General features: G+C 67.2%; 365 protein-coding genes, 6 tRNA genes, 1 pseudogene and 1 riboswitch (1 of these 373 cut by a window edge). Of the genes and pseudogenes, 178 read left to right on the forward strand and 194 right to left on the reverse strand.

The genetic code is table 11. From position 1 onward, the window contains the following. The 10 genes from J2S76_RS02160 to J2S76_RS02205 all read left to right on the forward strand — a co-directional run. Positions 1 to 113: the final stretch of a Gfo/Idh/MocA family protein gene (locus J2S76_RS02160; RefSeq protein WP_307057080.1), read on the forward strand. It extends 814 nt beyond the left edge of the window; only the last 113 of its 927 coding nucleotides appear in the window; its start codon lies beyond the left edge, outside the window; the stop codon is at positions 111 to 113. A gap of 15 nt (positions 114 to 128) precedes the next feature. Further along, a complete protein-coding gene (locus tag J2S76_RS02165) occupies positions 129 to 1,934 on the forward strand; it encodes an IlvD/Edd family dehydratase (protein ID WP_307057083.1) in 1,806 nt (601 codons plus the stop codon). Continuing rightward, entirely contained in the window at positions 1,921 to 2,835 is a 915-nt protein-coding gene (locus J2S76_RS02170) for an SMP-30/gluconolactonase/LRE family protein (RefSeq protein WP_307057085.1), read from the forward strand. Before J2S76_RS02165 ends, J2S76_RS02170 begins: the two co-directional genes overlap by 14 nt. Then, a complete protein-coding gene (locus J2S76_RS02175) occupies positions 2,835 to 3,761 on the forward strand; it encodes a 2-dehydro-3-deoxygalactonokinase (RefSeq protein ID WP_307057086.1) in 927 nt (308 codons plus the stop codon). The genes J2S76_RS02170 and J2S76_RS02175 overlap by 1 nt, the downstream gene beginning before the upstream one ends. Continuing rightward, positions 3,758 to 4,429 carry a 2-dehydro-3-deoxy-6-phosphogalactonate aldolase gene (locus tag J2S76_RS02180; protein WP_307057088.1) on the forward strand — a complete coding sequence of 224 codons (672 nt, stop codon included), beginning with the start codon at positions 3,758 to 3,760 and terminating at the stop codon, positions 4,427 to 4,429. Before J2S76_RS02175 ends, J2S76_RS02180 begins: the two co-directional genes overlap by 4 nt. A 95-nt stretch (positions 4,430 to 4,524) precedes the next feature. Then, on the forward strand, positions 4,525 to 5,595 hold the full coding sequence (gene chvE / locus J2S76_RS02185) for a multiple monosaccharide ABC transporter substrate-binding protein (protein ID WP_307057090.1): 1,071 nt from the start codon (positions 4,525 to 4,527) through the stop codon (positions 5,593 to 5,595). Between the two features lie 68 nt (positions 5,596 to 5,663). Then, positions 5,664 to 7,214: a multiple monosaccharide ABC transporter ATP-binding protein gene (gene mmsA / locus J2S76_RS02190; RefSeq protein ID WP_307057092.1), complete on the forward strand. Its 1,551-nt coding sequence runs from the start codon at positions 5,664 to 5,666 to the stop codon at positions 7,212 to 7,214. Further along, positions 7,211 to 8,398 (forward strand): multiple monosaccharide ABC transporter permease, encoded by a 1,188-nt coding sequence (mmsB, locus tag J2S76_RS02195; RefSeq protein WP_307057094.1) that lies wholly within the window; start codon positions 7,211 to 7,213, stop codon positions 8,396 to 8,398. The genes mmsA and mmsB overlap by 4 nt, the downstream gene beginning before the upstream one ends. Positions 8,399 to 8,509: 111 nt before the next feature. Continuing rightward, positions 8,510 to 9,634 (forward strand): metallophosphoesterase family protein, encoded by a 1,125-nt coding sequence (locus tag J2S76_RS02200; protein WP_307057095.1) that lies wholly within the window; start codon positions 8,510 to 8,512, stop codon positions 9,632 to 9,634. After that, the gene (locus tag J2S76_RS02205; RefSeq protein WP_307057097.1) at positions 9,631 to 12,267 is read left to right on the forward strand and encodes an AAA family ATPase; all 2,637 of its coding nucleotides are present in this window, start codon (positions 9,631 to 9,633) and stop codon (positions 12,265 to 12,267) included. The genes J2S76_RS02200 and J2S76_RS02205 overlap by 4 nt, the downstream gene beginning before the upstream one ends. Positions 12,268 to 12,280: 13 nt before the next feature. On the opposite strand, the gene J2S76_RS02210 is transcribed toward J2S76_RS02205, so the two are convergent. After that, positions 12,281 to 13,702, reverse strand: coding sequence for an FAD-binding oxidoreductase (locus tag J2S76_RS02210; RefSeq protein ID WP_307057722.1), 1,422 nt, complete (start codon positions 13,700 to 13,702; stop codon positions 12,281 to 12,283). A 103-nt stretch (positions 13,703 to 13,805) separates the two neighbouring features. Continuing rightward, positions 13,806 to 14,501 (reverse strand): GntR family transcriptional regulator, encoded by a 696-nt coding sequence (locus J2S76_RS02215; RefSeq protein WP_307057098.1) that lies wholly within the window; start codon positions 14,499 to 14,501, stop codon positions 13,806 to 13,808. A 155-nt stretch (positions 14,502 to 14,656) separates the two neighbouring features. Here J2S76_RS02215 and J2S76_RS02220 point away from each other — a divergent pair, with 155 nt between their 5' ends. The 10 genes from J2S76_RS02220 to J2S76_RS02265 all read left to right on the forward strand — a co-directional run bounded on the left by J2S76_RS02220 (position 14,657) and on the right by J2S76_RS02265 (position 24,641). Then, a complete protein-coding gene (locus tag J2S76_RS02220; RefSeq protein WP_307057100.1) occupies positions 14,657 to 15,280 on the forward strand; it encodes an amino acid synthesis family protein in 624 nt (207 codons plus the stop codon). Continuing rightward, entirely contained in the window at positions 15,273 to 17,045 is a 1,773-nt protein-coding gene (locus J2S76_RS02225; protein WP_307057102.1) for an alpha/beta fold hydrolase, read from the forward strand. Before J2S76_RS02220 ends, J2S76_RS02225 begins: the two co-directional genes overlap by 8 nt. A gap of 22 nt (positions 17,046 to 17,067) precedes the next feature. After that, entirely contained in the window at positions 17,068 to 18,126 is a 1,059-nt protein-coding gene (locus J2S76_RS02230; RefSeq protein WP_307057104.1) for an LLM class flavin-dependent oxidoreductase, read from the forward strand. Between the two features lie 186 nt (positions 18,127 to 18,312). Next, entirely contained in the window at positions 18,313 to 19,794 is a 1,482-nt protein-coding gene (locus tag J2S76_RS02235) for an aldehyde dehydrogenase (RefSeq protein WP_307057106.1), read from the forward strand. Between the two features lie 9 nt (positions 19,795 to 19,803). Further along, on the forward strand, positions 19,804 to 20,118 hold the full coding sequence (locus J2S76_RS02240) for an NIPSNAP family protein (RefSeq protein ID WP_307057108.1): 315 nt from the start codon (positions 19,804 to 19,806) through the stop codon (positions 20,116 to 20,118). Between the two features lie 101 nt (positions 20,119 to 20,219). Next, a complete protein-coding gene (locus J2S76_RS02245; protein WP_307057110.1) occupies positions 20,220 to 21,248 on the forward strand; it encodes an ABC transporter substrate-binding protein in 1,029 nt (342 codons plus the stop codon). 186 nt (positions 21,249 to 21,434) lie between these two features. Further along, positions 21,435 to 22,310 (forward strand): ABC transporter permease, encoded by an 876-nt coding sequence (locus tag J2S76_RS02250; protein WP_370874676.1) that lies wholly within the window; start codon positions 21,435 to 21,437, stop codon positions 22,308 to 22,310. A 6-nt stretch (positions 22,311 to 22,316) separates the two neighbouring features. Then, complete coding sequence (locus tag J2S76_RS02255; protein ID WP_307057112.1) at positions 22,317 to 23,117, forward strand: ABC transporter permease; 801 nt, start codon at positions 22,317 to 22,319, stop codon at positions 23,115 to 23,117. Then, the gene (locus J2S76_RS02260) at positions 23,114 to 24,193 is read left to right on the forward strand and encodes an ABC transporter ATP-binding protein (protein ID WP_307057114.1); all 1,080 of its coding nucleotides are present in this window, start codon (positions 23,114 to 23,116) and stop codon (positions 24,191 to 24,193) included. The genes J2S76_RS02255 and J2S76_RS02260 overlap by 4 nt, the downstream gene beginning before the upstream one ends. 61 nt (positions 24,194 to 24,254) lie before the next feature. Beyond that, positions 24,255 to 24,641, forward strand: a complete 387-nt coding sequence (locus J2S76_RS02265) for a helix-turn-helix domain-containing protein (protein ID WP_307057116.1) — start codon at positions 24,255 to 24,257, stop codon at positions 24,639 to 24,641. Positions 24,642 to 24,797: 156 nt separating this feature from the next. Here the strand turns inward: J2S76_RS02265 and J2S76_RS02270 are convergent, their stop codons facing one another. Together J2S76_RS02270 and htpG are read right to left on the reverse strand one after the other, a co-directional pair. Next, complete coding sequence (locus tag J2S76_RS02270) at positions 24,798 to 26,000, reverse strand: DUF763 domain-containing protein (RefSeq protein WP_307057118.1); 1,203 nt, start codon at positions 25,998 to 26,000, stop codon at positions 24,798 to 24,800. 63 nt (positions 26,001 to 26,063) lie between these two features. Then, on the reverse strand, positions 26,064 to 27,956 hold the full coding sequence (htpG, locus tag J2S76_RS02275; protein ID WP_307057120.1) for a molecular chaperone HtpG: 1,893 nt from the start codon (positions 27,954 to 27,956) through the stop codon (positions 26,064 to 26,066). A 309-nt stretch (positions 27,957 to 28,265) separates the two neighbouring features. Between htpG and J2S76_RS02280 the strand changes: the two genes are divergently transcribed. Both J2S76_RS02280 and J2S76_RS02285 read left to right on the forward strand, forming a co-directional pair. After that, a complete protein-coding gene (locus J2S76_RS02280) occupies positions 28,266 to 29,264 on the forward strand; it encodes an autotransporter-associated beta strand repeat-containing protein (protein WP_307057122.1) in 999 nt (332 codons plus the stop codon). After that, positions 29,265 to 30,665 carry an autotransporter outer membrane beta-barrel domain-containing protein gene (locus J2S76_RS02285; protein WP_307057123.1) on the forward strand — a complete coding sequence of 467 codons (1,401 nt, stop codon included), beginning with the start codon at positions 29,265 to 29,267 and terminating at the stop codon, positions 30,663 to 30,665. It begins immediately after the preceding gene. A gap of 100 nt (positions 30,666 to 30,765) precedes the next feature. Here J2S76_RS02285 and J2S76_RS02290 read toward each other — a convergent pair whose 3' ends face one another. After that, entirely contained in the window at positions 30,766 to 31,617 is an 852-nt protein-coding gene (locus tag J2S76_RS02290) for an alpha/beta hydrolase (protein ID WP_307057125.1), read from the reverse strand. 540 nt (positions 31,618 to 32,157) lie between these two features. Here J2S76_RS02290 and J2S76_RS02295 point away from each other — a divergent pair. From J2S76_RS02295 to J2S76_RS02315, 5 genes are all read left to right on the forward strand, one after another. Then, on the forward strand, positions 32,158 to 32,751 hold the full coding sequence (locus J2S76_RS02295) for a GntR family transcriptional regulator (RefSeq protein ID WP_370874691.1): 594 nt from the start codon (positions 32,158 to 32,160) through the stop codon (positions 32,749 to 32,751). Next, positions 32,748 to 34,307: a sugar ABC transporter ATP-binding protein gene (locus J2S76_RS02300; RefSeq protein ID WP_307057127.1), complete on the forward strand. Its 1,560-nt coding sequence runs from the start codon at positions 32,748 to 32,750 to the stop codon at positions 34,305 to 34,307. Before J2S76_RS02295 ends, J2S76_RS02300 begins: the two co-directional genes overlap by 4 nt. Further along, positions 34,300 to 35,292 carry an ABC transporter permease gene (locus J2S76_RS02305; protein ID WP_307057129.1) on the forward strand — a complete coding sequence of 331 codons (993 nt, stop codon included), beginning with the start codon at positions 34,300 to 34,302 and terminating at the stop codon, positions 35,290 to 35,292. Before J2S76_RS02300 ends, J2S76_RS02305 begins: the two co-directional genes overlap by 8 nt. Positions 35,293 to 35,374: 82 nt before the next feature. Then, the gene (locus J2S76_RS02310; RefSeq protein ID WP_307057132.1) at positions 35,375 to 36,325 is read left to right on the forward strand and encodes a substrate-binding domain-containing protein; all 951 of its coding nucleotides are present in this window, start codon (positions 35,375 to 35,377) and stop codon (positions 36,323 to 36,325) included. A gap of 66 nt (positions 36,326 to 36,391) precedes the next feature. Continuing rightward, positions 36,392 to 37,012: a DJ-1/PfpI family protein gene (locus tag J2S76_RS02315; protein ID WP_307057134.1), complete on the forward strand. Its 621-nt coding sequence runs from the start codon at positions 36,392 to 36,394 to the stop codon at positions 37,010 to 37,012. 147 nt (positions 37,013 to 37,159) lie between these two features. Here J2S76_RS02315 and J2S76_RS02320 read toward each other — a convergent pair whose 3' ends face one another. From J2S76_RS02320 to J2S76_RS02335, 4 genes are all read right to left on the reverse strand, one after another. Continuing rightward, complete coding sequence (locus tag J2S76_RS02320; protein ID WP_307057137.1) at positions 37,160 to 39,376, reverse strand: fibronectin type III domain-containing protein; 2,217 nt, start codon at positions 39,374 to 39,376, stop codon at positions 37,160 to 37,162. 286 nt (positions 39,377 to 39,662) lie between these two features. Next, positions 39,663 to 41,195, reverse strand: coding sequence for an HlyD family type I secretion periplasmic adaptor subunit (locus J2S76_RS02325; protein ID WP_307057139.1), 1,533 nt, complete (start codon positions 41,193 to 41,195; stop codon positions 39,663 to 39,665). Next, complete coding sequence (locus J2S76_RS02330; RefSeq protein ID WP_307057141.1) at positions 41,192 to 42,946, reverse strand: type I secretion system permease/ATPase; 1,755 nt, start codon at positions 42,944 to 42,946, stop codon at positions 41,192 to 41,194. Before J2S76_RS02330 ends, J2S76_RS02325 begins: the two co-directional genes overlap by 4 nt. 204 nt (positions 42,947 to 43,150) lie before the next feature. Beyond that, entirely contained in the window at positions 43,151 to 43,753 is a 603-nt protein-coding gene (locus J2S76_RS02335) for a helix-turn-helix domain-containing protein (protein ID WP_307057143.1), read from the reverse strand. A gap of 655 nt (positions 43,754 to 44,408) precedes the next feature. On the opposite strand from J2S76_RS02335, the gene J2S76_RS02340 reads away from it, so the two are divergent. Then, positions 44,409 to 47,066: an ATP-binding protein gene (locus J2S76_RS02340; protein ID WP_307057145.1), complete on the forward strand. Its 2,658-nt coding sequence runs from the start codon at positions 44,409 to 44,411 to the stop codon at positions 47,064 to 47,066. After that, positions 47,056 to 48,231: a response regulator gene (locus J2S76_RS02345; RefSeq protein ID WP_307057147.1), complete on the forward strand. Its 1,176-nt coding sequence runs from the start codon at positions 47,056 to 47,058 to the stop codon at positions 48,229 to 48,231. The genes J2S76_RS02340 and J2S76_RS02345 overlap by 11 nt, the downstream gene beginning before the upstream one ends. A 17-nt stretch (positions 48,232 to 48,248) precedes the next feature. Here the strand turns inward: J2S76_RS02345 and J2S76_RS02350 are convergent, their stop codons facing one another. Then, positions 48,249 to 48,980, reverse strand: coding sequence for a winged helix-turn-helix domain-containing protein (locus J2S76_RS02350; protein WP_307057148.1), 732 nt, complete (start codon positions 48,978 to 48,980; stop codon positions 48,249 to 48,251). Positions 48,981 to 49,230: 250 nt separating this feature from the next. On the opposite strand from J2S76_RS02350, the gene fmdA reads away from it, so the two are divergent. The 6 genes from fmdA (at position 49,231) to J2S76_RS02380 (ending at position 53,193) form a co-directional block, all read left to right on the forward strand. Further along, positions 49,231 to 50,457, forward strand: coding sequence for a formamidase (gene fmdA / locus J2S76_RS02355; RefSeq protein ID WP_018390841.1), 1,227 nt, complete (start codon positions 49,231 to 49,233; stop codon positions 50,455 to 50,457). Between the two features lie 60 nt (positions 50,458 to 50,517). Continuing rightward, positions 50,518 to 51,036, forward strand: a complete 519-nt coding sequence (locus tag J2S76_RS02360; protein ID WP_307057150.1) for an AmiS/UreI family transporter — start codon at positions 50,518 to 50,520, stop codon at positions 51,034 to 51,036. 61 nt (positions 51,037 to 51,097) lie between these two features. Then, positions 51,098 to 51,400 (forward strand): FmdB family zinc ribbon protein, encoded by a 303-nt coding sequence (locus J2S76_RS02365; RefSeq protein ID WP_307057153.1) that lies wholly within the window; start codon positions 51,098 to 51,100, stop codon positions 51,398 to 51,400. A gap of 241 nt (positions 51,401 to 51,641) precedes the next feature. Continuing rightward, positions 51,642 to 51,890, forward strand: coding sequence for a hypothetical protein (locus tag J2S76_RS02370; protein WP_018390826.1), 249 nt, complete (start codon positions 51,642 to 51,644; stop codon positions 51,888 to 51,890). A 215-nt stretch (positions 51,891 to 52,105) separates the two neighbouring features. After that, entirely contained in the window at positions 52,106 to 52,345 is a 240-nt protein-coding gene (locus J2S76_RS23170; protein WP_370874678.1) for a hypothetical protein, read from the forward strand. Between the two features lie 236 nt (positions 52,346 to 52,581). Beyond that, the gene (locus tag J2S76_RS02380) at positions 52,582 to 53,193 is read left to right on the forward strand and encodes an AraC family transcriptional regulator (RefSeq protein ID WP_307057728.1); all 612 of its coding nucleotides are present in this window, start codon (positions 52,582 to 52,584) and stop codon (positions 53,191 to 53,193) included. Here the strand turns inward: J2S76_RS02380 and J2S76_RS02385 are convergent. Together J2S76_RS02385 and J2S76_RS02390 are read right to left on the reverse strand one after the other, a co-directional pair. Beyond that, positions 53,166 to 53,312, reverse strand: a pseudogene (locus J2S76_RS02385) (cupin domain-containing protein); the annotation flags it as partial. The gene J2S76_RS02380 and the pseudogene J2S76_RS02385 sit on opposite strands and share 28 nt — an antisense overlap. 93 nt (positions 53,313 to 53,405) lie before the next feature. Continuing rightward, a complete protein-coding gene (locus J2S76_RS02390; RefSeq protein WP_307057156.1) occupies positions 53,406 to 54,233 on the reverse strand; it encodes a helix-turn-helix transcriptional regulator in 828 nt (275 codons plus the stop codon). An 87-nt stretch (positions 54,234 to 54,320) separates the two neighbouring features. On the opposite strand from J2S76_RS02390, the gene J2S76_RS02395 reads away from it, so the two are divergent. From J2S76_RS02395 to soxA, 9 genes are all read left to right on the forward strand, one after another. Next, the gene (locus tag J2S76_RS02395; protein ID WP_307057157.1) at positions 54,321 to 55,226 is read left to right on the forward strand and encodes an SDR family oxidoreductase; all 906 of its coding nucleotides are present in this window, start codon (positions 54,321 to 54,323) and stop codon (positions 55,224 to 55,226) included. A 176-nt stretch (positions 55,227 to 55,402) separates the two neighbouring features. Next, complete coding sequence (locus J2S76_RS02400; protein ID WP_307057159.1) at positions 55,403 to 55,861, forward strand: (2Fe-2S)-binding protein; 459 nt, start codon at positions 55,403 to 55,405, stop codon at positions 55,859 to 55,861. Between the two features lie 11 nt (positions 55,862 to 55,872). After that, complete coding sequence (locus J2S76_RS02405; RefSeq protein ID WP_307057161.1) at positions 55,873 to 58,065, forward strand: xanthine dehydrogenase family protein molybdopterin-binding subunit; 2,193 nt, start codon at positions 55,873 to 55,875, stop codon at positions 58,063 to 58,065. Continuing rightward, the gene (locus J2S76_RS02410; RefSeq protein ID WP_307057163.1) at positions 58,065 to 58,370 is read left to right on the forward strand and encodes a c-type cytochrome; all 306 of its coding nucleotides are present in this window, start codon (positions 58,065 to 58,067) and stop codon (positions 58,368 to 58,370) included. Before J2S76_RS02405 ends, J2S76_RS02410 begins: the two co-directional genes overlap by 1 nt. A gap of 4 nt (positions 58,371 to 58,374) precedes the next feature. After that, on the forward strand, positions 58,375 to 59,622 hold the full coding sequence (locus J2S76_RS02415; RefSeq protein ID WP_307057165.1) for an NAD(P)/FAD-dependent oxidoreductase: 1,248 nt from the start codon (positions 58,375 to 58,377) through the stop codon (positions 59,620 to 59,622). Next, the gene (soxX, locus tag J2S76_RS02420) at positions 59,619 to 60,074 is read left to right on the forward strand and encodes a sulfur oxidation c-type cytochrome SoxX (RefSeq protein WP_307057167.1); all 456 of its coding nucleotides are present in this window, start codon (positions 59,619 to 59,621) and stop codon (positions 60,072 to 60,074) included. Before J2S76_RS02415 ends, soxX begins: the two co-directional genes overlap by 4 nt. Positions 60,075 to 60,078: 4 nt before the next feature. Further along, positions 60,079 to 60,564: a SoxY-related AACIE arm protein gene (locus J2S76_RS02425; protein WP_307057168.1), complete on the forward strand. Its 486-nt coding sequence runs from the start codon at positions 60,079 to 60,081 to the stop codon at positions 60,562 to 60,564. Continuing rightward, positions 60,561 to 60,881: a thiosulfate oxidation carrier complex protein SoxZ gene (gene soxZ / locus J2S76_RS02430; RefSeq protein ID WP_307057170.1), complete on the forward strand. Its 321-nt coding sequence runs from the start codon at positions 60,561 to 60,563 to the stop codon at positions 60,879 to 60,881. Before J2S76_RS02425 ends, soxZ begins: the two co-directional genes overlap by 4 nt. After that, entirely contained in the window at positions 60,881 to 61,669 is a 789-nt protein-coding gene (gene soxA, locus J2S76_RS02435) for a sulfur oxidation c-type cytochrome SoxA (protein WP_307057172.1), read from the forward strand. Before soxZ ends, soxA begins: the two co-directional genes overlap by 1 nt. Before the next feature lie 19 nt (positions 61,670 to 61,688). Here the strand turns inward: soxA and J2S76_RS02440 are convergent, their stop codons facing one another. After that, on the reverse strand, positions 61,689 to 63,233 hold the full coding sequence (locus J2S76_RS02440) for a HAMP domain-containing sensor histidine kinase (RefSeq protein ID WP_307057174.1): 1,545 nt from the start codon (positions 63,231 to 63,233) through the stop codon (positions 61,689 to 61,691). Further along, positions 63,230 to 63,949 (reverse strand): response regulator, encoded by a 720-nt coding sequence (locus tag J2S76_RS02445; protein WP_018390804.1) that lies wholly within the window; start codon positions 63,947 to 63,949, stop codon positions 63,230 to 63,232. Before J2S76_RS02445 ends, J2S76_RS02440 begins: the two co-directional genes overlap by 4 nt. 281 nt (positions 63,950 to 64,230) lie before the next feature. On the opposite strand from J2S76_RS02445, the gene J2S76_RS02450 reads away from it, so the two are divergent. The 7 genes from J2S76_RS02450 to J2S76_RS02480 all read left to right on the forward strand — a co-directional run bounded on the left by J2S76_RS02450 (position 64,231) and on the right by J2S76_RS02480 (position 70,558). After that, positions 64,231 to 64,506 (forward strand): hypothetical protein, encoded by a 276-nt coding sequence (locus J2S76_RS02450; protein WP_307057176.1) that lies wholly within the window; start codon positions 64,231 to 64,233, stop codon positions 64,504 to 64,506. 142 nt (positions 64,507 to 64,648) lie between these two features. Continuing rightward, a complete protein-coding gene (locus tag J2S76_RS02455) occupies positions 64,649 to 64,966 on the forward strand; it encodes a hypothetical protein (RefSeq protein WP_307057178.1) in 318 nt (105 codons plus the stop codon). Positions 64,967 to 65,057: 91 nt separating this feature from the next. Next, positions 65,058 to 66,524, forward strand: coding sequence for an amidase (locus tag J2S76_RS02460; protein WP_307057180.1), 1,467 nt, complete (start codon positions 65,058 to 65,060; stop codon positions 66,522 to 66,524). Between the two features lie 121 nt (positions 66,525 to 66,645). Beyond that, positions 66,646 to 67,752, forward strand: a complete 1,107-nt coding sequence (locus tag J2S76_RS02465; protein ID WP_307057182.1) for an ABC transporter ATP-binding protein — start codon at positions 66,646 to 66,648, stop codon at positions 67,750 to 67,752. Positions 67,753 to 67,755: 3 nt separating this feature from the next. Beyond that, positions 67,756 to 68,679, forward strand: a complete 924-nt coding sequence (locus tag J2S76_RS02470) for an ABC transporter permease (protein ID WP_307057184.1) — start codon at positions 67,756 to 67,758, stop codon at positions 68,677 to 68,679. Then, positions 68,672 to 69,499: an ABC transporter permease gene (locus tag J2S76_RS02475; protein WP_307057186.1), complete on the forward strand. Its 828-nt coding sequence runs from the start codon at positions 68,672 to 68,674 to the stop codon at positions 69,497 to 69,499. The genes J2S76_RS02470 and J2S76_RS02475 overlap by 8 nt, the downstream gene beginning before the upstream one ends. A gap of 24 nt (positions 69,500 to 69,523) precedes the next feature. Further along, positions 69,524 to 70,558 (forward strand): ABC transporter substrate-binding protein, encoded by a 1,035-nt coding sequence (locus J2S76_RS02480; protein WP_307057188.1) that lies wholly within the window; start codon positions 69,524 to 69,526, stop codon positions 70,556 to 70,558. 264 nt (positions 70,559 to 70,822) lie between these two features. On the opposite strand, the gene J2S76_RS02485 is transcribed toward J2S76_RS02480, so the two are convergent. From J2S76_RS02485 to J2S76_RS02505, 5 genes are read right to left on the reverse strand one after another with little or no spacing between them, the layout of a single operon-like run. Next, entirely contained in the window at positions 70,823 to 72,337 is a 1,515-nt protein-coding gene (locus tag J2S76_RS02485; RefSeq protein WP_307057190.1) for an ABC transporter substrate-binding protein, read from the reverse strand. Between the two features lie 19 nt (positions 72,338 to 72,356). Further along, positions 72,357 to 74,060 (reverse strand): dipeptide ABC transporter ATP-binding protein, encoded by a 1,704-nt coding sequence (locus tag J2S76_RS02490; protein WP_307057192.1) that lies wholly within the window; start codon positions 74,058 to 74,060, stop codon positions 72,357 to 72,359. After that, positions 74,057 to 74,854, reverse strand: a complete 798-nt coding sequence (locus tag J2S76_RS02495; protein ID WP_307057730.1) for an ABC transporter permease — start codon at positions 74,852 to 74,854, stop codon at positions 74,057 to 74,059. Before J2S76_RS02495 ends, J2S76_RS02490 begins: the two co-directional genes overlap by 4 nt. A gap of 23 nt (positions 74,855 to 74,877) precedes the next feature. After that, on the reverse strand, positions 74,878 to 75,816 hold the full coding sequence (locus J2S76_RS02500) for an ABC transporter permease (protein ID WP_307057194.1): 939 nt from the start codon (positions 75,814 to 75,816) through the stop codon (positions 74,878 to 74,880). A 2-nt stretch (positions 75,817 to 75,818) separates the two neighbouring features. Next, the gene (locus J2S76_RS02505) at positions 75,819 to 76,706 is read right to left on the reverse strand and encodes a proline iminopeptidase-family hydrolase (protein WP_307057196.1); all 888 of its coding nucleotides are present in this window, start codon (positions 76,704 to 76,706) and stop codon (positions 75,819 to 75,821) included. A gap of 116 nt (positions 76,707 to 76,822) precedes the next feature. Here J2S76_RS02505 and J2S76_RS02510 point away from each other — a divergent pair, with 116 nt between their 5' ends. The 5 genes from J2S76_RS02510 to J2S76_RS02530 all read left to right on the forward strand — a co-directional run bounded on the left by J2S76_RS02510 (position 76,823) and on the right by J2S76_RS02530 (position 81,155). Continuing rightward, positions 76,823 to 77,584, forward strand: coding sequence for a helix-turn-helix transcriptional regulator (locus J2S76_RS02510; RefSeq protein WP_307057198.1), 762 nt, complete (start codon positions 76,823 to 76,825; stop codon positions 77,582 to 77,584). Between the two features lie 103 nt (positions 77,585 to 77,687). Beyond that, entirely contained in the window at positions 77,688 to 78,617 is a 930-nt protein-coding gene (locus tag J2S76_RS02515) for a proline iminopeptidase-family hydrolase (RefSeq protein ID WP_307057200.1), read from the forward strand. Between the two features lie 101 nt (positions 78,618 to 78,718). After that, on the forward strand, positions 78,719 to 79,849 hold the full coding sequence (locus tag J2S76_RS02520; protein WP_307057203.1) for an acyl-CoA dehydrogenase family protein: 1,131 nt from the start codon (positions 78,719 to 78,721) through the stop codon (positions 79,847 to 79,849). After that, positions 79,846 to 80,583, forward strand: a complete 738-nt coding sequence (locus tag J2S76_RS02525; protein WP_307057205.1) for a PIG-L deacetylase family protein — start codon at positions 79,846 to 79,848, stop codon at positions 80,581 to 80,583. Before J2S76_RS02520 ends, J2S76_RS02525 begins: the two co-directional genes overlap by 4 nt. After that, a complete protein-coding gene (locus J2S76_RS02530) occupies positions 80,580 to 81,155 on the forward strand; it encodes a class I SAM-dependent DNA methyltransferase (RefSeq protein ID WP_307057206.1) in 576 nt (191 codons plus the stop codon). The genes J2S76_RS02525 and J2S76_RS02530 overlap by 4 nt, the downstream gene beginning before the upstream one ends. Here J2S76_RS02530 and J2S76_RS02535 read toward each other — a convergent pair. From J2S76_RS02535 to J2S76_RS02550, 4 genes are all read right to left on the reverse strand, one after another. Further along, on the reverse strand, positions 81,045 to 82,325 hold the full coding sequence (locus tag J2S76_RS02535; RefSeq protein WP_307057208.1) for a glycosyltransferase family 2 protein: 1,281 nt from the start codon (positions 82,323 to 82,325) through the stop codon (positions 81,045 to 81,047). The genes J2S76_RS02530 and J2S76_RS02535 overlap by 111 nt on opposite strands. A 56-nt stretch (positions 82,326 to 82,381) precedes the next feature. Then, on the reverse strand, positions 82,382 to 83,200 hold the full coding sequence (gene phnX, locus J2S76_RS02540) for a phosphonoacetaldehyde hydrolase (RefSeq protein WP_307057210.1): 819 nt from the start codon (positions 83,198 to 83,200) through the stop codon (positions 82,382 to 82,384). A gap of 185 nt (positions 83,201 to 83,385) precedes the next feature. Beyond that, positions 83,386 to 84,078: a response regulator transcription factor gene (locus J2S76_RS02545; RefSeq protein ID WP_307057212.1), complete on the reverse strand. Its 693-nt coding sequence runs from the start codon at positions 84,076 to 84,078 to the stop codon at positions 83,386 to 83,388. Then, on the reverse strand, positions 84,071 to 85,264 hold the full coding sequence (locus J2S76_RS02550) for a two-component system sensor histidine kinase NtrB (protein ID WP_307057214.1): 1,194 nt from the start codon (positions 85,262 to 85,264) through the stop codon (positions 84,071 to 84,073). The genes J2S76_RS02545 and J2S76_RS02550 overlap by 8 nt, the downstream gene beginning before the upstream one ends. A 541-nt stretch (positions 85,265 to 85,805) precedes the next feature. Here J2S76_RS02550 and gvpA point away from each other — a divergent pair. The 21 genes from gvpA (at position 85,806) to J2S76_RS02655 (ending at position 100,686) form a co-directional block, all read left to right on the forward strand. After that, positions 85,806 to 86,018: a gas vesicle structural protein GvpA gene (gene gvpA, locus J2S76_RS02555; protein ID WP_018390783.1), complete on the forward strand. Its 213-nt coding sequence runs from the start codon at positions 85,806 to 85,808 to the stop codon at positions 86,016 to 86,018. Positions 86,019 to 86,250: 232 nt separating this feature from the next. Then, a complete protein-coding gene (locus J2S76_RS02560) occupies positions 86,251 to 87,081 on the forward strand; it encodes a hypothetical protein (protein WP_307057216.1) in 831 nt (276 codons plus the stop codon). A gap of 105 nt (positions 87,082 to 87,186) precedes the next feature. After that, positions 87,187 to 88,260, forward strand: a complete 1,074-nt coding sequence (gvpN, locus tag J2S76_RS02565; protein ID WP_307057218.1) for a gas vesicle protein GvpN — start codon at positions 87,187 to 87,189, stop codon at positions 88,258 to 88,260. Then, positions 88,257 to 88,610 carry a hypothetical protein gene (locus J2S76_RS02570; RefSeq protein WP_307057220.1) on the forward strand — a complete coding sequence of 118 codons (354 nt, stop codon included), beginning with the start codon at positions 88,257 to 88,259 and terminating at the stop codon, positions 88,608 to 88,610. Before gvpN ends, J2S76_RS02570 begins: the two co-directional genes overlap by 4 nt. Before the next feature lie 31 nt (positions 88,611 to 88,641). Then, positions 88,642 to 89,205 carry an Hsp20/alpha crystallin family protein gene (locus tag J2S76_RS02575; RefSeq protein WP_307057222.1) on the forward strand — a complete coding sequence of 188 codons (564 nt, stop codon included), beginning with the start codon at positions 88,642 to 88,644 and terminating at the stop codon, positions 89,203 to 89,205. Between the two features lie 13 nt (positions 89,206 to 89,218). Beyond that, on the forward strand, positions 89,219 to 90,226 hold the full coding sequence (locus tag J2S76_RS02580) for a hypothetical protein (RefSeq protein ID WP_307057224.1): 1,008 nt from the start codon (positions 89,219 to 89,221) through the stop codon (positions 90,224 to 90,226). After that, a complete protein-coding gene (locus J2S76_RS02585) occupies positions 90,223 to 91,023 on the forward strand; it encodes a GvpL/GvpF family gas vesicle protein (protein ID WP_307057226.1) in 801 nt (266 codons plus the stop codon). Before J2S76_RS02580 ends, J2S76_RS02585 begins: the two co-directional genes overlap by 4 nt. 11 nt (positions 91,024 to 91,034) lie before the next feature. After that, positions 91,035 to 91,286 (forward strand): gas vesicle protein GvpG, encoded by a 252-nt coding sequence (locus J2S76_RS02590; RefSeq protein ID WP_307057228.1) that lies wholly within the window; start codon positions 91,035 to 91,037, stop codon positions 91,284 to 91,286. A 105-nt stretch (positions 91,287 to 91,391) separates the two neighbouring features. Next, the gene (locus J2S76_RS02595; protein ID WP_018390774.1) at positions 91,392 to 91,655 is read left to right on the forward strand and encodes a gas vesicle protein GvpO; all 264 of its coding nucleotides are present in this window, start codon (positions 91,392 to 91,394) and stop codon (positions 91,653 to 91,655) included. Next, complete coding sequence (locus J2S76_RS02600) at positions 91,652 to 91,930, forward strand: hypothetical protein (protein WP_307057230.1); 279 nt, start codon at positions 91,652 to 91,654, stop codon at positions 91,928 to 91,930. The genes J2S76_RS02595 and J2S76_RS02600 overlap by 4 nt, the downstream gene beginning before the upstream one ends. Before the next feature lie 46 nt (positions 91,931 to 91,976). Continuing rightward, complete coding sequence (locus J2S76_RS02605) at positions 91,977 to 92,339, forward strand: gas vesicle protein (RefSeq protein WP_307057232.1); 363 nt, start codon at positions 91,977 to 91,979, stop codon at positions 92,337 to 92,339. Next, positions 92,329 to 94,461: a CDC48 family AAA ATPase gene (locus J2S76_RS02610; protein WP_307057235.1), complete on the forward strand. Its 2,133-nt coding sequence runs from the start codon at positions 92,329 to 92,331 to the stop codon at positions 94,459 to 94,461. The genes J2S76_RS02605 and J2S76_RS02610 overlap by 11 nt, the downstream gene beginning before the upstream one ends. After that, positions 94,458 to 95,465 carry a GvpL/GvpF family gas vesicle protein gene (locus tag J2S76_RS02615; RefSeq protein WP_307057238.1) on the forward strand — a complete coding sequence of 336 codons (1,008 nt, stop codon included), beginning with the start codon at positions 94,458 to 94,460 and terminating at the stop codon, positions 95,463 to 95,465. Before J2S76_RS02610 ends, J2S76_RS02615 begins: the two co-directional genes overlap by 4 nt. A 126-nt stretch (positions 95,466 to 95,591) precedes the next feature. After that, entirely contained in the window at positions 95,592 to 96,359 is a 768-nt protein-coding gene (locus J2S76_RS02620) for a GvpL/GvpF family gas vesicle protein (protein ID WP_307057240.1), read from the forward strand. Beyond that, positions 96,352 to 96,588 carry a gas vesicle protein gene (locus J2S76_RS02625; RefSeq protein ID WP_307057242.1) on the forward strand — a complete coding sequence of 79 codons (237 nt, stop codon included), beginning with the start codon at positions 96,352 to 96,354 and terminating at the stop codon, positions 96,586 to 96,588. Before J2S76_RS02620 ends, J2S76_RS02625 begins: the two co-directional genes overlap by 8 nt. A 10-nt stretch (positions 96,589 to 96,598) precedes the next feature. Continuing rightward, positions 96,599 to 97,288, forward strand: a complete 690-nt coding sequence (locus J2S76_RS02630; protein ID WP_307057244.1) for a GvpL/GvpF family gas vesicle protein — start codon at positions 96,599 to 96,601, stop codon at positions 97,286 to 97,288. Beyond that, entirely contained in the window at positions 97,285 to 97,590 is a 306-nt protein-coding gene (locus J2S76_RS02635; protein ID WP_307057246.1) for a gas vesicle protein K, read from the forward strand. The genes J2S76_RS02630 and J2S76_RS02635 overlap by 4 nt, the downstream gene beginning before the upstream one ends. A gap of 145 nt (positions 97,591 to 97,735) precedes the next feature. Continuing rightward, positions 97,736 to 98,011 (forward strand): metal/formaldehyde-sensitive transcriptional repressor, encoded by a 276-nt coding sequence (locus J2S76_RS02640; protein ID WP_126277679.1) that lies wholly within the window; start codon positions 97,736 to 97,738, stop codon positions 98,009 to 98,011. 9 nt (positions 98,012 to 98,020) lie between these two features. Further along, a complete protein-coding gene (gene dmeF / locus J2S76_RS02645; protein ID WP_307057249.1) occupies positions 98,021 to 99,037 on the forward strand; it encodes a CDF family Co(II)/Ni(II) efflux transporter DmeF in 1,017 nt (338 codons plus the stop codon). Between the two features lie 149 nt (positions 99,038 to 99,186). Beyond that, positions 99,187 to 100,215 carry a L,D-transpeptidase family protein gene (locus J2S76_RS02650; protein WP_307057251.1) on the forward strand — a complete coding sequence of 343 codons (1,029 nt, stop codon included), beginning with the start codon at positions 99,187 to 99,189 and terminating at the stop codon, positions 100,213 to 100,215. Positions 100,216 to 100,302: 87 nt separating this feature from the next. Beyond that, positions 100,303 to 100,686: a hypothetical protein gene (locus J2S76_RS02655; RefSeq protein ID WP_307057253.1), complete on the forward strand. Its 384-nt coding sequence runs from the start codon at positions 100,303 to 100,305 to the stop codon at positions 100,684 to 100,686. Between the two features lie 64 nt (positions 100,687 to 100,750). On the opposite strand, the gene eutC is transcribed toward J2S76_RS02655, so the two are convergent. Both eutC and J2S76_RS02665 read right to left on the reverse strand, forming a co-directional pair. Next, positions 100,751 to 101,578, reverse strand: a complete 828-nt coding sequence (gene eutC, locus J2S76_RS02660; protein ID WP_307057254.1) for an ethanolamine ammonia-lyase subunit EutC — start codon at positions 101,576 to 101,578, stop codon at positions 100,751 to 100,753. Continuing rightward, positions 101,575 to 102,963, reverse strand: a complete 1,389-nt coding sequence (locus J2S76_RS02665) for an ethanolamine ammonia-lyase subunit EutB (RefSeq protein WP_307057256.1) — start codon at positions 102,961 to 102,963, stop codon at positions 101,575 to 101,577. Before J2S76_RS02665 ends, eutC begins: the two co-directional genes overlap by 4 nt. 177 nt (positions 102,964 to 103,140) lie before the next feature. Here J2S76_RS02665 and J2S76_RS02670 point away from each other — a divergent pair, with 177 nt between their 5' ends. The 5 genes from J2S76_RS02670 (at position 103,141) to J2S76_RS02690 (ending at position 107,617) form a co-directional block, all read left to right on the forward strand. Beyond that, positions 103,141 to 103,884, forward strand: a complete 744-nt coding sequence (locus J2S76_RS02670; protein WP_307057257.1) for an alpha/beta fold hydrolase — start codon at positions 103,141 to 103,143, stop codon at positions 103,882 to 103,884. 125 nt (positions 103,885 to 104,009) lie between these two features. Then, on the forward strand, positions 104,010 to 105,065 hold the full coding sequence (gene speB, locus J2S76_RS02675; RefSeq protein ID WP_307057258.1) for an agmatinase: 1,056 nt from the start codon (positions 104,010 to 104,012) through the stop codon (positions 105,063 to 105,065). Continuing rightward, a complete protein-coding gene (locus J2S76_RS02680; RefSeq protein ID WP_307057260.1) occupies positions 105,065 to 105,865 on the forward strand; it encodes a carbon-nitrogen hydrolase family protein in 801 nt (266 codons plus the stop codon). The genes speB and J2S76_RS02680 overlap by 1 nt, the downstream gene beginning before the upstream one ends. A gap of 114 nt (positions 105,866 to 105,979) precedes the next feature. Beyond that, positions 105,980 to 106,123 carry a hypothetical protein gene (locus J2S76_RS02685; protein ID WP_307057263.1) on the forward strand — a complete coding sequence of 48 codons (144 nt, stop codon included), beginning with the start codon at positions 105,980 to 105,982 and terminating at the stop codon, positions 106,121 to 106,123. Positions 106,124 to 106,267: 144 nt separating this feature from the next. Continuing rightward, the gene (locus J2S76_RS02690) at positions 106,268 to 107,617 is read left to right on the forward strand and encodes an MFS transporter (protein WP_307057265.1); all 1,350 of its coding nucleotides are present in this window, start codon (positions 106,268 to 106,270) and stop codon (positions 107,615 to 107,617) included. A 17-nt stretch (positions 107,618 to 107,634) separates the two neighbouring features. Here the strand turns inward: J2S76_RS02690 and J2S76_RS02695 are convergent, their stop codons facing one another. From J2S76_RS02695 to kdpF, 6 genes are all read right to left on the reverse strand, one after another. Next, entirely contained in the window at positions 107,635 to 108,318 is a 684-nt protein-coding gene (locus J2S76_RS02695) for a response regulator (protein WP_307057267.1), read from the reverse strand. Further along, positions 108,315 to 111,011 carry a DUF4118 domain-containing protein gene (locus J2S76_RS02700; RefSeq protein WP_307057268.1) on the reverse strand — a complete coding sequence of 899 codons (2,697 nt, stop codon included), beginning with the start codon at positions 111,009 to 111,011 and terminating at the stop codon, positions 108,315 to 108,317. Before J2S76_RS02700 ends, J2S76_RS02695 begins: the two co-directional genes overlap by 4 nt. 13 nt (positions 111,012 to 111,024) lie before the next feature. Then, positions 111,025 to 111,606: a potassium-transporting ATPase subunit KdpC gene (kdpC, locus tag J2S76_RS02705; RefSeq protein WP_307057270.1), complete on the reverse strand. Its 582-nt coding sequence runs from the start codon at positions 111,604 to 111,606 to the stop codon at positions 111,025 to 111,027. A gap of 166 nt (positions 111,607 to 111,772) precedes the next feature. Beyond that, positions 111,773 to 113,833, reverse strand: a complete 2,061-nt coding sequence (kdpB, locus tag J2S76_RS02710; protein WP_307057271.1) for a potassium-transporting ATPase subunit KdpB — start codon at positions 113,831 to 113,833, stop codon at positions 111,773 to 111,775. Positions 113,834 to 113,871: 38 nt separating this feature from the next. Then, on the reverse strand, positions 113,872 to 115,581 hold the full coding sequence (kdpA, locus tag J2S76_RS02715) for a potassium-transporting ATPase subunit KdpA (RefSeq protein ID WP_307057274.1): 1,710 nt from the start codon (positions 115,579 to 115,581) through the stop codon (positions 113,872 to 113,874). A 34-nt stretch (positions 115,582 to 115,615) separates the two neighbouring features. Then, positions 115,616 to 115,732, reverse strand: a complete 117-nt coding sequence (kdpF, locus tag J2S76_RS02720) for a K(+)-transporting ATPase subunit F (RefSeq protein ID WP_307057276.1) — start codon at positions 115,730 to 115,732, stop codon at positions 115,616 to 115,618. A 264-nt stretch (positions 115,733 to 115,996) separates the two neighbouring features. Here kdpF and zigA point away from each other — a divergent pair, with 264 nt between their 5' ends. After that, on the forward strand, positions 115,997 to 117,211 hold the full coding sequence (gene zigA / locus J2S76_RS02725; RefSeq protein WP_307057278.1) for a zinc metallochaperone GTPase ZigA: 1,215 nt from the start codon (positions 115,997 to 115,999) through the stop codon (positions 117,209 to 117,211). 174 nt (positions 117,212 to 117,385) lie between these two features. Next, positions 117,386 to 119,074 (forward strand): methyl-accepting chemotaxis protein, encoded by a 1,689-nt coding sequence (locus J2S76_RS02730; protein ID WP_307057280.1) that lies wholly within the window; start codon positions 117,386 to 117,388, stop codon positions 119,072 to 119,074. A gap of 67 nt (positions 119,075 to 119,141) precedes the next feature. Here J2S76_RS02730 and J2S76_RS02735 read toward each other — a convergent pair whose 3' ends face one another. From J2S76_RS02735 to J2S76_RS02745, 3 genes are all read right to left on the reverse strand, one after another. Further along, a complete protein-coding gene (locus J2S76_RS02735; RefSeq protein WP_307057282.1) occupies positions 119,142 to 120,263 on the reverse strand; it encodes a ribonucleotide-diphosphate reductase subunit beta in 1,122 nt (373 codons plus the stop codon). Positions 120,264 to 120,402: 139 nt separating this feature from the next. Next, positions 120,403 to 123,282 (reverse strand): ribonucleoside-diphosphate reductase subunit alpha, encoded by a 2,880-nt coding sequence (locus J2S76_RS02740; RefSeq protein WP_307057284.1) that lies wholly within the window; start codon positions 123,280 to 123,282, stop codon positions 120,403 to 120,405. Between the two features lie 110 nt (positions 123,283 to 123,392). After that, a riboswitch (cobalamin riboswitch) is annotated at positions 123,393 to 123,607 on the reverse strand. An 89-nt stretch (positions 123,608 to 123,696) separates the two neighbouring features. Next, positions 123,697 to 124,065, reverse strand: a complete 369-nt coding sequence (locus tag J2S76_RS02745) for a response regulator (protein ID WP_307057286.1) — start codon at positions 124,063 to 124,065, stop codon at positions 123,697 to 123,699. Positions 124,066 to 124,376: 311 nt separating this feature from the next. Here J2S76_RS02745 and rpsU point away from each other — a divergent pair, with 311 nt between their 5' ends. The 4 genes from rpsU (at position 124,377) to J2S76_RS02765 (ending at position 125,623) form a co-directional block, all read left to right on the forward strand. Continuing rightward, positions 124,377 to 124,658: a 30S ribosomal protein S21 gene (gene rpsU / locus J2S76_RS02750; protein ID WP_026221415.1), complete on the forward strand. Its 282-nt coding sequence runs from the start codon at positions 124,377 to 124,379 to the stop codon at positions 124,656 to 124,658. Between the two features lie 184 nt (positions 124,659 to 124,842). After that, on the forward strand, positions 124,843 to 125,052 hold the full coding sequence (locus J2S76_RS02755; protein WP_018390742.1) for a cold-shock protein: 210 nt from the start codon (positions 124,843 to 124,845) through the stop codon (positions 125,050 to 125,052). Between the two features lie 112 nt (positions 125,053 to 125,164). After that, the gene (locus tag J2S76_RS02760; RefSeq protein WP_307057291.1) at positions 125,165 to 125,392 is read left to right on the forward strand and encodes a hypothetical protein; all 228 of its coding nucleotides are present in this window, start codon (positions 125,165 to 125,167) and stop codon (positions 125,390 to 125,392) included. A gap of 18 nt (positions 125,393 to 125,410) precedes the next feature. Further along, positions 125,411 to 125,623 carry a hypothetical protein gene (locus tag J2S76_RS02765; RefSeq protein WP_307057293.1) on the forward strand — a complete coding sequence of 71 codons (213 nt, stop codon included), beginning with the start codon at positions 125,411 to 125,413 and terminating at the stop codon, positions 125,621 to 125,623. Between the two features lie 12 nt (positions 125,624 to 125,635). Here J2S76_RS02765 and J2S76_RS02770 read toward each other — a convergent pair whose 3' ends face one another. Next, complete coding sequence (locus J2S76_RS02770) at positions 125,636 to 126,232, reverse strand: TetR/AcrR family transcriptional regulator (RefSeq protein WP_307057295.1); 597 nt, start codon at positions 126,230 to 126,232, stop codon at positions 125,636 to 125,638. A gap of 137 nt (positions 126,233 to 126,369) precedes the next feature. Between J2S76_RS02770 and J2S76_RS02775 the strand changes: the two genes are divergently transcribed. Continuing rightward, positions 126,370 to 126,777 carry a RidA family protein gene (locus J2S76_RS02775; protein ID WP_370874679.1) on the forward strand — a complete coding sequence of 136 codons (408 nt, stop codon included), beginning with the start codon at positions 126,370 to 126,372 and terminating at the stop codon, positions 126,775 to 126,777. Between the two features lie 25 nt (positions 126,778 to 126,802). Here the strand turns inward: J2S76_RS02775 and J2S76_RS02780 are convergent, their stop codons facing one another. Further along, the gene (locus tag J2S76_RS02780) at positions 126,803 to 127,117 is read right to left on the reverse strand and encodes a DUF6916 family protein (protein WP_307057299.1); all 315 of its coding nucleotides are present in this window, start codon (positions 127,115 to 127,117) and stop codon (positions 126,803 to 126,805) included. Positions 127,118 to 127,223: 106 nt separating this feature from the next. Between J2S76_RS02780 and J2S76_RS02785 the strand changes: the two genes are divergently transcribed. From J2S76_RS02785 to J2S76_RS02795, 3 genes are read left to right on the forward strand one after another with little or no spacing between them, the layout of a single operon-like run. Continuing rightward, positions 127,224 to 127,505, forward strand: coding sequence for a PqqD family protein (locus J2S76_RS02785; protein WP_307057301.1), 282 nt, complete (start codon positions 127,224 to 127,226; stop codon positions 127,503 to 127,505). A 14-nt stretch (positions 127,506 to 127,519) separates the two neighbouring features. Beyond that, complete coding sequence (locus J2S76_RS02790) at positions 127,520 to 128,422, forward strand: hypothetical protein (RefSeq protein WP_307057303.1); 903 nt, start codon at positions 127,520 to 127,522, stop codon at positions 128,420 to 128,422. Beyond that, entirely contained in the window at positions 128,419 to 129,255 is an 837-nt protein-coding gene (locus J2S76_RS02795; RefSeq protein ID WP_307057305.1) for a sulfotransferase domain-containing protein, read from the forward strand. The genes J2S76_RS02790 and J2S76_RS02795 overlap by 4 nt, the downstream gene beginning before the upstream one ends. A 28-nt stretch (positions 129,256 to 129,283) precedes the next feature. On the opposite strand, the gene J2S76_RS02800 is transcribed toward J2S76_RS02795, so the two are convergent. Beyond that, positions 129,284 to 131,152: an asparagine synthetase B family protein gene (locus J2S76_RS02800; protein WP_370874680.1), complete on the reverse strand. Its 1,869-nt coding sequence runs from the start codon at positions 131,150 to 131,152 to the stop codon at positions 129,284 to 129,286. A 405-nt stretch (positions 131,153 to 131,557) separates the two neighbouring features. Between J2S76_RS02800 and J2S76_RS02805 the strand changes: the two genes are divergently transcribed. The 5 genes from J2S76_RS02805 to J2S76_RS02825 all read left to right on the forward strand — a co-directional run bounded on the left by J2S76_RS02805 (position 131,558) and on the right by J2S76_RS02825 (position 134,131). Then, on the forward strand, positions 131,558 to 132,106 hold the full coding sequence (locus J2S76_RS02805; protein ID WP_307057309.1) for a phage tail protein: 549 nt from the start codon (positions 131,558 to 131,560) through the stop codon (positions 132,104 to 132,106). A 10-nt stretch (positions 132,107 to 132,116) separates the two neighbouring features. Continuing rightward, positions 132,117 to 132,671, forward strand: a complete 555-nt coding sequence (locus J2S76_RS02810; protein WP_307057311.1) for a phage tail protein — start codon at positions 132,117 to 132,119, stop codon at positions 132,669 to 132,671. A gap of 14 nt (positions 132,672 to 132,685) precedes the next feature. Next, entirely contained in the window at positions 132,686 to 133,222 is a 537-nt protein-coding gene (locus J2S76_RS02815; protein WP_307057313.1) for a phage tail protein, read from the forward strand. 4 nt (positions 133,223 to 133,226) lie between these two features. Further along, a complete protein-coding gene (locus tag J2S76_RS02820; RefSeq protein WP_307057315.1) occupies positions 133,227 to 133,775 on the forward strand; it encodes a GNAT family N-acetyltransferase in 549 nt (182 codons plus the stop codon). 98 nt (positions 133,776 to 133,873) lie between these two features. Beyond that, on the forward strand, positions 133,874 to 134,131 hold the full coding sequence (locus J2S76_RS02825) for a hypothetical protein (RefSeq protein ID WP_307057317.1): 258 nt from the start codon (positions 133,874 to 133,876) through the stop codon (positions 134,129 to 134,131). A 14-nt stretch (positions 134,132 to 134,145) separates the two neighbouring features. Here J2S76_RS02825 and J2S76_RS02830 read toward each other — a convergent pair whose 3' ends face one another. Further along, the gene (locus tag J2S76_RS02830; protein WP_307057319.1) at positions 134,146 to 135,366 is read right to left on the reverse strand and encodes an MFS transporter; all 1,221 of its coding nucleotides are present in this window, start codon (positions 135,364 to 135,366) and stop codon (positions 134,146 to 134,148) included. Positions 135,367 to 135,481: 115 nt separating this feature from the next. Here J2S76_RS02830 and J2S76_RS02835 point away from each other — a divergent pair, with 115 nt between their 5' ends. Together J2S76_RS02835 and J2S76_RS02840 are read left to right on the forward strand one after the other, a co-directional pair. Continuing rightward, complete coding sequence (locus J2S76_RS02835; protein ID WP_307057321.1) at positions 135,482 to 135,925, forward strand: helix-turn-helix domain-containing protein; 444 nt, start codon at positions 135,482 to 135,484, stop codon at positions 135,923 to 135,925. A 205-nt stretch (positions 135,926 to 136,130) separates the two neighbouring features. Further along, entirely contained in the window at positions 136,131 to 136,277 is a 147-nt protein-coding gene (locus J2S76_RS02840; RefSeq protein WP_307057323.1) for a hypothetical protein, read from the forward strand. A gap of 37 nt (positions 136,278 to 136,314) precedes the next feature. Here the strand turns inward: J2S76_RS02840 and J2S76_RS02845 are convergent, their stop codons facing one another. The 10 genes from J2S76_RS02845 to J2S76_RS02890 form a co-directional block, all read right to left on the reverse strand. Continuing rightward, positions 136,315 to 144,831 carry a GH36-type glycosyl hydrolase domain-containing protein gene (locus tag J2S76_RS02845; RefSeq protein WP_307057325.1) on the reverse strand — a complete coding sequence of 2,839 codons (8,517 nt, stop codon included), beginning with the start codon at positions 144,829 to 144,831 and terminating at the stop codon, positions 136,315 to 136,317. A gap of 216 nt (positions 144,832 to 145,047) precedes the next feature. Beyond that, positions 145,048 to 145,605 (reverse strand): gluconokinase, encoded by a 558-nt coding sequence (locus J2S76_RS02850; protein ID WP_307057732.1) that lies wholly within the window; start codon positions 145,603 to 145,605, stop codon positions 145,048 to 145,050. Between the two features lie 5 nt (positions 145,606 to 145,610). After that, complete coding sequence (locus tag J2S76_RS02855; RefSeq protein ID WP_307057734.1) at positions 145,611 to 146,654, reverse strand: L-idonate 5-dehydrogenase; 1,044 nt, start codon at positions 146,652 to 146,654, stop codon at positions 145,611 to 145,613. Positions 146,655 to 146,701: 47 nt separating this feature from the next. Then, positions 146,702 to 147,982 carry a TRAP transporter large permease gene (locus J2S76_RS02860; protein WP_307057327.1) on the reverse strand — a complete coding sequence of 427 codons (1,281 nt, stop codon included), beginning with the start codon at positions 147,980 to 147,982 and terminating at the stop codon, positions 146,702 to 146,704. Next, the gene (locus J2S76_RS02865) at positions 147,979 to 148,560 is read right to left on the reverse strand and encodes a TRAP transporter small permease (RefSeq protein ID WP_307057329.1); all 582 of its coding nucleotides are present in this window, start codon (positions 148,558 to 148,560) and stop codon (positions 147,979 to 147,981) included. The genes J2S76_RS02860 and J2S76_RS02865 overlap by 4 nt, the downstream gene beginning before the upstream one ends. A 105-nt stretch (positions 148,561 to 148,665) precedes the next feature. Beyond that, positions 148,666 to 149,694, reverse strand: a complete 1,029-nt coding sequence (locus tag J2S76_RS02870; protein WP_307057331.1) for a TRAP transporter substrate-binding protein — start codon at positions 149,692 to 149,694, stop codon at positions 148,666 to 148,668. Positions 149,695 to 149,748: 54 nt separating this feature from the next. Continuing rightward, positions 149,749 to 150,519, reverse strand: coding sequence for an SDR family oxidoreductase (locus J2S76_RS02875; protein WP_307057333.1), 771 nt, complete (start codon positions 150,517 to 150,519; stop codon positions 149,749 to 149,751). A 14-nt stretch (positions 150,520 to 150,533) separates the two neighbouring features. Next, entirely contained in the window at positions 150,534 to 151,733 is a 1,200-nt protein-coding gene (locus J2S76_RS02880; RefSeq protein ID WP_307057335.1) for a mandelate racemase/muconate lactonizing enzyme family protein, read from the reverse strand. 181 nt (positions 151,734 to 151,914) lie between these two features. Then, positions 151,915 to 152,736, reverse strand: a complete 822-nt coding sequence (locus tag J2S76_RS02885; protein ID WP_307057337.1) for a FadR/GntR family transcriptional regulator — start codon at positions 152,734 to 152,736, stop codon at positions 151,915 to 151,917. Positions 152,737 to 152,870: 134 nt separating this feature from the next. Further along, positions 152,871 to 161,723 carry an autotransporter outer membrane beta-barrel domain-containing protein gene (locus J2S76_RS02890; RefSeq protein ID WP_307057340.1) on the reverse strand — a complete coding sequence of 2,951 codons (8,853 nt, stop codon included), beginning with the start codon at positions 161,721 to 161,723 and terminating at the stop codon, positions 152,871 to 152,873. Between the two features lie 230 nt (positions 161,724 to 161,953). Here J2S76_RS02890 and J2S76_RS02895 point away from each other — a divergent pair, with 230 nt between their 5' ends. After that, a complete protein-coding gene (locus J2S76_RS02895; RefSeq protein ID WP_307057342.1) occupies positions 161,954 to 162,820 on the forward strand; it encodes a helix-turn-helix domain-containing protein in 867 nt (288 codons plus the stop codon). Positions 162,821 to 163,230: 410 nt separating this feature from the next. Next, on the forward strand, positions 163,231 to 163,662 hold the full coding sequence (gene rnk, locus J2S76_RS02900; RefSeq protein WP_307057344.1) for a nucleoside diphosphate kinase regulator: 432 nt from the start codon (positions 163,231 to 163,233) through the stop codon (positions 163,660 to 163,662). 265 nt (positions 163,663 to 163,927) lie between these two features. Here the strand turns inward: rnk and J2S76_RS02905 are convergent. Together J2S76_RS02905 and J2S76_RS02910 are read right to left on the reverse strand one after the other, a co-directional pair. After that, positions 163,928 to 164,019, reverse strand: a tRNA-Ser gene (locus J2S76_RS02905). Positions 164,020 to 164,131: 112 nt separating this feature from the next. Continuing rightward, entirely contained in the window at positions 164,132 to 164,845 is a 714-nt protein-coding gene (locus J2S76_RS02910; protein WP_307057346.1) for a glutathione S-transferase N-terminal domain-containing protein, read from the reverse strand. Positions 164,846 to 165,023: 178 nt separating this feature from the next. On the opposite strand from J2S76_RS02910, the gene J2S76_RS02915 reads away from it, so the two are divergent. Further along, complete coding sequence (locus tag J2S76_RS02915; protein WP_307057348.1) at positions 165,024 to 165,689, forward strand: hypothetical protein; 666 nt, start codon at positions 165,024 to 165,026, stop codon at positions 165,687 to 165,689. Between the two features lie 15 nt (positions 165,690 to 165,704). Here the strand turns inward: J2S76_RS02915 and J2S76_RS02920 are convergent, their stop codons facing one another. Further along, positions 165,705 to 166,202: a GNAT family N-acetyltransferase gene (locus J2S76_RS02920; RefSeq protein WP_307057350.1), complete on the reverse strand. Its 498-nt coding sequence runs from the start codon at positions 166,200 to 166,202 to the stop codon at positions 165,705 to 165,707. Continuing rightward, a complete protein-coding gene (gatB, locus tag J2S76_RS02925) occupies positions 166,199 to 167,692 on the reverse strand; it encodes an Asp-tRNA(Asn)/Glu-tRNA(Gln) amidotransferase subunit GatB (protein ID WP_307057352.1) in 1,494 nt (497 codons plus the stop codon). Before gatB ends, J2S76_RS02920 begins: the two co-directional genes overlap by 4 nt. Positions 167,693 to 168,037: 345 nt before the next feature. On the opposite strand from gatB, the gene J2S76_RS02930 reads away from it, so the two are divergent. Both J2S76_RS02930 and J2S76_RS02935 read left to right on the forward strand, forming a co-directional pair. Further along, on the forward strand, positions 168,038 to 169,732 hold the full coding sequence (locus J2S76_RS02930; protein ID WP_307057353.1) for an L-lactate permease: 1,695 nt from the start codon (positions 168,038 to 168,040) through the stop codon (positions 169,730 to 169,732). A 100-nt stretch (positions 169,733 to 169,832) separates the two neighbouring features. Next, entirely contained in the window at positions 169,833 to 170,129 is a 297-nt protein-coding gene (locus J2S76_RS02935; RefSeq protein ID WP_307057355.1) for a DUF6455 family protein, read from the forward strand. A 168-nt stretch (positions 170,130 to 170,297) separates the two neighbouring features. Here J2S76_RS02935 and J2S76_RS02940 read toward each other — a convergent pair whose 3' ends face one another. The 5 genes from J2S76_RS02940 to J2S76_RS02960 all read right to left on the reverse strand — a co-directional run bounded on the left by J2S76_RS02940 (position 170,298) and on the right by J2S76_RS02960 (position 173,295). Beyond that, complete coding sequence (locus J2S76_RS02940; protein WP_018390678.1) at positions 170,298 to 170,591, reverse strand: chorismate mutase; 294 nt, start codon at positions 170,589 to 170,591, stop codon at positions 170,298 to 170,300. Between the two features lie 4 nt (positions 170,592 to 170,595). Further along, positions 170,596 to 172,092: an Asp-tRNA(Asn)/Glu-tRNA(Gln) amidotransferase subunit GatA gene (gatA, locus tag J2S76_RS02945; RefSeq protein ID WP_307057357.1), complete on the reverse strand. Its 1,497-nt coding sequence runs from the start codon at positions 172,090 to 172,092 to the stop codon at positions 170,596 to 170,598. Positions 172,093 to 172,097: 5 nt separating this feature from the next. After that, positions 172,098 to 172,385 carry an Asp-tRNA(Asn)/Glu-tRNA(Gln) amidotransferase subunit GatC gene (gatC, locus tag J2S76_RS02950; protein WP_307057359.1) on the reverse strand — a complete coding sequence of 96 codons (288 nt, stop codon included), beginning with the start codon at positions 172,383 to 172,385 and terminating at the stop codon, positions 172,098 to 172,100. 255 nt (positions 172,386 to 172,640) lie between these two features. Further along, entirely contained in the window at positions 172,641 to 172,943 is a 303-nt protein-coding gene (locus J2S76_RS02955) for a hypothetical protein (RefSeq protein ID WP_307057361.1), read from the reverse strand. A gap of 25 nt (positions 172,944 to 172,968) precedes the next feature. Beyond that, positions 172,969 to 173,295 (reverse strand): hypothetical protein, encoded by a 327-nt coding sequence (locus tag J2S76_RS02960; protein ID WP_307057363.1) that lies wholly within the window; start codon positions 173,293 to 173,295, stop codon positions 172,969 to 172,971. Between the two features lie 179 nt (positions 173,296 to 173,474). Here J2S76_RS02960 and J2S76_RS02965 point away from each other — a divergent pair, with 179 nt between their 5' ends. Continuing rightward, positions 173,475 to 174,332, forward strand: coding sequence for a helix-turn-helix domain-containing protein (locus J2S76_RS02965; RefSeq protein WP_307057365.1), 858 nt, complete (start codon positions 173,475 to 173,477; stop codon positions 174,330 to 174,332). A gap of 29 nt (positions 174,333 to 174,361) precedes the next feature. Here the strand turns inward: J2S76_RS02965 and J2S76_RS02970 are convergent, their stop codons facing one another. Next, positions 174,362 to 175,066, reverse strand: a complete 705-nt coding sequence (locus tag J2S76_RS02970; protein ID WP_307057368.1) for a metal-dependent hydrolase — start codon at positions 175,064 to 175,066, stop codon at positions 174,362 to 174,364. A 123-nt stretch (positions 175,067 to 175,189) separates the two neighbouring features. Between J2S76_RS02970 and ruvX the strand changes: the two genes are divergently transcribed. The 6 genes from ruvX (at position 175,190) to dprA (ending at position 180,726) form a co-directional block, all read left to right on the forward strand. Beyond that, entirely contained in the window at positions 175,190 to 175,672 is a 483-nt protein-coding gene (gene ruvX, locus J2S76_RS02975; protein WP_307057370.1) for a Holliday junction resolvase RuvX, read from the forward strand. Between the two features lie 24 nt (positions 175,673 to 175,696). Then, on the forward strand, positions 175,697 to 176,629 hold the full coding sequence (locus J2S76_RS02980) for an AEC family transporter (RefSeq protein ID WP_307057372.1): 933 nt from the start codon (positions 175,697 to 175,699) through the stop codon (positions 176,627 to 176,629). Between the two features lie 70 nt (positions 176,630 to 176,699). Beyond that, complete coding sequence (locus J2S76_RS02985) at positions 176,700 to 177,653, forward strand: aspartate carbamoyltransferase catalytic subunit (protein ID WP_307057374.1); 954 nt, start codon at positions 176,700 to 176,702, stop codon at positions 177,651 to 177,653. Continuing rightward, on the forward strand, positions 177,646 to 178,941 hold the full coding sequence (locus J2S76_RS02990) for a dihydroorotase (RefSeq protein ID WP_307057376.1): 1,296 nt from the start codon (positions 177,646 to 177,648) through the stop codon (positions 178,939 to 178,941). Before J2S76_RS02985 ends, J2S76_RS02990 begins: the two co-directional genes overlap by 8 nt. A 63-nt stretch (positions 178,942 to 179,004) precedes the next feature. After that, on the forward strand, positions 179,005 to 179,610 hold the full coding sequence (gene plsY, locus J2S76_RS02995) for a glycerol-3-phosphate 1-O-acyltransferase PlsY (protein ID WP_307057378.1): 606 nt from the start codon (positions 179,005 to 179,007) through the stop codon (positions 179,608 to 179,610). Positions 179,611 to 179,613: 3 nt separating this feature from the next. Continuing rightward, the gene (gene dprA / locus J2S76_RS03000; RefSeq protein WP_307057379.1) at positions 179,614 to 180,726 is read left to right on the forward strand and encodes a DNA-processing protein DprA; all 1,113 of its coding nucleotides are present in this window, start codon (positions 179,614 to 179,616) and stop codon (positions 180,724 to 180,726) included. Positions 180,727 to 180,882: 156 nt separating this feature from the next. Here the strand turns inward: dprA and J2S76_RS03005 are convergent, their stop codons facing one another. Further along, entirely contained in the window at positions 180,883 to 181,290 is a 408-nt protein-coding gene (locus J2S76_RS03005; protein WP_307057381.1) for a hypothetical protein, read from the reverse strand. Positions 181,291 to 181,361: 71 nt separating this feature from the next. Here J2S76_RS03005 and topA point away from each other — a divergent pair, with 71 nt between their 5' ends. Further along, complete coding sequence (gene topA, locus J2S76_RS03010) at positions 181,362 to 184,034, forward strand: type I DNA topoisomerase (RefSeq protein ID WP_307057383.1); 2,673 nt, start codon at positions 181,362 to 181,364, stop codon at positions 184,032 to 184,034. Between the two features lie 25 nt (positions 184,035 to 184,059). Here the strand turns inward: topA and J2S76_RS03015 are convergent, their stop codons facing one another. Beyond that, a complete protein-coding gene (locus tag J2S76_RS03015) occupies positions 184,060 to 185,538 on the reverse strand; it encodes an MDR family MFS transporter (protein WP_307057385.1) in 1,479 nt (492 codons plus the stop codon). Positions 185,539 to 185,806: 268 nt separating this feature from the next. Here J2S76_RS03015 and rnr point away from each other — a divergent pair, with 268 nt between their 5' ends. From rnr to rpmG, 5 genes are all read left to right on the forward strand, one after another. Further along, a complete protein-coding gene (rnr, locus tag J2S76_RS03020; protein ID WP_370874681.1) occupies positions 185,807 to 188,047 on the forward strand; it encodes a ribonuclease R in 2,241 nt (746 codons plus the stop codon). 18 nt (positions 188,048 to 188,065) lie between these two features. Next, positions 188,066 to 188,515: a DUF983 domain-containing protein gene (locus tag J2S76_RS03025; protein ID WP_307057387.1), complete on the forward strand. Its 450-nt coding sequence runs from the start codon at positions 188,066 to 188,068 to the stop codon at positions 188,513 to 188,515. Positions 188,516 to 188,562: 47 nt separating this feature from the next. Continuing rightward, on the forward strand, positions 188,563 to 189,303 hold the full coding sequence (locus tag J2S76_RS03030; protein WP_307057389.1) for an NUDIX hydrolase: 741 nt from the start codon (positions 188,563 to 188,565) through the stop codon (positions 189,301 to 189,303). A gap of 120 nt (positions 189,304 to 189,423) precedes the next feature. Further along, positions 189,424 to 190,584: an MFS transporter gene (locus J2S76_RS03035; RefSeq protein ID WP_307057391.1), complete on the forward strand. Its 1,161-nt coding sequence runs from the start codon at positions 189,424 to 189,426 to the stop codon at positions 190,582 to 190,584. A gap of 131 nt (positions 190,585 to 190,715) precedes the next feature. After that, positions 190,716 to 190,883, forward strand: coding sequence for a 50S ribosomal protein L33 (gene rpmG / locus J2S76_RS03040; protein WP_018390658.1), 168 nt, complete (start codon positions 190,716 to 190,718; stop codon positions 190,881 to 190,883). 344 nt (positions 190,884 to 191,227) lie between these two features. On the opposite strand, the gene J2S76_RS03045 is transcribed toward rpmG, so the two are convergent. Beyond that, the gene (locus J2S76_RS03045; protein ID WP_018390657.1) at positions 191,228 to 191,599 is read right to left on the reverse strand and encodes a response regulator; all 372 of its coding nucleotides are present in this window, start codon (positions 191,597 to 191,599) and stop codon (positions 191,228 to 191,230) included. A 107-nt stretch (positions 191,600 to 191,706) separates the two neighbouring features. Between J2S76_RS03045 and J2S76_RS03050 the strand changes: the two genes are divergently transcribed. Both J2S76_RS03050 and J2S76_RS03055 read left to right on the forward strand, forming a co-directional pair. Continuing rightward, positions 191,707 to 192,009, forward strand: a complete 303-nt coding sequence (locus J2S76_RS03050) for a DUF3572 domain-containing protein (protein WP_307057394.1) — start codon at positions 191,707 to 191,709, stop codon at positions 192,007 to 192,009. Between the two features lie 22 nt (positions 192,010 to 192,031). Further along, positions 192,032 to 193,438, forward strand: coding sequence for a DNA polymerase IV (locus tag J2S76_RS03055; RefSeq protein WP_307057395.1), 1,407 nt, complete (start codon positions 192,032 to 192,034; stop codon positions 193,436 to 193,438). Here the strand turns inward: J2S76_RS03055 and J2S76_RS03060 are convergent. Then, a complete protein-coding gene (locus J2S76_RS03060) occupies positions 193,395 to 194,318 on the reverse strand; it encodes a cell envelope integrity EipB family protein (protein ID WP_307057397.1) in 924 nt (307 codons plus the stop codon). The genes J2S76_RS03055 and J2S76_RS03060 overlap by 44 nt on opposite strands. Before the next feature lie 55 nt (positions 194,319 to 194,373). On the opposite strand from J2S76_RS03060, the gene J2S76_RS03065 reads away from it, so the two are divergent. The 4 genes from J2S76_RS03065 (at position 194,374) to J2S76_RS03080 (ending at position 197,432) form a co-directional block, all read left to right on the forward strand. Continuing rightward, a complete protein-coding gene (locus J2S76_RS03065; RefSeq protein ID WP_307057399.1) occupies positions 194,374 to 194,835 on the forward strand; it encodes a RidA family protein in 462 nt (153 codons plus the stop codon). A 10-nt stretch (positions 194,836 to 194,845) separates the two neighbouring features. Next, the gene (locus J2S76_RS03070) at positions 194,846 to 195,613 is read left to right on the forward strand and encodes a glycerophosphodiester phosphodiesterase family protein (RefSeq protein WP_307057402.1); all 768 of its coding nucleotides are present in this window, start codon (positions 194,846 to 194,848) and stop codon (positions 195,611 to 195,613) included. 130 nt (positions 195,614 to 195,743) lie between these two features. Next, positions 195,744 to 196,946, forward strand: a complete 1,203-nt coding sequence (locus J2S76_RS03075; RefSeq protein ID WP_307057404.1) for a GNAT family N-acetyltransferase — start codon at positions 195,744 to 195,746, stop codon at positions 196,944 to 196,946. Between the two features lie 63 nt (positions 196,947 to 197,009). Beyond that, the gene (locus J2S76_RS03080) at positions 197,010 to 197,432 is read left to right on the forward strand and encodes an HIT family protein (RefSeq protein WP_307057406.1); all 423 of its coding nucleotides are present in this window, start codon (positions 197,010 to 197,012) and stop codon (positions 197,430 to 197,432) included. On the opposite strand, the gene J2S76_RS03085 is transcribed toward J2S76_RS03080, so the two are convergent. From J2S76_RS03085 to J2S76_RS03105, 5 genes are all read right to left on the reverse strand, one after another. Beyond that, positions 197,422 to 197,775, reverse strand: a complete 354-nt coding sequence (locus tag J2S76_RS03085) for an AzlD domain-containing protein (protein WP_307057409.1) — start codon at positions 197,773 to 197,775, stop codon at positions 197,422 to 197,424. The genes J2S76_RS03080 and J2S76_RS03085 overlap by 11 nt on opposite strands. Further along, positions 197,772 to 198,437, reverse strand: coding sequence for an AzlC family ABC transporter permease (locus J2S76_RS03090; RefSeq protein WP_307057411.1), 666 nt, complete (start codon positions 198,435 to 198,437; stop codon positions 197,772 to 197,774). The genes J2S76_RS03085 and J2S76_RS03090 overlap by 4 nt, the downstream gene beginning before the upstream one ends. Positions 198,438 to 198,749: 312 nt before the next feature. Beyond that, positions 198,750 to 201,188, reverse strand: a complete 2,439-nt coding sequence (clpA, locus tag J2S76_RS03095; RefSeq protein ID WP_307057413.1) for an ATP-dependent Clp protease ATP-binding subunit ClpA — start codon at positions 201,186 to 201,188, stop codon at positions 198,750 to 198,752. Between the two features lie 31 nt (positions 201,189 to 201,219). Further along, positions 201,220 to 201,591, reverse strand: a complete 372-nt coding sequence (gene clpS / locus J2S76_RS03100) for an ATP-dependent Clp protease adapter ClpS (RefSeq protein WP_370874682.1) — start codon at positions 201,589 to 201,591, stop codon at positions 201,220 to 201,222. Positions 201,592 to 201,906: 315 nt separating this feature from the next. Further along, positions 201,907 to 202,245 carry a phasin family protein gene (locus J2S76_RS03105; RefSeq protein ID WP_018390645.1) on the reverse strand — a complete coding sequence of 113 codons (339 nt, stop codon included), beginning with the start codon at positions 202,243 to 202,245 and terminating at the stop codon, positions 201,907 to 201,909. A gap of 379 nt (positions 202,246 to 202,624) precedes the next feature. Between J2S76_RS03105 and J2S76_RS03110 the strand changes: the two genes are divergently transcribed. Next, a complete protein-coding gene (locus J2S76_RS03110) occupies positions 202,625 to 204,277 on the forward strand; it encodes an SPOR domain-containing protein (RefSeq protein ID WP_307057415.1) in 1,653 nt (550 codons plus the stop codon). A gap of 15 nt (positions 204,278 to 204,292) precedes the next feature. On the opposite strand, the gene J2S76_RS03115 is transcribed toward J2S76_RS03110, so the two are convergent. Both J2S76_RS03115 and J2S76_RS03120 read right to left on the reverse strand, forming a co-directional pair. Beyond that, a complete protein-coding gene (locus J2S76_RS03115; protein WP_307057418.1) occupies positions 204,293 to 204,991 on the reverse strand; it encodes a DnaJ domain-containing protein in 699 nt (232 codons plus the stop codon). Further along, complete coding sequence (locus tag J2S76_RS03120; RefSeq protein ID WP_307057420.1) at positions 204,988 to 205,716, reverse strand: VWA domain-containing protein; 729 nt, start codon at positions 205,714 to 205,716, stop codon at positions 204,988 to 204,990. The genes J2S76_RS03115 and J2S76_RS03120 overlap by 4 nt, the downstream gene beginning before the upstream one ends. Before the next feature lie 161 nt (positions 205,717 to 205,877). Here J2S76_RS03120 and panC point away from each other — a divergent pair, with 161 nt between their 5' ends. Beyond that, on the forward strand, positions 205,878 to 206,732 hold the full coding sequence (panC, locus tag J2S76_RS03125; RefSeq protein WP_307057422.1) for a pantoate--beta-alanine ligase: 855 nt from the start codon (positions 205,878 to 205,880) through the stop codon (positions 206,730 to 206,732). Between the two features lie 15 nt (positions 206,733 to 206,747). On the opposite strand, the gene J2S76_RS03130 is transcribed toward panC, so the two are convergent. From J2S76_RS03130 to J2S76_RS03145, 4 genes are all read right to left on the reverse strand, one after another. Continuing rightward, positions 206,748 to 206,945 carry a hypothetical protein gene (locus J2S76_RS03130; RefSeq protein ID WP_307057424.1) on the reverse strand — a complete coding sequence of 66 codons (198 nt, stop codon included), beginning with the start codon at positions 206,943 to 206,945 and terminating at the stop codon, positions 206,748 to 206,750. A 67-nt stretch (positions 206,946 to 207,012) separates the two neighbouring features. Continuing rightward, positions 207,013 to 207,447 (reverse strand): DUF1489 family protein, encoded by a 435-nt coding sequence (locus J2S76_RS03135; protein ID WP_307057426.1) that lies wholly within the window; start codon positions 207,445 to 207,447, stop codon positions 207,013 to 207,015. Positions 207,448 to 207,475: 28 nt separating this feature from the next. Continuing rightward, positions 207,476 to 208,147, reverse strand: coding sequence for a glutathione S-transferase family protein (locus J2S76_RS03140; protein WP_307057428.1), 672 nt, complete (start codon positions 208,145 to 208,147; stop codon positions 207,476 to 207,478). A 201-nt stretch (positions 208,148 to 208,348) separates the two neighbouring features. After that, positions 208,349 to 208,474, reverse strand: coding sequence for a hypothetical protein (locus tag J2S76_RS03145; protein WP_307057430.1), 126 nt, complete (start codon positions 208,472 to 208,474; stop codon positions 208,349 to 208,351). A 277-nt stretch (positions 208,475 to 208,751) separates the two neighbouring features. On the opposite strand from J2S76_RS03145, the gene J2S76_RS03150 reads away from it, so the two are divergent. Both J2S76_RS03150 and J2S76_RS03155 read left to right on the forward strand, forming a co-directional pair. Then, positions 208,752 to 209,435 carry a DUF599 domain-containing protein gene (locus J2S76_RS03150; protein WP_307057432.1) on the forward strand — a complete coding sequence of 228 codons (684 nt, stop codon included), beginning with the start codon at positions 208,752 to 208,754 and terminating at the stop codon, positions 209,433 to 209,435. Next, positions 209,425 to 209,706: a DUF3253 domain-containing protein gene (locus J2S76_RS03155; RefSeq protein WP_307057434.1), complete on the forward strand. Its 282-nt coding sequence runs from the start codon at positions 209,425 to 209,427 to the stop codon at positions 209,704 to 209,706. The genes J2S76_RS03150 and J2S76_RS03155 overlap by 11 nt, the downstream gene beginning before the upstream one ends. On the opposite strand, the gene J2S76_RS03160 is transcribed toward J2S76_RS03155, so the two are convergent. Continuing rightward, complete coding sequence (locus J2S76_RS03160) at positions 209,703 to 210,503, reverse strand: YdcF family protein (RefSeq protein WP_307057436.1); 801 nt, start codon at positions 210,501 to 210,503, stop codon at positions 209,703 to 209,705. The two genes, J2S76_RS03155 and J2S76_RS03160, sit on opposite strands and share 4 nt — an antisense overlap. Positions 210,504 to 210,558: 55 nt before the next feature. After that, positions 210,559 to 211,953, reverse strand: coding sequence for a magnesium transporter (gene mgtE / locus J2S76_RS03165; RefSeq protein ID WP_307057437.1), 1,395 nt, complete (start codon positions 211,951 to 211,953; stop codon positions 210,559 to 210,561). A 158-nt stretch (positions 211,954 to 212,111) separates the two neighbouring features. Here mgtE and J2S76_RS03170 point away from each other — a divergent pair, with 158 nt between their 5' ends. Then, on the forward strand, positions 212,112 to 212,405 hold the full coding sequence (locus tag J2S76_RS03170) for an acylphosphatase (protein WP_307057440.1): 294 nt from the start codon (positions 212,112 to 212,114) through the stop codon (positions 212,403 to 212,405). Positions 212,406 to 212,407: 2 nt separating this feature from the next. On the opposite strand, the gene lipB is transcribed toward J2S76_RS03170, so the two are convergent. Continuing rightward, positions 212,408 to 213,151 carry a lipoyl(octanoyl) transferase LipB gene (gene lipB / locus J2S76_RS03175; RefSeq protein ID WP_307057442.1) on the reverse strand — a complete coding sequence of 248 codons (744 nt, stop codon included), beginning with the start codon at positions 213,149 to 213,151 and terminating at the stop codon, positions 212,408 to 212,410. Between the two features lie 172 nt (positions 213,152 to 213,323). Between lipB and J2S76_RS03180 the strand changes: the two genes are divergently transcribed. The 5 genes from J2S76_RS03180 (at position 213,324) to J2S76_RS03200 (ending at position 219,826) form a co-directional block, all read left to right on the forward strand. Further along, a tRNA-Leu gene (locus J2S76_RS03180) sits at positions 213,324 to 213,408 on the forward strand. Between the two features lie 683 nt (positions 213,409 to 214,091). Continuing rightward, positions 214,092 to 215,216 (forward strand): DegT/DnrJ/EryC1/StrS family aminotransferase, encoded by a 1,125-nt coding sequence (locus J2S76_RS03185; protein ID WP_307057445.1) that lies wholly within the window; start codon positions 214,092 to 214,094, stop codon positions 215,214 to 215,216. 23 nt (positions 215,217 to 215,239) lie between these two features. Beyond that, positions 215,240 to 215,935 (forward strand): acetyltransferase, encoded by a 696-nt coding sequence (locus tag J2S76_RS03190; protein ID WP_307057447.1) that lies wholly within the window; start codon positions 215,240 to 215,242, stop codon positions 215,933 to 215,935. Next, positions 215,932 to 217,008: a glycosyltransferase gene (locus J2S76_RS03195; protein WP_307057449.1), complete on the forward strand. Its 1,077-nt coding sequence runs from the start codon at positions 215,932 to 215,934 to the stop codon at positions 217,006 to 217,008. Before J2S76_RS03190 ends, J2S76_RS03195 begins: the two co-directional genes overlap by 4 nt. Positions 217,009 to 217,048: 40 nt before the next feature. After that, complete coding sequence (locus J2S76_RS03200; protein ID WP_307057451.1) at positions 217,049 to 219,826, forward strand: glycosyltransferase; 2,778 nt, start codon at positions 217,049 to 217,051, stop codon at positions 219,824 to 219,826. A 22-nt stretch (positions 219,827 to 219,848) separates the two neighbouring features. Here the strand turns inward: J2S76_RS03200 and J2S76_RS03205 are convergent, their stop codons facing one another. From J2S76_RS03205 to rpoB, 38 genes are all read right to left on the reverse strand, one after another. Next, entirely contained in the window at positions 219,849 to 220,625 is a 777-nt protein-coding gene (locus J2S76_RS03205) for a polysaccharide deacetylase family protein (RefSeq protein WP_307057453.1), read from the reverse strand. 112 nt (positions 220,626 to 220,737) lie between these two features. Then, positions 220,738 to 221,835, reverse strand: coding sequence for an RluA family pseudouridine synthase (locus tag J2S76_RS03210; RefSeq protein WP_307057455.1), 1,098 nt, complete (start codon positions 221,833 to 221,835; stop codon positions 220,738 to 220,740). Positions 221,836 to 221,911: 76 nt separating this feature from the next. Beyond that, entirely contained in the window at positions 221,912 to 222,286 is a 375-nt protein-coding gene (gene crcB / locus J2S76_RS03215) for a fluoride efflux transporter CrcB (protein ID WP_307057456.1), read from the reverse strand. Positions 222,287 to 222,318: 32 nt separating this feature from the next. After that, positions 222,319 to 223,638: a replication-associated recombination protein A gene (locus J2S76_RS03220; protein ID WP_307057458.1), complete on the reverse strand. Its 1,320-nt coding sequence runs from the start codon at positions 223,636 to 223,638 to the stop codon at positions 222,319 to 222,321. Between the two features lie 7 nt (positions 223,639 to 223,645). After that, positions 223,646 to 225,073 carry a DegQ family serine endoprotease gene (locus J2S76_RS03225; protein WP_307057459.1) on the reverse strand — a complete coding sequence of 476 codons (1,428 nt, stop codon included), beginning with the start codon at positions 225,071 to 225,073 and terminating at the stop codon, positions 223,646 to 223,648. A 138-nt stretch (positions 225,074 to 225,211) separates the two neighbouring features. Then, positions 225,212 to 225,640, reverse strand: coding sequence for a 50S ribosomal protein L17 (rplQ, locus tag J2S76_RS03230; protein WP_018390625.1), 429 nt, complete (start codon positions 225,638 to 225,640; stop codon positions 225,212 to 225,214). Between the two features lie 72 nt (positions 225,641 to 225,712). Continuing rightward, a complete protein-coding gene (locus J2S76_RS03235) occupies positions 225,713 to 226,783 on the reverse strand; it encodes a DNA-directed RNA polymerase subunit alpha (RefSeq protein ID WP_198291146.1) in 1,071 nt (356 codons plus the stop codon). A gap of 76 nt (positions 226,784 to 226,859) precedes the next feature. Next, positions 226,860 to 227,249, reverse strand: a complete 390-nt coding sequence (rpsK, locus tag J2S76_RS03240) for a 30S ribosomal protein S11 (RefSeq protein ID WP_018390623.1) — start codon at positions 227,247 to 227,249, stop codon at positions 226,860 to 226,862. 116 nt (positions 227,250 to 227,365) lie between these two features. After that, complete coding sequence (rpsM, locus tag J2S76_RS03245; RefSeq protein ID WP_018390622.1) at positions 227,366 to 227,734, reverse strand: 30S ribosomal protein S13; 369 nt, start codon at positions 227,732 to 227,734, stop codon at positions 227,366 to 227,368. Positions 227,735 to 227,921: 187 nt separating this feature from the next. After that, on the reverse strand, positions 227,922 to 228,506 hold the full coding sequence (locus tag J2S76_RS03250) for an adenylate kinase (protein WP_307057463.1): 585 nt from the start codon (positions 228,504 to 228,506) through the stop codon (positions 227,922 to 227,924). Next, positions 228,503 to 229,834: a preprotein translocase subunit SecY gene (secY, locus tag J2S76_RS03255; protein ID WP_018390620.1), complete on the reverse strand. Its 1,332-nt coding sequence runs from the start codon at positions 229,832 to 229,834 to the stop codon at positions 228,503 to 228,505. Before secY ends, J2S76_RS03250 begins: the two co-directional genes overlap by 4 nt. A gap of 55 nt (positions 229,835 to 229,889) precedes the next feature. Continuing rightward, positions 229,890 to 230,381 (reverse strand): 50S ribosomal protein L15, encoded by a 492-nt coding sequence (rplO, locus tag J2S76_RS03260; protein ID WP_307057466.1) that lies wholly within the window; start codon positions 230,379 to 230,381, stop codon positions 229,890 to 229,892. Between the two features lie 21 nt (positions 230,382 to 230,402). Further along, positions 230,403 to 230,594, reverse strand: a complete 192-nt coding sequence (rpmD, locus tag J2S76_RS03265) for a 50S ribosomal protein L30 (protein ID WP_018390618.1) — start codon at positions 230,592 to 230,594, stop codon at positions 230,403 to 230,405. Positions 230,595 to 230,619: 25 nt separating this feature from the next. Then, a complete protein-coding gene (rpsE, locus tag J2S76_RS03270) occupies positions 230,620 to 231,171 on the reverse strand; it encodes a 30S ribosomal protein S5 (RefSeq protein ID WP_018390617.1) in 552 nt (183 codons plus the stop codon). Positions 231,172 to 231,214: 43 nt separating this feature from the next. Further along, the gene (rplR, locus tag J2S76_RS03275; RefSeq protein ID WP_307057469.1) at positions 231,215 to 231,577 is read right to left on the reverse strand and encodes a 50S ribosomal protein L18; all 363 of its coding nucleotides are present in this window, start codon (positions 231,575 to 231,577) and stop codon (positions 231,215 to 231,217) included. Between the two features lie 12 nt (positions 231,578 to 231,589). Beyond that, positions 231,590 to 232,123, reverse strand: coding sequence for a 50S ribosomal protein L6 (rplF, locus tag J2S76_RS03280; RefSeq protein ID WP_018390615.1), 534 nt, complete (start codon positions 232,121 to 232,123; stop codon positions 231,590 to 231,592). A gap of 20 nt (positions 232,124 to 232,143) precedes the next feature. Then, positions 232,144 to 232,542: a 30S ribosomal protein S8 gene (rpsH, locus tag J2S76_RS03285; RefSeq protein ID WP_018390614.1), complete on the reverse strand. Its 399-nt coding sequence runs from the start codon at positions 232,540 to 232,542 to the stop codon at positions 232,144 to 232,146. A gap of 13 nt (positions 232,543 to 232,555) precedes the next feature. Further along, complete coding sequence (gene rpsN / locus J2S76_RS03290; RefSeq protein ID WP_018390613.1) at positions 232,556 to 232,861, reverse strand: 30S ribosomal protein S14; 306 nt, start codon at positions 232,859 to 232,861, stop codon at positions 232,556 to 232,558. A 59-nt stretch (positions 232,862 to 232,920) separates the two neighbouring features. After that, entirely contained in the window at positions 232,921 to 233,478 is a 558-nt protein-coding gene (gene rplE, locus J2S76_RS03295; protein ID WP_018390612.1) for a 50S ribosomal protein L5, read from the reverse strand. After that, a complete protein-coding gene (gene rplX / locus J2S76_RS03300; RefSeq protein WP_018390611.1) occupies positions 233,471 to 233,788 on the reverse strand; it encodes a 50S ribosomal protein L24 in 318 nt (105 codons plus the stop codon). The genes rplE and rplX overlap by 8 nt, the downstream gene beginning before the upstream one ends. Continuing rightward, positions 233,788 to 234,156, reverse strand: coding sequence for a 50S ribosomal protein L14 (rplN, locus tag J2S76_RS03305; RefSeq protein WP_018390610.1), 369 nt, complete (start codon positions 234,154 to 234,156; stop codon positions 233,788 to 233,790). The genes rplX and rplN overlap by 1 nt, the downstream gene beginning before the upstream one ends. 73 nt (positions 234,157 to 234,229) lie before the next feature. Beyond that, on the reverse strand, positions 234,230 to 234,478 hold the full coding sequence (gene rpsQ, locus J2S76_RS03310; RefSeq protein ID WP_018390609.1) for a 30S ribosomal protein S17: 249 nt from the start codon (positions 234,476 to 234,478) through the stop codon (positions 234,230 to 234,232). Between the two features lie 10 nt (positions 234,479 to 234,488). Next, entirely contained in the window at positions 234,489 to 234,698 is a 210-nt protein-coding gene (rpmC, locus tag J2S76_RS03315) for a 50S ribosomal protein L29 (RefSeq protein ID WP_018390608.1), read from the reverse strand. Between the two features lie 11 nt (positions 234,699 to 234,709). Next, the gene (rplP, locus tag J2S76_RS03320; protein ID WP_307057475.1) at positions 234,710 to 235,123 is read right to left on the reverse strand and encodes a 50S ribosomal protein L16; all 414 of its coding nucleotides are present in this window, start codon (positions 235,121 to 235,123) and stop codon (positions 234,710 to 234,712) included. 30 nt (positions 235,124 to 235,153) lie between these two features. Continuing rightward, on the reverse strand, positions 235,154 to 235,861 hold the full coding sequence (gene rpsC, locus J2S76_RS03325; protein ID WP_307057477.1) for a 30S ribosomal protein S3: 708 nt from the start codon (positions 235,859 to 235,861) through the stop codon (positions 235,154 to 235,156). Beyond that, a complete protein-coding gene (gene rplV / locus J2S76_RS03330; RefSeq protein ID WP_018390605.1) occupies positions 235,861 to 236,241 on the reverse strand; it encodes a 50S ribosomal protein L22 in 381 nt (126 codons plus the stop codon). The genes rpsC and rplV overlap by 1 nt, the downstream gene beginning before the upstream one ends. A 10-nt stretch (positions 236,242 to 236,251) precedes the next feature. Beyond that, the gene (gene rpsS / locus J2S76_RS03335; RefSeq protein ID WP_018390604.1) at positions 236,252 to 236,530 is read right to left on the reverse strand and encodes a 30S ribosomal protein S19; all 279 of its coding nucleotides are present in this window, start codon (positions 236,528 to 236,530) and stop codon (positions 236,252 to 236,254) included. Positions 236,531 to 236,547: 17 nt separating this feature from the next. After that, positions 236,548 to 237,381 (reverse strand): 50S ribosomal protein L2, encoded by an 834-nt coding sequence (gene rplB / locus J2S76_RS03340; RefSeq protein WP_018390603.1) that lies wholly within the window; start codon positions 237,379 to 237,381, stop codon positions 236,548 to 236,550. Positions 237,382 to 237,404: 23 nt separating this feature from the next. Then, positions 237,405 to 237,701: a 50S ribosomal protein L23 gene (locus J2S76_RS03345; protein WP_018390602.1), complete on the reverse strand. Its 297-nt coding sequence runs from the start codon at positions 237,699 to 237,701 to the stop codon at positions 237,405 to 237,407. After that, positions 237,698 to 238,318 carry a 50S ribosomal protein L4 gene (gene rplD / locus J2S76_RS03350; protein ID WP_307057479.1) on the reverse strand — a complete coding sequence of 207 codons (621 nt, stop codon included), beginning with the start codon at positions 238,316 to 238,318 and terminating at the stop codon, positions 237,698 to 237,700. Before rplD ends, J2S76_RS03345 begins: the two co-directional genes overlap by 4 nt. Further along, the gene (gene rplC, locus J2S76_RS03355; RefSeq protein WP_018390600.1) at positions 238,318 to 239,070 is read right to left on the reverse strand and encodes a 50S ribosomal protein L3; all 753 of its coding nucleotides are present in this window, start codon (positions 239,068 to 239,070) and stop codon (positions 238,318 to 238,320) included. Before rplC ends, rplD begins: the two co-directional genes overlap by 1 nt. Positions 239,071 to 239,092: 22 nt before the next feature. Beyond that, positions 239,093 to 239,401, reverse strand: coding sequence for a 30S ribosomal protein S10 (gene rpsJ, locus J2S76_RS03360; RefSeq protein WP_013166261.1), 309 nt, complete (start codon positions 239,399 to 239,401; stop codon positions 239,093 to 239,095). 97 nt (positions 239,402 to 239,498) lie between these two features. Continuing rightward, entirely contained in the window at positions 239,499 to 240,689 is a 1,191-nt protein-coding gene (tuf, locus tag J2S76_RS03365) for an elongation factor Tu (protein ID WP_018390586.1), read from the reverse strand. A gap of 64 nt (positions 240,690 to 240,753) precedes the next feature. Then, the gene (fusA, locus tag J2S76_RS03370; protein ID WP_307057481.1) at positions 240,754 to 242,829 is read right to left on the reverse strand and encodes an elongation factor G; all 2,076 of its coding nucleotides are present in this window, start codon (positions 242,827 to 242,829) and stop codon (positions 240,754 to 240,756) included. A 27-nt stretch (positions 242,830 to 242,856) separates the two neighbouring features. After that, on the reverse strand, positions 242,857 to 243,327 hold the full coding sequence (rpsG, locus tag J2S76_RS03375; protein ID WP_018390598.1) for a 30S ribosomal protein S7: 471 nt from the start codon (positions 243,325 to 243,327) through the stop codon (positions 242,857 to 242,859). Between the two features lie 10 nt (positions 243,328 to 243,337). Continuing rightward, on the reverse strand, positions 243,338 to 243,709 hold the full coding sequence (gene rpsL, locus J2S76_RS03380; protein ID WP_018390597.1) for a 30S ribosomal protein S12: 372 nt from the start codon (positions 243,707 to 243,709) through the stop codon (positions 243,338 to 243,340). Between the two features lie 854 nt (positions 243,710 to 244,563). Next, positions 244,564 to 248,754 (reverse strand): DNA-directed RNA polymerase subunit beta', encoded by a 4,191-nt coding sequence (gene rpoC / locus J2S76_RS03385; RefSeq protein WP_307057483.1) that lies wholly within the window; start codon positions 248,752 to 248,754, stop codon positions 244,564 to 244,566. Between the two features lie 125 nt (positions 248,755 to 248,879). After that, on the reverse strand, positions 248,880 to 253,010 hold the full coding sequence (gene rpoB / locus J2S76_RS03390) for a DNA-directed RNA polymerase subunit beta (protein ID WP_307057486.1): 4,131 nt from the start codon (positions 253,008 to 253,010) through the stop codon (positions 248,880 to 248,882). 82 nt (positions 253,011 to 253,092) lie between these two features. On the opposite strand from rpoB, the gene J2S76_RS03395 reads away from it, so the two are divergent. Then, the gene (locus J2S76_RS03395) at positions 253,093 to 253,290 is read left to right on the forward strand and encodes a hypothetical protein (RefSeq protein ID WP_307057488.1); all 198 of its coding nucleotides are present in this window, start codon (positions 253,093 to 253,095) and stop codon (positions 253,288 to 253,290) included. Here the strand turns inward: J2S76_RS03395 and rplL are convergent. The 12 genes from rplL to J2S76_RS03455 form a co-directional block, all read right to left on the reverse strand. Beyond that, a complete protein-coding gene (gene rplL, locus J2S76_RS03400) occupies positions 253,283 to 253,654 on the reverse strand; it encodes a 50S ribosomal protein L7/L12 (RefSeq protein WP_018390594.1) in 372 nt (123 codons plus the stop codon). The genes J2S76_RS03395 and rplL overlap by 8 nt on opposite strands. A gap of 49 nt (positions 253,655 to 253,703) precedes the next feature. Beyond that, entirely contained in the window at positions 253,704 to 254,222 is a 519-nt protein-coding gene (rplJ, locus tag J2S76_RS03405) for a 50S ribosomal protein L10 (protein ID WP_018390593.1), read from the reverse strand. A gap of 472 nt (positions 254,223 to 254,694) precedes the next feature. After that, positions 254,695 to 255,396: a 50S ribosomal protein L1 gene (gene rplA, locus J2S76_RS03410; protein ID WP_018390592.1), complete on the reverse strand. Its 702-nt coding sequence runs from the start codon at positions 255,394 to 255,396 to the stop codon at positions 254,695 to 254,697. A gap of 4 nt (positions 255,397 to 255,400) precedes the next feature. Then, on the reverse strand, positions 255,401 to 255,850 hold the full coding sequence (gene rplK, locus J2S76_RS03415; protein ID WP_018390591.1) for a 50S ribosomal protein L11: 450 nt from the start codon (positions 255,848 to 255,850) through the stop codon (positions 255,401 to 255,403). A 257-nt stretch (positions 255,851 to 256,107) separates the two neighbouring features. Then, complete coding sequence (locus J2S76_RS03420) at positions 256,108 to 256,479, reverse strand: ribbon-helix-helix domain-containing protein (protein WP_091444715.1); 372 nt, start codon at positions 256,477 to 256,479, stop codon at positions 256,108 to 256,110. A 79-nt stretch (positions 256,480 to 256,558) separates the two neighbouring features. Beyond that, positions 256,559 to 257,173, reverse strand: coding sequence for a DJ-1/PfpI family protein (locus J2S76_RS03425; RefSeq protein WP_307057491.1), 615 nt, complete (start codon positions 257,171 to 257,173; stop codon positions 256,559 to 256,561). A gap of 164 nt (positions 257,174 to 257,337) precedes the next feature. Further along, entirely contained in the window at positions 257,338 to 257,868 is a 531-nt protein-coding gene (gene nusG / locus J2S76_RS03430) for a transcription termination/antitermination protein NusG (protein ID WP_018390588.1), read from the reverse strand. A gap of 11 nt (positions 257,869 to 257,879) precedes the next feature. After that, entirely contained in the window at positions 257,880 to 258,077 is a 198-nt protein-coding gene (gene secE / locus J2S76_RS03435) for a preprotein translocase subunit SecE (RefSeq protein WP_018390587.1), read from the reverse strand. A 201-nt stretch (positions 258,078 to 258,278) separates the two neighbouring features. Then, positions 258,279 to 258,354: transfer RNA gene (locus J2S76_RS03440), tRNA-Trp, on the reverse strand. 176 nt (positions 258,355 to 258,530) lie between these two features. Continuing rightward, positions 258,531 to 259,721 (reverse strand): elongation factor Tu, encoded by a 1,191-nt coding sequence (gene tuf, locus J2S76_RS03445; protein ID WP_018390586.1) that lies wholly within the window; start codon positions 259,719 to 259,721, stop codon positions 258,531 to 258,533. Positions 259,722 to 259,911: 190 nt separating this feature from the next. Next, a tRNA-Gly gene (locus tag J2S76_RS03450) sits at positions 259,912 to 259,985 on the reverse strand. Positions 259,986 to 260,016: 31 nt separating this feature from the next. Beyond that, positions 260,017 to 260,101 (reverse strand) — tRNA-Tyr (locus J2S76_RS03455). Between the two features lie 511 nt (positions 260,102 to 260,612). Between J2S76_RS03455 and rlmB the strand changes: the two genes are divergently transcribed. Continuing rightward, positions 260,613 to 261,434 carry a 23S rRNA (guanosine(2251)-2'-O)-methyltransferase RlmB gene (rlmB, locus tag J2S76_RS03460; protein ID WP_307057494.1) on the forward strand — a complete coding sequence of 274 codons (822 nt, stop codon included), beginning with the start codon at positions 260,613 to 260,615 and terminating at the stop codon, positions 261,432 to 261,434. A 386-nt stretch (positions 261,435 to 261,820) separates the two neighbouring features. Then, entirely contained in the window at positions 261,821 to 263,452 is a 1,632-nt protein-coding gene (locus J2S76_RS03465; protein WP_307057496.1) for an MFS transporter, read from the forward strand. Positions 263,453 to 263,557: 105 nt separating this feature from the next. On the opposite strand, the gene J2S76_RS03470 is transcribed toward J2S76_RS03465, so the two are convergent. The 3 genes from J2S76_RS03470 to J2S76_RS03480 form a co-directional block, all read right to left on the reverse strand. Beyond that, positions 263,558 to 263,899 (reverse strand): RidA family protein, encoded by a 342-nt coding sequence (locus tag J2S76_RS03470; RefSeq protein ID WP_307057498.1) that lies wholly within the window; start codon positions 263,897 to 263,899, stop codon positions 263,558 to 263,560. 106 nt (positions 263,900 to 264,005) lie between these two features. Next, a complete protein-coding gene (locus J2S76_RS03475) occupies positions 264,006 to 264,635 on the reverse strand; it encodes an OmpA family protein (RefSeq protein ID WP_307057500.1) in 630 nt (209 codons plus the stop codon). Positions 264,636 to 264,669: 34 nt separating this feature from the next. After that, positions 264,670 to 265,092, reverse strand: coding sequence for a hypothetical protein (locus tag J2S76_RS03480; RefSeq protein ID WP_307057501.1), 423 nt, complete (start codon positions 265,090 to 265,092; stop codon positions 264,670 to 264,672). A gap of 570 nt (positions 265,093 to 265,662) precedes the next feature. On the opposite strand from J2S76_RS03480, the gene J2S76_RS03485 reads away from it, so the two are divergent. Together J2S76_RS03485 and J2S76_RS03490 are read left to right on the forward strand one after the other, a co-directional pair. Next, the gene (locus tag J2S76_RS03485) at positions 265,663 to 266,187 is read left to right on the forward strand and encodes a hypothetical protein (RefSeq protein ID WP_307057503.1); all 525 of its coding nucleotides are present in this window, start codon (positions 265,663 to 265,665) and stop codon (positions 266,185 to 266,187) included. Positions 266,188 to 266,343: 156 nt separating this feature from the next. Then, positions 266,344 to 266,418 (forward strand) — tRNA-Thr (locus J2S76_RS03490). A 95-nt stretch (positions 266,419 to 266,513) separates the two neighbouring features. Here the strand turns inward: J2S76_RS03490 and J2S76_RS03495 are convergent. Both J2S76_RS03495 and J2S76_RS03500 read right to left on the reverse strand, forming a co-directional pair. Beyond that, positions 266,514 to 267,212, reverse strand: coding sequence for a sulfite oxidase-like oxidoreductase (locus J2S76_RS03495; RefSeq protein WP_307057505.1), 699 nt, complete (start codon positions 267,210 to 267,212; stop codon positions 266,514 to 266,516). A gap of 88 nt (positions 267,213 to 267,300) precedes the next feature. Next, a complete protein-coding gene (locus J2S76_RS03500) occupies positions 267,301 to 268,110 on the reverse strand; it encodes a TerC family protein (RefSeq protein ID WP_307057506.1) in 810 nt (269 codons plus the stop codon). Between the two features lie 449 nt (positions 268,111 to 268,559). Here J2S76_RS03500 and J2S76_RS03505 point away from each other — a divergent pair, with 449 nt between their 5' ends. The 8 genes from J2S76_RS03505 to J2S76_RS03540 all read left to right on the forward strand — a co-directional run bounded on the left by J2S76_RS03505 (position 268,560) and on the right by J2S76_RS03540 (position 275,817). Then, on the forward strand, positions 268,560 to 269,687 hold the full coding sequence (locus tag J2S76_RS03505; RefSeq protein WP_307057508.1) for an extracellular solute-binding protein: 1,128 nt from the start codon (positions 268,560 to 268,562) through the stop codon (positions 269,685 to 269,687). Positions 269,688 to 269,824: 137 nt separating this feature from the next. After that, positions 269,825 to 270,901: an ABC transporter ATP-binding protein gene (locus J2S76_RS03510; protein ID WP_307057740.1), complete on the forward strand. Its 1,077-nt coding sequence runs from the start codon at positions 269,825 to 269,827 to the stop codon at positions 270,899 to 270,901. Beyond that, positions 270,894 to 271,931: an ABC transporter permease gene (locus tag J2S76_RS03515; protein ID WP_307057510.1), complete on the forward strand. Its 1,038-nt coding sequence runs from the start codon at positions 270,894 to 270,896 to the stop codon at positions 271,929 to 271,931. Before J2S76_RS03510 ends, J2S76_RS03515 begins: the two co-directional genes overlap by 8 nt. Continuing rightward, complete coding sequence (locus J2S76_RS03520) at positions 271,928 to 272,725, forward strand: ABC transporter permease (protein WP_307057511.1); 798 nt, start codon at positions 271,928 to 271,930, stop codon at positions 272,723 to 272,725. Before J2S76_RS03515 ends, J2S76_RS03520 begins: the two co-directional genes overlap by 4 nt. Before the next feature lie 110 nt (positions 272,726 to 272,835). After that, the gene (locus J2S76_RS03525) at positions 272,836 to 273,429 is read left to right on the forward strand and encodes a hypothetical protein (RefSeq protein WP_307057513.1); all 594 of its coding nucleotides are present in this window, start codon (positions 272,836 to 272,838) and stop codon (positions 273,427 to 273,429) included. Positions 273,430 to 273,541: 112 nt separating this feature from the next. Then, on the forward strand, positions 273,542 to 274,534 hold the full coding sequence (locus J2S76_RS03530; RefSeq protein ID WP_307057515.1) for an MBL fold metallo-hydrolase: 993 nt from the start codon (positions 273,542 to 273,544) through the stop codon (positions 274,532 to 274,534). Positions 274,535 to 274,652: 118 nt separating this feature from the next. Further along, positions 274,653 to 274,898 (forward strand): DUF3297 family protein, encoded by a 246-nt coding sequence (locus J2S76_RS03535; protein WP_018390570.1) that lies wholly within the window; start codon positions 274,653 to 274,655, stop codon positions 274,896 to 274,898. Between the two features lie 100 nt (positions 274,899 to 274,998). Next, the gene (locus tag J2S76_RS03540) at positions 274,999 to 275,817 is read left to right on the forward strand and encodes an NAD kinase (RefSeq protein WP_307057518.1); all 819 of its coding nucleotides are present in this window, start codon (positions 274,999 to 275,001) and stop codon (positions 275,815 to 275,817) included. 8 nt (positions 275,818 to 275,825) lie between these two features. Here J2S76_RS03540 and J2S76_RS03545 read toward each other — a convergent pair whose 3' ends face one another. Together J2S76_RS03545 and J2S76_RS03550 are read right to left on the reverse strand one after the other, a co-directional pair. Beyond that, the gene (locus J2S76_RS03545; protein WP_307057520.1) at positions 275,826 to 276,956 is read right to left on the reverse strand and encodes a DUF2336 domain-containing protein; all 1,131 of its coding nucleotides are present in this window, start codon (positions 276,954 to 276,956) and stop codon (positions 275,826 to 275,828) included. 94 nt (positions 276,957 to 277,050) lie between these two features. Further along, positions 277,051 to 278,139, reverse strand: a complete 1,089-nt coding sequence (locus J2S76_RS03550; protein WP_307057522.1) for an RgsD C-terminal domain-containing protein — start codon at positions 278,137 to 278,139, stop codon at positions 277,051 to 277,053. A 748-nt stretch (positions 278,140 to 278,887) separates the two neighbouring features. On the opposite strand from J2S76_RS03550, the gene J2S76_RS03555 reads away from it, so the two are divergent. Both J2S76_RS03555 and J2S76_RS03560 read left to right on the forward strand, forming a co-directional pair. After that, a complete protein-coding gene (locus J2S76_RS03555; RefSeq protein WP_307057524.1) occupies positions 278,888 to 279,460 on the forward strand; it encodes a nitroreductase family protein in 573 nt (190 codons plus the stop codon). A 3-nt stretch (positions 279,461 to 279,463) separates the two neighbouring features. Beyond that, positions 279,464 to 280,063 carry a flavin reductase family protein gene (locus tag J2S76_RS03560; RefSeq protein WP_307057525.1) on the forward strand — a complete coding sequence of 200 codons (600 nt, stop codon included), beginning with the start codon at positions 279,464 to 279,466 and terminating at the stop codon, positions 280,061 to 280,063. A 57-nt stretch (positions 280,064 to 280,120) separates the two neighbouring features. Here J2S76_RS03560 and J2S76_RS03565 read toward each other — a convergent pair whose 3' ends face one another. Together J2S76_RS03565 and J2S76_RS03570 are read right to left on the reverse strand one after the other, a co-directional pair. Next, complete coding sequence (locus tag J2S76_RS03565) at positions 280,121 to 280,531, reverse strand: type II toxin-antitoxin system VapC family toxin (RefSeq protein WP_307057527.1); 411 nt, start codon at positions 280,529 to 280,531, stop codon at positions 280,121 to 280,123. Positions 280,532 to 280,538: 7 nt separating this feature from the next. Continuing rightward, a complete protein-coding gene (locus tag J2S76_RS03570; RefSeq protein ID WP_307057529.1) occupies positions 280,539 to 281,072 on the reverse strand; it encodes a DUF7662 domain-containing protein in 534 nt (177 codons plus the stop codon). Between the two features lie 1,019 nt (positions 281,073 to 282,091). On the opposite strand from J2S76_RS03570, the gene J2S76_RS03575 reads away from it, so the two are divergent. From J2S76_RS03575 to sseA, 8 genes are all read left to right on the forward strand, one after another. Further along, complete coding sequence (locus J2S76_RS03575) at positions 282,092 to 282,790, forward strand: L,D-transpeptidase (RefSeq protein ID WP_370874684.1); 699 nt, start codon at positions 282,092 to 282,094, stop codon at positions 282,788 to 282,790. A gap of 131 nt (positions 282,791 to 282,921) precedes the next feature. After that, positions 282,922 to 283,578, forward strand: coding sequence for a ParA family partition ATPase (gene parA / locus J2S76_RS03580; protein WP_465252850.1), 657 nt, complete (start codon positions 282,922 to 282,924; stop codon positions 283,576 to 283,578). Positions 283,579 to 284,419: 841 nt separating this feature from the next. Then, positions 284,420 to 286,234: an autotransporter assembly complex protein TamA gene (locus J2S76_RS03585; RefSeq protein WP_307057531.1), complete on the forward strand. Its 1,815-nt coding sequence runs from the start codon at positions 284,420 to 284,422 to the stop codon at positions 286,232 to 286,234. Beyond that, positions 286,234 to 290,496 carry a translocation/assembly module TamB domain-containing protein gene (locus J2S76_RS03590; RefSeq protein WP_307057533.1) on the forward strand — a complete coding sequence of 1,421 codons (4,263 nt, stop codon included), beginning with the start codon at positions 286,234 to 286,236 and terminating at the stop codon, positions 290,494 to 290,496. Before J2S76_RS03585 ends, J2S76_RS03590 begins: the two co-directional genes overlap by 1 nt. 149 nt (positions 290,497 to 290,645) lie before the next feature. After that, positions 290,646 to 292,094 carry a cryptochrome/photolyase family protein gene (locus J2S76_RS03595; protein WP_307057535.1) on the forward strand — a complete coding sequence of 483 codons (1,449 nt, stop codon included), beginning with the start codon at positions 290,646 to 290,648 and terminating at the stop codon, positions 292,092 to 292,094. Between the two features lie 79 nt (positions 292,095 to 292,173). Continuing rightward, positions 292,174 to 293,205 carry a cysteine synthase A gene (locus J2S76_RS03600; protein WP_307057537.1) on the forward strand — a complete coding sequence of 344 codons (1,032 nt, stop codon included), beginning with the start codon at positions 292,174 to 292,176 and terminating at the stop codon, positions 293,203 to 293,205. Beyond that, a complete protein-coding gene (locus J2S76_RS03605) occupies positions 293,205 to 293,918 on the forward strand; it encodes an alanyl-tRNA editing protein (protein WP_307057539.1) in 714 nt (237 codons plus the stop codon). The genes J2S76_RS03600 and J2S76_RS03605 overlap by 1 nt, the downstream gene beginning before the upstream one ends. 25 nt (positions 293,919 to 293,943) lie before the next feature. Continuing rightward, positions 293,944 to 294,807 (forward strand): 3-mercaptopyruvate sulfurtransferase, encoded by an 864-nt coding sequence (gene sseA, locus J2S76_RS03610; RefSeq protein ID WP_307057541.1) that lies wholly within the window; start codon positions 293,944 to 293,946, stop codon positions 294,805 to 294,807. Between the two features lie 120 nt (positions 294,808 to 294,927). Here sseA and J2S76_RS03615 read toward each other — a convergent pair whose 3' ends face one another. The 4 genes from J2S76_RS03615 to J2S76_RS03630 form a co-directional block, all read right to left on the reverse strand. Beyond that, on the reverse strand, positions 294,928 to 295,725 hold the full coding sequence (locus J2S76_RS03615; protein ID WP_307057543.1) for an amino acid ABC transporter ATP-binding protein: 798 nt from the start codon (positions 295,723 to 295,725) through the stop codon (positions 294,928 to 294,930). A gap of 17 nt (positions 295,726 to 295,742) precedes the next feature. Further along, on the reverse strand, positions 295,743 to 297,119 hold the full coding sequence (locus J2S76_RS03620) for an amino acid ABC transporter permease (protein ID WP_307057545.1): 1,377 nt from the start codon (positions 297,117 to 297,119) through the stop codon (positions 295,743 to 295,745). A gap of 10 nt (positions 297,120 to 297,129) precedes the next feature. After that, on the reverse strand, positions 297,130 to 298,320 hold the full coding sequence (locus tag J2S76_RS03625; RefSeq protein WP_307057547.1) for an amino acid ABC transporter permease: 1,191 nt from the start codon (positions 298,318 to 298,320) through the stop codon (positions 297,130 to 297,132). A 111-nt stretch (positions 298,321 to 298,431) separates the two neighbouring features. Continuing rightward, positions 298,432 to 299,454, reverse strand: a complete 1,023-nt coding sequence (locus J2S76_RS03630; RefSeq protein WP_307057548.1) for an amino acid ABC transporter substrate-binding protein — start codon at positions 299,452 to 299,454, stop codon at positions 298,432 to 298,434. Between the two features lie 283 nt (positions 299,455 to 299,737). Between J2S76_RS03630 and metC the strand changes: the two genes are divergently transcribed. Further along, on the forward strand, positions 299,738 to 300,928 hold the full coding sequence (gene metC, locus J2S76_RS03635) for a cystathionine beta-lyase (protein WP_307057551.1): 1,191 nt from the start codon (positions 299,738 to 299,740) through the stop codon (positions 300,926 to 300,928). 38 nt (positions 300,929 to 300,966) lie between these two features. Here the strand turns inward: metC and J2S76_RS03640 are convergent, their stop codons facing one another. The 13 genes from J2S76_RS03640 to J2S76_RS03700 all read right to left on the reverse strand — a co-directional run bounded on the left by J2S76_RS03640 (position 300,967) and on the right by J2S76_RS03700 (position 315,730). Beyond that, on the reverse strand, positions 300,967 to 302,739 hold the full coding sequence (locus J2S76_RS03640; protein WP_307057553.1) for an ArnT family glycosyltransferase: 1,773 nt from the start codon (positions 302,737 to 302,739) through the stop codon (positions 300,967 to 300,969). A gap of 132 nt (positions 302,740 to 302,871) precedes the next feature. Further along, the gene (ureG, locus tag J2S76_RS03645) at positions 302,872 to 303,528 is read right to left on the reverse strand and encodes an urease accessory protein UreG (RefSeq protein WP_307057555.1); all 657 of its coding nucleotides are present in this window, start codon (positions 303,526 to 303,528) and stop codon (positions 302,872 to 302,874) included. Positions 303,529 to 303,543: 15 nt separating this feature from the next. Continuing rightward, entirely contained in the window at positions 303,544 to 304,251 is a 708-nt protein-coding gene (locus J2S76_RS03650; RefSeq protein ID WP_307057557.1) for an urease accessory protein UreF, read from the reverse strand. A 9-nt stretch (positions 304,252 to 304,260) separates the two neighbouring features. Continuing rightward, positions 304,261 to 305,013, reverse strand: a complete 753-nt coding sequence (locus J2S76_RS03655) for an urease accessory protein UreE (protein ID WP_307057559.1) — start codon at positions 305,011 to 305,013, stop codon at positions 304,261 to 304,263. A 157-nt stretch (positions 305,014 to 305,170) separates the two neighbouring features. Further along, the gene (gene ureC, locus J2S76_RS03660; protein WP_307057561.1) at positions 305,171 to 306,883 is read right to left on the reverse strand and encodes an urease subunit alpha; all 1,713 of its coding nucleotides are present in this window, start codon (positions 306,881 to 306,883) and stop codon (positions 305,171 to 305,173) included. A gap of 71 nt (positions 306,884 to 306,954) precedes the next feature. Next, positions 306,955 to 307,575, reverse strand: coding sequence for an urease subunit gamma (locus J2S76_RS03665; protein WP_307057563.1), 621 nt, complete (start codon positions 307,573 to 307,575; stop codon positions 306,955 to 306,957). A 56-nt stretch (positions 307,576 to 307,631) separates the two neighbouring features. Then, positions 307,632 to 308,522 carry an urease accessory protein UreD gene (locus J2S76_RS03670; protein ID WP_307057565.1) on the reverse strand — a complete coding sequence of 297 codons (891 nt, stop codon included), beginning with the start codon at positions 308,520 to 308,522 and terminating at the stop codon, positions 307,632 to 307,634. Continuing rightward, positions 308,497 to 309,192: an urea ABC transporter ATP-binding subunit UrtE gene (gene urtE, locus J2S76_RS03675; RefSeq protein ID WP_307057567.1), complete on the reverse strand. Its 696-nt coding sequence runs from the start codon at positions 309,190 to 309,192 to the stop codon at positions 308,497 to 308,499. The genes J2S76_RS03670 and urtE overlap by 26 nt, the downstream gene beginning before the upstream one ends. Before the next feature lie 5 nt (positions 309,193 to 309,197). Beyond that, positions 309,198 to 310,004, reverse strand: coding sequence for an urea ABC transporter ATP-binding protein UrtD (urtD, locus tag J2S76_RS03680; protein ID WP_307057569.1), 807 nt, complete (start codon positions 310,002 to 310,004; stop codon positions 309,198 to 309,200). An 11-nt stretch (positions 310,005 to 310,015) separates the two neighbouring features. After that, the gene (urtC, locus tag J2S76_RS03685; protein WP_307057570.1) at positions 310,016 to 311,158 is read right to left on the reverse strand and encodes an urea ABC transporter permease subunit UrtC; all 1,143 of its coding nucleotides are present in this window, start codon (positions 311,156 to 311,158) and stop codon (positions 310,016 to 310,018) included. 17 nt (positions 311,159 to 311,175) lie between these two features. Beyond that, on the reverse strand, positions 311,176 to 312,798 hold the full coding sequence (gene urtB / locus J2S76_RS03690; protein ID WP_307057572.1) for an urea ABC transporter permease subunit UrtB: 1,623 nt from the start codon (positions 312,796 to 312,798) through the stop codon (positions 311,176 to 311,178). Between the two features lie 233 nt (positions 312,799 to 313,031). Next, the gene (urtA, locus tag J2S76_RS03695; protein WP_018390540.1) at positions 313,032 to 314,339 is read right to left on the reverse strand and encodes an urea ABC transporter substrate-binding protein; all 1,308 of its coding nucleotides are present in this window, start codon (positions 314,337 to 314,339) and stop codon (positions 313,032 to 313,034) included. Between the two features lie 215 nt (positions 314,340 to 314,554). Next, the gene (locus tag J2S76_RS03700) at positions 314,555 to 315,730 is read right to left on the reverse strand and encodes an aminotransferase (protein WP_307057575.1); all 1,176 of its coding nucleotides are present in this window, start codon (positions 315,728 to 315,730) and stop codon (positions 314,555 to 314,557) included. Positions 315,731 to 315,868: 138 nt separating this feature from the next. Here J2S76_RS03700 and J2S76_RS03705 point away from each other — a divergent pair, with 138 nt between their 5' ends. Next, entirely contained in the window at positions 315,869 to 316,831 is a 963-nt protein-coding gene (locus tag J2S76_RS03705; RefSeq protein ID WP_307057577.1) for an endonuclease/exonuclease/phosphatase family protein, read from the forward strand. Positions 316,832 to 316,855: 24 nt separating this feature from the next. Here the strand turns inward: J2S76_RS03705 and J2S76_RS03710 are convergent, their stop codons facing one another. The 8 genes from J2S76_RS03710 to recJ form a co-directional block, all read right to left on the reverse strand. Further along, entirely contained in the window at positions 316,856 to 317,968 is a 1,113-nt protein-coding gene (locus J2S76_RS03710) for a DUF1513 domain-containing protein (protein ID WP_307057579.1), read from the reverse strand. Positions 317,969 to 317,978: 10 nt separating this feature from the next. Then, the gene (locus J2S76_RS03715; protein WP_307057581.1) at positions 317,979 to 319,103 is read right to left on the reverse strand and encodes an imelysin family protein; all 1,125 of its coding nucleotides are present in this window, start codon (positions 319,101 to 319,103) and stop codon (positions 317,979 to 317,981) included. A gap of 15 nt (positions 319,104 to 319,118) precedes the next feature. Then, entirely contained in the window at positions 319,119 to 320,309 is a 1,191-nt protein-coding gene (locus J2S76_RS03720) for a di-heme oxidoredictase family protein (RefSeq protein ID WP_307057582.1), read from the reverse strand. Between the two features lie 191 nt (positions 320,310 to 320,500). Beyond that, complete coding sequence (locus J2S76_RS03725; RefSeq protein WP_307057585.1) at positions 320,501 to 321,961, reverse strand: multicopper oxidase family protein; 1,461 nt, start codon at positions 321,959 to 321,961, stop codon at positions 320,501 to 320,503. Between the two features lie 7 nt (positions 321,962 to 321,968). Next, the gene (locus J2S76_RS03730) at positions 321,969 to 323,261 is read right to left on the reverse strand and encodes an imelysin family protein (protein WP_307057586.1); all 1,293 of its coding nucleotides are present in this window, start codon (positions 323,259 to 323,261) and stop codon (positions 321,969 to 321,971) included. A gap of 160 nt (positions 323,262 to 323,421) precedes the next feature. After that, complete coding sequence (locus J2S76_RS03735; RefSeq protein ID WP_307057588.1) at positions 323,422 to 323,721, reverse strand: hypothetical protein; 300 nt, start codon at positions 323,719 to 323,721, stop codon at positions 323,422 to 323,424. Between the two features lie 325 nt (positions 323,722 to 324,046). Further along, a complete protein-coding gene (locus J2S76_RS03740) occupies positions 324,047 to 325,354 on the reverse strand; it encodes a TIGR03862 family flavoprotein (RefSeq protein ID WP_307057590.1) in 1,308 nt (435 codons plus the stop codon). A gap of 244 nt (positions 325,355 to 325,598) precedes the next feature. Beyond that, positions 325,599 to 327,464 (reverse strand): single-stranded-DNA-specific exonuclease RecJ, encoded by a 1,866-nt coding sequence (gene recJ, locus J2S76_RS03745; protein WP_370874685.1) that lies wholly within the window; start codon positions 327,462 to 327,464, stop codon positions 325,599 to 325,601. Positions 327,465 to 327,626: 162 nt separating this feature from the next. On the opposite strand from recJ, the gene J2S76_RS03750 reads away from it, so the two are divergent. Then, entirely contained in the window at positions 327,627 to 328,997 is a 1,371-nt protein-coding gene (locus tag J2S76_RS03750; RefSeq protein WP_370874686.1) for an esterase-like activity of phytase family protein, read from the forward strand. Positions 328,998 to 329,053: 56 nt separating this feature from the next. Here the strand turns inward: J2S76_RS03750 and J2S76_RS03755 are convergent, their stop codons facing one another. Next, complete coding sequence (locus tag J2S76_RS03755; RefSeq protein ID WP_307057592.1) at positions 329,054 to 329,929, reverse strand: DMT family transporter; 876 nt, start codon at positions 329,927 to 329,929, stop codon at positions 329,054 to 329,056. A 194-nt stretch (positions 329,930 to 330,123) separates the two neighbouring features. On the opposite strand from J2S76_RS03755, the gene J2S76_RS03760 reads away from it, so the two are divergent. Continuing rightward, positions 330,124 to 330,831: an alpha/beta hydrolase gene (locus J2S76_RS03760; RefSeq protein WP_307057594.1), complete on the forward strand. Its 708-nt coding sequence runs from the start codon at positions 330,124 to 330,126 to the stop codon at positions 330,829 to 330,831. Between the two features lie 250 nt (positions 330,832 to 331,081). On the opposite strand, the gene J2S76_RS03765 is transcribed toward J2S76_RS03760, so the two are convergent. The 6 genes from J2S76_RS03765 to J2S76_RS03790 form a co-directional block, all read right to left on the reverse strand. After that, positions 331,082 to 331,423, reverse strand: a complete 342-nt coding sequence (locus tag J2S76_RS03765) for a hypothetical protein (protein ID WP_307057596.1) — start codon at positions 331,421 to 331,423, stop codon at positions 331,082 to 331,084. Between the two features lie 292 nt (positions 331,424 to 331,715). Then, positions 331,716 to 332,711, reverse strand: coding sequence for a class II fructose-bisphosphatase (glpX, locus tag J2S76_RS03770; protein ID WP_018390525.1), 996 nt, complete (start codon positions 332,709 to 332,711; stop codon positions 331,716 to 331,718). A gap of 13 nt (positions 332,712 to 332,724) precedes the next feature. Then, positions 332,725 to 334,044: a homoserine dehydrogenase gene (locus J2S76_RS03775; RefSeq protein ID WP_307057598.1), complete on the reverse strand. Its 1,320-nt coding sequence runs from the start codon at positions 334,042 to 334,044 to the stop codon at positions 332,725 to 332,727. A 57-nt stretch (positions 334,045 to 334,101) separates the two neighbouring features. Beyond that, on the reverse strand, positions 334,102 to 335,319 hold the full coding sequence (locus tag J2S76_RS03780) for an LL-diaminopimelate aminotransferase (RefSeq protein WP_307057600.1): 1,218 nt from the start codon (positions 335,317 to 335,319) through the stop codon (positions 334,102 to 334,104). A gap of 145 nt (positions 335,320 to 335,464) precedes the next feature. Continuing rightward, positions 335,465 to 335,878, reverse strand: coding sequence for a hypothetical protein (locus tag J2S76_RS03785; RefSeq protein WP_307057602.1), 414 nt, complete (start codon positions 335,876 to 335,878; stop codon positions 335,465 to 335,467). Positions 335,879 to 336,011: 133 nt separating this feature from the next. Next, on the reverse strand, positions 336,012 to 336,590 hold the full coding sequence (locus J2S76_RS03790) for a hypothetical protein (protein WP_307057604.1): 579 nt from the start codon (positions 336,588 to 336,590) through the stop codon (positions 336,012 to 336,014). Between J2S76_RS03790 and phaC the strand changes: the two genes are divergently transcribed. Beyond that, on the forward strand, positions 336,529 to 338,298 hold the full coding sequence (gene phaC, locus J2S76_RS03795) for a class I poly(R)-hydroxyalkanoic acid synthase (protein WP_503128592.1): 1,770 nt from the start codon (positions 336,529 to 336,531) through the stop codon (positions 338,296 to 338,298). The genes J2S76_RS03790 and phaC overlap by 62 nt on opposite strands. Positions 338,299 to 338,508: 210 nt before the next feature. Here phaC and argC read toward each other — a convergent pair whose 3' ends face one another. Then, entirely contained in the window at positions 338,509 to 339,564 is a 1,056-nt protein-coding gene (gene argC / locus J2S76_RS03800) for an N-acetyl-gamma-glutamyl-phosphate reductase (RefSeq protein WP_307057607.1), read from the reverse strand. A 195-nt stretch (positions 339,565 to 339,759) separates the two neighbouring features. Here argC and J2S76_RS03805 point away from each other — a divergent pair, with 195 nt between their 5' ends. Together J2S76_RS03805 and parE are read left to right on the forward strand one after the other, a co-directional pair. Beyond that, positions 339,760 to 340,044, forward strand: a complete 285-nt coding sequence (locus tag J2S76_RS03805) for a hypothetical protein (RefSeq protein ID WP_307057609.1) — start codon at positions 339,760 to 339,762, stop codon at positions 340,042 to 340,044. 114 nt (positions 340,045 to 340,158) lie between these two features. Beyond that, entirely contained in the window at positions 340,159 to 342,192 is a 2,034-nt protein-coding gene (gene parE, locus J2S76_RS03810) for a DNA topoisomerase IV subunit B (RefSeq protein ID WP_307057611.1), read from the forward strand. Positions 342,193 to 342,207: 15 nt separating this feature from the next. Here the strand turns inward: parE and J2S76_RS03815 are convergent, their stop codons facing one another. The 3 genes from J2S76_RS03815 to J2S76_RS03825 are packed head-to-tail and all read right to left on the reverse strand — an operon-like array spanning position 342,208 to position 345,150. Next, entirely contained in the window at positions 342,208 to 343,983 is a 1,776-nt protein-coding gene (locus J2S76_RS03815; protein WP_307057613.1) for a glycosyltransferase family 2 protein, read from the reverse strand. A 51-nt stretch (positions 343,984 to 344,034) separates the two neighbouring features. After that, a complete protein-coding gene (locus J2S76_RS03820; RefSeq protein ID WP_307057615.1) occupies positions 344,035 to 344,670 on the reverse strand; it encodes a LysE family translocator in 636 nt (211 codons plus the stop codon). Between the two features lie 3 nt (positions 344,671 to 344,673). Further along, on the reverse strand, positions 344,674 to 345,150 hold the full coding sequence (locus J2S76_RS03825; protein WP_307057617.1) for a GreA/GreB family elongation factor: 477 nt from the start codon (positions 345,148 to 345,150) through the stop codon (positions 344,674 to 344,676). 219 nt (positions 345,151 to 345,369) lie between these two features. On the opposite strand from J2S76_RS03825, the gene J2S76_RS03830 reads away from it, so the two are divergent. After that, positions 345,370 to 347,013, forward strand: a complete 1,644-nt coding sequence (locus J2S76_RS03830) for a DEAD/DEAH box helicase (protein WP_307057619.1) — start codon at positions 345,370 to 345,372, stop codon at positions 347,011 to 347,013. Here J2S76_RS03830 and J2S76_RS03835 read toward each other — a convergent pair. From J2S76_RS03835 to J2S76_RS03880, 10 genes are all read right to left on the reverse strand, one after another. After that, on the reverse strand, positions 347,000 to 347,899 hold the full coding sequence (locus tag J2S76_RS03835; protein WP_307057621.1) for a mechanosensitive ion channel family protein: 900 nt from the start codon (positions 347,897 to 347,899) through the stop codon (positions 347,000 to 347,002). The genes J2S76_RS03830 and J2S76_RS03835 overlap by 14 nt on opposite strands. 54 nt (positions 347,900 to 347,953) lie before the next feature. Beyond that, positions 347,954 to 348,319, reverse strand: a complete 366-nt coding sequence (locus tag J2S76_RS03840) for a TfoX/Sxy family protein (protein ID WP_307057622.1) — start codon at positions 348,317 to 348,319, stop codon at positions 347,954 to 347,956. Positions 348,320 to 348,329: 10 nt separating this feature from the next. Continuing rightward, positions 348,330 to 348,686 (reverse strand): HesB/IscA family protein, encoded by a 357-nt coding sequence (locus J2S76_RS03845; protein WP_307057750.1) that lies wholly within the window; start codon positions 348,684 to 348,686, stop codon positions 348,330 to 348,332. A gap of 254 nt (positions 348,687 to 348,940) precedes the next feature. Continuing rightward, entirely contained in the window at positions 348,941 to 349,372 is a 432-nt protein-coding gene (locus J2S76_RS03850; RefSeq protein WP_307057625.1) for a VOC family protein, read from the reverse strand. A gap of 13 nt (positions 349,373 to 349,385) precedes the next feature. Then, positions 349,386 to 349,760 (reverse strand): SUF system Fe-S cluster assembly protein, encoded by a 375-nt coding sequence (locus J2S76_RS03855; RefSeq protein WP_307057627.1) that lies wholly within the window; start codon positions 349,758 to 349,760, stop codon positions 349,386 to 349,388. Further along, a complete protein-coding gene (locus J2S76_RS03860; RefSeq protein WP_307057629.1) occupies positions 349,757 to 351,007 on the reverse strand; it encodes a cysteine desulfurase in 1,251 nt (416 codons plus the stop codon). Before J2S76_RS03860 ends, J2S76_RS03855 begins: the two co-directional genes overlap by 4 nt. A gap of 148 nt (positions 351,008 to 351,155) precedes the next feature. Beyond that, positions 351,156 to 352,469, reverse strand: a complete 1,314-nt coding sequence (gene sufD / locus J2S76_RS03865; RefSeq protein WP_307057631.1) for a Fe-S cluster assembly protein SufD — start codon at positions 352,467 to 352,469, stop codon at positions 351,156 to 351,158. Between the two features lie 10 nt (positions 352,470 to 352,479). Further along, the gene (gene sufC, locus J2S76_RS03870) at positions 352,480 to 353,244 is read right to left on the reverse strand and encodes a Fe-S cluster assembly ATPase SufC (RefSeq protein ID WP_126278978.1); all 765 of its coding nucleotides are present in this window, start codon (positions 353,242 to 353,244) and stop codon (positions 352,480 to 352,482) included. Positions 353,245 to 353,373: 129 nt separating this feature from the next. After that, positions 353,374 to 354,846 carry a Fe-S cluster assembly protein SufB gene (sufB, locus tag J2S76_RS03875; protein WP_307057634.1) on the reverse strand — a complete coding sequence of 491 codons (1,473 nt, stop codon included), beginning with the start codon at positions 354,844 to 354,846 and terminating at the stop codon, positions 353,374 to 353,376. Positions 354,847 to 354,972: 126 nt separating this feature from the next. Continuing rightward, the gene (locus J2S76_RS03880; RefSeq protein WP_307057636.1) at positions 354,973 to 356,142 is read right to left on the reverse strand and encodes a cysteine desulfurase family protein; all 1,170 of its coding nucleotides are present in this window, start codon (positions 356,140 to 356,142) and stop codon (positions 354,973 to 354,975) included. Between the two features lie 336 nt (positions 356,143 to 356,478). On the opposite strand from J2S76_RS03880, the gene J2S76_RS03885 reads away from it, so the two are divergent. After that, complete coding sequence (locus J2S76_RS03885) at positions 356,479 to 357,144, forward strand: alpha/beta hydrolase (protein WP_018390502.1); 666 nt, start codon at positions 356,479 to 356,481, stop codon at positions 357,142 to 357,144. Positions 357,145 to 357,226: 82 nt separating this feature from the next. On the opposite strand, the gene J2S76_RS03890 is transcribed toward J2S76_RS03885, so the two are convergent. Further along, positions 357,227 to 357,595: a hypothetical protein gene (locus J2S76_RS03890; protein WP_307057639.1), complete on the reverse strand. Its 369-nt coding sequence runs from the start codon at positions 357,593 to 357,595 to the stop codon at positions 357,227 to 357,229. A gap of 242 nt (positions 357,596 to 357,837) precedes the next feature. Beyond that, positions 357,838 to 358,956 (reverse strand): anhydro-N-acetylmuramic acid kinase, encoded by a 1,119-nt coding sequence (locus J2S76_RS03895; protein WP_307057641.1) that lies wholly within the window; start codon positions 358,954 to 358,956, stop codon positions 357,838 to 357,840. A gap of 115 nt (positions 358,957 to 359,071) precedes the next feature. Between J2S76_RS03895 and tyrS the strand changes: the two genes are divergently transcribed. Then, complete coding sequence (tyrS, locus tag J2S76_RS03900) at positions 359,072 to 360,331, forward strand: tyrosine--tRNA ligase (RefSeq protein WP_307057643.1); 1,260 nt, start codon at positions 359,072 to 359,074, stop codon at positions 360,329 to 360,331. A gap of 162 nt (positions 360,332 to 360,493) precedes the next feature. On the opposite strand, the gene J2S76_RS03905 is transcribed toward tyrS, so the two are convergent. After that, positions 360,494 to 364,069, reverse strand: coding sequence for a YhdP family protein (locus J2S76_RS03905; protein ID WP_307057645.1), 3,576 nt, complete (start codon positions 364,067 to 364,069; stop codon positions 360,494 to 360,496). Positions 364,070 to 364,257: 188 nt separating this feature from the next. Here J2S76_RS03905 and J2S76_RS03910 point away from each other — a divergent pair, with 188 nt between their 5' ends. Continuing rightward, positions 364,258 to 364,725 carry a peroxiredoxin gene (locus tag J2S76_RS03910; RefSeq protein ID WP_307057647.1) on the forward strand — a complete coding sequence of 156 codons (468 nt, stop codon included), beginning with the start codon at positions 364,258 to 364,260 and terminating at the stop codon, positions 364,723 to 364,725. A gap of 55 nt (positions 364,726 to 364,780) precedes the next feature. On the opposite strand, the gene prfB is transcribed toward J2S76_RS03910, so the two are convergent. Beyond that, the gene (gene prfB, locus J2S76_RS03915; protein ID WP_018390496.1) at positions 364,781 to 365,911 is read right to left on the reverse strand and encodes a peptide chain release factor 2; all 1,131 of its coding nucleotides are present in this window, start codon (positions 365,909 to 365,911) and stop codon (positions 364,781 to 364,783) included. A 165-nt stretch (positions 365,912 to 366,076) separates the two neighbouring features. Between prfB and J2S76_RS03920 the strand changes: the two genes are divergently transcribed. Then, positions 366,077 to 366,703, forward strand: a complete 627-nt coding sequence (locus J2S76_RS03920; protein WP_307057649.1) for a glutathione S-transferase family protein — start codon at positions 366,077 to 366,079, stop codon at positions 366,701 to 366,703. 18 nt (positions 366,704 to 366,721) lie between these two features. On the opposite strand, the gene J2S76_RS03925 is transcribed toward J2S76_RS03920, so the two are convergent. Together J2S76_RS03925 and J2S76_RS03930 are read right to left on the reverse strand one after the other, a co-directional pair. Continuing rightward, positions 366,722 to 369,160 (reverse strand): penicillin-binding protein 1A, encoded by a 2,439-nt coding sequence (locus J2S76_RS03925; protein ID WP_307057651.1) that lies wholly within the window; start codon positions 369,158 to 369,160, stop codon positions 366,722 to 366,724. Positions 369,161 to 369,277: 117 nt separating this feature from the next. Beyond that, a complete protein-coding gene (locus J2S76_RS03930; protein WP_307057653.1) occupies positions 369,278 to 370,561 on the reverse strand; it encodes an N-acetylmuramoyl-L-alanine amidase in 1,284 nt (427 codons plus the stop codon). A gap of 775 nt (positions 370,562 to 371,336) precedes the next feature. Here J2S76_RS03930 and J2S76_RS03935 point away from each other — a divergent pair. Both J2S76_RS03935 and J2S76_RS03940 read left to right on the forward strand, forming a co-directional pair. After that, positions 371,337 to 374,183: an Rne/Rng family ribonuclease gene (locus J2S76_RS03935; protein ID WP_307057655.1), complete on the forward strand. Its 2,847-nt coding sequence runs from the start codon at positions 371,337 to 371,339 to the stop codon at positions 374,181 to 374,183. A 172-nt stretch (positions 374,184 to 374,355) separates the two neighbouring features. Next, complete coding sequence (locus J2S76_RS03940; RefSeq protein ID WP_307057752.1) at positions 374,356 to 375,180, forward strand: transglutaminase-like domain-containing protein; 825 nt, start codon at positions 374,356 to 374,358, stop codon at positions 375,178 to 375,180. Positions 375,181 to 375,229: 49 nt separating this feature from the next. On the opposite strand, the gene J2S76_RS03945 is transcribed toward J2S76_RS03940, so the two are convergent. Next, complete coding sequence (locus J2S76_RS03945; protein WP_307057657.1) at positions 375,230 to 376,069, reverse strand: NAD(P)H-binding protein; 840 nt, start codon at positions 376,067 to 376,069, stop codon at positions 375,230 to 375,232. A 157-nt stretch (positions 376,070 to 376,226) separates the two neighbouring features. Between J2S76_RS03945 and J2S76_RS03950 the strand changes: the two genes are divergently transcribed. Next, entirely contained in the window at positions 376,227 to 376,598 is a 372-nt protein-coding gene (locus tag J2S76_RS03950; RefSeq protein ID WP_307057659.1) for a winged helix-turn-helix transcriptional regulator, read from the forward strand. Between the two features lie 215 nt (positions 376,599 to 376,813). Here J2S76_RS03950 and J2S76_RS03955 read toward each other — a convergent pair whose 3' ends face one another. Then, positions 376,814 to 377,926, reverse strand: a complete 1,113-nt coding sequence (locus tag J2S76_RS03955) for a pyridoxal phosphate-dependent aminotransferase (protein ID WP_307057754.1) — start codon at positions 377,924 to 377,926, stop codon at positions 376,814 to 376,816. Between the two features lie 249 nt (positions 377,927 to 378,175). Here J2S76_RS03955 and J2S76_RS03960 point away from each other — a divergent pair, with 249 nt between their 5' ends. The 6 genes from J2S76_RS03960 (at position 378,176) to aat (ending at position 383,790) form a co-directional block, all read left to right on the forward strand. Then, a complete protein-coding gene (locus tag J2S76_RS03960; RefSeq protein WP_307057661.1) occupies positions 378,176 to 379,684 on the forward strand; it encodes a M48 family metalloprotease in 1,509 nt (502 codons plus the stop codon). A gap of 36 nt (positions 379,685 to 379,720) precedes the next feature. Further along, a complete protein-coding gene (locus tag J2S76_RS03965; RefSeq protein WP_307057664.1) occupies positions 379,721 to 380,506 on the forward strand; it encodes a DsbA family protein in 786 nt (261 codons plus the stop codon). Between the two features lie 167 nt (positions 380,507 to 380,673). Beyond that, the gene (gene aroQ, locus J2S76_RS03970; RefSeq protein ID WP_307057666.1) at positions 380,674 to 381,117 is read left to right on the forward strand and encodes a type II 3-dehydroquinate dehydratase; all 444 of its coding nucleotides are present in this window, start codon (positions 380,674 to 380,676) and stop codon (positions 381,115 to 381,117) included. 33 nt (positions 381,118 to 381,150) lie between these two features. Further along, positions 381,151 to 381,627 carry an acetyl-CoA carboxylase biotin carboxyl carrier protein gene (gene accB / locus J2S76_RS03975; RefSeq protein WP_026221388.1) on the forward strand — a complete coding sequence of 159 codons (477 nt, stop codon included), beginning with the start codon at positions 381,151 to 381,153 and terminating at the stop codon, positions 381,625 to 381,627. 10 nt (positions 381,628 to 381,637) lie between these two features. Then, entirely contained in the window at positions 381,638 to 382,990 is a 1,353-nt protein-coding gene (gene accC / locus J2S76_RS03980) for an acetyl-CoA carboxylase biotin carboxylase subunit (protein ID WP_307057668.1), read from the forward strand. Between the two features lie 119 nt (positions 382,991 to 383,109). Next, the gene (gene aat / locus J2S76_RS03985) at positions 383,110 to 383,790 is read left to right on the forward strand and encodes a leucyl/phenylalanyl-tRNA--protein transferase (protein WP_307057670.1); all 681 of its coding nucleotides are present in this window, start codon (positions 383,110 to 383,112) and stop codon (positions 383,788 to 383,790) included. On the opposite strand, the gene J2S76_RS03990 is transcribed toward aat, so the two are convergent. The 4 genes from J2S76_RS03990 to J2S76_RS04005 all read right to left on the reverse strand — a co-directional run bounded on the left by J2S76_RS03990 (position 383,721) and on the right by J2S76_RS04005 (position 386,658). Then, a complete protein-coding gene (locus tag J2S76_RS03990) occupies positions 383,721 to 384,389 on the reverse strand; it encodes a DUF2155 domain-containing protein (protein WP_307057672.1) in 669 nt (222 codons plus the stop codon). The genes aat and J2S76_RS03990 overlap by 70 nt on opposite strands. Before the next feature lie 131 nt (positions 384,390 to 384,520). Then, a complete protein-coding gene (locus tag J2S76_RS03995) occupies positions 384,521 to 384,934 on the reverse strand; it encodes an NADH:ubiquinone oxidoreductase subunit NDUFA12 (RefSeq protein WP_307057674.1) in 414 nt (137 codons plus the stop codon). Positions 384,935 to 385,024: 90 nt separating this feature from the next. After that, entirely contained in the window at positions 385,025 to 386,215 is a 1,191-nt protein-coding gene (locus J2S76_RS04000) for an MFS transporter (RefSeq protein WP_307057676.1), read from the reverse strand. A gap of 182 nt (positions 386,216 to 386,397) precedes the next feature. Beyond that, positions 386,398 to 386,658, reverse strand: a complete 261-nt coding sequence (locus J2S76_RS04005) for a hypothetical protein (protein WP_307057678.1) — start codon at positions 386,656 to 386,658, stop codon at positions 386,398 to 386,400. Positions 386,659 to 387,259: 601 nt separating this feature from the next. Between J2S76_RS04005 and J2S76_RS04010 the strand changes: the two genes are divergently transcribed. Beyond that, complete coding sequence (locus J2S76_RS04010; RefSeq protein WP_307057680.1) at positions 387,260 to 390,979, forward strand: vitamin B12-dependent ribonucleotide reductase; 3,720 nt, start codon at positions 387,260 to 387,262, stop codon at positions 390,977 to 390,979. A gap of 608 nt (positions 390,980 to 391,587) precedes the next feature. Here the strand turns inward: J2S76_RS04010 and J2S76_RS04015 are convergent. Next, positions 391,588 to 392,862: a hypothetical protein gene (locus J2S76_RS04015; protein WP_307057682.1), complete on the reverse strand. Its 1,275-nt coding sequence runs from the start codon at positions 392,860 to 392,862 to the stop codon at positions 391,588 to 391,590. Positions 392,863 to 392,993 lie beyond the last annotated feature (131 nt).

The following is a 392,993-nucleotide window of genomic DNA, read 5'->3' on the forward strand; positions in this document are numbered from 1 at the left end:
TCGTCGAACTTGTTGCCGAGGGGCGGTCGGATGTCGACCTCGCCCCGCTGCAGCTTGTCGCCGATGCCTTCCTGCTGGGCCGGCGCGTCGACGTCGCACCGTTCCACGACTGAGCCGAGGATACCCCAATGCACGGCAATGCGCCGAAAAGCGACCGGCCCCTGCGCTCCCGCGCCTGGTTCGACAACCCGGACAATATCGACATGACCGCGCTCTATCTGGAGCGCTACCTCAATTTCGGCCTCAGCCAGGAGGAACTGCAGAGCGGCCGGCCGATCATCGGCATCGCCCAGACCGGGTCCGACCTCTCTCCCTGCAACCGCCACCATCTCGAACTTGCCAAGCGCACCCGCGAGGGCATTCGCGAGGCTGGCGGCATCGCCATCGAATTTCCGGTCCACCCGATTCAGGAAACCGGCAAGCGCCCCACTGCCGGGCTCGACCGCAACCTCGCCTATCTCGGCCTTGTCGAGGTGCTCTATGGCTACCCGCTCGATGGCGTGGTGCTGACCATCGGCTGCGACAAGACTACCCCCGCCCTGCTGATGGCGGCGGCGACGGTGAACATTCCCGCGATCGCGCTTTCCGTCGGGCCGATGCTGAATGGCTGGTACAAGGGCGCGCGCACCGGCTCGGGCACCATCGTCTGGAAGGCACGCGAATTGCTGGCCGCCGGCGAGATCGACCATGCCGGCTTCGTCAAGCTGGTCGCCTCCTCGGCGCCTTCGACCGGCTATTGCAACACCATGGGCACGGCGACGACGATGAACTCGCTCGCCGAGGCGCTGGGCATGCAGCTGCCCGGCTCGGCCGCCATTCCCGCGCCCTATCGCGACCGGCAGGAAATCGCCTACCGCACCGGCCTGCGCATCGTCGAGATGGTGCGCGAGGACCTCAAGCCCTCCGACATCCTCACCCGCGACGCTTTCCTCAACGCCATCCGGGTGAATTCGGCGATTGGCGGCTCGACCAACGCGCCGATCCATCTCAACGCGCTGGCCCGCCATGTCGGGGTGGAGCTGTCCATCGACGACTGGCAGACTTATGGCGAGCATGTGCCGCTGCTGGTGAACCTGCAGCCGGCGGGGGAATATCTCGGCGAGGATTATTACCATGCCGGCGGCGTGCCGGCGGTGGTGAACCAGCTGATGGGCCAGGGCCTGATCGCCGAGGATGCGCTCACCGCCAATGGCCGCACTCTCGGTGCCAACTGCGCTGGCGCCAGCATCCAGGACGAGGCGGTGATCCGCCCCTATGACCAGCCGCTGAAGGAGAATGCCGGCTTCCGCGTGCTGCGCGGCAATCTGTTCTCCTCCGCCATCATGAAGATGAGCGTCATCAGCCCGGAATTCCGCGTCCGCTACCTCTCCAACCCGGACGACCCGGAAGCTTTCGAGGGCCGCGCCATCGTGTTCGACGGGCCGGAGGACTACCACGCCCGCATCGACGACCCGGCGCTGGCCATTGACGATATGTGCGTCCTGTTCATGCGCGGCGCCGGCCCGGTCGGCTATCCCGGCGCGGCGGAAGTGGTGAACATGCGGGCGCCGGACTACCTCATCAAGGCCGGCGTCCATGCCCTGCCCTGCATCGGCGACGGCCGCCAGTCCGGCACCTCAGGCTCGCCCTCCATCCTCAACGCCTCGCCGGAAGCGGCGGTCGGCGGCGGGCTCGCCTTGCTGCGCACCGGCGACCGGATCCGCATCGACCTCAGGCGCAACAGCGCCAACATGCTGGTGGCCGAGGAGGAACTCGCCCGTCGCCGCGCCGAGCTGGAAGCCGCTGGCGGCTATGCCTACCCCGCCAGCCAGACCCCCTGGCAGGAGATCCAGCGCGGCCTCGTCGGCCAGCTGGAGAGCGGCGCCGTGCTGGAAGGGGCCGTGCGCTACCAGCGCATCGCCCAGACCATGGGGATGCCGCGTGACAACCATTAGCGCCCCGCCTGCCGCGCCGGCGGCGACCCCGGCCACACTGCTCGGCGCCGAGCGCTGTCATCTCGGCGAGGGCCCGGCCTATGACGCCGCGCGCGACACCGCCTGGTGGTTCGACATCGTGGAGAAGCGGCTCCATGAGGCGCGGCTCGGCACGGGCGCCATCACCGCGCACGCGCTGCCTGTCATGGCGAGCGCGCTGGCCATGGTCGATGCGGAGCGCCAGCTGCTGGTCACTGAGGGTGGGCTGGCGCTGCGCGACATCGCCAGCGGCCGGCTGGAGAGCGTCGCCACTGTGGAGGCCGACAAGTCAGGCACCCGCTCCAATGACGCCCGTGTCCACCCCGGCGGTACCTTCTGGTTCAGCACCATGGGGCGCGCGGCTGAGCCCGGCGCCGGCACAATCTATGCCTTCCACGCCGGCAGCGTGATCCCGCTTTTCCGCGCCGTCACCATTCCCAACGCCATCTGCTTTTCGCCTGACGGTACGCTCGGCTATTTCGCCGACACGGCCCTCGGGGAACTGTACCGTGTGCGGCTCGACCCCGTCTCCGGCCTGCCGCTGGAAGCGCCGAGCGTGCTGCACCGGCATGGCGGCGCGGGCGGCCTCGATGGCGCCGTCACCGATGCCGAGGGGCTGATCTGGTGCGCCATCTGGGGCGGGGCGCGGCTCAATGCCTATTCGCCGGCGGGTGATCTGGTCCGCAGCGTTGCCACCCCGGCCCTTCAGACCAGTTGCCCGGTCTTCGTCGGGCCGGGCTTTGATCGCGTGCTCGTCACCTCGGCCTGGGAGGGCATGGACGCGGCCACCCGCGCCGCCGACCCGGAACATGGGCGCACCTTCCTCATCGACATCGGCGCCAAGGGCCGTGCCGAGCCGCGCGTCCGGCTGGGAGGCCTCTGATGCCGCGCGTCTCCCATATCGTCGTCGACTGGGGCACGTCGAGCTTCCGCCTCTGGGCGCTCGACCGCGCCGGCGCCGTGCTGGGCGAGCGGCGCAGCGCGCAGGGGCTGGCCGCCTCGGCGGCGGAGGGTTTCGAGGCGGTGCTGGAAGCCCATCTCGAAGCGCTCGCCATTCCCGAGGGCGTGCCGGTCATGATGTGCGGCATGGTCGGCTCGCGCGCCGGCTGGGTGGAGGCCGCCTATGTCGCCACCCCCGCCGGGCTCGACGGGCTGACCGAGAAGGCCGCTCATGTCCCCTCCGCGCGGCGCCTCATCCGCATCCTTCCCGGTCTCGCCCAGCGCGGCGCGGAGGGCGCCGACGTGATGCGCGGCGAGGAAACCCAGCTGCTGCCGCTGTTGCGCGACGGCTTCGAGGGGCTCGCCTGCCTGCCCGGCACCCATTCCAAATGGGTGCGGGTCGAGGCTGGCGCGGTCGGCGGCTTCGCCACCTTCATGACCGGCGAACTGTTCCATCTGCTGCGCAGCGCCTCGATCCTCGCCCCGGCGGTGGAAGGGGCGGCCGCCGTGGACCCCGGCTCGGACGCCTTTGCCCAGGGCGTGCAGGACGGCCTGGCCGAACCGGACATGCTGGGCAACCGGCTGTTCCGCCTGCGCGCCGCCTGGCTGCTGGAAGGCGTGGCGCCGGAGACGGCGCTGGCGCGGCTGTCCGGCCTGCTGCTCGGGGCGGAACTCGCCGGGGCGGCGCGGTTCGGCGGGCGGGGGCCGGTCGCGCTCATCGCCTCCGGCCCGGCGGCTTCGCTCTACCAGGTGGCGCTGGCGCTGGCCGGCATCGCCTCCGTCACCACGCATGATGCCGAGGCCTGCGTGCGGGCCGGGCTGCACGCCGCGGCCGTCAGCGCCTTCCGGCTGGAAAGGATCTCCGCATGAGCGCCCCCTTCACTCCCCGCATCGCCTGGCCTTCGCTGCAGCGCGGGCTGGTCGCCATTCTGCGCGGCATCCGCCCGGAGGAGACGGAGGCCATCGTCGCCGCGCTGATCGAGGAGGGACTGGAGGCGATCGAGATCCCGCTCAACTCGCCGGACCCGTTCGCCTCCATCGAAGCCGCCGCCCGCCTGGCCCCGGACCATGTGCTGATCGGCGCCGGCACGGTGCTGGCGGTGGAGCAGGTCGACCTGCTCAATTATGCCGGCGGCCGGCTGATGGTGAGCCCGAATGTCGACCCGCAGGTGATCGCCCGCGCCAGCGCCCACGGCATGGTGACGATGCCGGGCGTGCTGACCCCCACGGAGGCGTTCGCGGCATTGAAGGCGGGGGCGTCGGGGCTGAAATTCTTCCCCGCCAATCTGCTTGGCCCATCGATCATCCAGGCGATTTCGGTGGTGCTGCCGCCGGGAACGGTGATCGGCGCGGTGGGCGGCGTCGGCGAGAAGGAATTTTCCGCCTATGCGAGCGCGGGCATCCGCACTTTCGGCCTCGGCTCCAGCCTGTACCGGCCGGGCGCCACGGTGGGCGAGGTGCGGGCGAAGGCGCGCGCGGTGGTCGCCGCCTATGACGCCGCTTTTCCTTCCATCGAGACATGGCGCGCCGCCCAGTGAGGCGCGCGCCCTCGCGCGGGATTCCCCGCCAAGAAACCGGAACGCCAAAGGCGACCGCTCAACAAACGAAACGTGAAACGCTCAAGGAGCCGACGATGAAACGCCTGACGACGCTTTTCTCCGCTGCCGCCTTCGCGCTCGGCGCGCTGGCCCTCGCCCTCCCCGCCTCGGCGGCGGACAAGGGCACGGTCGGCATCGCCATGCCCACCAAATCCTCCGCCCGCTGGATCGCCGATGGCGACAACATGGTGAAGGTGCTCAAGGAGCGCGGCTACACCACCGATCTGCAATATGCCGAGGACGACATCCCGAACCAGCTCTCGCAGATCGAGAACATGGTGACCAAGGGCGCCAAGGTGCTGGTCATCGCCTCGATCGACGGCACCACCCTGTCCGACGTGCTCAAGCAGGCGCATGACAAGGGCATCAAGGTCATCGCCTATGACCGGCTGATCCGCGAGACGCCGAATGTCGACTATTACGCGACCTTCGACAATTTCCAGGTCGGCGTGCTGCAGGCGCAGTCGCTGCTCAAGGGCCTCGGCTATCCCGAGAATAAGGGCCCGTTCAACATCGAGCTGTTCGGCGGCTCGCCGGACGATAACAACGCCTATTTCTTCTATGACGGCGCCATGTCGGTGCTGAAGCCGCTGATCGACAACGGCACGCTGAAGGTCGCCTCCGGCCAGATGGGCATGGACAAGGTCTCGACCCTGCGCTGGGACGGCGCCACCGCCCAGGCCCGCATGGACAACCTGCTCAGCGCCTATTACTCCGACAAGACGCTCAATGGCGTGCTCTCGCCCTATGACGGCCTGTCCATCGGCATCCTGTCCTCGCTGAAGGGCGTGGGCTATGGCTCGGGCAAGATGAAGATGCCCGTCGTCACCGGCCAGGACGCCGAAGTGCCGTCGATGAAGTCGATCCTCGCCGGCGAGCAGTACTCCACCATCTTCAAGGACACGCGCGAGCTCGCCAAGGTGACGGCCGACATGGTCGATGCCTCGCTCAGCGGCAAGGAAGTCACGGTCAACGACACCAAGACCTATAATAATGGCGTCAAGGTCGTGCCGTCCTACCTGCTCAAGCCGGTCGTGGTCGACAAGAGCAACTGGGAAGCCGTGCTCATCGGCTCCGGCTACTACAAGCCCGGCCAGATCAACTGACCCCATCCGCACCCGCCGACCCCCGCGCCGGACTGGTTCCGGCGCGGACCCGGCCATTGGAGCGAGCCATGAACGCTCTTCTCGAAATGCAGGGCATCAGCAAGCACTTCGCCGGGGTGAAGGCGCTGAGCGATGTCACCTTCGCCGTCCGACCCGGCGAGATCCATGCCCTTGTCGGCGAGAACGGCGCGGGAAAATCCACCCTGATGAAGGTGCTGAGCGGGGTCTACCCGCACGGCTCCTATGACGGCGCCATCGTCTTCGACGGCGAGGAGCGCCGCTTCAGCGACATCAACGCCTCGGAATCGCTGGGCATCATCATCATTCACCAGGAACTGGCGCTGGTTCCGCTGCTGTCGATCGCCGAGAACATCTTCATCGCCAACCCGCCCGGCCGCTTCGGCATCATCGACCGCGGCGCGGTGCACCGGCGCACCCGCGAACTGCTCGCCAAGGTGGGTCTGGACGAATCCCCGGACACGCTGGTGACCAATATCGGGGTGGGCAAGCAGCAACTGGTGGAGATCGCCAAGGCGCTGTCGAAGAAGGTGCGCCTGCTCATCCTCGACGAGCCGACCGCAAGCCTGTCGGAAAAGGACAGCGCGGCGCTGCTCGACCTCTTGCTGGAGTTCAAGGCGCAGGGCATCGCTTCGATCCTGATCTCGCACAAGCTGAACGAGGTCTCCAAGGTCGCCGACCGCATCACCGTGCTGCGCGACGGGCGCACCGTCGACACGCTGGACTGCCATGACGGCGCGGTGGAGGAAGACCGCATCATTTCCAAGATGGTCGATCGCGACCTCGAACACCGCTACCCCAAGCGCCAGCCCACCATAGGCGAACCGATCTTCAAGGTGAGCAACTGGTCGGCCTATCACCCGCTGCATTCCGACCGGCAGGTGATCAAGAATGTCGATTTCGAGGTCCGGCGCGGCGAGATCGTCGGCATTGCCGGGCTGATGGGCGCGGGCCGCACCGAATTCGCCATGAGCATCTTCGGCCGCGCCTGGGGCCAGAAGATCACCGGCCGGGCGGAAATGGAGGGGCGCCCGGTCGACCTTTCCACCGTGCGGCGCGCCATTGATGCCGGCCTCGCCTATGTCACCGAGGACCGCAAGCAGCTCGGCCTGCTGCTCGCCGAGGACATCCGCAAGAACGTCACGCTGGCCAATTTGCCGGCGATCGCGCCGGGCCGCATCATCGACGACATGAAGGAACTGCGCGTCGCCTCCGACTATCGCGGGCGGATGCACATACGCTGCCACAGCGTGTTCCAGGAGACCGGCAAGCTCTCCGGCGGCAACCAGCAGAAGGTGGTGCTGTCGAAATGGCTGTTCACCGACCCCAAGGTGCTGATCCTCGATGAGCCGACACGCGGCATCGATGTCGGCGCCAAGTACGAAATCTATTGCATCATCAACGAGCTGGCGGATGCCGGCAAAGGCGTGGTGGTTATCTCCTCCGAGATGCCGGAACTGCTCGGCATTTGCGACCGCATCTGCGTGATGAACGAGGGCGCCTTTGTCGGCGAATTCGCCGGCACCGAGGCCTCGCAGGAGAAGATCATGCGCGCCATCATGCGCAAGGGAGAGCAACGCCCCATGGAGGCATTGGCATGAGCGACACCGCTCTCAACGACAAGCCGCGGCATGCCGGCTTCCTGAAGAACAATCTGCGCGAATACGGGATGCTGATCTCGCTCTTCGCCATCATGATCTTCTTCGAGGTGGTGACGAACGGCACGCTGATGCGCCCGCTCAACCTCACCAATCTCGTGCTGCAGAACAGCTACATCGTCATCATGGCGCTGGGCATGCTGCTGGTCATCGTCACCGGCCATATCGACCTGTCGGTCGGCTCGGTGGCCGGCTTCATCGGCGCGGTGGCGGCGGTGCTGATGGTGAAGTTCGACGTCCACTACATCCCCGCGACGCTGATCTGCCTGGCGCTGGGTGGGCTGATCGGCGCGGCGCAGGGCTATTGGGTGGCCTATTTCAAGATCCCGTCCTTCATCGTGACGCTGGCCGGCATGCTGGTGTTCAAGGGGTTGGCGCTCGCCATACTCGCCGGCCAGTCGGTCGGCCCGTTCCCGCCCACCTTCCAGAAGCTCTCCTCCGGCTTCATCCCGGAACTGGTGCCTGATGCCGGCACGCTCTACCCCACCTCATTGGCGGTGGGCGCGCTGCTCGCCCTCGCGCTGGTGTGGCTGAACTTCCGTGGCCGGGCGCGGCAGGAGGCGCACCATGTGGAGACTGAGCCCTACGGTTTCTTCGTCGCCAAGAATGTGGCGCTGTTCGGCATCATCACCTATTTCGCCTATCTGATCGCCTCGCATCGCGGCATGCCGAACGTGCTTGTGATCATGACGGCGCTGATCGCGCTCTATGCGTTCGTGACCACCCGCACCACCATCGGCCGGCAGATCTACGCCGTCGGCGGCAATGAGAAAGCGGCCAAGCTCTCCGGCATCAAGACCGAGCGGCTGACCTTCCTCACCTTCGTCAATATGGGCGTGCTGGCGGCGCTGGCGGGGCTGGTCTTCGCCGCCCGACTAAATACGGCGACGCCGAAGGCGGGCCTCGGCTTCGAGCTCGACGTCATCGCCGCCTGCTTCATCGGCGGCGCCTCGGCCTATGGCGGCGTCGGCCGTGTCGGCGGCGCGGTGATCGGCGCGCTGATCATGGGCGTGATGAATAACGGCATGTCGATTCTGGGCATCGGCATCGACTACCAGCAGGTGATCAAGGGGCTCGTGCTGCTCGGCGCCGTCTGCCTCGACGTCTACAACCAGCGCCGTGCCTGAGCGCACGCACCCGGCCGCCCGATACGGCGGCCGGGTCATCCGCCCGGCTTGACAAGAGCGGCGCGCTGGCCGACCCCGGTTGTCCGCACCCCTCCCCGCACCCGGCGCGCCATGTTCCGCTTCCTGCATTCCAGCGACCTGCATCTGGGCAAGCGCTTCGGCAATTTCACCGGCGACCTGCCGAGCCGGCTGCGCGAGGCGCGCCATGGCGTCATCGCCCGGCTGGCGCAACACGCCCGCGAACAGGGCGCCGACACCATTCTTCTCGCCGGCGACACCTTCGACACCGAGACTCCTGCCCCGGAGGTGCGACGGCAGGCGCTGGCGGAAATGCGCCACCACGCGCCGCTCCGATGGGTACTGCTGCCCGGCAACCATGATTCGCTGCAGGCCGCGCCGCTCTGGGCGATGCTGGCGGCGGAGGCGCCCGACAATGTGATCCTCGCCACCGCGCCCCAGCCGCTGGACCTCGCCCCCGGCGTGGTGCTGTTGCCCGCCCCCTGCACCACCCGGCGGCCCGGCCGCGACCTGACGGAATGGATGGAGTCATACGCGACGCCCGAAGGCACGCTGCGCCTCGGCCTCGCCCATGGCGCCATTCGCTCCTTTTCCGAGGACGCGGTGGCGGGCGACGTGATCGCGCCCGACCGCGCCCGCCGCGCCGGCCTTGCCTATCTCGCGCTCGGCGACTGGCACGGCGCGGTGGAGGTCGATTCCCGCACCCGCTACAGCGGCACACCCGAGCCGGACCGCTTCAAGCATGAGGCGCCGGGCACGGCGCTGCTGGTCAGCCTTGCCGGGGCGAATGCCCTGCCGGAGGTGACGGCGCTGCCGACGGCGAGCTTCGCCTGGCGCGAACTCGACCTGCATCTCTTGGAGGGCGACGACCCCGTGACGGCGCTGGCGGCGCTGCTGCCGGAGGCGCGGGCCCGCCGGCAGACGCTGGCCCGCCTCATCGCCACCGGGCGGACCCATCTGGCGGGGCATGCGGCGCTGGCGGGCGCCGTCACCGAGGCGGCGCCGGACTTCGCCCTGCTGGAACTGGTTGAGGCGGGCCTCGCCACCGCCTGCGCGCCGGACGATCTCGACCTCATCGACCGTGCCGGCGCGCTGCGCGAGGCCGCCGATGCGCTGCTGGCGGAAGCCGGCGATGCCTCCCGCTCGGCCGCCGAGCGCGAGGTCGCGCGCGCGGCGCTGGCGCGGCTCTATTCCTATGCGCAGGCAGTGGCATCATGAAGATCACGGCGCTGCGCCTGTTCAATGTGAAGCGCTTCGCCAATCGCGGCGTGGCGATCGAGGGCATCGGCAACGGCGTCAACGTGCTGTGCGCCGTTAATGAATTCGGCAAGTCGACCAGCTTCGAGGCGCTGCACGCGCTGTTCTTCCAGCCCCATTCCGGCACGCCGGGCGATGTTCAACGGCTGCGGCCCTATAGCGGCGGCAGCCCGCTGGTCGAGGCCGACATCGCCACCGATGCGGGCCGCTTTCGCCTCACCAAGCAATATTATGGCGGCCGTTCCGCCCGCGTCACCGATCTCGCCACCGGCCGGCTGGTGGCGCAGGCGGACGAAGCGGAAAACTTCATCGCCGGGCTCATCCGTGGCGGCACCGCCGGGCCGGCCGGGCTGCTCTGGGTGCGGCAGGGCCTCACCGGCATCGAGAAGCGCAGCAAATCGGAAGAGGACAGCGAGAAGCAGGTGCGCGCCAGCCTGCTCGAATCGGTGCAGGGCGAGGTCGAGGCCGTCACCGGCGGGCGCCGCATGGCGGAGATCATGGCGGCGACGCAGGACGCTCTGGCCGAACTCGTCACCGCCACCGGCCGCCCGAAGACCGGCGGGCGCTACGCCGCCGCAATCGACGTCCGCGACCGGCTGCTGGCGCAGGAAGAGCGGCTGGTCGGCGATGTGCGGACCCTGCGCGAGGCGCTGGACCGCCGCGCCACCGCCGTGAAGCGGCTCGCCGAACTGGACAACGCCGAGGACCGGCAGGCGCGGGCCCGCGCGGTTGAGAGCGCGCAGGCGGCCTTCGATGCGGCGAAGGCGCAGGGCGAGGCGCTGCGCACCGCCGAGGCCGAAGGGAAGCTGGCGCGCGAGCGCCGCGACGCCGCCGAGCGGGAGCTTTCCGCCTATCGGACCGCCCTTGACCAGGTCGAGCAGAAGCAGGCCGCGCTGCAAGCGGCCGAACAGCGGCGCGAGGCGGCGGTGGGCAAGCGCCACGCCACCGGCGCCGGAGTCGAGCAGGCCCATGCCGAGGTCGCGGCGGCGGAAGCCGCCGAGCAGGAGGCCCGCCAGCTGCTGGCCCGCCTCGACGCGGCTTTGAGGGCGCGCGAGGCACAGGCGCGGCACGCGGCGCTGAGCGAGCGGCTGGCCGGCGCCGAGGCCGCCCGTCAGGCGCTGGAAGCGGCCGAGGCACGGCTCGCCACCGAGGCGATTGCGCCCGGCGCGGTGGAGGAACTTCAGGCGCTGGAAATCGACATCGCCACGCTCCGCGCGGTCGAGGAGGCGGCCCGCCCCTCGGTGGCGATCGCCTATGCGCCCGGCGCCGCCTCGCCCATCCTCATGGAATCGGCGCCGCTGCGCGAGGGCGAGGAACGCGGCTATGAGGGGCAGGCGGAGCTGGTCATTCCCGGCATCGGCACGCTCACGTTGCGCTCCAACCGGCCGGCGCAGGACAATAGCCGGCTGGAAAAGGCCGTCGCCAAACGGCGGACGCTGCTCGCCGCGATCGGGGTCGAGGATCTCGCCGCCGCCCGGGCTCGGCAGATACGGGCGCAGCAGATCGACGCCGAGCGGCGGGAACTGCACGGCCGGCTCGCCTTGCTGGCGCCGGAGGGACTGGCCAAGCTCCGGGCGGAAGTGGCCGCGCATGGCGCGCGCGGCACCGAGGACATCGAGCTGACGGACGACCCGGCGCAGGCGCAGGCGGAAGCTCATGCGTCCCTCGCCGCCGCCGAGGCGCGGCGCACCGGCGCCCGGCAGGCGCTGCGGGCGGCCGAGCCGGCGCGGGCCCGCGCCGACGAGGCGTTCGTCGAGGCCGAGACCGCGCTGGCCGCGTTGAAGGCCGAGCGCACCCAAATCGAGGCCATTCTCGGCCCGGAAGAGGCGCGCGGCGCCCGGCTGCAGGAGTTGTCCGAGCGCTTCGAGCAACGTGACCGGCACGGCGCGAGCGCGCAGGCGCTGGTGCAGCGCCTGCGCGCCACCGTCATCGATCTCGAATCGGCCGAGGCAGCGCTGAGGCGCGCCCGCTCAGTGGCGGACGCCACCGACAAGGAAGCCGCCACCCTGCGCGAGGCCATTGCCGGGCTGAACGCTGAGATCAGCACCCGCTCCGACGAGGCGGTGGAGGAGATGTGGGGCGAGGCGAAGGAGGCGCTGGCCGCCGCCAGCGCCCGCGTCGAGGGCTTCGCCGCCGAAATCCGCGTGCTGCAGCGCCTCGCCTCGGCGCTGGAGGCGGCACGGGCGCAGGCGCGCGATCTCTATCTCAAGCCTGTCATGGCCGAACTGACGCCGCTGCTCGGCCTGTTGTTCGACGATGCCTCCATCACCTTCGACGACAAGACGCTGCTGCCGCAGACGCTGCGCCGCAACGGCCATGAGGAGGATGTCGAGCGCCTCAGCGGCGGCATGCGCGAACAGCTCTCGGTGCTCACCCGCCTCGCCTTCGCCCGGCTGCTCGCCCGCGACGGGCGGCCGGCGCCGGTTATTCTCGACGACGCGCTGGTCTATTCCGACGATGACCGCATCGAGCGGATGTTCGACGCGCTGCACCGCCAGTCGCGCGACCAGCAGATCATCGTCTTCTCCTGCCGCCAGCGCGCCTTCCAGAAGCTCGGCGGCAACGTGCTCACCATGACCGACTGGCAGCCCTGAGGCATCTCCCCGCCTAACCCCGTACCACCTTGCCGGGGTTCATCATGTTGGCGGGGTCCAGCGCCGCCTTGAGCGCGCGCATCATGGAGAGCTTGGCCGGGTCGCCATAGCGGTCCAAGAGGTCCAGCTTGACGGTGCCGATGCCGTATTCCGCGCCGAAGGAGCCGCCCATCGCCACGGCGAGGTCGTAGATGCGCGGCGACACCTCGCGTTCGAACCAGGGCTTGTAGACGGTTGGCTCTGCCCCGACCGGGGCGACCACGTTGAAATGCACATTGCCATCGCCGACATGGCCATAGATCGACAGCCGCCCGCCGGCGCTGTGCGCCTCCACCAGCGCGCTGGCCTTGGTGATGAAGGACGGCAGCGCCGAGGTCGGCACCGAGACATCGTGCTTCACCGAGCCGCCATTGGCCACTTCCGCCTCGGGAATATGCTCGCGCAGGTACCAAAGCTGGTCGCGCTGCTGGCCGCCGGCGGCGAGTGTGCCGTCGCTCACCAGCCCCTCGCCCATCAGCTCCTCCAGCAGCGTCCCCACCGCCTCCTCCAGCCCCAGCACGGGCGAACAGGTCTGCGCCTCCATCAGCACATAGTGCGGCGCGGGCGTCTCAAGCGGGTGGCGCAGGCCGGGCTGCGCGGCGAGCAGAAGGCTGAGCGAATGGTGGGAGACATATTCGAACGAGGTGATGTTCTCGCCGGTCAGAATCTGCGCCCGCGCCAGCAGCGTGGTCAGCGTGTCGATCTCTTCGACGGCGAGAAAGGCGGTCACGGTCTGCGCCGGCATTCGCGCGAGTTTCAGCGAGGCGGCGGTGATGATGCCGAGCGTGCCCTCGGCGCCGAGCAGCATTTGCTTGACGTCATAGCCGGTGTTGTTCTTGCGCAGCGGCTGCAGCACGTTGAGAATCTGCCCGTCCGGCAGCACGGCCTCAAGCCCCAGCACGAGGTCGCGGGCCATGCCGTATTTCAGCACGGAAATGCCGCCGGCATTGGTGGAAAGCGCGCCGCCGAGCTGGCAGGACTGGCGCGAGCCGAGGTCGAGCGGCAGCATCAGCCCGGCCGCGTCGGCCGCCTCCTGCAGCACGCTCAGCACGCAACCCGCTTCCGCCGTCAGCGACAGATTGGCGGCGTCGATCGCCCGCACGGCGTTCAGCCGCTCCAGGCTCAGCACCAGCTCGCCGCCCTCCGGCGAGGGGGTGGCGGCGGCGCAATAGGAGGTGTTGCCGCCCTGCGGTACCAAAGGCACGCCATGGGCGGCGCAGAGGGCGACGATGGCCTGCACCTCGGCCGTGGAGCGCGGGCGCAGCACGGCGCGGGCGGCGCCGGTGCGGAAGCGGCGGAAATCGGTGAGATATTTCGCCACCACGTCCGGGTCGATGGCGATGAGCTCCGGCGGCAGGCTGCCGAGGACTCGGTCGATCGGGTCCATCTCTGCCATGTCAGCCATCTCGTCCTCGCCGCTTTCATCCGCCCCGCGCGGGCCGTGCGAGATAGCCGGTGGGCGGCGCGGCTGGCAAGCCGGTGCGTGACGCGGCGCGAGGTCAGATCTGGCTGAGAATGGCGCCAGCGAGCCCGGCCACCGTCGCCACATGGGCGCGGCTGGCCTCATAGGCGCCCGCCCCGTCCCGCCGCAGCAGCGCCGCGTGCAGCAGCCGCATCTCGGCGATGGCGGTCCTGTGCCGCCCTTCCTGGGCGATGGTCATCGAGCGAAGATGGTTGATGCGGGCATTGAGCGAGCGCACCACGTCCCACGCCACTTCCTTGCCGGCGGCGACGAACAGCTTCTCGTAGAATTCCGTGGTCCGCCGCAGCACCTCGCGCGGGCTGCCGGTCTGGAAGGCGGCGTCGATCTCGTCGATCACCCCGCCCAGCTCGGCAATCGCCGCGTCGGAGGCCTGAAGCGCGCAGGCCCGCGCGGCCTCGCTCTCCAACAGGCCGCGTATCTCGTAGATCTGCGCCGCCTGCGCCGGGTCCGGCTTGGTCACGGCCGGGCCCTGATGGGGAATGGTCTCCACCAGCCCCTCGGCTTCCAGATGCCGCAGCACCTCGCGCACCACGCTGCGGCTCACCCCCAGCCGCTCGCACAGCGTGCGCTCGACCAGCCGCTCGCCGGGCTTGAAGCGGAAATCGAGAATGGCGTCGCGCATCTTTTCCAGCGTCAGGCTGCGCAGCGTGGTGACGCTGCGCTCGACCTTCATCTCTTCGTTCGCCGTGTTCGATTCCGTCGTCGCGACCATGGCCGTCTCCGTTCCCGCCTCTTGTCGCCCGAGTGGCGCGGGATGACAATTGACTCGATCGTCTTATGGTATACCATCATATCAGAAGCGAGACCACCCGCCCGGAACACACCCTTTCCGGGTCCCGACCCCGCCCGTTTTTCTTGGGACACGCCATGCCGTTGCAGCTGCGCAAGCTCGTCACCTATGCCGAGACCACCTTCATCGAGGGCGGGCGCGCCGCCCCCACGCCGCTGCGCCTTTATGCGGCGGCGGCGGTGCTCACCAATCCCTGGGCCGGGCGCGGCTTTATCGAGGACCTCAAGCCCGAGATCCACGACATCGCCCCCCAGCTCGGCGCCCTGCTCACCGAGGAAATCCTGCGCATGGCCGGCTCGGGCGAGGCGGTGGAGGGCTATGGCAAGGCGGCGGTCGTCGGCACGTCGGGCGAGGTCGAGCACGCCTCGGCGCTGATCCACACGCTGCGCTTCGGCAATCACTACCGCAAGGCGGTGGGCGCCAAGAGCTATCTCGCCTTCACCAATACGCGCGGCGGGCCGAATGCCTCCATCGCCATTCCGCTGATGGACAAGCTGGATGAAGGCCGTCGCTCGCACTACCTCACCATCCAGTTCGCCATCAACGACGCCCCGGCGCCTGATGAGATCGTGGTCGCGCTCGGCGCCTCCATTGGCGGGCGCCCGCATCACCGCATCGGCAACCGCTATCAGGACCTTGAGGAGCTCGGCTCCACCCAGGGGCTGGATACGGCTCCCGGAGCGGACGCCTCCCATGGCTGAGGTTCGCACCCTCGCCTATGCCGGCCGCGACGGCGCCCCCGCGCGCGTCGCCTATCGCCGGGCGGGCGTGCCGGGCGCGCCGCCGGTGGTGCTGATCCATGGCGTCGGCATGGGGAGCGAGGTGTGGGCGCCGCAGATCGCGGCGCTGGCCGCCGGCCATGACGTGATCGCGCTCGACATGCCCGGCCATGGCGGCTCCAGCCTGCCGCCGGAAGAGGCCCGCCTGTCTGACTATGCCGGGCAGGTCATCGCCCTTCTCGACGCGCTGGCGATCCCCTCGGCGGTGCTGGTCGGCCATTCCATGGGTGCGCTGGTGGCGCTGGAGACGGCGCTGTCGCACCCCGCCCGGGTGCGCGCGGTGGCCGCGCTCAACGCCGTGTTCTGCCGCACGCCGGAACAGCGCGCCATCGTCACCGCCCGCGCCGGCGCGCTCGACGCAGAAGGCCGCGCCGCCTCGCACGCCGCTGCCGTGCAGCGCTGGTTCGGCGATCCGGTGCCGCCGGAACTGGAGGCGAGCGCGGCGCAGGTCGCGGCGCTGCTCGCGGCGGGCGATCCGGTCGGCTATGCCCGCACCTATGCGCTGTTCGCCGCCTCCGACGCGGCCCATCGCGACCGGCTTTCCAGCCTCGCCCGGCCGGCGCTGTTCATGACCGCCGATGGCGACGGCAATTCGACCCCGGCCATGTCGCAGGCGATGGCCGCGCTCGCCCCGCAGGGCCGCGCCGAGGTGCTGGAAGGTGCCCGCCACATGATGACGCTGACCCATCCGGACGCGGTGAACGCGCATCTGCTGGCCTTTCTCGACGCGCTGGCCCCCGCGCCCGCTTTCGATCCCAAAGCCTTCCGGCAGGCGCTCGGCGCCTTCCTCACCGGCGTGACCGTGGTGACCACCCGCAACCCCGCCGGCGAGATGCGCGGCTTCACCGCCAATTCCTTCTCCTCCGTCTCGCTCGATCCCCCGCTCATCCTCGTCTGCCTGGCGAAAACCGCGTCGAGCTTCCCGGTGTTCTCAGCGGCGGAAAACTTCGCCGTCTCGGTGCTGGCGGCGGGCCAGAAGGACGTCTCGGCCCTGTTCGCCTCCAAATCTCCCGACAAATTCGCTGGCGCGCCGTGGCATCTCGGCCCGGCCGGCAGCCCGGTCATCGCAGGGGCGGCGGCGTGGTTCGACTGTACCCGCCACGAGGTGGTGGAAGCGGGCGATCATGTGATCCTCATCGGCCATGTGCGCGGCTTCGGTGCCGGCACGGAGGCCCCGCTCGGCTATTGCCGCGGCGCCTATGTCGACGTCTCGCTCGGCCAGCAGGCGCTGGCCAAGCGCGACGAGCCGGCCCGCGTCGGCGCCCTGCTGGAGAGCGACGGCGCGCTGCTTCTGGTCGAGGATGGCAAGGGCGGGCTCGATCTTCCCACCGGTTCCTGCCTGGAGCCGGCCTCGAACCCGCGTAGCCTGCGCGGGGCCTTGGCCCAGCTCGGCGTCGAGGGCCAGCTCGGCTTCCTGTTCGCGGTGTTCGAGACCCCGGGCGATGGCTCGGCCCCGCCCACCGTCTCGATCTATTATCGCGGCGGCTTCAACGGCACGCCGCGCCCGGAGGCCGGCGCCGTGCTCGTGCCGCTGGAGGCGGTCGACCTCGCCCGCCTGCCGGATGAGGCCACCCGCTCCATGCTGGCGCGCTATCTGCGCGAGCGGCGCGAGGACGCGTTCGGCATCTATGTCGGCGATGCCGAGCGCGGCCAGATTCACCCGCTCGCCGCCGCCCCCCTCGGCTGAGACCAGAACCGGGATCACTCTCATGAAGTTCTCCCTCTTCGTCCATATGGAGCGCACCGATCCCGCCATTCCCCATGCAAGGCTGTTCGCCGAGCTGGAGGAGCTGGCGCTCACCGCCGAGGGCGCGGGCTTCGAGACGGTGTGGATCGGCGAGCACCACGCGATGGACTTCACCATCGCCCCCAACCCCTTCATCCAGCTCGCCCATCTCGCGGCCAAGACCAAAACTATCCGCCTAGGCACCGGCAATGTCATCGCCCCGTTCTGGCACCCGATCCGGCTGGCCGGCGAGGCGGCGATGATGGACATCGCCTGCGAGGGCCGGCTCGATCTCGGCGTGGCGCGCGGCGCCTACAGCTTTGAATATGAGCGCCTGCTGCCCGGCCTCGACGCCATGGGCGCGGGTCTGCGCATGCGCGAGCTGGTGCCGGCGGTGCGCAAGCTCTGGCAGGGCGACTACGCCCATGAGGGCCAGTTCTGGAGCTTCCCCACCTCCACCGCCTCGCCCAAGCCGGTGCAGGCGGGCGGCCCGCCGATCTGGATCGCCGCGCGCGACCCCAACAGCCACGCCTTCGCGCTCGCCAATGGCTGCAATGTGCAGGTGACGCCGCTCGCCTCAGGCGATGGCGAAGTGGCGAGCCTGATGGAGCGCTTCAACACCGCCGTCGCTGACAATCCGCAGGTGCCGCGCCCGAAGATCATGCTGCTGCAGCACTGCTTCGTCGCCGATTCCCCCGCTGAAGCCGACCGGCTCGCCGACGATCTTTCCGCCTGGTACGGGCTGTTCGGCGCCTGGTTCGCCAATAAGCGGCCGATCCATCAGGCGATCATGGCGCCGCTGTCGCCGGAAGAGCGTGCCGCCGTCCCGCACTTCGCCCCGGAGGTCGTGCGCAAAAATCTCGTCATCGGCGAGCCCGACGAGGTGATCGCCCGGCTGAAGGGTTATGAGGCGCTCGGCTTCGACCAGTTCTCGCTGTGGATCGACGCCGGCATCAGCCATCAGCGCAAGGCGAAGTCGCTCGACCGCTTCATCCGCCACGTCCTGCCGGCCTTTGCCGGGTCGGCCACAGCGGCGGCGTGAGGGGCGAACCATGCAGATCATCTCGGCATCGGCCTTCTGCGTCCTTCGAGGCCCGAGCTGCGCTCGGGCACCTCAGGATGACGGCCGAACCCGTTTGGCATCGCGCCTCGTCATGCGGAGGTGCCGGCCGCAGGCCGGCCTCGAAGCACGCAGGCCCGCCTCTCATCTGGCGCCGAAGGAGTCCCGATGACCGCCCTGCGCGACGATTTCCGGCTTTATATCGACGGCGCCTTCGTCACGGGCGGGGCGAGCTTCGAGAGCCTCGATCCCTCCACCGGCCAGCCCTGGGCGGTGATGCCGGCCGCCACGGCGGACGACGTGAACCGCGCTGTCGAGGCCGCGCACCGCGCTTTTGAGGCGCCCGAATGGGCGAACCTCACCGCCACCGCGCGCGGCAAGCTCTTGACGAGGCTCGGCGATCTCGTCGCCGCCCATGCGCAGGAACTGGCGGAGCTGGAGACCCGCGACACCGGCAAGATCATCCGCGAGACGCGAGCGCAGATCGGCTATGTCGGGGAGTATTATCGCTATTTCGGCGGCCTCGCCGACAAGGTCGAGGGCTCCCATCTGCCCGTCGACAAGCCGGATATGGAAGCCTGGCTGCGGCGCGAGCCGATCGGCGTCGTTGCCGCATTGGTGCCGTGGAACTCGCAGCTCTTCCTCTCGGCGGTGAAGCTCGGCCCGGCGCTGGCGGCGGGCTGCACCGTGGTGCTGAAGGCGTCGGAAGAGGGCCCCGCCCCGCTGCTCGCCTTCGCCCGGCTGGTGCACGAGGCCGGCTTTCCCCCCGGCGTGGTCAACATCATCACCGGCTTCGGCGAGGAGTGCGGGAAGACGCTCACCGCCCACAAGCTCGTCTCCCGCGTCGCCTTCACCGGCGGCCCGGCCACCGCGCGGCATGTGGTGCGCAACACGGCGGAAAACCTCGCTTTTACGACGCTGGAACTCGGCGGCAAGTCGCCGGTGCTGGTCTTCGCCGATGCCGATCTGGAGAGCGCCGCCAATGCGGTCGTCGCGGGCATCTTCGCCGCCTCCGGCCAGAGCTGCGTCGCCGGCTCGCGCCTCTTCGTCGAGGAGAGCGTGCGCGAGAAGCTGCTCGCCATCCTCATCGGGAAGGCCCGCCGCATCCGCATCGGCGACCCGCAGGACCCGGCGACCGAAATGGGCCCACTCTCCACCGCGCGCCAGCTCGCCCATATCGAGCAGGTCATCGCCGCCAGCCTCGCCGCCGGCGCGACGCTCATCACGGGCGGGCAGCGGGCGGAAGGTTTTGACGCCGGCAATTACTACGCCCCGACCATCCTCGCCTGCGCCGGCAATGAAGTGCCGTGCGCGGCGGAGGAACTGTTCGGCCCGGTGCTCAGCGTCATCAGCTTTGAGGGCGAGGCGGATGCGCTTGCCAAGGCCAATGACAGCCCGTTCGGCCTCGCCGCCGGCGTGTTCACCCGCGATCTCACCCGTGCCCACCGGCTGATCCGCAAGCTGCGCGCCGGCATCGTCTGGGTGAACACCTATCGCGCGGTCTCCCCCATCGTGCCCTTCGGCGGCTACGGCCTGTCCGGCCTCGGGCGCGAGGGCGGGGCGGAATCGATCCGCGACTACACCCGCACCAAATCGGTCTGGCTGCGCACCAGCGACGAACCGATCGCCGATCCCTTCGTGATGCGCTGAGGCCCCGCCATGCTCTACGAGATGCGTACCTATCGCCTGAAGACCGGCACCGTCCCGGCCTATGTGAAGCTGGTCGCCGAGGAAGGCATCGCTTTGCAAAAGAGCCATCTCGGCCAGCTGGTCGGCTATTTCACCAGCGATATCGGCCCGCTGAACGAGATCGTCCACATCTGGGCCTATGCCAGCCTGGATGACCGCGCCGCCCGCCGCGCGCGGCTGAACGCCGATCCCGCCTGGCTCGCCTTCCTGCCGAAGATCCAGGCGCTGATCGAGACCATGGAGAACAAGATTCTCCTGCCCACCGCCTTCTCGCCGCTGAACTGATGGAGGGGGCACCGTGAGGCCCTGCTCCTCGCCGCGACGCAAAAAATCCGAGCGCCCAACGCGCCGCCTTCCACACCGAACGCCAACCAAAGGGGACTAACATGTCGCGCACATCACGAGCCCTCGGGGTCGCCGCCCTCGCCCTCGCCGCCGGCCTCGCCGGCGCCGCCATGGCGCAGTCGGGATCCCTCGTCTTCACCAGCTGGGGCGGCACCACCCAGGACGCCCAGAAGAAGAGCTGGGCCGTGCCCTTCACCAAGGAAACCGGCATCACCGTCAAGCAGGACGGCCCGACCGACTATGGCAAGCTCAAAGCCATGGTCGAGAGCGGCAACGTCTCCTGGGACGTGGTGGATGTGGAAGCCGATTTCGCTGCCGCCGCCGCCAAGGACGGGCTGATCGAGCCGATCGACTTTTCCATCGTCAAGCGCGACGAGATTGACCCGCGCTTCGTCACCGACCATGCGGTGGGCAGCTTCTATTATTCCTTCGTGCTCGGCTTCAATCCGGCGAGCCTCAAGGGCAAGGCTCCGAAAAGCTGGGCGGATGCGTTCGACATCAAGGCCTTCCCCGGCAAGCGCACCTTCTACAAATGGTCGGCCCCGGGCGTGCTGGAAATCGCCCTGCTGGCGGACGGCGTGCCGGCCGACAAGCTCTACCCGCTCGACCTCGACCGCGCCTTCAAGAAGCTCGACAGCATCAAGAAGGACATCGTCTGGTGGGGCACCGGCGCGCAGTCGCAGCAGCTGCTCGCCTCCGGCGAGGCGCCGATCGGCCAGTTCTGGAACGGGCGCCTGTTCGCGCTGGAGCAGAGCGGCGAGAAGGTCGGCATATCCTGGGAGCAGAACCTGACCGCCGCCGACATGCTGGTCGTGCCCAAGGGCGCGAAGAACAAGGAAGCGGCGATGAAGTTCATCGCCGAGGCGACCAGCCCGGAGGGCCAAGCGAGCTTCGCCACCGAGAGCGGCTATGCGCCGGTCAATGTGAAGTCCGCCGCACTGATGCCGAAGGACGTCGCCGCCAATCTCCCCGACAAGCACACCGCCTCGCAGATCAATCTCGACATGGGCTATTGGGCCGCCCATCGCGACGAGATCGGCAAGCGCTGGTACGCCTGGCAGGCGGAGTGACGCCGGCGACGGCCCGCTAAGCCCGGCGCGCCCGGCGCAAGCGCGCCCCGCCCGTCCGCGCTTCCCGCTGAGGAGAGCGCGGACGGGCGCGGAGGCGGGGCGCCGCCCCCCCCATCGCCCGCGTTGGCCGCATCGGCCTGATCGTCCACCTCACTGCACTCATCGAACCGCCGTGATCGAGCCCTCATGACCGTGACCGACGTGCCGATTGCCGCCCCCTCACCCGTCCTCGCCGCCGCCCGGCGGCGGGGCCGGGGCTTCGCGCCTGTCCTGCCCGCTCTCGCTCTGGTTGTGGTTGTCTTCGTGATCCCGGTGCTGGCCCTGCTGCTGCGCAGCGTGCTGGAACCCGAGCCGGGGCTGCAGAACTACGCCGCCTTCTTCGCCTCGACGACCTATCTCAAAGTGTTGGGCAACACCTTTCTGGTTGCCGGAACGGTGACGGTGGCGACGGTTCTCCTCGGCTTTCCCGTGGCTTGGTTCCTGGCGATCGCCCCCGCCTTCTGGTCGCGGCTGCTGTTCGCCATCGTCATCCTGTCGATGTGGACCAACCTTCTCGCCCGCACCTATGCCTGGATGGTGCTGCTTCAGCGCACCGGCATCATCAACCGCACGTTGATGAATCTCGGCCTGATTTCCGAGCCGCTGCCGCTGATCAACAACCTCGCCGGCGTCACCATCGGCATGACCTACATCATGCTGCCGTTCATGATCCTGCCGCTGCACGCCACGATCCGCTCCATCGACCCCGCCATCTTCCAGGCCGCATCCCTTTGCGGCGCCAGCCGTTTTCAGGCTTTTACCCGCGTCATGCTCCCCCTCACCGCCTCCGGCATCGCCGCCGGCGCCTTGATGGTGTTCGTCATGTCGCTCGGCTATTTCATCACCCCGGCTTTGCTCGGCGGCACCTCGAACATGATGCTGGCCGAGCTGATCGCCCAGCTGGTGCAATCGCTGCTCGATTGGGGGCTGGCGGGGGCGGCGGCGCTGGTACTGCTGGTGATTACGCTGGCGATCTACATGATCCAGCTGCGCTTTTTCGGCTTCGGCCAGGCGAGGAGCTAGCGCGCCATGCTGCTTGATTTCGCCCGTCTCGGCCCCTGGCGGGTCGCCCTGATCGTCATCGCCCTGCTGGTCGGCGCCTATCTGCTGCTGCCGATCCTGCTCATCATCGCCCTCTCCTTCGGCTCTTCGCAATGGCTGCAATTCCCGCCGCCGGGCTGGACGCTGCGCTGGTATGAGGACCTGTTCGAGGATCCCGAATGGATCGCCTCCTTCCTCACCAGCTTCCAGATCGCGGCCGTGGTGACGGTGCTGTCGGTCGGCATCGGGCTGATGGCCTCCTTCGGCCTGACGCGCGGCACCTTTCGCGGCCGCGCGGCGCTGCGGGCGCTGTTCCTGACGCCAATGATCCTGCCGGTGGTGGTGCTCGCGGTCGCGCTGTACGCCTTCTTCCTCAGGCTGCATCTCAACGGCACGTTTGTCGGCTTCGTGCTGGCGCATCTGGTGATCGCCCTGCCCTTCTCCATCATCGCGATTTCCAATGCGCTGGAACGGTTTGACCGCGATATCGAGACCGCCGCCATTGTTTGCGGCGCCAGCCCGCTGGAAGCCAAGATCCGCGTCACCCTGCCCGGCATCCGGCTGGGTCTGGTGAGTGCGGCGATCTTCTCCTTCCTCGCCTCCTGGGACGAGGTGGTGATCGCCATCTTTATGGCGAGTCCCGATCTCCAGACCCTACCGGTGCGGATCTTCGGCGCGCTGCGCCAGGATCTCTCGCCGGTCATTGCGGCGGTCTCGACGCTGCTGATCGCCCTGACCGCCGCCCTCATGGCGCTTGCCGCCTTCTTCCGCAAGGACGCCCGTTCATGACCTTTTTGGAAATAAGCAATATTTCCAAGACGTTCGGCAAGGTTGCCGCCGTCAATGACGTCTCGCTGGAAATCGCGCGCGGCGAGTTCGTCACCTTTCTCGGGCCTTCGGGTTCGGGAAAGAGCACGACGCTCTATATGATCGCTGGCTTCTTCGAGCCGACGGGGGGCGATGTGCGGCTGGAGGGGCGCAGCATCCTCGCCGAGCCCTCGAACAAGCGGAACATCGGCATGGTGTTCCAGCGTTACACGCTGTTCCCTCACCTCTCCGTCGCGGAAAACGTCGCCTTCCCCTTGCGCGTGCGCCGGCGTCCGGCGGGCGAGATCGCCCGCAAGGTCGAGGAGATGCTGGCACTGGTGCGGCTGGAGAATTTCGCCGACCGGATGCCGGCCCAGCTCTCCGGCGGCCAGCAGCAGCGTGTCGCGCTGGCCCGGGCGCTGGCCTACAACCCACCGTTGCTGCTGATGGATGAGCCGCTCTCGGCGCTCGACAAGAAGCTGCGGGAGGAAATCCAGGACGAGATCCGCCGCATCCATCGCCAGACGGGCGTCACCATCCTCTATGTCACCCACGACCAGGAGGAAGCGCTGAGTCTTTCGGATCGCATCGCCCTGTTCAACCAAGGCCGCATCGAACAACTCGGCAAAGGTCGCGATCTCTATGATGCGCCGCGTACCCGCTTTGTCGCGGATTTCATTGGTCATTCCAACTTTATCGACTGCACCATCACCCGCAGCGAAGGCGAGAGCGCCGACATCGTGCTGCCGGATGGCGGTGCGCTGAGCGGGATATCCCTGCACGGCGCCGCCGTCGCCGGTGCCCGCGCCGGGCTGATGATCCGCCCCGACCGGCTGCGCCTTTCGGCTCTCGCGGAGACGGTGGAACCGGGCATCGACGCTGTCCTGGCCGACGCCACCTTTATCGGCGAGACCTACCATTTTGTCCTCGCCACCGGCTGGGGCGCCAGCATCAATGTGCGGATTCCCGCAAGCCGTGTGCAACCGGACGACATCACCATCGGCGCCCGCATGCGGTTGCACTGGGAGGCGGTGGACGCACGGCTCTTCGGCCATTGAGATCGACGCCCCGGCGGGGCGGGCCATAGCCAGTCCGTTTCGCTCCTGCTATTGCCGGGACATGACAGCCGAAGAATTCCAGGACGCACTCGAAAAGCTCGACGCGACGCCAGCCCGCATCGCCAAGCTCATCGGCGTCGACATCCGCACGGTGCGCCGCTGGAGCACAGGGGCGAAAGTGATTCCCGACACCGTCGCCGCCCAGCTCGGCGCCATTATCGAGGCCGGTGGCCTCCCGTCAGAGGCGGACAGGCAGTCTCTGCGGAACAATGAGCAAGCGGATCAGCCGGTGTCGCGTTTCGTTTGGGTTCAGCGCAGGGAAAGCGACCCACATTGGACGGTCGCGGAACACGACCTTGTCTCCGATGTGTTTTATCTGCCCGGCCGGGTCGAGCGCTTCGTCGCCGACGAGCTGGTGATCGGTTTGCCGCTGACGGCGCCGGAGTGAGTGCGCCGCCCTGGCAAGCGCGCGGAATATGTCCAGTTCCATCCCAATCGCCTGCCGCGCGAGCTCATGGCGGGTCAGTTCGATGCTGCGCATGCGAGGCAGCAGGTTGATGAAGCGGACGGCCTGCGCCGACGTCTGGATGATGCGCGATCCGCGTCAGTTCCTCGATGTCCGCCTCTCGTCCTCGACGATCTCATCCCAGCTGCGCCCTGCGGCGAAACCTTCGAGCTGGCGCGCTTGGTCGTCGAGCCGGCGGATCGCGGCAAGCTCCTCGGACTGACCGAGCTTCGCCTTTCGCACCGCTGATTTCATCACGTCGATGGTGTGATCGTAGACCCTCAGCGGCACCGGGAAGGGATGACGATCCTTGCCGCCATGCGCATAGGAAAAACGTGCCGGGTCAGAGAAGCGACAGGGCGCTCCGTGCACCACTTCCGCAACCATGGCGAGCGCCTCGACCGTGCGGGCGCCGACGCCCGGCACCAGCAGCAATTCGGCGAAGTCCTGCGGCCCGCGATCGGTGGCTGCGGCGAGCGCCGCCTGCAGGCGCGGCAGCACCACGTCCTTCGCGCGCACATCGTGATGCGACGGCATGACGAGGTGCGGCAGTTCGAGCTGGTCGCTGGCGGGCACCGCCTTCTGCACCTTCGCCCCGTCCAGCCCCGCAAAGGTCCGGGCGATCGCGTCGGGTCCGAGATTTTCCAGCAGGTCCAGCTGCCCGCTGCGGGACGGCGCGGCGCGGGCATCGGCGAGATTGACGATGTCGCCCTGATGCGGGCCGTCGACCGCGGCATGCGGGTCGTCGAGAAAGCTCTTCAGCCCTTCGGAGAGCCAATGATAGCGCCGCGCCTGCCCGCGCGCGTCGTTCATTCCCTGCTGCACCACCACCCAGTGCCCGTCATCGGTGACGATGAAGCCGTGCAGATAGAGATCGAACCCGTCCTGCACGGCGGCGCTGTCGATCTTGGCGACGAGGCGGCTCGCCCTGCCCAGAGCCTCGCCATCGCAGCCTGTGCGTTCGCCCACGGCCATCAGCTCCTGCGGCGTCTTGCGCGAATGCCTGCCGCGCCCCCCGCAGACATGGATGCCCAGCTCGCCCTCGAGCGGCTGCAGACCGCGCTTCAGCGCGCCGATCACGCTGGTGGTGATGCCGGAGGAGTGCCAGTCCATGCCCATGACGGCGCCGAAGGACTGGAACCAGAACGGATGTGCCATCCGGCGCAGGAATTCGTCGCTGCCATAGTGATGCACGATGGCCTCACTGATCACCGCGCCGAGCTTGGTCATGCGCTCCGCCAGCCAGGGCGGCACGCGGCCAGTGTGAAGGGGCAGGTCGGCGCTTCCGGTGCGACGGGACATGGTTCTCTCAATAGCCCACGCACGAGGTTGCCGGAAGCGCCGTCAACGGAAAGCGGCGCCGGTTCAGGCGGTGCCGAGTCCGCGTGTCATCAGCCGGAACAGCCGTTGCGAGAACGCGGCCGCGTCGCCCGGCCGCTCGCCGTCGAGCACGCGGGCCGTGTCGAGCAGAAGATGCGCGACATCCGCACGTGTGGAGTCGTCGGCATGGCCGGCGAGGCCGGTGATCATGGCATGCGCGGGGTTCACCTCGAGGATCGGCTTCGCCGCGCTGCCAAGGCGGCCCGATGCCGCGAGGAAGCGCTCATATTGCCGGTCCGGTCCCTTCTCGCCGGCAACGAGGCAAACAGCACTGTCGGTGAGGCGGTCGGAGGCCCGCACATCGGCCACCTCAGCGCCGAGCAGATCCTTCATCTCAGTGATGAGCGCGCTCACTTCCGAGCTCGCCTCGACCGAGGGCGGAGCGTCCTTGTCTAGGAGCGGAATAAGGCCGAGATCGGCACTGCCCTGAGTCACCGATCGGAACGGCTTGCCCTCATAGTCCAGCCCGCTCGCCACCCAGAAGGCGTCGACCGGATCGGCGAGCAGCAGCACCTCGATGCCGCGTGCGCGGAAGCCTTCCAGATGCGGCGAGTTCGCAATGCGCGCCGCGTCGTCACCGGCGATGGTGTAGATCGCGGTCTGGTTCTCCTTCAGGCCCGCAACATATTCCTTGAGGCTGCGTGTGCCCTCGCCGGAGGCCGTGGTCTTGAAGCGGGCGAGGTTTAGGAGCTGTTCGCGGCGCTCGAAATCCTCATAGAGGCCCTCCTTGATAACCGCGCCGAAATTCTCCCAAACCTTGCCGAACGCTTCCGCATCCTGTTCGGCAAGCCTGGCGAGATCGGAGAGGACCCGGCTGGTGACGCCCTTGCGGATCGCGCCGAGCAGCGGGCTGTCCTGGATCATTTCGCGCGAGACATTGAGCGGTAGGTCGGCGCTGTCGACCAGGCCGCGCACGAAGCGCAGATAGCGCGGCAGCAGCTCGGCGTCGTCGGTGATGAAGACCCGCTTCACATAGAGCTTGATGCGGCCCTTGCGGTCGGCATCGAACAGGTCGAACGGGCGCGCGCCCGGCACAAAGGCCAGCGCGGTGTATTCATGCCGGCCCTCGGCGCGGAAGTGCACGGTGAGCGCCGGATCGTCATATTGCCCCGCGACGCTGCGGTAGAAGTCGGTGTATTCCTGCGCCGTGATCTCGGACTTGGCGCGGGTCCAAAGCGCGGCGCCGTCCGATAGCGCGGCTGCTTCCGCACCGGGCTTCTCGATGAAGCGGATCGGCACCGGCACATGGCCGGACTGTTCCTTGACGATGCGCTCCAGGGTCCAGCGCTCGGCATAAGTCTTGGCGTCGTCGGCGAGATGAAGCACGACCCGCGTTCCCCGTGCCGGGGCTTCGTCGAGGACGACGGGCGCGACCGAGAATTCCCCCTTGCCGTCCGAAGACCAGAGCCACGCCTCGTCGCTGCCGGCGCGGCGGCTGACGACATCCACTTTTGCCGCGACCATGAAGGCGGAATAGAAGCCGACGCCGAACTGGCCGATCAGCTGCGCGCCTTCCTTGCCGCTTCCCTGGCCCTCGGCAACGGCGATGCGATCGATGAAGCTGCGCGTGCCGGAACGCGCGATCGTGCCCAGCGCCTCGATCATCTCGTCCCGGCTCATGCCGATGCCGTTGTCGGCGATGGTCAGCGTGCCGGCCTCCGGATCGGCCGAGAGGGTGATGGCGAGCCCGGGTTCGTCGCCCAGCAGCTCGGGGCGGGTGATCGCCTCGTAACGCAGCTTCTCGCAGGCATCGGCGGCGTTGGAGATCAGTTCCCGCAGGAACACGTCGCGGTCGGAATAGACCGAATGCACCATCATGTGCAGCAGACGGGAAACGTCGGCCTCAAAAGGGCGGCTCTCAAAGGTCTCGGAGGTCATGGCTGGCGACACGTCATGTGGGTGAAACGATGCCCTCGAAATGGCAAGGCCGGCCCGAGAGATCAAGACGCGCGATGACCCGCGTCGCGACGCCGAAGCAGCTTCGGCACCCCAGCGCCGGGCGCAGCCCCTGGAGCCGGCCCGGAACGGGGAGCGATGGCTGGGGCTAAGAATGCAGGCGCCGGGATAGGGCGCGCTAGGACAAAGCTTCCTGTATTCAAATCCGGTCAAAGCTCCACTCGCCCCGTCCGGGCGCGTCACACCGTTGCGTTGCTCTCGGCGGTCTCGCTCAGTGCCCTGCCGGCATCGATGCCGGCGGCACGGGCCTATACGATCAACGACACCACCGAGACGGTTCCCGGTACGCATGCCTCGCCCTGGGATCTCGGTACGCAAGACATCATCATCGGCAACACCGGCACCGGTGCGCTCACCGTGGAGAGCGGCGGCGTGGTCAAGAACCGGGAAACCCATGTCGGCGAGAAATCCGGTTCCACCGGAACCCTGACCGTGACCGGGGACGGCTCCAGCCTGAGCGGCGGCACGCAGATCGAGGCCGGCATTCTCAAGGTCGCCGCGGACGACAATCTGGGGGCCGACACGGGCGGCCTCGATTTCTCCGGCGGCGCGCTGGCGACCACCGCCAGCTTCACCAGCGCCCGCAATGTGAGCCTCGCCGACCCGGGCGGCACCATCGACACCGCCTCCGCGACATCCCTCATTCTCTCTGGCGCCGTCACCGGCACGGGCGGCCTGACCAAGGAAGGTGACGGCACGCTCATCCTGACCGGCACCAACAGCTCCAGAGGCACCACCACCATCAATGCCGGCACGCTGCAGATCGGCAATGGCGGCGCCACCGGCTCGATCACCGGCCATGTGGTGAACAATGCGTCCCTGGTGTTCAACCGCTCCGGCACTTACAGCTTCCCCGGCACCCTCACCGGCAGCGGGACGGTGAGCCTCCTCGGTTCCGGCACGGTGCTGTTCGCCGATCCCGGCGCCTATAGCGGTGCGATACATGTATCCGGCTCGACCGTGCATCTGGAGAACCAGACGCAGAGCGGCTCCGTCTTCACCTTGGACGAGGGCGCGATCCTGAACGGCACCGGGACCATTGGCGGGCTCCAGGCCAATAGCGGCAGCCGGGTTTCGCCGGGAAATTCGCCCGGTACGCTTATTAGAGTGAACGGCGTCGTCGCCTTCAACGCCAGTTCGATCTACCGCGTGGATGTGACCCCTGCCGGCGCCTACGACCTCATCTCCGCCGGCGGAGCCGTCACGCTCTCCAGTGGCGCTTCCGTCTAGGTGGTGGCGGAGCGTGGCGTCTATGACACGAACACTACCTATACCATCATCACCACGACCGGCACGGTGAGCGGAACCTTTGGCTCGGTGATCAGCGAGTACGCCTTCCTCACGCCCACGCTCGGCTATGACGCGCAGAACGTTTTTCTGACCCTCACCTACAACAATGTGGACTTCGCCGGCCATGCGGCCACGGCGAACCAAGCCGCCGTGGCCTGGTCAGCGCAGGCATTGGGCAGTGGCAGCAAAGTGTACGACGCAGTGCTCGAACTGTCGGATCAGAATGCTGGCCGCGCCTTCGACGCGCTCTCGGGCGAGGCCTACGCCTCGGTCGGCACTGTCATTCAGCAGCAGTCGATCTATCTGCGCGACGCGGTGAGCGGGCGGCTGCGCCAGTCGCTGAGCGCGCCGGGCGCCGCCCCGCTCGCCTATCGCCCCGGCCCGCAGACGGCGGCGCTCGCCGAAGGCCTCGCGCCCACCCTGTGGGCGCAGGGCTATGGCGGCTGGGGCGACACCTCTTCCAACGGCAATGCCGCCAACATCTCCAATACCGTTGGCGGCTTCCTCATGGGGGCGGATGTGGCGATGGCGGAGAACGCCCGCGCTGGCCTTTTCGCCGGCTACAGCCGCTCGGATTTCGACGTGAGCGGGCGCGCCTCCTCCGGCTCGATCAACAATGTGGATCTCGGTCTCTATGCCGGCGCTCGGATCGGTGCCGTCGCCCTGCGCGGCGGCGCCTCCTACACCTGGCACGAGCTGTCGATGTCGCGCACCGTTGTCTTGCCCGGCTTCTGGGAGCCGAGCAAGGGCAGCGACACCACGGGTACGGCGCAGTTGTTCGGCGAGCTCGGCTATGACATGGAAGTCGGCGCCCTCGCCTTTGAACACCTCATCGGCCTTGCCTACGTCAATGTCTCCGGCGCCTCGCTCAACGAGCAGGGCGGCGCGGCGGCGCTGGCGGTGTCGACCGACGCCATGAGCACCTTCTACACGACGCTGGGCGTGCGCCTCGCCACCACGGTCGATGTCGGCGGGCAGGCGCTCACCCCGTATGCGACGCTGGGCTGGCTGCATGCCTTCGGCGACGTGACGCCGACAGCGACGATGCAGTTCAGCCGCGGGGCGACGCCCTTCACCATCTCCGGCGTGCCGGTGGCGGAGGATGCGCTGCTGCTGGAGGCGGGGCTCAGCTACGCGCTCTCGCCCACGGCGCAGATCGGTGCCAGCTATGCCGGCCAGCTTGCCAGCGGCGCCGCGCTGAACGCCTTCACGCACAGTTCTCCCTCAAGTTCTGAGGGCCGGGCGGTGGGGGCTGTTCGAGAAACGCCTCCCGGTGCTCGGCAGCGGGCTCGGCTGCGGAGCGCCGGACCTGCGGTTCTTTGGGAGCGTCGGGTGTCATGATGCGCGCGAGGACGCCGCGCGAGGCGGCACCGTTTCCGCGGGACCGGAAGAAGCCAGTGTGGCGGCGGATGGAGCCGGTCCGTGCGGCGAACGACGCCGCTCAGCCTTGGTCCCATCCGTCCGCCGGCACGCTCTGGCCGGCCATGAGGCAATCCACCAGATGGACCGCGGCTTGCGTGCCCGGCGTTCCAAGGTCCGCCATGATGCTCATATGGTCGGCGCCGGAGAGCGTGCATTGACCAACGCGCAGGCCGGCGGCGATCGCCAGATGCGAGCCGAAGGCGTGCATCTGCTGGTGAAACGGTGCCGTCTCCAGTTCCCCGACCAGCAGCCGGACGTTGGCGCCCGCCTTGTAGCGCCGGGCTAGCGGGCTGAAGTCGCGGATCTCCTGGTCGGTCAGGCCGATCAGTTCCCGCAGGAAAGAGTCCTTCAGCGGTGCGAGATCGTAGATGCCGCTGAGCAAAACGGCACCGGCGATCGCTCCCGCCGGGGCGCTCGCATCTAACAGCAGCGCGCCGAGCTGGGCACCGGCGGAATGGCCGCTAATGGTGAGGCGGGACGCGTCGCCGCCATAGGCGCCGATATGCGCCACTATCCAGTCCCGGGCCTGGCGGACCTGCGCGACGAGCGTCTCCATCCGCACGGCAGGCATCAGGGCGTAATCGACAATCACCGCGATCGCCCCCGCCCCCGTCACCGTCTCGGCGACGAAGGAGAAGTCCTCCTTGGTGAACATGCGCCAATAGCCGCCGTGAATGAACATGTGCACGGCGCCGGTCGCCAGATGGGGCGGCGGCAGGAAAAGATCGAGCCGCTCCGCCGGCGAGGCGCCATAGGCGATATCGGCATGCATCGGCAGCCGCGCCCGCGTGATGAGGCTGCGGGCCGCGTAGTCGGCCACGTGGCGGTCGAAATCCGGCACGACGTCGCGGGTTCGAAAGGGATCGGCCATGGTGGCGCATCTTCACGTTCAGGAGGAGGCGGCGAGATCGGGCGCGCCGGACGGTTTCCGCAGGCTGACGAGCACCGGGCCGCCCGGGTGGGCACGGTCTGTCCGCACGGGAACGCAGCGTCGCGGCCGGCGCCGGCGTGCGCGCCGCGGCAGGCGCAGGACCGGCGACACGACAGCATCGACACGCATCCGCAGGTCACGGCACCGGGCACAATCAGCCGGCGCAAGAGGTTGGCCGCTGCCGAATAGACGTTCCCGCGCTATCCGCGCCGCCGAGATGTCAGCCAAAAGCCCCTCCCATGTTTCTGGTATAATGTATTATCAGTGAACTATTGGCCTATATAAAATCGTATAGGATATCGTATTGAGTGATGGGGAGGATCGTGCTAGCTGTTGATCGCTGTCAAGGGGCAACGCATGCGCAGTCCGAAACCTCACGCTACTTCCCGCTACCTCGCCGAAGACGGCGGATCAGCACCGGCGGTGCATCGTGGCGCCGGCCTGGCCGATGAAGTCTATGAGGCGATTTTCGCGCGTCTTATGGCGCTGAAGATTCCGCCCGGCGCGCGCATCACCGTCGATAATCTGGTGCGCGAGCTGGAAGTGTCGCAGACGCCGATCCGCGAGGCGCTGGGGCGGCTTGAGGGCGAGGGCCTCGTCGTCAAGACCCATCTGGTCGGCTACAGCGCCGCGCCGCAGATCACCCGCGCCCGCTTCGAGGAGCTGTATGATCTGCGCCTGCTGCTGGAGCCGGAAATGGCCGGCCGCGCCGCTTCCTCCATGACCGCACCGGCGCTCAAGGCGCTGACGGGTGCCGCCGGCGTCAATCTGCGCGGTGGCGGCACGGATGAGCGCGCCCGCTACCCGCAATTCGCCCGGCAGGACGCCATCTTCCACGACATGATCCTGGAAATCGGCGGCAACGGCCTAGTGCGGGAAACGCTGGCGCACCAGCACACCCATTTCCACATCTTCCGCCTGATGTTCCATGCGCTCGTGACCGAAGAGGCGCTTGACGAGCATGAGGCCCTTCTCGCGGCTTTCGCCGCCCGCGATGTCGACGCCGCACGCCTGGCGATGCGCGCGCATCTCGAGCGCTCGCGCGACCGCCTGTCCCCGGCCTTCGACCAATGAGCGCGGCGCACGCCCACCTCCCCGCGCTCGAGGGCGCGCCGGTGCTTCGGGCCGAGCGGCTCGCCAAGGAATTCGGCGGCGTCACGGTTCTCTCGGAGGTGACGCTGGACATTCGGCCCGGCGAAATCCACGCCATCATCGGCGAGAACGGCGCCGGCAAGTCCACCCTCATGCGCCTGCTCTCCGGCTATCTCCAGCCGAGCGACGGCGAGCTGCTGATGGATGGCGCGCCGATCCGCTTCCACGCGCCCTCGCAGGCGCAGGCGGCCGGCATCGCGCTGGTGCACCAGGAGATCCTGCTCGCCGAGGCGCTGACCGTGGCCGAGAACATCTTCATCGGCCGCGAGATCACCCGTTTCGGCCGGATCGATGAGCGCGCGATGCGCGAGGCCGCCGCCGCACAGCTCGCCGCCATCGGCTGCAGCGTGTCGCCGCGCGCGCGGGTCGGCGACCTCTCCATCGCCAACCGGCAGCTGGTGCAGATCGCCAAGGCGCTGCTCGGCACCCACCGCGTGGTGATTTTCGACGAGCCGACGGCCGTGCTGACCCATGAAGAGGTCGACCCGCTGCTCGACATCATCCTCGCGCTGAAACAGCGCGGCGTCGCCATTCTCTATATCAGCCACCGGCTGGACGAGGTGGAGCGGCTGGCCGACCGGGTCACCGTTCTGCGCGACGGCCGCATGGTCGGCACCTATGATGCCGACGGCCTCACCCCTCAGCGCATGGCAAGCCTGATGGTCGGGCGTGAATTCGCCAGCCTCTACCCGCCAAAGCTTGAAAGGGAGCTGGGCGAGCCTGCGCTCGACATCGCGCACGCCCATGTGCCCGGCTTCGTCAACGACGTGTCGCTCACCCTGCGCAAGGGCGAGATTCTCGGCCTCGCCGGCATGATCGGCGCCGGGCGCACCGAACTCTTCGAGGGGCTGCTGGGCCTGCTGCCGGCCAGCTTCGGCGAGGTGCGCCTGCATGGACGGCCGGTGCATTTCCGCTCGCCGGCCGAGGCGGCGCGGGCGGGCCTCGGCTATCTCACCGAGGACCGCAAGGGCAAGGGCCTGCTGCTCGGCGAGCGCCTCGCGCCCAATCTGACTCTGGCGGCGCTGGACCGGGTGCACCCCTTTGCCGGGCTCGACCTTGCCGGCGAGGCGACGCAGCTCGACCGGGCCGTGCGCAGCTATGATATCCGCCTGCGCAGCCGCGACGCCCGCGCCGGCCAGCTCTCCGGCGGAAACCAGCAGAAGCTGCTGCTGGCCAAGGTGATGCTGAACGACCCCACCGTCCTCGTCATCGACGAGCCGACCCGCGGCATCGATATCGCCAATAAGAGCCAGATCTACGCCTTCATCCAGTCGCTGGTGCGGGAGGGGCGCTCCTGCATCGTCATCTCCTCGGAGATGCAGGAACTGATCGGCCTGTGCGACCGCATCCTGGTCATGCGGTCCGGCCGGATCAACGGGGAACTCACCGGCGACGCCATGTCGGAGAGCAATGTCGCGCTTTACGCCACCAGCAGCGTGGCGAGTGAACAAGCCTTAGAGGAAAACGCCCATGGCTGATGTCGCCACCGCGCCGCCGCGCGCCCAGCATAACTGGTCCATCGGCTGGGGTGATGCCGGCCCCTTCCTGGCGCTCGCCGCGCTGGTGGCGATCGGCTACCTGATCAATCCCGACTTCCTGTCGGCCAACAACATCGCCAACGTCGTCACCCGCAGCGCCTTCATCGCCATCATCGCGATCGGCGCGACCTTCGTCATCTCCTCGGGCGGGCTCGATCTGTCGGTCGGCTCGATGGCCGCCTTCATCACCGGGGTGATGATCCTGTTCATGAACACGGTGGCGCCGAATGTGGGCACGGCGGCGATCCCGCTCGGCATGGCGGTGGCGCTGGTCACCGGCATCGCCTGCGGCCTGCTCAACGGCACCATCGTCACCGTCGGGCGCATCGAGCCCTTCATCGCCACGCTGGGCACAATGGGCATCTTCCGCGCCCTCATCACCTACATGACCGATGGCGGCACGGTGGCGATCGACCGCAGCCTGCGCGATGCCTATCGCCCGGTCTATTTCGGCGATGTGCTGGGTGTGCCGATCCCGATCCTCGTCTCGCTCGCCGTGGCGGTGGTCGCCGCCTATGTGCTTTACCGCACGCGCTATGGAAGGCGCTGCGTGGCGGTGGGCGCCAATGAGGATGTGGCGCGCTATTCCGGCATCTCGGTCACCCGCGTGCGCATTACCGCCTATGTGATCCAGGGCGCTTGCGTCGCCATCGCCGCCATCTGCTACGTGCCCCGGCTTGGCGCGGCGACGCCGACCACCGGCCTGCTGTGGGAGTTGCAGGTGATCACCGCCGTGGTGATCGGCGGCACGGCCCTGCGCGGCGGGCGCGGGCGCGTCTGGGGCACGGTGGCCGGCGCGGTGATCCTCGAATTCATCGCCAACCTCATGGTCCTTTCCGACTTCGTCTCCGAGTACCTCGTCGCGGCGGTGCAGGGCGTAATCATCATCATCGCCATGCTGATCCAGCGGATGTCCAAGAGGTAGCGAAGGGAAGAACCGGCGCGCGCGAGGCAGCCGCGACGCGCCGGGCATCAATCAAGACTGCCGCACCTGGTGGAGGAAACACATGCTCAGGAATGCTCTCATTGCCGCTGGGGTGACGACCGCGCTGCTGGCGGCCGGCCCGGCTTCAGCCGCCGAAAAGAAGGTCATCGCCGTCTCCATTCCCGCCGCCGACCATGGCTGGACCGCCGGCGTCGTCTACCACGCCAATGCCGCCGCCAAGGAGATCAACAAGGCCTTCCCCGGCATCGAGGTGGTCGTGAAGACCTCGCCCTCGGCCAGCGCCCAAGTGAGCGCTATCGAGGACATGTCGGCCACGCGCAAGATGGACGCGCTTGTCATCCTGCCGCACAGCTCCGAGGAGCTGACCACGCCGGTGAAGACCATCAAGGAGAAGGGTACCTTCATCACCGTGGTCGACCGCGGCCTGAACGACCCGCATATCCAGGACCTCTATGTCGCTGGCGACAACATCGCCGTCGGCTTCAACACGGCGAAGTTCCTCGTCGAGAAGATGGGCGGCAAGGGCAATCTCGTCGTGCTGCGCGGCATCCCGACCGTCATTGACGACGAGCGCATCAAGGGCTTCCAGGACGGGATCAAGGGCTCTGACCTGAAGATCCTCGACATCCAGTACGCCAACTGGAACAGCGACGAAGCCTTCAAGCTGATGCAGGACTATCTCGCCAAATACCCGCAGATCGACGCGGTGTGGGCCAATGACGACGACATGCTGCTCGGCGTGCTGGAGGCGATCAAGCAGTCCGGCCGCAAGGACATCAAGTTCGCGCTCGGCGGCAACGGCATGAAGGAGATCATCGAGAAGGTGAAGGCGGGCGACGCCATGACCCCGGTCGAGACGCCCTACCCGCCCTCGATGATCAAGACCGCCATCTATCTCACGGCCGCGCATTTCGCCGGCCACGCCCCGGTGCGCGGCGCGCTCAAGCTCGATGCGCCGCTCATCACCAAGGACAATGCCGAGGAATACTATTTCCCCGACTCGCCATTCTGACCCTCGCACCCCGGGCCGGGCACGTCACATCCCGCCCCGCCCCCACAACGAACGGAGGCACTCCCCATGCCGGGCAAGAAAATCCTGATGCTGACGGGCGAATTCACCGAGGAATACGAGATCTTCGTGTTCCAGCAGGGAATGGAAGCGGTCGGCCACACCGTCCACGTCGTCTGCCCCGACAAGAAGGCCGGCGACAAGATCCAGACCTCGCTGCACGATTTCGAGGGGCACCAGACCTATATCGAGCGCTACGGCCACCTCGCCGACATCAACAAGACCTTCTCCGAGGTGAAGCTCGAGGAGTACGACGCCGTCTACTGCGCCGGCGGGCGCGGGCCGGAATATATCCGCACCGACAAGCGCGTGCAGGCCATGGTCCGCCACTTCCACGAGACCAGCAAGCCGATCTTCACCATCTGCCACGGGGCGCAGATCCTCATGGCGGTGGACGGGGTGCTGACCGGCAAGCGGGTTGGCGCGCTCGGCGCCTGCGAGCCGGAAGTGCGCCTCGCCGGCGGAATCTATGTCGACCTCTCGCCCACCGAGGCGCTGGTCGACGGCAATATGGTTTCCGCCAAGGGCTGGACGGCGCTGGCCGCCTTCATGCGCGAATGCCTGAAGGTGCTCGGTACAGAAATCCGCCACTCCGACAACGTGCCGGCCGTCGCGACGCGGGCGGCGTAGTGTTGGCAACCCCCGGGCGCGTGCAAGGCGCCCGGGGGCTCGCTCGATCTGCCGCGTTCCTCTCAGATTGAGAGCAGCGGTCGCCAGGAGGCGCCAGACCGCCGCAGGCGGATCACGGCCGCCTGCGGCTTTGCCAATAGCGGTGGTTCAAACCAGGCCGTCCGACGCGTGCAGCGCGCTCGCGACGGAGACCGTTTCTGCCGCAGCGTCATCGGCCGCATCGAGAAGGGCCTGCCATTCAGCCAGCGCCGACGTGTCCTTTGCCGTGATGTCGCCGATCGACAGGTCGGCCAGCGTTACGCCATCGAGCGTATAGGTCTGGTTGTTGCCGGCGATGTCGATGACGACCGAGCCGCCGACTTCCGAGACCGAAAAACTCTGCGCCGACATCCAGCCGAAATCGAGCGTATCGGTGCTCGGCTCGAAGGCCAGGACGGTGTCGGTGCCCCAGGCCCAGTTGATGGCGGTGGTGGTGCTGGTTCCGGTGCCGTCGTCGCCACCATTGCCGTTTCCAGTATCAGTGTCACCGTCACCGTCGCCGGTGTCGCCTTCATCCGTATCGCCGCCATCGCCGTCGCCACTTCCGGTATCGGTGTCCCCGCCATCCGTGTCGCCATCACCGTCCGACGAACCGGAATCGGAGCTGTCGGCCACCGTTTTCAGGATCTCGGCGAAGGCATAGCTGTCCTGAACGATGCCGCTGCCGGTCGGCGAGACATAGCCGGTGGCGGAGCCATTGTCGCGGCTCAGCGACCACATGGAGATGCCGGCGACGTTGTCATTGGCCTGCGCAAAGGCGACAAGTTGCTCGGCATCCTCCAGTGTGAACACTTCGGAGGTGACATCGTTGATGCCGATCATCACCGTGATGACAAGCGGGCTGTCGAGGCCGATGGTCTCCATCTGGGCGAGGGTCGACCGCGCGGCCGAAATGGCGTCATTGCCCATGTCGCCGGTGTCGTAATACGCGCCATAGTCCATCGCCATGATGTTGACGGCGGCGATGTCCACCCCCGCCGCCATGGCCGCGGTGAGCAGATCTATCCCGTCCTGGGTCAGGCCGTCGGTGAGCACCGGGAGGGTGAACGACACTTCCAGCTCGGGATTGGCCGCCTGCAGCAACGCCAGCGCCTCGTTGCGCAGCGCGTTGGCCGCGTCATTGGCGATCGCCGATCCTTCGATATCGAAGTCGAGCCGGGAGACGTGGTAGCGGTCGATGATCTCCTGATAGGCGGCGGCAAGAGCCTCGGCGCTGGAGAAGGTGAGCGCGCCTTCCTGGCCGTTGGCGCCACCCAGCGAGATTGTCACCTCGACACCCCGTGCCTGGAGCGTCTCGATCTGCGACAGGATGGAGGTGCCATTGGGCAGTGTGTCCGCCGCAATCGTGCCGATGCCGCCCCAGCCGAGCGTGTTGGGGCCGGAGGACAGGACGAAGGCCAGGGTGACGGCGCTCAGCCCGGCGGCCTCGACGATCTCGACCAGGTTCTGGCTGCTGGACAGCGACATGTCGATATAGGGCGAGAAGGTCTTGTCGCCCCCGCCCGTGCCCTCGAGCGCGGTGTTCACGCTCACCACCTCGGAGGCCTCGGAAGCCCCGGCCTCGTCGATGGCGACGATGCTGAAGGCATAGGCGGTGGAGGGCTCCAGCCCGGTGACCTTGTAATAGGTCGAGGCGGTGGTCGCGATCAGTACGCCGTCCTGATAGATCTGATAGGCGCTGACCGTGCCGACTCCGTTTACTTCGGCCGCATCCCACACCAGGACGGTAGTCGTGGCCGAGGTGCCGGCGGCATAGAGGTCCTCCGGTGCATCGGGCACCACGGGCGTGGTGTCCATGTAGCCAACAAGGGTCCAGACCGAGCCGCCGGCGGAAGGGTCTTCGCCCTGGGTCCACCATCCGGCCTGATACACCAGATTGCCCATGCTGACGCGGTCGCCCCCGGTGTAGATGTCGCTGGCCGACCAGGCGTCTGCATAGCCGGCTTCAGTGTCCCCGCCGGTGCCGCCATCTGGATCGCCGTCGCCATCGGAATCCCCACCGGTATCACCGGGGTCGCCGCCGTCATCCGTGCCGTCGCCGCTGCCTGCGGCCTCGAGCGCGACCTGCCAGGCCGCGAGGGCCGAGGCGTCGCGGGCGGTGATGTTCTCCAGGCCCAGATCGGACAGCTGCACCGATTCCAGCCGGTAAGTCTGATTGTTGGAAGGAATGGAGATGACGACATCGCCATCCACTTCCGAGATGGTGAAATTGGTCGAGGCGAACCAGCCGAAATCGAGCACATCAATGGCCGGGTTGAAGGCCAGCACCGTCGCGGTGCCCCACTGCCATGTAATCGTTGTCGTTACACCGGAGACAGAAGACATGAAGACCTCTTGATCAGTATCATCACCAACTGGGTCGGGTCTTCGGAAAGCCCGCAATTCGGCCTTTCCGTCGCGCAGCCCGCGTCTGAATGCACCTCGCGCATAAATGTATCATGTCAAAACGGTGGCTATTCGGGCGTTTCCGATAGGTTATATTTTATAAGTGAGCTCGTTCTACAATAATGGCGCGGTGTTCGGGGCGACATGCGCGAACATCGTCTTTACGTGCAGAATACTGGATTGTTCGGACGGCATTCGCTTCCGGCCTATGGGCGCGTCACCTGCCTCAGTCTTCGCGGAACGCCCGCGCCATCTGGTCGGTCAGCGGCTTCGTCAGGTAGCTCAGTGGCGTGCGCGCGCCGGTCACGACGAACACGTCGGCCGGCATGCCCGGCACGAGTGTCTGCTCCGGGCGCAGCAGGGCCAACTGGGCGGCATCAATCCCGATCTTCAGCGCATAATAGGCCGTACCGGTCTGGGGATCGACCAGGCGGTCAGGCGAGACGGCGAGAAGCGTGCCGGACAATTCCGGTGTAGTGCGCTGATCAAAGGCGGCGAGGCGGACACGGGCGGGCTGTCCGGCGCGAATCCGGTCCACCGATGCCGGGTCTGCGCGGGCTTCCACAATCAGGGCCTCGTTATCAGGCACAATCTCCATCACAACGTCGCCCGGCTTGATGACGCCACCGATGGTGTGGAAGGCGAGGCCATTGACCCGGCCGCTCACCGGTGCGCGGATATCGGTGCGCTTGAGCTTGTCGATGGCGGCGATGCGTTCCTCGGTCTGCTCCTGCACATTGGCCTCCGCCTCGCGCAGCTCGGTCAGCACCTTCTCTCGCGTGTCCCGCTCAAGTTCCAGGATCTGCAGCTGCAGCTGGCCGATCGCCTGCTCGATGGCGGCCTTGTCGGCGATGCGCCCGGCGATGGCGCCTTCCAGCTCGGCCTGCTGGCGCTCCAGCGCCAGAAGTCGCGTGGTCGGCATCAGGCCCTTGGCGCCGAGCGCGCGCGCCGCCTCCAACTCCTGGCCGATGAGAGCGTGCTGGCGCAGGGCTGCCGCGCGCTGGGCCTCCAGACCGCCGATCTGCTCCCGGCTCTGGGCAATGCCGGCCTCGAGGCGCGCCACCTGGGCCTTCAGCGTCTCGCGCCGGGCCTGAAACAGCCGCTCTTGCCCAGTGAACACGCGGTCGGCGATTTCCGCGCCCGTCTCGGGTGGCGCGATGCCGTCGGCTGGCAGACCGTCGCCGGCGAGGCCCGGTGCGGCGTCGGGTGGCACGGCATTCGCCCATTGCCGGTCTACCGCCACCATGGCGATGAGCATGGCCGGGCGCGTCATGGCCGGGGCGTCGTCGCGCTCGGCCTTGAGCCGGGCCTGCCGGGCGAGGGCCTCATAAAGCCGGTTCTCGACGATCGCCCGTTCGGCGGCATGGCGGGTGGCGTCGAGGCGGATCAGCAGGTCGCCGGCCTTGACCGATGCGCCATCGCGCACGGCAAGCGCGCTGATGATGCCGCCGTCCAGATGTTGGATGGCGCGTGACTTTCCTTCCGTGACCAGGACGCCCGAAGAGACCACCGCGCTCTGCAGCATGGCGAGGGCCGACCAGATGCCGAAGCCGAGTATGACGCTGACGCACACCATGGCACCAAAGCGCAGGTGCCCGGCGGGATCGGCCGGGTCATCGGTGGCGCGGGAACCGGAGGCGGTCCGTCGGCGCCGGCCGAAGACCCCTCCCCCTGCGACGCGTTCCGGCCCTGCGGATGGCGGTTGGCAAACCTCGTCGGACGAAGAAGCGCCGCGGTCATCCGAGGGGCCGGAGCTCACGAGGCGGTCTCCGTCGCAACAGCCGCCCTTGCCGCCGCCTCGGCGGGCGGCTTCATCAGGTCACGCAGCACCGCTTCCTTGGGGCCGAGCGCAGCGATGCGCCCATCCTTCAGCACCAAAGCCCGGTCGCAGGCGGCAAGGCCGCTGGCGCGGTGGGTGATGACGATCACGGCAGCGCCGCGCTTGCGGGCCACCAGCAATGCGGCCGTCAGCGCGGCATCGCCCTCCTGGTCGAGACTGGCGTTCGGTTCGTCGAGAACGATCAGGCAGGGGTCGCCATAAAGTGCCCGGGCCAGGGCGATGCGCTGGCGTTGGCCGCCAGAAAGCGCCGCTCCGCCCGGCCCGAGACGGGTCATGTAGCCGTCCGGCAGCGCCAGGATCATGGCATGAGCCGCCGCGGCCTGGGCAGCACGAATGATGGTCTCGTCCTTGGCGCCGGGCTGGTGCCGGCTGATCGCGTCGCGCACGGTGCCGCCGATCAGTTCCACATCCTGCGGGAGATAGCCGATATGCCGGCCGAGCCTGTCGGCGTCCCATTGATCGAGCGTCGCGCCGTCCAGCCGCACACTGCCGCTCATGGGGCGCCAGAGGCCGACGATGATGCGGGCGAGAGTGGACTTGCCCGAGGCACTCGGCCCGAGAATGCCAAGCCCCTCGCCGGGTTCGAGCCGGAAGCCTATGCCATCCAGCACCGGGCGGCGCAGCCCTGGCGGCGCGGCGATGACGTTGGCGAGGCAGAGATGGCCCGTGGGTGTCGGAAGATCCATTTTCGGTCCGGCGTCGGCCTCATGGGCAAGCCGCCGCTCCAGTCGCTCAAGGGCGGCCCGCGCGCCGGCCATGGCCTTCCACTGGGCGACGATCTGGTCGATGGGCGCCAGAGCCCGGCCCAGCATGATCGACGAGGCGATCATGATGCCGCCGGTCGCCGCCTGCTCGATGACCAGAACCGCGCCGATGGCCAGCGTCGCCGACTGCAGGAACAGGCGGAATCCGCGTGAGACGGCGGCGATACGGGCGGCCGCGTCGCCGCCGTCGCGTTCGGTCGCCCGTGCCCGGGCCAGTGTCCCACCCCACAGGCCGGCCACCTGGGGCCGCATGCCGAGCGCCGTCACTGCCTCGGATGAACGGCGGGCGGCCTCCAACATCATGCTGGCCTGCGCCGCCTCGCCCGCCGCCAGCGCCATCGGCGCCTGCGTCAGCTGATTGTTCAGGACGGCAAGTGACACCACCACCGCGACGCCCAGAAGGCCGATGAGCCCGAGCGACCAATGGAGAAGCCCCAGCACCACCAGATAGAGTGGCACCCATGGCAGATCGAGCAGTGCCAGCGGCGCCGGCCCACTGAGAAAGCGACGGGCGGTGGCCAGATCCGCGGTCGGCCTGCCGGCGGTTGCGTGCCCTGCGAACGCATCGGCGATCTCACTGCGAAAGGCCGGGCCTGAAAACTGCGCTTCCAGCCGGTCGCCCACACGCGCCAGAACCCGGCCTCGCGCATAGTCGATCATGGCGAAGGCGATGTAGAGCGCCGTCGTAATGAGACCGAGCAACCACAGGGTTGGCAACGAACGACTGACCAGCACCCGGTCATACACCTGGAGCATGAAGAGCGGGCCGGTGAGCATCAGGAGGTTGATGACGCCGCTGAACACGCCGACGCCGATGAGGGCATGCTGGCTACCGTCGAGGAGGGCTCCAACGACGCTGCCAAGGCGACGGCGTGGCGACCCGGATTCTGCCGGGCGCGCCGTCATCGACCCAACCTGGTCGGCGGCAGCGCAGCGGCCGGCCATCGGTACGTCGAAGGGTTGAGCGCACTCATTCCGTGGATGTATTTCGCCTTCGCCAGTCCTGCAAAACTATGGCGCGGGCCGGCGGAGTGGAGCAAGGGCGCCACCATGGTCCCGCCTGATGACAGGCGCTTATATTTCATAAGCGCCGCCGCCGACTCCCATGGCTCACCTTAGGTCGGTGAAGAGCTTGACTTCGGTGATGCCGACCGGGACGGTTTCGGCGCAGGGATCGTAGGAGATGGACAGGAGCGTCTTGGGCCCGAAGCGACGGATACGGATGTTCCACTCATGGCGGACCGCAGTGTCAACCATGATGTCGGTGTGCCGGTCGCTCACACCGCTGACGAGGGCCAGCTTGCCGGAATCGATGTCGCGCCGGAGAGCGTCGTTCGCTTGCAGTTCTCCCGACTCGTTCACGAGATGGCCTTCCAACGACTTGCCCTGCAGGAGCGACATGCCCGGCCACAAGGCGCGATAGCCGCGCGATGCCGCCATGAAGCGTATGCCATCAAGATCATAGAGCGCCACGATTCCGGGCTGACGCTCCGTGAACAAACGCTCCAGCAAGATCTCGTCGCAGTCGGTCGGGGTGATCATGTCGCTGATCCGCCGCATCAGGTCGGCAGATGGCTTGTCCTGCCCGGTTTCCCAATACGACACGGCCGCTTGCGACACGCCGAGCATCTCCGCCAGCGCGACCTGCTTGATGCCGTTCAGTCGTCGCCAGGAGCGCAGCCTCTGAGCGAAATGAGTACCCTCTTCCGACATCGACCTGGCATTCCTTGCCCGAGAGTCCCAGCGTTTTCCGCCGGAAGATCATGGCGGTGCGTGTTCCGGGGTGTCAATCAACCGCAGCGGTATCTCGCTGGGTTCTACAGCTTCGCACGGCACAAGCCGTAGGCGACAAGACGTGGGCGACAAGACGTGGGCGACGAGAGAGCCCCGTGTTCGGCGTCGGAATGGCCGGCGGCGAGGCCCGGATGCAGGATCGCGTCATCGCCACGATGCCGGTCACGCCGGCAAGAGGGCCGATATTCAAGGATCGTCGGCACCGGACTGTCGCCCTCCGGCAGCCATCTTTCAGAATGATCCAGACGGTCTTTTGAGTGGGCATGGCATCCTGATCGGCAATGGGCGTTCGCAGCCCACTGATAGGCGCCAACCGGGGCGAGACGTGACGCATCCGACCTCGCACATCAGATCGGCGACAGGGAATGGCGGGGCCCTGCATCGTCGCTGTGCAGAACCGCCGACGCACAATTCAGGAGCATCGGCTGGCGGAGAGAGGTTGAACCGATCGGGCGCAAGGAACGGCGAGCGTTGCCGCCGTCCGGTCCGTGCGGCTCCGGCGTCACGCCACGATGAAAGGCTGGCCCCTCTGCGGGTGATCCACTAGCCTTCGCCAAAACAAGGTGCGAAGCCCGTGGAAACGCCTGACCTGCCCGCCTTGCGGTCCTATCATTCCTGGATCGCCAACGAGACGCTTGAAGACTATTCGCTGCGCTACACCGCGCGCTCCTTCCGCCGTTGGTCGCCCTTCGTCATCGCCAACACGGCGCTGGGGGGCATTTCCTTCCTGGCGCTGGAGACGATCGGTGCCTCGATCACGCTGAGCTACGGCTTCATGAATGCCGGGCTGGCAATCCTCGTCGTGTCGGTGTTCATCTTCGTCACCAGCCTGCCGATCGCCTATTACTCCAGCAAATACGGCATCGACCTCGACCTGCTGACCCGGGGTGCCGGCTTCGGCTATATCGGCTCGACCATCACCTCGCTGATCTATGCCAGCTTCACCTTCATCTTCTTCGCGCTGGAAGGCGCGATCATGGCGCAGGCGCTGAAGATCTACGCCGATGTGCCGCTGGTGCTGGGCTACATCGTCTCCTCGCTGGTCATCATCCCGCTGACGCTGATGGGCATCACCATGATCTCGCGGCTGCAAATGGTGACGCAGCCGCTGTGGCTGGGGATGATGATCCTGCCCTTCGTGCTGATCGCGGTGAAAGCGCCGGAGGACATCGCCGCCTGGACACAGTTCGCCGGGCTGGAAACCGGCTCGCGCGGCTTCAACGTGCTCGCCTTCGGCGCGGCGGTCAGCATGATGTGCTCGCTGGTGGTGCAGATCGGCGAACAGGCGGACTATCTGCGCTTCCTCCCCGAGAAGACGGCGGCGAACCGGCTGGGCTGGTGGAGCGCGGTGGTGCTGGCGGGGCCGGGCTGGATCCTCATCGGCGGGCTGAAGATTCTCGCCGGCGGGCTGCTGGCGGTGCTGGTGCTCGGCAGCGGCCTGCCGCGCCCGGCGGCGCTGGAGCCGATCCACATGTATATCGTGGCCTATGGCCATGTGTTCGAGAACCCGGCCCTGGTTCTGTTCTGCGCGACCTTCTTCGTGCTGATCTCGCAGATCAAGATCAACGTCACCAACGCCTATGCCGGCTCGCTCGCCTGGTCGAACTTCTTTTCCCGCGTGACGCACTACCATCCCGGCCGGGTGGTCTGGCTGGTGTTCAACATCCTCATCTCGCTGCTGCTGATGCTGCTCGGCATCTTCGACACGCTGGAGGTGGTGCTGGCGGTCTATTCCAACATCGCCATGGCGTGGGTCGGGGCGATCATTGCCGATCTCCTGGTGCTGAAGCCGCTCAAGGTCAGCCCTGGCTTCATCGAGTTCAAGCGCGCGCATCTGCACGATATCAACCCGGTGGGCTGCGGCGGCATGGCGCTCGGCTCGCTGGTGGCGCTGACGGCCTTCACCGGCGTGCTGGGGCCGCTGATGCAGGCCTATGCCGCGCCCTGCTCCTTTCTCATCGCCTTCCTGACGGCGACGCTGATCGGCTTCGCCACGCGCGGGCGCTATTATCTCGCGCGCCAGCCGGTGCATCCGAGCCTCGGTTCCGACTCGTCGGCGGTGCTGCGCTGCGAAATCTGCGACCATGGCTATGAACGGGACGACATGGCCTATTGCAGCTTCTATGAGCGGCCCATCTGCTCGCTGTGCTGCAGCCTCGACGCGCATTGCCACGACGCCTGCAAGAAGTCGCACCAGGATCTGGAGACCTCGCGCTCACGCTATTTCGGTGTCGGCTTCACCCGGCGCATCGCCCCGCACATGCCGCAGCGTCTGCTGAAGGTCGCTGGCGTGCTGATTGCGCTCTCCGTGGTGACGGGCGCGCTGTTCCTGCTCACCTACCGGCTGATCGACCCGGGCGAGGACGTGCCGCATCTCGACAATGGCGCGCTGCTGCTGCGGATCTTCCTCGCCCTCCTGCCGCTGATGGCGATCAGCGCCTGGTGGATCGTGCTCGCCAATGAGAGCCGGGAGCTCGCCGAGCGCAACCTCGTCGGCTCGCTGGAAAAGCTCTACGAGACCCGCGAGGAGCTGACCCGCAGCGAGCGGCTCGCCGCGCTCGGCCAGCTGACCGCCACGGTGAGCCATGAGTTGCGCAACCCGCTCGGCACGCTCGCCACTTCGGTCGCGGTGCTGCAACGGGCGGGAAGCTTGACCGGCGAGCGCGAGCGCGGCGAGCTCGACCGCATCCAGCGCAATGTGCGCCGCTGCGTGCGCATCATCGACGACCTCTTGGAATTCTCCCGCCGACCCAACGTCGCCATGGTGCCGCTGGCGCTCGACGCCTGGATCGCCGAGCAGGCGGGCGACCTCCGCGCGCTCGGCCCGGTGCCGCTGGAACTGGTGCTTCGCTGCGGCGAGATGATCGAGGCCGATGGCGAAAGGCTGCGGCAGGTGCTCGTCAATCTGGTGCAGAACGCCATGCAGGCGGTGATGGAGCGCCCCGCCGGCGCGCCGCCGGGCCAGGTGCGCCTCGCCACCGCGCGCGAGGGCGAACAGGTGGTGATCACGGTCGCGGATAATGGCGCCGGCATGAGCGCGGAGGTGCGGGCGCGGCTGTTCGAGCCCCTGTTCAGCACCAAGCCGTTCGGCCTCGGGCTCGGCCTCGCGCTGGTGCAGCGCATCACCGAACGCCATGGCGGGCAGGTGCGCGTGGACTCGGTGCCGGGCACCGGCACCCGCGTCGAGCTGCGCCTGCCCGCCGCCTCCGGGGAGAGCCGCCATGTCGCTTGAGGCCGTCCCCGACGCGCCGTCGCGCGTGCTGATCGTCGATGACGACCCCGACTTCGCCGCCAGCCTCGCTCTGCTGCTTGAGATGGAAGGCTATGACATCACCGTCGCGCATGACGGCGCCGGCGCCCATGCCGCGCTAGCGGGGCCCCTGGCGGCCGGGCCGGCGGTGGCGCTGGTCGATATCCGCCTCGGCCATGAGGACGGGGTGGCGCTCGCCACCGCGCTGATCGGCGCGCGGCCGGAGCTGCTGGCGGTGATGGTCACCGCCTATGCCTCGGTGCCGACCGCCATCCGGGCGTTGCAGGCGGGCATTTACGATTATGTCTGCAAGCCGTTCGAACCGGCCGAGTTGCTGGCGATCCTGTCGCGCTGCTTCGACCGCCACCGTCTCGCCCGCGAGCGGGCGCAGGCGGAAGAGTTGCTGCGCCGCAGCCGCCGCATGGAGGCGGTCGGCCGGCTCTCGGCCGGCATCGCCCATGATTTCAACAATCTGCTCACGGTCGTTGGCGGAAGCCTCAAGCTTCTGCAGGAAGAAATGTCGCGGGGCCCGGCGGGCGATGCCGCTATCATGCGCGAACTGGTCGTCGACGCCCTGGGAGCGGTCGAGGAAGGCATTCTCGCCAATCGGCGTCTGCTCGCCGTCGGCCGGGCGCAGCCTCTGTTGCCGCGTGTGCTGGATCTTGGCGACGCGGTCGAACAGGTCGTGAGCCGGGCGCGCCACGCCTTTGGCGCGGGGGTGACGCTGGAGCTGCGGCCGCCGCCGGCGGCCTGCCTCGCCCTTGCCGATCCCCATCAGCTCGAAGCCAGCCTGCTGAACCTGATTTTCAATGCCCGCGACGCGGTGGCGGGCAGTGGCGCCGTGCGGGTGGGCCTCGACACATGCGATCTTCCGCCGGGCTCCGCCCTTCTCCTCGGCGACATGGCGCCGGGCCTGTATGCCGGGATCGAGGTCGAGGATGACGGCTGCGGCATGGCCACCGATATCGCCGAGAATGCCCTCCAGCCCTTCTTCTCCACCAAGCCGGCGGAGAGCGGCAGTGGCCTCGGCCTGCCCACCGCCTACGGATTTGCCCGCCAGTCGGGCGGCAACCTCCTCATCGAGAGCGAGGCCGGCGTCGGAACGCGCGTCACGCTGCTGCTGCCGGCGATGCGGCCCCGCCCCTGAAAAGGCAGCGGCCGGGGTCAGTGCGCCGGAGGCGGCGTGAAGACATAGCCCTCGCCACGGACGGTCTTGATGGTCTGCCAGCCCGAGCCGTCGTCGAGCTTGCGGCGCAGCTTGCCGACCAGCACGTCGATGCTGCGGTCGAACGGTGCCCATTGCCGGTTTGAAACGAGGTCCAGCATCTGGTCGCGGGTGAGCACGCGGCCCGGCCGCTCGGTGAGCGCCACCAGAAGGCGGAATTCGTGGCTGGTGAGGGCGACCCGGCTGGCGTCCGGACGTATCAGCTCACGCCCGTCGAGATCGAGCTGCCACGTCCCGAACCGCCGCCGGTTGTCCGGCGGCTCGGCCGAGGGGGCACCTCTCCCCACGCCTCGGGCGCGCCGGAGCAAAGCGCGGATGCGCGCCAGCAATTCGCGCGGCTCGAACGGCTTGGTGACATAGTCATCGGCGCCGAGTTCCAGGCAGACGATCTTGTCGACCGTCTCGCATTTGGCCGAGAGCACGAGCAGCGGCATGTGCCCGATCGCGCGCACGGTGCGCGCCAGCGACAGGCCGTCCTCCCCGCGCGGAAAGGTCAGGTCGAGAATGATCAGGTCGAAGCTTGTGACGGCAAGCGCGTCACGCATGCTGCTGCCATCCAGCGCGAATTCCGCGGAAAAGCCCTCCCGCGCGAGGAATTTGGTGACGAAGCCGCACATCCGGCGGTCATCATCCACCATCAATATGCGCGGCATGCACGCCGTTTCGCCCATGAACCCGCCCCGTGCATTCGCGCACCGAGACGACCGCTTGCGTCGCCTGGCGCCGATCATAGCCGCTCGGCGCGAGCAATGGGCAGCCGCTGGAACGGAATTACAAAACTTTACATTCGCCGCCCCCGGCGCGGGCAAGGCGCTTACAAACGGCTCCTAGCCTTCCTCGGCAGGGTGCAGGCAGAGCGGCTTCGACCGCCCGCCTTCAGCAACGGCATGAAAGCCGCGGCACCCTCACAGGAGGAAGCTCATGGCCAAGACCGTCTTCAAGATCGATCTCAACAAGGCGCCTGAAGATCAGGACATCAAGACGCATAATCGCTGGCATCCCGACATTCCCATGGTCGAGATGTTCAAGCCCGGCGACGAGTTCCGGGTCGAGTGCTACGACTGGACTGGCGGCCAGATCGGCAACAATGACAGCGCCAACGATGTGCGCGATGTCGACCTGACCAAGGTGCATTATCTCAGCGGCCCATTCGGGGTCGAAGGCGCCGAGCCGGGCGACCTCATGGTCGTCGACATTCTCGACATCGGTCCGCTCGAAGGCTCGGAATGGGGCTTCAACGGCCTGTTCGACAAGAACAATGGCGGCGGCTTCCTCACCGAGCATTATCCCGATGCGGTGAAATCCTGCTGGGATTTCCACGGCATCTACACCACCTCGCGCCACGTGCCGCGGGTGCGCTATCCCGGCCTCGTCCATCCCGGCCTCATCGGCTGCCTGCCCGACCACAAGCTGCTGGCGGAGGCCAACCGGCGCGAGGCGGCCCTCGTCGCCACCAATCCCAACCGCGTGCCCCCGCTCGCCGCCCTGCCCTATTCCGACACGGCGCTGATGGGCCAGATGCACGGCGCCGCCCGCGACAAGGCGGCGGCGGAAGGCTGGCGCACCGTGCCGCCGCGCGAGCATGGCGGCAATTGCGACATCAAGAACCTGTCGCGCGGCGCCCGCTGCTATTTCCCGGTCTATGTGAAGGGTGGCGGCCTCTCGATGGGCGACATCCATTTCTCGCAGGGCGATGGTGAAATCACCTTCTGCGGCGCCATCGAGATGGCCGGCTGGATCGATATCGGCGTCAGCCTGATCAAGGGTGGCATGGCGAAATACGGCGTCATCAACCCCATCTTCAAGCCGAGCCCGATCGACCCGCATTTCGACGACTACCTCATCTTCGAGGGCATCTCGGTCGACGAGCACACGGGCGAGCAGTACTATCTCGACGCGCATGTCGCCTATCGCCGCGCCTGTCTCAACGCCATCGAATACCTGAAGAAGTTCGGCTATTCGGGCGAGCAGGCCTACACGATTCTGGGCACCGCCCCGGTCGAGGGCCGCATCGCCGGCATCGTCGACATCCCCAATGTCTGCGCGACCGTGGCGATCCCGACCAAGATCTTCGACTTCGACATCAACCCGAACTCCACCGGGCCCACCCGGCAGGTGTCGGGCGTCGACGTTGCCCGCGCGAGCTGAACCCTTCCGGCACATTGGCGCCCCGGCTGGCCGGTCCGGCCGGGGCTGAGGAGATCGACCATGCTGCTCGGACTGGGTCTGCTTTATGTCGGCGCGGTGCTCGTGCTCAACGGCCTCTGGCTGCTGGGCAAGATCGAGGATCGCGAAATCATCGTCGTGAACGTCATCTCCGGTGTGGTGACGCTCGCCATCTCGCTGTTCTGGGCGTTCAATCCGCAGGCGGACGCGGGCTCCATCAAGGGCGCCGCGCTCACCCTTCTGTTCACCGCCACCTATTTCTGGGTGGCCTATAACCGCGTCACCAAGGTGGATGGGCGCGGCCTCGGCTGGTTCAGCCTGTTCGTCGCCATCACCGTGACGCCGGTGGCGATCCAGTCGCTGCGGGGAGCGGACAGCTCCATCAGCCTCTGGATGGGGTGGAACTGGGTCGGCTGGGGCCTGCTGTGGTTCTGCTACTTCCTGCTGCTCACGATGAAACAGCCGATCCTGCGCTTTACCGGCGCCTTTACGGTGTTGATCGGCATCGTCACCGGCTGGGTGCCGGGCGTTTCGCTGCTGCAAGGCTGGCTGCAGCCCTGACCTCCCGGATGGCCTATGGGCCATCCGCTTTCCCACATGGAGCGACACCTGGAGCGACACGATGCCCCTCTATTCCTATGCCTGTGAGGATTGCGGCCCGTTCGAGGGCTGGAGTTCGATGAATGAGGCCGACCGGCCCGCCTGCTGCCCGGAATGCGCCGCCAGCGCGCCGCGCGAGATGGCGATGCCCCGGCTCAGCACCATGAACGGCACGCTGCGCCGGGCGCTGGCCCGTTCCGAGGGCACCGCCTCGGAACCGAAGGTGGTCTCGCGCGAGCATCTGGCCGGCTGCGGCTGCACGCTCTGCGGCTCCCGCAAGAACAAGCCGGCGCCGATCGAACGGCGCTGGTCGCTGGGACACTGAAGGCGCCCATCGAAGAGAGAAATCACGACGCGGCAGTCGGCTATGGGGACGAGTGACGAAGGCTGGTGCTGACCGGCGGCGAAAGGCGGCGCAGATACGCGAGCGCCGCCTTTCGCCGGCGGAACTCGTGGCGGCCTGCCTTCATACGAGCCGCCATAGGCGGGAGCACCGAGCCATCGCCTGATTGTTCTTGATTTGTTCAAGGTCTTGACGCCAGAGTGCGGCAACTCGGGAGTCGCGCATGACGAAGAAGACCTTCTATGTCGTTCAGCCCTTCGTGGCCGGCAAGCGCGGGGCGATAAAGGCGGGCATCCCGATGGAGGTCCGCAACGCCGCCGATGCCGAACGCATCGCCGAGCGCATGAGCCTGGTGCAGATCGGGGCGATCGCCTTCTCGACCGATGTCGAGCCGGAAAGCGGGGATGCCGACCCACCCGTGCTCATTGCCCGTTTCGGCCAGGTGCCGGACGGGGTGCTGGACCCCAGCTAGAAGCCCCGGAATTTCGGCGATTACGTGCTTTCGCACGCGCGGGCGGCGGGTGGCTGAGCCCGTGCCCGCACGGCGTTCCGCCGATGCGCCCGGCTTTCAGCCCGAGCGGGGCCAGCATCCGGGCCGGCACCGGGCAGCGCCGGCCATAGGTGAACTGGTAGAAGGCGCCGTCCGGCCGCATCTTGCCGAAGGCTGCCATCAGGATCGTCTGCACCTTGCGCGGGGTGATCGACAGCAGCGGCGGCCGGCTCGCCGCCGAACAGCTCGACCGTGCCGAGCCGCGCGGCATCCATCCACAAGGTGCGCGCGGCGGGGTAGCGGGCCTGCAGCGCAACGGCGAATTCCGCGCCGAACTCGATCAAGGCGAGGATGCGCAGCACCAGGACCAGGCGCGGCGAGCCGCGGTCGGTAGGTCACGCCGCACAGGGGGCCTGTGTCCCGTCATCGCGGCTTGAGACCGTCACGGCGTATATCGACAGCAGAGGCGGCGGGCAGGGTCTGTTCCCCACGCCGATGCCGGGGGGCGACATCATCCGGTCCTTCCAGAAAGTGTGGCCATCGCAAGATCTACCAGCCCTCTCTCTGCAACGTGCTACAGGGCGCCAAGCATATTCTCTTCAGCAATGAGACGCTGGATTAGGGCGTGATGGAATGCCTGGTCGTGAGCGTCGCGCTTCCGGGCACGGGCCGGATGGTCAAGGCCAGCGAGACCGAGCCCTTCGTCGGCCTGACCGCCGATCTCGACGTCGCGGTGGTCCGCGACACGGTCGCGCGGCTGGAGACGCTTCCGGCAGCCCCCCAGCGGCGGCCCCTGCGCCTTGGTGGCGCAGATCGACGAACCTTTCGCCGAGTGCATCCAGCGTCTGGTGCGGATGGCCGACAACCCGAAGGCCGTTCCCATCCTCTAGCCCTCGTGATGCACGACATATGCTACTGGCTGCTGAGCGGGCCGCATGAGGGGGAGATCTGCAAGCTGTCGCTGCCCGCCTCGAGCATCGAGCGGGTAGCCAAGGCCATTCACCTGCTGCGGGACAACATCGCCCAGCCCATGCGGGTGGAACAGCTGGCCGAGGCGGCGCGGATCAGCCCGTCCTCCTTCCACGAGCACTTCAAGACGCTGACCTCGATGACGCCGCTGCAATATCAGAAGCAGCTGGGCCTGCTGGAGGCGCGGCGGCGGCTCCGCCGCGTCCTTCGCCTGATGTTCCAGCCGGCGGCGCAGGGGGCGCTGCCGACCCTCTTCACCGCTACCGATCCCGCGGCACGCGATGGCGCCCAGCCGCCGCCGGCGACGACCGCGTAGCACTTGATCAGCGGGCTCTGGTCGCCGAACTGCACCGCCCAGTCTCCTCCGGCCTCGAAGCCGGAGGAGACACAGGGATGCAGCTTCAGCAAGGACAGGACGTCGGAGAGCGGATCCATGAAATCCCTCAGGTCAGAACGGTATATAATAAGCCGGCTAATGATAAGTTCGACCACGCCATTACTCGCGTCGCGGCGGGTCGGGCGGACCGCTTACGCTCCATTACAAAGCCGGCTTATTTTATCGCTGTCGGCAGCACTCGCCGGCACATAGGCCATCAGCCGCAGGTCCGGCCGTCCATCGATGGCAAAGGAGGAGAATTCCAGCCTGAGCTCGCCCACCACCGGGTGGCGGATGGTCTTGGCGCCCTCCCCGGTCATCTGCACGTCATTCTCTCCCCACAGCCGGGCGAAGTCACCACTGCGGGCGGAAAGCTCGGCGACCAGTTCGCCCGCCCGCTCGTCCTCGCCCACTCGGGCGGTCTCAGCGCGAAACGTCGCCACCAGGAACCGCGCCACCGCCTCCCAGTCGCCCTGCGCCGCGCGCGTGGCGGGGTCGAGGAACATCCGCCGCAGGATGTTGCGCGCCTCGGGCGCCAGCGCCTCATAGTCGGCCAGCACGAGCCGGGCCGCCCGGTTCCAGCCGATAATGTCCCAGGTTGCGGTGGCGACGGTGGCGGGAATCGTCGGCATGGCGTCGAGAAAGCGCTGGAGCCGCGCAGATATGCCCTCCTGCGAAGGGGCGCTCGCCTTGGGGCGATGGCCGATGCCGACCAGGAACAGGTGCTCGCGCTCCGCTTCCGTCATCATCAGCGCCCGGGCGAGGCTGTCGAGCACGCGCGGCGAGGGCGCCCCGCCCCGCCCCTGCTCCAGCCATGTGTACCAGGTGGTGCTGATATGGGCCCGTTGCGCCACCTCCTCGCGCCGCAGGCCCGGCGTGCGGCGGCGGCCGCCGAATCCCAGCGCAGCGGCGTCGAGCCGCTGCCGGCGGTCCCTCAGGAACGCGCCGAGCCGGTGCTCGTCGCCCTCATCGTGCAGCATGGCAGTCATTATACCCGTATAAAGTCACTGCTTTAAGTGGGTAGAGTTTGGCCGTCATTCTCCTCGCCCACAAGAAGGAGATTAGTCATGCAAGTATTTGTGACCGGCGCGACCGGCTTCGTCGGCTCGGCCGTAACCGCCGAACTACTGGCCCATGGGCACCGGGTTCTGGGTCTGGCCCGCTCGGACAGAAGCGCGGACCAACTCGTCCGCAGCGGCGCGCAGGTGCTGCGCGGCGATCTCGAAGCGCCGGACACGCTGCGCGAGGGCGCGCGGCTGTGCGACGCGATCCTCCATGTCGGCTTCATCCACGACTTCGCCCGCTTCGCCCACTCCTGCGCGATCGACACGGCGGCCATCGAGACAATCGGCGCCGCAATCGAGGGCACGGACAAGCCCTTCATTGTTACTGCCGGCCTCGCCGGGCTGGGCGTGCCCGGGCAGATGGTGAGCGAGGACGATGTTGCCCCGCCGCCCTCCGATCTCTACCCCCGCGCTTCCGACAGCGCCGCGCGGACCCTCTCCGCCCGCGGCATCCCGACCGCGATCCTGCGCCTGCCGCCATCAGTGCATGGCAAGGGCGACCATGGCTTCGTACCGATGCTGATCGAGCTGGCGCGGGCAAAGGGCCGCTCGGCCTATGTCGGCACCGGCGAAAATGCCTGGCCGGCGGTGCATGTGACTGACGCCGCACGCGCCTTCCGCCTCGCCCTGGAGCACGGCCCGAGCGCCGACACGTTCCACGCGGTGGCCGAACAGGGCGTGCCGTTCCGGGAGATCGCGCGGGCCATTGCCGTCGGCCTCGGCCTGCCCTGCGTGTCGCTGAGCCCGGAGGAGGCGGGCGGGCACTTCGGCTGGATGGTCCGCTTCGTCACGCTGGACCAGCCCGCCGACAGCGAACGGACCCGGCATGTTCTGGGCTGGCACCCTGCGGGACCGGAGCTTCTGACCGATATCGCCGAAGCCGGCTATTTCCCGGTCGCCGCCGGCTGAGACCGGTGGGGCGCCCGGCGCCAAGAAGTCCGTGCCCGGGCGCCTGACTTTGTATCAATTCTTATCAACACCTTCCCTTGCGACAGGTCGCGACAATCCGGCACGTGGGCGGCACGCTTCTGCGACACCACGTGCCTAGCCTCTCCCGGTCGACCAACTCCAGCCGGGAGGCCACCATGGTCCAGCTCACCGTCAACGGGCAGACGCACGACATCGAGGCCGAGCCCGATATGCCGCTTCTCTGGGTGCTGCGCGAGCAAATCGGCCTCACCGGCACCAAGTTCGGCTGCGGCATCGCCCTGTGCGGCGCCTGCACGGTGCACATTGACGGGGTGGCGACACGCTCCTGCGTGATGCCGCTCTCCGCAATCGGGGCGGAGCAGAAGATCGTCACCATCGAGGGCCTGTCGCCTGACGGGTCGCACCCGGTGCAGAAGGCCTGGCTGGCGCTCGACGTTCCGCAATGCGGCTATTGCCAGACCGGCATGATCATGGCGGTGGCGAGCCTCTTGGAGACCAACCCCACGCCGAGCGACGACGACATCGACGCCGAGATCACCAATATCTGCCGCTGCGGCACCTATAACCGCGTCCGTGCCGCCATCCACATGGCGGCCGACGGCAAAGCCGGCTGAGGGAGCGCGCCATGAGCCTTGTCCAATCGGTTTCGCGCCGAAATTTCATCGTCGGCTCCGGCGCCACCGTGGCCGGCCTGTCGCTCGGCTTCCATGTGCCCTTCCTGGCCTCCGCCTCGGCGCAGGAGGCGGGAGCTAACCTGCCGCCGGAGATCAATGCCTGGGTGGTGGTGAAGCCGGACGGCACCATCGTCGTCCGCATCGCCCGTTCGGAAATGGGCCAGGGCACGCTCACCGGCCTCGCCCAGCTGGTCGTCGAGGAGTTGGAAGGCGACTGGTCGAAGGTCACGACCGAATATCCCCCGCCAGGCGAAAATCTGAAGCGCGACCGCGTCTGGGGCAGCTATTCCACCGGCGGTTCGCGGGGTATCCGCGACTCCCATGATTACGTCCGCAAGGGCGGCGCCGCCGCCCGTCACATGCTGGTCGCCGCTGCCGCAGAGCAATGGGGCGTGCCGGCGGGCGACTGCGCGGCCGCCAACAGCGTCATCACCCACGGCCCCAGCGGGCGCACCCTGCGCTTCGGCGAGGTGGCGGAAGCCGCCGGCCGGCAGACCCCGCCGGCCGAAGTCACCCTCAAGGACCCGAAGGACTGGAAAATCGCCGGCAAGCCGCTGCCGCGTCTCGACACGGTGGAAAAGCTCACTGGCAAGCAGGTCTATGGCGCCGATTTGAAGCTTCCCGGCATGCTGAACGCCGCGATCAAGGCCTGTCCGGTCTTCGGCGGCACGCTGGTCAGCTTCGACGCGGCGGCCATTGAGAAAATGCCCGGCGTGAAGAAGGTGGTGAAGGTGGATGAGCGCTCGGTCGCTGTCGTCGCCGACACCTGGTGGCGCGCCAAGGCCGCGCTGGATGCGCTCCCCATCGCCTGGGACGAGGGTCCCAACAAAAACCTCTCCAGCGCCGATATCAGCGCCATGCTGGCGGAAGGGCTGGAGGCGCAGGAGGCCTTCATCGGCAACAGCCAGGGCGACGCGAAGGCGGAACTCGCCCGGGTGCAGGCGGCGGGCGGCAAGGTGATTACCGCGACCTATGCCTTCCCCTACCAGAACCACGCCACCATGGAGCCGATGAACGCCACCGCGCGCTGGACGGAGGACCGATGCGAGGTGTGGGTGCCGACCCAGAATGGCGAGGCGAGCCTTGCCGCCGCCGCGGAGGCCGCCGGCCTGCCGGTCGGCCAGTGCGAGGTCTACAAGATCCATCTCGGCGGCGGCTTCGGCCGGCGCGGCAATTTCCAGGACTATGTCCGCCAGTCGGTCAGCATTGCCAAGCAGATGCCGGGCATCCCGGTGAAGCTGCTCTGGACCCGCGAGGAGGATATGCTGCACGGCGCCTATCACCCCACCACCCAGGCGAAACTCACCGGGGCGCTGGACGCGGACGGCAACCTCACCGCGCTGCATCTGCGCATTTCCGGCCAGTCCATTCTCGCCGCCGTGCGGCCGCAGGGCATGCAGGGCGGCATGGACCCGGTGGTGTTCCAGGGGCTGACGGCGAGCCTGCCGGAGGGCCACCTCGCCTACACCGTGCCGAACCTCCTGATCGACCACGCCATGCGTAACCCGCCGGTGCCGCCCGGCTTCTGGCGCGGGGTGAACCTCAACCAGAACGCCATCTATGTGGAGTGCTTCATCGACGAGCTGGCCCATGCGGCCGGCACTGAACCGCTCGCCTTCCGCCGCAAGCTGATGGCGAACCACCCCAAGCACCTCGCGGTGCTGGAGGCGGCGGCCAACGGCATCGGCTGGGACACGCCCCCGGCGCCGGGACGGCATCGCGGCCTCGGCCAGATCATGGGGTTTGGCTCCTACGTCGCCGCCGCCGCCGAAGTGTCAGTGGAGAAGGGCGCGCTGAAGATCCACCGCATCGTCGCCGCCACCGATCCCGGCCATGTGGTGAACCCGGCGCAGGTGGAGCGGCAGGTCGAGGGGTCCTTCGTCTACGGCCTCTCCGCCTGCCTCTATGGCGAATGCACCTTGGCCGGCGGGCGGATGGAGCAGGAGAATTTCGACACCTATGAGGTGCTGCGCATGGCTGAGATGCCTGATGTGGAAACGATCATGCTGCCCTCCGGCGGCTTCTGGGGCGGGGTGGGCGAGCCGACCATCGCGGTCGCCGCGCCGGCGGTGCTCAATGCGCTGTTCGCCGCCACCGGCAAGCGCTACCGCACCATGCCCTTGAAGAACCACGAGCTGGCCTGATGCGCCTGTTTTCTCTCATGCTGCCGGCGCTGGCGCTGCTGATCTCCGCCGCGCCGGCGAATGCGGCGCCGCCGCGCGGGGCGGCCTCCTGTACCGGCTGCCATCCGCGCACCGCCAGCACTGGCCCGGTGCCGAGCCTGAACGGCCAACCGGCCGAGCAGATCGTGGCGGCCATGGCCGCCTTCCGTTCGGGCGAGCGCCGCTCGACCGTCATGACGCGCATTGCCAAGGGTTTCACCGATGAGGAAACACAGGCCATCGCCGCGTATTTCGCTGCGGGAGGTAACGCGCCCGCTCAGCCGTAGGCGCGTGCTCGGCGCCGTCGCGGCGGGGGCCTGCGCCGCCCTCGCCGGCCCTGCCGTGCTGGCGCAGGCGGCGCCGCGCGTGGTGGTGATCGGCGGCGGCTTCGGCGGGGCGAGCCTTGCCCGCGCGCTCCGGCGCGAGGACCCCGGCATATCAGTCGCTCTTATCGAGCCCAACGCGCATTACACCGCCTGCCCGCTCAGCAATGCGGTTATCGCCGGGCTGCGCGACATGAAGGCCCAGCATTTCGGCTATGCCGGGATCGAGGCCGACGGCATCACCCATGTGCCGCAGCGCGCGGTGCGGGTGGAGCCCGAGCAGCGCCGCGTCGTGCTCGCCGACGAGGCGCGGCTCAGCTATGACCGGCTTGTCATCGCGCCGGGCATCGACATGCGCTTCGACGCTCTCCCCGGCTATGACGCGTCGGCGAGCCAGCTGATGCCGCATGCCTGGAAGGCGGGCGAGCAGACCCTGCTGCTGCGCCGCCAGCTGGAGGCGATGGAGGATGGCGGGCTGGTGGTCATCTCAGCGCCGGCTAATCCGTTCCGCTGCCCACCCGGCCCCTATGAGCGGGCGAGCCTGATCGCGCATTACCTCAAGGCGCACAAGCCGCGCTCGAAGATCCTCATCCTCGACGCCAAGGACGGCTTCTCCAAGCAGCGCCTGTTCGAGGCCGGCTGGGCCGCGCTCTATCCCGGCATGATCGAATGGGTCGGGCTGTCCTTCGGCGGCGCTGTCACCGGGGTCGATGCCGGGACACGGACGCTGCGCACCGATTTCGGCGAACACCGCGCCATGGTGGCCAATGTCATTCCCCCCCAGCGCGCCGGCGCCATCGCGGCGCTGGCCGGTGTCGCGGACCGCACCGGCTGGTGCCCGATCGACCCCGTCAGCTTCGAATCCCGGCTGGTGCCCAATATCCATGTCATTGGCGACGCCGCCATTGGCGGGGCGATGCCGAAATCCGCCTTCACCGCCAACGCCCAGGCCAAGGCCTGCGCCAGCGCCGTCATCGCGCTGCTGCGCGGGCGGGATCCCGACGAACCGAAGCTGATCAACACCTGCTACAGCCTGCTGGCGCCGGATTACGGCATCTCCATCGCCGGCGTCTACACCCCGCAGAACGGCCTGCTGGCGGAGGTGGGCGGCGCCGGCGGCACCTCGCCGCTCGACGCGCCGGCCTCGGTCCGGGCCGAGGAGGCCGCCTATGGCGAGGCGTGGTTCCAGACGATCACCACCGAGGCCTTCGGGTGAGGGGGGCGCTGGTTGGCACCGCCTTGGCCCTCGCCTGCAGCCCGGCGCCGGCGCAGGAAATGGCCGGGCCGGAGCTGGCGCCTTATGTCGTCACGGGGGACGCGATAATCGAGCCGCTGGCCGGCCAGCGCGGCGATGCCGCTCTCGGTCGCGCGCTGATCGGCGAGCGGCACCGCAGCCTGTGCATCCTGTGCCACGCCGTCCCGGAGGGCGCGGCGCCGCTGCAGGGCACGCTGGCGCCAAGCCTTGCCGGCATCGGTTCCCGGCTTGACGAGGGCCAGATCCGGCTCAGGATCGTCGACATGAAGCGGCTCAACCCGGAGAGCCTCATGCCCACCTATCATGCGCCGCCTGATGGGGCGCGGATCGCGCCGGCCTGGCAGGGCAAGCCGGTGCTCGGCGCCGCGGAGATCGAGCACCTCGTCGCCTATCTCGTGACGCTAAAGGAGTGAGCCGATGACAGAACCCATCGCACTGGAACCCGCCGGCGGCCCCTCGCTCGGCCGGCGCGCCGTGCTGGCGGGCGGCGTCGGCATTCTCGTCATGGCGCTGCCGCTGCGCGCACTGGCGCGGCCCTCGCTGGAGCAGGCGGTCGCCAGCTTCACCGGCGGCGCGCCGGTCAGTGCCGGGCGGGTAAGGCTCACCGTGCCGCCGCTGGTGGAAAACGGCAATGCGGTCGGCGTCACAGTCGAGGTCGAAAGCCCGATGACGGACGCCGCCCATGTCAGCCGCATCGGCCTGTTCAACGAGAAGAACCCGCAGGCCGATGTCGCGATCTTCCGCCTCGGCCCCCGCAATGGAAGGGCGCGGATTTCCACCCGCATCCGGCTGGCGACCTCGCAGACCCTGCTCGCCGTCGCCGAGCTCAGCGACGGCACCTATTGGTCGAGCGAGGCGAATGTCATCGTCACCCTCGCCGCCTGTATCGAGGACCTGTCATGACCCGCGCTCTCGTCAGTGTGCCGCCAGCCGCCAAACGCGGCGAGATCGTCGACGTAAGGGCGATGATCGCCCACCCGATGGAAACGGGCTACCGCATGGGCCCCAATGGGGCCGAGATCCCCCGCGACATCATCACCCGCTTTGTCTGCACCTATGACGGCGCCGAGGTGTTTTCGGCCGAGTTCTTCCCCGCCGTCTCCGCCAATCCCTTCGTGTCGTTCAACCTCATCGCCACGGAGAGCGGCACGCTGGCGTTTGAATGGACCGACGACAAGGGGCAGATCGAGACCGCCAGCGCCGAGATCGTAGTCAGCTGATGCGCCGACCGGCCGCCAGCCTCGTCGCCTTTGCCGCTCTGGCGCTGGCGCTGCTGGGCGGCGGCGCGCAGGCGGGCGACATCGCCCCGCATGAGCGGCGCTCGGGCCGCACCTTCATGGCGCCGGAGACGCAGGCGATGCAGGCGGATGACACCACCAATCCCGGCATGCTCTGGGTGCTGCAGGGCGCCGGCCTGTGGGACGAGAAGGCCGGCACGTCCGGCCGTTCCTGCGCCGGCTGCCATGGCGCGGCGGAGGCGATGCGCGGCGTCGCCGCCCGCTATCCCGCCTTTGACCCCGCCAGCGGAAAGCCCATCGACCTCGCGGGACGCATCCGCCAGTGCCGGAGCGCACGGCAGGGCGCGCCGGATCTGGCGCGCGACAGCGACGCTTTGCTGGCGCTCACCACCTTCGTGGCGCACCAGTTGCGCGGAATGCCGATCGCGCCGCCGAAGGATCCCCGGCTCGATCCCTATCGCGAGACCGGCCGGCAGATCTTCACCACCCGCATGGGCCAGCTCGACCTCTCCTGCGCCAATTGCCACGATGACAACTGGAACCAGCGCCTCGCCGGCAGTGCGGTCACCCAGGCGCACCCGACCGGCTATCCCCTCTATCGGCTGGAATGGCAGGGCATTGGCTCGCTGCAGCGCCGGATGCGCAACTGCATGATCGGCGTGCGCGCCGAGCCTTTCGCGGCGGGCTCCGACGATTTCATCGCGCTGGAGCTCCACCTCATGCAGCGCGCCGCCGGCATGGCGATCGAGACGCCCGGCGTGCGCCCCTGACGGGGCGCGCGCGAAAGGTTCACTCCGCCGGCGTGCGGGCGCCGATGGCAAGTTTGGGCCGGCGGGATGCGCGCACCGGTCCCTTCGCTTCCGGCCCGGCGATGGCGGCATGGGGCAGGCTGATGGTAGCGCGCAGCCCCTGCCCGGTATTGGCCAGCGTGATGTCGCCGCCGTGATGGCGCACCATGTTGCGCGAGATCGACAGGCCGAGGCCGATCCCGCCGGTTTCGCGGTTGCGCGAATGCTCCATGCGGAAGAACGGCTCGAACACCTTCTCGGCGATGTCGGCGGGAATGCCCGGCCCGTCATCCTCGATCACGATCTCGATCGCCTGCGGCGTGGTCCGCAAGGTGACGCGGGCGCGCTCGCCATAGCGCACCGCGTTCTCGACGAGATTGCGCACCGCCCGCTTCAGCGCGTCCGGCCGGCAGCGATAGCTGATCTTCGGTCCCTCGACACAGGTGATCTCATAGCCCAGTTCGATCAGGTCGTCGCACAGGCTGCCCACCAGCGCGGTGAGGTCGACATTGCGCGTGACCTCCTCGGTCGCCTGCTCGCGCGAGAAGGCCAGCGTCGCCTCGGTCATGGCGCGGAGCTCGTCCAGCGTGTCGAGCATCTTCTCGCGGGTCTCGTCATCGGAAACGAATTCCGCTCGCAGCCGTAGCGAGGTGATCGGCGTGCGCAGATCATGCCCGATCGCCGCCAGCATGCGGGTGCGGTCCTCGACGAAACGCTGCAGCCGCGATTGCATGAGGTTGAACGCCACCGCGGTGTGGCGCAGATCGTCCGGGCCCTTTTCCTGCAGCGGCGCCACGCTCTCGCCCCGGCCCAGCGCTTCCGCCGCCGCCGCCAGCCGCCGCATCGGCTTGGTCATGGTGCGAGCGATGAAAGCGGCGCACAGCGAGAGGACGAGCGCCGTTACCGCCAGCGAGATCAGCGAGCGGGCGGTCCACATGCTGTTCGCCATCTTCTTGGAGAAGGCGCTGTTGAGCCAGGAGCCGTCCTTCAGCTGCACGGCGAGGCCCATGCCGGTGGCATCGCCCCAATACATGAACTTGGCCGCCCGCGAGAGCGGCCAGGCATGCGCCGGCAGGTCGAGCCAGGTCGAATAGGGCGCGCCACTGGCAGGGGCGGGCGAGGCGACGGTGATGTTCACCGGCTGCGGCGCCAGCGACGGGGCCGCCGTCCTCTCCACCGCCGGTTCCGGCACCCCCTGTTCGGCGCCGGCCAGATTGGCCAGCGTCGGCAGCGGTTCGGCGAGCTTGTCCTTGGCTTCCAGCCGCCAGCTCTCGACATCGCCGGGGAAGGTCGGCGTCACCCAGAAGCGGGTATAGCTGGTGCCGCTGGCCTGGAGAATATCGTGCTGCACGGCGGGCGGGGTGGTTTCCAGCACCTGCGCCACCGAGGCGCTGCGGCTGAGGAATTCGGCCTTGGCGGCGCGCAGCAGCACGCCGCCCATCTCATCGGTGAACAGAAGGAAGCTGATGCCCTGGGAGACCGCGAGCGCCAGCAGCATCACGGCGACGAAGCGGGCGGTCAGGCTGCGGTTCCACATGCCCGTCATTGGCCTTCCACCTCGGCCGAGAAGCTGTAGCCGCCGCCCCAATGCGTCTTGATCAGTGCCGGCGATTTCGGGTCGGTCTCGATCTTTTTGCGCAGCCGGCTCACCTGGTTGTCGATCGCCCGGTCAAACGGCTCCGCGCTGCGCCCCACGGTGAGGTCGAGCAGCTGGTCGCGGCTCAGCACCAGGCCGGCATGGTCGAGAAAAACGCTCAGCAGCCGGAATTCGGCCGTGCTCAGCGGCACGGTCAGCCCGTCCTGGTCGATCAGCTCGCGCCGCCCGACATTGAGCGCCCAGCGGTCGAAGCGCAGCTCCTTCGCCTTCAGCTGGCCGCGCTGCGGCGGCAGGCTCTGCACCCGGCGCAGCACCGCCTTGATGCGGGCGAGCAGTTCGCGCGGGTTGAACGGCTTGGAGAGATAGTCGTCGGCGCCCAACTCCAGCCCGACAATGCGGTCGGTCTCCTCCGCCATCGCGGTGAGCATGATGACCGGCAGGCTGGTGGATTCCCTGAGATAGCGGCAGAGCGAGAGCCCATCCTCGCCCGGCATCATCACGTCAAGCACCACGAGATCGAAGGCGTTGCGCTCCATCAGCCGGCGGAACGCGCTCGCGTTCTCGGCCAGCGAGGTGCGGTAGCCGTGACGGTGCAGATACTTGCCGACCAGATCGCGAATGTCGCGATGGTCGTCGACGATGGCGATGTGCGGTACGGCGTCCATGCGAAAACTCCACGCCTTTTACATACTGCCATCGTCCTTTGCCCGCTGGGAAAAATTGTAACAAAGCGTATAGCGCCGACAGGCTGCGACAGGCGGAGACAATTGGCAGCCTTTTCGCAAGAAGTTTTGCGACATCTCTTCCCTATGTTGGCTTCATCGAACGACGGCAAGCCGATGCCGCGTCGGACGCCCGAGTAAACGCAATTACTCGTTTCAACTATACGCAGTCTCCTGCGCGCCGAGATGTCGGAACAGGAGACAACCCAACTGGAGAGACCACTATGACGAAGTTTAACTGGAAGATGACCCTCACCGCCACCGTCCTTTCCCTTTCCGCTGCCGGCCTCGTCAACTCGGCGTCCGCCGATGGCCGCGACCCGGTGGAAAAGGCCGGCTATGAGGCCACCGTCCGCAGCGCCAGCGAGGCGCGGGCCAATGGCGGTGCCGGCGCGCCTGTGATCGAAGGCCGCAACACCTATGTCCAGCAGCCGGCGACGCAGAATGTCGAGCCCTACATCCAGCGCCAGATCGAGCAGAATGCGCGCTCCACCCGCTGAGGGTTTCGCCGACGGTAAAAGCAAGGGCGCGGTCCGCAAGGTCCGCGCCCTTCGCGTGTGCGGCAACGCCATCCCCTTGCCGGCGAGTCCGCAGCCCCTACATCACCCGCGCCGGCCGCAAATGGCCGCATGGGGAATGAGTATGTCGCCGCGTTACGTCCGCCTTGATCCGGAAACCGTCCGCCTTCTCGACCGATGCATCGCCCAGGCGCAAGACGCCGCCGCACGGCTCAATCGCGACGGGGTCGACGAGGTGATGCGGATGCGGCTGGCCTCCGCCCTGATGGAAGCCATCAGCCTTGGCGAGAGCGACGAGGGAAGGCTGGTCGCCTTCGCCCTGCAGGTGCTGCCGGCCTATCGCGAGCGGCTGGCCAAACCCGATCGGACGCGCGATGCGACGCCGGTTCCGGAGGCGGCCGGCGATGCGAGGGGCCGGGAGGCTGTCGCACCCGGTCGGTGAGTGGGAGAGGCTGCGCAACCACACCGCCCTTGCGCCCGATGCGGCCGGGAGGCGATACATCCCTTCCCCTTCTGGTCGCGGACATCGCCTCATGGATATCGCCGAGCTTTACGATCTGAGCGACGCCGTCGCCCTTGCCGAGCATGTGGCCAAGCGCGACGTCACCCCCGGCGAGTTGCTGGACGAGGCGCTGCGGCGCGTCGCCGCGCTCAACCCGCAGCTCAACGCGGTGACGCTGCTGCAGGAGAAGGTGGCGCGGCGGCTGATCGAGGAGGGCCTGCCCGAGGGACCGCTGCGGGGCGTGCCGTTCCTGCTCAAGGACCTTGGTGCCGAGGCGATCGACTTTCCCAGCAATAACGGCTCGCGCCTGTTCGCCGACACCCATTATGCCAAGGATTCGGCGATCTATGCCCGGCTCCGAGCGGCCGGCCTCGTCACCTTCGGCCGCACCACCTCACCCGAGGGCGGCGTCGGCCCCACCACTGAATCGGCGGTCTATGGCGGGCCGACTCGCAACCCGTGGAATCTCGACCACACGCCCGGCGGCTCGTCGGGTGGCGCCGCTGCCGCCGTCGCGGCCGGCATCCTTCCCGCCGCGCATGGCTCGGATGGCGGCGGCTCGGTGCGGATTCCCGCCTCGTCCTGCGGCCTGTTCGGCTTCAAGGCCACCCGCGCCCGCACCCCGGACGGGCCCTATGTCGGCGAAGGCTGGGCCGGCATGGCGATTGACGGCTTTCTGACGCGCTCGGTGCGCGACACAGCAGTGCTGCTCGACGCGACGCAGGGGCCCGACCTCGGCGCGCCCTATGTCGCGCCGCCGCTGGAGGCCTCGTTCGGCGCGGCGCTGGCGCGGCGCGACGGGCCGTTCACCATCGCCTTCACCACCACCACCCTCACCGGCGAGGCGATCGCGCCGGAATGCCGGGCGGCGGTGGAATCAGCGGCGAAGCTGCTCGAAAGCCTCGGCCACCGGCTGGTGGAGGCGCGACCGGAGGCCGACACCGCGGGCATGATGGCGGCCTGGACCAAGATTGTCGGCTGCGGCACCGCCCTGACGGTGGAGAGCGCGGTGCGTCGGCGCGGCCGGCCGCTGGGCGAGGACGAGATCGAGAGCGTTGCCCGCTCGGCGATGGACTATGCGCGCGGCATCAGCGGCGCCGACTATCTCGAAGCCGTCAACAAGGTGCACGCCTATGGGCGGGAAATGGCGGCGTTCTTCCAGCGCGCCGATTTTTTCCTGACCGCCACGCTGGCCGAGCCGCCGGCCAAGCTCGGGCGCTTCGACCATGTCGGCCGGAATTATCTCGATTACCGGATGGGGCCGGACGGGGTGTTCGCCTATTCGCCCTTCACCGCCGCCTTCAACGCTTCCGGTCAGCCGGCCGCCTCGCTGCCGCTGCACTGGACGGCGGAAGGCCTTCCTGTCGGTATCCACCTCGCCGCCGCCTTCGGGCATGACGAGGCGCTGCTGGGGCTGTGCGCCCGCATCGAGGAAGTCGCGCCCTGGGTCGGACGCCGCCCGCCGATTGCCCGCAAACAGGTCGAGCCAAAAATATGATCACATTCGGCGTCACCCGGCTTGCCGGATGAAGAGGGCTCACATACGCTGCTTCACGATAGCACCGTGAACGGTGTGTTCGCCTTCCCTGGGAAGGCTCGTGTCTAGCAACGGGTGAATAATGCCGGAGCCTGCCGCAGTACCGGACTCCCGCATCGCTGTCGAATGCAGGGGCATCGTCAAGCAATTTGGTGAAGGCCCCCGCGCCTTGCGCGCGTTGGACAATGTCTCCGTCGCCATTCGCGAGAATGAATTCTTCACGTTGCTGGGGCCTTCCGGCTGCGGCAAGACCACGCTGCTGCGGATGATCGCGGGATTTGAATATCCCTCTGAAGGCTCCATTCGCCTGCATGGCGAGGACATTGCCGGCCTGCCGCCCTTCAAGCGGCCGATCAACACCGTGTTCCAGAGCTACGCGCTGTTCCCCCACCTCACCGTCTGGGAGAATGTGGCGTTCGGCCTGCAGATGCTCGGCCGGCCGAAGGGCGAGATCGCCTCCCGCGTCGCCGAGATGCTGAAGCTGGTGCATATGGAGGAGCTGGCGCAGCGCCGCACCGACGAGATTTCCGGCGGCCAGGGCCAGCGCGTCGCCCTCGCCCGGGCGCTGGCCCCGGCGCCCAAGGTGCTGCTGCTCGACGAACCGCTCTCCGCGCTCGACTACAAGCTGCGCAAGGAGATGCAGATCGAGCTCAAGCGCATGCAGAGCGAGACCGGCATCACCTTCATCTTCGTCACCCACGACCAGGAAGAAGCGCTCACGATGTCCGACCGCATCGCGGTGATGTCGAAGGGCAAGGTGCTGCAGATCGGCACGCCCTGGGACATTTATGACAAGCCGGCCGAGCGCTTCGTCGCCGACTTCATCGGCGAGACCAATTTTCTCCCCGCCGCCATGGTCGGGATCGAGGCCGGTCTGGCGCGGGTGCGGCTGCCCTCCGGCGTTGAGATGTCCGCCACCCTCGCCGATGGCTATGTCCCCTCCAGCGAGGCGACGCTGGTGGTGCGGCCCGAGCATGCCCGCGTGGTCGCCTCCGGCGGGCAGCTCTCCGGCCTGGTGGAGAACGTCGTCTATTTCGGCACCGATACCCACATCCATGTGCGGCTGGACGAGGGCTTCACCTTCATGGTGCGGCAGCAGAATTCGCGCAGCCAGTCCTGTGGCGCCGAAGTCGGCGCGCGTGTCGGCATCGAGATCGCGCCCGATGCCGCGCAAGTGCTGCGGGACTGACTCATGGCCAGTGCCGCAGAGATCGCCCGCCGGGACGAACAGGGGAAGGTCCGCTCGCGCTGGCTGCTCTCGGCTCCCGCGCTGGTCATCGTCTTCATCGCCTCCATCGGCCCGCTCTTCGTCATGCTGGCCTATTCCTTCATGGCCAAGGGCGATTATGGCGACGTGAAGCCGGGCGAGTTCTCGCTCGATGGCTGGTTCTCGGTCTTCTTCCAGCGCGACATCTTCGACGACACCCTGTCCCTCGCCGACGCGCATCTGTCGATCCTCTGGCGCTCGCTGCGGCTGTCGGTCATCACCACGGTGCTGACCTTGGCGCTGGGTTTTCCCACCGCCTATTTCATCGCCACACGGCCGCGCCACACCCGCGAGATCTGGGTGTTCCTGGTGACGATCCCGTTCTGGACCAATCTGCTCATCCGCACCTTCGCGATGCAGCAGGTGATCCGCAATGAGGGCGTGCTCAACACGCTGCTCATGTGGCTCGGGGTCATCCAGGAGCCGATCCCGATCATGTACACCGACTGGGCGATCCTGTTCGGCATGGTCTATGTCTATCTGCCGCTGATGGTGCTGCCGCTCTATGCCAGCCTGGAGAAGCTGGATTTCCGCCTGATCGAGGCGGGATACGACCTCTATGCCGGCCGGCTCGCCGTGCTGCGGCGGATCATCATCCCGCTGGTGAAACCCGGCATTGTCGCCGGCTCCATCCTCGTCTTCATCCCCTCGCTCGGCGCCTATGTCATTCCGCGCGTGCTCGGCGGCGGCAAGAACCTGATGCTCGGCAACCTGATCGAGCTGCAGTTCGGCGCCGGCCGCAACTGGCCGCTCGGCGCGGCGCTGTCGATCACGCTGATGGTGCTGGTGATGGTGGCCATGCTGTTCTATGTGCGCAACGCCGCGCGGTCGGGAGGCGGGCATGGCTAGGGCGCGCTTCGACTTCCGCACCCGGGCGCGGTTCGACGTCCGCGCCCAACCCGGCTTCGGCACCATCGCGCTGTTCACCTTCGCGCTGCTCTATCTGCCGATCGTCACCCTGGTGGTCTATGCCTTCAACGCCAGCGACTCGCTGTCTTCCTGGGGCGGGTTCTCGCTGCACTGGTTCGCCGCCGCGGCGCAGAACCAGTCGGTGCAGGACGCGGCGTGGCGCTCGCTCATCATCGCGGCGAGCGCGGCGACCATGGCGACCATCGCCGCCACCATGGCGGCGCTCGCCACCACCCGGACCCCGCCCTATCCCGGCCTGTCGTTCAAATACGCCTTCATCAACCTGCCGCTGATGGTGCCGGAAATCGTCACCGCCGTGGCGCTGCTGATCGTGTTCGCGAAGGTGAAGGTGTGGACCGGCTATTCGGGCCTGGGCTACCTCATCCTGGCGCACACCGCCTTCTGCATCCCCTTTGCCTATCTGCCGATCCGCGCCCGGCTGGAGGGGATGGACCAGTCGCTGGAGCGGGCGGCGGCGGACCTTTATGCCACGCCCTGGCAGGTGTTTCGCCGGGTGACGCTGCCGCTGCTGCGGCCGGGCATCATCGCCGGCTTCATGCTGGCCTTCGTCATTTCGCTCGACGACGTGGTGATCTCCGAATTCGTCAAGTCGGGCGGGCAGGACACGCTGCCCACCTATATGCTCGGCCAGCTGCGCCGGGCGGTGACGCCCGAGATCAACGCCATCGCCGCCGCCTTCCTCGTGCTGTCGGTGGCGCTGGTGACGGTGTTCTTCTTCATCAACCGCAAAAAAGCCTGAACCAACACAGGACGGAGTGGGACCATGACCTTGAAATCGACGACGCTGGCGGCGGCGCTTGCCCTTCTCGTCAGCGCGGGCGCGGCCTGCGCCGAGGGGCAGCTCAACATCTACAATTGGGGCGACTATACCAGCCCCGAGCTGATCAAGAAGTTTGAGGAGACGCACAAGGTCAAGGTGACCGTCACCGACTATGATTCCAATGACACGGCGCTGGCCAAGATCCGCGCCGGCGGCCATGGCTTCGACATCGTGGTGCCCTCGGCCAACTACATCCCGATCTGGGTCAAGGAAGGCCTGCTGCTGGAGGCCCGGCCCGACCAGATGCCGAACTTCAAGAATGTGGACGAGCGCTGGGTGAATGTGCCGTGGGATCCGGGCCGGCACTATTCGGTGCCATGGCAGTGGGGCCTCAGCGGCATCGGCATCAACAAGAAGGTCTATAGCGGCGACATCAACACCTCCGCGATCTTCCTCGATCCGCCGAAGGAACTGGTCGGCAAGATCAATGTCGAGCCGGAAATGAACGACGTGCTGTTCGCCACCATCCGCTATCTCGGCGGCGAGTGGTGCACCACCGACAAGGCGCTGCTGAAGCAGGTGCGCGACAAGCTGCTGGAAGCCAAGCCGAAATGGCTGGCGATGGACTATTCCGTCACCGAGAAGCTGCCCTCCGGCGACTATGCGGCCGTGTATTACTGGAACGGCGCCATCCTGCGCGCGCGTCTGAAGAACCCGGACGTCGCCTTCGGCTATCCTAAGGAAGGCTATCCGCTGTTCATGGACAGCGTGACCATCCTCAAGGACGCCAAGAATGTCGAGAACGCCAAGGCGTTCATGAACTTCATCATGGAGCCGGAAAACGCGGCGATGATCTCGGCCTTCGCCAAATACGCCAACGGCATCAAGGGTTCGGAAGCGTTCTACCCCGCCGACATGAAGGGTGCGCCCGAGCTGAACGTGCCGGCGGAATTCGTGAAGGCCGGCCAGTTCCTGGAAACCTGCTCGCCTGAGGTTTCCCAGCTCTATGCCCGGATCTGGACCGACATCAACAAGTGACGACAGCGGGTTGACTGCAAACATGGGGAGGGCCGCTCGGCCCTCCCCTTTTTTGTGCGGCGACAGACGGAGACCGAGACCTATCCGGTGACTTTTCCACCGGCGTCATCCCGGAAGCACCGCAGGTCCTGTCCGGGATCGCTGGTCTATCCTGCCGGACGATCCCGGCTCGCCGCCTTGCGGCGGCGGCCGGGATGACGGAGGCCCGGAGCCTCAAGACAGAATGAGCGGCCGGCATTTGGCGCCGGCCACCAATCGTCCGGCTCAGTTCTTCACCGTCTCCTCAAGGAAGAAGCGGCCGAGCGGGTTCTGGTGGAACTTGTCGATGTTCTTGCGGGTGACGTTGATATAGGGGCTGTAATAGAGGTCGATCCAGTTGACGTCGCCCTTGGCCAGCTTCTGCAGCGTGACATACATCGCCTCGCGCTTGGCCGGGTCGGTCTCCAGCCGGGCGGCTTCCACCAGCGCCTTGACCTCGTCGTTCTTGTAGCGGGTCATGTAGTTCATGTTGGTGTCGTGGCCGAGCACGAAGGTGGTCTTCTGGTCGACATCGAGAATGTCGTTGGTCCAGTACATCACCGAGATGTCGTAATCGCCGGTCACCAGCATGTCCCAGCTCTGGCTGGGGTCGACCTTCTGCAGCGTCACGCCCACGCCCGCCTTGGCCAGCTGCTGCTGCACGAGAACGGCGATCTGCTCATCCGTCTCCTTGCCGGCATTGACGATGTAGTTCAGCGTGAGGCCGGAGGCGCCGGCATCGGCCAGCATCTTCTTGGCCTTTTCCGGGTCATAGGGGCGGCGCAGATTGTCGGCATAGTGATAGAGCGCGCCCTTGGGCACATAGGAATAGGCGACCTCGCCCAGCCCGAAGGTCGCGGCTTCGACGATCGCCTGCTTGTCGATCGCCATATCAAGCGCCTCGCGCACCTCCTTCTTCGCCAGCGCGCCGTGCTCATGGTTGATGAGCATGTGGTCCTCGCGGGTCGAGGGATCGCTGATGACCTTGAGGTCCGGATTGGTCTTCAGCTCGGCGACGCGGGAGAACGGCACGGTGATGGCGGCATCCACCTCGCCGGCCTGGATCTTCAGCATGCGGGTGTTGTCGTCGGGAATGACCAGCCACTCCACGCCGTCGAGGCTGACCTTGGCGGCGTCCCAGTAATTGGGGTTCTTCTTCAGGATGATGCGGTCGCCGCGGCGCCACTCCACCAGGCTGAAGGCACCCGAGCCGACCGGCTTCTCGGCGAAGGTATCGGCGGCGGCGCCTTCCACCAGCTTCTTCGGCAGCACCGAGGCGTTGGGCAGCGCCATCATCGACAGGAACGGCACCGATTTGCCCTTCAGCTTCACCACCAGCGTCTTGGGGTCGGCGGCGGTGGCGGTGTCGATGACCTTGAAGCTGTCGCCCCAGAGCGAGCCCTTGTCGTCGCGGATGCGGATCAGCGAGAAGGCGGCGTCCTCGGCGGTGACGGGGGTGCCGTCGGAGAATTTCGCGTCGCGCAGCTTGAAGGTGTAGGTCAGCCCGTCATCGGAGATCGTCCAGCTTTCGGCGAGGCCCGGCACCAGCTTGGTGCCGCTGGCGTCCACCCGCACCAGCACGTCGAACACGTTCGAAAACACCCAATTATCGACATTCTGCGCCGACTTGATCGGGTCGAAGGTGGTGGAATCCTCGTTGCGGGCGATGGTGAGAACGCCGGCGGCGTGGGCATAGCTCGTCGACAGCGAAAGAAGCGCGGCAAAGGCCGCGAGGCGGGATTTGCGGAAGGCGGTTTTCACGGGTTTCTTCCTCTGGTGGTTAGCTGGCTAATTTCTCCACCGGCGGTGCCAGCAGGCGCCGCTCGGGATCGATGTCGGGAATGGCGGCGATGAGCGCGGCGGTGTAGGCCTCGCGCGGCCGCTCGAACACCTCGGCGCAGGGCCCCTCCTCGACGATGCGCCCGTGATGCATCACCACCACCCGCTCGCAGAGATGGCGCACGATGGCGAGGTCATGGGCGATGAACACCAGCGTCAGTTCCATGGTCTTCACCAGCCGCTGGAACAGCGCGACGATCTGCGCCTGGATGGTGACGTCGAGCGCGGCGACGCATTCATCGGCGACGATCAGCCGGGGATCGACCGCCAGCGCCCGGGCAATGCCGGCGCGCTGGCACTGGCCGCCGGAGAGCTGGCGCGGCCGGCGCCCGGCAAGCTCGGGGTCGAGTTCCACCAGCGCCAGCAACTCCACCACCCGCGCCGGAATCGCGGCCGACGGCACCTTGCCCTGCACGCGCAGCACCTCCGTCAGCGTCTGGCTGATGGTAAGGCGCGGGTTGAGCGAGTTGAACGGGTCCTGGAACACCATGGCGGCTTGGTGCCGGATCTTCGCCAGCGCCACCCGGGGCTGCCCCCGCAGGGTGACGCCATCGAAAGTGACATGCCCATCGGCGATCGGGGTGAGGCCGAGCATCGCCCGCGCCAGCGTCGACTTGCCCGAGCCGCTCTCGCCGACAATGCCGACCGTCTCGCCGGGCCGGATCTGCAGCGACACCCCCTTCACGGCACTAAAGCTGCGGCGCCGGCCGAACAGACCGCCGGGGAGCGGGTAGCGGATGTGAAGATCGTCGATCTCCACCAGCGGGCGCGCCGGCACGGCGGAGGGGGGCGGCAGGCTGGCCACTTTGGCCTCATCGGCCTGATCGTCCACCTCACTGCACTCATTGGTCACGGGCATTGAGGGGTGGCTGGCGATCAGCGCCCGCGTATAGGCATGGGCCGGCCGGGCGAGCAGCGCGCGCTTGTCGCCGACCTCGACCACCCGCCCCTGCCGCATCACGGCGATGCGGTCGCAGGTCTGCGCGACCACGCCGAGATCATGGGTGATCAGGATGATGGAAAGACCGCGCCTCTCGCGCAACTCCATGAGAAGACGCAGGATTTGTGCCTGGATGGTCACGTCGAGCGCGGTGGTGGGCTCGTCCGCGATCAGGATTTTCGGGTCGCAGGCCAGCGCCACCGCGATCATCGCGCGCTGGCGCATGCCGCCCGAGAATTCATGGGGATAGGCGGCGAACTGGCGCGGCGGATCGGTGAATCCCACCTGCCCCATCAGCGCGATCGCCTCCGCCTTCGCCGCCGCCCGGTCCAGCCGGCGGTGAAAGCGCAACCCCTCAACAATCTGATCGCCGACCCGCATCAACGGGTCGAGATGGCTGCTAGGGTTCTGAAATATCATGCCTATTTCGGCACCGCGCACCTGCTGCATCTGCGCTTCGCTGAGCGCCAGCAGGTCGCGCCCGCCCATCCTCACCTCGCCCTGGGTGACGGAGATGGCGCGCGAGGGCAGCAATTGCACCAGCGAGCGGCACAGCAGGCTCTTGCCCGACCCGCTCTCGCCGACAAGGCCGAGAATCTCGCCGGGCGCAAGATCCAGCGAGACCCGATCAAGCAGGGTGCGCGGGCCCTGGTCGCCCCGCACCACCACGGAAAGATCGCGGATCGACAGCAGCGGGGCGCTCATTCATGCACCCCCATCGCTTCGCCGAGCGCGTCGCCGATCATCGAAAAACCGAAGGCCAGCAAAACGATAGACAGGCCGGGGAACAGGGTGATCCACCAGGCCTGGGAGAGAAATGCCTGGCCTTCCGCCACCATGATGCCCCACTCCGCCGTGGGCGGCTGGACGCCGAGGCCGAGATAGGAGATCGCCGCCCCCGAGAGCAGCACCAGCACCGCGTCCGACATGCAGAACACCAGCGAGCCCGCCACCGAATTGGGAAGCAGGTGCCGGAACAGCACGCGCGGGCGCGAAAAGCCAAGGCTCACCGCCGCCACGGCGTAATCGGCGTTCTTCAGGACGAGGATCTGCGCCCGGATCAGCCGCGCATAGGATACCCAGCCGACCAGCGCCATGGCGATATAGAAGCTGGAGAGCCCCGGCCCGAGAATGGCGATGATGGAGAGCATCAGCACCAGGAAGGGGAAGGCGAGGATGATGTCGATCAGCCGCATCAGCACCGCATCGATGAGGCCGCCGAAAAAGCCGGCGATCGCGCCGATCACGGTGCCGATAACCAGCGGGAAAAACACGCCAATCACCGCCATCTGCAGGTCGACCCGGGCGCCGTAGATGATGCGCGAGAGGATGTCCCGGCCGAAATTGTCGGTGCCGAACGGGTGCGCCAGCGAGGGTGACTGGATGCGCGCCGCCCCGTCCTGGAAGATCGGGTCATAGGGAGCGATCAGCGGCGCGGCGAGAGCGGCAAGCACAAAGCCACCGACAATCACCAGCCCGGCGATGAGCGTGCGGTTCACGCGCTGGGTGGAGACGGGCGCGCTCACAGCTTCACCCTGGGATCGGCGGCGACGGTGGCGATGTCGGCGAGGAAGTTTACCAGCACGGTGGCGCAGGCGAACACCATGGCGATGCCCTGCACCACCATGTAATCGCGCGAGAAAATGGCGCGCACCAGCAATTGCCCCATGCCAGGCAGGGCGAAAATGCTCTCGATCACCACCGTGCCGCCGATCAGCCAGCCGATGTTCACCGCCAACAGGTTAATGGTGGGGGCGATGGAATTGGGCAGTACATGCCGCCAGAACACGATGGATTCGGGCATGCCGCGCGCCCGGGCGGCGGTGGCGACGTCCGATTTCAGCCAGTCGACCATGGCCGCGCGCAGCGAGCGCAGCAGCACGGTGGACAGCGACAGGGCGATGGTGAGCGCGGGTAGAACCAGATGCGCCAGCTTGTCGCCCAGCGTCTCGCCATAGCCGGAGACGGGGAAGATGGGAAATCTCACCGCCAGCAGCATGATCAGCATCAGCCCCAGCCAGAAGGGGGGAAAGCCGATGCCGAAAGTGGAGACGAAGCGGATCGCGTGGTCGACCGGCCGGCCCTGGTTGCGGGCGGCAATCGCCGCGAGCGGCACGGCGATGAGGATGGAAAGCAGCACGCTGCACAGGATGAGCGCGAAGGTCGGCTCGATGCGGGTGCCGATCAACCGCAGCACGTCGATGCGGTAGACGATCGACATGCCCATCTCGCCATTGGCGAGATTGCGCAGGAAATACAGATATTGCAGCCACAAAGGCTCATCGAGGCCGAACTGCGCGCGGATATTGGCGATGGCGGTCGGCGTGGCGCGCGCGCCCAGCAGCACCCGCGCCGGATCGCCGGGGATCATCCGCACCAAGATGAAGGTGATGAGGCTGACGCCGAACACGACCGGCACGAATTGCAGCGGCCGCATCAGGATAAAGGAATAGCGGTGCATCTCTATCGCGATACGCTGGCGAGGAAGTCGAGCAGAGGCGGGTAATAGCCGGCCGGGTTCTCGTAAAACGGCATATGGCTGGCATTGGCGACGACATTGATCCGCGCCTGCGGCAGAGCGTTCTTCATCCGCATGGCGCAGGCCGGGGTCAGCTCGTCGCGCTCGCCCACCACGATCAGGGTCGGCACGCTGATGCGCGGCAGGTCGGGAATGCGGTTCCAGTCCTTCAGATTGCCGGTATAGAGGAACTCATTCGGGCCCTGCATGGTGCCATAGGGGCCCATGTTCCAGTCGGCCAGCGAGCGCTGCACCGGCGCCGGCCATTCCGGCAGGCGGCAGACATGGCGGTAGTTCAAAAGGGTGATGGCCGCCTGGTATTCGGGATGATCGAAAGTGCCGGCGGCCTCATGCTTCTGCATCATCGCCACCGTTTCCGGCCCAAGCGCGGCGCGCAGCTTCTCCAGCTCGCTCACCAAGTGCGGCATGTCCGCCACCGTGTCGGCGAGGATCAGGCTTTTCAGCGCGTGGGGGTAGGCCAACGCATAGTCGATGGCGAGCCAGCCGCCCCAGCTATGGCCGAGCAGATGCACCTTGCCGAGTCCGAGTGCGGTGCGCACCGTCTCGGTCTCCTCGACATAGCGTTCGATGGTCCACAGTGACGGATCCGTCGGCCGGTCGGCGGCGCCTGTGCCGAGCTGGTCGAAGGCCACAACACGGTAGCCCTGATCGATCAGGCAGGAATGCGCCTCGCGCAGATAGTCGCAGGCCAGCCCCGGCCCACCATTGAGCAGGAAAACGGTCTCCTCGCCGGTGCCGAAGGAATAAGCCACCACGCGGTGCTCCCCAAGGCTCACCTCATGCCGCTCATGCGGCTCAATCTCCCGCCACATCGTCCGGCCCGTCCCTGCTCAACAAAAAGGCATGCTCAATTCGTAGAGAAAACGGGAGTCCAAACCAGCTATCAGAAGTGATAGGTTTGGCCGCAGAAGCGGGGGACGCTCGGGCAATGGGTGCCGATATCGGAATGATCGAACAGCGGCTGGACGCGGCCACGACGCTGGGCGCGCAGGTCGATCTCTTGTTTGAAGCCATGCACGGCTTCGGCTTCGACGCGCTGATCTACGACTACACCCCGGCGCGCTTCGACCTCGATGGCGCCCAGATGATGCCGTCCGTGCTGGAGCTGCGCAATGTGGACGAATCCATGCGCGACTACTGGTTCGGCCAGGGTTATTTCCGCCTCGATCCGGTGCAGAAGGTGGCGCTCGGCACCACACGGCCCTTCGTCTGGAACTATGACGCACGGGCCGAGACCCTGATCCGGGCCTTCATGAACGAGGACAGCGCCCCGGTGGCCGATTTCCTCGCCGCGCGCGGCATGAGCGCCGGCGTCACCGTGCCGGTGCACATGCCCGGCGGCGACTACGCTACCATCACCGGCATACGCTGCGGCGATAGGGGTTTCGCCGAGCGCGAGGCCAAGCAGTGCCTGGGCGAATTCGGCCTGCTGGCGCACCTGTTCCAGCACGCCGCCCACGGCGCGCTACGGGAAGACCGCCGGCTCGACGGCATACCCCGCCTGACCGCCCGTGAGCGCGAATGCCTGCGCCATGCTGCGGAGGGACTATCCGCGAAGGAGATTTCGCGCGCGCTCGGCCGCTCCGTGCCCACCGTGGTGATGCATCTCAACGCCGCGATGCGCAAATTGCAGGCGAAGAACCGCACCCAGGCGGCGGTGCGGGCGGCGCGCCTGCGCCTGCTGGATTGACCCTGCGCCATCCCCTTCCCGCCTATCACTTCTGATAGCTGCCGCACCCTTCGCCGACTGCCTATTTTCCTCGCCATCGACACGGGCGGCAGGGAGATCAGGCATGAACGCAGTGGGCAGCGTGGAGGGGTTCCTGTCCTTCCGGGGATATCAGACCTGGTACCGCGTGACCGGGGCCCTCGACAGCCCGCGCCTGCCGCTGGTGGTGGCGCATGGCGGCCCCGGCTGCACCCATGACTATGTCGATTCCTTCAAGGATATCGCCGCGCTCGATGGCCGCGCCGTCATCCATTACGACCAGCTCGGCAATGGCAAGTCGACCCACCTGCCGGAGAAGGGGCCGGATTTCTGGACCGTCGACCTCTTTCTGGCCGAGCTTGACGCGCTGCTCGCCCATCTGGGCATCGCTCAGCGCTACGCCTTTCTCGGCCAGTCCTGGGGCGGCATGCTGGGCGCCGAGCACGCAGTGCGGCGGCCCGAAGGGTTGAAAGCGCTCGTCATCGCCAATTCCCCCGCCAACATGCACACTTGGGTCGCCGAAGCGAACCGCCTGCGCCGCGACTTGCCCGCCGAGGTGCAGTCGACGCTTCTCGTGCACGAGGCGGCCGGCACGCTGTCCCATCCGGACTACATCAAGGCCTCAATGGCGTTCTACGACCGCCATGTATGCCGGGTGACGCCCTGGCCGGAGGAGGTCGCCCGGACCTTCGCGGCGATGGACGCCGATAACACGGTCTATCGCCACATGAACGGACCAACCGAGTTCCACGTCATCGGCACGATGAAGGACTGGACCATCGAAGACCGGCTGCCGCAGATCGCCGCCCCGACGCTGCTGATATCAGGTGCGCATGACGAGGCCACGCCCGAAGTCGTGCGGCCCTATCGTGAGAAGGTGCCTGATATACGCTGGACGTTGTTTCCCGACTCCAGCCACATGCCGCATGTCGAGGAAAAGGAGGCCTGCCTGAAGGTGGTCTCCGACTTCCTCCGGCAGCATGATGCGAGCGAGCCGGCCAGCCCGGCACCGTGAGGGCCTAGCCTCCCCCGCGTGGGTTTTCGCCGCCACCCGATTCCTGCTCCGGAACCTGGGGTCGCTGCCGCCACTTGTCCCCGACCAAAGGGGACACGCACATGCTCGACATCGCGGCCAACCGCACCAGGGGACATGAATCGCTGCTCGGCGATCTGCGCCGCCTCGCCCGCCACACAGCAGCGCTGGACGAGGACGGCAGCTTCCCGACGCAGGACATTGCCCGCCTCGCCGCCATTGGCGCCCTCACCGCGCCCTTCGGCACGAGCGAGGCGGCCGGCATCGCCATCGGCGCGCCGGACGAACTGGCCGAAGTGCTGCGCCTCGTCGGCCATGGCGGCCTGCCGCTTGGGCGGCTTTACGAGGGACACGTCAATGCGGCGGCGCTGATTATCCGCTACGGCACGCGCGAACAAATTCGGCGTGCGCAAAGGCGCGCGACCGAGGGGGCGCTGTTCGGCGTGTGGAACACCGAGGGCGTAGAGGGGGTGCGGCTGGTGCGCGAGGGTGACGCGCTGCGCCTTGTCGGCAGCAAGACTTTCGCCTCCGGCGCCGGCCATGTCGCCTGCCCGCTGATTACCGCCCGTGACCCGGACGGCGCATGGCGGATGGTGCTGCCTCAACTGGACGACGCTGATCGCGCTGACCTCTCCGACTGGCGGGCTCACGGCATGCGCGCCTCGGCCACCGGCAGCTTCCGCTTCAGCGGGCTGGCCGTGGCGCCGGAGGATATTCTCGGCGGCGCGGGTGACTATCACCGGCAGCCGCATTTCTCCGCCGGTGCCTGGCGCTTCTGCGCCGTCCAGCTCGGTGGCATTGAGCGGCTGGTCGACGAGGCGAAGGACTTCCTGCACGCCAACGGCCGGCACGAGGACCCCCATCAGCTCGCGCGCATGGGCGAGGCGCTGATTGCCGCCGAGACGGCCCGGCTGTGGGTTGGGCAAGCCGCCCGTCTGGCCGAGGCGGCCGGGGTGGCCGACACGCCGGAAGCAGCGGAGCGTGCCGTCGCCTATGTGAACCTAGCGCGTTCGGCGGTAGAGCGCAGCGGGCTCGAGACGCTGGAGCGGGTGCAGCGTTCGGTCGGCCTCGCCGGCTTTCTGCGCACCCATCCGCTTGAGCGCCTATGCCGGGATCTTGCCACCTATCTGCGCCAGCCGGCGCCGGACCGCGCCTTGTGCGCCGGCGCTGCGCATGCTTTCCGCGACGAGGCAACGGGAGACCTCTGGCGATGAGCCTGACCCTCGGCGCGGCGTTGGAAGCGATGACCACCTTCCCGGAAATCGAGCCGGCGGATTTCGTCCGTCGTGGCTTCCTCGTCGTCGCGCCGCATCCCGACGATGAAAGCCTGGGCTGCGGCGGCCTCATCGCCGCCTGTCGCGCGGCCGGCCTTCCGGTCACCATCCTCATCGTCAGCGATGGCGCCGGCTCGCATCCAGGCTCGACCCTGTTTTCGGCCCCGATTCTCGCCAAGCTGCGCCAGCAGGAGGCGATCATGGCCGCGGCGGCGCTCGGCGTCGGGCCATCGCATGTGCATTTCGCCGGCCTGCCCGATCGCCATGTGCCGATGACAGGGCGCGAGGCGGAACAGGCCTGCGATCGCATCGCCACCCTCGCCGCCGCTGCGGACGTGGTCGCCGTCACCTGGCGGCACGACCCGCATGGCGACCACAAGGCCAGCTTCGCGCTGGCACGGGCGGCGGTGCGGCGCGTGCCCGGCGCGACACTTTGGGAATACCCGATCTGGGGACTCACCCTGCCGCCGCAAATGCCGATGCCGGGGGAGTCCCCGCGCGGCGTGAGGGTCCGTATCGCCGATCACCTGCCGGCGAAGCGGCGCGCCATCGCCGCCCATGCCTCGCAGACCACGGCGCTGATCGTCGACGATCCCAAGGGGTTCCGGCTCACGCCGGGCATGTTGGCGCGTTTCGACACGGACTGGGAAACCTTCATCGAGTGCCCGCTATGAATCCCTCCCTGCCCACCACCTATTTCGACACACTCTATGAACGCACGCCCGACCCATGGTCGTTCGAGACCAGTCTCTATGAGCAGGCGAAATATACGGCGACCCTGTCCGCCCTACCCCATCCGCGCTACGTGCGGGCGCTGGAGATCGGCTGTTCCATCGGCGTGCTGACCGAGCGGCTGGCTTCCCGTTGCGATGAGCTGATCGCGATGGAACCGGCGGCCGTCGCATTGGAACAGGCGCGCCAGCGCTGCCGCGGTCTCGCCCAGGTCGCTTTCCTGCAGGCCAGCGCACCTGCCGCGTGGCCCCCTGGAACGTTCGACCTCATCCTGTTGTCGGAGGTTATTTACTACCTTAGCCCACCTGACGTGTCGCGGCTCGCGGCGCGGGTGACGGGTGCGCTCCGCCCCGGCGCCCATGTCGAGCTGGTTCATTGGGTGCGGGAGACGGATTATCCGCTCTCAGGCGATGACGCTGCCGAGCTCTTCATCGCGGCGACCGCCGGCACCCTGGCGCCGATAACTCAGCAGCGCACCGAGGATTATCGCCTGGACTTGCTCGTCGCCGCGTGAGGCACGATTGAGCGTCCGCAGCAGTTCGCGAGCGGCGATGAGATGGAGTTCCATCTGCGAGGGCCGCAACGGACGCGGCGCGAGATGCGGGCTGCGTGCCTCCGCCCTCGCCCAGGCCTCGCCGAATCGCAGACGCGTCGGGCTCTCCAGCGTGCCGGCCGGCAAGGCCAGACGGTGCTCCCATGCCCGCGCGTCAAAACCTTCGGCGACGGCCCGCCGCAGGCGAAGCCGCAGCACCATGCGATGCAGGGCAAGGGGAAGCGCCTCCAGCTTGTCGTCGCCAGGCAGATCGTGGTTTTCGAGCCGCTGGCGCAGCGTGGCGGCGCAACCGCCACTCGCCCGCCCCTCCAGCCGCGCCGAGGTGGTGACGAGGATGTCGGGGTCGTGCCGGATCGGGATGTCATGGCGCGCCAACGCCTCTGCCAGCGCCCGGTCCTCGCCAACGTCGACCTCCGGCTGGCCACCAATCCGGCGATAGGCGGCAAGGCTCACGGCGAAGCTGGCGCCGGATGCGGTCCAGTGGTTCGGCCAGGGATCGTGCGGCAGCGGGTCGAGCCGCCCAGCCAGCGCCAGCAGCGCCGCCTCATAAGCGGCCTCAATCCGGCGGCGGCGCCGGAGCGCCGATGGCAGCGCCGCCGCTTCGACCGGATCGAGCTCGAAGCGTCCGGCGACGGCCCCGCACCCGGCCGAAAGCCCGGCGAGATTGCGCGCCAGCCAGTCCGGCGCCACCACCGTATCGGCATCCGTGGTCAGCAACGCCCCCTGAGTCCCGCCGCGCTCGACCCAGGTGCCGGCAAGGTCGAGCGCCAGCCCGCGTGCAAGGCCGGCATTGGCATGGGCGGGCGGAACATCGAGGCTGAGAACCCGATGCGGCAGGCCGGCAGCGGCAAGGAAGGTTCGCGCCCGGGGCACGGTATGGTCGCGGCAATTATTCGCCAGAACCAGCACCCCGAAGTCTTCGCAACCGCCCTTTGCCTGGCGCTGTCCGGCAAGCGCGGCGAGACAGCGCTCGATTCGCCCTTCTTCGTCGCGGGCAGGCACCGCGACCACCACGCGCGGCGCGAAGCGCGAGAAGCTGGCCTGCTGTTCGAGCAGGCGGGTGAGACCAAGACGGAGCGGGGAGATGGATGGCGACACGGAAGACCTCTGGAGCACAGCGCGAACGCTCATGCAGGCCTTCCGGTTCCGTTAGCGCCCCCTCCGGAGGGGGCCGGGCGCCGTGACGCTCAGGGGCGCTCGCCCCGGGCGAGGCGGCCATTGATGATGGCCAGCACCGGCAGCAGGTCGGCGACGCCATCGATCACATAATGCGCCCCAGCCGAGGCAAGCTTGCCCACTGCCTGCGCCCTCCGCGCTGCAAAGTCATGCGCCGAGAGGGCGTCAGTGTCGGCCCGAGACAGGCCGAAGACATTGCCGGTGACGGCAACGCCCACGGTCCAGGCGCCACAATTGAGCCCCTCGCTGATGCCGACCTCGGTATCGTCGATCTTGACCACCGCCCAAGGCGGGTAGACCTCAAGCTCGGTCAGCACCTTCCACATCAGGAAGGGCGTCGGGCGCCCGTCCGGAACGTCGCCAGTGCAGGCCATGGCGTCGGCGGTGAAGCCCTGCGCGGCGGCGACCGGGGTGATCCGCGCCATGATCTCGCGGGTATAGCCGGTGGTGCTGCCGATCTTCAGCCCCTTCGCACGCACCGCGGCCGCCGTCTCCGCCGCGCCGGGGATGAGATCGGCGTAGCTCGCCGCCACGGCGATGTTCTTCGGCACGAACACCGCGTAGACCGCGTCGATGTCCGCCTCGGTGGGGGCGTGGCCATGCACGCGCTGCCATTCGCCGGCGATGCGCGGCATGGCCAGCAGCGCCGCAACATGCGGGCGCTTGGCCATGCCCATCGGCACGCGCGCCTCGTCAATGCTAATCGCGACACTGAACTCGGCGAAGGCATCGACAAAGGCGCCCATCGGGGCGAGCGATCCGAAATCGACGACGGTGCCGGCCCAGTCGAAAACGACGGCCTTGAGGCGAGACAGTGACATAGCGTTCATCCGGTTGAAGGCATGCGCTCCGGCGCCCGACGACCCAGGCCGAACGCACGGCGCTAGGCTATCCCGCTGTTTCATGTCACGTGCAAGGGCCTGCCGGCCGGGCCACGGCCTGACGACCCTTTTCCCGCGCCACAACGCCCCGCCAGTGCCGGGAACCGATGCCCGCCACTGGCATGCGGGCAAAGCTAGCGTGGTTTGCGCAGTATGGGGCAGCCATATTCCGCCCCACCCCGGCCGCCCGCATCCCGTGAGCAGCGCATCGGGTTGTGCGCCGCCTTGGGGCAGCTGCTGACCATGCGAACCAGCTCGACCGGCGACTGCACGCCCATCTTGTGCAGCAGGTTGATGCGATGCCCCTCGACCGCCTTGACGCTGAGATTCAGCGCATGCGCCGCCACCTTGTTCGGCTGGCCGCGCAGCATGCATTGCAGCACCGATTGCTCGCGCTCGGTCAGCGTCGCCAGCTTGGCGCGAATGTCGTCGCAGATCAGCTCGCAGGCATAGTTCTGCGAATCCCAGCGTATCCAGTGCTGCACCAGCTGGAGGAGGACGGTATCGTTGACCGGCTTCTCCAGGAAATCGCGGGCGCCCGCATGCAGCGCCCGCACCGCCATCACCACATCGGCATGGCCGCTGATCATCAATACCGGCATGGTCCAGCCGATCCGCCCCACCTGTTCCAGCACCTCGATACCGTTGATGCCGGGCAAACGTACGTCGAGCAACAGGCAGGACGGCCGGCTGATATGGGAAAGCTCCAGAAAGGGCTGGGGATGCTGGAACATCTCGGTCTTCAGGCCTACCGACCGAAACAGCGCCGCAAGAGAAGCATTTAAACCGGGATCATCATCGACAATATAGACGGCCGGCTCACGCATCGTTCGCCTCATCTTCGCCGCGGCAAGGCAGGCGAATGGTGAAACGACTGCCTTCGCCCGGCTCCGCCGCCGCCTCGATGGTGCCGCCCAGTCGCTGGGCCAGCGTGCGGGCGATGGACAGGCCGAGCCCGGAGCCGTTCACCTTGGTGGTGATGAAGGGCTCGAAAATCCGCTCGCCAAGCTCTGCCGGCAGGCCGATTCCAGTGTCGCGCACATCGACCCGCACCTTTGACGCGCCCTCGCGCGTGGTGCGAATGTCGAGGTGGCGCCGGCCGAGCGGCTGCGGCCCCATGGCCTGGATGGCATTCGTCACCAGGTTGAGGAGAATCTGCTGGAGAATGATCTGGTCGCCCTGCACCGGCGGCAGCTCCGGTGCAAGATGCAGCCGGAAATCGATCGATTGCTCGCGCATCGCCGGCTCGGCAAAGCCAAGAACCACTTTCACCGCCGCGTTCAGGCAGGCATCGGTGGAGGGCTGCGGCGCGCCCTTGAGAAAGGAGCGCAGGCTCTTGACCACATCGCCGGCCCGGGCCGCCTCGGCGCCGATATTGATGAGCACCTCGTCCAGTTCGCCGGCCCGCACGGCCCGCCCGGTGAGCGAGCGGCGGGCAGCACCGGCGAAATTGACGATGGCGCCCAGGGGCTGATTGATCTCATGCGCGAGCGCCATGGCCATCTCGCCAAGCGCTGCCTGACGGTCAGCGCGCAGAAGTTCTTCCACCAGCACCTCGGTGGAGCGCTGGGTGGCCCGCCACGAGGTCTCGTCGAGGAAGGACAGCGCCCGCAACGCCCCCGCCCCTGCGCCCTCTATGGTGAAGCGTCGCACCCGCAGATCCTGCGGCGGCTGACCCGCGGCGGTCCGCACCAGATCGATGTCCTCGGCCTGCGCCGGCGCCTCCGAGAGCAGAGCCGCGATATCGCCGGGGGCGAAGTCGAGGCGGGCGAGGATCCCCTGCACGGGACGACCGATGAGCTGGGCGCGGGTCAGGCCGAAAAGCCTGGAAAAGGCGCTATTGGCCGAACGTATCGTACCGCGCCTGAAGCTGATCACGCCCTCGGGGAAATTAGCCAGCACCGCATCGACGGCCTCCCCTAAAGGCAGATTCCTGGTGCGCGCCCGGGAGACAGACTTCGGCGGGCGCACCACGTCTCCCGGGTCGACATCAAAGATTATTGACGATTTCATTTCAATTTTCCCAATAAACTCTCGCCCCCGAGACCGTTTATCGCTAGACGGTTGGGCTTTGAATATAGAAGAGCAGCTGTTTCGGTACAGCCGTATTCAGCATTATGCAAATGATTATTTCATTAAAGAGACATGATCACAATCATGTCTTTCGAGCGTTCGGCGCAACTCGTCGCATCGCAATGGCGAGCACCTGGGCTTTCGCGAGCCGACATCGCGCACCGGTTGAATGACCCACCGTCGCCCCCGGATGATACCACCTCTTGATGTAGTGGGAAGCGGTTCTTGAGCAGTCCAACCGACCGCCCCCCGAGGCGTCCCTCGGGTTTTCCCTAGCCCGGTGAGGGGCTACCCCCTGCTGGTACCATGCTCATCCGCCGCCAAAGCGGGTTTCCATGCCACCGAGGGGGGATCATGTGCCTTTCGCTCCGGGTGGGGTCCATCGCAGTGTTGCGTCGCTCGAAGGCTCCGTCGGAGGCTCTGTCGGAGCTCGTTCGGTGACATTCGGGAATTATCCAGCTTTCATTCTGAGGAGGTTCAAATGGCCGTAGAGAAGATCAACGCCTCGAGCAGCCTCGCCGAAGTCGTGGATCGTATCCTCGACAAGGGCGTGGTGGTCGATGCCTGGGTTCGCGTTTCGCTCGTTGGTATCGAGCTGCTGGCCGTCGAGGCCCGTGTGGTCGTCGCCGGCGTCGACACCTACCTGAAGTATGCCGAGGCCGTCGGGCTCACCGCGAGCGCCCAGGCCGCGTGAGGCCGTGCCCGACGGATCGCCTGATCCGCTCGGCTCGACCTCCCGGAACTGACCCTGCCGCAGGACATGACTCATTGCGTGCAGGGTCGAGAAGCCGGCACCGATCGGTCTGCGTGCAGACCGATCGGTGACTTCGGCACGTGGTCCGCCAGCCTGGATGGCTGCAGTGCCCTTACGGGCATCCAGCGGCGACGACAAGAACACCGTCAACTTGGGCAAGGAGCATCCGAGCATGTCTTTGGCCGGCCAGATTTCAAACACCGTCGCGACCCTTGCCTCCACGCGCGAGGCGCGCCACGGGGCGCTTGGTCGTATTCGCAAGGATACTGCCCGTCATCTCAGCGATGCGCAGGCTGCCCGGCGCCGGATGGCTTCGGAGCAGCAGCATCGCCTCGGCGAGGCATTGCGCACTATCAAGCTTGGAACCGCGATCCTCCTCGGCGAGGCGGATGAGCGGATCGATCGTTACCGCAAGGAGCGCGTCCAGCAGGCTGCACGCCTCAACCGCGCGCTCGCCGAGGGCTTCACGTCCCTGCGTGGCAACTCCCGCAAATGGCTCGGCACGCAATCGGCGCTGCGGAGCACGGAAGCCGCCAAGTCACTTCGTCAGCGTCAGCAGGACCGCAAGGACCTCGGCACGACGGTGCAGGAACTGACGGCGGAAAACCTCGCTTTCCTCGCGGCCCTGACCAAGGACCGGCTGCACGCCGCCAGCCTGTGGCACGGGCGCGCCACGTCGGTCGCCAAGACCCACGCCAGCGCGCCGGTTGCCAAGGCAGAGCCCGCCAAAGCGGAACCCGCCACGCCTGAGCCGGTCAAGGCAGCGGTCGTCGAGGAGCCGGTGAAGCCCGCTCCCGCCCCGGCAGAAGCCGCGCCGGCCGAGCCGGTCAAGGTGGAAGCCACCAAGGTCGAGACGGCCAAGCCCGAGCCCGCGAAGCCGGAAGCGCTCAAGGCCGACGTGCCCGACAGCGCGGCCGCCAAGCCGGCGACGTCCACGGGAGACAACAAGCCCGCCGGTTCCAAGCCGGCCGGCGACAAGGCGACGTCCGGAAAGTCCGCGTGACTTTCGACGGCGTGTCCATCGACCACGAGCGCCGGCGTCTTCGCGACGCCGGCGCTCGGCAGCTAGCGGCAACCGCGTGTTCGGGCAACGACGAGGAGTTTCGGCATGACCAGTGAGGCCGCATCAAAGGACCCGATTTCGGTTCTGTCCGGGTTTGGCGCCGGAATGGCGACGAGCGCGTCGAAGAACGGCGGACGTTCCACCCCGTCCGCGCTGACACCGCGTCCGCGCTCCGGCTTTGTCGAAACCGAGCAGGTCCGTGACCTGACCCGGCGCGGGCTCGGCTTCCTCAATGCAGGCTACCCCCTGCATTTCCGGGGCCCGGCGGGAACCGGCAAGACCACGCTGGCGCTGCATGTCGCGGCGCAGCTCGGACGACCGGTCATCATCATTACCGGCGACAATGAACTGGGCACGGCCGACCTCGTCGGCTCGCAGCGCGGCTATCACTATCGCAAGGTGGTGGACCAGTTCATCCACAACGTCACCAAGCTGGAAGAAACCGCCAACCAGCACTGGACCGATCATCGGCTGACCACGGCCTGCCGCGAAGGCTTCACCCTCGTCTATGACGAGTTCACCCGTTCGCGGCCGGAGACGCACAATGTGCTGCTCGGCGTGTTCGAGGAGAGGATGTTGTTCCTGCCGGCGCAGGCGCGCGAGGAATGCTACATCAAGGTCCATCCCGAATTCCGGGCGATCTTCACCAGCAACCCGCAGGAATATGCCGGCGTCCATGCCAGCCAGGACGCCCTCGCCGACCGGCTCGCCACCATCGATGTCGACTATCCCGACCGGGCGATGGAACTGGCCGTGGCGTCCGCCCGCACCGGCATGGCGGAAGCCAGCGCTGCACGGATCATCGATCTGGTAAGGGCCTTCCGCGCTTCCGGCGACTATCAGCAGACGCCCACCATGCGCGCCAGCCTGATGATCGCCCGCGTGGCGGCACTGGAAGGCCTCGACGTTTCGGTCGACGATCCGCGCTTCGTGCAGCTGTGCTCGGATGCGCTGGAATCGCGGATCTTCTCCGGCCAGCGCGCCGAGGCCGTCGCCCGCGAACAGCGTCGTGCGGCGCTTTACGCGCTCATCGAGACCTATTGCCCGTCGGTGGCCAAGCCGCGCGCGCGGCGCGCCGGCGGCGGGGCTCGCGCCGGCGTCGAGGGGGCGCTGCCATGAACGCCGAGAAGAAGTCAGCGCGCACGCGGGGGCTGCGGGACGTCGCCACGGTACAGACCCGGCTTACCCGCGCCACGCCTTCCAATCGCACGCAGGCGGTCAGCCGCTTCGCGCGGCTGGAGAACGAACGCACCCGCCTCTTGCGCGAGCTGGAGGCGTGGAGCGCCCGTCGGACCGAGGCGGAGCGGATGCTGGCCAAGGTCGACGAGGAACTCGCCACGATGCGGACGATGCTTCTCGATGCGCCCGCCTCCCCGCCGCGGGAGGCCCAGGCACCACGTCGGCGTCGGGAACGCGACGAACCCGCCGCCACGCCGACCGCTCATTCACACGCACTCATCGAGTACTAGAACCTCCAGTTCCGCGAAGGGGAGTGGCACCATGACCCGCAAGGACGACACCAAGGACAAGGACGACGGCCCGCGCAAGAAGGCGGGCGCCCGGCTGGACAGCGACCCGAAATCCGAGGCCATGGCCGATCTCGGCGCGGCGTTTCGCGGTCTTGGCGGGTTGGTCGAGATGCTCGGCTCGCTGGTCGAGAAGGCCGAGGACGTGCAGCGCGAGGGCGAGTTCAAGGTCAAGGGTCTCGGCGACCAGGCCCGTGGCGTCTACGGCTTCAGCCTGCGCACCGGCATTGGCGGCGTCCCGCAGGTCCGGCGTTTCGGCAACATCAATCCCACCGCCAAAGGCCCGGCGGTCGACGATGTCCGCGAGCCGCTGGTCGATGTGTTCGACGAAGATGACGAGGTGATCGTCACCGCCGAGATCCCCGGCGTGGCGGAAAGCGAGATTTCGCTTTCGCTGGAAGAGAACCGCCTCTCCCTCTCCACCACGGGCCGCCATCTCTACGCCAAGACGGTGACGCTGCCAGGCACGATCGATCCGGCCTCGCTGGAGCGCAGCCATCGCAACGGCATCCTTCAGGTAAAGCTGCGAAAGGTCTGACCCGATGACCTGCATGGCGGAGGGAGTCGGCGCGTTCAACGTCGGTGCGGCCCAGGTTCGGGTCGTGACCGACTGCGCGGTCGACATCTCGGCCATCGTGCAGGCGGAAGAGCGCGTGGTGCGCAAGCTGGTGGATCAGGGCGTGTGGCCGCACGAGACCGTGACGCTGTTCGTCCTCGACGATCTGGCGCCGCTGGTCGGCCAGCTGGCCCGTACCCACCGGCTGATGGCCGACGATCTCGTTCGTCTGCCCCAGCGTCCCATGGTCAATCTCTACGATCCCCGTCACGCCATGGAATGCTTCGTCTTCGTCAACCGCCACATCATGGTGGCGGAGGGCTTCTGGGGCGACGGCCTCGCCGCAGAGGCCCTTCTCGCCCATGAGCACGCGCACCCGCTGTCGGAAGCTCCGGCAACAGCGGCCGCGCGCGGCTTGCACGTGGAAGCGGACGGGCCGGCCGCCCTCGCCCCCCTCGCCGCCGAACTCGGGCGCACGCTCTCCACCGGCGCGGTGACGGAGCTGCTCGCCAATGCCTATTGCATCGCCACCGGCTTTGCCGACGCCCTGCACCACCTCGACCGCATCACCCTGGCGCGGGCGGTGAACAACTTGGCCCAGCGCGTCGAACTGGAGCGCCGCGCCGGCGCGGCGGTTGCGGCGGGCACGCTGCCCAACGAACAGCTGCGCCCCTTGCTGCGGCTTGCCGATGCGCAGATCAGCCTGCCCTTCGCGCTGGAGATCGTTCCGTTCGTCGAGGCGGGACGTTCTGCCGAGGCCGCCAAACTGGAGGCGCTGCTGGTCGATGGGCTGATGTCGCGGATGGCGGCCGAGGTGGCAGGCATCTACCGCGACCTGCGCGAGTGCTTCCTCCACCTGCGTCCAGAATGGGGCGCCGAGGCGATCGTCGCCTGGTGCTCGCGCATTCTCCGACGCCTCTCCGATTTCCTCTCCGCTGGCGGCGCGCCCATCAGCCTGCGCCTGGCCGGATCGCCGCCGCCCAACGCTGAAAGCCTGCCATGAGCGCCATCCTCTCCGCCCCCGGCACTGCCAACGCCGAGGCCACCGCAGCGGCCGAAGGTAAATATCTCTACGGCATCATCGAGGCACCGGCCCCCGCTACCTTCGACGTCCCGGCCATAGGTGGGCGGGGCGACGAGGTGCACACCCTCACGCTCGGCCGGCTGGCGGCGGTGGTGAGCAATTCGCCCCGCATCGACTACGACAACAGCCGCCGCAACATGCTCGCCCACACGAAGGTGCTGGAAGAGGTGATGGCGCGTCACACGCTGCTGCCGGTGTGTTTCGGCACGGTCGGGTCGGACGCCGAGATCATCGTAGAGAAGATCCTGCGCGAGCGCCGCGACGAACTCGCCGGCCTGCTGGGCCAGATGCACGGGCGGATGGAACTCGGGCTCAAGGCGTCGTGGCGGGAAGAGATCATTTTCGAGGAGGTGCTGGCGGAGAGCCCGGCCATCCGCAAGCTGCGCGATTCCCTGGTCGGCCGCTCGCCGGACAAGAGCCATTACGAGCGCATCCAGCTCGGCGAGCTGATCGGTCAGGCACTGCAGCGCAAGCGCCAGGACGACGAGGAGCGCATCCTGGAGCGGGTGCGCCCCTTCGTGCACAAGACACGCCTCAACAAGGTCATCGGCGACCGCATGGTGATCAACGCCGCGTTCCTCGTTGATGCGGCCGTCGAATCCCGGCTCGATGCCAGCATTCGCGCCATGGATGAAGCATGGGGCGGGCGGCTGACCTTCAAATATGTCGGCCCGGTACCGCCCTACAACTTCGTCACCATCACCATTCACTGGTAGGAGGAGGCACCATGGGCATGCTGACAGATGTCGTCTTCGCGCCAGCCGTGGGCCCCCTCAAAGGGGTGCTTTGGCTGGCCCGCATCATCGCCGAGCAGGCCGAGCGCACCCTCTATGATGAGGGCGTCATCCGCGCCGCTCTGCTGGACCTGGAGCAGAAGCTTGAGGCCGGCGACATCGACGAGGACGCCTATGAGACGCAGGAAACGGTTCTGCTGGAGCGCCTGAAAATCGCCCGCGAACGCATGCGCAGCGGCCTCTAGCGAATACCGGCGACCGAGCAGAGCCAAGGCTTCGCTCGGCACGCAGACAATCCTCTGCACAGGTGAAGGCCCGCGGTATGGCCGCGCGGAGCCAGGAGACTAGGCATGGCGACGACACTGGAACTGATCCGCAATGTGAAGACGCAGGTGCAGGAACTGACGGGTTTCTCTGCCGACAGCGTTTCCGAATTCAATGCCACCGACGGCGGGTGGGAGATGACGGTCAATCTGCTGGAGCTGAAGCGCATCCCGTCTTCGACCGACCTGCTGGCAGCCTATCGCATCACGCTCGACCCCGTCGGCAATGTCACCAGCTATCACCGCACGCGCCGCTATCTGCGCGACCAGGTGATGGAGGATGCGCCGTGAGCGCAGCGGTGGCCGCGGCGCGCATCATCTGTCCGGCCGGCGTCTTCGCGCCGCAGGAGGCCGAAATGCGCCGCCTTACCGACGCCCTCAACCATGCGTCCGGCGCCTCGGTGCGGGCGGCGCTGGCGAGCCAGCTGCAAAGCGTGGCCGAGGATCTTCTCGGCTGCGCCGACCAGCAGCTGGGCAACTTCAATTGCCGCCTGTGCCAGGAGGTTGCGCGCCTGCGGGTCAACGCGGCCGGGCTGATCCTGCGCGCGGCACGGCTGGCGTCCTGAAATACGCCATGCGCCGCTTTGGCGTGTGGAAGGGGAGTGGACCGAGATGAACGAACAGCGGATGGAGCATTCCCTTCAGGCCGTGGGGCTGGCGGACATTCTCGAGCGCGTGCTGGACAAGGGCATCGTGATCGCCGGCGACATCACCATTTCGCTGGTCGAGGTGGAACTGCTGAACATACGCCTGCGCCTCGTGGTGGCTTCAGTCGACCGTGCGATGTCGATGGGCATCAACTGGTGGCAGAGCGACCCTCATCTCAATTCCCATGCGCGGGAACTGGCGGACGAGAACAAGCTGCTGCGCGAGCGGCTGGACCGGCTGGAGGCGGCTGTCGTCCCGCCTGTGCTGCCGGCGGAAGCCGCGCTGGAACCGTCCCTCGCCGGGGAGGAGGCGCGTCATGGTGGATGAACCCGCCCCGGCCAGCTTCCGGGTCTGCGAAGCGCCCACGCGCGATGTCGGCCGCGGGCTGATCCGCCTCGATCCCGAGGACATGGCGCGGCTCGGCGTGGAGGTGGGCGACGTGGTGTCTATCATCGGCCGCCGCACCACGGTGGCGCGGGTGATGCCCGCCCATGCCGGGATGCGGCGCCAGAGCCTGGTGCAGATGGACGGGCTCGCCCGCGTCAATGCCGGCGCCAGCCTGGACGAGCAGGTGACGCTCCACCCGGCCACGGTGGCGCAGGCACGCGCCGTCACCTTGAGCCAGGTCGGCGCGCGAGCCCGCCCCCCGGATGCACGCACCCTGACGCGGCTGCTGGACGGCATCCCCATGCTGGCCGGCGACCGGGTCCGCACCTCGCTGGTGGGCGCCCAGACCCGCGAATTCACCGTCGACAGCTCCGATCCGCCGGGGCCGGTGATGATCGGCCCGGACACGCAGTTGCGGTGCCTCGATGGAACCGCCGAAGGCAATGCCGTCACCTATGAGGATGTGGGCGGGCTGTCCAAGGAGGTGCGCCGCATCCGCGAGATGATCGAGCTGCCGCTGAAGCACCCGGAAGTGTTCCAGCATCTGGGCATCGACCCGCCGAAGGGCGTGCTTCTGTGCGGGCCGCCCGGCACCGGCAAAACCTTGATCGCCCGTGCCGTGGCCCGCGAGGCCAATGTTCATTTCATCCACGTCAACGGCCCCGAGATCATCGACAAGATGTATGGGGCGAGCGAGGCCCAGCTGCGCCGCATGTTCGACGAGGCGGAGAAAAACGCCCCGTCCATTGTCTTCATCGATGAGCTCGATGCCATCGCCCCCAAGCGCGAGGAGATGAGCGGCGACCGCCAGGTCGAGCGTCGGGTGGTGGCTCAGCTTCTGGGGTTGATGGACGGTCTGCAGTCGCGTGGGCAGGTCATCGTCATCGCCGCTACCAACATTCCCAATGCCATCGACCCCGCCCTGCGGCGGCCGGGCCGGTTCGACCGCGAGATCATCGTCGGCGTGCCGGATGAGAACGGGCGCCGCGAAATTCTGGAGATCCACACGCGCGGCATGCCGCTCGCCGGCGATGTCGACCTGGGCCGGCTGGCCTTCCGCACGCCGGGCTTCGTCGGCGCGGACCTGGCGGCCCTCTGCCGCGAGGCGGCGATGAGCGCGCTGCGGCGGCTGATCCCTGACATTAACTTCGCCGATGGCCGGGTGTCGGACGAGAAGCTCGCCGCCCTTGTGGTGACGGCGGAAGATTTCGTCGCTGCCCAGGCCGGCACCCAGCCGAGCGCGCTGCGCGAGATCGTCACCCAAGCCTCCCATAAGCGATGGTCCGATGTCGGCGGGCTCGACGACATCAAGCAACTGCTGGTGGAGGCGGTGGAATGGCCGACCCGCCACGCCGCCCTCTATGCCGCAGCCGGCATCCAGCCGCCCAAGGGCATCCTGTTCTATGGTGGCCCGGGCACCGGCAAAACCTTGCTGGCCAAGGCCCTGGCCGGCGAGAGCGGCGCCAACTTCATCGCCGTGAAAGGCCCGCAGCTTCTGTCCATGTGGGCAGGCGAATCCGAGCGCGGCGTGCGCGAGGTATTCCGCAAGGCACGCCAGACTGCTCCCTGCATCATCTTCTTCGACGAGATCGACACCCTCACCCCCAATCGCGGCGGCACGGGCGGCGCCCTCACCGACCGGGTGGTGGCGCAACTGCTCACCGAGATCGACGGCATCGAGGATCTGCGCGGCGTCACCGTCCTGGCCGCCACCAACCGTCTCGACCAGATCGACGCCGCCTTGCTGCGCCCCGGCCGCTTCGACTTTCTGGTCGAGTTCCACGCGCCGGATCTGGCCGGCCGCCGCGCCATTCTCGACGTCCATGCCGGCCGGATGCCGCTGGCGCCGGAGGTCGATCTCGCCGCCTTGGCCGTGGCGACCGATGGCATGGTGGGCGCGGAAATCGAGGCGCTGTGCCGCCATGCCGGCGTCGCCGCCATCCGCGACGTGGTGATGCGCGACGTCCCGGTCGAGGGGGACACCGGCGCCGCCACTCTCCGGGTGACGCCGCGCGATTTCGCCGATGCCCTGATCGCCATGAAGAGGGAACGTGCTGCATGACCGACCTTCTCGTCTTCGCCGTGGTGCCCGCCGCCAGGTTCGATCCCGCGATCCTTGCCGATGGGGAAGGACTGCCGCCGGGGCTGCGATCGATCGCCGCCGGATCTCTCGCCGCCGTCGTCGGCGCGGCGCCGGATGGGGGGCTCAAGGGGCGGGAGCGGAGCGCTCTGCTGCCCTGGCTGCTCGCCAGCCAGAAGGTGATGGAGCGGCTGCTGGCCAGCGCCCCGGTACTCCCCGTCGCCCTGGGCACGGTGGTGGAAGACGAGGGCCGCGTCCGCCACATGCTGGATGCCGGCGCCGCTGTTCTCGGCCAGGGCTTTCAAGCGGTCGGCGAGGGCATCGAGATGAATCTCTCGGTCCTATGGCACCTCGACACAGTGGTGGCGCGGCTGCTCCCCGGCGTCGCCCCGGAGTTGCGGCACGCCGCCGCCGGCGACGACGAGATTGAACGGCAGGCGCTCGGCGTCGTGCTTGCCGGCCTCGTCGCGGCCGAGCGGCGCCGGGTGCGGGCCCGGGTGGTCGAGGAGTTGCAGGCGGTAACGCGGGATTTCGCCATCAGCGAACCGACCGAGCCCGGCGGCGTCGCGAATCTGGCGCTGCTGATCGATCGCACGGCGGATGCGGCGCTGGAGGCGGCGCTGGAGGCGCTCGACGCTGAATTCGACGGCACCCTCACCTTTCGGCTTGTCGGTCCGTTGCCGCCCTACAGCTTCGCGTCGGTACAGGTCCATCTGGCGCCGGCGGCGAAAGTCTGTGGGGCACGCATCGCCCTTGGGGTGGAGCCGGGCGCCAGCGCCGAGACCGTCAAGGCGGCCTATCGCCGGGCGGCGCGCGAGACCCACCCCGATCTTGTCCCGGTGATCGGCGACGACGACGAGGTGGACGCCCCGGCGATGGCCGAAGAGACGGCCCGCTTCGTCACGCTTTCCGACGCCTATCGGGTGCTGGAAGGCGAGTACGCGCCGGTGTCGCTGCGCCGGCTGGACGCGCTCCTGACGGAGTGACGAGCGTCCGGCACTGCTGCGGCAAGGCGGTGCTGGCCGTGCCGATAGAAGAACCGCCGCAAGCGGTCGTGAGGGACACATGGTCCCGGGGAAAGGGTCTGCGCGGCGCGCAGGCGGGAGGTGAGCATGCTTTATGTCTATGCCATCACGGCCGACTGCGCGGCCGGAGCGAGTTCGCTCCTGCCGGAGGACGGCATCCTTCCCGGCGTGGCGGTGCAGCATTTCGCGGCGGGTCCGCTCGGCGCCGTGGCAAGTGCGGTGCCGGACAGCGTCTTCGGCAAGGAGGCGCTGCAGGCGCAGCTCAATGATGCCGACTGGACACGCGCCCGCATTCTCGACCATCAGCGCGTGGTCTCCTCCCTCCTGCCGGTGGCCACCGTGCTGCCGCTGAAATTCTGCTCCCTATTCGCCGGGGAAGCCTCCCTTGCCGACGCCCTCGCCACCCAGCGCGAGGTGCTGGAAGCCACGGTCGCCCGTTTGCGCGGCGCGCGGGAATGGGGGGTGAAACTGTTCTTCGAGTCCCCCACCCGGCCCGTCCGAACCGCCGAACCTGTCGGCGCCGGCTCTGGCCTGGCGTTCTTCCGTCGCAAGAAGGAGGAGCAGGAATTCCGCGCCGCCGCCGAGGCCGCCCTCGACAACTGCGTGGCGGCCAGTCATCGCCGCCTCGCCGCTCATGCACGCGCGGCGGTCGCCAACCCTCTGCAGCCGCCTGAACTGCACGGACATGCCGGGACGATGGGGCTGAACGGCGCCTATCTCGTTGCGGCGGAGACGGAGGCGGCATGGCGGGCGTGCCTGTTGGAACTTGAGACGGCCTATGCGGCTGTTGGTGCCCGCTATGTGCTGACCGGCCCCTGGGCCGCCTATAATTTCACCGGAGGCGGGCTTGTCTGAACTTCCCCCCATGCCGTCGCGCCATTCCGGCGAGATTGCCGTTGCCGATCTTCTCGACCGCGCCCTGCACAAGGGGCTCGTGGTTTGGGGCGAGGCGACGATCTCGGTAGCCGGCGTCGATCTCGTCTATCTCGGCCTCAAACTCCTTCTGACCTCGACTGACACCGTCAATCGGATGCGCGAGGCGGCCAACGCCGCGCCGGACGAGCGGCACCCTAACGCCGACTAGGGCTACGCCCATGCTGTACCTCTACGCCATCCTGGAATCACCGCTGCCACAGAAGCGGCTTCCGCCCGGCATTGGCGGGGCGTCGCCGCTCTTCGTGGAATCGCACGGGCTCGCCTGCGCCGTCAGCGAGGCGGCCGATGCCACGATTGCGCCCGAGCCGTCGCAAATCTGGCGCCATCAGGAGGTGGTTGCCGCGCTTATGGAGGGCCCGCCGGTGCTTCCGCTCCGGTTCGGAACCGTGGTGGAGGACAGCGCCGCCTGCCTGCGGCTGCTCGCACGCCACCATGCCGAACTGTGCGCCCAGCTCGACCGGGTGCGCCATTGCGTCGAGTTCGCGCTGCGGGTGGCGGGCCTGCCCGAACTGCCCGACCCGGACCCAAGCTCCAACCTCGCGGGACCCGGTCCCGGCACCTCGCATCTTCGCACTCTGGTCCGCCGCGAGCGCGGCTGGCCGGGCTCCAGCGCCGCATTCCCCCATGACACGCTCACCACCCATGCCGCCTCCCGGCTGCTCTGGGCCCGCTCGCCCTCGCAGCCGGATCTGCGGGCCTCCTTCCTTGTCCAGCGCCGCAGCGCCTCCGCCTTTCTCGACGATGTCGGCGCGCTCCAACGTCTGAGGCCCGATCTCGGCATCACTGTCACCGGCCCCTGGCCGCCCTATTCCTTCTCCGATCCCGACCTGACTGGAGGCCGCGAATGAACGCGCCGTGCACGGCCGAAACCCTCGAAAACGCGCTGCGTGGCCGTATCGACATCGATCCCGAAAAAGTCGAGCAGGGCCTCGTCAAGCTTGTGCTGATGCTGGTGGAAACGGTGCGACAGGTGGTGGAACGCCAGGCGATCCGCCGGGTGGAAGGCGGCACGCTGACCGAGGAAGAAACCGAGCGGCTCGGCCTCGCGCTGATGCGGCTGGAGGAGAAGATGGCCGAGCTACGTCTGCATTTCGGGTTCGAAGAGGGTGATCTCGACCTCAAGCTGCAGCTTCCGCTGGGCGAACTCTGAACCGCCCGGTCGGCGGAACAGCGCTCCCGTCACGACACATGGGCGGCGATCCACGATCGGAAGGGTGCCCGGCGCCCTCGCTCGACTGGCGGGGCGCGGACCGGCTTCTTGCGCGCACGCGGCATATAGGGTACCCCCCTATGTTATGTCGCATCTCTCAACACCCAATCCCGCCTTGCTCGCCCGTGTCCAGCGTATCGCCGGGCAGGTGGCGGCGATCGAGCGCGGCCTCGCCGGTGGCGCGGACTGCACGGCCCTGCTGCACCTCGTCGCCGCCACCAAGGGCGCCATCAGCGGCCTGATGGAGAAGATCGTCGAGGAGCACCTGCACTCCCATGTCGCCGATCCCGACCTCTCGCCCGACGCTCGGGCCGAGGGCGCGCGCGAACTGATGGACGCCATCCGCCGCTACTCCAAATAGGTCACGCACATGAACCCGTTGCCGGATACGCAGGCCTTCACCCACCCGCACGTGTTCCTCAGTGCCAGTCATGACGAGAGTTCGCGGCGCACCCTCCTCGTTGCGCTCCTGACCGCGGTCATGATGGTCGGCGAGATTGCCGCGGGCTTCTATACCGGCTCAATGGCGTTGCTGGCCGATGGCTTCCACATGGCCACCCATGCCGGCGCGCTGGGCATCGCCGCCCTCGCCTATGGCTATGCCCGCCGGCACGCCGGGGATGCCCGGTTCAGTTTCGGCACCGGCAAGGTGGGCGATCTCGCCGGCTTCGCCTCGGCGGCCATCCTCGGCATCGTTGCCGCCGTCATGGCCTTCGAATCGGTGTTGCGCCTGTATGAGCCTGTGGAAGTGGCGTTCGGCGATGCCACCTTGGTGGCCGTGCTCGGCCTCGGGGTCAATCTGGTCAGCGCCTTCCTGCTGGGGGGCGGTCATTCGCATGGGCATGGGCATTCCCATCACCACAAGGCCCACGCGCACACGCCGCATGATGATGACCACCCGCATCATGACCATCCACATCACGATCATCCGCACCATGGCGAAGCCCATCCGGGCGCGGCACGCGGCCAGGACAATAATCTGCGCGGCGCCTATCTGCATGTGCTGGCCGATGCACTCACCTCCGTGCTCGCCATCGTCGCTCTGCTTGCCGGGGGCGCGCTTGGCTGGGTGTGGCTCGACCCTGTCATGGGTATCGTCGGCGGCCTCGTCATCGCCCGCTGGGCCTGGAGCCTGATGCGCGACACCTCGGCCGTCCTGCTCGACCAGACCGACAGCCAGCTCGCTGGCGAGGTGACGGAAGTCGTCGAGGGGCCGGGCGATGTCCGCATCGCCGATCTTCATGTCTGGCGGATCGGGCCCGATTCGCATGCCGCCATCATCAGCGTGGTGGCCCCGCTCGGCCTGACCTGCGACGCCATCCGCGCGCGTCTGGCGCCGGTGCACGAACTGAAGCACGTCACGGTCGAGTGCCGGCACGCCGCGTGATGCGCAGCGCGGTCACAGCCTCGCGAAGGCGTGGCGTCCTAACGGTCTGGAAACCATGACGGCATTAATCGGGGGTGTCCGGCGGCCTGGGCGCCCCTCGCCGCGCGCCCGCCGTCGATCCGCCTTGTTGCGACGCTAGCCGAGCTGACATGAACCTGTTGCGCACCGCCTTGCTGTTCTGCCTCGCCATCGTCCTCGCCGGTTGCGCGTCGATGGATGGCGATGATCGCGGCTCGATCCCAATCCCGCAAAAGCTGATGCAGGAGATGGCGGCCAAGGGCATGAGCCCTGACGATCCGATCATGGTGCGGATCTACAAGCAGGAAAGCGAGCTGGAAGTGTGGAAGCGCACCAGCTCCGGGCGCTACGCCCTGCTCAAGACCTACCCGCTCTGCCGCTGGTCGGGAAAGCTCGGCCCCAAGACCCGTGAGGGCGACCGCCAGGCGCCGGAAGGCTTCTACACCATCTCGCGCGGCCAGCTGAACCCGCGTTCGCAATACTATCTCTCCTTCAATCTCGGCTATCCCAACGCGCTGGAACAGGCGCTCGGCTATAGCGGCAGCGCGCTGATGGTGCATGGCGCCTGCACCTCCGCCGGCTGCTATGCCATGACCAATGACGGCGTCGGGGAAGTCTATGCCCTGGCGCGCGAGGCGCTGGCGGCCGGCCAGCCCGGCTTCCAGGTGCAATCCCTGCCCTTCCGCATGACGCCGGCCAATATGGCCGAACACCGTGCCAACCCGAACATGCCCTATTGGCGCAACCTGAAGGAAGGCACCGACCTGTTCGCCGTCACCCGCGTGCCGCCGAATGTGTCGGCCTGTGGTGGCCGCTATCGATTCACATCAGGCACCCAGCCGGCGCAGCCGATGGCCGATCCGCTCGCCCCCTGCCCGCTGCCGGTGGCCGATGCCGCGCTGATGGCGGCGACGAACAAGCAGATGCAGGACGAGCAGAGCATCGCCGTTCTGGCGGCCGCACGTCCGCCGGCCAACGCCACCTATATCGATGGCGGCATGCATCCGAGCTTCCGCGACATTCTGCGCCGCTCCGGCCCGCAGAAGCTGGCGGCCATGACCTCGGGCGGTAAGATCCCGGTCAGCGAGCCCAATGCCGCCCTCGCCGATCCCTACAAGGGCGCGGCATCGGACGTGGAAGAGGGCGATACCGCCAACTAGCCCGGTCGCTAGGTCTTCCCCCTGCCGCCGCTTTGCGGCAGATAGGCGTCTCATCCCTTGGTATGAGGCGACGATGCACGAGGCGACATGGCGACCCGAATGACCCCGAACGAGATGCTGGCCACCGCCCGCGATCTCAAGCGCCTGCCCTTCACGGAAGCCGACCTCGCCCTCATCCGCTCCGGCACACCGGCGGTGGCCCCGAAGCTGTCAGCGAAGTACGAGCCTTCGGAAGGCCTCTACTATCTCGCCGCCCCTTCGCTCCACATGGAGTTCGTGGTGGTGAAGTCGGAGCGGATGCGCCTGCCCTTCCTCACTTTGCCGCGCTACACCATCATGATGGGTTTCGAGCATGGCGATGTCTGGGAGAAGGGGCCGGTGGTTAACCGCCTGCGCGCCGTGCCCTTCATCTTCAAGCGGATGGCGGCAGCCGACAACTGGCTCGACGACGAATTCGGTCGCAAGAAATAATGCCGCGCGCCGCGCCTCCTGCTCAACCTGCCGGATCGGCTCGGCGCATAACACGTTGATATCGCTAACCGATCCGTGCCGGCGGCGGCCGGCCGCCGACGAGCAGAAGGTCACTCTCATCCTTCAGGCTCACGCCGGTGAGCTGCCGCGCCAGCGCCTCCTTCAGCAGCCAGGCGAGCTTGAAGGCGGCTAGCTCGTGCGAAAGCCCCTCGCCGCGCACATTGGAAATGCAGTTGCGCTCGGCATCCGAGCGCCCGGCGCGCGGGGCGAAGGTGAGGTAGAGGCCGAGGCTGTCCGGTGAGGACAGGCCCGGCCGCTCGCCGATCAGCACCACGCAGGCGCTGGCCCTCAGCGCTTCGCCCACTTCGTCCCCAAGCGCCACGCGCGCCTGGCTGGCGATGCACACCGGCCCGACGCTCCAGCCCGCCTCGGCGATCCGCGCCTTGAAGGCGGTGAGGAACGGCACCGCCTGCGCATGGATCGCAGTGGAGGACAGCCCGTCGGCAACGACGAGGGCGACATCCACCGGAGCCCCGGCCCGCGACGCCAGCAGCGCCCGGCTTTCCTCCGACAGCCGGCGCCCGAGATCGGGGCGGCGTAGATAGGCATCGCGCGCCGGGGCGGCGGAGGCCAGTTCGAGCGTCTCGAAGCCCAGCGCCGCGATATCGCCTGCCATGCGGGCCGACTCGAAGGGGAGATGCACCGCATCGCGCGCCTGCGCATGGGCGAGCGCGAAGCGCAGCACCTCCCGTGTCGGCATGCCCGTGCCCGCCCGCCCCAAGGCGATGCGCGCGGGCGTGACGCCGGCCAGCCGGCGCCAGCTATCCTCGATCACCGCAGGTTCGCTCACAGAATCGGCCGGGCGATCGCCGTCCGTCGCCGCGTCGCTCATGCCGCCAGCTCCGGCGAAGCGGCGAGCAGCGGGTGAATCCCGTGCTGCTTCCTCAAGCTGCCGTCCGGCTCAGTGATGCCCATGCGCTGCAGCCACGCCTCGAATTCCGGCGCCCGCTTCAGGCCGAGCACCTGACGCAGATAGAGCTGGTCGTGGAACGAGGTCGACTGGTAGTTCAGCATCACGTCGTCGGAGCCCGGAATGCCCATGATGTAGGTGACCCCCGCCGCGCCGAGCAGCGTCATCAGCGTGTCCATGTCGTCCTGGTCGGCCTCGGCATGGTTGGTGTAGCAGACGTCACAGCCGAGCGGCACGCCCATCAGCTTGCCGCAGAAATGGTCTTCCAGTCCGGCGCGGATGATCTGCTTGCCGTCATAGAGATATTCCGGCCCGATGAAGCCGACCACCGTGTTCACCAGAAGCGGCTTGAACGGCCGGCACACGGCGTAGGCGCGCGCCTCCAGCGTCTGCTGGTCGACACCGTAATGGGCGTTGGCGGAGAGCGCCGAGCCCTGCCCGGTCTCGAAATACATCACATTGTCGCCGAGCGTGCCGCGCTTAAGCGACAGCGCTGCCTCGCGCCCTTCTTTAAGCGTGGCGAGATCGATGCCGAAGGAGGCGTTCGCCTTCTGCGTGCCCGCCACCGACTGGAACACCAGATCGACCGGCACGCCGCGGTTGATCACCTCGGTCGAGGTGGTGACATGGGTGAGCACGCAGGCCTGGGTCGGAATCTCGAAACGCTGGATGATGCCGTCGATCAGCTTGAGCAGTTCGCTCAGCACCGGCACGCTGTCGGAGGCCGGGTTGATGCCGATCACCGCGTCGCCGCAGCCATAGAGCAGCCCGTCGAGGATCGAGGCGGTGACGCCCGCCGGGTCGTCTGTGGGGTGGTTGGGCTGGAGCCGCACCGCCATGGTGCCGGGCAGGCCGATCGTGTTGCGGAACCTTGTCACCACGCGGCATTTTTTGGCGACCGCGATCAGATCCTGGTTGCGCATCAGCTTGGACACCGCCGCCGCCATCTCCGGCGTCACGCCGGGGGCAATGGCGGCCAGAACCTCGCTGGTGGCGACACCGGAGAGCAGGAAGTCGCGGAAATCGCCGACCGTCATGTGCGAGAGCGTCCGGAAGGCCAGCGCGTCATGGCTGTCGATGATGAGGCGCGTGACCTCGTCTTCCTCATAGGGCACCAGCGCCTCGTTGAGAAAGGCTCTCAGTGGCACGTCGGCGAGGCACATGCGCGCCGCCACATTCTCCTCGGCCGTGGCGGCGGCGACGCCGGCCAGCATGTCACCGGAGCGCAACGGCGTCGCCTTCGCCATCAAATCCTTCAGGTCGGCGAAGGCGTAAGTCTGCGATCCGGCGACGGTGCGATAGGCCATATGAGCGGTCCCTGCGGCGCCCTGTGCTCAACGCAGCGCCATGGGAAAAATGTACCCTGCCGCCGCGCCCCGGCAAAGCGCAACTTCGGTCGGGTTGTTCGCGACGTCTGGCATGCCACGCTGGACGCGGCACGTGCCGGCCGCTACCACGCGCCACGGATTTTCGGAGGAAACGCCATGGCCACCTTCATTCTCATCCACGGCTCCTGGCACTGGGGCGGCTGCTTCCAGAAGGTGGCCAATCTTCTCGGTGCCGCCGGCCATGCCGTGATCGCCCCCGACCTCGCCAGCCATGGCTTCGACCCCACCCCCACCGCCGCCGTCACCGATATCGCGATCTACGCCGCCCCGGTGCGCGCGGCGCTGGAGGACATCGAGGGCAAGGCGATTCTCGTCGGCCATTCCGTCGGCGGGGCGACCTGCACATGGCTCGGCGAGGAAATGCCCGAGCGTATCGAGGCGCTGGTCTATCTCACCGGCTTCATGGCGCCGCACGGCAAGAGCGCCCGCGATTTCGTCATGACGCCGACCTATCTCAAGGACCCCGCCATCGTGGAGACGCAGGGCATGCTGCGGCTCGGCAAGGACGGGCTGGGCCTCGACCTCGCCCGCCGTGACCTCATCGCCCGCTCGCTCTATTCCGACTGCACCGAGCACGATATCGACCGCGCCTTGCCCAATCTCGTGCGCCTCACCCCGCACGCGCCCTTCGCCACCGTCTCGGCGATCACCCCGCACCGCTTCGGCACGCTGCGCCGGCACTATATCGAATGTCTCAGGGATCGCGGCCTGCCGCTCGCCGTGCAGCGGGAAATGCAGGCGGCCGTGCCCGGGGCAAAAGTGCATCAGCTCGACACCGGCCACTCGCCCTTTCTCAGCGCGCCGGAGGCGGTGGCAGAACTCTTATTGAACATCCGCTGAGCCCGCCGCGCCACACCTCGGCGGCATCCGGCAGGGGAAAGGCACGTGCCCCCTTTCCCCGTGGTGCCGGCACCCGCTAGCCTGACCGGACTTCCAGAAGCCACAAGGCTCCCAAAGAGGCACGAATGTCCGATCAGGAAAAGCTCGACAAGCTGCGGGCGAAATATGCCGGCGTCGGCGGCGGGGTCGTTTATGACGAAACCTTCAAGCGCGTCGCCGAGATGCAGTTCAAAGATGGCGAAAAGCGCGTCTGGCCCTGGGCCGGCGCCGCTACATTGCTTGACGCCCCCTATCGCCCGGACGTGCAGGAACAGGCCGATTTCGGCGGGCTCGACATGGCGCTTATCGGCGTGCCGATGGATCTCGGCGTCACCAACCGCGCCGGCGCCCGGCTCGGCCCGCGCGCCGTGCGCGCCATCGAACGCATCGGGCCCTATGAGCACGTGCTGAACATGGTGCCCGCCGCCGAGGCGAAGGTGGCGGATATCGGCGACGTGCCGTTCCGCTCGCGCTTCAGCCTCGATTCCTGCCATGAGGACATCGAGGCCTTCTACAAGAAGATCGTCGCGGCCGGCGTCATCCCGCTCTCGGTCGGCGGCGATCATTCGATCACTGGCTCCATCCTCAAGGCGGTGGGCGAGACGCGCCCGGTGGGAATGCTGCACATCGACGCCCATTGCGACACGTCTGGCACCTATGAGGGCGCCAAGTTCCACCATGGTGGCCCCTTCCGCACCGCAGTGCTGGACGGTGTGCTCGACCCCACTCGCACCATCCAGATCGGCATTCGCGGCGGGGCGGAATTCCTGTGGGAGTTCTCCTATGAGAGCGGCATGACCGTGATCCACGCCGAGGAGGTCACCGGCATGGGCGTGCCCGCCATCATCGCCAAGGCGAAACAGGTGCTCGGCGACGGCCCGGTCTATGTCTCCTTCGACGTCGACAGCCTCGACCCCGCCTTTGCCCCCGGCACCGGCACGCCTGAGATCGGCGGCCTCACCTCGCGCGAGGTGCTGGAACTGCTGCGCGGGCTGAACGGGCTCGATGTGATCGGCGGCGACGTGGTGGAAATCGCGCCGCAATATGACGCCACCTCCAACACCGCCCATGCGGCGGCGCAGGTTCTGTTCGAGATCTTCTGCATGGCGGTGACGGCGCACAAGGCACGGAAGGGTTCCTGATGCGGCTAGCCCTGTTGCAGACGGCCGGCGACCCGTCGAACGAACCCGCCGCCAATCTCGACCGCCTCGATACGGCCGCTGCCGAGGCGGCTGCGGGAGGCGCGGACCTCTTGCTGGCGCCGGAAATGTTCCTCACCGGCTACAATATCGGCCGGGAGGCGGCGCTGGCGAAGGCCGAGCCGGCGGAGGGGCCAAGCGCCCGCCGGGCCGGCGAGATCGCCCGCGCCCACGGCATCGGGCTCTGCTACGGCTATCCCGAATTGGGCGAAGGCGGCGCGATCTATAATTCCTGCCTGCTGATCGGCAAGGATGGCGCGCCGCTGCTGAACTTCCGCAAGACCCATCTATTCGGCGAACTCGACCGGGCGATGTTCGCGCCCGGCGAGGGCTCGGCGGAGGCAGTCTCCTTCGCCGGTTACAGGGTCGGCATGCTCATCTGCTACGACGTCGAGTTCCCGGAAGCCGTGCGGGCGCTGGCGCTGGCGGGGGCCGACCTTGTTCTGGTGCCGACCGCCAACATGAAGCCCTATGACGCCGTATCGCATGTCGTCGTGCCGGCGCGTGCCTTCGAGAACGAGCTTTTCGTCGCCTATGCCAATCGCTGCGGGGTTGAGGGCGCGCTCGACTATATGGGGCTGAGCTGCGTCGGCGATCCCCATGGCCTCAATCTGGCGATGGCCGGCGATAGTGAGGAACTTCTCTTCGCCGATCTCGACCCCGCGCAGCTGAAGGCGGCGCGGGCGATCAACACCCATGTCCCGGACCGACGCCCCGAGGTCTATCGCCGTCTGATTCCCTGAACACCCCGGACGGTTGGGCGCGGCATGGGCGGAACCCGATCCACCCGTGCCGCGTTCTGTTACCGCTCAGCCTTTCCGCACGTGGCGGTCAAGCCGAGGCAAACGGGGAAAACCATGAATCGAAATGTCCTGATCGTCGCCGTCATCGTGCTAGCGGGCGTGGCCGGCTTCTTCGCCTATCAAGCCTATGAGCGGGACCAGAACTCGCTGCAGATCGAAGTCGGGCCGGAGGGCGTGAAGGTCGATCCGCCGGGCTGACCGCGCACGGCACGGGGGCAGCCATTGCCACGAAACTGTGGCGCCCCCGGTGCTTTTCCGGACCCGATGCTCTAAAAGCGCCTCCGACATTAGACCGGCCGTGCCATGAGGGCGCGCAACCGGCTGCCGTTGCGGAGTGCCTTCATGTCGTTCACGTCAGCCGCCGGGCATGCCGGTGCCGTCGCCAATCCCCGCTCGCGCGTCATTTTGGCGAGCCTGATCGGCACCACCATCGAGTTCTATGACTTCTACGTCTACGCCACCGCGGCCGTGCTGGTGTTTCCGCATCTGTTCTTCCCGCCCGGCAATGACACGACGGCGCTGCTGGCCTCCTTCGCCATCTTCGGCGCCGCCATGGTGGCACGCCCGCTCGGCGCCATATTCTTCGGCCATCTCGGCGACAAGCGCGGGCGCAAGGTGACACTGGTCGGCGCCCTGCTCACCATGGGCATCGCCACCTTCCTCATCGGCCTGCTGCCGACCTTCCACCAGGTCGGCTGGTTCGCCCCGGCCCTCCTGGTGGTGATGCGCCTCGCGCAGGGTTTCGCGCTCGGCGGCGAATGGAGCGGCGCCGCGCTGGTCGCGACCGAGAACGCCCCGCCCGGCAAGCGCGCGGTCTACGGCACCTTCCCGCAGCTTGGCGCGCCGCTCGGCTTCATCCTCGCCAATGGCCTGTTCCTCATCATTGCGGCCGCGCTGCCCTCGGACGACCCGACGCGCCCGTCGAATGCGTTCCTGGAATGGGGCTGGCGCATTCCCTTCCTGTTTTCCATCGTCATGGTGGCAGTCGGCCTGTGGGTGCGGCTGCACCTGGTGGAGAGCACGGCCTTCAAGAAGACGGTGACGGACGGCAAGGTGCACAAGCTGCCGCTGGCCTTGGTGTTCCGCACCCATTTCCGCCAGCTGGTGCTCGGCACGTTCTACATGCTGGCGACCTATGTGCTGTTCTACCTGATGACCACCTTCTCGCTCAGCTATGGCCGCGCCGGCACCGGTGCCGCCCTGCCCGGGCTTGGCTACGACTACACGACCTTCGTGCTGATGATGATCATCGGTGTCGTGTTCTTCGGCATCTTCACCCTGCTCTCGGGCCCCTGGGCGGAGCGCTGGGGCCGCCGCCGGACGCTGATCGCGGTGACGCTCGCCATCATCGTCTTCGGCCTGACCTGGGTGCCGATGCTCGCCGCCGGTCCGGTCGGGGTGATGGCCTGGCTCATTCTCGGCTTCAGCCTGATGGGCATGACCTTCGGCCCGATGGGCGCTCTGCTGCCGGAACTGTTCCCGGCCAATGTGCGCTACACCGGCTCGGGCATCGCCTATAACGTCTCGTCCATCCTCGGCGCGGCGGTCGCACCCTTCATCGCCATCGCGCTGTGGTCGTGGGGCGGGGGCAGCCCGTTCTGGGTCGGCATCTACCTCTCAGCGATGGCGGGCCTCACCCTCATCGCGCTGCTGCTCGGCAGCGAAACCCGCGACATCGACATCGAGGCGTAGCGAATGCGCCGGGCAGGTTACTCTCCTGCCCGGTAGCCGACCCCCGGCTCGGTGATGATCAGCGTGGGATTGGCCGGGTCAGTCTCCAGCTTGGCGCGGAGCTGGCCGACATAGACCCGCAGATACTGCGTGTCATGCTCATGTGCCGGGCCCCACACCGCGCGCAATATGTGGCGATGGGTCAGCACCTTGCCGGCATGGCGCGAGAGAAAGGCCACCAGTTCGAATTCCTTGGGCGTGAGCTTGATCTCCTCGCCCGCGCGCAGCACCCGATGGCGCGGAATGTCGATCTCCACCACTCCCAGCCGCAGCACCGGCGTCTCGCCCTTGTCCTGCATCCGGTGGCGCAGCGCGGCGCGCAGGCGCGCCATCAGCTCGCCCATGCCGAAGGGCTTGTTGATGAAATCGTCGGCGCCGAGGTCGAGTGCCTCGATCTTCTCCACCTCGCGGTCGCGGGCGGAGAGCACGAGGATGGGAACGGGCGTCCATTCGCGCAGGCGGCGGATCACCTCCTTGCCGTCCATGTCGGGCAGGCCGAGGTCGAGAATCACCACGTCCGGCTGGCGATTGGCCACCAGCGCGAGCGCCTGCGCGCCGGTGTCGGCCCGCAGCGCCTCATAACCATTGGCCGCCAGCGCCGGCGCCATGAAGCGGTGGATCGCCGGCTCGTCGTCCACAACAAGCACGGTGCCCGCGCTCATGCCTCATCCTCCGGCGTCGCGGCCTGCGGGGACAGCGGCAGCCGCAGCGCGATGCGGGCACCGTTGGTCTGGCCCGGCGCGGGGCTGCGCGCCGCGACCGATCCCCCATGGGCCTCGACGATACCACGGGTGATGGCAAGCCCGAGCCCAGAGCCGTCGCCGCCATCGCCCGCACCGCGCGGGGCGCGCACGAACTTCTCGAACACATGCGGCAGCGTCTCGGCCGGAATGCCCGGCCCGTCATCGGTGACCGCGATCACCATCTGACCGTCGATCACCGTGGCGGAGAGGCGGATGCGCGCGCCGGCACCGGCATAGCGCACGGCATTGGCGACGACATTGCCGAGTGCCTGGTCCATCAGGCTCGGATCGGCCTCGATCAGCGGCAGGCCGGGGGCGCTGGTGACGACGAAGCGCTGGCGCGCGCCGCGCTTCTTCACCGTGGCGACGGCCCGGTTCATCAGTTCCACCACGTCCACCCAGTCGCGCCGTATGTCGAGCGCGCCGGCCTCCAGCCGTGTCATCGAGAGCAGGTTGCGCACCATCAGGTCGAGGTTCTCGGCCTCCTCGCGCATCTGCACCAGCAGGTCGCGGCGCGCCGGCTCGGGAATGCCGGGTCCATAATCGAGCAGGCTGGTCGCCGCGCCGAGGATGGAGGCGAGCGGGGTGCGGAAATCATGGCTGATGGACGCCAGCAGGATGTTGCGCACCCGCTCGGTCTCGGCGGCGGTCCGCACCCGCGTCACCTCGGCCGAGAGCAGGGTGCGCAGCAGCGCCGCCGCCGTCTGCTCGGCCAGCGTGCCGAGAAGGCCCGCGCTCTCGGTATCGAGCGGCGCAATGCCGTCATGCTCGATGCCGACGACGCCGATGCGCGCGCCACGCTCACCCCCACCCAATGGCAGAAAAAGCCAGGGCGCGCGCGGCAGGGTGCCGGTGCCCGCGCCTGCCGCCTCGCCATGGTCGAAGGCCCAGCCGGCCGCCGTCATCGAGGCGGTGTCGAGCCGGTCTTCCGGTGGCCAGGCGGCCGTCAGCGCGAGCGCGCCCTCCTGCGCCAGCAGGAGGACGCTGGCCCGCCCGAGCGCGGCGTGCAGTTCCACCACGGCCGCCTCTGCCACCGAATTCCGGTCCGGCAGCGCCGCGAGCTTGCGGGTGAAATCATAGAGCCGCCGTGTCGCCCGCATGCGCTGCGCAGCGAGCCGCGCCTGCTCGCGGGCCCGGCCGGCAATGGTCGAGATGATCACCGCCACGATGAGGAACACCAGCAGCGCCAGCAATTCGTGGGGGCGGGCGATGGTGAAGGTTTCCACCGGGTCGATGAAGAAGAAATTATAGGCGAGGAAGGACAGCCCTGAGGCGAGGATAGCTGGCCACACGCCATGCAGCAGCGCCGGCAGCAGCACGGCGAGCAGATAGAGCATGGAGACATTGGGCAAAGCGACGAAGCGGGTCACCACCAGGCCGAGCAGCGTCGCCGCCGCCACGCCCAGCCCGGCGGTGACATAGCCGGCCAGTGGGCCGGCCGGCGCCAGCCGGGAGCGCCAGCCGGTACGCGCCTCCCCCGCCTCGGCGGTGACGACATGGATGGCGATGCCAGCGGAGCCGCGCACCAGCGCGTCCGACAGCGGCCGTCTCAGGGCACTGAGCGGCCAGCGGCGCCGGGCCTTGCCGATGATGATCTGGGTGACATTCTCGAACCGGGCGAAGCGCAGCACTTCGGCCGCCACATCCGCCGCCACCAGCGAACGCACCTCGGCGCCGAGGCTTTCGGCGAGACGCAGGCCGGCATCCAGCTTCTGCCGGTCGAGGCTCGCCATCACATGGCCGGGGCGCTCCACCGTCACCGCGAACCAGGCGGCGTCCATCAGGTCGGCGAGGCGTTTGGCCTCGCGCACCACCCTCTCTGCCGCCATATCCGGCCCGACACAGACCAGCAGCCGCTCGCCCGCCGCCCACGGCCCCTCGATCGCCGCGCCCTGCATGCGCTCGACCAGATCGCTGTCGACCTGCGCCGCCACCCGGCGCAGGGCGAGTTCGCGCAGGGCGGTCAGGTTGCTCGGCTTGAAGAAGCTCTGCACCGCACGGGTAGCGGTATCCTCGACATAGACCTTGCCGTCCGCCAGCCGCTTCAGCAGCTCGTCGGAAGGAAGGTCGACGAGGATGAGCTCGTTCGCCTTGCTCAGCGCCGCGTCCGGCACGGTCTCGCGCACCCGCACGCCGGTGATGCGCTGCACCACGTCGTTGAGGCTCTCGACATGCTGGATGTTCAGTGTCGTCCACACGTCGATGCCGGCGGCGAGCAGGTCCTGCACATCCTGCCAGCGCTTGGGATGGCGCGAGCCCTCGACGTTCGAGTGGGCATACTCGTCGACCAGCAGCAGCCCCGGCCGCCGGGCCAGCGCCGCTTCGAGATCGAATTCCGGCACCAGACGGCCGCGATAGGCCATGCCCTTGCGCGGCAGCATTTCCAGCCCGGCGGTCAGCGCCTCGGTCTCGGCGCGGCCATGGGTCTCGACAAGGCCGACCACGACATCGCGGCCGCCCGCTTGGGCGGCGCGGGCGGCGGAAAGCATCGCATAGGTCTTGCCGACCCCCGGGGCAGCGCCGAGAAAGATGCGCAGCTTGCCGCGCGCCTCACGTTCAGCGGCGGCAAGCAGGGCGTCCGGATCCGCGCGAGGGGCTCCCTCACCGCTCATTCTCATCTCCGTCTCACGAGCGCGGCGCATCCTTGGCGAGCGCGTCGAGCGCCAGGTTCAGCGCCAGCACATTGACGCGCGGCTCGCCGAACACGCCGAGTTGCGGGCGCTCTATGTGCGCCTCGACGAGGGCGCGCACAACGCCCGCGTCGAGCGCCCGCGCGCCGGCGACGCGCGACACCTGCGCCAGCGCGTTGGCGGGAGAGACGTGCGGGTCGAGCCCGCTGCCGGAGGTGGTCACCGCGTCGACGGGAACCGGGCCGGCGAGGCCGGCCGCACGCAGCGCCGCGGCATCGGCCTTCAGCCGCTCCGCCAGCTTGGCGCTGGTGGGCGCGAGATTGCTGCCCGACGAAGCGGCGGCGTCATACCCATTGCCCGCCACCGAGGGGCGCGGGTGGAAATAGCCGGCACCGGCGGTGGTCTGGCCGATCAGCGCCGAGCCGACGACCACGCCGTCGCGGGTAATCAGCGAGCCATTGGCCTCTCGCGGAAACAGCGCCTGCGCGGCCTGGGTCAGCGCCAGCGGATAGGCGATGCCGGTGAGCAGGGTGAAGGCGATGAGCAGTGTCACCGCCGGGCGGAGATAGGTGAGCATGTGGTTATCCTCAAAGTTCTGTCCGGTTCCGTCCGGGCGACGTCATCCTGAGGTGCCCGGCCATCGGCCGGGCCTCGAAGGATGCTCGTCCGGTTCGCTTGGATGACCATCCTTCGAGGCTCGCTTTGCGAGCACCTCAGGATGACGGCGCGCCACGAGTGGATGTTCACGCCAGGCCGATCGCCACCAAAGCCAGGTCGATCAGCTTGATGCCGATGAAGGGCAGCGCGAGCCCGCCCAACCCATAGATGGCGAGGTTGCGCGCCAGCACCGCCCCGGCCTCGCCCGGCCGGTAGGCCACGCCGCGCAGGGCGAGCGGGATCAGCGCGATGATGATCAGCGCGTTGAAGATCACCGCCGAGAGAATGGCGCTCTGCGGCGACGCCAGCCCCATCACGTTCAGCACGCCGAGTTCGGGAATGGCGGCGATGAACAGCGCCGGGATGATGGCGAAGTACTTCGCCACATCATTGGCGATGGAGAAGGTGGTGAGCGCCCCGCGCGTCATCAGCAGCTGCTTGCCGATGCCGACGATCTCGATCAGCTTGGTCGGGTCGCTGTCGAGGTCCACCATGTTGCCGGCCTCGCGCGCCGCCTGCGTGCCGGACTGCATGGCGACGCCGACATCGGCCTGCGCCAGAGCCGGCGCGTCATTGGTGCCGTCGCCGCACATGGCGACCAGCCGCCCCTGGCGCTGCTCGGTGCGGATATAGGCCAGCTTGTCCTGCGGGGTGGCCTCGGCGATGAAATCATCGACGCCGGCCTCGGAGGCGATGGCGGCGGCGGTCACGGGGTTGTCGCCCGTCACCATCACCGTGCGGATGCCCATGCGGCGCAGTTCCGCGAAACGCTCCTTGATGTCCGGCTTCACCACATCCTTGAGGTGGATGACGCCGAGCAGCCGGCCATTCTCGGCCAGCCCCAGCGGCGTACCGCCGGAGCGGGCGATCCGCTCCACAGCGGCATCGAAGGCGGCGATGCCGGTGGAGGCGTGCGGGTCGACCCCATGCACGAAGCGCTTGATTGCGTCGACCGCGCCCTTGCGGATGCGCCGGTCGGCAACGTCAACGCCCGAGAGCCGGCTCGCCGCCGAGAACGCCACGAAGCTCGCCCCGTCGAGCGCCGCCGCCTCCGGCGTGATGCCGTAGACCTCGCGCGCCAGTGCCAGGATAGAGCGTCCTTCCGCCGTCTCATCGGCTAGGCTGGCCTGCACCGCGATCAGCGCCGCCTCGTGCGGATTGATGCCGGGAACCGGGATGATCTCCGACGCCATGCGGTTGCCGAAGGTGATGGTGCCGGTCTTGTCGAGCAGCAGCGTGTCGACATCGCCCGCCGCCTCCACCGCCCGGCCGGACATGGCGAGCACATTGTGGCGGATCAGCCGGTCCATGCCGGCAATGCCGATGGCGGAGAGCAGGCCACCAATCGTGGTCGGGATCAGCGTCACCAATAGCGCCACCAGCACCGGCACCGGCACGTCGGCGCCGGCATAGCGCCCAAGCCCCGCCAGCGAAACCACGGCGATGAGGAAGATCAGCGTCATGCCGACCAGCAGCACGGAGAGCGCCAGTTCGTTCGGCGTCTTCTGCCGCTCGGCGCCTTCCACCAGCGCGATCATCCGGTCGAGGAAGGAGGAGCCGGGCGCGGCGGTGATCCGCACCACCAGCCAGTCGGAGATGACCGTGGTGCCGCCGGTAACGGCCGAACGATCGCCGCCGGATTCGCGGATCACAGGCGCACTCTCGCCCGTTATCGCGGCCTCGTTGACCGAGGCGATGCCCTCGACGATCTCACCATCACCGGGGATGAGGTCACCGGCTGCGACCAGCACATGGTCGCCGACCTTGAGGTCGAGTGCCGACACCGTCTCGCTGGCACGACGGTCCGCCGGATCGCGCAGGCGATGCGCCACCGTATCGGTGCGCGCCTTGCGCAAGGAGTCGGCCTGGGCGCGTCCCCTGCCCTCTGCCAGAGCTTCAGCGAAGGTGGCGAACAGCACGGTGAACCAGAGCCACGCCATGATCTGGCCGGTGAAGGCCAGCGGGTTGCCGGCGACAAGATCACGGACGAACAGCACGGTGACGAGGGCGGCGACGACCTCGGTGACGAAGATCACCGGGTTGCGCATCAGCGCCGCCGGGTTGAGCTTGACGAGGGCATCGCGCGCCGCCCGCCCGATCAGCTCGGGCGAGGCGAAGGCGGAGGTCGCCTTGGTTTGGGTGGACATGGGAGTCTCTCCGAAGCGGCGGGATCAGAAGGTCTTGCTCAAAAGGTCTTGCCGGCCAGCATCTGCACCTGCTCGGCGATTGGGCCGAGGGCGAGAGCGGGGAAGAACTGCAAGCCGCCGAGAATGAGGATGATGCCGACCATCAGCCCGACGAAGAGCGGACCATGGGTCGGGAAGGTGCCGGTGGAGGCGGCAAGCCGCGTCTTGGCGGCGAGCGAGCCGGCGATCGCCATCATCGGCACGATATAGGCGAAGCGCCCGCACAGCATGGCGAGGCCGAGCGTGGTGTTCCACCAGGGCGAGTTCGCCGAGAGGCCGCCAAAGGCCGAACCATTATTCCCGGCCGCCGAGGAATAGGCATAGAGGATTTCCGACAGGCCATGCGGGCCGGCATTGCCGAGGCCGGACAGCGCCGCCGGCAGCACCGCCGCAACGCCCGAGAAGCCGAGAATGGCCGCCGGCAGGATGAGAATGGCGAGCATGGCCATCTTCACCTCCTTCGCCTCGATCTTCTTGCCGAGATATTCCGGCGTGCGCCCGACCATCAGGCCGGCGACGAACACCGCGAGGATCGCCATGACCAGCAGGCCATAAAGCCCCGAGCCGACACCGCCCGGCAGAATCTCGCCGAGCTGGATCAGGAACAGCGGCACCATGCCGCCGAGCGGGGTGAAGGAGCCGTGCATGGCGTTCACGCCGCCATCGGACAGGCCGGTTGTGACTGAAGCGAACAGCGCCGAGGCGGAAAGACCGAAGCGAACCTCCTTGCCCTCCATATTGCCGCCGGTGGGATCGATGCCGGCCGCGACCAGCGAAGGGGTGCCGGCCGCTTCCGCCCAATAGGTGATGGCGATGCCGGCGATAAGGATGATGCCGATGGCGGCCACCAGCGCCCGCGCCTGGCGCCGGTCGCCTATCAGCCGGCCGAAGGCGAAGACCAGCGCGGCGGAGATGACCAGCATCTGCCAGATCTCCAGCGCATTGGAGAGCGGGCTGGGATTTTCGAACGGGTGCGCGGCATTGACGTTGAAGAAGCCGCCGCCATTGGTGCCGAGCTGCTTGATCGCCATCTGCGAGGCCACGGGCCCGGTGGCTATCGTCTGCTGGGCACCGTCCAGCGTGGTCGCCACCACGGTGGCGTCGAGCGTCTGCGGCACACCCATGCCCACCTGCACCAGCGCCGTGAGCACCGCCAGCGGCAGCAGCACATAGAGCACCGAGCGGGTCATATCGACGAAGAAATTGCCCACGCCCGGCGCGTTGGAGCGAGCAAAAGCCCGCACCAGCGCCACCGCCAAAGCGAGCCCGGTGGCGGCGGAGAGAAAGTTCTGCACGGTGAGCCCAGCCATCTGGCTGAACAGGCTCATCGTGGTTTCGCCGCCATAGGCCTGCCAATTGGTGTTGGTGACGAAGCTGACCGCCGTGTTGAAGGCAAGGTCGGGGGCGAGGCCGGCAAAGCCGAGCGGGTTGAACGGCAGCACCCCCTGCAGCCGCAGCAACGCATAAAGCAGCACCACGCCGGCCGCATTGAAAGCGAGCATGGCGAGGGTGTAGCCGAGCGCGCTCTGCTCACGGGCCGGGTCGACCCCGGCGAGGCGGTACAGCACCCGCTCGAACGGTCCGAGCAGGGCGGACAGCAGCGTGCGCTCGCCGGCATAGATGCGCGCCATATGGGCGCCGAGCGGCACGGCGGCGACGAGCACGAGCGCGAGAATGATGGCTATCTGAAGCCAGCCTTGGACGGTCATGGCATGTGGACTTTCGCGAAGAGGGAAGAGCCGGTCAGAACCTCTCGGGCCGCAGCAGGGCGGTCACGAGGTAGACGGCAAGAGCGAGGGCGACGGTGCCGCCGAGCAGAAGATCGAACATGGCCTCACCCCAGTGATGCGAAGCGGGCATAGGCCGCCATCAGCAGGAAGAAGCCGATGGCGAGGGCGAGATAGACGAGATCGAGCATGGGTCCAGCTCCCGGTTAGGCTGGCAATTCATCTAGGCCGGGCGGGATAAGCGTTCGATCCGAATTGCCGGGTCGCCCCGTAAAGACCGCATAAAGACGGGTAGCCGGGTGGCTCTCCCCTCCCGTGGCGCCCGCGGTTCCGCGCTTGCGCAGACGCGCTCCACGTGCAACTGATACAATATATCATTTGCTCGTGGAGCGTACCTATGTCCGATACCCGTCTTCCGGTCACGGTGCTTTCCGGCTTTCTCGGCGCCGGCAAGACCACCCTGCTCAACCATGTGCTGGCGAACCGCGAAGGGCTGCGCGTCGCGGTCATCGTCAACGACATGTCGGAGGTGAACATCGACGCCGAGCTGGTGCGGGCGGGCGACGCCAATCTCTCGCACACGCAGGAAAAGCTGGTCGAAATGACCAATGGCTGCATCTGCTGCACCCTGCGCGACGATCTGCTCGCCGAAGTGAAGCGCCTCGCGGGTGAAGGCCGCTTCGATTATCTCCTCATCGAATCCACCGGGATCGCCGAGCCGCTTCCCGTCGCCGCCACCTTCGAGTTCCGCGACGAGGATGGCTTTTCGCTGTCGGACGTCGCCCGGCTCGACACCATGGTCACGGTGGTCGACGCGGCCAACCTCTTGAAGGATTTCGGCTCGCGCGACTTCCTGCGCGACCGCGGCGAAGTGGCGGGCGAGGAGGACAGCCGCACGCTGGTGGACCTGCTCACCGACCAGATCGAGTTCGCCGACGTCATCGTGCTCAACAAGGTCTCCGACGTCGCCCCGGCGCGCCGCAAGGAGGTGCGGGCCGTGGTCAAGGCGCTGAACCCGGATGCGCTCATCATCGAGAGCGACCAGGCCAATGTGCCGATGAAGGACATTCTCGGCACCGGCCGCTTCGATTTCGAGCAGGCGCATGAGCACCCGACCTGGTTCAAGGAACTGAACGGTTTCAAGGACCATGTGCCGGAAACCGAAGAATACGGCATTTCCAGCTTCGTCTACCGTGCCCGCCGGCCGTTCCACCCGGAGAAGTTCAACGCCTTCCTCGCCCGCACCTGGCCGGGGCTGGTCCGCGCCAAGGGGCTGTTCTGGCTGGCGACGCGGCCGCGCCGGGTGGGCGAGATGTCGCTGGCCGGCGCCATCTGCCGCACCGGCTCGATCGGCCAGTGGTGGGCGGCGATCCCCACCGAGCACTGGCCGACGCAGCCCGATTGGCGGAGCTGGCTGCGCCAGCACTGGACGCCCGGCTATGGCGACCGCCGGCAGGAGCTGGTCTTCATCGGCGTGAACCTGGACGAGGCCGCGATCCGCGCCGCGCTCGACGCCTGCCTCGTCGGCCCGCTCAAGCCCACTTTGTTCGACCCCGAGCCGCTGAAATACCTGCCGGACCCGTTCCCGGACTGGGAGCGCGTGCCGGCCTGAGGCGGGAGCGGTGGCGCCGCCCCAGTCCGACAGAGGGCGTTATGCCGGGCGAACGATAATCATCCGAAACGGAGCGAAAAGCCGCCGTTCATTGCCGGATCGGATCTGGTTGTCTCCACTGATTTTCCCCGGAGGTTTAAGGAGACCGCTCCAAACGAAATCGGGTCGCAGGCGATGGCACTCCCTCAATATCGCGTATCTCAATGGGCGGCTCTTTGCAGCCTCCTCATCGTCACCAGCACGCTCGTCACGTTCATCGTTGCCGCTATGGGCTTCAATGCGGCGCGTATCGGCAGTCCCACCTATGACAGAATAATCGCCGGCAAAGACATCATCGCCGACATATTGCCGCCGCCGCTCTACGTCGTCGAGGCCAACCTCGAAGCGCTGATCGCCCTGAGCAAGCCCCACACCGCCGCCGCCCGTGCGGCGCGCTTTGCCCAGCTGAATCGGGATTTTGATGCCCGCATAACCTATTGGGACGGTCAGGTGCTGCCGCCCGAACTGAGCAGCGCCATCGACAAGATCGACGCGACGGCGGCTCCGTTCTGGAAGATCGGCGCGACGGAGCTGTTCCCGGCGCTCGTCGCGGGGGACACCGCACGTGCGGCGCAGGCGGCAGAGCGGATGGGCGACGCCTATACTGTCCATCGCCTCGCGGTCGATGCCACTGTTCTCATGGCCGAGGGCTTCGCCGCCGCCAATCAGGCGGATGCGGAGACAACCATCCGCGAGACGATTCAGGCAAGCAGTGCCGCCGGCCTGGCAACGCTCGCGCTGGTCCTGTTTTCCCTGTTCGCCGTCATCTTCCGGCTCACCCGACCGCTGGCGGAACTTGCCGGCGCGCTGGCGGCCTTGGCATCGGGCAACCGCGCCGTCGCGATACAGGGGCTCGCCCGCAAGGACGAACTGGGCGAACTCGCCCGCGGCCTCGACGAGTTCCGCCACACCCTCGAGGAGGGCGACAGAATGCGGAACGCCCAGGCCGACGCGGCCAGGCGCAGCGCCGCGCAGCTTACCGCCGAGCGTCACGCCCTGGCGGAGGCGTTCGAAGAATGCATGGGTGCTCTCGCCGAGGGCTTCGTCGCCTCCTCGAAAGAGGTTCACGGCGCAGCACAGCAACTGTCGCAGGCGGCCGAGGGAGCGGCCCGACAGGCGCAGATCGTGGCGAACGCCGCCGATGAATCGACCGGCAGCGTACGATCGATCGCCGCAGCCACAGAGCAAATATCCTGCTCGGTCAACGAGATACTGGGCCGGACGGCCGAATCGTCGGGCATCTCCACTCAGGCTGCGCAGGAAGCTGAGGTCATGCGGGCCAACATCCAGGGTCTCATGCAATCGGCCGACGCCATCGGGCAGGTCATCCATCTCATCAGCGCCATCGCTTCGCAGACCAATCTGCTGGCGCTCAATGCCACCATTGAAGCGGCCCGTGCCGGCGACGCCGGACGCGGCTTCGCGATCGTGGCGACCGAAGTGAAGCAGCTCGCAGCTCAGACCGCAGCGGCCACCGAAGAAATCGGCCAGAAGATCGGCGACATCCAGGCCGCAACCAGCCAGACCGTCGCCTCGGTCGAGACGATCGCGGCCACCGTCGAGAAAATCCGCGCGATTTCCGCTCTAGTGGGGTCGGCTGTTGAAGAACAGGGAGCGACCACGTCCAACATCGCGGTCAACACCCAACGGGCTGCACAACGAAGCGAGGACGTGAATACCGGCATTGGCGGCCTGGGAACCGCCGCGCGCACCGTCGGCGCAGCGTCCAGCCAGATGATCGGCCTCTCCGACGCGCTCTCGAGCCGGGCGAGCCGGCTGCGGGACGAGGTGGCGACGTTCGTGCTGAACCTGCGCGCAAGCTGACGGATGGGCGCGCTGGCGCCGGCCCGAGGCCCCTCCCCGGCGGCGGGCCACGCCGCCGGGCCTGCCGTCAATCCCAGGCCAGCGCGCCGCCATTCTGGTACTCGATCACGCGGGTCTCGAAGAAGTTCTTCTCCTTCTTGAGATCCATCGCCTCGCTCATCCAGGGGAACGGGTTCTCCACCTCGGCGAAGACCGGGGCGAGGCCGAGCTGGGCGCAGCGGCGATTGGCGATGAAGTGCATGTACTGCTCGCACAAGGCCGCGTTCAGCCCGAGGAACCCGCGCGGCATCGTGTCCCTTCCATAGGCGGCTTCCAGCTCGGCGGCGTCGGTGAGCATGGCGCGCACCTCGTCCTGAAAGGCGGGCGTCCACAGGTGCGGGTTTTCGGCCTTGATCTGGTTGATCACGTCGATGCCGAAGTTCAGGTGCAGGCTCTCATCGCGCAGGATGTACTGGTACTGCTCGGCAATTCCGACCATCTTGTTGCGCCGGCCGAGCGAGAGGATCTGGGCGAAGCCGGTGTAGAACCACATCCCCTCGAACACGACATAGAACGCCACGAGGTCACGCAGAAACTGCTGGTCGGCCTCCAGCGTGCCGGTGGCGAAGGCGGGGTCGTCGAGGCTCTGCGTGTGCTTCAGCGCCCACGCCGCCTTGTCGGTGATCGAGGGCACCTCGCGGTACATGTTGAACAACTCGCCCTCGTCGAGGCCGAGGCTTTCCACGATGTACTGGAAGGTGTGGGTGTGCACCGCCTCCTCGAAGGCCTGGCGCAGCAGATATTGCCGGCATTCGGGATTGGTGAGGTGGCGGTAGATCGCCAGCACGATGTTGTTGGCCACCAGCGATTCCGAGGCGGCGAAGAAGCCGAGATTGCGCTTGAGCATGCGCCGCTCGTCCTCGGTCAGCCCGTCGCGCGACTTCCACAGCGCGATGTCCGCCTGCATAGACACCTCGGTCGGCATCCAATGATTGTTGCAGCCGGCGAGGTACTTCTCCCACGCCCATTTGTATTTCAGCGGCAGAAGCTGGTTCACGTCGGCGCGGGCATTGATCATCCGCTTCTCATCCACCGTGACCCGGGCGGCGCCGCGTTCGATCGCGCCGAGTCCGGTGGCGTCGGCGGCCGATGGCGCAAGGTCGGGCGGCAGGGGCCGGGCGGCCGGCGGGGTATCGGACCAGTCGAGCATGGAAGTTCCTTGTGGGAAAAGTTGGCCGTCATGCCCGGGCTTGAAACGGGCATCCACGCGGCCTGGAGATGATTGCGAGCCGAAGGCGGGGATGGCCGGGTGAAGCCCGGCCATGACGTCGCACAGGGATGGTGCCGGCCTATTGGCAGGCTTCGCAGTCGGGATCGTTGATGGAGCAGGCCGGTCCGAAGGCGCTCTCGGGCACCGCAATCGGCGCCGCCGCCATTGCCGCCGACACGGCGTTGAGCTTGCCGTCCGTGCCCTTCAGCGTCGATTTCTCGACATGGCTGGCGGAGCGCGCCCGCAGATAATAGGTGGTCTTCAGGCCCCGCTTCCACGCCAGCCGGTAGGTCTCATCGAGCACGCGGCCGGAAGGGTTGGCGACGTAGATATTGAGCGACTGCGACTGGTCGATCCATTTCTGCCGCCGCGCCGCCGCCTCGATCAGCCAGGCGGGCGCGATCTCGAAAGCCGTGGCGTAGAGCGCCTTCAGTTCGACCGGGATGCGGTCGATCGGCCCGACGCTGCCATCGTAGTATTTGAGGTCCGACACCATCACCTCGTCCCACAGACCGCGCGCCTTCAGGTCGCGCACGAGGGCGGCGTTCACCACGGTGAAGTCGCCGGACATGTTCGATTTCACGAACAGGTTCTGATAGGCCGGCTCGATCGACTGCGACACGCCGCAAATGTTGGAAATCGTCGCCGTCGGCGCGATCGCCATGGTGTTGGAGTTGCGCAGGCCGGTGGTCTTCACCCGTTCGCGCAGCCCTTCCCAGTCGAGCGTCGCGGAGCGGTCGAGGTCCAGCCCGCCGCGCGCTTCCGCCAGCAATTCGATCGAGTCGATCGGCAGCACGCCCTTCGACCAGAGCGAGCCCTCGAAGGAAGGGTAGCGCCCACGCTCCTGAGCGAGGTCGCAGGAGGCTCGAAGCGCGTGGAAGCTCACCGCCTCCATGCTGGTATCGGCAAAGCGCACCGCCGCGTCCGAGCCATAGGGAATGCGCAGCGCCTGCAGCGCGTCCTGGAAGCCCATGATGCCAAGCCCCACCGGACGGTGGCGCAGATTGGAGCGGCGCGCCTCCGGAATGGTGTAGAAATTGATGTCGATGACATTGTCGAGCATCCGCATCGCCGTCGTCACCGTGCGCGCCAGCCGCGCCTGGTCGAGCCCGTCCGGCGTGACATGGGCGAGAAGGTTCACCGAGCCGAGATTGCACACCGCCACCTCGTCGGCGCTCGTGTTGAGCGTGATCTCGGTGCAGAGGTTGGACGAGTGCACCACGCCCACATGGCCCTGCGGCGAGCGGATGTTGCACGGGTCCTTGAAGGTGATCCAGGGATGGCCGGTCTCGAACAGCAGGGTCAGCATGCGCCGCCAGAGGTCGAGCGCCCGCACCTGCCGGAACACCTTCATCTCGCCGCGCGCCGCCTTCGCCTCATAGGCCTCATAGGCGCCCTTGAACGCCCGGCCGGTGAGGTCGTGCAGGTCCGGGGTCTCGTCTGGCGAGAACAGCGTCCACGGCCCGTCCGCCTCCACCCGCTGCAGAAACAGGTCCGGCACCCAATTGGCGGTGTTCATGTCATGGGTGCGGCGGCGGTCGTCGCCGGTGTTCTTTCGCAGGTCGAGGAATTCCTCGATGTCGATATGCCAGGTTTCCAGATAGGCGCAGACCGCGCCCTTGCGCTTGCCGCCCTGGTTCACCGCGATGGCGGTGTCGTTGGCCACCTTGAGGAAGGGCACCACCCCCTGGCTCTCGCCATTCGTGCCCTTGATATGGGCGCCGAGGCCGCGCACCCGCGTCCAGTCATTGCCGAGCCCGCCTGAGTATTTCGCCAGCAGGGCGTTGTCCTTGATCGCCTTGAAGATGCCATCGAGATCGTCCGGCACGGTGGTGAGAAAGCAGGAGGAGAGCTGCGGGCGCAGCGTGCCGGCATTGAACAGCGTCGGGGTCGAGGCCATGAAGTCGAAGGAGGACAGCAGACGGTAGAACTCGATCGCCCGCGCCTCGCGATCCACCTCGCGCAAGGCCAGCCCCATGGCGACGCGCATGAAGAAGGCCTGCGGCAGCTCGAAGCGGGTGCCGCGCGCGTGCAGGAAATAGCGATCATACAGCGTCTGCAGGCCGAGATAGTCGAATTGCAGGTCACGCGCGGGGAGCAGCGCCGCCGCGATGCGGTCGAGGTCGAAGCGGCCGAGTTCGGGGTCGATCAGTTCCTCGGCAATGCCGCGCTGGAGATAGGCGCGGAAATAGTCGGGGTAGCGCGCCGCCATCTCGCGCTGCGTCGCCTGCGCCGGCCGGCCGTCGAGAAAGCTCAGCGCCTCGCGGCGCAGCTTGTCGCCGAGTAGGCGGGCGGACACCTTGGCATAGTTGGGCTCGGTCTCGATCAGCGTGCGGGCGGCGAGAATCGGGGCCAGCGCCAGCTCGTCGACGCTGATGCCGTCATAAAGGTTGCGGCGGGTCTCGTTGAGGATGGCGGCGGCGGAGACATCGGCGAGCCCCTCCGTCGCCTCGGCCAGCACCGCCTCCAGCCGGGCGGCGTCAAGCGGCACCCGCGCCCCGTCGGCCGTGGTCATCGACAGCGCCGTTGTCAGCGCCGGAAGCGAGACGGAGGCCGCCTTTGCCGCCGCCCGCTCGCGCGCCCGCTCCTCGCGGTAGAGCACATAGGCGCGCGCGACCTTGTGGTGCTCGCCGCGCATCAGCGCCAGTTCCACCTGATCCTGCACGTCCTCGATGTGGAAGCTGCGCCCGGAATCGGCGCGGCGGGTAAGGCCGGCGACGATCTGGTCGGTCAACTCGGCAACGATGTCATGCACACGGCGCGAGGCAGCCGCGCCCGAGCCTTCCACGGCGAGGAAGGCCTTGGTCAGCGCCACGGCGATCTTCGAGGCATCAAACGGCGTCACCGCGCCGTTGCGGCGGATGAGCTGATAGCCCGGCGTGCTGGAAGGGGCCGCCGCTGGCGCGGCGGAAACCGGCACGTGGCCGGGCAGGTTCTCGGCGTCGAGAGAAAGAGACATCGGCTAACCCCAAGATCATTGGGGGCAAAGGCCGAGCGGACGCATCGGCGCGTCGGCGGCACGAGGCACCGGCGGACGCGCGAACGCACCACCGGGACACCCCGCCCAGGGACGATTATATTGCTACGGCAGGTCTCCTGGCTCACGGGTAAAGCGCCTCTCGTCCGGCCTTCCCGAAGCGCGCGGCCTCAGTGACACGGTTTGGACGACAGACTCGCCGCTGACAGTTGCGGGGGCAGCGCCGGCCTCGCCTAGCATGGCTCACCGGCTTCCCTCTTAGCCCTCTCGCCTTGCGACTCGAAGGACCGTAACGCCTACATATAGGCAGCCAGCCCCGCACGACGTCAAGATATGGACGCACATGTCCTCAGCAGCGTGGAGCCGCGCGGCCAATAGCGACGCGCGACCTCGCGCTCACACCGCCCCGCCGGCCAGCATCCCCTGCATGGAGCGGGCGATGTCGGCGGGTATGTAGGGCTTGGCGAAGAACAGGCTGCCGGGGGGAAGCTCGGCCTTGCCGGCGATCCGGTTGCCTGACGTGACGATGATATGCACCGGGGGCCAGCGCTCGCGCACCGCCGCCGAGAGCTTCAGCCCGTCCATGCTGCCGGGCATGTCGATATCGGTGAACACCAGCCGGATTTCCCGGACTGTTTCCAGAATTCTCAGCGCCTGGTCGGCACTGGCGGCCTCATGCACCTCGAAACCTTTTTCGGCGAGGTAGTCGGCGATGTCGAAGCGCAGGAGCGCCTCGTCCTCGACCACCAGCACTGCGATTGGCATACTCAAAAACCCCGGTGCCGGCGCATGATTCATCGCGGCAATGACAGGCAACGCGGCATGCGGGAGAACGATCCCGTGATTTTTTCCAAACCACCTTTTTGTGAGGCGGCGCCGTATGCGCCGGTAACCGCGCGGGAAATCACGCGCGCGGCTTGTCGGCCATGGCGTGATGGCGCTATGTAGGGCCTGAAGATGTCGCGTCCCGCCGGGCCGCACTTCCCATCGCTGCGTCTTGCTTCTGTGAGGCGCAGCCGTGTCGGTTCCAACGAGCCGCCCAACCAGCAGCTGCGCTGCATGTGATCGGACAAGAATTGCAGGTCCTCGTTCGCGACAACAATGTCGAACAAGCCATGAGGGTTTTGAAGAAGAAGATGCAGCGCGAAGGCATCTTCCGCGAGATGAAGGCGCGCCGCGCTTACGAGAAGCCGTCCGAGCGGCGCAATCGTGAAGACGCCGAGGCCATCCGCCGGACCAAGAAGGCCGCGCGCAAGCAGGCCATTCGCGACGGGCTCATCGCCGCACCGAAAAAGAAGCCGTTGATCGGCCGTGGCCTGCCCCGCCCCGGCGCCCCCAGCGCCCCGGCCGCCGAGTAAAAATAAATCTTGCGGGGGTTGTGAGAACACCACATCCTCTGTACGATAAGGCATCGATCTTGGACGTTGAACTTTGTTTTGCGCACATGTGCGCCGTAGCGAACTTCCTCTCAAATCGATGTCAACCTGATGCTCGCATGCGTGCGGGCACTCAAATCACTATGTCGACTGAAAGGATTTAGTCATGGCTACGGGTACTGTGAAGTGGTTTAACGGCCAGAAGGGCTTTGGTTTCATTCAGCCGGACAACGGCGGGCCGGACGTGTTCGTTCACATCTCCGCGGTCGAGCGCGCGGGCCTGATGGGCCTGAACGAAGGCCAGAAGGTGTCTTACGAGCTCGAGACCGATCGCCGCAGCGGCAAGAGCTCGGCCGGCAGCCTCAAGGCTGCGTGAGGACATTGCTTCCGGTCTTTGACCACGGATGTACTGGCAACGACCGTTGAGGCAGTAGTGGAAAGGCCGGGGAAACCCGGCCTTTTTTTGCGTTTACGAAGGGAAGTTCAACATGCCCAAAAAAGCGCAGGAGACACCCTTCAAGCCGAAGATGTCTCAATCTGAAAGCAAGGCCGATTCCGTTTCCCGGATCGCCATGTCGTTGATCGAGCACGAATCGGTGGCCCGCGAAGCCAAGATCACCCGCCTGCGGGAGGCGCGCCTGGCCAAGGAGGCCGCCGAGCGCAGCCTCGCCGCCACGGCGGCTCCCAAACCCACCCGCCGCACCGTCAAGCGTTAGTCTCCCGCGAAAGCTGCCATGCCTGCTGACCTGAACGACCCCATGACCCTGAAGCTCAAGACGCTGCGCAACCGGCTGCTGACCGAGCAACGCGATCTGATTTCCATCGCCGCCGAGATCAACGCCCTGCCCTCCGACAAGACGATCCAGAAGATCGCCAGCCTCGAAGTCGCTATCGGTGCCGTCGAATCGATGCTCGACGAGGAAGCCGGCGAGCGGACGGCGAAATAGCGACAGGCCGGTTCAGCCCGGCTTTGCCAGCAGACCCTGCGCCAGACAGCGAAACGCCTCGATCGCCTTGGGCAGCGCGCGTTCCGGGGAGGAACTCGCCGCCGTCCACAGCGCCGCGTTCAGCGCCGCGCCATTGATCAGCCAGGCCGCCGCCGCCGGGTCCACCGGCTTCAGCACGCCGTCGGCGATCAGCCCTTCCACCGTGCGACGGGTCGTCTCAAGGCAGGCGTTCTGGCTCGGCCATTGCGCGGGATCGCCGAGCACGGCCGGGCCGTCGAGCAGCACGATGCGCTGCACCTCCGGCTCCAGCGCCATCTCGATATAGGCCACTCCCTCGGCGAGCAGCCCTTCCCATGGCGTGGCGGCGCGGGCGGCGATGGCCTGTGCGCGGGCGGCCATTTCAGCGTCGATCTGCTGCACCACGGCGGCCAGAAGTCCGCGCTTGTCGCCGAAATTATGGTAGAGCGCCCCGCGCGTCAGCCCAGCCGCCGCCGTCAGATCGTCCATAGAGGCCTCGGCATAGCCCTTTTCGGCAAAGGCCCTGCGCGCCGCCGCAACCAGCCTGGCGCGGGTCTCTTCCATCTTTTCCGCCCGTCGTCCCACGGCCATGTCGCGCTCACCTTCCACACGGGCACGAGCGCCCATTGACATACGCGCCGTATGCGAACACTCTCACATACGAAACGTATATCAGATCATCCCGCCCTCGCAAAAGCCGGAGCGGCAGGTCGAAACGAAAGGACACGATGATGCGCGACGCCGTTTTCCCCGCCGGCAGGCACGCCCTCTATGAGGCCCATGGTTATTCCGCAGCTGTACGCTCGGGCGACCTCTTGTTCGTATCGGGACAGGTGGGCAGCCGCACGGATGGCAGTCGCGAGCCCGAATTCGCCCGCCAGGTGGAACAGGCCTTCGCCAACCTGCGGGCGACTCTCGCCGCCGCCGGCTGCAGCTTCGACGATGTCATCGACGTGACCACCTTCCACACCGATCCCGAAAATCAGTTCGACACCGTTCTGGCGGCAAAGGCGCAGGCCTTTCCCGCCGCGCCCTTTCCCGCCTGGACCGCCATCGGGGTGAACTGGCTTGCCGGCTTCGACTTCGAGATCAAGGTGATCGCGCGTTTGCCCGTCCCGGCAGCGTCGGCGGACTGACCGGCCGAGCTGCCCGGCCAACGCCTCAGCTGAAGATCGCCTGATAGGCGAAACGATTCCCGTCGCCGGCGATGGGGACGAGGAATATGTCCAGCTCGCCCAGCGCCTCATGGTGCAGGCGATGGGTGAGCTGGACCAGGCGATAGGGCCCCTCGCCCTCAAAGAGCAGCTGGAAGCCATCGCGCCCACCGGGCAGGTCGCCGGCGGGAGGACGGCGTACGGGCAGCCTCGCGGCCTCCCGCAGGACGATTCGCAAGGGCTCGGGCAGGCCGACCTCGACGGCGAAGCTCTCGCCGACGCGCGGCTCGAACTGCTCAAGCGACCATGCAGGCCTGTCCATGTGATTCCCTTTCCCAGCGTCATGCACTTCAAGGTTGGCTTCCTCTGGACGATACCACCTCGGCCGGTTAGGTGTAGAGGCAGTGGTGACAACTTGAGCGTGACCCATGCCCCTTTCAACCAGTTCAGAGGTCGTTCGGCGCCACCATCCGCTTGAAGCCGCCATTGGCGACACGCAGGTTCTGCTGGATGTCGAACAGGGCCTTTATTTCGGGCTGAACGCGGTCGCCAGCAGCATCTGGCAGCGGCTGGAGCGACCCATCCGGGTCGACGACCTCTGCCGCTCGCTCAAGGCCGACTATGCGGGCGACGAGGCGCGCATCCAGGCGGAGGTGCTCGCCTTTCTGGCGCAGCTTGAGACGCAAAACCTCATCGATATTCGCGCGTGAGTGCGGCGATGCCGATGACCGACGGCCTCCTCTGCGGCTGGCGCATCCGCTCCGAGATTGCGCTGCCGGAGCTTTTGTCATGGCAGGGCGACGACCGGCCGCCCGACCTCACCGTCTGCCTCGGCGAGGTGGACGAGCACCTGCCCGGGGGCCGGGAGATTAGCCCGTTCATTCACATCGACACCAACGGCGCCGGCCTGCTGCAGGTGCCGATGGTGGGGCGGTTCCTTGTGCGCCCGTCCGGCGACATCACCGTCGCGCCGCACCCCGAGGCGAGCGAGACCGAGATTCGGCTGTTTCTGCTCGGCTCGGTGCTCGGCCTGGTCTGCCATCAGCGCGCACTGCTGCCGCTGCATGCCTCCAGCGTCGTCATCGAGGGCGGCGCCGTCGCCTTCTGCGGCCATTCGGGCATGGGAAAGTCCACTTTGGCGCTGCGCTTCGCCCGGCGCGGCCATGCCGTCGTCTCCGATGATGTCTGTGTCCTCGACAGTGGCCCGCCCGCCCGGGTGCGGCCCTCCTTTCCGCGGCTGAAGCTCTGGCGCGATGCGATCGAGGATGCGGCGCTCTCTTCCGAAGGCCTGGAGCGCAACCGGCGCGGGCAGGAGAAATACCATTTTCTGGAGCCCGAGGCGGGCGTTCGCGATCCCCTCCCCCTGCGTGCGATCTTCCTTTTGCGCCGGCCCGAACGCGGCGAAGCGGAAGGCATTGAGCGGCTGTCGGCACCGCTCGACATCCTTGCCGCACTGGAGGCCGAAACGTTCCGGCCGCAGATCGGGCGGGCACTGGGGACCGAGAAGGCGCTGTTCCAGGCACGCACGCTCATCGCTAATTCGGTGCCCGTCTATCAGCTTCGGCGCCCGCCGGATGCGCCGCCCGAGCGCTGGCTCGACGCCATCGCGGCGATCGTGCGGGGATGAGCGGCCTCGCGCTCATCGCATCCTATCCCAAGTCCGGCAATACCTGGCTGCGGGCCTTCCTCGCGAGCCATCTGCGCGGCGGCCAGCCGATCGATCTCAATGGCGACCTCTCGCGCATCAAGAATTTGACCGGCCGTAGCCTGCAGGACAAGCATGCGGGCCTGGAGCACTCGGACCTGACGCCGGATGAGGTGGCTCTGCTTCGGCCCCTCACCAGCCGCCGGATCGCCCAGCTGCAGCCGGGCCTCTATAAGACCCACGACTCCAACCTCGTTCCGCTCGGCGCGCGCGAGCCGGCGATTCCCGCCGATGCCATAGACCGCCTCGTCTATATCGTCCGCGACCCGCGCGATGTGGCGATCTCGATGGCGCATCATTTCGGCTGGACGCCTGAGGACAGCGTCAACCAGATGGCCGATACGACCTTCCGCATGGGCCGCTCATCGACCCGGCTCAACATGAATGTCGAGCAGTGGGTCTCTTCCTGGAGCGCCCATGTCGAGAGCTGGCTCGACGCGGCCGATCTACACCTGCTGCCGCTGCGCTATGAGGACCTGCTGGCCGACCCGCTGGAGCGTTTCACCGAGTTGTGCCGGTTCCTTGATCTGGATGACACGCGGCACGCCATCAGCCGCAGCCTGGAGGCCAGCAGCTTCACCGCGCTCGCCGCCCAGGAGGCGCGCACGGGTTTCCGCGAGCGGTACCCGGCCTCAACCGCGCCCTTCTTCCGCAAGGGGGGCGCAGGCGGGTGGCGGGGGGAATTGCCGCCGGGGCTGGCCGAGCGCGTGGCCAGCGCGCATAACCGGGTCATGGCACGCCTCGCCTATCGCTGACGGCCCGCCGCCAGGACGCGGCGCCGGGCTACCCGTTTCCGCCCTCGACGCGGCGGATGAAGCGGCCGGCGGTGAGCGCACGGCTGAAGGCGCAGAGATAGTCACGGTTCGCCCGTTCACTCGTGTCGTCGATGCCCGGCCAGGCGTCGAGCAGTGCATCCATGCGGTTGAGATCGAGGCACTCGCTGGCGAAGGGGCTGTTGCGCAGCCGCGCCACTTCCGCCCGCAGGCCCGGGAGCGCTTCCTGGAAGCCGACCCGCCAGTCAGCCGCCTGCAGTCCCTTGCGCCGCTCATTCAGCACGACATCCGGCACAAGACCCCGCATCGCCCGGCGAATCAGCGAGCGCGGCACGCCACCCAGCGCGAACTGCTCCTCGGGAATGGCGAGGCACAGCTCGACGACGCGCCGGTCCATGGTGGGGTCGCGCAGTTCGAGCCCGAACAGACGGCGCGCCACCATGACCGGGAAGCCGCGATGGCTGGTTCGATCGAGTGCGGCCAGCCGCAACGCCCGGCTGTCGCCGCGGCCGATATTCACGAGGTTGCCGGCCACGGCATGGGCACGATCGGCTATGCCGGAGCGCTCGAGGAAATGCGGGTGAACGGCGGAGAAATCGAACAGGCCGGTTTCCCTCTTGCCTGCCGCCGCCCGCAGCCGCCGACGCAGCGACGCCGGCAGGACGCTGTCGGCGACCTGCCCGCCAATGCCGAGCCAGCTGCGCCCGCCCCGGCGCAGGTCCCGCATGGTCGCGACGGCGCCCAGCCAGTCGCCCTTGTTCAGCCGCGACGCCAGCAATTCGCTGCCGGAGTAGCTGATGGTCAGATTTCCCATCGGGGCCTGCAGCAGCACGTCCAGACGACGGCGCCGCGCCTCGCGGCCGATGGCGTGGACCCAGACCATGTTGGAGGCATTCAACACCGGCCATTCGGCCGCCATGTCGTGCATTTCCAGCGTATCGAGCAGCGGTTCGGCATCATTGTCGATTCGTACATGCTCGACATTCGGGTAGAGCGCCGCGACCGCGGCGGCATGCGGCCATTCATCGGTGAATCGGTTGCGGCGGGACGGCTGGGGATGGCGCGGCGCTGCGGTGAAGGCGGTGAGGCTGCGTCCCTGCGCGGCGAGTTCCCGCGCCGCCAGCGCGGTGACGCTCGCACTGTCCAGCCCGCCCGAAAGTTGTGTGCCGATACGCTCGCCGGGACGGATGCGGGCGCGCACCGCTTCCGCAAGCGTGTCGCGCAGCGCTTCCTCGTAATCCGAGTCACGCGGCAGGTGCAGCATTGGCAGATGCTCGGGCCGCCACCAACGATGCAGGGTGAAATCGCCCCTTGCCCAGCGCACGAAATGGCCAGGCGGCACCCGGTTTATGCCGCGAAAGAAGGTGCGCATCGGCTCGCGCGGCAGCATGCACAGCCAGGCCGCCATCTGGTCGGGATCGATGTCGCGCGACACGTCGGGGCAGGCGAAAAGCCCGCGTTGCTCGGTGGCGAACAGCAGGTGGCCGTGACCGGACCAGAAGAACAGGGGGCGATGGGCGCTGGGATCGACGCCGAGATAGAACGCGCGCTGGTCGCTGTCCCAGACGGCGCAGGCATAGTCGCCGATCAGGTGGTGGAAACAGTCGCTTCCCCATCTGGCATAAGCGGAGCCGGCAAGGGCACTATCGGTTCGCTCTCGGGTAGCGTCGAGACCGAGCGCCCCGCACAGCTCCCGGCGGTTATCCAGCCGCCCGTCAAAGGCCACGGCACAGCGGTTCGCGACCTCTATTCCCGCCGCCGTGGCGCTACCAAGCGCGATGGGCGGATCACTGTGCAAGAAGGCGCGGCGATCCCCACGGGTCAGGGCGGACAGACAGGCGCGAATCGGTTCTGGGGAATGCAGCCCCCCGCAGAACACGCTTCCGCTCCCTAGGATGAGAAGCCGTCGGTGTCGCCCTCGTTAGTGAACTGCGTCTCGGCGCTGCCGGCTGGCCTCACCGTAAGCTCAGGTGTCTCCCAAGCCATCGGTGCCTGCCGAATGCTGTCACCAGCCACGCCAAGGGACGGCTGGGGCAACCCGTCTTCATTCATTCACGCCTCCCAGAATTCCGACAATGCAACCATCGGTCGTTAGATATCGAACATGCCACGCGCCCCAACGTCAACCAGCCGGCGCCGAATTCCGAGCTCATTGCCGCCCGCCACGCAAGATTCTTGAAGGAATATACTACCGGTAATTGACACGAAGTAATGATGCTCGGTATGGTTGCACTCATAGCATGTCGCCCTCGCAGCTGGCTCGGGGGATCAGGGAGGCATCGGAATGAGTGATAGCTTCGTCGGTGAAATTCGTGCCTTTGCCCACGCCAAGATTCCGTCCGGATGGCTGGCCGCGAACGGCGCCCTTCTTCAGATCAACCAGAACCAGATGCTGTACGCCCTGATCGGCAACAGGTTCGGCGGCGACGGCGTGAAGGATTTCAAGCTGCCCGATTTGAGAGGAAGGGTGCCGATCGGATATGGTTTCAATTCGACGCTGGGCTTGAATTACGCCGTGGGAGCGACCGGCGGCGCGGAGACGGTGACCTTGACCGCCGCGACCTTGCCGAAACATTCGCACCCGTTTCGGGCCTGCACGATGATCGGCACCCAGATCAACAAGCCGGGCAGCCATCTGGCAGGTGTCGCTAAGGACAATGACAGCGGGAAGATCCGCTATCTCTACGCGCCCTGCCCCGCCATTCCCAAGGTCTCACTGCACGCTGACACGATTACGGCCACCGGTGACGGGCATCCGCACGAGAATATGCAGCCCTTCGCGGCGGTGACGTACTGCATCTGCTCCAGGGGCATCTGGCCGCAACGCGACTAAGGAGGCGGAAATGGAATGCTATGTCGGCGAGATCAGGTTATTTGCCGGAAAGAAGCCCCCCAGGGGGTGGGCGCTGTGCGACGGGAAATTGCTCCCGGTCATCGGCAATGAGGCTCTCTTCGTCCTCCTGGGCGCCACCTGGGGGGGCGATGGCCACACGAGTTTCGCCCTGCCCGACCTGCGCGGTCGACTGATGGTCGGCGCGGGCCAAGGTACGGGCCTCACCTCGCGCCTCCTGGGGGCCGTGGGCGGCGTGAAGGAAGTTACGCTGACCCATTCGCAGATCGCCGCCCACAAACATCTCGTGATGGCGACGGAGGCCGATGCCACCACGGAGAAACCCGATACGACGATGGTCTTTGCCACGGCCTCTTCCCCGGATGCGGCGTCAGACCGGGGCGGGCTGCCCTACATCCACGACAAAAGCGGCACCGAGACACGCACTCTGGAAAGCGACACCATCGGCCACCAGCACCAATACCTAGCGGGTCCCCACGATAACATGATGCCTGCGCTCTCGATCAATTACATCATCGCACTCAGTGGCATCTACCCCCAAGAGTAATAACGGAGACAGTCATGGATGCTTATATGGGCGAAATACGTGCCTTTGGCTTCGACTATCCGCCGGTCGACTGGGCTTTCTGCGACGGTCATGCCGTGGATGTCGCTCAGTTCCAGGCGCTGTTCTCTATTATTGATTTCACCTATGGGGGGAACGGCAGGACGACGTTCAACCTGCCGAACCTGAAAGGCCACGCCGCGATGGGGGCGAGCTATGACTATGCGTTGGCCAAAGCCACGGGGACGCCGACGGTCGCCCTCACCCACCCGCAGCTTCCCGCGCACCACCACGAAGCGTTGACCTATATTGGCAATCTGGCCGACGCCAAGCTGAGCGCGAGCCCGAAAGACAACTGCCTCGGCCGCTATGAGGTTGCAGGCGTCAACAAGTTAGCCAACCATTACCTGCCGGGCAGCACGGATACCGACACCACCCTGGCGGAGGCCAGCATCGGCATCGCTGGCGAGGGAGCCGCGCATCAGAACATGCAGCCTTATCTCGCCCTCAACTACTGCATCTGCCTGGTCGGCGAGTATCCGGCCCCCGAGTGACGCCATGGCCACCGGTCCAGACTATCTGCCAGGCAGCCTTCGCTGCCTCGGCCTCTCACTACGCTTTGAAACCCCCAAGGACGCCCCGTTCCTCGCGGCGCTGTTCGCCAGCGTGCGCAGGCCGGAATTCGAGGGCAATGGCTGGCCGGACGACGTCCGGCACGCCTTTCTGGCTGACCAGTTCCGCCTCCAGGTGGCGCACTATGCGCGCTACTATGCCGATGCGGCGTTCCTCATCGTCGAGCGGCAGGGCGTCCCGATCGGTCGGCTCTATCTCCATCGCGGCCCGCGCGAGCATCGCATCGTCGATATCAGCCTGCTGCCAGAGACCCGCAACCAGGGCATTGGCGGCGCGCTGCTCGATATGGCCTGCACTGAGGCCAGCCGCCTCGGGCGCCTTGCCTCCATCCATGTGGAGAAGAACAATCCCGCCCAGCGGCTCTATCGGCGCAAAGGTTTCGTGCCGGCGGGCGAGAGCGGGCCGTACTGGCTGATGATCCGCGCGCCAGACCAGGAGACGGCGGCCGAAGCGCATGCCGAAGCCGGCGCCTGAGCCGGCTTTCCCGGCAGGTTCTGGAAGGTTGCCCGCGCCTGCTCTATAGGGGGGCGCCTGTGCACTTTCCCTAAAGGCACCTCGCGCGGAACCTCTTGATGATCGACCTGTTCGCCCTGTTCTCCGGCTTCGCCATATTGTGCTTGTCGGCCCTAATCGCCTTCACGCTGCGCCGGCTGCTGCCGGCGGTGCTTATTATCACCGCCCTCGCGGTGCTGGCGGCCGTGGCCGCGGTCGATTTCGGCCTGTTCGCCGCGCTCACGCCACTGCTCATCATCTATGGCAATGGCGCGCTCATGGGCGGCGTCGGCGGGGCGCTCTATGCCCGCAAGCTCGCCGAGGAGCGGGGGCGCTAGACAGGCTCAGCCGCTCACCTTCCAGAGGCGACCTTCCGGCAGGACATGCCGAGCGCGACGATCATCAGTCCGCCGGCCAGCAGGAAGGTGAGCTGCATGCCGGCCGCGATCGCCGCAGATTGTGCGTGCAGCAGATCCTCCGTGCCGGCGCCGAAGGCGAACACGCCCCCGAGAAGCGAGGCACCCAGTATGAGGCCGATATTGCGTGACAGGTTGAGCAGGCCCGACACAGTGCCGCGCCGGTCAGCGGGAACATCGGCCAGCCCGGCCGTGTTGTTGGCGGCCTGGAACAGCTGATAGCCCGGCGTCAGCACGACGATGGCGCCCACATAGCCCGCAACCCCGATCACGCCCGGCAGCACCGCCAGGAAAAACGCGCCGGCCGCCAGCAGCCCGAGCCCGAGCATGAGCACCCGGCCGCTGCCCCAGGCATCGACAAGGCGCCCCGACGGAACCCCGCTGACGATCGAAACTGCCGGTCCGATCGCCATCACCGCACCCACCAGCGCCTCCTTCAAGCCGAGGCCGAGTCCGAGATAGAACGGCCCGACCACAAGGGTCGCCATCAGCACGGCGGCGACCAGCATATTGACGATCAGATTGGGTGCCAGCCGCCGGTTCAGCACGGCGCACAGGGGCGGCGACGCTGCCCTCTCCCGGCGGGGCGTGTCCGGCAGCGCCATCCACGCCAGCACAAGGGCGAGCACTGCCAGAGGCAGCTGGGCCCAGAACAGGCCGTGCCACCCTGTCAGCGGGATCAGCAGGCCGCCGAGCGCGGGGCCGAGCGCGGTGCCCAGCGCGGAAACCGTGCCGAGCAGACCCATCGCCCGCCCCAGCCGCGCCTCCCCAGCGCTCCGGCGCATCAGGGCCATGGAAAGCGTCATCAGGAAGGCGGCGCCGATGCCCTGCAGCACCCGGGCGCCGACCAGCAGCCCGAGGCTCGGCGCCAGCGCACACAGCAGCGAGGCGAGCGCGAACACGCCGAGGCCCGCCATCAGCATGGGCTTCAACCCGTAGCGGTCGCCGAGCCGGCCGGCGACGACGACCGAGACCGTCAGCGCGGCGAGATAGGCGACGACGACCGCCTGCACCTGCGAGAAGGGCGCCGCGAACGCCTCGGCCAGCGCCGGCAGCGCGATATTGGCGATGCTGGTGCCGAGCGCGGCCAGCAGCATCGCCAGCGCCAGCGCCGCTGTCAGCCCCCGCTGTGTCGTCGGCGCGCCGGCCTTTTCCATTCCCGTTCCTATGGCCACTTCCGTTGCCGCCTCCATGCCTGCCATCCCTTTCCAGCTCTTGCGTCACTGCCTGTCGGGGGGCACAGTGCCACTTCAAGTCGACTTGAGGTCAAGCATGAAATTCATGGATATTGGGGAGGTCGCGGCCCGGAGTGGAATCGCGCCCTCGGCGCTGCGCTATTATGAGCAGGCCGGGCTGATTTCCTCGGTCGCCCGCCACGGGCTGCGCCGGCAGTTTTCGCCGGAGGTGCTGCTGCAGCTCACGCTGATTTCCATGGGCAAGTCGGCGGGGTTCTCGCTGGAGGAGATCGCCGGCATGTTCGGCCGCAACGGCACGCCGGACCTGCCGCGCGCCGTCCTCCACCGCAAGGCCGACGCGATCGACCGGCAGATCCAGGAGCTGACGGCGCTGCGCGACACGCTCCGCCATGTCGCCGACTGCCCCGCGCCCTCGCATATGGAGTGCCCGACCTTCCGGCGGCTGGTGGAAACGGCGGCCCGGCGTGCGGCAAAGCCAACGCGCACCGGAAGGCCGAAACCCCGATCGGCTCCCCGTTGACGTTCACGCGCCCGGCCCCGCCCCTCCTCCATCTGCCGCAAAGGCGCGTGCGAATGACGGCCAGCCGATTCCGGCAGATCTTCCTGGCCGGGACGTGCGCACCGCTGAGGAACCCGACATCCCCATGCAGGTTTACAGCCCGATGGCCATGCTTGCCGGCTTCTCCCCTCGCTCAACGATGCTCACAACAATCGGAGAATGACCCATGACATGGGAATATCTGGTGGTCGAAACCACCCTCGATTCCGCCGCGCTCGGGGAACTGGGGGCGCAGGGATGGGAACTCGTCGCGGTCGTCTCCCCCGGGCATTTCGTGCTGCACTACTTCTTCAAGCGTCCGGCGCGCGGCTGAGCGACACCGACCGTTTCCCAAGCGGCTGGGACCGCTGTCAGGTGCCAAGCCCGCCAATGACCAGCCGATGCGCCGTGCCGTCCAGCGGCACGCGAAACGCGCCATCGACGCGCTCCACCGCGACGCCGTCCAGCCGCGCGCCGACGTTCGCCTGACCTTCCTGCGCCGGCCCGACCACGATCTCGTAAGCCGTTCCGGCAATCGTCACCCGGGCCTCGAATCCCGGCCAGTCCTCGGGAATGCAGGGCGATACGGTGAGATGCGCGCCGTCTTTCCGGATGCCGAGAATGCCCTCGATGCCGGCGCGGTACATCCAGGCGGCCGAGCCGGTGTACCAGCTCCAGCCGCCGCGCCCGGCATGGGGCGCAACCGAATAGACATCCGCGGCCAGCACATAGGGCTCGACCTTGTAGGTCGCGACCTGGCCCGGCGAGCCGCCATGGTTGATGGGGTTGAGCAGTGCGAACAGCTCGTGCGCCTTTGTGCCGTCCCCGAGCCTGGCGAAGGCGAGGATCGCCCACATGGCGGCATGGCTGTACTGGCCGCCATTCTCGCGCAGGCCCGGCGGGTAGCCCTTGATATAGCCGGGGTCGCGCGGCGTGTTCTTGAAGGGCGGCGTGAACAGCAGCGCGATGCCCTCCTCGCGGCGGACCAGATGCTGCTCCAGCGAGGCCATGGCCTGCGCCGCGCGGCTCGCATCGGCCGCACCCGACAGCACCGCCCAGGACTGGGCGATGGAATCGATGCGGCACTCGTCATTGTCGCTGGAGCCGAGCCAGGAGCCGTCATCATAGGTAGCGCGGCGGTACCAGGCGCCGTCCCAGGCGTGTCGCTCGATTGCCTCGCGCACGGATGCGGCATGGGCACGCCAGCGCCCGGTACGCAGGGGATCGCGCGCCTCGGCGAGCGGGGCGAACATCTCGACCGTGCGGATGAACAGCCAGCCGAGCCACACGCTCTCGCCCTTGCCGCCCTCCCCGACCCGGTTCATGCCGTCGTTCCAGTCGCCGGTGCCCATCAGCGGCAAGCCGTGATCGCCGGTGAGTTCCACGCATTGGTCGAGCCCACGCGCGCAGTGCTCGAACAGCGAGGCGCTCTCCTGCGAGGGCATCGGCTGGAAGAACGCATCGTGCTCGCCGGGCCGCAGCGGCGGCCCCTCGAGGAACGCCACCGGCTCGTCCAGCACGCCCGCGTCGCCGGCGGCGGCGATATAGGTGGCGGCGGCATAGGCCAGCCAGACCCGGTCGTCGGAAATGCGGGTGCGCACGCCCTGGCCGGAATGCGGCAGCCACCAATGCTGCACGTCGCCCTCGACGAACTGCCGGGCGGCGGCGCGCAGCAGATGGCGGCGGGTCTCCTCCGGCTGCGCGAAACTCAGCGCCATCCCGTCCTGCAGCTGGTCGCGGAAGCCATAGGCGCCGCTTGCCTGGTAGAAGGCCGAACGTGCCCGGATGCGGCAGGCAATGGTCTGGTACAGCAGCCAGCCATTCAGCATGATGTCGGTGGCGCGGTCCGGCGTCTTCACCTCAACCGCGCCGAGCAGCCGCTCCCAATGGTCGGTGACGGTCTTCAGCACCGCATCGAGATTGGTCGCGCGGTAGCGGGCGATCAGCACGCGCGCCTCGTCTCCCGTGCGGCACTGGCCGAGCGTCGCCACGATCTCCACGCTTTGTCCGGGCTGCAGCACGACGAGTCTCTGCAACGCCGCGCAGGGGTCCAGCCCGGCGCCGGTCTTGCCGGAGAGTGGCACCTTGCCCATCAGCGCCGCCGGCGCCGCGACGTCGCCCTTGCGGCCGAGGAACTCGGTGCGGTCGGCGGTCCAGGCGGTCTGCATCCCGCCGAGATCGGCGAAGGCGACCCGCCCATTGCCGATCGCGCTCCATGAATTGCGGGCAAACATCGCTCCGGTGGCGAGATCCATCTCGGTGGCGATGAACGGCGCCGAGGCCCCGCGCACCGTGCCGAGCACCCACTCGACATAGGCCGTCACCGTGAGGCGGCGCACCCGGTCAGACGTGTTGGTCAGAGTCAGGCGCGAGATCTTGATCGGGTCGGCCAGCGGCACATACTGCAGCAGGTCGAGCGCGACACCGTTGGCTTCGTGAGAAAAGCTGGAATAGCCGAAGCCGTGGCGGGCGATATAGCTGCCACCGTCGCGAATGGGCAGCGCCGTGGGGCTCCAGGCATCGCCGGTCGCCTCGTCCCGGACATAGATGGCCTCGCCGATCGGGTCGGCGACCGGGTCATTCGACCACTGGGTCAGCTGGTTTTCGCGGCTGTTCTGCGCCCATGTGTAGCCGCTGCCGTCCGCCGAAACCTGGAAGCCAAAGCCGCTGCCGGCGATCACATTGATCCACGGCGCCGGGGTGGTCTCCTCGCCGTTCAGCTGGACGACATATTCGCGGCCGTTCTTGTCGAAGCCGCCGAGCCCGTTGAAGAACTCCAGCGACAGCTCCGACGGCGCCACCACCGGCGCCATCGTCCGGCGGCGCCGTGCTGCCGCCGGACGCGGCAGGAAGGCCGGAATATAGGTTAGCTGGTTGGCGATCGTGCCCCGACGCGCCGAGAGCACGACACGGGCCACCGATTGCAACAGCCCGCGCCCTTCCAGGCTCATCATGTCGGTGCGCAGCACATGCACCGCGCCCTGCCCCTGCTCGTCGCCGAAGCGTGGGCGCGACTGGCTTGAGCGCACGGCCGTCTCGATGGCGATCTGCAGATCCTGCACATAGGACGAGGCGTGCTCGTTGAGGATGACCAGATCGACCGCCAGTCGCTTCATGCCCCAATATTCATGGGCGCGCAGAAGCTGGCGCACCTGCGCCATGTCCTCGAGATCGTCGATGCGCAGCAGCACGATCGGCAGATCGCCGGAGATCGAATATTGCCAGAGCGAGGATTGCGGCCCGGCGCCGCGCTCGATGACGTCGGAGGGCACGCGGAAGCGGGCGTCGGCATAGATGATCGGCGCGGCAAGGCGCTGGAAATCGGCGGCCTCCTCGGCCTTCACGTCGAGATGGCGCAGCTGCACCTGCGCCTGCGTCCACGCCAGTGTCTTCGCCCGCTCGAAGGCATTGCGGTCATGATGCTTGTCGACGAGATTGAGCAATTCCTCGCGCGAGGACGCGACCAGCGTCCAGAAGGCCACGCGCACGGTTCGGCCGGCGGGGACCTTCACCCGGTGGCGCAGCGCAAAGACTGGGTCGAGCACCGTGCCAACCGTGTTGGAAAGGGCCGCCCCTTCCCGGATGACCGCGGCCTCGCCCGGCTCGCGGTTGCGGCCGAGAAAAAGGGCGCGATCGCTCTCATATTGCGGCGGATCCAGCATCTCGCCCTCGATGACGGCGAAATGCGCGGCCCAGATTTCCGCCTCGTACGGCGAGCGCCGCCGGCGGGTGGCGATGAGCGCGCCGAATTCCGGGCGGTGCTCGGTCTCGACAAACATCTTGGCAAAGGCCGGATGCGCGTTGTCGGTCGCCGGCGTCGCGAGCACCAGCTCGGCATAGGAGGTGAGCTCGATCTCACGCGCCCGCCGCCCGCTATTGGTCAGCGAGACGCGCCGCACCTCGCCATCATCCTCGCCGGAGACCAGCAGATCCATGGTGGTGATGAGCGAAGGGCTGCGGTGGATGAATTCGGCGCGGTCCTCGGAGAACACCACGTCGTCGTGCTCGGCGGCAACGCCGAACGGCTGGGCGCCGGCCGACCATAGTTCGCCGCTCTGGCTGTCGCGCAGGAAGATGTGCGAGCCTTGCACGTCGCGCGTCGCATCCTCGCGCCAGCGGGTCACGGCGATGTCGCGCCAGCGGCTGAAACCAGTGCCGGCGGTCGTCACCATCACCACATAGCGGCCGTTCGAGAGCAGATGCGTCACCGGCGCCCCACCGGAAGGTGGCTTGAGGCAACGCACATTCGGCGCCTCATTGGCCTCGCTCCTGGCGGAGGCCTTCACCTCTTCGGCGCGGGGATAGGCGACGATGACGTTGCGCGGCATGCGCTCCTGCAACAGCAATTCGCTGGCCTGGATGATCGGCTCGCGATGGAAGCGCGCCCGCATCTGCCCGCCGCCCAGCACATTGGCGATGGCGACGATTGTCATGCCCTGATGGTGGGCCATGAAATTGCGCACGATGGCGACGCTGGCATCGGCGGGCCGGCGCGCAGGGGTGAAGTCCAGCGCCTCATAGAAGCCGTAGCGTCCGCCGGCCCCCATAGCGGCGAGCCGGGCAAAATTCTCCCGCGCCCCCGAGGGGTCGACCATGGTCGCCAGCCCCGTCGCATAAGGCGCGATCACCAGATTGTCCGACAGGCCCCGCTTCAGGCCGAGGCCCGGCACACCGAAATTCGAGTACTGGTAGGTGAATTCGAGATCGCGCGCATTATAGGCGGATTCCGAGATGCCCCAGGGCACGCCGAGCCCGCGCGCATAGCTCTGCTGGCGCGCCACCACCAGCCGGTTGGTCTGTTCCAGCAGGCTGCCGGTCGGCGCCCGCATCACCAGCGAGGGCATCAGATACTCGAACATCGAGCCGGACCACGACACCAGCGCGGAACCGCTGCCGAGCGGCGTCGCCGTGCGCCCGAGCCGGAACCAGTGCCGTGTGGGCGCGTCGCCCTTGGCGATGGCGAACAGGCTGGCGAGCCGGGCCTCCGAGGCCAGCAGATCGTAGCAGCTCGGGTCGAGGCAATTGTCGGGTACGCTGTAGCCGATGGAGAGCAGCTTGCGTTCGGGATCGAGCAGGAAGGCGAAATCCATCGCCAGCGCCATGTCGCGCGCGGTCTGGGCGATGGTGCGCAGGCGGTTGCGCAGCGTGCGGGGAGCATCGGCGAGGTAGAGCCGGTCACGCTCGTGCTCGGCCACCGCAACGCGCAGGCGCTCGGTCCAGAAGACCAGATCCGGCGCGCCGCTCTCGTCCGCGGTCGGCGCCAGGTCGGCGGCCAGACGCGACGCTTTCTCGGTGAGGCGTATCAATGTCGGCGTCGAGGCCTCCAGCCCCTGTCCGCCGTGCAGCAGCGCGGTGATCTCGACGAACAGGCCGTCCAACTGGCCGGCGCGCTCGTCGGCCGCCATCACCTGCGTCGTGCCGAGCGCCTCGCGGGCCAGCGCGATGGCATCCGCCATGCCGGCTTCCGCCTTATGCGTGAGCGGTACGTCGATCCACTCCTCGCAGGCCACGGCGACGACGAGAAGATGGCCGGCAAGATTGCCGCTGTCGACCGAGGAGACATAGGCCGGCTCCAGCACCCGCAGGTCGCGCGTGCCGTACCAGTTGAAGAAGTGCCCCTTGAAGCGCGCCAGGCGCTGCATGGTCGAGAGCGTCGCCTCCAGTCGCTCGACCGTCTCCATCGTCGCCGCCCAGCCGAAATCGCGCGCCGCCACCGAGGACATGAGGTAGAGCCCCATATTGGTCGGCGACGTGCGGTGCGCGACCACCGGCTTGGGGTCCTCCTGGAAATTGTCCGGCGGCAGCATGTTCTCGGCTGGGGTGACGAACGTCTCGAAGAAGCGCCAGGTGCGGCGGGCGATCAGCCGAAGAGCGTGGGCATCATTGGGCGAGACCGCCAGCGTCTTGGCGATCGGCGGCGAACGGCTCGCCCAGAAGGCCAGCGCCGGCGCGGCCAGCCACAGCAGGGCGAAGGGCAGGATCACCGGCCATGATTCCGGCGCCCAGGCGAAGGCGCCGAGCGTCATCGCCAGCCCCAGCACGGTACCGCCCTGCATCTCGCGGTAGAAGCCGATGAGATCGAGCCGCGGCTGAGCGCCGGCCACCGCCGCCGTGGTCCATTCCAGCAGGTGCCTATGACTGACGAACAGCCGGAAGAGCGTGCGGATCACCGCATCGGCGAGGCGCCAGCTTTGATCGGGGAGAAAGGCGAAGGTGAACACGGTCTGCAGCAGCGCGATGCGCAGATCGTCCGCCAGCGCCGTCACATGGCTGAGCAGCCGGATACCGACCCCGCGCGGCACGATGGAGAACAGCGCCGGCAGAAAGGCGGGGATCGCGATCGCCGCGATCAGCGCCAGCACCGCATGGACATTCCACGGTGCCGGCGCCAGCCAGCTGACGCCCAGCGCGGCGAAGGTGAAGGGTAGCACCAGCGAGCGGCGCAGATTGTCCAGCATCTTCCAGCGGCCGAGCGTCGGCACCGCATGCGCGCCGGACCGCAGGCCGAACACCCAGGGCAGCAACTGCCAGTCACCCCGGGTCCACCGGTGCTTGCGCTTGGCGATCACGTCATAGCGGGAGGGAAAATCCTCGACCACCTCGACATCGGACGCCAGACCCGCGCGGGCATAAATGCCCTCGAACAGATCATGGCTCAGCAGTACGTTTTCCTTGATCCGCCCGGCGAGCGAGGCCTCGAACGCATCGACATCATAGATGCCCTTGCCGGTATAGGAGCCCTCGCCGAACATGTCCTGATAGACATCCGACACGGCGGCCGCATAGGGGTCCATTCCGCCCGGGCCGGAATAGACCCGCTGGTAGAGCGAGCCATCGCGCCCGATCGGCAGCGAGGCCGTCACGCGCGGCTGCAGGATCGCGTAGCCGCCCACGACGCGCTGCTCGGCGACGCTGAATTGCGGCCGGTTGAGCGGGTGCGCCATCTTGCCGACCAGCCGCACCGCCGCATCGCGCGGAAGGCGGGTATCGGCGTCAAGCGTGATGACATACCGCACGTCCGCCGGCACCTGCGGCGGCTGGCCGTGAAACGCGATGAAGCTTGTATTGGTGGCGCCGCGCAGCAGCCGGTTCAGCTCATGCAGCTTGCCGCGCTTGCGCTCCCAGCCCATCCATTTGCCTTCGCCTTCGTTCCAGACGCGATGGCGGTGCAGCAGCAGGAAGCGAGGCCCTGATGGCGCCGGCCCGTAGCGGCGATTCAGCTGCGCGATCGCCGCCGTGGCGGTGGCAAGCAGGGCCTCGTCACCCTCCACCTTCTCCTGGTCGGCATCCATGCCGTCCGACAGCAGCGCGAAGGCGAGATCGCCGCTGGAACCAGTGAGATAATGAACTTCCAGCCGCTCGATCTGCTCCAGCAGATCGGCTTCGCTGGTCAGGAGCGTCGGCACGACCACCAGCGTGCGCAATTCGGTGGGAATTCCGGCCGCGAGCTCCAGCCCCGGCAAGGGCGAGGCACCGAACGAATACGCCACGCCCCGGTTGACCAGCGCGCTCGCCGCATCCGACGCCGGCAGGAAGGCGAGCGGCGCCAGCAGCAACAGCCAGCCGGCGAAGCCGCCGGGAATGGCGAGCCACGCATAGGCGAGCACAAGCAGCGTCAACGTAGTGATCAGCACCGCCACGGCATAGCCATGGACTCCGAGCGGCGTGTTGAGCCGCGAAATCCACAGCCGCGCTGGCGGGCGGAAGCCGATGCTCGTCTCCAGCGCGAGCCGACCTCCGGCGATCAGATGATAACCCGGATCACGCGCGCTCTCCTCCCCCTGCATCGCCGTGGCATCCGCACGGGTGCAGCAGGCGCTGGCGCTCAAGGCGCGGCGCGCGACCTCCAATTCGCTGACGGTCGAGCCGCGCGCCAGCTGCTCAATGGCGCTGCGGTAGAGATTGCGGGTCGCGAAATCCATCGCATCGAAGCCGCTGGCGCCGCGCAGCGTCTGGTCGACCAGGCTGACGCTCTCGAACCATTCGGCCCAGTCGATATCGGAGATCAGGCGCATGCTGGTGATGACATTGCGCACCGTGACATTCGACGCCCCCTGCCTCTGCTGGGCGTGCTGAACCACCTCGTCGATCGAGGTCTCTTGCAATTTGAGCCGCTCATCGAGCCATCCGAGCGCTGGCGTGGTGCGCGGATCCTGGTCGCGCAGCCGCTTGGCCAGTTGCGCCGCGAACAGTTCCGACAACGGCTCGCACGAGCGCGCCACGATATCGCTGTCGAGCGAAAAACCGGCGAAGCCGGTCTCCAGCACCCGGTTGGCCAGAGCGTCGGCTTGTGCCCGCGCCTCGCGTCCGACCATGATCTGGTCGGTCAACCGGCGCAGATTCTCGATCAGCACGATCCGGAGCGTGATCGCCACCGCCCAGAGCTCGCCGATCGAGAGCGGCTCGACGGTTTGGTAGGAGGCAACAAAGCGCCTCAGAGTGGTCGGGTCGACATGGCTGTCCGTGTGGGCGACGAACGCCCAGGCGAGGCCGAAGACTCGAGGGTAGCCGGCGAATGGACCGGCGGCGAGCTTGGGCAACTGGCGGTAATAGCCCGGCGGCAGGTCGTCGCGGATCTCGCGGATCTGCTCCTCGACGAGGTGATAATTGTCCAGCAGCCACTCGGCCGCCGGCACGACCCCGTTCCCCTCCTCCAGTTCGGCGGCACTGGCGCGATAGGCCGCCAGCAGCACCCTGGCATTGTCGTTCAGGCGGCTTTGCAGGGGGACGACGACCGGCGGATTGGGCGACACTTTCTGTGCCGCCGCGAGGCTTTCAGCATGCTGCTCCAGCCGCTCGACGCCGAACAGCTCCTCCCGGACAGGGGCCGTGTCGCTCCAGGGCGCGGACGAACGACGGTCGAAAACCGCGCGGAGTTGGGCCAGCATGATCGCCTTTCAGCCCGGCATCGCGCCAGGGATGAGGGGGCGGAACGGGCCATGTCAGATAAACCGGAGCCTCGGGAGAGGTTCCGGATAGGCGAGAGTTGGGCGGGTTGGCTGTGTCGGCGCCGACGTTACAGCATTTGGCGCGCGCGTGGGGAACTCATCGCTACGGGCGCGCTGGCTCTCTCATTGGCCTGTCAGGCGGCCGCCCGACTTGGTTCAGGCGTCCCTGCCGGCCGACAGTTCGAACGCGGAGGGACCGGCCTGCGCCTGGCGGATCGCCTCCCCTGCGCGGGCAATGACATCGGCAAGCGGACGATCAATGTCGACCGTCACCACGTCCGCTTCGCCAGTGGGGACTTCAAGTGTGGCGAGCTGGCTGTCGAGAAGCGCGAGCGGCATGAAATGCCCGGCACGCTGGCTCATGCGCTCGGCCAGCACGGCCCGCGAACCGCTGAGGAACACGATGTCGAGCGGCCCGGCCGTGCGGAGCTGGTCGCGATAGGCGCGGCGCAGCGCCGAGCAGGACACCACGACCCCGCGCCCGGCGGCACGGCTGTCGGCGATCGTCCGGCAGATCATCGCCAGCCAGGGACGGCGATCCTCGTCGTCCAGCGGCTCGCCACGGGCCATCTTGGTGATGCTGGCGGGAGGGTGGAGCGCGTCGCCCTCGATGAAATCGGCGCCGAACCTGTCGGCAAGCGCCTGGCCGACCGAGGACTTGCCGCAGCCGGAAACGCCCATCACCACGATGGCCGGAGGCACCTCGCGCGGCATGAGCGTCACGAAGCCGCGCCGAAGCGGAACTGCACCTTCATCGCCCGCCGTCGGTCCGAGGCCAGCGCGAACGCCGCGTCCGCCTCCTCGATCGCGAAGCTGCCCGTCAGCAGCGGCGCGAGGTCGACACAGCCGGTGGAGATCAGCTCGGCGGCGCGGGCGAACTCCGCGTCGAAGCGGAAGCTGCCGCAGAGGTTCAGCTCCTTGGCGACGATGGCATTCATCGGCAGGGGCAGCTCGCCGCCGAGCCCGACCAGCACGATGGTGCCGCGCGGGCGGGTCAGTTCGATGGCGCTTACCAGCGCACGCCCATTGCCTGAGCATTCCAGCGCCGCGTCGACCCGGCCCTTGTCCTGGGCGAGATCGGCCAGTTCGTCCGTGCCGCCCGAGACATCCACGCACCGCGTCGCCCCGAGCCGGGCGGCGATGGCGAGGGCTTCCGGCGCGATGTCGGTGGCGATGATGTCCCGCGCTCCCGCCAACCGCGCCGCCGCGATGGCAAGGCAGCCGATCGGGCCGCAACCGGAGACCAGAACGGTCTTGCCCGCGAGATCGCCCGCCTGCGCCACCGCGTGCAGCGCCACGGCGAAGGGCTCACACAGCGCGGCGAGCGACAGGTCGACATCGTCGGCGACTTTCACGGCCTGGGCTTCCGGCACGGTCATCTCCTCGCGGAACGCTCCCTGTACATGGGGAAAGCGCATCGCGCTGCCGTAAAAGCGCATGTCGAGGCACTGATTGCGCAGGCCACGCTGGCAGTAGTCGCACTGCCCGCACGGCCCCGAGGGATTCACCGCCACCTTGTCGCCGACCTTGACCGAGGTCACGCCCGCCCCGACCGCCTTGACCGTGCCGGCCACCTCATGGCCGAGCACCATCGGTTCGCGCAAGCGCACCACGCCGAAGCCGCCCTGGTGGAAATAGTGCAGGTCCGACCCGCAAATGCCCCCCGCCCCCATCTGCACAACGACATCGTGCGGGCCGGGCGCGGCGGCCGGCAGCACCTCGAGGCGCAGATCGTGCGGGGCATGGATGACGATGGCACGCATGGTGGGCAAGTCCTTGAAGAGAAAGGAGGGCAGGAACGGGCTCGCCGTCACCGGGTCATCCAGTGCAGCGGCCACAGGACGATCTGCGGGAAGGCGACCAGCAGGAACATCACGAAGCTCTGGGCGATCAGGAAGGGCAGCACCCCCCGTATCACCCCGCTCATCGGCACCTTGGCGACGCCGCAGACCACGTTGAGCACGGTGCCAACCGGCGGCGTGACCAGGCCCAGCGCGTTGTTCATGATGAACAGCACGCCGAAATAGACCGGGTCGATGCCGGCCTGCTTCACAACAGGCATCAGCACCGGGGTGAGGATCAGCACGGTGGGGGTGAAGTCGAGCGCGGTGCCGATGATGAACACCAGCACCATCAGGATCGCCATCAGCAGGATCGGGCTGTCCATGAACGGCTCGACGAAGATGGCGAGCTGCTGGGGAATGTCGGCGGTGGTGATCAGCCAGGCCGACACGCCGGCCGCCGCCACCAGGAACATGATGACCGCCGTCGTCTCCGCCGCCCGGTAGATCAGGCGGAACAGGTCGCGCGGCTTGATCTCGCGGTAGATGAAAAGGCCCACGAAGAGCGAGTAGACCGCAGCGATGACCGCCGCCTCGGTGGGGGTGAAGATGCCGAACTTCAGGCCGCCGATGATGACCAGTGGCAGCAGCAGCGCCCAGAAGGCGTCGCGGGTCTCAACCAGGCGCTCGCGCATCGAGCGCCGCGGCTCGACGCGGGGATTGTCGCGCTTGATGCACCAGCGCCACGCCACCATGATGGCGATGCCCATGAGCACGCCGGGCACGATGCCGGCGATGAACAGCTTGGTGATCGACACGCCGCCGGCGACGCCGAAGATGATCATGCCGATCGAGGGCGGGATGACCGGGGCGATGATGCCGCCGCAGGCGATGAGGCCGCAGGAGCGGTTCACGTCATAGCCGGAATTACGCATCAGGGGCACAAGCACTGAGGCGAGCGCGGCCGTGTCGGCGACAGCGGAGCCCGAGAGCGACGCCATGATGACCGCCGCCATGACCGCGACATAGCCCAGCCCGCCACGGATATGGCCGACCCAGGCCATCGCCATGGTGATGATGCGCCGGGTCATGCCGCCGGCATTCATGAACTCGCCGGCGAGCATGAAGAAGGGCACCGCGAGCAGCGGGAAGCTGTTGGCGCCGTCCCACATGTTCTGGATGATGATCTGCGGATCGGTGATGCCCATATAGAACATCATCGCGAGGCCGCAGCCGATCAGCGCGAAGGCGACCGGCATGCCGAGCGCCATCAAGCCCAGCAGCGAACCGACGAAAATAAGGACGATCATGACACTGTCCCTTTGCGGGAGGTCTGGTCGGCGAGCTCATGCTCGATGTCGTGGATCTCGGACATCCCCTCCTCATTGACGTCGATCAGCTCGTCATCGGCGACATGGCCGAAGGCGAGGCGAACGAGGTTGGCGAGGCAGATGAGGCCGATCGCGGTCGAGGTGATGTAGCTCACGCCATAGACCCACAGCGTCGAGATCTGCGCGACGGGCGAGGAACTGCCGGCGATGATGTCGTGCTGCAGCCAGGTGCCGTAGAGCATGTACAGGCTGCACACGAGCATGATCGCCTGGCTGATGCCCCAGCACAGCTTACGGCCGAGCAGAGGCAGGGCGCGCACCACGAGGTCGACCCCCAGATGCGCCCGCCGGTGCAGGCCGACGATGGCGCCGAGGAAGGTGAGCCAGACAAAGGCGAAGCGCGGCAGTTCGTCGGACAGGTCGATACCGGTATTGAAGCCGAGCCGCAGCACCACATTGCCGAAGACGGTGACGAGCATGACGACCATGCACAGCACCATCACCGCTTCCAGCACGCGGTAGAACGCGGCGATCGCCAAGCTGAGCAGTTGGTTCATCGGGACACCTCGCGAAAGCCAGGCGCCGCTCCGTCACCGAAGGAAGGGGTGCGCCGTGGGAGGAAGGCCGGCGACCCGCGCAGGCGGGCCGCCGGGGGCGATCGCTCAGTTGGCGCCGCGCGCCTTCTCGATTTCGGCGTAGAAGCCGTCGACAAAGGCGTCGCCGATCTGCGGCTTGAACTTCGCCACCACCGGCTTCACCTGGGCCTGGATGCGGGCCAGCTGGTCGGCGGGAACCTCGTCGACTTCGACGCCGGCTTCCTTGAACTTGGCGATGACGTCGCGGTCACCCTCGTCAAGCAGCTTGCGCTGCAGCAGACCCGCCTCGACCGCAGCCTTGCGGATGCCGGCCTGGTCGGCCGGGGTCAGCTTGTCCCAGAACTTCTGCGAGGCCACCAGCGCCACCGGCGTATAGACGTGGTTGGTGAGCGAGATGTACTTCTGAACTTCCTGCATCTTGTTGGCGTACATATGCAGGAGCGGGTTTTCCTGGCCGTCGATCGCCTTCACCTCAAGCGCCGGGAACACTTCCGAGAACGGCATCGGGGTGGCGTTGGCGCCAATCGTCTTCCAGGTGTCGAGCGCGACCGGGTTGGCCATCACCCGCAGCTTCAGGCCGGTGATGTCGTCAAGCTTGGTGACCGGGCGGCGGCTGTTCGACAGGTTGCGGAAGCCCATGCCGGTCCAGGTCAGGCCGACAATGCCGGAGGGCTCGACCTTGGCGAAGATTTCCTTGGAGGAGGCGCCGTCGAGCACGGCGTAGACTTCCTTGGTGTTCTGGAACATGAAGGGCAGATCCCAGACCTGCACTTCCTTCACCCGCGACGACAGCGGCGCCAGCGTGCCGATATAGAATTCCTGCGTGCCGGACTGCACCGCCTGCAGCTGCTTCTCGTCGCTGCCGAGCAGAGCGCCGTGATAGGTCTGCACCTTCACATTGCCGTTGGTGTAGGTACCGACCAGCTCGGCGAACTTGTTCATCGCCGCCGCCTGCGGGTGGCTTTCCGGCATGGCGTGGCCGGCCTTGGCCTTGATTTCCGCCAGGGCGGGGCCGGCCGCGAACAGGGCGGCGGCGAGCAGCGCGGCACCGGCGACCCGCAGGCCGGCGGTCTTCGTTGCGAAAGGCGTCTTCATGGGGTTTCTCCTTGGTACGGCTTGGTTTTGTTGTGGAATGCGGCGGCGCGTCGCCTAGAGGACGGCCAGCATGCCGCCGTCGACATAGATGAGCTGGCCGTTGACGTAGTTGGAGGCGGGCGAGGCGAGGAACACCGCCGCGCCGACCAGTTCATCGGGCTGGCCCCAGCGCTTGGCCGGGGTGCGGCCCTTGACCCAGGCATCGAAGGCCGGATCGTTCATCAGCGCCTCGTTCATGTCGGTCGCCATGTAGCCGGGACCGATGGCGTTGGCCTGAATGTTGAACTGCGCCCATTCCGCGACCATGGAATGGGTCAGCGTCTTGATGCCGCCCTTTGCCGCCGTGTAGGGCGCCACCGTCGCCCGCGCCGCCTGGCTCATCAGCGAGGCGATGTTGATGATCTTGCCGCCGCGACCGCGCGCGATCATGCGGCGGGCCGCCTGCTGGCTGACCAGGAAGGCGCTGGTGAGATCGACTTCCAACACCCGGCGCCAATCGGCCGGATCGAGATCCACCATCGGCTTGCGGAACTGGATGCCGGCATTGTTGACGACGATGTCGACCTCAATGCCCTCGGCATCGAGCGCGGCGAAGGCTTCGGCGACCGCCGCGTCATTGGTCACGTCGAAGGGCAGCGCGTGGGCGTGCAGGCCCTCCCCTTCCAGCACGCGGCAGGCCGCATGCGTGGTGTCGGCCTTGGTGCCGTTCAGCACGACGCGCGCCCCGGCCTGGGCGAGGCCGCGGGCGATGCCATAGCCGAGGCCGCGGGCCGAACCGGTGATGAGGGCGGTGCGCCCTTGAAGCGAAAAGAGCTGCGTGGACATGGAGATATCGCTTTCTAGAGAGCGCTGCGGCGGGTGCTGACGTCGGGGCGCTTGAACACGTCGGGGCGCAGTTCGAGGCCGAGCCCGGGGCCTTCCATCGGGTAGGCATAGCCGTTCTCGATGCGCGGCAGGTTGGTCACCAGCTCGGTGTACCAGCCGCGATAAAAGGCGCGGACCGACTCCTGGATCAGCGTGTTGGGCTGGCTGAACGAGCAGTGGATCGCCGCCGCAAAGGCCACCGGGCCGGTGCAGTCATGCGGGGCGAAGGGCCGGTGATAGGTGTCGGCCTGCGCGGCGATCTTGCGGCCCTCGGTGAGCCCGCCGGTCCAGCACAGGTCCACCATCACCACGCCGACCGCATCGACATTCAGGAAGTCCTGATAGGCGAAGCGCGAGCCCAGCGTCTCGCTGGCGCAGACCCAGACATCGGTGGAGCGGGCATATTCGGCCAGCGCCTGCGGCGAGTTCATCCGGATCGGGTCTTCGTACCAGGTCGGCGCATAGGGCTCGAGGGCACGGGCGATCTTCTTGGCGGTCGGCAGGTTCCACAGCGAGTGGAACTCGACCATGATCTCCATCTTGTCGCCGACCGCCTTGCGGATCTTCTCGAAGGGCTCGATCGCCGTCTTCATCTGCTCGGCGGTGATGTAGTTGCCGCCGGTCTCGATGGCGGCGGGATCGAACGGCCAGATCTTCATGGCGGTGATGCCTTCGTCGAGCAGGCTCTCGGCCAGCTCGTCGGCACGGTTCATGAAGCCGTCGAGATCCTCATAGGGCCCTTCGGCCTCGCCGAGGCCCCAGGTGGACACCGGCTTGATGCTCATCGAGCGGACATATTTATAGCCGGCGCAGGTGTTGTAGAGCCGCAGCTTGTCGTGGGCGAGGCCGCCCAGCATCTGGTGGACTGGCTGGTTGCAGATCTTGCCGAAAATGTCCCACAGCGCGAAGTCGATCGCCGAGGCGGCGCGGTATTCGACGCCGGTCGAGGCCTGCGCCAGCGGCAGGTTCACCATCTCGCGGTTGAGCGCCTCGATGCGCAGCGGGTCGCGGCCGAGCAGCCGGCCGGCCAGCGTGTCATGAATATGCGCCTCGACCGCGCCGGCGCCATAGAAGGTCTCGCCGAGGCCGATCACGCCCTCGTCGGTGTGGACGTGCACCCAGAGCAGATTGGCGAACTCGGCTACGCGGATGGTCTCGATGGCTGTGATTTTCATGAGATCTTGCAAGCGGCTTTGAGGACACGACCGGGCATTGCCCGTCCGCGAGGACGAAGCTGGTCGAAGGTTCGACGATGGAGCGGGAGGCCGGCCCGGCCCACACGGCACACTCACGCGGCACGCTCATGTGGCGGTCAGCATGGCGCGAGCGGTCAGCGGCGCGGGAGGCGCGGCGCGCCTAGGTCAGGGCGATCGAGTCATGGCGTTCCTCCAGCATTTCCTCGTTGTTCTTCTGGTCGAGCTCTCTGTCGGCTCGTTGTTGAATCTGCGCCACGCTGGCCGTCTGGGCCGGGGTGCGAAAAGCTTCGGGGTCGGCGCGCAGCAGCTTGCGCATGTCGCGCTCGGCATCGTCGAGCAGCTCGATGATGGCGTCGCCCGCCTCGGAGGGCCGGCGCTGCTCGATCGCCTCGCACACACGGCGGTGCATGGGGAGCGAATGCGCGCGCCCGCCGGGGACGGCGGCGACGCGCTCGAAACAGATGCGCAGCACCGTCGACATCACGCTCTGCAGCTGGGTGACGAAGGGATTGGCACAGGCGCGGATGATGGTGCTGTGGAATTCGAGGTCGGCGGCGACATAGTCGCCCTGCCCATCCACGGCGGCGGCCATCGCCTCATAGGCCGCCCGAAGCGTCTTCAGCTCGTCCGGGCTGGCCCGCTCGGCGGCGAGGCGGGCGGCGGCCGGCTCGATGATGCGGCGCAGCTCCATGATGTCGGAGCCGAGCGCGAGATCGACGCCATTGGCATCGGCGCGCCAGATCATCACTTCCTGATCCAGCAGGCTCCACCGGCTCTGCTCCAGCACCACCGTGCCGGTGCGACGGCGCGCCTCCAGCATGCCCTTCGACACCAGCCCCTTGATCGCCTCGCGCAGCACGATGCGGCTGACGCCGAGCTGGGCGCACAGCACCGGCTCGGCCGGAATCACCTGGCCCGGCCGATAGCGGCCGGCGCAGATGTCCTTACCCAGTCGGTCAAGGGTGTCATGGTAGAGCGTCATGCCAATCATCATACGTATGATGATTGGATCGTCAATGGTCGCCGCCGCCCCGGCCGATCGATATTCAGGCTTTCCTGAGATCGAGACGGCGGGTGCCTAAGCCAATGGGTGAGAGCGACGCGGCGGCGTGCGGCTCACCAGCGGAACCGCAGGCTGCCACTGGCGCCGAGGACGGAATAGCCGTCGGCGATCTGGGCGTCGAAGCTGGCCGAGAGAACCATCGTGCCGCCAAGCGTCACCTGCAGCCCCGCACGCAGCTCCAATGCGTCCTCGACAATGGGGATGGGCGATCCCGCGAAGGCAAAGCCCGGCGCTTCCGCGAAGCTGCGCCACACATCCCGTTCCGGGCTGAAGTCGTGCATCCACGCCGCGCGCAGGAAGGGCGCGTAGGTCAAGCCGTCCCTGCCCTGCCAGAGGCCGTCGAACTGGACGCCGATATAGGTCGGCAAAGCGGTGATCGTGCCGGAATGATAGGTCAGGCCCTCCCCCAGAGAACCGAAGCTCTCCGTGTCCGAGCCGAGCCACAGCTGCATCGGCTGGAACGCGGCGAAGGGTGTCAGCGTCGCGTTGGTGTCGCCGAGCGCGAAGCCATAGCCGATCTCGATCCGGCCGCCGAGCAGCGTGCCGTCGAGTTCCCCGCTGGTCGCGAGATCGAGACCAAGGCCGTAGAGGTTACGGTCGAAATCGGCACGGCCATAACCGAGCGTGGCGATCGCCGAGAGATAGGCCGCCTCGTCCTGGTAGACGCCATAGGCGCTCAACCCGCCATAATTGGTCGAGGTGCCGGCGCCATATTCGCTCGCCGAAAGGTCGGTGGTGGAGAAATGGCCCGCCACACCCACCAGCATCGGCAGGTCAGGCAGCTGCCCGTCGGCACCCATGGTCAGCCCGAGAAGGTTGCCGGAGATCCCCCCGCCCGTGGTCGAGCTGCCCATCGCCGCCCCCCAGAAATAGCTCGCCGCCGCGCCGTCAGGGCCGACCGGCGCAGGAACGGTGGTGGCCGCGCCCGGTCGCCGCTGGCGCAGGCGCCACTGGTCCATCTGGTCCGCCACGCTGGCGATCGCCGCCGCGCTGGCGTTGATCATGCTCTGAGGGACAAGGGAGGCCGCCCCGCCGCCGATCGTCTCATAGGCGGTCTCGAGCGAGGAAAGCGTCGGCATCTCCAGCAAGGCGGGAACCATGGTCTGGAACAGGGCGGAGGAGCCTCCGGTCTGAATGAACCCGACGACATCAGCGATATCGCGCGTGCCGGCCGACAGGCCCTCGGGCGTGAAGTCGATGCGTGTGTCGAGAGAGAGACCGCCTGATGATTCCGACAGCGAGAAGTCGAGGATCGCCGTGTCCCCCGCCGCCGTCAGGCTTGACCAGTCACTGCCTCCCGCCACGGAAAGGAAGGACACCGAGAAGGACCCGGGCATGGCGAGATCCGGGCGGTAGAGACTGCCCTGCACGGCGCCGGAGAGGTCCGCACTTCCGCTGACGGCAAACTGGTCCGCCTGCAGCGAGATCTGGTCGGTTCGCACGATCAGGCGGCCCGTCGCGGTCTGGGTGAAGCTGCCGTCGATCGCCGTTGCGCCAAGGCTGGTCGCGCCCCGGCGCAGCGTGCCCTCGTTGCGCAGCACACTCTGCGCGCCGCCGAGGTCGAGTGACGATCCCGCATAGAGAGTGCCGCTGGACAGGTTGACCACGCTGTTGGCGATGCCATCGGCCAGCGACAGATTGCCGATCAGGCCGCCGCCATTGGTGATGGCGCTGTACCCCCCGGTGGTGCGGACCGCCATGCCCTCCGCGCCGTCGACCGTGGCGATCCAGCCATTATTGTTCACATAGTTCTCGGTGCCATCGCTGACGATACCAACGCCGCCGACGCCGCCGATCACGCTGGCGCCCTCAGCGATATTGATGAGCGGATCGCCGCTACCCTGCATCAGCACGCCGACCGCGCCGGCGCCGGTCGCGGTCACCGCCGTCTGGCTTGCCAGATTGACCACCACCTTGCCGGAGGCCGCTGTGCTGCCATTCACCAGCTCCATGCTGGTCCCATTCATCACCAGGCCGCCGCCATTGCTGACGGACTGGGCGATGACGCCATAGGCGCCGGCACCTGTTGTCGAGACGCTGCCGTTCACGTTGACCGTCACCGCCCCACCGGTGCCCGTGCCTCCCGTGGAAGTCCAGCTCGCCGCCTGACCGTCGGATATCGCCGCCCCGCCGCCGCCGCCGATGGATTGGGCGAGAACACCGACCGCATTGGTGCCCGAAGTGGTCAGCGATCCGCCGACCGTCACCTCGACCGCCCCGGCGTCGGAGGCGGTGGAAGGCCCGGCAAAGGTGATATTCGCGCCGGCATTGGCCACGCCGCCGCCGCCGCCAATGCTCTGCGCCAGAATACCGATCGCCGCGTTCCCGGTCGTGGCGATCGTCCCGGAGGTGGAGAGCGTGACCGTGCCGCCTGCCCCGCTGCCCGCCCCTCCCAGCGTCGTGGCGAGACTGTTCGGCAGGACCGCGCTGGTGCTGACGCTGGCGACACCGCCGCCGCCGCCGATGGATTGGGCGAGGATGCCGAAGGCCGCCGTGCCTGATGTCGCGACACCGGTCGCCGTGACGGAGATGTCGCCGCCATCATTGCCGGTGCCGCCCGTGCCCGCCAGGGTCAGCGTGCCGGTGACACCGCCGCTGGTCAGGCTGGACGAACTCGCTGCTCCAACGCCGCCGCCACCGCCGACCGACTGGGCGAGAATCGCCACCGCCGCCATGCCCGAGGTGGTGATCGTATCGGCGGTGGTTACCGTCACCGAGCCGCCGGTCTGGCCGATGCCGGCGCTGCCGCCAAGCGCCATGTCGAAGGAGGCCTCAGTGCCGCCCGAGGCGCCGCCGCTGGAAGCGCCCGCCGCGCCGCCACCGCCGCCCACAGACTGGGCCAGCAGCCCATAGGCCAGCACACCCTGCGTGGTGATCGCTTCATTGGCCGTCGCCGTGACGTCGCCGCCCGCACCGCCCGTGCTGCCGGAGCCGCCAAGGCCGAAGGCCAGCGCATAGGTGCTGTTGCTGGCGTTCACCGTGCTCGCCCCGCCCGCACCGCCGCCGCCGCCGATGGATTGCGCGAAAAGGCCGGTGGAATGGGCGCCCTGCGTGAGGATCTGCGCGTTCGAGGTGACCTGCACCGTGCCGCCGGCGCCGCCGCCGGCGCCGGATCCGCCAAGGCCCATCGCCAGCGCCACGCCGTCATTGGCGGAGGTGGAGGTCGAACTGCTCGATGCCGAACTGCTGCTCGCGCTGCTGCCGCCGCTGCCGCTCGGCGCGGTCGCCGCCGAGACCAGCGCGCCGCCCAACCCGCCGCCGCCACCCACAGACTGGGCGAAGATGCCGTAGGAACTGTCGCCCTGGGTGGTGATCCCGGTCGACAGGCCGCCCCAGGCCACCGCCGTATTGACGGTGACGGTCACGGCGCCACCCGCGCCGCCGCCGCCGCCGCTGCCCCCAAGGCCGAGGCCGATGGACGCCGTGCCGCCCTCGCCCGATGTCGAGGAGGAGGCGCCGCCCGATCCGCCGCCGCCGCCCACCGACTGGGCGAAGACGGCACTGGAGTTATAGCCGGTGGTCGACAGCGTGCCCTGGGTGGTGACGCCGACCGTGCCGCCGGCCCCGGCGGCCGATCCCGCCCCGCCGATCGACAGCGCCACGCTGGTTTCGCTGGCCGAGGAATTGGTGGTGCTGGCACCGCCATTGCCGCCGCCGCCGCCCACCGATTGCGCGAAGATGGCGGCGGAATGGTCCCCCGCCGCGACCATGGTGTCGGAATCGTAGAGGTCGACGCCGGTGGCGATCACATAGACATTCGTGACCGAGACATCGCCGCCCGCGCCGCCGGTGCCGCCACTGCCGCCGAGGCTCAGGGCGAGCGAGGTGCCGCCATCGCTGCCGGACTGGCTGCCCTGCTGTCCCCCGCTCGTCCCGGCCGAAGCCGAGGTCGCGCTGCCGCTGGCCGAACCCGAGAGGCTGCCGGTGGCGCTGGAGGAGGACCCGCCGGACCCGCTGGAGGACGACACGCTGGCGCTGGCGACGCTGGAGCCGCCATTGCCGCCGCCGCCGCCCACCGACTGGGCGAAGATGCCCGCCGAATTGGGGCCGAGCGTGCTGACATAGGCGAGCTGGGATGCGCCGATCGTCACCGTGACCCCGCCGCCATCGCCCCCAGCGCCGCCGGAAGCGCCGAGGCTCATGCTCACCGCCGCCTGGCCGCCGCTGCCGGCCGTGCTGGACGAGGCGCCGCCATTGCCGCCGCCGCCACCCACCGACTGGGCGAAGATGCCCGCCGCCTGCAGGCCGGACGTCTGGATGTAGCCGAGGGAGGTGAGGTTGATGCTGCCGCCATCGCCGCCGTCGCCGGCGCCGCCGCCGAGGCTGAAGGAGACGGCGTAGGAATCGCCATTGGCGTTGGTGGCGCTGGAGCCGCCATTGCCACCGCCGCCGCCGATGGACTGGGCGAGGATCGCCGTGGCCTGATCGCCGAAGGTGTAGATCGACCCGGTATTGTCGAGGGTGACGGTGGCGCCGTCGCCGCCCGTTCCGCCGAAGCCGCCAATGGTGAGCGCGGCGGCGATACCCGCGCTCGCGCCGTCATTGCTGCTTTCCGGCTGCGTGTCGGAACTGCCCGAGACGGCCGAACTGACATTGGCGGCGTCCTGCCCCGCCCCGGCGCCCGCCACCGAGGTCACGCCGCCCTGGAGCTCCTCCCCATCGCCGGCATTGGTGGTGGTGGAGGCGGCGCCGCCATTTCCCCCGCCCCCGCCGATCGCCTGGGCAAGAATGCCGTAGGACAGCGCGCCATAGGTCACCAGCGTGCTGCCATTGTCGACGGTGACGGTGCCGGCATCGCCGCCGCCATTGCCGAAACCGCCAATGGCGAGGCCCGCGGCATAGTCGTTGCTGGAGGCGGTGGCCTGCGTCCAGCCGCCATTGCCGCCGCCGCCACCGATCGACTGGGCGAGGATGGCGGAAGCGTGCATGCCCACCGTGGTGATGCTGCCTGATGTGTCGGTGTTGCTGTACACCGTCACCGTGCCGCCGCTGCCGCCGGTGGCGCCGCCGCCGCCAATGGCGAGGGCGACCGAGGCGGTGGTGGAGGTCGCAATGGAATCGGCCGAGCCGCCATTGCCGCCGGAGCCGCCGATCGACTGGGCGATGATGCCGGCGGACTGGTCGCTGAAGACGCCGGAGGAGCCGGTCAGGATCGCGCCGTTCTGCGTCACCTCGACCGTGTAGGCATCGCCGCCCGCCGCGCCCGCGCCGCCGATGGCGACGCTGGCCGCCGCGCCGTCGGTGCTGTCGCTGGTGCCGGAAAGGCTGAAGGCACGGCTCGACCCGCCATTGCCGCCGGCGCCGCCGATCGATTGCGCGAGAATACCGGCGGAGAGATAGCCATTGGTGGTGATGTCGGCGGCGGTGACGGTGACGCCGCCGCCCGACTGGCCGGACCCGCCGCCCCCGCCGGTGGTGCTGGCGCCCCCCACCGAGACGTTCGCGTCGCCCCCGCCGGTGGCGCCGGAGCCGGCAATGGCCGAACCGCCATTGCCGCCGGACCCGCCAATGGCTTGCGCGAGAATGCCGATGGACTGGTCGGCACCGGTGGTGACGGTATCGGACGCAGTGACGGCGACATCATAGGCGCCGCCGCCGGTGCCGCCGCTGCCGCCGACGGTGACGCTGGAGGCAAAAACGACGGAACCCGCCGCAGAGGCGGTGAAGCCGCCATTGCCGCCATTGCCGCCGATGTTCTGCGCGATGATGCCGGGCGAGAACAGGCCGTTGGTCGAGGTGCTGCCCTCGGCCGTCACCTGGACCAGGCCGTTGCCGTTGCCGCCCGCGCCGCCAGTGCCGCCAATGCTGACCGGCGCGCTGGCGCCGGAGCCGAGCGCGCCGGCGATGTCCCAGCCGCCATTGCCGCCATTGCCGCCGATGGCCTGCGCGATGATGCCGGCCGACTGGTTATAGCCATAGGACGTCACATCCTGCGTTTGGATGGTGACATTGGCCGAGGTGCCGCCGGCGCCGCCCGCGCCGCCCAGATTGACGCCGGCCGACAGGCCCTCGCTGAGGCCGCCCGCCACCGCGAAGCCGCCATTGCCGCCCTGCCCGCCAATGCTCTGGCCCACCACGCCAGGCGCGAGGGGGCCGTTCATCGTTACCGCTTCATAGAGGGTGATGGAGGCCGATGACGCCGCCCCGCCGCTGCCGCCCTCGCCGCCGATCTCGAGGCTGCCCGAGGCGGCACCGGTAAAGTCGCCGCCAGCGGCGAACCCGCCATTGCCGCCGCCGCCGCCAAGCGACTGGGCCAGCACGCCCGGGGCGGTGCCGCGCGCCTGGTCGCCATAGGAGCCCGCCGCGCCGATGATGGCGCCATAGCTGGTGACGGTGACGTTGCCGGAATTGGAACCCGTGCCACCGCCGCCGCCCACCGCCAGGGTGAACGCCCCGTCGCCGGAAAAGTCGCCTGTTGTGACGAAGCCGCCATTGCCGCCGCCGCCGCCGATCGACTGCGCGAGCAGGACCGGCGCGCCGCCATAGTTCGAGACGAGCGCGCCGTAGTTGAGCACCGTCACATTGCTGGAGCTGTTGCCGCTGCCGCCGGCGCCGCCAATGGTCATTCCAGCCGAGGCGGAGATGCTGAGATCCGCGTCGAGGCTGAAGCCGCCGCTGCCGCCGCCGCCGCCGATCGATTGAGCGATAATCGCGCTCGAACCGGCGCCGTTGACGGTGATGGCGGCCGAGCCATAGGCGCTGTTGACCGAACTGTCCTCATTATAGACCCAGACATCGGAGCCGGTGCCGCCCGAGCCACCCGTCCCGCCGATGATGAGGCTGGCGGAGACGGCGTCCGCGTCGACGGCGATCGTGTTGCCGCCCGCGCCGCCGCCGCCGCCAATGGCCTGGGCGACAATGCCATGCGATCGCGCGCCGTTGGTGGTGATGACGCCGCCGGAATTGTCGGCGATGACCGCTCCCGAATTGCCGCCGCCGCCGCCGGATCCCCCCACCCCGATGCCGATGACCGAGCCGGTGGACACGGTGCCGGACACCGAGGCCCCACCCGTGCCGCCGCCGCCGCCGATGGACTGGCCGACCAGGCCGGAGGAATCATCGCCATTGGTGGTGATGCTGACGCCATTGGTGCCGGTATAGACGTCGCCGCCATCGCCAGCGCCGGCGCCCGATCCGCCGAAGGACATCGCGAAGCCGCCGACATCCGAGCCGGACAGCGTCACCGCATAGCCGCCCGCGCCGCCGCCGCCACCGATCGACTGGGCGACGATGCCGGGTGAACTGTCGCCCTGCGTCGAGATCAGCGCCGCGCTTGCCGGCGCGCTGAAGGTCGGCTGGCCGCTGATGGACGTGCAGGCGCCGTCATTGCCGGAGTTGCCCGAATAGGAATTGCAGTTGACCGCCACGGGGCTGGTGCCCCCGCCGTAACCGCCGCTGCCGCCATGGGCGATGGCGGCGGAGACCCCGCCGGACAGGTCGAAGGCGATGCTACCGCCGCCCGCGCCGCCGCCACCGCCAATGGCTTGCGCGAGAATGCCGGCGGAATTGATCTCCGTCGTGGTGATGTTGCCGCTATTGCCGACATAGAGGCTGGCGCCGCCGCCGCCCTGGCCGCCGGTGCCGCCGACGGTGAGGGACACGCCCGCGACCAGCGAGGCCGAGCCCGACAGGCCGAACCCGCCCGCGCCGCCGCCGCCGCCGATGGATTGGGCGAGAATGCCGTAGGAGCCGCCCGCCGTGGGCGCGGGCGAGCCGGCATAGCCGCACCCGCCCGTGCACAGATCGCCGGAATTGATCACGATGACCTGGTTGCCATTGCCGCCATCACCGCCGGTGCCGCCCAGCGCGATGGCGAGGTCCGGCGCGCCGCTGAAGGCCATGCCGCCGGAACCGCCGGCGCCGCCGAGCGACTGGGCGAAAATCGCGGCGGAGGACGCACCCGTGGTGGTGATGTCGGACGAATTCGTCACCTGCGTTTGCGCGGCAGTGCCGGCCGGTCCGCCGGAACCGCCCAGCGCGACCAGCCCCGCCGCCACGCCGGCATTGCCGCCGCCGCCGCCGACCGACTGGGCGTAGATACCATAGGAACCCGCGCCGGACGTCAGGATCGCGGCGCCGGTCGTATTGGTCACCGTGATCGCGCCGCTGTCGCCGCCATAGCCGCCGCCACCGCTGACGCCGCCATACCAGCCATTGGCACTGCCACCGTCGCCGCCATTGCCGCCGATGCTCTGGGCGAAAATGCCGGTGGCCTGGGTGGTGGTGATGGCGGCGCCGTTCTGCACCGTCACCGAGCCGCCGGCGCCGCCGGTTCCCGCCGCTCCGCCATTGCCGCTGCTGACGGAACTGTTCTCATTGCCGCCATTGCCGCCCTGGCCACCCACGCTCTGCGCCCAGATTCCGTAGGAATCGGTGCCAACCGTGGTCAGCGCGATGGCGTTGTCGACCGTGACCGCGCCGCCATTGCCGCCATTGCCGCCCGCCCCGCCCTTATAGTCCACCGACGACGTGCCGCCGCCATTGCCACCTCGGCCGCCCTGGGAGATCACGACGATGCCGGAATATTCGAAGGTGAAGCTGCCGGACTGGCTGTCGATGGTGATGTCGGCGGTCCCGCCATCCCCGGCATCGCCGCCGGGCTGGCCGCCATAGCAGCTGCCGCCGCTCCCCCCCGCGCCGCCCTGCCCGCCGGTGACGGTCACGAGGACCATCGTCGCGTTATAAGTGCCGCCGGAAGTCAGCCCATTGTCGAAGGTCGTGAAGATATCGTCGGATGGATTGCCTGTCGTGCCGCTATAGGGCGGGTAGGTGCAGCCATCCGCGTTCTGGCCGCTGAGGCCATTGCTTCCCGTATTCTGGAAGGACGAAAGGGCCGGCCCGATCGACGGCGCCGTGCTCTGGGCGGCGGCAGGGGCGGTCAAGGCGCAGACGGCGACCGACGACATGAGGAATGGCAGGGACAGCCGAAGAGTGCCGGAAACCGCACGAGCCTTCCGCGAGAGCAACGTCAGACCGGCCATGCGCATCCCCCGCAAGAAAGCAAAACGGCGCGCGCCTTGCCGGCGCCCGCTGTGTGGGATGGGCATCCCGCTCCCGGGTTTGCCGGCCGGACGTGTTATAGGCAACGTCACTTTTTGGAATCGTTGGGCGATTTATGCAGAAGGCGGGTGCGTGCATGGGCGGGGAATCGGGGCCGGCCGCGTCCTTTCCCGAACCCGTCCTCCGGCTGTTCGGCGCGGAGGCCATCAACGAGCTGATGGCGGCGCCGGGGTTTCCCGACGCCGTCAGGGCCGCCGCCGCCAATGCGGTCCGGCTGTATGACGGCAGCTGGATCCGCAACCGGCTTTTGAATGATCGCGGCCGCCTCCTCGCCGTGCTGCTCCTGCTGGATCTGCATTTCACCGAGAGCGGCGGAACGGGCTTCACCGGGGCGCAGCTGCGGCGCGAGGTGGTGGCGTTGGACGTCTGCAGCGCCGGCCGTGCCACCGCCTTCCTCGCCGCGCTGCGGTTCAAGCGCCTGCTGGCGGACGGCACCGTTTCCGGGCGGAAGGAGCGGCGACTTATACCGACGGCGGCCCTTCTGCAGACGCATCGCGAGCGCTGGAACGGCATGTTCGCGGCCATCGCCCATATCGACGCGCCGGCGGCAGAGGCGGCCCGCGCCTTACCGGATGATCTTCTGTTCGGCCCCTGCACCCACGCCATGGCGGCGTGCTTCCGCCAGGGCCTGCGGGTGTTCGCGGCCGCGCCGGAACTGCAGGACCTCGCCGAACGCGATGCCGGCCTCGTCATGCTGGTGTCGCTGATCACCCGGGACGGTCCCGTCTCCGTCAGCCAGCTCGCGCGGCGATTCCACGTCTCGCGCGCGCATGCGGCCAATGTCCTGCAACGCGCCGAGACGCAAGGTCTCGCCTGCAGCGAGCCCGGACTGAACGGATACCGCGCGAGCCCGGCGCTGCAGCCGGTTCTCATGCGCTTCTACGCCGTCATTTTCCTCACCTTCCTGACGGCCCTGAGCGAAGGTCGACCGCGCGGGGGCTGAGGCGCCGACACGCCGGCATCGCCTCAGGCCGGCGCGAAGCCTCATCGACCGCCGGCCACGATCGGGGGCTCAGGAACAAAGACATGGATCTGAAGTGCGGATCATCGCACCGCCGCTTCCAGCCTCCTGCCCGTGCATAAGCCTCGCCCTTCTCCGGGTTTGACTTTAGCGCAAGCAGCCCCCAACTTCCGGGGATGATGATCGCACGCGCACAGCATTGGCACTTTCGGGTATGTCCCATCGCGGGACACTAGCCCCCGGCTCGGTCGCCCGGCGCCCTGGCACCGGGGCGCGCGGTCAAAAACTGTAGCCGGCGACGCCGCTTAGGGCGGCAGAATTCCACATCATCCGACCAACGACACGTGAAGCGCCCTCGCCGCGCTCTGCGTCCATCACAATTGGAGACTTCAATGACGCTCGCAAGCCGCAAGCCGGCCATCCTCATCACGCGCAACGACCACGCGCAATTGACGAAACTGGCGGACGGTTATGCGGCCAGCCATCCCGACCTTGCCGAGGAGCTTTACACAGAGTTGGACCGGGCGCGGGTCGTCGCCACAGAGAAGCCCGGCGCCGAATTCATCCGCATCGGCTCGACGTTCAGGTTCACCACCGATGGCGGGGCCGACCGCACCGTTACCCTCGTACTCCCTGGCGAGGCCGACATTGCGGCGGGGAAGGTGTCTGTCATGACCCCCATCGGCGTGGCGTTGATCGGGCTTTCGGCAGGGCAGTCGATGAAATGGACGGCCCGTGATGGCGCTGTCCATATGTTGACCGTTGTCAGTGTGGGGGTGGGCCAGCAGCCAGCGGGTGGCAACTTGGCCGGAGCACACTCCTGAGGTCGAGATGGGCGGCTCTCCGGGGTCCATGCCGCGGAACTTAAGGGAAGCGCCGCCTTTTGCCGGTGAAGCGGCGGAAGGCGTGGACGGTACCGTTTCGGCTGTTGACCTAGAGCCCCGGCGACTCGCGCGCGGGCTGTCCAAGGAGAGCCGCCACAGCGCATCGCACTCGGGGTCGTGCGCCTGAAGCCCAAACATGGGGAGCTCGGACTGGCGTGACCGCCAGCCGACGGACTTTGCTTGCTTACTTCGCTTGAAAAAGTGTTGGCGGAGACGGAGGGATTCGAACCCTCGAGGCCCTTTTGGGGGCCTGCTCATTTAGCAAACGAGTGCCTTCAGCCTCTCGGCCACGTCTCCAGCCGGCCTCGCGGTCGCCTTGCGGCGGCGCGGTTCGAGCCGGCGACCTGTCTAGGTTTCCCCCGCCCCCCGGTCAAGGCCGAATACGCAGTTGGTCCACTGCCGGCTTCATTCATCCGGCCGGGCGCTGGCCGAACAGCACGCTCTGCGCCTGCGTGTCGGTGGCGAAGTCGATCTTGGCGCGGTCGGCGGCGTTCACGGCGAGGCCGCGCTGCACCGCCGGCCGCGCCAGCATCCGCTCCAGCCAGGCGGCAAAATGGGGCAATTCCTTGATGTCCTGGCCCTGTCGCTCCCATAGCTTGGCCCAGCCGATGCAGGCGATGTCGGCGATGGAATAGTCGCCGGCAAGGAAGGGCCGGTCCGCCAGGCGCGTGTTCATCACCCCATAGAGGCGGTGCACCTCCTTGGTGTAGCGCTCGATGGCGTAGGGAATCTTCTCCGGCGCATAGATGCGGAAATGGTGCGCCTGCCCCGCCATCGGCCCGAGCCCGGCCATCTGCCAGAACAGCCACTGGTCCACCTCCACCCGCCCGCGCTCGTCGGTGGGGTAGAACAGCCCGGTCTTGCGGCCGAGATATTGCAGGATCGCCCCTGATTCGAACACGGAGAGCGGCGCCCCGTCCGGCCCCTCGGGATCGACGATTGCCGGCATCTTGTTGTTGGGCGACAGGGCGAGAAAGTCCGGCTTGAACTGGTCGCCCCGGCCGATATTGACCGGGATCACCTCATAGGGAAGCCCGCATTCCTCCAGCATGATGGAGATCTTCCAGCCATTGGGCGTCGGCCAGTAATAGAGCTGGATCGGACGGGACTGTAGCTGGGCCATGACGCGAGCGCTCCCCCTTCGCCCTTGATGGGGCGCAGGACATCAGAACTAGGGCCGCCCCGCGCGGCTGGCAAGCGGGCGGGGCCCGGCGGCATGACGTGCTCGCCTCATCGGGCGGATGCGAGTAGATTTGCCCCGCCCGGCGCCCCCGCGCCTTTCCACAAGCGAGACCGTGCGCGTGAAAACTGCCGTCCTTTCCTGCCTGCTCGGCGCGCTCACCCTGGCCGGCGCCCTGCCCGGCGCGGCGCGGGCGCAGACGCCGGCGGCCCCCTCGCCGGCCAAGATCTGCGCCGACCGCTGGAACGAGATGAAGGCGAACAACCAGACCGGCGAGCAGAGCTTTCGCGATTTTTCCGCGCAGTGCCTGAAGGAGCCCGGGGCGACGGCGGAAAAGCCGGCCCCTGCGGGCGAGCCGGCACCCGCGCCGAAGCGCAACACCACGCCGACCGGCGCCTCGGCCACTGCCGCCCAGCCCTCGATCAAGCAATGCGCCGATCTGTGGAACGAGATGAAGGCGAAGAACCAGACCGGCAAGCGCACCTATCGCGACTTCGCCCAGGAATGCCTCGCCGGCACCGGCGTACTGGATGAGAAGCCGGCGCCAACGCCGGCGCCGGAAGAGCCTAACGAGCAGGCGCCCAAGCCGAAGACCTCGGTTCCCTCCGTGCCCCGCCCGGCGGGCGCCCCCACGCCCGACCCCGCCCCGGCGCTGTCGCGCCCGCCCGATGCCAGCGACCGCGAGGCGCTCAATCGGTGCAATGCCGAGTGGCAGTCCTACAAGACCCGGCACAACCTCACCGGCGCCAAGGCCTGGCACGTCTTCATGGCCCGCTGCCTGCCGTAAGGCGGCCCGCCGGGCTCAGTGGCCGGCAAGGTCGATCTTGAAACCGTCGAGCCGCTTCTCGAAGCCGGCGCGCTCATAGAAGCGGTGCGCGTCGGCGCGCAGCTTGTTGGAGGCGAGCTGCAGCGAGCCGGCGCCCCGGCGCCGCGCTTCGGCGATGGCGAAGTCCATCATCGCCGCGCCGACGCCCTTGCCGCGCACGTCAGGGTCCACCTGCACCGCCTCGGCATGGGCGAGCAGTGTGCCGTGGCGCAGCAGCGCGCGGAAGAACACCAGCTGGAAGGTGCCGACCACCCGGCCGTCGAGCCGCGCGACATAAAGCGTCGCGCGCGGATCGGCGGCGATGTCGTCAAAGGCCCGCTCATAGGCGGGAAAGTCGGCCGGGTCGGCACTGTCGCGCACGCCGAACAGCGTCTCCCGCGCGAGTATGGCGACGATGGCCGGCAGGTCGGCGCGGGTGGCCGGCTCGATGGCGACGGCGCAGGCCGTCGCCTCCGGCGCAGAGGCGTCGCTCATATCCCGAGCTTGCTCTTCAAGAGGTCGTTCACCACCTGCGGCGCGGCCTTGCCACCGGTCTGCTTCATCACCTGGCCGACAAACCAGCCCAGCATGGTCGGCTTGGCGAGCACCTGCGCCACCTTGTCCGGGTTGGCGGCGATGATGGCGTCCACCGCCGCCTCGATGGCGCCGGTATCGGTCACCTGGCGCATGCCGCGCGCCTCGACGATGGCGCGGGGGTCGCCGTCCTTCTCCTCGGCGATGATGATCGCCAGCACGTCCTTGGCGATCTTGCCGGAAATGGTGCCGTCGGCGATCAGGTCGACCAGCCCGGCGATCTGCACCGGGGTGATGTGGGTCTCATAGACCGACAGGCCGGAGGCATTGGCGAAGGCGGAGACGTCGCCCATGATCCAGTTGGCCACCGCCTTGGCGTCGCGCGCGCCGCCGCCATGGGCGACCGCCGCCTCGTAATAGGCCGCCGTCTCCTTCTCGGCCACCAGCACGTCGGCGTCATAGGCGGAGAGGCCATAGGCGGCGACGAAGCGGGCCTTCTTCTCGTCGGGGAGTTCCGGCAGATGCGCCTTCAATTCGGCGACGAAGGCGTCGTCGAATTCCAGCGGCAGCAGGTCCGGGTCGGGGAAATAGCGGTAATCATGCGCTTCTTCCTTCGACCGCATGGAGCGCGTCTCGCCCTTGCCGGGGTCGAACAGGCGGGTTTCCTGGTCGATCGTGCCGCCATCCTCAATGATGCCGATCTGGCGGCGCGCCTCGACATCGACCGCCTGGCCGATGAAGCGGATGGAGTTGACGTTCTTGATCTCGCAGCGCGTGCCGAAATCATCGCCCGGCCTGCGCACCGAGACGTTGACGTCGGCGCGCAGCGAGCCCTTTTCCATGTCGCCATCGCAGGTGCCGAGATAGCGCAGAATGGTGCGCAGCTTGGTCACATAGGCCTTCGCCTCTTCCGCCGAGCGCAGGTCCGGCTTGGAGACAATCTCCATCAAAGCGACGCCGGAGCGGTTGAGATCGACCAGGGAGAGCGTCGGGTGCTGGTCGTGGATCGACTTGCCCGCGTCCTGCTCCAGATGCAGCCGCTCGATACCCACTTCGATCTGCCCGTCGGCGGTGTCGACCAGCACCACCCCCTCGCCGACGATGGGGCTCTTGTACTGGCTGATCTGGTAGCCCTGCGGCAGGTCCGGGTAGAAGTAGTTCTTACGGTCGAACACCGAGCGGTTGTTGATCTCAGCCTTGAGGCCCAGCCCCGTGCGCACCGCCTGCTTCACGCATTCGGCGTTGATGACGGGCAGCATGCCCGGCATCGCCGCATCGACCAGCGAGACATGGGCGTTCGGCTCGGCGCCGAATTCGGTCGAGGCGCCGGAGAACAGCTTGGAATTGGACGTGACCTGCGCATGGATTTCCATGCCGATCACGATTTCCCAGTCGCCGGTGGCCCCCTTGATCAGCTTCTTCGGGTCGGCGGGGCGGGAATGCATGTTCATCGGACGAACCTGTTCTGGCGTGCGCAAGCACGAAAGCGCGGGAGTGGCAGTTCCCTACCCTGCCCCCGCCGGTCCTGACAACCGTTTCGCGCGGCCCCGCCGGCCGAACCCGTCTCCCACCCGCCCCGGCCGAGGGGACAAACGTCGTCCGTCCGGGGCCCTTATAGACGATTGGACAAGAGGACACGCCATTTTGTCTCGCGTATTCATGGGTCCAATGCGACGATGGTCAGAATATATTACCAACGCGCAGGCTCTCGGGAGGAGCGTCCACACCAATCAACGTCGCCGCTCCGTCTGGGCTCCTGGCGGAAAAAGGCCGGCGACACAGGAGGAAACAACCGGATGTCGACAGGTCTGCTCGCCTTCCTTGCCTTTTTGCCGATCATTTCGGCAGGCGTCTTGCTCATCGGTTTTCGCATCGCCGCCCGCATCGTCATGCCCATCACCTATGTGATGGCGGTGGTTATCGCCCTTTTGTTCTGGGGCGTCAGCGCCAACCGGATCGCCGCCTCGACACTGCAGGGATTGCTGCAGACCGCCGGCCTTTTGTGGATCATCTTCGGCGCCATCCTGCTGCTCAACACGCTGAAGCACTCGGGCGCCATCTCCACCATCCGCGCCGGCTTCACCTCGATCAGCCCGGATCGGCGCGTGCAGGTGATCCTCATCGCCTGGCTGTTCGGCTCCTTCATCGAGGGCGCCTCTGGCTTCGGCACCCCGGCCGCCGTCGCCGCCCCGCTGATGGTGGCGGTCGGCTTCCCGGCCATGGCCGCCGTCGTGTTCGGCATGATGATCCAGTCGACGCCGGTGTCCTTCGGCGCCGTCGGCACCCCGCTGATCGTCGGCGTGCAGACCGGGCTGGACCAGACCGCCATATCGGCGCAGCTCACTGACGTCGGTTCCAGCTGGGCCGTCTTCTTCCACCTCATCACCACGGAAGTGGCGATCATCCACGCCATCTGCGGCACGCTGATGCCGCTGTTCCTCATCATGGTGATGACGCGCTTCTTCGGTCGCAACAAATCCTGGACCGAGGGCCTTTCCGCCGCGCCCTTCGCCATCCTCGGCGCCTTCGCCATGACGGTGCCCTATGTGCTGGCGGCGACCTTCCTCGGCGCGGAATTCCCCTCGCTGCTCGGTGGACTGATCGGCCTCGCCATCATGACGCTGGCCGCGCGCGCCGGCTTTCTGGTCCCGAAGACCAGCTGGGACTTCGCCCCGCCCTCGGAATGGCCGAAGGAGTGGTTCGGCCAGCTCGACATCACCCTCGACAGCCTCGCCAAGCGCACCATCCCGCTGGCGCTGGCCTGGGCGCCCTATGTGCTGCTGGCGGTCTTCCTGGTGGTCAGCCGCATGGTGCCCGGCGTCGGCGGCGCGCTGAAGTCGGCGACATTGGCCTTCTCCAACCTTCTCGGCGAACAGGGGATCAATGGCGATTTCCCGCTGCTGTTCTCCCCCGGCGGCCTGCTGGTCATCATCTGCATGATCACCGTCCTGCTGCACCGCATGCCGCTGTCGGGCTTCACCGCCGCCGTGCGCGAGAGCAGCGGCACGCTGATCGGCGCCGGCTTCGTGCTGATCTTCACCGTGCCGATGGTGCGGGTGATGATCAATTCCGGCGTCAACGCCAATGGGCTGGACAGCATGCCGGTGCTGGTCGCCGAATGGGTGTCGACGCAGGTCGGCGCGGTCTACCCGGTGTTCGCCCCGACCATTGGCGCTCTCGGCGCCTTCCTTGCCGGCTCGAACACGGTCAGCAACCTGATGCTGAGCCAGTTCCAGTTCTCGGTGGCGCAGGGGCTGGGCATCTCCTCGGTGCTGATGGTGGCGGGCCAGTCGGTCGGCGCCGCCGCCGGCAACATGATCGCCATCCACAATGTCGTCGCGGCGTCGGCCACGGTCGGCCTGCTCGGGCGCGAAGGGGCGACGCTGCGCATCACCATCCTGCCGACGATCTACTATCTGATCGTCGCCGGAACCCTGCTGCTGCTCGGCTTCTATGTCGTCGGCCTCAGCGATCCGCTGATGGGCCGGTAAAGCGAGCCGCCGGGACCGTCAGACGTCCCGGCAGCCTTGCGCCAGATCAAGGCCGGCGCTCCCCTGCGCCGGCACTCTCCCCCAAACGGGGAGAACAGCCATGAATGTCGACACGATAGACGAGCGCCTCGCGCTCTTCCGCGCCATGGCCGCCCATGCCGGCCTGGACCTTCCGGCGATCGCCGCCGAGGCGCCGCAGGAGGTGCTGGCCGCCGCCCAGCGCTGCCTCGGCTGCCGCGATGCCCCGGACTGCCACCGCTGGTTCGACGCACAGGCCGCCGGCGAAAATACGGAAAACGCTGGCGCCAGCGAACAGCCGGTGCCCGGCTTCTGCCGCAACGCGGCGCAGTTCGATCTCTGGAAGGACGGCGCGACACCCTCGCAGGCGGCCGAATAGGCCGGAGCGGCGGGCCTGGAGAACGCGTTATCCGATCAGATTGGTTCAGTCTGATCGGATCGCACTCCAGAGCGTTTTCGAGCGACGTGGACACCGGCTCGCGTGAAGAAAACGCGACAAAACAAAGAATGAGATCATTTCACTGTCTCCATGAAACAGTGAAATGATCTAGCCCAGCCGCTCATTCTCGTAGGCGATCACCCAGTCGATCAGCTGGCGCCAGAGCTTTTCCACCAGCTCCGGCGGCACGCCCTTGGTTTCGGCATGGGCGCTGACCTTGTCGATCACGTCTTCCACCCGCTCGGGCAGGAAGGCGGCGAGGCCCTCCACCTTCTTCACCGCGATGACGTGCTTGACCACCTCGAAGCGCCGGGCCAGCAGCTCGACGATCTCGGCGTCGATGGCATCGATCTCGGCCCGGAAGGGCGCGAGCGAGCGCTCATTGGCGGGCAGGCGCGGCATCGGCTCACTCCCACCAGCGGTCGGTGACCTCGAAGCGGCCGGCGGCCTCCTCGATCACCTGGCCGAGCGAGAACAGCCCCTCCTCGCCGAACGGCCGGCCGATCAGCTGCAGGCCGAGCGGCAGCCCCTCGGAGGACAGCCCCGCCGGCACCGCGATGCCCGGCAGGCCGGCCATGTTCAGCGTCACCGTGAACACGTCCTGCAGATACATCTCCACCGGGTCGGCGCCCGACTTCTCGCCGATGCCGAAGGCGGGCGAGGGCGTGGCCGGCGCCAGCACCGCGTCGATGCCCTCGGCAAAGACGGTCTCGAAGTCGCGCTTGATCAGCGTGCGGACCTTCTGCGCCTTGAGGTAATAGGCGTCGTAATAGCCGGCCGAGAGCACATAGGTGCCGACCATGACGCGCCGGCGCACCTCGTCGCCGAAGCCGCTCGCGCGGGTCTTCTCATACATCTCAACGATGTCGCGGCCCGGCACACGCTCGCCATAGCGCACGCCATCATAGCGGGCGAGGTTGGAGGAGGCCTCGGCCAGCGCCACGATGTAATAGGCCGGCAGCGCATATTTGGTGTGCGGCAGGCTGATGTCGACGATCTCCGCGCCGGCCTCGCGCAGCATGGCGGCGCCCTTGTCCCATAGCGCGGCGATCTCCGGCGACATGCCATCGACGCGGTATTCGCGGGGAATGCCGATTCGCTTGCCCTTCACCGAGGCACCCACCGCCGCCTCGTAATCGGGCACGGCCATGTCGACGCTGGTGGAATCCTTGGGGTCGTGGCCAGCCATGGAGCGCAGCAGCAGCGCGGCATCGTTCACCGAGCGGGCGATCGGCCCGGCCTGGTCGAGCGAGGAGGCGTAGGCGACGACGCCCCAGCGCGAGCAGCGGCCATAGGTCGGCTTGATGCCGACCGTGCCGGTGAAGGCCGCCGGCTGGCGGATCGAGCCGCCCGTGTCGGTGCCCGCCGCCCCGGCGCAGATCTGCGCCGCCACCGCCGCCGCCGAGCCGCCGGAGGAGCCGCCCGGCACGAGGGGCTGCGCCGAGCCGGTGCGCCGCCAGGGGTTCACCGCGGCGCCGAAGGCGCTCGATTCGGTGGAGGAGCCCATGGCGAACTCGTCCTGGTTCAGCTTGCCCAGCAGCACCGCGCCATCCTTCCACAGCCGGGAGGTGACGGTCGATTCATAGGGCGGGACGAAGTTCTTCAAAATGTTCGAGCACGCCGTGGTCCGCACGCCCTCGGTGGCGAACATGTCCTTGATGCCGAGCGGAATGCCTTCCAGCGGCCCGGCCGTGCCGGCGGCGTAGCGGGCATCGCTGGCCTTGGCCATATCAAGCGCCTTTTCCGGCGTGGTCAGCACATAGGCGTTGAGATCGCCCGCCGCCTCGATCGCGCCGAGATAGGCCTGCGTCAGCTCGGTGGCGGTGAAATGCCCCTCGCTCAGCCCTTCATGGGCGGCGGTGAGGGTGAGGCGGGTGAGTTCGTGGCGCGAGGAGGTGCTCATCTCGCTCACTCCACCACTTTCGGGACGGCGAAGAAGCCGTCCTCGGAGGCTGGGGCGTTGGCGAGCACCCGCTCGGCATAGAAGCCGTCGCTCACCACATCCGCCCGCAGCGGCAGGGTCATCGGGATGACGCTGGTCATCGGCTCGACGCCATCGGTGTCGACCTCGCCGAGTTGCTCCACGAAGGCGAGGATGGCGTTCAGCTCGCCCTGGAGGTGGGCCACCTCGTCCTCTGTCACGGCGATGCGCGCCAGATGCGCCACCCGCCGGACCGTCGCCTGATCGACCGACATCCGAAATCCCAATCCACTGAAACCGATGCGCGCCCTATAGCAGGCACGCACCGCGCCCCGCAACGCGCGGCGCTACGCTCGCCACATCAATGGCGGGGATCGGATGCCGGCCGGCGCGCCAATCTCAGGCTTGAACCGGCCGCTGTTGCGGCCGGCTTGCGAGTCTGTCTCAGGCTTTCGCCGACCGCCGTCGCGGCCGGCTTGCGCGCCGATCTCAGGCTTCAACCGGCCGCTGCTGCGGCCGGCCGGCTCCTGTCACGAGCGCGCCTGCTCCAGGCACTGGCCGGCGGCCTGAGCGTTGGAGCGGGCATTGCCGCGGTCGATCTGGCCGGACATGGCCAGCGACTTGGTGGTGTCGGTGACGATGGTGCGCAGGTCACCGCTGTCGCCGGCCGCCATCACAGCCGCGTAGATCGCCTTGCCATCGGCGGTGAGCGAGGCGGCGCAAGCATTGCCCGCCGCCTGGTCGGCGCGGGCCACGCCGCCGGCCAGCAGAACGAGCGCGGCGCAGGCGGCCGTGGAAAGCCCGCCGACGCGAGCAAAGGAACGAAGCATCATGATCGACTCCATGGTAGAATAGGGTTTAGCGCACGCCTGCGCGGTTGACGCCGCCATTCACATTGACGCCCGGACCGGGGCGAGCGATGGCGCGGGCATTGGCATTGGCGCCAGCGGTGCAGCCGGCGGGAAAGCCGGGGCGCGTGCAGTAGACGGTCGCCCGGGCAGCCGGCGCGACATAGGGAGTCGGGCGAACCACGCATCCGACCGGAATGCCCGGTCCGGTGCAATAGATGACGGCTGCGTCGGCGGGGGCGGAGCTGCCCACGGCGAGAGCGACCAGCAGCCCGCCGCAGAAGGCGGCCGGCACGAGGCGGCGCGCAAGCGGGAAGACGCGAGATTGGAGGCTCATTTCGATCTTGTCCTGTTCTGGCCCCCGCAAGGGGATCCGGACGCTACATTGGGCGGTTTGTGGCGCCCGGCAATGTCGATTATTGGTCGCAACGAAAGGCCTCGATGAGAAGAATGGTTGGGCGAAATGCAGCAACGGTCCAGACCGGCGATTCCAACCCCCGGCGGTTTGACGCTCTGATGCCCGGCGAATCGCAGGAACGCGCCCGGCTGCTCACCCGGCCCGACTTTCCCTGGATCGCGCGGCAGGCGGCGATCAATCTCAGCGACGCCTATCGCGGCAATGTGCTGCTGACCCGGCTGCTGAACGATCGCGGCCGCTTCGTCCTCTCCCTGCTGCTTCTGGACATGCATTTCGAAGCGCCCGACGCGCCCGGCCTGACCACCGGCCGGCTGAAGGCGGAAGCGGTCGCGCTCGACGTGTGCAGCCCGGGCCGGGTTGGCGCCATCCTCGCGGCGTTCCGGGTGTTCGGCATGATCGCGCCGGCGCCGGATTCCGACGGCCGCCGCCGCCGGCTGGTGGTGACCGACAAGCTGATGTCGATCCACCGCGAGCGCTGGCGGACCATGCTCAACACCCTTGCGCTCGTCGTGCCCGAGGAAGGCGAGCGGGGCCTGCGCCATCTCGACGATCCGGTCTTCCTCACCGCCTTCGTCCGCACCCTGCTGGAACCGCTCCGCGCCGGATGGCGGCCCTCCTTCGACATTCCCGCCATCGGCCAGTTCGCCGAGCGGGACGGCGGCCTGCTGATCGCCCTTGCCCTGTTCGGCATCGGGCTCACCGGCCAGCCGCTGTCGATCTCGCAGCTGGCGCGCTCGTTCCGCATTTCCCGCTCGCATGTCGTCGGCATCGTCCAGGAGGCCGCCGAGGCGGGGCTGGTGCGGCGGGTGGAGGAACAGGGCGCGCGCGGGCCGGGCGTGCTGCCGCAGCCGGCGCTGATTGAGGCGATGGAGCACTTCGTCGCCATGGCGCTGGTGCGCCAGATGGTGGCGGTGCGCGCCGGCCTCGCCGCGCTCGACAGCCGCGACGCCGCCTGAACCGGGCCGGCCGCGGCAGGCCGGCCGGCTCAGCCGCGCGAGAAGCCCACCGGCACGCCCTTGTCAGGCACCACCACCGTCGCCTCCTCGCCCACCAGCGCGACGAATCGCTCGGCACCGGGCTCCAGCAGCCCGAAGGAGGCGTAGTGCGCCGGGATAATGGAGAGGCCACTGAGATAGCGCGACACCGCCACCGCCGCCAGTTCCGGCCCCATGGTGAAGCGGTCGCCGATCGGCACGATCACCACATCAGGCTTGTGCAGCTCGGCGATCAGGCCCATGTCGGAAAAAATATCGGTATCGCCCATGTGCCAGACGGTCGGCTCGCCCGGCGCCTTGACGATGATGCCGTTGGCATTGCCGAGATAGACGGTCCGGCCGTCCTCCATCATGCCGGAGGAATGGTCCGCCCGCACCAGGCTCACGGTGAAGCCGTCGAAATGCACCGTGCCGCCGGTGTTCATCGGCTCCAGCTTGGCGACGCCCTGCTGGCCGAGCCAGCCGGCGAGGTCCGCATTGGCGACCACCGTCGCCTCATTGGCCCGCGCGATCGCCACGCTGTCGCCGACATGGTCGGCATGGCCGTGGGTCAGCAGCACATGCGAAACATCCGCCGTCGCGTCGCCGAAATCGCCTGAAAAAGCCGGATTGCCGGTCAGGAAGGGGTCGATCAGCACCGCCGTGCCAGCAAAATCGAGCCGAAACGCCGCATGGCCGAACCAGGTGATCTTCATCGCCGATCCTCATTCATTTGCAGGGGAGCGCCGGGGAACATAGGGCAGGCGCGCCGCCGCACAACCCCGGTTCGGCCGGACCAGCGATGGCGCCGGGCCCGTGGCCATGCTAGGCGAGGCCACATGGCCGCCTCCATCCTCACCGTCACCGACGCCGCCCCGCTCCTGCCCGCCCGTGGCGGGCTCATCGGCCTCGATCTCGGCACCAAGACCATCGGCGTCGCCTCCTCCGATCCCGACCGGCGGCTCGCTGCCCCGGTCGAGACCATCGCCCGCAAGCAGTTCACCCCGGATGCGGCGCGCATCCTGGCGCTGGGCACGGCGCGCGGCGCGGTGGGCATCGTTCTCGGCCTGCCTGTCAACATGGATGGCAGCGAGGGGCCGCGCGCGCAGTCCTCGCGCGCCTTCGCCCGCAATCTCGCCCGGCTGACCGAACTGCCGATCATCCTGTGGGACGAGCGCCTCTCCACAGCCGCCGTCGAGCGCGACATGATCGCCATGGACATGAGCCGCGCCCGCCGCGCCGAGGTGGTGGACCAGCAGGCCGCCGCCTTCATCCTGCAGGGCGCGCTGGATCGGCTGCGCTTCATCGCCGGCAACGGCTGATACGTCCCAGGGAGCCGGGCTGACATGTCCGCTGTACTCGGCGCGCTGGTGCCGGTCTTTCTCATCATCGCGCTGGGCGCGGTGCTCAAGCGCGGCCTGCTGCCCGAGGCCTCGCACTGGATCGCGCTGGAGCGGCTGACGTATTTCATCCTGTTTCCCGCCTTGCTGGTGGTGAGTATCGCCCGGGCGGATCTGGGCGAGGTGGCGGTGCTGGAGGTGTCGACGGCGCTGCTGGGCGCCATTGCCCTTGTCGGCCTCCTACTCACCCTGCTCCGCCCCACGATTAGCCGCGCCTTCCGCCTTGCCGGTCCCAGCTACACCTCGGTGTTCCAGGGCGCCCTGCGCTGGAACACCTATATCGTCCTCGCCATCTCCGGCTCGCTCGCCGGCCCGCGCGGGCTGGCGGTGGCCGCCGTTGGGCTGGCGGTGATGATTCCGGTGCTCAACACACTCAGCGTCATCGTGCTGGCCCGCCATGGCGAGAACGGTGCCACCAGCAATCGCCTGCTGGTGCTGCAGATTTTGCGCAACCCGTTCATCTGGTCCTGCGCCGCCGGGGCGCTGATCAACGCGCTGCACCTGCCGGTGCCGCCGGTGCTGCTCACCTTCGGCGACATTCTCGGCCGCTCCTCGCTGGCGCTCGGCCTGCTGGTCGTGGGCGCCGGCCTGCGGCTGGGGGATCTGCGCCGCCCGCGTCTCGCGACCTGGTTCACCTGCCTGGTTAAGCTGGCAGTGCTGCCCGCTCTTGGCGTTGGCATTGGCCTGATGCTGGGCCTGCGCGAGGTGGATCTGCTCGTCGTCGCCGTCAGCACCGCCGTCCCCTCCGCCCCCAACGGCTATGTGCTCGCCCGGCAGATGGGCGGCGACGCCCCGCTTCTGGCGGAAATCCTCACCGTGCAGACGCTTCTGGCCGCCGTCACCATGCCGCTTGTCATCGCTGCGGTGGCGCTTCTGTGAGGGAAAATCGCACACGGGCGCTAAATCTCTTGCCGTGGGCCCTCGCGGCCTCTATCCAGCCGACTTCGATATGACATCGAACCCGACCGCCAGTTTCGCCCTCAATCGCCGGCACCTGCTCGGCATCGAGGGCCTGTCGCCCGACGAGATCGTCGGCCTTTTGGACCTCGCCGAAGAGTTCGTGCTTCTCAACCGCCAGGTGGAGAAGAAACGGGCAACCCTGCGCGGGCGCACGCAAATCAACCTGTTCTTCGAGGCCTCGACCCGCACCCAGGCCTCGTTCGAGATCGCCGGCAAGCGGCTCGGCGCCGATGTGATGAACATGTCGGTGAGCACCTCCTCGGTGAAGAAGGGCGAGACGCTCATCGACACCGCGGCGACGCTGAACGCCATGCACCCGGATGTGCTGATCGTGCGCCACAGCGCGTCGGGCGCGGTGGAGCTGCTGGCCCGCAAGGTCGATTGCGCGGTGGTCAATGCCGGCGACGGCGCCCATGAGCACCCGACCCAGGCGCTGCTCGACGCCCTCACCATCCGCCGCAACAAGGGCCGCATCCAGGGCCTCACCGTCGCCATCTGCGGCGACATCACCCATTCGCGCGTCGCTCGCTCCAACATCCTGCTGCTTCAGGCACTGGGCGCGCAGGTGCGGGTCATCGCCCCGCCGACCCTGCTGCCCAAAGGCATCGAGCGCTTCGGCGTCTCGGTCTATGGCGACATGCGAACCGGGCTGGCCGATGTCGATATCGTCATGATGCTGCGGCTGCAGCGCGAACGCATGAACGGCTCCTATGTGCCTTCGGTGAAAGAGTATTTCCATTTCTGGGGGCTGGACGAGGCCAAGCTGCGCTTCGCCAAGCCCGACGCGCTGGTGATGCATCCCGGCCCGATGAATCGCGGCGTCGAGATTGATTCGGCAGTCGCCGACGGCGCCCAGTCGCTCATCCGCGAACAGGTCGAGATGGGCGTCGCCGTCCGCATGGCCGTGCTGGACGCTCTCTCGCGGAACCTTCCCAATGCATGAGACCCGTCCCATCCTGCTCTCCCGGGCGCGCCTCATCGACCCCTCGCGCGACCTCGACACGACAGGCGACATCCTGATCGCCGACGGCGTCATCAAGGACATCGCACCCAACCTTTCAGCCGGCCTGCCGCCTGATACCGAGATCGTCGACTGCCGCCAGCTCGTGGCGATTCCGGGCCTGGTCGACATGCGCGCCTTCATCGGCGAGCCGGGCGCCGAGCACCGCGAGACGCTGGCCTCGGCCAGCCAGGCGGCGGCGGCGGGCGGCGTCACCACCATCATCTGCCAGCCTGACACCGACCCCGTGATCGACGATCCGGCGATCGTCGACTTCATCCTGCGCCGGGCGCGCGACACCGCCATCGTCAATGTCCATCCGATGGCCGCCCTCACCAAGGGGCTCGAAGGCCGCGAGATGACCGAGATCGGCCTGCTCGGCGCCGCCGGCGCGGTCGCCTTCACCGACGGCACCCGCTCCATCGGCTCGGCGCAGGTGCTGCGCCGCGCGCTGACCTATGGCCGCGACTTCGGCGCGCTGATCGTCCACCACACCCAGGATGCGAGCCTCGCCGGCGAAGGCGTTATGAATGAAGGCGAACTCGCCTCCCGGCTCGGCCTCGCCGGCCTCTCCAAAGCGGCGGAAACCATCATTTTCGAGCGCGACGTGCGGCTCGCCGCCATCACCGGCGGGCGCTACCACGCGGCCTCGCTGACCTGCGCCGATTCGCTGGAGGTGCTGCGCCGGGCCAAGGATGCCGGCATCGACGTCACCGCCTCGGCGTCGATCAACCACCTCACGCTCAATGAGCGCGACGTGGTCGGCTACCGCACCTTCTTCAAGCTGACCCCGCCGCTGCGCGCCGAGGAGGACCGGATCGCGCTGGTGCAGGGCGTCGCCGAGGGGCTGATCGACATCATCGTCTCCGACCACAACCCGCAGGATGTCGAGGTCAAGCGCCTGCCCTTCTCCGAGGCCGCCTTCGGTGCGGTGGGACTGGAGACCATGCTCGCCGCCGGCCTGCGCCTCGTCACCTCGGGCATGCTCGATCTGATGACGCTGATCCGCGCCATGTCCACCCGGCCGGCGGAACGCCTTGGCCTGCCGGGCGGGACGCTGCGGCCCGGCGCGCGCGCCGACATCGCCCTGCTCGCGCTTGACGAGGCCTGGATTCTCGATCCGCTCACCCTGAAGTCGCGCTGCCGCAACACGCCGTTCGACGAGGCGCGCTTCGAGGGCCGGGTGGTGCGGACGCTGGTCGCCGGCCGCACCGTTTATGAATACGTGTGACGAACGTAACCGAGCGCGCGCGCCCATCTGTGCAATCCCCGGGAAGTCTGTAAGGTCGCAGGCATGAACTGGTCCCTGCCCCCCTTGTTGAGCTTTGCCGCGCTATTGCTGGGCTATGCGCTCGGCTCGATTCCCTTCGGCCTGATCGTGACCCGGCTCGCCGGCACGCAAGACATTCGCAGCATCGGCTCCGGCAATATCGGCGCCACCAATGTGCTGCGCACCGGCCGCAAGGGCCTTGCCGCCGCGACCCTGCTGGGCGATGCGCTGAAGGGCACGCTCGCCGTGCTGCTGGCCGGCGCACTACTCGGCCCGGAGGCGGCGCTGCTGGCGGCGCTGGGCGCCTTTCTCGGGCATCTGTTCCCGGTCTGGCTCGGCTTCAAGGGCGGCAAAGGTGTCGCGACCTTTCTCGGCGTGACGCTGGCGCTGGCCTGGCCGGCTGCGCTGGTGTTCGCCGCCGCCTGGCTGGCGGTGGCTTTCGTGACCCGCTACTCCTCCCTCGCCGCGCTGGTGGCGAGCGTGTTCACCGTGCTCGCCGCCTTCCTGCTCGGCTCGCCGCAGACCGGCGGGCTGCTGGCGATCCTGGCCACCCTGCTGTGGTTCATGCACCGGGCCAATATCCGCCGCCTGCTGGATGGAACGGAAGGGCGCATCGGCAAGAAGGGATAGCGCTTGGGCGGGCGCGGCGTTCAACTCGATCCGGAACAGCGCCGCGACTGGCTCCGCCTGATCCGGACCGAGAATGTCGGCCCGCGCGCCTTTCGCAGCCTGATCAACCGATTCGGCGGGGCCGCCGCCGCGCTTGACGCGCTTCCCGCTCTCGCCCGGCGGGGCGGCGGGCTGCTCGCCCCGCGCGTTCCCAGCATCGCCGAAGCCGATGCCGAGATCGAGGCGCTGGCCCGCATGGGCGGCCGTTTCATCGCGCTCGGCGAGAGCGACTATCCCGCCCTGCTGCGCCAGATCGACGACGCCCCGCCCCTCCTCGCCCTGCGGGGCCGCGGCGAGTTGCTGGCCCTGCCGACCGTGGCCATTGTCGGCGCCAGGAACGCCTCCGGCGCCGGGCTCACCATCACCGCCCGAATGGCGCGCGGCCTGGGTGCCGCCGGCTGGGTCATCGCCTCGGGTCTGGCGCGCGGTGTCGACGCCGCCGCCCATGCGGCGAGCCTCGGCACCGGCACGATTGCCGTGATCGCCGGCGGGCATGACCGGCCTTATCCGCGCGAGAATGTGGCGCTGATGGAGGCCATCGCCGAGCAAGGCGTCATCCTCTCGGAAATGCCGATGGGTTGGGAGCCCCGCGCCCGCGACTTTCCCCGCCGCAACCGGCTGGTCTCCGGCGTGTCGCTCGGCGTCGTCGTGGTCGAGGCGGCCGAGCGCTCCGGCTCGCTGATCACCGCCCGCCTCGCCGCCGAGCAGGGCCGCGAGGTGCTCGCCGTGCCCGGCTCGCCGCTCGATCCACGGGCGGGCGGCACCAATGGGTTGATCAAGCAGGGTGCCGCGCTGGTGACGGGCGCCGAGGACGTGCTGGAAGCGCTCGCCCTACTGCGCGACCGGCCGCCGCCTCTGGCGGTCGAAGAAGATACGCTGGCATTGGATGCCGGCGAACCGAGCGACGACATGCGGGCGCAGATCCTGACCCTTCTCGGCCCGTCGCCGCTGCAGGTCGACGAACTCGTCGTCCTGTCGGGAGCCCGGGTCAGCGACGTGCAGATTCTGCTGCTCGAACTGGAACTGGCCGGCCGGCTGGAGCGCCACCGCGACGGCAGCGTCTCGCTGCTCGTCTAGAGCCTTCTCGAGCGAAACGGGTTCCGGTTCGCGTGAAGAACTTGCGTAAAAAAAAAGAAGCTGGCGGACGTATGGTGAACTGGCTTTCACCGGACGTGCGCGAGAGAGGATGAGGATTTCACCCGCTCAGCTTGTGGCGGAAAGGCCGGCGCCATTTCAGCCGCCTTCAGGCGCGTCCGGCTCGGCCCGCACCACCGACCGCGCTTCGTCGCGCGCCATTTCCAAGAGATAGCGCAGCACGTCCAAGCGGCTTTTGGCCGCCATGTCGGCCAGCTCGTGGGCGAGGGTGGCGATGTAATCGGCCGTGTCCTTCTCAGGCGCACGCACGCAATCATTGTCAGTCACGTCAGGCGTCCGTTGCTGAATGGCCAGCGCCAAAAAAGTACCACAGACGCGGCGCCTGTCACGATCATTGCGTGCATTATTGAAATAAATACGACTACTAGCTGTATTTCGATACGCGGCGCGCTCCGCTTTGTCGGCCAGGCGGCCGGAAACCCTCTCGCATCGGGGCCGTCGCCGCTCCCAGACGGCGTGGTCGGCGGCACGGGTCCTGCTTGCCATTTGACACACCGGGGCCACTACCCCATTTTCCCGCCTCTTCGGGCTGGACCCTCAACGGACGTGGCGCGCACATGCAGGTCGTCATCGTCGAATCGCCTGCAAAGGCGAAGACGATCAATAAATATCTCGGATCGGGCTACGAGGTTTACGCCTCGTATGGGCACGTACGCGACCTTCCGGCCAAGGACGGTTCCGTCAATCCCGACGATGATTTCCGCATGCTCTGGGATGTCGATCCCAAGGCGCAGAAACGGCTCTCCGATATCGCCAAGGCGGTGAAGGGGGCGGATGGTCTTATCCTCGCCACCGATCCGGATCGCGAAGGCGAGGCGATTTCCTGGCACGTGCTGGAAGTGCTGAAGGAAAAGCGGGCGCTCAAGGACCAGCCGGTTTCGCGCGTGGTGTTCAACGCCATCACCAAGCAGTCGGTGCTGGAGGCGATGAAGCATCCGCGCATCATCGACGCCGCGCTGGTCGACGCTTATCTCGCCCGCCGGGCGCTCGACTATCTCGTCGGCTTCACCCTGTCGCCGGTGCTGTGGCGCAAACTGCCCGGCGCCCGTTCGGCTGGCCGCGTGCAGTCGGTGGCGCTGCGCCTCGTCTGCGACCGCGAGCGCGAGATCGAAACCTTCGTCAAGCGCGAATACTGGTCGATCGCCGCCCAGCTGGCGACGCCGCGCAACGAGACGTTCGAGGCCCGTCTGGTCGGTGCCGACGGCAAGAAGATCACCCGGCTGGACGTGGGCACCGAAGCGGAAGCCAAGGATTTCCGCGCCGCGCTGGAGCGCGCCGATTTCAAGGTGCGTTCCGTCGAGGCCAAGCCCGCCCGCCGGCATCCCTCGCCGCCCTTCACCACCTCGACCCTGCAGCAGGAGGCGAGCCGCAAGCTCGGCTTCGCGCCGGCCATCACCATGCGGATCGCGCAGCGGCTCTATGAGGGTATCGATGTCGGCGGCGAAACCGTCGGCCTCATCACCTATATGCGAACCGACGGCGTCGACATGGCGCCGGAAGCAGTCGCCGAGGCGCGCACCGTGATCGGCCGCGAATATGGCGACCGCTACGTGCCTTCCGCCCCGCGCAAATACACCGCCAAGGCGAAGAACGCGCAGGAAGCCCACGAGGCGATCCGCCCAACCGAACTCGCGCGCCGGCCGCGCGATGTCGCCCGCCAGCTGGAGCCCGACCAGGCCAAGCTCTATGAGCTGATCTGGCTGCGCACCATCGCCAGCCAGATGGAATCGGCCGAGCTGGAGCGCACCACCGTCGATATCGAGGCCGCTGCCGCCGGCCGCGCGCTTGAGCTGCGCGCCACCGGCACCGTGGTGAAGTTCGACGGCTTCCTCACCGTCTATCGCGAGAGCAGCGACGATGACGAAGAGGACGAGGAGAGCCGCCGGCTGCCGGCCATGTCGTCGGGCGAGGCGCTCGCCAATAGGGGCATCAAGGCCGACCAGCACTTCACCGAGCCGCCGCCGCGCTATTCCGAGGCCTCGCTGGTCAAGCGCATGGAAGAGCTCGGCATCGGCCGCCCCTCGACCTATGCTTCCGTTCTCGCCGTGCTGCGCGACCGTGAATATGTGAAGCTCGACAAGCGCCGGCTGGTGCCGGAGGACAAGGGACGCCTCGTCACCGCCTTCCTGGAGAGCTTCTTCGACCGCTATGTCGAATACGACTTCACGGCCGACCTGGAAGAGAAGCTCGACCGCATCTCCAATGGCGAGCTGCAGTGGAAGGACGTGCTGCGGGACTTCTGGCGCGACTTCACGGCTGCGGTGGGCGAGACCAAGGAACTGCGCGTCTCCGACGTCATCTCGGCGCTGGACGGCATGCTGACCGCGCATATCTTCCCGCCCCGGGAAGACGGCGCCGATCCGCGCATCTGCCCCACCTGCGGTACCGGCCGGCTGTCGCTGAAGGTCGGCAAGTTCGGCGCCTTCATCGGCTGCTCGAACTATCCCGAGTGCAAATACACCCGCCCGCTGGCGGCGCAGGGTGGCGATGATGAGAATGGCGGCGAGGCCAATGGCACCCGCGTGCTTGGCACCGATCCGGCCTCCGGGCTGGAGGTGACGATCCGCGCCGGCCGCTTCGGCACCTATCTCCAGCTCGGCGAGGCCAAGGACGGCGAGAAGCCCAAGCGCTCCAGCCTGCCCAAGGGGCTGGCGCCCGCCGATGTCGATCTCGACACCGCACTGTCGCTGCTCTCGCTGCCGCGCGAGATCGGGCTTCATCCCGAGACCGGCGCGCCGATCCTTGCCGGCATCGGCCGCTTCGGCCCCTATGTCCAGACCGGCAAGACCTACGCCAATATCGAGCCGGGCGACGACATCCTCGCCATCGGCCTCAACCGCGCGGTGGCGCTGATCGCCGACAAGCAGAGCAAGGGCCCCGGCCGGCGCGGCGCGGTCGGCGGGCGCGAGCTGGGCGAGCATCCCACGCTGGGCGGGCCGATCACCGTCCGCCCGGGGCGGTTCGGCGCCTATGTCAACCACGGCAAGGTCAATGCCACCCTGCCCAAGAGCATCGAGCAGGATGCGGTGACGCTGGAACAGGCGGTGGAGCTCATCACCGCCAAGGCCGGCACGATGCCGGCGAAGCCCGCGCGACGGGCGGCGGCCAAGCCGGCCGATGGCGAGACGGCGGCCAAGAAGCCCGCCGCCAAGAAGGCCGCTGCCAAAAAACCCGCCGCGAAAAAGCCGGCGGCCAAGAAGGCCCCGGCGAAGAAGGCGGCGGGCGCCTGAGCGCCCGCTTCCCGCCCCCGCCGGATTACTCCGGCAGGGGCGCCGGGGCGTGGCCCGAGCGCAGTGGGCGCTCTTCCATCGCGATCATGGCGATGAGCGACACCAGCAGCGAGCAGGCCGCCGCGACGAACACCCAGCGGAACGCGCCGGCGAGCGGGGCCACCTGCGCCCGCCCCTCCAGCAGCCGCTCCAGCAGCGCGCTGCTCTCAATGCCGGACAATCCGATGACAAGGGCGCCGAAGCCGGCGGTGAGCACGGCCGCGCCGAGCGAACGGAACAGGTTCACCACCCCGGTGGCGGTGCCCATCTGCGGCAGCGGCACGGCGTTCTGGATCGCGACGGTCGAGACCGGCAGCACGGTGCCGAGGCCCATCCCGGCGACGCCCATTGCCGCCCCGACGGCATAGATCGGCAGCCCCAGCGGCCACAGCGCCAATACGCCCAGCGCAACGATGCTCGCCAGCAGCCCGACGATCGGCAGGCGCTTGTAATGGGTGAAATGCCCCATCACCCGCCCGGCGCCGGTCGCCCCGACCACGACGCCGGCCATCAGCGGGATCAGCGCCACGCCGGATTCCGAGGCCGTCAGCCCCATCACGCCTTCCAGATAAAGCGGCATCTGGATCGAGAGCCCGACCAGCGTCCCCATGGCGAAGGCGGCCGAGGGCACGCCGGTGCGCACCACCTGGTTGGACAGCACCGCAAGCGGAACCAGCGGCTCGCTCGCCGTCGCCACGCGAAAGGCGAAGCCGATCCACAGCAGCACCGCCGCGGCCAGAAGCCCGAACACCGGCAGCGACAGCCAGGGGAAATGCGTGCCGCCCCAGCTCAGCGCCATCAGCAGCGCGACGGTGCCCGCGCACATCAGCAGCGCCCCGAGAATGTCGAGCCGGTGCGGATGGTGGTGCGCCGGCAGGCGCCGCAGCGCCCGGTCGCTCATCAGTGCCGCCACGAGGCCGAGCGGCACGTTGATCCAGAAGATCAGCGACCAGTGCAGATGCTCGGCGAAGAAGCCGCCGAGGATCGGGCCGGAAATGCTCGACGTGATGAAGACGATGGCGAAATAGCCCTGGTAGCGGCCGCGCTCGCGCGGCGCGATCAGCAGGCCGATAATGGTCTGCGCCAGGGCGATCAGCCCGCCGCCACCTAGCCCCTGCACCGCCCGCGCCACGATCAGCCAAGGCATGCTCTGGGCGGTGGCGCACAGCACCGAACCGATGAGGAAGGTGCCGATGGCCACCAGCAGCACTGGGCGCGGGCCGTGAATATCCGCCAGCTTGCCGACCAGCGGGGTGATGGCGGTGCCGGTGAGCAGATAGGCGGTGACGACCCAGGAGAGATTTTCGAGGTCGCCAAACCCCGCCCCGATGGTCGGCAGCGCCGTGGCGATGATGGTCTGGTCCAGCGCGCTCAGAAACATCGCGACCATGACGCCAATCACGATAACGCGGATATCGGCATGGGAGAGCGGGGCGTCGGCGGCCTCGGACGAACGGGCATCCATGGTATAGAATCCAGATCGGCGCCTCGATGCGCCGCGAAAGGCCGGCAAACTTGTCCCATCAGGCCTGAAATGCAAGCCATCTCGCATGCCTGCCCATGGGGAAGGCGGCGGCCCCGGTCGACGCGGGGCGTCGATGCCGTTAGCCTTGGGCTGCCCCTCCCACACGCGGTGAATCGTGCGTAAGCCAATAAAAGCCAAAGGGCGCAAGCCCGCCCGTCCGACCCTGCCCGCCGGCCTCACCCGGGGGCTGCCTGGTCGCGAGGAGTTGATGGCGTTCATCGCGGCGCATGGCGGCGATGTCGGCAAGCGGGACATTTCGCGTGCCTTCGGCCTCGACGGCGGCGACCGCATCGCGCTCAAGGCGCTGCTGCGCGAACTGGCCGATGAGGGCGTGCTGGGAACCAAGCGCCGCAAGATTCACCTCCCCGGCGCCCTCCCCGCCGTGGTGATGTCGGAAATCGTCGAGCGCGACGAGGATGGCGAACTCATCGCCACGCCGGTGGACTGGGACGAGGAGGAGAATGGCGAGGCCCCACGCATATTGGTGCGCCTCGCCCGTCGAGGACGGCTGGCCGGTCCCGCGCCCACGCTCGGCGACCGTGTGCTGCTGAAGACCGAGGAAATCCCCGAGGCGGACGGCCTGATCCGCCACAATGGCGTCGTGCTCAAGCTGCTTGAGAAGGCCCGCGCCCTCACTCTCGGCATCTACCGCCGCGATGCCCAAGGGGGCGGCCGGCTGATTCCGATCGACAAGCGCAATATGGGCCGCGAACTCGCCATCCCGCCTGACTTCGCCGGCGATGCGCAGGAGGGCGACCTCGTCTCGGTCGAAATCGTGCGCCACCACGCCTATGGCCTGCCCACCGCCAAGGTGAAGGAACGCCTTGGCTCGGTGTCGACGGAAAAGGCGATCAGTCTCATCGCCATTCATGCCCATGGCATTCCCAGCGTCTTCCGGCGCGAGGCGCTGGCGGAAGCGGAGGCGGCCCGCCCGGCCACGCTGGCCGGGCGCGAGGACTGGCGCGAGCTGCCGCTGCTCACCATTGATCCGCCCGACGCCAAGGACCATGACGACGCCGTGCACGCGACGGCGGACCTCGACCCGGACAATGAGGGCGGCTTCATCGTCACCGTCGCCATCGCCGATGTCGCCGCCTATGTCCGCCCCGGCAGCGGGCTCGACCGCGAGGCACTGGCGCGCGGCAATTCGGTGTATTTCCCCGACCGCGTCGTGCCGATGCTGCCCGAGCGCATTTCCAACGATCTGTGCTCGCTGCGCCCGAACGAGGACCGCCCGGCGCTGGCGGTGCGGATGGTGATCGGCGCCAATGGCCGCAAGAAGCGCCATGCCTTCCACCGCATCATGATGCGCTCGGCCGCCAAGCTGGCCTATGCGCAGGCGCAGGCGGCGATCGACGGGCATACCGACGAGACGACAGCGCCGCTGCTGGACGACGTGCTGCGCCCGCTCTGGGCCGCCTATGGCGCGGTGAAGCAGGCCCGCGACGCCCGCGCGCCGCTGGACCTCGATTTGCCCGAGCGCAAGATCCTGCTGAAGCCCGACGGCACGGTCGACCGGGTGATCGTGCCGGAGCGGCTCGACGCGCATAAGCTGATCGAAGAGTTCATGATCCTCGCCAATGTCGCCGCCGCCGAGACGCTGGAAGAAAAGCACATTCCGCTGATCTACCGCGTGCACGACCAGCCCTCGCTGGAGAAGATGTCCGGCCTGCGCGACTTTCTGCAGACGCTCGACATCAAGCTGCCGAAGACCGACGCGGTGCGGCCGGCGCAGTTCAACGACATCCTCGCCCGCGTCGCCGGCTCGGAGCTGGCGCCGCTGGTCAACCAGGTGATCCTGCGCAGCCAGGCGCAGGCGGAATATGCCAACGAGAATTACGGCCATTTCGGCCTGCATCTGCGGCGCTACGCCCATTTCACCTCGCCGATCCGCCGCTATGCCGATCTCATCGTGCACCGGGCGCTGGTGCGGGCGCTGGGCCTCGGCCGGGACGGCCTGCCGGAGACCGTGACGCCCGAGCAGCTGGCGGAGATCGCGGCGCGCATTTCCGCCAGCGAGCGCCGGGCGATGGCCGCCGAGCGCGAGACGATCGACCGGCTGATCGCCCACCATATGGCCGAGCAGATCGGCGCCACCTTCAAGGCCCGCATCTCAGGCGTCACCAAGGCCGGGCTGTTCGTCGCCCTCAACGACACCGGCGCGGACGGCTTCATCCCCGCCGTCACCCTCGGCCAAGACTATTTTCGCTATGACGAGGTGCGCCACGCCCTCATCGGCGAGCGCACGGGCGAGATGCACCGCTTGGGCGACCGCGTCGAAGTGAAGCTCGTGGAAGCGGCGCCGGTGGCTGGCGCGCTGCGGTTCGAGCTACTATCTGAGGGCAGGCACGTAACGCCCGACAAGCGCCGGCCCGGTGGTGCGCGCGGGCGCTATGGCCGGCCGGAGTCGCGCCCCCATGGACCCAAGCGCATCGGCAAGCGCAAATAGCGCCGGAGGCGCCCCGCCATGAAGGATCATTCCCACCAGCCCCACCGCCCGGTTGGCCCGGCGATGATGAACGGCCTGCGCCTGCGCTGCCCCGCCTGCGGCAAGGGCGCGATGTTCGGCGCCTATCTCAAGGTAAACGAGCATTGCCCGAATTGCGGCGAGGAGCTGTGGCACCACCGCGCCGACGACGCGCCGCCCTACATGGTCATCACCATTGTCGGCCATATCGTCGTGCCGCTGCTGCTGGCGGTGGAGATGGCGCTGCACCCGGCGGTGTGGATCCACCTCATCATCTGGCTGCCGATGACGCTACTGCTGTCGCTGCTGCTGCTGCCGCCGGTGAAGGGGGCGCTCATCGCCTATCAATGGGCGCTGAACATGCACGGGTTCGACCCGACCGATTCCGAGCGCGAGGCGCTGCCGCCCAGTCACCGGTCCGATGCCGTTCCCGCCGGCAAGCGCTCCTGATCGGCCCTATTGGCCTCACTGCACTGACACTCCACCACACTGCACTCATGAAACCGACCGATGTCTCCCCGAATTTCCCGCGCGAACGGCTCGACGCGGGCCATCCGCTCGTCCGCCCGGTGGACGCAGCCGCGCTGATTCTGGTTGACCGATCAAAGCGAATCCCGCGCGTTCTGCTCGGGCGACGCAACCCCGCGTTGCGTTTCATGCCGGGGAAATTCGTGTTTCCCGGCGGGCGCGTTGACGCGGCGGACCGGCAGGTTCCGGTTTATGGCATGCTCGATTCCGAGAGCGAACGCAGGCTGTTAGCCCGTGTCGCCCGCCCGAGCACGACCCGCGCCCGGGCGCTGGCGCTCGCCGCTATCCGCGAGACCGGCGAAGAGACCGGCCTGCTCATCGGCACGAACGAGGCCGGCGCGCCGGGCCCTTTTCCCGGACCCTGGCAAGATTTTAGCGCGGCCGGGCTGTTTCCCAATCTGGAGGCGCTGACCTTCGTCGCCCGCGCCATCACCCCGCCCCGCCTCGCCCGCCGCTTCGACACACGCTTCTTCATGGCGGAGCTTTCCCATGTTGCCCATCGCCTCGACAATGTGATCGGGCCGGAGGCGGAACTCGTGGACGCTCAATGGCTTACGCTGAACGACGCGCTGCAGGCGGACGTGCCTGACATCACGCGGACGATCCTTACCGAGGTCGCCCCGCGCCTGAAGGGCGGCCACCGGCCATGGCAGCCGGTGCCGTTCTATTTCACGCGCGGCGCAAGGGTTTATCGCGAGACGCTGGCGTAAGAGGCGAACCCCGCCAGCAATTCCCGGCATGACATCATTGCCAAAAGTCATTCGACTTTTGTCGTCCATGAGCTAGAGGCAGCGATCCGGGAAACAACCGCCCGGCGTCAGGTGCCCGCCATGCATGCCCCCGCCCTCTCGCCTCCCGTGAATGTCGCCTCCATCGCGGCCGCCATCGCCGCCATTTCGGCGGTGGGGCTCGGCCTCGCCCTCTCCATTCCGCTGCTCGCGTTTGAGTTGCACGACCGGGGTATCTCCTCGACCTGGATCGGCATCAACACGGCGGTGGGCGGGCTCGCCACCATCGCGCTGGCGCCCTTCCTGCCCAAGCTGGTGCGCCGCATCGGCGCCGGCCCCCTGCTTCTGGCGGCCATCCTCAGCGCCGCCATAAGCCTGCTCGCGTTCAGGATCACCCCATCCTTCGTAATGTGGTTTCCCCTCCGCTTCATCTTCGGGGCGGCACTGTGCGTGCTGTTCGTGGTCAGCGAGTTCTGGATCAACGCCGCCTCGCCAAACCACCGGCGCGGGCTGGTCATCGGCATTTACGGGACCGTGCTTTCGATGGGCTTCGCCGGAGGCCCGGCGATTCTCAGCCTCGTCGGCACGCAGGGCTGGGCGCCCTATCTCTGCGGTGCCGCTTTCTTCGCGCTGGCCGGCATCCCTGTCTTGATCGGCGCCGCCGGCGCGCCGGCCATCGAGGAGGACCATTCCGGCGGCGGCGTGTGGACGCTCATGCGGATCGCCCCGGCAGCCACCCTCGCCGCCTTCATCTTCGGTGCCGTGGAAACGGGGATGATCAATTTCCTGCCGCTTTACGGCCTGCGGCGCGGGCTGGACGCGGGCGAGGCGGCACTTCTGCTCACCGTCGCCGAACTCGGCAATGTCGCCCTGCAACTGCCGCTCGGCCTGCTGAGCGACAGGGTCGACCGTCGCCGGCTGCTGCTTGGCTGTGGAATCATCGGCGTTCTCGGCTCCTTTCTGATCCCCCACCTCCCCATCGACAGTTGGGCGATGTGGATCGCGGCATTTCTCACCACGGGAATCGTCGCCGGCCTGTACACGGTCGGCCTCGCTCTGCTCGGCGCGCGCTTTAACGGGGCGGCACTCGCCACCGCCAATGCGGCCTTCGTGATGCTCTACTCGATTGGCCTCACCGTGGGCCCCACGGCGGTGGGCGGCAGCATGCAGCTGCTGGATCCGCACGGTTTCGCCTGGGCGATCGGGGCCTTCCTTCTGCTCTATGTGCTGGTCGTCGCCGGGCAGATTTGGCGCGATCGCTGAGCGCGCTTCCTTGACATTCGCGCGCCGATCACGGATACGGACGCGCAACGAGCGGCGGATCTGCCGCGCGAACCCGTTTACTTCGGCGTGGCGCCACCACGTTCGAGAGCCACGCTCCAGGAGACCCGGTCATGGCCAAGGCAACGACCATCAAGATCAAGCTCGTGTCGAGCGCCGACACCGGCTTCTTTTACGTGACCAAGAAGAACTCGCGCACCATGACCGACAAGCTGGTCGTGAAGAAGTACGACCCGGTTGCGCGCAAGCATGTCGAGTTCCGCGAAGGCAAGATCAAGTGATCTGAACCGCCGCACGGGCCCAGCCCGAAATGCAAAAGGCGCCGCGAGGCGCCTTTTCTTTTGGCTGCGCCGTTTTGGCGCGAATAAGTTGTCTTGGGCTGAAGTCGGGAGACTTATCCGTGTCGGGCGAATCTGGAATCGGCGAGCGGTGAACGGAGAGGCCATCCGTAGCAACCGCCCGCCGACCAGACCCTACGGACCCAGGAGATGCGGCGGACCCGAGCACTCCGCAGGGCAAACGGATACCTTATTCAGGCTACCCGAACCGGCGCCAATTGCAACGGGGATTATCAGCGGAATCACAGGCGGAGTGGCAGGCCTCGTCTTGCCCCTCGCCCGCCCTTTCAGGGCACCGGGGCGAATTGGCGCACCGTCTCCAAGAATTTCGCCACCGAGATCGGCTTGGAGAGATAGGCCTCGCAGCCCCCCTCGCGAATGCGCTCCTCGTCGCCCTTCATGGCGAAGGCCGTGACGGCGATGACGGGAATCGCCTTCAGCTCCGGATCGGCCTTGAGGGCGCGGGTCACATCGAGGCCAGAGACCTCGGGAAGCTGGATGTCCATCAGGATCAGGTCCGGCCGGTGCTTGCGCGCCAGGTCCATGGCTTCGATGCCATTTCGGGTGCCGACCGTGATATAGCCATGGGCTTCGAGCAGATCGTTGAAGAGCTTCATGTTGAGCTCATTGTCCTCGACGATCAGAACGGTCTTGGGCATTGCTCGACGGTCCCTGAGACGACGGCACGTTCTGGCGAGCCGGAATCGCTCGCCCATCCGCCGGTCGATACGCTAGCTTTACCCACCCATTCCTTACGGAACCGGAAATGAAGACCCGCAACTCACGCTCCCCCACGCAGATCTCGGCAGCCCGACAGGTCGCCCTCGGCGCCCTCGCCTATCTCGCCGGCGATCCTGAGCGCATCGGCCCCTTTCTCGCCGAAAGCGGTCTGTCGCCCGCCGACCTGCGCGGGGCGGTGGGTTCGGCCGCCTTCCATGTGGCGCTGCTCGATCATCTGATCAACCATCAGGAACTCCTCATCGCCTATGCTGGCGAGGCGGAGATCGACCCGGGCCATGTCGTGGCGGCGCGCGAGATTTTGTTTCACGCCGAAATCGGCGAGGACTGAGCGGAGCGAACGGAGCACGGCTATGGCGCGCCAGCCGGCCTTCTGCCGCGATTGCCTGAGCGAGGCCGGTGAGGAGCGTCGCTGCACCCGTTGCGGCAGTCCGCGACTTGTACGCCATGCCGAGCTCGACACGTTGCACGTCGCGCATATCGACTGCGACGCCTTCTACGCCTCGGTGGAGAAGCGCGACGACCCGGCGCTGCGCGATGTGCCGGTCATCATCGGCGGCGGCAAGCGCGGCGTGGTCTCCACCGCCTGCTACCTCGCCCGCGTGAAGGGCGTGCGCTCGGCCATGCCGATGTTCAAGGCCCTCGCCCTCTGCCCGGAAGCGGTGGTTATCAAGCCGAGCATGGCGAAATATGTCGCGGTCGGCCGCCAGATCCGCGAGCGCTTCTTAAGCCTGACGCCGCTGGTCGAGCCACTTTCCATCGATGAAGCTTTTCTCGACCTCGCCGGCACCGAGCTTCTGCACGGGGAAAGCCCGGCGCGGGCCCTGGCCCGGCTCGCGCGCGCCGTTGAGACGGAGATCGGCGTGACCATCTCGATTGGCCTCGCGCCCAACAAATTCCTCGCCAAGATGGCCTCCGAACTCGACAAGCCGCGCGGCTTCGCCGTGATAGGGACGCAGGAGGCCATGGCCTTTCTCGCGGAGCGCAGCGTCGGCGCGATCTGGGGCGTCGGCAAGGCGACGCAGGAGCGGCTGGGGCGCGAGGGCTACCGTACCATCGCCGACCTGCAGGCGGCGGACGAGACGGCGCTGGCCCGCCGATTCGGCAATGAGGGCCTGCGGCTATGGCGTCTCGCACGCGGCATCGATACGCGCACCGTGAACCCCGAGCGGGAGACCAAGAGCGTCTCGACCGAAACCACCTTCGACACCGACATTGCCGATTACCGCACGCTGGAACAGGAACTCTACCGGCTCACCCGCAAGCTCTCCGACCGGCTGAAAGCTGCCGAACTGGCCGGCCGCACCGTCACGCTGAAGCTGAAGACATCCGATTTCCGGCTTGTCACCCGCGCCCGCTCGCTGGAAGACCCGACGCGGCTCGCCCACCGCATCTTCGACCATGCCCGCGAATTGCTCGCCCGCGAAACGGATGGGCGGCGCTTTCGGCTGATCGGGGTCGGCGTGTCGGAACTTGCCGACCCGGTGCTGGCCGACCCGGCGGATCTCGTCGACACCTCCGCCACCAAGCGGGGCTTGGCGGAACTGGCGACCGACGCGCTGCGCGCCCGGTTCGGCAAGGAGATCATCGACCGCGGTATCGCCCTCGATGCGCCACGCCGGCACGAGCCCGAGCAGCCGCACCGCAACCGGCCCGATGAGCAGGCGCCAACGTCATCAAACGCGGCGGCCGATGGCGGCGAGGCTACCGCCAAACCTATTTCGCGCAGTCTTCTTTCGGCAGCGCCTCGTAGGAAATGAGCGTGCCGTTCAGCGCGAACTCGCCATAATCGAGCTTCAACTTGCGGCTCACGCCATTGTCGAACATGTCGAAGCTAATGACGTAGTCCGGCGTCTCGCTGGTGCCTCCGCGCTCGTAATAGCTGATCGTGACAGGGAAGCGGGGCCGGCCGGCTAGATCGCCTGACGTGGCGGCCTCTTCCAGCCCCTTGGCGTCGCGGGTTTCGCGGCCGATGACCGCCAGCGTGTCATAAACCTTCTTGGCGTCGGGTGACCCATCGAAGACAGGCGCCTCCAACACCGACTCGCCGCTTTCCGCGCTGCCGATGAGGCGCAACACGTGTTGGGTCGGCAGCAGGACATTCTTGCCGAGCACGACGGTCCGCGCCTCCGGCTTGGTCGCCGTCACCGAGAGCTCGCCCTCCTTGCGCTCGGCCACGCCGTCGGCTTCCTCTGATGTCTCGCCATTGAGCCTGTTGGTGACGCGGAAGCGATAGGATTTGCCCTCGCCATCCTCCCAGGTGGCCGTCGACACAGCACTGTTAACCCGCCCCCCATCGGTGGCGAGGTCGGTATCCTGTCGCAGTTGCACCGAATAGCCGGCGCACGCGCTGCCGCGCATCTCATAGACAATCCGCCCCTCGGCGCCGTTGATGCGGGTTCCGGACTTCGAGGCGTCGAGCGAAACCGTATAGGTAGCGCGGTGCGGCGACAGCTGAATTGCCATGGCCGGAAGGCCCGACGCCCCGAGCAGAAGGGCCGCGACGGCGAAGCGGGGAAAACATGAGGACGGCATAGGCAAAGGGCTCCTCGCAGACGTCAGTCGCGGCTTGCGAATGGCGAACTGATCCGCCAAACATGACCCATCGAAGATGGCAATTGCAGGTCGGTTGCCGCTCATTGGCCGCCACCGCATGCCCAGCAGGCATGCGCGCTCAAGATAGCAGGAGATCCCCATGACCGGAACGGTTGAGGCCAAGCTCGCGGCCCTCGGCATCACAATCCCCGCGGCCAGCGCTCCTGCGGCGAATTATGTGCCCTTCGTCATCAGCGGCAACCTTCTGTGGATCTCCGGCCAGATTTCCATGGCCAATGGCAGCTTCATCACCGGCAAGCTCTCGGGCGAGGCCGACATCGAGGCCGGGCGCGCCGCCGCCCGCCAGTGCGCCATCAACCTCATTGCCCAGATTAAGGCGGCGCTTAGCGATCTCGACCGGGTGAAGCGGGTGGTGAAGCTGGTTGGCTTCGTCAATTCGGCGCCGGATTTCACCGACCAGCCCAAGGTGGTGAATGGCTGTTCCGACCTGTTCGTCGAGGTGTTCGGCGATGCCGGGCGGCACGCGCGCTCGGCGGTCGGCGTCGCACAGCTGCCGTTCAATGTCAGCGTTGAAGTCGAGGCCGTGATCGAATTCGTCTGAGGCCACACAGATGGCGGCTGATGCTCCCTCACCCAACGCACCGGCCTGGCTCACCGCCCGGCCGATCGCCCATCGCGCGCTGCATGACGCCGCGCGCGGCGTGATCGAGAATACGCCCTCGGCGGTCGATGCTGCGGTGGCACGCGACTATGCTATCGAGGTGGACATCCAGCTCTCCGCCGATGGCGAGGCGATGGTGTTTCACGACGACACGCTGGAGCGGCTGACGCGAGCGGAAGGGCCGGCAAAGGCACTTACCGCGGCGCAGCTCAAGGCAGTCGAAATGCGCGGCACCGCCGACCGGATGATGACGCTCGACGACCTGCTCGCCCGCGTCGGCGGGCAGGTGCCGCTCATCATCGAGATGAAGAGCCATTTCGACGGCAACACCGCCGTCGCCACGCGCGCTGTCCAGGTGCTGGCTGGCTATGGCGGGCCGGCGGCGCTGATGTCCTTCGATCCCGCGCTGGTGGCGGCGGTGCGGACCTTGGCGCCGCACATCCCCCGCGGGATCACCATGGAGCATCTCTACGACGACCCCGAATGGGATATCCTCAGCACCGAGACCAAGCACGCCTGGGGCAACCTGCGTCACCTCCCGCAGACGAGGCCCGACTTCATCGCCCATTATGTGAAGGAACTTCCCTCCGCCGCCGTCGATCGTGTGCGGGCCGCCTCCACCCTGCCCCTCCTCGCCTGGACGGTGCGGACCGAGGAGGACCGTGCTGTGGCGGCGCGCTATGCTGACCAGATGATTTTCGAGGGCTTCCTGCCCTGACCTGCGCCGGCTTCCCGATCGCGTGAGCGGCCTTCCGCCGACGCGGTGTGCGGCGCACAATGGAGATAGGAGCTGTGAATCAGTTCCACCGATCGACGCCTGCCTAGCCTCCGCCGCGAGCCCCTTTCGCATGTCCGACGAAACATTCCGCCTGCGCGTCGAGAGCGACATCCAATCGGTCGCCGCCGACGCCTGGGATGCCTGCGCCCCTGCTTCGCACGCCGATTCAAAAACCTCGTATAATCCCTTCATCAGCCACGCCTTCCTCTCCGCGCTGGAAGAATCCGGGTCGGCCTGCGCGGCGACGGGGTGGCTGCCGCAGCACCTTGTCCTGGAGGGGGAAGAGGGCGAGGTCCTGGGCGTCTGCCCGGCCTATCTGAAGTCCCACTCGCAGGGTGAATACGTCTTCGACCATGGCTGGGCGGAGGCTTTGGAGCGGGCGGGCGGGCGCTATTACCCCAAGCTGCAGGTGAGCGTTCCGTTCACCCCCGCCACGGGCCCGCGCCTGCTGGCCGGCCCGGGGCCACAGGCAGAAACGATCCGCGCCGCGCTGGCGGGCGGGCTCGTGGCATTGGCGAATCTGCGCAAGGTCTCCTCGGTGCACGCCACCTTCCTCACCGAGGCGGATGCCGGGGCGCTGGAAGCCGGAAGGTTCCTGCCGCGCACCGACCAGCAATTCCACTGGCGCAACGAGGGCTATGCCGATTTCGAAGCCTTCCTCAGTGCCCTCGCCTCACGCAAGCGCAAGCAGATCCGCCGCGAGAGGCGGGAGGCGCTGGAGAACGACGTCACCATCCATTGGCTCACAGGAGCTGACCTCACCGAGGATGTGTGGGACGCCTTCTACGGCTTCTACATCGAGACCGGCACGCGCAAATGGGGCCGTCCCTATCTCACCCGCGCCTTCTACTCCCTCATCGGCGAGCGTATGTCCAAGCACATCCTGCTGGTGATGGCGAAGCGCGCCGGGCGCTGGATCGCCGGAGCTATCAACTTCATCGGCTCGGACACGCTCTATGGCCGCCATTGGGGTGCGGTGGAGCATCACCCCTTCCTGCATTTCGAGGTCTGCTACCATCAGGCCATAGACTTCGCCATCGCCCACCGTCTTTCGACGGTCGAGGCCGGCGCGCAGGGCGAGCACAAGCTGGCCCGGGGCTACATGCCGGTCATCACCCGCTCGGCGCACTATATCGCCGATCCGCAGTTCCGCGCCGCCGTCGCCCATTATCTGGAGCGCGAGCACCGCTATGTCGCCGAAGCCGGCGCCGAACTGAGCGAACTCGGCCCCTTCCGCCAGCAGGTCCAGGACGAACAAGCCGACGAGCCCTGAGCGGAGTGGCCTTGACCCGCGCGCGGCAGATTGCGATCAGGTGAGCCCGACAGGGAGGAACCCATGGCTTACGATCCCGGTAACATCTTCGCGAAGATCCTGCGCGGCGAAATCCCCGCCTATAAAGTCTATGAGGACGACCACGTTCTCGCGTTCCTCGACATCATGCCGCGGGCGGCCGGCCATGCTCTCGTCATTACCAAGGCTCCGGCTCGCAACCTTCTCGATGTCGAGGCCGGCGATCTCGCCGCTGTCATGGCCGTGGCACAGCGCATCGCGCAGGCGCAGATGAAGGTGTTCGCGGCGGAAGGAATCACCCTGTCCCAGCACAATGAGAAGGCTGGCGGGCAGGAGGTGTTCCACCTGCATGTCCACGTCATTCCGCGCCATACCGCGGTCGAGCTGCGCCCGCCGCTGTCCTACAAAGAATCGCCCGACGTGCTGGCCGAACAGGCCGCGCGGCTCAAAGCGGCGCTTATGGGCTGACGCCGAGCCACCAGGCACCGACCACCAATACCGTCTCGGCGACCAGCACACCGGCGAGAACGGATCGGCGCCCGATGAGGAAGCCGGCAATGCCGCTTGCAACGGCACCAGCGCGCAGCCAGAGCGGCAAGGTGACCAGCGCGCCGCTGGGCACCAGCAGAAGCCGCGCCACCACCGCCGCCAGCAGTGCCGTCGCTACCGCCTGCACCCATTGCATCCAAACACTGTCCGCATCGATCCGGCGACCGAACAGCACGCCAAGCACGCGCCAGACCTCGTTCGGCAGGAAGCCGACGAAAATCACCACCAGCATGGCGCCGAGCTCGGTAGTGAAGAAATTCATGCCCGCCGCTCCGGCAGCAAGCGGGCGATGAAAAAGGCCAGCGTGCCGCCGCCCACCCCCGCCCAGAACAGGTCGAGCCCGCCCGGTGAGTTGGCCACCAATGGCGAGATCGCCGTCCCGAGCCCGATGGCGAGCCAGTCAACCGGCCGGCGGGCGTTGCGCACCAGCAGGATGGCGAAGGAGATCGGCGTCAGCAGCAGCAGGGCGACCGCCAGCGGGCCCGGCAGCGCGCCGGTGAGAAAGAAGCCGATGGCGGTGCCGGCCATGCTGAGCGCGGTTAGGCCAAAACCGAGCCCGGCGGCATAGGAGGGACGCCCTTCCGGCGCCACCTTGGGCAGCAGCCGAAACCCTTCCGCCCACATGGTGACGGCGACGAAATGGGCGCAGACGAGTTCGCTGAGCAACCTTGGGCGCGGGCCACGCATCAGCGGCATCAGCGACACCACCATGGGCAGCAGACGCACGCCCGAAAGGCAGACCGCCACTGCAAGCGCCGGCAATGAGGCCCCCGCCGCCAGCCCGCCGACCAGGATCACCTGCGCCGGCAGCGCCCAAACCAGCAGGGTCGAGAGAATGCCGGCGAAAATCGGGAAGCCGAGATCGTGCAGCAATCCGCCGAAGCCGATGAACGTTGCCACCAGCACGAGGCCGGGCGTCGACACGGCGCCACGCATCCCCCGCGCAAACCAGCGCGCCGGGCGAATTGGATCTTGGGGATGAGAATCCGGGAAGGCATTCATGTGAACTCGCGCCGGCGTTCTGCGGCGCCCTCCCCCGGCCGTCAAGCGAAAGGACGGCCCTGCGCCGCATAGCTGCCATGAGTCTCTGCCGCGGGGCTTTGCTGTCGAGCTTGCCGTCGCCGGAGCTAAGAGCGCGCGCCGCTAAGCTCGCCTTCGCAGGACATCATGAAACGAAACCGCCCGCGACACTGTCGCGGGCGGTTCCTCCATTTCTCGCAAATGCTCGGGTCGGGCTCAGGCCTTGACCAACGGCACCTTCGGCACTTTCGAGGAGCCGGGTTTGGCCCGGCTTGCCGTCGCGGCCGGTTTCTTAGCCTTAGCGGCGGGAGCCTTGCGACGCGGCGCCCGCTTGGCCTTGGGCGGCTCGATCTTCTCGGGCTTGGGCGTGATCGGCCCTTCCGGGAACTCGAAACCGAGGGAGGTCTCGCCATCGTCATTGGTCAGCAGCACCACGCGGACATGGCCACCCGAGCGCAGCTTGCCGAACAGCACCTCGTCGGCCAGCGCCTTCTTGATGTGCTCCTGGATCACCCGACCCATTGGCCGCGCGCCCATTTGCTGGTCGTAGCCGCGCTCCACCAGCCAGGCAGTCGCCTCGTCCGACAGCTCGATGGTGACATTACGATCGGCCAGTTGCGCCTCAAGCTGCAGCACGAACTTCTCCACCACCAACGAGATGACCTCATTGGTGAGGTGGGCGAAGGGGATGATGGCGTCGAGGCGGTTGCGGAACTCGGGTGCGAAGAGGCGATTGATGGCCTCCACGTCATCGCCTTCCCGCTTGGTACGGGTGAAGCCGAAGGCCGACTTCGACAGGTCGGCAGCGCCCGCATTGGTCGTCATGATGAGGATGACGTTGCGGAAATCCACCTGCTTGCCGTTGTGGTCGGTCAGCTTCCCGTGGTCCATCACCTGCAGCAGGATGTTGAACAGGTCGGGGTGCGCCTTCTCGATCTCATCGAGCAGCAGCACGCAGTGCGGGTGCTGGTCGATGCCATCGGTCAACAGGCCGCCCTGGTCGAAGCCGACATAGCCGGGAGGCGCGCCGATCAGCCGCGAGATGGTGTGCCGCTCCATGTACTCGGACATGTCGAAGCGCAGCAGCTCGACACCCAGGCTTGAGGCGAGTTGCTTGGCAACCTCGGTCTTGCCCACGCCGGTCGGGCCGGAGAACAGGTAGGAACCGATCGGCTTCTCCGGCTCGCGCAGACCCGCCCGCGCCAACTTGATCGCCGAGGACAAAGCCTCGATCGCTTTGTCCTGCCCATAGACGACGCGCTTAAGCGTGGTCTCCAGCGCCGAGAGGATTTCGGTATCGGACTTGGAAACCGACTTGGGCGGGATGCGGGCGATCGTGGCCACTGTGGCCTCGATCTCCTTGACGCCGATGATCTTCTTGCGCCGGCTCTCCGGGAGGAGCATCTGCGCCGCGCCGGATTCGTCGATGATGTCGATCGCCTTGTCCGGCAGCTTGCGGTCATGGATGTAGCGCGCGGAGAGCTCCACCGCCGCCTTGATGGCGTCGTTGGTGTAGCGCAGCCGGTGATAATCCTCGAAATAGGGCTTCAACCCCTTCAGGATCTCGATCGCGTCCGGCACCGTCGGCTCCGGCACATCGATCTTCTGGAAGCGGCGGACCAGGGCCCGGTCCTTCTCGAAATACTGGCGGTATTCCTTGTAGGTGGTCGAGCCGATGCAGCGTAGCGTGCCCGCCGCGAGGGCAGGCTTGAGCAGATTGGAGGCATCCATAGCCCCGCCGGAGGTCGCGCCGGCGCCGATCACCGTGTGGATTTCGTCGATGAACATGATGGCGTCGGGATAGGCCTCGATTTCCTTGACCACCTGCTTGAGGCGTTCCTCAAAATCGCCGCGATAGCGGGTGCCCGCCAACAGCGCGCCCATGTCGAGCGAGAAGACGGTGGCCTTGGCGAGGACCTCGGGCACTTCGCCGGCGACGATGCGACGCGCCAGCCCTTCAGCGATGGCGGTCTTGCCCACGCCGGGGTCGCCCACGAAGAGCGGGTTGTTCTTGGAGCGGCGGCAGAGCACCTGGATGGTGCGCTGGATTTCGCTGTCCCGCCCGATCAGCGGGTCGATCTTGCCCTCGCGCGCCTTCTTGTTGAGGTTCACGCAATAGGCCTCGAGCGCGTCGGCCTTCTTCTTGGTGTCCTCCCCGGTCTTCGTCTCCGTCTCCTCCTCGGCGCCGCGAACGGGTCGACTTTCCGACATGCCGGCGCGTTTGGCGATGCCGTGGCTGATGTAGTTGACGGCATCATAGCGCGTCATGTCCTGCTCTTGCAGGAAATAGGCCGCATGGCTTTCACGCTCGGCGAAGATCGCCACCAGAACGTTGGCCCCGGTGACTTCCTCGCGACCTGAAGATTGGACATGGATAACGGCGCGCTGGATTACGCGCTGGAAACCGGCCGTCGGTTTTGAATCCTCGCCTGCGTCCTGCACCAGATTGTCGAGCTCGGTATCGATGTACTCGACGAGATTGCGCCGGAGCTTGTCGATGTCGACATTGCAGGCGCGCATCACGGCCGCCGAATCCTGATCATCGACCAGCGACAACAGCAGGTGCTCAAGCGTGGCGTATTCGTGGTGGCGCTCATTGGCGAGCGCGAGGGCCCGGTGAAGCGACTGCTCGAGGCTTCGGGAGAAGGTGGGCATCGGGACCTCTTCATTTAGCCGTCGCGGGGCGTCACTTCTTCTCCATGACGCACTGCAAAGGATGCTGGTGCTTGCGTGCGAAGTCCATCACCTGAGTGACCTTTGTCTCGGCCACTTCATAGGTGAAGATACCGCACTCCCCCACGCCATGCTGATGCACATGCAGCATGATCTGGGTGGCTTCCTCCCGGTTTTTGCTGAAAAAGTGCTCCAGCACATGCACGACGAACTCCATTGGCGTGTAGTCGTCGTTGACCAGAAGCACCCGGTAGAGATTTGGCCGCTTTGCCTGCGGCTTGGTGCGCGTGATAACCGCCGTGCCGGGTGCGTTGTCTCCCCGGCGGCGACGTTCATCGTCGCCCATCATAGCCTCACGCGGCTGGAATTTGGCGTGGTCGGACATTCATGCTTTCCCCAACCGGCGAACCGGCCTTCGCTAGCTATAATAAGTACGCATCTCCGCTCACGCCAGAGGCCCGAGCGGAACCGACTGTCGCATTCCGGTGACAATTCCATGAGGGGGGCACCAACGCACCCTGCCCCATGCTTCGATCCAAGGGAAAACGTCACGCGCACACCAGCCAAAAGAAAAAGGCCCGGCGCTGAGGCCGGGCCTTTTGAAACGCGTGGACAGCCCGAACTCCCGTTCCGGGCAGCCCCGACACCGGACGAGCGTCCGGCGCGTGAATGTCAGTTCCAGCCGGTCAGCGGCCGCAGATCACTTGGTGACAGAGACCTTGGCGAGCACGCTCTCATATGGCTTGTAGGTTTCCTTGGCGAGGTCGGCATAAAGCTCGCCCATCTTGGTCGCCTGGGCGACGAAGCTCTCATAGGCGCTCTTGAAATAGGCCGACTGGATCTCGACCGCCTTGTCCAGCGTCTTGGCGCCGAACAGCTTCTCGGCGGTGGCGGTGCCTTCCTCGAACGACTTCTTCGAATAGTCGGCGACCTCGATGGCGATCGCCTGGACGCCCTTGGACACCGTGCCGAAGCTCTTCGTCGCAAGCTCGAGATTGTCCTTGCCGACCTTCTGGATGTCTTCAAAATTCTGCAGCATGAGCCCAACTCCTGTGGTGTTTCGCCACGCGCGTCGCGCATTAGTCGCACGCGCCCGCCCGGGAATTCTCCCTGGAAATTTTGTAATGCACCGCACCAAGTTTCGTCAAGGAGAATTGTGCAGCGCAACATGGCGCAGGTCACGCTCGGGCCCCACACCATCTTCGCGCCATATCAACAGGGTTGATGGCGTTCTTTACGACTCTGTAACCGTGCCCTTTTTAAGATTTGGGAAGTGATGGTTCGGCAGGGTTCCTTAACCGGTCGAGGCCTTCGCAGAGGCAGCAATTGCCCTGCGATGTCTCGCCCCTGTCGGATGTGTGGAGTTTCCGGCGTCAGCCGGCAGAGAGTAGCGGGACGGTCACATGCGGGTTCCGGGAATGGTTGGCACCACTTTCATGCGTGCCGCCGTGGCGGTTTTGGCGGTCTCCCTGCTGGGGGCCGGCGTGGCGGAAGCGGCGTCCAAGAAGAAGAAGTCGGTGCGCGCCAAATCGGCCGTCACGCGCAGTGTGGCCAGCACCGGCACATGGTATCGCGGCTATTCCCATATCGTCGTCGACGCCAATACCGGACGCATTCTCGACGCCAATAACCCCGACGCGCTCCGTCATCCGGCGTCCGTCACCAAGGTGATGACGCTGTATCTGCTCTTCGAGCAGTTGGAGAGCGGCCGTATGCGGCTCAACACGCCGCTGCGCGTGTCCGCCTATGCCGCCGCGCAGCAGCCTTCCAAGCTTGGCGTGAAGGCGGGATCCACCATCTCCGTCGAGGATGCCATTCAGGCGCTGGTCACCCGCTCCGCCAACGACGTCGCCGTCGCGATCGCCGAGAACATATCCGGGAGTTCCTCCAGCTTCGCCAACCTGATGACCCGTCGCGCCCGCCAGCTCGGCATGTCGCGCACGGTGTTCAAGAACCCCAATGGACTGCCCAGCCCCGAGCAGGTCACGACCGCACGCGACCTCGCCACGCTCGGCCGCGCCGTTCAGGAGCGCTTCCCGAAATATTACGGCTACTTCGAAATTCGCAGTTTCCAGTACCGCGGTGTCGCCATCCGCAACCACAACCGCCTGCTGGGCCGCGTCGATGGCGTCGACGGCATAAAGACCGGCTACACCAATGCGTCCGGTTTCAACCTGCTCACCAGCGTCAAGAAAGACGGGCGCTACGTCATTGCGGTGGTGATGGGCGGCTCCAGCGCCGCTTCGCGCGACAACCAGATGGTGGCGCTGCTTAGCGAAAACCTCAGCAAGGCGCAGTCCGGTCGGCAGCTGGTCGCCCGAATGAGCGGCGCACCGCAGGGCGCTTCGGCCGACGACGCCGTCGCGCCGGTCGCAATGATCGACGAAGCCCCGGCGGCGCCCAAGACCATTCCGGTGCCCACCAGCAGCCCGCGCGTCGCCATGGCGTCGGCCGTTGCCGATTTCGAAACCACGGCCTCGGTGCCCACGCCCGCCCCCGCTCCGCCCCGTCCGGCCCAGGCCGTGGCGAGCGCCCCGACCCGCAACGCGCCGCCCGTCGGCTCCGCCGCGCCGATCGTGCCGGTCGCGGTGAAGACGGTGGCGGTGGCCCGGCCGAGCGCACCTGTCGCCACCTTCAGCAATCAGCCGGGGATCCTCGGCACGCTGTCCTTCACCAATGGCTTCGTCTCGGACGCGTCCGAGACGCAAGCAGCGGCACCTGCCCAGCGTGCCATCAAGCAGCAGCAGGTTCAGGTCGCCAGCGCTGGCCCGATCGAGATCCCGCGCCAGGAAGCGGAGACCGCCGAGCAGTCCGCCGCGCCGCGTACGGGTTGGGCGATCCAAATCGGCGCCTTCGGCAGTGAGGCCGATGCCCGCGCCCAGATCGCCAAGGCGCAGCAGAAAGCCGGCAGCGCGCTTGCCAAGGCTGACGCCTATACGGAGCAGGCGGTCAAGGGTTCGACCCGCATCGTCCGTGCCCGCTTCGCCGGCTTCGATGCCGAATCCGCTGCTCGCAAGGCCTGCCAGGCCCTCAAGCGCAGCGACTTCGGTTGCATGGTCTTCCGCAACTGAACCGGGGGGATGGGATCAATGGCGGTCGAGCAGGACATCCTTCGCTTCGTTTACCCGGGCAGCGAGATAATTCGACCCGCCCTGGTCGGGATGGAGTTTCTTCATAAGGGATCGGTGAGCCTGGCGGATCTCGTTCGCCCCCGTCCCCGGCTGAAGCCCCAGGATCTGGTAGGCCTCCTCTTCCGTCATCGCGCTGCGGCGCGGCGCGTCAGCGCTCCGCCCGCCCGCATGTCCGTCCACGTTCTCACGCCAGCCGGGCGACCGGCGGTCAAGATAAGCTTCGAGTAGCTGGCGGCTCTCGACATCCACGTCGAGGGCGAAACGCGCAAGGCTGGGAACGTCGAGCGTATCGAGCGCGGCACCGCTCAGCGGGCCGTTGATCACCTTGCCGGCCAGCCGCCCGCTGTCATGGTCGAGCTCCATGTCGAGAAAGGCCGTCCGCACCTTCGACGTCCGCCCCTGGCTCGCCTCGCTCTTCGCCGAAGAGAACGCCTTGCGGATGTCCCAGCCGAAGAGTGAAAGGCCGAAGATCCCGAGCGGCAAGGCCGTCTCGATATGGCCGCGCATCCCGAGAAAACCGGCCACGAGGATGAGCGCGCCGCCCCCGACCCGGCGCCCGAGCTTGGCGAGGATCGCTGGGTTGGAGCGACCGAACGCCTTCAGCCCGTAATAGAGCAGAGCGACGATCGCCGCCCCGATAACCAGATTGATCATCGCGTATCCTGCATCGCGGAAATGAGCCGGCGTGCGCCGGGCGAGGCACCCGCAAGGGCGGCCAACGCCTTCGCTCCGCCGGCGGCATAGGACGCAGCGGCGCGCAGGAGGGCGCGCAACTCGGCGGAGGCCCCGGCGTCGAACCGGCAATAGGCGCCCTTGGTCAGTCGCGCAATCTCGCGAAAGGCGCGCTCGGCGGCGGGGTCGCCGCCTTCCTGGAACATGAAGGCCGGCACGCCGCGCAGCGCCAGAGGACCGGCCTCGGCGCAGAGTGCATCGACATTCTCCTCCATCGCGTCGCCCACGAACACCAGCGCGCCGACAGGCCCCTTCGCCGCCTGCGCGCCCGCGTGGCTCAGTACGCGCCCAATCTGGGTCCGCCCGCCCTGAACCTGAATGCGCCCCATCAGCGCCCCCAGCTTTGTCCCGTCTCCCATCCAGGGCGAGGCCCGGCACTCGCCGAGGCCGCGATAATAGACAAGCTGCATGTCGAGCCCGCCAATGCGGGCCGCCTCCTCGAACATCTCCATCTGCAGGGCGCAGGCGAGATCCCAGGTTGGTCCCCGGCTCATTGTGGCATCGAGGCCAAAGATCAGGCGACCGCGCCGCTCAGCGGTCAGCGGTGCCCGACGCTCCAGCTCGGCGAGGAAGGCAGAGGCCTCGGCGGAGAGCGCAGCGGGCGTCGCCGAGGTGTTTTTGGTCGTTACGGTCTTGTCGGCGGCCATTGCGGTTTCCGATGCGGATTCGGCGCGAGTGTAGCGGGGGATGCAGCCCGGCGAACAGCCCACTCGCCAAGGGTTGACCTTGGGAGCTTTACCCACGCCGCCGGTTGACCCTTGGGGCGGCTCTGCTAGCTTCCGCGCCCCGGCCGAAAGGGGTTTTTGCCATGACGAGCACCCGCGCGATCCGCACTGTTCATACCGTCGCCGCATTGCGCGAACAGGTGCGCCAATGGCGCGCGGACGGCGAGCGGATCGCCCTCGTTCCCACCATGGGCGCGCTGCATGCCGGTCATGTCGCCTTGATGGATGCGGCGCGGGAGAAGGCGGACCGCGTCATCGTATCGATCTTCGTCAACCCGACCCAGTTCGCTCCGACTGAGGACCTTTCGCGCTATCCGCGCACCCTGGAGGCGGATCTCGACAAGGCGGAAGGCGCTGGGGTCGCACTGGCTTTCGTGCCGGATGTCGCGCAGATGTATCCTGAGGGGTTTTGCACCACCATCTCGCTTTCCGGCCCGGCGCTGGGACTGGAAACCGACTTTCGCCCCACCCATTTCGCCGGCGTCGCCACGGTCGTGGCCAAGCTGCTGATCCAGGCGCTACCGGACATCGCCCTGTTTGGCGAGAAGGACTATCAACAGCTCCAGGTGATTAGCCGCCTGGCCCACGATCTCGACCTCCCCGTCGAGGTCGTCGGCGTCCCGACCGTGCGCGAGGCTGACGGCGTCGCCCTTTCCTCGCGCAATGTCTATCTCTCCGCTGAGGAACGAGCGGCGGCGCCAGCGCTCTATGTTGCACTAACCGCAGCGGCGCGGAGGATCACTTTCGAAGCCACAACCGCCGACGCTGTGGAAGAAGCACACGCGGCCATCATCGCCGCCGGCTTTGAGCTCGATTATCTTGAGGCCCGCCACGCCGCTACGCTGGCTCCCATCGCCTCCACCATGGAAGGCCCTGTTCGCCTGCTTGTCGCGGCTCGGATCGGCTCCACGCGCCTTATCGACAATGTAGCCGTCTGACGACTTGCCCCTGCGCTAGATCATGACCGCGTAGGCGACCACCATGGCCGCGATGACCAATGCGAGACTGATACCGAGCACATAGCGCATCGGCTTAACCTCGACCGCCTGCCGCTCCTCCGTGTTGGCCTTCACCACCACTTCGCCATTGTCGACCACGCGGTGATCGTCCGAGTCCGTGTGGGTCATGCCGTCAGACTTTGTCTGGCTCATTCCAAGGGTCCTTTCGCGTTCCGTACGGGAATAACGTGCGAAAGGGCGTTAAGGTCCCTCGATGGCGTCAGAGAAGCCCTAGCGAGCGCAGTTGGCGGCGGAGTTCGTCCGGCAGCGCCGATGCGGCGGCCATGGCGGCAAGGTCCGCCGGTGCATCCTTGGCCGCCAGATAACGCCACCCCTGAAAGGGCCGGTTGGGGCGCGGCTCGACCCGGTGGACAATGGGATCGAGCACGAGATGGCAACGGCGAATGCCGTCGCCATCCACGAAGGGCCGGATGCCGATCAGGGCCTGTCGACAGGCCACCTCGCCCTTGACGACCCAATAGAGCGAGCCGCCATCCAGCAATTCCGCTGTCCGCGTCGGCACCATGCGGGTGGTGTGGACCTGTTCAGCCACCTGTCCGCGGGCCGCCTTGCCAGCGAGGGAGTCGGCGATCCACGCTTCGAGGTCCTCAATGGACTCGGCACCGACGCAGAGTTTGAGCAGGTGGAGCGGCATGGCGGGGGCCCGTTGAGCGACCTGCGCTCTATACCCGCTTCACCACCGGCCAGTCGACTTCGTCTTCGGCGAGCGCGCCCGTCTCCTTCAACGCCGCTTCTTTCCATGCCACGAAGGCAGGATGGCAATGGATCGCCTCGACATAGGCGGCCGCCACCGGGTCGATCTCTATGGCATAGGTGCGCAGCCGGGTTGCCACCGGCGCATACATCGCATCGGCGCCGGAGAACGCGCCGAACAGAAAATCGCCTCCCGCCCCGAAGCGTGCGCGGGCCTCGCCCCAACGGCGAACGATGCGACGAACGTCCTTCATCGCCTCGTCGGGAAACGCGCGGGGCTCGACCGGTCGCCAGAGATTCATCGGCGCCACGCTGCGCAGCGCGCCGAAGCCATTGTGCATCTCGGTAGCGAGAGAACGGGCACAGGCGCGGGCGGCAGGCTCCGCCGGCCAGATTCCCTTGTCAGGAAATCGCTCGGCCAAATGCTCCAGTATGGCGCTCGATTCCCACACCACCGCCTCGCCGTCGATCAGCACCGGCACCTTGCCAGCAGGCGAGCGCTCACGGAGGCGATCCTTGAAGTCGGGCGCATCAAGCGGCACCAGTTCCTCCTCGAAAGGAATGTCCAGTGCCGTCATCGCCAGCCATGGCCGCAGCGACCACGAGGAGTAATTCTTGTTTCCAATGATGAGCCTCAACACTGCGTCGCAACTCCCTGTACCGATCCCAGCCGGAGGTTCCGTTATTTGGCGATGCAGGGCAAATGCAGGCCTGTGATATCGGTGATCAATCCCGGTGATCCTGCCTCGCCACCGGGCAGCCCTGAAATGACAACGGCCCGGCCTTTTCGGGCCGAGCCGTTGTCATGCAACTGAAAACACCAGCGGCCCGAAGGCCTCAGGTCAACCGGCGGCGATCTGCGCCGCCTGAAAACCGCCGAACAGATAGATGAGGGCGATCGCTGCCAGGAACGCGGCTACGGCCCAACGGGCGACTCCCCAACAGGAGCGCTCGGGAATGGAATTCATGATGATCCTCGGAACGATACGTTCACTGCGATGCGCCGAACGACGACTCGAGATACGGGCGCGATCTGAAACAGTATTTAATAAATCGTTACGACGTTCGCAACCGCGAAATCGCCACATTCCACCGCAGCTTGCGCAGTGCAGCCCTGCCTCCCCCGCATGGACGCCCACTCGACAAGCCGACCCGGGGGCTGTTGAAAGCCCCCTCACCACGCTCATCCTGGCCTCCCGGCCAATCGAGGGCGGTCGACCGACCAGCTGACATCCAGGTAACACCATGCTCGGCTTCACCTATATCGACGCGATCGCCTTCTCGGCATTCTGCTTGGCATGGGTCGCCTATCACCTGGTGATGGAGGGAAGCTGGGCCGAATCGCGCACCCTCAACCGGCGGATGGACGCGTACCGTCACGAGTGGATGCGCCGCATGCTGGAGCGCGAGAACCGCATCGTCGACGCGCAGATCGTCGCTGCACTGCAGAACGGTACGGCCTTCTTCGCTTCCACCTCGCTCCTGGCCATCGGCGCCACCCTTGCCATCCTGCAATCGACAGAGGCTGTGATGGCGCTGTTCAGAGACCTGCCCTTCGGCGCCCCAAACCGCACGAGCTGGGAACTGAAGACGCTTGGCCTGACTCTCATCTTCGCCAACGCCTTTTTCAAGTTTGCCTGGGCGTATCGGTTGTTCAACTACTCGACCATCCTGCTTGGGTCGACGCCACCGCCCTCCGAGGCCGGGACGCCGCAGGCGCAGGCTCATGTCGTCAAGCTCGCCCGCATGGCGACCATCGCCGGACGGCATTTCAATCGGGGGCAGCGAGCCTTCTTCTTCGCCATCGCCTATCTCGGCTGGTACATCAATGGCTGGGCGCTGATGGCCGCCACGCTCGCCATCTTCCTCGTCATGATCAACCGGCAGCTGGGCCGGGATTCGCACTGGGTACTCGACAATGACGGATAGTCCTCCCCGCCCCTCCGAAGAAACCGTCGAGGCGGCGATCCTTGCCGTCGCCAGCCAGCCCGGCGCCGCCCGGACGGTGACGCCGGAGGATGTGGCGCGCAGCGTCGCCACCGGGCCCGACTGGCAGAGCCTGCTGCCTTCGGTGCGGCGCGGTGCGCTGCGCCTCGCCCAGGCCGGACGGCTGGTGCTCTATCGCAAGGGCAAGCCTGTCGACCCCTCGGATCTACGCGGCGTCTACCGGGTGGGCCTGCCGTCGGAAGGCGAGGGCTAACGCGCCTCCGGACCCGGCAGCGGGCTGTCGATGCGGCCTGTGAAATAGTAGACGGCGAGACCGACCCATTCGCGCAGCGCCAGCTCGAAGAAGCTCAGCCCCTCAGCCACCGAGCTGAAGAGGCGGAAATAGCCGGGCACACCGGTGGTGCGGAAGTCGACGGGATAGGCCGTGACTGGAAATCCGACCGCGCGGAAGCAGCCCACCGCGCGCGGCATGTGATAGGCGGAGGTAACGAGAAGCCAGTTCTCTCCTGGAGCCGGTTTGACGAGGGCCATCGCCAGGCGCGCGTTCTCCGCCGTATTCCGCGAGGCGCTCTCAAACATCACACGCTCTTCGGCTAGCCCGATCTGCGGCAGCGCCATACGCACCACATCCGCCTCCTGCATCGGTGAGTCGCTCAGGCGCCCGCTGCCGCCGGCAACGACGATGCGCGCGTTCGGATAAAGGCGGGCGAGTTCGCCCATCGCCAGAATGCGCTCGGCCGATTCTTGGAAAGACGGTTGCCCCCGCGCGGCGCTGATGCCGGGGAGTTCCGACCCGCCGAGCACGATGATGCCATCAACCTGACGGCCGCTTTCGACATAGGGCGGGAAGCGGCCTTCCAGCGGCACAAGCAGCATGCGCCCGAACGGGCCGAGGCCGATCAGCAGCAGGCCCACAGCGCCGATCGTCGCGAGCGTCATGCCAAGCTGATGCCAGCGCAGGCTCAGCGCCAACCCCGCCACTGCCAGCACGGTGAGCAGGGTGGAGGGCGCCACGACTAACCAGAAGACCTTAGAGACATAGAAGAACACGCAGCGCCTCCTCAGCCAAAAGCGGCCCGGCGGCCGGCCCGGGCATCGTCCCCGCCTAGAACCACAGAGACGCGATCCCGAGAAAGGCGAAGAACCCGACGACATCGGTGATGGTGGTCACGAAAGGACCCGACGCGACCGCCGGATCAACCTTCAGGCGGTCGAGCGTCAGCGGGATGAGAATGCCGCCCAGCGCGGCGGCCGCGAGATTGATCACCATCGCCAGCGCGATCACGAAGCCGAGGTCGGCCACACCAAAACGCGCGAACACCACGACGGCCATGATCACCGCGAAGACCACGCCGTTGAAGAGACCCACCAGCAGTTCGCGCGCGATGACCCGGCGGGCATTGCTCGGCCGCAATTCGCGGGTGGCAAGTGCTCGTACCGCCACCGTCATGGTTTGTGTCGCCGCATTGCCGCCCTGGCTGGCGACGATCGGCATCAGCACGGCCAGTGCCACCATGCGCTGGAGCTCGTTCTCGAACAGGGCGATGACGAAGGAGGCAATGTTGGCGGCGATCAGGTTGAGGAGGAGCCAGGAGAAGCGGCTGCGGGCAATGTACCAGAAGCTGTCGGACAGTTCCTCGTCGCCGGCGACGCCGCCGAGCGCCTTCAGGTCCTCATCCGCCTCTTCCTGGATCACGTCGACGATGTCGTCGACGGTGAGCACGCCGACGAGGCGCCCGGCCTCGTCGACCACCGGTGCCGAGATGAGGTTGTAGCGCTCGAACACACGCGCCACGTCTTCCTGGTCGTCGGTGGCGTTGACGACGTGACGGTCCGGCGTCACCACGTCGCTGAGCTTGGTGCCGCGCTTGGTGCGCAAAAGCCGGTCGAGCGGCACCGAGCCGTTCAGACGATAGGTGGCATCGACGACGAACACCTCGAAGAAGGTTTCCGGCAGCCCCTCGGTCTCGCCGATATAGTCCAGCGTCTGGCCGACGGTCCAATAGGGCGGTAGCGCAATGAACTCCGTCTGCATGCGCCGGCCGGCGCTTTCCTCGGGATAATCGAGGCTGCGCTGCAGCGCCGCCCGCTCCGGGATCGACAGATTGGAGAGAATTTCCTGCTTGTCGGCGTCGTCGAGGTCTTCAAGAATGTAGACCGCGTCGTCGGAATCGAGGTCGCGCATGCCGTCGACGACGGTCTGGGTCGACAGCGCCTCAAGGATCTGCACGCGCACCGTCTCGTCGAGCTCGGTCAGCGCGGTAAAGTCGAAATCGCTCCCCAGCAGTTCGATCAGCTGGGGACGATCCGGGGCCGGCAGCGCTTCCAGCAGCCGCGCGACATCGGTCTCGTGCAGATCGCTGACAATCGCACGCAGGGCCGCGACATCGCCAGCGTCGATGGCACCGACCACCGCCTCGACGAAGCCGGGCGTCTCGCTCGGATCGTTGTCGTGCTCCGGCCCGCGCAGCGGGGTGGCGAGATCGGTCTCTTCGCGCATGCCTACTCCGGACGGGGCGTGAGGGATGAACGGATCGGCCCGCGACGGGGACGGTGCGCGTTCATGGACGAGCTGGTGTTAATGAAGAGTCGGCGCAGGGACAATTCCTTAAGCCGCTTGCGGTTTCGCGCTACCGAAACTTTGTTGAGGGAGTTCTCATGACGAGCATTGCGGCGACCCGCCTCATCGTGCGCGGACGGGTGCAGGGCGTCGGCTACCGCGCCTGGCTCGCACGCGAAGCCGCGAGGCGCGGCCTGCGGGGGTGGGTACGCAACCGGCACGACGGCAGCGTCGAGGCGCTGCTGTTCGCCCCCGCGCCGACACTGGACGATTTTCTCGCCGCCTGCCGGACGGGGCCTGCGGCGGCGGACGTCATCGAGGTGACGGTCCGGGAAGAGGCGGCGCCGGCGGCAGACGCCTTCGGCGACTTCGCGATCTGGCCCACAGCTTAACCTCAGGCCGCATCGACGATCGTCGGCCCGAACACCGTTTCGAAGGCCTGGCGCAAGGCGAGGTCGGCATCGTCCATCGTCACCGGCAGGCCAAGATCGACAAGGCTGGTGATGCCATGCTCGCGCACGCCACACGGCACGATGCCGGCGAAATGAGAGAGTTCTGGCTCAACATTGAGCGAGACCCCGTGCAGCGTCACCCAGCGACGCACCCGGATGCCGATAGCGGCGATCTTGTCCTCGCCGGTGCCCGCCTTTTCTGGGCGACGCACCCACACGCCGACCCGATCCTCCCGGCGCTCGCCGCGCACATTGAACGAATCGAGCGCGCGGATCAGCCATTCCTCCAGTGCGGCGACATAGCGGCGAACGTCGGGTTCGCGTCGCTTCAGGTCCAGCATCACATAAGCGACGCGCTGGCCGGGGCCGTGATAGGTGAACTGCCCTCCCCGCCCCGTATCGAAGATCGGGAATCGGCCGGGGTCGACAAGGTCCTCCGCTCGGGCGCTGGTGCCGGCCGTATAGAGCGGGGGATGTTCCAGCAGCCAGACGAGTTCGTCCGCCGCGCCAGCGGCGATCGCCGCGGCACGCTGGTCCATCTCCGCCAGCGCCTCGGGATAGGCCACCGGCGCGGCCGATACACGCCAGCGCACCGGGGCCGCCCCGGGTATCGGCAGCAACAGCGGATGAAGCCCGTCACGATCGACGGCGCTGGCGTTTGCAGGGTTATGAGCCGCGTCTTCCATGGCTGATACATAATGGCTGCCCCCGCTCCTGTCGCCTGTGCCGCCATGGGCGAGCAGCGATGCTGTCCACAGGCGCGTGCGCAAGCCGGGTGGCTCTTGTAGACGCCTACTCCATCTGCTAGACGATGCCCCGCTCGCGCTGGAAGCTGATGAGGCAACCGGCGCTGGCGATGCGGTCGTGGCGGAATTGGTAGACGCGCTGCCTTGAGGTGGCAGTGGGTAACACCGTGGAGGTTCGAGTCCTCTCGACCGCACCATTCTTTTGAATGCGTGCTTCTTTCATCAGACGCTTCCTGCTTGGCCCGCACCGGAACATGGGGTGCGGGATTGAATGTTCCGGCATCGTTAGCGTTTAAGTAGCTCGCAGCGGTCGTCTGTTGCCTCCCCTCAGCCCTTTGTCTGCAGAGGGAGGCCCTCGTCCCCCAACTCCAGCCCAGAACGCCTTCCCATCGCGCCGGCATTCGCTGCCGCAGGTCGAAGCGATCGTGCGGACGTCATGCGCTGACGTCCGGACGCCGGCGGCGCGGAACGCAGCGCCCTGCTGCGGCATAGCGGCTCTCGATCCATCAGCCAGGGCGGCGAGATCACACCGTCTGGAATGACAATCTCGGACCGCGCGATTCACCCCTTACGCTGATCGCCCGCGAACGGCCCGGTGTACTCGTTGGTCGACCAATCGCCGGCACGCTGGGGCCGCCACCATGATGGCCAATCGGCCTTGGTGGGACAATGGCTTGCCCCCATGACACGGCGGCGGCACGGGACGGGATGGGACGATTCCCGGGGCGCCCGCGCCGGCAATCGGCGCGTTTCGACCGCGCCGTTCGAGCCAAGCCGCCCCCTTTTGGATAGGCTCGCTCAACCCGTGGGAATTGTGTAAGAGCGGGTAAGGTTGAGTCGTCGCATGGCGCGTTCGTCCGGCAGCACAAGCACGAAACACATGCGCGTACCTCTTCTGAAGCCTCGCCCCATCCGCCTCAGTCACTATGCCGATGATCTGGCGGCGCATGAGGCTTCCGGCGTGTTCTCGAATTTCGGCCCGATCAACACGGCCTTCGAGTCACGACTGCTGAGCGACGTCTTCGGCGGCGACGGGGCCTGCCTGACGGCCTGCAACGCGACTATCGCGCTGCTGCTGGCGGTCAAGGAAGCGGTCCATTTCGGCGGGCGCCGGGGCAGATACGCGCTGGTGCCCTCCTTCACCTTCGCGGCAACGGCCCATGCGGCGGCGTGGTGCGGCCTCACGCCGATCCTCTACGACATCGAGCCGGAGACATGGCTCCCCTCCCGCGAGGCCGAGCAGCGCCTGATGGAGCGCCATGGCGAGGATATCGCCGTCATTCTGCCCTACGCCACCTACGGCAACTGCCTCGATCTCAATTGGTACGCTGCCCTTGCCGCGCGCACGGGCGTGGGGGTGGTGATCGACGCCGCCGCCTCGCTGGGTACCCGCGATGCCGCCGGGCACGGCTTTGGGCATGGCGCGCCGATGTCGGTCGTCTACTCGATGCACGCGACCAAGACCTTCGCCACCTCGGAAGGCGCAGTGATCTATTGCGCGGACAAGCAGCGCATCGCCCGGCTGCGGCAGATGGCGAATTTCGGCTTCGACGGCGCGCGCGCGGCCCAGATGCCCGGCCTCAACGCCAAGCTCGCCGAGCTGCCCGCGCTGCAGGCGCTGCGCAAGCTCGACGAGATCGACCGGGTTGTCGAACGCCGCGCCGAACTCTACGCGCTCTACCGCGCGCGGCTGCAGGACTTCACCTTCCAGCGCCACACGGGCACGCGCGCCGCTCATCAGTTCGTGCCGACGCTGATGCCGGAGGAGGCCGGCATTCCCCGGGCGACCTTCGTCCAGCGCATGAAGGAACGGGGCGTGGATCTCGGCACCTATTTCAGCCCGCATCTGGCCGAGCAGCCCTATTTCAAGGACATAGCGGTGGTGGACGAGCTGCCGGTCACCGCGGCCATCGCGCCCCGTGTCGTTGCGCTTCCTCTCTATGACACAATGGAAGAGGCTGAGCTGCGTTATGTGTGCGAGGCGGCGGCGGACTGCCTGCGCTGACGCGCAGCCGGAGGATCACGGGAATGGCGATGCAGGGGCGGGACGAATTGCGGTCCGCGCGCGCGGCGGTTCTGTACGGAGCCGGCGGCCAGGCCCGCGAGCTGCGCTACGAGATGGAGCGTGACGGCGTGCGGGTCCAGGCCTTCGTCGATGATCTGGCGGCCGGACGCGAGGTCGACGGCCTGCCGGTACTGGCCTTCGAGGACGCCGCTTCCCGGTTCAAGGACAGCGACTGGTTCGTCGCCATCGGTGCGATCGCCGTCCGCCGGCGGATCGCCGACCGGTTGCGCGCCGCCGGCCTGCCGCTCGGCCGGTTCGTCAGTAGCACGGCGCACATGCTGCCATCCGCCCGGGTGGGCGACGGGGTGCAGGTGTTCCATGGCGCCGTGCTCTCGGCCTCGATCCGGCTCGGCGCATTCGGGCTTGTGAACTTCGGTTGCGTGCTGTCGCACGACGTCCATGTCGGCGCCTTCGCCACCCTCTGCCCGGGCGTGCATCTGGCGGGCCATGTCCATGTCGGCGAGGGGGTCTGGATCGGGGTCGGCGCGTCGATCCGCAATGGTTCGCCGGATCGACCGCTGATGATCGGCGACGGCGCCTTCATCGCGGCCGGGGCCTGCGTGGTGGGCGACGTTCCGGCTGGCGCGGTGGTGGCCGGCGTGCCGGCGCGGCCCTTTCCGTCGGGGCCGGCGGGCAAGGACCCCGGAGCGCGCGCATGAGGGCCCCCCGTGTATCGGTCGTCATGCCGTCCTACCGGCATGAGGCCTATATTGCCGAGGCGATCGGCTCTGTCCTCGGACAGTCGATGGCCGATCTCGAACTGATCGTCGTCGATGACGCCTCGCCCGACGGCTCAAATGCGGTGATCCGCCAGTTCGACGATGCCCGGCTGGTCCATGTCCCGCTTGAGGCGAATATCGGCGCCAGCGCGGCAATGAATGTCGCGGTGCGACTGGCCCGCGCTCCGCTAGTCGCGGTGTGCAATTCCGACGATGTGTGGGAGCAGGACAAGCTCGCCCGCCAGATCGACCTTCTGGAGCGCCTGCCGGATTGTGCCGCCCTTTTCTGCAATGTGCGCTGGATCGACGGCGCCGGACAGCTGCTCGAGGATTTGGGGCCCGTCCCGGCGGACCTCTTTACCCAGGAGAACCGAAGCCGGCACCGCTGGCTCAGTCAACTGGTGGAAAACGGAAACTGCCTCTGCCACCCCTCCGTCCTCATCCGGCGCGAGGCCTACGCGGAATGCGGGCTCTATGACGAGTATCTGCGCCAGTTGCCGGACTATGACATGTGGCTGCGACTGCTGCAGAAGCACCCGATCCACGTCATGCCCGATCGGCTGGTCCGCTTCCGCCTGCACGGAACAAACACGTCGGGACATTCGCCCGACGCGGCGGAGCGCAACGCGCGCGAGATGCGGTTCATCCTGCGCCGGTTCTTCGAGGAGGTGAGCGCGGAGAATTTCGCTTCCGCCTTTCTGGGCGGGGCGGGATACAAGCCCCCGACGGCCGCAGGGAGCGACCCTCGCGCCGATTCACGCGACGTCTGGCGCTACCTGCTTTCCCATGAGGGCCCGCGGCGGCAAGACTTCCGGGAGTTCGTCCTGGAAGCGGTTTTCCGCGCGCCGCCCGAACTTCGGCGGGAGGTGGTGCCGATGCCGGCCTTCCAGCTTGCCATGGGGGCGCCCGGCGGCAGGTTGACGCCCCCGCCGCTACCGCCGCCGCCACCGCTTACCTTAACTCGGCGCCTGCGCCGCCTTTTCAAGCGTCTCAGGAAGACACGAAAAGGCTGAATGACCCGCCGTCGCTGCGCCGCATCTGCATTGAATCGCCATGGTTGATATCCGCAAACTGGCCGATCTGGCCCTCGCTGTTCCCGCCGACATCGGAGGCGGCAGTGCGCTCGACAAGCTCTACGTCATGGCCGGCCTCGCCGCCCGCCTCGACTTGAAGACCTATGTCGAGATCGGGGTCTATCGCGGCCGCAGCCTTCTTCCCCTCGCCTGGTCCTTTGCCGCGCGCGGCGGGCGCAGCTACGGCATCGACCCGTATTCGCGGGCGGCCGCCCGGGAAGCGGATATCCCAGCTGCGGTTTTCGACGAAGTGACGGCCTTCATCGAGACCACGGACTATGACGCGCTGCACGACGCCTTCCTGCAGCGTCGCGACGAACTGCATCTGGCAGCGTCCTGCGAACTGCTGCGCGAGACCTCCGCGCGGGCGATCGACGTGCTGCGCGGGCGCGGCGTCGCGGCGGGCATGGTCCATATCGACGGCAACCACGACCGCGCCGAGGTGCTCGCCGATGTCGAGGCCTATTTCGGCCTTATGGGCGAGGGCGCGGTCATGGTGCTCGACGATATCGACTGGCCATCGGTCGGCGATGGACTGGCGCTTGCGCGCGAAAGGCTGACGCCGGTATTCGAGACCGCGACCTATGCGGTGCTGATCCGCTCACGCGATGCCGCGCTGGCCGGTGAACTTGGCGCGCTCTGCCACTCGCTGGAGCGGCACGCCCTGCGCTTCCTCCATCCACGGCCGGCACCCAAGGTGTCGGTGTCGATGATCACCTTCAATCACGAGCGATTCATCGGGCAGGCCATCGAGAGCGCGCTCGCCCAACAGACGGATTTCGAGGTCGAGATCGTCATCGGCGAGGACCGCTCCACCGACGCCACGCGCGCCATCTGCCGCAGCTACCGCGACCGCTATCCCGACCGCATCCATCTGGTCGAGCGGCCGGTAAATATCGGAGCCGTTCCCAACTATCTCGAAACCTGCCGGGAGTGCCGGGGGGAGTATGTTGCCTTTCTCGAAGGCGACGACGTCTGGACCGACCCGCACAAGCTGAGCAAGCAGGTTGCGTTCCTCGATTCTCATCGCGACTACGCCATCTGCTTCCACAATGTGCTAGTCGCCGACGAGGACGGGACGCCGACACATCCCCTGTTCGCCACGCTGCCCGCGTCCAGCACCGCTGCCGATCTGTGCGCGGGCGACTTCATCGCCACGCCCTCCTGCATGATGCGCAACCGCCTCATCGCCGAGATACCAGCCTGGATGTACGCCCTGCCCGGCTGCGGCTGGCCTTTCAATATACTGAATGCCCAGCACGGCATGATTGGCTATATCGACGAGCCGATGGCCGTATCCCGGCGGCACGCCGGGACGTTCCGGTCGAGGCGCCCTGGGCGCGAGCGACTGGTATCTGCGATCAGGCTCAGCCTCCAGCTCGACCGGCTCTTCGACTTTCGCTACCGCGCGCAATTCGCGCAGTTCATCGCCGCCAACCGGCGAGCGCTCGGGACCGAACTCGATATCGAAATTGGGGAGGTCGGGGCGCCAATGCCGCCTTTGCCACGGCCGGTACGGCGGCGGGGGCGCATCTCAACAGCGCGAAAGGCGCTGCAGAGACGGGTACGGCAATGGTTCTCCGGCGACGACGGAGCTGACGCGCTGCCCGCCATGCTTGATCTTCTCATCCTTGACGACGCCTATCCGCACCCGCAATCCGGCTTCCGGCGGGAAGAATTCGACACCTATCTCGCCCTGTTCGAGCGCGTGCGCGTCTTCTCAAGCGGCGCTGCGAGCACTTTCTTCAAGGACAAACGTTCCATCGAGGAGGTGATCGCCGAGCACGACGTCGCCGCGCCGGCCCTGAGCGGCAAGACCCGGCCCATGGCCAAGCTGCCGCCCAACCAGCGCGCCCGCTGCGGATTGACGGTTTTTGCCGGCAATTGCGCGGCAAGCCTCGCCCATTTCGAGGCGAACGCCATTCCGTTCGTGTTTACGCTCTATCCCGGCGGCGCCTTCTTCATGCGGGACGCGACGTCCGACGATCGCCTGCGCCGCATCTTTGCCAGCCCTATGTTCCGAAAGGTGATTGTGACGCAGAAGATCACGCTCGACTATCTCGTCGAGAAGGGCTTCTGCGCACGGGGCGAGATCGAATTCATCTATGGCGTCGTCACGCCGGCGACGAATCTCGACCCGCCCGCCCCCCTACCGCGCTATGGCGAGGGGAAGCCGCGCCTCGACATCTGCTTCACCGCGCACAAATACACGTCCGACGGTCGCGACAAGGGATATGACCTGTTCCTCGACGTCGCCCGCGCACTGGCGGCGCGCTTCGACGACTGCCATTTCCATGTCGTAGGCGGCTTCGGGCCGGACGACCTGCCGCTCGACGGGCTGGACGGGCGCATTACTTTCTACGGCAGCCGCGAGCCGGGCTGGCTGCGCGACTTCTATCGGGACAAGGACCTGATCCTGCTGTGCAATGTCCCGTTTGTGCTGCTGCCCGGCGCTTTTGACGGCTTTCCCACGGCCTGCGGCTCGGATGCCATGCTGAACGAGGTCGCGTTGTTCTGCACCGATCCGCTGAACCTGAACTGCGCCTTTGTCGACGACCGCGACCTCGTGCTGGTGCCGCATGAGGTGGAGGCGATCGTGGAGAAGGTGAGCTGGTATCGCGCGCATCCCTCGGCGTTGCGGGAGTTGGCCCGCAGCGGCCGGGTGGCGGCGGAGCGCGTCTATGGCTTCGACGCCCAGCTCGCCCCGCGCCTCGCGTTGCTGCACCGGCAGATCTTCGCCGGGGGAGCCGAGGCCTAGCCGTCGTTGGCGCCGCCGCGCCTCACGGCGCCGTCGCGGTACGTGGGGGCACCGGCACGATGTGCACGACGCGGTAGCCCTTCTCTTTCAACGCGGTGAGAAATGCCGGCAGCATCTTGGCGGTCTGCGCCCGCGTGTCGTGCAAGAGGATGATGCCCCGGCCGGCATGGTCGAGACGGGCCATGACCAGGGTGAGCTGCTCTTCCGGCGTCATCGGATTCCAGTCGGACGCCCAGAGATCGGCGCCGAACACGCCGATGCCGCGCCCCTTCAGGTAATCGAGCAGTTCCGACGACGCACCGAAGCCGGGAAAGCGGAAGAAGGGCACGCGCGGACGGGTGCCGCTGGCGCCATAGGCGGCCTTGTCGTCCGCCGCGATCCCCTTCTCGATGTCGGCCACGGCTTTGTCATAGGCGATATCGGCCAGCGTCATCGGGTGGGTCATGCTGTGATGGCCCACCGTGTGACCCTCGGCAATCTCGCGGCGCAGCAGATCGGGATGGCCGGCGGCGTTGCGGCCGATGACAAAGAAGGTGGCGCGCACGCATTCGCGCGCCAGCGCCTTCAGCACGGACGGAGTCGTGCCTGGCAGCGGACCGTCATCGAAGGTCAGCACGACTTCGCGGTCGGCGAGGTCGAGCGTCTGCGGGAAATGCTTGGTCCCGACCTGCAGGCCCGACGGATCGACCTGCATCACCCGCGAGGTCCCGAGCTTGCCGGTGCAGTCCTGCGCCATCGCCGTAGGGCCAGCGAGGCACAGAGACAGGAAAAGCGCGGCGCGGCAGGCGGCGGGCAACATGAGCAAGGCTCCCGGCAGAGGCGATTTCGCAGCTGCGTAGCCCATTGCCGGCGCCCGCGCCATCCGTGCCCGTGCGGCATCCACCAGCCCTGCCTCGCCGCTCGCCGGCGCCTCAGCTTTCCGGGGCATCGACGATCGGGTCGTACTGCGAAGCGTCGAAGCCGAGAACGTTCCAGCTCTGCTGCATGTGCGGGGGCAGCGGCGCCGAGACGTCGATCAGCTTGTCGCCGCGCGGATGCGGGATGACCAGCCGGCGCGCCAGAAGATGCAGCCGGTTCTGCAGCCCGCCCGGCAGCGGCCAGTTCTCGATGTCGAAATATTTCGGGTCGCCGACGATGGGATGGCCGATATGGGCGGCATGGGCGCGCAGCTGGTGGGTGCGGCCCGTTACCGGCTTCATCGACAGCCATGCCAGCTTCTGCGCCGCATTGTCCACTACGGCGTAATAGGAGATGGCGTGGCTGGCCTCGTCGTCGCCATGCCGGGCCACGCGCATCTTTTCCGCCGCCTCGTCCTTGGCGAGATAGGTGGAGATGCGGCCCTGCGAGGGGCGCGGCACGCCGGGAACCAGCGCCCAGTAGACCTTGCGGGCCGAGCGCGAGCGGAAGGTCTTGGCCAGCGTCGAAGCCGACAGGCGGCTCTTAGCCACCAGCAGGATGCCAGATGTATCCTTGTCGATGCGGTGGACGAGGCGCGGCTTCTGCCCGTCGGAACCGCGCAGCGCCTCCAGCATGCCGTCGACATGGCGATAGGTGCCCGAACCGCCCTGGACGGCGAGGCCGAACGGCTTGTTGAGCACCAGCACGTCGCGGTCCTCGTAAAGCGTCATGTCCTTCAGCGCGCGGGCGTCCTTGTCGTCTGAGCTGGACCGCCGCACCGCCGGGGCGGCGAGTTCCTCGCCTTCCTCGCCGGAGCGCGCGCTGCGCGCGGCCAGACGGGGGGGCGCCTCGCCACGCGCCTTCGCTTCCTCCGCCTCCAGATGCTCGGCGGCCGAGAGCTGCGGCTTCTCCTCCAGCGGGGGGATCCGAATGACCTGGCCGGCGGAAAGCCGCGTATTGGTCTTCACCCGGCCGCCCTCCACACGCACCTGCCCGCTGCGTAGCAGCTTCTGCAGATGGCCAAAGGAAAGGTCGGGGAAATGCGACTTGAACCAGCGGTCGAGCCGCATGCCCTCTTCATCCGCGTCGACGCGGCGTGTCTCAACGGCCATGGCGTGGGTACTCCTTGCCCCAGCACATAGCCGAGACGGGGCGCCACGTCACGCGGGAGGATGTCACGCGGCAGGATCAGGCGAGCGCGCGCATGAGCGCCAGCCCGGCGAACACGCCGGCCAGCGCCAGCGCAACCGAACCGCCGACATACAGAGCCGCCAGCCCAATTTCACCGCGCTGCACCAGCAGGGCGGTGTCCAGCGAGAAGGTGGAGAAGGTGGTGAAGCCGCCGAGCACGCCGGTGATGATGAAGGCGCGCGCATGCATGGTCCAGCCGCCGCTCGCCAGGAAGGTGAGCCATCCCGCGACGAGGCCGATGGCGAAGCTGCCGATCACGTTGATCGCCAACGTGCCATAGGGGAAGCCCATGCCGAAGGTCCGCATGACCGCGAGGCCAAACGCATTGCGCAGGACGCCGCCAATGCCGGCCCCGATAAAGATGAGAATCATGCTCTGCACGCCGCCAGCCTCGCCTGTCCGATCTATTTTCCGCCCTGCCGTTCCGCCCGCAGCCGCGCCCAATACTCCAGGCGCTTCCTCACCTCGCGTTCGAAGCCGCGTTCGTTCGGCGTGTAGAAATCAGCCCTTGGATCGCCAGCGAGTTCTTCGGGAAAGAACTGCTGTCCGGCAAACGCATCAGGGAAATCGTGATCGTACTGGTAGCCGGCGTGATAGCCGAGTTCCTTCATCAGCTTGGTCGGCGCGTTGAGAATGTGCTTGGGCGGCGCCAGCGAGCCGGTCTTCTGGGCCAGCGCCAGCGCCGCGTTGAAGGCGGAATAGGCCGCGTTGGATTTCGGCGCCGTCGCCACATAGGCAATCGCCTGCGCCAAAAACAGCCGTCCCTCCGGCCAGCCGACGCGCTCGAATGCCGTCCACGCCGCCACCACCTGCGGCATCGCCTGCGGGTCGGCCATGCCGACATCCTCGGACGCCGCGCAGCAGAGCCGGCGGAACACCGTGCCCGGGTCCTCGCCGCCGCTCAGCATGCGCGCCGCCCAGTACATGGCGCCGTTCACATCCGAGCCGCGCAGGCTCTTGTGGAAGCAACTGAGCAGATTGTAGTGCTCGTCCTGCCCTTTGTCATAGATCGGCGCCCGCTTCTGCATGGTCGCGGCGAGGCCCGCCACGTCGAGGTCCGGCCCGTCCGGCAGCGCCAGCAGTTCCTCGGCGAGGCCGAGCAAATAGCGGCCGTCACCATCGGCCATGCCGGCCAGCGCCGCCCGCGCCTCCGGGTCGAGCGGCAGGCGCCGGCCCTCCAGCGTCTCAGCGCGCTCCAGCAGCTTGCCGACCGCCTCCGCGTCGAGCGCCTTGAACACCAGCACCCGCGCGCGCGACAGCAGCGCCGCATTGAGCTCGAAGGAGGGATTCTCCGTCGTCGCGCCGATCAGCGTGATGGTGCCGTCTTCCATGACCGGCAGGAAGCCATCCTGCTGAGCGCGGTTGAAGCGGTGGATTTCGTCGACGAAGAGCAGCGTCCCCTGCCCGATCGCCCGGCGCCCGCGCGCGGCCTCGAACACCTTCTTCAGGTCGGCGACGCCAGTGAAGATGGCGGAGACCTGCTCGAAATGCAGGCTGGTCTCGCGCGCCAGCAGCCGCGCCACCGTGGTCTTGCCGGTGCCAGGCGGACCCCAGAAGATGAGCGAACCGAGGGAGTGGTTGGCGATCATCCGGGTGAGCGCACCAGCCTCCCCGGTCAGGCGCTCCTGGCCCACCACCTCGGCGAGCTTCTGCGGGCGCAGCCGATCGGCCAGCGGCCGGGGAACGGCATTCTCTAGTCCGGCGGAAGCGAAGAGATCGGACAAGGCCGCCTCAACCAGGCAGCAAAGCGGAGATGACCCGCCCGCCGCGTTGCAGCGTCACCCGCCAGGAACGCGCCGGCACGCGGGTAATCCGCTGCAGATCGGCGGTCGTGGCGATCGGCGTGCCGTTGATCTCCATGATGACGTCACCGGGACGGAAGCTGGTACGTTCGGCCGGCGAGCCTTCCTCAACCATCAGGATCACCACGCCCTTAACCGCGTCGATCGTCCGCATTTCCTCGATCACAGCCGGCGAGAGATTGACCACCGTCGCCCCCGACAAGGGCGAGCGCCCCTGCAGCAGCACCTCGTCGCGCGGCACCGTCTCCGGCGCCGGCACCAGCGTCACCCTCAATGTCACCGGCTTGCCCTGCCGGACGATGCCGAGATCGACCGTGCCGCCCAGCGGGCGGGTGGCGAAGCGGAAGCCAAAGGCGTCGGGGTCATCGACCTCGAGCCCGGCGACGGTGACGATGAGATCGCCGGCGCGCAGGCCCGCCTTTTCAGCCGGACTGCCGGGGAAGATGTTCTGCACCAGCGCGCCGGTGGGGCGCACCACGTCCAGCCCTTCGGCGAGATCCGGCGTCATCTGCTGTAGATCGGCCCCCAACCAGGGACGGCGCACCACCTTGCTGCCGGCCAGCGCCGATTGCAGCACCACGCGCACCATGTCGGCGGGAATGGCGAAGCCGATGCCCTGCGAGCCGCCGGAACGCGAGAAGATCGCAGTATTGATGCCAACCACCCGGCCCGCCCCATCCACCAGCGCGCCGCCGGAATTTCCCGGATTGATCGCCGCGTCGGTCTGGATGAAGAAGCCATAGTCGGTGATGCCGCGCTGGGTGCGCGCGAGAGCGGAGACGATGCCCTGCGTCACCGTCTGACCGACACCGAACGGATTACCGATCGCCAGCACGATGTCGCCGACCTGGAGATCATCGGACGAACCGAGTGTCGCCGAGGGGAAATCGGCCTTGCCGTCCTTGATCTTGAGAATCGCGATGTCCGTGCGCGGATCGCGCAACACCACCTCGGCGTCGAACTCGCGCTTGTCGGACAGCGACAGCCGAATCTCGTCGGCACCATCGATGACGTGGTTGTTGGTGACGACGATGCCGGAGCGATCCACCAGCACCCCGGATCCCAGCGAACGCTGGATGCGCTCGCGCGGCATGTCAAAGCCGGGCACATCCGGCCCTCCCCGGTCGCCGAAGAAGCGGCGGAAGAACGGGTCCTCCAGCAGCGGATTGTTCCGCTGGGTCGTCTTCAGCGCATAGACATTGACGATGGCCGGCGCTGTGCGCGCCACAACGGGCGCGAAGCTGAGGCCGATCTCGGCGCGCGAGGCGGGCACACGTGGCCCGCCGGCGGCGGGGACCTGTGCAAGCGCCGGCCCGGCGGCGAGAAGCGAAGCGACGATGAGGACAAAGCGTTTCATGACGCCAGATATAATCCCCGCCCTGCGGCGGAGAAAGGGCCGCCGCGACCTAGCCTCGCACGCAAAGGCACCAGCCAAAAGAAAAGGGGCGGCAAAGCCGCCCCGATCCGCCATTTGACAGTCGACCTACCGTCCCGCTCACGCGGCGGCGGCTTCCTCGGCCTTGGCGGCCTCGTGACGGGCGATGTCAGCGGCGCCCTTGGCCGATTCGTCGCGATCGACCAGCTCGATCACGGCAATCGCGGCCGAATCACCGTGGCGGAAGCCCGCCTTGATGATGCGGGTGTAGCCGCCATTGCGCTCCTTGTAGCGCGGGCCGATCACGTCGAACAGCTTGCGCACGACGGCGACATCGCGCACTTCGGCGATCGCCTGGCGACGGGCATGCAGGCCGCCGCGCTTGCCGAGGGTGATCAGCTTCTCCACCACCGGGCGAAGATCCTTCGCCTTCGGCAGGGTGGTCATGATCTGCTCATGGGTGATGAGCGCCTGGCACATGTTGGCGAACATGGCCTTGCGGTGCTCGGCGGTGCGGTTGAACTTACGATACGTCTTGCCGTGGTTCATGGCAAAAATCCTAAATGCGGCGGCTTTCGAGCCGGGAGATACGGGTGACGGCTCGAACGCCGCGCTCAATGCTCAATAGTGATCTTCGAACCGCTTGGCGAGATCCTCGATGTTCTCCGGCGGCCAGCCCGGCACTTCCATGCCGAGGTGCAGGCCCATGCTGGCGAGAACTTCCTTGATCTCGTTCAGCGACTTGCGGCCGAAGTTCGGGGTACGGAGCATCTCCGCCTCGGTCTTCTGGATCAGGTCGCCGATATAGACGATGTTGTCGTTCTTCAAGCAGTTGGCCGAACGGACCGACAACTCCAGCTCGTCCACCTTCTTGAGGAGCGCGGGGTTGAAGGGCAGCTCCTGCATGACAGGGCTTTCCGTCTCGCGCTTGGGCTCCTCGAAGTTGACGAAGATCTCGAACTGGTCCTGCAGGATGCGCGCGGCATAGGCCAGCGCATCCTCGGGGCCGACAGAGCCATTGGTCTCGATGGTCAGCGTCAGCTTGTCATAATCGAGGATCTGACCCTCGCGGGTGTTCTCGACCTTGTAGGAGACCTTCTTGACCGGCGAATAGAGGCTATCGACCGGGATCAGGCCGATCGGCGCGTCTTCCGGCCGGTTGCGGTCGGCCGCAATGTAGCCCTTGCCGGTGTCGACGGTGAACTCCATGCGGATCTCGGCGCCGTCGTCGAGCGTGCACAGCACGAGCTCGGGGTTCAGCACCTGCACGTCGCCCACGGTCTGGATATCGCCGGCGGTGACGACACCCGGCCCCTGCTTCTTCACGACCATGCGCTTGGGGCCATCGCCCGCCATCTTGATGGCGATGTCCTTGATGTTGAGGACGATATCGGTGACGTCCTCGCGCACGCCCGGGATCGACGAGAACTCGTGCAGCACCCCGTCAATATGCACGGACGTCACCGCCGCGCCCTGAAGCGACGACAGCAGGATGCGGCGCAGCGCATTGCCGAGCGTCTGCCCGAAGCCGCGCTCCAGAGGCTCGGCGACCACAGTCGCCAGGCGCTTCGGGTCGCTGCCGAGCACGACTTCAAGCTTCTCGGGCTTGATCAGCTCTTGCCAGTTCTTTTGAATCACGACGTCACCCTTGGTTTCGACGGTGCCCCGGACTCCCTGCCCGGCACCTTCCACCCCGGTCCCGGCGGGAGGGGGAAGGCCGACTGCAGCGGCCCCTGCGGCGCCCGAAGCGCCGCTGGATGATTAGGCGTCAGACGCGCCGACGCTTGCGCGGACGGCAGCCATTGTGCGGGATCGGCGTCACGTCGCGGATCGACGTCACGGTGAAGCCCGCCGCCTGGAAGGCACGAAGCGCCGACTCGCGGCCGGACCCGGGACCCGAGACCTCGACCTCGATGGTACGCATGCCGTGATCGGCGGCCTTGCGGGCGCAATCCTCGGCAGCCACCTGCGCCGCATACGGCGTGGACTTGCGCGAACCCTTGAAGCCCATGGCGCCCGCCGACGACCAGGCAATGGTGTTGCCCTGCGCGTCGGTGATGGTGATCATGGTGTTGTTGAACGACGCATTCACATGCGCGACGCCGGAGGCGATGTTCTTGCGCTCACGACGCTTGATGCGGGCAGCTTCTTTAGCCATAGACCTTGGATCCTTCGAACGCGCCCGTCATTCCAGGCGCTCGGGACAGTAAACGTAACGAATGCGCCGGCCGCCCGCGGCGCCGGCGCTGAAAAGCGGGCCTCAGCCCGCCCTCCTCACTTCTTCTTGCCGGCGATCGCCTTGGCAGGACCCTTGCGGGTACGGGCATTCGTGTGGGTACGCTGACCGCGGACCGGCAGGCCACGACGATGACGCAGGCCGCGGTAGCAGCCGAGGTCCATCAGGCGCTTGATGTTCATCGAGACTTCACGGCGCAGGTCGCCCTCGACCAGATAGTCGCGGTCGATGGTCTCGCGGATCTGCAGGACTTCCTGGTCGGTGAGCTGGTTGACCCGGCGCTCGACCGGGATGCCGACCTTCTCCACGATGTCGGCAGCGTTCTTCGCGCCGATGCCGTGAATGTACTGAAGCGCGATGATGACGCGCTTGTTGGTCGGGATGTTAACGCCTGCAATACGAGCCACGTCGCTCTCTCCATGTGAACCGGACGAACCGGTGATGAAAATGCCCCGCGCCGGTGGAGGCCGGCCCTTGCGGAGATACGCACGAGGCCGCCCGACATCAGCGAATTGATGTCGATTGGCGGCACCCGCTTGAGTGAAGCGCGGCACATAGAGCGATTCCGCCCACATGTCAAGCCGCAGCGAGTCCTCAGGCCAGATCGAGGACGTCCGCGATGGCCTTCGTCACCTCGTCGATGGGCTTCATCCCGTCGATGGTCGCCAGCATGCCGCGCTGCGCATAATAGGGCGCGACCACGGCGGTATCCCGGTTGAAGGCCTCGAGGCGCGTCTTGAACACCTCCGGGTCATCATCCTTGCGCACCGGCTCGCCGCGTGCGGCGGTTTCGCGGGCGCGCTGGATGATGCGGTCGACCAGCTTGTCCTGGTCGACCTTCAGCTCGATCACCGCGTCAAGCTTGAGGCCCTTCTCCGCCAGGATCCGGTCCAGCGCCTCGGCCTGCGCGACCGTGCGCGGGAAGCCGTCGAGGATGAACCCCTTGGCGCAGTCCTGCTGGTCGATGCGGTCGGAGATGATGCCGATCACGATCTCGTCGGAGACGAGGTTGCCGGCATCCATCACCGCCTTGGCCTTGAGGCCAATCGGCGTTTCGTTGCGAACGGCTTCGCGCAGCATGTCGCCGGTCGAAAGCTGCACGATCTCGTGGCGCGCGACCAGACGCTGCGCCTGCGTGCCCTTCCCCGCCCCCGGAGGTCCGAGCAGTATAAGCCTCATCGGCGCTTCCCCTTGAGCTTGGCCTTCTTGACCAGCCCCTCATATTGGTGCGCCAACAGATGACCCTGAACCTGGGCCACCGTATCCATCGTCACGCTCACCACGATCAGCAGCGAGGTGCCGCCGAAATAGAACGGGACTGCGGCGTAGGAGATGAGAATCTCCGGGAAGAGGCACACGACCGCTAGGTAAGCCGCACCAATGACCGTGATGCGAGTCAGCACATAGTCGATATACTCGGCGGTGCGCTCACCCGGGCGGATGCCCGGCACGAAGCCGCCATGTTTCTTCAGATTGTCCGCCGTCTCCGTCGGATTGAACACGATGGCCGTGTAGAAGAAGCAGAAGAACACGATCAGCAGCACATAGAGCAGCATGAACAGCGGCTGTCCGTGCCCGATCAGAGTCGTCACCGTCGTTAGCCAGCCCGGGCCCGAGCTCTGCATGAAGCTCGCCACCGTAGTGGGAATGAGCAGCAGCGAGGAAGCGAAGATCGGCGGGATGACGCCCGAAGTGTTCAGCTTCAGCGGCAGATGCGAGGACTGGCCCTCATACACCTTGTTGCCGACCTGGCGCTTGGGATACTGGATCAGCAGCCGGCGCTGCGCCCGCTCCATGAACACGATGAACATGATGATGCCGATGGCCATCAGGATCACCGCGAGGATGATGCCGGTGGACAGCGCGCCCTGACGGCCGAGTTCCAGCGTGTTGGCGATCGCTGCCGGCAGCTCCGCCACGATACCGGCGAAGATGATCAGCGAGATGCCGTTGCCGATGCCGCGCGAGGTGATCTGCTCGCCAAGCCACATCAGGAACATGGTGCCGCCAGTGAGCGTGACGACCGTCGAGATACGGAAGAACCAGCCGGGATCCGACACGACGGCGCCGGACCCTTCAAGGCCGACGGCGATGCCGTAGGACTGGAAGACCGCGAGCACCACGGTCAGGTACCGCGTGTACTGGTTGATCATCTTGCGGCCCGACTCGCCTTCCTTCTTCAGCGCTTCCAGCGTCGGCGAGACGGTGGTCAGCAGCTGAATGATGATGGAGGCCGAGATGTAGGGCATGATGTTCAGGGCGAAGATCGCCATGCGCGAAACCGCGCCGCCCGAGAACATGTTGAAGAGCCCGATAATGCCCTGCTGCGCCGTGCTGAAAACGTCAGCCAGCGCGTCGGGATTGATCCCGGGCATCGGGATATAGGTGCCCAGCCGATAAACGAGAAGCGCACCCAGGGTGAACCAGATGCGCTTCTTCAGTTCGTCGGCTTTTGCCAGAGCACCGAAATTGAGGTTTGCCGCGAGCTGTTCTGCTGCCGAGGCCATGGTGGCTCCGCTCCTCGTCTGCGCCCTGTAAAGTCGGTTAGGCCTGACGTAAGCGTCAGGCCGCCGTTTCGCCAGCGTCGGTCTTGGACACCAGCAGCGTCACCGTGCCGCCGGCCTTCTCGATCGCTTCGATCGCCGACTTGGTCGCATGGGCGACCTCGAAGGTGACCTTGGCCGTCAGCTCGCCGGAGCCGAGCACGCGCACGCCGTCCTTGGCGCGACGCAGAACGCCCGCCTCGACCAGCACCGCCTGCGTCACGACAGCCGAAGCGTCCAGCTTGCCGGCATCGATCGCGGTCTGGACGCGGCCGAGAGAAACCTCGTTCCAGTCCAGCGCGAAGATGTTGGTGAAGCCGCGCTTGGGCAGGCGACGATGGATCGGCATCTGGCCGCCCTCGAAGCCCTTGATCGCGACGCCGGTACGCGAGGTCTGACCCTTCACGCCACGTCCGCCGGTCTTGCCCTTGCCCGAGCCGATGCCGCGGCCGACGCGCATGCGCTTCTTGCGCGCGCCGGAATTGTCCTTGATCTCGTTAAGGCTGCTCATCGCCAGTCTCCTTCTGCGCCGTCAGGCTTCGACGACGCGGACGAGGTGGCGGACCTTGTAGATCATGCCACGCACGGCCGGGGTATCTTCGAGCGTCGAGCGACGCCCAAGCTTGTTGAGGCCGAGACCGATCAGCGTCGCCCGCTGAGCCTCGGGGCGGCGGATCGGGCTGCCGGTCTGTTCGACCGTAACCGTGTTGGTGCTGTTCGCCATGATTAGCTTCCCTACCACTCAGGCGTCAGTCGGTCGCTTCGGCGTCGTCGATGCGACGGCGCGACTGAAGCTGCGAGACCTTGAGGCTGCGACGCGCCGCGACAAGGCGCGGGCTGTCCTGGTTCTTCAGCGCATCGAAGGTCGCGCGGACCATGTTGTACGGGTTGGACGAGCCGAACGACTTCGCCACCACGTCCTGCATGCCCAGCGTCTCGAAGACGGCGCGCATCGGGCCGCCGGCGATGATGCCGGTACCGGCCGGAGCCGCGCGCAGAATGACCTTGCCGGCGCCATGATGGCCATGCACGTCATGATGCAGGGTGCGGCCTTCGCGCAGCGGCACGCGGATCAGCGCGCGCTTGGCGGCTTCCGTCGCCTTGCGGATGGCTTCCGGCACTTCACGCGCCTTGCCGTGACCGAAGCCGACGCGGCCCTTCTGGTCGCCCACAACCACCAGGGCGGCGAAGCCGAAGCGACGGCCACCCTTCACAACCTTCGCGACACGGTTGATGTGGACCAGCTTGTCCACGAACGTGTTGTCGCGATCCTCGCGTTCACGCTCACGTTCACGAGCCATGATCTTATCCTCGTCGTTCTGCGGGGTGATCCCGCTCGTGATCTCAGAAGTTGAGACCGCCCTCACGGGCGGACTCGGCGAGCGCCTTGACGCGGCCGTGATAGATGAAGGCGCCGCGGTCGAAGACCACGTCCTTCACACCGGCTGCGACGGCGCGTTCCGCCACGAGCTTGCCGATCGCCTGAGCCGCGGCGACATCCGCGCCGGTCTTCAGGCTTTCCCGCAGGGTCTTCTCGAGCGTCGAAGCGGACGCAATCGTCACGCCGCGCGCGTCGTCGATGATCTGCGCATAGATGTGCTTCGACGAGCGATGCACCGAGAGGCGCGGCCGCCCGTTCGCCGTCGTGCGGAGAGCACGACGGACACGCGCCTTGCGGCGCTCGGTAGCGTCCTTGTACTGTGCCATGGTTCGGGTCCGTTACTTCTTCTTGCCTTCCTTGCGGAAGATGAACTCACCCGCGTACTTCACGCCCTTGCCCTTGTAGGGCTCGGGACCGCGATAGTCGCGAATCTCGGCAGCGACCTGACCGACCTTCTGCCGGTCGATGCCGCTGATGACGATTTCGGTCGGCTTCGGGGTCACGATCTGGATCCCTTCCGGGATCGCATAGTTCACATCGTGGCTGAAGCCAAGCGCCAGGCTGAGGCTCTTGCCCTGCACGGCCGCGCGATAACCGACGCCGCTGATTTCCAGCTTCTTCTCGAAGCCCTTGGTGACGCCTTCGACCAGGTTCGCCACCAGCGTGCGGGACAGGCCCCACATCGCCTTGTGGCGGTTGGTCTCGCCGTTGAGGGAGAACAGGATCGCCCCGTCCTCCATCTTCACCGCGATCTCGTCGACAACAGTGGTTTCAAGCGACCCCTTGGGTCCCTTGACCGACACCGTCTGACCATTGATCGACGCCGTGACGCCGGCCGGAATGGTGATGGGGGCTTTACCGATCTTGGACATGTGCTCTCTCTCCTCCCCGATCAGAAGACCGTGAAGAGGACCTCGCCGCCCACGTTCTTATCGCGGGCTTCGTGGTCCGCCATCACGCCCTGCGGCGTGGAGACGACAGCGACGCCAAGGCCGTTGGCGACGCGGGGAAGGGTCTTGACGGACGAATACACCCGCCGACCCGGCTTGGAGACACGCGAGATTTCGCGGATCACCGGCTCGCCGTCATAGTACTTGAGTTCGATCTCGAACTCGGTGCGGCCATTGACCGGCTCGGAAGCCGAATAGCCGCGGATGAAGCCCTCAGCCGTCAGGACTTCCAGCACGCTGGCGCGCAGACGCGAGCCCGGCGTGAGGATCTTTTCCTTACGGCGCATCTGCGCGTTGCGGATGCGGGTAATCAGATCGCCGATCGGATCAGTCGTGGACATGGATCGACCCTCCTCACCAGCTCGACTTGACGAGGCCAGGAATCTGGCCCTGCGAACCGAGCTCGCGAAGCGCGATACGGCTCATCTTCATCTTGCGATAGTAAGCGCGCGGGCGCCCGGTGATCTCGCACCGGTTGCGGATACGCACCTTCGCCGAGTTGCGCGGCAGTTCCGCCAGCTTGAGAACCGCAGCGAAGCGCTCCTCGATCGGCAGTTCCTTGTTGCTCACCAGGGCCTTGAGACGCGAACGCCGGCCGGCATAGCTCTTCACGAGCTTGCGACGGTGTTCGTTCTTCTCGACCGAGCTCTTCTTGGCCATATGATCTTGCTCCTAGTCTCCGCGTTTGAGGCTCCCGCCCCACAGCCGGAAGGGGATGCTTACTGACGGAACGGGAAGTTGAAGGCCTTCAGAAGCGCGCGCGCCTCGTCGTCCGTCTTCGCCGTCGTGCAGACGATGATGTCCATGCCCCACATCTGATCAACCTTGTCGTAGTTGATCTCGGGGAACACGATATGCTCCTTGATGCCGAGCGCGAAATTGCCGCGGCCGTCAAAGCTCTTCGGGTTCAGGCCGCGGAAGTCGCGAACGCGCGGAAGCGCGATGTTGACCAGGCGATCGACGAACTCGAACATGCGGGTCTTGCGAAGGGTGACCTTCGCGCCGACCGGCTGGTTCTCGCGCAGCTTGAAGTTCGAGATCGCGTTGCGAGCGCGGGTGACAACCGGCCGCTGGCCGGCGATCAGCGCGAGATCCGCCGCAGCGGTCGTCACCTTCTTCGTGTCGGCCGTCGCTTCGCCAACACCCATGTTGATGACGATCTTGTCGATCGTCGGCACTTCCATGGGGTTCTTGTAGCCGAACTGCTCGATCATCTGCTTGCGAACGACGTCCTCATAGAGCGACTTCATCCGCGGGCTGTAGCTGGTCTCAGCCATCGATCTTCTCCCCCGAGCGCTTGGCGACGCGCACCTTGGTGCCGTCCGCCTGCACAAGGAAACCGACGCGAGTCGGCTTGCCATCCTTAGGATCGGCAATCGCGATGTTCGACAGGTCGAGGGCCGCCTCCTTGGAGATGATCCCGCCTTCCTGGTTCGCGGTCTGCCGCTGGTGCCGCTTCACGAGGTTGACACCGCGCACGCGCGCCTTGCCTTCCTTCGGCAGCACCTCAAACACCTCGCCCGTGCGACCCTTGTCGCGGCCGGTGAGAATGACGACCTTGTCGCCCTTCTTGATCTTCGCGGCCATCAAAGCACCTCCGGCGCCAGCGAGATGATCTTCATGTGGTTCTTCGCGCGAAGCTCGCGCGGAACCGGCCCGAAGATACGGGTGCCGACCGGCTCCTTGTTGTTGTTGATCAGAACGGCCGCGTTGCGGTCGAAGCGGATCACAGAACCATCGACACGACGGATATCCTTGGCGGTACGAACGACAACCGCCTTCATCACGTCGCCCTTTTTCACGCGGCCGCGCGGGATAGCTTCCTTCACCGACACCACGATGATGTCACCGACATGGGCATACTTGCGCTTCGAACCGCCAAGCACCTTGATGCACATGACGCGACGCGCACCGGAATTGTCCGCCACGTCGAGATTGGTCTGCATCTGGATCATGACGCACCTATTTCTCGCAAAAACCGCGCGCAGCCGTCACCGGCGCGCGCCCCTCAATCCCGTTTCCGGGCGCTCAGACTTCAGCCCGCTTCTCGCCCTGGACAACGATCCAGTTCTTGAGCTTGGACAAGGGGCGGTGCTCCTCGATCCAGACGGTGTCGCCTTCCTTCCAAGCGTTGCCCTCATCATGGGCATGGTACTTCTTGGAACGGCGGACGGTCTTCTTCAGCAGCGGATGGGTGAAACGGCGCTCGACCCGGACCACGACGGTCTTGTCCTGCTTGTCGCTCACCACGACGCCCTGCAGCATACGCTTCGGCATCGCCCTCTCCTCACTTAGCCTTGGCCGCAGACGCGGCCTTCTGCGCCTGGATGGTCTTGGTCCGCGCGATGTCGCGACGGACCTGACGCACCCGCGCCGTGTTTTCGAGCTGGCCGGTCGCCTTCTGGAAGCGCAGGTTGAACTGCTCCTTCTTCAGGCCCAGCAGCTGGTCCTGCAGCTCGTCGGCGGTCTTCGTCCGAATGTCGGAAGCCTTGGTCATCTGTTCCTCCGTCACTCAGCGATGCGCTCGACGAAGCGCGTCTTGATCGGCAGCTTCGCCGCCGCCAGCCGAAGCGCTTCACGGGCGAGCTCCTGGCTCACGCCATCGATCTCGAACATGATGCGGCCGGGCTTGATCTTGGCGGCCCAATAGTCGGGCGCGCCCTTACCCTTACCCATGCGGACTTCGGTCGGCTTCGACGAAACCGGCACGTCAGGAAACACGCGGATCCACACCCGGCCCGCACGCTTCATGTGACGGGTGAGCGCGCGACGCGCGGCTTCGATCTGACGCGCGGTCACGCGCTCCGGCTCCAGGGCCTTAAGCCCGAACTGGCCGAAATTGAGGTCAGTTCCGCCTTTCGCAACGCCGTGAATACGGCCTTTGAACTGCTTGCGGAACTTCGTGCGCTTTGGTTGCAGCATGTCGCGCCTCTTATTCCTTCATCACTCTGTTCACGCCGCGTCGCGGCGCGACGAGCGACCACCCGACGATTCACTTTCCGCCTGGCGCTTATCCTGCGCCATCGGATCGTGCTCCAGGATCTCGCCCTTGAAGATCCAGACCTTAACACCGCAGGTGCCGTAGGTCGTGAAGGCGGTGGCCGTACCGTAATCTACGTCCGCGCGCAAGGTGTGAAGCGGCACACGCCCTTCACGATACCATTCGAGACGGGCGATTTCCGCGCCGCCAAGACGGCCCGCGCAGTTGATACGAATGCCTTCCGCGCCCAAACGCATCGCCGACTGAACCGCGCGCTTCATGGCGCGACGGAACGCCACACGGCGCTCAAGCTGCTGCGCGATCGATTCGGCGACCAGGCGCGCGTCGATTTCCGGCTTCCGAATCTCGACGATGTTGATGAAGACTTCCGAGCTGGTCATCTCGGCAACCTTCTTGCGAAGTTTGTCGATGTCTGCGCCCTTCTTGCCGATCACCACGCCCGGACGGGCGGAGTGGATCGTCACCCGGCACTTGCGGTGCGGACGCTCGATCACGATCTTGGAGACCGCGGCCTGCTTGAGCATCTTCTGCAGCACTTCACGGATCTTGATGTCCTCGTGAAGCAGCTGGCCGTACTCGCCCTTGCTCGCGAACCAGCGCGAGTCCCAGGTGCGGTTGATGCCGAGCCGGAGCCCGACCGGGTTGACCTTCTGACCCATCAGGCCTTCTCCTCGACTTCACGCACCACGATGGTGATATGCGAGAACGGCTTCTCGATCCGGCTCGCACGACCACGGGCACGAGCGGCGAAGCGCTTCATGACCAGGCCCTTGCCGACATGAGCCTCGGCGACGATCAGATCGTCGACGTCGAGCTCATGATTGTTCTCGGCATTGGCGATCGCCGATTCGAGGCACTTCTTCACGTCGCCGGCGATCCGCTTGCGCGAAAACTGAAGGTCGGCCAGTGCGGTCGCGACCTTCTTGCCCCGGATAAGACCGGCGACGAGGTTGAGCTTCTGGGGGCTGACGCGAAGGTTACGCGCAACCGCCTTGGCTTCCGTATCCGCGAGCGTGCGCGGACGAGCTGCCTTTCCCATGACCCTGCCTCTACTTCCGCTTGGCTTTCTTGTCCGCCGCATGCCCGTAATAGGTACGGGTAGGCGCGAACTCGCCGAACTTGTGGCCAACCATGTCCTCGGAAACCGAAACCGGGACGTGCTTATTGCCGTTATAGACGCCGAAAGTGATCCCCACAAACTGCGGGAGGATCGTGGAACGGCGGCTCCAAATCTTGATGACGTCGTGTCGACCCGACGCGCGCGCGGCATCCGCCTTCTTGAGGAGGTAGCCGTCGACGAACGGACCTTTCCAGACCGATCGAGACATAGTTCAGTTTCCCTCGCTCACTTCTTGCGGGCGTGCCGGCTGGACACGATGAACTTGGTGGTCGACTTGTTCTTCCGGGTCTTCTTGCCCTTGGTGGGGAAACCCCAGGGCGTGACCGGATGACGTCCACCCGAGGTGCGGCCTTCGCCGCCGCCATGCGGATGATCGACAGGGTTCATCGTGACGCCGCGATTGTGCGGACGACGGCCGAGCCAGCGCTTACGACCGGCCTTGCCGAGATTGGTGTTCATGTGGTCCGGGTTCGACACAGCGCCGACCGTACCCATGCACTCGCCGTGAATAAGACGCTGCTCACCCGAATTGAGGCGGATGATCACATAGCCCTGGTCGCGGCCGACGATCTGCGCGTAGGAACCGGCGGAGCGGGCAATCTGGCCACCCTTGCCGATCTTCAGCTCAACATTGTGCACGATCGTGCCGACCGGCAGGTTGCCGAGCGGCGCGGCGTTGCCGGGCTTCACGTCGACGCTCTTCGAGGCGACGACCTGGTCGCCGACCGAAATGCGCTGCGGGGCCAGGATATAGCCGAGCTCGCCGTCCTCATACTTAATGAGGGCGATAAAGGCCGTCCGGTTCGGATCGTACTCGATACGCTCCACGGTCGCCGCAACGTCGCGCTTGGCGCGCTTGAAGTCGACGAGACGGTAGGCCTGCTTGTGGCCGCCGCCGCGGAAGCGCACGGTGATGCGCCCGGTGTTGTTGCGGCCGCCCGCCTCCGACTTGCCTTCCGTCAGCGTCTTGACCGGCTTGCCCTTGTACAGGGACGAGCGGTCGACGATGACGAGCTGGCGAAGGCTCGGCGTTACCGGCTTGAAGGTTTTGAGCGCCATGTCTCTGGTCCCTTAATTCCGGCTCACAGACCCGTCGTGATGTCGATGGAGTGTCCCTCGGCGAGGGTCACGACCGCCTTCTTCACGTCGTTCTGCACGCCCTTGCGGCCCTTGAAGAACTTCGTCTTCCCCTTGCGGACCAGCGTGTTGACGCTCTCGACCTTCACATCGAAGAGCTTCTCGACCGCTTCCTTGATCTGCGGCTTGGTAGCCGTCAGAGCAACCTTGAAGACGACCTTGTTGTGCTCGGACGCCATCGTGGCCTTCTCGGTGATCACCGGGGACACGATCACGTCGTAGTGGCGCGGATCGAGACTCATTTGAAGCGCGCCTCCAGAGCGTCGACAGCCGCCTTCGTCAGAACCAGGGTCTGACGACGCAGGATGTCGTAGACGTTGATGCCCTGGACGGGCAGAACGTCGAGATGAGTGACATTGCGCGAGGCGAGGCCGAAATTGGCATCCACCTCGGCGCCGGACACGACGAGCACGCTCGACAGGCCAAGACCCGCCAGACGCTCCTTCAGCAGCTTCGTCTTCGGCTCGGACAGCACCGCATCGTCAAGGACGATGATCTGCTGGTCCTTCGCCTTGGACGACAGCGCGTGGCGCAGGGCCAGCGCGCGGACCTTCTTCGGCAGCTCGCTCGCATGGCTGCGGGCGACCGGGCCGAACGCCTTGGCGCCGCCGCGGAACTGCGGAGCGGAAGCCGCACCGTGGCGAGCGCCGCCGGTGCCCTTCTGCTTGTACATCTTCCGCTTGGTGCGGTTGACGTCCGCGCGCGACAGAGTCTGGTGCGTGCCGGCCTGGCGACGCGAGAGCTGCCACACCACGCAGCGGTGCAGGATGTCCTGACGCGGCTCGAGACCGTAGATCTCGTCCGACAGGGTGATGGAGCCGGCCTCGGCCCCTTCGAGAGTCTTGACGGCGAGTTCCATCACACGTTCTCCTCGGCCGCAGCCTCGGTCGCCGGCGCAACGTCAGCCGCCGGCTCGTCGCTGGCCGCTTCCGCGCCCGGCAGACGGAACTTGCCCGGCTTCGGCGCGGCTTCCGGAAGCTTCTTCTTCACCGCGTCGGCCACCAGGATCCAGCCGCCCTTATTGCCGGGCACCGCACCCTCGACCGCGATCAGACCGCGCTCGACATCGGTGAGCACGACCTTCAGGTTCTGGGTCGTCACCGTCTCGTGGCCCATATGGCCAGGCATCTTCTTGTTCTTGAAGGTCTTGCCGGGGTCCTGACGACCGCCGGTCGAACCGATCGAACGATGCGAGACCGAGACGCCGTGAGTGGCGCGCAGACCGCCGAAATTGTGGCGCTTCATACCGCCGGCAAAACCCTTGCCGATGGAGGTGCCGGTCACGTCGACAAACTGGCCGACCACGAAGTGATCAACCGTCAGCTCGGCACCGACCGGAATAAGGTCGGTTTCCTCGACGCGGAATTCCGCCATCTTGCGCTTCGGCTCGACCTTCGCGACCGCGAAATGGCCGCGCAGAGCGCGAGTGGTGTTCTGCGGCTTCGCCTGACCGACACCGAGCTGGACGGCGGTATAGCCGTTCTTCTCAAGCGTACGGTGGGCAACCACCTGGCAATTATCGACTTTCAGCACAGTGACCGGAACATGTTCCCCAGCATCGTTAAAGATGCGGGTCATGCCGACCTTCTGGGCGATGACGCCTGACCGCATGGCCGTGTCCCTTCGCCTTCTCTCAGAGCTTGATCTCGACGTCGACACCCGCAGCGAGGTCGAGCTTCATCAGCGCGTCCACGGTCTGGGGGGTCGGGTCGACTATGTCCAGCAGACGCTTGTGCGTCCGCATCTCGAACTGCTCACGGGACTTCTTGTCCACGTGGGGAGAACGATTGACCGTGAACTTCTCGATCCGCGTCGGAAGCGGAATGGGCCCGCGAACCTGGGCGCCCGTGCGCTTCGCCGTCGAGACGATTTCGCGCGTCGAGGCATCCAGGATGCGGTGATCGAACGCCTTGAGGCGGATCCGAATATTTTGGCCGTTCATTGACTTCAGGCTCCCAGAGGGCTCGTCAGTCGGGCTCAGTAACGAGCTCCACGAAAAAGGGGCGCAGGCGTTCCAGCGCCCCTCGGGATTGTCGATGTCACTCGATGATGGAGGCGACGACGCCGGCGCCGACGGTGCGGCCGCCTTCGCGGATAGCGAAGCGCAGCTTTTCTTCCATCGCGATCGGCACGATCAGCGCCACGTCGACCGTGATGTTGTCGCCCGGCATCACCATTTCCGTGCCTTCCGGCAGGGTCACGATGCCCGTCACGTCCGTCGTCCGGAAGTAGAACTGCGGACGGTAATTGGTGAAGAACGGCGTGTGACGGCCACCCTCTTCCTTCGTCAGGATGTAGGCCTCGGCCTTGAACTTCGTGTGCGGCTTCACCGAACCCGGCTTGCACACGACCTGGCCGCGCTCGACGTCCTCGCGCTTCGTGCCGCGAACCAGAATGCCGACATTGTCGCCGGCCTGGCCCTGGTCGAGCAGCTTGCGGAACATCTCAACGCCCGTGACCGTCGTCTTGATGGTCGGACGGATGCCGACGATCTCGACTTCCTCGCCCACCTTGATGATGCCGCGCTCGACGCGACCCGTCACCACCGTGCCGCGACCCGAGATCGAGAACACGTCTTCGATCGGCATCAGGAACGGCAGGTCGACCGGACGCTCCGGCTGCGGGATGTAGGCGTCGACCGCCTTCATCAGCTCGAGCACGGCGTCGTGGCCGAGCTTGGCGTCGCCGTTCTGCAGCGCCACCAGCGCCGAGCCGCGGATGATCGGGATGTCGTCGCCCGGGAAGTCGTACTTCGACAGAAGCTCGCGAACCTCGAGCTCGACCAGCTCAAGCAGTTCCTCGTCGTCGACCTGGTCGCACTTGTTCAGGAACACCACCAGAGCCGGAACGCCGACCTGACGGGCGAGCAGGATGTGCTCGCGGGTCTGCGGCATCGGGCCGTCGGCCGCCGAAACAACCAGAATCGCGCCGTCCATCTGCGCCGCACCGGTGATCATGTTCTTCACATAATCCGCGTGGCCGGGGCAGTCGACGTGGGCGTAATGGCGGTTCGTCGTCTCGTACTCGACGTGAGCCGTCGAAATCGTGATGCCGCGCGCCTTCTCTTCCGGCGCCTTGTCGATCTGGTCGTACGCCGTGAACGTCGCGCCGCCCGTCTCCGCAAGAACCTTCGTGATCGCAGCCGTCAGAGACGTCTTGCCATGGTCAACATGGCCAATCGTCCCGATGTTGCAGTGAGGCTTCGAACGGTTGAACTTCTCTTTGGCCACGGGGCTCTCCGTCGGTCTTATCGATGTGGATACGAAATCGCTTCAAAAATTCAGGCCTGCCGCATCATGCGTACTTGGCCTGAACCTCCTGAGCGACGTTCGACGGCACCTGCTCGTAGTGGTCGAACTGCATGGTGAAGGTAGCGCGGCCCTGCGAGAAGGACCGGAGCGTATTGACGTAGCCGAACATGTTGGCCAGAGGAACCATCGCATTCACGACGTTCGCATTGCCACGCATGTCCTGGCCCTGGATCTGGCCGCGGCGGGAGTTGAGATCGCCGATGACGGAGCCGGTGTAGTCTTCCGGGGTGACCACTTCGACCTTCATGATCGGCTCCAGCAGCACCGCGCCGCCCTTCTGCAGGGCCTCACGGAACGCCGCACGGGACGCGATTTCGAAGGCCAGGGCCGACGAGTCGACCTCGTGGTAGGCGCCGTCGATGAGCTCGACCTTGACGTCGACAACCGGGAAGCCAGCCAGCACGCCCGAACCGAGCACGCTTTCCAGACCCTTGTTGACGCCGGGAATGTACTCCTTCGGCACCGCGCCGCCGATGACCTTGCTCTCGAACGAGAAGCCCTTGCCGACTTCGTTCGGCTCGACCACGAACTTCACCCGGGCGAACTGACCGGTACCGCCGGTCTGCTTCTTGTGGGTGTAGTCGATCTCGGTCTTGCGGGTGATCGTCTCGCGATAGGCGACCTGGGGGGCGCCAATATTGGCATCCACCTTGTAGGTGCGCTTCAGGATGTCGACCTTGATGTCGAGGTGCAGTTCGCCCATGCCCTTGAGGATGGTCTGGCCGCTCTCGAAATCGGTCGACACGCGGAAGGACGGATCCTCCGCCGCGAGCTTCGCCAGAGCGAGGCCCAGCTTCTCCTGGTCGGCCTTGGACTTCGGCTCAATCGCGATCTCGATGACCGGCTCGGGGAACTCCATCTTCTCAAGGATGACCGGCTTGGCCGGGTCGCACAGCGTATCGCCGGTGCGCACTTCCTTGAGGCCCGCCAGAGCGACGATGTCGCCGGCATAGGCTTCCTTGATGTCTTCGCGGTTGTTCGCATGCATGAGCAGCATGCGCCCGACGCGCTCCTTCTTGTCGCGGGTCGAGTTCAGCAGACCCATGCCGGTTTCGAGCTTGCCCGAATACACGCGGCAGAAGGTGATGGTGCCGACGAAGGGGTCGTCCATGATCTTGAACGCGAGCACCGACAGCGGGTCGCTATCGTTCGGGTTGCGAACGGTCTCTTCCTCGGTGTCGAAGTCGATACCCTTGATCGCGCCACGATCGATCGGCGACGGCAGGAAGTCGCACACCGCGTCGAGCAGGGGCTGGACGCCCTTGTTCTTGAACGCCGAGCCGCAGAACACCGGGTTGAACACGCGGCCGATGACGGCCTTGCGGATCAGACCCTTGAGGGTGGCTTCGTCAGGCTCGACGCCTTCGAGATAGGCGGACAGCACGTCGTCGTCGAGCTCGACAGCCGCTTCGAGCAGCTTGCCGCGATATTCGATGGCCTGATCGAGCAGCTCGGCCGGGATCTCTTCGTCGTGATACTTCGCGCCGAGCTCTTCATTGTCCCACACGACCGCCTTCATGCGGACGAGGTCAATGATGCCCTTGAAGTTGATCTCCGAACCGATGGGCAGCTGGCAGCAGACCGGCTTGCCGTCCACGCGGTCGATAATCATCTCCACGCAGCGGAAGAAGTCCGCGCCGGTCTTGTCCATCTTGTTGACGAACACGATGCGCGGGACGTTGTACTTGTCGGCCTGGCGCCAGACGGTCTCGGTTTGGGGCTCGACGCCCTGGTTGCCGTCAAGAACGCAGACGGCGCCATCGAGCACACGCAGCGAACGCTCGACTTCGATGGTGAAGTCGACGTGGCCGGGGGTGTCGATGATGTTCAGGCGCTTGCCATGCCAGAAAGCGGTCGTCGCGGCCGACGTGATCGTAATGCCGCGCTCCTGCTCCTGGGTCATCCAGTCCATGGTGGCAGCGCCATCATGGACTTCGCCGATCTTGTGGCTCTTGCCGGTGTAATAGAGGATCCGTTCGGTCGTGGTGGTCTTGCCGGCATCAATGTGGGCCATGATGCCGAAGTTACGGTAGTCTTCAATAGCATGAATGCGCGACATATCAGATCCTCGTCCCGGCTCTCGTCATCACCAGCGGTAGTGAGAGAAGGCGCGGTTGGCCTCCGCCATGCGGTGCGTGTCTTCACGTTTCTTCACGGCAGTGCCGCGGTTGTTCGAGGCGTCAAGCAGTTCGCCCGACAGACGCTCGACCATGGTCTTCTCGTTGCGGGCACGAGCCGCAATGATCAGCCAGCGGATCGCGAGAGCCTGACGGCGCTCGGGACGCACTTCGACGGGCACCTGGTAGGTGGCGCCGCCGACTCGGCGGGAACGCACCTCGATGGCCGGGCTGACATTGTCCAGCGCCTGGGTGAACACACCCAGAGGCTCGGACTTGGCGCGGTTCTCGACCAGGTCGAGGGCGCCATAGACGATCTGCTCGGCAACCGACTTCTTGCCGTCATACATGACGGCGTTCATGAAGCGGCTCAGCACCTCGCTCCCGAACTTGGGATCCGGGGTAACTTCGCGGCGCTCTGCACGATGACGACGGGACATCGCTCAATCCTCACTTCGGCCGCTTGGCGCCGTACTTGGAACGGCGCTGCTTACGATTCTTGACGCCCTGCGTATCGAGCACGCCGCGCAGGATGTGATAGCGCACGCCAGGAAGATCCTTGACGCGGCCGCCGCGGATCATCACCACGGAGTGCTCCTGCAGATTGTGCCCCTCGCCGGGGATGTAACCGATGACTTCATAGCCATTGGTCAAACGAACCTTGGCGACCTTACGAAGCGCCGAGTTCGGCTTCTTCGGGGTCGTCGTATAGACGCGGGTGCAAACACCACGCTTCTGCGGGCTGGCCTGCAGCGCCGGAACCTTGTTCCGGGCCTTCTGGGCTTCCCGCGGCTTGCGGATCAGCTGGTTGATCGTCGGCACGTGTCTCGCCTTCGTCTCGCTGCGCTACGGACAGGAATGCCCTCGCGCTAACCCAATTTCCGCGGCCGCAACCGCATTCTTCTTCTCGGCAATTCGGAACAATCAGCACGCCGGGCTGCCTGCGAACGAAAGAAGCGCCGCCGGCCAGATTCTGGCCGAGGGCGCTGTACGTTCAGAGGATCACGCGACAGCTCGAAAGCTGTCATATGCGCGATCATGCGCCGGATTTGGTCGTGCTTGCGTCCCGGCAGCGTCTTGAAGTTCTGTGTCCAGACAGGGTGTCCGAACGCGGTAACTTCAACCGCCTGCCGTGAAAGTAGGCGCCTTCTACCCTCCGACTCGCCTGACGTCAACCCTTAACCGCACGAATGGCCGCTCACAGGTCCGTGCGAGGCTTTGTGGATGCTGGATTCCCGCGAAAGGGGCGCCCAGGAGGCCGACTCGACCCCGATTCGCGCGCCGGCCGCGCCCCTCGACAGGCAGATTCGCAGGCCGGCGCCCCGCCGAGGTGACGCGCGAGTCGCGGATGACGAATCGCGGTTCCGAATCGCGGCACCGATGCTGCGAGGCAGGATTCTCGCACCGTGCCCTCCCCTAGTGCCGAGAAGAACCCGCGACACGGCCCGCTCCCGCGCCCCCCGGAAGCCTCACCAATCGCCACCGGACCCGTGCAACGGCCTGCGACCCGCAACCGGCAGCGTTCTGGCTTCGAGAGAGTGCCTGCCACCAGGCCGGCCTACCCCGTTAACCATGTCGACCTCCGATGCGGTCCCCGCAGGCGCGCTGGACGCCGCAAAGCAAAAGGGCCGCCCTGAGGGACGGCCCTTCGCGTTCTTACTAGGCTGCGACGCCGATCACTCGGCGGCGGCCGGTCCTTCCAGACGCGGAGCGTTGGACGCCACGCTGTCCTGTTCGTTCTGCGCGGCGATGAGTTCGTCGCGCGAGGTCGCGGTGACGCGGAGCTTGGCCATCTGCGCGCCGGTGCCCGCCGGGATCAGGCGGCCGACGATGACGTTCTCCTTGAGGCCGGCGAGATCATCGGACTTGCCGTTGACCGCCGCCTCAGTGAGCACCCGGGTCGTCTCCTGGAAGGAGGCGGCCGAGATGAAGGAGCGCGTCTGCAGGCTCGCCTTGGTGATGCCGAGCAGCACGGGATGACCGGACGCAGGCTTCTTGCCCTCGGCGATCAGCACCTCGTTGATCTCGTTCAACTCCGAGGCGTCGATCTGCTCGTTGGTGAGCAGGTCGCTTTCGCCGGCGTCGTCGATCTCGACCTTCTGCAGCATTTGGCGAACGATCACCTCGATGTGCTTGTCGTTGATGAGCACGCCCTGCAGCCGGTAGACCTCCTGGATCTCGTTGACGAGATAGGCGGCGAGTTCCTCGACGCCCTTGATGGCCAGGATGTCGTGCGGCGCGGGGTTGCCGTCGACGATGAAGTCGCCCTTCTCGACGAGGTCGCCATCCTGCAGATGGATGTGCTTGCCCTTCGGGATCAGGTACTCGGACGTGTCGTCGGTCGAATCCTGCGGCTCGATGCTCACGCGGCGCTTGTTCTTGTAGTCCTTGCCGAAGCGGATCGTGCCGGAGATCTCGGCGATGATCGCCGCATCCTTCGGACGACGCGCCTCGAACAGCTCCGCCACGCGCGGCAGGCCGCCCGTGATGTCGCGGGTCTTGGCGGACTCCATCGGCACGCGGGCGAGAACGTCACCGGCCTTGATGGTGGAGCCGGGATCGGCCGACAGAATGGCTTCCACCGGCAGCGTGTAGCGGGCATCGCCGCCGCGCTGCAGCTTCAGCACCTTGCCGTCCGCACCCTTCACCACCAGCGAGGGACGCAGTTCAGAGCCACGGCCGGTGCGCCAGTCGGTAACGACGCGCTTGGCGATGCCGGTCGATTCGTCAACCGTCTCGCTGAGCGAGGCGCCTTCGACCAGGTCCTCGTAACCCACGATACCCTCGACCTCGGTGAGGATCGGGCGGGTATAGGGGTCCCACTCGGCGATGCGCTGGCCGCGCTTGATGGCGTCGCCGTCATCGACCTTCAGCTTGGCGCCGAACTGGATGCGATGCGCCGCCTTTTCCGAACCGTCATGATCAATGATCAGGACGGAAAGGTTGCGGCTCATCGCGATCAGCTCGCCTTCCGAGTTCCGCACCACATTGCGGTTGCGGATCTTCACCGTGCCCTCGAAAGAGGCCTCGATGAAGGACTGCTCGGAGAGCTGCGCCGCGCCGCCGATGTGGAACGTGCGCATGGTGAGCTGGGTACCCGGCTCGCCGATCGACTGCGCCGCGATGACGCCGACGGCCTCGCCCATGTTGACAGGCGTGCCGCGGGCGAGATCTCGCCCGTAGCAGGTGCCGCAGACACCGTTCTTGGCCTCGCAGGTCAGCACGGAGCGGATCTTGATCTCCTGCACGCCCGCCTTGGAGATGCGCTCGATATCCGCCTCGTCCATCATGTGGCCGGCCGGCACGATCACATTGCCGGTCGCGCCCTCGATCACGTCCTCGGCCGCGGTACGGCCCAGAACGCGCGAGCCGAGCGTGGCGACGATGTTGCCCGCGTCGATGATGGCGCGCATGGCGATGCCATTGGTGGTACCGCAGTCGCGCAACGTGATGATGCTGTCCTGGGCCACGTCGACGAGACGACGGGTCAGGTAGCCCGAGTTGGCGGTCTTCAGCGCCGTATCAGCCAGACCCTTACGGGCACCGTGGGTCGAGTTGAAGTACTCGAGCACGGAGAGGCCTTCCTTGAAGTTCGAGATGATCGGCGTCTCGATGATCTCGCCCGACGGCTTGGCCATCAGGCCGCGCATGGCGGCGAGCTGGCGCATCTGCTCGCGCGAACCACGCGCGCCGGAATGCGCCATCATGTAGATCGAGTTGATCTGCTTCTCGCGACCCGTCACCGGGTCCTTCTTCACCGCCGAAATCTCGGCCATCATCTCGTCGGCGAGGCGGGCGGAGCACTTGCCCCACGCATCGACGACCTTGTTGTACTTTTCGCCCTGGGTGATCAGGCCGTCATTGTACTGCTGCTCGTACTCCTTGGTGAGCGAACGGGTCTCTTCGACCATGTCCCACTTCTTGGAGGGCACCACCATGTCGTCCTTGCCGAAGGAAATGCCGGCGCGGAAGGCGTTGGAGAAGCCGAGCGTCATGATGCGATCGCAGAAGATGACCGTCTCCTTCTGACCGCAGTGGCGGTAGACGGTGTCGATCATGTTCGAGATCTCCTTCTTGGTCATCAGCTTGTTGACGACGTCGAAGGGGGTCTTGGCGTTCTTCGGCAGCAATTCGCCGAGCTTCATGCGGCCGGGCGTGGTCTCGTGGATCTTCGAGACGGGCTTGCCGTCCTCGCCCACGCCGATATAGCGCCCACGCACCTTGGTGTGCAGCGTGATGGCCTTGACCGCCAGCGCGTGGTCGATCTCCCCCATGTTGGCGAACGCCATGCCCTGACCGGGCTCGTTCTCCTTCATCATGGTGAGATAATACAGACCGAGCACGATATCCTGCGAAGGCACGATGATCGGCGCGCCGTTGGCCGGGTGCAGGATGTTGTTGGTCGACATCATCAGCACGCGCGCTTCAAGCTGCGCCTCGATGGACAGCGGCACGTGCACCGCCATCTGGTCGCCGTCGAAGTCCGCGTTGAAGGCCGAGCAGACCAGCGGGTGAAGCTGGATCGCCTTGCCCTCGATCAGCACCGGTTCGAACGCCTGGATGCCCAGGCGATGCAGCGTCGGGGCGCGGTTCAGCATCACCGGATGCTCGCGGATCACCTCGTCGAGGATGTCCCACACCTCGGGACGCTCCTTCTCGACGAGCTTCTTCGCCTGCTTCACGGTGGCGGACAGGCCCTTGGCGTCGAGGCGCGAATAGATGAAGGGCTTGAACAGCTCCAGCGCCATCTTCTTCGGCAGGCCGCACTGGTGCAGCTTCAGCTCGGGACCGACGACGATCACCGAACGACCGGAATAGTCGACGCGCTTGCCGAGCAGGTTCTGGCGGAACCGGCCCTGCTTGCCCTTCAGCATGTCGGCGAGCGACTTCAGCGGGCGCTTGTTGGCACCCGTGATGACGCGGCCGCGACGGCCATTGTCGAACAGCGCATCGACCGCTTCCTGAAGCATGCGCTTCTCGTTGCGGATAATGATGTCCGGCGCCTTCAGTTCGATCAGCCGCTTCAGGCGGTTGTTACGGTTGATGACGCGGCGGTAGAGATCGTTCAGGTCAGACGTGGCGAAGCGGCCGCCGTCCAGCGGGACGAGCGGACGCAGATCCGGCGGGATGACCGGGACATGCGTCAGGATCATCCATTCCGGCTTGTTGCCGGATTCCTGGAAGGCCTCGACGATCTTCAGGCGCTTGGCGAGCTTCTTCGGCTTCAGCTCGGTGGTCGCCTCGGCGATCTCCTTGCGCAGATTGCCGGCAATCTTCTCCAGGTCCATGCCGCGCAGAATCTCGCGGATCGCCTCGGCGCCGATCAGGGCGGTGAACGAGTCATCGCCATATTCTTCCTGGGCGCGCAGATAGTCCTCTTCCGAGAGGAGCTGACGCTCCTTCAGCGGGGTAAGGCCCGGCTCGATCACGCAGTAATATTCGAAGTACAGAATGCGCTCGAGATCCTTGAGCGTCATGTCGAGCAGCAGGCCAATGCGGCTCGGCAGCGACTTCAGGAACCAGATATGCGCAACCGGGGCGGCAAGCTCGATGTGGCCCATGCGCTCGCGGCGCACGCGCGACAGCGTGACTTCCACGCCGCACTTCTCGCAGATGATGCCCTTGTACTTCATGCGCTTGTACTTGCCGCACAGGCACTCATAGTCCTTGATCGGACCGAAGATGCGCGCGCAGAACAAGCCGTCACGCTCGGGCTTGAACGTGCGGTAGTTGATCGTCTCCGGCTTCTTGATCTCACCGAAGGACCACGACAGGATCTTCTCCGGACTCGCGATCGAGATTTTGATCTGATCGAAAGTCGGCGCCGGCGCCGCCGGGTTGAAGAGATTCATCACCTCTTGATTCATCGCCGTCTCCTTCGGCTGGACCCCGCCTCCGCCGCCGCGGCTGGTTGGGGTCACGGAAAAGTCTGGTCTGTCGAACGATCGAAAGGGCGGACACGCCTGCGCGTCCGCCCCCTTGGTTCAGTCGGTCATTCCGCCGCTGGCAGGCTTTCGCCCGGGCTTGCGACCGCGGAGAGGGTCTTGGAGTTCATCAACTCGACATTCAGGCCGAGCGAACGCATCTCCTTCACGAGAACGTTGAAGCTCTCGGGGATACCCGCCTCGAAGGTGTCGTCGCCGCGTACGATCGCCTCGTAGACCTTGGTGCGGCCCGCCACGTCGTCCGACTTGACGGTGAGCATCTCCTGCAGGGTGTACGCCGCGCCATAGGCCTCCAACGCCCACACTTCCATCTCGCCGAACCGCTGACCGCCGAACTGCGCCTTGCCGCCCAGCGGCTGCTGGGTGACGAGCGAGTACGGGCCGATCGAGCGTGCATGGATCTTGTCGTCGACAAGGTGATGCAGCTTCAGCATGTAGATGTAGCCGACCGTCACCTTACGGTCGAACTGCTCGCCGGTGCGGCCGTCGAACAGGGTCGACTGCGCCGACTTGTCGAGACCCGCCAGTTCCAGCATGTGCTCGATGTCGGCCTCGCGGGCGCCATCGAACACGGGCGTGGCGATCGGGACGCCGCGACGCAGGTTCGATCCCAGCTCGACCAGACCGTCCTCGTCGAGCGAGTCGATGGTCTCGTCCTTGCCGTAGATCTTGCTGAAAGCGTCCTTCAGCGGCGCGATATCGTGCGTCTGGCGGTAGCCCTCGATGGCGCGGTCGATTACCCGGCCGAGACCGGCGCAGGCCCAGCCCAGATGGGTTTCGAGGATCTGCCCGACATTCATGCGCGAGGGCACGCCGAGCGGGTTGAGCACCATGTCGACCGGGGTGCCGTCCTCAAGGAACGGCATGTCCTCGACGGGGACGATGCGCGAGACCACGCCCTTATTGCCGTGCCGGCCGGCCATCTTGTCGCCCGGCTGGATCTTGCGCTTCACCGCGATGAAGACCTTGACCATCTTCATCACGCCGGGCGGCATCTCGTCACCGCGCTGCAGCTTCTCGACCTTGTCGAGGAAACGCTGCTCAAGGCGCTTCTTCGACTCGTCGTACTGGTTGCGGATCGCCTCCAGCTCGCTCATCACGTGATCGTCGGCGATGGCGAACTGCCACCACTGGCTGCGCGGATATTCGGTCAGCACCGAACGGGTGAGCGGCGTGTCCTTCTTGAAGCCCTTCGGGCCAGCCACGCCGACCTTGCCGTCCAGCATCTCGGCCAGACGGCCAAAGACGTTGCGGTCGAGGATCGCCTGCTCGTCGTCGCGATCCTTGGCGAGACGCTCGATTTCCTCGCGCTCGATCGCCTGGGCGCGCTCGTCCTTGTCCACGCCGTGGCGGTTGAACACGCGCACTTCGACGACCGTACCGGTGACGCCCGGGGGAACGCGCAGCGAAGTATCGCGCACGTCCGCTGCCTTCTCGCCGAAGATGGCGCGCAGCAGCTTTTCTTCCGGGGTCATCGGGCTCTCACCCTTCGGCGTGATCTTGCCGCAGAGGATGTCGCCCGCCTGAACTTCGGCGCCGATATAGACGATGCCGGCTTCGTCGAGGTTCTTCAGCGCCTCTTCCGACACGTTCGGAATGTCGCGCGTGATTTCCTCCGGACCCAGCTTGGTGTCGCGGGCCATCACTTCGAATTCCTCGATGTGGATCGAGGAGAAGATGTCACCCTTGGAGATATTCTCCGACAGCAGGATGGAATCTTCGAAGTTGTAGCCATTCCACGGCATGAAGGCGACGAGGATGTTCCGGCCGAGCGCCAGATCGCCGAGATCGGTCGAGGGACCGTCGGCAATGATGTCGCCCTTGCGCACCCGGTCGCCCACCCGCACCAGCGGACGCTGGTTGATGCAGGTCGACTGGTTGGAGCGCTGGAACTTCTGCAGCCGGTAGATGTCGACGCCCGACTTCGACGGATCGTTCTCTTCCGTCGCGCGGATGACGATACGGGTCGCGTCCACCTGGTCGACGACGCCGGTACGGCGCGCACCAATGGCGGCACCGGAGTCGCGTGCCACCACCGATTCCATGCCCGTGCCCACGAAGGGAGCATCGGCACGCACCAGCGGCACCGCCTGGCGCTGCATGTTCGAGCCCATCAGCGCGCGGTTGGCGTCGTCGTTCTCAAGGAACGGGATGAGCGCGGCGGCGACCGAGACAAGCTGCTTGGGCGACACGTCCATAAAGTCGACGCGGTCGGGCGTGACCAGCAGAACGTCGCCGGCATGCCGGCAAACGATCAGGTCCTCGGTGAAGCGGCCTTCGGCGTCGAGCGGGATGTTGGCCTGCGCGACGTAGTACTTCCCCTCCTCCATGGCGGAGAGATAGACCACCTCGTCCTGCACCTGGCTGTCCTTCACGCGGCGATAGGGCGCCTCGATGAAGCCGTACTTGTTCACGCGGGCGAAGGTGGCCAGCGAGTTGATCAGGCCGATGTTCGGGCCTTCCGGCGTCTCAATCGGGCAGATGCGGCCGTAATGCGTCGGGTGCACGTCGCGCACCTCGAAGCCGGCGCGCTCGCGCGTCAAACCGCCCGGGCCAAGCGCCGAGAGACGGCGCTTGTGGGTGATCTCGGACAGCGGGTTGGTCTGGTCCATGAACTGCGAGAGCTGCGACGAGCCGAAGAACTCGCGCACCGCCGCCGCCACCGGCTTGGCGTTGATCAGGTCCTGCGGCATCACGGTGTCGATGTCGACGGACGACATGCGCTCCTTGATGGCGCGCTCCATGCGCAGCAGGCCGACGCGGTACTGGTTCTCCATCAGCTCGCCGACCGAGCGGACGCGGCGATTGCCGAGATGATCGATGTCGTCGATCTCGCCCTTGCCGTCGCGCAGCTGCACCAGCGTCTGGATGACCGCGAGAATGTCCTCGCGGCGCAGCACGCGAACCGTGTCCTCGGCGTCGAGGTCGAGGCGCATGTTCATCTTCACGCGGCCGACCGCGGACAGGTCGTAGCGCTCGCTGTCGAAGAACAGCGAGTGGAACATCGCCTGCGCGGAATCGAGCGTCGGCGGCTCGCCGGGACGCATCACGCGGTAGATGTCGAACAGCGCATCCTCACGGGTAACGTTCTTGTCGACCGTCAGCGTGTTGCGGATATAGGCGCCCACATTGATGTGGTCGATGTCGAGGATCGGCACTTCTTCGTAACCGAGCTCGACAAGCTGCTTCAGCATCTTCTCGGTGACTTCTTCACCGGCCTCGACATAGATCTCGCCCGAGGTCGGGTTGACCATGTCCTCGGCAACATACTGGCCGACCATCTCCTCGTCGGAGATCTTGAGAGCCTTGAGACCCTTTTCGGCGAGCTGGCGGGCCTGACGGACCGTCACCTTCTTGCCGGCCTCGACCACGACTTCGCCGGTGTCGGCGTCGACAAGATCGGAAACGGCCTTGTAACCCTTCATCCGCTTGGGATCGAAAGGCATGCGCCAGCCATCCTTCGCGCGGGCGAAGGTGATGGTTTCGTAGAAGGTGTTGAGGATCTCCTCGCCGGCGAGGCCGAGGGCGAAGAGCAGGCTCGTCACCGGAATCTTGCGGCGACGGTCGATACGCGCAAAGACGATGTCCTTGGCGTCGAACTCGATGTCGAGCCAGGAACCGCGATAGGGGATGATGCGGGCGGCGAAAAGCAGCTTGCCCGAGGAGTGCGTCTTGCCCTTGTCGTGGTCGAAGAACACACCCGGCGAGCGATGCATCTGCGAGACGATGACGCGCTCCGTGCCGTTGACGATGAACGTGCCGTTCATCGTCATCAGCGGGATGTCGCCCATATAGACATCCTGCTCCTTGATGTCCTTGACGGACTTGGAGCCGGTATCGGGATCGACATCGAATACGATGAGGCGCAGCGTCACCTTGAGCGGCGCGGCAAAGGTCATGCCCCGCTGGCGGCACTCGTCAACGTCGTACTTCGGCGGTTCGAACTCGTAGCCGACGAATTCGAGCATAGCAGCGCCCGAAAAGTCCGAAATCGGGAATACCGACTTGAAAACCGCCTGAATGCCGTCGTCTGCGCGGCCGCCCTTCGGCTCAACGATCTGCAGGAACTGGTCGTAGGATGCCTTCTGAACCTCGATGAGGTTCGGCATCTCCGCCACTTCCTGGATCTTGCCGAAAAACTTGCGGACCCGCTTACGACCGGTGAACGTCTGCGCCATGTCGCTCCTCGCTCCGTCCGAGTATCCGTCAGCGCCATCCACGATCCCGGCGGGAGGGCCGGGTGGCCATCCGTGGAGGCTTATGATCACCGAACAATCCGACGAGGATGAGGCACCAAAGCGCCCGCCCTCCGACCGTTCCGTAACCGACGGCTCGCCAGACGATCCGATCCTGGATCGTCTGGGAAGCCGTCGGGCTTCCCTCAGTCACGCCCTCGGCAAAGCGAAGGCAGAGGCCGCCGGCGAGCCGGCGGCCTCGAATGATCAGATGATCACTTGAGCTCGACCTTGGCGCCGGCCTTCTCGATCTGCGCCTTGATCTTCTCGGCTTCGTCCTTGGTCACGCCTTCCTTGACAGCCTTGGGGGCCGCCTCGACGAGATCCTTGGCTTCCTTGAGGCCCAGGCCGGTGATGGCGCGGACTTCCTTGATGACCTCGATCTTCTTATCGCCGGCCGAGGCCAGGATAACGGTGAACTCGGTCTGCTCTTCAACCGGGGCGGCGGCAGCAGCCGGGGCAGCGGCGACAGCCACGGCGGCGGCGGCGGAAACGCCCCACTTCTCCTCGAGGAGCTTCGCGAGCTCGGCGGCCTCGAGAACGGTCAGGGCGGACAGCTCGTCAACGAGCTTCGACAGATCAGCCATTTTACTTAAGTCCTTGGATTTCGGTTCGAACCAGTATTACCGGGAAGCCTCACGCGGCTTCGTTCTCTTTGGCATAGGCCGCAAACACGCGGGCGAGCTTGGCCGCCGGCGCGGTGCTGAGCTGGGCGATCTTGGTCGCCGGGGCCTGGATAAGGCCAACCAGCTTCGCGCGCAGTTCATCAAGGGACGGCATGGTGGCCAGAGCCTTCACACCATCCACATTCAGGGCCGTGGTGCCGAACGCTCCGCCAAGGATGACGAACTTGTCGTTCGTCTTGGCGAAGTCGACGGCAACCTTCGGGGCCGCAACAGGATCGCTCGAATAAGCGATGATGGTCGGACCCTTCAGCAGGGCCGCGACATGTGCGACGTCCGAACCTTCGAGAGCGATCTTGGCGAGGCGGTTCTTCGCCACCTTCACGGTCGCACCATTCGCCTTCATCTGGCGGCGCAGGGCCGACAGCTGGGCGACGGTGAGGCCGGAATAGTGGGCCACTACGACGACCGAGGTGCTCTGAAACACGTCGGTCAGCGTCGTGACGAGCTCTTCTTTTTGTGCTCGATCCACTTCACTTGCTCTCCGGTGGCGAGGAAGATGACCTTCCCCGCCGGGTTTGCGCCTTGCCGCCCCTCCTTGCGGAGCGACGACGGTTGGTATCCTGTCCCCTGGGACCGAAAAACCGGCCAAGGCGCTGGTTCGAGCCGAAATCCAGGACCCGGTTGCCCGGAACCCTTCCTACGGTCGTACCCCGTCTATGCTGGCCCCGATCGGGATTAAGCCACCTCAAACGAGGGGCACCGGCAGTCTCGGACAGGACGTAAAGCCGGCAAGGCGAACCCTGCCGGCCTCTCCGCCCGTTTTTAAACGGGCGAAAGCTGAAATTTCATCGGCACGCGACCGACATCGTCGGCAACGAAACCGCCCATATAGTGAGTCGCTTGGGATTTGTCACCCCTGATAGCACCAAGGGCTTGACAAATCCACACCGTCGCAATCACGGGACCGCGACCGGCCCCGTGAGAACGATACGACAAGGCGATCAGCCGGCAACCAGAACGCTCGCCGGCTCGACCTTCAGGCCGGGGCCCATGGTCGAGGAGACGGCGACGCGCTGGACATAGGTCCCCTTGGCGCCGGTCGGCTTGGCCTTGACGACCGCGTCGACGAAGGCGCGGATGTTCTCGGCGAGCTTGTCGACCGGGAACGAGGCCTTGCCGATGCCGCCATGGATGATGCCGGCCTTCTCGACGCGGAACTCGACCGCGCCGCCCTTGGCAGCCTCGACCGCACCCTTCACGTCCATGGTGACGGTGCCAACCTTCGGGTTCGGCATCAGGCCGCGCGGGCCGAGCACCTTGCCGAGACGACCGACGAGCGGCATCAGATCCGGGGTGGCGATGCAGCGATCGAACTCGATCGTACCGCCCTGAATGGTCTCGAGCAGATCCTCGGCACCGACGATGTCGGCACCCGCCGCCTTGGCTTCATCAGCCTTGGCGCCGCGCGCGAACACGGCGACGCGGACGGTACGACCCGAGCCGTTCGGCAGGTTGCACACGCCGCGCACCATCTGGTCGGCGTGACGGGGATCGACGCCGAGATTGAGCGCCACTTCGATGGTCTCGTCGAACTTGGCGTTGGCCCGGTCCTTGAGAAGCGTCAGCGCCTCATCGAGGCCGTACAGCTTCACCGGGTCGATGCCCTCGCGGACGGAGCGAACACGCTTGGAAATCTTGGCCATCAGCTCAACCCACCACTTCGAGGCCCATGGAACGGGCGGAGCCCTCGATCATGCGAACCGCCGCTTCGACGGTCTCGCAGTTGAGGTCCTTCATCTTCTTGCCGGCGATTTCGCGCATCTGTTCCTGCGAGATCTTGCCGACGAAGCCGCCCTTGCCCGGCGTCTTGTGGCCGGAGCCGGGCTTCTTCTTGGTCTCAAGGCCAGCGGCCTTCTTCAAGAAGTAGGAGACCGGCGGGGTCTTCAGCTCGAAGGTGAACGAACGGTCCTGATAGGCCGTGATCACCACCGGGATCGGCATGCCCTTTTCGAGCTGGCCGGTCTGGGCGTTGAACGCCTTGCAGAATTCCATGATGTTGAGGCCGCGCTGACCGAGCGCCGGGCCGATCGGCGGCGCGGGGTTGGCCGAGCCGGCCGGCACCTGCAACTTGATGTAGCCGGTGATCTTCTTCGCCATGACGAACTCCTCGGCGGCGCGACTGCCAGTCGCAAACGCCAAAGCACGCCGTCGCGACGGCTTCATCGCGGGCGGCGTAAATGGAGGGGCGCGGTAGCGGCACGTTTAAAACGCTGGCTGGCGAACCGGCCGTGCCTCCCGCGCATGAATGCACCGGGAGGCCTGACTCCCGGGTGCAGCGCATGCCATACAGGATGGCGCGGGCAAACGCAACGGTGCCCTTCCCCCTCGCCTCTCGCCCGCGCCCGGTGCGGACCTCAGGCCGCCGAGGACAGGGCGCGCCGGCTGCGATGGGCCTCGCGCGCCAGAATCGCGTCGGCGTCGAGACTGCGAATTGGCGTGCGCAAGTCGCGCGGCACATCGCCTTCCAGCTGCAGCGCGAGATAGCGCCCGCAGCACACGCGCAGGAAAGAGGCGAAGTTCTCCACCCCGCCATGGGCGAAGGTCAGTTCCTCATGCAGCTTGGCCAGGAGCTGCGGCAGGCTCATGCCGTCGCGCTGGGCGATCTCCTCCAGCACCTGCCAATACAGATTCTCCAGCCGCACGCTGGTGGAGAATCCGCTCAGGCGCAGCGATTTCAGCCGCGTCTGCCACAGGGCCGGATCGGCCTCGATGAAAAGCTTGCACATGGTGCGCCTCCCTCGGCGGCGGAGCGTGCCGCCCCGCCGCGCGCATCATAGTCCTGTTCCGCCCGGTCGCGAAGACGCCTTACGCGGCCTTGCGCGCACCGATATTGGCCTCGCCATGCGAGATGGTGGTGCCGAGCACGGCGAGGAACTGGCCGATCCAGGCCGGGTGCGCCGGCCAGGCAGGGGCGCTCACCAGATTGCCGTCCGTCACCGCCGCATCGATGGCGATGTCGGCATAGGTGCCGCCAGCGAGCTCCACTTCGGCGCGGCAGGCGGGATAGGCCGAACAGGTACGCCCTTCCAGTACCCGCGCGCCGGCGAGCAGCTGGGCGCCGTGGCAGATGGCGGCAACCGGCTTGTCGGCCTCGAAGAAGTGCTTCACGATTTCGATCGTGCGGGCGTTCATGCGCAGATATTCCGGCGCCCGGCCGCCGGGAATCACCAGCGCGTCGTAGCGGGCCGGGTCGATGTCGGCGAAGGTGGCGTTCAGCGCGAAATTGTGCCCGCGCTTTTCCGAATAGGTCTGCTGCCCCTCGAAATCGTGGATCGCCGTCGCCACGCTGTCACCCGCCTTCTTGTCCGGGCAGACGGCATGCACGGTGTGCCCGACCGCCAGCAGCGCCTGGAACGGGACCATGGTCTCATAGTCCTCGACGAAGTCGCCTACGATCATCAGGATGCGTTTGCCAGTCATTGTGACCTCCCCTGTTGCGCCGCCGTCCGCGCGGTGCGGCGGCTGGCTTCCGGGAAGGATAAGACGTGCGCCCTGGCAGGGGGTGTTAACCCGTTAACGCGGCCGCCAACGAAAAAGGGCGCCGCCGAAGCTGCGCCCTTGAGAGAGTTCCGAAGGATCGGCGGTCAGACCTTCTCGACCTGACCGAACTCCAGCTCGACCGGAGTGGCGCGACCGAAGATCGACACCGCCACCTTGAGGCGGGAGCGGCCCTCGTCGACTTCCTCGACGATGCCATTGAAGGAGGCGAAGGGACCGTCCGACACCTTGACCGTCTCGCCGACCTCGAAGGTGATCGAGGGCTTGGGCCGCTCGATGCCTTCCTGCACCTGCTGAAGGATGCGCATAGCCTCCTTCTCGGCGATCGGCATCGGCTTGTTGTCGGCGCCAAGGAAACCGGTGACCTTCGGCGTGTTCTTGATGAGGTGGAACGCCTCGTCGGTGAGGTCCATCTTCACCAGCACATAGCCGGGGAAAAACTTGCGCTCGGCATCGACCTTGCGGCCGCGGCGCACCTCGACGACTTTCTCGGTCGGCACCAGCACCTGCTCGAAGAGATCGGTGAGGCCGCGCTGCGCGGCCTGTTCCTTGATGGAATCCGCGACCTTCTTCTCAAAGTTGGAATAGGCGTGAACGATGTACCAGCGCATCGGCATCGCGTCTCTCCTCAACGGCCGATTTGCAGGATCTGAGCCACCACGAAGCTCAGAATCTGGTCGGCGACCAGGAAGAACAGCGAGGCCAGCACCACCATGACGAACACCATCGCGGTAGTGATGAGCGTCTCGCGACGGGTCGGCCAGGTGACCTTGCGGGCTTCCGCGCGGACCTGCTGAAAGAACTCGACCGGGTTCGTCTTCGCCATGCTCGTCTCGAAACGCCTCTGATGCGGCCCGCGCCGGTATCGGCTGATCGCGGCGCGCCGCCTGCGGGTCCCGCCGCGCACCGCCCTTCGGCGACGCTTCGGCACGACCCTCTAAAAATGCACGAAGCGGGCGTATAGCCCGCAAAGCCGCCTCGCGTCAAAGAACCTTTGCCGCCTTGCCTGCCACCCTCTTGGGAAAGGTGGCAGGAGTGGAGGGGCTCGAACCCCCAACCCCCGGTTTTGGAGACCGGTGCTCTACCAGTTGAGCTACACTCCTAGAAGAGGCGGACGGGGCAAAGCCCCGGAGGTCCGCCTCTCGAATCGCGAGGCACTATAACCGGCGGCGCGTCCACGTCGAGGGGCGCGCGCCCCGGTTTCAACAGTTCGGCGTCGAAGCAGGAAAAACTTCGCCACCGGAAAGGGATGCGGCCAGCGCATCCCTGCCTTGGTTCATCACTCGATGATGGAGGCGACGACACCGGCGCCGACGGTGCGGCCGCCTTCGCGGATAGCGAAGCGCAGCTTTTCTTCCATCGCGATCGGCACGATCAGCGCCACGTCGACCGTGATGTTGTCGCCCGGCATCACCATTTCCGTGCCTTCCGGCAGGGTCACGATGCCCGTCACGTCCGTCGTCCGGAAGTAGAACTGCGGACGGTAATTGGTGAAGAACGGCGTGTGACGGCCACCCTCTTCCTTCGTCAGGATGTAGGCCTCGGCCTTGAACTTCGTGTGCGGCTTCACCGAACCCGGCTTGCACACGACCTGGCCGCGCTCGACGTCCTCGCGCTTCGTGCCGCGAACCAGAATGCCGACATTGTCGCCGGCCTGGCCCTGGTCGAGCAGCTTGCGGAACATCTCAACGCCCGTGACCGTCGTCTTGATGGTCGGACGGATGCCGACGATCTCGACTTCCTCGCCCACCTTGATGATGCCGCGCTCGACGCGACCCGTCACCACCGTGCCGCGACCCGAGATCGAGAACACGTCTTCGATCGGCATCAGGAACGGCAGGTCGACCGGACGCTCCGGCTGCGGGATGTAGGCGTCGACCGCCTTCATCAGCTCGAGCACGGCGTCGTGGCCGAGCTTGGCGTCGCCGTTCTGCAGCGCCACCAGCGCCGAGCCGCGGATGATCGGGATGTCGTCGCCCGGGAAGTCGTACTTCGACAGAAGCTCGCGAACCTCGAGCTCGACCAGCTCAAGCAGTTCCTCGTCGTCGACCTGGTCGCACTTGTTCAGGAACACCACCAGAGCCGGAACGCCGACCTGACGGGCGAGCAGGATGTGCTCGCGGGTCTGCGGCATCGGGCCGTCGGCCGCCGAAACAACCAGAATCGCGCCGTCCATCTGCGCCGCACCGGTGATCATGTTCTTCACATAATCCGCGTGGCCGGGGCAGTCGACGTGGGCGTAATGGCGGTTCGTCGTCTCGTACTCGACGTGAGCCGTCGAAATCGTGATGCCGCGCGCCTTCTCTTCCGGCGCCTTGTCGATCTGGTCGTACGCCGTGAACGTCGCGCCGCCCGTCTCCGCAAGAACCTTCGTGATCGCAGCCGTCAGAGACGTCTTGCCATGGTCAACATGGCCAATCGTCCCGATGTTGCAGTGAGGCTTCGAACGGTTGAACTTCTCTTTGGCCATATCTCGTTTCCTTCAGCGACATGCGGGCCGCGAAAAATCGGGCCGTGGGATAGGCGGTTTCCAGCGTTTCCGCAAGTGCCGCGTTGCGCGGCCTCTGCACGGACGGGGATAACGCTCAGCCCTCGGAGGGTGCCGGCCGTCCTGCGAAGGGACCGCGCCGGCGCCTTATATGGGGGCTGCGCGGAAAAAGTGGAGCGGGTGAAGGGAATCGAACCCTCGTCATCAGCTTGGAAGGCTGTTGCTCTACCATTGAGCTACACCCGCGAGGGTCGGCGCATTCTAGCGGAAGGCGACGTGGTGGGGGAGGTAGGACTCGAACCTACGAAGGCATAGCCAGCGGATTTACAGTCCGCCCCCTTTGCCGCTCGGGACACTCCCCCTCGCACGTCGGCCGATCTGCGGTGCGTCGAAATGCACCGGCCTGTCGACCTGACGGAAAAACCGGCGCGATGCGCGGCTCCCGTGCGGCCGGCTTTATGGTGAGGTGCCCGTTCCCTGTCAACCCCGCCGCGCCGTTCCTCGCCGCAAGCTGTGGATCACGCAGCGGTTCCGTCACGTCGCCACAAGCGCCACCGGATGGAGAGAGGGTGCAAATGCGCCGTCCCGCCCCGTTCGGCAGGGTACGGCAGGGGGATATCGGAAGATCCGGGCCGGCCGACATTCATAGGGTCGTGCCGTTCCTCACGGCGGCACGGAGCGCCCCTGCGGAACAAGGCCAATGGTCCGCGGGACGAAGGGTGAGCCGGTTCACACCAAGGGATGCCGATTCTCAAGGCGGGCGAACGTGCCCGCCGGACGCTCCCATCACCCGGCGGCCGCCTCTTTGCGCGCTGGCGGCCTGGCCGCACAAGCGAAATTGCCAAGTGGCGCGCGTCATGACAGAACGCGCGCATGAACGATCGTCCCAGCCGTCCGCCCGGCCGTCCCAAGCCCTCCGCCGGACGCCCCCGCCAGCCTCGCCCCCGTCCCGCCGGACGCCCCTTCGGCGAGTGGCCGGACGATGTGGCGATTCTGTATGGCTGGCACAGCGTGGTCGAGGCGCTGCGCAACCCGCGCCGCAAGCTGCGCCGGCTGATGCTGACCGAGAACGCGGCGCGCCGGCTGGAAGAGGAAGCGATTTCCCAGCGCATCACCCCCGAGATCGTCCGGCCCGGCGAGATCGACCGGCTGCTCGACCCCGATGCGGTGCATCAGGGGATGCTCGCCGAATGCGATCCCCTCCCCTCCCTCAGCCTCGCCAAGGCGGCGGAGTGTGACCTTCTGCTCGTGCTCGACCAGATCACCGATCCGCACAATGTGGGCGCCATCGTGCGCTCGGCCGCGGCGCTGAAGGTCGGCGCTATCGTCACCACCGCACGCCACAGCCCGGCCGCTACCGGCGTGCTGGCCAAGAGCGCCAGCGGCGGGCTGGAGCATGTGCCGTTCTGCTTCGTCGGCAATCTCGCCCGGGCGCTGGACGAACTGAAGCAGAACGGCGTGCTCATCGTCGGCCTCGACAGCGAAGGCGGCGCCGATCTTTTCGACACGCGGCTCACCGCCCCGACCGCACTGGTTCTGGGCGCGGAAGGCAAGGGCCTGCGCCACCTCACCCGCCAGACCTGCGACACGCTGGCGCGCATCGATCTTCCCGGCTCCATCATCAGCCTGAACGTGTCCAACGCCGCCGTGCTGGCGCTCTATATCGCCCGGCGCGCCATCGGCAGCCCGGCCTGATCCGCCGTTTTACTTCGGCGTGAAGGGTTTTTCTGCCGCAGCGCAATATCTGCGGCAGTTTACGACCAATTGCCAATCGTCAAACGGTCCCAGTTTCGCCACTCTCCCCTGAGGCATGCGACGGAATCAGAGAATTCCGCGCGCCAAGACACCGGGGAAAGGCGCCGCATGCTTCACAGCGGGCCGCCTCCGGGAGGAGACAGCCCGAGCTGACGGCGTTCCCGAAGGGACTCCCAAACTCGGCCATCACAACGGGCGGCTCTCGCGAGCTGGTCTTTTTGCGCGTGCGATTGACATCGCACGTCTCTGCATTGGCGCGACCTAATCTTGGGGAAGGGAAACACATGAGCGTAACAACTGCGGGACCGGCCGGAAAGACCGCTCCCATGACCCGCGAAGAACGAAAAGTCATCTTCGCCTCTTCGCTGGGCACCGTCTTCGAGTGGTACGATTTCTACCTGTACGGCTCGCTCTCGGCGATCATCGCCGCCCAGTTCTTCTCGGGCGTGAACCCGACAGCGGCCTTCATCTTCGCCCTAATGGCCTTCGCCGCCGGCTTCGCGGTGCGCCCGTTCGGCGCCATCTTCTTCGGCCGGCTCGGCGATCTCGTCGGCCGCAAATACACCTTCCTCATCACCATCCTGCTGATGGGCGCCTCGACCTTCGTGGTCGGCATCCTGCCGAACTATGCCAGCTGGGGCATTGCCGCGCCGGTCATCCTCATCATTCTGCGTCTGTTCCAGGGCCTCGCCCTGGGCGGTGAATATGGCGGCGCCGCCACCTATGTCGCCGAGCACGCGCCCGCCGGTCGCCGCGGCTTCTACACCTCGTGGATCCAGACCACGGCGACGCTCGGCCTGTTCCTGTCGCTGCTGGTCATCCTCGGCACCCGCACCTATCTGGGCGAGGCCGCCTTCGCGGAGTGGGGCTGGCGCATCCCGTTCCTGGTGTCGATCATCCTGCTCGCCGTCTCGGTCTGGATCCGTCTGACGCTGAACGAATCGCCTGTCTTCAAGAAGATGAAGGAAGAGGGCAAGACCTCGAAGGCGCCGCTTACCGAAGCCTTCGGCCGCTGGGAGAACGCCAAGGTTGGCCTCATCGCCCTGTTCGGCGGCACCGCCGGCCAGGCCGTGGTGTGGTACACGGGCCAGTTCTACGCGCTATTCTTCCTCACCCAGACGCTGAAGGTCGATGGCTGGACGGCGAACGTGCTCATCGCCGTCTCGCTGCTGATCGGCACGCCGTTCTTCATCGTGTTCGGCTGGCTGTCCGACAAGATCGGCCGCAAGCCGATTATTCTCGGCGGCTGCCTTATCGCGGCGCTGACCTATTTCCCGATCTTCGCCGCCATCACCCACTATGCCAACCCGGCGCTTGAGCGGGCGCAGGCGACCTCGCCTGTCACCGTCGTCGCCGATCCCGCCGAGTGCTCGTTCCAGTTCAACCCGGTGGGCACGGCCAAGTTCGTCAGCTCGTGCGACGTCGCCAAGTCGTTCCTGGCGCGTAACTCGGTGAACTACTCCAACGAAGCGGCCCCCGCCGGCACGATCGCCAGCGTCAAGGTCGGCGACAAGGTGATCCCCTCCGTCAGCGGCGTCGGTGCCGACCCGGCCGCCTTCAAGGCCGCGTCCGACGCCTTCACCGCCAGCATGACCGAGGCCATCCGCGCCGCCGGCTATCCCGCCAAAGCAGATCCAGCCGCCATCAACACGCCGATGGTGGTCGCGCTGCTGACCGTCCTCGTGCTGTTCGTCACCATGGTGTACGGCCCGATCGCGGCCTGGCTGGTCGAACTGTTCCCGACCCGGATCCGCTACACCGCCATGTCGCTGCCCTACCACATCGGCAATGGCTGGTTCGGCGGCTTCCTGCCCACCACGGCCTTCGCCATGGTGGCGGCCACCGGCGACATCTATTACGGCCTCTGGTACCCGATCATCGTGGCTCTCGCGACCTTCGTCATCGGCCTCGTCCTGGCGCCGGAGACCAACAAGCGCGACCTCGAGAACTGGCACTGAAGCTTTACGCGCGGCTTCGTCCTCCGGGACGGAGCGCAAAAGGAAAGGCCCCGTCGCGAGACGGGGCCTTTTTGTTGAGTGTTGCCGAAGTGCCTTCGGCTGGCCTCAGATCGCCGCCTTGACGACGATCTCGACCTTGTAGTCCGGCGTCGCCAGCGCCGCTTCGACAGTGGCGCGGGCGGGGGTGTTGCCGGCCGAGACCCACTTGTCCCACACCGCGTTCATCTCGGCGAAGGTGGCGATGTCGGCGAGATAGATGGTGGCGGTCAGCAGCTTGGTCTTGTCGGTGCCGGCCTGGGCGAGCAGCGCGTCGATCTGGTCGAGCACGGCCTGCGTCTGCGCCGTCACACTGTCGCCCTTGGCGACCTGGCCGGCCAGATACACGACCGACCCGTGGATCACGGCCTCGCTCATGCGCGGACCGACTTCGATTCTCGTGATGCTCATCTGCTCAAACTCTGGATTTGACGGAAAGGGCTGGCCGCAAGCGAAAGCCGGCCGGTGCGCGAGGCACCGGCCGGCTTCCTAACACACGAAAAAACCGGCGTCCTGCTCAGGGAGCGCTGGTGGGCACCGGCGCGCCCATCGGGCCGACGGTGCCGATGGTGAAGATCTGCACCCGGCGGTTGACCGGGTCCTGCGGCTTGGAGGGCACCTGCAGGGCCTCCTGGCCAAGGCCGACGGCCTCCAGGCGATCCGGCGAGACGCCGAAGACGACGACCAGCGCCTGAACGATGGCGTTTGCGCGCTCCTGGCTGAGCTTCAGGTTGAAGGCGCGAGTGCCTGTCGTGTCGGTGTTGCCGACCACAATGAACTTGTAGTTCGCCAGGATCGGGTGGTGCATCGCGTCGGCGATGGAGCCGAGCGTCCGGTAGGATTCGGGGCGGATGATGTCCGAACCGAGCGCGAACTGGATCTGCACGGTGATCTGGGCGAGCTTGTCAAGCCGCTTGGCGATCTCGGACTTGTCGAGCGTCAGCGGCAGGTTCTGGGTGACGGCGTCCTGCGCCATCTGGCGCAGAACCTGGGCGGTAAGCGCCGGGTCGAACATGGTGGCCTGCGACAGGCCCTGCATGATCTGGGCGTCACTATCGGGCGTCTGCGCGGTCGCTGTGCCGGCGAGCGGCGCGGCGAGCACGGCGGCGAGGGCGAGCCCACCGACGAAACGGGTGATACGGGTCATGATCTGTCTCTTTTCCCTAGCGTTTCGCCGCTCGTCACTGCCACCAGCCGGCATCGACCAGGATATCCTTGCAGGCCGGACGGATCACCTTGCTGGCCGACTGCAGGCAGGTGAGGATGTTGGCATCGCCCGGCTGAACGCCGGCGCAGGCCTGGCGGATATTGGCGTTGCAGACATTCCAGGCGTCGCCCTGTGCGGCGATGCGCTTGGCGATCGACGCGCGCGCGGCGGCGTAATCATCGAAGCACTGCTGCGGCACCTGATCCTGATGTGCCATCAGGCAGTTGCGAACCGCGCCGGTACCGAGATTGTCCTTGGCGCAAAACCTCTCGATGGAAGGACCACAGCTCTTGGCGATCAGGGCCCCGGCTTCAGCATAGCTCATCGTCTGGGCCGACGCGCTGCCGGCCATGCCGGCCAGCAGCAGCGCCGCCAGTCCGACCAAAAATCGCTTCATAGTCCAGCCTCCCAAATGGCGTGCGGTGATCCTCACCGCGGGGGGATTCGGCACGCGCCGTTGCGAACGACATCCCACGGATTCGTCTCGCAGAAGGCGGCGCTCGGCGCAATGGCGTATTTTGCTCGGTTTGCGGGCGAAGCCCGGTATTTGGGGAATGAATGGCCATCATACCAGCCTACCAACACAACCGGCCTATCCTACCGATACCGCTGCGCCAATCGAACGGCTCGAGCGCACACGCCCTAGCCCCTTCGCGTCGCAGGCGAATCAGTCTCCGCGCGACCTCTGACGGCGAACGGTCGGTTAGGCTGACCTATGGCGGGCGGTGGCAGCCGTCGTCGCGGTCTGATCACGGGCACGTCAGCGGCTTTCCAGAACCGCGACAGCCGATGAGGTTGATTTCCATCCATTCAGCGCGCGCCACCTCTCCTGCAGTCGCCCGCCCGCCGGAGCGGCGAGCGGCGACTGCAGGCCGGAACGCGCGCCGCCCAGAAGCGGCTATCGCCAGCGCTTGACAGTTCCGCCGGCGCGCCCCAGGCAAAGGACATCTCACGGGGGCCGACGATCTTGCGACACCTGCTTTCAGCCTTAACGGCACTGCTGCTCACAGTGGCGCCGGCATTCGCCCAGTACCCGCCATCCTATCCCCCGGCTTATCCGCCGGCCTATCCGAACCCGGATCAGGCCGATGACGCCAAATGCCGCTCCTGGGGCCTGGCGCCGGGCACGCGGGCCTATTCCGACTGCCGGATGACGCTGGATCAGAATCGGCCCGGGCCGCCGCCTTATCCTTATCCGAACCCGCCGCCGCCTTATCCCTATCCGGGCCCGCCACAGCCCTGGCGTCCTGGCCCCCCTCCCATGCCGAACGAGATTTCCGACCGGGATGCCCTGAACTACTGCGAAAAGGCAGCACGGGCGGCGCCGCCCTACCTGATCGTGAAGCTTGCCGCCAAGATCGTGACCCCCGGCCGCGAGAAGGTGGTGAAACTCTCTTTCAACGTCATCAAGCCCGGGGCAAAGCCCGGCTTCTGGAATGTCGAATGCCGTTTCCGCGGTGGCAGAATGACAAGCTTCAGCGCCCCGCGCTGACCAACAGGCAGAGCCGCGCCGCGCGCCCGTCTTGACCGGGCGGCGGCCATCGGCGAAGAGAACCATGTCGCCACCGGCGCAGGCACCGGGGCGGCAGAATCGAACCGCTGCCGTCCGGTCACAAGGGTGAGGACGCGGTGGCGCGGGACTGGCTTGGCCGGCGTAGCACAGCGGTAGTGCAGCGGTTTTGTAAACCGAAGGTCGGGGGTTCGATCCCCTCCGCCGGCACCAGTTCCCTCCCCTTCTGCCGGGCTGAGCGGGCAAGCCCATGACAGTGCCCTCACCGCCAGTCTGTCGGAAGCCCGCAGGAAGCCTGTGGCGCGCGCTCACTCCTCATCGGAATAGCGCTCCTCTTTCCAGGGATCTGCGTGGTTGTGGTAGCCATTCTCCTCCCAGAAGCCGCGCTTGTCGGCGACGACGAACTCAATCTTCTTGAGCCATTTCGCGCTCTTCCAGAAATAGAGATGCGGCACCACCAGCCGCGCCGGGCCGCCATGCTCTGTCGTGAGCGGCTTGTCCTCCCAGCTGTGGACGATCAGCGCGTCCTCCGCGGCGAAATCTTCCAGGGCAAGATTGGTGACATAGCCATCATAGGAATGGAGCAGGACGAAGCCCGCGCCATCGCGCGGCATCACCAGGTCCAGCAGATCGCGCGTGGCGAGCCCCTCCCAGCGATTGTCATAGTGCGACCACGTGGTGACGCAGTGGATGTCAGTGGTTTCCTGCGTCTGCTTCTGGGCACGGAACGTCGCCCAGTCCCAGGAGATGGGGTGTTCCACCTCGCCGGTCACGTCGAGCCGCCAGTGATCGAGCGAAATGCGCGGCTGCATGCCGAGGTCGAGCACTGGCCAGTCGCGCACCAAATGCTGTCCGGGGGGAAGCCGCTCCTCCTCCGGGCGAGTCATGCGGCCGGTGAGGAACTTGCCCTGCCGCGCCCAAGCCCGCTTGGCGCGGGTGAGCTTGCTGTCGGCGGGCGGCTCGGGCGCACGGCCGACGGGGGCGTGCGGGTCGCTTGTATCCGTCATGATCCGGGTCTCCTTCGCTGGAGGGAGCCCGGATCATAGCATTGTCAGGCGGCGGAGCCTTTCACTTCGGCATGCCGCCCGGGTGTCATCACGCGCTCAACCGCCCCTGATCGACGGGTGCCGCGTCCGGCGCCGGGTGGGGGTTGCCGACCATCGCCTGGCCGACCGCCGTGGGCCGGCGCTTGCGCTGGGCCATGTTCAGGCCCTCGACCAGGGCCGAGAACGCCATGGCGGCGTAGATGTAGCCCTTCGAGACGTGGGCGCCGAAGCCTTCGGCGATCAGCGTCGTGCCGATCAGCAGCAGGAAGCCGAGCGCCAGCATCACGATGGAAGGGTTGCGGTTGATGAAGTTCGCCAGCGGCCCGGCCGCGAACAGCATGGTCATGACCGCGAACACGACCGCGATCACCATGATCGGGATGTGCTCGGTCATGCCGACGGCGGTGATGATGCTGTCGACCGAGAAGACGAGATCGAGAATCAGGATCTGCACGATGGCAGCACCGAAGCTCAACTGAAGCGTCCCACCGAGCGAGGCCTCCTGCTCGTCATGCGGCGCCATGCTGTGATGGATTTCCTTGGTCGCCTTCCACACCAGGAAGAGACCACCGGCGATCAGGATAAGGTCGCGCCACGAGAAGGGATGACCGAACACGGAGAAGACCGGCTCCACCAGCGTCACGATGATGGCGATCGTGCTCAGCAGGCCGAGGCGCATGATCAGCGCCAGCCCGATGCCGATTCGACGGGCGCGCGGACGAATGTCCTCAGGCAGTTTGTTGGTCAGGATCGAGATGAACAGCAGGTTGTCGATGCCAAGAACGACTTCCATCGCAATCAGCGTAATCAGCGCCGCCCAGGCTGCCGGGCTGGCGGCAAGTTCCATCAAATAGTCCACCGGATCACTCCCCAGAAATCGCCAAGAGACGGGTCGGCGCAGCAACGCCTTCGCGGCGCGTTAACGCACGATGAGGCATTTTGGATCGTCGTGAAGGGGGTATCGAGTTCATATGAGACACAGTCCTGCCGGCGCGACGTCGGGAAGCGATCCGACATCACGCGAACGCCGGCGGCTCGCGTCAGAGGGGCCCGGATCAACGGGTGCGCAGAAACTAAGGCAGGCGCGTCGCAAAGCCACCCTTGTCGCACATGACAGATTGTCGCACCCTCACGACCCCGCCTCGCCTGTCCCGACGCCGCCGCCCTCTGAGCGCTGAACAATTCCGACAAGTGACTGTCGTGACGCGACAGCGGCTTTCTCGCGCGGATTTACCGTGTCATCGTCACTTCATCGCCCCGAACTAGAGCGGACGCAGTTTCGCCCTCCGGGGGCAATGGGAGGTAATGATGACCCGCTTTTCTCGTCGTGACCTGATGAAGGCTGGCGCCTTCGCGATCGCCGCGCCGGCCGTGTTGCGCGCCCACGACGCGCTCGCCAGTTCCGGCTCGCTCAATGTCTATGCCTGGGGCGACTATTTCGACAAGAACACCCTGCTGGCCGATTTCACCAACGCCACCGGCGTGAAGGTGAACCTGTCGACCTACGGCTCCAACGAAGAGTGCGAGAACAAGCTGCGCGCCGCCGGCGGCAAGGGCTTCGACATCATCTTCCCGTCCGTCGATACCGGCCCGAACTACTACAAGGACAACCTCCTCCAGCCGATCGACGAGGCGAAGTTCCAGTCCGCCCTGATCATTCCCTCGATCTACCGCAACTCGCTCAAGCTCGGCGCCGCCTATCGCGGCAAGCGCTACCTCGTGCCGTTCGACTGGGGCACCGAGGGCATCACCTGGGATTCGACCAAGTTCCCGGGCAAGAAGTCTGGCGACATCTCCTATGGCGACATGTGGCTGGCCGACCATCCGAAGCAGACCGCAATCCGGCAGAAGTCGGTGTTCAACGGCGTGGCGCTCTATCTCGATGCCACCGGCGAGCTGAAGTCGGATCGCGGCATGGACCTCTACAAGTCCGAGGCCGATTCGCGCCGCGTCTTCGAGGGCGTGCTGAAGTACATCCTCGCCCATAAGGGCAATATCGGCGCCTACTGGAACAACGCCACCGAGGCGACCGCCGCCTTCACCGACGCCGGCTGCACCATCGGCCAGACCTGGGATACCACCGGCATCCTGCTCCACCGCAACACCGACAAGAAGTGGAGCTACGGGATGCCGAAGGAGGGCGGCCTGGCCTGGACCGACACGCTCGGCATCCCCGCCGGCGCCGAGAATGTCGAGCAGGCCTACGCCTTCGCCAACTTCATCTATCAGCCGGAAGTCGGGGCCCGCTTCGCCAACACCACCGGCTACAACAGCTGCGCCGCCGGCGCCCAGCAGTTCCTCTCCGAGGAAGCGCGGGCTGCCTTCGATGCGGCCTATCCGGCCGGCACCATCGACAACCTGTTCTGGTGGCCGATGCAGACCGACTTCTACGCCAAGCTGCGCGGCGAGTATGTCGAGAAGCTGACCAACAGCTGATCCCCCCATCTCTCCCTGTAAAACCCATCCCCGGGCGTGCCCCGGGGATGCTCGCCGCTCTCGTGGATGCTCCCGAGGACGTGGACGGCCGGACAGTCCCGGCCAGGACGGACCACCTCATGGCTGATGGAACTCCCATGCGCGGCAAGGACGTGCGTCTCGACCAGGTGTCGATCCGCTTTGGCGATTCCACCGCCGTGCAGCCGACCGACCTCGCCATCCATGCCGGCGAGTTCTTCTCCATCCTCGGGCCGTCAGGCTGCGGCAAGACCACGCTGCTGCGCACCATTTCCGGCTTTATCGAACCGACGGCCGGCCGGGTGCTGATCGGCGGCGAGGACATGGCTGGCAAGGGCCCCAATGAGCGGCCCACCGCGCTGATCTTCCAGAACCTCGCGCTTTTCCCGCTGATGAGCGTGGCCGAGAACGTCGCCTTCGGGCTGGAGGCACGCGGCATGCGCAAGGCCGAGCGGCTGAAGCGCGCGCAGGAACTGCTCGAACTCGTGGCGCTTAGTGGCTATGGCGACAAGAAGCCGGCGGACCTCTCCGGCGGCCAGCGTCAGCGCGTCGCCATCGCCCGGGCGCTGGCGGTGGAGCCGGCCGTGCTGCTGCTCGACGAGCCGCTCTCGGCGCTGGATCTCAAGCTGCGCCAGCACATGCGCTCGGAACTGCGTGCCATCCAGAAGCGGGTCGGCATCACCTTTATCTACATCACCCACGACCAGGGCGAGGCGCTCGCCATGTCCGACCGCGTGGCGGTGATGAGCCGCGGCAAGCTGGAGCAGGTCGCGGATGCCGACACGCTCTATGCCGAGCCGGCCACACCCTTCGTCGCCACCTTTGTCGGCGAGCAGAACGTGCTGCGCGGCACCGTGGCGGGCCTCGCCGATACCGTCGCCATGGTCGACACGCCGATCGGGCGGATCGAGGGAAGGGTCAAGGGCCCGATCCGGCTGGGCGAGGAAGCTCTTCTCATGGTCCGCCCCGAGCGTATCGGGCTTGGTTCCGGCGGCACAAACACGGTCGCCGCCCGCCTCGCCGCGCGCAACCTCGAAGGTCCTTCGGTGCATCTGCACTGCGCCGCAGCGGGGCAGACGCTCATCGTCACCGTGCCGAACGGCCCCTCGGTCCGCGATCTGCCCGAGGAACTGACGCTGTCCTTCGGGATTGACGACGCGCTGGTCTACCCGGTGGGAGCGCTGGCCCATGGGTAGCCTCGCCCGCGCCTATGGCCGCCCCCTCGCCTCGGTGATCGCCGGCATCGCGGTGGCGTGGGTCCTGGTGCTGATCCTGGTGCCCCTTGGGGCGATGGTAGAACAGTCGCTCTGGTGGCGTGAATCGAAGGGCGATATCTCCCTCACCATCGACCGCCTCTATAACGACATCTCGCTGATCGAGCTCGACCGCGAGGCCGAAACCGACCCGGCGAAGAAAGCGGCGTTCGACCAGAGCCTCGCCGACAAGCAGGCGGAGATCGCCACGCTGGAGGCGCAGGAGACAAACCCGCCGAAGACCTACGGCCTCGCCAATTTCACCCGCATGAGCGGGCTGCACTTCTACATCTTCGTCCGCACCATCTTCTACGCGCTGTTGGTGACGGCGCTGGCGCTCGTCGTCTGCTACCCCGTCGCCTATGTGGTGGCGCTCGCCAGCGGGCCACGCAAGGCGGTCATTCTCATGGTTGCGCTGATCGTGCCCTATGCGATCAACGAGCTGCTGCGGGTTTATGCCTGGCTGATGATTCTGGACTATCGCGGCGTCATCAACGGCGTGCTGCAATGGATGGGGTTCATCGATCTCGACGCGCGCGAGTGGATCCCCTTCCTGGAGAACCCGTCCGCTGTGTTCCTGGCGATGATCTACACCTATGTGCTGTTCATGGTGTTCCCGATGGTGAACACGCTGGAGACGCTGGACCGCAACCAGATCGAAGCGGCGCGGGACCTCGGCGCCTCCACTTTCCGCATCCATCGCCGTGTCATCATCCCGCACGCCAAGCCGGGCATCGCGGTGGGCTGCATCATGACCTTCATGCTCTCCGCCGGCTCCTATTCCGTACCGGCGATCATGACGCGCGGACAGGGCGGCGACTGGTTCAGCCAGCTCGTGTACCGACAGTTCTATGAGAGCAACAACTGGAACATGGGCTCGGCCTATGCCGTCTCGCTCCTCGTGGTTTGCACCGCTTTCATCCTCCTGATGATGCGCCTGTTCGGCGTCGGGCTGAGGGACATCGCGAAATGAGCACGGCCACGGAGAGCGCCGGCGCGCGGCTGGTGCTGAACATCTATATCGGCCTGTTCGTTCTCTACCTCTTCCTGCCCTTGGCGGTGATGTCGGCGGCGGCGTTCAACTCCTTCGACTACCCTTCGGTCACGCAGTGGCACGGCTTCACCCTGAAATGGTTCGTCGCCCTGGCCCATGACCAGCGCCTGCTGCAGGGACTGGTCAACTCGGTTCTGGTGGCGCTGGGGGTGATCGCCGTCTCGATTCCCGCCGGCCTGTCGGGCGCGCTGATACTCACCCGCCTCGGCGAGCGATCCGGTACGATGCTCTATTCCGTGCTAGTCTCGCCGGTTCTGACCCCGGGCATCATTCTTGGGATTTCCAGCCTGATCTTCTGGCGCGAATTCGGCATGCCGGGCGGGCTGTTCGTCGCCGTCATGGCGCAGTCAAGCTTCATCGCCTCCTACGCCATGCTGCTCTTCCTCGCGCGGCTACAGCGTCAGGACCGCACGCTGGAGGAAGCGGCGCTCGATCTCGGCGCCAGCCATCTGCTGGTGTTCCGGCGCATCACCCTGCCCTTTCTGGCGCCGACCTGCTTTACCGCCGCCGTCGTCGCATTCCTGCAATCGTTCGAGAATTACAACACCACGGTGTTCGCCATCGGAGGCGAGTGGACGCTTGTCACCGAGATCGCCTCGCGGCTGCGCTTCGGGCTCTCGCCGGTGATCAACGTCGTGGGGGTAATCTTCGTGGCGCTGACCCTCGTCGCCGCCATAACCTATGTCGTGCTGAAGAAGAAGCCGAAGACATAAGGCCGCGATAGCTTCGACGCACCTCGAATTACTGGCTACACGCCGGGACCCGATAATTCGGTGCCTCCGATGTCGCGCACGCTCCGAACAACAACCTTTGGGGTTAGTTCATGCGCGCCGGCACCCTTGCTGCTTCCTGCCTTCTTCTCTGCCTTCTGCCGCTGACGCCGGCCCTTGCCGGCAGCACCACCCTTTCCGGCAATGTGACGACCGAGCGCGTGCCGGACGATTTCAGCGATACCAAAGGTACCGACTGGGGCCTCGGCATCGCCCACACCTTCGACAACCATTTCATCCTTGCCGCGAATGGGAAGTATTACGACACGGCGCGAACCACCGATTACAAGGTCAATGTCGACGCATCGGTCGGCTACACGCACAATTTCGGCGCCTTCGCCCTGACAGGAATGGCCGGCATCGGTCAGCACTTCATCGAGTCGGACGATCCCAGCAATTTCCCTTACTACTTCTTCAGCGTCGCGGCCGACATACCGATCACCAAGCAGTTCACCTGGACCGCGTTCAAGCTGCGCTACCGCAACGCCTTCGACACCACAAACGACTACAACACGCCCGAAATCGCCACCGGGATCAGCTATTGGGCCACCGACCATACCGCCATCACGCTTTTCATCGAGCGCGACTGGACCGATGGCGAGCCGGCCTATAACGGCATCGAGCTTGGCTTCAAGCACAAGTTCTGAGCCGGCTAGCCTCACCCGAACGTGATGCGCGCGGTCGTGACCCCGGCACGCGGCATCACTAGCGTGCGGCGACGGACCCGAAGGGTCGCCCCCTCTCATGACGGAGCCTGCGATGACGATCATGTCCCGCCGCCATGCGCTTGTCGGTGCCGCCAGCCTGGCGGCGCTTCCTGCAGCATTGCCGCTGTTCGCCGCCGGTGCCTCCCCGGCCGCCGCCCAGGCGGGCGCGGGCCAGCAGGTACCGGGTCTCTACCGCTATCTCGTCGGCAGCGCCGAACTGACGGCGGTCAATGACGGCATGCGGACCTTTCCGCTCCCCGACGGTTTCGTGCGCAACGCCTCGCGCGACGAGATCAATGCAGCGCTCGAACTCGCCTTCCTGCCGAAGGACACGATGTCGATCCCGTTCAACCCGCTGCTGATCAATAATGGCGGCAAGCTGACGCTGATCGATACGGGCAACGGCCCGCAATCCGGCAATGCGCCGGTCGGGCGGCTGCAGGCCAATCTGGCCTGGGCGGGCGTCAAGCCGGGGGATATCGAGACGGTGGTCATCTCGCATTTCCATGGCGACCACATTAACGGCCTGCGCGCCGCCGATGGCGGGCTGGCCTTCCCCAATGCCGAGATTCTGGTTCCCGAGGCCGAATGGGCCTTCTGGATGGACGAAGGTGAGATGAGCCGGGCGCCGGAAGGCCAGAAGGCCGCCTTCCAGAATGTGAGGCGGGTGTTCAAGGATATCGACAGCAAGGTGAACCGCTATGGCTGGGACAAGGAGATCGCCCCGGGCCTGACAGCCGTTGACGCCTCCGGCCACACGCCCGGCCACACGGCTTTCATCTTTGCCTCCGGCAATGACCGGCTGTTCATCCAGTCCGACACCACCAACACGCCCATCCTCTTTGCTCCGAATCCGGACTGGCAGGTGCAGTACGACATGGACGGCGCGAAAGCGGCGCAGACGCGGCGGCGCATCTACGACATGGTCGCGGCCGAGCGGCTCCAGCTCACGGGCTATCACTACCCCTTCCCGGCAACCGGCTTCATCCGCAAGCAGGGTGACGGCTATGCGGTGGTGCCGGCCCTCTGGCGACCGGTGCTCTGACGAGCCATCGCCGCGCCCGTCGATGCGGCGGGGTCGGCCGTTTGGCATGCGGCTTGGCAAAACCGGCGGCGCGGGGCTATGTCTCGCGCAACCATCTCAATAAGCCGAGGCCCCGCCCATGTCCGAACCTCTTCCCGACCGCCTGTCGAGCGACCCGAGCAGCCCGTTTCACAATGCGGAGCTTCTGGAGCGCGGCATCGGCATCCGCTTCAAGGGCGCGGAGAAAACCAATGTCGAGGAGTATTGCGTCAGCGAGGGCTGGATCCGTGTCTCGGTCGGCAAGGCGAAGGACCGCGCCGGCAACCCGATGACGGTGAAGCTGGTCGGGCCGGTGGAACCCTATCTGCGCGACGCCGAAGACTGAGCCGCGCGCGGCTCGACGGCGCCCGGTCCGGCGGGATAGACCACGACCGTGCCATCGTCGTAACGGGCCTTGCCACTTCACCCCGCACCGGGTTGTCCGCATGAACGAAGTCGCCCGCCCCTCCGCTCCAGGCAGCGCCGAGACCGAACCGGCAGCGGCCTTTAGCCGAATCGCCTTCGTTGCCAGCGAAGCACCGGACGCCCTGCAAGCCCAGGCGCGCCTGCTCGCACGCTATGGCACGGTCGCTCTGGAGGACGCCGATGTCATCGTCGCCCTCGGCGGCGATGGCTTCATGCTGCAGACGCTGCACCGCTGCCGCGACAGCGGAACACCGATCTACGGCATGAATCGCGGGTCGGTCGGCTTTCTGATGAACAGTTTTCGCGAGGAGGACCTCCCCGCGCGCCTCGCCGCGTCGCAGCGTGTGGTGATTCATCCGCTGATGATGGAAGCGACCGATATCAAGGGGCGCCAGCACCGCGCCTGGGCGATCAACGAGGTTTCCCTCATCCGCCAGTCCTACCAGGCTGCCAAGCTGCGCATCGCCATCGACGGCAAGGTGCGGATGGAAGAGCTGATCTGCGACGGGGTGCTGGTGGCGACCCCGGCCGGTTCGACGGCCTACAACCTCTCCGCCCAGGGGCCGATCCTGCCGATCGGCACGCCGCTGCTGGCCGTCACGCCGATCTCTGCCTTCCGGCCGCGCCGCTGGCGCGGAGCGCTGGTGCCCGACCGCGCCCGCGTCGACATCGCCGTGATGGAGTTTGAGAAGCGCCCGGTGAATGCCACGGCCGATCATTTCGAGGTGCGCGATGTGGTGGCGGTCCGTGCCCGGCTCGATCCAAACTCGTCAATGACCATGCTGGTCGACCGGGATCACTCGATCGAGGAACGCATTCTGGCCGAACAGTTCGGCTGAAGAGGCGCTCACGCCGCGAGTGTTAGCCGTTCGGACCGCTCGCGCGCCTCGCCCTGCCAGCGGTGCAGCATGCCGACGATGCGGTTGCCCTGCGCGCTCTCACCCGCTTCTTCATACGCTGCAAGCACGTCATCCAGAATGCGCAGGCGAAGCCCCGGCTCCGCGTCGAACTCGTCCAGATAGGTTTCCGACTGGACGACACCGAGGGCGGTGCGGAAGGCAATGAAGGCCCCGGGCGGCAAGGCCAGGCGGTGATAGAGAACGCGGAACGCCTCCCCCGAACGGTCGGCGGCGAGCGCCGCGACGTGATCGACGGAAATTCCCGAGAGCACCGAGACCGCTTCGAGGAAAAGCCGCATCTGCCCTGACAGCAGCGAGCGCAGCACCAGCGCCGAGGTGAGCTCACCCCTCGCCTGCAGGCCCTGAACCAGAGCGCGGGTCTGGGTGAATTGCGAGGGCGACGCCTGTGTCACCGTCGCCTGGTCGCAGGCCTCGCGCGCCAGTCGCGCCGCTTCGGCTGGCGACAGCCATTGACGCTCCTCGACAAAGGCCGAGAGCGCCCCGGCCACAATGCGGATCAGCGCCTGATGCGCCGCCGCCGGAAGATCGGGCCGGCTCAGCAGCGCCTCGCGCAGTTCGGGCACGCCGCCGAAACGCGCCACGATTTGCCCCAGCGCAAAGCCGGGCACGTCGGCCGTCGGATTTCTCACCAACGCCAGCAAGGCGCCGACATCCGCCACTTCCGCCAGCAGGGCGGCGAGCGGCGCCGAAAGCCCTTCCCGCCGGGCAATGGCCTCCTGCTTGCCGGCATCGCCGCCGGCGCACAAGGCAATGAGTTCGCGCACATTGAGCACGGCCGAGTGCTCTAGCACCAGCGCACCCGCCGGCCCCGGAAGACGCGCCAGCTGCAGGACGACATCGGCGGGCACCAGCGGGTGGCGGCAGAGCACCGAGGCCAGCTGGAACTGCACGAGCGGCGAAGGGTCGGCCACCAGCCCCGGCAGGGCCTCGTCTATTTCCGCCCGCTCGGCGGCGCCCAGCTCCGGCCGCACATAAGCCCGGGCGAGAGCGGCGACGGCCTTGGCCCGCGCATCCTCCGGAGCGGTCCGCGCCCATTCCAGAAACTGCCGCACGATCATTGCGCACTCCCGGCCCGGTTCAACACGTAGGCGATGATGCGCGCCGGCCGCTTAAGAAACCGTTGACCATATGAGGCACAAAGAAGGCCGGCGGTCAGTCGCCGCTGCCATCCTGCGTATCCAGCGCGTCCGGCGTCACCTGCTCGCCGACGCGCACCTCGACCGAGCCGTTCTTGCCGGACTCGACATTGAAGACCTTGGAATAGGTCTTGCCCTCGAAGCGCGCGACCGCCGTGTACTCACCTTCCGCCAGCACGAAGGTCGGCTCGGCATTGATCGATTCCTTCACGCTGTCGCCGCCCGGCGTGCCGATCGACCACTGCGTCTCGGGCAGCGGGTCGCCGCCCGCCACCTTCACCAGCCGCAGCGTGACCTCGCCGGCGCGATGATGCAGCGTCGCGTCCGTCACTTTGCCCGGCGCCACGGCGAGGTCGGCCTGGATCACGGCGTTGCCGTCGCCATAGGTGGAGACGACGTAGTAATCGCCGGCTGGCAGAATGATGAGGTCGCCCGGAATGGCGCCGCGATAATAGGGCCGGCTCGACGCCCTTCCCTGTAGAAAGCTGCCCTCGAAGAGGTCATAGGTCACCTTCTCTGCCGGAAGCGGCTTGTCGGCGACATCGCTGTGCAGCGTGACGGCGCCGGCCGGAACGACCAACTGCTCGCGCCGCGATTCCTCTCCAACCACGATCCGTCGCGCCACGCTGGCGAGGCCGTAGGCCACATGCACCACATAGCCACCGGGGGAGAGGAAGAACACCGGCGCGGGATCGGCCGCCTCCGCCACCAGCGGATAGGCGCCGGACGCTTCCGGCCGGTCGGCAAAGACGCGCCAGATGAGACCGCGCGGGATCAGCCCCTCCTTCTCGCCGAAACGGGCACTCATCCCGATCGCCACCTTTCCGGCCGGCGGCTGCGGCAGGATGGTGTGCGGGTCGCCGCCCTCCGCCCGCCCGGTCGCGGGAATGCGGGCGGCCGGCCCGGCGCTGCCGGAGGGCGCAGCAGCCGGCGGCGCGCCGACGAAGGGCAGCGCGCGCGAAGGCTGGATCTGCGACGGATTGAACGGCGAGAGCGTCGGGGTCGGCGACTGGAAGGGCGAGAGCTGGGCCACGCGCAATGGCGGCGCTGATCCCGCCTCCTGCGCCAAGGCCCCTGCCGGAAAAGCCAGTGTCAGCAGGAGCATGATCGCCGCACGCCGCTGCGCCGCCTTCGCTTCGGCACGGCCACGCGCAAAGGCCTGCCGAACACCGAGCATGAGCGGGCGAAGAAAAGAGTGAAGAAGCTGAGACATCACTGCCGTTGGTGCCTTCAAACAGCGGCAAATTCAAGTCACCTCTCGGCGCCGCCCAATACCCCACGCGCGGCGATCTCTGGCGGTGGCAAGGGCCCGCCTCGCGAAAGGGCCTCCTCTCGGCCATTGACGGCACCCACGCATCCTCCATCGAGCCGAACGTCCGGCACATCGCCATGGCGGAGGTCTCGCCTGTACCGAGAGCGCCCCCCCACGGCCGCATCTGCGCTCCCATCGCCGGTGCTCCCGCCGCGCGTGAGCGCTGCCCGAGTGTTCACAGCCCAGCCGATGAACCCGACTCTCGGTGCACGCCGTCAGTCGCCTTCCGACACCGGCTCGCGGAGATCCGCGCCTGCCATCACGGCACGCGGCTCGACCGGGCATGCCCCAAGGGTGGGGACGAGAGCTGCATCCCGCCCAACTTGCGCGAAGGGGCCGATGCTGCTCCCTTGCTTCATCTCGCCCGAGGACCGACGCCATGCGGATGGATCACCCCCTGCAATCGCGCCCATCCACATCCTGTCGCAACCGCCCCACCCGATGGCGCGGCTGAACCGACTCCTTGGACCCCACCTATCGGCAGCCCCGACGCCTGGGGCCGGCTCGCCCTTCGCCCCGTGCCCACCACTGGAAACACGCCATGACACTTGCCGACTCTGCCCTTGAACTCCTGCGGACTCGCAAGAGCCCGAAGGTCTTTGATCTCACCTCCCCCGGGCCGGATGAGGCAGAGATCGACTCGATGCTGGCGATCGCCTCACGTGTGCCCGATCACGGCAAGCTCGCCCCCTGGCGCTTCATCGTCTTCCAGGGCGAGGCACGCGGCCGGGCGGGCGATGCCATCGCCGCCGTCTTTCTTACCGACAATCCCCAGGCCGAGCCTGAGCGCGTCGCCCTCGAACAGGGACGCCTCACCCGCGCCCCGCTGGTGATTGCCGTCGTCTCGAAGGCGGCCCCCCACGTCAAGATTCCGGAATGGGAGCAGACGCTCTCCGGTGCCGCGGCCTGCACTCTGCTGCTGCTCGCCGCCCACGCCCAAGGCTACGCCGCAACCTGGCTCACCGAATGGTACGCTTATGATGCGCGTGTGCGCGCGGCGCTGGGCCTTTCCGAAAGCGAGCGGATCATCGGATTTGTCCATATCGGCACGTTAGTCCGGCCGCAGGAAGACCGGCCGCGGCCAGCCCTCGCCGATCTCATCACCCGGTACTGAGCCATGTTCTACGAATCCGCCCGCAACAATCACGGCCTGCCGCACAATCCGCTCAAGGCGATCATCGCGCCGCGCCCGATCGGGTGGATTTCCACCCTGTCCCCGGAGGGCGTAGCCAACCTTGCCCCCTACTCCTTCTTCAACATGGTCAGCGAAAGCCCCGATATCGTAATGTTCTCGAGCGTCGGGATGAAGGACACGGTGCGCAACGTGATGGCGACCGGTGAGTTCGTCTGCAACCTGGCGACTCGCGAGCTTATGGCGGCGGTCAACCTCACCTCCAAGGCCATCCCCCCCGGCGAAAGCGAGTTCGATCTCGCCGAACTGGAGCGCTCACCCTCCCGGCTGGTGAAGCCGCCCCGCGTCGCCGCCTCCCCCTGTGCGCTCGAGTGTGTCTGGATAGACACAATCGACATCGCCGACCGCCAGGGCAAAACCCACGGCCGACACGTCACATTCGGCGAGATCATCGGCGTCCACATTGATGAACGCTTCATCGAGGACGGCCTGGTTCGCACGGATCGGTTGCAGTCGCTCGCCCGCGACGGCTATTTCGACTATTCTTGGGTTGATACGCTGAGCCCGCTTCCACGCCCCCGCTGATGCCTCGGATCGCTGCGCCGTCCCCGCGTGCGGCCGGGACGGCGCGACACCAGCGCGCTAGCAGGCGACAGCCTGCAGGTAACCTGTCTCGGCATAGTCAAGCATGAGCCGGTCCCGCGTCATCAAGCGATAGCCTTGGTCGCGCGCCGTCGCGATCAATACCCGGTCCACCGGATCGAGCGGCGGCACACCGGGCAGGAAGGAGGAGGCGATTAACGTCTCCGGCGTCATCGCCGCGATGCTCATGCCCGGCAGGCCAGCCAGCGCCGCGAACCATTTGGCCGGTTCCATGGCGAGACGCACCCGCCCCTGCTCGACGAGCCTTCCGATCTCCCAAGCCGACATAGGTGAGATGGAAATGGGCGCCCCGCGGAGCCGCGCCTCGATCAGCGTGCCCCGTGCCTCATCGGAAATCGGTGCGCCCTGGGCCACCCACAGCGCCGCGCATGTATCGAGGAGAAGCGGCATACCCATGTCAGTTTCCCCTCGTCCATTCACCGCCCGTTTGCGGACTAAATTCCTCACCTGAATCTGGCTCATCGCCAGTGTGGCGTGAATGCCACACCCCTTGCGGCGGCGCCGCCTCCCGCCGCGAGGCCTCCAACTCACCTCCGTCATAGAGGTAGATCGGGGCCGCGCTGGGCAGGGTGAGGTCGGTGCCAGGCTCGATATGCACCGTGCCTTTCAGACCTCCAAATAGACCCGCCAGCGGCGAACCTGTCGAGGCTGGGGCCACCCGAGTCGCGCCGCCGGACGAGGCATTCGGAAGATGCCGACTGAACACCAGCTTGCGCGCCGTCATGTCAACTTCCTCCGAACGGAAGCCCGCCGCGAGCCATGCTTTGGTCATGACACTGTTGGTTGGATTGTTGCTCCACCAAGCGCGGTGATTGAAGGCAGACTGTGGAAGCTTCGCTCCAACAATCCGCTCTATGTCCTCAAACGACATAGAAATTCGTGGCTGCGTTCGACTCGAAAGAAAAGTCGTTAAGGCGCTGTATTTCGACATAGAAAGCCCCCCGATTTGATCGGCAGAACAGAGCATACCTATGTCAGTGTAAATTTTCAGTGCCTATAAGGAGGCGCGCCACCGCAATTTGGCGGTTCGAATCCCGCAGCATCCCGCCTGCACACCGACCACGCAGCGCCAGGGTCGGACGTCGAAAAGCCCGACGCAGTTGAAGTGGCGGTGATAAGCACAGAGTTGTTAACCTATCTGTACCCCTCTTTGGGCGAGCCAGACGAACCTCTTATTTCACGTTAGATTTTTTATCCATTGCATTATAATATAATGTTTTTGATGATAAAAACATACAGCCGCTCCGGTAGTTCGCGGCAAATGTGAGCAATCTGTACAAGGGCTTCACCACATACAGTGACGATTTTGATAGCGTCACTGAAAGTGAATATGAGCCACCGCGCCCAGTCCACCGAAGGCACAACCCTGACCGCGACCGGATAGCCGGGGAACGCCCGGGCCACTGTGCCGACAAGGCCCACCAGCTGCCCAGAAAACGCCAAAAAAAACCACCCTTGGCGGGCACCGGTTCATTATCCCGCCGCGAGACCCGCCCGGGAGAGGAAGAGCCAGGGCCCTCCACCTACGCACCACAGCGGCGAACAACCCTCTATTCCAGAATTTGTACTGAGTGTTGGTTTAAATGCCTTACGCCGGCCTCTTTATTGATCTTATTGATTAAAACGTTTCGTTATCCGCTTAATAAACCATCATTTTTTAGCTTATGAGGAGATCCAACCTACACCTTCCTAGCTGCTCCCGAAGGCCCCTTTTCGCGGACTGTGACGCCGGACCTAAAGTTACTGCAAACTACTGATTTCGGCGCGAGGGTCGCAGGAGGAAGCGATATTCATAGAAGCGACGCCGATATTCACAACAGATGCAGTGAGCCGAGCGAATCGCCTCCGCCAGAATCGCACCCCTCTTGGCGTATCCACTAGGATCGCGGCAAGGACTTGTTTACCAAGATTGCATTAAGATTCTGCGAACACCGCCCAAGGGGTTGATTCATGCTCACACTTCATCGTCGCGCGATTCTGGGGCTCTGTATGGCTGGCGCGGCGACGGCTCTGGGTGGATGCAAACGCACCACCTCCACCACTAAGCCGCAGCTCTCAATGAGCGCCGCGCCCGCCTACGCGGCCGAGGGCATCTACGGCCCCGTAGCGGATAGATTTCCTATCGCGGGCGTCGACGTTTCTCAGATTGACCCGATCTATCTCCGGCGAGAGGTGGCCTATGCGTCCAGCTATCCGGCCGGCACCGTGGTCATCGATCCGAGCGCCCACTTCCTCTATCTCGTCCAGCCTGGCGGGACGGCGATCCGGTATGGCGTTGGTGTCGGCAAAGAGGGTTTCGGCTGGTCCGGGGATGCCACAATCAATTCCAAGCAGGAGTGGCCGGACTGGTACCCGCCGAAGGAGATGATCCAGCGCCGCCCCGACATTCAGGCCCAGTTGACCCGCTTGCAGAGCGGCGAGGGTGTTCCAGGCGGGCTGTCGAACCCCCTTGGAGCCCGGGCCATGTATCTCTGGCAGAACGGCCGGGACACGCTTTACCGGATTCACGGCACGCTGGAGCCCGATACGATTGGAACCAATGTGTCCTCGGGCTGCATTCGGATGATCAACCAGGACGCCATCGACCTTTACGGACGGGTGGGGGTGGGCGCCAAGGTGGTCGTCCTCGGCGCCAAGGCCGGCGCATGACCGCTCTAGCGACCCCATCGGGCGCACAACTCCTGCGTGAGACAAGAATCTGCCTTGGGCACTGACACCCCCTCGGTCTTTGTTGTATTTTAGAGACACTTCAAACGCGACACGGGAATGGGTGGCTTGCGATGAGTGGCAGAATTATCACTGTTGCACAGCAGAAGGGCGGGTCCGGAAAGACGACATTGGCCGCACATCTTGCTGTTGCCCTTTCGCTACAGCCCATCCTGGGCGCCAAAGCCCGGGTGGCTCTGTTGGACTGTGATCCGCAGGGAAGCCTCGGTGAATGGTTTGAGGCGCGGGAGGTCACGCTGGGGGATGACGCGACCGAATTGTCCTTCCGGACCGCCTCGGGATGGGGAGCGCGCCGTGAAGCACGGAGCCTGGCTCGCGACTACAATTTCGTCGTGATCGACACCCCGCCGAAATCGGATGTGGAATCGCGCCCCGCCATCGAGGTGGCGGATCTCGTCGCCGTTCCCGTGCAGCCAACCCCGATCGACCTCTGGGCCACACGGCCGACGCTGGAGATGATCAGCAAAGAGGGCACTTCGTGTCTGTTGGTCATCAACCGGGCGCAGTCGCGCTCCGCCCTCACCCAGGAAATGGCAACCGCGATCGAAGCGCTCGGCCACCCCGCCGCGCGCACCCGGCTCGGCAATCGCGTGGGCTTCGCCGCCAGCATGGGCAGGGGGCTCACGCTGCTTGAAACCGATCCCGGCTCCAAGGGCGCCGCCGAGATCGAGGCGCTTGCCGCCGAACTGCGTGAGCTTCTCGCCAGATAAGGCGTCGTCGATCCCTCTCAGCTGCTGCTGTCGCCGGTGCCCCCTCGTGACGTCTGGCGCCGGTTCAACCCGCCAGCGCGCTTCGGCAGGCGGCGGAGCAAGCGATGGTGCTCGGGGGAAGCAGCGCAGAATCTATGGCGACTGAGCCTTGGCGCGCCGCGCCGCGCCGCGCCAAGGCCCATCGGCGCAAGAAATTGGATTGAGGGCGCATCGCGTCGGCACAAAGGGCGCGCAGAGGGCTCTGCGGCAAGGCAGAGCGCCCCGTTTCCCCCCATTCCGCCGCGGCGCGGATTTGGGAAGCACTCTCGTCCGGTGGCGGGGAACTTTGCTTCCCCTGGGCCGTAGAGCGGTGGGGCCGCGCGTGGGCGTGTCGTGGAAGGGGATGACCTCGGGCGCGCAGGACCAGCGACGGAAGGTACCCAGCCCCGGCGTCGCGTCGGCAAGCCCTTGCCGTTTGTCAGATTTTTTCCCTCCAGGCGCACGTAACTTTGCATTCTTCTGCCTGCAAGGTTGACGCTTCCCGGTTTCGCACGGCAATCAGGAACAGGCTCTCCTATGGAAAGCTGCTGTTCATTGTCGCTGCATTAGTTTCGCGGCTCGGCGGGCGCTGCAACGGGCAGGTGGCAGTCGGGCCCTTGATGCGGGAGGATACGGGTTGGCGGGTGGAAGGCGGAAAGGGCACCTTTGTTTTGCGCTCGCTTTTTGCGTGGCGCTGCTCCTGCCTGTCCTCACTGTGCCGGCCTCCGCCCAGCTCTTCGGCGGCACAAATGACGCGACAGCCGAGGAGGGGGAGAATGCCGGGTTCTTTGGCCCCCTGATCAACCTGTTCAGCCCGAGGCCCATGTCTGCCGGTCCGCCCGCCCCGGACGCCACGCCCTACGCCTTGACCCTCGACGTCACCGGTGGCGACAGCGCGCTGACCGACCGGATCGAGGCCGCGTCCAATCTCGAGCGATTGAGCGAACGTCCCCCCGCTGGCGCCGCAGGCCTGGTGCGCCGCGCGCTGGCGGATCAGCGCGACATCAACGCCGCGCTCTACGCCGCCGGTTATTATGGCGGCATCATCCGCATCCGCCTCGCGGGAAGCCCGCCTGATGCCCCCGATGTGTTCCAGCGTGTGGAAGCCGCGCGCGCTCAGGGGCCCGTGCCGGTCCGGGTTTCGGTGGAAGCCGGCCCGCAGTTCCAGTTCGGACGCATCGAGCTGCTGGATGCCAGAACGCGCCGCCCCCTGGCCGATGCCCCGACCCTGGCGCGGCTGCGGCTGGTGCCCGGAGAGCCGGCGCTCGCGACCTCCATCGTCCGCGCCGAGGGCCTGATCGTCGACCACTGGCGTCGAATGGCCCATCCCTTCGCCCGAATCGAGAACAAGGAAATCGTGGCCGACCATGTGTCGCACACGGTGGACGTCACTTTCTTCGTCTCGCCGGGGCCCGTCGCCACCTTCGGGCGCTTCACTGTGGTCGGTGCCGACTTTCTCACTCCCGGCTTCATTGAGGAGCGCATCGAGATCGCGCCGGGCACGCCGTACTCGCCAGAGCTTCTGGACCGGCTGCGCCGACGCCTGCTGGAGTATGAGGCCATTGCCAGCGTGCGCGTGCGCGAGGCCGACCAGCTGGAGGCCGATGGCAGCCTGCCGGTCACGATCGAGGTGTCGCCGCGCAAGCCGCGCTATGTCGGCTTCAGTGCCACCTATTCGTCGACCGACGGGTCGGCCCTCAATGCCTATTGGGGCCATCGCAACCTGTTCGGCGGCGGAGAGACGCTGCGGCTCGATGCCCAGGTCTCCTGGTTCGGCGAGAAGTCGGAGGCCGTGCCCACTGCCGACCCGTTCGGCTACAAGCTCGCCGCCGCCTTCGTGAAGCCCGGCATTTATACCGCGCAGGATGACCTTGTCGCCAATGCAGCGGTGCTGCGGGAGGTGACGAACGCCTATGTGCGCGAGGCGGTGACGCTGCTGGTCGGTATTCGGCACCGCTACAGCGACGACCTGACCCTTCAGGTGAGCATCGATCTCGAACAGTCCCAGGTGGAGGACAGCACCAGCACAAGGGATTACGGCATTGTCGGTGTCCCGTTCGAACTGACCTATGACAACACCGACAGCAAGCTCGATCCCTCGCGCGGCTGGCGTGCGACGGCCACGGTCGAACCCTTCGCCTATCTCGGGGATGCCGGCGCCGGCCCCACCCTGTTCAAGGGGTCTGTCTCCACCTACCACGCCTTCGATGAGCGCAACCGCTTCATCCTGGCCGGCCGCATGTCGGCTGGCAGCATCATCGGCGCCGGCCTCTACGACGTACCGCCGCAGCGGCGCTTCTATGTCGGCGGTGGCGGCTCGCTGCGTGGCTACGAGTACCAGTCGGCCAGCCCTCGCAACGAGGAAGGCATCATCATCGGCGGGCGCAGCTTCTTCGAAGCCTCGCTGGAAGCGCGGCTGCGCGTTACCGATACGATCGGCATCGTTCCGTTCTTCGACATGGGCTCGGCCTTCGCCTCCGAATGGCCGGACTTCGACGGTATGAAATATTCGGCGGGCGTGGGCCTGCGTTACTATACGGCGATTGGCCCGCTGCGGGTGGATTTCGCCTTCCCGCTCAATCCGGGGCCGGATGATGGTGATTTCGGCGTCTATGTCAGTCTGGGGCAGGCCTTCTGATGGCACGCGCGCTCAAAATACTCGCCATGGCGCTGCTTTCGCTGCTGGTGCTGTTGATTGCGGCCTTCGGCGCACTGCAGACCCCGCCGGGCAAGGCGCTGCTCGCTAGCTTCGCCTCGTCGCTGGCCTCCTCGCCCGGGCTCACCGTCGCCATTCGCGGGCTGGGCGGTTTCGTCCCATTCAACATGAGCGTCGAGAGCATCGCGCTCTCCGACGCTGAAGGTCCGTTCGCCCGCATTGACGATGCGCGGCTCGACTGGCGGCCCTTGGCGCTGCTCTCCGGGCGGGTGGATGTGACGACACTCACTGCCGCCCGCGTCAGTGTCGATCGCCGGCCGGCCCTCCCCCCCACGCCGCCCTCCACGGAAGGCGGGACGTCGTTCGCCCTCCCCGTGCGGCTCGAAACGCTCGCCATCCCGGATATCGTCCTCGCCGAGCCGGTGCTCGGCCATGCGGCGCGCCTGTCGCTGAACGGTTCGGCCAATCTCGCCACGCTGGCGCAGGGCGTGTCGGTGAGCTTCGCGGTTGAACGGCTCGACACGCCCGGCTCACTGACGGGCTCGCTCGGCTATGCCCCAGAAACCGGCCGCCTCGACCTCGATATCGCCGCGCGCGAGCCGGCCGGCGGGCTGATGGCGCGCGCGGCCGGCTTTGACGGGCTGCCGGAAATTTCCGCCTCGCTGAAGGGCGCCGGCCTGCTCGAAGCGTGGGACGGACATCTGCGCGTCAATGTGGGCGAACGGGCAGAGGCCAGTGGCGCGGCCGGCATTCGCGCCGTGGCCAACGGGCACAAGGTGAACTTTGCGATAGATGCCGATATCGCCCAAATTTTGCCGGCAAATATTTCGCCGCTTTTTGAGGGGCGAAGCGAGTTAGCCGGCTCAGCAACGGTCGATTCGGCCCGTACGCTCGTCATCGACACGCTCACCGCCCGCGCTGCCGGTTTCCGCGCCACGATGAGCGGCACGCTGGACGCGGCGGAAATCGCCGACATCACCTTCGACGCCACACTGGGCGAGGCCGCACGCTTCACCACCCTCGCTCCTGGGGTCGGCTGGCAGAGCCTTGGCCTCGCCGGAACGTTGAAGGGAGCGCTGCGCGCGCCGGCTATCGAAGCGCGGGTCACCGCGAGTCAACTTACCGGCCTAGATTACCGCGCCGGCAGCCTCGCCGCCACGCTGCGGACCCTCCCCGCTGTGCCCGGCCTCCTCGCTTTTTCAATCGAGGGCACGGCCGATGGCCTGACGGCGGCGGACCCGCAGGTGGCGGCAGCCTTGGGCACGCAGGGGCGGTTCTCGGCGGCAGGGACCCTGCCCACAGGCGGAGACGCCGTGTTGGAAGCGGCGTCGGTCGAATTGTCCGCGATCACGGCGCGTTTCGCCGGCCGGGCGGACGGGCGGGCCATTGACGGCGACCTTAGCGTCAGCCGGCTGAACCTCGCCGCCTTCTCGCCGCTCGCCGGCCGCCCTCTCGCCGGCACGGCGACGCTCGACGCCCGACTCTCCGCCTCGACCGATCTGACGCGCGCCAGCGCCGTGCTGAAGGGTCGCGCCCAGGGGCTCGAGACCGGCATCGCCCGCCTCGACGCACTTGTCGGGCAGGGTCTCAGCATCGATGGCGCCCTCGCCCGGGATGGCGCCAATGCGATTTCGGTCGATAATCTCAAGATCGACACCGATGGAATCGCGGCCACCGTCAATGGCCGGCTCGCCACCGACATCGCCGACCTCAACGCAACGCTCGCCCTCGACGATCTCGCGCGAATCGACCCCCGCCTCGCCGGCGCGCTTCAGGCCAATGCCGCCTTTTACGGAACGCTCGACACGCTCGGCGTCAAGGCGACCTTGCGAGTGCCGGACGGCATGGCCGAAGGTCGCCCGCTTCGCGATGTGACGGTCGATGCCTCCGCGACTGATATCACCAAGGACATGGCCGGCACCTTTGCGCTCTCCGGTGACATTGGCGGCAAGCCGGCGCGAGGCTCGGCCGCCCTGGCGACGCAGCCGGACGGAACCCGCCGCCTGTCAGACCTCGATCTCGCCATTGGCTCGGTCACGGCACGCGGCGATCTGGCGCTAGACCCGGCCGGCCTCGCCACGGGTCGGCTCACCATCGCCGCCGGCGACCTCGCCGACGTCGCCGCGCTGTTCCTCACCGAAATGGCCGGCGCCCTCAACGCCGACGTCACGCTCACCGTTGCCGAGGGCCGGCAGAATGCCGATGTGCGCGCCAGCGCCGAACGGCTCCGTGCGTTCAGCCAGAGCGTAGGATCGGCCAATATAAATGGCAGGGTGCTCGATCTGCGCGGCGTACCGCTGGTCGATGGCACCGCCGAGCTGCGCGCCGTCGCTCTGTCCGGCGTGACGATCGAAACCGCCACCCTTCGCGCCAATGGCACTGCAACGGGCACCGATCTCACGCTGGAAGCGCTCGCCCAGGGCACAAATCTGCGCGCCGCCGGCCGGCTGGAGCCGACGACGGACGGCGCGCGCCTGCGGCTTGACCGGCTCACCGCAGCGCGTCCCGGGCTCAACGCGGCATTGAACGCGCCGGCCACCTTCACGCTTGCCGGCGGCACGGTCGCCATCGACCGGCTGGCGCTGACCGCCGGCGGTGGCTCCGCCACCGTGTCCGGCACGGCCGGCGAACGGCTCGATCTCACGGTCGACCTGCGCGCCCTGCCCCTGGCTCTCGTCAGTCTCGCCGTGCCGGAGGCGAATCTCTCGGGCACGCTAGCGGGCACGGCGCGCCTCGGCGGAACCTCCTCCGCACCCACCGGGCCCTTTGATCTGCGCATCACCCGCCTGAGCCGCCCCGATCTTGCGAGTTCCGGCGCCGGACCTTTCGACATCGCCGCCAATGGCACACTGGGCAATGGCCGGGCGCAGCTGCGCGCCACCATCACCGGGCAGAATGTGCAGGGGCTCACCTTGAGCGGCTCGGTGCCGCTCGGCGCCGGCGATCTCGATCTCGCCCTGCGTGGCGCCATAAACCTCGCCATCGCCAATCCCATGCTGGCCGCGACGGGCGCGCGTGTCACCGGCATCGCCAATGTCGACGCCACGCTCCGCGGCACACTCGCCGCTCCGCGAGCCGGTGGCACGGCAAGGCTCAGCGGCGGGCGCTTTGACGACTCCGTCAACGGCGTGGCGCTTGGCAATATCGAAGCCGTGCTGACCGGCACGGATCGCTCGGTCACGCTGACAAGTTTCCGCGCCACCACCACGAATGGCGGCAGCATCAGCGGGCGCGGCACTGTCGCGCTCGATCCCTCCGCCGGCTATCCCGGCCGGATTGACCTCGATCTCGTCAATGCGGCGCTGGTGAACAGCGATCTCATGCGCCTGGTGGCGGAAGGTCGGCTCGGCATTGAAGGCGCGTTCCTGAACGGCCCTCGTCTGACCGGCCGGCTGGTTCTGCGCGCACTCGACATCAACGTGCCGGATCGCTTCCCCGGCGGGGTGCAGGACCTGAATGTCCGCCATGTGAATGCCAGTGCGGAGTTCAAGCGCAAGAGCCCCACCGTGCAGCGCCAGCAGGGACCGGCCCCGCCCACCCGCAGCGGCATCGCGCTTGACCTGGTTCTTTCGGCGCCGAGCAATAATGTGTTCGTGCGCGGCCTCGGCATCGAGGCGCAGCTGGGCGGCGAGCTGAAGCTCAGCGGCACGACCCGGGCGCCGGTGACGCTCGGCGCCTTCCAGCTGCGGCGCGGCTCCTTCGATTTCGGCGGACGCCGCCTCACCTTCACCCGTGGCAACATCACCTTCACCGGCACCACCGATCCGGAACTCGATTTCATCGCCGAGACCACGACCACCGACATCACCGCGCGGGTGCTGGTGTCGGGCCCGGCGTCCCGCCCGGTGGTCAGCTTCTCCTCCACACCGACCCTGCCGCAGGACGAGGTGATCTCTCGCCTGCTTTTCGGCCGCTCCGCCGGCTCGCTCAATGGCGGCCAGGCGCTGCAGCTCGCGCAGGCGGCGGCCCAGTTCTCCGGCGGCGCCGGCGTACTGGAAAATGTGCGCCGCTCGCTCGGCGTCGACAGCCTTGAACTGGGCACGGATGCGGAAGGAACCGGCGGCCAGGTCGGCATCGGCCGGCGACTGAACGACAATATCTATCTCGGCGTGCGCCAGGGCACGTCGGCGGGGTCGAGCCGCGTGACGGTCGATGTGGATGTGACGAAGAACATCCGCCTGCAGGGCGCGACTGGCGCCAACGGCGCCGCCGAGGTCGGGATCGGCGCCCAGTGGGACTATTGAAGCGGCGACGGTTCAGGTGGACACCGCCCCGCCGGGCGAACCGGCCGCCGCAGCGGCGCCAGCGCTTCGGCATCATGCTCGCACTCCGGCCGAAGTGATCGTTTGACGCCGACGCTGCGTACTGGAGCAGTCTCTGCAGGATTAGCCGCATGCGCCCGCCGTCCGACTGCCCCGCCCTCGTCTGGTTTCGCGACGACCTACGCCTTGATGACAATCCCGCGCTCAACGCGGCGCAGGCGGCGGGCCGGCCACTGGTTCTCGTCTTCCTGCTCGACGAGCAGAGCGATGGCATACGCGCCCTGGGCGGCGCGGCCCGCTGGTGGCTTGGCCGCTCGCTTGGCGCTCTGGCGACGGCGATCGAAGCGAAGGGTGGCAGGCTGATCCTGCGCCGTGGCCGGGCGATCGAGACGATACCCGACCTGGCGCGGAGTATCGGTGCTGAGGCCGTGTACTGGAACCGCCGCTACGGCGCCGCCGAAATCGCCATCGACAAGGCGGTGAAGTCGGCGCTGACCACGGGCGGAATTGCCGTGGAGAGCTTCGGCGGCAACCTCCTTCACGAGCCGTGGACCATCGAGACCCAGTCGGGCGGACCGTTCCGCGTGTTCACGCCCTTCTTTCGGCGGGCGGTGACCCAGGCCGTTCGCGCGCCCGCGCGCGCCACCTCGCCATGGCTCTTCGGCAGCCCGCCGGAGGGGGAGCGGCTGGAGGGCTGGAAACTTGAGCCCTCCCAGCCCGATTGGGCGGACGGAATGCGGCGAGCCTGGACACCCGGCGAGGAGGGCGCGCTGAAGGCTCTCGCCGCCTTCATCGATGGCGGGCTCAATGGCTATGCCGACCAACGCGACCGCCCGGACCTTACTTCCACGTCTCGCCTCTCGCCCCATCTGCGCTTTGGCGAAATCTCGCCCCACCGGGCGCTCGTCGCGGTGCGGCATGCGGAGACTGACGGCAGCGCCGCCCCGCGCGACGTCGCCAAGTTTGTCAGCGAGGTCTATTGGCGCGAGTTCAGCTATCACCTGCTGTTCCACTTCCCCGACATCGGGCGCGCCAATTTCAACGACCGCTTCGACGCCTTTGAGTGGGCCGATGACGAGGCGCTGCTGCGGGCCTGGCGGCGCGGCCTGACCGGCTACCCTCTGGTCGACGCCGGCATGCGCCAACTCTGGCAGACCGGCTGGATGCATAACCGCGTCCGCATGGTGGCGGCGTCCTTTCTCATCAAGCATGGCCTCACCGACTGGCGCCGGGGGGAGGAATGGTTCTGGGACACGCTGGTGGATGCCGACCCCGCCAATAATCCCGCGAGCTGGCAGTGGGTCGCCGGTTCGGGCGCCGACGCCGCCCCGTATTTCCGTGTCTTCAATCCCGTTGCGCAGGGCGAGAAGTTCGATCCCGATGGCCATTACGTCAGGCACTTCGTGCCGGAACTGGCGGGGCTGCCGTCCAGCATTCTCCACAAACCCTGGGAGGCGCCACCCGCTGTGCTTTTGCAGGCCGGCGTGGTTCTCGGCGAAACCTATCCGCGCCCGATCGTCGACCACGCGTGGGCTCGCCAGCGGGCTCTCGACCGATTTCAGCGCATTCGCGTCCAATAGCGCCGTCCTGCCGGTTGCCGAGGGGGAGCGGGATCACTAATTTCGGGGCCCCCGGCACACGGCAAAAGAAATCAGATCCATGGATATCCGCAACGGTCTCGTCGAGGCGATCGGCAACACGCCGCTCATCAAGCTCCAGCGCGCCTCGCAGGCCACCGGCTGTACGATTCTCGGCAAGGCGGAGTTCCTCAACCCCGGCCAGTCGGTGAAGGACCGCGCCGCCCTGTTCATCATCCAGGACGCGGTAGCGCGCGGCGCACTGCGTCCCGGCGGCGTCATCGTCGAGGGCACGGCCGGCAATACCGGCATCGGCCTCGCGCTGGTGGGCAACGCGCTCGGCTTCCGCTCGGTGATCGTCATTCCCGAGACGCAGAGCCAGGAAAAGAAGGACATGCTCCGCCTCGCCGGCGCCACGCTGGTGGAGGTGCCGGCCGTCGCCTATGCCAACCCGAACAACTATGTGAAAGTGTCAGGCCGGCTCGCTGAGGCGCTGGCTGAGACCGAGCCGAACGGCGCTGTCTGGGCCAACCAGTTCGACAACGTCGCCAACCGCCTCGCCCATATCGAGACCACGGGTCCGGAAATCTGGGCGCAGACCAACGGCAAGGTGGATGGCTTCGTGTGCGCCGTGGGCACCGGCGGCACGCTCGCCGGCACCGGCATCGCGCTGAAGGCGCGCAATCCGGCGATCCGGATCGGGCTCGCCGACCCCATGGGCGCGGCGCTCTACAGCTACTACACAACAGGCGAACTGAAGTCTGAGGGCTCCTCCATCACCGAGGGCATCGGCCAGGGGCGGATCACCGCCAATCTGGAAGGCGCCCCCATCGACTGCGCCTATCAGATCGGCGACGCCGAAGCGGTTGAGATCGTGTTCGACCTGCTTGAGCATGAGGGCCTGTGCCTGGGCGGATCGTCCGGCATCAATGTCGCCGGCGCGATCCGGCTGGCGAAGGAACTCGGCCCCGGCCATACCATCGTCACCATATTGTGTGACTTCGGCACCCGCTATCAGTCAAAGCTCTTCAACCCCGTCTTCCTGCGCGAGAAGGGCCTGCCCGTGCCCGGCTGGCTTGAGCGCAGCGTCGATGCGCCCAACGTGCTGGTGTAATGACAACCCTCCTCCTGTTCCGCGACGACGCCTATTGCCAGGAAACATCCGCCGTCGTGACAGCGGTGACGCCCGAGGGCGGGGTCGTCGTCGACCGGACGGTGTTCTATGCCAATGCCGGCGGCCAGCCGGGTGATCGCGGCACGCTGATACGGGCCGATGGCTGCGAGATCACCATCGAGACGGCGATCTACAGCCCGTCCAAGCTCGACGTCATCCACGTCCCGGTGACCGGTTGCGAGCTGCCCGAGCTGGGAGAGGCCATCACGCTGCGGCTGGACTGGCCCACGCGCCACAAGCGCATGCGGATGCACACCGCCCTCCACCTGCTCTCGGTCGCCCTGCCCTTTCCCGTCACCGGGGGCTCGATCGGCGAGGAGGAGAGCCGCCTCGACTTCGACATTCCCGAAGGCGGCCTCGACAAGGACGCGATCACCGCCAGGCTCGCCGAGATGATCGCGACCGGCGCCAAGGTGCGGGAGCGCTGGATTTCCGACGAGGAGCTTCTCGCCAATCCTGGGCTGGTCAAGACCATGGCGGTCAAGCCGCCCATGGGGACCGGCAAGGTTCGCCTGGTCGAGATCGAGGGGCTTGACCTCCAGCCCTGCGGCGGCACCCATGTGCGCGGCCTCGACGAGATCGGCGCCGTGCAGGTGACGAAGATTGAGAAGAAGGGCCAGCAGAACCGCCGCGTGCGGCTGGCCTGGGCCTGAACGCGCGCGACACCCGGAGTGCCCTATGAATCACACGGCCTCGCCTGAAAGCCGCTACCTTGTCTCGACGGAATGGCTCGCCGCCCATCTCGGCGCCCCGAACCTCGTCATCGTCGATGGCTCGTGGCACATGCCGGCGACCGGCCGGAAGGGGCGTGAGGAATATCTCAAGGCCCACATTCCCGGCGCCGTGTTCTTCGACATCGACGCCATCTCGGATATTTCGAGCCCGCTGCCGCACATGCTGCCCACCGAGACATTGTTCCGGGCGGCGATGGAGTCGCTCGGCATCGGCCGGCAGATGAAGATCGTGGTCTATGATGCTCAGGGCCTGTTCTCGGCGCCGCGCGTCTGGTGGACGCTGCGCGCCTTCGGTGCAGTCGACGTCGCCATTCTCGATGGCGGCTTGCCGAAATGGCTCGCCGAGGGTCGGCCGACCGAGGCCGGCGAGGCGCCCTATCTGCCCGCCCGGTTCGACGCGACACTCGACCGCGACTGGGTGGCCTCGATCGACGATGTCGCCGCCCAGCTCGCCGATCGGCGCGTCCAGGTGCTGGACGCGCGCGCGGCGGAGCGTTTCCGTGGCGAGGCGCCGGAGCCGCGTGCCGGCGTCCGGCCCGGCCACATTCCCGGCGCCCGCAATCTGCCGGTTTCAGAGGTGGTGAAGGATGGCCGCCTCGCCGATCCGGCAGCGATCCAGAAGGCGGTCGAGGCGGCCGGCATCGACCTGTCGAAGCCGGTCATCACCAGCTGCGGCTCCGGCGTCACCGCCGCCATTCTCTGGCTGGCGCTGGAGACCATCGGCGCCCCGCCCACCGCGCTTTATGACGGCTCCTGGACCGAATGGGGTGCCTCCGACAAACCGGTAGCGACCGGGCCGGCGGAGTAGGCTCCGGCCGCCATCCCGGCCGGCCAGGGGCCGAGCCGGGATCGTCTGCAGAAAGGGGGCGGCACGGGATCCCGGATCGCCGCGATGCGGCGTCCGGGATGACAGTTTCGCCCGCTCGTTTCAGTGCAGGATCTGGCTGAGGAACAGCCGGGTGCGCTCGTGCTGCGGGTTGGAGAAGAACGCTTCCGGCTCGTTCATCTCGATGATCTGCCCGGCATCCATGAAGATCACCCGGTTGGCGACCTGACGGGCGAAGCCCATTTCATGGGTCACGCACAGCATGGTCATGCCCTCTTCCGCCAGGCTCACCATGGTCTCCAGCACTTCCTTGACCATTTCCGGGTCGAGCGCCGAGGTCGGCTCGTCGAACAGCATGATCTTCGGCTTCATGCACAAAGCGCGGGCGATGGCGACGCGCTGCTGCTGGCCGCCGGAGAGCTGGCCGGGATATTTATGCGCCTGCTCGGGGATCTTCACCTTGGCGAGGAAGTGCATCGCCAGCTCGTCCGCCTCCTTCTTCGGCATCTTGCGGACCCAGATCGGCGCCAGCGTCAGATTTTCCAGAATGGTGAGATGCGGGAACAGGTTGAAGTGCTGGAAGCACATGCCCACCTCGCGGCGGATCTCGTCGATCCGCTTGAGATCGTTGGTCAGCTCGATGCCGTCGACGACGATCGAGCCCTGCTGGTGCTCCTCCAGCCGGTTGATGCAGCGGATCATGGTCGACTTGCCCGAGCCCGACGGCCCGCAAATGACGATGCGCTCGCCGCGGTGCACTTTCAGATTGATGTCCTTAAGCACATGGAACTCACCGTACCATTTGTGCACGCCGACAAGATCGACGGCGACCTCCCGCCCCGGAGGCGTATGGACGGCGGGCAGCTCTTCGGGGGAAACGGTCGAATGGAGTTCGCTCATAGTGGTTTCTCCGTTTCTCAATGCCGGTGAGAGGTGTTCAGCCGTCGCTCGACGAAGAGCGAATAGCGTGACATGCCGAAGCAGAAGAGGAAATAGACCACCCCTGCAAAGGCGAAGCCGGTGTAGAGCGTCACCGGCGTCGCCCAGTTGGGGTCGGTAAAGGAGGCGCGAAGCTGGCCGAGAAAGTCGAAGATCGACACGATCAGCACCAGCGTGGTGTCCTTGAACAGGCTGATGAAGCTGTTGACGATGCCGGGGATGACCAGGGTCAGCGCCTGCGGCAGGACAATGAGGCGCATCATCTGGCTCCAGGTGAGCCCCATCGCCATCGCCCCCTCATACTGCCCCTTCGGGATCGCCTGCAGGCCGCCGCGCACCACCTCCGCCATATAGGCGGCGGAGAACAGCGCCACGCCGACCAGCGCGCGCAGGAGCGCGTCCGGATTGGTGCCCTGCGGCAGGAAGAGCGGCAGCATATAGGTGGCGAAAAACAGCACCGTGATCAGCGGCACCCCGCGCCAGAACTCGATGAAGACCACCGAGAGCAGCCGCACCACCGGCATTTGCGAGCGCCGCCCGAGCGCCAGCAGGATGCCGAGCGGCAGCGAGGCGACGATGCCGGTCACCGCGATCACCAGCGTCACCAGCAGCCCGCCCCATTGGCGGGTCTCGACATAGTCGAGGCCGACATCGACATCCCAGATGAAGATCAGCAGGCCGAGCGCCAGAAAGACCCAGAACGTGGTTCGGGCGGCGGAACGGCCGCTGCCGCCCAGCGCGGCGATCAGACCACCGATCGCGGCCATGACGAGCAGAGCGGTCAGCGCGTAATCAACCCAGAACACGAGGTTGACCCCGGCAATCTGCGCATCGCCGACAAGGCCGCGGATCAGCCCGAACCGCTCCAGCAGAAAGGCCGAGGCGTTGATGTTGCCGCCGGTCAGCAGAACGAAGGCGACGACCGGATAGGCGACGAAGAACAGGAAGGCGTTGATCCGCTTGAAAGGCCAGCTCAGCACCATCAGCGGAACCAGGAGCAGCGCGCCGGACGCGAAGACGATGTCGACCCGCCAGCGTTCGCTGATCGGGTAGAAGCCATAGATCAGCTGGCCGAACTTGGCTTGGATGAAGGGCCAGCAGGCACCCACCTGTGGACCCAAACAGGCCTCGCGGTTCTCCCCGGTCCACACCGCGTCGAGGAACATGAAGCGGACGAAGGGCGGCACGATCAGCGCCACCAGACAAATGCCGAACACGGTCAGAAGGGTGTTGAGGACGCCGGAGAACAGGTTCTCCCGCATCCACGCGACAGCGCCGATCCGCTGCGTGGGCGGCGGCAGCGCCGGTGCCATTTCATTGCGGATGAAGCTGCCGTCATCGAAGGTCATGCTCATGGCCGGGCCCTCACCGTTCAACCAGCGCGACGCGCTTGTTGTACACATTCATGATCGTCGCGGTGATGATCGACAGCACGAGATAGACGCCCATGGTGATGGCGATAATCTCGATCGCCTGCCCGGTCTGGTTCAGCGCCGTGCCGGCGAACACCGCCACGAGATCGGGATAGCCGATACCCACCGCCAGCGAGGAGTTCTTCGTCAGGTTGAGGTACTGGCTGGTCAGGGGGGGAATGATCACGCGCATCGCCTGCGGAATGATCACCAGACGCAGCGTCTGCGCATGGCGCAGGCCGAGCGAATGCGCCGCCTCGGTCTGGCCGTGGCTGACCGACTGGATGCCAGAGCGCACATTCTCGGCAATGAAGGCAGCGGTATAGGTCGCCAGAGCCACGGTGAGCGCGACGAACTCCGGAATCACCTGCACGCCGCCGACGAAGTTGAAGCCCTTGAGCTGCGGCACCTCGAAGCTGATCGGAAAGCCGGTGGCGATCATGGCGATGAGCGGAAGGCCGAGTATCAGGGCGAGATTGACCCACAGCACCGGCAGGTAGCGGCCGGTTTCCTCCTGGCGGCTGGCCGCCCAGTGGCGGAAGAGAATGGCCATGAGAATGGCAAGGCCGATCGCCCACACGACGATGCCCGCCCCATCGCCGAACAGCGGGCGCGGGATGATGATGCCGCGATTGGAGATGAACACCTCGCCGAACAGGCTGATGCTGTTGCGGGGTCCGGGCATCGCGCTGAGCACCGCAAGATACCAGAACAGAATCTGGAACAGCGGCGGCAGGTTGCGCAACACCTCGACATAGACGGTGGAAAGCGTCCGCACGACGAAGTTCTTCGACAGGCGACCTATCCCGACCAGAAAGCCGATGATGGTGGCAAGGAAGATGCCGACCACCGCGACGAGGAGCGTATTGAGCAGGCCGACGACGAAGGCGCGGCCATAGGTCGATGTTTCGCTATAGGGGATCAGCGTCTGGTTGATGCCGAAGCCCGCCGTATTGTCCAGGAATCCGAAGCCGGTGGCGATCTTCTGTGCCGCGAGGTTGTCGCGGGCGTTCTCGGTGAAGCTCCACCCCAGGAACACGACCACGACCAGCGCGATCAGTTGAAGGCCGATGCTGCGAACCTTCGGGTCGTTGATAAATGAACTCTTTGCACGCCCGCCGACGGGCCCAGCCAAATCCGTCATAGTCCCCCTCGCCTCGGATCGAGGCCCCAATGTCCCCGGCGCCGAACTTATGTCGGCTTTGCCGGAGCGAAGAGGCTCCCGACGGTTCGGGAGCCTCCGGTTTCAGAGCCTTCAGCGGATCGGTGGGGCGTACTGGATGCCGCCCTTGTTCCACAGCGCATTCAGGCCGCGCACGAGCTTCAGCGGGGTGTCGGGACCGACGGTGCGGTCATAGATTTCGGCGTAGTTGCCGACATTCTTGATGATCAGGTAGCCCCAGTCATTGCCGATGCCCATGCCCTCGCCATACTTGCCCTCGGTGCCGAGGAGACGCTTGATTTCCGGGTTGACGGCGGACTTGAGCTGCTCGTCGACATTCTTGGAGTTGACGCCGAGCTCTTCGGCGTTCAGCTGGGCGTAGAGCACCCACTTCACGATATCGAACCACTGGTCATCGCCATGGGCGACCACCGGGCCGAGCGGCTCCTTCGAGATGATCTCGGGCAGCACGATATGGTCGTCGGGATTGGTCAGCTTGAGCCGCTCGCCGGCAAGGCCCGAACGGTCGGTGGTGAGCACGTCGCAGCGGCCAGCGTCATAGGCCTTGACCACTTCGTCATTAGTAGCGAAGGCGATGACCTCATAGGTCATGTTGTTGGCGCGGAAATAGTCGGCGAGGTTCTGTTCGGTGGTGGTGCCGGTCTGGGTGCAAACCGAGGCGCCCGAGAGCTCCAGGGCCGAGTTCACCTTCTTGTCCTTGCGGATCATGAAGCCCTGGCCGTCATAATAGGTGACGCCGGTGAAGTTCAGGCCGAGCGAGGTGTCGCGGGTGATGGTCCAGGTGGTGTTGCGCGACAGGATGTCGATGTCGCCCGACTGCAGGGCGGTGAAGCGGTCCTTGGCGGAAAGGGGCGTGAACTTCACCTTGGTGGCATCGCCGAAGATGGCAGCGGCGACGGCGCGGCAGAATTCCACATCAAGGCCACTCCACTCACCCTTGTCGTTGGGGTTGGAGAAGCCGGGCCGCCCCTGGCTGACGCCGCACTGGACGAAGCCCTTGGACTTCACCTGCTCGAGCTTCGTGGCGGCCTGCGCGCCGAACGCGCAGAGACCCATGGCACCCGCAAGGGCGAATGTGGAGAGGAGGCGTTTCATGATGGCAGCCTTCTTCATTCGGATTGGAGCTGACGTATCCGCTGCGAGAACGCGAGCGGCACGAGTGACAGAAAAGGCAATTCGCATGCCGCCGACGGCATCGGACAGCGTGTCGTGCCTGCTTCCTTCGTCTGACGGCGCCCAGAAGACCCCCTCGGGCACCACCATGGCAGACGCAGCGTCATCAGAGCGCCGCAATCGGGTCCGGTCAAGCGCTTGACGGGGCAACTCCGCTCCGTTCCCTATGCGACCTTCGATAAACGCGCTCCAACAGGCTACAACCATGGCGAACAAGACAAAAAGCACCGTTCCCGGCAACCTTGCGATGGAGACCGAACTCGTCCTCGCCGGACGCGACCCTTTTCGCCATGACGGCTTCGTGAACACGCCGATCGTCCGGGGATCCACAGTCCTCTCCCCCACCGTCGCCGATCTCGAAGGCCACACCGGCCGCTACACCTATGGACGGCGCGGCAACCCCACCGTCGAGAGCCTGGAGGCCGCGCTGACCCGGATCGAGGGCGGTGCCGGTGTCGTGCTCACGCCCTCCGGCCTGTCCGCCGTCAGCGTCGCCCTGCTCGCGGTGCTGAAGGCCGGCGACCATCTGCTCATGGTCGACAGCGCCTATCAGCCGACACGCCGCATCTGCGACGAGGTGCTGACGCGCTATGGCATCGAGACCACCTATTACGATCCGCTCATCGGCGGCGGCATCGCCGATCTCATCCGCGCCAATACGCGGGCGATCTTCCTGGAATCGCCGGGCTCGCAATCCTTCGAGATCCAGGATGTGCCGGCCATCGTCGCTGCCGCCGCCGCGCACGACATCACCACGCTGATGGACAATACATGGGCAACGCCGCTGTTTTTCCGCCCGCATGATTTCGGCGTCGACGTTTCCATCCAGGCCGGCACGAAGTATCTGGGCGGTCATTCGGACCTGAACATCGGCACCATTTCCGCCAATGCGCGGACCTTCCGCCGGGTTCACCTCACCCATGGCGACCTCGGCATGACAGTGGCGCCCGAAGACGCTTTCCTGGCCGCGCGGGGGCTGCGCACCATGGCGGTGCGGCTGGAGCGCCACCAGCAATCGGCACTCACCGTGGCACGCTGGCTGGTCGCGCGGCCAGAAGTGCTGAAGGTGCTGCACCCCGCCCTTCCGGAACATCCCAGCCATGCCCTGTGGAAGCGCGACTTCAAGGGTGCTTCGGGCCTGTTCAGCGTCATCCTGCAGCCGGCACCCAAGCTGGCGGTGGACGCTTTTCTCGACAGCCTCGCGCTGTTCGGGCTCGGCTATAGTTGGGGAGGCTTCGAGAGCCTGGCCATTCCCTTCGACTGCAACAGCTACCGCACGGCAACGCGGTGGAACCCGGGCGGCCCGGCCATCCGGCTGCAGATCGGCCTTGAGGACCCGGCCGATCTCATCGCCGATCTCGATTCCGGCTTCGCCGCACTGGCGGCAGCGCGCTGAGCGGAGCTATTATTCCCGGGATGATGGGCCTCTGCCCATCATCCCGGGCGGTAGGGGGCGAGCCGCACCTCCCGCAGGCCGTTATAGTCGAAGCCGCGCAGATCGGCACCGCGCTGGATTCGCAGGCCGATCGCTTCCGCCCGCCGGGCGAAGCGGGGTTCCTGCCGCCGCTCGACAAACACCACCCGACAGGCGCCTCCACCCTTTAGGAAATCGGCCGCCGCCGCCCCGTCCAGAAAGCGGGGCGCGTCCGGCAGAAGAAGCGCGAAGCTCGGCTCGTTAAAGCCGGCAATGCCAACCTCGATCGGGCCGGCACCGGCGCCGCAGGGCTCGCGCGCCGCAGCCGCCGCCACACGCGGCGCCAGCCAGAAGCTGTCAATATTCGGCAGCACCAGCTGCATCACCCCGAAACCGGACACCAGCATGCCGGCAATGGCGACCAGCGCCGACTTCTCGACGCCATAATCGCGCACCGACGCCGCCGCGATCACCAGCGCGAAGAAGCCGAGCAGCAGCAATGGCCAGGCCAGCACGCTGGTCGTTTGGTCGAACATCGCCATGCCGAGCAGCGCCCCCACGGCGATTACCGCGCCGATCAGCGGCCACAGCCAGAGCACGCGGGCGAGCCGCATATTGCCGAGAGCCAGCGCGCCGCGCTCCACGGCAAGGGCGATGAGTATGGCGATCGCCGGCAGGGTCGGCGCCACATAGGCCGGCACCTTGGTGGGCAAGATCTCGAACAGCAGCCAGACCGGCACCACCCAGGCCAAGAGGAAGCGCACCCTGCCGACACGGCGGGCCTTCCAGACGATGGGAAAGGCCAGGGCGGCCAGCGGCGCTGCCGGCCAGAACAGCACAAAGAACAGCAGCAGATAGACGCCGGGCAGGCCGGCAAATCCCTGATACTCGCCGGCCACCGGACCAAGCAGGGTACGCACGACGAATTCCGCCTGCGTTTCGGCGGGGCCGTAGCGGCGCAGCAGGAACCAGCCGATGGCGACGACGAGCATGACGGCGAGCCCGGAATAGGAGCGGGCCCGCCGCAGAAACAGCGCCGACCGGTCCACCGCCACCAACGCCAACAGCGGCAGCACCACATAGAGCGGCGTCGCCAGCCCCTTGGTGAACAAGCTGAAGGCAAGCGCGGACCAGAAGATGAGGGCCAGCCGGGCCTCGTGCGACGACTGTCGCCAGTCGCCGGCGTCCCTGCTCTGGCGCTCGGCGAGATAAAGACGGCCCATGGCCCCCATCATCGCCGCCACGGAGCCGACCAGGAACACTTCGGCCACGGCGAGCCGCCCCCCGACACCGAGGGCGACGCTGCTGGCCAACAGGCTGGCGGCCAGAACCGCCGCGCGGCGGTGCGTGAACGCCAGCGCCGCCCAGAATGTGAGCAGCACGGCACCGATAGCGGCGGCCAGGGAAGGCACGCGATAGAGCCAGATTCGCGTGGGCGCTTCGGGAACCCCGACCAGCTCGGCGGCCTTGACCACCCCGGCCTGCAGCCAGTGCAGACCCAGCGCCTGGGTGCGCTTGGCCTCCCAGCCGAGCCTCGTCTCGGTGAGATTCCCCGTTTCCACCATATGGCGGGAGATCAGCGCAAAGCGGGCTCCGTCCCTGTCCACCGGCGGAATCGAGAAGAACCCCGGCAGCAGCGCCACCAGGCACAGGCCGACAAGGAACAGGCAGGCCCGGCGGTCGGTGCGGCAGCACGCATCGAAAAGCTCGACGATCCGATCCGGAAGACGCGGGCCGCGCGGTGAGTAGAGCGGGGCCGAACGTGCCTTACGGCCCGCAGCAAATGACTTCATCTAATGGAATCCCTTCCAAGCCGATGAAACCATAGCAGACGGAAAGCCCGCACCGCATCCGCGGCACGGTCGAGACACGTGATATGCGCCGATAGTGCGCAGGGACCTCACACGCCCGGGCGGCCCATCGCCTCAGGCCGGGGCGGTCTCGGCACCCATATCGGGCGTCGCGACGGCGAGCCCGCCGGCCTGTTCGATGAAGCGCGCCACCTCGGCGACGCCGTCGCCGGCGCGCACATTGGCGAAAACGAAAGGTCGGCGTCCGCGCATGCGCCGCGAATCCCGGTCCATCACCTCCAGCGAGGCGCCCACCATCGGCGCCAGATCCACCTTGTTGATCACCAGCAGATCGGAGCGGGTGATGCCGGGCCCGCCCTTGCGCGGAATCTTCTCGCCGGCGGAGACGTCGATCACATAGATGGTGAGGTCGGCCAGCTCTGGTGAGAAGGTCGCGGCGAGGTTGTCGCCACCGGACTCGATCAGGATCAGGTCGAGCTTCGGGAAGCGCCCGCGCATCTCGGCAATGGCGGCGAGATTGGCGGAAGCGTCCTCGCGAATGGCGGTGTGCGGGCAGCCGCCTGTTTCCACGCCCATGATGCGCTCGGCCGGCAACGCCCCGGCTCGGGTGAGAATTTCAGCGTCTTCCTTGGTATAGATGTCGTTGGTGATGGCCGCGAGATCGTAGCGCTCGCGAAAGGTCCGGCACAGCGCCTCCATCAGCGCGGTCTTGCCTGAGCCGACCGGTCCGCCAATGCCGACCCGGAGCGGGCCGCTGCTATCGCTCGCCATGGAATTTCCCCTCGTTCAGCTTCGGAATAGCCGCGTGTACTGCGTCTCGTGCCGCATCGACGCGATATCGGATTTCAGCGCCGCGCCACCGAGCTGGTCGAGCGGCGTGGCGGGCGCCAGCGGGGCGATCGCCCGCACCGTCCGCGTCGCGGCGGCCAGCGCCCGGTTGCCGTCGGTCTGGCCCAGCGGGACGAGCCGCACGGCGGCGGAGATGAGGTTCGCGGCCACCGCCGAGAGATAGGCGGAAAGCGTCGCCGGCAGCGGCAGGCCGTGCGCGGCGGCGGCGATGCCGACCGCCACGGGATAGGCGACGCGCCCGTCCCACAACCCCATCGCCCATTCCAGCGCCGGGGCCGGCCAGGCGGCGCGGGTCGCGGCGAGAAAGGCGTCGCCCTGGTTCAGCGTCTCCATCTGGCGTTCACGCGAGGGGGCGAACGCCGCCGCCAACTCCAGCACGTCGCGCAGGCGACTGCCGTCCTCGGCCCGCACCGCCTCGAAGGCATGGGCCAGCAGGACGGCATCGGCGAAGGGACCGCCATGACGGAGCAAGTCGTCCACCCATCCGTTCAGCGAGGCAAGGTCGCTGATCGCCTGGGTCTCGACCGCCCATTCGAGGCCGTGCGAATAGGCGAAGGCGCCCACCGGATAGGCGGGGGAAAGCCAGACGAACAGCGCCAGCAGATCGGGCGAGGCGCCGGGCGGCGCCGCAGCGGCCTCGCTCATTGCCTGCCCCTAGTGGCCGTGCTTGTGGCCGTCATGAGGAGCATGGCCGTGATCGTGGGCGTGATCGTCATGCGCGTGATCGTGGCCATGGTCATGCCCGCAGCCACAGCCGGCGTCGTGCTCATGGGCCGGCGTCTCGCCCTGGACATGCAGCACATCGCGCGCCTTGGCGTGCGGTTCATGGCCGTGGTCGTGATGGGCATGATCGTGATGGGCGTGGTCATGAGGCGCATGCCCGTGCTCGAGATGATCATGGCCGCAGCCGCAATCGTCGCCATGGGCGTGATCGTGGTGATCATGGCCATGCGCGTGATGGTCATGAGCCTCGGCGGCCTCATAGGCGCCGCCCTCGGGCTCGAAGGCCGCCTCGACGAACTCGACGCTGGCGCCAAGGCCGCGCGCCATCTCCTCCAGCACGCTGTCGCGGGCGATGCGGATGCGGTCCGCCAGCAGTTCCGCCGGCACATGGCGGTTGCCGAGATGCCAGGCGAGTCGTGCAAGATGATGGGCGTCGCGGGCGACGATCTCCGCCACCGGCTCCTCGGCGGCGACCACCGCGACGACGCGGGCGTCCTCCAGCTGCAACCCGTCGCCATCCCTCAGCCGTGTCGCCTCGTCGAGATCGAGCAGAAACGCCACATCGCCTTCGCCACGAATGGCGATGCGCCGGCGGTAGCGCCCGTCATGAGGCAGCACGACGCGGTCAGCAGCGGTGGCGGCATCCCAGCTGCCGGCGGGAAGGACGGTGCGGGCACGGATCATGACAGAACTCCGGGTGCGGGTGCGCTCAGGCGAACATCCTTCGAGCCCGGCCTCAAGCTGGCACCTCGGGATGACGTCCACGCGAGAGCCACGTCATCCTGAGGTTCGAGCCAAGCGAGCCTCGAAGGATGCCAAGCCCAAGCGGTTGCTCCCACACTTAGAACAGGAAGTAGCGCTGCGCCATGGGCAGTTCGGTGGCCGGGGCGCAGGTCAGCAGCTCGCCATCGGCCCGCACCTCATAGGTTTCCGGGTCGATCTCCAGATGCGGCGTCGCATGATTGTGAATCATCGACGCCTTGGAGATGCCGCCGCGCACATTCTCCACCGCCACGGTGCGCTTCTCCAGCCCTAGCCTGGCGGCGACGTTGAGGTCCACCGCCGCCTGCGAGACGAAGGTGAGGCATGTCGCCGTGCGCGCCTTGCCATAGGCGCCCCACATCGGCCGGTAATGCACCGGCTGCGGGGTCGGGATCGAGGCATTGGGATCGCCCATGACCGCCGCCACGATGGTGCCGCCCTTGATCACCATATCCGGCTTGGTGCCGAAGAAGGCCGGCGACCACACCACGAGATCGGCCAGCTTGCCGTTCTCCACCGAGCCGATATGGCGGGAGACGCCGTGCGCGATGGCGGGGTTGATGGTGTATTTGGCGATGTAGCGCTTGGCGCGGGTATTGTCGTTGCGCTCGCTATCGCCCGGCAGCAGGCCCCGCTGCAGCTTCATCTTGTGCGCGGTCTGCCAGGTGCGGGTGATAACCTCGCCCAGCCGGCCCATGGCCTGGCTGTCGGAGGAGATCATCGAGATCGCGCCGAGATCGTGCAGGATATCCTCCGCCGCGATGGTCTCCTTGCGGATGCGACTCTCGGCAAAGGCGAGGTCCTCAGCGATCAGCGGGTCGAGATGGTGGCACACCATGAGCATGTCGAGATGCTCGTCGAGCGTGTTGATGGTGAAGGGCCGCGTCGGGTTGGTGGAGGACGGCAGCACATTCGCCAGGCCGGCAACCTTCATGATGTCAGGCGCATGGCCACCGCCGGCGCCCTCGGTGTGGAAGGCATGGATGGTGCGACCCTTGAAGGCAGCAATGGTGTCCTCGACGAAGCCGCTCTCGTTCAGCGTGTCGGTATGGATCATCACCTGGATGTCGTACTCGTCCGCCACCGAGAGGCAATTGTCGATCGCCGCCGGGGTCGTGCCCCAGTCCTCGTGCAGCTTCATCGAGCAGGCGCCCGCCTCGATCTGCTCGACGAGCGGGCCGGGCAGCGAGACGTTGCCCTTGCCGGACAGAGCGAGATTGACCGGAAAGCTGTCAAAGGCGCGCAGCATCATCTCGATATGCCACGGGCCGGGCGTGCAGGTGGTGGCATTGGTGCCCGCCGCCGGGCCGGTGCCACCGCCGAGCATGGTGGTGACGCCGCTCATCAGCGCGTGTTCGATCTGCTGCGGGCAGATGAAATGGATGTGGCAGTCGAAGCCGCCGGCGGTGATGATCTTGCCCTCGCCCGCAATCACCTCGGTCGAGGCGCCGATGACGATATCGACGCCGGGCTGGATGTCCGGATTGCCGGCCTTGCCAATGCCGTGGATGCGCCCGTCGCGGATGCCGATATCGGCCTTCACGATGCCCCAGTGATCGAGGATCAGCGCATTGGTGATGACGGTGTCCACCGCCCCTTCCGCCCGCGTCACCTGCGACTGGCCCATGCCATCGCGAATGGTCTTGCCGCCGCCGAACTTCACCTCCTCGCCATAGACGGTGAAGTCCTTCTCCACCTCGATGACGAGCGAAGTGTCGGCGAGGCGCACCCGGTCGCCGGTAGTCGGGCCGAACATCTCGGCATAGGAGGCGCGGGACATCTTGATGGACATGGGGCAATCCGTTTCGGCAAGGGGCAGCAGGGCGGCGGGTGCCTTGGGCGGCAGGTCCTAGGCGAGAGGCGTCACAGCTTGCCCATCACATCCTGGCGGAAGCCGTAGACCTCGCGTTTGCCGGCGAGCGCCACCAGCGTCACCTCCCGGCTCTGACCCGGCTCGAAGCGCACGGCGGTTCCCGAGGCGATGGCGAGGCGCATGCCCCGCGCCTTCTCCCGCTCAAAGGCAAGGGCCGGATTGGTCTCGTAGAAATGATAGTGGCTGCCGACCTGGATCGGCCGGTCGCCGGTATTGGCGACGGTGACGGAAACGAACTCACGCCCGGCGAGCAGCTCGATGTCGCCCTCCTCCACCAGAAGCTCGCCCGGCGCCCCGGCGCCATGGCTGGAGGCGATCGGCTCATGCACGGTGACGAGCTTGGTGCCGTCCGGGAAGGTAGCCTCGACCTGGATCTCGGCGATCATCTCGGCGACGCCCGGCATCACCTGGTCCGCCGTCAGCACCGTGGTGCCGAGCGTCATCAGTTCGGCCACCGTCCGACCATCACGCGCGCCCTCGACCACCACATCGGTGATGAGCGCCACCGCCTCGGGGAAATTGAGCTTCACGCCCCGCTCCATGCGGCGGCGGGCCACCATGGCCGCCATGGCCACCAGCAGCTTGTCCTTCTCGCGCGGGCTGAGATTCATCGCGGGTCTCCGGCTCTTCAGAAGCGAATTTCAGTTGAAACAAAGTGAGGCCTGCATCAGGAGTGCCAGATGCGCGGCACCTCGCCGACGCCGAGCGCGGCGATCGCCCGACGGATCGCGCTTTCCAGCGGTGCGCCGTCTCGCGCGAGCAGGCGCACCGACAGCATGCCGTCCCAGGCGCTCGCCCCGGCATCGAGCCCATCGGGGAGTTCGCGGGCCATGCCATCCAACTCGCTTTCCCCGAGACCGAGCGCCGCGCGCACAGCTTCCAGCCGGCTCTCGGCGTCTGGCGCCACCAGCAGCAGCGTCGCGAAGGCCGCCCAGCCGCCGGCGGTGGCGCGGCGGTCGAGCGCGGCGGCGATATCGCCATCGAGTTGCAGACCGTCGGCATAGACCAGCCTTCCGCCCCGGCGGATGCGCCAGCGATCGTGCAGCCTTCCATAGGAGAGCCGCTCGCCGCGCGCCGTGCGGCCGAGAATGACCGGCTCGACCAGCAGCAGGCGGGCATCGGGCGCTACCTCGGCCGCGATGGAGCGCTCTACCCGCGCACCATCGAACACGATGGTCGCCTGCGGCATCCAGTGGAGGCTGGCGCCCATTTCCGCGACGAGTTCGACGGCGATGTGCGAGGTCGCCCCATCCGACCGATAGATCTTCTCCGCCGCCTGCGTGGTGACCACCAATTGGGCATTGCGCCCGGCATGAAGGCAGCTTTGCGAGGCATCGCCGCCGGCGAGCCCGCCGCCAGTGTTGATCATCACCGCCTCCAGCGCCCGACCCCGGCGGCCGGAGCGGGGAAAGCGCACCCGGGCGAATCCTTCCTCCTCGATCCGCCCGCGCGCCGTGCGACCGTCAAGCGCCTGGGCCTCGACCAGCAACCGCCCCTGCCCGCGCCGCTCGACCGGAATGGTGACGGCGGCGTCAGACGGCAATGCGGTTGCGAACATCGGGATCCTCAAGCGCGGCGCCATCGCCCGACATCACCACCGCCCCGCGCTCCATCACGATGAAATGGTCCGCGAGTTCCTTGGCGAAGTCGAAATACTGCTCGACCAGTACGATCGCCATGTCACCCTTGGAACGCAGATAGCGGATGGCGTTGCCGATATCCTTGATGATCGAGGGCTGAATGCCCTCGGTCGGCTCGTCCAGCACCAGCACCTTGGGCCGCATGGTCAACGCCCGGCCGATGGCGAGCTGCTGCTGCTGGCCGCCGGAGAGGTCGCCGCCGCGCCGACGCATCATCGAATCCAGCACCGGAAACAACGAGAACACGTCGTCGGGAATGAAGCGCTCGGCGCGCTTGAGTGGCGCGAAGCCGGTCTCCAGATTTTCCGCCACGGTGAGCAGCGGGAAGATCTCGCGCCCCTGCGGCACGAAGGCGATGCCACGGCGTGCCCGCTCGGACGGCGCCAGGGCGGTGATGTCCTCGCCATTGAAGCGGATGGACCCTTTCGCGACAGGCGCCTGCCCGACAATGGCGCGCATCAGGCTGGTCTTGCCCACGCCGTTGCGGCCGAGCACGCATGTGACCTTGCCGGGCTCGGCCTTCAGCGAAACGCCGCGCAGCGCCTGCGCCGCGCCGTAGAAGAGGTTGATATCCTGAACTTCCAGCATGAGCCCTAGCGTCCCAGATAGACTTCGATGACGCGCTCATTGGCGCTAACCTGGTCGAGCGTGCCCTCGGCCAGGACCGAGCCTTCATGCAGGCACATGACCCGCACGCCGAGGTCGCGCACGAAGGTCATGTCATGCTCGACCACGACCACCGAATGGCCGTTGGCGTTGATTTCGCGCAGCAGTTCGGCGGTCTGGGCGGTCTCGGCATCTGTCATGCCGGCCACCGGCTCGTCGACCAGCAGGAGCTTGGGGTCCTGCGCCAGCAGCATGCCAATCTCCAGCCACTGCTTCTGGCCGTGCGAGAGCGCGCCACCGAGCCGGTCGCGATGCTCGGTCAGGCGGATGGTCTCGAAGATCTCGTCGATGCGCTCGCGCGCCGCCGCGCTCTCGCGATGGAAGATATTGGGCAGCGCCCGGCGCTGGCCCTTCAGCGCGAGGCGCAGATTGTCGAGCACCGTATGGTTCTCGAACACCGTCGGCTTCTGGAACTTGCGGCCGATGCCGAGCGTGGCGATCTGCGTCTCGTCCAGTTTGGTCAAATCGGTGGTGCCGCCATTGAAGAAGACGTCGCCCCGGTCGGGACGGGTCTTGCCGGTGATGACGTCCATCATCGTCGTCTTGCCGGCGCCGTTCGGGCCGATGACGGCGCGCATCTCGCCGGGATCGACGGTGAAGGACAGCGCGTTGAGCGCCCGGAAGCCGTCAAAGGTGACGGTGACGGCGTCGAGATAGAGCAGCGCCTCGGTCAGTTCCTTCTTCGCGGCAGGTGCCGCCTCGGCAATGGATTCGAGCGTCGCGCTGTCGGTCATGTCGCTCTCCCTCACTCAGCCGGGCCGGCCGCCGCGATGGGCGCGCCCGGTATGTCGTCATGCGGCCGGCGCTTCTCGCGCCAGTCGTAATAGGTGCCGACAATGCCCTTGGGCAGGAACAGGGTCACGGCGACGAACAGGCCGCCGAGCATGAACAGCCAGTACGGGGCGAGGATGCCTGACGTGAAATAGGTCTTGGCGTAATTCACCAGCACCGCCCCCAGCGCCGCCCCCACCAGTGTGCCGCGACCGCCCACCGCCACCCAGACGATGATCTCGATCGAGTTGGCGGGCGAGAACTCCGACGGGTTGATGATGCCGACCTGCGGCACGTACAGCGCGCCGGCAATGCCCGCCAGCATGGCGGAGACCACGAAGGCGACCAGCTTGTAATTCTCCGCCCGGTAGCCGGTGAAGCGCACCCGCGTCTCGGCATCGCGGATGGCGACCAGCACCTTGCCGAAATGCGAGCGCACGAGAAAGCGGCAGAGCACATAGCCGAGCCCCAGCGCCAGCGCCGACAGCACGAACAGCACCAGCCGCGTCCCATCCGCCTGGATGTTGAAGCCGAGAATGTCCTTGAAGTCGGTCAGGCCGTTATTGCCGCCGAAGCCCATGTCGTTGCGGAAGAAGGCTAGCAGCAAAGCGAAGGTCATCGCCTGGGTGATGATGGATAGATACACGCCGGTGACGCGCGAGCGGAAGGCGAACCAGCCGAACACCAGCGCGAGCAGGCCCGGCGCCAGCAACACCATCAGCGCCGCGAAGGGGAACATGTCGAAGCCGTACCAGAACCAGGGCAGTTCCTTCCAGTTCAGGAACACCATGAAGTCCGGCAGCACCGGGTCGCCATAGACGCCGCGCGTGCCGATCTGGCGCATCAGATACATGCCCATCGCGTAGCCGCCGAGCGCGAAGAACGCGCCCTGACCGAGCGAGAGAATGCCGACATAGCCCCAGATGAGGTCCACCGAGAGCGCGAGCAGCGCATAGGTGAGGTATTTGCCGAGCAGCGAGACGACATAGGTCGGCACATGCACGGCTGAATCCGGGGCCACGGCGAGGTTGAGCACCGGCACCAGCACCGAGACGGCGACCAGCACCGCGAGGAAAATGAGGCCGCTGGTGCCGAGCAAGGCGGGTTGACGGGTCATGTTTGTCACGGACGCACTCATGCCTCGATCGACCTCCCCTTGAGGGCGAAGAGGCCTCGGGGGCGCTTTTGGATGAAGAGGATGACGATGACCAGCAGCGCGATCTTGCCGAGCACCGCGCCGGCATAGGGTTCGAGCAGCTTGTTGGCGACGCCGAGCGTCATGGCGCCCACCAGAGTACCCCACAGATTGCCCACTCCCCCAAACACAACCACCAGGAAGCTGTCGATGATGTAGCTCTGGCCGAGGTTCGGCGACACATTGTCGATCTGGCTGAGGGCCACGCCGGCCATGCCGGCGATGCCGGAACCGAGACCGAAGGTCATGGCGTCGACCCAGTTGGTGCGGATGCCCATGGAGGCGGCCATGCGGCGGTTCTGCGTAACCGCCCGCATTTCAAGGCCAATTCGCGTCAGCCGCAGGGTGCCGAGCAGCGCAAAGAACACCATCAGCGCGAAGACGATAATCCACAGCCGGCCAAAGGTGATGGCGAGATGGCCGACATCGAAGGTGCCGGACATCCAGCTCGGCGCACCGACCTCGCGATTGGTGGGTCCGAAGATGGTGCGGATCGCCTGCTGCAGAATCAGCGAGATGCCCCAGGTGGCGAGCAGGGTTTCCAGCGCCCGGCCGTAGAGAAAGCGGATGACAGTGCGTTCGATGAGAACGCCAATCAGGCCAGTGAAGACAAAAGCGAGCGGGATGGCGATCAGCAGCGAGGCGTCGAACAGGCCGGGATAGGAGGTGCGGATCACCTCCTGCACCACGAAGGTGGTGTAGGCGCCGAGCATGACCATTTCGCCATGCGCCATGTTGATGACGCCCATCACGCCGAAGGTGATGGCGAGGCCGATAGCGGCGAGCAGCAGCACCGAGCCGAGCGACAGCCCGTACCAGACATTCTGCGCCATGCCCCATATGGCGAGGTTGCGCTCGATGCCCTCGATCGCCGCCGCTGCCGCCTGCTTCACCTCGGGCGCCGCGCTTTCGGGCACCGAGCGCAGGATGGCGAGCGCGTCCTGGTTGCCCTCGGCACCGACCAGCTCGACGGCAGCGATGCGCTCGGCGGGGGTGATGCCCTCCTTGCCGATCAGGATCGAGGCCCGCGCCAGGTTCATCGCCGACTTCACCTTGGGGTCGGTCTCCTTGGCGAGCGCGGCGTCGAGGGCCGGCAGCGCAGCCTCGTCGCGCGAGCGGCCCACCGCGAGCGCGGCTTCCCGGCGTTTGACGGCGTCGGGGCTCACCAGCGACAGCGCGCCGCTGGCGGCGTCGATAGCGCGGCGGATGCGGTTGTTGACGCGCACCGGCTTGACGGCGGGCGCGTCGGTGACGGGCTGCATCGTCAGCGGGTCGATGAGCGCCCCGCCCGCACCTTCGATGAAGACGCGCGGCGGCGTGCCGCCGAAAACCAGCTTGCCGTCGGCAAGGGCGGAGACGATGCCGGCGGCGGCCGGGCTGCCGCTCAGCGCCAGCGCGCCGAGCGCGGCTTCGGTATCGTCATATTTGTTGGTGGTGAGCTGGGCGAGCGGGCCGCTGATGTCCTGTGCCTCGACACGCTGCACGAGCGCGGCGGCGAACAGGAGGGCGAGCGCGGCACAGAGCACACGCGGGAGGCGGAAAAGGCGAGCGCTTGAGGTCATCATCGTCCGTCGATGTGGCGCTGCGGATGGCCGGGGCTGGGCTCCGGCGGCGACGGCGGTACGCGGTGGGCCTTGGTGCCGGGCGGCAATGCCTTGTTGATGGCACGCCCTCAGCGGCAACACGGGCCCGATAGCGGCCCGGCACTCGGGCCGGATCCGGCCGCAGCAGGGGCGGCCGGAGGGTTTTAGAGCGCGTCAGGCGGAGGCGTGGGGCCCCCGCCTGCGGGCGGGCCTCACTGGCCGGCGCCGCCGCACTTGCCGGTCTTGACGTTGAAGTTGCCGCAGCTGAGCGGCTTGCGCCAATCGGCGATCAGGTCCTTGGAACCTTCAAGATAGGGGGACCATTCCTCGGCGACGATCAGGCCGGGGGTCTGCTCGACGATGTCGAACTGGCCATCTTCCTTGATCTCGCCGATGAGCACCGGCTTGGTGATGTGGTGGTTCGGCATCATGGCCGAGAAGCCACCGGACAGGTTCGGCACGGTCACGCCGATCAGCGCGTCGATGACGGCGTCGGCATCGGTGGTGCCGGCCTTCTCGACCGCCTTGACCCACATGTTGAAGCCGATGACGGTGGCTTCCATCGGGTCGTTGGTCACGCGCTTGTCGTTCTTGGTGTAGGCCTGCCACTTCTTGATGAAGGCGGCGTTTTCAGGCACGTCGACCGACTGGAAGTAGTTCCACGCGGCGAGGTGGCCGAGCAGCGGCTTGGTGTCGATGCCGGCGAGTTCTTCCTCACCCACCGAGAAGGCCACAACCGGAATGTCGGTCGCCTTGATGCCTTGATTGCCGAGCTCCTTGTAGAACGGCACGTTGGCGTCGCCATTGATGGTGGAGACGACAGCCGTCTTCTTGCCCGCCGAGCCGAACTTCTTGATATCGGCGACGATGGTCTGCCAGTCGGAATGACCGAACGGCGTGTAGTTGATCATGATGTCTTCGGCCTTGACGCCCTTCGACTTCAGATAGGCCTCAAGGATCTTGTTGGTCGTGCGCGGATAGACATAGTCGGTGCCGGCCAGCACCCAGCGCTGCACGCCTTCGTTTTCCATCAGATAGTCGACGGCCGGAATCGCCTGCTGGTTCGGGGCGGCGCCGGTGTAGAACACGTTGCGCTCGCTCTCCTCGCCCTCATACTGGACCGGGTAGAACAGAATGCTGTTGAGCTCCTTGAACACCGGGAGCACCGACTTGCGCGACACTGAGGTCCAGCAGCCGAACACGACCGCGACCTTCTCCTTGGCGATGAGTTCGCGCGCCTTTTCGGCGAAGAGCGGCCAGTTCGAGGCGGGATCGACCACCACGGCTTCCAGCTTCTTGCCGAGCACGCCGCCGGCGGCATTCTGCTCCTGCACCATGAACAGAACGGTGTCCTTCAGCGTGGTTTCGCTGATCGCCATGGTGCCGGACAATGAATGCAGCACGCCGACCTTGATCGTCTCCTGGGCGCTTGCAACGCCGCCTCCGGCCAGCGCCAGCGCAGCCGCACCCACAAGCGCGCGACCGGCCATGCGCCGGGCATGCGTGAACATGTTCAGCATCTTTATTCCCTTCTGGAGTACACACGCAGGACCCCCGTCCGCGTGCCAGAAGGGACGTTTGCAACCCGCGTGCCAAGGGCGGGAATGGGGCGTTGGCGAGGTCGGGCGATGCTCACATCGCCCGGGCGCCTCTTACCACGGGAAAGGCTGCCTATTTATTCAGCAGAACTGCGCTCAATTACGCACAGCCGGGCACTGAAAACACAACTGCCCACTTAATGCGCAGCCGGCTTCGTCCTTATGGCGGCACCAAGGCCACTCAATCGCTCCAGCGCGCGGTCGAGCGTGGCGTCGGTCTTAGCAAAGCACAGCCGCACCACACTCTCCACCGGGTCCTGCGCATAAAAGGCGGAGACGGGGATCGCCGCCACGCCCTCCCGCGCCACCAGCGAGAGGCAGAACGCCTCGTCGCGCAGGCCGGGATCCAGCGGGGCAAGGTCGACATTGAGGAAATAGGTGCCGGCCGAAGGCAGCACCGGCAGGCCCAGCGCGGTGAGCCCCTGCGCCAGCCGGTCGCGCGAGCGCTGCAGGCCGTCGCGCGTGGCGAGAAACCACTCCCGCTCCTTGCCCAGACCATAGGCGACCGCGTGCTGCAGCGCCGGCGGCGTGGTGAAGGTGAGGAACTGGTGCGCCTTGGACAGCACCCGCATCAATTCCGGCGCGGCACAGACAAAGCCGACCTTCCAGCCGGTCATGCCGAAAATCTTGCCGGCCGAGCCGATCTTCACCGCGCGCTCGCGCATCCCCGGCAGCGACAGCACGGACTGATGTTCCAGACCGTCGAAGATCACATGTTCCCACACCTCGTCGCTCACCAGCACCGCGCCCGAGCGGGTGCAGAAGCCGGCGAGCAGCGCGAGTTCCCCGGCGTCGAACACCCGGCCGGTGGGGTTGTGCGGGTTGTTGAACAGCACCAGCTTCGTGCGCGGGGTGAACGCTTCTGCAAGCGCCTCCTCGGTGAGCCGCCAATGCGGCGGCACCAGCCGGACGAGGCGGGGCACGCCGCCGGCCCGGCGCACGAGGGGGAAATAGGCGTCATAGAGCGGCTGGAACAGCACCACCTCGTCGCCCGGTTCGATCAGCGCCAGCAGCGCGCCGGCAATCGCCTCGGTGGCGCCTGAGGTGATCATCACCTCGCGCTCCGGGTCGAGGTCGAGCCCCTGCCAGTCACGGTAATGATCGGCCACCGCGCGACGCAGGTCCAGTGTGCCCATCATCGGCGGGTACTGGTTCCAGCCGTCCAGCACCGCCTGCGCCGCCTTCTCGCGCACATCGCGCGGGCCGGGATCGTCCGGGAAACCCTGCCCGAGATTGACCGCGTCATGCTGGCGGGCCAGCGCCGACATGGTCTCGAACACGGTGGTCGGCAGCGCGGCGAAAAGGGAGTTCATGGCGGGTCCAGCAGCAGGGGCACGGGCCTTCCTTAGCCCCGCCCCCACGTCGATGAAAGGCCTGCGCCGCGGGTGGCATCGTCATACCGGCGTCAACGCGGCGCCCTAAGCCCTCAGCGGAACACAGGAGCACCCCAGATGAAACGCCTGCTGATCGCCTCGCTGATCACCGCCACCCTGCTGCCGGTGGGGGCGCGGGCGGCCGAGCCCACCGAACTCACCGTGATGAGCTTCAACATCTGGGGCGGTGGCGCCAATGACGGCAAGCCCGTCGATGAGACGCTGGCGGTCATCAAGGCGGTCGACCCGGATATCATCGGCCTTCTGGAATCACGGCCGGAGCCCGACCCCTGCGACGCCGACAACTGCGTGCCGACCGGCCCCAGCGTCGCCAAGGAGATCGCCGGCCGGCTCGGCTATTTCTATTACGATCAGGCCAAGCAGAACCCCGCGCTATGGGGCGGTGCCATCCTGAGCCGCTACCCCATCGTCCAGCCGACGGCGAACGACCTCGGCGTCGAGATCGACGTCAAGGGCCGCAAGGTCTTCGCCTATTCGCTGCACCTGCCGGACTTCCCGTACCAGCCCTATCAGTTGCTCGGCATCGATTACGGCCCGGCGCCGAAGCTGACGACCGCCGACGCGGCGATCGCCGCGGCCAAGGCGGCGCGCGGCCCGGCCATCGACCTGTTCCTGCAGGATCTCAAGGCGGCGGACAGGGCGGACGCGGTGTTCGTGTTCGGCGACTTCAACGAGCCGTCCCATCTCGACTGGACGGACGCGGCGGTGAAGGCCGGTCGCCAGCCCCTCGCCGTCGCGTGGCCGACCTCGCTGCGGATGACGGGCGAGGCCGGCTTTCTCGACCTGTTCCGCGTCGCCTATCCCGACCCCGCCGCCAAGCCCGGCATGACCTGGACCACCACCAGCGCGCCCGCCGACCCGACCGACCATCACGACCGCATCGACTTCACCTATGGCCGCGCTTCGGGCCTCACCGTGCTGAAGGCCGGCATCGTCGGCGAAAAGGCGCCGGAGGCGGACATCGTGGTCACGCCGTGGCCGTCCGACCACCGCGCCACCATGGCCACCGTCCGGTTCTGAGGCGGCGTGCCGGCGCCGCCGGTCTCAGCCCACCAGCACGGCGTGGTTGTCGTAGCGCGGGCCACCCGAGCGGCGGGCGATGACCCCGACCTCGGCACCATCGGTACCGATCAGCACCGTCTCGCCGAGCCCGCTGGTGGCGAGGAACTGGCCGGCCTCCCGCGTCGGGGCAAGGCCGCAGCCATCGACCAGCGGCAGCGACCCGATATAGCGCCCGTCGCGCCGCCACAGCGCCACACGGTTGCCGCGCGGGCTGGCGGCGGCGACATAGGTGCCCGACGCATCGAGCGCCACCGAGCCGACATAGGTGCGCAATCCCCGCCATGCCTCATCAGGCGCGTCGAAGGCGCGCAGCCCCTCCTCCTCTACGGCGTAGAGCAGCGGGCGGGCGACGCCGTCGGCGAGCAAATCCTGCGCCGCCACCACGGTGAAGCCGTCCGCGCCTGAGGTGAGGTGGCGCAGCGAGAGCGAGGCGAGATCCTCGCTGAGCGTTGCGGTCGTTCGCACGGCGCCGGTGGCGGGGTCCAGCCGGGCGATGCCTGAGCCGGCGATCTCGGCGCCGAGCGCCTCCGGCGTGTGCGGCTCGATGCCGCCATTGGCGACGACGAGCGCGCCGCCGGCCGGAAGCATGTCATGCGGGCCGATGCCGGCCGAGGCCCATTCCGCCTCCACCGCGAAACCCGCCTCCACCACGCGGCGGGTGACGACGCCCTGCCCGTCCGCGCGGGCGATCTCCACTGCGAGGAAACGCCGTCCGCCGTCGATGAAGCGGCCATGGCCGGAGAACACCCGCCCCTCGCCCGGCTCGAAGCTCGCCAGCACCGTGCCGGCGCGGCGGTCGAACAGCACGGCTGTCGTGCCGGGCCGACGCGCCACGGCGACGGCCGTGCGCCCGTCCGGGCTCGGCTCCACCCAGTGCAGGCGCTGGGTCGCGGCGCCGACCGTCGTCGCTTCCCGATCGGGGGAGAGCACCACGGGGGCAAAGCCGCCCTGCACGCCGGCCGTCGCCAGCCACTCCGCGTCGAGCAGATGGTCGCGCGCATGCGCCGCCCCGCCGGCGAACAGCACGCGCGGGCCGGCGGCGAGCGCGCCAAGCGTGCCGATCAGCGAGCGGCGGGTGAGGTCGAGAAAGCCCATGGTGCCGCCCTCAATCGCCGTCGAGTGCGTTGAAGCCGAGCGGCACGCCGAGCCCTGATGCCAGCGGCTTGGCGATGCCGGCCTGCGCCGCCTTGAATGCGGCCACCGCCGCCTGCAGGGTCTTGCGCCCCTCGGAAGTGGTGGCAGCGGCGCCGATATCTTCCGGCAGTGCGTCCGCCGCTGTCTGCGCGGCCTGCAGCGTGGCGGCAAGGCTGGCGCGGTCCTTCGGGTCGATCCCGGCGCTCAGCGCCCGCGCCAGCGCGTCGGCGCTGCCGACGATGGCGACGATGGTCTCCTTCGACAGGCCGCTGCGGCGGCGGTCCGCCATCAGCGGCTTGGCTTCGTTGGCGCTCTTGCCGAGCACGACAAGCAGGCGCTGGTCGACCACGCGCTGATAGGCCCCGGCAAGGTCGGTGACGATCTGGCTGAGCAGGGCGTTGGGGTCCGGGAAATAGACCGGGTCGGCCTTGCCGGCGATGAGCTGCGCCAGCAGGCCCTCGCTGCGGCTGCCCCACCCGGTGCGGATTTCCCCGGCAATGGTGGCGAGGTTGCGCGCCACGGCGCGGCCAATGTCGCAGCGCCGCACCGCTTCCGGCCCCGCCAGCAGCGCCGCTTCAGCGCCCTCGTCGTAGAGCACGCGCTCCAGCGCCGGGAGGCCCTGCGCGGCGGCGCTGAGGCGGAAGAAGCGCTGCGGCTGCAGCCGCTCGTCCGTGGGGTCGGCGAGAAGCTCGGCCACCGAGCGGCCGACCGCGTTGCGCCGCTCCGGGAACAGGTTGAACCGGTCCGGTCGCAGCGACAGCATCACCGGCCCAAAGGTAATGAACTCCACCGAAGACCACGCTTGCGAAACGGCGGCGAAGCGCGCCTTCAGTTCCGCCACGCCGGCGGCAGAAGGCGCGGTGCAGAACGCCTCCCACGCTTCCTGCTGCGCCTTCGCGCTCACGAGCAGCGTGTCGTAGCGCGGCAGCAGCCAACTCTCCACGAGCTCGGGCGCGGAGACCGGCGCGGCATGGGCGCGGCCGATGAACAGAGTGGTGAGGAGCGTGCTCGCGGCGGCAATCGCCGGCACGCCCTGAGCCGCCTGCCCGATCTGGCTCGCCAGCGCCAGCGCCACGGCGAAGGGGGATCGGTTCATGTGGAGAGCCTCGCTCTAAAGGGAAGACACATAGTCGATCAGCCGCGCGCGCTCGGTCTTGCCCAGCGCCTCGAAGCGGGCGCGCGCGCCTGATGCCTCGCCGCCATGCCAACCAATGGCCTCCGCCACCGTGGCGGCGCGGCCGTCATGCAACAGGCCGACGCCCCGGTCCAGCGCACTGGCGAGCCCGCCGAGCGGCGCGGTGCGCCATTCCGCCGCCGCCGCGCCGGGCACGCCGGCTGGGTCGGCAAGCCCCTCGCCCATGTCGTGCAGCAGCACATCGGTGTGGAGCGCCAACGTGCCGCCGCCGCGCAGGGGCAGAGCCGGGTGGTGGCAGGTGGCACAGCCGGTGGCGGCAAACAGCTGCCTGCCGGGCGCGTCGAAGCCGCCCTCCGGCACTTTCAACGCCCGGAGATAGGTAACGAGGCGCTGAACGATGGCCTGCGAAATTTCCGGCTCGCCTTCGCCCTCGCGCCCATGCGGCGCGTTGCGGCAGGCGGTCTGCAAGTCGGTGCAGTCGCCCCAGGGTTCCGGGCGCAGCGGCGTCGACAGGCCGAGATCGAGGGAAAAGGCCTCCGAGGCCTGCCCGGCCAGCGTCGGGTGGCTCGCCTTCCAGCCGAAGCGGCCAATGGTGGAGCCACCCTCGGGCGTTGCGAGCCGGCGGGCCCGCCCGCGCACGCCATCGCCGTCGCGGTCATCGGGGTCTTCGAGCGCGAGGATCGCGGCGTCGTCGACAAGCTCCAGCTTGCCGCGCCCGCGCAGATCAGGCGCCGCGCGCAGCGACATATGGGTGGCGGGATCGAGCGGGCCGTAGCCGGGGGCGTCGACGCGCGGGATGCGGCGGCCGTTCTCCACCGTAATGGAGAAGGCGCCCTCCGCCGGCACGCCGGGCAGCGTCATCGTCTCCAGCCGGTGGCCATAGGCGGGATCGCCGCTGCCATCGCTGCGGAAGAGGGAGAGCACCAGCCCCAAGCCTTGCGGGCGGCCGGCCGCGTCAAGCGCCGTCGCGCCGGCCCCACCGCCGGCGGGGTGGCAGGCGGCGCAGGAGCGCGCATCGAACAGCGGGCCGAGCCCGTCATTGGCGCGGGTGGAACTCGGCGCCGGCACCCAGGGCCGCTCGAACAGCGCCTTGCCGATGGCGGCGTCGAGGCGGGCGTCCTCGGCACATAGTGGTGCGGGAAGCAGCAGGGCCCAGAGCAGGACCACGCTGCCGATGATGCCGCTGCGCGGAGTCTTTCGTGGGTCCCGGATCGGCGCTCCGGCTGCGCCTCCGCTGGTCCGGGACACGAGGCTGTTTCCCGGACAAGCCGCGCGCCGCGCGGCGCCGATCCGGGACCCAGGGGAGACGCCCCCGGAGGCGGCATCTGCTTCACAATGGGGATGCTGTCCGCCCGCCATCACACGATCCGGAACCAGCCCATCATCCCGGTCTCCATATGCTCCAGGATGTGGCAGTGAAACACCCAGTCACCGGGGGCGGCGACGAAGGCGATCTCGACCGCCTCGCCGGGCTGCACCAGCACCGTATCGGCGAAGTGGCGCGGCAGGCGATCGAGGCTGGAGGCCCGCACCTCGAAGGCATGGCCGTGCAGATGGACGGGATGGGGAAAGCGCGTCTCGTTCTTGATCTCGACCACATAAGACGTGCCGGTCGTCATGCGGGCGAGCGGCGGCGGCACGCTGCGGTTGGCGCCGGTGGGCCAGGATTCGGACTGGATGCCCCAATAGGTGGTCGCGCCGACGCACAGGCTGTCGATCAGCGCCGTGGCGAGCGGATCATCCGCCGGCAGGGCGATTTCCTTCACCGCCTGACCGGTCGCCTGCTGCAGGGTGAAGGAGAGCCGCGCCGCCCGCTTCATGTCGGGCTGGGGCAGATCCGCCTTTGGCAGGGCCAGCGGACCCTTTCGCGGCTTGCTCACCCGGCCCTCGGCGGTGAGGGTGGCGAAGTGGTAGATGTCGGCGGCGCGGTAATCGCCCAGCGTCACCGGCGAGCCGTCGGCCGGCATGCGGATGTCGAGGTCGATACGCTGAGCCGGGCCCATGCGCCAGATACCGTCCGGCAGATCGTCGAGCCGCACCGGGGGCAAAGCATGGCCATCGACGGCGATGAGCCAGGCGTCGCCGCCCTCCACGCCGATATCCATGATGCGGGTGGAATCGATGTTGAGGATACGCAGGCGCGCGTGGCCGCCGGCGGGCGCCTTCAGCTCCAGCGCGGCGGCGCCGTTGACGGTGCGGGTCGCGCCGAAGGTGCCGGCCTTCGAGGCGCCCTCCGGCTCGGTGAGGGGGAGGAAGCTGCCATCCGGCGCGAGGCGCCAATCCTTCAGGCACAGCACATGCTCGGCATCGAAGGCCGGGTCCCGCGTGTCCTCGACGATCAGCACGCCGGCAAGGCCCATGCCGGCCTGCCCGGTCTCGTCGCAATGGGGATGGAAAAAGAAGGTACCGGGATCGTCCAGCGGCAGCAGGTGCACGAAGCGGCTGCCCGGCTGCACCAGAGGCTGGGTGAGCGTGGGTACGCCGTCATATTCGTTCGGCATGCGGATGCCGTGGAAATGCAGGGTGGAGCCCTCGTCGATGCCGTTGACGAAGGTCGCCTTCAGCCGCGTGCCACGCGGCATACGCAGCGTCTGGAACGGGGTGCAGTCATAGGCGAGGATGCGGGTCGCGGGCTTGTCCGGGCCGAGGAGCTTCAGTTCCATCTCGCCGGCGGTGAGCGTCACCTCGCGGGTCGGCTCGAACGGCGCGGCCGCGCGGGCGACGCCGGCGCGGGTCGGCGCGAGCAGGGCCAGCCCACCGATCGCCGCGCCCGCGCCAAGGAAGGCGCGGCGCGAGAAACCCGCGCCGCCGCTGTTCATGTCGCGCTCACTCGCCGACCTTGGAGGGATCGTCCAGGCTGTCCGAGCCCTCGACCTTGATCTTGAGCTTGAGCGCGCCGACCACGCCTTCCAGGGCGCGGGTCTGGGCGACGAGCGAATCGACACCCTTCTGCACCAGTGCGTTGCCCTCGGCATTGCCTTCGCCGATCATCTGGTCATAGGCCTGCTTGCCGCTGTCGGCCTCGTCCTTGATCGCCTTCAGCGCCGCCAGCGCGGCGTCGATCTTGGCCTCGGCCTCGGCGGCCGCCTTCGGCGCCTTGGCATTGGCATAGGCCGCGACCGACGCGCCCTCGACAACGGAGCCGTCGACGCGGGTGTATTTGCCGCGATAGATCGCGGCGATGCCGACCTCGTCGTAATAGTGCGAATTGTGGGTGTTGTCGGAGAAGCAGTCATGCTCCTCTTCCGGGTCGTGCAGGATGAGGCCGAGCTTCATCCGCTCACCCGCTAGTTCGCCATAGGAGAGCGAGCCGAGGCCGGTGAGGATGGTGCCGAGCGCGGCCTTGTCCTTCTGCTTCGCCACGGCGGCGCGGGCCTTGCCCTTCTTGCCCCACCACTTGGCCATGTCTTCGAGGTCGGACACCAAGAGGTCGGTGGCGGCCTTGAGATAGGCCGCGCGGCGCTCGCAATGGCCGTTGCTGCAATTGGCGGTGTCGTAATCGGTGACGGGGCGCTTGCCGGCGCCCGGACCCGTGCCGTTGAGGTCCTGACCCCAGAGCAGGAATTCGATGGCGTGGTAGCCGATGGCGACGTTGGATTCGACGCCGCCGGCCTCCTGCAGGCTGTCGAGCAGCTTCGGGGTGATGTTGGTGGCGTCGATGGTCTTCTTGCCGACCCGGATCTTGGTGTTGGCGATCACATTGGCGGTGTAGAGCGGGTTCTCGTCGGACGTATCGCCATAGCTCTTGTCGACATAGTCGATCAGGCCTTCATCCAGCGGCCAGGCGTTCACGCGGCCTTCCCACTCGTCGACGATGGCGTTGCCGAAGCGGAAGCCCTCGGTCTGCTGGTAGGGCACGCGCGCGGCCTTCCAGGCCGCCTTGGCGGCGTCGAGATTGGCCTCGGTCGGGGTGGCGATGAGGGTGTTCACCGCGCCCTGCAGCGCCTTGGCGGTGGTCAGGCTGTCGGTGTACATCGCCTCGGCAATGTCGGCATAGGTGGCGACAATGTCCTTCACCTTCGGCGCCGGAGTGTCGGCGGCGGCCGGGCCGGCGGCAAAGGCCGCCCCCAGCGCAAGGGCCGCGACGAGCGGCACGGCGAACAGTGATCTGGCTCGCATGGATGGTCTCCTTCCGCGCCCCCGGGCGCCTTAGCGGGAGACTCCTACGCCACGGCCGAAATCGACTGCAAGTGTTCGGCCTCAGATTAGAATTGTTTCACTTTAAAACAACGGCCGAAATCTAAGCGCCATCACAAACCTGCAGCAAAAATACTTTCAGTCACGCCGTCGACGATGACGCAACGTCACACAGAGGCTGGAGCGCTTCCGCCAGCTCCGCATCGGTGACGGTCGACAGCGGCTTCATCAACTTGGCCGCCTCGGTGCGCTGGCCGGGCCGCATCACCAGCACCACCGTCTCCGCGCCGCCGCAGGCCGGGTCGCCACAGGCGATCTCGCTGATGGAAATGGTGGTTTCCTCGTCCACCCCGAGGATGAGCCGCGCCTTGGCGGCCAGCTCGCGGGCGGCGTCGGGTGCCGCCTCGGCGCTGGCGCCCCGGCGGAAGAACAGACGTGCCATCGTGCCTCCTGCACATTCGCGCCGCCCCCGCCCGCAAGGGAGCGCTCCCCGCCAGCAGGTAAGCCCGCCGCCGTCCCGGCGCAAGCGGGCCCACCCGCCCCCGCCACCCCGGCTGGCGCAAGTAAAACGCCGACCATTAGTTTAGAACTATAACAATACTGGAAGATAATCATTGTTCGTGACGACGAACCCGCGTATTCATCCCACCAACGCCGGAGAGAAGCCGCGAATACATCAAGCGGCACCCGCTCCCACCGGCACCGATTTCGCGAGGCCACTTCCCGGCAGGTCTCGTGAACCACGCGGGACGACGGCACGCGCTCCCTCAGCCGTCGTCCCGCGACCACTCCTCGGCCACAGCCGCCGCCCCCGCTTCCCATCGGCCGCGCCACGGCGCCGGCTGGCCAAGGCCGAGCCGCGCCAGCATCCCGCAGGCGGCGGAATGGCCGGTGGCAAACGAGGCCTGCAGCAGATAGCCCCCCGTCGGCGCCTCCCAGTTCAGCATCTCGCCAGCGACAAACACGCCCGGCCGCGCCTTCAGCATCAGCTGGTCATCCATCATGGCGCGGGTGACGCCGCCGGCGGTGGAGATCGCCCGCTCCAGCCCGGCCATGCCAGTGGCTGCGAGCGGCAGCGCCTTGATCCGCGCCGCCAGCGCGGCGTGATCGGCCGGCAGCGGCCCGGCCTCGCGCAGCAAGCCGGCGGCGGCGGGGGAGAGGCCGGCGGCCTTGCGCAGGCGGTTGGACATGGATTCGCCCTTGCGGCTGGCCGCCAGCCGCACGGCCAGCGCGTCGGCCGCCACATCCGGGCGCAGGTCGACCAGGAGAGTGGCCGCGCCCTCGCGTGCGATCGCCTCGCGCAGGACGGCGGAAAGCGCATAGACCGCGCCGCCCTCCAGCCCGGCGCCGTCGATCATCGCCTCGCCGCGCACGCGCGTCGCCCCCAAGGAGAGCGCGATGCGCTTGAGCGGCGCGCCGGCGAAGCGGGCGCGGAACGGCGCCGACCAGTCGATCCGCACGCCGCTATTGGCCGGGCGCAGCGGGGCGATCTCCACCCCCTGCTCCCACAGAAGGTCCGCCCAGCTGCCATCGCTGCCGAGCCGCGGCCAGCTGGCGCCGCCGAGCGCGAGCAGGACGGCCCCGGCCGCCACCTCCATTTCGCCCTCCGGCCCGGCAAGGCGCAGCGCGCCCTCGCGGTTCCAGCCAAGCCAGCGGTGGCGACTCTTCAGCACCACGCCGAGACCGTCGAGCCGCGCCAGCCAGGCCCGCAGCAGCGGCGAGGCCTTGAAGCTGCGCGGGAACACCCGCCCGCTGGAGCCGACGAAAATCGGCTCGCCCAGCCCCTCCGCCCAGTCCCGCAGTCGGGCGGGCGGAAAGGCGTCGAGGATCGGCGCCAGCCAATCGGCCGCCGTGCCGTAGCGGGCGAGGAAGGGTGCGCGCGGCTCGGAATGGGTGAGGTTCAGCCCGCCGCGCCCGGCGATGAGGAATTTTCGCGCCGGGGACGGCATGCGGTCATAGAGCGTCACCTCGCAGCCGGCGCCCGCCAGCACCTCCGCCGCCATAAGCCCGGCCGGGCCGGCGCCGATGATGGCGATGAGCGGATTTCGCGAATCGTTTCCAGCCTTTGGCGTCACGGGCTCAGCTTCCGATTCAATGTGAGCCGCGTCCGGATTGCCGAGTCGCGCCCGAGGCTTGCGGGCGGCGGTTGAAACACCGATTCCGGGATGCCGTTGCGGCGCTCGAGGCCGGGCCCGCCCCGTCCATCACGGCGTGCGGGACGCGCATAGCCGTGGATCCCCGGGTCAAGCCCGGGGATGACGACGCCTGAGCGGGTCGCTCATTGCCTGATTCCAGATCCTGCCCCAAGCTCATGATGCGTCAGCCGATTTCGGGGGAGCAGGCGTCTGATATGCGCAGGCTCACCTGGGTCCGGCCCTGCCAGGAGTCCAGATCAAGCGTGCCCGCCACATGCAGCAATTGCCCGCGCGCCTCCAGCAGCGCATTGCCGAGCGGGGTGTCGACGGCGCGGAACACGACGCCTGATATCGTCGCCCCATCAGTGCTGCGCAGGCGCACGCGGATCTGGCCGGCGCTGCCCGCCTCGGCATAGACCACGCGATGGGCAGGAAAGGCGAAGACCGGCTGCGGGTTGCCGGCGCCGAAGGGCCCGGCCCGCTCCATCAGTTCCACCAGCTCGGGCGTCGCCCCGGCCGCCGAGAGGGCACCGTCGATCAGGATCTCGTCCACCGCCCGCGCCTTCTCCACCGTCGCCGTCAGCGCCTGTTCGAGATAGGCGCGCAGATCGCCGAGACGGCCGCGCGCGATGGTGAGGCCCGCCGCCATGGCATGGCCGCCGCCCTTCACCAATATGCCGGCCTCCACCGCCCCGCGCACCGCCCGGCCGACATCGACGCCGGGGATGGAACGGGCCGAGCCGGCGCCGGTCTCGCCGGTGAAGGCGATGGCGAAGGCGGGGCGGCCGAATTTTTCCTTCAACCGCGCCGCAACCAGGCCGACCACGCCGGGGTGCCAGCCCTGCCCGCTGGAGAGCACCACCGCCCCGACGCCGGCGAGGCCCAGCGCCGCCTCGGCCTCCGCCTCCGCCTCGGCGACGATGGCGCGTTCCACCTGCTGGCGCTCGGCGTTGAGCCGGTCGAGCTCGGCGGCGATCTTCTGCGCTTCGATCGGGTCGCGGGTGAGCAGCAGCCTTGTGCCGAGCGTGGCATCGCCGATACGCCCGCCGGCATTGATGCGCGGCCCGAGCAGGAAGCCGAGATGCCACGCCTTGGGGGGGCCCGAGAGCCGGGCCGCGTCCATCAGCGCGGTCAGCCCCGGCCGCTCGCGCTTGCGCAGCTGGATCAGCCCCTTGGTGACATAGGCGCGGTTGAGCCCGAGGAGGGGCACCACATCCGCCACCGTGCCCAGCGCCACGAGGTCGAGGCTGGCGAGCAGGTCCGGCGCCGGCCGCTCTTTGGTCCACCAGCCGCGCTGGCGCAGCTCGCGCAGCAGCCCGACGGCAACGACGAAGACGAGGCCGACGGCGCACAGATGGCCGAGGCCGGAAAGGTCGTCGGCGCGGTTGGGGTTCACCAGCGCAGCCACCTCGGGCAGTTCCTCGCCCGCCTGGTGATGGTCGATCACCACCACGTCGAGACCCAGCTCGCGGGCGCGGGCGAAGGGCTCAAAGCTCATCGTGCCGCAATCCACCGTGACCAGCAGCGTCGCCCCGCGCTCGGCCAGCGCCTCGATGGCGGGGATGTTGGGGCCATAGCCCTCGAAGATGCGGTCGGGGATGTGGAAGGCCGGGTCCAGCCCGCCGGCGCTCAGCACCTCCACCAGCAGGGCGGTGGCGGTGGCGCCGTCAACATCATAATCGCCGAACACCGCCACCTTCTCGCCCCGCATCACCGCATCGGCGAGGCGGGCGACGCAGGGCGCCATGTCGGTCAGCGTGTCGGGGTCGGGCAGCAGGCGCTTCACCGTCGGGTCGAGCCAGGCCTCGACGGCGTCGATGGCGACGCCGCGCCCGGCCAGCACCCGGGCCAGAATCTCCGGCACGCCGTGGCGCTGCACGATGGCGAGCGTGGTCTGCGCCCCGCGCGCGTCCAGCCGCTCGCGCCAGAAGCGGCCGGTGGCGGAGCGGGAGACGCCGAGAAAGGGACGCGGCGGCGGGGCGGCGGTGGGAAGGACGAGACTCATGGGGCGCAGGATAAGCCCGAACAACGCGCCCGCGTCGAGAGCCATGCCGCGTCGGCCGGCCTTCGCGCCGCCGGGGATGGGCCGCGCGGTTCATTTATCTGTCATCGCGCCGTTGCGCGCCCGACATGGGCAGGGGTCAGGAAGGCAGCTCGGCATTGCCGACCTCAGGCATTGCCGATCTCTCTTGCCCCCCAAAGGAGAAGCGCCATGGCCCTCCCCGTCCTCCGCCCCTGCCTGCTCGCCGGCGTCGCCCTCGCGGCGATGGTCCTTGGCTCCACCGGCCTGCGCGCCGACGAGGCCTTTCCCGCTACGCTGGCCGGCCACGCCGTGCTGCCGGCGCAGACCTTTATCGCCATGCCGGACGACGCGCCCGCCGACCTCAAGGTCTCCGGCAAGTTCACGTCAGGCACCCGCGTCGAGGCGGTTGGCACGGTGGAAGGCAAGTCAGCCGGCCGCCCCACCGGCGTCTCGGTGCCGTTCCAGGGCCAGCCGGTGCAGGGCCATTCCGGCATCAAGGTGATGCCGGACGGCAGCTTCTGGATCATCACCGACAACGGCTTCGGCTCGAAGGCCAACAGCCCGGACGCGGCGCTGTTCCTGCGCCACTACACAGTGGACTGGGCGACCGGCGCCTTCCAGCCGATCGAGACGGTGTTCCTCACCGATCCCGACAAGAAGGTGCCGTTCCGCATCGTTCATGAAGGCACGGAAAAGCGCTACCTCACCGGCGCCGATTTCGACATTGAGAGCTTCCAGATCATCGGTGACCAGCTCTGGATCGGCGAGGAGTTCGGCCCCTACCTGATCAAGGCCGACAAGACCGGCAAGGTGCAGGCGGTGTTCGAGACCGTGGCCGGCGAGACGCCGGTGCGCTCGCCCGACCATTACGCCGTCGCCTCCCCCGCCGCGCCGAACGCGCCCGCCACCTTCAATGCCCGCCGTTCCAAGGGCTATGAGGGCATGGCCGCCTCCAAGGATGGCAAGTATCTGTACGCCCTTCTGGAAGGCCCGCTGTGGGACGCGGACAAGAAGGACTGGCAGAAGACAGCGGACGGCAAGGAATTCCTGCCGATCCTCGAATTCGACGTCGCCGCTGAGAAGTGGACGGGGCGCATGTGGCAGTACGTTCTGGAGCAGAACGGCAACGCCATCGGCGATTTCAACATGATCGACGGCACCACCGGCCTCATCATCGAGCGCGACAATGGCGAGGGCACGCAAGACAAGGCCTGCGCCTCCGGGACCAAGGGGCCGGACTGCTTCCACGACCTCGCCAAGTTCAAGCGCATCGTCAAGATCGAGCTGACCGACGCCAATGCCGGCCAGCCGGTGCGTAAGATCGGCCATATCGACCTGATGAAGATCGCCGACCCGGACAAGCTCGCCCGCAAGCCGCTCAATGACGGCGTGCTGACCTTCCCCTTCTTCACCATCGAGAATGTCGACGTGGTCGACGCCACCCACATCGTGGTCGGCAACGACAACAACCTGCCCTTTTCCTCCTCGCGCGACCCGGCGAAGGCGGATGACAATGAGCTGATCCTGCTGGAAGTGGGCGATTTCCTGAAGGCGAAGTAAGCCGCCTTCGCGGGTGACATCGGGGCCGGGGCGGCAACGCGCCGGCCTTCGCGCGTTCACGCCGTGTCGGGCAGCGTCGGATCGGGAAGGTTGCGCGGTCGGCGCAGAATGAGGGCGACGCCCGCCACCATGACAAGCGCGCCGATCATCTTCACCGGCGAGGGATCGTCGCCGATCAGAAGGATGCCGAACGCCACCGTGAGCAGCGGGTTGAGCATCGAATAGGGCACGACCGCGTTGATCGAATGGCGCTGCAGCAGCCAGTACCAGATGCCGTAGCCGATGATCGACGAGCCGATGGCGCTGTAGACCACGCAGAACCAGCCATGCCAGCCGGCCGTCGTCACCATCCACCAGCGGTCGGATTCAAAGATCCACGACATAACAAGCAATTGCGGGATCGCCAGCAGCGAGGACCAGCCCATCATGGTCATCGGCCGCACGCCCTTCAGCTCCTTGACGATGAGGTTCGTCACCGCCCAGCCGGTGGCGCTGGCCAGCAGCAGCACCAGCGAGAGCGGCGGCGGCAGGGTCGGCCCGGCGGCGATCAGCCCGATGCCGGCCACCGAGACGAGAAGGCCGGCCAGCCGGACCTTGCCGAGCGGCTCCTTCAGCACCAGGCAGGCCAGCACGGTGGCGATCGGCGCGCCGAGCTGGATGATGACGGCGCTGGTGCCGGCCTCGGAATTGGCCAGCGCGGCGAACAGCAGGCCGAAATGCATCGTGCCGAAGGTGAAGGACACCAACAGCACGCCAAGGAACTGGTCGCGCGTGATGCGCAGCACCGGGCACAGCAGCACCGACACGAGCGTGAAGCGCAGCGCGCTCATCATCATGGGCGGGATTTCCGCGATGCCGAGCTTCACGGCAATCATGTTCAGCGCCCAGACGCCGATGACGGCGAGGGCGAGCAGCTTGTGCGTGAACGGCATCGAGAACCGGCGGCGGCAGGAGACGACAGGACGGCCCCGGGGCGGGCCGCGCACCGCACGCGGCGAGTCGCGTGTCGGCAGATCGGCTGATAGTCCACCGCCCGGCATCTGCAAAGACCCGCAGCGCCATGCCTGCCCTGCGCGGCCCTCATGACGCGGCAACCCGCCGGGTTGCACACACGGGCGGGAACATTATGGTGCGCGCCATGCTGAACCTGTCGCTCCTCGGCCGCCTCGCCTTCACCCATGCCGCCCCGACCAAGCCGGCGCTCGCGCCCGGCCGTCATGATCTCGGCCTGTTCGAGACTCGCGACGCCGTGCTGGTCGTGCCGGAGGGAATCGACCCCGCCCGCCCGACGCCGCTGGTCACGCTGTTCCATGGCGGCGGCGGCAGCGCCGAAAAAATCCTGCCGATGATGCACGCGCATGCGCAGGCGCGCGGCTTCCTGCTGCTGGTGCCGCAATCGCTGCTGCCGACCTGGGACATCGTGATCGCCGGCAACGGGCCGGACCTGGAGCGGCTGGACACCGCGCTGGCCGAGGTGGCCGCGCGTTTCGCGCTCGACCCCACCCATTTCGCCTTTGCCGGCCATTCGGATGGGGGCAGCTATTCGCTCTCCACCGGGCTGAGCAATGGGCGGATCGTCAGCCACATCCTCGCCTTCTCCGCCGGCTTCATGACCGTGCTGGCGCAGGAGGGAGCACCCAAGGTGTTCATCGCCCACGGCCAGAACGACACCCAGACGCCGATCAGCACCGCCGGCCGCTCCCACGCCGCCAAGCTGCGCCCGGCCGGCTATGAGCTGACCTATGTCGAGCACCCCGGCCCGCACGCCTGGCAGCCGGAGATGGTGCGGCTCGGCGTGGACACGTTCCTGAAGGATGTGGCGCGGGCGGGGTGAGAACGCCGCGTCCCGCAAAGGCCGCGCCCACGGCCTGCAAAACCCGCCCCGTATCCCGGACAAGCCGCGCCCGCGCGGCGCCGATCCGGGACACGGGGGAACCGCCCGCGGTCATGGCCGGGCCAAGCCCGACCATGACCGCGCTCTGTTTTCGCGCCGCCTGGAATAGACATCCGGCACTGCGGCCGCGACACAAAAAAGGCCGGCGCGAGGCCGGCCTTTCCGCAGACGATGCGCAGCTTTCAGTGGCTCACGCGACCTTCTTGGCGCCCTTGGCGAGTTCGGCGATCTCGCCCTCATATTTGGCGACCAGCGCGGCGAAGTCGCTCGGGCCGGCCTTGAGCGCGGCCTTCACATCCGAGGCCCAGGTGGTGTTGCGCAGGGTGAAGGTGTTGGTGGCGGAAGAGCCGTACTTCGTGGAGAAGGCGACGTTCAGCTTGAACGGGATCGGCTCGGAGGCGAGGTAATTGGTGGTCGGGTGCTCCTTGACGAAGGCCGTATAGGCCTCGGCGACCTCCTGGTACTTCTCGGCGCCGATCAGCGCGTCGATCTGGGTCAGCAGGGGCGGAAGCAGCGAATGAGGAGCGGTCATGATGGGTCGTTCCCTTGGCAATTGGCTTGGCGTTCGGGTGCGGGGCGCTCCTCGCGGGCGCGCCTGCGCACGGCTCTGGTATACATCACACCGAGCCGCGACCAAAGCGCGCGATGAGGGCCGGCGTTCAGGCGCCCTGCACCGCACGGCGAAATGAAAACGGGGCGCCGAAGCGCCCCGAATGGTCGATCTCGTCATCCCGGCCGGCGCGCGGTGGAAAGGCGCGATCGCTCTCCCCTCGGCACGCGATCCCGGATCGGCCTTCGGCCGTCCGGGATGACAGGGGACAGCCTCAGCCGAGATGGAACTTGGAAAGGTCGCGGTGCTCGGCCTCGATCCAGCGCACCGTGCCGGTGGCCGAGCGCATGACGACGGTGTGGGTCTTCACCACGCCGCGCTCATATTTCACGCCCTTGAGCAGATTGCCGGTGGTCACGCCGGTGGCGGCGATCAGGCAGTCGCCGCGCACCATGTCGGTGATGGTGTAGATCTTCTTCGGGTCGGAGACGCCCATCTTCTTGGCGCGCTCGCGCTTGGCCTCGCTGTCGAGGATGAGGCGGGTATACATCTCGCCGCCGATGCAGCGCAGCGCCGCCGCCGCCAGCACGCCCTCGGGGGCGCCGCCAGTGCCGAGATAGATGTCGATGCCGGTCTCGTCAGGATTGGTGGTGTGGATCACGCCGGCGACGTCGCCATCGGCAATCAGCTGCACTGCCGCGCCGGTGCGGCGAGCCGCCTCGATGATGGCGGCATGGCGCGGCCGGTCGAGGATCAGCGCGGTGATCTCGGAGGGCTTCACGCCCTTGGCTCGGGCCAGCGACTGGATGTTGTCCTCGGGGCTGGCGTCGATGTTGATCGTGCCCTTGGGGTAGCCCGGGCCGATGGCGATCTTTTCCATGTAGACGTCGGGCGCGTAGAGCATGGTGCCGCCCTCGGCCATCGCCATCACGGCGATGGAGCCGGGCATGTCCTTGGCGCACAGCGTGGTGCCTTCCAGCGGGTCGACAGCGATGTCCACCGCCGGGCCCTTGCCGGTGCCGACCTCCTCGCCGATGAACAGCATCGGCGCCTCGTCGCGCTCGCCCTCGCCGATGACGATGCGGCCGGCGATCGGCAGGCGGTTCAGCTCGCGGCGCATGGCGTCCACCGCCGCCTTGTCCGCCGCCTTCTCGTCGCCGCGCCCGCGCAGGCTGGCCGATGCCACCGCCGCGCGCTCGGTGACGCGCACCAGCTCTAACGTCAGGATGCGCTCCAGCGCCTGGTCCGCCTTGACCCTAATCTCCGCCATCGTCCCCGCCCCCTCAGTCCTTCTCGATCCGTATCACCTGCGGCGGCGAGGCGATGACGCCATCGATCTCGATGGCCTCGATCGCGCGGCGCACCGCGTCCTCATTGGTGGCATAGGTGACCAGCACCACAGGTGCCGGGTTCTCCGCGCTTTCCGCGCGCTCCCCACCATGAGGCCGGCCGCGACGGTGCTGCATTATGGACTCGAGCGAGATGTTCTGCTCGGCCATATGTCGGGCAATGGCTGCCGCCGTTCCGGGCCGGTCGACCGCGGCGAGGCGGATATAATAGCCGCCCTCGTGACGGCGGATCGCCGCCTTCTCGGCCGGCTGCAGGCTCGACGCCTTCCAGCCGAAAGGCGCTCCGCCCCTTGCCGCTGCGGCATCGCACAGGTCCGCGACCACGGCGGAGGCGGTGGCATCGCCGCCGGCGCCGGGGCCGACAAGCGTCAGCGCCACCGCGTCGCCGTCGATCGCCACCGCGTTGGTGACGCCGGAGACCTGCGCGATCGGCCAATGTTTAGGCACCATGGTGGGATGCACGCGCAGCTCCACCTGCCCGCCGATTCGGGCGGCGACGCCGAGCAGCTTGATCCGGTAGCCCAGCTCGTCCGCCGCCTCGATATCGGCCAGCGTGATCGAGCGGATGCCCTCGATATGGATCGCCTCCGGGTCCGGCTGCACGCCGAAAGCCAGCGCGGCAAGCAAAGCCAGCTTGTGGGCGGTGTCGAAGCCGTCGACATCGAAGGTCGGGTCTGCCTCGGCATAGCCGAGCTTCTGCGCCTGGTCGAGGCAGATATCGAAGGACAGCCCCTCCTCCTGCATCCTTGTCAGGATGTAGTTGCAGGTGCCGTTGAGAATGCCGGAGACGCGGGCGATCTCGTTGCCGAGCAGCGCCTCGCGCAGGGTTTTGATGACGGGAATGCCACCCGCGACGGCCGCCTCGAAATGGATGGCGACGCCCGCTGCCTCGGCGGCAGCGGCGAGCGCGACGCCATGATGGGCGAGCAGCGCCTTGTTGGCGGTGACGACGGAATGGCCCGCCGCGATCGCGGCCTCGACCGCTGCCTTGGCGGTGCCGTCCGGCCCGCCGATCAGCTCGACGAAGACATCGATGTCGGGGTCGCGGGCAAGTTCCACCGCGTCGTCATACCAGCGCAGGCCGGAAAGATCGCAATCGCGGTTGCGCGAACGGTCGCGGGCGCTGATGGCCACCACTTCGACCGGCCGGCCGACGCGCGCGGCAATCGCCTCCGCCCGCCGGGCCAGCATACGCACCACACCCGCGCCGACCGTACCGAGGCCGGCGATGCCAATTTTCAGCGGCGGCGCCATTGTGTGTCCGAACTCAACAAACGTTCCGAATGCGGCGCCGCCCGAAGGGGCCGGGCCTTAACGCGCCGCGGCGAGAGGGACGACGTTGTGCAATGTTTCCGCGCCGGTTTCAAGGAAGCGGCGGATGTTGCGCGCCGCCTGGCGGATGCGCTGCTCGTTCTCCACAAGGGCGATACGCACATAGTCGTCGCCATGCTCGCCGAAGCCGACGCCCGGCGCGACGGCGACGTCCGCCTTTTCGATCAACAGCTTGGAGAATTCGAGGCTGCGCAGGTGGCGGAATTTTTCCGGGATCGGCGCCCAGGCGAACATGGAGGCGGTGGGAACAGGAATCTCCCAGCCGGCCTTGCCGAAACTGTCGACCAGCGCGTCGCGGCGCTTCTTGTAGACACTGCGCATCTCGGCGACGCAGTCCTGCGGGCCGTTCAGCGCCGCCGTGGCCGCGACCTGGATCGGCGTATAGGCGCCATAGTCGAGATAGGATTTCACCCGCGCCAGCGCCGCGATCAGCCGGTCATTGCCCACCGCGAAGCCCATGCGCCAGCCGGCCATGGAGAAGGTCTTGGACATGGAGGTGAACTCCACCGTCACATCCATCGCGCCCGGCACCTGCAGCACGGAAGGCGGCGGGTTGTCATCGAAATACACTTCCGAATAGGCCAGGTCGGACAGCACGATCAGGTCGTGCTTCTTCGCGAAGGCGACGACGTCGCGGTAAAAATCGAGATCGGCGACCTGCGCGGTAGGGTTGGACGGGTAGCAGAGCACCAGCGCTAGCGGCGAGGGAATCGAATGCGCCACCGCCCGCTCCAGCGCGTGGAAGAATTCCGGTCCCGGCTCGCAGGGCACGGAGCGGATCGCCGCGCCCGCCATCAGAAAGCCGAAGGCGTGGATGGGGTAGCTGGGGTTCGGCACCAGAATCACGTCGCCCGGGGCGGTGATCGCCTGCGCCATATTGGCGAAGCCTTCCTTGGAGCCGAGCGTCGCCACCACCTGGGTGTCGGGGTTCAGCTTCACGCCGAAGCGGCGCTCATAATAGGCCGCCTGCGCGCGGCGCAGGCCGGGAATGCCCTTGGAGGCGGAATAGCGATCGGTGCGCGGGCGGCCGATGGTTTCCTTGAGCTTGTCCACCACATGGGCCGGGGCATCGAGATCCGGGTTGCCCATGCCGAGGTCGACGATGTCGGCGCCGCCATTGCGGGCGCCAGCCTTCACACGATTGACCTGCTCGAACACGTAAGGCGGCAGCCGGCGGATGCGATGGAAATCGGTCATGGGTCTCAAGCTCCAGGGCCGCCCCGTATCCCCCGGCGGCGGCGTCACGCGCGCTTCATATCACCCTTCGCGCGCCCGCACAGCGAGGGATGTCAGCCCAAAGGGGCAGAAGAATGGTAATCGTGCCCTCGGCGCGGCGGCCGGCCTATTCGTCGGCCTCGATCTGCCGCAGCATGTCCTTCTCGCGCTGGCTGGCGAGATTCTCCAGGTTCTTCTGCATCGAGTCCCGCTGTTGCTGCGTCAGCACCGGCCGGTCACCAACCTGGGCCGGGGCGCCGAAGGTGGGATAGGCCAGTTCGGCCGGCTTCTGGCGCCCTGTTGGCGCCGGCGCGGCGCGCGACTGGCCGGCGGCGATGCGCGGATCAGCCTCCGCGCCGGATGCGGGCGCCCCCGCTGTTTCAACGCTGCCCTGCGCCAGTGCCGCCTCGGTGATTCCCGCCGAGGGACCGTCCGCCGAGGCGCAGCCGGCCAGCAGCAGCGCCACCAGGGCGGCGCTCGCAAGAATGTGCACCCGCGCGAAAAAAGCCCCGCCGGCCGGCCTGCCTTGCCCGTGACCCACTCTGGTCTCCTCCCCTGCGCCGGCCTGCCGGTTCGTCGGCATGCCGATCCGTCGGCCTGCCCAAACGTCAGCGTGCGCGTGTACGGCCCGTTACGCACTCGCTAGCGTCCGATAGCGCGTCTATTATGGCCACCTATGAACGCACCAACCCGCGGGGACAAGCGGTGAGCAACCGACGCACCAGCAAGATACCGTCCACACCGGCAAAGTCCGCGCCGGGGACGAACGCCGCCCCGGCCGAGGTGCGGGAGGCTCCCGCCCCGGCGAAGAAGAAGGCCGTGCGGAAACCGGCGGCAAAGCCCGTCGCCGCCCCAGTCGCTGCGGCCCCCGTGGCTCCGGCCCCTGCTGCTGTGGCCGCCGCCGCACCGCCAGCGCGCAAGGTGGCCGCGAAGAAGGCGGCGGCGACCCCGGCGGCAAGCAAGATCGCACCCGAATCACCGGCGCCGGCGAAGGCGCCGCGTTCCCCGGCGGCCCGAGCCCCGCGCCGGCCGGTGGCGAAGGCGGCGGCGCCGCGTCCCCCCGCAGCCAAGGCGGCCGCACCGAAGCCGGCGGCCGCCGCACCGGCGCCTGCGCCCTCCCCGGCAAAACCTGCCGCGGCCGCCGCTGGGGCCCCCACGGCCGACGCAGCCGATGCCGCCCGGACAAGCCCGATCGACCTCGAAATCTTCGCCGCCAATCTGGCGCGGATGATGGAGGAAGGCGGGCGGGCCATGGCCGCTTATCTGCGCCCGCGCGAGGAAGGGCGCATCCGCGACGAGGTGGCCGAGGATCTGGCCGACGTCGCCAAGACCATCGGCAACGTCGCCGAATACTGGCTCGCCGACCCGCAGCGCACGGTGGAAGCGCAGTCGCGCCTGATCGGCGGCTATCTCGACTTGTGGACCAGCGCGCTGAAGAAGCTGGGCGGCGAGAAGACCCGGCCCGTGGTGGAGCCGGCCACGCGCGATTCGCGCTTTTCCGACCCGGAATGGAACTCCAATCCCTTCTTCGACGCGCTCAAGCAGGCCTACCTGCTCACCGCCAACTGGGCGGCGGACATGGTCGAGGAAGCCGAGATCGACGCCCGCACCAAGCACAAGGCCGAGTTCTATGTTCGCCAGATCGCCGGCGCGGTCTCGCCCTCCAATTTCGTGCTGACCAATCCCGAGCTGCTGCGCACCACGCTGACCTCCAATGGCGAAAATCTGGTGCGCGGCATGAAGATGCTGGCGGAGGACATCGAGGCCGGCGGCGGCGACCTGAAGATCCGCCAGACCGACGATTCCAAGTTCCACGTCGGCGAGAACCTGGCGGTCACGCCGGGCAAGGTGATCTTCCAGAACGAGCTGATGCAGCTCATCCAATATGCGCCGCAGACCGAGACGGTGCTGGCGACCCCGGTCGTCATCATCCCGCCCTGGATCAACAAGTTCTACGTGCTCGACCTGACGGCGGAAAAGTCCTTCGTGCGCTGGGCGGTGGAGCACGGGCTCACCGTGTTCATGGTGTCGTGGGTCAATCCCGGCCCGGAACTCGCCGCCAAGGGCTTCGAGGACTATATGAAGGACGGCGTGCTCACCGCCTTCGAAGTGGCGAAGAAAGCGGCCCGCAGCAAGGATTTCCACGCGGTGGGCTATTGCGTCGGCGGCACCATGCTGGCGATGACGCTGGCCTGGCTGGCCGCCACCGGGAAAAAGCCCGGCCTCGCCAGCGCCACCTTCCTGACCACCCAGGTGGACTTCACCTTTGCCGGCGACCTCAAAGTGTTCATCGACGAGGAACAGATCGCCAGCCTTGAGCGCAAGATGCTCGAATCGGGCGTGATGGAAGGCCGCAAGATGGCCAACGCCTTCAACATGCTGCGGGCCAATGACCTGATCTGGCCCTATGTGGTGAACAACTATCTGAAAGGTCAGGCGCCCTTCCCGTTCGACATCCTGTACTGGAATTCGGACTCGACCCGGCTGCCGGCGGCCAATCACTCGTTCTATCTGCGCAATTGCTATCTCGACAACAAGCTGGCGCAGGGCAGCCTGATGCTGGCCGGCAAGACGCTCGACCTCACGGCGATCGACCTGCCGATGTACAGCGTGGCGACGCGCGAGGACCATATCGCCCCGGCGGCGTCGGTTTTCCTCGGCCTGCAGAAATTCGGCAATCCCGGCCGCTTCGTGCTGGCCGGCTCCGGCCATATCGCTGGCGTCATCAACCCGCCGGCGCGCGGCAAGTACCAGTACTGGACCGGCGGGCCGGCGGCGGGAAAGCTGGAGGACTGGATCGCCAAAGCCGAGATGCATCCCGGCTCCTGGTGGCCGGACTGGCTGGCCTGGCTCGAGGCGCAGGACGGCAAGCAGGTCTCCGCCGCCAAACGCATCCCCGGCGAAGGCCCGTACAAGGCGATCGAGGACGCGCCGGGCAGCTATGTGAAGGTGAAGTCGTAGCGAACAGGAGCGTCATGGCCGGACGTGATCCGGCCATCCGCGTCTCAGGACGGCGCCAACGAAGGAGGGCGCCGGCGCCAACGGGCATCCTTCGAGGCTCGCCTCCGGCTCGCACCTCAGAATGACTGCGCTCTCAGTGGCGCAATGCGCGCGCCGTCATGCTGAGGTGCTCGGGCAAGGCCCGAGCCTCGAAGCACGCACGCCGCCCCCTCACGGGAACAGCGCGATCTGCTCCAGCCCCAACGTCTCGGGATAGCCGAGCACGAGGTTCATGTTCTGCACCGCCTGGCCGGAGGCGCCCTTCACCAGATTGTCGGTGGTCGAGATCACGATCACCCGGTCCGGCGCGCGGTCCTTGATCACGCCGATAAAGGCCATATTCGAGCCCTTGACGAAGCGCGACTGCGGCACCTGGCCCAGTGGCATCACATGCACGAAGGGCTCGCTGCGGTAGAAATCGGCCAGCACGCGATGCACCCCTTCCGCGCCGACGCCGGCACCGGTCTTGAGGTAGATGGTGGCGTAGATGCCGCGCGTCATTGGCACCAGATGCGGCGTGAAGCTCGGCGCAATCGTGCGGCCGGCCGCCTTGGAGAATTCCTGGTCGAGCTCGGCCATATGGCGGTGGCCGCCGACGCCATAGGCGTGCATGCCCTCCGTCACCTCGGTGAACAGCAGGTTCTCCTTCGCCGAACGGCCCGCCCCTGTCACGCCGCTCTTGGCGTCGATGACGATGTGCTCGGGCTCGATGGCGCCGGCTTCGATCAGCGGCACCACCGGCAGAATGGCCGTGGTGGTGTAGCAGCCGGGATTGGCGATCAGCCGCGCCTTGCGGATGTCGTCGCGGTAGAGCTCGACCACGCCGTAGACGGCTTCCTGCTGCAGCTCCAGTGCCTGGTGCGGGTGGCCATACCAGCGCTCATAGGCGCCATCGTCGCGCAGCCGGAAATCGGCGGAGAGATCGACCACCTTCACATGCGGCGCGGTGTCGAACACGTTCTTGATGACAAGCTGCGTGGTGCCGTGCGGCAGGGCGCAGAAGACGAGGTCGACGTCTTTCCACGCCACCTGCTCGATGGTGATGAGGTTCGGCAGCTTGAACGGGGCGAATTGCGGAAACACGTCCGCCACCGCCTGCCCGGCCTTGCGGTCGGCGGTGAGCGCGACGATCTCGACGCGGGGATGGCGCAGCAGCAGGCGCAGCAGTTCCGAGCCCGTGTAGCCCGAAGCCCCGAGGATGGCGATCCGCGCCTTGCTGTCCGTCATGGTGGCGACCCTTCCTGCTGGCGTGCCGGCCGTCTCGGGGCGGGCGCGCGTTGATTTGCGCCATTACACCTTTCGCATGTCCGACGAAAGACAAGAGGGGCTCGCCCCGCGCATGGCGGCTGCGCGTCGGTGGCCGGAACGGAACCGTGCCGTGCGGGCTTCTCTCCCCGCCTCTCACCGGCCGGAGCCTTTGCGATGACCTCTCCCCTCTCCTGGTTTTCCACCAGCCTGCAGCTGGCCCGGCTCGGCATGGACATGCAGTTCGTGATCGCGGAACGGCTGAGCCGTCTGGCGCGCGGCGATGCCGCCGCCGGAGTGGAAGCCATGCGCATGGTGACGGAGAAGACGCTGGCGCTGGGCGAGGTCAATGCCCGGCTGGTGAAGGCGGCGGCCGCCGGCCGGCTCGACGCGGTCGGCCCGGAAATCGTCGCGCTGTATGGCCGCAAGGTGCGGGCGAACCGGAAGCGGCTGACGCGGTGAGGTCCGGCCTCGCATGGCGTCCATGTTCACGGAGCGTTCCGGTTTCGCGCCACGCCTGCCATAGTGCTAAGGAGACCGAATCGGTTCCTGACCACGACGAGACCGCCCGCACCCATGTCGAATTCTGACGACCTCTTCGCCGCCGTTCCCGCCCCGCGTCCGCGTGCCAGCGCGCGCCCCGCCGCGCTGCGCGAGGGCACGCCGGGCGAGGCGGGCTATACCGCCGCCGATATCGAGGTGCTGGAGGGGCTGGAGCCAGTGCGGCGCCGGCCCGGCATGTATATTGGCGGCACCGACGAGAAGGCGCTGCATCACCTCTTCTCCGAGGTGATCGATAATTCGATGGACGAGGCGGTGGCGGGCCATGCCAATTTCATCGAGGTGGAACTGACCAGCGACGGTTTTCTCACCGTGACCGACAATGGGCGCGGCATTCCGATCGAGGAACACCCGAAATATCCCGGCAAATCTGCGCTGGAGGTCATCCTCACCACGCTGCATGCCGGCGGCAAGTTCGACTCGAAAGTCTATGAGACCTCGGGCGGCCTGCACGGCGTCGGCGTCTCGGTGGTCAACGCCCTGTCCGACGTTCTCGAGATCGAGGTGGCGCGCGGGCAGACGCTCTACCGCCAGACCTATTCGCGCGGCGTGCCGCAGGGGCAGATCCAGGAGGTCGGGCGCATTCTCAACCGGCGCGGCACGCGGGTGAGCTTCCATCCGGACGCGCAGATTTTTGGCGAAGGCGCCCGCTTCAAGCCGGCCCGCGTGTTCAAGATGGCCCGCTCCAAGGCCTATCTGTTCGGCGGCGTCGAAATCCGCTGGAGCTGCGATGCCGCGCTGGTGGCCGGCACCGACATCCCGGAAAAGGCGGTGTTCCGCTTTCCCGGCGGCCTGCGCGACTATCTCGCCGCCGACATTGAGGGCAGCACCCGGGTTCATCCCGACATCTTCTCCGGCAAGACGACGCGGCCCGGCGGCCATGGCGCGGCGGAATGGGCGGTGGCGTGGCTGGGCGATGCCGACGGCGCCATCTCCTCCTATTGCAACACCATCCCCACCGCCGAGGGCGGCACCCATGAGACCGGCCTGCGCGCCGTGCTGCTGAAGGGCCTGCGCGACCACGCCGAGCGCACCGGCGGCGCCAAGCGCGCCGCCATCGTCACCGCCGACGATGTCATGGCCGGCTGCGTCGCCATGCTCTCGGTGTTCGTGCGCGAGCCGGAATTCCAGGGCCAGACCAAGGAAAAGCTCGCCACCGCCGAGGCGACCCGCATTGTCGAGGCGGCGCTGCGCGACCCGTTCGACCATTGGCTCGGTGGCAACCCGACCCAGGCCAACCGCCTGCTCGACTGGGTGGTGGAGCGCGCCGAGGAGCGCCTTCGCCGCCGGCAGGAAAAGGAAATCTCCCGTAAGACCGCCGTGCGCAAGCTGCGCCTGCCGGGCAAGCTGGCGGACTGCTCCAACAATTCGGCGGCGGGCTCGGAGCTCTTCATCGTCGAGGGCGATTCCGCCGGCGGCTCGGCCAAGCAGGCGCGCGAGCGCCAGACCCAGGCGGTGCTGCCGCTGCGCGGAAAGATCCTCAACGTCGCCAGCGCCGGCCGCGACAAGCTCGCGGCGAACCAGCAGCTCGGCGATCTCGTGCAGGCGCTGGGCGCCGGCACCGGCGTGCAGTATCGCGACGAGGATCTGCGCTATGAGCGGGTCATCATCATGACCGACGCCGATGTCGACGGCGCCCATATCGCCTCACTGCTCGTCACCTTCTTCTACCGGCAGATGCCGAAGCTGATCGAGAACGGCCATCTGTTTCTCGCCGTGCCGCCGCTCTACCGGCTCAGCCAGGGCGCCAAGACGCTTTATGCGAAAGACGAGGCGCATCGCGACCAGCTGCTGGCCAAGGAGTTCTCCTCGCGCGGCAAGGTCGATATCGGCCGCTTCAAGGGCCTGGGCGAGATGATGCCGGCGCAGCTCAAGGAAACCACGATGAGCCGCAAGACCCGCACCCTGCTGCGCGTCACCATCGAGGAGGCCGAGCGCGCCATGACCGCCGATATCGTCGAGCGGCTGATGGGCAACAAGCCGGAAAGCCGCTTCGCCTTCATCTCCGAGCGCGCCGCCTTCGCCAATGAGGAACTGCTGGATATCTGAGGCGGGCCTGCCCGTTCAGTCGGGCGCCGGGGCGTAGCGGGCGTCGATGATGGCCTGGAGGGCGGGCCGGTATTGCTCGCGCGCCACCGCCTTGGCCGCCTCGCGCACCCGCCGGCCGCTGGCGCGCTGCTCTTGCGGGCTGGCGCCGGTCCAAACGCCCTGGGGATGCTGGCGGTAGACGCTCATCGGCTGGTTGAGATAGCCGATCGGGCCCAGCCTTTCGAGATGGAAGGCCAGCGCGATCTCGCTCAGCCGATGCCGGAACAGGCCGTTGGGCAGCGTCTTCATCGCGTCGGAGCGAAAGAGGCAGCAGGAGAAATTGGCGATCAGGTTCAGGCTCGGCTCGGCCAGGAAATCCGCGCCGTCCAGCTTGCTCTTGCGCAGCTTGTCCTGGCGCGGCAGCGTCGCCCGCCCGGGCGTGCCGGGGGTCTCGATCTCGATCTTCGAGAACACCATGGAGCAGTCCGCGTTCTTGCGCAGGAAGGCGATCTGGCGGGCGAGCTTGGCGGGGTCGGTCCAGTAGTCATCGCCCTCCAGCACCGCCAGAAATTCGCCGCCCGCCGCTGCGAAGGCGCGCTGGAAATTGCCCGATATGCCACGATTGGTGCCGTCGCCGATCATCCGCAGCGCAAAGGGATGGCGCGCACAGAAGTCACGGGCGATGTCGGCGGTGCCGTCGGTCGAGCCGTCATCGGCAATGACGATGTCGTGGAAGAAATCGCCAACCTGCGCCAGCGCGCTCTCGATCGCCTGGGCGATGAAGTCCTTCTGATTATAGCAGATGATGACGGTGGTGACGGTGGTGCGCAGACCATGGCGCCGCAGGATGCGCGCCATCGGCAGCGAGAACGGCTCGTGCGTGGTGATGCGGTTGAGGGCGCTGCCGTCGCCGTTGCGATAGTCGAGCAGCACCTCGGTGATGTAGGCCGGCGTGTAGCGCCGCACATATTTCAGGATCACGTCCCAGTCGACCAGGCGACGCAGGCCGAGGTCGAACCCGCCGAGTTCGTGGAAACAGGCGATGTGGTGCACGAAGACGCCGAGGTCGATGTAGTTGGCGCGCTGCAGCGCCTCCAGATCGAAGGGACCGCCCAGTATGTCGGCCTCGCTCGCGCGATGAAAGCGGGAATAGAAGGTCATCGCCCCATCCCGCCCGACGATGCGCCGGGCGAAGCTGTCGAGGAAGTGCGGGCGGATGGTGTTGTCGGAATCGATATAGGCGATCCAGGGATGGCGCGCGACCAGGAGGCCGGCATTGCGGGCCGCCGATATGCCGAGATTGCGGGAGAAGCGGAGATAGACCAGCCGCCCCTGCGCCAGCTCGGCCCCATAGCGGGCGTTGAGGCGCTCTTGCGTGCCATCGGTCGAGCCGTCATCGACGATGACCAGCTCGAAATTCCCATGGGTCTGGGCGAGGACGGAATCGATCGCCTGCTCAATGATGCCAGCGCGATTATAGGTGGCGAGGATCACCGAGAACGCCACCTCGGCCACCCTCGCATCGGCCGCGTCGACGGGACGGATGGCGCGGCCCTCGGCTTCGCCCCAGAGCGCATAATGCAGCAGCGGATTGAGGCCGGCCGCCGCCACGTCGGGATGGGTGGCGAGATAATGGGCGCCGTCGAAATAGGGCGAAGGATCGGCGCCCTGCTTCCAGCCAATGGTGAGGTAATGGTCGAGCAGATGGGCCGGCGAGGCTGACAGATCGGGATGGCGCGCCCAATACCACGCGGCATCGAACAGTTCTGTCTGCGCGATGCGCGGGTGATGCACCGTCTTCAGCCGTCCCATCGCCCCCCCGGTTCTGCGCGGGGCGTGGCGGCCGATCGCCGCCCTTCCTTCTTACCCGCGTCGCTCCAATGCTATACGCGCGGCAATGGCCAGCAGGAGTATTGCGGTAAGCTTCTCCGCTATTCGCGCCAAGCCCGGACGGCCGCCCAGCCAGCGGCCGATATGGCCGGCAAAGGCGCCCACCAGCGCGTTCACCACCGTGCCGCCAATGTTGAGGATGAGGCCCAGCACCATGAACTGGGCAAAGGCGCTGCCGCGCGACAGATCGACGAATTGCGGCAGGAAGGCCAGCACGAATACCGCCACTTTCGGGTTGAGCAGGCTGACCAGCACCGCCGCCCGCCACGCCTTGACGGCCGAGGCGCGGGTAGGCGCGACGCGCGCCGCCACCAGCTCGCCGGAGCCGCGCAGCGCCTGCACCGCGAGATAGACGAGATAGGCGACGCCGGCCCAGCGCAGCACCTCGAACGCGGCCGGATGCGCCGCCAGCAGCGCCGCCAGCCCCACCGCCGCCGCGCAGCTGTGCAGGAACACCCCGGTGGCGATCCCGAAACTCGCGGCGATGCCGGCGCGCGGGCCCGAGCGCATGCCCTGGCTGAGGCAGAACAGCATGTCGTTGCCAGGAGTGAGATTCAGCGCCAGCGCCGCCGGAACGAAGACGAGCAGCGTTTCGCCAGGGATCAGCATGGCTCACGCCTCTTCGGGGCGTGGATCGACGGCGACGATTTCCATCGCCCCGGCCGGCAGGGCGACCTCGTCGCCGATCCATTTGCCCAGCAGCGCACGGGCCACCGGCGACACCCAGCCGATGCGCCCCTGCGCCGGATCGGCCTCATCCTCGCCGACGATGCGAAAGCGGCGGCGCCCGCCTTTCGCGTCTTCCAGCGTCACCGCCATGCCGAAGGTGATGGCCTCAATCTCCTGCGGCGGGTCGACCGGCTCGGCGCTGGACCGGCGGGCTGACCAGTAGCGCAGCTCCCGCGAGGCGGCGGCCACCGCGTCCCGGTCGCCACGGGCGCCGGCAGCGGAGAGAGCCTCGCGCTGGCCCGCCAGTTCGGCGTCGATCTGCGCCAGTCCCCGGCGGGTGACGAGGTTGCGATTGGTGCTGACCGGGCGCTCCGGCAGGGTGTCGGCGCCGCTGTCTTCCTTCACGAATGCACGGCTCATCGCCCGACCTGCCTTCCCTTGGGATGGCCGCCGGGGCCGGAACATGCCGAAATGCCCTTGACAGCGGCCAAATCCGTTGACTTTCCGAGCGTTATGCCTATGGTGCATCGCGTCGTCATACCATATCCGACTGATGCGCTCCGCGCGACGACGATGCAACCATCCCCGGTTACGGCTCGGGGAGCCGGTGTGCGGTGCGCAGCCGCAGAATTGATCCAGATGCCTTTTAACGAACTGGGCCTGAGCGACAAGGTGCTCGCGGCCGTTGCCGATACGGGCTACACCGAGCCGACGCCGATCCAGGCGCAGGCTATCCCGCACATTCTCGCGCGCCGCGATGTGCTGGGGCTCGCCCAGACGGGCACCGGCAAGACCGCTGCCTTCACCCTGCCGATGCTGACGCTGCTGGAGCAGGGCCGCGCCCGCGCCCGCATGCCCCGCACGCTGATCCTTGAACCGACGCGCGAACTCGCCGCGCAGGTCGAGGAGAACTTCACGCGCTACGGCAAGAACCACAAGCTCAACGTCGCCCTGCTGATCGGCGGCGTTTCCTTCGGCGACCAGGACGCCAAGCTGCTGCGCGGGGTCGATATTCTCATCGCCACGCCGGGCCGGCTGCTCGACCATGTCGAGCGTGGCCGCCTGCTGCTCTCCGGCATCGAGATCCTCGTCATCGACGAGGCCGACCGCATGCTGGACATGGGCTTCATCCCGGACATCGAACGGGTCTGCAAGCTGGTGCCGTTCACCCGGCAGACGCTGTTCTTCTCGGCCACCATGCCGCCGGAAATCCAGCGCCTCGTCTCGCAGTTTCTGTCGAACCCGGTGCAGATCGAAGCCTCGCGCCCCTCTTCCACCGCCTCGACGATCACCCAGCTGCTCGTCGCCTCCGGCAAGGAAGACTTCACCAAGCGCGACACGCTGCGCCACCTGATCAACACCGCCGACGCGCTGCAGAACGGCATCATCTTCTGCAACCGCAAGAGCGAAGTGGCCGTGGTGCACAAATCGCTGCTGCGGCACGGCTACAAGGCCGTGTGCCTGCATGGCGACATGGACCAGCGCTCGCGCATGCAGGCGCTTGACCAGTTCCGCACCGGCGAGGCCACGCTGCTGGTGGCGTCCGATGTCGCCGCGCGCGGCCTCGACATTCCCGCCGTGAGCCACGTGTTCAACTATGACACGCCGCATCACGCGGAAGACTATGTCCACCGCATCGGCCGCACCGGCCGGGCTGGTCGCGCCGGCGCCGCCTTCACCATCGTCACCGCTGGCGAGGTCAAGTCGCTGGCGGCGATCGAGAAGCTGATCGGCCGCCTGATCGACTGGAAGGACGGCGCGGGGCTCGACAGCCTGCCCGCCTCCGAGGCGCGCGCCCGCCCCACCCGCGAGAAGGCCGCCGGCGAGAAGACCTCGCGCGAAAAACCCGCCCGCGAGAAGGGTCGCGGCGGCCGCAGCGCCAGCCGCGAGCGCGAGGATGGCGGCGAGAGCCGTGGTGCCCGTCCCGCCCGTCGCCGCGATGCCGAGGCCGCGCCCGTGCCGGTCGAGGCCGTCGAGGCTCCGCTCGCCGCTGTCGCCGATGAGAGCGTGAAGCCGACCGCCAAGCCGGCGCGCCGTCGTGGCCGTGAAAAGGCGGTGGACGCCGAGGCAGCTCCGGTAGCCGCCCCTGTGGCTGCTCCGGCACCTGCCGCCGCCCGCCCCCCGCGCGAGCGCAACCGCGAAAAGCCGGCCCCGGCGCCCGCCCGGGCACCGGTCACGCCGCTCACCCATCGCCGCTCCGAGCGGGCGCCGATGGACGAGCCGGCAGATACCTCGCACCTGCCGGCCTTCCTGCTGCGGCCGGTGAAGATCAAGGCCGGCTGAACGGCTCGCCCGAGAGCGGCTTGGGGAAGGCCGAGCCGGTTTCCGGCCGGTCGCCCTCCGTCGCCTCGGATTCGTTCTGCGGCCGCGCCGGCGGCGCGGCTCCAGCTGCCCGGCCCGGAGCAGGCAGACCACCGCCCCTCAGGCTATGGGCGCGCAGGCGACGAATAAGGTCGCCGCGCACCGCCCCCGCCTCGCTCGCCGACGCCCAGCCGGAGAAGCCGATCTCCACCCGGTCCAGCCCCATTTTGGTGATCGAGGCGGAGGGGCCGGGCGCCTGGTTCACGCGCGGATCGGCGCGCAGGAAGGCGAGCCCGTCCTCCATCACCCCCTCAATATCAGCATCCGGCTTCAGTTCGAGCGCGAAGCTGAAGCTGCGCGTGCCATAGACCGACTTGTTGACGATCGGCGCGCCCCAGACCCGTCCATTGGGCATCAGCACCTGCACATTGTCGCCGGCGGCAAGTTCGGTGGTGAACAGCGACAGCGCCTTGACCGTGCCGCTCTGGCCGCCGACCTCCACCGCGTCGCCGACCTTGAACGGTCGGAACAGCAGCAGCATCACCCCGGCCGCGAGATTGGACAGCGTGCCCTGCAGCGCGAGGCCGACAGCCAGCGAGGTGGCGCCGAGAACGGCAATAATGCTGGTGGTCTGGATGCCGAAGCGCTGCAGCACCGCCACCCCGACGAACACCAAGATGCCATAGCGCGCAAAGCTGGCGAAGAAGCCGGCCACGGTGGAATCGACCCGGCGCGTGCTGGCAAGCCCGCGCAGCACCAGTCGCTCCGCCAGCCCGGCCACCCACCAGCCGATGAGCAGCATGGCCAGCGCATAGAGCGCGTTCAGCCCATAGAGAATGAAGAGATTGCCGAGTTGGTCCAGGTTCATGCCGTCGCTCCAGGGGAAAGTCCGTCCATGGAAACGACAAAGCGGCGGCCGGGTTCACTCGGCGCGGTGATTTCGCACCACTCGCCGGCGCGTGGGGCGCCGGGACGCGGCGGCCTTGTGCGCCAGGCTGACGGCCAGACCGGCAAGCTCGGCCGCTAAATCGACGTCGTCCAGCGCCGCCTCGGGCAGCGACCAGAAGCCGAGCGTCACCGGCCGGCCCAGCCGCTCATAGCTGAAAATCAGCGAGCCAGCAGCGGCGAGCCGCGTCGCGAGTGCGGCATCCGCCTTGAGATAGAGGGTGTCTTCGACCGCGAGGGCGAACATCACCCCTTCGGCATAGACGCCGAGCCCGCCGAACATGCGCCGGCAGCGCACGGGGCCGAAGGCGGCGAAGATGTCGGCGATGCCGGCCTCGTCCATCGCCCGCAGGTCAGGCGCCGGCCTCGGCCGGTTCCGGCTGCACCGGGGTGATGGCGACCGATTCGCCGCAGCCGCAGGCCGAGGTCTGGTTCGGGTTGTTGAACACGAACTGGGCGGAGAGCTTGTCGGCCTTGAAATCCATCTGGGTGCCGAGCAGGTACAGGATCGCCTTGGGGTCGATCAGCACCTTGACGCCCTTGTCCTCAACCACCTCGTCGAACTTGCCCGCCTGTTCAGCGAACTCCATCGTGTATTCCATGCCGGCGCAGCCGCCATTCTTGATGCCGATGCGCAGGCCGGCCACCGGCTTTTCCGAACGCGCGATCACCGCGCGCACGCGCTCGGCAGCGGCATCGGTCAGGGTCATCACCTGCGGGCGGGGGCGAGGCTGGGGCTGGGTCATTTCTCACTGTCTCCACATCGACGCCGGTTCAAGGCCGACGGATCGGTACGTTTAAGATGGGGGATGCGCGGGGTGCAGGCAAGGGCGAAGGCGGCGGGGCTGGCGTGCACCACGCCAAGTCGTTTCGCCGAAGAGTCGTCGCTGGGCCCCGGATCGGCCCTACACTTTGTGCAGCTTGTCTGGGCACCTCAGGATGACGGCGCCCCTCGGCCCCGCCCTCAATAGTTCGGCCAGAGCCCCGGTGTCGCCAGTTCCACCAGATTCCCGTCGGGGTCGCGGAAATAGAGGCTCACCCCGCCGCCCTTCCACGTCACCCGGCCTTCCAGCGCCACGCGATGAACGGCGAGATGCTGCTCCCAATGGGCCAGCGCGCTCGCCGGGATCGCCAGCGCGTAGTGCAGCGGGCCATGGCCGTCATGCGGGGGAATGGTGCCCTCCGCCATCACGACAGGCTCCAGCGTCTGGCCGCGCAGGAACAGCAGCAGCACGCTGCCCGGCCCGGCATTGTAGGCGCAGAAGCGCTCATCGGCGATCATCGGACGGAGGCCCAGCACGCGCTCATAGAAGCCGCGCGCGCGGGGCAGGTCGTCCACATAAAGGCCGGTTTCCACCACGCCGGAAAGCGGCGGTGCGGCAGGAGTTTCGCTCACAACTGAGTCTCGCTTACCAGAGATTGAGCGCCAGCCGCGCTTCCTCGGACATCCGGCCCTGGTCCCAGGGCGGATCGAAGGTGAGGTTGACGCTGGCGCCGGAGACACCGCCCACGCTGGCCACCGCGCCTTCCACCATGCCGGGAAGTTCGGCGGCGGCGGGGCAGTTCGGCGTGGTCAGCGTCATCTCGACCGCGACCTGGCGGTCATCGGCGATGTCGACCTTGTAGATGAGCCCGAGCTCGTAAATGTCGACCGGGATTTCCGGGTCATAGACGGTCTTGAGCGCCGCGACGATATCGTCGGTGAGGCGCGCAAGCTCCTCCTCCGGAATGCCGGACTGGACCGGCGGGGCGTTCGGACTGTCGGACATGTGGGTTTCGCTCATGCGAAAAGATCCTGAGCCTTGATGAGGGCGTCGGCGAGAGCGTCGACTTCCTCATGCGTGTTATAGAGCGCGAACGACGCCCGGCACGTCGCATTTACACCATATCGCCCCAGAAGCGGCATCGCGCAATGGGTGCCGGCGCGCACGGCCACCCCGGCGCGGTCGATCACGGTGGCGATGTCGTGCGCATGCGCGCCCTTCACGTCGAAGGCGAAGATGGCGCCCTTGCCCGGCGCGTCGCCATAGACCTGCACCGAATTGATCTGTGCCAGCCGCTCGCGGGCATAGGCGCCGAGCGAGGCCTCATGCGCGGCGATACGCTCGCGCCCGAGGCTTTCCATATAGGCCAGCGCCGCGCCGAGCCCGATCGCCTGCACGATCGGCGGCGTGCCGGCCTCGAAGCGGTGTGGAGGCTCGCCATAGGTGACGCCCTCTTCGGTGACGGTGCGGATCATCTCGCCGCCGCCCTCATAGGGCGGCATCTTCTCCAGCAGCGCCCGCTTGCCATAGAGCAGGCCGATGCCGGTCGGCCCGTAGAGCTTGTGGCCGGTGACGGCGTAGAAATCGACGTCGAGCTCCACCACGTCCACCGGCATGTGCACGGCGGCCTGCGAGCCGTCCACCACAACAAGCGCGCCGACCTCATGGGCGAGGCGGGCGATCTCCTTGATCGGCGTCACCGTGCCCAGCACATTCGACATATGGGTGATGGCGACGATCTTGGTGCGCTCGGTCAGCAGCGCCTTGAAGGCGTCGAGGTCGAAGGCGCCGTCCTCGGTCACCGGCGCCCATTTGATGACAGCACCCTTGCGCTCCCGCAGATAGTTCCACGGCACGATGTTGGAATGGTGCTCCATGATCGAGAGCACGATCTCGTCGCCCTCCCCGATCGACTGGCCGAGCGAGGACGCAACGAGGTTGAGCGCGCCGGTGGCGGAGCGGGTGAAGATCACCTCTTCCAGCGTCGGGGCGCCCAGGAAGGCGCGGCAGCGCTCGCGCGCTTCCTCATAGGCCTCGGTCATCGCATTGGCGAGGAAGTGCAGGCCGCGATGGACGTTGGAATATTCGTTCTCATAGGCGAAGCGCATCCGGTCCAGCACCTGCACCGGCTTCTGCGCCGAAGCGGCGTTGTCGAGATAGACCAGAGGTTTGCCGTAGACCTGTTTCGACAGGATCGGAAAATCCTGCCGCACGCGGGCGACATCATAGGTGCCGTTGGCGACGGCGGGGTGGAGGGTGATGGTCATCGGTCGACCTTTCTGGCGCCACACGGGCGAACATCCTTCGAGGCCGGCCTTTGGCCGGCGCCTCAGGATGACGTGGTTCTCAAGGGCAACGTCATCCTGAGGGCGAGCGAAGCGAGCCTCGAAGGATGCTCGCCCCGTCCAATCCGCCTCAGGCCCGCGCCGCGAGCCAAGCTTCCGCGCGTTCGACCAGCGCCTCGCGCAGGCCGTCATGCTCGACGGTTTCCACCGCCTCGCCGACAAAGGCCTGCACCAGAAGGCTCTGCGCTTCCTTCCTCGGAATGCCGCGGGCGCGCAGATAGAACAGCAGCTCGTCGTCGATCGCCCCGCAGGTGGCGCCATGGCCGCACTGCACGTCGTCGGCGAAGATCTCCAGCTCCGGCTTGTTGTCCATCTCCGCCTCGTCGCCGAGCACCAGCGCGCGGCTCATCATCCGCCCGTCGGTCTTCTGCGCCGCCTGGCGGACGACGATCTTGCCCTGGAAAACGCCGCGCGCGGAATCATCCAGCACGGTCTTGAACAGCTCGCGGCTCTCGCAGCCCGGCACCTGATGGTCGAGGAACAGCGTCGAATCCGCGTGCTGCCGGCCCTTCAGCAGGGTGGCGCCGTTGAAGCCGACATGGCTGTCCTCGCCCGAAAGGGTGGCGTAGAGCGTGGTGCGCGCCACCGCCGCGCCGAGGCCGAAGGTGAAGGCGTGCACCTTCGATTCCCGCCCGACATCGAACAGCAGGGTCGAGAGGTGGAACGCAGAGGCGCCCTCCTCCTGCAGCCGCACCACGTCGAGATGGGCGCCGTCGCCGACGACGAATTCAGTCGCGGCATTGGCCTGGTAGGCGAGGCCGTCCGGCCCCTCGAAGCTCTCGGCATAGGTGAAGGAGGCGCCGGCCCCGACCACCACCAGCGAGCGGGCATACATTGCCGCCGCCGTGCCGCTGGCGAACACATGCGCCACGTGCACCGGCCGCGCGATCGCCGCGCCGGGGGCGATGGTGATCACCACGCCGTCGCGCGCCAGCGCGGTGTTCAGCGCCAGCGAGGCGTCGTAGCGGCTCGGCACGATGCCGCCGATGCGGCTCAAAACCTCGTCGCCCGCCGCCATGGCGGCCGCGAAGGTGGTGAGGCTCAGCCCCTCCTCCAGATCGGCAAGGTCGGACAGCTCCGGTACGACAGCGCCATTGGCGATGACGATGCGGCGGGCCTCGACGCCGCGCAGCAGGCGCGCGCGGGCGTCCGCTTCGGCGATGGCGGCCGTGCCGGCCACCGGCACCGCCTCGCGCATCAGGCTGCGCAGATCGGTGTACTTCCATTCCTCGACCCGCCGGTGCGGCAGGCCGTTCTCCTCGAAGGAGCGGGCGGCGGCGCGGCGCAGATCGGCCAGCCGGTCGCCGCCTCCCGGCACGGTGGCGAGCGAGGCGAGGATCGCCTGCTCGGCCTGCGTGCGGATCGGACGGATGTCAGCGTTCATCTCAGCCACCTCACGCCGCGTCCTGCTGGTACTCGGCATAGCCATTGGCTTCGAGTTCCAGCGCCAGCTCCTTGCCGCCGGAGCGGACGATGCGGCCCTTGTTCATCACATGCACGAAGTCGGGCACGATGTGGTTCAGAAGGCGCTGGTAATGGGTGATGACGATCATCGCCCGGTCGGGCGCGCGCAGCGCGTTGACGCCCTCGGAGACCACCTTCAGCGCGTCGATGTCGAGGCCGGAATCGGTCTCGTCGAGCACGCAGAGCTTGGGCTCCAGAATCGCCATCTGCAGGATTTCCGCGCGCTTCTTCTCGCCGCCGGAAAAGCCGACATTGACGCCGCGCCGCAGCATGTCCTGGTTGATGCCGAGATGGGCGGCCTTGTCCTTGACGAGGCGCAGGAAGTCCGGGGTGGAGACTTCCGCCTCGCCGCGCTTCTTGCGCTGGGCGTTCAGCGAGGCGCGCAGGAAGGTCATGGTGGCGACGCCGGGCACTTCCACCGGGTACTGGAAGGCAAGGAACACGCCCTTGGCGGCGCGCTCGTCGATTTCCATCTCCAGGAGGTCCTCACCGTCGAGGGTGACGGTGCCGTCGGTGACCTCATAATCCTCCTTGCCGGCGAGGATGTAGGACAGCGTGGACTTGCCGGAGCCGTTCGGCCCCATGATGGCGTGCACCTCGCCCGGGTTCACCTTGAGCGAGAGGCCCTTGAGGATCTCCTTGCCGTGTTCGCCGTCGATCTTGGCGTGGAGGTTGTCGATGTCGAGCAGAGCCATATCATCTGTTCCGTTGTCTTGAACCCGATCCGTGGAGGGCCGGATCACGTCCGGCGATGACGAATGCGAGGGTTCTGAAAAATCCGACGTCATGCCCGGACGTGACCCGGGCATCCACGACTTCGAGCGTCAGCCCACCGAGCCTTCGAGGCTCACCGCGATCAGCTTCTGCGCTTCCACCGCGAATTCCATGGGCAGCTGCTGCAGCACGTCCTTGACGAAGCCGTTGACGATCAGGGCCGTCGCTTCCTCGGGGTCGAGGCCGCGCTGGCGGCAGTAGAACAGCTGGTCGTCGGAGATCTTCGAGGTGGTGGCCTCGTGCTCGAACTGGGCGGAAGAGTTCTTACTCTCGATATAGGGCACGGTGTGCGCCCCGCATTTGTCGCCGATGAGCAGGCTGTCGCAATTGGTGAAGTTGCGCGCACCGGTGGCCTTGCGGTGGGCGGTGACGAGGCCTCGATAGGTGTTGTCCGAATAGCCCGCCGCGATGCCCTTGGAGATGATGCGGCTCGACGTGTTCTTGCCGAGATGGATCATCTTGGTGCCGCTGTCGACCTGCTGGCGCCCGTTGGAGATGGCGATGGAGTAGAACTCGCCCTGGGAATTGTCGCCGCGCAGGATGCAGCTCGGGTATTTCCAGGTGATGGCCGAGCCGGTTTCCACCTGCGTCCAGGAGATCTTGGAACGGTCGCCGCGGCAGTCGCCACGCTTGGTGACGAAGTTGAAAATGCCGCCCTTGCCGTCCTTGTCGCCGGGATACCAGTTCTGCACCGTCGAGTACTTGATCTCAGCGTCATCCAGCGCCACCAGCTCGACCACGGCGGCGTGCAGCTGGTTCTCGTCGCGCATCGGCGCGGTGCAGCCTTCGAGATAGCTCACATAGGCGCCCGCGTCGGCGATGATCAGCGTGCGCTCGAACTGGCCGGTGTTGCGCTCATTGATGCGGAAATAGGTCGACAGCTCCATCGGGCAGCGCACGCCCTTCGGCACGTAGACGAAGGACCCGTCGGAGAACACCGCCGAGTTCAGCGTGGCGAAGTAATTGTCCGTCACGGGCACCACAGAGCCGAGATATTTCTTCACCAGCTCGGGATATTCGCGCACCGCCTCGGAGATCGGCATGAAGATCACGCCGGCCTTGGACAGCTCTTCCTTGAAGGTGGTGGCGACCGAGACGCTGTCGAACACCGCGTCGACCGCCACCTTGGTGCCGCCGCTGGCAATGCCGAGCAGCGCGTCGCGCTCGCGCAGCGGAATCCCGAGCTTCTCATAGGTGGCGAGAATCTCCGGGTCTATGTCGTCGATCGACAGTTCGCTCGGGCGCTTGGGCGCGGAATAGTAATAGAGGTCCTGGTAGTCGATCGGCGGGTAGCTCACCCGCGCCCAGTCCGGCTCGCGCATGGTGAGCCAGCGACGGAACGCCTCAAGCCGCCATTCGAGCATCCATTCGGGCTCGTTCTTCTTCGCCGAAATGAAGCGGACCGTGTCCTCGTTCAGGCCCTTGGGAGCCTTCTCGGTCTCGATTTCGGTGAAGAACCCGTACTTGTACTGATCGACATCTAGCGAGCGGACCTGGTCCACTGTCTCCTGTACGGCCGGCATCGTCTCATCTCCTCTCCCACGCGGGGTCAAGGCCCGCGGGTCAGGTCAACCATTCCCGCAGGCGCCGCCAGCTTCCGGCATCGCCTGCGTCGTCACGCGCCGCCCGAAGGCCGCGCAATTCTCATCTCACGCCGCCGCACGGCGACGCAAAAGACCGGGCAACACCCGGCGAAACACGCCGAGTGCCCGGTCGACATCCTCTTCCCCGCTCGACCAGCCGAAGGACAGGCGGATCGCCGAGCGCGCAATGCGCTCGGACACGCCCATCGCCGCCAGCACATGCGAGGCCGCGACCTTGCCCGAGGAGCAGGCGGCGCCGGCGCTCGCCGCCAGCCCCGCGAGATCGAGGGCAATGACGACGGTTTCGGCGGGCACGCCCGGCAGCGCCAAGCACGAGGTGTTCGGCAGCCGGTCGACATCGCCCACGAGCAGGACAAGCTCGGGAAACTCGCACCTTAGAGCGTCTTCAAGCCGTTCGCGCAAGCCATTGATGCGGGTGCCATCGGCTTCCACACAATCGGCCGCGCGCAGCGCCGCCGCCCCGAAGGCGGCAATGGCCGGCACGTTCTCGCTGCCGGCCCGGCGCCCCCGCTCCTGCTCGCCACCGCCGATCAGCGGCGCGGGGCGAAGGTCCGGGTCGGCGAGGATCAGCGCCCCCGCTCCCGGCGCGCCGCCGAGCTTGTGGGCGGAAACCGACATCAGGTCGGCGCCGAGCGCGGGAAGCGACAGCGGAATGCGTCCGGCCGCCTGCACGGCGTCGGTATGCACCAGCGCGCCATGGGCGTGGGCGCGGCGCGCCGCCTCCGCCACCGGCTGGATCACGCCGGTCTCATTATTGGCCACCATCAGCGAGAGCAGCACATGGCGGCCGGCGGCCGAATGGCGTTCCAGCGCCGCGTCGAGCGCGTCGAGCAACACCCGCCCGCGCGCATCGACGGGCAGAACCTCCACCCGCTCGGCGGGGAAGCGATGACCGCGCAGCACGGCGGCATGCTCCACCGCACTCACCAGAAGAATATCATGGACCAGAGGCGTCTCGCCGCGCCGGTAATCGGGCGTCAGCGCCAGCGCATCGGCCTCGGTGCCGCTGGAAGTGAAGATCACCCCGGCCGGATTCGCCCCCACCAGCGCCGCCACCCGTGCCCGCGCCACATCCATCGTCCCGCGCGACGTCCGGCCCTCGGCATGCACGGAAGACCCGTTGCCGGTGGCGTCCAGCGCCGCCAGCAGAGCCTCGCGCGCTTCGGGGCGAACCGGCGATGTCGCGTTATGGTCGAGATAGGTGCGTGCGTTCATGGGTTCGGGGGCTCGTCGTTCCGTTTGCCTCTCCTATATAGGAAGGCGCCGCGCCGTCTGCCCCTTCCTTTGCGCTAAAGCTTGCAAATTCAGGCGTCGTCCGGCATAGCTGACCGTCCCGTCTTCTTCGTAGGGTGCCCGGCCACGCGCAGGTTGAATGCGACGCGGCCGCAACTCGACGTAGATATTTAGAATTATTCTAATAAGTTAGGGCTCCCGCCCCAGGTCGTCAAGGCGCATGCGGTAAGGCAGTCTTTCGGGACGCAGGCCGGAACGGGTTCACGGCCCACCGGACCAATCTCGCCTTGCCCCGCCGCATTCAAGGTCACGAACTTCATGCCCGAGGTCATCTTCACCGGCGAGAAGGGGCGGCTCGAAGGCCGCTACCAGCCGGCCAAGGCGCGCCATGCGCCCATCGCCATCATCCTGCACCCGCACCCCCAGTTCGGCGGCACGATGAACAATCCGGTCGTCTACAACCTCTATTACCAGTTCGTGAACCGGGGCTTCTCGACGCTGCGCTTCAACTTCCGTGGCGTCGGCCGCTCGCAGGGCTCGTTCGACCATGGCCAGGGCGAACTCGCCGATGCCGCCGCCGCGCTCGACTGGGCGCAGTCGATCAACCCGGACGCGCGCGCCTGCTGGATCGCCGGTTTCTCCTTCGGCGCCTGGATCGGCATGCAGCTGCTGATGCGCCGCCCGGAGGTGGAAGGCTTCATCTCCATCGCCGCGCCGGCGAATCTCTATGACTTCTCGTTCCTCGCCCCCTGCCCGTCCTCTGGCCTGTTCGTGCATGGTGACAAGGACGCAGTGGTGCCGTTCTCCGCCGTCACCGGCCTCGTCGAGAAGCTGAAGACGCAGAAGGGCATCGTCATCGACCAGCAGACCGTGCCGGGCGCGAACCACTTCTTCGACGGCAAAACCGAGGACCTGATGGAGGTCGTCGGCGCCTATCTCGACAAGCGCCTGCCCGAGACCGCCAAGAAGACCAGCGCCGCCTGAGGCGCGCCTCCTTCAGGTCCCGACGAACGAAAAGCCCGGCGCTGCAAACGCCGGGCTTTTTACGTAGTGGAGGGGGCGAGGCTCAGTTGAGCACGAGCCGGGTCGGCGGGTTGGTCAGCGTGATCGCGTCGCCATGGCGGGCGATCTCGACGATGCTCTCGGCCGTGTCGGCAGCGCCGGGCACGGAGAAGCTGACCACCTGGTCGGGCTGCAGCGTGGCGGAGACGCGGATCGGGGCGCCGCCGGCAACGGTCAGCGTGGCGACGACGTGATAGCCGTCGTGCTGGGGCGTGTAATACGCCACGCCGTTCACATAGCCGATATTGATGGTCTGGGCGGTGGCGGGCTTCAGGCCGGCCTTGTCGGCGGCACGGACGGGGGCGATGACGGCGACGGCGATGAGGCCGCCGGCGACGGCAAGCGGCAGAATATCGCGGCTGAGGCTGCGCATGTCGAAGGCTCCAAAGTTTCTGTCCAGGCGTTTTGAAGAGGAAGCTGCCTGCCTGGCGAGCCGGACTTCCGGGAGCCGTCAAACTACATGGAATATTGTGCACCGCATCATACGATTTTGCATCGCACGCTTGCGTTTCAGGAATACTGCGACATTCAGTGTAGCATTTTCAGTTTTTCTGAACATACCGTTCAGCTTTGCTGCAGCCCTCGGCGGGTGCCGCAGCTTGCCGATGCAGCAGCTCATGCAGCTGGCGGGGGCACAATGACGCCACCCGTCATCGGGACAGGCACGCCGGTGGTGGAGGGGAAGCTCAACGGCAGCCCCTTCAGCGCCCGCACCGACAGAAAGCCGAAGGCCTGCGCCTCCAGCGCGTCGGTCGACCAGCCGACATCATCGGCCGTCGCCACCTCGATACCGAGCCGCGCCCGCAAGAAGCGCAACAGCGTCGCGTTGTGCGCGCCCCCGCCGGCGGCGACCAGTCGGGTCGGACGCTTCGGCAGATGCGGCAGCACGGCGCCGACACAGGCGGCGCTTAAGGCCGTCAGCGTCGCCACCCCGTTCGCCGTGTTCATGGAATCCAGCCCGGCATGTTCGTTGACCCAGGCGCGGAAATCGTTGCGGTCCAGCGACTTCGGCGGGGGCCGGTGGAAGAAGGGGTGCGTCATCAGCCGGTCGACTACGGCCTCATCCACCGTGCCGTGGGCAGCGATGATGCCTTCGTCGTCGAAGTCCAGATCGGTGCGGGCTTTGAGAAAATCGTCGATCAACGCATTGGCCGGGCCGGTGTCGCAGGCGATCGGGTCGACCATGCCGTCGACATAGGTGACATTGGCCACCCCGCCGAGATTGAGCACCAGCAAAGGCTTCGGCGGCCCCAGCCCACGCGCCAGCGCGCGATGATACACTGGCACCAGCGGCGCCCCCTGCCCGCCGGCGGCGACATCGGCGGCGCGCATGTCATAGACCAGCGTCGGCCCGCGGCCCGTGGTCATCGCGCGGGTTGCCCGCGCCAAGGCGGGCCCATCGCCCAGCTGGACGGTCAGCCCAACCTCCGGCCGGTGCAGCACGGTCTGGCCGTGATAGCCGATGACATCGACCTCCCGATAGGCCGGAAACTCCTTGAGAAAGGCCGCCAGCGCCTGCCCGTGGCGCTCTGTCGAAAGCCGTTCGGCGCGGGCGAGGATGCCGGGACGGGCGTCGCGGTCGGTCAGCTCGCGCGCGTCGACCAGCGCCTGGAACAGCAATTCCCGCGTCTCCGGCGCATAAACATAAGTCCGCCCCGGCCCAAGCGAGGCGATGGTCTCGCCATCCGTCTCGATCAGCGCCACGTCAATGCCGTCGAGCGAGGTCCCGCTCATCAGCCCAATCGCCAACAATGGCCGATCCATCTTTGTCCTCGGGGTGCTTTCGCCGCGCGAAACTGTTAAATCACCCGCCCGTTCCTAACATGGCGTTGATGCCCGCAGGCCCGAGATGAGCACGTTCAAATCCGACTTCCTCCGCACCCTCAGCGAGCGCGGCTTCATTCATCAGATCTCCGATGAACAGGGCCTCGACGCTCTCTTCGCGAAGGAAACGGTGACGGCCTATATCGGCTTCGATCCCACCGCCCCGAGCCTGCATGCGGGCGGGCTGATCCAGATCATGATGCTGCATTGGCTGCAAAAGACCGGCCACCGCGCCGTCTCGCTGATGGGCGGCGGCACCGGCATGGTGGGCGATCCGTCCTTCAAGGACGACGCCCGCCAGCTGATGACGGTGGACACGATCGAGGCCAACATCGCCTCGATCAAGCGGGTCTTCTCGAACTACCTCACCTATGGCGAGGGCCCGACCGATGCGCTGATGATCAACAATGCCGACTGGCTGCGCGATCTCAACTATCTGGAATTCCTGCGCGATGTCGGCCGGCACTTCTCGGTCAACCGCATGCTGTCCTTCGACAGCGTGAAGACGCGGCTGGACCGCGAGCAGTCGCTCTCCTTCCTCGAATTCAACTACATGATCCTGCAGGCCTATGACTTCGTCGAGCTGTCCAAGCGCTATGATGTGCGCCTGCAGATGGGCGGCTCCGACCAGTGGGGCAACATCATCAACGGCATCGATCTCGGCCACCGCATGGGCACAAGCCAGCTCTACGCGCTGACCTCGCCGCTGCTCACCACCGCCTCCGGCGCCAAGATGGGCAAGTCGATCAATGGCGCGGTGTGGCTGAATGCCGACATGCTCGGGCCCTATGAGTTCTGGCAGTACTGGCGCAACACCGAGGACGCCGATGTCGAGCGCTTCCTCAAGCTCTACACCACCCTGCCGATGGACGAGATCGCGCGCCTGGCGCAGGAGGCGAAGGGCTCGGCCATCAACGAGGTGAAGAAGCTCCTCGCCACCGAGATCACCGCCCTGCTGCACGGGCGCGCGGCGGCGGAAGCGGCGGCCGAGACGGCGCGCAAAACCTTCGAGGAAGGCGGCATCGCCGCCGATCTGCCGACCATCGAGGTGCCGACGGCCGAGCTGGCGGCGGGGATCGGCGTGCTGGCCGCCTTCGCCGAGAAAAGCGGCCTCGTCGCCTCCAATGGCGAGGCGCGCCGCCAGGTCAAGGGTGGCGGGTTAAAGGTGAACGACGCCGCCGTCACCGACGAGAAGGCTGTGCTGAGCGAGCGCGACCTGACCCCGGAAGGCGTGATCAAGCTCTCGCTCGGCAAGAAGAAGCACGTGCTGCTGAAGCCGGTTTGAGTTTCGCTGCCGCGCGGCCTCAACCTAGCCAGGTCATGGTCGGGCTTGACCCGGCCCTCCATGTCTTGCGTTCCCGCCCATCAAAGTCGTGGATCCCCGGGTCGAGCCCGGGGATGACGGCGTGAGGGTGAACAGCGCCCCCCAGAGCCACGTCATGGAAACTCACCGCGTCGGGATCACCGCTGGCGGGGTCGGGTCGGGAGCCTGGCGGAACTCGAAGATCTTGCGCAGGAAGCCCGGCGCCACCGCCGAGATCGGGTTGACCCGCAGCGTCGGGCCCGACACCGGGCCGACAATCTCATAGGTCACGCCGACCAGCCCCTCATTGGGACCGCCGCCGAGGAAGAAGCCCAGCACCGGCAGGCGGCTGAACAGATTGTTCAGCCCGTAGGCCGGCACATAGGTGCCGCGCACCGACACGCGGTCATTGGCGAGATCGAGCGTGCCGTCGAAGGTTGAGCCGATCGACGGCCCCCAGATCGCCCCGTCGCGCAGGGTGATCTGCTGGGCGGAGCGCTGGAACTCGACCTGCAGCTTGCGGAAGGAGATGGCCGAGCCCGGCTGCGGGCGCCCGTCGCGCATCGTCGCCGGGGCGGCGGCGATCAGCCGGTCGAGCCCGGCCTCGCCCCGGATCACGAAGTCACGCACATTGATGACACCGCTCTGCGGCCGACCATCGCCCGCTGGCGCGTCGACATCGATCCAGAGATCGCCGCCATAGATCTTGGGGTAGAGGTCGATGAAGCGCAGCAGCGCCCCGGCATCGCTGGTGGCCACCCGCAGCTGCGGTCGGCCATTGCCCTGCGCTTTCAGCTCGCCGGTCACGCCGCCGGTGCGGCCGACGAGCGCACCGAGCGAGAAACTGCGCAGATCGCCATTTCGCCGCGAGATCACGAGGGCGACATCGCGCATCGCCTCGCCATTATTGCCGACGACGACGCCGAGCTTGACGTCGAGATCGATGTCGGGCGGGCGGGCCGTGCCCGGGCCGCTGGGGGGCGTGTCGGTGAGCTGCTTCAGGAAGGCGCGGGCCTCGATCACCTCACCGCGCACCGTCACCTTGTAGGTGCCATCCGCGTTCTCCAGCTTCACGCTGGCCTTGTCGCCATCGGAAAGCTTGAAAGTCGGCAGGTTGGCACTGACCACGGCCGCCTTGGAATCGAGTTCCACCGTGCCGCGAATGTCCACTCCCTGCCCGGTCACCACCAGATCCTCAAGCCGCGTGCCATTGGTGGTGACAACAGCCTTTGCGGTCATCTTCGCCGGCTTGCCGGCGGGCTTGGTCCATCCCGGTACCAGGTCCGCGAGCTTCACGCCGGTTAGGTCGAGCTCGACATCGGCCGTCTTCGCCTTCGCCCCGACCGTGCCCGCCAGCTTGACGCCCAGCGTGCCGGACATGCCGGGCAGCTCGAAGCCGAGCTTCTGCCGTGCGGCGTCGTCCAGCGAGGCGGCGAGCGCGAAGGTCATGTCGCCGGTGGCCGGGCGGCTGTAGTCGAAGCTCGCCGGCGCGCCGCCGAACTTGCCCTGGCCGCGCGCCACCGTCGCTGCCTGGGTCACGAAGGCGCGCACCGTGGCGTCGCTGAGATTCTGGTTAAACACCATCTTCGACGCGCCGAAATCGCTGAGCGTGGCATCGAAGGCGTAATCGATATCCGAAGGCTGGATATTGTCGGACAGCTTGACGCTGATCTGAGCCGTGCCCTTGATCGTTCCCGCGACCGTCTGCGGCTCAATCGGCACATAGGTCGGCCCGCGCAGCGGCGGAATGCCGGCCAGTTCAATGGCGGCGGCGGCCTGCCCGCTCACATTCACCTGCACCTTCGCCTCCGGCTTCTCCGGGGCGGTGTCGGAAATGTCGAAAACGCTCTCGCCAATCTCCAGGCGGCGGTCGCCGGGGGTCTGCATCGCCGCCTTGGCCACCTTCACATGCGCGGTGCGGCCGGTGATCTTCACCACCACGTCGGCATCAATGACCGGGGGAAGACCGGGCACCGGAATGAAGCGCCCATTGGTGCCCGTGATGTCGATGCTCAGTGCCTCTTCGGCGAGCGGGCGGTCGTCATTGCCGATGGAATCCAGCGGCGCGTTGAAGAAGATCTTCGCCGCGGTCACATCGCCCGAAACCAGATGGTCGTACACCCATTTGCGCGGTGCCGGCGCGGCGACGGCCGGCCACAGCCGGATCAGCGACGGCACCGTCATCGGCGTGGCGGTAACGGTCATGGAGAGCGAGGGCGCGGGCCCCGTGAGCTCCAGCGCGCCACCCAGCGTGATGCCGCCCTGCGGCCCTTTCAGCTCGCCGCGATCAATGCTGGCGCGCTGCGCCACCGGATCGAAGGAGAGGTCGAACACGATATCGTCGAGGACAAAGGGCGGCACCTGCGTCTGGTGCGGGCCGCCGCCGAGGAAGCTGGCGCGCGCCGAATGGGTGTGCAGCCGCCAGAGGCCGGCGCTGTCGGCGGGAATCTCCACCGTCCCGGCGAGGTCCATGCCGAAGGGGCCGGCTTGGGCGGTGACGGAGGTGAGGTTGATCCGGCGCGCCGCCGGATCGAGCGAAAAGGCCAGCACCGCCTCGTCAATCAACATGCGCCCGCCGACGTCCGGGCCGACCTGAAGCTCGCCCGCCCCGGCCGCCAGTCGCCCGCTGCTCGCCAGCACCACGCCGCGTGGGTCGATGGTGGCGATGAAATCGATCGACAGCGGCGAGGTGGCGAGAATATCCGCCCCGGCCTTGCCGGCGGCGATCAGCAGGTCGCGCGGCGCGAGGTCGCGCACTTCCAGTTCCAGGTCGCGCCGCCCCTCGTTGAGCGCGCCGACCGTGGCCCGGGCCGACCACGGCCCGTCCATGCCGCCGGCCTTTATGTCGAAGGTCACGCCACCGGCCACCGGGCGTGACAGCGACAGGTCGATGTCGTCGAAGGTCCATTCCCGCCCGCTGGCCTCGTTGCGGATAACAAGGATGCCTTCCTTGAGCCCAATCTCGCTCAGCGTGCCGCCATCGAGCCCGCCCTGGTCGAACTGGCGGGCCAGCGCGGCAAGGCTGGCGAGGCGGAGCGGGCCGAACGGCGTCGGAACCTCGCCTTCCGTCATCGCGACACCGGGCGCGCCTTCGGCAGGCGCCGGCACGCCGGCCGGCGCGGGCATGGGCTCGGGCTCGGCCGTGGGGTCGGCCGTCGGCACGGTGGTGAGCAGCTTGGGCTGCACCCGGGCGCCGTCGGCGGCATCCGCCTCGGTCGAGATGGAAAGCTGGCCCTGCGCGTCGATGAACACATTCAGCCGGACGCCGACCAGATCGACCCGCTCGGGCTGCATCAGCCAGGGCAGCCAGCTGTCCTGCAGCGCCACTTCCGCCTGCGGCGCGGTGGCGATGAGGTCGCCATCATCGTCGCGCACGGTGATATCGGCGGCGTGCAGCACGATGCCGCCCTCCGGCACCCGCTCGGCGACGATGGCGCCGATCTGCACGGTACGCCCGGCGCCGAGCCGCGCCTCAAGCGTGCGCTCGACATAGGGGCGCGCCATGTCGACGGTGAGCACACCGGCGCTGAAGAGAACGTAGATGCCGGCGATCGCGGCAGCGAGAAGGACGAAGGTGGAGCCGCCCGACCAAGCACACATGCGCAGCCAGCGCCGCCCGCGGGCGGGTGTCGCGCAGACCTTCGGCGGCCGCTTGACGCGAAGACGCTTCACCTGGCGCTTGCCGGCCGTCGGCGACCTGTGCGTCGTCTGCTCTTTCATCTACGGCACGAATCCTTGAGGCTGGGTCATAATGCCCGCGCGCATGACAGGCGGCGACACCTTATCCACCTGCATGCTGACATCCCGCTGATAGCTCCGCACAATCAGCGGGGCTCCACGTCCATCGGCAAGCCCGAACGGCAAGCCACCCCAGCCGATCACCCCCAAACACGCCGAAAGGAAGGCACATGACCGAGATAGAGGTGGGAGCCCCCGCACCCGACTTCACTCTGACCACCGATTCGGGCGAGTTGCTGTCCCTCGCCGCCTGCCGGGGTCGAAAGCTCGTGCTGTATTTCTACCCGAAGGCCGGCACCTCCGGCTGCACAGTGGAGGCGCATGACTTCAACCGGCTCAAGGCCGATTTCGACACGGCCGACACGCTGGTGGTCGGCGTCTCGCCCGACCCGGACAAGGCACTCGCCAAGTTCCGCGCCAAGGAGGGCCTCACCTTCCCGCTCGCCGGGAACGAGGACCATGCCATGCTCGAGGCTTATGGCGTGTGGGGCGAAAAATCCATGTACGGCAAGAAATACATGGGCGTCGAGCGGACCACCGTGCTGATTGATCGCGAGGGGCGGGTCGCCCGCCTCTGGCCGAAGGTGAAGGTCGCCGGCCACGCCGAGGAGGTTCTCGCCGCCGCCAGATCGCTTTAGCCCAACGGCGCTGGGAAGAAGGCGGGGTGCCCGGCACCCCGCCGTTCGACGTCGATCAGTCGACATCCTCGACGCTGGCCGGCCCGCCGCCATAGGCGCGCTGCGCCAGCGCCGCTTCCATGAACGGGTCGAGGTCGCCGTCCAGCACTTCCTGGGGCGTGCCCGAGGTGACGCCGGTGCGCAGATCCTTCACCAGCTGGTAGGGCTGGAGAACATAAGAGCGGATCTGGTGGCCCCAGCCGATATCGGTCTTGGCGGCCTGGTCAGCGGCGGCCTGCGCCTCGCGCTTCTTCAGCTCCATCTCGTAGAGCTTGGCGCGCAGCATTTCCCACGCCGTGGCGCGGTTCTTGTGCTGGGAACGGTCGCCCTGCGCCACCACGGCGATGCCGGTGGGAATATGGGTGAAGCGGACGGCGGATTCGGTCTTGTTGACGTGCTGCCCGCCGGCGCCACCGGAACGCATCGTGTCGATGCGCAGATCGCTTTCCTTGATGTCGACGACGATGCGGTCGTCGATGACCGGGTAAACGTCGACGCTGGCGAAGGAGGTCTGGCGCCGGGCGTTGGAGTCGAAGGGCGAGATCCGCACCAGCCGGTGCACGCCGCCCTCGGTCTTCATCCAGCCATAGGCATTGTGGCCCTTGACCAGGATGGTCGCGGATTTCAGCCCGGCGGTTTCGCCCGCCTGCTCGTCCACCAGCTCCACCTTGAATCCGCGGCGCTCGGCCCAGCGCGTATACATGCGCAGCAGCATCAGCGCCCAGTCCTGGCTGTCGGTACCACCGGCGCCGGCATGGACTTCGAGATAGCTGTCATTGGCGTCCGCCTCGCCGGACAGCAGCGCTTCCAGCTGGCGGCGCGCGACCTCGGCCTTCAGCTTGGTCAGCGCGTTTGCCGCCTCGTCGACGATCGAGGCGTCGCCCTCGGCCTCGCCCATCTCGATCAGTTCGACATTGTCGGACAGCTCACGGGTGATGCGCTCCAACGCACCGAGCCCGTCTTCCAGCGTGCCACGCTCCTGCATCAGCTTCTGCGCGCGCTCGGGGTCGTTCCACAGATTGGGGTCCTCGGCGAGCGCATTCAGCTCGGCAAGGCGGGCCTTGGAACGGTCGAAATCGATGTGCTGCCGCAGCAACTGGGCGGCTTCCCGGATTTCGTCGACGCTCGCGGCGAGCTCGGCGCGCATGATGGCTACTCTCGATAGGACATTGAAGGCGGCGGAAAATAGAGGCGTTGCCCCACAGTGTAAACGCCCCGCGCGCCGGTTGGCTCCGGGCGGGCCACACCGAACGCCTTGCAGGGCGCGCCGGCGGCCCTAGGATGCGGCGAACCCTGGCAAAAGGAACATCAGATGCACCTCGTCGGCATGCTCGATTCGCCCTATGTGCGCCGCGTCGCGGTGTCGCTGAACCTGCTCGGCCTGCCCTTCACCCACGAATCCGTCTCGGTGTTCCGCCATTATGAGCGGTTTCAGGGAATCAATCCGGTGGTGAAGGCGCCGACCCTGGTCACCGATGGTGGCGTCGTGCTGATGGATTCGACCCTTATCCTCGAACATGCCGAGAAGCTGGCCGGCCGCTCGCTCGCCCCGGACGAACTCTCCGCGCATGCCCAGGCGCAGCGGCTGATCGGCCTTGCTCTGGCCGCCTGCGAGAAGAGCGTGCAGATCGTCTATGAGAACCAGCTGCGCCCGCAGGAGAAGCGCCACCAGCCCTGGCTGGACAGGGTGAACGAACAGCTCCTCGCCGCCTACCGCCTGATCGAGGCGGAGATTGGCGACGCGAGGATGGAAGATGCGGAGGGCTGGCTGTTCGGCCCGGCGCCGCTGCAGGCGGATATCACCACCGCCATCGCCTGGACCTTCACCACCCGCATGCTGCCCGATCTGCTGCCGGCGGACGCCTTCCCGGCGCTCGCCCGCCTTACCGCCCGCGCCGAGGCGCAGGAGGCGTTCAAGGCCTGGCCCTATGACGGTTGAGAGGCGGGCCGGCGCGGCTCAGTAGAGCCCGCCGGTGCCGCTGGCGCCCACCGCGCGGTCGGCGTCGGGGTTGATGCCGATGGGATTGCCGGCCGCATCGGTGGCGCCGATGATCGAATAGCTGTCGGGCGGCGCCGTGCCCGGCTTGAACGCCTCCAGGATCGAGCCCTCACCCGGCCCGGCGCGCAGGCCGCTCTTCGGGTTGATGCGGATCAGCTTGATGCCGGGCGGCACGCGGAAGGGCACGGCCGGCCGGTCGGCCAGGGCCAGCTTCATGAAGTCGCGCACCACGGGCGCGGCGATCAGGCCGCCGGTCGAACCCTTGCCCATCGGCTTGGGCGTGTCGAAGCCGAGATAGACCGCCACCACCAGTTCCGGGGTGTAGCCGACGAACCAAGCGTCTTTTTCCTCGTTGGTGGTGCCGGTCTTGCCGGCAATCGGCTTGCCGAGCACCTTCAGCGCCGTGCCGGTGCCGCGCTGGACAACGCCTTCCAGCATCGAGGTGATCTGGTAGGCCGTCATCGGATCGAGCACCTGCTCGCGCCGGTCGATCAGCACCGGCTCATTCTGGCCCTGCCAGCCGGCGGCGTCGCAGCCGCGGCATTCGCGCTCGTCATGGCGGTAGATGGTCTTGCCGTAGCGGTCCTGCACGCGGTCGATCAGCGTCGGCTTGATGCGCTTGCCGCCATTGGCGAACATCGAATAGCCGCCGGCCATGCGCAGCGCCGTGGTCTCGCCGGCGCCGAGCGACATGGAGAGCACCGGGAGCAGATTGTCGGAGACGCCGAAGCGCTTGGCGTATTCGACGATCAGCGGCATGCCGAGGTCGTTCGCCAGCCGCACCGTCATCACGTTGCGCGACTGCTCGATGCCGAAGCGCAGGGTCTGCGGGCCATAGAACTTGCCGGAATAGTTTTCCGGCCGCCAGGTCGCCTGCCCCTGCTGGGCCAGCTCGAACGGCGCGTCCATGATGACACTGGACGGCGTGTAGCCATTGTCGATGGCCGCCGCATAGACATAGGGCTTGAACGACGAGCCCGGCTGGCGCTGGGCCTGGGTGGCGCGGTTGAACTGGCTCTCGTCGAAGGAGAAGCCGCCGGCCATGGCCAGCACGCGCCCGGTCGAGGGGTCCATCGCGACCAGCGCGCCTTCGATCTGCGGCTGCTGGCGCAGGCGCCACTGGTCGGGCTTGCCGTCCACCGGCTCGACATAGACCACGTCGCCGGGCTTCAGCACGCCGGCCACGCCGCCCTTGGCGTTGCGAATCGCCCATTTGGCGCCGTCGGCGGTGATCATGCCGACATCGCGCTGGGTGCCGAGCACGCCGGAACGGTCGCGCTGCGGCTGCAGGCCGATGCGCGCGCCCTTGGCGTCGGAATCCAGCACCACGGCGAGCCGCCAGGGAATGTCGGTGAAGGTGCGCACATCGGCGAGGCGCGCACCCCAATCACCCGTCGTCTCGATGCGGGTGACCGGGCCACGGAAGCCGCGCTGCTCGTCATAGCGGGTCAGCCCGTCGAGAAGCGCTTCCTTGGCATATTGCTGCAGCTTGGGGTTCAGCGAGGTCCGCACCGAGAGGCCGCCGCCATACAGCTTATCCTCGCCATAGCGCTCGAAGATCTCGCGACGCACTTCCTCGGCAAAATATTCAGCCGAGAAGATATGCGCGCCGGTCGGGCGCACGGTCACGGAAAGGTCGGTCTTCTTGGCGTCGTCGGCCTGCTGCTGGGTGATGTAGCCGTTCTCGGCCATGCGATCGATCACCCAGTTGCGGCGCTCGACGGCGGCGTCGTGGCGGCGGAACGGGTGATAATTGTTCGGGCCCTTGGGCAGGGCGGCGAGATAGGCGGCCTCGGCGATGGTCAGCTCGGAGACCGACTTGTCGAAATAGAGCAGCGAGGCGGCGGCGACGCCATAGGAGCCGATGCCGAGATAGATCTCGTTCAGATAGAGCTCGAGGATCTTGTCCTTGGAATAGGCGCGCTCCATGCGCAGCGCCAACAGCGCCTCCTTCACCTTGCGGTCGATCGAGACCTCATTGGTCAGCAGGAAGTTCTTGGCCACCTGCTGGGTGATGGTGGAGGCGCCCTGCGGGCGGCGGCCGGAGCCATAATTCTGCAGGAAGGCAAAGGCGGCGCGGCCGATGCCGGTGAGGTCGATGCCGCCATGGGAATAGAAGTTCTTGTCCTCGGCGGCGAGGAAGGCCTCCTTCACCAGCGGCGGAATGTTCTGGATCGGCAGATAGAGCCGGCGCTCGCGGGCATATTCAGCCAGCAGCGAGCCGTCCGCGGCATGGACGCGGGTCATGACAGGCGGCTCGTAGTTCTGCAGCTGGCTGTAGTCCGGCAGGTCCTGCGAGAATTTCCACGCGAAATAGCCGGCCGCCGCCCCGCCGACCACGAAGACGATCGTGCCGAGCGCGAACATGAACCCCAAGAACCGCAGAAGCAGCCGCATACGGCCAGGCCCCCAATAAGCTGAGAACACCCCCGCGCGGCAGCGCGATAAGAGTCCGAATGTGGTCGTCGCCCGAAGGGCAGCGTTTGCGCGGCAACTATGGCCTAATCGCGACCGTTAAGGCCCGGTCGCGGCCAGCGGATCGCCGCTCGTCCGGCCAACGCTGGCCGGCAGCGCCACAGGGGTACCCTCGACGGGTCCCTGCGCGGCGAAATAGGCCTCGATCGCCACCACCATGGCCTCGGTCACACTAGCCTGCCACGCGGCCGATGTCATGAGTTCGAGGTCCTTGGCGCTGGAAAGATAGCCCAGTTCGAACAGCACGGAGGGCACGTCCGGCGCCTTCAGTACCTTGAATCCCGCCGCTTTGAGCGGCGATTTGTGCATGCGCGCCACGCCGCTGACGCTGCCGGCGAGGCTGCGGGCGAAAAGCGCGGAAAAATTGCGAGTCTCGCGCTGGGCGAGGTCGAACAATATGCCGGCGACATCCGCCGGCTCCTCGGAAAGATCGAGGCCCGCGATCATGTCCGCCTTGTTTTCCGCATCCGCCAGGCGTTGCGATTCGGCGTCGGAGGCACGGTCGGACAGGGTGTAGATCGTCGCCCCGCGCACGTCGCCATCGCGCGAGCCAAGCGAATCGGCGTGCAGCGAGATGAACAGCCTGGCCCCGTTGTCACGGGCGAAGCGGACGCGCTGGCCGAGCGAGATATAGGTGTCCTTGGTGCGCGTCAGCAGCACGCGATAGCGGCCCGTCTGCGCCAGGCGCCGTTCCAGCTGGCGGGCGATGGTAAGCACGAGGTGCTTCTCGGTGACGCTGAATTTGGGGTTCACCGCGCCGGGATCGATGCCGCCATGGCCGGGATCGAGCACGATCACCGGGCGATGGTCGCCGGCGGCGGCGGCCTCGGCCTGCGGCATTTCCGGCTGCTCGGTGGCGCGCAGCGGCGCGGCCACCGCCTGCAGGAAAGTGGCCCGGTCGGTCTTGACGAGATCAATGACGAGCCGTGCCGGCTGGTCGTCCATCGGCTCCAGCACGAAGGCCTTGTCGACCGTCACCGGGTCGGTGACGTCGAGCACGATGCGCGCCTTACCCGGGGCGAACAGGCCGAAGCGATAGGCCGCGACAAGTCCCCGCCCCTCCTGACCGGCCGAGTCCGGCAGCGCGAAAATGACATCGGGGATGTCGACCACGACCCGGTAGGGATCGGCGAGGGTGAAGGCGCCGAGCGGCACCGAACGCGACAGGTCGATCACCAGCCGCGTGCGCTCGCCATCGCCGGCGAGGCGTGCATCGCTAGCCACCACCGGCTCGGCGGCGCCGGCGGCCTGAGAGGTCGCAGGGGACATGGAGAACCACGCCGGCAACAGCGCGAGCGCCGCCGCCAGAAAGATCCTCCGCATTCCCATTCGCCACGCCATGGTTGCTCGCGTCTTCCTCTGCCCCCACTGCCCGCCATGACTGGCGGGGTCTCTCCCTCACCCTTCTAGCGAAATAACAACGAACCGTTAACCGGCCGCTGTGCCCGGCGGCGCTTCGCCCGGCGGCCGTGGCCGGCGAGCAACGGCACGAGGCGCGCCTTGTCCGACGCGATCCTTGCCAAATCGTCACGCATGCCGCTATTAAGAGCAGGCATATGGTTCGCATTCCGGTCGCCCGTCGACGTCCGGCTCTCGCGACCCCTGCGGCGAAGGGCTGTCCAGCAATGGAGGGGCCCGGCACAAGGCGCGAATTCCGTTCAGGACCCGTAGCCGTGCCTTGGCGGTCGTCATGACTGCGCGCCAGGGGGACGCGGCCCGGTTTTGTCATTCACGGACGAGTGGACGTGGTGTCCCCGCGCGGCGCATTTCGTCGTGTCGTCCCCCACGCGCCTTCGCGGCCAGCTGCCTCGAGCCGGATCGCGCGCGGTCGCGGCTTGCCCTGTTCGGTCGTGTAAGGACGGCAACCAACGATGATGCGTCAGCCGGCAAGTGTGGGTTTCGTGCATAGGGCGGTTTTCCGCCGCGCACCTGCCCGCCGGCCCGCGACCTGCGCACCGCGTCGGCGCCCCGCCTGCGAGGCTCCCCGTCCTGACCGCCGCATCCTCTTCACGCTTTCAATTTCCGCTTACTGGCACGGCCTGAGCCGTCCGGCGTCGCTGGCGACGTCGACGCGACCGTTGCCCCATATGAGAGTTCAATGGCCAACAAGATGCTCATCGACGCCACCCATCCCGAGGAGACTCGGGTGGTGGTGGTGCGCGGCAACCGAGTCGAGGAATTCGACTTCGAGGCCGCCAATCGCAAGCCGCTGCGCGGCAACATCTACCTCGCCAAGGTTACGCGGGTAGAACCTTCCCTCCAGGCCGCCTTCGTCGAATATGGCGGCAACCGGCATGGCTTCCTCGCCTTCAGCGAGATCCATCCCGACTATTACCAGATCCCGGTCGCCGACCGGCAGGCGCTCCTCGCCGAGGAAGAACGCCAGCAGCGGCGCGATGCCGAGGCCGAGAACGAGGACAAGCCCAAGAGCCGCCCCCGCCGGGCGCGCGGCGCGGCCAAGTCGGCTGAGGGCGACGAGAGCGTTTCCGAAGACACCGGCGTCGAAACCGCAGGCGAGAGCGAGGGCGACGCCGTCCCGGCCCGCCGCTCGCGCCGCCGCCGCTCCTCCTCCGATGACGAGGCCGGCGGCGAAGGCGGCGGCGAGATCGAGGAGATCGCCGACGAGGAAGAGATCGTCGACGAGGTCGGCTCCGACGACGCCATGGAAGAAATGCCCGAGCGTGCGCCCCCGCGCGGCCGGGCCCGCACCTACAAGATCCAGGAAGTCATCAAGCGCCGTCAGGTGATGCTGGTGCAGGTGGTCAAGGAAGAGCGCGGCAACAAGGGCGCGGCGCTCACCACCTACCTCTCGCTCGCCGGCCGCTATTCGGTGCTGATGCCCAATACCGCGCGCGGCGGCGGCATTTCCCGCAAGATCACCTCGGCCGAGGACCGCAAGCGGCTAAAGGAGGTCGCCTCCGACCTCGAAGTTCCGGAGGGCATGGGCGTCATCCTGCGCACCGCCGGCGCCAACCGCACCAAGCCGGAGATCAAGCGCGACTTCGAATATCTCCTGCGCCTGTGGGAGAATGTGCGCGAGCTCACCCTGGGCTCGACCGCGCCCTCGCTGGTCTATGAGGAGGGCTCGCTGATCAAGCGCTCGATCCGCGACCTCTACAACAAGGACATCGACGAGGTTCTGGTCGCCGGCGACGAAGGCTATCGGGAGGCCAAGGACTTCATGCGCATGCTCATGCCGAGCCATGCGAAAAACGTGAAGGTCTACAAGGATTTGCAGCCGGTGTTCACCCGCTTCGGGGTGGAGAGCCAGCTCGACGCGATGTTCCTGCCGCAGGTACAGCTGAAGTCCGGCGGCTATCTCGTCATCAACCCAACCGAGGCGCTGGTCTCGATCGACGTGAACTCCGGGCGTTCGACCCGCGAGCACAATATCGAGGACACCGCGCTTAAGACCAACCTGGAGGCGGCGGAGGAAGTCGCCCGCCAGCTGCGCCTGCGCGACCTTGCCGGCCTCGTCGTGATCGACTTCATCGACATGGACGAGAAGCGCAACAACCGGGCGGTGGAGCGCAAGCTCAAGGACTGCCTGAAGAACGACCGCGCCCGCATCCAGCTCGGCCGCATCTCGCATTTCGGCCTGATGGAAATGAGCCGCCAGCGCATCCGCACCGGCGTGCTGGAATCCTCCACCGAGGTCTGCCCGCATTGCGGCGGCACCGGCCATGTGCGTTCCTCGCCCTCGGTCGCGCTGCAGATGCTGCGCGGTGCCGAGGACATTCTCCAGCGATCCAACACGCATAACCTCGTCATCCGCACCCGCGCCGAAAACGCGCTCTATGTGCTCAACCACAAGCGCGCGCATCTGCACGAGCTGGAAGAGCGCTTCGGCGTGCTGATCACCATCGCGGCCGACCAGACGCTGACCGGGCTCACCCCCTTCGCCATCGACAAGGGCGACGCGGTGCTGAACCCGATCCCCCTGCCGCGCCCGCCCGAGCTGGTGTTCGAGCCGGAGGACGAACTCGACCTCGCCGCCGCCGATGAAGCCGAGGACGAAGCCGAGACGACGACGGCGACCGAAGCGACGGTGGAAGCCGCTGCCGAGCCCGAGGCCGGCGAGAGCCGCGCCACCCCGCCGGCCCCCGCTGCCGGCGACCCGGCCGGCGATGGCGGACGTCGTCGGCGCCGTCGGCGTCGGCGTCGGCGCGGCGGTGGCGCCAATGGCGAGAACGGCGAGAATGGCGAGCGTCATGCCGATGGCGACGCCGGATCGGATGCGTCCGGCGCCGAGTTCGAGGATGACGGCGAAGAGGGCGACGACGAGGAGCGTTCCAGCGAGCGCGCCGAGGCCGCGCCCGAGGTGACGGCTGACGTCACCGCCGAAGCGCCGCTGGCCGACGAACCGGCCGCACAGGCGGTTGCGCTGGCCGAGGAAGCCATCGCCACGCCGGAAGAGACGCCGGCCGAGACCTCTGCCGAAGCTGCGCCCGAAGTGAGCGCGGAAGCCGCGCCCGCCGAAGACGAGAAGCCGCGTCGCGGCCGTCGCGGTGGACGCCGCACCAAAGCGGCGATGGCGGCAGAAGCGGCCGAGGCCGTCGAAGCTCCCAGCGCCGACGCGGCCCCGGCTGAGTCCGCCACCGAAGCTCCGGTCGCCGACGCCCCGGCGGCGGAAGCGGCCGATGCGCCTGAAGCCACCAAGCCGAAGCCCCGCCGCCGTCGCTCGACGGTGCGCGAGAAGGCCCCGGCCGTCGTCGCCGAAAGCGACGGCGTGAGCGATGCCCCCGTGCCGGAAGCCCCGGCCGAGGCCAGCGCGAGCGTGGACGAGCCGGCCGTGGCGCCCCCGACGGAAGAGGCGCTCGCTCCGGAAGCGGCCCCCGCTCCCGCCGAGGCGCCCGCTGCCACCGAGGCGGCGCCCCCGGCCGAGCCGGAACCCGATCGCCCGCGCCGCACCGGCTGGTGGCAGCGCAAGATCTTCGGCGAGTAATCGTCGTCGACCTGCTACCGGCAGGGGCCTCCCCCGCCACCGCTCATGGAAACGGCGCCTCACGGCGCCGTTTTCGTCTTCCGACTGCCTGCAATCTCAGCATTTCCGGCGGGAACCTCCGCCCGCGAGCGGTGTTCTGATCTGCAACATCAGCGATGCGGGGCTCGGAATGATCACCATACAATGCGGGTACCGGATCGAGATCGTCTGCAACCAGCCGACCGCCGGCATTACCCTGCTCGACCCGCACCCGGAACGACAGGTCGACATCCTCGACGTCGCCACGATGAGCGTGACCGCGCTCAACGACGGCAGCCCGGTGACCAGCGAGGAGTATGACGATAGCTTCGGCAATATCTGCCGGCGCCTGGTCATCCCGCCCGGTGGCGCCCGCTTCGAGAGCCGGATCAACGTCGCCGATCCCGGCACGCTCGATGTGTTCGATCCAAACGCCATCGAGCACCCGCCGGCCGAGCTGCCGCCCGAGGTGCTGCAATTCCTGCTGCCGAGCCGCTATTGCGAGGTCGACGAACTCTCGGGCGTGGCGTGGAACCTGTTCGGCAGCTACGCCCCCGGCTGGAACCGGGTGCAGCAGATCTGCAATTTCGTCAACGCGCAGATCCGCTTCGACTATCAATTCGCCCGCAACACTCGCACCGCCGCCCAGGCTTTCAACGAGCGGGTTGGCGTCTGCCGCGACTTCACCCATCTGGCGGTGGCGCTCACCCGCGCGATGAACATCCCGGCCCGCTACTGCAACGGCTTTCTCGGCGATATCGGCGTGCCGCCGGACCCGGCGCCGATGGATTATAATGCGTGGTTCGAGGCCTATATTGGCGGCCACTGGCACACATTCGACGCCCGCCACAACGTGCCGCGCATCGGCCGGGTGCTGGTGGCGCGCGGGCGCGACGCCGCCGACATCCCGATGATCCACACCTTCGGGCCGCATATGCTGCAGCGTTTCGAGGTGATCACCGAGCAGGTGGCGGCGTAACCGGCGCCCCCGTCTCCCGGAAGCTCCCGAGAGACAGGGGCGCGCAGCCTCACGCACGCAGCGCCGCCGCGTGGTCCTGCGCCCACTCACCCACCGAGCGCGGCGCGTGGCCGGTCAGCGTCTGCACCGCGTCGGTGACGCCGGCGGTCCAGCCCTCGCGCACGGGATAGAAGATGGTGGCGAGGAAGCGGGCATACTCCGCGCCGATGCCGACCCCGGTGAGAATGCCGACAAAGGTGTCGTCATCGACCGGGGTGTAGGCGACCGGCTTGCCCATGATGGGGGCGAGAAGCGCCGCCGCCTCGGCATAGCTCAGCGCCGCCGGCCCGGAGAGGTTGAAGGCCTGCCCGTCGAAGGCGTTGGTGGTCAGCGCGGCAGCGGCGCTGGCGGCGATGTCGCGCGCGTCGATGAAGGCGGACTTGCCCTCGCCCGCCGGCACGGCGATGACGCCGGCATGGTCGATGCCCGGCTTCCAGAAGTTCAGGAAATTGTCGATGAACCAGTTCGGCCGCAGGATCACATAGGGCGTGCCGGAGGCGATCAGCGCCAGCTCGACCTGGCGATAGGGGATGGAATCATCGGCATCGACGCCCAGCGCGGTCTGCAGCACAACCTTCACCTTGCGGGCCGCGGCGGCCTCGATCACCGGGATCAGCAATTCCCGGGAGTTCACATAGCCGCCCGGCAGCATCACGAAGACGCGGTCGACACCGTCAAACGCCGTCGCGAAATCCGGCGCGGCGAAATCAAAGGCGACACCCTCGGCGCCCTCGATCGGCTGGCCGCCGCGCGAGGCGGCCTTCACATTCTCGCCCCGGGCGAGCAGCGCCTTCACCAGCGGCTGACCGACATGCCCACTCGCGCCGAGCACCAGAATCTTGTTTGCCATTGTCGCTCTCCTTAGTATCCATTGGAAACCATGTTTCGATCGACTACATACTCTCTCCACTGAGAGGCCGGAAGAGAGCACTTGCGGCTCACATGGTGGCGTCGAGGAAACCTACCCGCGGAACACCGCCAGCCGCACGACAGCAAGGGAGCCCGCGATGCGCTATGCCTATGACGTTTATGAGGATCGCTGCCCGACCCGGCTGGTGCTCGACCGGCTGGCCGACAAATGGGCGCTGCTGATCCTCGACCGGCTGGAAGGCGGGCCGGTGCGGTTCAATCACCTGCGCCGCGACATCAAGCTCATCTCGCAGAAGGTTCTGTCACAGACGCTGAAGAAGCTGGAGCGCGACGGGCTGGTGACGCGCACCGTCACCCCCACCGTGCCGGTCACGGTTGAATACGCCCTCACTCCGCTTGGCCGCACGCTGGCGGAAACCGCCGCCGCCCTCACCCATTGGGCCGAGCACAATATGGACGCCATCCTCGCGTCCCAGGCCGCCTATGACGCGGCACGGACGGCGCAGTAAGGGCGCGGGCGCAGCGGTAGGCGCGGGCGGCATTCGGCTGCGGGCTTCGAGGCCGGCCTTCCGGCCGGCACCTCAGCCTGACGGCCGTTGTGAACAGGCGCCTCAGCCGGACGACCGCCGCGTTCTCGCTCCTCCGTCATCCTGAGGTGCGAGCACAGCGAGCCTCGAAGGACGCAGGGCCTCTCCCCAGCGCCCCCCTCAGCCTCGCCCTACCCTCACCCCTTGCGCAGAAAATCGCCGATGCGCTGCACCGCCTCACGCATCTCGTCCGGGGCGCCAGCATAGGACAGACGCAGATAATGGTGGCCGCGATGCGGATCGAAATCGACCCCCGGCGTCGCCGCCACATGCGCCTCGTCGAGCAGCCGGCGGGCGAAGGCGGCGGAATCGTCGGTGAAGCGCGAGACGTCGGCATAGAGATAGAACGCCCCGTCGACTGGCAAGAACTCCGGCAGGCCGACGGCGGGCAGGCCGGTGGTGAGGATCAGCCGGTTCTCCTCATAGCCATGTTTCACCGCCTCCATCTCGCTTGCGCCATCGAACGCCGCCTCGGCGGCGATCTGCGAAAGGGTGGGCACCGAGATCATCAGATTCTGCTGCAGCCGCTCCACCGCGCGCACCAGCGCCTGCGGCATCACCATCCAGCCGACCCGCCAGCCGGTCATGCAGAAATATTTCGAGAAGGAATGGATGATGGTGGCCTGCGGGCTGATCGCCGCCGCCGTGGTGGCGGGGAAGGCATAGTCCAGCCCGTGATAGATCTCGTCGGAGATGAAGCGGATGCCGGCGCCCTCGGCGGTGCGGACCAGTTCGGCCAGCGCCTCGGGGCGCATCATCGTGCCGGTCGGGTTGGCGGGGCTGGCCACCAGCACGCCTTTCAGCGGGGTGCGCCGGTGCGCTTCCAGCAACGCCTCGGGCGTGATGACCCAGCGCGAGGCGGCATCCGTCTCGATCAGCACCGGTTCGCAGCCCAGCGCCGTGAGAATGTGGCGATAGGGGGGATAGCCGGGATTGGCGATCGCCACCCGGTCCCCCGGCTCGAACTGGGCGAGGAAGGTGAGCAGGAAGCCGGAGGAGGAACCCGTCGTCACCACCACCCGCGCCGGGTCGACCCCCACCCCATAGGTCTCGCCATAATGGCGGGCGATGCGCGCGCGCAGCGAGGGAATGCCGAGCGCGGTGGTGTAGCCGATGCGGCCATGGTCGAGCGCGCGCCGCGCCGCCTCGCGGGCGGTGGAGGGCGCGGGCGCCGCCGGCTGGCCGACCTCCATATGGATGACATGGCCGCCCGCCGCCTCGATGCGCGCCGCCCGCTCCATCACGTCCATGACGATGAAGGGCGCGATCTCGCTGCGGCGGGAGGCGCCGGCCAGATTTCCGCCAACCAGACTTGCGGCGGCCTCAAGGCGGGAAGAGGAAGGTGTTGCGCTCATATGTACGAACCTTGCCGAACCTGCCGTATCGCCGCCGCATTTTCCGGGCCGTTTCGGCGGATGTTCAATAGAAGATGATGAGGCCGAGGCTTGACCCTGCCGTCCCGACAGCGTCAGTTCGCCGCGAACCCACCGTGTCGATGGATGATGCCTTCCCTGCTGCTTTACAAGCCCTCCCCTGCGCGACGCCCGTTCGCGAGCCTCGACGCGCCACGCCCGGGCACTGGTTCACGCCGCCGTGCCCGCGTGATCGCACGCCTTGGCGCCGGGCTGGCGCGGGGCGCCACGCTGCTGGCCGCCGCCGCGCTTCTCGCCCCAGCCGGGCCGGCGCAGGCCCAGAGCCGCCAGCCGGGCATCATCCGCGACGCCGAGATCGAAACGTTGATGCGCGACTATACGCGCCCGATCTTCAAGGCCGCCGGCCTGCAGCAGCAGAACATCCAGGTGGTGCTGGTCGGCAGCGACAGTTTCAACGCCTTCGTCGCCGACGGACGGCGCATCTTCATCAATACCGGGGCGCTCAAGCAGGCGAAGGTGCCGAACGAGATCATCGGCGTGCTGGCGCACGAGACCGGCCATATCGCCGGCGGCCACCTCGCCAATATGCGCCAGCAGCTGGAGACGGCACAGACCGCCTCCATCGTCGCCATGCTGCTGGCCGCCGGCGGTGTCGCGGCCGGCGCGGCGAGCGGCGCCAATATGGGCGGGGCGGCGGCCGGCGCTGTCATGGCGCCGCAGGAAGTCATCCGCCGCACCCTGCTGTCCTACCAGCGCGGGCAGGAAGCGTCCGCCGACCAGGCGGCGGTGAAGTATCTCACCGCCACCAAGCAGTCCGCCAAAGGCATGCTGACCACGTTCGAGCGCTTCCAGAACGACCAGATGTTCCTCAGCCAGCGCATCGACCCCTATGTGCTCAGCCACCCGATGGCGACCGAGCGCATTGCGCTGCTGACGGAAATGGCGAAGAAGAGCCCCTATTACGACGCCAAGGATTCGCCCGCCCTGCAGGCGCGGCACGACATGATGCGGGCCAAGCTGGTCGGCTTCACCCAGCCGCCGGACACGGTGAGCCGCACCTATCCGCGCTCGGACAATTCGATGCCGGCGCGCTACGCACGGGCGATTTCCGGCTACCGCTTCGGCAGCATCCCCGACGCGCTGAACCAGATCGATTCGCTGATCGCCGAGGAGCCGAACAACCCCTATTTCTACGAGCTGAAGGGCCAGGCGCTGCTGGAGGCCGGGCGGGCGCGAGAGGCGGTGCCGCCGCTGCGCCGCGCGGTGGCGCTGTCAGACGGCAACCCGCTCATCCGCATGCTGCTGGGCCAGGCGCTGGTCGCCAACGAGGACAAGGCCTCGATGGACGAAGCGGTGCGCGAGCTCACCTTCAGCCTGCAGCGCGAACCCTCCTCGCCGGCCGGCTGGCGCTATCTCGCCATGGCCTATGGCCGCAAGGGCGACATTCCCAATGCCGATCTCGCCTCGGCGCAGGCCGCCTATATGAGTGGCGATTTCCGCCTCTCGCGCGAACTGGCGACCCGAGCCCGCAACGGCTTCAAGCTCGGCACGCCGGGCTGGCTGAAGGCGGACGACATCGTCAACTACAAGCCGCCGGTCGACCGCAACGCCCGCAGCAAGAAAGCCGGCCCGTAGATGGCCGCGCCCGCCCCCTTCCCCCTGGAGAAACCCATGTCGTCCCTCAGCCTCTTCCGCCGCGCCGGCCGCGCGACCCTCGCGCTCGGCCTGGCCGCCGGCCTGCTGCTCGGCGCGGCCCACACGCCCGCCTCGGCGCTGGACGACGCCCAGCGCAAGGAATTCGAGGGCGTGATCCGCGAGTATCTCGTCAACAATCCCGAGGTGATCCAGGAGGCGATCATGGTGCTGCAGAAGCGCCAGGCCGCCGCCGAGGCCAAGCAGCGCGAATCCGCCGTGGCCGAGCTCAAGCCGCGCATTTACGACACCACGCGCGGCATCGTGGTCGGCAACCCGCAGGGCGACGTCACGCTGGTGGAGTTCTTCGATTACAATTGTGGCTACTGCAAGCGCGCGCTCACCGACCTGACCGAGCTGATCCAAGGCGACCCGAAGCTGAAGGTCATCCTCAAGGAATTCCCGGTGCTCGGGCCGGGCTCGGTGGAAGCGGCGCGGGTCGGCGTCGCGGTGCGGCTGGCGGCGCCAGACAAGTATTTCGCCTTCCACAAGAAGCTGCTCGGCGAGCGCGGGCAGGTCAACAAGGACAAGGCGATCGAGGCCGCGCTGGCCGTCGGCATCGACAAGGCGGCGCTGGAGAAGGCGCTGGAGAACCCCGAGGTGAACGCCACGCTACAGGACGACCTGCAGCTGGCCGAAGCCCTCGGCATCGACGGCACGCCAAGCTATGTGCTGGGTGACCAGGTGGTGGTCGGCGCGGTCGGGCACGACCAGCTCAAGGGCGCCATCGCCTCGGTGCGCAGCTGCGGCAAGACCCAGTGCTGATCGCCCGGCGCTGAGCTGTTCCCGTACGAAGACTCCCCCGCCGGCCCCTGCCGGCCGGGGATAATCCTACGGAAAGCGCGGCGGGGCTTGGCGCGGGGCAAGCCATTGCCTATAACCCCGCGGCCGTCCCGGCATGGGGCCGGCGGCGGCTGGCTGAACGAGGCGCGATGCCCGACACGGTGCATGTTCTCAACGGACCGAACCTCAACCTGCTCGGCACGCGCGAGCCGGAGGTGTACGGCCGTGCGACCCTCGCCGATGTGGAAGCCGCCTGCCGCGCCGCCTGCGAGCGCCACGGGCTGGAACTGGTGTTCCGCCAGAGCAACCATGAGGGCGATCTCGTCACCTTCCTGCAGGAAGCGCGCGGCTCGCGCGGCGTGGTGCTGAACGCGGCCGCCTACACCCATACGTCCGTCGCCCTGGCCGACGCCATCAAGGCGGTCGGCCTCATTGTCGTCGAAGTCCACCTGTCCAACGTCTTCGCGCGCGAAGCCTTCCGCCATCATTCCTATATTTCGCCGGTCGCCCGTGGGGTGATCTGCGGCCTGGGGATCGACGGTTACCGGCTCGCCATCGACGCGCTTGCCACCGCCGGTGGCACGATCAGCTGAGGGAGACGGGCGAGCGACCGTCACGGGATCATGATGAAAACCAACAAGCCGAACATTGACCCCGCGCTGGTGCGCGAGATCGCCAACCTGCTCTCCGAAAGCGACCTCACCGAGATCGAGGTGCAGCAGGAAGATTTGCGCATCCGCGTCGTCCGCGCCCCGCCAACCGTCTACGCCGCCGCCCCGGTGGCGGTTGCGCCGGCTCCGGCGGCCCCCGCCCCCGCGCCGGTGCCCGCCGCCCTGGCCCCGGCGGCCGTGGACGATGTCTCCAAGCATCCCGGCCTCGTGACCTCGCCGATGGTGGGCACGGCCTATCTCGGCCCGGAGCCCGGCGCCAAGTACTTCATCGATGTCGGCTCGGTGGTGAAGGAAGGCCAGACGCTGCTCATCGTCGAGGCGATGAAGACCATGAACGCGATTCCCGCGCCCCGCGCCGGCACCGTGACCCGAATCCTCGTGGAGAATGCGCAGCCGGTCGAATATGGCGAGCCACTCCTGATCATCGAGTGAGGCGCGCCTGATGTTCGGCAAGATCCTGATTGCCAATCGCGGCGAGATCGCGCTACGTGTGCTGCGCGCCTGCAAGGAAATGGGCATCGCCACCGTGGCGGTTCATTCCACCGCCGACGCCAACGCCATGCATGTGAAGCTGGCCGACGAGAGCGTGTGCATCGGCCCGCCGCCCGCCAAGGACAGCTACCTCAATATTCCCGCGCTGCTCGCCGCCTGCGAGATAACAGGCGCCGAGGCGGTGCATCCGGGTTACGGCTTCCTCTCCGAGAATGCGCGCTTCGCCGAGATCCTGATCGATCACGGCGTCGCCTTCATCGGGCCCAAGCCCGAGCATATCCGCGTCATGGGCGACAAGATCGAAGCCAAGCGCACCGCCAAGAAGCTTGGCATTCCGTGCGTGCCGGGTTCCGAGGGCGGCATCACCTCCGATGACGAGGCGATCAAGGTCGCCAGCGAGATCGGCTACCCCGTGCTGATCAAGGCCGCCGCCGGCGGTGGCGGACGTGGCATGAAGGTGGCGCGCTCGGAAGACGAGTTGTCCTCCGCCCTGTCCACCGCCCGTTCGGAAGCGCGGGCCAATTTCGGCGACGACGCGGTCTATATCGAGAAATATCTCGGCACGCCCCGCCATATCGAAATCCAGGTTTTCGGCGACGGCAAGGGCAATGCGGTGCATCTGGGCGAGCGCGACTGCTCGCTGCAGCGCCGGCACCAGAAGGTGCTGGAGGAGGCCCCCTCCCCGACCATCACCGCCGAGCAGCGCGCCCGCATCGGCGAGACCTGCGCCAAGGCGATGCGGGACATGAAGTATCTCGGCGCCGGAACCATCGAGTTCCTGTACGAGAATGGCGAGTTCTATTTCATCGAGATGAACACCCGCATCCAGGTGGAACATCCGGTGACGGAAGCCATCACCGGATTCGACCTGATCCGCGAGCAGATCCGCGTCGCCGCCGGCGAGGCGCTGAGCTTCACCCAGGACGAGGTGGTGCTGAACGGTCATGCCATCGAGTGCCGGGTCAATGCCGAGCACCCGCGCACCTTCCGGCCCTCGCCGGGCAAGATCGGCTACTGGCATGTGCCGGGCGGCCTTGGGGTGCGGATCGATTCGGCGGTCTATCAGGGCTATTCGATCCCGCCCTATTACGACAGCATGATCGGCAAGCTGATCGTCCACGCCGCCACCCGCGAGGAGTGCCTCGCACGCCTGCGCCGGGCGCTGAACGAGTTCGTGGTGGAGGGCATCGAGACCACGCTGCCGCTGTTCCGCGAGCTGGTCGAGAATGACGACATCAAGCGCGGCGCCTACGACATCCATTGGCTGGAGCACTTCCTCGCCGAGGGCGAGCCGGGCGCCTGAGGCGCCCCTTCCGACAGCATCATGGCCGGGCTTGTCCCGGCCATTTTCATGTCCGCCCCAAGGCCAGCCATGGCTCCCCCCGCCTTCACAGCGCCGCGCATCTCCGTCATGCTGGCTCCATGTCACGCCCGCGCGAACACCAGGTCGAGATCACCCCGGAAGTGCTGCTGAAGGCCTATGCCTGCGGCATCTTCCCCATGGCCGAGAGTGCCGACGACCCCGGCCTCTACTGGATCGAGCCGGAACGGCGCGGCGTCATCCCGCTCGACGGCTTCGCCATTTCCAGCCGCCTCGCCCGCACCATCCGCTCGGACAAGTTCGAGATCCGCATCGACCATGATTTCGAGGCTGTTATCGACGGCTGCGCCGCCCCTGCGGACGGGCGCGGCTCGACCTGGATCAACCGTCGCATCCGCAAGCTCTATTGCGACCTCTATGCGCGCGGCCATTGCCATTCGGTGGAAGCCTGGCAGGACGGGGCGCTGGTCGGCGGGCTTTATGGCGTGCGGCTCGGGCGCGCCTTCTTCGGCGAGAGCATGTTCCACACCGCGCGCGACGCCTCGAAGGTGGCGCTGGTGCATCTGGTGGCGCGGTTGAAGAAGGGCGGCTTCGTGCTGCTCGACACCCAGTTCGTCACCGACCATCTCAAGAGCTTCGGCGCCATCGAGGTACCGAGGCGCCAATATCACCGCCTGCTGGCGCAGGCGCTGGAGGCGGGCGAAGGTGATTTCTACTGCTGGCCGCCGGGCGAGGCGATCACCGGCGCGGTCTGCTTGCAGTCGGTCAGCCACACATCATAGATCGGGTGCTCGACGCCGTGCAGGCCGGGGCTCGATGCGAACATCCAGCCCCCGAACAGCGGCTGCACCTTGCCGTCGAGCCCGATTTCCTGAATTTCGACGAATCCGGTGGTGTTCTGCTGCTCGGTCTCGGGCCGGGTGTAGCAGGCGCGCGGTGTGATGCGCAGCGCGCCGAACTGCACCGTCTCATTGATCGCCACGTCGAAGCTGGTGATGCGGCCGGTGATCTTGTCGAGGCCGGAAAACACCGCCGTGCGGTTCTCCACCTTCTGTTCCGGTGGCTGGATCACCTCGATATCGCCGCTGGGGCCGACGGTGGCCTGGCCCGGCACTTCCGCCGGGGCCTGTGCCGGAGCGCGCGGCGCACCGGCATTGGGGTCTTCCATGATCGAGGGCACGCCCACCCCGCCGGGCGGCGAATCGGGGTCCTGCACCGGCCCGTCCATCACGCCGGGGGGCGGCGCAAGCGGCTGGGATTCGACCCCGCCCTGCCAGCCCTGCTGGGCGGCGAGCGGCGCGGTGGCGGCAAGCCCGGCCAGCATCGTTGCCGCGAGCAGTGCGGAACGCAGAAACGGTCGGAAAGCGGAAATGCCGTGCACCGGAAAGCCTCGCGAAGCGCACCGGCCCTCCGGTGCGCGCAGTCGGCCAAGATGCCGGGCAATGCGGCGATGTCGGGGCGGGCGCGAAAATGCCGCGCGCGGCCCCGCCTGCCCCGCCGGCGCGGCGAGCCTCACTCGGGCGTCCAAGCCTTGTAGTCGCCCGTCACTTCGGGGCGATGGCCGAAGCCGATGGCCGAGCCGGGCGGGTGATAGGCGTTGACCGTGCCGGTCGGGTTCGGCCGGTGCGGCTTTTCCCATTCGTGCGGCACATAGGTTTCCTGGCTCGGCGGCACGTCGGAGCGCTGGTGCATCCAGGCGTGCCAGCCCGGCGGAATGGCGGTGGCCTCGGCAACGCCGTTATAGATCACCCAGCGCCGCTCGAAGCCGAGCGCGGGGTCGATCTTGCCGCCCTTGGTGCGGAAGTAGCGGTTGCCGAAATCGTCCGTGCCGACGAACTCCCCATACCGCCATGTGTGGAAGCGCGTGCCCATGGTCTGGGCGTTCCACCAGGTGAAGGTCTCGGTGATGAAGTCGGAAAGCTTCACGAAAATCGTCCCTGCGCCGGCCGTAAATCTCGCGCGGAACATGCCATCCGTACCGCCCGAAGTCCAGCCGCGCACGCGCCGGCGTGACGCTTAACCACGCTGGCGGAACTCGGTGGCGTAATAGGCCAGTGCCAGAATCAGCACCGCGCTGCCCGCCGCCGTCACCGCGCTCCAGCCGCCCAGCGCATAAACCGGGCTGGCCAGCGCCGAACCCAGAGCCCCGCCGAAGAAGAAGGTGGCGATATAGAGCGCGTTGAGCCGTGAGCGGATTTCCGGCGCCAGCATGAAGATGGCGCGCTGGCCGAACACCAGATTGGCCGTCGCCGCGCAGTCGAGCACGATGGCGCCAAGCGCCAGCACCACCACCGAGGAGATCGTGACGCCAAGTTCGGTGATGAGCAGGCCGGCGATCGCCAGCAGCAGCGCCGCCCCCGTCGCCACCTTGGAGAATCCCCGGTCAGCCAGCCAGCCCGCAAACGGCGAGACCGCGACGCTGGCGGCGCCGGCCAGCGCGAACAGCGCGATGCCCTGCTGGCCAAGACCGAATTCGGGGGCCGAGAGCGCCAGTGGCGCCGCGGTCCAGAACAGGGTGAAGACGCCGAACATCGCCGCCTGATAGGCCGCGCGCCGGCGCAGCACCGGCTGGGAACGCAGCAGTGGCCACAGCGAGCCGACGAGGCGTCGATAGCTGGAACGACCGCCGGGTCGGCGCGGCGGCAGGGCGAGCCGCAGTCCCACCGCCAGCGCCAGCATCGCCAGCGCGGCAATGAGGAACACCGCCCGCCAGCCGAACCAGTGCGCCAGCAGGGAGGAGACCGGGCGCGCCAGCAATATGCCGGTCATCAGCCCGCTGACCACGCTGCCGACCTTGCGCCCCCGCTCTTCCGGACGGGCGAGATGGGCAGCGAAGGGCACCGCCACCTGCGCCACCACCGAGCCGATGCCGAACACCAGCGCCGCCAGGAGGAACAGCGCCGGGGCGGTGGAAACGAAGGCAAGGCCGAGCCCCGCCGCAGCGCAGAGTAGGATCCCGCCGATCAGCCGGCGGTTCTCGACGATGTCACCGAGAGGCACCAGCAGCAGCAAACCGACGATGTAGCCCAGTTGCCCCACCGTGACGACGAGGCTCGCCAGCGTCTCGTCAAGCCCGATATCGTCCGCGATCAGCGCGATCAGCGGCTGGGCGTAATAGAGATTGGCCGCGCCGAGCCCGGCCGCCAGCGCGAGCAGGAAAAAGGTCAGGGCGCCGGCGGCGGGGGGCGCGTCGGGGGCGGAGGTCATGGAACGGCCATGTTGGACGGCGGGGTTGCTGCCATTTGAGCCCCCTCGCCGCCGCTGTCCAGATGCCGATGGGTCAGGGCGGCCACGCCGTATCGCAAGGGCAATAATGCGAAAGTGCACGCGGCCCCCTTGGGTGCGCACCTTGGATGGGCGCCGGCAGGTTCGCGCTGTCGCTGGCGGATTCAGGTCGTGCGCCGGGCCGCGTTGGGCGCCGCGTCGCCCTCCACGGGCGGGAGCGGTGGTCCCTCGCCTTCGATCACTTCAGCCGGGGATGGGACATCAGCGCCGATGATGTCCGAGACGTCGATGTTCCTTATATGCGGGGCGCGCCAGATGCCGCGCGTCTCGCGCCCTTTGCCGGCCTCCTCTTCGGCAGGGGTGGCGGCAGGACGTGCGTCATCCGCAGCGGAATCAGGCGTGCCTGCTTTCGGCGGAGGCGACATGGGCGCATCTTCCAAGCGTTTCCACGGTAACATAGTAGCACAACGGAACGGCGGCGCCACTGCTATACCGCTCGGCAACCGCGCGCGACCGGAACATCGCGCAGGATGTTGTCGGACGACGGCGCCGGCCGATGGCGAAAGCGCAAACGTCGCGCCATGCCCGTCATCCCCGCTGTCCACTGCCCTCGCGGAAAGACTCGATTGGCACTGGACTCAGGGGCCGAATCCCCCACGGATTGGCGTTCGGCCCTGGCGGCCGCACTGTTGCATCACCATCTACATTTAGAGTTTTTTCACATACTCCACACTAGAGTTTGTGACATCAGGTTGACGCGTAACAGGGAGTCGGCCAGTTTGGCGCCGTCGCCCGCAGCGTAGGTTTTGCGGGCCGGCATCATCCATATTGAAGCGGGCTCCTGCGCCGGTATCGAATGCCGGCGGGGCGTTTGTGCGTTCCACGTGCGTACCAACAATACACCGGAACGGTGCGGCCCTTCTGCCGTTCGATTCCGGGATGACAGGTATGCGGACGCAGGTCCGAGGCTTTGAAGATCGACACGCGGGCCGCGGACAGGTCCGCCCGAACCGGGGACGAACCAGAATGCGCATCCAGCGCCGTTACACGCAGGCCGGCCGTTCACCCTATGCGGACATCGCGTTCCGCAAGGCGACAAGTGAGATTCGCAATCCCGACGGATCGGTGGTGTTCCGTCTCGAAGCCATCGACGTGCCCGAGCATTTCTCGCAGGTCGCCACCGACATCATCGCGCAGAAGTATTTCCGCAAGGCGGGCGTGCCGGCGCGGTTGAAGAAGGCCGAGGAAGAGACCGTCCCGTCCTTCCTCTGGCGTGGTGTCGCCGACGAGAAGGCGCTCGGTGCCCTGCCCGAGAAGGACCGCTTCATCGGCGAGACCGATTCCCGCCAGGTCTTCGATCGTCTGGCCGGCACCTGGACCTATTGGGGCTGGAAGGGCGGCTATTTCGATTCGGAGGAGGACGCGCAGGCCTTCTTCGACGAGCACCGCTATATGCTGGCGATGCAGATGGCGGCGCCCAACTCGCCGCAATGGTTCAACACCGGCCTGCACTGGGCCTACGGCATTGACGGTCCCAGCCAGGGCCATTTCTATGTCGACCATGTCACCGGCCAGCTCACCCGCTCGGCTACCTCCTATGAGCACCCGCAGCCGCATGCCTGCTTCATCCAGTCCGTCTCCGACGATCTGGTGAACGATGGCGGCATCATGGATCTGTGGGTGCGCGAGGCGCGCCTGTTCAAATATGGCTCGGGCACCGGCTCCAACTTCTCCGCCCTGCGCGGCGAGGGCGAGAAGCTCTCGGGCGGCGGCCGCTCCTCCGGCCTGATGAGCTTCCTCAAGATCGGCGACCGCGCGGCCGGCGCCATCAAGTCGGGTGGCACCACCCGGCGCGCCGCCAAAATGGTGGTGGTCGATGTCGATCACCCCGACATTGAGACCTATGTCGACTGGAAGGTGAAGGAGGAGCAGAAGGTCGCCGCTCTCGTCACCGGCTCCAAGACCGTCGCCAAGCACATGAAGGCCGTGATGAAGGCCTGCGTGAACTGCGAGGGTGAAGGCGACGATTGCTACGACCCGGAGAAGAACCCCGCCCTGAAGCGCGAGATCCGCGCCGCCAAGAAGGCGCAGGTGCCGGAGAACTATATCCGTCGCGTCGTGCAGTTCGCCAAGCAGGGCTACACCGACATCGAATTCCCGATCTACGACACCGATTGGGATTCCGAGGCCTATCTCACCGTCTCCGGCCAGAACTCGAACAATTCGGTGCGCGTCGACGACGCCTTCCTGAACGCGGTCGAGGCCGATGCCGACTGGAACCTCACCTCGCGCATCACCGGCAAGGTCACGAAGACGCTGAAGGCGCAGGACCTGTGGGAGAAGATCGGCCACGCCGCCTGGGCCTGCGCCGATCCCGGCATCCAGTTCCACACCACGATCAATGACTGGCACACCAGCCCGGCCGGCGGCCCGATCCGCGCCTCCAATCCGTGCTCGGAGTACATGTTCCTCGACGACACGGCGTGCAATCTCGCCTCGCTGAACCTGCTGCAGTTCCGTAACGCGGACGGCACGTTCGATGTCGAGAGCTATGAGCATGCCTGCCGGCTGTGGACCGTGGTGCTCGAAATCTCGATCCTGATGGCGCAGTTCCCCTCGAAGGAGATCGCCCAGCTCTCCTACGACTACCGCACCCTGGGCCTGGGCTACGCCAATATTGGCGGCCTGCTGATGACCTCCGGCATCCCCTATGATTCGGACGCCGGCCGCGCCTATTGCGGCGCCCTCACCGCCATCATGACCGGCGTCGCCTATGCCACATCGGCCGAGATGGCCAAGCAGCTTGGCCCGTTCCCGGAATATCAGCCCAACGCCGCCCACATGCTGCGGGTGATCCGCAACCATCGCCGCGCCGCCTATGGCGAGCGCGAGGGCTATGAGGGGCTGAGCACCAACCCGGTGCCGCTCGACCATGCCAAGGTGCCCGAGGCGCTGCTCGTCGAGCGCGCCAAGGCGACCTGGGACCTCGCCCTCTCGCTCGGCGAGGCGCATGGCTACCGCAATGCCCAGACCACGCTGCTCGCGCCCACCGGCACGATCGGCCTGGTCATGGATTGCGACACGACCGGCATCGAGCCCGACTTCGCGCTGGTGAAGTTCAAGAAGCTGGCCGGCGGCGGCTATTTCAAGATCATCAACCGCGCCGTGCCGGAGGCGCTGCGCACGCTCGGCTATTCCGAGAGCCAGCTCGCCGAGATCGAGGCCTATGCGGTCGGCCACGGCTCCATCACCCAGGCGCCGGCGATCAACCATTCGACGCTGCGCACCAAGGGCTTCGACGACGCCATGCTGTCGAAGATCGACGGCAGCGTGAAGGCGGCCTTCGACATCAAGTTCGTGTTCAACCGCTGGACGCTGGGCGACGAGGCGCTGGCCAAGCTCGGCGTGCCGGCCGACAAGCTGGCCGATCCGTCCTTCGAGCTGCTGCCCTTCCTCGGCTTCTCCAAGAAGGACATCGAGGCCGCGAACATCCATGTCTGCGGCGCGATGACCCTTGAGGGCGCGCCCTTCCTCAAGCCCGAGCACTATCCGGTGTTCGACTGCGCCAATCCGTGCGGGCGCATCGGCAAGCGTTATCTTTCCGTGGTCAGCCACATTCTGATGATGGCGGCGGCGCAGCCCTTCCTCTCGGGCGCGATCTCCAAGACCATCAACATGCCGAACGAGGCGACGGTTGAGGACTGCAAGGAGGCCTATCTGCTCTCCTGGCGCCTGGCGCTGAAGGCCAACGCGCTCTACCGCGACGGCTCCAAGCTCTCCCAGCCGCTGAACTCGCAGCTCATCTCCGACGAGGATGACGAGGAAGACGCGGTCGAGGCGCTGCTGGAGAAGCCCGCCGCCGCCCGCGCCACCCAGATCACCGAGAAGGTGGTGGAGAAGATCGTCGAGCGCGTCATCGCCATGCGCGACCGCGAGAAGATGCCGGACCGCCGCAAGGGCTACACCCAGAAGGCTGTGGTCGGCGGGCACAAGGTCTATCTGCGCACCGGCGAATATGATGATGGCCGCCTCGGCGAGATCTTCATCGACATGCACAAGGAAGGCGCGGCGCTGCGCTCGTTCATCAACAATTTCGCCATCTCGGTGTCGCTGGGCCTGCAATACGGCGTGCCGCTGGAGGAATATGTCGACGCCTTCACCTTCACCCGCTTCGAGCCCGCCGGCCCGGTGCAGGGCAATGAGGTGATCAAATACGCCACCTCGATCCTCGACTACATCTTCCGCGAGCTCGCCGTGTCCTATCTCGGCCGCCACGAGCTCGGCCATGTCGAGCCGGGCGAGTCGAATTTCGACGCGCTGGGCAAGGGCGTGGACGAGGGCAAGGCTTCGGCGACCTCGGCTGCCTCGCGCATGGTCTCCAAGGGGCTGATGCGCGGCAAGAATGTGAGCCTGATGGTGGTGCCGGCCGGCACCCCCACCGCGCCCACCAGCGCGGCCGCGTCCAATGTCACCGCGCTGCGCGGCGGCATCCAGGGCGCCACCGCGCTCAAGGCCGAGCCGCTGGACGAGGACGAGCCGGAACTGGGCAACACCGACGCCCTGCCCTGGTCCGCCCCTGCGGCGGCCCCGGCGGCTGCCGGCCCGACCAAGGCGGAAGCCCGCGCCATGGCCCGCGCCAAGGGCTATGAGGGCGAATCCTGCCCCGAGTGCCAGAACTTCACCATGGTGCGCAACGGCACCTGCCTGAAGTGCGAGACCTGCGGCTCGACGACAGGCTGCAGCTGAGAGCCATCCATAATTTGATGCTCTTGACGCGTCACTGAATCTCGCTCAACGGCGCAAAAGTTCGCTCAAACGTCGCTCGAAGTTCGCTCACCCCTCTCTCAGAGGGGTGAGCGTTATTCGAAGAGGGGATTGCCCGAAGTGCGCGATTTGCAGCTTCACGCCTGAGGTGCGCTCCGAAAGAGCTGATGCCCGACCCAATGTTCCGCATTTTGCGGCCAAAGTTTTATTCAACGTTGAAGATTGCTCTCTTAGGTTGTTCCAGGATACTCTAGTGTCGTGTTAGCCAAAGGTTGAGCATTTGACGCCATAGTTTGGCTCAATGGCAGCCAAAGGTTGGCGCGGGGCGGAAAATCAAGGGCTGACGACGCTTCAATGCGTTGCCAGCCCTTATTTTTCCTAAAATGCCAGACATGCGAGACCGATCGCATGGGCGAGGCCGAAGGACGTCGGCTGATCTCCCTTAACAGTCCCTCGAGCCCCCCTCAGAGACGTCCGCTTTGCGCCGCCAATTCGGTCGTTGCCGCGGTAAGGGGCCCTGCCTAGAAGCGGACACCTGCACCGAGCCACCATGTCCAGCGCGCGTGAGATTTGCCGAAGGCGAAGCCGCTTCACTGGGTCCGTTTACTAAGATCTATCCCAATAACGCGCAGCTCGTCGACGCCGGGGTAATTGGGTGACAGTTCGAGCCAACAGTCATGCAGTGCGCGAACGACGCCTTCGAAGTCCACCATCGTGCCGTCGGGAAGCTGCCACCGCTGGCGTTTTTTGCCGCGATTGACGAGCAGGTAGATGCCCCGTGACGATCGGCGATCCCGCAGGTAGTCGCCGGACAGCTGATTTTCGAAGCGCTCGAACAGCTTTGGACCGGTCCATTTGTCCGCGATCTTCAGCTCAGCTGGCACGGGCGAGGCGATGCCCACACCGTGGAAACGAAGGTCGGTACGCTTCTCGTCTGCGAGCTCTTCCTCTTGAGGTATCTGATATCGGCCGGCTGACATTCGCTCCAGCTCGTGAGCGAAATAGTTGCGCATCACTTCTTCCTGGTCGATGTCCAGAAGAACTCCAGCGACGCTGGTGTCGCCATTCTCCATATCGTCCTTGACGTCGAGCAAGTGGTTTACGGCGAGATCGAACAGCTCCCGGTGGTTGCGAGGGGTGCGCTCTTGCTCGTCGTGGAATTCCCGCACCTGCTCGGGCGTCCACGCATCCATGTCGGCGTCTTGCGTGGCGCGTTGCAACGCCCGGTGCGCGATCCATCGGCCGGTATCGGGATCGCTCTCCCCGGCGGCGATGTTCTTCATCGCGATGTAGGCCTCCTTTCCGCTGGTCGAGTTCAGGAGGTTGAAAATGGCATCTCTTGAATTTTGAGCGCGGTCGCGCAGCGTCGGCGAGTAGGCTTCGCCGTTTGCGCGGTCGATGTCTTCGGAGCGGTGGATGTGCTTGTGTAGTAGCCTGTAAAGCTGCTCCAAGAATTGCGGCTCCTTGAACGCCGTTCGTCCCAAGGAGAAGTCGCTACGCCGGTCGCCGAATAGATGCGTCGCATAGCTCATGGCGACATCCACAAACTCCCGGTTTTGGGATAGCCCGTCCAGATAGGTCGAGAACGCCGGAATAGCTTTGGCGGGCTCAATACCCGTCCAAACGGCGTACCATTGGACGGCGTGTTTAGTGTCCGGGTCGGTCGCGCGTGCCTTCGCCAAAGCGAGCACGTCCTCATCGGGCACGCCGGACGCGAGCACGATGTGCAGGAGTTTGGAGAGCGTCTCACCATTCGTCGGCTCACGGCGGCGCAGCAGGTCGAAGATTGCCGGCCCTAGCTCCGTCCAGGCCCATTTGCCCGACCATGCGAGATCGGAAATTATGTAGTGCTGATCCGCCCCCATTCTTTGGACCGCCGGAGGCTAGAGTTTCCGGCCTGTTGATCCGCCCCCATTCTTTGGACCGCCGGAGGCTAGAGTTTCCGGCCTGTTTCACGGCGGTGGGCTGGCGGCACCGCCGGGGTTCTGCAACGTGA

The sequence above is a fragment of the Ancylobacter vacuolatus genome (assembly GCF_030813595.1).
Classification (GTDB): domain Bacteria; phylum Pseudomonadota; class Alphaproteobacteria; order Rhizobiales; family Xanthobacteraceae; genus Ancylobacter; species Ancylobacter vacuolatus.

Coding starts and splice junctions, on each gene's coding strand:
- J2S76_RS02165 (WP_307057083.1), top strand. CDS start 129: ATGCACGGCAATGCGCCGAAAAGCGACCGGCCCCTGCGCTCCCGCGCC.
- J2S76_RS02175 (WP_307057086.1), top strand. CDS start 2,835: ATGCCGCGCGTCTCCCATATCGTCGTCGACTGGGGCACGTCGAGCTTC.
- J2S76_RS02180 (WP_307057088.1), top strand. CDS start 3,758: ATGAGCGCCCCCTTCACTCCCCGCATCGCCTGGCCTTCGCTGCAGCGC.
- chvE (WP_307057090.1), top strand. CDS start 4,525: ATGAAACGCCTGACGACGCTTTTCTCCGCTGCCGCCTTCGCGCTCGGC.
- mmsA (WP_307057092.1), top strand. CDS start 5,664: ATGAACGCTCTTCTCGAAATGCAGGGCATCAGCAAGCACTTCGCCGGG.
- mmsB (WP_307057094.1), top strand. CDS start 7,211: ATGAGCGACACCGCTCTCAACGACAAGCCGCGGCATGCCGGCTTCCTG.
- J2S76_RS02200 (WP_307057095.1), top strand. CDS start 8,510: ATGTTCCGCTTCCTGCATTCCAGCGACCTGCATCTGGGCAAGCGCTTC.
- J2S76_RS02205 (WP_307057097.1), top strand. CDS start 9,631: ATGAAGATCACGGCGCTGCGCCTGTTCAATGTGAAGCGCTTCGCCAAT.
- J2S76_RS02210 (WP_307057722.1), bottom strand. CDS start 13,702: ATGGCAGAGATGGACCCGATCGACCGAGTCCTCGGCAGCCTGCCGCCG.
- J2S76_RS02215 (WP_307057098.1), bottom strand. CDS start 14,501: ATGGTCGCGACGACGGAATCGAACACGGCGAACGAAGAGATGAAGGTC.
- J2S76_RS02220 (WP_307057100.1), top strand. CDS start 14,657: ATGCCGTTGCAGCTGCGCAAGCTCGTCACCTATGCCGAGACCACCTTC.
- J2S76_RS02225 (WP_307057102.1), top strand. CDS start 15,273: ATGGCTGAGGTTCGCACCCTCGCCTATGCCGGCCGCGACGGCGCCCCC.
- J2S76_RS02230 (WP_307057104.1), top strand. CDS start 17,068: ATGAAGTTCTCCCTCTTCGTCCATATGGAGCGCACCGATCCCGCCATT.
- J2S76_RS02235 (WP_307057106.1), top strand. CDS start 18,313: ATGACCGCCCTGCGCGACGATTTCCGGCTTTATATCGACGGCGCCTTC.
- J2S76_RS02240 (WP_307057108.1), top strand. CDS start 19,804: ATGCTCTACGAGATGCGTACCTATCGCCTGAAGACCGGCACCGTCCCG.
- J2S76_RS02245 (WP_307057110.1), top strand. CDS start 20,220: ATGTCGCGCACATCACGAGCCCTCGGGGTCGCCGCCCTCGCCCTCGCC.
- J2S76_RS02250 (WP_370874676.1), top strand. CDS start 21,435: ATGACCGTGACCGACGTGCCGATTGCCGCCCCCTCACCCGTCCTCGCC.
- J2S76_RS02255 (WP_307057112.1), top strand. CDS start 22,317: ATGCTGCTTGATTTCGCCCGTCTCGGCCCCTGGCGGGTCGCCCTGATC.
- J2S76_RS02260 (WP_307057114.1), top strand. CDS start 23,114: ATGACCTTTTTGGAAATAAGCAATATTTCCAAGACGTTCGGCAAGGTT.
- J2S76_RS02265 (WP_307057116.1), top strand. CDS start 24,255: ATGACAGCCGAAGAATTCCAGGACGCACTCGAAAAGCTCGACGCGACG.
- J2S76_RS02270 (WP_307057118.1), bottom strand. CDS start 26,000: ATGTCCCGTCGCACCGGAAGCGCCGACCTGCCCCTTCACACTGGCCGC.
- htpG (WP_307057120.1), bottom strand. CDS start 27,956: ATGACCTCCGAGACCTTTGAGAGCCGCCCTTTTGAGGCCGACGTTTCC.
- J2S76_RS02280 (WP_307057122.1), top strand. CDS start 28,266: ATGCCGGCGGCACGGGCCTATACGATCAACGACACCACCGAGACGGTT.
- J2S76_RS02290 (WP_307057125.1), bottom strand. CDS start 31,617: ATGGCCGATCCCTTTCGAACCCGCGACGTCGTGCCGGATTTCGACCGC.
- J2S76_RS02295 (WP_370874691.1), top strand. CDS start 32,158: ATGGCGCTGAAGATTCCGCCCGGCGCGCGCATCACCGTCGATAATCTG.
- J2S76_RS02300 (WP_307057127.1), top strand. CDS start 32,748: ATGAGCGCGGCGCACGCCCACCTCCCCGCGCTCGAGGGCGCGCCGGTG.
- J2S76_RS02305 (WP_307057129.1), top strand. CDS start 34,300: ATGGCTGATGTCGCCACCGCGCCGCCGCGCGCCCAGCATAACTGGTCC.
- J2S76_RS02310 (WP_307057132.1), top strand. CDS start 35,375: ATGCTCAGGAATGCTCTCATTGCCGCTGGGGTGACGACCGCGCTGCTG.
- J2S76_RS02315 (WP_307057134.1), top strand. CDS start 36,392: ATGCCGGGCAAGAAAATCCTGATGCTGACGGGCGAATTCACCGAGGAA.
- J2S76_RS02320 (WP_307057137.1), bottom strand. CDS start 39,376: ATGTCTTCTGTCTCCGGTGTAACGACAACGATTACATGGCAGTGGGGC.
- J2S76_RS02330 (WP_307057141.1), bottom strand. CDS start 42,946: ATGACGGCGCGCCCGGCAGAATCCGGGTCGCCACGCCGTCGCCTTGGC.
- J2S76_RS02335 (WP_307057143.1), bottom strand. CDS start 43,753: ATGTCGGAAGAGGGTACTCATTTCGCTCAGAGGCTGCGCTCCTGGCGA.
- J2S76_RS02345 (WP_307057147.1), top strand. CDS start 47,056: ATGTCGCTTGAGGCCGTCCCCGACGCGCCGTCGCGCGTGCTGATCGTC.
- J2S76_RS02350 (WP_307057148.1), bottom strand. CDS start 48,980: ATGGGCGAAACGGCGTGCATGCCGCGCATATTGATGGTGGATGATGAC.
- fmdA (WP_018390841.1), top strand. CDS start 49,231: ATGGCCAAGACCGTCTTCAAGATCGATCTCAACAAGGCGCCTGAAGAT.
- J2S76_RS02360 (WP_307057150.1), top strand. CDS start 50,518: ATGCTGCTCGGACTGGGTCTGCTTTATGTCGGCGCGGTGCTCGTGCTC.
- J2S76_RS02365 (WP_307057153.1), top strand. CDS start 51,098: ATGCCCCTCTATTCCTATGCCTGTGAGGATTGCGGCCCGTTCGAGGGC.
- J2S76_RS02370 (WP_018390826.1), top strand. CDS start 51,642: ATGACGAAGAAGACCTTCTATGTCGTTCAGCCCTTCGTGGCCGGCAAG.
- J2S76_RS02380 (WP_307057728.1), top strand. CDS start 52,582: ATGGTCAAGGCCAGCGAGACCGAGCCCTTCGTCGGCCTGACCGCCGAT.
- J2S76_RS02390 (WP_307057156.1), bottom strand. CDS start 54,233: ATGCTGCACGATGAGGGCGACGAGCACCGGCTCGGCGCGTTCCTGAGG.
- J2S76_RS02395 (WP_307057157.1), top strand. CDS start 54,321: ATGCAAGTATTTGTGACCGGCGCGACCGGCTTCGTCGGCTCGGCCGTA.
- J2S76_RS02400 (WP_307057159.1), top strand. CDS start 55,403: ATGGTCCAGCTCACCGTCAACGGGCAGACGCACGACATCGAGGCCGAG.
- J2S76_RS02405 (WP_307057161.1), top strand. CDS start 55,873: ATGAGCCTTGTCCAATCGGTTTCGCGCCGAAATTTCATCGTCGGCTCC.
- J2S76_RS02410 (WP_307057163.1), top strand. CDS start 58,065: ATGCGCCTGTTTTCTCTCATGCTGCCGGCGCTGGCGCTGCTGATCTCC.
- J2S76_RS02425 (WP_307057168.1), top strand. CDS start 60,079: ATGACAGAACCCATCGCACTGGAACCCGCCGGCGGCCCCTCGCTCGGC.
- soxZ (WP_307057170.1), top strand. CDS start 60,561: ATGACCCGCGCTCTCGTCAGTGTGCCGCCAGCCGCCAAACGCGGCGAG.
- soxA (WP_307057172.1), top strand. CDS start 60,881: ATGCGCCGACCGGCCGCCAGCCTCGTCGCCTTTGCCGCTCTGGCGCTG.
- J2S76_RS02440 (WP_307057174.1), bottom strand. CDS start 63,233: ATGACGGGCATGTGGAACCGCAGCCTGACCGCCCGCTTCGTCGCCGTG.
- J2S76_RS02445 (WP_018390804.1), bottom strand. CDS start 63,949: ATGGACGCCGTACCGCACATCGCCATCGTCGACGACCATCGCGACATT.
- J2S76_RS02450 (WP_307057176.1), top strand. CDS start 64,231: ATGACGAAGTTTAACTGGAAGATGACCCTCACCGCCACCGTCCTTTCC.
- J2S76_RS02455 (WP_307057178.1), top strand. CDS start 64,649: ATGTCGCCGCGTTACGTCCGCCTTGATCCGGAAACCGTCCGCCTTCTC.
- J2S76_RS02460 (WP_307057180.1), top strand. CDS start 65,058: ATGGATATCGCCGAGCTTTACGATCTGAGCGACGCCGTCGCCCTTGCC.
- J2S76_RS02465 (WP_307057182.1), top strand. CDS start 66,646: ATGCCGGAGCCTGCCGCAGTACCGGACTCCCGCATCGCTGTCGAATGC.
- J2S76_RS02470 (WP_307057184.1), top strand. CDS start 67,756: ATGGCCAGTGCCGCAGAGATCGCCCGCCGGGACGAACAGGGGAAGGTC.
- J2S76_RS02475 (WP_307057186.1), top strand. CDS start 68,672: ATGGCTAGGGCGCGCTTCGACTTCCGCACCCGGGCGCGGTTCGACGTC.
- J2S76_RS02480 (WP_307057188.1), top strand. CDS start 69,524: ATGACCTTGAAATCGACGACGCTGGCGGCGGCGCTTGCCCTTCTCGTC.
- J2S76_RS02490 (WP_307057192.1), bottom strand. CDS start 74,060: ATGAGCGCCCCGCTGCTGTCGATCCGCGATCTTTCCGTGGTGGTGCGG.
- J2S76_RS02500 (WP_307057194.1), bottom strand. CDS start 75,816: ATGCACCGCTATTCCTTTATCCTGATGCGGCCGCTGCAATTCGTGCCG.
- J2S76_RS02505 (WP_307057196.1), bottom strand. CDS start 76,706: ATGTGGCGGGAGATTGAGCCGCATGAGCGGCATGAGGTGAGCCTTGGG.
- J2S76_RS02510 (WP_307057198.1), top strand. CDS start 76,823: ATGGGTGCCGATATCGGAATGATCGAACAGCGGCTGGACGCGGCCACG.
- J2S76_RS02515 (WP_307057200.1), top strand. CDS start 77,688: ATGAACGCAGTGGGCAGCGTGGAGGGGTTCCTGTCCTTCCGGGGATAT.
- J2S76_RS02520 (WP_307057203.1), top strand. CDS start 78,719: ATGCTCGACATCGCGGCCAACCGCACCAGGGGACATGAATCGCTGCTC.
- J2S76_RS02525 (WP_307057205.1), top strand. CDS start 79,846: ATGAGCCTGACCCTCGGCGCGGCGTTGGAAGCGATGACCACCTTCCCG.
- J2S76_RS02530 (WP_307057206.1), top strand. CDS start 80,580: ATGAATCCCTCCCTGCCCACCACCTATTTCGACACACTCTATGAACGC.
- J2S76_RS02535 (WP_307057208.1), bottom strand. CDS start 82,325: ATGAGCGTTCGCGCTGTGCTCCAGAGGTCTTCCGTGTCGCCATCCATC.
- phnX (WP_307057210.1), bottom strand. CDS start 83,200: ATGAACGCTATGTCACTGTCTCGCCTCAAGGCCGTCGTTTTCGACTGG.
- J2S76_RS02545 (WP_307057212.1), bottom strand. CDS start 84,078: ATGCGTGAGCCGGCCGTCTATATTGTCGATGATGATCCCGGTTTAAAT.
- J2S76_RS02550 (WP_307057214.1), bottom strand. CDS start 85,264: ATGAAATCGTCAATAATCTTTGATGTCGACCCGGGAGACGTGGTGCGC.
- gvpA (WP_018390783.1), top strand. CDS start 85,806: ATGGCCGTAGAGAAGATCAACGCCTCGAGCAGCCTCGCCGAAGTCGTG.
- J2S76_RS02560 (WP_307057216.1), top strand. CDS start 86,251: ATGTCTTTGGCCGGCCAGATTTCAAACACCGTCGCGACCCTTGCCTCC.
- gvpN (WP_307057218.1), top strand. CDS start 87,187: ATGACCAGTGAGGCCGCATCAAAGGACCCGATTTCGGTTCTGTCCGGG.
- J2S76_RS02570 (WP_307057220.1), top strand. CDS start 88,257: ATGAACGCCGAGAAGAAGTCAGCGCGCACGCGGGGGCTGCGGGACGTC.
- J2S76_RS02575 (WP_307057222.1), top strand. CDS start 88,642: ATGACCCGCAAGGACGACACCAAGGACAAGGACGACGGCCCGCGCAAG.
- J2S76_RS02580 (WP_307057224.1), top strand. CDS start 89,219: ATGGCGGAGGGAGTCGGCGCGTTCAACGTCGGTGCGGCCCAGGTTCGG.
- J2S76_RS02585 (WP_307057226.1), top strand. CDS start 90,223: ATGAGCGCCATCCTCTCCGCCCCCGGCACTGCCAACGCCGAGGCCACC.
- J2S76_RS02590 (WP_307057228.1), top strand. CDS start 91,035: ATGGGCATGCTGACAGATGTCGTCTTCGCGCCAGCCGTGGGCCCCCTC.
- J2S76_RS02595 (WP_018390774.1), top strand. CDS start 91,392: ATGGCGACGACACTGGAACTGATCCGCAATGTGAAGACGCAGGTGCAG.
- J2S76_RS02605 (WP_307057232.1), top strand. CDS start 91,977: ATGAACGAACAGCGGATGGAGCATTCCCTTCAGGCCGTGGGGCTGGCG.
- J2S76_RS02610 (WP_307057235.1), top strand. CDS start 92,329: ATGGTGGATGAACCCGCCCCGGCCAGCTTCCGGGTCTGCGAAGCGCCC.
- J2S76_RS02615 (WP_307057238.1), top strand. CDS start 94,458: ATGACCGACCTTCTCGTCTTCGCCGTGGTGCCCGCCGCCAGGTTCGAT.
- J2S76_RS02620 (WP_307057240.1), top strand. CDS start 95,592: ATGCTTTATGTCTATGCCATCACGGCCGACTGCGCGGCCGGAGCGAGT.
- J2S76_RS02630 (WP_307057244.1), top strand. CDS start 96,599: ATGCTGTACCTCTACGCCATCCTGGAATCACCGCTGCCACAGAAGCGG.
- J2S76_RS02635 (WP_307057246.1), top strand. CDS start 97,285: ATGAACGCGCCGTGCACGGCCGAAACCCTCGAAAACGCGCTGCGTGGC.
- J2S76_RS02640 (WP_126277679.1), top strand. CDS start 97,736: ATGTCGCATCTCTCAACACCCAATCCCGCCTTGCTCGCCCGTGTCCAG.
- dmeF (WP_307057249.1), top strand. CDS start 98,021: ATGAACCCGTTGCCGGATACGCAGGCCTTCACCCACCCGCACGTGTTC.
- J2S76_RS02650 (WP_307057251.1), top strand. CDS start 99,187: ATGAACCTGTTGCGCACCGCCTTGCTGTTCTGCCTCGCCATCGTCCTC.
- J2S76_RS02655 (WP_307057253.1), top strand. CDS start 100,303: ATGGCGACCCGAATGACCCCGAACGAGATGCTGGCCACCGCCCGCGAT.
- eutC (WP_307057254.1), bottom strand. CDS start 101,578: ATGAGCGACGCGGCGACGGACGGCGATCGCCCGGCCGATTCTGTGAGC.
- J2S76_RS02665 (WP_307057256.1), bottom strand. CDS start 102,963: ATGGCCTATCGCACCGTCGCCGGATCGCAGACTTACGCCTTCGCCGAC.
- J2S76_RS02670 (WP_307057257.1), top strand. CDS start 103,141: ATGGCCACCTTCATTCTCATCCACGGCTCCTGGCACTGGGGCGGCTGC.
- speB (WP_307057258.1), top strand. CDS start 104,010: ATGTCCGATCAGGAAAAGCTCGACAAGCTGCGGGCGAAATATGCCGGC.
- J2S76_RS02680 (WP_307057260.1), top strand. CDS start 105,065: ATGCGGCTAGCCCTGTTGCAGACGGCCGGCGACCCGTCGAACGAACCC.
- J2S76_RS02685 (WP_307057263.1), top strand. CDS start 105,980: ATGAATCGAAATGTCCTGATCGTCGCCGTCATCGTGCTAGCGGGCGTG.
- J2S76_RS02690 (WP_307057265.1), top strand. CDS start 106,268: ATGTCGTTCACGTCAGCCGCCGGGCATGCCGGTGCCGTCGCCAATCCC.
- J2S76_RS02695 (WP_307057267.1), bottom strand. CDS start 108,318: ATGAGCGCGGGCACCGTGCTTGTTGTGGACGACGAGCCGGCGATCCAC.
- J2S76_RS02700 (WP_307057268.1), bottom strand. CDS start 111,011: ATGAGCGGTGAGGGAGCCCCTCGCGCGGATCCGGACGCCCTGCTTGCC.
- kdpC (WP_307057270.1), bottom strand. CDS start 111,606: ATGCTCACCTATCTCCGCCCGGCGGTGACACTGCTCATCGCCTTCACC.
- kdpB (WP_307057271.1), bottom strand. CDS start 113,833: ATGTCCACCCAAACCAAGGCGACCTCCGCCTTCGCCTCGCCCGAGCTG.
- kdpA (WP_307057274.1), bottom strand. CDS start 115,581: ATGACCGTCCAAGGCTGGCTTCAGATAGCCATCATTCTCGCGCTCGTG.
- kdpF (WP_307057276.1), bottom strand. CDS start 115,732: ATGCCCGCTTCGCATCACTGGGGTGAGGCCATGTTCGATCTTCTGCTC.
- zigA (WP_307057278.1), top strand. CDS start 115,997: ATGTCCGATACCCGTCTTCCGGTCACGGTGCTTTCCGGCTTTCTCGGC.
- J2S76_RS02730 (WP_307057280.1), top strand. CDS start 117,386: ATGGCACTCCCTCAATATCGCGTATCTCAATGGGCGGCTCTTTGCAGC.
- J2S76_RS02735 (WP_307057282.1), bottom strand. CDS start 120,263: ATGCTCGACTGGTCCGATACCCCGCCGGCCGCCCGGCCCCTGCCGCCC.
- J2S76_RS02740 (WP_307057284.1), bottom strand. CDS start 123,282: ATGTCTCTTTCTCTCGACGCCGAGAACCTGCCCGGCCACGTGCCGGTT.
- J2S76_RS02745 (WP_307057286.1), bottom strand. CDS start 124,065: ATGCCAATCGCAGTGCTGGTGGTCGAGGACGAGGCGCTCCTGCGCTTC.
- J2S76_RS02755 (WP_018390742.1), top strand. CDS start 124,843: ATGGCTACGGGTACTGTGAAGTGGTTTAACGGCCAGAAGGGCTTTGGT.
- J2S76_RS02760 (WP_307057291.1), top strand. CDS start 125,165: ATGCCCAAAAAAGCGCAGGAGACACCCTTCAAGCCGAAGATGTCTCAA.
- J2S76_RS02765 (WP_307057293.1), top strand. CDS start 125,411: ATGCCTGCTGACCTGAACGACCCCATGACCCTGAAGCTCAAGACGCTG.
- J2S76_RS02770 (WP_307057295.1), bottom strand. CDS start 126,232: ATGGCCGTGGGACGACGGGCGGAAAAGATGGAAGAGACCCGCGCCAGG.
- J2S76_RS02775 (WP_370874679.1), top strand. CDS start 126,370: ATGATGCGCGACGCCGTTTTCCCCGCCGGCAGGCACGCCCTCTATGAG.
- J2S76_RS02780 (WP_307057299.1), bottom strand. CDS start 127,117: ATGGACAGGCCTGCATGGTCGCTTGAGCAGTTCGAGCCGCGCGTCGGC.
- J2S76_RS02785 (WP_307057301.1), top strand. CDS start 127,224: ATGCCCCTTTCAACCAGTTCAGAGGTCGTTCGGCGCCACCATCCGCTT.
- J2S76_RS02790 (WP_307057303.1), top strand. CDS start 127,520: ATGACCGACGGCCTCCTCTGCGGCTGGCGCATCCGCTCCGAGATTGCG.
- J2S76_RS02795 (WP_307057305.1), top strand. CDS start 128,419: ATGAGCGGCCTCGCGCTCATCGCATCCTATCCCAAGTCCGGCAATACC.
- J2S76_RS02805 (WP_307057309.1), top strand. CDS start 131,558: ATGAGTGATAGCTTCGTCGGTGAAATTCGTGCCTTTGCCCACGCCAAG.
- J2S76_RS02810 (WP_307057311.1), top strand. CDS start 132,117: ATGGAATGCTATGTCGGCGAGATCAGGTTATTTGCCGGAAAGAAGCCC.
- J2S76_RS02815 (WP_307057313.1), top strand. CDS start 132,686: ATGGATGCTTATATGGGCGAAATACGTGCCTTTGGCTTCGACTATCCG.
- J2S76_RS02820 (WP_307057315.1), top strand. CDS start 133,227: ATGGCCACCGGTCCAGACTATCTGCCAGGCAGCCTTCGCTGCCTCGGC.
- J2S76_RS02825 (WP_307057317.1), top strand. CDS start 133,874: ATGATCGACCTGTTCGCCCTGTTCTCCGGCTTCGCCATATTGTGCTTG.
- J2S76_RS02830 (WP_307057319.1), bottom strand. CDS start 135,366: ATGGAAAAGGCCGGCGCGCCGACGACACAGCGGGGGCTGACAGCGGCG.
- J2S76_RS02835 (WP_307057321.1), top strand. CDS start 135,482: ATGAAATTCATGGATATTGGGGAGGTCGCGGCCCGGAGTGGAATCGCG.
- J2S76_RS02840 (WP_307057323.1), top strand. CDS start 136,131: ATGACATGGGAATATCTGGTGGTCGAAACCACCCTCGATTCCGCCGCG.
- J2S76_RS02845 (WP_307057325.1), bottom strand. CDS start 144,831: ATGCTGGCCCAACTCCGCGCGGTTTTCGACCGTCGTTCGTCCGCGCCC.
- J2S76_RS02850 (WP_307057732.1), bottom strand. CDS start 145,605: ATGCCGCGCGAGGTGCCTCCGGCCATCGTGGTGATGGGCGTTTCCGGC.
- J2S76_RS02855 (WP_307057734.1), bottom strand. CDS start 146,654: ATGCGTGCCATCGTCATCCATGCCCCGCACGATCTGCGCCTCGAGGTG.
- J2S76_RS02860 (WP_307057327.1), bottom strand. CDS start 147,982: ATGATCGTCCTTATTTTCGTCGGTTCGCTGCTGGGCTTGATGGCGCTC.
- J2S76_RS02865 (WP_307057329.1), bottom strand. CDS start 148,560: ATGAACCAACTGCTCAGCTTGGCGATCGCCGCGTTCTACCGCGTGCTG.
- J2S76_RS02870 (WP_307057331.1), bottom strand. CDS start 149,694: ATGAAGACGCCTTTCGCAACGAAGACCGCCGGCCTGCGGGTCGCCGGT.
- J2S76_RS02875 (WP_307057333.1), bottom strand. CDS start 150,519: ATGTCCACGCAGCTCTTTTCGCTTCAAGGGCGCACCGCCCTCATCACC.
- J2S76_RS02880 (WP_307057335.1), bottom strand. CDS start 151,733: ATGAAAATCACAGCCATCGAGACCATCCGCGTAGCCGAGTTCGCCAAT.
- J2S76_RS02885 (WP_307057337.1), bottom strand. CDS start 152,736: ATGACGCTCTACCATGACACCCTTGACCGACTGGGTAAGGACATCTGC.
- J2S76_RS02890 (WP_307057340.1), bottom strand. CDS start 161,723: ATGTCGTCGGTCGCCGTCTGCGCCTTGACCGCCCCTGCCGCCGCCCAG.
- J2S76_RS02895 (WP_307057342.1), top strand. CDS start 161,954: ATGGGCGGGGAATCGGGGCCGGCCGCGTCCTTTCCCGAACCCGTCCTC.
- rnk (WP_307057344.1), top strand. CDS start 163,231: ATGACGCTCGCAAGCCGCAAGCCGGCCATCCTCATCACGCGCAACGAC.
- J2S76_RS02910 (WP_307057346.1), bottom strand. CDS start 164,845: ATGGCCCAGCTACAGTCCCGTCCGATCCAGCTCTATTACTGGCCGACG.
- J2S76_RS02920 (WP_307057350.1), bottom strand. CDS start 166,202: ATGAGCGACGCCTCTGCGCCGGAGGCGACGGCCTGCGCCGTCGCCATC.
- gatB (WP_307057352.1), bottom strand. CDS start 167,692: ATGAACATGCATTCCCGCCCCGCCGACCCGAAGAAGCTGATCAAGGGG.
- J2S76_RS02930 (WP_307057353.1), top strand. CDS start 168,038: ATGTCGACAGGTCTGCTCGCCTTCCTTGCCTTTTTGCCGATCATTTCG.
- J2S76_RS02935 (WP_307057355.1), top strand. CDS start 169,833: ATGAATGTCGACACGATAGACGAGCGCCTCGCGCTCTTCCGCGCCATG.
- J2S76_RS02940 (WP_018390678.1), bottom strand. CDS start 170,591: ATGCCGCGCCTGCCCGCCAATGAGCGCTCGCTCGCGCCCTTCCGGGCC.
- gatA (WP_307057357.1), bottom strand. CDS start 172,092: ATGAGCACCTCCTCGCGCCACGAACTCACCCGCCTCACCCTCACCGCC.
- gatC (WP_307057359.1), bottom strand. CDS start 172,385: ATGTCGGTCGATCAGGCGACGGTCCGGCGGGTGGCGCATCTGGCGCGC.
- J2S76_RS02955 (WP_307057361.1), bottom strand. CDS start 172,943: ATGATGCTTCGTTCCTTTGCTCGCGTCGGCGGGCTTTCCACGGCCGCC.
- J2S76_RS02960 (WP_307057363.1), bottom strand. CDS start 173,295: ATGAGCCTCCAATCTCGCGTCTTCCCGCTTGCGCGCCGCCTCGTGCCG.
- J2S76_RS02965 (WP_307057365.1), top strand. CDS start 173,475: ATGCCCGGCGAATCGCAGGAACGCGCCCGGCTGCTCACCCGGCCCGAC.
- J2S76_RS02970 (WP_307057368.1), bottom strand. CDS start 175,066: ATGAAGATCACCTGGTTCGGCCATGCGGCGTTTCGGCTCGATTTTGCT.
- ruvX (WP_307057370.1), top strand. CDS start 175,190: ATGGCCGCCTCCATCCTCACCGTCACCGACGCCGCCCCGCTCCTGCCC.
- J2S76_RS02980 (WP_307057372.1), top strand. CDS start 175,697: ATGTCCGCTGTACTCGGCGCGCTGGTGCCGGTCTTTCTCATCATCGCG.
- J2S76_RS02985 (WP_307057374.1), top strand. CDS start 176,700: ATGACATCGAACCCGACCGCCAGTTTCGCCCTCAATCGCCGGCACCTG.
- J2S76_RS02990 (WP_307057376.1), top strand. CDS start 177,646: ATGCATGAGACCCGTCCCATCCTGCTCTCCCGGGCGCGCCTCATCGAC.
- plsY (WP_307057378.1), top strand. CDS start 179,005: ATGAACTGGTCCCTGCCCCCCTTGTTGAGCTTTGCCGCGCTATTGCTG.
- J2S76_RS03005 (WP_307057381.1), bottom strand. CDS start 181,290: ATGGCAAGCAGGACCCGTGCCGCCGACCACGCCGTCTGGGAGCGGCGA.
- topA (WP_307057383.1), top strand. CDS start 181,362: ATGCAGGTCGTCATCGTCGAATCGCCTGCAAAGGCGAAGACGATCAAT.
- J2S76_RS03015 (WP_307057385.1), bottom strand. CDS start 185,538: ATGGATGCCCGTTCGTCCGAGGCCGCCGACGCCCCGCTCTCCCATGCC.
- rnr (WP_370874681.1), top strand. CDS start 185,807: ATGGCGTTCATCGCGGCGCATGGCGGCGATGTCGGCAAGCGGGACATT.
- J2S76_RS03025 (WP_307057387.1), top strand. CDS start 188,066: ATGAAGGATCATTCCCACCAGCCCCACCGCCCGGTTGGCCCGGCGATG.
- J2S76_RS03030 (WP_307057389.1), top strand. CDS start 188,563: ATGAAACCGACCGATGTCTCCCCGAATTTCCCGCGCGAACGGCTCGAC.
- J2S76_RS03035 (WP_307057391.1), top strand. CDS start 189,424: ATGCATGCCCCCGCCCTCTCGCCTCCCGTGAATGTCGCCTCCATCGCG.
- rpmG (WP_018390658.1), top strand. CDS start 190,716: ATGGCCAAGGCAACGACCATCAAGATCAAGCTCGTGTCGAGCGCCGAC.
- J2S76_RS03045 (WP_018390657.1), bottom strand. CDS start 191,599: ATGCCCAAGACCGTTCTGATCGTCGAGGACAATGAGCTCAACATGAAG.
- J2S76_RS03050 (WP_307057394.1), top strand. CDS start 191,707: ATGAAGACCCGCAACTCACGCTCCCCCACGCAGATCTCGGCAGCCCGA.
- J2S76_RS03055 (WP_307057395.1), top strand. CDS start 192,032: ATGGCGCGCCAGCCGGCCTTCTGCCGCGATTGCCTGAGCGAGGCCGGT.
- J2S76_RS03060 (WP_307057397.1), bottom strand. CDS start 194,318: ATGAGCGGCAACCGACCTGCAATTGCCATCTTCGATGGGTCATGTTTG.
- J2S76_RS03065 (WP_307057399.1), top strand. CDS start 194,374: ATGACCGGAACGGTTGAGGCCAAGCTCGCGGCCCTCGGCATCACAATC.
- J2S76_RS03070 (WP_307057402.1), top strand. CDS start 194,846: ATGGCGGCTGATGCTCCCTCACCCAACGCACCGGCCTGGCTCACCGCC.
- J2S76_RS03075 (WP_307057404.1), top strand. CDS start 195,744: ATGTCCGACGAAACATTCCGCCTGCGCGTCGAGAGCGACATCCAATCG.
- J2S76_RS03080 (WP_307057406.1), top strand. CDS start 197,010: ATGGCTTACGATCCCGGTAACATCTTCGCGAAGATCCTGCGCGGCGAA.
- J2S76_RS03085 (WP_307057409.1), bottom strand. CDS start 197,775: ATGAATTTCTTCACTACCGAGCTCGGCGCCATGCTGGTGGTGATTTTC.
- clpA (WP_307057413.1), bottom strand. CDS start 201,188: ATGCCCACCTTCTCCCGAAGCCTCGAGCAGTCGCTTCACCGGGCCCTC.
- clpS (WP_370874682.1), bottom strand. CDS start 201,591: ATGTCCGACCACGCCAAATTCCAGCCGCGTGAGGCTATGATGGGCGAC.
- J2S76_RS03105 (WP_018390645.1), bottom strand. CDS start 202,245: ATGCTGCAGAATTTTGAAGACATCCAGAAGGTCGGCAAGGACAATCTC.
- J2S76_RS03110 (WP_307057415.1), top strand. CDS start 202,625: ATGGTTGGCACCACTTTCATGCGTGCCGCCGTGGCGGTTTTGGCGGTC.
- J2S76_RS03115 (WP_307057418.1), bottom strand. CDS start 204,991: ATGATCAATCTGGTTATCGGGGCGGCGATCGTCGCTCTGCTCTATTAC.
- J2S76_RS03120 (WP_307057420.1), bottom strand. CDS start 205,716: ATGGCCGCCGACAAGACCGTAACGACCAAAAACACCTCGGCGACGCCC.
- panC (WP_307057422.1), top strand. CDS start 205,878: ATGACGAGCACCCGCGCGATCCGCACTGTTCATACCGTCGCCGCATTG.
- J2S76_RS03130 (WP_307057424.1), bottom strand. CDS start 206,945: ATGAGCCAGACAAAGTCTGACGGCATGACCCACACGGACTCGGACGAT.
- J2S76_RS03135 (WP_307057426.1), bottom strand. CDS start 207,447: ATGCCGCTCCACCTGCTCAAACTCTGCGTCGGTGCCGAGTCCATTGAG.
- J2S76_RS03145 (WP_307057430.1), bottom strand. CDS start 208,474: ATGAATTCCATTCCCGAGCGCTCCTGTTGGGGAGTCGCCCGTTGGGCC.
- J2S76_RS03150 (WP_307057432.1), top strand. CDS start 208,752: ATGCTCGGCTTCACCTATATCGACGCGATCGCCTTCTCGGCATTCTGC.
- J2S76_RS03155 (WP_307057434.1), top strand. CDS start 209,425: ATGACGGATAGTCCTCCCCGCCCCTCCGAAGAAACCGTCGAGGCGGCG.
- mgtE (WP_307057437.1), bottom strand. CDS start 211,953: ATGCGCGAAGAGACCGATCTCGCCACCCCGCTGCGCGGGCCGGAGCAC.
- J2S76_RS03170 (WP_307057440.1), top strand. CDS start 212,112: ATGACGAGCATTGCGGCGACCCGCCTCATCGTGCGCGGACGGGTGCAG.
- lipB (WP_307057442.1), bottom strand. CDS start 213,151: ATGGAAGACGCGGCTCATAACCCTGCAAACGCCAGCGCCGTCGATCGT.
- J2S76_RS03185 (WP_307057445.1), top strand. CDS start 214,092: ATGCGCGTACCTCTTCTGAAGCCTCGCCCCATCCGCCTCAGTCACTAT.
- J2S76_RS03190 (WP_307057447.1), top strand. CDS start 215,240: ATGGCGATGCAGGGGCGGGACGAATTGCGGTCCGCGCGCGCGGCGGTT.
- J2S76_RS03195 (WP_307057449.1), top strand. CDS start 215,932: ATGAGGGCCCCCCGTGTATCGGTCGTCATGCCGTCCTACCGGCATGAG.
- J2S76_RS03200 (WP_307057451.1), top strand. CDS start 217,049: ATGGTTGATATCCGCAAACTGGCCGATCTGGCCCTCGCTGTTCCCGCC.
- J2S76_RS03205 (WP_307057453.1), bottom strand. CDS start 220,625: ATGTTGCCCGCCGCCTGCCGCGCCGCGCTTTTCCTGTCTCTGTGCCTC.
- J2S76_RS03210 (WP_307057455.1), bottom strand. CDS start 221,835: ATGGCCGTTGAGACACGCCGCGTCGACGCGGATGAAGAGGGCATGCGG.
- crcB (WP_307057456.1), bottom strand. CDS start 222,286: ATGATTCTCATCTTTATCGGGGCCGGCATTGGCGGCGTCCTGCGCAAT.
- J2S76_RS03225 (WP_307057459.1), bottom strand. CDS start 225,073: ATGAAACGCTTTGTCCTCATCGTCGCTTCGCTTCTCGCCGCCGGGCCG.
- rplQ (WP_018390625.1), bottom strand. CDS start 225,640: ATGAACCACGGCAAGACGTATCGTAAGTTCAACCGCACCGCCGAGCAC.
- rpsK (WP_018390623.1), bottom strand. CDS start 227,249: ATGGCTAAAGAAGCTGCCCGCATCAAGCGTCGTGAGCGCAAGAACATC.
- J2S76_RS03250 (WP_307057463.1), bottom strand. CDS start 228,506: ATGAGGCTTATACTGCTCGGACCTCCGGGGGCGGGGAAGGGCACGCAG.
- secY (WP_018390620.1), bottom strand. CDS start 229,834: ATGGCCTCGGCAGCAGAACAGCTCGCGGCAAACCTCAATTTCGGTGCT.
- rplO (WP_307057466.1), bottom strand. CDS start 230,381: ATGAGCAGCCTTAACGAGATCAAGGACAATTCCGGCGCGCGCAAGAAG.
- rpmD (WP_018390618.1), bottom strand. CDS start 230,594: ATGGCGAACAGCACCAACACGGTTACGGTCGAACAGACCGGCAGCCCG.
- rpsE (WP_018390617.1), bottom strand. CDS start 231,171: ATGGCTCGTGAACGTGAGCGTGAACGCGAGGATCGCGACAACACGTTC.
- rplR (WP_307057469.1), bottom strand. CDS start 231,577: ATGGCACAGTACAAGGACGCTACCGAGCGCCGCAAGGCGCGTGTCCGT.
- rplF (WP_018390615.1), bottom strand. CDS start 232,123: ATGTCCAAGATCGGTAAAGCCCCCATCACCATTCCGGCCGGCGTCACG.
- rpsH (WP_018390614.1), bottom strand. CDS start 232,542: ATGTCCACGACTGATCCGATCGGCGATCTGATTACCCGCATCCGCAAC.
- rpsN (WP_018390613.1), bottom strand. CDS start 232,861: ATGGCCAAGAAGAGCTCGGTCGAGAAGAACGAACACCGTCGCAAGCTC.
- rplE (WP_018390612.1), bottom strand. CDS start 233,478: ATGGCTGAGACCAGCTACAGCCCGCGGATGAAGTCGCTCTATGAGGAC.
- rplX (WP_018390611.1), bottom strand. CDS start 233,788: ATGGCCGCGAAGATCAAGAAGGGCGACAAGGTCGTCATTCTCACCGGC.
- rplN (WP_018390610.1), bottom strand. CDS start 234,156: ATGATCCAGATGCAGACCAATCTCGACGTGGCGGACAATTCCGGTGCG.
- rpsQ (WP_018390609.1), bottom strand. CDS start 234,478: ATGCCGAAGCGTATGCTGCAGGGCGTCGTGGTGAGCGACAAGCAGGAC.
- rpmC (WP_018390608.1), bottom strand. CDS start 234,698: ATGACCAAGGCTTCCGACATTCGGACGAAGACCGCCGACGAGCTGCAG.
- rplP (WP_307057475.1), bottom strand. CDS start 235,123: ATGCTGCAACCAAAGCGCACGAAGTTCCGCAAGCAGTTCAAAGGCCGT.
- rpsC (WP_307057477.1), bottom strand. CDS start 235,861: ATGGGTCAGAAGGTCAACCCGGTCGGGCTCCGGCTCGGCATCAACCGC.
- rplV (WP_018390605.1), bottom strand. CDS start 236,241: ATGGGAAAGGCAGCTCGTCCGCGCACGCTCGCGGATACGGAAGCCAAG.
- rpsS (WP_018390604.1), bottom strand. CDS start 236,530: ATGTCTCGATCGGTCTGGAAAGGTCCGTTCGTCGACGGCTACCTCCTC.
- rplB (WP_018390603.1), bottom strand. CDS start 237,381: ATGGCGCTCAAAACCTTCAAGCCGGTAACGCCGAGCCTTCGCCAGCTC.
- J2S76_RS03345 (WP_018390602.1), bottom strand. CDS start 237,701: ATGAGTCTCGATCCGCGCCACTACGACGTGATCGTGTCCCCGGTGATC.
- rplD (WP_307057479.1), bottom strand. CDS start 238,318: ATGGAACTCGCCGTCAAGACTCTCGAAGGGGCCGAGGCCGGCTCCATC.
- rplC (WP_018390600.1), bottom strand. CDS start 239,070: ATGCGGTCAGGCGTCATCGCCCAGAAGGTCGGCATGACCCGCATCTTT.
- rpsJ (WP_013166261.1), bottom strand. CDS start 239,401: ATGAACGGCCAAAATATTCGGATCCGCCTCAAGGCGTTCGATCACCGC.
- fusA (WP_307057481.1), bottom strand. CDS start 242,829: ATGTCGCGCATTCATGCTATTGAAGACTACCGTAACTTCGGCATCATG.
- rpsG (WP_018390598.1), bottom strand. CDS start 243,327: ATGTCCCGTCGTCATCGTGCAGAGCGCCGCGAAGTTACCCCGGATCCC.
- rpoC (WP_307057483.1), bottom strand. CDS start 248,754: ATGAATCAAGAGGTGATGAATCTCTTCAACCCGGCGGCGCCGGCGCCG.
- rpoB (WP_307057486.1), bottom strand. CDS start 253,010: ATGGCGCAGACGTTCACCGGTCGTAAGCGGGTCCGCAAGTTTTTCGGC.
- J2S76_RS03395 (WP_307057488.1), top strand. CDS start 253,093: ATGATCACCGAACAATCCGACGAGGATGAGGCACCAAAGCGCCCGCCC.
- rplL (WP_018390594.1), bottom strand. CDS start 253,654: ATGGCTGATCTGTCGAAGCTCGTTGACGAGCTGTCCGCCCTGACCGTT.
- rplA (WP_018390592.1), bottom strand. CDS start 255,396: ATGGCCAAGATTTCCAAGCGTGTTCGCTCCGTCCGCGAGGGCATCGAC.
- rplK (WP_018390591.1), bottom strand. CDS start 255,850: ATGGCGAAGAAGATCACCGGCTACATCAAGTTGCAGGTGCCGGCCGGC.
- J2S76_RS03420 (WP_091444715.1), bottom strand. CDS start 256,479: ATGTGCAAGCTTTTCATCGAGGCCGATCCGGCCCTGTGGCAGACGCGG.
- J2S76_RS03425 (WP_307057491.1), bottom strand. CDS start 257,173: ATGACTGGCAAACGCATCCTGATGATCGTAGGCGACTTCGTCGAGGAC.
- nusG (WP_018390588.1), bottom strand. CDS start 257,868: ATGCCGATGCGCTGGTACATCGTTCACGCCTATTCCAACTTTGAGAAG.
- secE (WP_018390587.1), bottom strand. CDS start 258,077: ATGGCGAAGACGAACCCGGTCGAGTTCTTTCAGCAGGTCCGCGCGGAA.
- tuf (WP_018390586.1), bottom strand. CDS start 259,721: ATGGCCAAAGAGAAGTTCAACCGTTCGAAGCCTCACTGCAACATCGGG.
- rlmB (WP_307057494.1), top strand. CDS start 260,613: ATGAACGATCGTCCCAGCCGTCCGCCCGGCCGTCCCAAGCCCTCCGCC.
- J2S76_RS03465 (WP_307057496.1), top strand. CDS start 261,821: ATGACCCGCGAAGAACGAAAAGTCATCTTCGCCTCTTCGCTGGGCACC.
- J2S76_RS03470 (WP_307057498.1), bottom strand. CDS start 263,899: ATGAGCATCACGAGAATCGAAGTCGGTCCGCGCATGAGCGAGGCCGTG.
- J2S76_RS03475 (WP_307057500.1), bottom strand. CDS start 264,635: ATGACCCGTATCACCCGTTTCGTCGGTGGGCTCGCCCTCGCCGCCGTG.
- J2S76_RS03480 (WP_307057501.1), bottom strand. CDS start 265,092: ATGAAGCGATTTTTGGTCGGACTGGCGGCGCTGCTGCTGGCCGGCATG.
- J2S76_RS03495 (WP_307057505.1), bottom strand. CDS start 267,212: ATGACGGATACAAGCGACCCGCACGCCCCCGTCGGCCGTGCGCCCGAG.
- J2S76_RS03505 (WP_307057508.1), top strand. CDS start 268,560: ATGACCCGCTTTTCTCGTCGTGACCTGATGAAGGCTGGCGCCTTCGCG.
- J2S76_RS03510 (WP_307057740.1), top strand. CDS start 269,825: ATGCGCGGCAAGGACGTGCGTCTCGACCAGGTGTCGATCCGCTTTGGC.
- J2S76_RS03515 (WP_307057510.1), top strand. CDS start 270,894: ATGGGTAGCCTCGCCCGCGCCTATGGCCGCCCCCTCGCCTCGGTGATC.
- J2S76_RS03520 (WP_307057511.1), top strand. CDS start 271,928: ATGAGCACGGCCACGGAGAGCGCCGGCGCGCGGCTGGTGCTGAACATC.
- J2S76_RS03525 (WP_307057513.1), top strand. CDS start 272,836: ATGCGCGCCGGCACCCTTGCTGCTTCCTGCCTTCTTCTCTGCCTTCTG.
- J2S76_RS03530 (WP_307057515.1), top strand. CDS start 273,542: ATGACGATCATGTCCCGCCGCCATGCGCTTGTCGGTGCCGCCAGCCTG.
- J2S76_RS03535 (WP_018390570.1), top strand. CDS start 274,653: ATGTCCGAACCTCTTCCCGACCGCCTGTCGAGCGACCCGAGCAGCCCG.
- J2S76_RS03540 (WP_307057518.1), top strand. CDS start 274,999: ATGAACGAAGTCGCCCGCCCCTCCGCTCCAGGCAGCGCCGAGACCGAA.
- J2S76_RS03545 (WP_307057520.1), bottom strand. CDS start 276,956: ATGATCGTGCGGCAGTTTCTGGAATGGGCGCGGACCGCTCCGGAGGAT.
- J2S76_RS03550 (WP_307057522.1), bottom strand. CDS start 278,139: ATGCTCCTGCTGACACTGGCTTTTCCGGCAGGGGCCTTGGCGCAGGAG.
- J2S76_RS03555 (WP_307057524.1), top strand. CDS start 278,888: ATGACACTTGCCGACTCTGCCCTTGAACTCCTGCGGACTCGCAAGAGC.
- J2S76_RS03560 (WP_307057525.1), top strand. CDS start 279,464: ATGTTCTACGAATCCGCCCGCAACAATCACGGCCTGCCGCACAATCCG.
- J2S76_RS03565 (WP_307057527.1), bottom strand. CDS start 280,531: ATGCCGCTTCTCCTCGATACATGCGCGGCGCTGTGGGTGGCCCAGGGC.
- J2S76_RS03570 (WP_307057529.1), bottom strand. CDS start 281,072: ATGTCGAAATACAGCGCCTTAACGACTTTTCTTTCGAGTCGAACGCAG.
- J2S76_RS03575 (WP_370874684.1), top strand. CDS start 282,092: ATGCTCACACTTCATCGTCGCGCGATTCTGGGGCTCTGTATGGCTGGC.
- parA (WP_465252850.1), top strand. CDS start 282,922: ATGAGTGGCAGAATTATCACTGTTGCACAGCAGAAGGGCGGGTCCGGA.
- J2S76_RS03585 (WP_307057531.1), top strand. CDS start 284,420: ATGTCTGCCGGTCCGCCCGCCCCGGACGCCACGCCCTACGCCTTGACC.
- J2S76_RS03590 (WP_307057533.1), top strand. CDS start 286,234: ATGGCACGCGCGCTCAAAATACTCGCCATGGCGCTGCTTTCGCTGCTG.
- J2S76_RS03595 (WP_307057535.1), top strand. CDS start 290,646: ATGCGCCCGCCGTCCGACTGCCCCGCCCTCGTCTGGTTTCGCGACGAC.
- J2S76_RS03600 (WP_307057537.1), top strand. CDS start 292,174: ATGGATATCCGCAACGGTCTCGTCGAGGCGATCGGCAACACGCCGCTC.
- J2S76_RS03605 (WP_307057539.1), top strand. CDS start 293,205: ATGACAACCCTCCTCCTGTTCCGCGACGACGCCTATTGCCAGGAAACA.
- sseA (WP_307057541.1), top strand. CDS start 293,944: ATGAATCACACGGCCTCGCCTGAAAGCCGCTACCTTGTCTCGACGGAA.
- J2S76_RS03615 (WP_307057543.1), bottom strand. CDS start 295,725: ATGAGCGAACTCCATTCGACCGTTTCCCCCGAAGAGCTGCCCGCCGTC.
- J2S76_RS03620 (WP_307057545.1), bottom strand. CDS start 297,119: ATGAGCATGACCTTCGATGACGGCAGCTTCATCCGCAATGAAATGGCA.
- J2S76_RS03625 (WP_307057547.1), bottom strand. CDS start 298,320: ATGACGGATTTGGCTGGGCCCGTCGGCGGGCGTGCAAAGAGTTCATTT.
- J2S76_RS03630 (WP_307057548.1), bottom strand. CDS start 299,454: ATGAAACGCCTCCTCTCCACATTCGCCCTTGCGGGTGCCATGGGTCTC.
- metC (WP_307057551.1), top strand. CDS start 299,738: ATGGCGAACAAGACAAAAAGCACCGTTCCCGGCAACCTTGCGATGGAG.
- J2S76_RS03640 (WP_307057553.1), bottom strand. CDS start 302,739: ATGAAGTCATTTGCTGCGGGCCGTAAGGCACGTTCGGCCCCGCTCTAC.
- ureG (WP_307057555.1), bottom strand. CDS start 303,528: ATGGCGAGCGATAGCAGCGGCCCGCTCCGGGTCGGCATTGGCGGACCG.
- J2S76_RS03650 (WP_307057557.1), bottom strand. CDS start 304,251: ATGAGCGAGGCCGCTGCGGCGCCGCCCGGCGCCTCGCCCGATCTGCTG.
- J2S76_RS03655 (WP_307057559.1), bottom strand. CDS start 305,013: ATGATCCGTGCCCGCACCGTCCTTCCCGCCGGCAGCTGGGATGCCGCC.
- ureC (WP_307057561.1), bottom strand. CDS start 306,883: ATGTCCATCAAGATGTCCCGCGCCTCCTATGCCGAGATGTTCGGCCCG.
- J2S76_RS03665 (WP_307057563.1), bottom strand. CDS start 307,575: ATGAATCTCAGCCCGCGCGAGAAGGACAAGCTGCTGGTGGCCATGGCG.
- J2S76_RS03670 (WP_307057565.1), bottom strand. CDS start 308,522: ATGTTCGCAACCGCATTGCCGTCTGACGCCGCCGTCACCATTCCGGTC.
- urtE (WP_307057567.1), bottom strand. CDS start 309,192: ATGCTGGAAGTTCAGGATATCAACCTCTTCTACGGCGCGGCGCAGGCG.
- urtD (WP_307057569.1), bottom strand. CDS start 310,004: ATGACCGACAGCGCGACGCTCGAATCCATTGCCGAGGCGGCACCTGCC.
- urtC (WP_307057570.1), bottom strand. CDS start 311,158: ATGACCCGTCAACCCGCCTTGCTCGGCACCAGCGGCCTCATTTTCCTC.
- urtB (WP_307057572.1), bottom strand. CDS start 312,798: ATGACCTCAAGCGCTCGCCTTTTCCGCCTCCCGCGTGTGCTCTGTGCC.
- urtA (WP_018390540.1), bottom strand. CDS start 314,339: ATGCTGAACATGTTCACGCATGCCCGGCGCATGGCCGGTCGCGCGCTT.
- J2S76_RS03700 (WP_307057575.1), bottom strand. CDS start 315,730: ATGAACTCCCTTTTCGCCGCGCTGCCGACCACCGTGTTCGAGACCATG.
- J2S76_RS03705 (WP_307057577.1), top strand. CDS start 315,869: ATGAAACGCCTGCTGATCGCCTCGCTGATCACCGCCACCCTGCTGCCG.
- J2S76_RS03710 (WP_307057579.1), bottom strand. CDS start 317,968: ATGGGCTTTCTCGACCTCACCCGCCGCTCGCTGATCGGCACGCTTGGC.
- J2S76_RS03715 (WP_307057581.1), bottom strand. CDS start 319,103: ATGAACCGATCCCCCTTCGCCGTGGCGCTGGCGCTGGCGAGCCAGATC.
- J2S76_RS03725 (WP_307057585.1), bottom strand. CDS start 321,961: ATGAACAGCGGCGGCGCGGGTTTCTCGCGCCGCGCCTTCCTTGGCGCG.
- J2S76_RS03730 (WP_307057586.1), bottom strand. CDS start 323,261: ATGCGAGCCAGATCACTGTTCGCCGTGCCGCTCGTCGCGGCCCTTGCG.
- J2S76_RS03735 (WP_307057588.1), bottom strand. CDS start 323,721: ATGGCACGTCTGTTCTTCCGCCGGGGCGCCAGCGCCGAGGCGGCACCC.
- recJ (WP_370874685.1), bottom strand. CDS start 327,464: ATGGCTCTCGACGCGGGCGCGTTGTTCGGGCTTATCCTGCGCCCCATG.
- J2S76_RS03750 (WP_370874686.1), top strand. CDS start 327,627: ATGGCCCTCCCCGTCCTCCGCCCCTGCCTGCTCGCCGGCGTCGCCCTC.
- J2S76_RS03755 (WP_307057592.1), bottom strand. CDS start 329,929: ATGCCGTTCACGCACAAGCTGCTCGCCCTCGCCGTCATCGGCGTCTGG.
- J2S76_RS03760 (WP_307057594.1), top strand. CDS start 330,124: ATGGTGCGCGCCATGCTGAACCTGTCGCTCCTCGGCCGCCTCGCCTTC.
- J2S76_RS03765 (WP_307057596.1), bottom strand. CDS start 331,423: ATGACCGCTCCTCATTCGCTGCTTCCGCCCCTGCTGACCCAGATCGAC.
- glpX (WP_018390525.1), bottom strand. CDS start 332,711: ATGGCGGAGATTAGGGTCAAGGCGGACCAGGCGCTGGAGCGCATCCTG.
- J2S76_RS03775 (WP_307057598.1), bottom strand. CDS start 334,044: ATGGCGCCGCCGCTGAAAATTGGCATCGCCGGCCTCGGTACGGTCGGC.
- J2S76_RS03780 (WP_307057600.1), bottom strand. CDS start 335,319: ATGACCGATTTCCATCGCATCCGCCGGCTGCCGCCTTACGTGTTCGAG.
- J2S76_RS03790 (WP_307057604.1), bottom strand. CDS start 336,590: ATGGCCCGCCCGCCTTCCTCCATCATCCGCGCCAGATTGGCGGCGAAG.
- argC (WP_307057607.1), bottom strand. CDS start 339,564: ATGACGGACAGCAAGGCGCGGATCGCCATCCTCGGGGCTTCGGGCTAC.
- J2S76_RS03805 (WP_307057609.1), top strand. CDS start 339,760: ATGACCTCTCCCCTCTCCTGGTTTTCCACCAGCCTGCAGCTGGCCCGG.
- parE (WP_307057611.1), top strand. CDS start 340,159: ATGTCGAATTCTGACGACCTCTTCGCCGCCGTTCCCGCCCCGCGTCCG.
- J2S76_RS03815 (WP_307057613.1), bottom strand. CDS start 343,983: ATGGGACGGCTGAAGACGGTGCATCACCCGCGCATCGCGCAGACAGAA.
- J2S76_RS03820 (WP_307057615.1), bottom strand. CDS start 344,670: ATGCTGATCCCTGGCGAAACGCTGCTCGTCTTCGTTCCGGCGGCGCTG.
- J2S76_RS03825 (WP_307057617.1), bottom strand. CDS start 345,150: ATGAGCCGTGCATTCGTGAAGGAAGACAGCGGCGCCGACACCCTGCCG.
- J2S76_RS03830 (WP_307057619.1), top strand. CDS start 345,370: ATGCCTTTTAACGAACTGGGCCTGAGCGACAAGGTGCTCGCGGCCGTT.
- J2S76_RS03835 (WP_307057621.1), bottom strand. CDS start 347,899: ATGAACCTGGACCAACTCGGCAATCTCTTCATTCTCTATGGGCTGAAC.
- J2S76_RS03840 (WP_307057622.1), bottom strand. CDS start 348,319: ATGGACGAGGCCGGCATCGCCGACATCTTCGCCGCCTTCGGCCCCGTG.
- J2S76_RS03845 (WP_307057750.1), bottom strand. CDS start 348,686: ATGACCCTGACCGATGCCGCTGCCGAGCGCGTGCGCGCGGTGATCGCG.
- J2S76_RS03855 (WP_307057627.1), bottom strand. CDS start 349,760: ATGAGCGAAACCCACATGTCCGACAGTCCGAACGCCCCGCCGGTCCAG.
- J2S76_RS03860 (WP_307057629.1), bottom strand. CDS start 351,007: ATGACCATCACCCTCCACCCCGCCGTCGCCAACGGCACCTATGATGTC.
- sufD (WP_307057631.1), bottom strand. CDS start 352,469: ATGAACGCTGACATCCGTCCGATCCGCACGCAGGCCGAGCAGGCGATC.
- sufC (WP_126278978.1), bottom strand. CDS start 353,244: ATGGCTCTGCTCGACATCGACAACCTCCACGCCAAGATCGACGGCGAA.
- sufB (WP_307057634.1), bottom strand. CDS start 354,846: ATGCCGGCCGTACAGGAGACAGTGGACCAGGTCCGCTCGCTAGATGTC.
- J2S76_RS03880 (WP_307057636.1), bottom strand. CDS start 356,142: ATGAACGCACGCACCTATCTCGACCATAACGCGACATCGCCGGTTCGC.
- J2S76_RS03885 (WP_018390502.1), top strand. CDS start 356,479: ATGCCCGAGGTCATCTTCACCGGCGAGAAGGGGCGGCTCGAAGGCCGC.
- J2S76_RS03890 (WP_307057639.1), bottom strand. CDS start 357,595: ATGCGCAGCCTCAGCCGCGATATTCTGCCGCTTGCCGTCGCCGGCGGC.
- J2S76_RS03895 (WP_307057641.1), bottom strand. CDS start 358,956: ATGAGCGGGACCTCGCTCGACGGCATTGACGTGGCGCTGATCGAGACG.
- tyrS (WP_307057643.1), top strand. CDS start 359,072: ATGAGCACGTTCAAATCCGACTTCCTCCGCACCCTCAGCGAGCGCGGC.
- J2S76_RS03905 (WP_307057645.1), bottom strand. CDS start 364,069: ATGAAAGAGCAGACGACGCACAGGTCGCCGACGGCCGGCAAGCGCCAG.
- J2S76_RS03910 (WP_307057647.1), top strand. CDS start 364,258: ATGACCGAGATAGAGGTGGGAGCCCCCGCACCCGACTTCACTCTGACC.
- prfB (WP_018390496.1), bottom strand. CDS start 365,911: ATGCGCGCCGAGCTCGCCGCGAGCGTCGACGAAATCCGGGAAGCCGCC.
- J2S76_RS03920 (WP_307057649.1), top strand. CDS start 366,077: ATGCACCTCGTCGGCATGCTCGATTCGCCCTATGTGCGCCGCGTCGCG.
- J2S76_RS03925 (WP_307057651.1), bottom strand. CDS start 369,160: ATGCGGCTGCTTCTGCGGTTCTTGGGGTTCATGTTCGCGCTCGGCACG.
- J2S76_RS03930 (WP_307057653.1), bottom strand. CDS start 370,561: ATGCGGAGGATCTTTCTGGCGGCGGCGCTCGCGCTGTTGCCGGCGTGG.
- J2S76_RS03935 (WP_307057655.1), top strand. CDS start 371,337: ATGGCCAACAAGATGCTCATCGACGCCACCCATCCCGAGGAGACTCGG.
- J2S76_RS03945 (WP_307057657.1), bottom strand. CDS start 376,069: ATGGCAAACAAGATTCTGGTGCTCGGCGCGAGTGGGCATGTCGGTCAG.
- J2S76_RS03950 (WP_307057659.1), top strand. CDS start 376,227: ATGCGCTATGCCTATGACGTTTATGAGGATCGCTGCCCGACCCGGCTG.
- J2S76_RS03955 (WP_307057754.1), bottom strand. CDS start 377,926: ATGGACGTGATGGAGCGGGCGGCGCGCATCGAGGCGGCGGGCGGCCAT.
- J2S76_RS03960 (WP_307057661.1), top strand. CDS start 378,176: ATGATGCCTTCCCTGCTGCTTTACAAGCCCTCCCCTGCGCGACGCCCG.
- J2S76_RS03965 (WP_307057664.1), top strand. CDS start 379,721: ATGTCGTCCCTCAGCCTCTTCCGCCGCGCCGGCCGCGCGACCCTCGCG.
- aroQ (WP_307057666.1), top strand. CDS start 380,674: ATGCCCGACACGGTGCATGTTCTCAACGGACCGAACCTCAACCTGCTC.
- accB (WP_026221388.1), top strand. CDS start 381,151: ATGAAAACCAACAAGCCGAACATTGACCCCGCGCTGGTGCGCGAGATC.
- accC (WP_307057668.1), top strand. CDS start 381,638: ATGTTCGGCAAGATCCTGATTGCCAATCGCGGCGAGATCGCGCTACGT.
- aat (WP_307057670.1), top strand. CDS start 383,110: ATGTCACGCCCGCGCGAACACCAGGTCGAGATCACCCCGGAAGTGCTG.
- J2S76_RS04000 (WP_307057676.1), bottom strand. CDS start 386,215: ATGACCTCCGCCCCCGACGCGCCCCCCGCCGCCGGCGCCCTGACCTTT.
- J2S76_RS04005 (WP_307057678.1), bottom strand. CDS start 386,658: ATGTCGCCTCCGCCGAAAGCAGGCACGCCTGATTCCGCTGCGGATGAC.
- J2S76_RS04010 (WP_307057680.1), top strand. CDS start 387,260: ATGCGCATCCAGCGCCGTTACACGCAGGCCGGCCGTTCACCCTATGCG.
- J2S76_RS04015 (WP_307057682.1), bottom strand. CDS start 392,862: ATGGGGGCGGATCAGCACTACATAATTTCCGATCTCGCATGGTCGGGC.